Raw genomic sequence first — 461,373 nt, forward strand, 5'->3', positions numbered from 1 at the left:
CTGCAGACGCGCGATGGTGGTGGCGCGCCGCAGGCTTTCCACCTGAATCTGCATGCTGCGCACAATGGCGTCAGCCTCACGCTGAGCAGTCAGGGCTGTGCGCATGTCTTCAAACGCCTTCTGCACCGTTTTGCGGTACACGGCAATGGAGGCATTTTTGCGGGCTTCCGCGTCTTTGACGTTATACCAGGTCCGGCCAAAGTCCAGCAGGGGCATCGAACCGGTGACGCCATAGCTCCACGCTCCGGCGGGGCCAGTGAAAAGACTGCCCACGGCCGAACTGACCGTGCCCAGCATGCCCGTCAGCGAGATGGAGGGAAAGAACTGGGCGCGGGCAACGCCGATATTGGCATTGTAAGCCATCATGGTGAATTCGGAGGCGCGCACGTCAGGCCTGCGTTGCAGCAGGTCAGACGGCAGACCTTCGGGCAACACGGGAGGCGAAGGCAGCATGCCAATGGCCTGACCGCGCGGCATGCCGCGTTCCATAATGTCGCGGGGCGAACGGCCCAGCAGAACCGCCAGACCGGCTTCGGCCTTATCCACAGCCACGGTGCTGGTGTGCACCTGGGCGCGGGCGGTTTCCACCTCGGCCCTGGCGCGCTGCCAGTCAAGCTCGGTGATGTCCCCCTGCTTGTAGCGGCTCGTGTAGATGCTGAACGCATCTTCGCGGGTCTTGAGGGTGCGGCGGGCCGTATCAAGCTGCATGTCCAGCGCCAGCAGGGCAAAATAGCCCTGGGCGGTCTGCCCCGCAACCGAAAGGCGCAGAGCCTCGTGCCCGATGACCGTACTCATGAGCACGTCACTGAGCATGGTGTAGTTGTTGCGGTATTTGCCCCAGAGGTCCAGCTCCCAGGAGGCGTTGAGCGCAGCCTGATTGGTGGTCGTGGTGCGGTTAAGGCCGCTCTGGCTGAACGGCATGGTGTTGGGCGTCTTTTCAGAAGCGCCTGCGGCCACGGATCCGGCCGAACCGCTCACAGAGGGCAGCAGATCGGCGGTGGCTATGCCAACCTGTGATGCGGCGGAATCAATCTTGGCGAGAGATTCGGCCAGATCCTGGTTATTTTTCAGCGCCTCGTCCACCATGGCGGTGAGCACGGGATCATTGAAACGGGTCCACCAGTCGGTGTTCAGTGGGGCCGCCCCCGCATCAACCTTTTGCCACTGGCTCGGCATGTCCATTTCGGGGCGTTCATAACGCGGCGCGAATGAGCAGGCCGAAAGCGTAAGCACGGCCAGCAGGGCGACAATGGCCCCGGCCGGGTTCATGCGTCCGGCAGTACTGATGGAACTCATAGATCCTCCTGTTCGTTGCCGGAACCGTCCTTACCGGCGTTCGGATCCTTCTTGCCCTGGAGCTTCAGGGATATCTGCATAATTGTCTTGAAGAAGTAAGGCACAAAGAGCGTGGCCAGGCACGTGGCCGCCAGCATGCCGCCGATGACCGCCGTACCCAGGGCGTGACGGCTGTTGGCGCCGGCGCCGGTGCTGATGGCCAGGGGCACGCAGCCCAGAATAAAGGCCAGCGAGGTCATGACGATGGGCCTGAAACGCAGGCGGGAGGCAAAGGATGCCGCCGAATCAAGACTGCGGCCGCCACGCCATGCCTCAACCGCGAATTCCACGATCAGGATGGCGTTCTTGGCCGCCAGACCCACCAGTGTGACCAAGGCTACCTGGAAGTACACGTCGTTGGAAAGGCCGCGTCCCCAGGTGGCCAGCAGCGCGCCGAACACGCCAAAGGGCACGGCCGTGAGCACCGAAAGGGGCAGCGACCACGATTCATACTGGGCGGCCAGGATCAGAAAGACCATGACCAGAGCCAGAATGAAGATGGTTGTGGTGTCTGTGCTGGCCAGTTTTTCCTGAAGCGCCGAACCCACCCAGCCGAGGTTGTACTCGGTGGGCAGTATGGCCTTGGCGGCGGCTTCCATCTGATCAAGAGCCTGACCCGATGAGAAGCCCGGCGCGGGCGCGCCCATGATGTGGGCCGCCGGAAAGACGTTATAGCGTTCCACCACCTGGGGGGCGGTGCGCCGTTCAAGGGTCATGACCGCAGTCAGGGGGATCATCTCGCCCTTGTTGTTGGGCACATACACATTGCCCAGATCTTCGGGCAGCAGACGATACTCCGCCTCGGACTGCAGACGCACCTGGAAGGTACGACCCATATAGTTGAAGTCGTTCACATAGGCGCCGCCGAAGGTGCCGCCCATGGCCGTGAACACGTCACTGATGCTGATTCCCATATCCTTGCAGCGTTCGCGGTCCAGGTTGGCGTACAACTGGGGCGATCCGGTGGAGAACAGGTTACGCAGCATGCCGATGGCCGGATACTTGCGCTTGCCGTCGGGGCCAACGCCCATGACTTCCTGCACCAGCTGGTTGGTCTGGTTTTCCAGGTCCTGCAGGGAGCCTGTGCCGCGCATCTGTATGTAGCCTTCAAAGCCGCCCGTGGTGCTCATGCCGCTGATGGGCGGGGGCGCAAAGCCCATAACCACTGCTTCGGGCTGCATGACGGTGACGGCGCCAACGGTTTGCAGCACGGCGTCAGAAGACATGTCGGCTTTTTTACGCTCGCCCCACGGTTTCAGCAGGGCAAAAAAGGTACCGTAGTTGCTCTTGACGGAGATGGACGTGATGTCCAGCCCCGACAGGGTGCCCAGGCTCTGTACGGCGGGATTTTTTCGCATAAAGTCGGTCAGAACCTTGTTGACCGCCGTGGTGCGGTGCTGCGAAGCGCCGTCATCCAGAATGGCCATGCCAAGGATATAGCCCTGGTCTTCGTTGGGCACGAGGCCGCCGGGAACCACCCTGAACAGCCACACGCACAGAAGAATCATGAGCGCGAACAGCGGCAGCGCGCGCATGCTCGATGCCTTGAGGAAGTCGACTATGTGCACATAGCCGTTGGTCACGCCGTCAAAGAAGTTGTTGAACCATACAAAGCCCCTGGGGAGTTTGTAATCGTGGCTGTGCGGCTTGAGCAGCAAGGCGCAGAGGGCCGGGGTGAGCGTCAGCGCCACCACGCCCGACAGCACCACCGACACCGAGATGGTGATGGCGAACTGCTTGTACATCTGCCCTGCAAGACCACCCATGAAGGACACAGGAATAAACACGGCGCAAAGCACGAGCACAATGGCCACAATGGGGGCCGTGACCTCGTTCATGGCCTTGGCCGTGGCTTCCTTGGGCGGCAGATGCTCCGAGGTCATGATGCGTTCCACGTTTTCCAGCACAACGATGGCGTCGTCCACCACGATGCCGATGGAAAGCACCATGGCGAAGAGCGTCAGGGTATTGATGGTATAGCCGAAAGCGTACAGACCCGCGAACGTGCCGATAATGGATACGGGAACGGCCACGCAGGGAATGATGGTGGCGCGCCAGCTTTGCAGAAAGACGTACACCACGATGAACACCAGAATCATGGCCTCCACCAGGGTGGAGACAACTTCGTGGATGGACTCGAGCACGAAGTCGTTGGTGTTCACAAGAATGGTATAATCAAGGCCGTCGGGCATGGTGGCGCCGATTTCGGCCAGCTTGTCCAGCACGAGGTCGCCTGTGGCGATGGCGTTGGCGCCGGGCAGCAGGTAGACCGCACCCATGCGCGCCACCATGCCGTTATAGCGGGAGGTAACGCTGTAGTCCTTGCCGCCCAGCTCTACGCGCGCCACATCCTTGAGACGCAGCATGGCGCTGTCCGGGCCACGGCGCACGATGATCTCGCCGAATTCTTCCGGCGTGACCAGACGGCCCTGAGCGTCGATCTGCCAGGTAAGCTCCGTGCTGTCAGGCGAAGGCATTTCGCCAAGACGTCCCGGGGCGTACTGGGAGTTCTGCTCCTGAATGGCCGCGGCCACTTCATTGACCGACACGCCATACTTGGCCAGCTTGTCGGGTTGCAGCCAGATGCGCATGGCATAATCCATGCTGCCGAAAATGGTAACGTCGCCAACGCCTGTAACGCGCTTGAGGGCGTCCACCACGTTAATCTGGGCCCAGTTGTTGATGTAGACCTGATCATAACGGCCATCGGGCGAAAAATACGAGAACACCAGCAGCATGGCCGGTGAACGCTTGAGCACGCTGACGCCCTGACGGCGCACCGCTTCAGGCAGGATCGTCTGCGCCAGGTTGACCTTGTTGTTGACGTTGACAAGGGCCATATCCGGGTTGGACCCCAGCGCGAAGTATACGTTGATGCTGCCCGACCCCGAACCGGAGGCCGCCGTGGAAGTCATGTACAGCATGTTTTCCACGCCGTTGATGTTCACTTCCAGAGGGGCCAGCACGGTGGAGGCAATGGTTTCAGCCGAGGCGCCGGGGTAAGTCACGCTGACGTTGACCGTGGGGGGCACAAGGTCGGGGTACTGCGCGATGGGCAGCGCCCGCATGGCCAGAGCGCCCACCAGGGTGATGACGATGGATATGACCGCAGAGAGAATGGGTCTGCGTAAAAAGAAATTCGGCTTTGTGGAAACAGCCATATTTAACCTACTTCTTGGCCGCGCCTTCCTGAGGCTGCTGGCCCCCTGAAGGCATTATGCTCACTTGAGAGCCGGGGCGGGCCTTGATCATGCCTTCGCTGATAATGCGTTCGCCGCCCTTGAGCCCTTCAAGCACAAGATACCTGTTGCCGACGGACACGCCGACGACCACAGGAATGGGATACACCTTGTCGTCCTTGTCCACGCCCATGACCAGCGAACCCTTCTGGGTAAGCAGCACGCACTTTTGCGGGACGAGCACGGCGTCCTTGAGAATGTCGCCGTCCATATACAGGCGCACGTATTGTCCTGGCATGATGCTGTGGTCGGCGTTGTCAAAGACGGCGCGCGCCTTGATGACGCCGGTTGTGGGCTGCACCTGGCTGTCGATAAAGGTCACCTCGCCCGTGCCCTTGAACATGCTGCCGTCCAGCAGGCGCAGACGCGCCTTGTACCGGCCGTCGGCAGGCGGCACAAGCCGCCCCTGCGCAGCCATGTTCTGACGGAGCATATGCTCGGGGGCGGCAATGGAAAAGTCGATGTACATCGGGTCAGTCTGGTTCACGTAGGTGAGCAGCGAATTGTTGCCCACCAGGTTGCCGGGCGTGAAGTTTTCCTTGCTGCTGTAGCCGGAGACAGGGGCCGTCACCTGGCAGTAGTCCAGGTTGATCTTGGCCTGACGCAAAGAAGCCTTGGCAGTCTCATAGGCGGCCAGGGCATTGTCACGCTCTTTCTGCGACACCGCGTTTTTTTCATACAGGGGGCGCACCCGCCGCCATTCGCGCTCGGCGTTGGTGAACTGGGCCTGGGCCTGCTGCATGAGCGCTTCATAGCGGTCACGCTCCAGCTGGAAAAGCAGCTGCCCCTGCTGCACGTAGTCGCCTTCTTCATACAGACGTTTTTCAATAATGGCCTCCACGCGAGCGCGCACTTCAACAGCGCGCGAGCCGGACGCCTGGGCCTGATACTCCGCCGGCCAAGGTTCATCCTTGGTCACAACGTCAAAAACGGCGACAGGCAGACGCATGGCGCCGTGCTGGCCGTCCTTGTCGCCGTTGCAGGCAACCAGCGCAAGACAAAGGCTGAGTATGACAGGAAGATAGAATAGCGGTCTTGTGATCATGAACTACTCCATAAAGAACGTGTACTGCCGCACACTAAAAACCGCCCGCCGTGTTAAACTCGGGCAGAAACATTGTTGTGAAAACACAGTTCACCCAAAAAAGCAATCAAGACAGCCGCATACAAGAGCGCCACAATGAACTCAAAAAGTGCATGTTATTACAGCATGTTACGGCAACGTATTAATTTTACATAACATGCTGTTTTTATTGGTAAAAATTTATTTCCTTTTTGTCGCAACGCTTGCCCCGATGTGTCCGCCGCCTCTCCTGCCGACACCTGACATCACCGGCTCTCTATTCGAAAACGTATATCATTTAGAGGCACGCTTGAGCAACACCCTTCGCTGAAGCATGGCTTTCAGAGCCTTTTTGCAACAGGCCTTTCGTGAAGCTTTTTCTTTTTTCGCCCTCTTGTGTCGCGGGAAGCGGGCGAACCTTTTTTCGGGCGGGCTTCGTTGCGCAACGACAAACGCTGTTTCTGCGCGCCGCAGTGCCTAAAACCGGCCATGCGTTTCAAGCGGAGATACCGGGGGGGATCGTTGAACCGGGCGTGCCCGACAGCGGCGGAGCACCATAGACAAAACACGGCGGGCAAAGCATGGCGGGCCATACCCTCTGCCTTTTGCCGCCCAAGGGCTGCGACTGCGACGGACGGCGCTTCATTGCTGTTCCGGGAATCCTGAAAAAACAGATGCATGGCTGCCGCTGCTGACGCCTTGGGCATCTTGCGCGTCGCAGGCAATGCACTATTCACTGCTCTTAGAGCATTTTAACTTTGAAAAAGTGTAAATGCTCTAACGCTGCACGAAAGTGCAACGCGCCACAACGTGGCGTGGATTCAGTTGAAAATCACATTTTTCGGCTGAATGCAAACTTTGAAATGTGAAATATTTCAAAGTTAATCTGGTCTAAAGGACAATGAACATGGCAGATCGATACGGTCATGCGCCATGCGCCGCACGGTCACAGTGTCGTGAGCCGCCGGAAATGTCAAGAAAGAGACCGCGCGGGCGTGGAGGGACGTGCGGACGGGCACAGGGCGGCTGATATGCCCGGCGAAAAAGGCCGCCCGGACACGCAAGCCCCAGTTCACAGCCCCCGGCAGGGAAAAAGGGGAGTATCGCTCAGGTGCGCATCCCCCGCTCGCCAGCGCCCTTTTCTTCAAATCACAATTGTTTCAGCGCGCACGGCCCGCCCTATTCTTCAAACCGCAGGCGTTTCAGCGTACCGGACTGCACGGCCAGCAGTTCGGCCACAATGGACACGGCTATCTGCTGCGGCGTTTCAGCCTCAATGGTCAGTCCAATGGGGCAGCACACAGCCGCAAGTTCCGCATCGGGCACGCCCTGGGAACGCAGAATGGCATATATCTGATCACGTTTGGTCCTGCTGCCTATCATGCCGATATACTGGGCATGGCTGGTCAGGGCCTGGGCCAGGGTTTCACGGTCAAATCCGTGCCCGCGCGTAATGACGGCCACATAATGGTGCCGCCCGATGCCGCAGGCTTCCACCAGATTTTCATAGGCGGGCAGCACATGGCAGCGCCGCGCCATGGGAAAGCGTTCCGGATTGGAAAACTCCGGCCTGTCGTCCGCCACATCCACGATAAAGCCGCAGGCATGGGCCAGACGCGCCACCTCAAGGGACACATGCCCGCCGCCGCAGAGAAGCAGCACCGGCGGCGCAGCCAGCGGTTCGACGTAGATGCGGCATGCGTCCGCCGTGACCAGGCCGGGCTTGCCCTTGCGCTGCGTCAACAGGGCGCGCACCGGGGCTATGTCCAGGCTGGCGTCCGGCGGCAGGGCCGAATACGCGGCCGGGTCAGCGTTTTCGGGCAGACCGTCGAGATACAGGCGGCGCAGGGGCGGCTCGCGGTTCACGTCCACAACCCACACGCCCCCCACTCCCGCGCGCAGGGCCTGGGCGGCAAGCGCAAACAGGGGGGTCTTGTCCGGCGTCAGAACTTCGCACAGCACGTCCATGCCGCCGCCGCAGATCATGTCGCTATCAGGGGCGAAGCCGCTCATGTCGCAGGAAACCTGACTGGACTTGCCCATAAACAGGCTCTGGGCCGCAGCCTCAAAGGCACGTGCCTCCAGAAGGCCGCCGCCCACGGTGCCTTCCGGGCCGTTTTGCGTGTACAGCGCTCGGGTGCCCGCATCACGCGGGGCCGAGCCTGTGCGGCTGATGACCGTCAAAAGCGTCACGCTTTCCCCACCGGCAAGCAACTGGGCCACGCGGGCCTCCAGAGTTTCCGGCCAGGGCGCGGCCATACCCCCTGAAGGGGCGGAGGGCGCATGAGGCGCGGAAGCGCTCACCGTGTCGGATGCATCAGTTTTGCTCATCTCCGTCCTCCTTTACGTAGCCGCACCCCTTGACCGGGCACATGATCTTGGTGCCGGCCCGACTCTTTTTTTCAACAAGGTATGGCGAATTACAGCGCGGGCAGGGGCCTGGCACGGGCTTGTCCCACAGGGCGAAGTCACACTGGGGATACTGGTCGCACGAATAGAATATCTTTCCGCGCTTGGTGCTTTTTTCCACCAGTTGGCCTTTCTGGCAGCGCGGGCAGGGCACGCCCGTGGACAGCGGGGCCGCATATTTGCATTCGGGATAGCCGGTGCAGGCGATAAAGCTGCTGCCTGTGCGGGATTTTTTGATGACAAGATCGCGCCCGCACTGGGGGCACTGCCCCACTTTTTCATACTGCGGCTTTTCGGCGGCCACGGCTTCAACCCGGCCTTCTTCGTTACGGGAAAAGTTGCTGGTGTAATTGCAGCCAGGATAGCCGGAACAGGCAAGAAAGGCCCCTGCCTTGCCGAATTTGATCATCAGCGGCTTGCCGCATTCCGGGCAGGGCAGATCGGCGGGAATGCCGCCCTTGACGCTCTGCATGTTTTTGGCGGCCGCCGCCAGCGTGGGATTAAAATCATCGGAAAACGCGCGCAAAAGCTCTACCCAGTGGGCCTTGCCCTCGGCCACCTTGTCGAGCCCCTCTTCCATCTGGGCGGTAAAGCCCACATCCATGAGCCTGCCAAAGTGTTCGGTCAGTTGACCGCAGACCACCCGGCCAAGGTCCGTGGGCACAAAGTGCCTGTCCACCAGACTGACGTACTCTCTGTCCTGAAGGGTGGAAATGATGGCCGCGTAGGTGGATGGCCGCCCAATGCCCCGCTCTTCCAGCTCGCGCACAAGGCTTGCCTCGCTGTAACGCGGCGGGGGCTGGGTGAACTTCTGCTCCTTGTCCAGCTTGTCCAGCTTGAGCGTCTGCCCGGCTTCAAGGGGGGGGAGCTCAGCGTCGGCATCTTCTCCGGCGCGCGGCAGGGCCGCCAGAAAACCGGGAAAAAGCATCCGCTCGCCCTTGGCGCGCCACTGGCTGTGGGCACAGGCAATGATGACGGTGGTGTCGTGAAAACGCGCCCCGGCCATCTGCGAAGCCACAAAGCGCGACCAGATGAGCCGGTACAGGTTGTACTGGTCCGGCGGCAGGTGCTGCTTCACTTCATCGGGGGTGATGGTCACGTCCACGGGGCGGACGGCTTCGTGGGCGTCCTGGGCGCTGCCCTTGGTCTTGTACACGCGGGCGCGCTTGGGCAGATAGTCCTTGCCGAAGTGCGCGGCGATAAAATCCTTGGCGGCGTCGCGCGCTTCGTCGGCGATGCGCGTCGAATCCGTACGCATATAGGTAATGAGGGCCGTCAGACCACGGTCGCCAAGCTCCACGCCCTCATAGAGGCGCTGGGCGATATTCATCGTGCGCTTGGCCGTATAGGAAAGCCTCTGGTTGGCCGCCTGCTGCAAGGTGGAGGTGATAAAGGGCGGTTGCGGCGCGCGCTCGCGCTCCTTCTGCTCCACGCTCTCGACCACAAAGGGCTGGCCCCTGAGGGCGTCTTCCAGCGCCTGCGCCTCTTCGGCGTTGGCTATGACCGCTTTTTTGCCGTTGATCTTGGCGAGATCGGCCTTGAAGGGAGGCGGCGTGTCGCCCGAAAGCAGCGCCTTGAACAGCCAGTATTCCTCCGGCTTGAACACCTCCCGCTCTTCCTCGCGCTCGGCGATGAGGCGCAGCGCCACCGACTGCACCCGTCCGGCGGATATGCCCCGTTTGATGGTCTTCCACAGCAGGGGAGAAATCTTGTAGCCCACCAGCCTGTCCAGAATGCGCCTGGCCTGCTGGGCGTCAAAAAGGTCTTCATTGAGGTCGCGCGGGTGCGCTAACGCTTCTTTGACAGCCTTGGCGGTAATTTCGTTGAACTGGATGCGCTTGATGTCCTTGGCCTTGTCGCGGATGAGTTCGGCCACATGCCACGCGATGGCCTCGCCCTCGCGGTCCGGGTCAGGGGCGAGGTAAACGGTGTCGGCCTTGGCGGCGGCGGCGCGCAGTTCGCTGACCACATTTTTTTTGTTGTCTATGACTTCATACTGGGGCGCGAAGTTGTCCTCTTCATTCACACCGAGAGCCTTGGCGGGCAAATCGCGCACATGGCCCACACTGGCCTGCACCATGTATGACGGCCCAAGAAACTTTTTGATGGTCTTAACTTTGGCCGGAGATTCCACTATTATCAACTGTTTGCCCATGCTGTCCTCGACTGCTTTCCGGCTGCGCCGGTACTGTCTGACGCGCCTTTTATGTAACGGCAAGATACGATAAAACCCACAGGCGTCAAGTGCGCATCACCGGCACAATGCTGGCTTGCCCGTGCCTGCGGGCCGCGTGCGGCCCGGCTGCGTGCAGGGGCGGCAAGCGTGACCGACACGGCCGCACGGCAGTAAAAACTTTTACTTATTGGGGAGATGCCATATGCCTGCCATTCGTATGACAAAACGTACGCCCAACTGGACAGCCCTGTGCAACTTGCGGTAATCTTATAGAAGATTTCAGCCAAAATGAGGGCTATATGCATATAAGTCCAATACTATACCGCCTTGCGGCGGCACTGTGTCTTACCATACTGTTCATGGCGGCGGCGGGTTGTTCCTCCCGCCAGAGCAGCGGCAATACCGAAGAATCGGGCTTTCCTCCCGGCTCGCCCGCTGACCCGCGCGCCAACCAGGCCCAGGCCAGCCCGGAGCCGCTGCCCACAATCAAGGCCAAACCTGGGCAAAGCGTCTTTGTGGACGTAAGCGGCGGCAGCGCCAGCTTCAATGCCGACCTTCAATCCATGCTCACGGCCTACCTTCAGAGCGAGCGTGAGCTTGTACCCGCCGAGACGGCCAAGGAGGCAGACCTGACGCTGCGCGTGGTGGTGGAGGACGTAACTCCGCTGGGTTCGCGCAGCACGCCAGCCAGCCCGGGACGAACCCTGGGGCACGCGGGCACGGGCGCCATGCTTGGCGCGCTTGTGGGCGGCTCCGCAGGCGGGGGGCGCGGCGCGGCCTGGGGCGTGGGCGGCGGCCTGCTGCTGGGCCTTGGGGTCAGCATGCTTGACGGCGGCACAAGCAACATGTGGGGCATGCGCGCCCAGGTGGGCGTCGGCAAAAAGGGCAAGCAGCCAGAGACCATGCACTCGGTGGCTGTAAGCGCCGAAGGTGAAAACATGGGGCGCGACGCCATCCTCCCTGCCCTGGAAGACAAGCTGAGCAACGAGATCGTCAAGGCTGTGAAGCCCTGACAAAGCAATGGAGCATGTAACACTTGAAATGCTCGCATACGCAGGCAAAAGCCTGCCTGCCCGCATTTCGTGGCAGGGATTTCAGAAAAATCCCTGCAGAGCAGTTAGCTCATTTCATTCGCAAACTGCTCTCGTGACCTGACAGGCCAACCTGTCGGGATGCCGCAACGGGCGTTGCCTGTATTTACTTGCACCGTAACGCTCCCGGCCACCCCCCTGCCGGACGAATGACGCCCCGGAGAATTCACGCTGCCATACGGTAAAACCGTGTCTTGCAGCCCTGAAAATACCGCATGGCGAAAGTACGGACATTCCGAAAATCGCCCAACCCATAACACAGCGAGACATCTTTGCCCTCAGGCACAGGATATTTCGTTATAAAACATACCGCATTTCATGCATTTGCAGCAGACTGCCCCTGCGGATGGCGGCCTTGCCACGAAAAAATGTTTTGCGGACGTGTTCACAGGCCCGAAAAATGCATGTTTGGGGACATGCATGGCGAATGCCCCGCGCTTTCGCCTTCAATACCAGCCGCGTTTGTGGCGGCAAGGATCGAGGTTTTCTTATGATGCTGAAAAAAATCAGTTTTATTGCGCTGCTGCTTTGCGTGAGCCTTGTGCCGCTTGCAGCCTGCGTGCGTCAGGCCGCTGACCCGGACAAGCTGGAAGTGCTGCGTTCTGGCAAGCTGGAAGAAGCACAGGACGATGATACAATTGCGGACACTGTCTATGTAAACGTGCGCGACAACACCAACCGTGTTTTTGGGCTGCGCGCCCAGGCCGAATCCTGGCTGCAGCGCAGCGGATTCACCATTGTGGGCAATCCCAGCGAGGCCGGAAACATCGTGCAGATCACGGTGCTGTCCGCCGGAAATACGGAACCCACCCACCTGCGGCAGGCGGTTGCGGCGGGCTACGACACGCCATCCACACTCAAGGGCACCGGCGCCACGGCGGTAATGGCCGACGTATTGCTGGTGCAGCGCCGTGTTCCCAGCGCACAGAGGGAAAGCAAGGCCAAACTCAAGAACATATCCAGCCGCAACGCCCTTTCCAACAGCCAGATGCGCATAGCCGTGCTGTTGCCGGGGCAGATACGCATGGACACCGGAGCGCCCACCCTGTTTACCGAAACGCTGGCCCGCGAAATCGGAACCGCCACTCACGCCACCAGCAAGGCCGCAGGCCAAGCCACAGGTCAGGCCGCGCCCACTGGAGCCGCAAGGCCGCAACAATAGAGCACCAATGAAATGAGTTAACTGCTCTGCAAGGATTTTCCTGAAAATCCCTGTCACGAAATGCGGGCAGGCAGGCTTTTGCCTGCCGTACGCGAGCATGTAACACTTGAAATGCTCCAGGGCGGCCGCCTTTTGATTCGAAAAGCTTCGTGGGGGAGGGACCCTTTTAAAAAAGGGTCCCTCCCCCACACCCCTCCCCCTAGAGCAGATTAACTTCGAAATGTTTCACATTTCAAAGTGTTCATTCAGCCGAAAAATGCGATTTGCGGTAGCTGTTAGCGGGTCTTTGCCGCTTACGGATAACCAATGCTGTCTTTGCGGCAGCCGTTGCCCGCAGGGCTTGCCTGAACCGTTGACGGAACCGTCTTACGGGGCAGGACAGCATCGCTACGGATGGCGACAGCGATTGTAAGGGACAAACCGTGTCGTTACGCATGCTGTCTTCAAGCGTAGTTTCCTGCGTCACAACGCTTGAAGCATCCGTAGCTTCCTTCGTCGCAACGGCTAAAGCTCGGCTGAATCCACGCCACGTTGTGGCGCGCTGCACTTTCGTGCAGCGTTGGAGCATTTACACTTTTTCAAAGTTGAAATGCTCTAAAATTTTTACTGTCTTTGTGTGTAGCGCCTCTGGCGTCGCGCCCGCCGCCGCGACCGGCAGCGCCCACAGAGCCTGTTGCGCAACATGGCTTGAGGCCAAAATCGACCGGCCGGATTTTCCTGATGCTGTTTCAGGAAAATCCGGCCGGTTTCAGTCTTGCCGCGCGCCGCGGGGACGGGGCTGAAGCGGACGGGCGGCAGGACTTACGCCACGTCAGCCGCGCTTCATAGTATCGACCAGGCTGTCCAGAGTCTGGGCCTGCGCCGCCAGATCAGCCACGGCCCTGGCGGCCTCGCCCATGGCTTCGGCGGTCTGCCGTGATACGGTGTTGATATGCACTATGGTCTGATTGATCTGCTCGCTGGCGGCAGACTGCTCCTCGCTGGCCGTGGCAATGGCGTTTACCTGATCCGCCGTGGATTCCACCGTGCCCACTATCTCGCCCAGAGCCTGACCTGACTGCCCGGCATAGTCCGTGGCCTGTTCCACCTGCCGCACTGCCTCGTCCACGCTGGCCATGCTTTTTGTGGTGCTCCCCTGAATGGCCTTGATGGCATTGCCCACATCGGTGGTGGACGCCATGGTTTTTTCCGCCAGTTTGCGCACCTCATCGGCAACCACGGCAAATCCACGTCCCGCATCCCCTGCCCTGGCTGCCTCAATGGCCGCATTGAGCGCCAGAAGGTTGGTCTGGTCGGCTATGTCGGAAATTACGCTCATGATCCGGCTGATGTCCTGGGCGTGTGTGTTCAGAAGCGTCATGTCGCGGCGCAGCGCTTCAGAGACCTCACGCACCTGCCGTATGCTCTGTAACGACTTCTCCACTATGCTCGCGCCCGCCAGTGCCCTTCGCTTGGTTTCCGTCGACGCTTCGGACGCCTGGCTGGCGTTGCGGGCAACTTCCTGCACCGTGGCGTTCATCTGGTTCATGGCCGTGGCCGCTTCGGCGAGCCGCTGTGCAGACTCCGCCGCGCTCCTGTCCGACTGCTCGATCTGGGCCGAAAGCTCCGTGGAGGCTGACGAAACCACCGATACCACCGCTTCAAGCTGCTCTGCCGCTGCCAGCATGCCTTCCCGGCGGGCGCTTTCCGCAGCCTTGCGGGCTTCCTCTGCCTCCAGCATGGCCCGGTGCGCCTTTTCCGACTCTTCGCGGGCCGCTTCAGTCAGGGTTTCTGCCCTGCTGATGCCGTCCAGCAACGCGGCGATCATTTTTTTCAGCGCCGTGGCGAGTTCCTTCATTTCACCGCCAAAGCCGCTGTCGTCGATACGCTGGTCCAGCTTGCCCCCGGCAATGACTCCGGCAGTCTCCGCCAGATAGTTGACCGGGCGCAGCGCGCCGCGAATGACGAAATAACTTATGCCAAGCAACACCAGCAGGGTTATGGCCGAAATAATGACCGTAATGCGGCTGATGTCCCTGGCCTGCGCCAGCACCTCGTGTTGCGGCACGGTTACGGCAAGATACCAGTGCTGCTTGCCGCCCCTGAAATCAACGGGATAAAAATAGTGCAGCAGTACGCCCTGCGCGCCGCTGACATCCTCAGCATAGTTTTTTCCGGCGGCAAACGCCTTGGCGGCCGCCTCTTTTTGCCTGACAACGCCCATATCAAAGATGTTTTTGCCGATCAGGGAGCCATCACGATGCGCCAGAATATCGCCCTTTTCGCTGACGAGCGAGGCGTAACCGCTGTCGTACAGACGGATGGCCGCGACAATCTGCTGCAACCGGGCGAGGGAAACATCCACCAGCACCGCACCGAGCAGGTCCTTGTCGTGCAGTATGGGACTGGCCACCGTGGACATGAGCACGTCCTCGCCATTGACCTTGAAGGGGATGGGGTCGGAAACATAGGTCTGCCGGGTTTGCCGGGGAATGGCATAATAGGGCTGATCCACCTGCTCGCCCAGGTCCACAAGTTCGGCCCCGCGTGAGAGGTAGGGCATGAAACGCCCCTTGGCGTCACTGCCCGGCGCGCCCGCATACAGCATATCGCGGTTGTCGAACGCGCCCGGCTCCCAGATGATGCCCACGCCGAAAAAGTCGGCATTGCCCATAAGCATGCCGCTGATCATGGCTATTACGCCCTGACGGGTGGGAGCCTCGTTCCGGGCTACGCTCTGCCCCAGAGCACCGGCCAGGGCCGATGCCTCATCAACCGCCATATTCAGGAACCGGGCCATGGCGTTTCCTTCAGACGCGCCGAGAGCGGCCAACTCGCGGCGGGCGGCGGCCTCAATGGCCACACTGCTGCGCGCCTGAATCTGCCATGTCAGCAGCCCCAGACACACCACAAGGGCGAGGGCCACGGGAATCACAATCTTGGGAGTCATGCGCAAGGATCGATACCAGGCGAACATAAAGGCTCCATTGGTTAACGGGACACCAGAGCACGTCAGCTTTGCCAATACATCCTGCCAGGACTGACAAAGCGCTCTCTTGGTCCTCAGGACGGTTTCAGCCTGAAACGGCCCTGACGACTGCGGGATCAGCCTCACCGAGAAGGCATTGCGCCGTGCTTCCACGCGGGCATGCGCGACGCGGACAATTCCAGACGTTGAGTACGGATATTCTCAAAGTTCTCTGTCAGCTGCAAGCATCCTGCGCCTACGCCCCCACAGGGGGACGCTCCGCCAGATGTCGGAACAATAGAGCAGATTAACTTTGAAATGCTTCACATTTCAAAGTCTTCATTCAGCCGAAAATGCGATTTGCGGCTGAATCCACGCCATGTTGTGGCGCGCAGCAACGCCGGTCGGACTGCTTTTGGGAGTCGTCGGCAGCACAAGCAACGCCAACGGCCTTATCAGGCTTTTCGGTATTTTTTTTGACCAGCTTTAGCGGGCGTGCAGGGTCTGAGAGCCTTTTTACAGTGAAATGCTCAAGCTGTTGCGGGAAGAGACGCCCCGCGCCAAGGAGCATACGTTGTTTATCCGCGCCCTTACGCGCCGACGCCAACCATTCAGGGCTAAGGAATACCATGAGTAAATTTTTCGCGTTGCATACAGGGGGCGCGTCAAAGACCGTAAGAAAGCGCTTCGCTCCGGCTGGGTGCGACCGCGCCGCCGCACATTGCGGCGAGGCGCAACAGTACGCGGGGGCCGTGATGGCGAATGGCGGTTGCGCATCCGTGCAGTGCCGTCTGTGATATTTTTTATCAACGCACATTTTCCTCATCTTTTCTCATAAAAACAATATTTTTTGTAGGTTACATTCAAAAACATCTCTTGGATCCGCAAACGGCCTTCCGCCCGTCATACCGATAACCAGCTGAAATAAAAAAAGTCCCACAAGAAAAAAAATACAACGAAAACAGCTTTGTCAGTGCGCGAAACCCATAAAAAAATCAGCCCGGCATAAAACTGAGTAAAAATCTATGTGTTTTGGGCGGGTTCTGAAAAATCTATAAACAGATATTAATTTTTGATCCTTTATATGTGAACCCGGCCATTATAAAATAAAGATCAATTATGTCAAAATATTATCTGAATGCACTTCGAATAAAATCCACACGATACAAGAAGTCTCGTTATAGGCGCGCCGCCGTTGACACACTTAATGACGGGCATTATCAAATAAGCGATGGGTTCTACCCAGATCGTGAATCACACATCCACTGATTCACCCACATGCTTCCCAACAGTGTACTCTTCACCAGAGTCAGAGGGGTTCCCCCTCAGAGAAGTAAGCGACACGCTTGCCGATCTCTCCTTCCAGCCTTTCGGAATGCTCACAGAGCGTTGCCGCAATATCAATAGATCAAAGCTCATTATGGAGGCTCCATGCCTACTGTCATTCTTTCACGTCCTGCCCAGGGGCAGGAAACCATAGTTATTGCATCCGACCAGAACGCCATGTTCGCTCTTGGGTTCTCGACCAGCGACGTTACCCTGTCGCGCGATGGGGATTCACTGGTGTTTACCTTTGAAGATGGCGCCGTCATTCGTATAGATGATTTTTATACCAGCTATCATGCTGATAATATTCCTGAATTTGAAGTAGCGGGCAAAATTGTTTCTGGCGCGGAATTTTTCAGCACTCTTGGCCCGGACCTCAGCCCTGCGGCTGGCCCGACCGCTGTGGAACGCTCTTCTCACTATGCGGAGCACGGCGATTCCGCCCTTGCCTCAGGCCTTGAGCATCTCGACAGTCTTGACTACCGCACTGAAAACGCGGCTTTTTCCGATGGTCCTCTACTTATGGACGGCCCCGACATGGCGCGCGCCCCTTCGGCTACCGGTGGCGGCCCCGACGGCGGCGGCAACAACGGGCAGGACACGCATTCCCCCTACCACACACGGCTCATTGTCTCCGACACAAGCGCCAACACTTTCAATTTCTTTGCCGTGGACGAGGACGGAAACATTGTTAATGACGCCAGCAAGATCACCAATCTGGAATTTGAAGGCGACAACACATATTTTGCCATCACGGGCGTTGCCCCCGACGGCAGAATAACCGTGGAACTTACCGCCGCCGGGCTTGCCGCGTTGAACGACGGCACGCTGGCGTCGGACACGCTGCTCATTTCCGTTGACGGCGTGGAATATAAAATGCCGTTGCTGGTCAACGGCGGCCCCGCGGGCCAAAGCTATGACGCCGCGGACGAAGAAGCTCGCGCCCAGATCGGCGGCGACCTCAAGGCCGAATGGTATGCCACTGACTCCAAAACTGTGAGCAACGACACAATCACCCTTGGCGGCACGAACTACAATCAGGCGGACATAGACCAGTCCACCCCCGGCAGCGCCAACAATATCGGCATGCTGGATTCAAATATTGACATCACGGCCTCCGCAAAGGGTGAGGTCAATATCACGGCCCATAATGACGCCGGGAGCGCGTACGGGCTGTCCACCGACGAAAGCGGCCCAGCCTCCTCTTCTGTTCGCGGCGGCGATGCAAGCTCCATAAACATCAACGCACAGACCACCGGCGCCACGGGTGCGGCCTATGGCGTGCATACCAGCAGTGCCGACCAAAACACCACCGCCACGACGATCATTGACGGCGGGAATGTTTCCATCAAGGCGCGGGCCGCCGGAGACGGGGCCTACGGCATGCTCGCGGGTGCGAACGCCACCAACACCATCAGCGCCAACCAGAATATTGACATCACCGCCCAGGCGTCTTCAGGCGGAGCCACGGGGCTCATCACAGACGATCCGAACGGCAAGGCGACCAACAGCCTGAAAGCCGGAGCCGACATAACCATCACGGCATCGGGCGGTGGCGGCAGCGCCATTGGCATTGACAACGGCAGCGGCAACACCACCCATGTGGAAAGCATCGGCGACGTCACCCTTACGGCAAATTCCACATCCGATAGTGCCACGGGCATCCGGGACTACGGCAACACCACTGTTATTGCGGGCAAGAACCTGACAATTGAGGCATCAACGCAGGGAAACGCCGAAGCCAGAGCCGTAGAATCCAACTACCTCACAAAGCTGACCGCTCTGGATGGCGACATGACAGTGCGCGCTGAGGGCGACACTGCTATCGGGTTTTACACCGATAACACGCACGCAATTATAGCCAATGCTTCCGGCCGGGTGGACATCCAGGCCCAGGGACAGGGCAACGCCACTGCCGTGCATGGCGACAGCGTCGACTACGGCAACCCCTTCAACTCCATTGTGGGCAACGAGGTTTCCATTACGGCCCAAACCCTTCAGGCAGGCGACACATACGGGCTGTACAGCTATGCTGCGCTCAACCAGATTACCGCAGACACACAAGTAACGGTGCGCGCTGACAATCAGGGTACCGGCACTGCCTGGGGCATGTACACCGGCTACGATCAATCTAAAGCTTTTGCGGGGAACAATAAAATCACCGGCCATGACATCACGGTGACCAGCACTGCCGCCAACGGCGATGCCTACGCCATGTACGCAGTCAGCGACGGCAACAACAATGCTGGCAACATTCTGCACCTGGAAGGTGGAACTGCCAATATCAGCGCTGCCAGCAATCCTGCAACCGGCGGGTACAGCGCCCACGCCATGCAGGCTAACGATACTGGATACAATCTCATTACCGGAAGTGGCACTGTGAATGTTGCCGCCAGCAGCACCGGCAAATCCGCCCTTGGCATGTCTGCCGATAGGGGCAGTAACAGCATCGGCATTATTGAGGGCACTGTAAACGTCAGCGCCCATAACTCCGGCAACACCAGCAAGGACATCGCCATCGGCATGGCAGCTACCTCGGGAGACAACAGCATAGACGCCGGCAATGGCAATGTGACCCTGAGCGCCACTGGCGGGGGCGTCAGCCAGGGCATGTATGCCGCCAGCGGCGTAAATACCATCAAAGCTAACGGCGATGTGAATGTTAATGCCAGCGGAGACATACTCGGCTACGGCATGAACGCAACCGATTCCGGCAAGAATACCATTACCGTCGAGGGCGGCAATGTGGCTGTTACCAGCAGCAACTACGCCATGAATGCAACCAGCTCCGGCAGCAACAGCATCGCCACAGAAAACGGCGATGTGACCCTGAACGCCGGCGCCTACTCCACCGCCCAGGCCATGAGCGCCACGGACGCCGGCAGCAGCAACACCATCACCTCCGAAGGCGGCAACATAACCGTTACCGCCAAAGGATACGCCGCAAACGACGCCATATACGCAACTTCTTACGGCACCAACACCATCACCACAAAGGACGGCGACGTGAACGTTGATGCCAGCGGAGGCTACGCCGCCTCCGGCATGAACGCGAATTTATTCGCCACCAATGTCATCAACGCTGAAAATGGCGATGTGAACGTCTCCGGCCACAGTGCAACCGGCGGCGGCAAAGGCATGAGTGCCGAGAGTGGCGGCAGCAACACCATCAACGCTGATAACGGCAATGTGACCATCAGCGGCAGCGGATCACAACTCTCCTACGGCATGTTTGCCTCGTTTTCGGGCAGCAATACCATCAACGCTGGCGGCGATGTGACTATTATGGGCGATAGCAACACCGACAGCGCCGGCATGGCTGCGATCAGTTCAGGCAGCAATACCATCAATGCAGGCGGCAACGTGAATGTTACCGCCAGCGGCAGCAGCTCAGGCGTGTACGCCGGTGGTTATGCCCAAAGCACCATCAATGCAGGCGGCAACGTGAATGTTACTGTCGACGGAAAGGATGCCACCGGCGCGGCCATTGGCGTAAGCAGCTCAGACCACGCCAACAATACCATCAAAACCGGCAGTGGCGATGTAAGCGTTACCGCCATCGGCAGCGCCAGAAATACCGCCTCAGCCATGTCTGCCATCACCTACGCCGACACTATCATCAGCACAGAAACCGGTGATGTGACCCTTACCAGCAGCCACTACGGCATGTTTACCGAGACTTCCGGACACAACACCATCACGACTGACAGCGGCAAGGTGGACATTACCGCCGGCAGCGGCTTCGACAACGGCTTCGGCATGTATGCCACGAAATCCGGGCTCAACGACATTATCACCGCAGGCAGCGATGTGACTGTTACCGCCAACGGCAGCAACAGCAGCCAGGGCATGGCCACCGAGTCCGGCTCTAACAGTATCACCACCTACGCCTCCGGCAATGTAACCGTTACCGCCGGCGGCAGCGGCACGGGCTACGGCATGCGTGGCTCCGGCGCTGGCGGCAATGCCATCAAGACTCAAGACGGCAATGTGCATGTTGCCGGTGGCGAGCTGGGCGTATCCGCCATTGGCTACGGCATGCTTGCCGATAACAGGAGCCAGAATGTCATCACCACCAACGGCGGCGATGTGAGCATTACCGGCAGCGGCGACAGCGCCTATGGCATGACGGCCGCCAACGGCGGCATCAATACCATCAAGGCCATCGGCGGCGAGGTGGACGTTACCGCCAACGGCAGCAGCAACAGTTATGGCATGGCTGCCACAGACGGCGGCATCAATCTCATACAGCCCGGCAGCGGCCCGGTGACCGTCACCATTACCGCCACAGCGGACAGTGCCGAAAAGGCTATTGCCATGTGGGCCGATGGCGGCAACTCCGTAAACTACATCACTGGCAGCTCCAAGGCGGGCGGCCTGGGCGACAGCATCACCCTGAATGCCAACAACGGCCAGGGCATCGCCATGCAGGCCGAAAACGGCGGTCAAAACATTATCACCACCGGTGCGGGCAACGACAGCGTGACCATCAACGGTGACATCAAGGGCAGCGGCAATGAGATCAACCTGAGCCGTGGCGACAACACCCTCACCCTCAACGGCGCGGTTGAGCAGGGCAGCCTCAACGTCAAGACCGAGGGCATCGGCGCCAGCGCCGGAACCTACACGCTCATACTTCAGGCGCCCGATGCCGAAAGCTTTGTCAGCCACTATGGGGACTGGCTCAACGACATCGGCTCTGACGATTTCATTGCAAACGGCATGACAGGCATCACCTTTGACGGACTGGACGTCTCAACCCTGCCCCCGGATTTTCTGGCGGAATTCAACGACATTCTGTGGGACTTGCACGCTGAGGGCGTTGCCATTCAGCCGCCGGAGCTTGTCGACCAGTTGCACGCCCCCGCCGGTTCCTTCAGCGCGCCCTTGTCCGCAATGGCCGACGACACCGGTGTGGAGCACCATACGCAGGGCGCGCAGCATGCCGCAGGACACGACGACGTGCAGGATTCGCTGCCGCCCGCTCATGACGGGCAGGACTCCGTGACGGACGGCGGCCAGCATGCCGCCTTCAACGCGCACAGTGACCCTGCGGGACATGCGAGCGCTATAGGGGCTGACACCCTTGCGGCGGGCACTCCCGGAGCGGACGCTCTTGAGCATGACGCCACAGTACCGGCGCACTTCAGCGCAGAAGCGGACGAGCAGATTCAACCGCTTTTCGCCTCCCTGAGCGGCCATGCCGCCGACATGCCCGCAGACGCCTCGGCCGACATGCCCCTTGAAGGGGGGGATGACACCCTGCACAGCGGCCATCCCGGCAATGAGGCTGCCGACAGTGGCGCTCTTGCCGGGCTTCATGCCTCCATCACGCTGGCCTGCGCCAATGAAAACTTCGACAGCCTGTTTGTGGCCACCACCGTGCAGGCTGCTGAACAGGATGAAACCGGCCCCGAAGTAACCGCCCTGCATGACGTGCCCCTGACCAGCATGAACGCGGTTCTTGTTCAGAGCCACCTTGCCGGGTCCGCTGCCCACGATTCTCCTGCCGCGGTTGCAGAGAGCACGATCACCGTAACAGACGAAATCAGCAACGCCTCCAGCGTGATGGACTCCTGCCAGGAAAACACGGACAACGCCGCAAGAGAAATGGCAAGCTGTTAGGGCAGGTTCACTTTGAACTGTTTTGTGGAGGAGGCCTCTTTTGCAAAAGGGTCCCTCCCCCACGCCCCCCTTAAAACCGTTACTGCTTGCATCGCAAATAAGCGCAGCTGCATCCATTGGCCCCCAGGGCAAAGGATACAGCTGCGCTTATGTCTTCGCGGCGGACGTCTGCTCACACGGCCGCAGAACAATCTTTAACTTAACAGGCTCCAGAGCAGATTAATTTTGAAATGCTTCACATTTCAAAGTTTTCATTCAGCCGAAAAATGCGATTTGCGGTAGCCGTTAGCGGGGCTTTACCGCTTACGGATAGCGACAGCCATCAGTAGGCTGTCCGCTCAATTAACCAATGCTGTCTTTGCGGCAGCCGTTGCTTTAGCCGTTGTGACGCAGGCTTCAGCCGTTGCGATGCAGGAAGCTACGGATAAAGACGGCAATGAGTTACGCAAAAATCTTACTCAAAGAGTCGCTGTCGTTATCCGTAAGCCGCTGACGCTGCAACGGCTAACGCGCCCGCAGGGCTTGCCTGAACCGTTGACGGAACCGTCTTACGGGGCAGGACAGCATCGCTACGGATGGCGACAGCGATTGTATGGGACAAGCCGTGTCGTTACGCATGCTGTCTTCAAGCGTAGTTTCGCGGCAGCCGTTGCCCGCAGGGCTTGCCTGAACCGTTGGCGGGAACCGCCTTACGGGGCAGGACAGCATCGCTACGGATGGCGACAGCGATTACATGGGACAAGCCGTGTCGTTACGCATGCTGTCTTCAAGCGTAGTTTCCTGCGTCACAACGCTTTAAGCCTGCGTCACAACGCTTGAAGCATCCGTAACTTCCTTCGTCGCAACGGCTAAAGCTCGGCTGAATCCACGCCACATTGTGGCGCGCTGCACTTTCGTGCAGCGTCAGAGCATTTACACTTTTTCAAAGTTAACATGCTCTAATTCCTGTTTTTCAGCCTGTCGATAAGCTCCCGTAGTTCAGTAGCCATCTTGGCCACCGCCCGCACCTGGTGGTCGGCTTCACCCATGGCAGCGCGGCTGGACTCGGCAATGTCCTGCACGTTCTTCATGCCCTGCGTCACATGCACCACAGTGTCGCTCTGCTGCTGCGCGGCCACGGCCATGCCTGCGGCGTTCTCCACATTGGAGGCGGCCAGATCCAGAATCTGCGTAAGCGCTTCCCCCGACTGCTGCGCAAGGTCATTGGACTCGTGCACGGCCTCGCTGGTCTGCCCCATAAAGGCAACGCTGGCATGGATGGATTCCTGAATGCCGGTGATCTTGGCTCCCACGGCCTGAGTGGCGGCAACCGTTTTTTCCGCCAGCTTTCTCACTTCATCGGCAACCACTGAAAAGCCGCGCCCGGCCTCGCCGGCCCTGGCCGCCTCAATGGCGGCGTTAAGAGCCAGCAGGTTGGTCTGGTCGGCAATGTCGGTAATAACGCTCATGATGCCGGTAATCCCCTGGGCCATCTCGCCCAGTTCGGCTATCTGCCCGTTCTGCTTGGACGCGAGGTCGTTGACCCGGCTGATGGCCTGGGCGCAACGGGTCACCACATCCACGCCGCTTCCGGCATACTCCTTTGAACTGCGCGCCCCGTGGGCCGAATGCTCCGCGTTGACGGCAATTTCGCTGGCCGCCGTTGCCAGCTGCTCCAGATCATCAAGGCTGCCGCGCATGAGACTGTGCTGGTCTTCGCTGCCCTTGTAGACAGTCTCCACCCGTCTGGCCAGGGTGGTGGAATGCTCGGCCAGGTCTCCGGCAATGGCGTCGGCCTGAACGGCTATGGCGTTCATACTTTCCAGCAGCGCGGCAATGCGGGACTCTTTTTCCTCCGCATCCTTGAGGGCGCGCTGGGCGTGGTCGGCACTGGCCTGAGCCTCTTCAGACTTTTTCTGGTTTTCGGTCAGCTTGAGCTTCAGGCTGTCCAACAATGAACCAAGCGCGCTCGACAGCGCGCCGATTTCATCCTTGCGGTGCAGGCGCAGGTTCACATCCAGATTGCCCGCCACCACTTCGGCGGACTTGTCCACAAGCCCGCGCAAAGGGTTGCGGATGGAGCGCGTAATGGCCACCCCGGAAATCACCATACATCCCAGCACGGCCAGCAGCAGGACAACAACCACGTATCTTTCACGAGCCATGATCTGTTTGTAGCTTTCCTTGTCTGCATCGGCGGCGTGCAGCATCATGGTGCGCAACTGCGCGAGCGTTTCCACAACCGCCGCCGATTTGCCCAGCGTGATGGAGTTGAAATGCTGCCGGGCCCTTTCAAGGTCACCGGCCTGCACCATGCGCTCAATATCCGCAGCGCTCTTGTGCAGGTCCAGGTGGGCGGCTTCCATCTGTTTGAAATAGGTGGCCGAGCCTGGCAAAATGGCCTCCACCTCTTCCCGCCCGCCATTGTAAAACCACTGGCCGAAAAGGCATTTATGGCCATCTTTCTGCACATTGAGCTTGCCGTCCGCAGGCGGCATGGCCACAAAATTGCCTACCCGTTCCTTCCAGTGCAGATGGTCGGCCTCACGCATGGCAAAAACCAGGGCATTGCCCTGCTTTTGCAGCGCGCTGTCGGCCATGGTCATGACTTCATTGGAGGCGTTCCATGCAACCACGGCAAAGCAGATCATGCCCACCAAGCTGATGCCGAAGCCAAAGCACAGCTTTTTTCCGATTGAAAGGTTTTTCCAAAACATGGTGCCTCTCTATATATTAACTAGCTATAATCATGGGTAATACACTCCATCGTACGTAACACTGCCAAAATTTGGGCAATAAAATGCTGCCGCCGGAAAACCGGCCATCAAAAAGAGCACGGCAAGCCTGAACGCGTTGCTCTCAGCCTGCCTGTATATTACGTCACCGAGCATCAGTTATTATTTGCACTTTGTAAAATGATACCTAATGGGAGGACTTTTGCTTGTCAAGCGGCCCAACTCCCGGATCTTCGCTGATTGCGCGCCTCGCAAGGCGCGCGGGCACTCCGCCATGCACGGCGCAGAGCCCGGATAGCAGAACAACCACATCATTCAGGCGCGTTGTTCATTTTATCGGCAATAGGCGTAAAATGCTAATAGCAGGGGCTGCAAAGAGTAAAAATATATGCTATGATTCAAGAGCAAACCAGGTGGACGCGGTTCACCGGGCTTGCCCGATGCCGTCGAACGGCGACGATGTTTTTTTGTAATTTTTTTCGTCAAAAAAAGCCTCCACGACCAGGATTTCGGGATGTGCCGGGAATATCTGGTAAAAAATCTCTCCTGCGCAGCCGAAAAAATTTTTCCCTGACACGCTATTTAACTGTTCAAACAACCAACTCTGTGTTATGGACACATTGCAACGGCAACTGCGGTTTTTCCGCCGCTTTCTGGGCCTCCATAATCTTTTATGGACGCCCATGATTTGATACTATAAATTTGATCAAACGCGTGATTTCAAAAACCCCCTAATGTTCCCAAAGTAAACCGCACCCCGAGCAGCTCTTTGCAATGCGGGCTTTACCCCAGGCCGAACCGGCCACGCTGAAATTTGGAAAAAATATTGCGCGCCCCAGGGCGCCAAGGAGGAACAGATGGCTCATATGAAAACCATGGACGGTAATAACGCGACAACGCATATTGCCTACGCTCTGTCGGAAACGGCGGCGATCTACCCCATCACGCCCTCGTCCGTCATGGGCGAAGTCATGGACCAGATGGCCGCCAAGGGCATGAAGAACCTGTTCGGCCAGAAAGTGATCGTTCGTGAAATGCAGTCTGAAGCAGGCGCCGCGGGCGCTGTGCACGGCATGCTTTCGGCCGGTGCTCTGACCTCTACCTATACGGCTTCTCAGGGCCTGTTGCTCATGATCCCCAACATGTACAAAATCGCCGGCGAGCTGCTCCCCGGCGTTTTTCACGTGTCGGCCCGCGCTCTGGCTTCCCACGCCCTGTCCATCTTTGGCGACCATCAGGACGTCATGGCCGCCCGTCAGACGGGCTTCTGCTTTCTTGCCTCCGCTTCCGTGCAGGAATGTATGGACCTGGCCCTGGTCGCCCATCTGTCGGCCATCGACGCGAGCCTGCCCTTCTGCCACTTCTTTGACGGCTTCCGCACCTCACACGAAGTGCAGAAGATCGAAACCATCGACTACGAAGACATCCGCAGCCTGGTGAACTGGGACAAGGTGGCCGAATTCCGCTCCACCGCCATGAATCCCGAGCATCCCCACATTCGCGGCACCGCCCAGAACCCCGACATTTACTTCCAGAACCGTGAAGCTTCCAACCTCTTCTACGACGCCGTACCCGGCATCGTGATTGAAAACATGAAGAAGGTGGAGTCCGTCACTGGCCGCAAATACCGCCTGTTCGACTACGTGGGCCACCCCGAAGCCGACCGCATCATCATCTCCATGGGTTCGTCCTGTGAAGTGGCTGAAGAAACGGTCAACTACCTGAACAACCTGGGCCAGCGCGTCGGTCTTGTGAAGGTGCGTCTGTTCCGCCCCTTCTCCACCGAGCACCTGCTGCGCGCCCTGCCCGCCACCACCGCCTGCATCACCGTGCTTGACCGCACCAAGGAAAGCGGCGCTCTGGGCGACCCCCTGTACCAGGACATCTGCACCGCCTTCCTCGAAAAGGGCGAAGCCCCCACCATCGTGGGCGGGCGCTACGGCCTGGGTTCCAAGGACTTCACCCCCGGCATGGCCAAGGCCGTGTATGACAACATGCTGGCCCTGCAGCCCAAAAACCACTTCACCGTGGGCATCACCGACGACGTCACCAACCTCTCCCTTGATGTGGACGAGGAAATCGACACCGTGCCCGCCGGTACCGTGCAGTGCAAGTTCTTCGGCCTCGGCGCCGACGGCACCGTGGGCGCCAACAAGCAGGCCATCAAGATCATCGGCGACAACACCGACCTCTACGCCCAGGCCTACTTTGCCTATGACTCCAAGAAGTCCGGCGGCTTCACCGTGTCGCACCTGCGCTTCGGCTCCGCCCCCATCACGTCGTCCTACCTCATCACCAAGGCCGACTACGTTGCCTGTCACAAGGCCGCCTATGTGACCCAGTACGACATTCTTGAAGGCATCAAGGAAGGCGGCACCTTTGTGCTGAACTCCAACTGGTCGCTGGCTGACCTTGAAAAGCACCTGCCCGCCGAAATGAAGCGCACCATCGCCCGCAAGAAGCTCAAGTTCTACAACGTGGACGCCGTGAAGGTGGCCCAGGAAGTGGGCCTTGGCGGCCGCATCAACATGATCATGCAGACCGCCTTCTTCAAGCTGGCCAACGTGCTCGACTTCGAAAAGGCCGTGGCCCTGCTTAAGGAATCCATCAAGAAAACCTACGGCAGCAAGGGCGACAAGATCGTCAACATGAACATCGCCGCCGTGGACAAGGGCATGGACGCCCTGGAAGAGATCAAGTACCCCGCCAGCTGGGCCAAGACCACCGAAGGCGCCGAAGTGTGCCACTGCCACGATGATGACTACATCCGCGGCGTGGTGCGTCCCATTCTTGCCCAGCAGGGCGACAAGCTGCCCGTGTCCGCCATGGATCCGGCCGGTTTCATGCCCCTCGGCACCGCCGCCTGCGAAAAGCGCGGCGTGGCCATTGCCATTCCCGAATGGCAGGTCGAAAACTGCATCCAGTGCTGCCAGTGCTCCTTTGTGTGCCCCCACGCGGCCATCCGCCCCGTGCTGGCCACTCCCGAAGAACTGGAAGGCGCCCCGGCCAGCTTTGTGACCAAGGACGCCATGGGCAAGGAACTCAAGGGTATGCAGTTCCGCATCCAGGTCTACCCTGAGGACTGCCTGGGCTGCGGCTCCTGCGCCGACGTGTGCCCCGCCAAGAACAAGGCCCTGGTCATGAAGCCGCTGGAAACCCAGATGGACGACCAGAAGGTCAACCTCGAGTTTGCCGAAACCCACGTGACCCTCAAGGACAAGCTGCTGGCTCGCGACACCGTCAAGGGTTCACAGCTGCAGCAGCCCCTGCACGAGTTCTCCGGCGCGTGCGCCGGTTGCGGCGAAACCCCCTATGTCAAGGTGCTCACCCAGCTCTTCGGCGAACGCATGATCGTTGCCAACGCCACGGGCTGCTCCTCCATCTGGGGCGCTTCTTCGCCCACCACGCCTTACTGCACCAACAAGGAAGGCTTTGGCCCGGCCTGGGGCAACTCCCTGTTCGAAGACGCCGCCGAATACGGCTGCGGCATGGGCCTTGCCTACGAACAGCGCCGCAACCTGCTGGCCATGAAAATCGAAGAAGCCCTGAAGGAAGAAGGCATCAGCCCCGAGCTTAAAGAAGCCATGGAAGGCTGGCTGGCCAACAAGGACGACGCCGAAGGTTCCCGCAAGTACGGCGACATGGTTATCGCCAACCTTGATTCCTTTGAAAGCCACCTTGCCCACGAAATCTGGCACATGGACGACCTCTTCACCAAGAAGAGCGTGTGGGTCTTCGGCGGCGACGGCTGGGGTTACGACATCGGTTACGGCGGTCTGGACCACGTGCTGGCCACCGGCGACGACATCAACATCCTGCTGATGGATACCGAAGTGTACTCCAACACCGGCGGTCAGTCCTCCAAGGCCACCCCGCTCGGCGCTGTGGCGCAGTTCGCCGCCGCTGGCAAGCGCACCGGCAAAAAGGACCTTGGCCGCATGGCCATGACCTACGGCTATGTGTACGTGGCTTCCATCTCTATGGGCGCCGACAAGCAGCAGACCCTCAAGGCCTTCCGCGAAGCCGAAGCCTACAAGGGCCCCTCGCTCATCATCGCTTATGCTCCCTGCATCAACCAGGGCCTGCGCAAGGGCATGGGCAAGAGCCAGGAAGAATCCAAGCTGGCCGTGCAGACCGGCTACTGGCCCCTGTACCGCTACAACCCCGAACTGGCCAAGGAAAAGAAAAACCCCTTCCAGCTCGACTGCAAGGCCCCCAGCGTGGACATCCAGGAATTCCTGGGCGGCGAAACCCGCTTTGCCTCGCTGGAAAAGACCGATCCGGAAGCTTCAAAGACCTTGCGCGCGGATCTGGCTGCCGCCTACGCCGAACGCTACGCCATGCTGAAACAGCTGGCTGATCTGCCCTACCCCGACGCCAGCGAAATCGCCAGCGAAAGCAAGTAGGGACCTGACAAATGAATGCCGCGTCCGCCACCAGGCTCCGCCATGGGCTCCAGGCGGCGGGCGCGGTCATGCCACTGAACAATAGGCCGGGGCGCAGGTTTATGGCCTGCGCCCCTTTTTCGCGTCATCCTGCCAGCCTGCCCGGCACAATCAGGGGAAGCATATGTATAACGGACTCTATATCACAGCCACCGGTCCCATGACGGGCAAAAGCGCCATCGCTCTGGGGGCCATGCAGCTGCTCAGCCGCAGCATGCGCAACGTGGCGTTCTTTCGCCCCATCATCAATGAGCCGGTATGGGACGACCGTGACCCGGACATCCATCTGATGCTCGAATACTTCAAGATCAAGATGGATTATGCCGACACCTTCGCCTACACCCAGCGTGAAGCGCGCCAGATCATCAACCAGGGCTCGCGCAACCTGCTCATTGAGAACATTATTCAGAAGTATAAAAAACTGCTGGAAACCTTTGACTTTGTTCTCTGCGTGGGTACGGACTTTCTGGCCAAGGACCCGCTGTTCGAGTTCGACCTCAATGCCGAAATCGCCGCCAACCTGGGCACGCCCGTCATTCTTGTGACCAGCGGGCAAAAAGCCACGGCGGAAGACATCCGCGAGTCTCTCCAGATCACCATGGACAGCCTTGCGCCTTTTTCACTGGATGTGGTGGCCACCATCATCAACCGCCGCAACCTCACCCAGACCGAGCTTGACGAACTGCGCTCCCATTTCAGCACAGACGATCGCAAGGCCCTCATCTACGCCGTGCCCAACGAGCCCACCATCGGCCAGCCCACCATGGGCGACGTGAAAAAGGGCCTGGACGCGGAAGTGCTGTTTGGCGCGAACCGTCTGGACGCCCTGGTGGACGACTACCTCATCGCGGCCATGCACGTGAACAACGTGCTGCCCTACATCGCCAAGGACCAGCTTATCGTGACCCCCGGCGACCGCGCCGACGTGCTGCTTGCCGCCATTGCCTCGCGCCTCACCTCCTCCACGCCGGACATCGCGGGCGTGCTGCTCACCGGCGGCATCCGCCCGGCCGAGGAAGTCTGCAAATTTATTGAAGGTTGGACGGCCTCTCCCCTGCCCATCCTGCTGACCAAGGGCCACACCTACAATACCATGCTGGCCCTGCAGGAACTCATCGCTCCCATCGAGCCCGGCAATGTCCGCAAAATCAACACCGTGCTGGGCCTTTTTGAACAGCACGTCAATGGCAAGGAGATCGCCAGCCGCATTGTGAGCAAACGCAGCGCGCGCATCACCCCCATGATGTTCGAGTTCGAACTTATCGAACGCGCCAAGGCCAACAGAATGCGCATCGTTCTGGCCGAGGGCACTGAAGAACGCATCCTCCAAGCCACCGACATCCTGCTGCGCCGCGACGTGGCCCAGATCACCCTGCTGGGCGATGTGGACGAAATACGCGCCAAGGCCAAGATTCTGGGTCTGGACATCGACAAGGCCACCCTTATCGATCCCATCAAATCCGAAAAGTTCGAAGAATACGTCAACACCTACTACGAACTGCGCAAGAAAAAGGGCATCACGCCCGAACAGGCCCGCGACACCATGGCGGACGCCACCTATTACGCCACCATGATGGTCAAGCTCGACGATGCCGACGGCATGGTTTCCGGCGCGATCAACACCACGGCCCACACCATCCGCCCTGCCTTCGAGTTTGTGAAGACCAAGCCCAGCTTCTCCGTTGTGTCCTCGGTTTTTCTCATGTGCCTCAAGGACCGCGTGCTGGTCTTCGGCGACTGCGCCGTCAACCCCAATCCCACGGCGCAGCAGCTGGCTGAAATCGCCATTGCTTCGGCCCACACGGCCGAGGTTTTCGGCATAGAGCCCCGTGTGGCCATGCTTTCGTACTCTACCGGCACGTCCGGCAAGGGCGCGGATGTGGACATAGTGGTGGAAGCCACCCGCATCGCCAAGGGAATGGCCCCCGAACTCGCGCTGGAAGGCCCCCTGCAATACGATGCCGCCATCGACCCCAGCGTGGCCAAAACCAAGATGCCCGACAGCAAGGTGGCCGGCAAGGCGACCGTTTTCATCTTCCCCGATCTCAACACGGGCAACAATACTTACAAGGCCGTGCAGCGTGCGGCTGGCGCGGTGGCCATCGGCCCCGTGCTTCAGGGTCTCAACAAGCCTGTGAATGACCTGTCGCGCGGCTGCACCGTGCCCGACATTGTAAATACTGTGGCCATTACGGCTGTTCAGGCCGCCGCCGAAAAAAAGGTGACGGGCCAATAGCCGCCAACCGTGTTACTGCCGGGGGCCAACCCTCCGCCCACCGGCACTGCCAACAAGAAAAGGAAGACACATGAAAATCCTGGTCATCAATGCGGGCTCCTCCTCCTGCAAATACCAACTGCTGGAAATGGATACCCACGCCGTCCTCTGCTCCGGCCTCGCCGAACGCATCGGACAGGATGAAGGCCGCCTGACCCACAAGATCGCCCCTGACACGGACAAGGAAGAAAAGATTGTCCGCACGGCGCGTTTTCCCACCCACGTGCAGGCCATGGAGATGGTCATCTCCCTCCTCACCGACGCTGAAAAAGGCGTTATCAAGGACAAGAGCGAAATCGCCGGCATCGGCCACCGCGTGCTGCACGGCGGCGAGGCCGTCAGCGACCCGGTGCTTGTGGACGAGCGCGTGAAAGAAATCGTGCGCGAATGCGCGGTGCTTGGCCCCCTGCACAACCCCGCCAACCTCATGGGCATTGAAGTTGCTGAAAAGCTCTTTCCCGGCGTGCCCAATGTGGGCGTGTTCGACACCGAGTTCGGCATGGGCATGCCCAGGGAAGCCTTCATGTACGCTCTGCCCTACGAGCTGTATGAAGACCTGCGCATCCGCCGCTACGGCTTTCACGGCACTTCGCACAAGTATATCGCCGGCGCCACAGCCAAGTATCTTGGCAAGCCCCTCAGCGAACTGCGTTCCATCACCATGCACCTTGGCAACGGTTCGTCCATGAGCTGCGTGAAAAACGGCAAGTGCTTCGACACCAGCATGGGCCTTACCCCCCTGGAAGGCCTCATCATGGGCACGCGCTGCGGCAGCATTGACCCTGCCATCGTGCCCTTTGTGATGGAAAAGAAGGGCCTTACCTCCGAGCAGATGGACACGCTCATGAACAAGCAGTCCGGCCTGCTGGGCCTGTGCGGCTTCACCGACATGCGCGACGTGCACGCCGAAGTGGAAAAAGGCAACGAACGCGCGGCTCTGGCGCTGCATATGCTGACGCGCAGCATCAAGAAGATTCTCGGTTCCTACTACTTCCTGCTCGACGGCAAGGTGGACGCGCTGGTCTTTACCGCCGGCATCGGTGAAAATGACGACATCGTGCGCGCCGGAGTGTGCGCCGGGCTCGAACACATGGGCATCAAGATCGACGCCAGGGAAAACGGCACCCGCAAACCCGGCGCGCGCACCATCTCCACGCCGGACAGCTCTGTGCCCGTTCTCATCATCCCCACCAACGAAGAACTGCAAATCGCCATGGCCACTGTGGAAGTGCTGGAAAAATAATCCCCGCACATCCGCAGCGCCCGCGCTGTACCGGAGCGGACCACTTGAAGCGCTTCGGTCGCCACATGTTGAAGGCCGCCCCGAAAAGGGCGGCCTTTTTTGCTGGATACCCCGACAGGGCGGCCCTTGCCGCATTTGTCAGGCGCACCGAGGTTCACTCGCGAGGTACGCGCCGAAGCGGGCGTCTTGGAAGCATTGAGAATGGATATTCTCAATGCGAAAATGCTATAGAGCATTTTACCTTTGAAAAAGTGTAAATGCTCTAACGCTGCACGAAAGTGCCGTGCGCCATAACATGGCGTGGATTCAGCCGCAAATCGCACTTTTCGGCTGAATGAAAACTTTGAAATGTGAAGCATTTCAAAGTTAACCTGCTCTAGGATGAGGGGATGTGGGGGAGGAGACCCTTTTACAAAAGGGTCTCCTCCCCCACAGAATATTCCTGGAAAAATATCTGCATTCAGGCTTTCTGGACAGCGCCCCCACAAGCGCGTATTTACAGAACAATTTTTACCGCTGAAAAATGCGCCCAAGATGCAGGCTCAGCGCCCGCGTGCCGGGAGAACCAGATGAGACGATTGCACAGGGACTTTTCCACCACCGCCGCCGTGGCAGGCATGCTGGCGGTTATCGTGTCCTACGCGGGTTCCGCGGTGCTTATTTTTCAGGCAGCCCGGCTGGCGGGGCTTTCAGACGAACTGACCACATCGTGGATATGGGCAGTGTCCATCGGCAGCGGGCTCTCAGGCATACTGCTCAGTTTGAGGATGCGCATTCCCGTCATCACGGCATGGTCAACCCCGGGCGCGGCCCTGCTCATCACCATGCTGCCGGGCGTGCCCTTTGCGCAGGCCGTGGGCGCGTACATCGCCAGCGCCGCCATCATCACCGTCATCGGCCTTACCGGCACCCTGGACGTCATCATGCGGCGCATACCCATTGCCGTCAGTTCGGGCATGTTCGCCGGAATCCTGTTCAGCTTCGGGGCAAAGGTCTTCACGTCCGTTGCGGCATCGCCGCTGCTTGGCCTGTCCATGCTGCTCTGTTTTATGCTGTTTCGCAGGGTATGCCCCCGGTACGCCATTGCCGCTGTTCTGGTGTGCGGCACGGTCATCGCCGCGCTGACCGGAATGATGCACGTGGACACCGTGCACTTTGCACTGGCAAAGCCTGTGTTCACCGCGCCGGAGTGGTCAGCCGCCGCCATTGTCAGCATAGGGCTGCCGCTGGCCCTTGTGACGCTGACAGGCCAGTATATCTCGGGCATGGCCGTGCTTCATGCCTCGGGTTATCCGGTGATTTCCAACGGCATCATGACCGTGACGGGCATCACGTCCCTGCTGCTGGCGCCCTTCGGCTCCCACGCCATCAACCTTTCGTCCCTCACCGCCGCCATCTGTACCGGAAAAGAATCGCATGAGGACCCCTCACGCCGCTACATCGCGGGCCTGGTCTGCGGCGGCCTGTACGTACTTGTGGGTTTGTCCGGCACGGCGCTGACGTCGCTTTTCGCGGCGCTGCCCGCCGTGTTCATTGCCGTTCTGGCGGGCCTTGCCCTCATGAGCGCGTTCGCAACGGGGCTTTACGGCGTCTTCAAGGACAGCGACAACATGGACGCGGGAATCATCGCCTTTCTGGCAACGGCCTCGGGCATGGAGTTTCTCGGCCTGGGCGCGCCCTTCTGGGGGCTGGCTTTCGGAAGTCTGGCCTATTTCATCTTGAAAAAATAGACATCTTATATAATCGCCACACTAAACAGGTTCACATACAGTAGTAAGCTGACTGTCGCATGAAGCCTCTTTGCCCAAACAACGCAGATACACAATCGGGTAAATCTTCACCCCTCCCAGACAATACGGAGTGCCATGCCTCAGAGCCATAACAACTCAATATTGCTAAATAAAAATCAACTTATAGGTCTGCTTGCCCTTGTGTTGTTTTTTGCCACGCACAATATTTCTTCTGTTTTCTATCAGGTGCGCGGCGTGGCGCCCGAGCAGTTTGGCCTGTCTGTCATCGCGTATTATCTGGGGCTGCTCTGCTCCGCCCTGGCGCTGGACGCGCTGGAGCAGCGCATGGCGCGCAGCGCAGCGGCCCGTGGTTTTCTGCGCATCGGCGTGCCCGCCATACTGATGTTTACTTCACTGTTCTGTCTTGTTTCGCCCGCGCTGACAGAAGAAGCTTTTCGTGGCAACAGGGTTCTCAATACCTTGCAGCCTTTTCTTTGGGCCTTATTTGTACCCGTGGCGTTCCGCCTTTTTTTCCAGCATGTTCCGGCCCGTTCCCACGGGCTTTTTTTTGGCCTGGCCGTAGGCGTGGGTCATTTGTGCTGGGCCTTGCTCACTCCCCTGGTGCACAGCCCGGAAGCCGTCACCGTCACAGCCTCGGGCGTGACGGTGAACAGCTATCTGCCCTTTATGAACAGCGTCCGCAGCATATTTGGAATCTGTTTTGCCGTTGTGGCCGCACGGCTGCTCTCCCAGAGGGATTCCGCCGCCCCCGACCGCGCGGCGCGGCCCGCTGCCGAGAGCATAACACCGCCAGCTTCCTTTACTCCACGCCTCCGGTATTTGCTGCCGCCTCTGGCGCTGTGCTTCTTTCTCAACGGCCTGTTGGGCTATCTTTTCTTTGCCCGACTGCGGGCGCACGGCATGTTTCCGGAATACATGCACCTTGGCCTGATGCTGTTTTTTCCGCTCATGGGGCTGCTCTGCAGCCGTATGGGCGACAGGGTGCTCTTATATCTGCTGGCCGCCGCCGCATTGACCTTTACCGCCAGCCCATTGCTGACAGTGTTTTCGCCCGAGTCTCCGTGGTATCAGGCCATATTTCTCGCGTGCAGCATTGCCCACCAGACGCTGGTATTCGGCGGAACCCTGGTGTGCGGGCGTTTCTCCATAACCGGCGCGCATCCGGCCCTGACCGCTTCTTCCGTATGGCTCTGTTCGGGCATCGCCATACCCGGCATGCTGCTTGCCAGGGCAGGGCTGCCCGATCCTGGCGCATCCCCCTTTATCTATATGCTGGCGCTGCTGGCGCTGTATATGGCGGGCATGCGGCTTTTGCGCCGTGTTTTCCCTCTGCCCGTGCCTGACTGTCATGAAGATGAATACCGCGCCTTGACCAGACAACGCCGCCCCCTGACCGAACTGCCGCTGACCGCTCGGGAAAGGGACATGATGGCCTTGGCCGTGCAGGGCAAGAGCAATGCGGCCATAGCCGAGGAGATGGGGCTTGCCCTTTCCACGGTGGGCAATACCCTGAGCCGTGCCTACGCCAAACTTGAGGTGAAGAACCGGGCACAGGCCATACAGAAATGGAATGAAATGCAGCCATAATTTTTAATATTTTTTAGCCAACAAAATTAGACGGTAAAGGGCAACAGGTAATTTCTTACCTATTGCCCTTTTTTATTTTTTATGGGCAACAATAGAAAATTTATTAACTTGTTCCCCGGAGGTTCATGTTCATGCCCATGCTCCGCTCCCTGTTCCATGCCGGCACGTTTGCTCTGCCCATTTCCCGCCTGCTTCGTCTGATTTCGCGGTACGGCCTTTTGAGCGTATTGCTGCTTACTCTGCCTGTTGCATCCGCCTTGGCGGATAACGAAACCGTCACCTACCCCGGTGACTCGCTGAATCCGATATCCATAAGCTCTATAGGCTACTCCAATACCCTCGCCCCTACCGACGCCTCAAATAACAACCGGGTTACGGTGGATGACCCCTTTTCAGCAACTTCCCCGGACTTCGTCTTCGGCGGATACAACACCTCGGGGGGGTCCACGGGGAACACCGTCACCCTGAACTCCGGCGCAACTGTGAATTTTGGCGTTTTCGGCGGCGTTGCCACCAATGGAGGCTCCGCCACTGGCAATACCGTCATCCTGAACTCCGGCGCTACGGCGCTGAACGTTTATGGCGGCTGGGCCGAAGACGCGGGCAGTGCTTCGGGCAATACCGTCATCCTGAACTCCGGCGCTACGGCGCTGAACGTTTATGGCGGCTGGGCCGAAGACGCGGGCAGTGCTTCGGGCAATACCGTCATTCTTAAGCCGGGCGCTACGGCGCTGGACGTTTATGGCGGTTTTCTCTCCAGCGGTGCGGGCGCCACTGCGGACAATAATACCGTCATTTTCCATTCCGGCGCTATCGTGAACGGGAACGTTTATGGAGGCAGCAGGTTTGGATTGCTCCCGATAGGCACAGGCAACACCCTGGAGTTGAGAGGCGCCGGGCAAAACATCGGCGGTAACCTGGGGGGCTTCCAGAACCTTAACTTCTACCTGCCCTCCACTCTGGCCGCTAACGATACCATGCTGAGAGTGGGCGGCACGGCCACTCTCACCGGGGCCACGGTCAACGTGGGCATTGAAGGAGCCTCTTCTCCGCTGAAGGCGGGCGACACGGTAACGCTTATTGACGCGGCTACGCTCACCGGCACTCCGGCCAACACCACAGCCAACGGGCAGGGGATGCAGGGCGTGACGCTGAAATACACGTTCGATATCCTTACTGACAACAACAAGCTGCTTGCCGCCGTCTCCAGCACCGGCCCCACCGTGAACGAACAGGCCAAGGCGCTTTCCGAAGGCTTTCTCGGCGGCATGGGTCTGGTCACGCAAGGGGCTGACGTGGCCGCCGGACAAGGCATGACTTCAGCCGTTTCAGCGGCAAAGAGCGGCGCTGCCGGGGGAGGGGGAGGCGTGCCTCTTGCCGGATTCGGCGCGCTTTCCGGCGGTTCCGTCCGGTACAACTCCGGCTCGCATGTGGACATGCACAGTCTTTCACTGCTGGCCGGTCTGGCCCTGGGAACGGACATCACCCCCGGCAGGCTGACTTTCGGCGCGTTTTTCGAGTACGGCAACGGCTCGTACAATACCTACAATTCCTTTTCCAATGCCGCCTCCGTGGACGGCAACGGCAACACGCACTACCTCGGCGGCGGCATTCTTGGCCGTATGGACTTCATCAATACCGGCTCCGGCCATTTTTATGCCGAAGCCTCCGGTCGCGCGGGAACTATATACAATAATTACGAAAGTTCCGACCTGCGCGATGCCAGCGGGCGCGAGGCCTCCTACGATTCCACTTCCGCCTATTGCGGCCTGCATCTGGGAACCGGCTACATCTGGAACATTACGGACAAGGCTTCTCTCGACCTGTACGGCAAATACTTCTGGACGCGGCAGACTGGCGATTCCATTACAGTGTCCACCGGCGACCCCATCGATTTTGATGACGTGTATTCCAGCCGTCTGCGCTTCGGCTCGCGCTTCGCCTATGCGGTGAACGAGTACGTCAGCCCCTATGTGGGCGCGGCCTGGGAACACGAGTTCGACGGCAAGGCCCGCGCCTCCACCAACGGCTATGACATAAAAGCTCCGTCCCTGCGCGGCGATACCGGCATAGGCGAACTGGGGCTGACCTTCACGCCTTCGCAAACGCTGCCCTTGTCCTTTGACCTTGGCGTGCAGGGCTATGTGGGCAAAAGAGAGGGCGTGACCGGCAGCCTGCAGGCGAAGTGGGAGTTTTAGGCAACTATAGCGTCATTTACCTTCAACCATGAGAGACACTTATGAAATACCACGATACTATGAATCTGCCAAATCATAGAACAAACAGATCGTCAAATTTTGATTACAATAATGCTGCAAGAGTATTAGTTGCAACGGCTTGCGGGGAAATTCCTTATATTGGCAGTATTCTTTCAGGATTAACATATATCTTTTGGGGTGATCCTGATGTCGATATTTGGGGTGAAATAGAGGGTAAGGTTGAAGAGCTGGTTGACAAAAAAATTAGTAATCTTGTTTATGCGCAGGTACAACAAGATTTAGAAGGGCTGAAAAACAATATTGACGAATATTTAAAAGCTGTAAAAAATGCAAAGATAAACACATATATTTCAGAAAAATACAATGTTGCTTTTGGACTATTTTTGCAACAGCGTCCACACTTTCAAGCAAAAGAATATGAACTTCTTTTGCTTCCGCTATTTGTACAATTTGCCAATATGCAAATAACACTCATGCGTGATGGGATACTTTATGGAAAAAATTGGGGATGGAATATTGAAATTATTGAAGACACAAAAAAGCAACTTAGCAAAATAATTAATGAATATATTGAGTATGCCGAACGAATTTATAGCGAAGGGTTAGTTGACGCCATAAAACGCGCCCCAAGCAAAAAAGTAAGAGCAAATAATTTTAATGCTATTAATAAATTTGTACGTGAAATGACACTTTCAGTTTTGGATTTCAAAGATATGTGGAAATATTACGATCCGAGCAAATATCCTAACCCTGTTAGCGTTTATTTAGATCGTGAAATATACTCTGATGCTATTGGTGATCCAATTGGAAAAAGCCAATTCGCACTGCCTGATATCCCGCCAACCCTTCCGATTTCAAAAATTACCGTATGGGGAGGGGATCGTGTCAACGCCTTTCAAGTGAAGTACCCGAAAAACGGAGGGCCAAATGGCAAAACTGAAACGGCTGTGATGGGATTTCGCAGCACAAGTACTTGTGCACCCCCTCATGGCGGCGTGTTTGATGTAAGCACGAATCCTGTTGTCAAGGTTACTGCAAAAGCCGGAGATATAGTCAACGCAGTAATCTTCACTTTTTTGGATGGTTCAGTTTCACATAAGCTGGGAGGAAATTATCCTGGCGGCGATGACTATGTATTCGATTATGAAGATGAAATATTATCAAGTATATATGTTGTTTCGTGGAGTTCATTTTATCACTGTGCTGACTGTGCCATATTCGGGTTTAAATATAATAAGCAACATGCTGGGTTAGACCATAATTTATCACGCATCATGTTCATTTCATCTCCGAATATTTTAGATAATGTTCAACTTGCAAGATTTGCCAGTGTAGATTGTAACAATGAAGTTATACAGCGTATTGGCAGATCGAGAAGTGAAAATAAATGGGATTCGCTCCGTGAAGAATATTGGAATACGATTATGAATAAAACTTAAATGTAATTTTTTCCCGCTATGTAACCATCGCCGTGCCCTATTTTGACGCCCGTCGCATGGAGCCGGTGTGGGCCGGTGCAAGCCTGCGCGGCGATACCGGCATAGGCGAACTGGGCCTGACCTTCACGCCTTCGCAGACGCTGCCCTTGTCTTTTGACCTTGGCGTGCAGGGCTATGTGGGCAAAAGAGAGGGCGTGACCGGCAGCTTGCAGGCAAAGTGGGAGTTTTAATTTAGAGCAGTTTATGAATGAAATGAGTTAACCGCTCTGCGAGGATTTTTCTGAAAAACCTCGCCACGAAATGCGCGTAGGCAGGCTTTTGCCTGCCGTACGCGAGCATCTCAAATGTTAAGTGCTCCACATCCAGGCGCACTTGCGCAGTTCCTTTTGCCATGGCGCGCTTTTGACGTGTTGTCTCCGGCTCTCCAGGCGCTCCCGGCCTGCAACGCTTCCAATGCGGGCGCGGGCGGCTCAGGCTATTTTTCCACCGGAAACCACAGCGGATTAAGAAAGCGTAGATGGCAGGTCTCGCCCTCTTGCGGCCCGCTGGCATAACGCCCCTTCTGCACACGCACCTCCTGATCGCCAACCAGAATCTGATAGTCGGTAACTTCACCCAGAAAGGTACGTCGCATCACTGTTCCCGGAATTCCGCCATGGTCAGCAAAATCTATTTCATTGGGCCGGCTGGCGACGGTACCGAGGCCAGCACTGATGATTTCACCTGACGGCGCGCACCCTTCCACAAAGGGAACAGACACGCCGTCCAGCAGCATGGCATTTTCAGTCACATTCATGTTTGTGAAATTTGAAAGACCAATAAAGCTGAACACAAAGCGGTTTGCCGGTTTCGTATACACTTCAAGAGGCGAGGCTATCTGCTGCACCACGCCGTTTTTCATAATCAGGATGCGGTCCGAAAGGGCCATGGCTTCAGATTGGTCATGCGTCACGTACATGATGGAGAAGCCGTAGATTTTCTGCAACTCTTTGATCTCAAAGCGCATCTCTTCGCGCAGATGGGGGTCAAGGCTCGAGAGGGGCTCATCCAGCAGCATAACCGAAGGGTTGATGGCCAAGGCCCGCGCCAGGGCGACACGCTGCTTGCCTCCGCCAGAAAGATCCGCGGGGCTTTGGGAGGCGACGTCAAGCAGGCTTGTGTGCGTCAGGGCCTGCGTGGTCCGCTTGGTAATCTCGTCCGCATTGATCTTTTTCAGGCGCAGGGGAAAAGCCACGTTTTCAAACACGCTCATATGCGGCCACACGGCAAATGCCTGAAAAACCATCCCAAAATTACGCTTTTCGGGCGGGAGATAATATTTCTTCTCGCTTGATGACAAAAGTACGTCGTTGACGCTGATTTCACCCTCATCAAGGTCTTCAAAACCCGCGACCATGCGCAATGTGGTCGTTTTTCCGCAGCCCGAAGGCCCAAGCATGGAAAAACATTCTCCATCGCCAATCTTGAAATTGAGAGATGAAACAGCTTTAACCTTGCCAAAATACTTGGTTACGTTTGTAAGAGTTACTGACATGATCAGGCCTGCCTGGTTTTGGCAAAGTGGTTGATAATCGTCTGCCCGGTCACAATCAAAATCAGGGCGATGCCGGCCAGTGCCGCGGAAGTGACGGTTTCGCCATCCTCGTTGAGCGTGTAGATGGCCACGCCGATGGTTCTGCTGGTCGTGCCGTACAGCATGACGGAAACCGTCAGTTCACGCAGGGCGGGCAGAAAGATAAGAAAAAACGCAGCGACCATGCCGGGGCGAACCAGAGGAAGCACAATATCGCGCAAGGCCTGCCACATGGATGCGCCGCAAGCCCGCGCCGCCTCTACCAGGGAGTCATGCACCTGTTCAAGGGCAGCGGAGTTTGCCTTGAGCGAAAAGGCCATATATCTGGCGATGTAGGCAATGAGGATAATCCAGATCGTATTGTAAAGATTTACGCCAAAGCGCCCGCTCCAGGCCAGGATAACGCCAAGCGCGATAACTGAGCCGGGCACCGAAAAGGGCAGCATTCCAAGAAATTCCAGAATCCCCTTGCCGCGCACCTTCATCTTGACGATGACATAAGAAATCATCACGCCAGAAAACATGGTTATGGTTGCCGCGCCAAGGCCAAGGCCAATGCTGTTTTTGATGGCCTGCTGGGTCTGGTCCCACTCAAAAAGGACGTATTTATAGTTATCCAGCGACAGATTCTCCCATGTAATGGGGATCCCATAGGTTTTGAGCCCGCCAACCAGAAAGATGGTCACTGTGGGCAGCACGATGGTCAGCCCGATATAGAGCAGGCAAAAAACGAACAGCGGCGTGCGCAGGCCGCGCAGCTTAAGCTCCATGGGGCGAAAGCTCTTGCCGGCAATGATCTGGTATTTTCCTGATCCAAGAATTTTTCTCTGCAACCAGATGATGAGCGCCGCCGTAACAACAAGAACCGATGCCAGCACTGTTCCTGTGCGGATGGAATCAAAACTGCCCGCACTCTGGTGGATGCGCTCATAGATCAGCGTCGGGATGTTGTAGATGCCCACTTCAATCCCAAGAACAGCCACCGTGCCAAAGTGCGCCATGGAATAGAGCATGATCAACAAAGCGCCGGAAAGAATGCTGGGCATAACCAGGGGCAGCGTTATCTTGCGGGTAATGGTAAAGAGCCCGGCACCGGAAATTCTTGCGGATTCTTCCAGCGTGGGGTCCATGCGTTCCAGCGCGCCACAGACCTGAATAAAGACAAAGGGGAAAAGATACATTGTTTCGATGGCGATAATGCCGCCAAAAGAAAAGATATTGAACAAGGCATCTTCTGCGCCGGTGACGTCGCGCCACAAGCGGTTGATGTAGCCGGCGCGGGGCGAAAGCAGCATCTTCCAGGCAAGGGCGCCGATAAATGAGGGCAACATAAAGGGCACAAGAAACATGCCTTTCATAAAGCCTTTATAGGGAATATCCGTTCGCGTCACCAGCCAGGCAAAAAAGGTGCCCACTGCTGTGGCGCACAGGGTCACGCCGCTGGCAATGAACAGCGAGTTCAGCAGGGCCTGATAGGTTTCGCCTTCACTCAGTGTTTTGACCAAATCCGCAAGGTTAAACTGGCCATCAACAAAAAAGGCGTTAAAGAAGATGAGTGCTACCGGCACCACAACCACAATCAGGAGGATGGCAATAGACAAAAGCAGAATGATTTCTGCCACGCCGAATGTGCGCTTTTGTTTGACTGCTTGCATAGTTTTATCCGATTTGATGCGCAGCGTGCCCGGAAAGTTTACACCGTAACGACCGAGGCTTGTAACCAGGCAGGGCTGACGCCTTTACATTGGGATACGGGGAAAGCAAAGGCGGAATCGCTACTTGAACCAATGGTAATTCCGCAGGGTAAAAACGCACTCCTCACCCTCTTTGAGCAACAGATCATTGGCCAGGGCTTGATGCGTATCCACTGCCGTGCGCACGTGCTGGCCATCAACCTCTAACTGATAGTCTGTGGTGGCCCCAAGAAAGCTGGCTCGATGTACGATTGCCTTGATGCCCTCACCCTTGCGACGCAACACGACGTCGGACGGCCTAAAACCAATACGGCCATCACCGGACTCGGCCCCCGATGCCATCGGAAAACCGTAGCCCTGAAAGCGTACCGTTCCGTTTTCTGCCTGAACGTGCAAAAAATTGCTCATGCCAAGAAACGAGAACACAAATTCATCGGCCGGTTCGGAGAAAAGTTGTGTCGGTGTTCCAATTTGCCGTATGGCGCCGTGCTCATCCATAACAGCCATCCGGTCTGAAATGGCGAGGGCAATCTCCTGATCGTGCGTGACATAGAGAATGGTAACACCAAGATTTTTTTGCAGCCTCTTGATCTCAAAGCGCATTTCTTCGCGCAGATTCGCATCAAGATTGTTGAGCGGCTCGTCCAGAAGCAACAGGGTCGGCTCCGCGACTAGGGCGCGCGCCAAAGCCACCCGCTGCTGCTGGCCGCCGGACAGTTGCGAGGGCAGCCGGCCTTCCATGCCGGAAAGATTGACGTCATCAATGCTTTTTTGCACCAGTTTGGAGGCTTCCGCGGGATTACGTTTTGCAATCTTGAGGGGATACCCGACATTCTGGCGTACAGTCATGTGCGGCCACACGGCATAGTCCTGAAAGACAACTCCAAGACTGCGCTGCTCCGGAGGCAAAGAATCGCCAGTGCCGGCATCGGCGACAACGTCGGAACCGATGGACATGCTGCCCTGATCAAGCGACTCGAATCCGGCGATAATGCGCAGAAGCACCGTTTTGCCGCACCCTGAAGGGCCAATGAGCGTAAAGCACTCCCCATCCTTCACCGTGAGCGAAAGGTTTTGCAAGACCGCATGCTCGCCATATGATTTGGCAATATTGTTGAGAACTATTTCTGCCATAATGATCCCTGTTTGTGTTCACACTTTGAAAAAAGCTGAACGCGATCACTTTTTGAAGAAAAACAGGCAGGTGCCGCGCCGACGCTCTTTTTGCAACGTCGGCGCGGCTTACAGTACCTGCATGTGGCGATGTCGGCGCTATTTGGACATCATTATATCAGTAAATTTTTTAATGCTGGCTTCTTTTTCAGTCAGCACTTTTTGGTAGTCAATTTTGATTCCGCGTTCAAAGGCTTCTTCACTGGTGGGAAGGTTGTATTCCTTGGGCGGGATGATCCCTTTGCGCACGGGCAATGTGCCCTGCTCCGCCAAAATCTTTTGCCCTTCCTCGGAGAGAAGGTAGTCCACAAACTTCTTGGCGGCATCAAGGTTGGGAGTGCCCTTGAAGATGGCTACAGGGCTGGGAATGACCAGCATTTCAGGGGGGTATGCCAGGGCAAGGCTTGCGCCTTTTTTGATTTTGTCATTGACGATGTAATCAACCCCTATGCAGGCAAGAAGGTCGCCAGAAGCGGTATCGTCCACAACCTGTCCGGAACCTTTGCCTATACGACCGCCATTTTTGCTGATTTTTTCAATATACTCCCAGCCGAATTTGTCCACGAGCAGCTGGATGCTCATATAGGCTGTGCCGGAAAGGGCGGGGTTGGCAATGCCAAAGGCTTTTTTATATTCGGGCTTGGTCACATCGCTCCACTGTGTGGGCGCCTGTTTCACGTAGCGGGTATTATACGCAATACCAAGGGTTCCAAGTCTGACGGCAGTAAACGTGCCATCGTAATCGGAAAAGGGGTTGATGAGATATTTCAGTTCAGGGGATTCATATTTTTCCAGAATCCCTTCGGCGCGCATGTTGAAAAAGTCCGGCACTTCGCTTGTCCAGATAACGTCAGCCATGATTTTGCCGGACTGGCGCTCTGTGGCCACCTTGGCCATAAGTTTGCCAGCGCCCGCGGATTGATAGTCCATGGCGATATCAGGATGTTTTTTTGTGAACCCTTCCTTGAGGGAACCAATGATGGATTCCTTCATTGAAGTATAAACAATGAGTTTTTCAGCCGCCATGGTTGAAAATGCCGAAGCAACCAGCATGATTGCCGCAAGAAGAAGGATGCTGCATTTTTTCATCAGATATTCACTCCGATTGAGAATGTGCAAAGATGTTATCCCTAGGCCAATGTTTTCATTAAATTTTTTAAATCCCCACAACGGCAAAAACCGAAGAGCTCGCTCTCAAAGCTGATCATATATTCAGTGAGTGACGTAATCCCTGCGGATTCGCGCAGAAGCATAGCTAACGCCTTAAGTAGTCAATTATATTGAAGCAGAAGTGATACCGGCAGGCGTTCAGCGAAAAGGTCACGTAGTAAAATGTATTCTTTATCGATTTACATTATTAACTAGCTAAAACAAAAAAGTAAGTTCATCAAGTGCCAATAAATAATGTGATTGCCACACACAAAAGAGTAGTATCGGTGCGCATTTTAAGGCGAATTTGATATGAAATAAACAGGGATGATTTCGATTTGACCTGAAAGCCAGCCCTTGAAAGAAGCGGGGAAGCGCCAGGTTGATGGCAATGAAATGGTGCCAGCAAGCCGTGCTCCTTGCCCACGAAGACTCCTCATAGGGGATCTGACCAGAATGTCATCAGGCGCCAGACCGGATTCTGACTTCCGCTGCCGAACGCGGCAACTACTTCACGGCCTGCCGTGCCATGATTTTTTCACAAAATTCGCTCTGCCGACAGTAGGCAGCGCGTCATGCCGGAGTGCGGCGTCGAGGCCTGTCTGATGTCGGCGCACGCCTGATGCCAGCAGCCCGGAAGGCGCAACGGTCACGCTGCTGCCGCCCAGCCTACTCCGGCAGCAGTTTTTCCTCCAGGGTCGCGTCCACGGGCACTTCGCGCGAGGCCAGCACCTTGTCTATGCGTACCGTGCCCGCCGGGGCGTTGCGCATGGGCTTGACGTGGCGCACCTCGGCATACTGGATACGGGCGCGGGCCGCGTCCCTCTGCCAGCTTTTGCTGGCCGCCAGAGAACCGGCCTCGTCCAGCGTACTTACTGGCACGTCCTGGCCGCCGTGGGTACGGCGAATGATGACGTGCGACCCCGGCCCGTTTTCGGCATGCAGCCAGATATCATGAGGGGCCGCCAGTTTGCGGGCCGCAAGGTTGCCCTTGGCGTCACGCCCGCGCAGCAGGGCAAAACCGTCCGAGCTGATGAAAAGCTGCACATTCCTGGGCAGTGCCGTGGGCATGCCCGCAGCAGCGCCAGCGCGGGTTCCGCGCCCTCCAGCCGGTTCGCTGCCCGCCTGGGCGGAGACTGTCTGGCCGCCGCCCGCGCCAAGCAGACTGTCGCGCCGGGCGCGGGCTATGGCCGCCGCTTCTTCCTCCAGCGCCCTGCGGCGCTGCGCCAGATGCTCCAGACCGCGCCAGCCGCGCCGGGCCGTGTGGAAGAGTCGCTCCATTTCCTCGCGCACGTTGCGCCGTGGGTCCAGGCGGATCTCGCGGGCAGGGCCGTGCGCGCCAGCGGCCACCGTAACGCTGAGCGCCCGGTATTCCGCAGGCCATTGCCACAGGTTTTCCTGAAGCGCCAGCGCGTCGGCCTGCGCTTCGGTCATGGCCGTGAGGCGTCGCTCTTCTTCACGCAATTTGTCCAGCAATTTTGTGAGCTTGCGCCCGCGTCTGTCCAGCGGCAGGGCCGCCTCCTTCGCCTGTTCGCCAGCAAGCCGTGCCAGCACCATGTCCTGCCCGGATTTTTCTGTCAGGCCCAGCACATCCGCTCCGCTCTCTTCACGCAATACAAGGCCGGATGCCCGCTCATCCTCTGTCAGCAGGGCCGCGCACTGCTGCGGCGACAAAGGCCAGGCGCTGATGGCCCGGATGGAACGGATGGAACGGATGGAACGGGGGGCGTTGCCGGCGAAAATGTCGGAGATGGCCAAGGTGGCCGAGGCGGCCGCTGTGGACGGCATGGGAGGTATGGAAGGCCCGGAACCACCGGAGGCCGCCGCATCCACCGCAGGGGCCAGGCCGTCCGCAAACTGGCCGCCTGCGCCCTGCGCCGGATTTTCTGCCGTTTCCGGCAGTGCCGGGCCGTAGCAGAACACGTCGCCGCCGCCAGCCCGCAAATCTTCCATCAGGGCCCATTGCTCCGGCTCTTCCAGGCAGGCCAGGGTGCGCCGCAGGGCCGGAGTGAGTACGGGCCACGCGCGCCAGTCCCGCAGGGCCTGGGCCAGAGTGTCCGGCCCTGGCCAGTCAGGGGCTTCATCTTCCGGCGCTTCGCCCTCTGCCAGAAAATGCAGGGACGGCCCTTCCCGCAAATCCAGTAAAAGCCAGGCGAGCCGGGATGCGTCAGTGCCGGAGCCTTTGCCGCCCTGATCCGCCATAAGCGCGCTGTCGCCTCCGGCCAGCAGAAGCCAGAGCTGCCGTGCGCAAAACCTGACCACGCAGGACGCTACGCGCCGACCGGACGCATATTTTCGCAGGCGCATGATCTGGGCCGAAGGCGCCTTGCCTGCCGTGATGCGGCTGGCGCTCAAAAAGCAGAAGGGCTCCTTGCGGGCGTGCCGCAGGCACAGCTGGCGTTTGCGACCGCCGCCATACCAGGTGAGCACCAGAAGCCCCGGAGCGGGTTCCTGCAATTTTTCAATCCGCGCCCCGGTAAGCTGGGGCGTCAGGTCTTCACAAAGGCGGCGAAAAAGATGTGCGTCCATAGGTATGAAAAAACCCGCCTGAGGGCGGGAAAGCTTATGCCTTCAGTGCTGAAGACCAATTTGTGCGCGCCCCGCAGCCGGGGCGTGGTGCAAGAGCGGGGCATAAAGAACAGCGCGGTGCCCCATAATAAGCCCGGGCCGCGCCCTCATGACAGGCGCGGCCCTCTGGGCGAAAACGGCATGGAGGAATCAGTGAGGCGCAAAGGCCGCTCCTGTTTCTTTGGCCGTGAATGTAAACCCGGTTTTGCCAGGCGTTCAGCCTCGCGCACCGCCAGGCTTTTTGAAGAACTCCGGCAGTCGTTCCACAGGCCGTCCGGGAATCCCGGCTGAGCCTCTGGCTCCGGTTGAGCCCCGGCCCCGGCTGTGAAGCGGGGTGGGAGCGTCCGGCACAAAACAGCCGGCGCCGTGAACCGCAGGCGGTCACGCCCGCTGCGGGCAGAGCCTCAGTCGCCTCTCAGGTGTTCGTCCTCTTCCTGTTTGGCTTTGCAGTTGATGCACAGCCGCGTCACAGGACGGGCCTTGAGACGCGGGATACTGATGTCGTCACCGCAATCCTCGCAGATGCCATACGTTCCGTCATCAATACGCGTCAGCGCTGCCTGAATTTTGCGAATAAGGCGGCGCTCCCGGTCACGGATGCGCAGGGTAAAGGCACGGTCAGACTCTGCTGTGGCCCTGTCGGCAGGGTCAGCAAATACTTCATTGCTGTCAGTAAGTTCTTCAATGGTGCTGTCGCCCTTTTGCTGGGCTTCTTCAAGCATCTCTGAAAGAAGTTTGCGAAAATATTCCAGGTCCTTATGATCCATGTAATCCTCCGGCGGACGCCGCTGGGGGCGTAAACACAAACTATTAACGCAATGGATACATATATCTTCAAGCCCTATCTTTGTAAAGCAGGCCCTGCGCCTTTATTGGCGTCTTTCGCAGTTAGGTGACAGCCTATTCTGTGTCTTCCGGCGCGGGCTTGTGTTTGCCATGCAGTAACGCGGCAAGGCGATCCCTGGCTTCGGCCCTGATAACGGCCTTCACATCATCCCAGGGGGCTTCGCCCCATGCCTGTCCCAGCCGTTGCGGCGTCACATCCATCTCAAAGGCGGCGTCGCCCTCGGCCTGCCCCTGCCGCGCACGCACAGCCACAGGGCCGCCCGCGGCCATGGCCTTGGGCGCGTAGGAGGCCGCATGGGCCGCCGCGCTTTCCAGCACATGACGGGGCCAGTCCGCGCCGCAGCGGGCCAGTGCCATGGGCCCGGCCAGGTCGCGCAGACGCAGCAGCATGTCGTCAGGCTGCATGGCAGCGGCCAGCTTGTCGTTGTCCGCGCTGTTGCGGCCAATGCAGAGCCAGTAATGATTGTCGCCTTCGTGATGCCAGAACTGGCGGCCAAGATTGGCCAGGGCAAAATCCCTGTCGCCAGCCCTGGGCAGCAAGGTGAGTACAGTCCAGTACCGGCGGGCGTTTTCTTTTTCCGTCAGGCGGCAGCCACCACCGGGGGTGGGAATCTCCGTAACGCCCAGCTCCGCCGCCAGATCAAGCTGATCGCGGCGACCCCGGCCGGAAAAGCCCAGCAGGCGGGTGCGGTCCACAAGGCCGCTTTCTTCCATTTGCGTCACCGGCAGATGCGTGGCGCAGAGGGGCCGCAGCAAGATACCGCTCACTCCCGCGTCGCGCATGATGAGGTGCAGCGTGTCGCGCCTTTGCGACATGGGCCGCTGCCCGAGCACCTCGCCCGTGGCGAGGCCCTTGGCCCCGACCGACTCCATATAGAAGCGCGCCTTGCGCAACAGCAGTATCTTGCAGTCCACGCAGGGATTCATGACCTTGCCGAAACCGTGTTCCGGCCGCTGGCGCAGCATTTCCGCAAAATCTTCTCCCACGTCCCGGGCCACGATGTCCAGCCCGTAGACCTTGCGCCAATAGGGCACGGCCTTGGCGGAGCCGAAAAAAGGCGTGATAAAATGGATGCAGCGGACGGTAAGCCCCTGTCGTTCCAGGACCTTGGCCGCCAGGATGCTGTCCAGGCCGCCGGAAAAAAGCACGATGATGTCAGGCTGATTGCTCATGACCGCGCTTGTATGACAGACAAGCCGCACTGTGCAAGAGGCGGACAAGGAAAATTTCTTGCCATGCACGCTATCAAGAATTATAATCAATAATTAGCGCCCACCTGAGTGCGCCACTGTTGTGGACACACATTCTCGACGGTCGCGTCACGCCCGCCATGGCACGCCGCAGCGTCACGACAAACCGGGCCGCTGGCGCGAGGGCATTTGCCTTGCGGCCCGGCCTTTGCTATAATGATGTGCTTGAAGATATCTTTATACGGAGCAAAAAAGCTATGGCCAAAAAACCGGCCCTGAGCCCTGAAGACGCGCGCGCGGAAGCCCTGGGCACCGCCCTTGCCACCATTGAACGCAAATACGGCAAGGGCGCTGTCATGAAGCTTTCTGACGACGCTCACGTGAATATACCCGTTATTCCCACAGGTTCCATCGGCCTTGACCTGGCCCTGGGCGTGGGCGGCATACCGCGTGGGCGTATATCGGAAATTTTCGGCCCCGAATCTTCGGGCAAAACCACCCTTACCCTGCACATCATCGCCGAGTGCCAGCGCATGGGCGGCACCTGCGCCTTTGTTGACGCCGAACACGCCCTTGACGTGACCTACGCCAAGCGTCTTGGCGTCAATACTGACGAACTGCTCATCTCGCAGCCCGACTACGGCGAACAGGCCCTGGACATTGCCGACATGCTGGTGCGCTCCGGCGCGGTGGACCTTGTGGTGGTCGACTCCGTGGCGGCCCTCATTCCGCAGGCCGAACTTGAAGGCGATATGGGCGAAACCCAGGTGGGCGGCCATGCCCGCCTCATGTCGCACGCCATGCGCCGCCTCACGGGCACCATCCACAAGTCGCGCACCTCGGTCATCTTCATCAACCAGATACGCATGAAGATCGGCGTCACGGGCTACGGCAGCCCCGAGACCACCACGGGCGGCAACGCGCTGAAGTTCTACTCCTCCGTGCGTCTGGACATCCGCCGCATACAGACCCTCAAGGACAAGGAAGAATCCTTCGGCTCCCGCACCAGGGTCAAGGTGGTCAAAAACAAGGTTGCGCCGCCCTTCCGCAGCGCGATTTTCGACATTCTTTACGGCCAGGGCATCTCGCGCTCGGGCGAACTGCTTGATCTTGGCATTGAGGCCAAAATCATCGACCAGAGCGGTTCATGGTTCGCCTTTGGCGCTGAAAAACTGGGCCAGGGCCGTGAAAAAGTGCGCGCCCTGCTGGACGAGAACATCGACCTGCGCAACCAGATAGAAGCCAAGGTCGTGGAATTTTTGGGCCTGCACCCCAAGGAATTCACCCCCACGGCCGAAGACCAGGATGAGGGGCTGGACCCCGTCTCCGTTGATGATTAGGGCTTTTTCACGTTGAAATGCTTGCCGGGCGGACGAAGCATCCCTTGTCTTCATCCGCATTTTTGCGGCGATTGCTGCCTGTAGGGGCCTGCCCGTGGCGACCAGGGTCGCGGTGAATACAACGTGTTGCGACACACGCTGTTTTTCAGGCGCTGTTTCCCCAGGCACAACAAACCAGCTTTTGTCGCCATGGACGAAGCTTCAATGCCTTCGTCCGCAACGTGCTTCGTCGCAAAGGACGAAGCACGTTCGCCCTGCAAGCATTTCATGGCGCGAATTTTACAGAAATCCGCGCGGAGCGGACAGACATTTCCAATGTTGACCTGCTCATCAAGAGCAGATCACTTTTGAAATGCTTCACATTTCAAAAGTGAATACACGCTCGCTTCGGCGCTTAACCGCACAAATCAATTGCGCTTACGCCTTCGCAGCGGGCGACTGCTCACACAGTCGCCAGAGCAATTTCAAAGAGAAAATGCTCTACAGTCCGGCATGTCAGCCCGCTGCAGCGGGCAAAACGACCGCGACCGTGACCCGTTACGGCAATGACAGTACGGCCCCCCCTGTACGGCGGGGGTTACACCGAGCAGCCTTCACCAGGAGCCACTATGCTCACCGCTAAAGAAATCCGCCGCCGCTATCTTGAGTTTTTTCACCGTCACCAGCATGAAATCGTCGCTTCCGGGCCCATCATTCCGCCCAACGATCCTTCGCTGCTTTTTGCCAACTCCGGCATGGTGCAGTTTAAAAAACTTTTTCTCGGCGAAGAAAAGCGCTCCTACTCACGCGCAACCACCTGCCAGAAATGCCTGCGCGTTTCGGGCAAGCATAACGACCTCGAAAACGTGGGGCGCACCGCGCGCCACCACACGTTTTTTGAAATGCTCGGCAACTTTTCCTTTGGCGACTATTTCAAGCGCGAAGCCATCACCTGGGCATGGGAGTTCGTGACCAGGGAACTGGAACTTTCCAAGGACAAGCTGTGGGTCACGGTCTTCCGCGAAGACGATGAAGCCGCGACGCTCTGGGCCGAAATTGCCCAGTTGCCCGCCGAGCGCATCGTTCGCATGGGCGAGAAGGACAACTTCTGGACCATGGGCGATACCGGCCCCTGCGGCCCCTGCTCCGAAATTTACGTGGACCAGGGCGAAGACATGTCCTGCGGCCCCGACTGCGGCATCGGCGTGTGCGACTGCGACCGCTTTCTTGAAATCTGGAACCTGGTGTTCACCCAGTTTGACCAGAGCGCCGACGGCACCCGCTCCCTTCTGGCCAATCCCAACATCGACACGGGCATGGGTCTTGAGCGCATGGCCGCCGTGGCCCAGGGCAAACGCTCCAACTTTGACTGCGACCTGTTCCAGGACATTATCCAGTTCGCGGCCGGGCTTGCCGGCGTGAAGTACAGCTTCAGCGCTCCTGACACCAATGATGTGGACACGGCCCTGCGCGTCATTGCCGACCACAGCCGCGCCGCCGCCTTCCTCATTGCTGGCGGCGTGCTGCCCTCCAATGAAAACCGGGGCTATGTGCTGCGCCGCCTCATCCGCCGCGCCCTGCGCTTCGCCACCCTCATGGGCGTGAACGAGCCCTTCATGCACAAGGTTGCCCGCAAGGTCACCGAAGTTATGGGCGACGCCTATCCCGAACTGGTGGAAAGCGCCGACTTCATCGACCGCGCCGTGTTCGAGGAAGAACAGCGCTTCTCCCTGACGCTCAAGAAAGGCCTGGACCTGCTTGACGAAGAACTGGCCTCCCTCAAGGCGCAGGGCACGACGCTCATTCCCGGCGATTTCTGCTTCAAGCTGTACGACACCTACGGATTCCCGCTGGACATCGTGACCGACGTGGCCGAAAAGCGCGGCTTCAGCGCCGACGCCAAGGGCTTTGAAAAATACATGCAGGAGCAGCGCCAGCGCGCCCGCGAACACCAGAAAAAAGGCGGGCTGCTCGGTCAGGGCGACAATGGGGACAATCCCTTCAAAGCCCTTGCGGACGGCGGCGCGCAGAGCCGCTTTGTGGGCTATGACGGCTTGACGGCCCAAAGCGCCGTGACCGTGCTGCTCAACGCCGCCGGTCAGCCGGTTGACGTGCTTGGCGAGGGCGAGAGCGGCTACGCCGTTACCGAGGCCACGCCCTTCTATGGCGAAGGCGGCGGCCAGGCTGGCGACACGGGCATCATGAGCGCCACCTCCGGCGAGGCCAGGGTCCTCACCACGCACAAGCCCGCGCCCCAGTTGCTGGTGCATGAAATCGAGATCACCAGGGGCGAGCTGCTGCAAGGCAAGGAAGTGCGCCTGGCGGTCGACCCCGACGAACGCAAGGGCACTGCCCGCAACCATACCTGCACCCATCTGCTGCACGCGGCCCTGCGCCGGGTGCTGGGCACGCATGTCAAGCAGGCCGGGTCCCTGGTGGACGGCAGCCGCCTGCGCTTTGACTTTTCACATATCGCGGCCCTGACGACCGAAGAGCTTGCCGCTGTTGAGCGTCAGGTCAATGCCGCCATTATGGCCGACCTTGAGGTTTCCGCCAAGGAAATGGCCATGGCCGACGCGGTGGCCTCAGGGGCCATGGCGCTGTTTAATGAAAAATATGGCGACACTGTGCGCGTGCTCACAGTTTCAGGCGACGAAACGTGCGATCCTGAGTCCGTAGAACTGTGCGGCGGAACACATCTGTCCCGCACGGGCGAAGCCGGAGGCTTTCTCATTGTGAGCGAAAGCGGCGTTGCCGCCGGTACCCGCCGCATTGAGGCCGTCACAGGCTGGAACGCCTACGGGCATGCCGTGGAGCAGCGCGCAGAACTGGACGGTCTTTCCGCCCTGCTCAAGGCCAGGCCGGGCCAGCTTGCCGAACGCGTGCAGGCCCTGTACGCCGAAGTGAAAAAACTGCGCAAAGCCTCGGAAAAAGCCTCGGCCGCTCCGGCTTCCGGCGCGGAGCTGGCTGCCCGCGCCGAAAACGTCAATGGCGTGCGCCTGTTGGCCGCCCGGCTGGACAATGTGCCCGTCAAGGCCCTGCGTGAAGTCATGGACGACGTACGCTCGCGTCTTTCTGAAAATGCGGTGGCCTGCCTCGCCACGGTGGAAGAAGGCAAGGTGGGCATGCTTATCTATGTTTCCAAGGATCTGCACGGCAGATTTACGGCGCCCGCCCTTATCAAGCCTGTGGCCGCACCCTGCGGCGGCGCTGGCGGCGGCAGGCCGGATCTGGCCCAGGCGGGCGGCACTCAGCCCGAAGGCCTGGACGAGGCCTTTGCCATACTGAAAAAATGCATCGAACAATAAGGATCGTGTGATGATTGGCATTTCCAAGTTGTACTGCGACCAGGTGGAGCCTTCGGACGCGCTGCGTTATGGCCGTGAATCCGGCAAGCTGCCTTCACACCTGTTGCAGTTTTCCAAGGATAAAAAACCCGTGGTGGTCTGGAACATGACCCAGCGGTGCAACCTCAAGTGCGTGCACTGCTACGCCCACGCCATAGAGGTTGACGGATCGGACGACATCAGCACCGATCAGGCCAAGACCATGATCGATGATCTGGCCGCCTACGGCGCGCCCGTCATGCTTTTTTCCGGCGGCGAACCCCTGGTGCGCAAGGACCTCGTTGAACTGGCCAGCCATGCCACCTCCAGGGGCATGCGCGCGGTCATTTCCACCAACGGGACCCTCATCACCAAGGAAAAGGCGCGCGAACTCAAGGCCGTGGGCCTTTCGTACGTGGGCATCTCCCTGGACGGCATGGAAGAAATACACGACAAATTCCGCGCCGTGCCCGGCGCTTTTCGCAAAGCGCTGGAGGGCATCGCCAACTGTCAGGCCGAAGGCCTCAAGGTGGGGCTGCGCCTGACCATCAACAAGCGCAATGCCGGTGAAATCCCCGGCATCTTCCGCCTGCTCAAGGATATGGAAATTCCCCGCGCCTGTTTTTACCACCTTGTCTACTCCGGGCGTGGGTCGGAGCTGATCAAGGAAGACCTGGACCACGCGGAGACCCGTCAGGTGCTGGACCTCATCATGGACGAGACCCGAGCCCTGTTTGACGCCGGCAAGGGCAAGGAAATCCTCACCGTGGACAACCACGCCGACGGCCCCTACGTGTGGATGCGCCTCAAGCGCGAGAACCCCAGGCGTGCCGAAGAAGTGTTTGAACTGCTTCAGTACAACGAGGGCAACAGCTCCGGCCGGGGCATAGGCTGTATTTCCTGGGACGGCAAGGTGCATGCGGACCAGTTCTGGCGCAATCATGTGCTCGGCAACGTGCTGGAGCGCCCTTTCTCGCAGATTTGGGACGACCCCTCCATCGAGCTTCTGCACAAGCTCAAGGACAAAAAGGCCCACGTCACGGGGCGCTGCGCCAAATGCCGGTTCCTGAACATCTGCGGCGGCAACTTCCGCGCCCGTGCCGAAGCCTATTATGACGACATATGGGCGCCGGACCCGGCCTGTTACCTGACGGACGAAGAAATCGGCATCAAGTAGCCCGCGCGACGCATTTTGCTGACCGTAGGGAACTTGGCGGCGCGCCCCGGGTACGTAGACGCCTACGCTCCGTTCAGGCGCGCCGCCTGTTTTTCTGCCAGCAAGGACACATTCCTGTGTGCATTTCAGGCGTGAACTGTTCCGGCATGAACTCCGCGCCTTACAGGTTGTGGCGTACGGCGTCAGCGTAGCGGCACTGGCAGAGTGGCCTGCGACAGGATCCTTTCTTGACTGGAGTGTCCGCCCAGCCCGCTGCGCAAACCACGATACGCCACTGAAAATACGACGCGCCCCGTCAAAGCCGCGCCGCAGCAATCCCTACAGGCTGGCACAACAAAGGCCAGCACAAAGGACAACAGTCATGACAGCATTCCATCGCGGCCGCCGTCTACGTGCCACTCCCGAACTCCGCACCCTGGTGCGCGAAACCGCGCCCCTGCTTGTGGAAGATCTTATCCAGCCCTATTTTGTGGTCGAGACTGAAGACCGCAATTTCCGCAAAGAGATAAGCTCCATGCCCGGCCAGTTCCAGCTGAGCCTCGGCCAACTGGAAAAGCAGGTGGAGCGGGCCGTGGATACGGGCCTGCATGCCGTCATTCTTTTCGGCATTCCCGCCGTCAAGGACACAAAGGCCTGCGGAGCCTACGCCGACGACGGCATTGTGCAGGAGGCCGTACGCCTGCTCAAAAGCCGCTGGCCCAAGCTGTTTGTCATTACTGACGTATGCCTGTGCGAATACATGAGCCACGGCCACTGCGGCATCCTGACGCCCGAAGGCGTGGTGCGCAATGACGCCACCCTGCCCCTGCTGGCGCAGACGGCGGTGAGCCATGTGCGCGCCGGAGCCGACATGGTGGCCCCCTCCGACATGATGGACGGCCGCGTGGCCGCCATCCGCGAAGCGCTGGACGACGCTGGCTTCACGGGCACGCCCCTCATGTCCTACGCGGTCAAATACGCTTCCGCCTATTACGGGCCGTTCCGCGAGGCCGCCGAAAGCGCGCCTTCCAGCGGGGACCGCAAGTCCTACCAGATGGACCCGGGCAACGCCCGCGAGGCCCTGCGTGAAGCCTACGCGGACCTTGATGAAGGCGCGGACGCCCTCATCGTCAAACCCGCCGGGCCATATGCCGACATCATACGCCTTGTGCGCGACCATGTGGACGTGCCGCTGTGCGCCTATCAGGTCAGCGGCGAATACTCGATGATACGCGCCGCGGGCCTCAACGGCTGGGTGGACGAACGCGCCGTCATGCTTGAATCCCTCACGGGCCTCAAGCGCGCGGGCGCGGACACCATCATCACCTACTTTACCGAAACCCTGCTGGCGCAAAAGCTGGCACGGTAAGGCTGAAAAATAATGAGCAACCATTCGCACCACGCCGGGGGACATCCCGGCGGCATGCCCGGCAGCGCGGGCAACCCCATAAGCGGCCACCCCGGCGGGCATCCGGGCGGCCACCCTGGTCAGACTGGCGGCCAGGCGGGCATGAGCGCCCCCCTGCGTACCCTTGAAGACGGCAGCCCGGCCTGCCGCCTCATCGCCTGGGAAGTCACGCGCTCCTGTAATCTCGCCTGTCAGCACTGCCGTGCCGAAGCCCACCCGGAACCCTACCCCGGCGAGCTCTCCACCGCGGAAGCCAAGGCGCTTATCGACACCTTCCCCCAGGTGGGCAATCCCATCATCATCTTTACGGGCGGCGATCCCATGATGCGGCCCGATGTGTACGAGCTTGTGGCCTATGCCCACAGCAAGGGCCTGCCCTGCGCCTTTTCGCCCAACGGCACCCTGATCACCCCCGAAACCGCGCAAAAAATCAAGGATGCTGGCGTCAACCGCTGCTCCATCTCCATTGACGGCGCGGATGCGGCGAGCCACGACGAATTCCGCGGCGTGCCCGGCGCGTTTGACGCCTCCATGCGCGGCATCGAATACCTCAAGGCCGCGGGCGTGCCCTTTCAGATCAACACCACGGTCACGCGCAACAACCTCACCAGCTTCAAAAAAATATTCGAACTGTGCGAGCGTATCGGCGCGGCGGCCTGGCATATCTTTCTGCTGGTGCCCATGGGCCGGGCGGCCGGTCTTGCCGATCAGGTCATCACCGCAGAAGAATATGAGGAAGTACTGCACTGGCTGTACGACTTCCGCAAGACCACCAAGATGCACCTCAAGGCCACCTGCGCGCCGCACTACTACCGCATCATGCGTCAGCGCGCCAAGGAAGAGGGCATCAGCGTCACGCCCGACAACTTCGGCATGGACGCCGTCACGCGCGGCTGTCTTGGCGGCATCGGCTTCTGCTTCATCAGCCATGTGGGGCAGGTGCAGCCCTGCGGCTACCTTGAGCTCAACTGCGGCAATGTGCGCGAAACGCCCTTTCCCAAGATCTGGCGCGCGAGCAAGTACTTTTTGCAGTTCCGCGACCAGTCCTGCTATACGGGCAAATGCGGCGAATGCGAGTACCACAAGGTCTGCGGCGGCTGCCGCGCGCGGGCGCACAGCATGGACGGCGACCACATGGGCGAAGAGCCGCTGTGCACGTACATTCCGGCCAGGACACGCAAAAAGGAAAAGCCATGACCACTCAAGCCCACACCGCAGAACCCTCGGCCAGGCACAAGGATTCGACCCCGATGGACAGCCTGGACAGACAGTTGCTCGACATAATCCAGACGGACTTTCCCCTGTGCCCCCGCCCTTACGCCGAGCTGGGCCAGCGCCTGGGCATCCAGGAGCAGGAGGCCCTCGACAGGGTGCGCGCCCTCAAGGCCCGCAAGATCATCCGGCGGCTCGGGGCCAACTTCCAGTCGGCCAAGCTCGGCTTCGTGTCCACGCTGTGCGCCGCCAAAGTGCCGCAGGACAAGATGGAAGCCTTTGTGGCCGACGTCAACGCCAAGCCCGGCGTGACCCACAACTACCTGCGCGAACACGACTACAACATCTGGTTCACGCTTATCAGCCCCTCACGCGAAGAAGCGCAGACCACGCTGGACAGCATTACCCAATGCACGGGCATACCTATTCTCAACCTGCCCGCCACCAGACTGTTCAAGATCCGCGTGGATTTTCGCATGGACGGCGGCGACTAACGCCAATTTATTTTGAAGTACGTTGAGGGGGAGAAATACTTTGTGGGGGAGGGACCCTTTTGCAAAAGGGTCTCCTCCCCCACGCCCCCACCCCCTAAAACCTTTATTAGAGCAATTTAACTTTTAAATTGCTCTGACGGCTGCGTGAGCAGACGTTCGCTACGGAGGCGTAAGCGCAGTTTATCTGCGCGGTTAAACGCCGAAGTGAGCGTGCCTTAAACTTTGAGAATGTATATTCTCAAAGGTAATCTGCTCTAAAGTTAGATCATTGTACCTTTGAAAAAGGTTACATACTTTAAAGCCGCAAAATTTTTTCTTTTGGCCCAGACATGAAGAGCGCGCCCACACGGCGCGCTCTTCGCGTTTTTCGCTCTGCTCTCCATTGGGAATCCCGATGTTCAAAGGGCATGCCAGGCATGGGCGCGACACGCAACGATGCAAATTCACAGCACAAATAAGCTCGGCAAAGTGTGGGCGCGAGTAGCCCCACATACGCCGTCACGGCCCGCGCCTTGCCCCCGCCACCTCCAGGTCAGCCGCCAGCACGCGCGTTGCGCAAATCCACATCGCGCAAAAAGTGGATTTATCCATATGCTCCGGCCTATTGCCATGCACGCCCAACTTTAGTACATCAGCAGGAGCGGCACTGTTTAGCAATTATCTATACAAAATCCAGAACCGGCCCCTTCGGGTACGTCCGTGAAAAGCCCTATCTTCCTGATGGGCGAAAACGTAAAAAGCCTGGCAGCGCCAAGGCAAACCAGCGCTCCCCTGGCCGAAAAAAATTGCTTTGCAGTGCCCAATGACTGAGGTATTCCCAAAGCTTCAGACACGTTCTTCATTTACCAGCCAGCGGCCAAGGCCGGTTTCGCCTTGCCCGTTACCTGAAAGTCCGTTCCCTGCGCCACAGCCCAAGGATTGCCCATGACCTGCTTCTTCCGTCGCCTGAAGTACTGCGCGCTTTCATCCAGCCTGCCGCTTTTTTTCATTGTTCTCTGCATGGCGCTGTTGCGCCCCGGCATGGCCCTCAGCGCCCCGGCCATCCCCCAGCACGGTTCCCTCGAAACCTGCTCGGCCATTCTGTACGACCTGGACCACGACGCCATACTTTTTGAGCAGAACGCCGATCAGCACATTGCCCCGGCTTCGCTCACAAAGGTGCTTTCAATGTTCCTGGCCATGGACCAGATTCGCCAGGGAGCCGTCAGTCTGGACAGCCCTGTGACCGTCAGCCGCGCTGCCGCGCGCACGGGCGGTTCACGCATGGGTCTCAGTGAAAAGGACAACGTGACCCTTGAGCAGTTGCTCATGGGCATGGCCGTGTCTTCCGGCAACGACGCCAGCGCGGCCGTGGCGGAATTTGTGGGAGGCTCCACCCCGGCATTCGTGACCATGATGAACGCCAAGGCCCAGGCCCTCGGCATGCGTGACAGCCAGTTCCGTAATCCCCACGGCCTGCCCGCCGCCGGGCAGTACACCACCGCCCGCGACATGCTGACACTGGCCCGCGCGTACCTGCAGACCTATCCCGATGCCCTGCGCTTTCACAATACCCACTTCATAAACCACAAGGGCCGGGTCACCTGGAACAAAAATCCTCTGCTCGGCCAGTACCCCGGCGCGGACGGTCTCAAAACCGGATGGGTCAACGCTTCCGGCTACAACATCATCTTTACTGCCAGCCACGGTTCCAGACGCCTGCTGGCTGTCATCCTGGGCGCGCCGGACTCCCGCACGCGCGGGGTTGAGGCCTTTCGTCTGCTGGACGCCGGGTTCCAGGTTTGCGACAATCGCGCGGCCTCGGTAGTGGCGGCGCTGGACTGCCTGCCACCCGAGCAGTACAGGCCCGACATACACAAAACAGCCCGTGAAGCCTGGCTCACCTATGCCAGCGCCGACGACGCCCCCGTCAAAAAGCTCGGCAAGGGCAAAAAGGCCCAGGTCAGCAAAGCCAAGCAGACAGCCAAGACCAAAGCCCAGCCCAAAAAGAAAGAAGCCGCCAAGGCTGGCGTCAAACAAAAACGTACCTCGGATCAGGCCGCAAGGCGTGCGGCGGATCAGACAAGCTAACGTACTGGTACTTTGAAATATTTTGTTGGGGAGGGACCCTTTTGCAAAAGAGTCCCTCCCCCACGCCCCCCTAAAATCCTTATTGTCCGTTAGAGCATTGTAACTTTGAAAAAGTGTAAATGCTCTAACGCTGCACGAAAGTGCAGCGCGCCACAACGTGGCGTGGATTCAGCTGAAAACTGCATTTTTCGGCTGAATGAAAACTTTGGAATGTGAAGCATTTCAAAGTTAATCTGCTCTAGTATACTGGCGACTGCCGCGACAACGAATTTTGCGTAAAAACAGAAAGCGGCCCTTTGCATTCCGGCAGAATGATTTCTGTCTTGCCGGAATGCAAAGGGCCGCTTGCGTGGCACTCAAAAAGCAGGTTATCCCCTGTCCAGAACTCGCAGGGAAACGGCCTCGGCCAGATGGGCGGCGTCTATGCGCTGCCGCCCCTCCATATCCGCAATGGTACGGGCCATGCGCAGCACCCGCGCGCAGGCGCGGGCCGACAGGGCAAGGCGGTTCACGGCCGCTTCCATCAAATCATGGCCTGCGGCGTCGAGCGCGCAATGCTCGTCCAGCAGCGCGCCTGAAAGCTCCGCGTTACAGTGCGGGCCGTCAGCGCCATAGCGCTGCCGCTGCACCGCGCGGGCCGCGAGCACCCTTTCACGCATGGCGGACGAGCCTTCTCCGGCGCGGCCCTGACGCAGATCCGCATAGGGCACGGCGGGAACTTCCACATGCACGTCAATGCGGTCCAGCATGGGGCCGGACACGCGCGCCTGATAGCGGGCACGCTGGTCGGGGCGGCAACTGCACTCATGCATGGGATCGCCGTGATAGCCGCAAGGACAGGGATTCATGGCCGCCACCAGCATGCAGGCGGCGGGAAAGATCACGCTGTGCGCGGATCTGGCAATGTGAACAACGCCGCCTTCCAGCGGCTGACGCAGCGATTCCAGCGCGCTCTTCTGAAATTCCGGCAGTTCATCCAGAAAAAGTACGCCCCTGTGGGCAAGGCTGACCTCGCCTGGGCGCGGATAGGTTCCCCCGCCCACCAGGGCCACGTCCGAAATGGTATGGTGCGGCGCGCGAAACGGCCTCTGGCGCACCAGCCCCTGATGGTCGGACAGCTTGCCGGCGACGCTGTAAATCTTGGTGACTTCAAGCGATTCTTCAAAGTCCAGTGGCGGCAGAATGGTGGGCAGGCGCTGTGCGAGCATGGTCTTGCCGCTGCCGGGAGGGCCGAGCAGCAAGACGTTGTGTCCGCCAGCCGCGGCTATTTCCAGCGCGCGCTTGGCGGCCTCCTGCCCTTTGACTTCGGCAAAATCAAGGCCGTGGCCCAGGGGAGGCAGATCGTCCATTTCCGGTTCCGGCAGAGGCTCAAGAGGCTCCATCCCGGCCAGAAAGGCCGCGCACTGCGCGATATTGCGGGGAGTATAGACGCAAAGGCCGCGCACAACGGCGGCTTCAGCCCCATTGCCCGGCGGCACGATAATGCCCGCGGCGCCGCGTTGGCGGGCCAGCAAGGCCAGCGGCAGAACGCCGCTCACCGGGCGCAGATCGCCGCTCAGGGAGAGTTCCCCGGCCATGAAGAATTGTTGCAGACTCCCGGCGGGAATGGCGCCAGAGGCGGCCAGCAGGCCAGCGGCAAGAGGAAGGTCGTAGCTGGCCCCGCTTTTGCGCCGCCAGGCGGGAGCCAGATTGACGGTGATTCGCGCGGGCGGCAGCTTGAAATCGGCAGCCCTCAGGGCCGCAAAAACCCTGTCCTTGGCCTCGCGCACCGCCGTTTCTGCCAGCCCCACCATGGTGAAGCCCGGCAGACCCTGGCGCACGAAGTCCACTTCCAGTTCCACGGGATAGGCGTCCACGCCTTCCACGCCGCCGCTGTTCAGCCGGACTACCACCGGGCCTCCTTGCAACGCTTCAACCGCCGTAGCGGTGGGCGTCCGCTCACGCAAACGCCGGGGCTACACCTTAAAGTCTATTCCACCTTTTTGCCCATGCGGTCCCAGCGCATGTCGCCAAGCCCACCCCACGACCAGTAGATGCGCCATGCCTTGGCGCGGATGGCGTTGCGGCCCACAAATCCCCAGAAACGCGAATCCAGCGAATTGTCGCGGTTGTCGCCCATGACGAAATATTTGCCCTCGGGCACCGTCACCGGGCCGAAATTGTCGCGCACCGGCTCTATGCGGTCAGGCTGGGTAAAGCGGATATAACCTTCCTTGACGGCCTCGCCATTGCGGTACAACTGCTTGTTGCGCACCTCGATAATATCGCCGGGCACACCCACAATGCGTTTGATGTAGTCCACGCTGGGGTCGTTGGGGTATTCAAAAATGATGATTTCGCCGCGCTGCGGGTCATTGCCCTTGTAGAGGTAGTAATTGGTAAAGGGAACCTTGACCCCATAGGAGAACTTGCTGGCCAGCAGGTGATCGCCCACAAGCAGGGTTTGCAGCATGGATTCTGAAGGTATTTTAAATGCTTGCACGACGAATGTACGAATTACGAGAGCAAGCAGCAAGGCCACTAAAAGGGCTTCGCCATATTCGCGCCACAAGGGCTTCTTGGGAGGCGCAGATCTCAAAAGCGTGGTCATACGGTGCTGTTCCTTATTCTTTATGGCCCTTACGGCCCAATTATATGCAGGCTGCAAAGTATGCACTTATGCGCGGCCAAAGGCAAGGCGGGTTCAAACTGAACTTACTTTGGAATGTATATTCACAACGGCCACCCGCTCAAAAAACAAGACCCCGGAGTATCCGGGGTCTTGAACATATGGGCTGGACGCTAAGGAAGCACTGATTAAAGAGCCTCCTGGAAACGCGCAGTTATTTCCTTTGGCAAGGCGCGAGCTTTTTTCAAGCAGGAGTGGACTCTTTGTCCTCGACTGTTTCAAAAAAAGTGAAGCAACGCCGCCAAACGGAATAAATCAGCGTTTCCCTGATATATGCGCGGGGCGCCCAAGCCTAGACAGTGTAGCCACGAGATGAATTTTCAGTCATATCAAGGAGAACTAGCCTTTTATGTAGGGAGTGTACTCTGATGGTACTCGACCGGAATAAAAGGCGAAGTTCGACAAAGAGATGCCTGAAAAGGCGCTCGTGACGACACTGTCTACGGCAGGCGCAGGGCAAAGTTGATCACAAAGCACAGGGCGATGCAGACCATGACAAGGTTGAGATCCTTGAAGCGCCCGGCCAGGGCCTTGATGCCCACCCAGCTCACAAAGCCGAAGCCGAAGCCCGTGGCGATGTTGAAGGTCAGGGGCATACTGATGATGGTCAAAAAGGCGGGCAGCGCCACGGTGAAGTCCTTGAAGCAGATGCGCCCCACTTCCTGCATCATCATGGCGCCCACGATGATGAGCACGGGCGCTGTGGCGTAGGCGGGTACCATGCCCACCAGTGGGGAGAAAAAGAGCGCCAGAAAGAAAAGGGCGGCAATGGTGACGGCCGTGAGGCCCGTGCGGCCGCCCTCGGCCACGCCAGCCGCGCTTTCAAGATAGCTGGTGGCGGTGGTCGCGCCCATGACGGCGCTGGCCATAGTGGCCATAGAGTCGGTGATAAGGGCTTTGTCCAGGTTTTCGATGTGGCCGTCTTCACGAATGAAGCCCGCCTTCTGCGAGAGGCCGATGAGCACGCCCATGTTGTCGAAAAGGTCGACCATGGTCAGGGTAAAGATGATGGAAACAAGCCCGTGGTGCAGCGCGCCCTTGATGTCCATCTGCATGAAGGTCTCGGTGGGCATGGGCAGGCTGGCGGAAAAAACCGGCCCTTGCGGCAGTGGCGACACGCCAAGGAAGATGCCCGCCACGGTGATGGTCAGAATACCGATGATCATGGCCCCGCGCACGCGCAGCGACAGCAGACCGCCAATAAGAAAAATGCCCACCACGGAAAGCAGGGTCTTGGGATTGCCAAGATTGCCCAGAGTCACAAAGGTGGCCGGGTCTGCCGCGATGATGCCGCAGCTCTTCATGCCGATAAAGGCAATAAAGGCCCCGATGCCCACCACGATGGCGAACTTGAGATCCATAGGCACGGCATTGATGATGAGCTGGCGGATGCGCGTGACGGTGAGCAGCAGAAAGACTATGCCCGATATGAACACGGCCCCGAGGCCCGTTTGCCAGGAATAGCCCGCAGGGCCGCAGACGTAGTAGGCAAAAAAGGCCGTAATGCCCAGCCCCGGAGCGACGCCCACGGGAAACTTGGCCCATACGCCCATGACAAGGGTTGCGAGAATGGTCACCCAGATGGTGGACGCCACGGCGGAATCCCTGGGCATGCCCGCGTCGGCCAGCATGCCGGGCACCACAAAGATGAGGTAGCACATGGCCATGAAGCTGGTGAGACCGGCCAGCATTTCCCTTTTGACCGTGCTGCCTCTCGCGGCGGGATTGAACAGTTTTTCCAGCACACTCATGGCGTTTCCTCCTTGCTGTGCGACGCCAGACGGGGTTAGGGCATTAAAACCCGCCCCAGAAAAAAACAAAAAAAACAAAACGCCGCCCGCAGGGTGCGCCGTCTTCAATGGCGAGATGCTGCCTTTGCGATTCAGGCAGCAGGCTCCGGACGGGGCAGGGGCATATGGACGCAACAAACTGTATGGATATGAAACGAATGTGCAGGCATGTTTCCGCCTGCGTAATGAAGGCGGCAGCATGCCACAGACGGCCCGTCATGTCCACAGACTTTTGGAAACGCGCAGTTATTCCGTTTTGCGGCGTTGCTTCACTTTTTTTGAAACAGTCGAGGACGGAAGAACCCACCCCTGCTTGAAAAAAAGATCGCGCCTTGCCAAGCGAAATAACTGCGCGTTTCCAGGAGGCTCGTTAATCAGCGCTTCCTTTTATCCACGCCATGCCTGAAAAAACGAAGGATCCCCGGCTGCCGTACGCTGCCGGGGAGTTGTGGAATTATTTTGGAAAAAACTGATTAAAGAACCCTAAGGAACCGCTGATTAAATGGCTCCCATAATCTTGTAAGCAATACCTGGAAATGCTGCATTTTCGTGTTTGGCCAGGCGCGAGTCTTTTTTGAGCGGGGGCTGGACTCTTCCGTCCTGCCCCCGCTCAAAAAAGGCGAAGCAACAACGCCAAACGCGAATAAATCAGTATTTCCCTAACGATTTCCCTAACGGCCCACGCCTATGCTCGTCTGCACCTGTCCCTTGGGCTGCACGCGCACGCCCTGTCCGCAGCCGGAAAGCAGCAGAGATGCCAGCAGCGCCCCCAGCAGGGCCACCAGCAAAAGACGCAGCGAAAGCCGGCGGCCGGGCCGCCGCAAATCCGCATCAGGCACGCGGGCGCTCCTGAAGAATGCGCGCGCCGTCGGGCACATCCTGGGTGATCCACACATTGCCGCCAATGACAGCGCCCTTGCCTATGGTCACGCGCCCAAGAATGGTGGCCCCCGCATACACCGTCACGTTATCGCAGAGTATGGGGTGCCTCGGTATGCCCTTGGTCAGGGTGCCGTCCGCGTTTTTGGGAAAGGACAAAGCCCCCAGGGTAACGCCCTGGTACAGACGGCAGTTGCGCCCGATAATGCAGGTTTCGCCAATGACCACGCCCGTGCCGTGGTCGATGAAGAATTCCTCGCCAATGCTCGCGCCGGGGTGCAGGTCAATGCCCGTTGCCGAGTGCGACATTTCTGAAATGATGCGCGGAATCACCGGGACCTTGAGGCTGTAAAGCTCGTGGGCGATGCGGTGGTGCAGCATGGCCTGCATGGACGGATAGCAAAAAATGGTCTCACCGGGGCTTGTGGCGGCAGGGTCGCCCTCATAGGCGGCCTTGGCGTCACTGGCCAGCAGGCGGCGAATCTCCGGCAAGCGGTCCATAAAGGCCTCGGCGGCTTTTTCACCATCCGACTCGCAGGACGTGCAGGGATTGCTCTCGCCCGCGCAGCCAAAGCAGAAGCCGCGCACTATCTGCTCGCACAGCATGCGGTAAATGGTATCGAGATTGGCCGAAAGGTGGTAGCGCATGGACTCGCGCCATACCCGCGCGGAACCGAAATACCCCGGAAAAATGGCCGCCCGCAGACGTTCCATAATTTCGGTAAGGTCCTTCAGCGAAGGCATGGCCGCGCCCTGAGCCGGACGATGCCACACCGCGTCCAGTGACGAGGGGTGGCAAAGGCGCTCAACCACGCTATCCAGCAGAGGCATGGTCGTAGCCTTGAGGTCACGCATTTCACTCATAGCAGCATCCTGTGTTTTTCTTTTCTTGGGAAACGCTGATTTATTCCGTTTGGCGGCGTTGCTTCACTTTTTTTGAAACAGTCGAGGACGAAAGAGTCCACTCCTGCTTGAAAAAAGATCGCGCCTTGCCAAAGGAAATAACTGCGCGTTTCCAAGAGGCTCTTTAATCAGTGCTTCCCTTGTATACTGAACGGCAGGCTCAAGCAACACCGTTAGCGTGCGGCTCCGCGTCGTTCAACGGCGCGGTGGACGGTGGTCTCAGGCGGCGGCTCTGCGGCGTTGCGGCGGCTCTGTGTCGGCCAGCGGCCGGTGGCGGTACCGCGCGGCGCGGCGACGCTGCGCTGCAAGGCGCGGTGGACAGCGTGACGCCGGGGTAAGTTTTTTTCGCCAACCAGCCGATAAGGCTGTTGCGGCAGGCACGTCCCCGCCGCAAAGGAGCATGCCATGAATGACGTGCAGATGGGCATGAGTGTTTCCATAAGTCGTGAAGCTCTGGATTTTCAGGCCAGCATGTCTGCCGCTGTGATCAACGGCAGCATCAACAAGGGGCAGGAAATGCAGATGCGCATGGACAAGGATGCCGGTTTGGCGGCTCAGGGCATTGGCGGCAAGATCAACATCGAAGTCTGATCGCCGCCGACGCGCCGGCATGCGGGCCACGGAGCCACGGGGAGAATTTTCGTGCCCTCGTGCCCGTGGCCCGCATTTGTTCTGACGGCGCGGGGGCTCGTTGACAATTTTTGGTCTTGGGGTAAGCCTGTACGCCAGCCGCCCCGGATATTTTTGCGGGTTCAGGGAAACGCTGATTTATGCCGTTTGGCGATGTTGCTTCACTTTTTTTGAGACAGTCGAGGACGGAAGAGTCCACTCCTGCTTCAAAAAAAGATCGCGCCTTGCCAGACTAGAGCAGATTAACTTTGAGAATATACATTCTCAAAGTTTAAGGCACGCTCACTTCGGCGTTTAACCGCGCAGATAAACTGCGCTTACGCCTCCGTAGCGAACGTCTGCTCACGCAGCCGTCAGAGCAATTTAAAAGTTAAATTGCTCTAAACAACTGCGCGTTTCCAGGAGGCTCTTTAATCAGTGTTTTTTTAGCCCCATTCGCGTGGCCCACTCCGCCCCCAAGAGGTATCACAGTGAAAATTCTTGTTACTCCCCGCTCTTTTGGCAAAACCAATCCCGAACTGTTCGACCGTCTGGCGCAGGCCGGGCTTGAAGTCGTGCGCAACGACACGGGCGGCATCCTTTCCGCCGAACAGATGCGTGAAAAACTGGCCTCGTGCCAGGGCGTCATTTTGGGTGTTGACCCTATGGACGCCTCTGTGCTGGCCGCCGCGCCGGAACTCAAGGCCATCGCCAAATACGGCGTCGGGCTGGACAATATTGATCTTGAAGCCTGCAAGCAGCGCGGCATCGCGGTGTCGCGCACGGTTGGGGCCAACAGCAACGCCGTGGCCGACTACGCCCTGACCCTCATGCTGATGGTGGCGCGCAAGGCCGGGCTCATTGACCGCCGCTGCCGTGAAAAAGACTGGGGCAAGATCACCAGCATCGACCTTTACGGCAAAACCCTGGGCATCATCGGCCTTGGAGCCATTGGCCGCTGCGTGGTCAAACGCGCTCAGGGCTTTGGCATGAAAATTCTGGCCCACGACATCGCCTGGGACGAAGCCTGGGCCAAGGGCGAAGGCGTCGAACGCGCGGATGTAGACCGCATCTGCCGCGAGGCGGACTTTATCACCCTGCACACGGTGCTGACGGACGAAACCCGCAACTGCATCAGCGCCGGGCGCATCGCCGCCATGAAGAAAACAGCGGTCATCATCAACACCGCGCGCGGCGGGCTTATTGACGAAGCCGCCCTGCTGGCCGCCCTTCAGGCCGGCAGCATCTACGGCGCGGGGCTGGACGTGTTCGAGCAGGAGCCCCCGGCGGATCCGGCCTGGTATGCGCTGGACAACCTTGTGATGGGGTCGCACTGCTCCTCCTCCACTGCCGGAGCCACGGAAAGCATGGGCCATATGGCCGTGGACAACCTTTTGCGTGATTTGGGGCTGTAGGCCTCTAACATGCAGTTGCCCCGGCTGGAAGGTTCCCAGCCGGGGCGCAAGACGCTTAACCCGCGGGGACGTGTCCCACAGGCGACGGATGTTGACTCACATGGTCGCCCTCACTTACCCGATAGGCATTGCGGCCTGAGAAGACAAGCTTCTAGAATGGCCCGCCCCTTAATTCCGAGGCGGGCCTTGTTGATTGTTTGTTCCCACCTATGACGAGTGCGTCATGACGAACTTGGCCACTTCGCTGGCGGTGTCATCTATTACAATGTTCGGATGATCGGCACCGATGCTCAGGGTCAGATGTTCCGTTTCGTTGGTATACGTGCCACCGCCTTTGTCGGCCCAGCCGCTGGTCAGAGTCATGGTGGTTTGCTTGCCGTCCTCACTGTCAACCACATGAATGCCCACACCCGCCAACTTGCCCAGGTCGGTAAGGCCAAGTTCCGCGGCAGTCTGGCCATTGGTGCCCTTGATAGCCACTTCTACCTCCTTGGCAACGCCCAGCAGGGTATTCATGTCTTCTGTGGTTGTGGAAGAATCCACGAGCATGAAGTCAAGACCGGCACCGCCGTCCAGGCTGTCGCCATTATGATACACCATGATATCATTGCCGTCGCCGCCGTACAGGTGATTATTGCCAGCGCCGCCGTCCAGAAAATCATTGCCAGCGCCGCCGTACAGGTGGTCGTCACCAGCGCCACCGTAAAGGTGGTCATTGCCGTCGCCGCCAAAGAGATAGTCGTTGCCGTCACCGCCGTACAGGTGGTCGTCGCCGCTGCCGCCATAGAGGATGTCGTTGCCGGTTCCGCCGTGCAGGGCACCAAGATCAGAATCATTTGCCTCTGTGCCGAAGATCAGCTTGCCGCCGTGTCCGTCCCAGTCGTCTTTATCAATATTGATATGCAGGGTGCCGGTCACAGGAGTGCCGTGCTCGGCATTGTCCGTGACGGAAAAGCCGAAGGTTTCCACAAGAGAACCGTGTTCCTGATACGCGGCGCTCATTTTTCCGATGGCGTCTTCGTCCGTATGCAGCGAGTAGGAGTACTTGCCGTCAGCATCCACATGCATCGTGCCGAACGCCAGTTCTTTGTCGCCTACGGCATCGAAATGCAACACACTGCTGTCGGCATCCGCAGCGAGAGTGCCTGACCAGGCGTGGAACCCGTCCATCCCGGCCAGCAAGGGCACCGGCGCTTGGTTGGTGCCAAGGATGTTCACGGGCAGGTCGTGGTACACGGTTTCGGCATGACCATCACTGACGCCCACAGACACATCGAAGAAATGGTCACCCTCTGTGCCGGCCCTTATGGCTCCAGACAGGGCGGCATCAGCCGTGAATACGTAGCTCCAGTGTCCCTCGCTGTTCTCGGTAAAGCTGAAGACGCCCAGTGCCGCAACGGTGACGTCGCCGCCGTTGGTTATGGCGTATTCCTTACCGTCGTAGCTGAGGAAAAGGCTGAGATGATCCGTAGCGTCGGCATCGTGGAAGGTCAGGCTGCCGCCACTGTGGCCAGCGCCGTCATCAGCCGCGTAGGTCACGAAATCAATGACAGGAGCATCGTTGGCTCCGACGATGGAAACCTTGAGATCCTGCGACACCGTGCCGCCGTGGTTGTCCGCCACTGTAATGGTGAACATCTCATCAGCCTTTTCGCCCACACCCAGTTCATGACTGGTCATATGATAGGTATAGGTACCGTCCGCAGCCAGCGTAAGATTGCCGTACTTGCCTGCAACCGTGATGCTCTGATCGCCCGCGCCGACCTTGACAAAAGAATCGGTTTTCGCCGTCTCGCCGGAAATCACGCTGTAGGTCAGCACGTCGCCGGCATCCTTATCCAGCACAATAGTCTTGCCGGAATCACTTTCCTGTGTATCTTCACGCACCAGCAGCACTTTTTCGAGGCTGACCTGCGGCGCATCGTTGGTGCCCGTAACGTTCACCGTGAGCGCAATGGACTTTGAAACGCCGCCTTCGGCATCCTTGGCGGTCACGTAAAAGACATCCTCAACATTCTGCCCGTCATAGAGGGACTGCACCTTATCGCTGGCGTTGTCGAGGCTGTAGGTATAGTTGCCGTTGCCATCCAGGAACAGGGTGCCGTAGGTTCCGCGGGCCACCATCGAGCCAGTCGCGGCGCTGCTGTTGCTGACCAGAAACGTCAGACTTTCAATGGACCTGTCGTCCTTAATTTGAAGCAGGTCGACAAGGTCGCTCCAGGTACCGTTGAGGGGCGCATCGCCCTCGCTGATACCCATCGACGCCGCCACGCCTGTGGGCGCGTTATTCTTGCCCTCGTAGGTGACGGTGATGGTTTTGTCCGCATAGTCGCCCGCACCATCGGAAATCCGTACGGTAAAGGTGTCGTGTACCGTCTCACCGCTTTTGAGGTCGTGCGGAGCATCGTTGTTGGGGGTATAGGTATACGTCCATTCCCCGTCGGCCCCCTTGACCAACGCCACGCTACCAAGCTGGGCATTCGTTTTCACTGTGCAACTCAGCCCGCCGGTTTCGTCCTTATCCGCATCGGAGGCAACGATGCTGCCGCTGACGGCATGGGCAAAGCGCGGGGCATCAGGATCAGCGGCATCGGGCTGCTCGGTGATGGTGCGGTTGTCGGCGTGGCTGATAACGGGATTGTCGTTGGTGCCCTGAATGGTAATGACGATCTTTTCACCCAAATCCACGCCATTGTGCATCAGGGTAAAACTTTCCGTTCTGGTTTCACCGGCCTTGAGTTCCTGCACCTGTTCCGAACCGTTGAACAGGGTGTACACGTATTCGCCGCTGACGGGATTTACGACAATGTAGCCATATTTGCCGCTGAGTGCCATCTCGCCGTTACCGGCGCTGCTCTGCACCTGATCCCCATCCGCATTCTTGATGCCGATTCCGTAATTGGCTTGCAGTATCGGATGTCCCAATATAGTCAGGTTGCCCCTGACATGGCCCGTGGCGGTCAGGGTATCCTCGGGCGGGGTGCCGCTTCCGATGGTTCTGGCGATGTCGCCCCCATCTTCGCGAATGGTCAGGGCCAGATCGCTGTTATTTTTGTCCAGCTCATAAAACTGATTGACGAGGCTGCCGTCGCCAAAGCCCAGACCGGGTTTGATTTCAATATGCAGTACCTTGGATTCCTGTGAAACGGCACCATGCGGGTCCACCACCACGTAGCGGATGGCCTGCTCAAGATCTGCGCCGCCGGCCTTGCTCAGGGCGTCCTTCAGATGAGTGCTGAATGTATCAAGGTAGTAGGTATACGAGCCGTCCGCACTCATGACAATGGTGCCGTATTCCGTCTGGAGCGCGGAAACGGGAGTACCATCATTGTTCAGCAGCATGTAGCGCAGTTCATTGTGGCTATTGTCCACATCCGTGGCGGTATCGTTCACCTTGCCTGTGGCTATTACGCTGGCCCAGTTGGGGTTGGAGGTGCCGTCGAAATCAGGCAGCATGCCCTGGCGCACCACCGCCTGCTCCACTTCGGTGCCGTGAAGCACAGGGGCATCATTGGTGCCGTCAATCCCTACCCGGATGGTGACGGACTGTTCCACTGTCCTGCCGTCAGCGCCCGTGGCATTGACGGTAACGGTTATGCTGTCTGTGAGGCTGTTGCCCACATTCAGGGCGTTCACCACAGGTTTCGTATTATCAAGCTCATAGGTATAGCTGCCGTCGGCGTGCAGCTTCAGAGTGCCGTACTGGCCGTCAATGGACGTTATGGTATGGCCGTCCTTGCTGAAGCTATAGGCAACATCAGGGTTGTCGCCCAGGGAAACATCGCCCTTGTCCACCACGTTGACGTGGAGCTGCCCCGAGCTGGTAAGCGTTATATCTTCTTTTACATGCAGATCGCCATTGTCCACGACCAGAGGCTTGTCTTCCTGCCCGGTCAGTTCGATGACCAGGGTTTTGTCCGTATACGCATCGAGCTTGTCCAGCACGCGCACGGTGAACGTTTCATCTCTGAGCACCTCATTGAGGTCGAGCTTCTGGAGCTTCGCGGTATCGGTAAGTATGTACTTATACGTGCCGTCTTCCGCCAGATGCAGAAAACCGTACTTGCCTTCTATCACCTGGGTAAGGCTGCCGTCGCTCTGCACGAGGGTGAACCTGAGGCTGACGGACGTGTCGGCCTTGTCCGGATCGGCAGCCGTGAGCTTGCCTGTGAGCTCGGACTTGAGGGGGCTGTCTTCAGTGAGCGATCCCGAGCCGGTGCGGCTGCTCAAAATAAAATCATCCGTGTTTTCCTGCCCGTTGGCCGTGAAATACGGCTTATCATTGGTGCCGTTGACGGTCAGCTCCAGCCGCTGCGTGGTGCAGAAGCTGTCGTCTGTGTGGCGATCGTCCCACACGGCGAGCTCGATCCTGCTGGCGCCGCCGCCCATAAGGCTCGTAAGCAGGGGTTTTTCACCGGCATTGAGCTCGTTTACCTTGGCGCTGGCATTATCCAGCGTGAAAGAGTAATTGCCGTCTTTATCAATGGTGAGGGTACCGTAGCCCTTCACGGTATAGCTGATTCCCTGCTCGCCCTGCCCGGGGCGGACATAGGTCACGCTGCCGTCAGCAGCGGTGATCTTGAAGCCGAACTGAAGGTGCTTGGCCCCGCCTTCGGCATCGGGGTCAGCAGGCATGCTGACCGCCAGTCTGCCTGTGGCGTCCTTGCCGGGTTCGTCCTCATTCGGAATATTGGTTTTCACGCCGCTTTCGGTGACCTGGGCCATCTGCACGTCTGTGGTGGCAAGTTTGACCAGGTCGTCCGCACCGTTGACGGTCACTGTAATGGCTTTGATGTCGAAACCGCCGTTACTGTCCTTGACCATCACATAAAAGGTCTCGGTGGGATGATCCTTGGATGTCAGGTTCTGCACCGCTTCGCTGTCGTTGGCGAGTTTGTAGGTATAGGCGCCGGTTGTCGGGTTCACTTCCAGCGTGCCGTACTTGCCTGTCAGAGACGAAGCAGTGGCGGGCGTGCCGGTGGCGGTGGTTCCGCCAATATAGGCCTCGCCGGCGGCGGCGCTCACCAGATGGTAGGTGTGGCTATCGCCTATGTCATCATCATGGTAGCCAAGCGTCCCTGTCGCCTGCTGCCCGTCCACGCGGTCTTCACCCACGGTAAGGTTGCCGTTGAGCAGTTCGTTTCCGGCATTGTCCACAAATTTGAGAGATGGCTGGTCGTTGGTGCCTGCAATATTGACCTTGATGCTTGTGGACAGGGTGGCGCCTGCCGCGTCCTTCACCGTGATGCCGATATTCTCCGTGACGTTCTGCCCAGCGCGCAGATGCTGCGTATCCGGGTCATCGTTACGAAGCTTATACTCATACGCCCCTGTGGAAGTATTGAGCCGCAGCGTACCGTACGTCGTTTCCCTGGACATCCAGATGCCGTCCGATTCCAGCGTGCCACCCGTGATGCTGTAGGGCTTTTCCGCCAGGGCGGAGTCCGGGTCCGCCACCAGGAGCTGGCCCGTTTTCACGCCCACCCCGGCTTCGGCCACATTGCCGCCGTTCTGGACCCCGGCTTCCTTGAGGCCGCTGAGCGTATCACCGTCCTTGAGATACGGCGGATCATTAACCCCGGTCACCTGTACGGTGAAGGGTTTCGTGGTCCACGCGCCGAATTCGTCCTTGACCAGAACAGTAAAGACGTCGGACCCGGTCTGACCTTCAGCAAGTTTGTTGGCCTTGCTGTCAATGGCGTTATCCACGCTGTAGGAAAGTACGCCGGTGCTGGTGTTGAGGCTCAGGGTGCCGTAGTCGCCCTTCATGGTGATAACGCCGCCTGAAGCCGTATAGCTGAGCTTGTCCGACACTCCCGCGGGAGCCTGCCCCTGAGCTTCAAGCACCGTGCCGCTGCCCAGGCCGAACTCCAGCTTGTGCCCGTAGTCGACATCGTCACCCACGGCTTTGCCCAGAGTATACACGGCCGCGTCGCCGGTTCCATTCACATTGGTGTTGAGGCCCTCGGCGACCTCAAAGCGGTCTTGGCCGGCATTGTAGTGCTGCAGGGAGTCCAGCGAAAGCGTGGGCTGGTCGTTGGTTCCGGTGATGGTCACGCCAATCATGTGCGTGCCGGTGAGGTCACCGGGGTCCGTCACAGATGCCTGAAAGCTGAATTTCAGCACATCATCCTTGGCCAGACTGTCTACATTGGCGGCGATGGTCGCCGCATAGCTCTCCGCAAAGCCCAGATTCGCCAGCGCTTCCGCAGTGGGGCTCAAGGTGAAGGTGTATGAACCGTCTTTTGTATTGAGGTCCAGCAGACCGTAATTGGTAAGAATATACTGGTGCGGCGCGCCATCAGCAGCAGTCGCGGATTTTTCGCCCAGGATTTCCACTGTTGCGGCGCGGTCGGGCATCGTACCATCGATGATGACGCCAAGCGACGTGCCGCCGAAAGAAGGATCGCTGTTTCCCTTGACCACATCCCAAGATTGTGTGCCGTTGCTCAGCCCGTGCACCTTGAAGGTCATCTCGTCATTGGTATTGTCCGGGTCGAACCTGCCGCCTTCGTAGTATCCTTCAATCTTCCCGGTCTGTGTGAGTTCTCCAACGTACGCAACATTACCGTTTTGCACGCCGTCTTCATGCAGACCGATGCCGCTCCACGTCATCAGCGGAATGTCGTTGACGGTATCAATGGTCACATCCACAGCCTGAGAGGTGCTCGCACTGCTGCTGTCCGTCACCTTGATCACGAAGTTCAGCACCGGGTCCTTGCCTTCGTTCAGGCTGTTGACCTTGTCATTGTCCAGCACAAACTTGTAGTCATAGGTGATGCCATTGTTCACCACTGTGGGAGAAAGGGAGCCGTTGTCATTGAAACTGCCGCCCGTAGGCGTGATGATGAACGTGCCGTACTCTCCCTCATACACCAGCGTTCCGTCGCCCTTGTTGACAAGGGTCACCGCCTCGCCTCCGAGGAGCAGCGTCACGGTCTGCGTGTCATGGGCGTCCACATCCTTGACGGTAAAGGAACTGCCGTCCGATTCCTTGCCCCCCGAGACTTTATTGTAAAAGTTGGCACCGGCGTCAGCACTCAGGCCCGACTCCACTACCTCGAGGGCCACGGCGCTATCCGAACCACCGGTGGGCTCATCATTAACGCCGTTAAGGGTGATTTCAATGGGTTTTGTATCATACGCGCCATGGCGGTCAGTAGTAGTCACGTTGAACTTTAGGGTGACGCTGTCACCCTGGTCCAGCGCGTCCGCCGTGGGTGCAAAGGTATAGGTGCCGTCGGGCTTGACCGTGAGCGTGCCATAATTGGTCACAAGCACGGCAGGTTCATTGCATTCAGACGGTGTGGCAGAAGATGTGTTGGTGGAGACGGGCGTGTCGGCTGTGCCGCCGCTCACCTTGCTTTCTGTTGTGTCAAACTCAAGCGAAAGTTTATGGTTGGCCAGTTCAGTATGACCCTCTGAGGTGGTGGTTACGCCGTCGCTGTCCACGTCCGTCACGGTAAAAGTGCCTGTGATAGTGTCGTTTTCCCAGGCGGTGTGCGTGCGAGTAGCCATAATAAGCTCTGGGGCATCATTGGTGCCGTCGATTTTTACGGTCACAGTCTGCTGTTCCGCTGCGCCCTTTTCGTCAGTAACGGTGATGGTGGCAGTGTAGTTGAGCACGTCGCCCGCGCTGAGTTTTTCCACCACATCAGAATCATCCAACGCGAACGCATAGGTATAGGTGGTGGTGGTTCCGCCGTTGGCGTCCGTGACGCTGGCGGGCGTGAGCGTAAACGTGCCGTAGGCGGTTTTGATGCTGTAAACGCCCCCATCAAGCGCCTCAACAGATTTTGCTTCCACAAGCTCACCGCCGGAAAGCACTATCTTGACATTCTGCACGTCGCCCGCGTCGCGGTCGTACACCTTGAAAGAATACTCCGGCGTGCCGCCATCGGCATACTTGCCCGCCACCGTGCCCATAGGGTCTGCAAGGTTGTCGCCCACACCCGCTTCTTCCACGGAAAGAGCGTCCTTGCCCGCAGACGGACCGGTTCTTTCAGGCGCATCGTTGGCCCCCACCAGTTGCAGACTGATGGTCTGCGTGGAAAAAGCGCCTTTCTCGTCCTGCGCCACGACGTCCACTTCGAGCGGCGTATCTTTGAAAGCCTGTCCATCGCGCAGGCGCTGCACATCGGCGGATTTGTTGTACATTTCAAAACGATACTCGCCCGCGTCAGTACCTGACTGAGTTATGACGAACTTGCCATAATAGCCGTTGCCATCCAGATCGCCCGGGGCTTCCGTGGTCAGCACAGGCTGGCCGTCAGCACCGCTCTTGACATACAGAACGCCCACGCTGATTTTTTCGCCATCCTCCTGCACGTGCACAAAACCATAGCGCAGGGTAGCCGTTTCGCCCGCGTCGCGGTCCGCGCCCACGGCATGACCGATGATGCTGCTGGCGGCGTCTTCAGTGATGACGCCCACGCCATCGGTGTCTGGAGCGTCCCAATTTGCCGACACCGTGGGTCGTTCGTTGCTGCCGATGATGGTGATGTCAACCGTTTCACCGCCAGGCGTGTCATGACTGTCGCGCATTTTGGCGAGATCTTTATCAGGAGCGCCATGCTCGTCTTGCACGGTGGGCGTAAAGGAAATTGTTACAGGCTGGCCCTCGGCCAGCTTGTCCACGGTGCTGCCTTCCTTGGTATCGAGGACAAAACGGTACTGGCCGGTTTCGGAATTCAGGTGCAGTTCGCCGTAACCATCGACCTTGTAAACGGTATCAAAACCACCCTGCGGCGTTGCGCTCGAATCGGGCGTGAGGGGCGTGGTTACGCCGTTGATGGTCACGGATTCAAAGCCGTAGGTCAGCTTGTCGCCGTGGTCGGGGTCAACGGCTACAATCTTGCCGGTTACGGTCAACAGATGCTGTCCATCCCCCGTGCCGACCCCCTTGGTGGGATTTTTTTCATCAGAATTAAGAACGTAGCCTTTTTTTTCATCATCATAAACGGGGTTGCCACTGGCCCACACGCCATCGTCTTTCAGCGTCAAATCATTCACGCCCGTGATGTCCGGCGCGTCATTGCTGCCCGTGATGACCACGTTGATGGGCTGAGTGACCGTATGCCCCCTGCCGTCGTTGACCGATATGACGATGCCGTCGGTAACCTGCTCGCCTTGAGCCAGCTGGTCTGTCTTGCTGTACGGCTCTTCCTTGAGGGTATACTCGAAATCAAAAGTAACGTTGGAGCCGCCGCCCTTGGGCGTGATGACCAGGGTGCCGTAGTCGCTCTCAACGGTCGTCGGGCCAGCAAGGCTGACAGCCACGGTCTTGCCGCCAATGCTGACGGTCGCGGTGAGGCTGTCGCCATCGGGGTCTTGCACGGTAAAACTGCCCGTGGCGCGTACCGGGGCGGGAATGGCGGTGTTTTTACCGTCCCACCCGGTTTCTGTAAGCCCGAGCGTGATGGGCGCGCCGCCGGTGCTGAAGGTGGGGGCGAGGTTGTCAAGAACGCCATACGTCCACTCGTCGGTTGACTGCTGCGCGTCAAAAGCCAGACGGTAATCAAGTTCGTTGAGATGCCAGGTGCCTTCAGCAAGGCTCATATTGGCATACTCGCTATAGCGCGCGCCGCGCTCGGCACTGGCCGCAGGCCCGGCAGCGGGGAGCAGATCAGGCCCGAATGCCTGAAAAAAATCCGTGCCCGCGATTATCTGATCATCGATCTGAAATTCCGGCATTTCTTCTTTATTGTATGCCGTATAAAAATTCTGCAATTCTATTGATGCACCGTCGCCAAACTGAAAAAACAGGCTATTGGAACCCTCGGGCCGGTCAATGTTCACCTGATCCGCCGGAAAATCCAGAATCATGCGGGCATCAGGAGTGCTGGGCACAACAATATGCTGTCCTTGGGCCGGGCGTGAAAGCTTGACGTCTGCCATGTGAATGCACCTTTCCTACAGGCTTCCTGGTAAAGAAGAACTGCGTTTTAGAAAATACGTACAAAATAAAAAAGCTGGCCCGCGCCATAAACCAGACGGCGCGAAACAAGCGATGCAAAAAAGGCACCAATATAGTGTAAAGAAGAGGAAGAGAAATCTTCCACGCAGAATGAATCACCGCACAGCGCAAAAGCTGCCATAGCGCGGAGATCTTCGCGAACATCATGGCCCTGATTACGCAACAGGCCCAATGAAGCGTTAAGGCAAATGGGGAAATTCAGGGGCAATTTCCGCTACAAGAACGTAAACAAAGGCATCTGACAGCAAAGCACACTTCAGACGCTATGAACAACAGTTCTCGTTCTTGGCAAGCCGAATTTAACGTCATGCCTATATACATGTCAAGAATTATAATTCTGACATTGTATTTTTAATTACCACCGTGCTGCTATGCTTTGACAGCGCTACACCACAGTTTCTGTTTCTGGCAGGCAGTTCTGACAACTCCGAAGCCGCCAAACACGGCAATCCATGCAGTCATATCTGCCCCATATTCCCTTACCGAAATACAACTTCTTGTGTCGGGATTCACACATGCTGATGCATGGCAGCGCCAGGCAGTTGCCCGCTGCGGCAACTGCGCCTTCGTACTTTTCCATCAGGCTTTGCTGCACAAATCAGGTCAGGTTTTTCACGTTTGTAGCGGACAGATTATCGGATGGCTCCGTAAAATATAAAATTGCACATTAAAGATACGACAGCATTGCTGTCAAAGCAGCAGTGCGCACTGTTCAAGCAGCCTTTTACAGTCATGTTGTATCTGAAACCTATTGCCTTTGAAACGCCCCACATTTCAATTTGGCATTCTGCCGGAAAACGCGATTTGCGGTAGCCGTCAGCGGGTCTTTACCGCTTACGGATAACCAATGCTGTCTTTGCGGCAGCCGTTGCTTTAAGCCTGCGTCGCAACGGCTGAAGCTCGGCAGAACCCGCGCCATGCTGCGGCACGCTGCACTTTAGAGCAGTTAACTTATTTCATTCGTAAACCGCTCTTGTGCAGCGTTAGGGTATGTACCCTTTTTCAAGGGTAACATGCTCTATACGTATGCATCCTTCTTTACTTTTTTGTGATGAGGCCCGTAATTTTCGCCTGCGGACAAAAAAAGAGAACCGTAAGTAATATAGCAATGTCGGGCATACAAAAACAGCTGCGCCATCACGATAGCGCGGCGCATACCGGCACTGCGGGCAACATTCCATTTGCGCAAGCCGTCCACAGCCGTCATTGGCAACGCCCTGCAGCCGGGCGGTCAGAGCGGGCGACTGCGTTTCGGGCGGCCGACTGTGAGGCCGTTGCGTCAGTGCGCCCGCTGGGGTATTCATACGCCTCGCCAGACGAAGCAGTCGGGACAGGCGGTGTGCAGGGGCAGGCGGCGTGCAGGGAGCCTGAACGCGGAAATCGCTCATGGTACGCCCCGCCTGCGTGCGGCGCTTACGGGCCATGCCTGATCTTTGCTGCCAGCAAAAAACGCATGTGCGGGCGACACGCCATTACCCCGGGCATATTTATTATTGATAGCGCTGGAGAACCTCTTGGCATTTTTGAGCATGCAGGGTGTGACCCTGAACCTTGGCGGCAAGCCGCTGCTGGACGCGGCGGACCTTTCCGTTGAAACCGGCGAACGGCTTTGCCTCATCGGCCGCAACGGCGCGGGCAAATCATCGCTGCTGGCGCTTCTTGGCGGTCAGTTTCAGCCGGATTCGGGCATCATCATCCACCCCGGAACCCAGATAGGGCAGATGCCCCAGGACGTGCCCGAAGACTGGCAAGGTTCCGTGTTTTCCCTGGTGGCCGAGGCCCTTGGCGACGAAGGCAAGGCCCTTGCCGCCGCTCATAACGGAACGGGGCTTGACACGGCCGTCACCAACAGCGCGGAGGCGGCCAATCACGCGCCTTTTGACGGCAGCGCCGCCGGGCAGGGGGCCGACCTCCACCTGACTTCAGACTGGGAGCGCTACGGCGAGGTCCTCGCCGTCATCAACCATCTGGAGCTGGACCCGGATGCCGAGTTCGCCTCACTTTCGGGCGGCACAAAACGGCGTGTGGCACTGGCGCGGGCGCTCGTCTGCTCTGAAGACCTTATTCTGGACGAACCGACCAACCACCTTGATCTGGCTACCATAACCTGGTTGGAAAACTTTCTGCTGCGCAAGGCCCGCACCCTGATTTTCGTCAGTCATGACCGGGCTTTTTCCCGGCGACTCGCCACGCGGGTGGTGGAGATCGACAGGGGCAAGCTGCACAGCTATTCCTGCGGCTTCGACCGCTACCCCGAGCGCCGTGAAGAACGCCTGGCCGCCGAAGAACGCGCCTTTGCGCTTTTTGACAAAAAACTCGCCCAGGAAGAGGCGTGGATACGTCAGGGCATCAAAGCCCGCCGCACGCGCAACATGGGCCGGGTGCGCGCCCTTGAGGCCCTGCGGGTCGAGCGCGCCGAGCGGCGCGACAAACAGGGCAACGTGAGTATGGCCGCGCAGGAGGCCGGGCGTTCGGGCAAGCTTGTCATCGAGGCGGACAACGTCGCCTTTGCCTACCCCGGCAAGCCGCCGCTTTTCAGCGGATTTTCCACCATCATCCAGCGCGGCGACCGCGTGGGCCTTATCGGCGACAACGGAACCGGCAAAACCACCCTGCTGCGCGTGCTGCTTGGCGAGCTGGCCCCGACGGAAGGCGCGGTGCGCCTTGGCACCAATTTGCAGATCAGCTACTTTGACCAGCTGCGCGAGAGCCTGGACCCGGAAGAAAGCGTCATGGACAGCGTGGCGGAAGGCAACGACGTGGTCACCGTGGGTGGCAACACGCGCCATGTGGCCGGATATCTGCAGGATTTTCTCTTTACCCCTGACCGCCTCCGCCTGCCGGTCAAGGCGCTGTCCGGCGGCGAGCGCAACCGCCTGCTGCTGGCAAAGCTTTTTACCCGGCCCTCCAATTTGCTGGTGCTGGACGAACCCACCAACGATCTGGATGTGGAAACGCTGGAACTTCTTGAAGAACTGCTGGCGGAATATTCGGGCACAGTGCTTATTGTCAGCCATGACCGGAGCTTTCTGGACAATCTCGTCACCAGCGTCATCGCCCTTGAAGGCGACGGCAAGGCGCACGAATACGTTGGCGCGTACACGGACTGGCTGCGCCAGCGCCCCGTCCCGACACAGGACAAAAAACCCGATGAAAGAAACGGCAGGTCAGGCCCGCAGACATGCCAGCAGGCAGGCCAACAGCCGCCCGACAGGCCCCGCCGCCGCAATTTCAAGGAGCAGCGGGAATTCGACCTGCTGACCGGGGAACTGGAAGCCCTGCCGGGGCGTCTGGACGCGCTGGAGCAGGAGCAGGCACGCCTTGAAACGGCCCTGGCAGACCCTGAGCTTTTCACCAGGGATCCGGCTGCCTTTACCCGCACAACCGAACGCCTTGCCGCGCTGGAAGAAGAGCAGACGGAACTGCTGTTACGCTGGGAAGCAGTGGAGCAAAGGCTGGAAGAGCTCGGCTAGGAAACGCTGATTTATTCCGTTTGGCGGCGTTGCTTCACTTTTTTTGAAACAGTCGAGGACGGAAGAGTCCACTCCTGCTTCAAAAAAAGAGCGCGCCTTGCCAAACGAAACAACTGCGCGTTTCCAACAGGCTCTTTAATCAGTGTTTTCTTAGAGCAATTTAACTTTTAGAGCATTTTCACTTTGAAATTGCTCTGGTGACTGCGTGAGCAGGCGCCCGCAGCGAAGGCGTAAGCGCAATTTATTTGCGCTGCTAAGCGCCGAAGTATGCGTGTCTTAAACTTTGAGAATGTCTATTCTCAAAGTTAATTTGGTCTAAATTGCTCTGACGGCTGCGTGAGCAGACGTTCGCTACTGAGGCGTAAGCGCAGTTTATCTGCGCGGTTAAACGCTGAAGTGAGCGTGCCTTAAACTTTGAGAACGTATATTCTCAAAGTTAATCTGCTCTAACAACGGGCCCCTCCCCCACAAAGCATTCATCCTTTATTATTCACCCTACCCATTACCGCTTGCCAAATTTGGCGAGCATGTCCTGAAAGGGCCTGTGCCCCTGCTCCGGCTTTTGGCGCTCCTGACGATTGTCAGTTTTGGGCCGCGGCCTGTTTTCGCGCGCGGACTGCGGCTTTGCGACCTTGGGTTCGCGGCCCTGATCGCGTGCCTGATCGCGAGTCCGCTCCCGTGCCGGGGCCGCTTCCGGATTTTTGCGCATGGACAGGGATATGCGCTTGCGGGCCGCGTCCACCTCCAGCACGGTGACGCTTACCTGCTGCTGCACGGTCACCACCGTGTGCGGGTCGCTGACAAAGTTGTCCGCCAGCTGACTGATGTGCACCAACCCGTCCTGATGCACGCCTATATCCACAAAAGCGCCGAAGTTGGTCACATTGGTGACGATGCCCGGCAGGCGCATGCCCGCCTCGAGGTCTTCAATGCGCGTCACGCCCTCGGCAAAGGCAAAGGCCTCAAAGGCCTCGCGCGGGTCGCGGCCAGGCTTTTCCAGCTCGGCAAGGATGTCGCGAAGCGTGGGCAGCCCCACGGTTTCCGTCACATAGGCCTCGGGCCTGATGCGCCGTCGCATTTCGGCGTCGGCAAGCAGGCCTGACACGGAGCAGCCGAGATCAGCGGCCATTGCCTTGACGATTCCATAGGATTCGGGATGCACGGCTGAAGCGTCCAGCGGATTGGCCCCCCCGTGGATGCGCAAAAACCCAGCCGCCTGCTCAAAGGCTTTGGGCCCGAGGCGCGGCACTTTTTTCAGATCCTTGCGCTGGGCAAAGGGGCCGTTGGCTTCGCGGTAGGTCACCACAGACCTGGCCAGCGCCGGGCCGAGGCCGGAAACATGCGTCAGAAGCTCCACGCTGGCCGTGTTCACCTCCACCCCCACCGCGTTCACGCAACTTTCAACCACATCGTCCAGGCTCTTTTTCAGGTCAGCCTGGTCCACATCGTGCTGATACTGGCCAACGCCAATGGCCTTGGGGTCTATCTTCACCAGTTCGGCCAGCGGGTCCATAAGCCTGCGACCGATGGAAGCAGCGCCGCGCACCGTAAGGTCCAGGTCGGGAAATTCGCGCCGCGCCGTTTCGGAGGCCGAATACACGCTGGCCCCGCTCTCGCTGACCACAAGCACAGGAAGCGAAAGCTGCAACGAGCGCACGAGGCTTTCCGTCTCGCGCCCCGCCGTACCGTTGCCAATGGCTATGGCCTCGGCCCCGTAGTCGGCAGCGAGCTTGCGCACCTTGTCCCCGGCGTCCTTGCGCTGGCCCTCGCTCAAAATATGGATGAGGTCATGGTGCAGCAGCGCGCCCTGCGCGTCCAGACACACGATCTTGCAGCCAGTGCGAAAGCCTGGGTCAATGGCGAGAACGCGCTTTTGCCCCAGCGGCGAGGCCAGCAAAAGCTGGCGCAAATTCCTGGCGAACACGGCAATGGCTTCGCTTTCGGCTTTTTTACGCAGGGTCGCGCGCAGTTCCGTTTCCAGCGAGGGTGCGAGCAGGCGTTTATAGCCGTCGTCCACGGCTTCGCAAACCTGCTGCCCCGCTGGCGAGGAATTTTTGGCAAACATGCCCCGAAAAAGCGCCTGGGCCGGTTCGGCTTCCGGCAGAAAGCGCAGGGTCAAAACGCCCTCCGCCTCACCACGCAGCATGGCGAGCAGACGATGCCCCGCGGCCTTGGCGGCGTTTTCCTGCCAGTCAAAATAGTCGCGGAACTTGGCCCCCTCCTCTTCCTTTCCCTTGGCCACGCTGGACGCCGCCACGGCTTTGCGGGCGAAATACTCGCGCATGGATGCGCGGGCCGCAGCGTGCTCGCTGGCAATTTCAGCAATGATGTCACGGGCTCCGGCCAGAGCGGCCTCTACGGACTCCACGCCTTTTTCCACATCCACAAAAGGCTTCGAGGCTTCTTCAGGCAAGAGGCTGGCGGCCTGCTCCAGCAGGGTCAGGGCCAGCGGCTCAAGGCCTTTTTCTCTGGCCATTGTGGCGCGGGTGCGCCGCTTGGGGCGGTAGGGAAGGTACACGTCTTCCAGAGCCGTCATGGTTTCGGCGGCCATGACGCTGGCGCGAAGTTCGTCAGTGAGCAGATCCCGCTCGGTCAGGGACGCGAGAACGGCCTGCCGCCGCGCTTCCAGCTCGCGCAACTGCGTGAGCCTGTCGCGCACGGCGGTGACGGCCACTTCGTCCAGCGAGCCGTGCGCCTCTTTGCGGTAGCGGGCTATAAAGGGAATGGTGGCCCCTTCGTCCAGGAGTTCTGCCACGGCCTTGGCCTGACCTGGGGCAATGCTCAACTCTTTAGCGATCTGCTCAAAAAACTGCACAAAAAATCCTTTGGTTCGGTGAAGAAAAACAGGGCCGCAGGGGCGGCGTGCGCCGACGGGCGCTCACGGCAGTACATACCGTTTTTGCATATGCCCGGCAAGGAGATACGGTCGAGGAGGAGGCAGGCAGCTGACGCAACAGGGATGAATGCACGAGCGAATTCTTGAGCATCCCCAGCATGCCTGCGCGCAGCCACCCCGGCATTTCAACGTGAAAAGGCCCCAACGGTTTGGTTGTGCAGTTGACCGGACCGAAGAAGTGAACCCACTTCTTCGGCTTCGTTTCATTCGTGTCTCCTATGGCAGGAGCACTGACGTTTCATTGCATGCGTTGTGGAAGGATCGAGCAATCATCGCAACATCAGGACAGCTTCCAGACGGCGTGAGTTTGCCGCACCATGCCCTGTTGCCGGAAGACGCGCCGAAAGCGCTTCATATTGCTCCCGCCCGAATTTGAAAAAGTAGCTCAACGTGCCGTGCACATACCCTGTCAGTTCTTTCCGGCCCGCCGCATACCCAACCTACCCTATACTTCTGAAAATATATCTGTCTTGAGTCAAACAATAACTGATGCGGTACTCAAATGGAGTGTCAGCATTGCTGTACACAAGCGATGTAATTTTAAGCAATGGCGTACTCGCCGGAATGTCAAGCAAACCTGCTTCCTCATTTTCTGCACAAACTGCCGCAAACAATTCATCTGTTTTCAATGTCGGAGTGCCATATTCTTCTTCAAGGAGAATGAAAAGTGGAATATTTTCAAGTTTTGCCCGGCATAGCGTATTAAGATCGGGAAATTGCTTTGCTGAAAGATAGGAATACGCGAGTACATATTTTTGCCCATCTTCGCTAAAAAGTCGAATTATTTTATATAATTCTTCACTACCATCAATGTTCAGAGCGTTGTTGATGGAGTCGACAGCAGAAATTCGTTCAATTGAATGAAGAAAAACCGAGTTATCCGATTCTACTCCGCCAAAATTTTTGAGCAACAGGTAGTACCGCCGATATTGACGATGAAAGGATGGCCCCGCCACATAGGTGCCGCTACCCTGCCGCCGAAACAGTACACCTTGATGCACCAAATCAAGCATTGCACGCTTTACTGTTCCCACGCTCATGCCACAAGCATCAGCAAGCTTGCGTTCAGGGGGGAGCAGTTCTCCTGATTTCCAGAGCCCCTCCTTGATACCAGCAGAAATGGCTAGCTGTAAAAGCTTGTACGCCGGCAAATAGTCAGCATTAGAAATTGAAAGCCTTTGATTTTTGAAAAATACGGAAAAGTCCTGCACGTAATGTTCCTTGGCATTTAAAATAACCGCGCACAAAATCCACGCCCACACAGTTCAGGCTTTTACATGTCAACTTGCCTGGATAATTAGTTATATTTTCAAAAGCCGAACACCCTTCAACCATGTGCAGCGCTCGGCGCATCGTGGCGCGAATGATATATATGTCTACATAAAGCAACCTTTATTGTCAATGAATAGAAAGCGATCATCTTGTTTTATGGCTGGTTAAGGCTAGCAACAGGATTTAGTCCTCTTCCATGTGAAATTGATATTGACGATGATACATATATATGTATATACCAATTCAACGGCTAACTCAAACGACACACACTCACAGGGGATACCGTGCTTGTATTTCAATAAGCACAATAAAATCAGTAAAATATAAAATACTTAGAGAGGAGAGGCGTCAACGAGAGAGCATGGTTCTTTGCGCTAGCGGCTGATAACTCAGCGGATCCGTAGACTTGAGCCAAACAAGGAGATTGTGAGAATGAATTATCCCGTCATTGACACCGATGTCCTCATAATTGGTGGCGGCAGTGCCGGAGCTATGGCAGCCATCAGGGCAAAGGATCAAAATCCTGATCAACGTGTGCTGGTGCTGGAAAAAGGAGATATTAAATACTCCGGGTGCATCGCCAGGGGCATGGACGCAATGAACATCGTTGCCATGCCGGGCATAAGCACGCCGGAAGAATACCTGGAAGGCAACGGCATATCCTGTGAAGGCATCATGGACGAACCGGTCAACTATCGCATGGCTGAACGGAGCTATGAAACCATGCAGCGCCTGATCGATTGGGGTGTGTGCTTTCCAAAATTTGATGGCGATTATGAAGTCTTGAAAGTACACCCCAAGGGCCGTTTTTGCGTCACCATGAAGGAGCCCGAACTTAAGCGTATTCTGGCTGAACGCGCTGCAAGTCTCGGGGCAAAGGTCATGAACCGCACCATGGCCCTGCGCCTGCTCATGCAAAATGGCGAAGTAAGTGGGGCCATTGCGCTAAATGTCCGCACAGGCGAGCCTTCCGTTATCCGAGCCAAGGCCACCATCCTGAGTTCAGGCGGCACGGCAAGATTCGGCCTGCCTGACAATGGGCATCTATACGGAGTCTATGATTTTCCCGGCAATACCGGGGACGGCTACATGCTGGCTTTCAACGCGGGAGCAGAACTGTCCGGCTTCGAATACACCCTTGTCTACTATATCACCAAGGATATTAATGCCCCACTTTTATATATCACGCTGACCAGGGGCGCGCACCTGCTGAACGCCTTTAACGAGCGCCGTGACAAAGAGCATCCATCCATTAAAAGCATGTTTATGGAACATCTTGACAACAAAGGCCCTTTGCGCATCCAGCTCAAGCATCTTCCTGAAGAAAAAATACGCGAAATAGAAGAAATTCTTTTCACCACAGAGCGCCCGGCTTGTGAACGATTTCATGCCGGGAGGGGAAATGATTTCCGCACGGGTGAAATCGAGCTGTGGCCTACAGAGGTTTTTCTTTGTGGCGGGCACGGCCTGACGGGCGTGCGCATCAATGAGCATGGCGAAACAAATATTCCTGGGCTGTACGCCGCCGGAGACACATCCTTATGCGCGCGGGGGCATCTTTCCGGCGCATTTGTATACGGAGAGATCTGCGCGGAAAGCGCCACTGACCGGGCCCGGCATACGGATTTACAGCCGGTTGACCAGGAACAGGTGGAAAGCGTGCTGCGGAAGCTTGACGAACGCCGCGCCCAATCAAGCAACCCCATTTCTATTGAAGAATTCGAATACAAAGTGCGCCGTATCATCGGCGACTATCTCAAACCACCAAAAAACGACTACAAGCTGGACAGGATGCTCTGGTGGGTGGAGCGCTTCCGTGAGGAGCTTGGCACCATGGTTCGTGTCGAGAGCGTGCATGACCTGTTCAAAGCCCTGGAAGTGGAAAACATCATCAACTGTGCACACCTCAGCGCGGTAGCTTCCAAAGAACGCAAGGAAACACGCTGGTTCCCCTGGCATTACCGTACCGACTTCCCTGAAACGGACAATGTAAACTGGCTGAAACACGTGGTGTTGACAAAGGGGGAGGCTCCTGGCGCAGTTAACGTTGAACACAAGGGAATCCTCAAAATGAAGGGAGGGCTGGAATAATGAGCCCTAGCTATCTTGAATCACTGGAAGACAACATCAAGATTGACAAAAATGCCTGTGTTTTCTGTGGTAAATGTGCCGATCGATGCATCCTGGACAATATACGCCTCAAGCTTTCCCCCTGCCGCCAGGCCTGCCCGCTTGGCGTGAATGTGCAGGGATATGTGCAACTTATCCTGCGCGGCAAAGATCAGGAAGCCCGTGACATGGTACGCGAAAAGCTGCCCTTTCCCCAGATTGTATGCCGCATTTGCGACCATCCTTGTGAAAAATTTTGCGAAAAAGGCAAGGCTGGCGACGGCCCCGTAAACATACTCGCTCTTAAGCGCTATCTGTTTGATTCTCCCGAGGGGCAGCAGTTTACCATTCCGTGCAAAGGCCCTTCCACTCATAAGCACATTGCCGTGATCGGCGCTGGACCAGCCGGCATCACGGCCGCATATGACCTTGCGCTGAAAGGGCATGCCGTCACCCTGTTTGACGCCGCCGCAGAACCGGGAGGCTTGTTGCAGGGTGGCATTCCCGCATTTCGCCTTTCCGCGCAAACTGTGCGGGACGAGCTTTCCATCCTGACAAAACTGGGCATCAATCTACACATGCGCTGCCAGATAGGCAGGGACATATCCCTGAAGGAAATTATGGCGCAGCATGATGCCGTAATTCTTGCAACTGGGCTTCATCGCGCCAAAACGCTTGGCGTCCCGGGTGAAGAGCTTGGCGGCGTACTGTCGGCGTTACCCTTTCTGCAGGCAGTCCGCGCGGGCAAGGGACCGCAACTTTCGGGGCATGTGCTTGTTGCGGGCGGCGGCAACACAGCCATAGACACAGCCTTGGTGGCCCTGCGCCAAGGCGCAGAGCAGGTCAGCATACTTACGCTGGAAAGTGAAAATGATTTGCCCGCCTCAAAGGAAGAATTGGCTCAGGCATATGCTGAGGGGGTACATGCCAAACATTCTTGCGCCATTATAGAACTCATTGGCCAAAACGGCCAGGTTGCCGGTGTTGTCACGAAACACTGCACATCCGTTTTTGACGCGGACGGACGCTTCGCCCCTGTTTATGACGACGTCTATGCACAGATTCACGCCTCATTTGTTATCGTGGCCATCGGCCAAGAAAGAGACGCTTCAGTACTGGCAGCTAGCGACATCACCATCCAGGATGTGTTTGACGCCGACCCTCTTACCCTGCAATGCGGACAGACGAACGTCTTTGTTGCAGGCGACGTGAAGGCAGGCGGATCGGTCATAAAGGCCATGGCTTCCGGTCGCGAGGCTGCCATTTCAGCGTCCCGTCATGTACTTGGGGAGCATCTGCGCTTTGAAAGGGGCTACCCCGGCCCCGTAATTACGGAATTTTCCGTTGACCATACCTGCGGCTCGAAAATGGACAGGATAGAGATGTCTCGTCGCGCATGGGAGGGGCCTGGAGACTCTCGTCCTCTTGATCTGCCGCTCAGTGAGGAAGATGCCCGCAAAGAAGCGGCACGCTGCCATTCCTGCGGGGGCCCTTACGGCAAACACAGAACTTGCTGGTTTTGCCTGCCCTGCGAGGTGGACTGCCCGGAAAAGGCACTTTGGGTGGACATCCCTTACCTGCTGCGGTGAGGACACATGCGAATCAGTACGTAACTGCAACCAATATGGGGGAATTCCATGCTGTTGAACAAACTGATGCGATTACTTCCTATCTGTTTAGCTGGAGCGCTCTTTTGGGCGATCATGGGCCCCACCCAGATCCTGGCCAAGGGAGATACTCTTACCGTCGCTTATCCAGCAGACCCCAAGACCCTTGATCCACATATGACTCAGGATTCTACCTCCAATAACACCATGCGACAGATATATGAATCCTTGGTCACTCTCGATGAAAAAGGCAACATTGTCCCCGTATTAGCTGAAAAATGGGAACCGTTGGAAGGCAACAGGGGCTATACTTTCCATCTGAAAAAGGGCGTCAAATTCCACAATGGTGAAGAATTGAAAGCTTCCGATGTGCTTTTCACCTTCACCAGGGCAACAAGCCCTCTTGCCGGCTCCGTGCATGCATTCAGCAGTTTTATTGACGCCGCCAATATGAAAATCATTGACGACTACACTATAGTTATTCCCACAAAGCAGCCCATGGGCACCTGTTTTCTAGAGTCAATGAATCACCCCTGGTCTTCCATCCTCAGCCAGAAGGCAGTGGAAAGCGCCGGCAGAACATACGGACAAAGCCCCGTGGGCACCGGCCGCTACAAATTCGTGTCCTGGAACAAAGGCGACCGTGTCGTCATGGAACGCTTTGAAGATTACCACGGCACAAAAGCAAAAATCAAAAATCTGATTATCCGTGCAGTGGTTGAAGGCACCAGCCGCACCATCGAACTTGAGAGCGGGGCTGTAGATGTAGCAAATGAAATTCCTTACATAGATGTGCCGCGCATCGAGAGCAATCCAGACCTCACCATGGTGCTGCGCCCAGGCCAGGTTGTGGTAATCCTGAGTCCAGACGTAACCAAGGCTCCTTATGACAAGCTTGAGGTGCGGCAGGCCATGAATATCGCCATCGACCGAAAGGGGATCGCCAAAGCAATCTTCAGAGGATATGGCGATGTTTCCACAGGCCCTGTTTCTGCACAAATCAAGTACAACAAGCATGACAAGACCCCTGTTCCAAAGGTTGACATCGCCAAGGCCAAGGAACTTCTGGCAAAAGCAGGATACCCCAACGGATTTAAAGGGCAGTTGATCGCTCCCGACAGGCCGGAGTACCTTGCGCCCATGACCGTCATACAGGAAAATCTCCGTGCGATTGGCATGGATATGGAACTGCGCGTGTTCGAATGGGGAACCTACCTTGACGCCATCCGTCAGCCGGGGCACGCTCCGTTCGTATGGTACCACTGGGGTGGCGGTCCCGCGCTTGATCCCTTCTTTTTCCTGACTCCTGCATTCCACTCCGTATCCATTGGGCAAACCAACCGGTCTTTCCTCAATGACCCGCATATGGACAAATTGCTCGACAAAGGCGCTGCCCTCAACGATGGGCCCGAGCGCCAGGCAGTATACGAGGAACTTTGGGATTACATCAACGCGACGCTTCCCTGGATCAGTGTGGCTGAACCTAACAGAACCTTTGCAACAACCGCGAAGTTGCGCGGTGTGAACTTTACTCCCAGCGCGATTACGTATTACGGCTCAGCGTATTTTGAGTAGTAAATACAGGTGAACGGGCCGCCCGGCTTGTCTGGCCGGGCGGCTCTCGCCACTACAGGGGGCATATTATGCTTGCATATATTTTCAAGCGTATTCTGGCGGTCATTCCTGTTATGCTTGCCGTTACCTTTCTTCTTTTCACCCTTCTCTACCTGACGCCAGGCGACCCAGCTATCATGGCATTGGGCGAAGATGCCCCACCGGAGAGCATTGCCCAATTCAAGAGAGAGCATAATCTGGATAAACCCTACCTGGTGCGCTACGCATACTTCATATATAACGCCGTAGTGCATCAGGACATCGGCACATCTTATGTAACTCGCCGCCCAGTGGTGCAGGAACTCAACACTGCCTTTCCCGTAACCATCCATCTCGCATCCGGGGCGATTGTTATTGCCACCGTATTGGGCATTGGCTTTGGCATCATCTGCGCCATCAAGCAGTATTCCATATTTGACAACCTGACCATGGTCATAGCCATGCTCGGCATCTCAACGCCCATATTCTACCTGGGGATACTCCTGATCCTGTTTTTTTCCGTCCGGCTGCATTGGCTGCCATCATCGGGGTTCAACGACCTCAGCCAGCGGATACTGCCCTGGATCACGTTATCAGCAATGTCCATGTCCATCATCACGCGCATGACGCGCTCAAGCATGCTTGAAGTCATACGGTCCGACTATGTGCGCACGGCACGCGCCAAAGGGCAGAAAGAACTTACGGTGATACTGCGCCATGCTCTGCGCAATGCCCTGATTCCCATTATCACTATCGTGGGCATTCAATATGGGCACCTGCTCGGCGGCTCCATCCTGGCCGAATCGGTTTTTTCCATCCCCGGAGTTGGAAGGCTGGCGGTCGAAGCCATCAAGTCGCGCGATTTTCCCATTGTTCAGGGAGCGGTCATGTATATCGCTTTGACATATGTTGTACTGAACCTGGTGGTGGATCTTTTATATGCCTGGGTCGACCCCAGGTTACGTTCTCATTTACGATGATTCTCCACGCAGAACCCGGACATCAGGGGATCCGGTTCGTCACCAACACATTTTTTGGAGACAGAGATGGCCATAATACACAAGAACAGCAATTTATATCTCACGTTACTACGCCTGCGAAGAAACCGTCTGGCCATTATTGGTCTCGTCGTCCTGATATTGCTCGTCTTCGTGGCTGTATTTGCCCCCCTTATCGCTCCATACAATTATGCCGAACAAAACTTGTCAGAGGCCTTCGAATTCCCCAGCTGGGAGCACATCATGGGCACTGATGACTTTGGCAGAGACATCTTTTCGCGCATCATTTACGGCGCTCAGATATCACTGCAGGTAGGGATCTTCGCCGTTCTTCTGGCCATGCTTATTGGAGGCAGCCTTGGAGCCGTCGCCGGGTATTTCGGCGGCAGGCTGGACAATACCATCATGCGCTTCATGGACGTATTGCTGTCTATCCCGCAAATTCTACTGGCCGTTGCCGTGGCCGCAGCCCTGGGGCCAGGCTTGCTCAACCTTACCATAGCCGTGGGCATCGCCGCGCTGCCCACATTCGCGCGTGTTGTACGCGGAGCGGTTCTTTCAATCACGGGGCAGGAATATATTGAAGCCGCCCACTCCATGGGAGCTTCCGATTTTTGGATAATCACCCGGCACATACTCCCCAACTGCAGCGCTCCCATTATCGTCCAGGCAACGCTGCGCGTGGCTCAGGCAATCCTGGCGGCCGCGGCCCTTTCGTTTCTGGGACTGGGCATTCAACCGCCATTTCCTGAATGGGGTGGCATGCTCGCAAGCGCGCGTGGCTTTATCAGGGGCTATTCATATATGACTATTTTCCCTGGTCTGGCCATCATGATAACGATCATGGCCCTGAATTTTTTGGGTGACGGGCTCAGAGACGCCATGGACCCGAAGCTGAAGCGATAATCGTACAAGTGAGCAATCACGGTTTAACGATGGAAACGCGCCCCCAAAAACTGTCTGCCAGTACGCATCCACGATGAATAACTACAAATCTGAATTATATCCCTGGCGAGCATACCGGATGAGCATCTAGGACTGCTTTATTCCAGGATCAAGGAGAGGGCCATGCCGGATACAGAATTCATTTTAGACATTCGCGATCTAGCAGTCCGCTATCATACTGACAGCGGTGTGGTTTGTGCTGTTGAGGGCCTCAATCTGAGTTTAAGACCAGGGGAATTTTTAGGGCTTGTTGGAGAGACCGGAGCGGGAAAAACGACGACAGCTCTGTCGGTGATGCAGCTTATCGCTTCGCCTCCAGGGGAAATCTGCAGAGGAGAAATTTTGTTTGACGGGCTGAACCTGCTCACGCTTTCTGAAGAAGAAAAACGGCATATCAGAGGTGGAAAAATCGCCATGATTTTTCAGGATCCCATGACATCTCTGAATCCAGTACTCTCCGTACAGGAACAAATTGAAGAAATGATTTCACTGCACAGTTCTATCCCGCGCGAAAAAGTTCACGAAAAAGCTGGTGAAATGCTCACCCTTGTGGGCATACAGGCAGAACGTGGATCTGAATTCCCCTATCAGTTCAGCGGGGGCATGAAGCAGCGCGTAATGATAGCAATAGCGCTCGCCTGCAGTCCGCAACTTCTTATCGCAGACGAACCCACCACTGCGCTGGACGTAACCATACAGGCTCAGGTGCTTGAACTCATGCAGGAATTGAAACATCACTTCAATACAGGCACGATATTGATCAGCCATGACCTTGGAGTGGTTGCAGAACTTTGCGATAGCGTTGCAATTATGTATGCCGGGCGCATAGTGGAAAAAGGAACAGCAGCTTCTATCTACAATTCACCCATGCATCCTTATACCCAAGGCCTTTTCAATTCCATTCCAGATCTGACAACAACAGTATCCAGGCTCAATACTATCCCAGGCCTCCCTCCAGATCCGGTGAATCTCCCTCCGGGGTGTTGTTTCGCTCCGCGCTGCCATAAGGCAAGCCCCAGGTGCACAGAATCTTCCCCCCAGATCAAAGAAATAGATCCAGGGCATTTTGTGGCATGCTTTCACCCCTCCTGTAGCAAGCCAGCGTCCCACAAGGAGGCCTGCCATGAACAATAAAGAATTCTCGCCGCCACTGCTCGAAACAATACGCCTTAAAAAATACTTCCCCACGGCCCATGGATTATTGCACGCGGTTGATGGCGTAAACCTCACCATAGCCAAAGGAGAAACACTTGGTCTGGTGGGCGAATCCGGCTGCGGCAAGTCCACCCTGGGCAGAGTATGCATTCGTCTGCTGGAGACCACAGAGGGAGAAGTGCTCTTTAAGGGCGACAATATCTGTAACCTGACCAAAACCGGGCTGCGCGCTTTTCGACGTAAGGCGCAGATGGTCTTTCAAGATCCATACTCCTCTTTAAATCCTCGATTTTCCGTAGAGCAACTTATTGCCGAGCCTTTGCGTCTGCACAAGGTATACGCACGGGAACAGGAAATGATGGGGCATGTATACAAATTAATGGATACCGTGGGATTAGCCAAACGCCTGGCCACCTCTTTTCCACATGAACTGGATGGCGGCAGACGCCAACGCATCGGTGTCGCGCGTGCTTTGGCCTTGAACCCTGAATTCATAGTGCTGGATGAGCCCGTCTCTGCCCTCGATGTCTGCATTCAAGCACAAATCATCAATTTACTTCAAGACCTTAAGGAATCTTTCAAATACACCTACCTGTTTATCACCCATGACCTTAGTGTAGTACGTCACGTCTCCGACCGCATTGCAGTGATGTATCTCGGGAAAGTCGTTGAATTGGCTGATCATTTAGAAATTTTTGAACACCCGCAACACCCCTATACGCAAGCCCTGCTTTCCGCCATCCCCATTCCCCGTTTGGATATACGGCGCCAACGGATACTGCTGGAAGGCGACGTCCCCAGCCCGGTGAATCCCCCGGAAGGGTGCCGTTTTTATGGACGCTGCCCTTCACGGAGAGACGCATGTCAAAGAACCGAACCTGCTTTGACGGAACGGAGCCCAGGGCACTTCACTGCCTGTTTTTATTCCGGCCCGGTCAAAACAGACGGAGGACAAGGCCGTGCCACCCCCTAAAGTTCTGGCGGATGTTCTTCCCGTACGCGAGATACAGACGCGCGCACAAAGTCTGCGCTGGTCCGTAACCGTGCCCCTTGTTACAAATCCTTTTTTGCTCGTGGATGTATTTTGGTTTGCTCTGCTGGGGGGATCTCTGGTTTTCGCCATACTGGTCAGCGGGGTATGGTTCACAGAAGGCGCCATCAGAACTGACGACATCAGAGTCAGCCTGCATTTTGCCAGCTTGACCTTTGGGGGGTGTATAGCAGCCTACATCTTGCTATCATTGTTTTTTTTTAAGAACAGGTATTTTGCCGTTTATGAGCTGAGCGATAAAGGCATCTATCATGAAGGCAGCCGCGGATCGGACGATCGACCATCTTCCTTGTTTTTACATATGCGACCCTGCCCGGTTGCAGGATCTGTCCGGGCAGCAAGAACGAAGGGAAAAAGCATCTCCTGGGCCCAGGCGGACTGCTTTCAAGACGTGCGAACCATGAGGGTCATCCATATAAAGCGCGGCATTTGGCATGTTTTACGTTTGTATACACCGGACAACGCCACTCACAAGCTCGCGGTAAAGTACATATCCAAACATTTGCCCGCTAAAAACAAATAGCAATTCCACGGGCATGTTCTGGACATCATCAAATTGTTCCAGCAATCACGCGTTTTGAATAATGGAGCGCAGTGGCGTAACGAGAGCAGATTAACTTTGAAATGCTTCACAGTTCAAAATTTTCATTCAGCCGAAAAATGCGATTTGCGGTAGCCGTTAGCGGGTCTTTACCGCTTACGGATAACCAATGCTGCCTTTGCGGCAGCCGTTGCTTTAGCCGTTGTGACGCAGGAAGCTACGGCTGAAGCTCGGCAGAATCCACGCCACGTTGTGGCGCGCTGCACTTTCGTGCAGCGTTAGAGCACTTACACTTTTTCAAAGTTAACATGCTCTGGTAAACGCCCTTTTAACAACGCTATGGAAAGCTGAAAGCTACGCACAAACTTCACCTGCCGGCATCGACAGCGACTTTCTGATCACCTCAAGCGTTTCATTGGCGCCGCTCATTTGCAGGACGACTTTTTTTCCCTGGAGCCGGTCCCTGAGTTTTATGGCGGCCATGATAGTGGATGCGCCCGCCCCTTCAGCCATGTTTCTTGTGTGATACAGTGCCAGCTGAATGCCCTGCAATATCTCGTCTTCACCCAAAAGAACAAAATCCGCCAACTGATCTTTATAAATGCTGAATGGCAACGCAAAACCTTCACCTGTGGCAAATCCGCCCGCAAACGTCCTGTTGTCTGATGAACGCAACTCTCCCTGCTTCCAGGAAAGGTACGCGGCCTGGGACGAAGCCGCCTGAACGGCATATATCTCTATGGCCGGGTTGATCCGCTTGAAAACAGTAACAGCGGCAGCAACCTCGCTGCCGCCGCCCAAGGGCAGAACAATGGCGTCGATATCCGGCAATTCTCGCAAAATTTCAGTGAATTCGGTGCCCACGCCATTTATTAAATGTGGCTCGTTAGCGGCGTGAACAAAGCGCAGGCCATGCTTTTTTTGATACTCCATGCCAAAGGCCGCCGCTTCCTCAAAGGTTTTTCCCTCTTCCAGCACTGTGGCGCCAGTTTCACGCATGGATTGTATTTTTACCCTGTTGCTGTTTTGAGGAACAACGACAGTGGCGTCTATGGAGAATCGCTGCGCGGATGAAGCAATGGAAATACCGTGATTTCCTGTTGAAAACGTAATAACCCCCTTTACCTTTTCCTGTTTCAAATGGTGCATGAGGTTAATGCCGCCTCTGATTTTGAAGCTTCCCCCCGGATGGTGGTTTTCATGTTTGATATATACCTGACCGCCAATCAACTCCGAAAGGCTTGGGCAGACTGTCAGTTGTGTGGGTTTGAGAACTGAAGACACTATTTTTTCTGCGGCAAATACTGCGCTCAAAGAAACCTGCGTCCTCATGTTACCTTCTCTTTCCTTCCGCGATACAAACATTTCTCAAAATAAAAACCATACGCACAACGAACTTTCCACACAGCATATCACTGCATTTCGATCCATCGGGCAAAAATCGGCATCGCCTGGAAATGCCCGGCGGGCAAAATGATGCGGACAGATTTTGGCCTGCAAAAACTATTGGGCGTATTTTTTAACCATAGTATCAACAGCGTCGGCATATGCGCTGGCCTTAAGGCCAGCGACCTGCCCCTGATCCGCGAACTCGCGTGAATACCGGGCGCTGACCGCCGTATCCTGAAATGGCCGGGGGGAAAAGGCCTCCCACTGGCCAGTTTTTACATCAAGAAGCGCGACCTTCAAACGGATGCGCATTTCCTGTTCTTCATCGGGAATCATGCCGCCGACGAAGGGCATCCACGACAAGGCTTTTGTCCCCTTGCTTTTTTGCGCTGTTTCCAACGTTCCCCAATAAACCATAATGGTATCGCAGCCGCCTTTTGCCGCCGCCAATCGCAAGGCTGTGGCGTAGTTGCCGCCATCGCGCCCTGTGGGAACCCCGGAAAACGCTGCGACGTCATAATATTGCTCCAAGGCTCTGAGCATCTCCTCATCCGGCATCAGCGCGCCGGATTGGACAAGCATCAGTGAGGAACCTTTGGGCAAAATAAGCTTCTGCTTCCCGGCCAGGGAACGATTGATTTCCTCTTGCGAAGCCGCAACGCCCGCGTCAATGCCCAACACTGCGAACTCGCTTAGCTCTCCACTATAAAAAGGATTGCCGGCCCCGGCATTTCCCCTGTGCTCCGCACGGTAGCCAGAATCAGAAATGGATCTGACGCCACACCCTGATAGTGCGATCAAAAGGACAAGGATTGGAACGAGCGGGATCAGCGCTATTTTTTTGTTTTTTTTCATATAAAATTTGTTCTTACCTAATCCAAGATTGTTTTATCAGGATAAAAATCATCATAAATTTTCAATAAGGCCTTGCGGTATCACTGACATATAGCGCACGTTCCCTTTCATCTCTTTTCCTGTCCGGATCGTCAATGCATTCTACTGACCTAAGAAATTCGAAATAATCATCCGGAGCCCCTATTTCCGTTGCTCCATGAATAACATGGTACATGTACCAGGAATAAGGCTGCAGAGACGGATTTGTTTGAGTTGCAAAATACATAATAGCCTTGAAAGATTCATCTTTACAATTGCTCACTGTAACAGTCTTCTTGTCATAGCCATGCCCATAGCCTTCAAAACTATCCAACTTGGCTTCGTCATCTTCTGGAATTTCAAATAACGCACCGAAAACATAGTCCTTACAATTTCCAGTAAACTGGCAATCGCATTTCCCCGACCCGTCCTTCTTACTCACTTTATGAAACTTGATAGAATGCTCCTTGAGAGTAAAAAGCCCCATCAGGACCGCGCCGGGCACTCGTTTCTGCAATCTTGGTTCCGACATGTTAGAACCATAGGCAAAATATTTCATAAGTCATTCTCCGGAAGTTACTTTACTGCACCGCGTAATTATTTCTTGTATAAGAAGAGAAGTTAATGATCTCTTCATTAATTGTAAATATGCATCTTTTCAAACGCAAAAACGGCGATTTACCTGTTCAGGAATCCCGTTTCCATTTGCTCTATGGCTGAGAGGGAGAGATTTGAAATCTCGATACAGGTTTAAGGACGTATATGTGCCTGGCTGTCGGATTGACTATTTTTATTAGACAATTTTTTCATTCAATTACAAACATTTCATGCCCTATCTGCACTCAGTCACACCCCTGTCCTGTCATTAATGCAAAAGTATGGATACCTATTTTCAAGGTAACCGTAGTTCAAATGCCAAGCATGGCCGTTGCGCGCCTGGCGCTTCACCATTTGCAGACATACTCCTCGTCATCGCGCACCATAGAAAATGGCCTCATTATCTTGTCCAACACTGAAAGTACGGCAGTTTTTTTCGCAAGATCAGCAGTATACAGCAGCATTTTTCCGTATAACGCCTGAACAATGATCCGCAGAACGCGGGCTTCCGTCAAAATTTTCTCTTGCTTTTTGAGGCCGCCCTCAATAAAACTGACCAGTCAGTTTTATTGAGGGGTTTACCATGTCTGAATCCACATCCATCCCTTCCCCCCAGGCTCAGGAGCTCCCCACAAAGGAGGGGCAATCTTCGCCCAGGCGTACACGGATAATGCTTGCGCTGGGATTGCTTATAACGGTGGGCCTGCTGGCATGGGCAGCATGCTGGTTTTTTGTGTGGCGCTTTGAGGAAACCACCAACGATGCCTATGTTTCCGGCAATGTGGTGCGCATCACTCCCCAGATTTCAGGACGTGTGGTGGCGGTGCTGGCTGACGATACGGACAGCGTGCGCGCCGGGCAGCCCCTGGTGCGCCTGGACGATGACGACGCGCGCCTGGCCCTGGATCGCGCGCTGGTGGACCTCGCCTCAGTGGTGCGGGAGATCGCCCGCCTTCAGGCCCAACGGCGCGAAAGTCTGGCGTTGATCAAGGTTGCGGAAGTGACCCTGGCCCAGGGCACGACCAACCTTCGCCGCCGCGAAATTTTGGGACGCGAAAAGGCCGTGCGCCTGGAAGAAGTGCAGGACTACCACGCGCAGGTCAAAAACGCCGCCGCGCAACTTGACGCGGCCCGCCAGCGCTGGCAGGCCCTGGATGCCCAGTTGCTGGACGGTCCCGTACAGGACCAGCCCGCTGTGCGCCAGGCTGCCGCCAGGGTGCGTGAATGCTGGCTGGCGCTGGAACGCACAGTCATACGCAGCCCCGTGGACGGGCAGGTGGCCCAGCGCAGCGTGCAGTCCGGCCAGGTGGTGGCGGCGGGAACGCCGCTCATGGCCGTTATTCCTCTTAACAGCCTGTGGGTGGAGGCCAATTTTAAGGAAGTGCAGCTGCGGCACATGCGCGTGGGCCAGCCTGCCTCCATTACCGTGGACATGCACGGCTCGGGGGTGACCTATCAGGGACGGGTGGCGGGGTTTTCCGCCGGCACAGGCAGCGCGTTTTCGCTGATTCCGCCCCAGAACGCCACAGGCAACTGGATCAAGGTCGTCCAGCGGGTGCCGGTGCGCATTGAACTGGAAGGCGGGGAAGCGGAACGGCATTCGCTGCTCATCGGCCTGTCTTCCGTGGTGACGGTGAACATTGATGACGCTTCAGGCCCGCTGCTCACCGACATCGCCCGGCAGCGCCCCCTCCCCCAAGCGCTGACCGCGCGCGGCACGGAGCCGGACATGGCGCCCATTGAAGAACGCATCCGCAGCGTCATTGCCGAAAACAGCCCGCACGACAGCAGGCCGCCAGACAACAGGCCGATGGAGCGCTAACTCATGGATTCCCCGGTGCGTCACCCTTCGCAAGCTGCCCCCAACGGAAAGGATGCGGCAAGCCCCGCCCCGCCTGCGGCCTCCAGGCCGGTAGAGCCTCTGGCCGGAGGCATGCGCGTACTGGCCACGGTGAGCATTGCCCTGGTCACGGCCATGACCGTTCTGGACACCACCATCGCCAACGTGGCTCTGCCCACCATAGCGGGCAATCTGGGGGTGGCCGCCTCTCAGGGCACACTGGTCATCACCTTTTATGGAGTCGCCAACGCCATCGCCATTCCCCTTACCGGCTGGCTGGCGCGGCGCTTCGGCGAGGTGCGCGTTTTCAACATAGCCACCTTTTTCTTTGTGCTGGCGTCGCTGCTCTGCGGGCTTTCCCATTCGCTGACCATGCTTATCGCCGCGCGCATTCTTCAGGGGGCGGCCGCCGGGCCGCTGATTCCCCTGTCCCAGAGCCTGCTGCTGGCATGCTACCCGTCGGAAAAACGCGGCCTCGCCCTGGCCATGTGGTCCATGACTATCGTGGTCGGTCCCATTATGGGGCCTATTCTCGGCGGCTATATTTGCGATGACTTTTCATGGAACTGGATTTTCTTTGTCAATGTGCCCCTGGGCATTTTCTGCCTGCTGGCCCTGCGTTTAGTTCTGGATGGACGCGAAACCCCTGTGATGCGCGCACCCGTGGACAAGATTGGTCTGATACTGCTGGTGCTGGGCGTGGGTTCCCTTCAATTGATGCTGGATGAAGGCAAGGACCATGACTGGTTCGCCTCCCCTTTAATCCTCGGATTAGGCATTGTTGCGGCCATCGCTCTGGTATTTTTCGTAGCATGGGAGTTAACGGAAAAAGAACCTGTGGTGGATCTTTCACTTTTTCGCCACCGCAGCTTCACTGTGGGTACTATTTGCATATTTTTGGGGTTCATGCTGTATTTCGCATCGGTAGTGCTCATGCCCATGATGCTCCAGACGCGCATGGGCTACACCTCCATGTGGGCAGGTTTCACCCTGGCTCCTATTGGCATATTTTCTCTTTTTATCTCGCCGATTTTAGGGAAAAATGCCGCCAAGCTGGACATGCGCGTGCTGGCCAGCATCAGTTTTGTGGTCTTCGGGCTGTGCTTTTTTTGGCGCAGCTATTTTTCCCCCAATATGGACGTATCCTTCGTCATGTGGCCACAATTTGTGCAAGGCCTGGCCGTCGCTCTTTTTTTCATGCCCCTGACCAGCCTCAGCCTCAACGGCATACCGAGCAGCCATGTGGCCAGCGCCACGAGTCTTTCCTCCTGCCTGCGCACCCTGGGCGGTTCCATAGGTTCTTCGCTGGTCATGACCCAGTGGGAACGTCTGGAGGCCCTGCACCATGTACGCTTTGCCGAAGGCATGACCGACGCCAGCTTCGCTTTTTCCCAGGCCATGCAGGGTTTGCAAGGTATGGGCATGAGCGCTATGCAGGCCACGGCATGGATCAATCAGGAAGTGACGCGCCAGGGCTTTCTTGTAGGATTCAACGAACTGTTCTGGGCCGGAGGCTGGGCGTACTTCCTCATGGCCGGACTGGTGTGGCTCGCGCCCGCGCCGCAACGCAGGAGATAGACATGTCGGAAACACCCGTGCGGCCTGAGCCCACGAAACGCGAGAAAAAAAACGAAGCCCGCCGTCGGGCCATTCTGGATGCGGCCCTGGAGGTTTTTTCGGCGCACGGCTTCGCCGCAGCCCGGGTGGAAGACATAGCCCGCGCCGCCAAAGTCGCCAAGGGAACCATATATATTCATTTCGCCGACAAAAAGGATATCTTTAACACTCTGGTGCTTGAAGACCTTCTTGCCCTGCACCAGAGCGTAAGGGATACGCTGGCCCGCACGGAACTTCCCCTGCACGAGCGCCTCTTGCGCATGGCCCAGCCCTTTCTGGAGAATAACGGCATCTCCCGCAGCATGCAGATCATTCGCCTCATCCATGCCGAAGGGCTGCACAATCCATCGCTGGTGCGGCCCTACCATGAACAGATTATCAGCACACTTGCCACGTTGCAGCGCCATATGCGTGAGGTGGGACTTCGCGGCCCTGTATGCGAACATCCGCAACTGATCATGGCGCCGCTCATTCAGGGCATCATCTGGCAAGGGCTTATGGGCGATCTGGTGCCCCAGGACGTTGCCGGCGCGTATCGCGCCAACCTGGATGCCCTGCTGACGGCGGCAGGATATTCCTTCCAGGTGTCGCCTCATGCTATATAGATGAAAGCATCTACCGTCAGTCCTTCACGTTCGGCATCAAGAGCAAGCACATGAACAGCGCAGTAGTTTACATTGAAAACAATGAAGATAAATCCGTATATCTTATTTGATAATACCTCTTTGCGCTGAGAATTGAAAAATAGTTTTCATGCCTCGCACCTATCGCATAATGTTCAGTTCGCTTTTGCATTTTTTCATATAGCAGCAAATGCACAGAAAATTATGCGACAACAAAACGTGTGAACGCATGTCACTGAGTATCAGTTACCCTGGAAATGTCCCGCCACCGCCGCCGCTCCTCCCAAATCGTCAGCGCCGCCATCGGCCACAAGATCACAACGCCACAAAGCAGAAAAACTGACTAACACTTACGCTATTTATCTAAATTAGCAGGTAAATTCAAATACAAGCCCATAGTGTCTTGAATGGGACAACCATTATGGAAAGCTGAAATTAAGCGTAACGTTAAGCGTAAACCTCACTGAGCGGCGTGGACAGCGACTTTCTGATCACGTCAATGGTTTCATTCGCCCCACTCATTTGCAGAACGACTTTTTTTCCCTGGAGCCGGTCCCTGAGCTTTATTGCGGCCATAATAGTGGATGCCCCCGCCCCTTCAGCCATATTTCTTGTGTAATACATTGCCATCTGAATACCCTGCAAAATTTCGTCTTCACTCAAAAGCACAAAATCAGACAGATGGTCTTTGTAAATGCTGAACGGCAACGTAAAGCCTTCACCTGTCGCAAATCCGCCTGCAAATGTTCCATTGTCTGATTTGCACACTTCGCCCTGTTTCCAGGAAAGGTACGCGGCCTGGGACGAAGCCGCCTGAACGGCGTATATCTCTATCGCCGGGTTGATCTGCTTAAAAACAGTCACAGCGGCAGCGACCTCGCTTCCGCCGCCCAATGGCAGAACAATGGCGTCGATATCCGGCAATTCGCGTAAAATTTCAGTAAATTCCGTACCCACGCCATTTATTAAATGAGGCTCGTTTGCGGCATGGACAAAACGCAGGCCATGCTTTTTTTGATGCTCGAGACCAAACGCCGCCGCTTCTTCAAAGGTTTTTCCCTCTTCCAGCACTTTGGCGCCGGCTTCACGCATGGCTTGTATTTTAACCCGATTGCTGTTTTGGGGAACAACGATTGTGGCGTCTATGGAGTATCGCTGCGCTGATGAAGCAATGGAAATTCCGTGATTTCCTGTTGAAAACGTAATAACCCCTTTCACGTTTTCCCGTTTCAGGTGGTGCATGAGGTTGATGCCGCCCCTGATTTTGAAGCTCCCTCCCGGTTGCTGGTTTTCATGCTTAACATACGCCTGGCAACCAATTATCTGGGAAAGGTTCTGGTATGGCATCAGTTGTGTGGGCTTGAGAGCCGAATAAACTATTTTTTCTGCGGCAAATACTGCGTTCAAAGAAACCTGCGTCCTCATCGTACCTTCCCTTTCCTTTCTCATCACAAAAATTCCACATAGTGAAAAGAGGTGCGCTCAACACCGGACTTCCAGCTCATCAAACAGCGGCCTTCCAGCCGTTGGGCAAATGAGCTTGCCCCAACTGTTCGAGCACTCCCCTGACAGATACCATTCTGATCTTTTTCAAAAAATTGAGCCGCCACAGCGCCAATCAGTTTGGCCCTCGACGCACCCAAGCGGCACAGGAAGTAAGATCGCTTCTTCCCGCAAACGCGGAACCGACAATTCGGCTTCCACCCTCAATTGTTTTATCTCGCTCGACGTGACTCGCGCTGTCACTGCCTCAGCAGTACGCGCCCCAGGCCCTTATCGCCGCGGGCGTTTATCCGTTCCGCATAAGCCAAGCATCCAGTTTAACAGGAGCAACTCCACCCCGCAATGTCACGGGCCAGACTTACTGTCGGGCGTCAGCCGTATCCCAATAATCTGCTCTTCGGTGAATCTGCTACGTTTCATTCTTGTGCTCCTATGTCAGGAACACTAACTTTTCAGTGACATACTTTTAGGGGGGAGGATCAGAGTAGTTGGCCCCCGTTATTCAAACTTTCCAGTATCCCACGTCCAGGTTTTTTTCTGCCGCAGTCGAGCAATTCTTCCAGCACTCCCTCTAAACGAGTCAAAGACTCAATCTGCTCTCGCACATTGGCAATATGTTTTTTAACAATAGAGTTGGCTAAGGCACATCCTGACTGCGGATTATCCTTATAAACCAGAAGCAGACGGATGTCGGACAGGCCCATACCATGCTGGCGGCAGTGCTTGATGAAGCGCAGTTTCTCAAAATCCTGCTTTCCGTACAGTCTGTAGTTTGAACCGGAGCGATTGGGCGCATCCAGTAGGCCTTTTTTTTCATAAAACCGTATCGTAGCACTTTGAATACCTGAAAGTTTTGCCAGTTCGCCTATTTTCATTTTAACCCGCCATAAAAATTTTTCTGGATCAGCTTGACCTTGAAGCTACTATAAGCTTTACACTCTCAAAAAACTAGGCGCTACTTTGCGTAGTGCGGCACCAACTTATTTATCGGTGAAATCTTATGAGAAAACCTTCTCCCGGCCTCGCGCTTGAAGGATTGCCCTTCATATGCTTATGCGCTTTTTCCGCCATGCTTTTTGCGTTTGTTGGCTACTGGCCTTTGGTGGTTCTTTTGCTTCTCGTCACATGGGTTGCAGCTCACTTTTTCCGCGATCCCGAAAGAGTGGTTCCAAACGAACAAGGCATTGCGGTCAGTCCCGCTGATGGAAAAATCGTCAAAATTCGCCAAGAGCGTGATCCTTTTTCCGGTCAATCGCGCACATGCATCAGTGTTTTCATGAACCTTTTCAACGTGCATGTGAACAGAATGCCGGTTGCCGGAAAAATCTCCGCCATTTCCTTCTATCCAGGGAAGTTTTTCAATGCCTCCCTGGATAAAGCGTCTGAATATAATGAACGGTGCGCCTATTCCATTAATGCCCCGGAAGGCAATTTTGTCATGGTGCAGATTGCTGGACTGGTAGCGCAACGCATCGTGTGCCGCGTGGATGAAACTGATGAATTAAAGCGCGGTGAACGTGTTGGCATGATCAAGTTCGGCTCCAGGGTTGACTTGTATCTGCCGGAAAACTTTCGACCTTCCGTTGCTGTCGGAGAAAAAGTGTTTGCCGGACAAACTATTATCGCACGAAGAGAATACACATGACATCAGGCAAAACCACAGTTGTACCGGGATTGGAACTGGATGGCGGTTCCATTGAACCACATACGGATGGCATGCTCGATGCCGCTGATCGCCGCATCCTGAATATTATCCAGAGTTCATTTCCATTGGAATCACGCCCATACGCCGCTATTGGGAGAACTGTAGGAATATCGGAAGAAGAGGCCTTTGCCCGTGTCCAAAAAATGAAGGAAAAAAAAACCATTCGCAGAGTTGGAGCAAATTTCAATTCCGCCAAACTCGGCTTCAAAAGTACGCTTTGTGCGGCAAAAGTTCCGCCCGATAAACTTGATGCTTTCGTGGCTGAGGTCAACGCTCATCCTGGCGTCACCCATAATTATTTACGCAGCCACGAATATAACGTTTGGTTTACCTGCATAGCGCCTTCATGGGAGACGCTATGCGCTGTTATTGACGGCATTAGCGAAAAAACTGGCATCGCTGTTTTGAATCTTCCAGCAACCCAGCTGTATAAAGTCAAAGTAGATTTTCAACTTGAATAGGTAGCCACAAGTTTTATTGCATTATTCCATATCGCCAAGTTGCTGCGCACAACTCATTGGGCTGGCTAACACCGGAAGAATTTCGTGCAAAGAGTATAACCTGCAACCCATCGGGAATCACTAATTTACAAATGGTATATGCAGTGGGGTAAGGTCGCTATCGCAAACTTCAGTCTTTCTCAATTTAAGAATTTTACTTTCAGAAATGCTTCTCGAAATAAGAATTTTCTCATTTTGCGAAGCAAATTTTTTTATCCCCATCTCTCCAAACCTCCGCACTATACCTGCATTATTGGCATTTTTTTCACATACTCAATTTGGCCTTTTTTTTGCGTACAGTGGGATGAAAGGTTTTAGCCGTATTTTTCTGGAATTGTTACCCCGAGGTCAACATGTCTATCAGGACGCGCCTGAACTCTTACCCAAAAACTCCCCGCACAGGTGCCGACCTTTCAACACTGTCCCCTGCGGTTGCTGAAACCATACGACTCTTCCACGCCACGTTCAAAGAATACAAACCCACGCCTCTGAACCGACTGCCAGGGCTTTCAGCCGAGCGTGGACTGAAAAACGTATGCGTCAAGAACGAATCCAAACGATTCGGGCTAAACGCCTTCAAAGTGCTTGGCGGCCCCCACCCTACCGGGGGCTGCCTTGCACACAAAATTCACCTGCCACCACAAAGCCTTACACATAACAGCCTTGAAGCCTCTGCGGCAAAGACAAAAACCGGCGACACCACCGTTATTGCCACCAGTGACGGCAACTACGGACGCGGTCCCGCCTGGACAGCCCGTGAACCTGGTTTCAAGCGCATCGGCTTCATGCCCAAAGGGCCAATAGAAATTCGCCGGAACAATATTCTTGCTGAAAAAACGCAATACACCGTGACCTCAATTATGATGAGGCAGTACGCATGAGCTGGGGGCTTGCCCAAAAAACCGGCCATGTGATGGTGCAGGACGCCGCCGGGGAAGGCTATGGAGAAATTCCCTCCTGTATAATCCAGGGCTGCAAAGGCCCCGAAATCGCCGGGAGCCGTGGCGCATCAGATCAGAACAGCGGCATGGCCTCCATGGCATACGGTGCGCGGAGTATGAAAGAGCTGGGCCGTATCCCCGCTGACGGCACCGTGGCCCCGGTCGGCACCGTGCAGGAAGAAGACTGCGACGGTCTGTGTTGGCAGTGTGACGAAACTCTGCAAATCAGAGCCATACAGGGCTGTGCGGCACGCCTTGGCCGCCGGATACAGACGCCCGCTTCTGCAAATGGGCGCCCTATTTCGCTCGTAGGCACTGGCCCGGCCAGGCTCGGTTGTGCATACCATCCGGCCCGGGCCCGATACAGTATGGACGTCGATGAAAAGGCTCAACTTGAAAGCTGCCGCACTTTGGCCCCCTTTCTGGAAAAGGGAGCAAAGGCAAAAGGGCATTCCCGACAGGATGCGGACGCCACAGTGATCCCAAATGTACGCCTGCACCGGGACAAAATCCTACATTCTCAAGCTGTTGCCGATCTTGCTGACAAATCGGGCGCTGTACACATAGCATCAGGAGCGGGAAATCCCTGCTCCAGTAACGCGCACAACATCTTTCGATTTCTTTCTTCCGCACCCCCTAGCTCCGCCTCGTCGTCTGTTGCCAGTGCTGGGACAGAAAGCCGTGCCTCATCCACCATCCTGGCCCCTTGGGGATACCGTCTGCCAACAGCATCAGACGGGCCAGGTTATACAAAACAAAAGCCCACCCCACATTCCCCGGCATTGCCGCCTCTCGCCGCAGGCAGGCTTTCTGCCCTTCTTCGGGTGCGCCCTGCACGGACAAAACACGCCTGCACCTCAGCCGCGCTTCATTCGGCGCGGACAGCCACAGCTTCTGGCTCCCCGGCGCAACGCAATTCTATGGCGAACGCCAAGGGAAGCCCTGGGACCTGCGGCTGGAAGATGAAACTTTCATATACGAAGGTGAAATGCTGCGGGCTGTTCCAGAACGCTGCGCTCTGGCGACGACAAAAGCAACCTTACGCAATGGCCTGATGACTGCCCCCTGTTACCCGCTGTGGAGACGGCGGTCTTTTGTGGACTTGTCTCTGAAAATCCAGATCTGGTTCCCATTTTTATTTAAAAATAACCGTATTACAGGAATAGGAGTGGTGCATGAAAACAATTACTACACTCGTTCTTGCAGCCAGCCTGGTTCTGGGGGGTGTCGGTGCTGCTTCGGCCATTGATTTCAAAGTCAAGGGCGAGTGGTTAATGAACTTCGACCTGGGGAGCGGCGGAAAATTCGTCAGCAAAGGACGTGACGGTAAGAACGCTGTGGGCAACTACCGCGCCGCAGGACATGGCATAGAAGACAATTTTGAGGCCCGCCAACGCGTGCGCCTTGAACTTACCGCCGTGGCGTCTGAAACGCTTTCCGGAACCGTTTTCTTTGAAATGGGCGACAGCGTCTGGGGCGCCTCCAACTCGCTCTACGGTGGCGGCGGAGCGCTTGGCGCTGACGGCAGAGTTGTTGAACTCAAGCGTGCCTACATCGACTGGATGGTGCCCAGCACAGATCTCAAGCTGCGTATGGGCATTCAGGGTTTTTACCTTCCCAGCGAAACCTTTGGGAGCGCCATCCTGATGGAAGACGGCGCGGGCATTACCGCCAGCTACAAGTTCAACGACAACGTGTCGCTCACCACTTTCTGGCTGCGTGCCTATAACGACAATGCCAGTGCCGCCAATACACTGGATACCAGAGTTTCCGACGACTATCTGGATAACGTTGATTTTTTCGGCCTGGTCATGCCCCTCGACTTTGAAGGAGTAAAAATTACACCTTGGGTGATGGCCGGCGCCATTGGCGAAAATTTCGATAGAACAAATGTAAACTTCGCCACCGAAATCGCATCAGGCTCGAAAGCCTATAACGGTGCAAGCCCCATAGACGTTCGCCGCAATACCACCGCCCTTGTGGCCCCTCCCGGCGCCCTTGACGATAATGCCAGGCACCTTTTGCGCGCTGACGCTTATTCCACCGCCATATGGGCTGGCCTTACCGGCAAAATCACCATTGCTGATCCCTTCCGTTTTTCCTGGGATTTCAACTATGGAAGTGTGACCACCGGCAGGGAGGAATACGATCGTTCAGGCTGGATGCTCAGCGGTCTTGCCGAATACAAGACAGATTGGGGCACTCCCGGCCTGGTAGGCTGGTGGAGCAGCGGTGATGACGGAAACATCAAAAACGGTTCCGAAATTATGCCTTTCGTTTCCATTGGCAGCGGTGGTTACAACCTGTCAACCTTGGGCACATGGGGCGAACCCTGGCTCTCCAATGACGGCATCATGGGTTACAATGCTGTGGGCACATGGGGTTTTGGCGCAAGAGTAATGGATATTTCCTTTGTGGAAGACCTGAAACACAACCTCCGCGTCAACTACTTCCGGGGCACCAACGATCCCGCCATGGCCGGCTATATCACCGGTACCCGCAGCTACAAGGGACAGGGCAAAGCCACCGGCCTGAGCGACTTCAACTCTTACGGAACGTATCTCACCACAGAGGATTCGGGAATGGAGGTCAACCTTGATACCCATTACGACATCTACAAAAACTTGGATATGTGGATACACCTTGGTTATATCCATCTGTGGCTGGATGACAGCTACAGCATGTGGGGAGGATATGACAAAAAAGGCAACAGTCACGGACTTAACGCCACAGATGCATGGCGTGCCAGCATATCTTTTAGATATTCATTTTAAACAATGAATCTGGGGTAACCCCTCGTTTCGCCCTCCCCTCCTTAGTTAGAGAGTGGGCAGAGAATTGTACACATACCTTTTTTGAACGCAAAAAGCCGCCAAATTATCATCAGATAACTTGGCGGCTATTCGCTATGTGGCGAAGAGGGAGAGATTTTAACTCTCGGTACAGGCTTAATCCCGTATACTCGCTTACAATCGAATTGACTGATTTTCTATTAGATAATGGCTTCAGATAATTATAAGCATTTCAATGCCATATTTGCACTCAGCTACATACCCGGACACCGCCGTAAATGCAAAAAATATGGACACCGGTATGGATGAGCGTGTCTTAAACTTTGAGGATGAATACTTTCAAATGACTTTTTTCGAAGTTTTTGTCCAAAATCAGATAAAATCCGTATTATGTTCAGCGAAGCGCGCGGACAAAAATTCCTTAAACAGACGCACAGCAAAAGACGCAGTGGAACTCCAAGCGAAATCCTGAAAAACAAAATGACCGCAATACGGCAGCATCAGCAAGGAAGAATCAGGAATAAGTGCTTTCATTTCCACAAATTGTTCCGGCAGTATCATATCCCGATCTCCGCCTACAAGGAGTGTAGGCACCTGTAAGGTCGTCAGGAGTTCCCTGCTGATGATGCTTTCTTGGTTCCAAAGCTTTTTTGTTTTGGCGATAAAAGTTTCCGGTGCGGGTTTTGGATTCAATTCGGCATACTGCTCAAGTACTTCCGCCATATGCTCCCGTACAAAGGCTACAGATAGCGCGTCAAACATTTTCAGACAGCCTTCAGACATACCGGACGATCCCTTATAATTTCCAGATATGGCGATGAGGCTTTTTATCATTTTCGGAAAACGGCTTGCCATGTGCAGACCGATGTTTGCACCGTCGCTATAACCGATGACATGAAACGACGACAAATTTAACTTACGGGTGAACGAAGCCAACTCTTCCGCCATCAGGGCATAGTCGAACGGCGCATCCGTATCCGCCGTTCTTCCGTGTCCGCGCCTATCCACAGCAATAACGCAAAAGTCATCCACCAATTCCGCAAACAAATTTGAATAATTGACGCAGGTATCAAAGCCTCCATGCAGAAAGAGAACTGGTTCTCCCTGCCCTTCCATAGTATAAAACCAGTTAATTTCCCCATCAGAAATTTGCATTGCTTGTCCCTCTTTGTTGAAAATGGAGTTTCTCCAAATTTCTAATTTTATTTCCCCGGAACTCTGTACACAAAAATATCAAATGCATACTTTATGCGGTCATGCAAAACGGCGAGTTGCTCCACTGCTTCCGGGGCAAAGATGACCCGATAGCTTATCGTTAGGCGTGCTCCGCTGCAAGGCGCTCGCGCACTTGAGTAACATTGACCGCACGGGAAGGGTCTGCCTTAAGGGCGTCATAAGCCGTCCCGACTTGAGCTTGAAGCCAGTTTTCGACTGCCTTGTCACGCGCCATCAGAGCGCGAAGCCCATCACGGATAACTTCACTTTCTGTAAAGGACTAAAAGGCCATCCATTAAACAGCCCACTAAAAAAGGCGCTGATTATATAAAAAAGCCCACTAAAGATTGCTCTAATGGGCTCAATAATCAGTAGTTTAATATCTTATCAGCTTGTTTTACATACTCATAAAGAGCTTTCATACTGGATTGCTTTACATATTCACTTTCGCCCACACCGTGGACGAGCATACATTTCCCTCAAGCGGCGAGTACTCCATCGCTTAGGGCAAACATTTTTGCTTCCTCCGCTATAGGGAATTGTGCGGAATCGCCTTGATACAGGTCAACGCCGGAGCCATTGAGAAAGAGCGTGACTTCTTCTCCTGCATTTAAAAGGAAATTGCCAAATCGTACGGCATTCCATTTAATTTCCGGAGAATCACTGGAAAGAACAATCAATATTTGCATTTACTATCAACCTCCCGCAGTTGCATTGACGCGAAATATATCCCTTTTGGGGCGCAGGCTCAAGCCACACAAAAATGCTGTCAATAGAACCACACCTACCAAAGGCCAAGTATGGGGTATTTATTGGCGATGTCGGATGATGCCGCATCGGCAATGTGGTTGTACAAAGCGGCGAGTTGCTCCACTGCTTCCGGGGCAAAAATGACACGATAGCTTATCGTTTGGCGTGCTCCGCTGCAAGACGAGCGCGCACTTGAGTAACATTGACCGCACGGGAAGGGTCCGCCTTAAGGGCGTCATAAGCCGTCCCGACTTGAGCTTGAAGCCAGTTTTCGACTGCCTTGTCACGCGCCATCAGAGCGCGAAGCCCATCACGGATAACTTCACTTTCTGTCGCATACTCACCAGCCTGCACCTTTGCCTTGACCACATTTGCCATCTCATTGGGCAGTGTGATGCTGAATTGCTGTGTCGTCCGCATATAGCCTCCTTCAGCATTGATAGGATTAAATCCTGCTCAATTTTATGAAGCCCCGCAACTATAAGTAACCCTACTGAGTTATCAGAAAACATTTTCAACAAGAAAAAAGCACGGGGATGGGAGGTCGAAGAAAAAAAGCGCTTGCTGACCGTCACAGCTATGCCTCAGGCCTTGACGTTTTCTAGCGCCAGCAGAGCCTACCTCGAAGATTGTAAAGCCCGTAACGTCCACGCTAAAAACCATACTGGACGCTCAAAAACTGGTGACTGGCGATGCCGAGTACTTTTTCATCAATCCAACCACCGGAAAACCGTTCGAAATGCGCCAACCCGCGATGAAATATATGCTGGGCCGACTGTGCAAAGAAGCTGGGGTCAGCCCTTTCGGCTTTCATGCCATCAGACACTTCTTTGCCGTGAGCCTTGTGGAATCACAGCAGACAGACCTGACGGCTATCCAGAGGCTATTAGGACACCAGCGGGCTACCACAACCGACATTTACTTGCGTGGCATTGATCCCCGGCTTGACCACCTTGCGGGGGTCATCGAACAGGTGGTTCAGCCAATAGCACCACGCAAGGAGCTCGAACAGGCTGACGGCTAGCGGGGGTTTGATAAACGAGAAAGGCGGGTTACTTCGCGGGACCCGTCTTTTTTGCGGCTACTGGCGCTGACGATAAGCATGACTGATAGCTACCTACCGAGGGTCGCTTCAAATTCGCCGCCTCCTGGTCTTTTAGCCGCCGCACAGCTTGTGCCATGTTTGACACAGCCCTGCACGTAAAGCTGAATTTTGGGCAGTTGCCAGAAAAATCAGATCAATATGTCCATACTTAACGCGAGTGATACGTGCCTTAACAACTATATATTACCTATTGTTCATGCTCAAATGTGGAGCCAGGTTCGTTGGATATCGTGTATTATAGATTTTATGCATTTACTGCCTATATATTAAAGTCATGATAAAAATTACCACGCTACACTCAGCGACAGGCGCTTTTTCCGCCACTGTTCCATTTTTCCTCAAGTATCCTAGGCTTCTCACAAAACTTGCGGCACCAGCATCGCGCCGGGGAGGTTGCATGACCTATACCATTCACGGACGACACATTATTGTGTTGGGAGACAGAACAACGCACGGTGGTCAGGTTATCAGTGGATCAATGACTTTCAGCTATCTTGGTGTGCCCGTGGCGCGTGTCGGGGATCAGGTGACATGTCCCAGGTGTGGCGGCGTCCATAAAATTGTCGAGGGCACTGAAAATACATTTGATCATGATATGCCCGTTGCCGTGCATGATTGCCGCACGTCCTGCGGTGCAAGGCTGATAGCGGAAAGCGCGAACAAGCCGTGGAATCCAGCATGGGCTGATGGCCTTAGCTCTCCCCGTTTTGAGGCCCCACCCAACGCACCGCCACCGCTCAACGATTCCGAAATGCGCTCTTTTCACACACAGGCTGAAAAGCAGGGTCTGGGCGACAGAAAAACTCTGGCCCAATACCGCAAGGTTACTGTCGGCATTTCACTGAGCGCCGGGCATTACAGCGGATGGGAAAACCGCGACATCCCCATCAATGGGGAGGCATTGGTATACGTAAAAAATATTGGAGTTTTTGTTACTCCTGCCGTTGTAAGGGCTGGCCCTTGTTCAGGAGAAATACAGACACAAGGCTTACCATTAGCACCATCTTGGGGGCATTTATTCAAATTTACAGGCAGCCCTGGTTCTTGGCATATTTCTGTCGATGCTCCTACTGATTCCTACAATCTAAAAATTGAAGTATGGACAAAGGATATCTATGCTGACTAACATAATATTTATACTATTAATCGTTTTCTTGCCACCGTTATCTGTTCATGCTGAAGAATTGAACGAAGTGCGAATTCCGTGCGAGGGTGTTGATCTAATAGAAATATATAATATTCCTGGAATGGATATCAAAATGTCCGGAATGAACGGGAATTGCAATGGTGGTGATTGCTATACAATAGGCGTTCGATTGACAGAGAAAGAAGCAACCGTCATGCAAGCCCAAGCCCGTTTTTTTATTTGCCAGCCCTATGATATATATATCGGTACAGAAAAAATGATTTCCAGCTACAAACTGGACTTCATCCCTCCTGTTAAGCTTTTTAGTATAATAGGTGAAAACGCTGCATATGCATCATTTGAGGAGGCAAAAACAAGGGCCATTGAAATTTGCCCGGACAGACCCGTAAGATATGCCGGGATTCTTGGCGAGCGGCCAAAGCCTGATTGAAGGCGGGGGGACAAATGGGCCAGAGATAGAACCCAACACCAAAGTGTAGAGCTTAAGTGCTATGACCAGCCCAACTTCTAGAATGGTAGGTCAAGTAGCGTACTCGCGGAAAAAGCGGCAAGCCGCCATTATGGCAGCTTGCCGCTTTTTCACGCCGAAAATTGTGGATGGAAAAAATGCGATTCTCATCAATGGGGAGCCATTGGTATACGTAACATATTGGAGTTTTTGTTACTCCTGCCATTGTGGCCCTTGTTCAGGAGAAATACAGACACAAGGCTTACCATTAGCACCATCTTGGGAGCATTTATTCAAATGGGTCATGACTAGCAGAGAGGAAAATTACGGAGTATTTTGAGCACCATTTTATCTATGTGTGATTCATAGACATCGTTTCAATTTGCCGATGCCTTAGGCATATTTTTGCAGAGCCTTGAGCCAAAGTATGGACAACGGTATGGATGCGGCCATGTACTCGCTAAAAGCACGCCTCCTTTGAACGCAAAAAACCGCCAAATTATCATCAGATAACTTGGCGGTTTTACTTGCTATGTGGCGGAGAGGGAGAGATTTGAACTCTCGATACAGGTTTAAGCCCGTATACTCGCTTAGCAGGCGAGCTCCTTCGGCCGACTCGGACACCTCTCCGCTTTAGGGCGCACTGCGCCCGGAATGCAGAAGTGCAAGCTAGCCCAGGTTGGCATGGCTGTCAAGCGTGCGGGGATTTTTGTTCTTTTGCCCACGGCCTGTCGTGGCGGCCTGTCGTGATTGCCACAACCACGGCTGCCAGCAACAGAAGGCATCTCAGCAAAGCAGGCCGCAATCGCCCTGCAACGTCCCGGCGGGCCGCATGCGCACGATTGACCCCTGCCCCGGCTTGGCGTAGTTTTACAGTTTACATTATCGCCAGGAAGTAATGGAGCGCATCATGGCCCCCGAGACAAAAAACATGACCCCCACCGCCGACACCCGCTGCACCAACGCCACCGACACGGCGGCGGACACCGCAAACAGGCCCGGCGTGGACTTCATTCGTGCCCGTATCATTGAAGACAATGCCACAGGCCGCTATAACGGCAGGGTTCATACGCGCTTTCCTCCCGAGCCCAACGGCTATCTGCACCTTGGGCACGCCAAGTCCATCTGCCTGAATTTTGGCGTTGCCAACGAGTTCAACGGATTGTGCAACCTGCGCTTTGACGACACCAACCCCACAAAAGAAGAGCAGGAATACGTCGATTCCATACGCGAGGACGTGCGCTGGCTCGGCGGCGACTGGCAGGACAGGGAATTTTATGCCTCCAATTATTTTGAGCAACTGTACGCCTATGCCGAACAGCTCGTCACAATGGGCAAAGCCTATGTGGACGATCTTTCGGCGGAAGAAATCCGTGAGTACCGGGGCACGCTGACCGAGCCGGGCCGCGAAAGCCCCTGGCGCAACCGCAGTGTGGAAGAAAACCTCGACCTGTTCCGCCGCATGCGCGCGGGCGAATTTGCCGATGGCGAGCGCGTGCTGCGCGCCAAGATTGACATGGCTTCGCCCAATCTTGTCATGCGCGACCCCACGCTGTACCGTATCCGCCATGCCGCGCACCATCGCACGGGCGACACGTGGTGCATATACCCCATGTACGACTACACGCACTGCCTGTCGGACTCCATCGAGGGCATCACCCATTCGCTCTGTACGCTGGAATTCATCAACAACCGCGAACTGTACGACTGGGTGCTGGAGACGCTTGGCGCATACCGCCCCCAGCAGATTGAATTCGCCCGTCTCAACGTCACCTACACCGTCCTTTCCAAGCGCAAGCTCATCCAGCTTGTGAAGGAAGGACACGTTCGCGGCTGGGACGACCCCCGCATGCCCACGCTCTGCGGCCTGCGCCGCCGGGGCGTGCCAGCCGAAGCCCTGCGTGAGTTCTGCTCCCGCATTGGCATGGCGCGGGCCGACTCCACAGTGGAATATTCCATGCTGGAATTCTGCGTGCGTGAACACCTCAACGCCCATGCGGCGCGCGTCATGGCGGTGCTTGATCCCGTCAAGGTGGTCATTGAAAACTATCCCGAAGGGCAAGTGGAAGAATTCGACATGCCCTACCATCCTGAGGATGAGAGCTACGGCAGCCGCAAGGTCCCCTTCTCGCGCGAACTGTACATTGAGCGAGACGATTTCCGCATGGAACCACCCAAGAAATACCACCGCCTGGCCCCCGGAGCGGAGGTGCGCCTGCGCTATGCCTATTTCATCACCTGTCGCGAGGCCATTCTGGATGACGCGGGCAATGTGATCGAACTGCGCTGCGCATATGAGCCCGAAAGCCGCGGCGGCCAAAGCCCGGACGGCCGCAAGGTCAAGGGAACCATTCACTGGGTATCGGCCCAGCACGCCATCCCGGCAGAAGTGCGCCTGTACGACCAGCTCTTTGCCGCTGAAAATCCCAATGCGGCCCCCGAAGGCCAGACATTTCTGAACCATATCAATCCGCAGTCCCTCAGTGTTGTCGAGGGTCTGCTGGAACCTGCCCTGACGGGCCTGCCTGTGGGCGACAAGGTTCAGTTCGAGCGCCTGGGGTATTTCTGCAAGGACAAGGACAGCACGGATGCCCGCCCCGTCTTCAACCGCACGGCGACGCTGCGCGACACCTGGGCCAAACAGGAAAAGAAGGGCTAGCATGGGCAACCGGCACCCTATGGGCAGCCGGGCCGTCCCGGAACGGAGAATACTATCAAGCGTAACATACGAACATAACAAGAAAATATGAGCCTTTGCGGCCGGAAATGTTACGGGCGCGTCAGACACGCATTTTGCCACTTGACAGCCAAAACGTCAGTATATATAGTGCGCGTCTCAATGGGTCGTTAACTCAGCAGGTAGAGTATCTGCCTTTTAAGCAGAGAGTCGCAGGTTCGAACCCCGCACGACCCACCATTTAAAATCAAGCGGTTAGCCCCACAAAGGCTGGCCGCTTTTTCTGTTGCGGCTATGTGTTGGATACGCTCCTTACCCCTAGAGCAGATTAACTTTGAAATGCTTCACATTTCAAAGTTTTCATTCAGCCGAAAAATGTGATTTTCGGCTGAATCCACGCCACGCTGTGGCGCGTTGCACTTTCGTGCAGCGTTAGGGCATTTACACTTTTTCAAAGTTAAAATACTCTAAAAAATCAGACGGCTGGCTCCAGTGGAGCCAGCCGTCTTTCTTTTGCATGGTACGGACTGTTTTTTGAAGCCACGCCAGGCGGCCTTCTCAAAGTATTTGTGCGCTGCCGGGCAATTTTATTTTGCAACAGCCCGGCAGCCGTAGGCTGAAGACGCCCGCCGTAGCGGGCGTCCCGTAACCATTAAGAATGCATATTCTCAAAATCAATCCGCTCTAGCAGTTTGCCATTTCACGTGCGGCGCTGTCCGTTGCCTCCTGGCTGGAGTCCATTACCGTGGGCGCGCTGACGGCCTCGTGCGCCGCGGGTGTGCGTTCCTCAGCAACTACAGGAGCATCAACGGCATGTTCGCCGGGGCCGTCGTGAACAAGAATCATGTTCATGTCGGTCAGGGCCACATCGTGCAGATCTGAGCCCGATTCAACGTACCAGAATCCGGCCTCGCCACTTTCCACCGTCTGCTGGTCAGTGTCCGCAAACAGACTGTCAAGGCTCTCATCGCCGTGGGTCAACGTGATGGCGGCGTGAAGCCCGGCGACGCCGCCTCCGCACTCTCCATTGTCAAGATAACCGTCGTGCAGGGACTCATCCCCTTCGTCTGCCGCCATGTCCGTTGGCATGCCCGCGGCTGGGGCATGCAGAAAGGCGAAAAGCGGCAGTGCCGGTCCCACTTCATGCTCGCCCTCGGCAAAGCCTGGTTGCGCGATGTCCTCAGCCTCAAGACCCCCCGCATGCACCACAGTACTGTCCGTCTGCGCGCTAAAGGTGGCCTGCGGGCTGTCATCGCCTGTCATGAATATCGGACCGTCATGAGCGCCCACCGGCGAATCCTGCGTGCCTCCATGTCCGGCTGCGGCATGCTGCGCGTCCTGCATAGGGTGTTCCGCACCGGCGTCCCCATCCATAGCCGAGAAGTGCGCGACAGAAGTAGCGACAGGCTCATGCAAATGCTCGACAAGTTCCGGAGGCAAGATCGAAACGTGGTCCTTCAGGCCGTACAAAAGGTCATTAAACGCCGACACAAAGTCCGCGTCCAGATTTGCAACATTCAAACCGTCGAAACTGATGCACGTAAGCCCGCCTGCAATAAGGCCGTCAGCCGCAATACCATTTAACCACTGCCCATAACGTCCTGCAAATTCTTCCGTGCTGGAAGCCAGGAGTATGAGCGTATATGTGCCGCCGGAAGCCATGACGTTCAGGCTGCCGGCTTCAACAACGCCGTTCAGCGTAACGGTATTGCTGCCTTCGCCCACATTGATCTGGTTGCCGCTGCCCTTGACCGCTCCATTAATGGTTACATGGTCGTCGCCCGCGCCGGTGGTGATGATATTCCTGCCGCCGTTTGCGGTCTGCATGGCGACTCCACCGTTAAGGGTGATGCTGTCGCCCTCGCCGCCAGACTGGGAATGCCCGGTAATGTAGTTCACCGCGCGTCCGCCGTCGGCCCACATGGCAATGGCCTTCTCGGCCGAGGCGGCCGTGGCCGTTATGGTGAGGCTTAAGGGCCCGCTTGCGGACTGCACCGTATTTGTACCGGAAGAGCTGCCTGAGCCTTCAGCAAGCAAACCATAGTCCTGCCCGACAACAGAAACAGTATTGCCGGTAACGGTGTTTGCGCCTCCACCCCCGACCACCATACCTCTGCCGCCATCGATAAGGACAGTGCCGCCAGTAACCATATTGCTCCCGCCGGAAGCGAACATGGCGCTCGCACTCGCTGACGTGCCGGTGATGACGATGTTGCCGCCGTTGACAATATTCTTGCCGCCAAATGTTTCAAGGCCGTAGGTGCCACTGATGCTGACCTTGCCCGTTGCGCCGGCATCAACAGTATTGACAGTATTGGCGCTTTGAGCGCCGTGCGAATAGACGCCGACACTATAGGCCCCGGTTCCGGTGATGGTAATGTCGCCGCCGCTGACGTCGTTTTTTCCGCCGTCGTTAGCGTACAGTCCAAGATTGCCGGCAATGGAAACCTTGCCGGCCGCGCCGGCCTCAATCGTGTTCACGCTTCCGCTTCCGCTGGCCTGAACGGCAGCCCCACCAACGGAGGAACTGTTGCCGGTAATGGTGATGCTGCCACCCTCCGTGGTGACCCGGTTGCTGCCGGAAGACTGGGCATCCACGCCGTAGCCGGTTTTTCCGCTGCCGGTAATGGTCACGTTGCCGCTGGCAGTGGTGATGACATTGCTGCCTGAAGATCCTGCCTGCATGCCAAAGGCAGTGCCGGAACCGGTATTTTCGCCAGTAACGGTCACGTCGCCGCCTTCTCCTTTTGTGGTAATAGCGTTATGGCCGGCAGTCGCATACATGCCATAGCCAAAACCGCTGCCGGAAGGGCCGGTTCCACTGCCTGATACAGTCACGTTACCGCCTTTCGTGGTAACAGCATTGTTGCCGAAAGTGGCCCCATACATGCCGTAGCCGGTGGTTCCCGTGCCTGATGCCTTCACATCGCCATTTTCTGTGTGTATCTCGTTGATGCTGCCGGCAGAATTGGCATACATGCCGTGGCTGCTGCCGGATGTGGCGTTGCCGGTCACCGTTACGTTGCCGCTTGCCGTTTTGTTGTTGGTAGTGATGGTGTTGCTGCCGGAAGAAGCGGACATGCCGGATCCGGTGGAAGTGCCGCTGCCCGACACGGCCACATTGCCGCCCTCGGTAGTAATGGTATTGCTGCCGGAAGAAACGGCAGACATGCCAACGGCATTACCGGAGGTTGCATTGCCCGACACCTTTACATTGCCGTTTTCCGCGCTGATGGAGTTACTGCCGGAAATGGTGGCGGACATGCCGTATCCGTTGCCGTTGGCGGCATTGCCCGAAACGCTTATCCCGCCACTTTGGGTGGAAATGTCGTTGCTTGTGCCGACAGTGGTTGCATGCATGCCATAGCCTGCGGCGCCGGAACCTGACACGTCTATCTTTCCGCCGACTGTCTCAACAGTGTTGCTGCCGGAAGAGTTGGCAAATATGCCGTAACCGGAGGTGGACGCTGCGTTGCCCGATATTTTTACGTCGCCGCTGCCGGTGGTGGTGATGCTGTTGCTGCCAAAATCCCTGGCATTCATGCCGTAGCCGAAGCCGCTGCCGATACCACTGCCGGTGCCGGCGGCGTTAACGGTCACATTACCGCTGGTAGTGGTAATGCTGTTGGCGGCTTGCGCGCCGGTGGCGTACATGGCTGAAGCCACGTTGCCCGTAGCGTTTATTTCAACGTGACCGTGGGCGTTGATGGTGTTCTTCGCAGAAGCCGTAGCCGTGCCGGAAGATATTACGGCCATGCCATAGGCAGTGCCGGAGGCGGAGGAACTGTTTATGGCGACAGCGTCGCCGGATGTGATGCTATTGGTCGCATTGCCATCGTTTCCGGTATTGTAGTTGATGACCATGCCATAGGCATTGGAGCTTGCGGTTGATCCGGTGGCTGTTGCCGTAATAGTGGTTTTTTCATCGGACGTGACGGAATTGCTTCCGCTGACAAGGTAGCCTGGACCGGAAAGGCTGTTCACAGCCATGCCGGATGCCGTGCTTCCCGTGGCGGAAATATCCACCGCCCCCCTGGCGGAAAGGCTGTTATGCCCGCCAGTGTCAACACGCAGGGCAGCGGCCTGATGCGCGGTGCTGATGGCGCTTACACTGATATCTTTCTGGCCGTTGATCACGTTGTCGCTTTCGTAGCGTGCGATCAGTCCAGTGGCGACGTTGCCGCTGCTGCCGGCCTTGATGTCAACGTCCCCTTCGGCGGTAATGCGGTTGACGGCGTTTTTGCCGTAAGCGGCCACCGCGTGGGCTTCGTACGAGCCGGAGGGGTTGTTCTGGGCATCCCGGTTGGCGTGTACGCTCACATTGCCGCTCTGGCCCTGCGCGGTCGCGCCAGTGGTGTCGATGCTGTTTTCAGCTTCATTGACCGTGTTGTTGTTGGCGGCATACATGCCGATAGTCCAGCTGGAATCCGAGCTGCTGCTGACGGTCACTTCGCCGGCGGTAATCCTGTTGCTGGCCGCGACGCCATTTACGCCGTCGGCATCTGCGCCCATGCCCACAGATGCACCCGAGCCACTGTGGACATCCACGTTCACAGCGCCGCCAGTGGCGCTCAGCACGTTTGAACCATTACGGGCGGCTGCCAGCCCGTCAACCCTGGCGCCATTTGAAATGGCCTGGATGCTGATATCACCGTCAGTTACGGCAAACGTGTTGACGCTGTTCTCCTCAGCACGCGCGCCTGCATACTTGGAGGTTATGTAAAGAGACCCATCAGCTACGGTCAGGTTATTGGCACTCTCACTATAAGAGTAGATGCCTCCCCCATCCCCATCTACGAAGACAGAGCCGCCAGCAACGTCAATATTGTTGGTGCCGCCAAAGTGGGCCATCAGCCCTTCCCATCCGCCCTTGATGTTCACGTCGCCATTGGTCACTGAAACAGTGTTGACACTGTCATCATATGCATGAATACCGCGTCCGATGGCGTCAATACTCAGATTTCCATTAACAACGTCAACATTGGCGCTGCTGCTGGTTCCGGACGAGATGCCCCAGGTGTCTGTTGTTATGCTTACAGATCCATTGGTAGCGGAAAGATTGTTGGTGCTGTTATCATATGCGGCCGCACCGTCCCAATTTGCATTGATGGTGATGTCGCCGTCGGTTGTCGTTACAGAGTTTGTGCTGCCGCCCAAGGCCTGAAGGCCCTGTTTTCCGGCGGTTATGCTGACGTTGCCGCCTGTTGCAGCCACGCTGTTGGTGGCGTTATCCTCGGCAACCATGCCCCATCCGTCGGCGTCAATAGTGACATCGCCGTCTTGTGCCGCGACGGTGTTTTTGCCGCCATCTTTTGCCAAAAACCCCGTATCGCCCGCATCAACAGCTACTTCACCGCCACTGACGGTGTTTTTGCCGCCATCGGCAGCGGATACGCCATTGCCAGAGGCGTTTTGGACATGAACCGAGCCCTTGCCCATGCCGATGACATTTTCGGCCCCGCTGCCCTGCGCGAGCACACCCTCTGCCACGGTAAGCCTGCCGTCCGAGGAGGTGATGTGGGTGGTGGAGCCTTGTGTCGTGTTAGCAACACCGGCGTTAAGGGTGATGGTGTTGTAGTCATCGGCCATATGGGCCGGGTCGGCCGAGCCGCTGGCATGTATGGAGCTGCCGCCGATGACGGCGTCGTTCATGATGATTTCATCATTCTGCGCGGAGGATATGACGGAATAGGCCCCTCCGTTGTTTTGGCCCTGATGGAACTCGCCAATATTGTCCAGATGCTGACCGCCGTACTGGCTGTCATGAGCCGCTGAATCAAAATTCTGGTTGTCTGTGGCCACAAATTCCACATTGTATTCAAAGGTATCGCCCGAAGTGCGGTCTGTAACCGTAACATGAATAAAGTCCACCAGGCTTTCACCCGCAAGGCCGAGACGCTGCATTTCAGCCACGCCATCCGCGGTGAGGCGGAATTCCAGGCGACCGGCAATGCTGTCGAAGCTGACGTCTACCCACGAGGTTGACCACCCGGCAGGCAGGGAAATTGCCACGGCATACCGGGCCCCCGGCGCTGAACCCGCGAAATCAATGTCGCCGGCGGCAACAGCCACAGGGGATGCGCCATTGCCGCCAAAAAACACGGTGGTGGTTACAGGATCGGCGGAATTGCCAGGGGTATACAGCACCGCGCGCACAAAAGGCCCGGCGGGGAACAGCGGCGGTGCGGGGATGGGCACATCAGGGCCAGCCGCATCAGGATTGCCGCCAAAATCTGTCCCCTGGGCAGCAACCAGGGCGGAATCAAACTGCATGCCGCCGTCCGCCGCTGTTTCTCCCTGACCAGACATATCCAGTCCATCCAGGTGGTCCACCCCTCCCAACAGGCCGGAGTCGCCGTACGCCTGGGTGGAATGGGAGCGCTCCACAGGGGCAGGGCCTGCAGCCGGTATCAGGTCAGGCCCAAGGGCGCTGAAAAATTCCGTGCCGGAAACCAGCCTGCCGTCAGCTTCAAATTTAGGAATATTATCAGCATGATAGTTTTTATAAAAATCATCAAGTCGAATGGCGGCACCGTCATAAAATGTAAAAATCAATGCGCTGTCGTCGCGCGACAACGTAATGCCTTCAATTGAAAAGCCAAGAATAATTTTATCGCTTGCAGCAGCGTGTATGCTAATCGTCTGACCTGGGCCAGGACGTGAAATTTGAGAAATGTTCATGGTCGCCCCCTATGAATTCTGGAGTCATTGATATGCCTTAAGGCGCGGCTGATTTGAAAGGAGAATGCAGAGATGTCGTCTGATTCTGGGGATAATATCCCCGGCCACATATACTTGTATAAAGGTGCGGCCTTCGAAATACATGGCGAACAAGAGGTATTTGCAGTTCGCGATCTGGGATACCCCATCGGTGATAGAAATAATATCTGTTTGCGCTTGCGTCAATGAATGCAGAAATATTTTGTTATATCTCTAATAGATTATTATATCCTATATTCCAATAAATTATGGTAACCATCTTGTTTTTATTGATCTAAATTATCTAATGATAAATATTATTAAATAATATTTTTTCTTTCAACGCGCCCATATAGTATCGACGCATTGCTCCTGACCGCACCAGACCACGCATGGCTTGCCTGCAGAGGACAAGGAAATACCGCGTAAGGAAATACCGCGTGTTGTGTCGTGCGTGACGATGCCCGGCATCTCTTGAGACAGGGTATGGGGACAAACTCTATGGGAAGCAACGCAGTGCAGACAAAAAAAGGCCCAGCCGGGCACACCGGGGAGCCTTTTTCAGCCTTGTAAGGCCAGTACCGCGAAATTCTCTTATGGCCTGCCGTAACGCATAAGCCACTGATTAAGAATGCCGGCCAGCATTCCATCTCCGCGCGCATAGGCGGCGCGCCTGGCCTGCTGTACTTTTATCTTTACAACGTCAGCCATGCCGCCAGCCACACCACCGGATTCGACAGGTGAGTGCGCGGTCCGGCCAACAGGCTGGCCCGCAGCGTGTTCAGCAGCATGTTCAGGCGAAGCCGCCGCCTGCGTCCCTGAGGCGTCCGCCTTCATGACGGCGCGCAATGAAGCGGCGCTGTCCGCCCCTTCCACCAGCGCGGTCAGGGCCAGCAGTCTTTGGCGTGAAACCGCGTCGCCAAAAAACATGGCGCAGCGCACAGCGCAGTGCAAAGCCTCGCGCGCGTTTCCGCCAGCCTCAAGCATATCCATAAGCCGATACCAGCCGCCCCGCCAAAGCGGTTCCTGCTCAAGCATTTCCCGGCAAACGTCCTCGCTGGCCGAAAGCGCGTCAAAAGCCCTGCTGCGCCGCTCTTCCTGCGCCTCCGGCAGCACGGGCCAGACGTCAAGGTCCGGCCCCATTGCAAGTTCATAGCCGTCCAGGGCGGCCAGGGTGTGCAGGTCCGGCTTCAGGTTGTCCCCGTGACGGCGCATGAGCAGTTCGCCATTAAAAGCATTGTGGTCAAAGCGGCCTGGTGTCTGGCTGGTATGGTGCACAACAACGCTGTCGCCCTCCACGGCAAGCTTGTAGCCCCGCGCGCGCAGTTCGCAGCACAGGTCCATATCTTCAAAACCGTTGCGATATTCTTCATAAAATCCGCTGCAGTCCATAAACACGGACTTGCGCAGCAGCAGGGCCGCGCCCGTTATGGCCTGAAGAGGACGCTTTTTGCGCGGCGCGGCATGGCCGCCCGGAAAGCCCTCATAAAGGTGGCCCACAGCCATGAAGGGCGTAAAATAGATGCCGCAGTGCTGCACCGTACCGTTGGGATAGAGCAAAAGCGGTCCCACGGCTCCCACGCGCGGCTGTTCCAGCGCCTGCCGCAGGGGCGGCAGCCAGCCCGGCGTCATGGTGGTGTCATTGTTCAGGAAAAGGAGCATATCGCCTTGGCTGGCAGCGGCTCCGGCATTACAGCCTCTGGCAAATCCCTGGTTTTCGGGCAGACGCAGGGGACGAAAATCCGCCCCGAAGAGGGCCCTGCCCAGCGGCTCCAGCTCGGTGGCCGTGGCGTCGGTGGAGCCGTTGTCCACAACCACCACTTCGATGTTTTCACGGCGCGTGTGCTTGGCCAGGGACCGCAGGCAGGCGGCGGTCATGTCCCAGAGATTCCAGGCCGGAATGATGATGGAAACCCTGGCCGCGCTACTCATGGTCCCCGCTCCCCTCCCGCGCGGCGAAGTTTCTGGCCGCGGCCACAAAATTTTCTGCCCAGCCCGGAGCGGCGGGAGCAAAAATGTGGGTGTATGAGGCCCACACATTGCGGAACACAAGGCCGTCGACCTTTGGCGCGCCGCGCCCGCACGGGCTTTGCGGTGCCTGCCCCGGCGCGAGGCCCATCCCCTGCCCTTTGTGCAGTTGCATGGCCCAGCGCGGCCAGGAACGGCCTTGCCCGACTGACGCTGGCCTGACTGGCGGCTGCCCGTCTGGCGTCAGCCTGTCTGCGGATTCCGCCGCCGAATCGGACGGCATGGCCTCCGGCTCTTCCCAACGGCAGTGGGAGTAGTGGAACTCATGTCCGCGCAGTTCCGTATTCAGCGCAAAAAACGGGTTCGTAGCGCTTATTCTGCCGCGAACATAGCCAAGCCCCTGCGGCTTGGGGCAAAAGACGGCCGTCACCGGTAAAATGCCGCTCATGGGCCACAGCTTACCCTCGCGCTCAATGCCGCGCGACAGCACCATAAAGCCCCCGCACTCGGCATATATGGGCATGCCCTGCCCAGCCCACAGCGACAGCCGGCGCAACAGGGGCGAAACGCTCAGGGCCTCCACATGGTCTTCGGGAAAGCCGCCGCCGAGATACAGGCCGTCCACCTGCGGCCAGCCAGCGCCGTCGTGCCCGGCGTCCGCCCCGTGCAGCAAGGACAGATGCACAAGCTCGGCCCCGGCCCGGCGCAGGGCCTCAAGATTTTCCTCATAGTAAAACCACAGGGCCTCGTCACGCACATAGCCGATGCGCGGCCTGCGGCCTGCGGCCCGTTGCGACCCGGCCAAGGGCGTGTCCCCTGTTGCGACATCCGGGTGAGAGGCCTTTGCCGCAGCGGCTTCTTCACCAGAAACCAGGACGCCAGCAGACACAGCCGCTGGTTCCGGCCCCAATGATTCCGGCCAGAAGGCTTCGGCCTCCAGATCGGGAGCGCTTTGGGCTGCGGCCATGATGCGGTCCATATCCACATGACCGCCCACAAATGCCGCCAGCGTGTCCAGCACCCGCTGCGCCTGCGGCGAGAGGTCATCCCCGCAGGACGCTATGCCCATGTGCCGCTCCGGCAGCGGGTTTTCAGCCAGACGCGGCAGAGCGCCAAGCACGGGCACGTCCGTATGCTCTTCCAGAGCCTGCCGCAAAATCTGTTCGTGCCGCGCCGAGCCCACCTGATTGAGAATCACGCCCGCGAAATTGACGCCCTCTTCAAAGGTCAGCATGCCGCGCACCAGGGCCGCCGCCGTGCGCGTCATCTTGGTGCAGTCAACGCTGATAATCACAGGACATGACAGTATGCGGGACAACTCTGCCGTGGAGCACGAACCGCGCGCGTCCATGCCGTCAAAAAAGCCCCTGTTGCCCTCCAGCAGACCGAGCAGCCGCCCCCGCCGCGCCATTGAAGGGCTGTCGGTTTCTTTGCCGCTGGCCTGCCGTGCGGCAGCGACCCGCATGGTATGGACAAAAAGCGCGCGCAGGCGCGACGGTTCGAGAAAATACGGATCAAGATTGGTGGCGGGCGCTCCGGCGGCCAGGCGCAGCCAGGCGGCGTCAATGTAGTCCGGCCCTTTTTTGAAGGGCTGCACCGTCACGCCGCGCTCCACAAAGGCGCGGCACAAACCCAGTGAAAGCAGGGTCTTGCCGCCGCCGCCCGAAAGGGCCGTCACACACAGACGGGGCATGGCTCCGCGCTGACTGGAAGTGGGGAATGTGGGCTGGTGGCTCATGGCGCTCCGCGTAGTGGCCGGGACAGAAAGGCGACTTCAACAGGTGGGGATGCACCCTCACGTGGGGGCATCCCCAGGGATACCTAAGGAAGCGCTGATTAAAGAGCCTCCTGAAAACGCGCAGTTGTTTCCTTTGGCAAGGCGCGATCTTTTTTCAAGCAGGAGTGGACTCTTCCGTCCTCGACTGTTTCAAAAAAAGTGAAGCAACGACGCCAAACGGAATAAATCAGCGTTTCCCTGAGTCTAGAGCAGATTAACTTTGAAATGCTTCACATTTCAAAGTTTTCATTCAGCCGAAAAATGCGATTTTCGGCTGAATCCACGCCACGTTGTGGCGCGCTGCACTTTCGTGCAGCGTTAGAGCATTTACACTTTTTCAAAGTTAACATGCTCTAATGCTTGAAGGAGCGCTGCCCCGTGAACACCATTGCCACCTGAGGCACGGCCTCATTGCAGGCCATGATCACTTCCGCATCGCGCATGGAGCCGCCGGGCTGCGCAATGGCCGTCACGCCCTGCGCCAAAGCCACGTCCACGCCGTCGCGGAAGGGGAAGAACCCGTCGGACACCAGGGCCGAACCAATGAGCCCGCCACGGGCCTCTTCAGTGCGCCGTTCGATGTCGGCCAGCTTTTCCGCCATGCCCGCGTCCTGGGCAGCCTTGAGCTTGATCTCGTACAGGGTCATGCCCAGTTCGCGGAAGGCCAGCGTGTCCGCATACTTGGTGTGCGCCTTGTGGATGGCAAGCTCCACGCAGCCCACGCGGTCCTGTTCGCCGGTGCCGATGGCAAGGGTCGCCCCGTCGCGCACAAAGATCACCGAATTGGACGTCACCCCGGCTTCCACGGCCCAGGCAAAGCGCAGGTCGTCCAGTTCCGCCGGGCTGGGCGCGCGCGCCGTCACCGAAAGGCCGTCTTTTGTCGTTGCCGTGGCAGGCAGAAAGTCCTTGCCGGAAAGAATGCGGTTCACAAAGGACTTCTGCACCACAATGCCGCCGTCGGCCAGACTCTTGATGTCAAGAAAGGCGGAAGAGGTCAGTTCTTCAAGGCGGCCAAGACCGGGCAGTTCCATAATGCGCAGATTTTTGCGGTTCTTGAGGATTTCCACAACGCCCTCTTCAAAAGCCGGAGCCGCCACCACTTCAAAATAGTTGGCCGCGACGATTTCAGCCGCTTCACGGGTGAAGGGGCGGTTGACGACCACCGCTCCGCCAAAGGCGGCGATGCGGTCGCACCAGAAGGCCTTTTCAAGAGCGACGGCCACGCCGTCCTTGCTCCAGGCCGCGCCGCAGGGATTGTTGTGCTTCAGGATGATGGCGGCCGGACGGTCGGCGAGGTACTGAAGAATATTCGCGCCATTGTCCACATCCGTCAGATTGGTCTTGCCGGGATGTTTGCCCGCCTGGATCATCTGCGCTTCGGTCATGGCCGAAACAATGCCGTGACCGGGGCCCCGCCACTCAAGGCCGCCACAGGTGATGGAGCCTTCCTTCAGGGCGTAGAGAGCCGCGGGCTGATCGGGGTTTTCCCCGTAGCGCAGGCCTTTTTCTTCGCCGTCCAGCGTCCAGACACGTTTTTGAAATACGAGCTTCTCGTCACCAAGAATAATGGTCATGGTTTCAGGAAAAGCGTCCTTGCGCACAGTGCTGTACATGGCCTTGAGATCCGACATGCTTCCTCCAGATGTTCGCTGGTCAGGTGAGGGCTTTGCATAGCACAGAACGGGCCGCGCCACCAGACCCCGAAAGCCGCGCCCGGCGTCAAGGCTGCGCGCGTTGACGAAAATCGAGCGAGGCCCTACATTGCCTTGTCGCCCAAAGGGCTCACAACGCGGGCCGCCGCTTGGCGCTGCCGACCCGTATCAGCGGAGGACATATGGAAAAACTGCTCGCCCGGCTGGCACAGCAACTGGACACCATTGACGAAGCGTCGCTCATGTCGCTGTGGAGCAAATACGCCACCATAACCAGCCGCTTTGAACCCACCAAACGGTGGGAAGAAGCCACCCTCATTTTTTCGCTCATACAGGCCAAACGCTGGAAAAACCAGCTTTTCAACTTCCACTGGTCGCGTCAGAGCCAGGGGCGTGAAGGCATTGACCCGCAGATGCCCAACCTTGCCCCTGACTTCTCTCTTGAAGCGCCGCAGGAACCCGCGCCGGAACACCGTTGCAGGGTTTTGGAGTTTCGCCCCCTCAAGCAGGACGACGAAAACGGCGGAAACGACGAGAGCTGAACCGGGACTTTCGCACCACAGTCGCAAGGCGCCCCCCGCAGGGCAGCCCCGAACGGAGCAGGGCGCATGCCCCGGCGCGGCCCCTTCGCGGATACTGACCCAGTTTCAAGCCATTATGAACGTTTGACTTGTATTTGCATCCGAGATAGGTACCATGAAAGGCTTTGCGTCCCGTTTTTGGCACTTTGACAAAGCGGTCATTCGTTGCGCCCACAAGCGCGCAACACTTCCCTCATGACAGCACGCCGCCCCGACCGCGGCGTTTCAGGCAGGTAATACCATGGCTAATACGGTAATCATCGGCGCACAGTGGGGCGACGAAGGCAAGGGCAAAATCGTTGACATGCTGAGCGCCCAGAGCCGGGCCATTGTCCGTTTTCAGGGCGGCAACAACGCCGGTCACACCATCAAGGTTCAGGGCGAAGAAACCATTCTGCACCTGATCCCTTCGGGAATCCTGCACGAAGGCAAAACCTGTCTTATCGGCAACGGTGTGGTGCTTGACCCCTTCGTTTTTCTTGAAGAGGTGGACCATCTCGCCGCCAAGGGCATCGATGTTTCCCCGGCCAGGCTCGGCATCAGCAAGAAAGCCCACCTCATCATGGCCTACCACAAAAGCCTGGACAAAGCCCGCGAAGCCAAGCGCGCCGCCCACAAGATCGGCACGACCGGCCGTGGCATCGGCCCCTGCTATGAAGACAAGGCCGCCCGTGTAGGCCTGCGCGCCGGCGACCTCGCCAATCCGGCCCTGGTGCGCGCCAAGGTGGCCCACGCCCTGCAGGAAAAAAACACCCTGCTGCGCGACCTCTACAAATTTGATCCGCTGGACGAAGCTACTGTCTGCGAAGAGCTGCTGGCTCTGGCCCCACGCATCGCGCCCTACCTCACGGAGGTGGAAGACCGCCTCCAGGAAATGCAGGCAGCGGGTGGCGACATCCTTTTTGAAGGCGCTCAGGGCATCCATCTGGACATCGACCACGGCACCTATCCCTTTGTGACCTCATCCAATACCGTGGCGGGCAATGCTTCCGCCGGTTGCGGCATCGGCCCCTCGGCTCTTGACCGCGTGGTGGGCATTGTCAAGGCCTACACCACCCGCGTGGGTTCCGGCCCCTTCCCCACCGAGCAGCTTGACGACACGGGCAGCTACCTGCGCACCCAGGGCCACGAATTCGGGGCCACCACTGGCCGTCCCCGCCGCTGTGGCTGGCTGGACGTCGTTGTTCTGCGTGAAAGCGTGCGCCTGTGCGGCATGACGGACATTGCCCTGACCAAGCTGGACGTGCTGCAAAACCTGCCTGGCCTGCGCATCTGCGTGGCGTATGAACTTGATGGCCGCAAGCTCGACTATATGCCGCAGGAAGAAGGCGCGCTGGAAAGGGTCACCCCCGTGTATGAAGACCTGCCCGGCTTTGAAGAAGACATAACCGGCTGCACCCGTTATGACGACCTGCCCGAAACCGTGCGTTCCTACATCGCCCGTATTGAAGAGCTTACCGGCGTGAGGGTGAGCATTGTCTCTGTGGGCGCCGAACGCAAGCAGACCATAGTGCGCTAAGGCGCGGCCGCCGTGCGCTCATGAACGGGCCTCTGCTTCAGGCCATTGCCGCTCCGGCCTTTGACAGGCTCAAGGAAGTGCTGGACCGCCTTGGAGCCGCGCCGCCACAGGTATTACTGCTTGAAGGCGGCAGCGAAGCCCAGCGGCGCGACATGGCCCTGTACTGGGCGGCGCGCATCAATTGCCCCCAGGCTTCGGCCACGGGCTCGCCCTGCCTCGCCTGCCCCTGCTGCCTGCAAACGGCAGCGGGCGAGCATCTAGACCTTGCCGCCTATGACGGGCGCATCAGCAATCGTGACGACGAAGAAAATCCCGGCCCCGTACGCGCTTTCAACATGGAGCGCGTACGGGAGCTTAAAAGCCGCCTGCGCGACGCGCCCCACGGCTCCGGGCGCAGGGTTGTCGTGCTTGCGGGGCTGAGCCTTACCCGTGATGAGGCCGCCAATGCCCTGCTCAAGGCGCTTGAAGAACCCTCCGCCACCACTGTTTTTGTCCTGCTCGCCCCCCAGCGCGAGCAACTCTTGCCCACCCTTGTTTCCCGCTCCTTTTGCCTCACCCTGCCCTGGCCCGACAGCCGCGCCACAGACGAAGACATGCGCCCATGGGAAGAAAAACTGGCGCATTTTCTTGTCAGCGGACAGGGGCTCCTTGACGCTCTGGCGGCCAAGGGAGCCATGGATGCCGCCACGGCCGGGCGTCTCATGCTCTGTTGCCAGAAATCCATAAACCGGATAATGTCAAAAACGTTACACGACAGCGTATCTTCACCACTTGACTCTGCATTGTCTTCCCTGGGACCGCAGGGCCTTGCGCTTGTCTGCCAATGGCTGACTGAAGCGCAGGACGCCCTGCAGTATGGGCTTACGCCCGCGCGGGCGGTCGAGGCTCTGGCCATGCGTATCCATACGTTGCGGCTCAGGGTTTAGGGCATTTCATTCTGTGGTGCTCTGGCGGCCGCGCGGCAAACGCCATTGCATCGTTGCCCGCAGGCCTGCCTGAACCGTTGACGGCACCGTCCACACGACGTGGCAGCAACGCGGCGGGCGTTTTTCCGTTGCGGCGCAAAACCGCGGGATGCGTAGCCGGCGTGACGCGAAGACCACGGTTGCCTGCGACGGTTGCCTGCGCCGGTGTGACGCCGACGGCACAGACAGAGCCCGCATGGGCAAGGCCATAGCCTGTGCCGTACACGTGCCGCCGCCGTGCATGCTGGCTTGCAAGCCGACTTCGACTGCTGCAATGACAGCGCCGATGGGGGCGCAGGGGCAAGCACCGTGGCGGAAATGGCGGAACCTTGAAGAAGACGCATTCTCAAGGGCACGCTGCCCAAGGCAGACCGGGGGGTCGCACGCGGCGGCGCGGCACAGCATTAGAGCATTTGACACTTGAAACGCTCGTGTACGGCAGACAAAAGCCTGCCTGCTCGCATTCCGAGGCAAGGATTTTCAGAAAAATCCTTGCAGAGCAGTTAACTCATTTCAGTCGTAAAATGCTCTAACGCTGCACGAAAGTGCAGCGCGCCACAACGTGGCGTGGATTCAGCCGCAAATCGCATTTTTCGGCTGAATGAACACTTTGAAATGTGAAACATTTCAAAGTTCATCTGCTCTAGTGGCGCATGACAACACGTCTTTCCAGAATAAATGTACACTGCACCGGCCCATGGGCGACCGGCCGGGTACGCCAGGCTTCAATGGGGGACAAGGGCACATGCACAGGAACATCCGCGTCCTGCCGCTTCTTGCTTGGGTGGTTCTCTGCCTGCTACAGGCAGTCGCGCCCCTGCTGTCCCATGCCGCCTCCCGTGCTGTCTGGGTGGGCATCTTTCCTCTTGCCGGCTTTCACCGCATGGAAAACGGCCAGGCCGTTGGCTATAATGTGGACTACCTTGAGCAGGTGAGCAGATATGCCGACTGGCGGGTGGAATACGTTCACTTCGACAACTGGCATGACGCGCTTGAAGCTCTTGAAAAAGAGCATATCGACCTTGTGGGCGGCGCCCTCTTCACGCCAGAACGCGGCAAACGCTTTCTGTACGCCCCGTACGCCAACGGCACCACCTACACCGCCCTCATCGCCCCCAAAGACACTCCTTTTGCCTATGAAGACTTCAAGAATTTTGAAAAGCTGCGCATAGGCATTACCGTTGGAAGTCCCTGGCACAAAAATTTTGCCAGCTATGCCAGTCAGCACGACTTCACGCCGCCGCAGCTCGTGCCGTTCAAAGATATTGCCTCGCTCAGGCAAGCCCTGGCCGAAGGCAAACTTGACGCCATGCTCACAACGGTGACCGCCCTTCGGGACGATGAAACCATTCTTGCCAAATTCAATCCCCTGCCCTTTTTCTTTATTGGCGATCGCTCCAATCGCGCCCTGATGCAAGAACTGGAGCAGGCCATGGCCCAGTTGAAGCTGGAACAGCCGGACCTGGAAAGCAAACTGGCCCGAACACATATGTGGCGCAGCTACCAGACCCCACTGACCAGGGCCGAACGCGACTTTGTGGCCGAAAGTCCCGTCCTGCGGGTGGGGTACGCGCCAAACCGCAAACCCATGTCCTGGTTTGACCCGGCTACAGACGAAGCCAAGGGCATCCTGCCGGACATCCTGCGTCTCATCGCCCGCAACAGCGGCCTGCGTTTCACCTTTGTGCCTATGGACATGGCGGGCGCAAGCCTTGACGAGTACTTTGTCCGCGACAAGATAGACCTGTGCGTCGGGACCATGTTCGACCCCTGTGCCAAGGGCAACCCCGTCTACAAGCTGTCCTCCCCCCTGTTGCGTTGCGGGCTCAACCTCTACGGCAAAAATTTTTTTGAAATTCCGGCCGCTGTTCCTCTGTCCGTTGCCCTGCCGCAAAGCTGGTTCGGCGGCAGGGCGTATATGGAAGCACACTATCCCGAAACGCACTTGCAATTCTTCAACAATACAGAGGAATGCCTCAATGCGGTTGCAGAAAACAAGGCGGATCTGCTGCTGCAAAACACGCTTGAAGTGGACTACCTCCTGACCAGACCCCGCTTCAAGCACATTACCCCCCTGCAAGGGCGCGGCGGCTTTGAGGATGTTCGGGTGGCCATTAACGCGACCGTGCCGCCCATTCTGCAAAGCCTTATCAACAAACAGATCATGGAGGTGGACGAAAAAAGCAAAAGCCAGATCATTTCCGAAAACATTTCCGCCGTTGCGGGGCCTCTGAGCCTTAAAGATATGGCCTACGAACACCGGACCCTGCTGGTGATTCTGGGCGAACTGCTGCTCTTTCCCATGGTCTTTTTTGCCTATGTTTTGTACCTGCGCCGCAAAAACAAGAACATCGCCAGAAAAAGTGAACGCCGCCTGACCAACATAGCCAACAACATCAACGGGGGTGTTATCAGCCTTGCGGCCAACGCGCGGCTGGACATCCGCAACGCAAACAGCGGCTTCTGGCACTTGCTGGACTATGGCGACAACCCTCCGGAACAGCCGAGTCTGGCCGACTTTATGAGTCCGGCCGAAGCCGAACAGCTCTACCAGCGGCTTGACCAGCAAAGGCAGGAAAATGCCGCAATAAGCATGGAGCTGAGCTTGCGCCGCAGAGATGGCCTGTGGCTGCCCGCGTTGTTACGCTGCACATGGTCCTGTGACGAACACGACGCCACCCAGCCATGTCTTGACTGCGTTGTCGTTGACATCACCGAGCAAAAGCACATGCACGAGCAGCTGGAACAGGAAAAAGAGCGGTATCGCATCATTCTTGAACAGTCGCAGGACATCATTTTTGATGTGGACACGGAAAAAGGGCAGTACACCTGTTCGCCCAATTTTTACACAAAGTTCGGCCGCGAGGGCACCCCGCTGTTCACTCCTGACGGCCACCCGCGCAATGATCAGATCGTGCATCCCGATGACCTGCCCGCCCTGGCGGAAATGCGGCGGCGCGTTCGTTCCGGCGAGCGCACGGTCTTTGGCGTTATGCGCATTCCCACAGCGCAGGGACGCTACATCTGGTGCCGGGTGCAGACCACACGCATAAGCAAAAACGACACCCCGCTGCGCATCGTTGGCAAGATCGTGGATATTGACGAAGAGGTGCGCCGCAGGGCGGAGCTGGAGCGTCTTTCGCAACGCGACAGCCTTACGGACCTCTACAACAAAACCGCCTTCCGCGAACGGGTGGTACAGAATCTGCCGGTCACAGTCCAGAATGACAAAACACACGCGCTGCTCTTTCTGGATCTGGACAACTTCAAAACCCTCAACGACTGCCTGGGCCATATTGTGGGTGATGCCGCCCTGATCGAAGCAGCCGATGCCCTCAAGCACATCTTCCGCAATGCCGATGCCGTGGGCCGCTTTGGCGGCGACGAATTTTGCATCTTTGCCATGGGTATTACCCGCAAAGCCCTGGCCGCAAGGGTAGAGTCCGTGCTGCAAGCGCTTGCAATGAGTTTCGAACAGGACGGCAAAGTCGTGGACATCACCGCCAGTATTGGCATCTATATGTTTGACGGCAGTGAAACCACCTACGAAGAAGCGCTGCAAAAAGCGGATAACGCCCAATACCGGGCCAAGCAGCTTGGCAAGAATCGCTATGTTTTTCATGATGATCCGTTGACGGAAGAAGAATAGGCGGCAGAGCAGCAACAAAAGGACGTGCAGAACGGCTCGGCCCGTCAGGGCGGTTTTATTTTTGAAATTTTTGCGCGGCCGCTTGCTCGTATACGGGTAGGCGGCTTTTTCCTTTTTAGTGGGTCGCCTGCGCGGCGGGCGGCGCGGGGTCGGGGATTTTCGTGGTTGGCCCTCAGGGGAGAATAAAAGCAGGGCTTGTCCTTTGAGAGGCGGGTTCTGTGCCCTGCGGGCATGGGTGCTTTTCTTTTTGTGTTGTTTGGGTCGCCTGCGCGGCGGGCGGCGCGGGGTTGGGGATTTTCGTGGTTGGCGCTCAGGGGAGAATAAAAGCAGGGCTTGTCCTTTGAGAGGCGGGCTCTGTGCCCTGCGGGCACGGGCGCTTTTCTTTATTTTAGTTTTGGCCGCCTGCGCGGCGGGCGGCAGAAGGGGGCCTGTTAGGGGCTGCCGCCCCTCCGAGGCCCCCTCTGCACTCCCCCCGGACGACCCCGCTGGGCTTGTCGCATATCCCCACTCCCACGGTCCAGCCTTCAAGGGCCTTCCACTTTCCACCATTCCACGAGGGCTGCGCGGCTTTTGCTCCGGGAGCTTCCTCGCTCCGCTCGGTGATCTCCCTGCGCGCCGCGCAACGCCAGCGCGCGCCTTCGCGCTGAATGAGAGATTGGGGAGTAGTCTCCTTAACTGTATGGAACCCTCAGCAACGACGCCTGATTGTTGAGGAGGACACATTGTGGCGAGGGGTGAGGTTCTTGGGACTAGTTTCAGTGTGCAACACCCTGTGCCCGAGAGCAGTTCTGTCTTTGTTGTGTTATCCGCCCCACAAAAAATACATTTGCGTTTTCAGTATGTTGCACCCATGGGTGTTGGTAGCCCGGCGTAGTTCAACCTAGACCAGATTAACTTTGAGAATGGACATTCTCAAAGTTTAAGACACGCATACTTCGGCGCTTAACAGCGCAAATAAATTGCGCTTACGCCTTCGCTGCGGGCGCCTGCTCACGCAGTCGCCAGAGCAATTTCAAAGTGAAAATGCTCTAAAATTGCTGTCACGCAAGCAACGCGCCCAAGCCTGTGCTGTTTCTCAGGCAAGGAATGGATCGCTGCCGGGGGCGGCGTCATAAAGAACCGAAGCCGACACGTCGGCGAGGTTCGTGCATAGCCGCCCCCGAAAAAGGATGCTTGCTGGTCTGGGTAGGACAGGGGGTGCTTCGGGGGGGATGCAAGGGGGGCCGAGAAGGGGGCGTAGCCCCATAACCGGCCCCGCCTTGCCGCCCGCCGCGCAGGCGGCAAGAACTAAATAAAAGAAAAGCCCCCGTGCCCGCAGGGCACAGAAGCCTCTTCTCAAAAGACAGGCCCGGTTTCTATGCTCCTTGGAGCACTCGCTGCGCAGGCAGGCGGCCAAAACTAAATAAACAGAAAGCCCCCGTGCCCGCAGGGCACAGAAGCCTCCTCTCAAAGGACAGGCCCTGCTTTATTTACGCCGCAGCAGAAATAAACGTATCTTATAAATACCATAGTTACGGTTGTGATCAGCATATGATGCATCACACATTACTATTTGAACCGGCTTTTTATCCTGATATAACATATTGTTAACTCTTACAGTCAGCATAACATCATCAAATTTTCAAATAAAAGCATACCCATGCAACATACTTAATTATATATTTTTACTGTAACATATTTATAACACAGCAAATTACCTGTAAATATACCATAAATATTCTCTTGTACTGACATAACTCTTTTGGTAGTTTCTCTAAACTACGCAACAATATTAGTATTACTGGAGGTGACATGAATCATTTCTTTTCACGTTCCATGTTTCTTCTATTAACATTTATGGCCGGAGCGCTCATCCTTGCATGGACGGCCATGGCTGTGGCTTCGCCCGCAAAGGACACACCAGAGGGAGTGGTTCCTCCTGGGTATGAAGGTGAGATGGAAGGAGCAGTCAACATCCAGCCGCACTTCCCTGGCATCACAGTGGGCATATTGTCCAAGGAAAAAGAAGGGAAACCACATGTCTTTTATTTTTATCCAAAAACTGGAAATCCTGCTGTAGACAAAATTGTCTATGACAGGGTCACGCGTGATGCCAGGGAGTTTTTTGACGAAGTAGCCAAACAAAAACGGGATGGGGCAAGCGACGAGGAGCTTAAAAATTGGCGGCGTTACAGCAACTATAAAATTTCACGACCTTCTCCAAATATTATAAATATTGTCTTTGGTTTTGGGGGATACCAGGGGGGTCGGGCCCCCTGGTATTATAAAGAATCCCTTTATTTCCATCTCCCCGACGGCAAACAACTTGGTTTTAACGACCTTTTTGATGATCCACAGATGGCGCTGAAACTCATGTCCGCCTGGAGCAGAAAACATCTTGAAGGGCTGCTTATAAAGCAGGGGGTGGCGCCGAATAAGATAAAAAGCGAAAGAGAACGCTTCGCTGAAGGAACAGCGCCCACAAGGGAAAACTTCAGTACACTCACGCTACGGCCAGATGGCATAGATATTCATTTCGGCTACTATCAAGTAAGGGTAGGTGAAAATCCAGATACCTACATGCCCTTACGCGAATTGAAGAAGGCTGGCCCCAAGGCCCAAATTTGGGGCCATAACAAATAACTGCAGATGGTGGCCCCGATAATTTGGGATGAGGGGATGTGACGTGCGCCCCCCTTTGAAATAGCATCGCGAATAGTAGCGGCCACTGGAAAAGCATCATAAAAAAGGCTCCCCACACAGCGGGGAGCCTTTTCAACCCTTACGGGCCAAACCATCACTCGAAAAGAAAAACTTTTCTATACCAGCGCGAAACGCTTACTTCCACAAGCCGCTGTACTTGGCGGCAATGCCGTCAGTACGCTCCACAAGCCTGTCCACCAGACCGTCCACATCTTCATAGTTGATGGTCCCAAGATCGCGGGCCAGCAGATACCCAAGATACCCCTTGCCCTGCTTGAAAACCCAGCACACGGAGTACACCGACCCCACACCGGGGCGGCCGGGAAATTCCGGTTTGGTTTCAAGCATGACGTAGAGCTTGGGCACGTCTTTTTCTTCATCATCGTTCAGGGTGAAGAGGCTGCTTTTGTTGAAGCGTTCCTTCAGATTTGTGCCCAGGCGCGCGCCAATGCTGTCCGTGCCTTCAAGGGTCACGCTTACAACCGTCACGCGGTCCGCGCCTTTTTCGGGTTTGTCCTGAACGGGCTTGCCCGCCTGAGGCGTAGCGGCCATCGCTGCACCAGCCATCGTCAATGCGCAGAACAGGGCCAGAATGCCAAAAAGTTTTTTCATGCCTTTCACCTCAACATGCGGAGTGTGTGACACATCCTGCCCCTGCCAGCCCGTGCGGGCGCGGCGTCAGGATATATCGTTTTTAGTCTATATAAAGTTTAGAAAAAAGAAAAGCGCCCGCAACCCGCTAGAGCAATTTAACTTTTAAATTGCTCTGACGGCTGCGTGAGCAGACGTTCGCTACGGAGGCGTAAGCGCAGTTTATCTGCGCGGTTAAACGCCGAAGTGAGCGTGCCTTAAACTTTGAGAATGTATATTCTCAAAGACAATCTGCTCTAGAGCAATTTCATAATGAAATTGCTCTGGCGGATGCGGGAGCAGACGCCCGCCACGGAGGCGTAAGCGCAATTTATTTGCGCTGTTAAACGCCGAAGTGAGCGTGCCTCAAACTTTGAAAATGTATATTTTCAAAGTTAATCTACTCTAATTGTCCGCACGCTGCTTTTTCTCACGCCAGATCAGCCTTGAATCTTGCAACACTTTGTTACAATTTGACATGCCGGGCACACAAACAGCCGGGCGCGCCCTGTTATATATGGAACCATGCATAATGAAACCGTATTTTCACAGGTGCGGCTCCCTGCGACCGCTTCGTCGCCACTGGATTTCTTCAGCCGGAGCATGGACTATCTGCGCGACAGATGGCCGCTTGGGCATTCCCTGCGCGTACCCTTGAACTTTCTTGAAATTGCCGCCAGGCAGAGCCAGGCGCCCACATGGCATGTGGAAGCCATCGCCCGCAGACCACGGCGACGGCACGTCTGCATCCCTTGCGGCTGGATCGCGCGTCACCTGCCCCGCCACGCTGCTGTTTTCGAGCCGGGCTGCGGCAGCGGCGCCAATCTGCTGTGGCTGGCTTTTCAAGGTTTTACCCGTCTGAACGGCAGCGACATTGATACAACCGTGCTCGATCTTTCCGCCCGATTGCAGGCATATCTCGGACGCAGCCTGAACACGTGGCAGGACAACGCCCTGACGCCTTCACGTCTGCCGGAAAACCAGGGAGCCATCCTGTCGGTCAACTGGCTGTATCATCTGCCCGGCGCATCGCTGGACGCCTTTTTTGAAATTTACAAAGGCTGTCTGCATCCCAAGGGCGTCTTCGTATTTGATGTCGTCAGCCACCACTATAATGCCGTGCCCGATAACCAGTACCACACTGACGACTGGCGCAAACCCCAAGATCAGCGGCGGCCTTCGGAATACACCTTCCGCCTCTCGCGGCAGGATGTGGCGGATATGGCACGCAGGCACGGCTTCAGGATGCTGCGTTATACCGCTATCAGCAGCCGACCGCAGCGTTGCGTCTACATGCTTGGCAGGATGGGACAGGGTTAGAGCAGTTTACGAATGAAATGAATTAATTGCTCTGCAAGGATTTTCCTGAAAATCTTTGCCACGAAATGCGAGTAGGCAGGCTTTTGCCTGCCGTACGCGAGCATTTCAAGTGTTAAATGCTCTAGACGGGGCAAGTTCTTTCCTGTTGCGCGTGCCGCCATGGCGATCTGCCTGCGTAATACCGGCTCCCGCCGCATTCCGTCAGGCTGGCTGCTCTGTTGGCAGCGGCAGCTCCAGCCGCGCCCTGAGACCTCCCTGGGGCAGATTGCTCAAACACAGCGTGGCATTATGCATGACAGCCATGCTTCGTGCGATGGACAACCCGATGCCGTGCCCGCCGGTGTGCCTGTTGCGCGATCCTTCCACCCGAAAAAAAGGTTCAAAAACCTTCTCAAGCAGTGCCGGGTCCACTCCCGGCCCTTTATCGTCAATGTCCACCCGCAGCACAGGCTTGCCGCCGGAATCGCGCGTCACGGCGGCGGCGAGCACGGCTTCCTTGCCGTAACGGAGAGCATTGTCCAGCAGGTTATCGAGGCACCGGCGCAGGGCCACGGGAAAAATCAGGGCAGAAATATTCAGTTCCGACCCAGCCAGCGTTACATTCTGGCCCATTTCACGTCTGTCTTCCACCACGGCCTCAAGAAAAGCCTGCATATTGGTGCGGGTCGGCTCTTCAGAATGCCTGTCGCACCGGGTCATGGCCGCGCCCATCTCCACTATGGAATGCAGGCTGTGTATGTCTTCCAGCATTTTTTGCCTGAAATCCCCGTCAGGGGCGTTTTCAAGGCGCAGGCGCATGCGGGTGAGCGGCGTGCGCAGATCATGCGACAAGGCCGCGAAAATACGCTCCCGCTCCTCCATAATGCCGCGAATGCGCTTCTGCATGGCGTTGAAGGCCTGCGCCGCATGACGTACTTCACTGGGGCCCTCGTCAGGCACTGCATAGGACAAACCCTGGTTCAGCCCAAAGTTTTCCGCGGCCCTGGCCAGGGTGCGCAGAGGACGCACCAGCCTGTGCACGATGAGAACCAGCAGGGCCGCGAAGACAAAGAATTCCAGAGCCAGCACAAGATAGGGCATGTCCACAAGATGAGCCCGGTGGCCCGGCCCGCGGTAGGTGACGTTCAGCCATGTGCCGTCGGCAAGCTGTATGGTCAGGCGGGCCACAAATGAGCCGGATACATCCCACAGCGAAAATATTTTTTCGAAAAATGACGTCCACTGGCCGGATTCCTTGCCGAGCACAATAACCTGCACCTGCGCCTGCAAGGCCCGTTGCTTCTGCCCTGGAGCGGCCATATCATCCAGGGCTTCCTGAATATGGTCGAGAAAGAAGCGCGAAAGTTTGTCCTGGCCTTGAGGCATGTCCGGTTTTTTATCCATCAGCGTGATGGACACCTCGGAAATTTTGGCCAGACTGGCCATGAGCGCTTCCCTGCCCCGTGCGGGTTCGGCTTCAAGCATACGCACGCACAGGGCGATGGTGGCGCTGTGATTGGCCAGCACGTTCTGCACCATATACCGCTCGAAAAAGTCGGCCACAGTCAGAATGGTCACGGTATGAAGCACAAAGAAGGCGCTGAGCAAAAGCAGGGTCAGGCGCGAAAAGAGACTTTTGGGCAGATGACGCGCCGTGTTCACGCGCTTTCCTGCCGCACGTCGGCCGTCCATATGTACCCGTCGCCGCGCACGGTCTTTATAAGCCCCGTCTCTTCGCCGTCCTTATGGCGCAACCGGTTGCGCAACCGGCTCACCTGCACGTCGATGCTTCTGTCAAAGGCCGTCGTGCTGCGCCCCTGCGTCAGATCCATGAGGGTATCACGGCTGAGCACTGTCTGCGGATTGCGCAAAAAAACCATGAGCAGGCGGTATTCGGCCCCGCTCAGGTTCACCGTAACGCCCCAGGGCGATTGCAGGCAGCGGGCGGCCCTGTCCAGACGCCAGCCGGAAAACGACAGCCAGCCTTTTTCCCTGAAGCGTCCCGGTGCAGGCACATTCCCCTTACGCCGCAACACGCTGCGGATACGGGCCAGAAGCTCGCGCGGCTCAAAAGGTTTGACGATGTAGTCGTCCGCCCCCAGCTCAAGGCCCACGATACGGTCCATGCTCTCACCCAGGGCGCTCAGAAATATTATGGGGATCTGCCATTGTTTACGCACTTCACGGCAGACCACAAAACCGTCCTGGCCGGGCATCATGACATCCAGAACTATGAGATCCGGCTGGCTGTGGCGCAAAATGTCCATAAGCGCCGCACCGTTTTCCGCGCAGCTTACCACAAAACCATGCTGCTTCAGATAGCCGGACAAAAGCTCCAGAATTTCCAGATCGTCATCCACGAGGCATATGGCCTGTCGGTTCTCCATTTCCACCTGCCTGTATGATACCCGTTTTTCGCCTGTGCCTGTCGAGAGGCTAAAGACCAAAATATCAGAACTTTTTTACTCTGAAATGCCCAGGCGGTTACGTGGGCGGACGCCCGCCGTGAAGGCGCCAGCGCGGCTTCAGCCCTTGCCTCAGGGCCATCGGGGGCTTCAGGCGCAGTGACGAAGGAAACCGCGCAAAAAACAACGCGCGTAGCGACACAGCCTGATCCGTGCAGCCGCTGTCGCCGTCCGTAAGGTTCGCAGCCGCGTCAGCAACTGCCGCAAAGACAGTTCTGGCTCCGCTGGTTCCGACAATAAGCCGCCCATGGAGAATTTTCAATGGACGACGCCCGCGGGCCGCCTGCTGGGCGCGCCTTGCCATCACTCCGCCCAGACCTGCCGTTGGCGGCCCAAAACCCGCGCAGAACGGGCGTATACCCGACGCGCGGGGAAACAGCCATGTGTGACGCTCTGGCAACTCCTGCGCAGGCTTGGCTCAGACCCGCCCACAATGCCGCTCCAGCACCAGGCGCAGCTTTTCCACCCCTTCTTCAAGCTGCTGTTCGCTGAACCCGCCAAAGCCCAGCATGAGGCCAGGCCTGCCCGTTCCCCGCCCGTACAAGGGCGAAAGCGGACGCACCGCCAGCCCCTCCTGAGCCGCCGCAAGCGCCAGGCCCACGTCGTCCACCTGTGCGGACAACCAGAAAACGAGATGCATGCCCTGCTCGCCGGACTGCGGGCTGCCCCAGTCCGCAAGACGCGCGCGCAGCAGGTGCAGCAGAATCTGGCTGCGCTGGGCGTAGAGCTTGCGGATGCGACGCACATGCGCCTCAAAACAGCCCTCATTCATATAGGCCGCCAGAACATGCTGTTCTGCCGTGGGCGACTGTTTGTCCATAAGGGTACGCGCGCCCACAAAGGCCTCTATCAGTTCCCGCGGCACAATGGCATAGCCGATGCGCAGCGAGGGAAAAAGCACCTTGCTCATGGTTCCCAGATAGATGACGCGCCGCGGGTCAAGCCCCTGCAATGCGGGAAAAGGCTGGCCCGAAAAACGCATCTCGCTGTCGTAATCGTCCTCCACAAGCCAGGCCCCGCAGGTGCGCGCCCAGGCCAGAAGCTCCATGCGGCGGGCCATACTCATGACCATTCCCAGCGGAAACTGGTGCGAAGGGGTGACAAAAGCCGCGCGGGCGTCGGGGCACAGGACTGCCCCGGTCGACACGTCTATGCCGTGCCCGTCCACAGGAATACGGAATACACGCGCCTGTACGTCCTCAAGCACGGTCATAAGTCCGGGATAGGCCGGATTTTCCGCCCATACGGGCTCACCCGCCCCAAGCAGGATACGCCCCGTGATATAGAGCCCCTGCTGTGCGCCGTTTGTGATGATCACATTTTCCGGCCCGCAGATCACGGCCCTGGATTTGCGCACATAGGCGGCAATGGCTTCCCGCAATGCCATGAGGCCGCAGGGGTCTTCATACCCTGTGGGGGCTGCCTCCATGCCGGATCGAACCCTGTTGCCCAGCCGCCGCCAGTTATGGTCGGGGGCAACGCCCGCCAAAGGCACCGCGACGGAAAAGGGCACCAGCGGTTGTGGGGCGAAGCGTCCGGCAAAGGCGGCAAAACGCTTTGCGTTGGGCGGCATGTCGGCCCGCATCTTTTCCAGATGCTCAGGAAATCGGAACGGCGGACGAGCCTGCGGCCAGTGGGGCGGAACAGCCGGATCCGCCGTGCGTCGGACCAGCCCCTTCGGCGTTGTGGCAAAGGGCATACGCCCAAGATCGCGGGCCACATACGTGCCAGCGCCCACACGGGATTCAAGATAGCCCTCGGCCACAAGCTGGCTGAACACGTCGGCCACGGTGCCGCGTGCGAGCTCCAGCTGGCGCGCCAGAATACGGCTGGCGGGCAACCTGTCGCCAGGACGAAGCTGTCCGGTTTCGATGGCTTCCCGCAGACGGGCGGCCAGCTGACGGCCCATGCTGCCCGGCTTGAGCGACAGACCGCCCAGAGCCGCCAGTTCGGTTGTGATACTTTGCTTCCCCATAATGGCCCAATAACTTTTCTATTAATGGTTCTGTACCATAGTCCAATTTGGCCATAATGCAAAGTCGTGCAGCACGCATCAGGCCGTATTTTCGTAAGCATCAAGCTGGAGCATTTTGCTTTTGAAACACTCCTTGTTTCAACGCATCATTCTGGCGAAAAACGTGGTTTCGCCAGAATCCACGCCACTTCGTGGCGGCTGCCGCCTTCGCGTCAGCAGAGCAATTTCAAGCGGCAGCCGTTAGGCGACGAAGAAACCTTACGGATGGCGACAGCATCGCTAGTGAAATTGCTCCAGAGCATTTAACACTTGAAATGCTCGCGCACGGCAGGCAAAGCCCGCCTACTCGCATTTCGTGGCAAGGATTTTCAAAAAATCCTTGCAGAGCAATTAACTCATTTCATTCGTAAACTGCTCTAGGAGCCATCATGAAAAGTCTACTACTACTTCTGGCCATCGCCGGTGGCGGGTGCATTCCCGTACAGGCGGGCGTCAACAATCTTTTGCGGCGTTTTCTGGGCGACCCCATGCAGGCAGCGCTTGTGTCTTTTGCCGTGGGCACGCTGGGCTTGTGGGCATACAGCCTCGCCACGCGCCAAAGCTGGCCGGGCATAAGCGAAATAGCCGCCACACCCTGGTGGCTGTGGGTTGGCGGCCTGTTCGGCGCTGTTTTCGTCTCCTGCACCATTATGCTCGGTCCCAAACTGGGGGCCGCCACCATGACGGCCTTCATGCTGCTGGGCCAGCTTGCGGTTTCTGTCATTCTTGACCACTTCGCCCTGGTGGGTTTTCCCGAACATCCCGCATCACTGCTGCGTTTGCTGGGGGTTGCCATGCTGTTCGGCGGGGCCATTCTTGTAAGAACCTTCTAGAGCAGATTAACGTTGAAATGTTTCACATTTCAAAGTGTTCATTTTGTCGAAAAATTCGGTTTCCGGCCAAATCCACGGCATGCTGCGGCGGGCGCGCTCTCGTGCCACGTCAGAGCGTGTAAATTTTTTCAAAGGTAAAAGCCTCGGCAGCAGGCGCTCCACAGGCGGGCCACGTCAAATCGGCCCGCCTTTTGGGCCTCAGCCTCATGTCGGCTGCACATCCGCCGCGCGCCAGCCGCGTATTCGCAGTCTGTCGGCCGCACATGCGCCACATGTCATCCGTACCCCGGCCTCGCCGCTTCCGTATGCGCTGGCCCCGCCCGCGCATACGCTCTTGAGCCCGTCCCCCGGAAGCGCTACACTTGCGCAAATTCTTTTCCCACCGAGGAGCCCCGCCATGCAGCGAACCCTGATTATTGACGCTCTCAACTCCGAAGCGGCACAGCCCACCATTGCCCTGTGCGGCTGGATACGCACGCGCCGTGACGCCAAGGATTTCAGTTTTGTTGAAATCAACGACGGCTCCTGCCTCACCAACATGCAGTGCATAGTGGACACGGGCACGCCAGCCCACGCGGGCCTGGGCGAAGCGGCCACCGGCGCGGCCGTGCGCGTCACGGGCGAACTTGTGCCTTCGCCCGGCAAAGGACAGAAATGGGAGGTGCGCGCGCAGCACGTTGCGGTATACGGCCTTGCGGACCCGGAGAGCTTTCCCCTGCAGAAAAAGCGGCACTCGGACGAATTTTTGCGTACCATCGCCCACCTGCGCCCGCGCACCAACAAATACGGGGCCATGTTCCGCATCCGTTCCGAGGCCGGTTTTGCCGTGCACGACTTCTTTCGTGGCCGCCGCTTCTCCCTCGTCCATACGCCGGTGCTTACCGGCGCGGACTGCGAGGGCGCGGGCGAAATGTTCCGCGTGACCACGCTTGAACCCGGCGCAAAGGATCTTGGCGAGGATTTCTTCAGCCGCCAGTGCAACCTCACGGTTTCCGGCCAGCTTGAGGCCGAAGCCCTGGCCACGGGCCTTGGCCGCGTGTACAGCTTTGGCCCCACCTTCCGGGCCGAGAACTCCAACACCCCGCGTCACGCCGCCGAATTCTGGATGATTGAGCCTGAAATGGCCTTTGCCGACCTTGAAGACCTCATGGAACTGGGCGAGGGCCTGACGCGCCATGTGGTGGACCATATACTGACGCATTGCGAAAATGACGTGAATCTTTTTGACAGCTTTGTGGACAAGGGCCTGCGCGAACGCCTGCAACACATGCTGACCGCGCCCTTTGCCCGCGTGTCATACACCGAGGCTGTTGAAATTCTGCAAAAATGCGGCAAGAGCTTCACCTTCCCCGTGTCATTCGGCACAGACCTGCAAACCGAACACGAACGCCATCTGGCCGAAGAGCACTTTAAAAAGCCCGTGATCGTTTACGATTATCCCAAGGATATCAAAGCGTTCTACATGCGCCAGAATGAAGACGGCAAAACCGTGGCCGCCATGGATATGCTGGTGCCCCGCATTGGCGAGCTCATCGGCGGTTCCCAGCGTGAAGAACGCCTCGACAGGCTTGAGGCGCGCATCCGCGAAATGGGTCAGAACCCCGAGGATTACTGGTGGTATCTGGACCTGCGCCGCTTCGGCACCGTGCCCCATGCGGGCTTTGGCCTGGGCTTCGAGCGCCTGCTCATGATGCTCACGGGCATCACCAATATTCGCGATGTCATTCCCTTCCCGCGCACGCCGGGCAATCTGGAATTCTAGAGCATTTTAACAATGCTTTGTGGGGGAGGGGCCCTTTTGTAAAAGGGTCTCCTCCCCCACGCCCCCTCCCCCTAAAACTTTTATTATGTTTCAAAATGTTACAAATATTTTTCTGACCTGCATCGAAGTTCCCGGAGGCAAAGCCTTACAGGCATCGCACAATCTCAAAGTATATCTGTGCGGGCGAACGCCGTAACGAACGTGCCGTGGACTTTAATAAGTCGCATCCTCAATGGCCATCTGCCTCTTACCGGAGGCCCCCGACCAGAATCAGGAAGGGTGCGGACAATCCGGACAAACCAGGCCGCGGCCTTTCACGGTGGCTGCCCGTTCCCCTGCGAATGGCAAAAGGCCCATGCATCGGGCCTTTCGCAGATTTGGATACAGCTGTTTTTACAGAAAGACCGCCCTTCACTTTTGCCACAATGGGGGCTATACTACCGCCTCACCACGCGCACACGCCGCGCCCTTTTTATCGGCGGCTCCGTAAGGCCGCCGGGCATCGCCCCAAGGAGAACGAAAGACCATGAGCAAGAAGCTGACTGTTGCCGTTGTGGGCGCCACTGGCGCCGTAGGCCGTGAAATGCTCAAGACCCTTCACGAGCGCGATTTTCCCGCTACCGAAATACGCGCCTTTGCCTCCGCCCGTTCGGCGGGCGCCAAGGTGCCCTTTGGCGAGCGCGAGCTAACTGTTGAAGAGCTGAAAGAAGACGTCTTTGAAGGCATTGACCTGGCCATTTTCTCCGCTGGCGGCGCCGCTTCGCAAAAGTTCTCCCCCCATGCGGCCCATGCCGGCTGTGTTGTGGTGGACAATTCCGCAGCATGGCGCATGGACGACCGCTGCCCTCTGGTGGTGCCCGAAGTGAACGCCAGCGCGCTGGACGCGCACAAGGGCATTATCGCCAACCCCAATTGCTCCACCATCCAGATGGTTGTGGCGCTGAAGCCCCTGCACGACGCCGCGAAAATCAAGCGCATCGTGGTTTCCACCTATCAGGCGGTTTCCGGCACGGGGCAGAAGGGCATTGAAGAGCTGGAACGGCAGGTGCGCGACCTTTTCAACGGCCGCGACCCCGAAAACAAGACCTATCCCTACCGCATCGCCTTCAACTGCCTGCCGCACATCGACGTTTTCCTTGAAAACGACTACACCAAGGAAGAGATGAAGATGGTTCACGAGACCGTCAAGATTTTCAACGATCCTTCGGTCAAGGTCACGGCCACCTGCGTGCGCGTGCCCGTGTTCTACTGCCATGCGGAATCCGTCAACATCGAGACGGAAAAGAAAATATCGGCCCGCGACGCCCGCGTCATGCTTTCGCAGGCGCCCGGCGTGCGCGTGTTCGACAATCCCCGCGAGCTCATGTACCCCATGCCCGGCTACTGCGTGGGCGACGATGCCACCTACGTGGGGCGCATCCGTGAGGACGAGACCATTGAACACGGCCTCAACATGTGGATCGTGGCCGACAACGTGCGCAAGGGCGCGGCCCTCAACGCCGTGCAGATCGCCGAAGAGCTTGTGCAGCGCGAACTTGTGCGCGTGGCGGACAAAAACGTCTTCATGGCGTAGAACGCGCTGCGTTTATACGCGCGTTCGCATCGCCGGATAAAAATACGCCTTCAGCGGGCGGACGGGGGAAACATCCCGTCCGCCCATTGAGGAGACCCCCCTTGAAAGCTGTGAATGCCCATACCTACCTTGCGGCCCTGCTGGCCGCCCCCCGACCCGGATCAGAGAACGTGCTGGCCTTCTATGACCACAGGGTGGGGCATATCTGCACAGACGCCAGCCTGCTGCTTCTGCCTCTGGACGACCACATCTGCCACAGGGGCGACGGCCTTTTCGAGAGCATCAGTTACCGCCAGGGCAAGCTGTTCAGCTTTGACCAGCACCTGAACCGCCTCAAGGACGGCGCGGCCGCCCTGCAAATCACGCCGCCCTGCTCCTGGGACGATCTGCGCGCCATTATTCTTGATGTTGCCCGCGCCGCAGCAAGCGAGCAGGGCGACATGCGCGTATTCCTGAGCCGTGGCCCCGGCGGTTTTGGCATCAGCCCGTCGGAATGCCCGCAGGCCGGGCTTTACATAGTGGCCCTACGCAAAAAATTCGCGGGCGAAGCCTTTTATGAAAAGGGCCTCACCGCCTTTACCAGCGACATTCCGCCCAAGCAGGAATATCTCGCCCGCATCAAGAACACCAACTACCTGCCCAATGTCTTCATGGCTATGGAAGCCGCCCAAAAAGGCATGGACGTGGCCGTGACCTTTGACGAAAACGGCTTCATGGGCGAGGCCGCCACGGCCAACGTGGGCCTTGTGGACGCCCACGGCAGCCTGCTCTGCCCTGAACTCAGACGCATCCTGCCCGGCACCACCATGCTGGCGGCCCTAGAACTGGCGGCGCGGCGCGTTCCCGACCCCCTGCCGGTGCTGGAACGGCCCATTCACAAGGACGAAATCGCCGCTGCCCGTGAAATGCTGCTTTTCACCAGTTCCACCCTGTGCGTGGGCGTTACGCATTTTGACGGCATACCCGTGGGCCATGGCGCGTGGCGCGGCAAGCCCGGCCCGGTGGCCCGGTGGCTGCAAACGGCCCTGCTCGAACATCTGCTGGAACAAGGCACTCCCTTCTGATGCGTGTGCTGCTCATAGCCCTGCAAAACACCACGCCCGGCCCCGCCACCCCTGACGAACAGACGCGCTGGGCCGAGCTTGGTTCGCCCATGCGCACGGCCCGTATGGAAGAAGAACACGCCCTTGCCCTGGCCCGCAGCATGCGCGACGGCGGCAACTTTGCCCCCGTGCTGGTCTGCCTTGAAAATTCCAACCTGCATAGCCGCGCCGAGCAACTCAACCTGCCCGTCATTCCCGTAAGCGGCGCGAGCGTGCGCAACCCCCTCAATTTGTGGAAGCTGTGGCGCTGGCAGCGCAGACATGCCCGCCTGCTGGTTCAGACAGTGGGACAGGACGCCATGGCCCTTGGCCGCAGGGTTCTGCGCATGCGTGAGCCCGGTGGAACGCTTCTGGCCCACGCGTTCCTGCTGCGGCCGCCCACGGCCCAAAGCATGACGGACAAGCCTTTTTGGGCTGCGCACAAAATCCTTTGCGGCTCACGCCATATACTGGAGCGCATGCCCGCCTCCGGCATGGCGGAAAGCGCCGCCACGCAAAGCCCCGTGACGGAAAACGCCGCAACAGGCAGCGCCACGGCCCCCTCAGACGGCTCGACCCGCTCAGGCGATCCGTCCGGTGAAGATGCTGGTACGTCGCCCCTGCGTGCCGAGCGTGGCGAAAAAGGCCGGACGCTGCGCCTTGACGGCGACCTCCTCACCCTCATCGCTCCCGGCATGAGCCTGGACGACTTTGCGCCCTCCTCACCCTGGGGGCAGGCGCAAGTGTTTGAACCCATTACAGAAAAAACGGCGCAATCCCGCGAGCAACGCTTTATCTTTGCCCTGGGCGACGCCATGACGCCGCGCTCCGGCGCGCAACTGATGACGCGCGCCATGGCGGCCCTCTGGCAGCGCGACGACCTGCCCACCTGGGAAGTACGCGCGCTTGGCGGCGGCCCCCGCTACGCCGAACTGCTTGAAGAGGCCGAAAGCCTTGGCGTCAGTTCGCGCCTGTGCCTGCTCAACGAGCAGCCCCTGCCGGAGGTTCTGCGACACTGCCATGCATGGATAGCGCCAGGCTCTTCTCCCGAAGAACTGCCCGAAAGCCTTTGGGCGGGCGTGGCGGGCTTTCTGCCCACGGTGTGCAGCAAAAGCCCCCTGCACCGCGAGCGCCTGAGCCTTAACGGAAATGACCCGGCAGACGTGGCGCTGCTGGTGGAAGAAAACGACCCCCAAGCGCTGGCCAAGGCCATGATCGACATCATGCAGGACGCGCCCCTGCGCCGCAGGCTTGCCGAAGCCAGCCAGTCACTGCGCGACCATGTGGGACTTGAATCCTTTGCTGCCAGGGCCTGTGCCCAATATCAACAATGGTGCCGCCAGCTTGGCTGGCTGGAGCCGACGCCGCCCGCCACAGGCGATTCCCGGACTTGAACAGTTTTCTATACTGAAATACTATGACTTATTATTTTTACATACAGCCCAGGATCAGTGATGAAGTGTAAGATCTGCAAAGCCGAGGCCGTGGTTGCCCTGCGCAGCCACAATGCCGCCTTTTGTCCCGACTGCTACAAGGATTTTTTTTCCCGCCAGGTTGCCAGGGGCATTGAAGGCCAAAAGCTTTTCACCCGCGACGAGCGCGTGCTGGTGGCGCTTTCTGGCGGCAAGGATTCGCTGGCCCTCATGCTGGAGCTTTCGCTTCAGGGCTACAATGTCACGGGCCTCCACATCGACCTTGGCATTCCCGTTTCCTCCGCGGCCGCGCGCGGCGTGGTGGAGCGCTTCTGCGCCAAGCACGGACTCACCCTTATGGTGAAGGAAATGGTCGCCGAGGGCCTGCCCATTCCGGCTGTCAAGGAACGCCTGAACCGCCCCGTCTGCTCTGCCTGCGGCAAGATCAAGCGCCATTTTTTCAACAAGGTCGCCCTGGATGAAGGCTTTGACGCTCTGGCCACAGGCCATAACCTCGATGACGAGGTGGCGCGCCTGTTCAGCAACACCCTGCGCTGGGACACAGCCTATCTTTCCGACCAGGGGCCGCTGCTGGACAGCGAGCACGGCTTTTCACGCAAGGTCAAACCCCTCTGGCGGCTGTCGGAATTTGAAACCGCCAACTACGCCTTTCTGATGGGCATTGAAAACCACTATGCGCCCTGCCCCTACAGCCCCGGAGCAAGCTTCACCACCCTCAAAGGCCTGATGCAGAACCTTGAAGCCGCCATGCCCGGCCGCAAGCTCGACTTTTATCAGGGTTTTCTCGCACGCGGACGGCCCGTCTTCGCCCGCCGCGAGGCTGAAGAGGGTCTGGAACTGGCCCCCTGCACCCTTTGCGGCTACCCCACGTCCTCGGGCGAGACCTGCGGCGTCTGCCGCATCCGCGCCGCGTTAAAAGGCGAAGACTAGAGCAATATTTGTTTGGAGTGTGAGGTAATGCTCTGTGGGGGAGGGACCCTTTTGCAAAAGGGTCTCCTCCCCCACACCCCCACCCCCTAAAACTTTTATCGTGTCTTGCCGTAATACAAAGCTGGTTTTGATCTGAAGCGGGGTTTCAAAGGCAAGTAGCTTCACGGCATTACGCCATTTCAAAGTGTATCTGCGGCCAGCAACAGATTAGCAGCAGGTTACTGCCACAGATGAACGCAAAAGGGCGCAGCCACACGGCTGCGCCCTTTTACATAGCAAAGAGATTTTACCCTAGCTGTGCTGTAGCAATCGCCAGAGCAAGTTCAAGGGTAACCGGCTTTATCCCTCGTACTTTTTAAAAACCACCGAGGCATTGTGCCCGCCAAAGCCAAAAGCGTTGGAAAGCGCATAGGTAATGTCGGACTTCACGGCGACATTACGGATGTGGTTCAAGCCGCTTTCGTCATCGGGATTGTCCAGATTGATGGTGGGCGGCAGCAGCCCGTGCCGCAGGGCCTGCAAGGTAATGATCGCCTCAATGCCGCCCGCCGCGCCAAAAAGATGCCCCGTCATGGACTTGGTGGCGCTCACGCGGGCGCTGTCCAGGCACTGCTGAAAAACAGCCCCTATGGCCTTGGCTTCAGACTTGTCGCCTTCCCGCGTGCCGGTGGCGTGGGCGTTGATGTAACCTATGTCGCCGGGGGTCACTCCGGCCTGCTTGATGGCGATGCTCATTGACCGGGCCGCGCCGTGAAAGTCCGGCGAGGTGATGTGGCCCGCGTCGCACGTAGCGCCATAGCCCGCCACTTCGCCCAGAATGATGGCCCCGCGCCGCGTGGCGTGCTCAAGGTCTTCAAGCAGGAGCACGGCGGCCCCTTCGGACATGACGAACCCGTCGCGGTCACGGTCAAAGGGACGGCTGGCCTGTTCCGGGTGGTCGTTATTGGTGGACAGGGCCTTCATGCTTGAGAACCCGGCGAACAGAAAGGGATGGATGCCCGCATCGGCCCCACCGGCCAGCATCATGTCGGCATAGCCGTGCCTGATGCTCAAAAATGCCTCGCCAATGGCGGTATTCGCGGTGGCGCAGGCCGAAACCGGCGCGTAGTTCGCCCCCTTGAAGCCCGTTTTGATGGCAATGACGCCCGAAGCCATGTTGCTGATCATCATAGGGACCATAAAAGGCGACACGCGGCGCGCGCCCTTGGCAAGAAAGGCCTCATGATTGCGCATGATGGTCTCTATGCCGCCAACGCCCGACCCCACATACACGCCCGCCCGCTCGGCGTCCCAATCGTCGCCGGGATTGGCCATATCAAGGGCCTGCTTTGCCGCCGCGTAGGCATACTGGATGTAGCGGTCGTATTTCTTCGCTTCCTTGGCGTCCAGATAGGCTTCGGCGGGAAAGTCCCCGATTACGCCGCCGACCCGCGACGCGCTTTCAGCAAAGGCGGGGTCGTCAATTTTTTTTATGCCGGACGTGCCGGTTGAAATGTTCTTCCAGAGCGTTTCGGCGTCATTTCCTGAAGGTGAAATGATGCCGTATCCAGTTACAACCACCTTACGCATATGCTCTCCTGAGCTTTGATTTTAACAATACCTTGCCGTGTGCCGCACGGCGCGGGCGCTTGCAAACAGTGCGAAGAATACTCTCAACTAGAGCAATTTCATTATGAAATTGCTCTGGCGGATGCGGGAGCAGACGCTCGCCACGGAGGCGTAAGCGCAGCTTCAGCCGTTGCCTGCAGGGCTTGCCTGAACCGTTGACGGAACCGTCTTACGGGGCAGGACAGCATCGCTACGGATGCTTCAAGCGTTGTGACACAGGAAACTACGCTTGAAGACAGCACGCGTAACGACACGGCTTGCCCCATACAATCGCTGTCGCCATCCGTAAGCCCTGCGGGCGCGTTAGCCGTTGCAGCGTCAGCGGCTTACGGATAACGACAGCGACTCTTTGAGTAAGATTTTTGCGTAACTCATTGCCGTCTTTATCCGTAGCTTCCTGCGTCACAACGGCTAAAGCAACGGCTGCCGCGAAGACTGCACCGCTATTTATTTGCGCGGTTAAACGCCGAAGTGAGCGTGCCTCAAACTTTGAAAATATACATTTTCAAAGTTAATCTGCTCTACCTGACGCCCGAGCGGGTAAACCTTGAAACGGCATGATGCCTGTACGCCGCTGTCTCTGCACGTGGCCCCGAGCAGGGCAAGCCGCGTGTCCCGCATGCCGCTTTTCGCAAAATATCGCCCCTATGTCTGCAAAAGCAGGCGGCCTGCCTTGCGGGCGTGCAAAGGGATGCAGGGAAAGGGCATTGGTTTTTTCGTGATATTTTTTGTGTATAGTCATCTATCGTAAAGGTGGACGAAACGTCAATGTGGCCAATGCAGCGGCCAGCCTTACACCATGTCAATAAATTTTCTCCGACGCGGATGATTGCTTGACTTCATCTATTTTTGAAAATAAATTTCAATTTCGAAAATACCCCACCAGCTTCTTGCTGGCGGTTTTCGCGACGCGAAGGCCGCAGGCGAATCCAGGAGCGTCATAATGTCGGATTCCTACACCGCTGATGCCGTGCTGCCTTCAGCAGCCAGCGCGCGCGCCAAGATTGGCGGCCTCACCTATGCTTTGCGGCTCGCCATTGCTGGCAATCCCAACTGCGGCAAAACCACGGTTTTCAACGCCCTAACCGGCGCGCGTCAGCATGTGGGCAACTACAGCGGCGTCACCGTTGAAAAAAAAGAGGGCATTATCCGCCATCAGGGGCAGAAGCTGGTGCTTGTGGACCTGCCGGGCACCTATTCGCTCTCCGCCTATTCGCAGGAAGAGGTGGTGGCCCGCAACGTGCTGCTCAGCGGAACGGTGCAGGCCGTCATAAATGTGGTGGATGCGGGCATTCTGGAACGCGGCCTGCTGCTCACGGCCCAGTTGCGCGAAATGGGCCTGCCCGTGGTGCTGGCCTGCAATATGATGGACGAGGCCAGAGCCGCGGGCATTGAAATAGACTTTATAAGGCTTTCCAGCATGATGGGCGTGAGTGCTTTGCCCACGGTGGGCACCAGCGGCAAGGGCCTGCACGAGGCTCTTGACGCGGCGCGCGGACGCGCCCTGGCCGACGCAGAGCCTGACCCCGTCCCCGGCGGAGCGCAGGGCGCGCTTTGCCCCCGCCTGAAAACACAGGCCCTTCATATCGGTTACGGGCCCTTGCTGGACCCGGCTCTGGCCCAGATGGAAGAACTCATCGCGGGCAACAGCCGCATGGCCGCGTCCCCCTACGCCCACTGCGCGCCGCGCTGGCTGGCCCTGAACCTTGCCCAGAGCGACCCGGAGGCCCTCAGGGCCGTGCGCGCCGCAGACCCCATCCTGGCTGACTGGCTTGAATCCCTTTGCCGCGACCTGCACCAGACCCTGCGCGCGCGGGATGTGGACGTTGAAGGTCTTGTGGCTGACGGGCACAGCGCCTTTGTGCGCACGGTGGCCACCGCCTGCATCAGCAAAACCGGCAACCGCCAGCGCCTGGGCGTGAGCGACCGGCTGGACAGGGTGCTGGCGCACGCCCTCTGGGGCGCGCTGATCATGCTGGGCGTGCTTTACGCCATGTTTCAGATAACCATTGTGCTCGGCTCCTACCCGCAGGCATGGCTGGAATCCGGCTTTTCCCTCCTGAGCGAGATGGTCGGTTCGGCCCTGCCCGAAGGCCTGCTGTCGTCCCTCATCGTTGACGGCCTTATCGCCGGCGTGGGCGGCGTTCTCAGTTTTGTACCCCTGGTGCTCATCATGTTCGCCCTTATCGCCATTGTGGAAGACAGCGGCTACATGGCCCGCATGGCCTATATCGCGGACAGGGTTTTTCAGATGTTCGGCCTGCACGGCGCGTCGGTGATGCCCTACATCATTTCCGGCGGCATTGCCGGGGGCTGCGCCATCCCCGGCGTCATGGCCACGCGCACCATGCGCAGCCCCAAGGAAAAACTGGCCACCATGCTCACCCTTCCCTACATGGCCTGCGGGGCCAAGCTGCCCGTGTACCTGCTGCTGGTGGGCACGTTCTTTCCCGAGAACGCGGCCAACATGATGTTCATGATCATCCTTCTTTCGTGGGCTTTCGCCTTTTTTGTGGCTCTGTTCCTGCGCAAGACCGTGCTGCGGGGGGAGGCCACCCCCCTTGTGATGGAAATGCCCCCGTACCGCCTGCCCACAGTGCGCGGCATCTGCATCCACTGCTGGGAGCGCACCTGGATGTACCTGAAAAAAGCCGGAACAGTGCTTGTGCCCCTGGCCATGCTCATCTGGGCGGGCATGACCTTTCCCGCTCTTGATCCGCAACTGGCCCTGCCCTTTGAAAACGATATCGCACGGTTATCAGCAGCGCTGGAAAACCCGGAGCTTGCCGAAGACGCGCACGCCGACCTTGAGGGCAGGCTTGGCAATGCCGAGAAAGCCCTGAGCGCCGAAAGGCTCCGGCATTCTCTTGCCGGACAGTTGGGCACATGGCTTGAAGACGTGACGCGGCACGCGGGCTTCAGCTGGCGCACGGACGTGGCGCTCATAGGCGGCATCGCCGCCAAGGAGGCCATCATTTCCACCCTTGGCACGGCTTACGCCCTTGGCAAGCAGGATCCTGACGACGACGTTTCGCTGGCGGAGCTTCTGCGCAAGGACCCAGGCTGGAACCAGGGTTCGGCACTGGCCCTGCTGGTTTTCGTCATGCTGTACGCGCCCTGCTTTGTGACCCTTGTGGTCATACGGCAGGAATCCGGCAGCTGGAAATGGGTTTTCTTCAGCATCATATTCAATACCCTGCTGGCCTTCGCTATGGCCGTGGGCATTTACCAGACCTATTGCGCCTGGATGGGAAACTGACATGGCTCCGGACGAAAAAAAGGACGCCTGCATAGGCATCAACGCCTTTCTGAGCAGCGGCATCGTAGTGCTGGGCCTCATATTTTCGGCCAGTTTTTTCTATTACATGAATATGGCGCGCGATATCAGCGTGGCCAGCACCAGAATTTACGGCGCGTACCTGCCCCTTACCGAAGCTCTTGATCAGGTGGACAAGCAGAAGAAAAACCTCTGGCGGCTCCTGGGCGAAGTGGTGCTTGCAGAATCGGACGCGCAGAGCCGCCAGGACGTGCAGGCGGCCATAGCGCAACTGCGCGAGACGCCGCCGCCGGGAGCCATTGTACAGCGCCAGCACTGGGAGGGAGCCGTGAACGCGCTTGAACGGCTGGCCGTCCTGCACGCCCAGGCACACGATCTGGAAGCCGGACTTAACGGCCCGCCTGTGGCGCAGAACGCCGGATTGCGGCACGACGTCAACCACGACGATCAGGTCGCCGCCGGCAACGCCGCGTCGTATGCCGCAGGACGTCTCGCCGCTGTCCGTCTGGCCATGGACGCGGCCCTGACCGACTTCACCACGGCCCTGTCCAATATTGAGGCGCGCAATCCGCTTGCTGACGAAATGCACGGGCAGTTGCGGCGTACCGCCGCCCTGGCGCACGATTTTGAAAACAGGCTGCTTCTGGGCTTTCTTTTTCTCGGCGCGGGCATGACCTCGCTTTACACCATCCTGCGCCTGCAACTGGCGCGCCCTCTGCGCGGCATCATGGCCTACCTCGACCAGTTGGGCACAGGCGTCAAAAAGCTGTTTCTGCCACGCAGCCGCATTGTGGAGATACGCAATATCGCCTCCGCGCTGGACAATCTGAGCACCTATCTGAGCAAGGCCACCATACAGTCCAACAAACTGGTTTCCGAGCATGACCGCTTTCAGAAGATGTCGCTTGTGGACGGCCTCACCGGCGTGCGCAACCGCCGCTCCTTTGACGACAGCCTGCGCGCCCTCTGGCGTTTTGCGCAGGAGCGGCAGCAGCCCCTGGCACTCATCATGCTGGATGTGGACAAGTTCAAGATATATAATGACAATTACGGCCATCAGGCTGGCGACGAATGCCTCAAGCGCGTGGCCGCCGCCATGACGCGGGCCGCCCGCTCCACAGACGTGTGCGCCCGCTACGGCGGCGAGGAGTTCGCGCTGCTTCTGCCGGGAGCAGACGCGCACACGGCCCGTGCCGTGGCCCTGCGCATACACAATGAGATTGAACGCGAGCAGTTGCCCCACCCCGCTTCCCCGGTAAACGGATTTGTGACCGTAAGCCTGGGCGTGGCCAGCCTTGTGCCCGGCAAGGACGCGGGCAATGACGGCAAGCTGCTGGTGCGCAACGCCGATGCGGCCCTGTACGACGCCAAATCCACCGGGCGCAACCGCACCCACATCTATGGCGAGGAGATGGCCTGCACCCCCAAGGCACTGCCGGCCTGAACCTGCGGGCATGTGCCCGTGGCGCGATCGGGCCGGGCAAGTCCTGACGGCATGTCCCTACGGGCCTGAACTTCCCGTTATGAGCCTGCGGGTATGTCCAAACGAGGACAGTCCGATGGACAGATGCGGAAAGGTCATCCCGGCGGCTAGACCAGATCAACTTTGAAATGCTTCACATTTCAAAGTTGTCATTCAACCGAAAAATGCGATTTTCGGCTGAATCCACGCCACGTTGTGGCGCGCGCACGAAAGTGCAGCGTTAGAGCATTTACACTGTTTCAAAGTTAAAATGCTCTGTCGAACCGGAATACAGGCAAAAAGAGATGCGGCGGCGCAACTACTGTTACGCCACCGCATTTTATCGAACAAGCTTTAATATGCTTATTTTTTTTGCAGGTTAAGCCTGCGCACCACGGCATCCGCGCCCATGCCGGCAAATTGCGCAACGTCCAGACCTTCTCTGACGCTCTGCGGCAAAAGCAGTTCGGGCATATTTGCAAGGCTTTTGTCGGGTGTGACGCCATATTCCGCCGGGAAGGAATCGCTGAAGTACATATCCTGGAATCCCGCAAACTTGAGCGCGTGGGCGGTGGCGTCCAGCACGGCGTGTTCGTGGTCGCCCACAAGGCCGAGGGCGCGTGCGTTGCGCAGCCCGGCCAGGCACTCGCCGCCCTGGGTGCAGGCGATGTGGCCGTGGCGGTTGCCAACGATCATTGCATCCATGATCTGCTGCTCGGTCACGCGCACCACCTGGAAGGCGCGTTCGCCGCCAGCTTCAATAAAGCGCTCGGCCAGCATGCGCACACGGGGGAAGGACACGGGATTGCCGATCATGGCCGCCTGGGCCACGCTGGGCTGCACGGTCACAGGCTGCCAGTGGCGCGAGCCCTTGGGGGCGTCGTAGTAGCGCCACACTGGGTCCGCATGCTCGGACTGCACGCCGAAAATGCGCGGCAGGCTGGTGATGATGCCAAGATCCAGCATCTTCAGCAGCCCGCACATGATGGCAGTGACATTGCCCGCATTGCCAATGGGCACAAAAAGGCACTGGTCGGTCATGTCCCAGCCGTACCACTGGGCCACTTCGTAGGCATAGGATTCCTGCCCCAGAATGCGCCAGCTGTTCTTGGAGTTGAGCAGGGCCACGCGATAGTTTTCGGCCAGCAGTTCCACCACCTTCATGCAGTCGTCAAACACGCCCGGCAGTTCCAGCACGGTAGCGCCGCTGCCAAGGGGCTGGGCGAGCTGTTGCGGCGTCACCTTGCCGTGGGGCAGCAGCACAACGGACTTGAGGGGAGCCCCCACATAGGAGGCGTACAGGGCGGCGGCCGCCGACGTGTCGCCCGTTGAGGCGCAGACCGTGAGCACTTCGTCCCACTTGTTGCGGCGGCAGAGCCATTTCAGATAACTGAAGGCGCAGGCCATGCCCCTGTCCTTGAAGGACGCGCTGGGGTTCTGGCCGTCATTCTTGTAGGCAAAGGACACGCCGACCTGATCCCGAAGGGCCGGGGCCGCCTCCACAATGGGGGTGATGCCTTCGCCGAGATAGACGATATCGTCCTCGTCCAGCAACGGGGCCAGCAGTTCGTAATAGCGAAAAATGCCCTTGAGGGCCGTCACGCGGGTGGCGCTGCGGTCATCAAAAATCTGCCGCCACTCCTGCCCGCTGCGTTCTTTGAGCTTGGCGAAATCGAGGTTTTCCAGCAGAAAAACACCGCCGCACTGGGGGCAGGTGTACAGCAGGTCGTCGCCGGGGTAGCGCGCGCCGCAGTCAAGGCAGACATACTCCATGCGGCCGCGATAGGCCGGGAAATCCGCGTGGGACATAAGACGAACTCCTTCTTGGCAGGCCGGAGGAAGAGAGACTTTGCGTAAAAAACCTTTCTTCCCCCACCTTCGGCTGCAAAAACGCTTGCTGCCGAAGCCGCTTTCCGAGGCTTTTTACCCGCCCGGCGCACAGGGCGCGGGGCAATCCAAAATATGCGGCGCTCCTGCCCACAACGGGCGGGGCGCTATTTATCGCCCTGATCTCCGCCTTGCGGAGCGCAGGGGGCTTCACACTGGCTTTTGCCTTTCTGCCAGCTTTTTTCGGTTCCGGCGCGCAGGCGGGCGATGTTTTCCCTGTGCTTCCAGACCACCACGGCCCATACGCCAAGGGCCAGCGGCAGCCACGTCCACTGGCCGCTGACGGCCAGCGCCACAGGCAGGGCCGTGACCAGGGTCAGCGAACCCAGCGACACGAAACCGCTGCGCCAGATCACCAGCAGGCACAGCACCGAAGCCGCAAGCAGCTGCCAGAAGGCGAGGGGCAGAAACACACCGATGCTTGTGGCCACCGCCTTGCCGCCCCTGAACTTCATAAAGCAGGAAAAAACATGGCCCAGCACGCAGGCCAGGGCCACCATGCTGACAAACACGGTGGTGGTGTTGATTCCGAAGGCCAGCCACACAGGCACCGCGCCCTTGAGCACGTCGCACAAAAGCGTGACCACGCCCCACTTGAAGCCGCACAGGCGCGCCACGTTGGTGGCTCCGGTATTACGGCTGCCGCTCTCTCTGGGGTCAAGGCCGCAAAAGGTTCTGGCAATGACCAGTCCCCACGGCACGGAGCCGAGTACATAGGCCAGGGCAATCCATAAAATTTCCAGCATGGTTCTCTCCGCCATGTGCTGTCAGGGCATTTTTACCGGCACTGCCGTCGCATCCACAACGCTCTCCGGCGGCTCGCCAGACGCACGGTCAATGACCACGCTGCGGGCCGTCCGGACAACGGGCATTCCACACAGGGGCAGGCGCCCTCGCGCTACCCTGCCGTGGCCGCTTCCAGAATCATGATCTCGTTATACAGGGGGTGTACCTTGCCGATGCGCACGTCCACCCGCAATCCGGGGTGCGCCCTGTCGTCAAAAAGTTTGCGCCTGCCCCGCACGAACATGCCCTGATCCGGCAGGCTCACGCTCACAAAGGCGTCATTTTCCTCCGTGATCACGCCGGGCCACCACACCTTGTCGCCCTGCTGCCGGAAGAACAGCAGCTTCCAGTAACGCGGGCGGAAGCGCTGCACCTGTCCGGCTCCTTCCAGCGCGGGCGAAAGCGCGTGCAAGAGGTTCACAAGCGCGTCCTCGCTCCAGCGGGGCTGTCCCGTGCACAAGAAATGCACCACCTGGGCCTCGTTGACAAGATCAGGATACCTGCGCAGGGGCGAGGTCACGGGCGTGTAGCGGTCAAGGCCCAAGGCCGCGTGGGGCCGGGCCTGCACCTCAAGCCCCGAGGGCGTCAGCGCCCGCATTATGCGCGTCATGTCCTGCGGGGTGCTCCAGACGCCCGCGTATTCACGGGGCAAAACCACGTCCTGCACCCTGTGCAGCATGGCCATGCCGCGCTCCCAGGCCCAATGGGCCACAGCGGCGCTGGCAAGAATCATCATTTCCGCCACCAGCATCTGCGCATCGGGCGCGCAGTAGTCGGGCCCCACATGCACGCGCACGTCGGCCCCTTCGCCCTCAAGCGATATGGCGGGATCGGGCCTGTCCATCACCACGGCCCCGTCTTCAATGCGGGCGCTCTGCCGCTTGCGGGCCAGTTCGAGCCCGGCGGACAATTGCCCGGCATGCGCTGCGGCTGGGTTGTCGGGCAGGGCCGCGCCCTCGGACCGGGCATCCAGCACGGCCTGACTGTCGCGGTAGGTCAGGTTGGCGGCAAGGCGCACACGGGCCAGATACGTACGGCAGGAACCGTAACGGCCATCGGCGTCCACCGGAACCTCCACGCACAGCGCCGGGCGGGGTTCATCGGCAACAAGGGAATAGGCCGCCGTTCCCAGAACTTCCGGCAGCATGTGGCAATCGCCCTCTGGCAGGTAGATGCTTGTGCCACGGTGCAGCACCGCCCTGTCCAGAGCGCCGCCAAAATGCCAGTACAGGGCGGGGCAGGCCAGAGCCAGCGTCAGCAGATAGCCGTCATCCGTGGGCTGCACATGAAAGGCGTCGTCAACGTCACGGGTGCTGGCGCTGTCTATGCTGACAAAGGGCAGGGGACTTTCGGGCAGCGGGCCGGGCTCAAAAAGCAGGGAAGTCGCCGGGGCGACGGCAGGGATGGACGCGGCGGCATCATCGCACATGCACGGCGTCGGCGCGGCGGACGTGAAAAGCGCGGCATCGGGCATTTCGCCGTTTTCGGCGGCGCGAACCAGCGCGTCCACTTCCTCGCGGTGCGCCGTCCACCAGTTGTCGCCGGAGGCATAACCCGCGCGGTCCAGCCAGAAATTGTAATGCGGCGGCACCTTGCCCCAGGCCACCAGCAGTTGCAGGGGCAGGTGGGGCACATCAGGCAGCCCCTTGCCAAGGGTGCGCCACAGGGCGTCAAACTCCTGCCCTTCAGGATCAACCATACGGGAACGCAGCACTTCTTCAAGGCTTTCCGCAACTTCTGCGGACGGCCACTCGCCGCTGCCCGCACCTTCCGCCGGAGGCGGCGGCAGTTCGCGCTTACGACAGGCCACGTCCCAGAGCATGCGCAAAAAGGCCGCGCCGCCCGCGATGAGGGCTTCACGTTCAAGGCGGTTTTTTTCTTCCGCCAGGCGTTTTTCAACCATGTCAGCGGGAAAGACCTGAAAATCCGGCGGCTGAAAGCGGAAGTGGCTTTTGCACGCCAGCAGGGCGCGGCCATAGGCGGACACCTGGTCCGCAGAGGGGTCGGAGGTAAAAAGCTCGGCAAACCACGTGGCAGGAGCCACGCTTACCTCGCCCTGCGCCAACTCCCACACGTCCATGACGGGCACGTCGTTGGCCAGATCCTCACGGCATTTTTTATGCTGTTCAAGCAGGCGCACAGCCTCGTCACGGCCAAGGTCCGCCCCATGCATGGGACCGAGCCAGGGCAGCAGGCGCGAGGCATTGAGCCGCGTTTCACGGCGGTTGGGCAGAAGAAGGCGTAAACGCCCCCCGGCCTCTTCGGTAATCAGGGCAATCTGAACAGCATTGCCCTCCAAATATTCCACCACGCAGCCCGGCGCTGGATAGCGCACACAATCCGACATGCCTGCTCCTTCAGAAGGCGCGCCAGACAAGCCTTGCCGCCGCACGCCTTCGACAGGGACAATCCTTTATTTTTGTTCTTCTGGCAAGTGCCAGCTTTACGGCACGGCCATAGTACACCTGTTTCAGCGCAGGCTTTTCCCGAAGCGTCCGCACGTGTCCGCTCCCCCCGATTTCCGCCATAAACGGGCGCTGGCGGGGCGTTTCCGCCATCGGGCTGTCATGCATGCGGTAATGCCCTGAATAATATCACTTAGTAATTATATCATCATGGCCGCCATGCGCGCGTAATGCCCCGCGAACTGACACACCCCGCGCATACTGGACGGGGAATCGCGAAGCCGCTATAAAAGCGTTCCACGGACAACTTTTTTCCGCGCGCACAGCGCGAGCCGGCGGGAGCATATGAGCAATATCATCCACCAAAGCGGAGGCAGCCGTACCCTGGTCATGCAGGAGCCTGAAAAACCCCAGCTCTACCGCGAACTTTTCCCCTACACCAGCATTTGCCGCACGTCCTTTGACGAAGTGCTGCTCGCTCCGCGACCTGCGGAACAGATGCGCATCACCGACACCACCTTTCGTGACGGCCAGCAGGCGCGCCCGCCCTATACGGTCAAGCAGGTGGCCAAGATGTTTGACTTTCTGCATCGTCTTGGCGGCAAAACCGGGCTCATCACCGCCTCGGAATTTTTTCTTTATTCCGCCAAGGACCGCAAGTGCATAGACGTGTGCCGCGCCAGGGGCTACCGCTTTCCCCGGGTGACGGCCTGGATACGCGCCACCAAGGAAGATCTCAAGCTGGCCCGCGATATGGAATTTGACGAAACCGGCATGCTCACCAGCGTGTCGGACTACCATATTTTTCTCAAGCTGGGCAAAACCCGCCAGCAGGCCATGGACATGTATGTGGGCATGGCCGAACAGGCGCTGGAGTGGGGCATCATACCCCGCTGCCACTTCGAGGACATCACCAGGGCCGACATTTACGGCTTCTGCCTGCCTCTTGCCCAACGGCTGATGGAACTTTCGAGCCAGAGCGGCATGCCGGTCAAGATACGCCTGTGCGACACCATGGGCTATGGCGTGCCCTATCCCGGCGCGGCGCTGCCCCGCTCGGTGCAGCGCATCGTGCGCGCCTTTACCGATGAGGCGGGCGTGCCCGGCCAGTGGCTTGAGTGGCACGGCCACAACGACTTTCACAAAGTGCTGGTCAACGGCGTCACCGCGTGGCTGCACGGCTGCGGCGCGGTCAACAGCACGCTTTTCGGTTTTGGCGAACGCACCGGCAACACCCCGCTGGAAGCTCTGCTGGTCGAGTATATCTCCCTTACGGGCGACGACGCCGCGGCTGACACCACCATTCTGAACGAGGTGGCCCAGTTTTTTGAAAAAGAACTACACTACCGCATCCCCCACAACTATCCCTTTGTGGGGCGCGACTTCAACGCCACCAGCGCGGGCGTGCACGCCGACGGCCTGGCCAAGAACGAAGAAATTTACAATATTTTCGACACCAACCACCTGCTTGGCCGCCCCGTGCCCATCATCATTACCGACAAGACGGGCCGCGCCGGCGTGGCGTACTGGATCAACACCAACCTCAATCTTGAAAAAGACCGGCAGGTCTCCAAAAAGCACCCTGCCGTGGGCAGCATCTACGACGCCATCATGGCCGTCTACGAAGAGACCGGGCGTACCACCCACTTCTCGCACGAAGAAATGGAAGCCCTGGTGCAAAAGTTCATGCCCGAACTCTTTGCTTCGGAATTCGACCACATGAAGCAGCTTGCGGGGGAACTGGCCGCCAACATCATTGTGCGGCTCGTGCGCAACAAGGACCTGCTGGACTTCGGCAAAAAGGCCTGCGGCAGACTGGACGAATTCGTACGCGAATATCCCTTTATCCAGTACTGCTACCTCACGGACGCCCAGGGCCGCCTCAAATGCTCGGCCATCACCGATCCCGTGTACAAGGAAACTTACGAAGCCCTGCCCATCGGCTACGACTTCTCCGGCCGCCAGTGGTTCAAGATGCCCATGCAGAGCGGCGACCTGCATATCATGGACGTGTACCAGTCGCACTTCACGGGCAAGCTCATCATCACCGTGTCCTGCGCCGTCACTGACGAAAAGGACAAGATCGTGGGCGTCATCGGCGTGGACATCCAGCTTGAGGAACTGCTCAAGCGCGCGCGCTCGCTGCAGCACGAAGTGGACGAGCACGACGACGGCGACTAGCGTTATTCAGATGGGCCGGGTAAGAGCAGTTTTAAAGTGAAATTGCTCGGGCGGCTGCGGGAGCAGACGCCCGCCGCAAAGGTGCAAGCGCAGCTTCAGCCGTTGCCCACAGGGCTTGCCTGAACCGTTGACGAAACGTCTTACGGGGCAGGACAGCCCTGCGGGCAACGGCTGCCGCGAAACTACGCTTGAAGACAGCATGCGTAACGACACGGCTTGTCCCTCACAATCGCTGTCGCCATCCGTAAGCCCTTCGGGCAACGGCTGCCGCGAAGACAGCATCGCTATTTGCTTGCGCGGTTAAGCGCCGAAGCGAGCGTATCTTCAACGCTGAGAATGAACATTCTCAACGTTGATCTGTGCTAGGATAGCCCGGCCTGCTTTATATTTATCGACACTCAAAAGGACAGGGGAACATGCGTAAGACAGTGTACTGGATTGAAGGCGACGGCATCGGCCCGGAAATCTGGCAGGCCGCCCGCCCGGTTATCGAAGGGGCCATCCGCGCCGCCGGGGCCGACCTTACTCTTGACTGGGTGGAACTGCTGGCCGGCGACAAGGCCGTGAAAGAAACGGGCCACCCCCTGCCCGACGCCACCCTTGAAGCCCTGCGCCATGCCGAACTCGCCATGAAGGGCCCCCTGGGCACCCCCGTGGGCACGGGCATACGCAGCCTTAACGTGGCCCTGCGCCAGACCCTTGACCTCTACGCCTGCATCCGCCCCGTGCGGCACTTTGAGGGCCTGGAAACCCCGGTCAAGCACCCCGAGCGGGTCAACATGGTCATCTTTCGTGAAAATACCGAAGACGTGTACGCGGGAGTGGAGTTTGCCGCCAATACCCCCGAAGCCCGCAAGCTTGTCGCCTTTTTGCGTGACGAGCTTGGCGTGACCAAGGTGGGCGACGACGCCGCCGTGGGCATCAAGCCCATGACCGAAGCCGGCTCCAAACGTCTTGTGCGCCGCGCCCTGCGCTTCGCCCTGGACCAGAAGCAGGAAAGCCTCACCCTTGTGCACAAGGGCAATATCATGAAGTTTACCGAAGGCGCTTTTCGCCAGTGGGGCTACGATGTGGCCGCGCAGGAATTCGGCGACCTCACCTGCACCGAAAAAGAGCCCGTGCCCGGCCGCCTGGTGGTCAAGGATCGCATAGCCGACGCCATGTTCCAGGAAGCCCTGCTGCGTCCCGAACAGTATCAGGTGCTGGCCACCCCCAACCTCAACGGCGACTATATCTCCGACGCGCTGGCGGCGCAGGTGGGCGGCCTTGGTCTGGCCCCCGGCGTCAACATGTCCGACACCCTCGCCTTTTACGAAGCCACCCACGGCACAGCCCCCACCATCGCAGGCAAGGACAAGGCCAACCCCGGCAGCGTCATCCTGTGCGGGGCCCTCATGCTGGAACATCTGGGCCAGCACGAAGCGGCAAACCGCATCCGCGAGGCCGTGGGCAGAGCCATCACGGGCAAGTCCGTCACCGAAGACCTGGCCGCCCAGGTCACAGGTTCCCGCGTGGTGGGCTGCAAGGAGTTCGGCGACATCATCGGAGCATATCTCTAGCAGACCCTACCGGAGAAGGGCCGCCCCGGTGCGGGACTGCCGCGGCATGGCCGCAACCGGGGAACCCTTCTCCTTGGGGCGATTTCACTTTGAAATTGCTCTGGCGGTTGCGTGAGCAGACGCCCGCCGCGACGGCTTGCAGCGGCCCCCAAAAGGCCGCAGTCCGACTGCCGCGAGCATCCTGCAAAGGCATGCCCCGTGTCCGAGGCTCTTCCTTTCATCTGCCAAGGTTGTTGTCATGATTTCACTGGAAACCCTGCTGCTCTTCATACCCATGGCGGCCATACTGGTAATATTGCCGGGGCCGGACTTTGCCCTTATAGCCAAAATATCACTGCTCAACGGCCGCCCGCAGGGGCAGGCCGCGGCCTGCGGCGTGGCCCTTGGCATCTGCGTGCACACCGCCGCCGCCATGTTGGGCATATCCGCCATTATCGCCCAATCCATGCTGTGGTTCAGCGTGCTGAAGTATATGGGCGCGGCCTATCTTATCTGGCTTGGCGTTCAGGCCCTGCGCCACAGCGGAGCCGTCAGCGCCGCTGTGGTGAAAACCGCGCCGCGTGACGGCGAAAATATTCGCGCAGATGGTCGCGGAACTGCACCCGAAACTGCTGAAAATCCTGCTGCACAAGCGCGCCTTTCGCCCCGCCAGTGGTGGAAGTTTTTCTGGCAGGGGTTTTTGACCAATGCCCTCAACCCCAAGGCCGTCATCATTTTTTTGACGTTTCTGCCGCAGTTTACCAATCCCCACGCTCCGCTGGCGCCCCAGTTTCTGGAGCTTGGCGGCATCATGTCGGCCCTGTGCCTGCTCTGGTACGTCCCCCTGGCCTACATGCTGGGCCGTGTGCGCCACGTTTTTGAGAACAGCCGCTTTCAGCTCTGGCTGCAACGCTTTACAGGTTTCGTCTTCATAGCCTTCGGCCTCAAACTGGCCGCGGCGCAGTCCCGCTAACCAGCGTCGCGCCAGCGACTCCAAAACCCAGCAGGAAGGTCTGCCACCATGATCGAACTCATAAGCAATGCCGTTGTCATTGACGGGAACACCATCCGCAGCGCCGAAGAGGCCCGCGCAAAGGGTGTGGATGTGGAAGCCGCGCGCAAAAACAGCCTGGCCGCCCGCATTCTTGCCGCGCATAATACCGTTGACCAGAACGAGGGAGTGTTGCGCATCCGCTTCGACGCCCTGGCCTCCCATGACATTACCTACGTGGGCATCGTCCAGACGGCCCGCGCCAGCGGTCTTACGGAATTTCCCGTGCCGTACGCCCTCACCAACTGCCACAACAGCCTCTGCGCCGTGGGCGGAACCATCAATGAGGACGACCACCTTTTCGGCCTCGCGGCCGCCCAGAAGTACGGCGGCATCTTCGTGCCTCCGCACCTGGCCGTCATCCATCAGTACGTGCGCGAAATGATGACCAAATGCGGCGGCATGATCCTTGGCTCCGACAGCCACACCCGCTACGGCGCTCTGGGCGTCATGGCCATTGGCGAAGGCGGCCCGGAACTCGTCAAGCAGCTTCTTGGCAAGACCTATGATGTGGCCAATCCGCAAAAAATCGCCGTCTGGCTCGAAGGCGCGCCGCGCCCCGGCGTCGGCCCGCAGGACGTGGCCCTGGCCCTGATCGCCGCCGTGTTCAAAAACGGCTTTGTGAAAAACAAGGTGCTGGAATTTATGGGCCCCGGCGTTGAAGGCCTTTCTGTGGAATACCGCTGCGGCATCGACGTCATGACTACGGAAACCACCTGCCTTTCGTCCATATGGACCACGGACGACAAGGTGCGCCAGTACCTTGAAAAGCACGGTCGCGCCCAGGATTACGCGGAACTGCGCCTTGAAGGCCCGGCCTGTTATGACGGCCTCATCCGCATCGATCTTGGCAGGATCGTACCCATGATCGCCCTGCCCTTCCACCCCAGCAATGCCTATCCCGTGGCCGAAGTGGCGCGGCACGCCCCCGAACTGCTGGCCCAGGTGGAAGACGAAGCCCGCAAACAGTTTGGCGACGCCGCCAGGGGGCTGAACCTCTGCGGCAAGATCCGCGACGGCGGCCTCTGGGTGGACCAGGGCATCATCGCCGGCTGCGCCGGCGGCAGTTTTGAAAACATCACGCTGGCCGCCGCAATCCTTGACGGCAAGAGCACGGGCAACTTGGCCTTCAGCCTGTCCGTTTACCCTGCCAGCGAACCGCAGGGCCTTGCCCTGGTCAACAACGGCTCCACGGCCAAGCTCATGGCCGCCGGCGCTGTGCTCAAAAACGCCTTCTGCGGCCCCTGTTTCGGCGCGGGCGACACCCCGGCGCACGGCGCGCTGTCCATCCGGCACACCACGCGCAACTTTCCCAACCGCGAGGGCTCCAAGCCGTCCAACGGCCAGCTTTCAGCCGTGGCCCTTATGGACGCCCGCTCCATTGCGGCCACGGCGGCCAACGGCGGCCGCCTGACCCCGGCCACCGACCTTGACTGGTCCGCGCCCGGCCTCGCCGACGTGAACCTCGACTACCGCTTTGAGCCGCTCATCTACCATCGCCGCGTCTACAACGGCTTTGGCAATCCCAAGCCCGAAGTGCCCCTGATCTTTGGCCCCAACATCGCGGACTGGCCCGCCATGAGCGCTCTGCCGGAACACCTGCTGCTCCAGGTGGCCAGCGTCATCACCGACCCCGTGACCACTACGGACGAGCTTATTCCCTCGGGCGAAACCTCGTCGTTGCGCTCCAACCCCCTCAAACTGGCGGAATACACCCTGTCGCGCAAAGACCCCGGCTATGTCGCGCGCGCCAAGGCGGTAGACGCGATGGAAAAGGCGCGGCTTGCCAATCCGGCTGATCCTGAACTCGTGGCCCGCGCCCGCGCCCTTTTCGCCCTTTGCGGGCTGGACATCATGCAGGGAGCCGCCGACGTTAAGAACGTGGGCCTCGGGTCCACCATCTTTGCCGTCAAACCCGGCGACGGTTCGGCCCGCGAGCAGGCCGCGTCCTGCCAGAAGGTGCTGGGCGGCTGGGCCAACCTGGCAGTGGAGTACGCCACCAAGCGTTACCGCTCCAACCTTATCAACTGGGGCATGCTGCCCTTCATTACTGACGCCGATCTGGCCGCGACGCTCAAGGTGGGCGACTGGCTGGCCGTGCCCAACGTACGCAAGGCCGTGCAAAACGCCGAGCCCACCATACTGGCCTACATCGTGCGCGAAAGCGGCAGCGCCGAGCAGATAGCCCTGACCCTCAAGGACCTGACCGACGACGAGCGTCAGATCATCCTCGACGGCTGCCTGATCAACTTTTACAACTCCACGCGCAAACAATAGGCGCGCACGTTCGTTAGGCGAATTGGCTTGAAGTTTTTGTGGGGGAGGGCCCCTTTTGCAAAAGGGTCTCCTCCTCCACACCCCCTCCCCCTAAAACTCTTGTTTGTTATTCAGTCAGGCACAGGGAGCCCCCTGACCGTGGGCCGGTTTTCCGTGGGTACGCCTGTCAGCCACCGCGCTGCCTCCCGGTTAATTATAAGGAAACACAAAGTAAATTTAGTTTGCCATTGCCCTGACCACCCCAGGGGGCAGACGCGAGCCGTGAAGACGCACGCGCTGTCTATCCTTGCGGTTACAAGCCAAAGCGGGCATGCCGAAAACCCTGTGATACGGTGAGGTTTCTGCAACCCCGCTTTACGTCAGAAAAAACTTTGTAATATACTGACTGTAATAAAAGTTTTAGGGGGTGGGGGCGTGGGGGAGGTGACCCTTTTACAAAAGGGTCCCTCCCCCACAAAGCACTTCACCCCTCCTCACTCCCCCACACACAAAACACTTCAAATTGACATCACATAGCGCGCAAAAAAGCCGCCAGCCCACAGTGGGCTGACGGCTTTTTCAGTATTTTCGCCGTGGCGCGGCAGCGGCAGCGCTGGCAAAGCTGGACTGCGGTCTGCGGGGCTACAGGTTGGCGGCGTACCAGTCGCCGGCCAGACGCAGCCCCTGACGCACATCAAAATGGGGTGCATATCCCAGCCGGGTCGCGGCCCTGCTGATGTCGGCCAGACTGTGACGCACGTCGCCCGCGCGAAAATCGCGGTGTTCGGCCTTGGCGCTGGCGGCTTCAGGCCTATGGCGGGCTACCTCTTCGCGAATAAGGACAAAAAGCTCATTGAGGGTGGTGCGCTGGCCAAATGCCACATTGTAGATGGTATTGGTGGCTTCGCCCTGAGCGAAACTGGACAGCAGATTGGCCTCCACCACATTGTCAATGTAGCAGAAGTCGCGGCTGGTTTCGCCGTCTCCGTTCACATAGACGGTCTCGCCCTTGATGAGGCTGGCGAACCACTGCGGCACGACTGCGGCATACGCGCCATAGGGATCCTGACGCTGGCCGAAAACGTTGAAGTAGCGCAGCCCGACGGTGGAAAAACCGTAGCAGCGGTTGAACACGTCGGCGTAAAGCTCGTCCACATACTTGGTGACGGCGTACGGCGACAGGGGGCGGCCGATCTTGTCTTCCACCTTGGGCAGTTCCGGCGAATCGCCGTAGGTTGATGAGGAGGCGGCATACACAAAGCTCTTGGCCCCGGCGTCGCGGGCGGCCACAAGCATGTGCAGAAAACCCGTGATGTTGCAGCTGTTGGACAGCAGCGGATCATCAATGGAACGCGGCACGGAACCCAGAGCCGCCTCGTGCAGCACGTGCTGCACGCCTTTGCAGGCTTTATGGCAGGTATCTATATCACGAATATCGCCTTCAATGAAGGTAAAGCGGCTCCAGGCTTCAGGCCCGACGATATCGCGCACCATATCAAGATTTTTCTGGTAGCCGGTCAAAAAGTTGTCCAGTCCGACGACGGTCTGGCCAAGCTTCAAAAGATGCTCAAGCAGGTTGGAACCGATAAAGCCCGCGACGCCTGTAACCAGCCAGCGGGAAGGGGCGGCCTGCATTGAGGCACACAATTGGGAATACGCGCTCATGTTTGCGTCCTGTTTTGCAATGATTTGTATCCGGGCGAGGCAGGCATACATCCTCCTGACCCGATTCTTTTAATGCTACGCTGCTCCGCCCGAGCTGTAAAGCCGCGCGCGTTCCGCGCCAGTCCGTGTGAAAATGACGCGGGAATGTAGCAAAATCGAATTTGAGCAGCGGCAGCCCCTTTTCAGTTATCATTGCAGATGCTATAGCCTTTTATATGCGAACGCGGTCTGACTTTGTGACAGGCCGATGTCAGCGCCAAAGGGAGCCGCGAGAGAATGAAGATCATAGTTCTGGGCAATCAGGCCAGGTCCATGAGCAATTTCTGGAGCGTACTGGTTCGCCATCTGTTTCGGGCTGGCCATGAGGTGATCTGCTGCGCGCCGCCCGGCGATCCTGGGGCAGAGGCGGTTCTGGCGTCCCAGGGGGCCCGGCTGCTGCATTATCCGCTGGACCGCAAGGGGCTTAACCCCCTGAGTGACCTGCGCACCACCGGGGCGCTTTTGCGCATTTTTAAAAAAGAAAAGCCCGACCTGCTCTTCGCCTCCACCATCAAGCCCGTCATATACGGCTGCATTGCGGCCCGTGTGGCCGGCGTGCCGCAGATTTACGCCACCATCACCGGGCTCGGATACGCCTTTGAGGCTGACAGCTTTTTCAAAAAATGCGTCAACCGCCTGAGCGCCCTGCTGTACCGCACGGCGCTTTCCGGTGCGGAAGGCGTTTTTTTTCAAAATGAGGACGACATCGCCGCCTTCCGGCAAGCCGGAATTCTGGGGCCACGGGCCCGGATCCTGCGGGCGCGCGGCACCGGGGTGGACACAGCCCGTTTTGCCCCCACGCCCTTGCCCGGCCTTGCCAATGACGGCACGCTGACCGAGCCGCCGGTCTTTCTGCTGGTGGCCCGCCTGCTTGAAGCCAAGGGACTGAAAGAGTACGCCCAGGCCGCGCATGAACTGAAGGCCAGGCACCCCCTGGCGCGTTTTCTGGTGCTTGGGCCTGAAGAACAGGGGCTCGGCAGCGTCAGCCTCGAACAGATACGCCAGTGGCAGGACCAGGGCGGCATCGAATATCTTGGTGAAACGCGGGACGTACGCCCCTACATAAGCGCGGCCCACGTCATGGTGCTGCCCTCGTGGCGCGAGGGCACGCCCACCTCCATCATGGAGGGCATGAGCATGGGGCGCGCCGCCGTTGTTACTGACGCGCCCGGCTGCCGCGAGGTTGTGCGCAACGGACATAACGGCTACCTTGTACCCTTGCGCGATCCCAAGGCCCTTGCGTCTGCCATGGAGGCCTTCATTCTCCGGCCCGAGCTCATGGCAAGCATGGGCGCCGCCGGACGCCAGATGGCGCTGAACGACTTTGACGCCGAAAAGGTGGCCGCCCGCATTCTTGAAGACATGCGCGTTCCGGCATCGCCGGAGTCGGACAGCACGGGGCGCTAACCCCTCGCCGACCTGACACTTTCCCGGGGCAATTCCACGTGGAGATTGCCCTGGCTGCTGCGGCCCTGGCGTCCGCCATCAAGGCGCACGCGCCGTTTGGAGCATCCTGCCTTTGAAAAGGGTACATGCTCTGACACTGCACGAGAGTGCTACGCGCCGCAACAGGCGTGGATTCTGCCGATCTTCAGCCGTTGTGACGCAGGCTTCAAGCGTTGTGACGCGGAAAGCAACGGCTGCCGCAAATCGCATTTTTCGGCAGAATGACAACGTTAAAATGTGAAGCTTTTCAAGGTTGCTCTGATCTAACTGTGCTGCCAAGCGCCAAAGCGAGCACCGTAAAAACTTTGCGAACGTACCATCGCAAAGGTAAAATGCTCTAGAGGATACTTTGCAATGATAAGCAGTTATCGTATGGGACTTTTACAGGCGCTGGACCTGCTCTGCATCCTGCTGGCCCTGGCAATTTCCGGGCTGACCACGATTGCGCCGGACCTGAGCGTTTTTGACGACTACACTGGCGCCACGCTCTTTACCATTTTCTTTTACATGCTGTTTTTCTATATTCTTGACGCATACAGCGTGGGACAGGAAGATTTCAAGGAGACCACGGGCCGCGTGCTTGTGGCCTGCCTGCTGGGCATCGTCTCATCGGCAACTGCCTCCTACGCCTTCCAGCACTGGCGCTTTGACCGTGAAACCGTTGCCCTGCTTTTTGCGCTTTCTTTCTGCTTCAGCCTGTTCTGGCGCTGGCTGTATCACCTCAACGCCCACAGGCTCACCCACCCCCTGCGCATCCTTCTCGTGGGGGTTGACCGTGCCGGAAAGGTGCGCCAGTTGCTGGCCGAAGGACTGCCCCAGGCCCAGATCATAGGCTACGTGGGCGAACGCGATCAGGGCCCGGACGCGGGACCCTGCCTTGGCCCGCCATTTCTGGCGCTGGACATAGCCCAGGAAAAAAAGGCCACCATGATTTTGCTGCTGCCCGATGCCCCCATTGACGACGAAATCGCGCATGACCTGCTTGAAGCCAAACTTCACGGCAGCATGGTTGTGGACATTCGCAGTTTTTATGAACACGTGGTGCAGCGTCTGCCGCTTTCACAGATCACGGACGAATGGCTGTTGCAGACAGAAGGCTTTTCGCTGAACACGCGCGGCTCGCTGCGGCGGCTCAAGCGTGCCCTGGACGTGCTCATCTCGCTGCTGCTGCTCGTACCCGCCACGCCCATCATGCTGCTGACCGCCCTCATCGTGCGCCTGGAATCCCCTGGCCCGGTCATTTACAAGCAGGATCGCGTGGGCCTGTTTGAAAAAGAATTTACGGTGTACAAATTCCGCTCCATGCGGGCTGACGCCGAAAAGGACGGAGCCGTGTGGGCCAGCGCCGGAGACGCCCGCGTGACCCGTTTCGGACGTTTCATACGCAAGGTGCGCATAGACGAACTGCCGCAGATATGGAACATCCTCAAGGGCGACATGAGCTTCATCGGCCCCCGCCCCGAACGCATGGCCTTCGTGCAGAAGCTCAAGGAAACCATACCCTACTACAGCCTGCGCCACACGGTTAAGCCCGGCCTCACGGGCTGGGCCCAGGTGTGCTACCCCTACGGCGCGTCCGAAGAAGACGCCCGCCGCAAGCTGGAATACGACCTGTACTACATCAAGAACATGTCCATACTGCTGGACATCAACATCATTTTCAAGACCGTCGGCGTGGTGCTCTTTCCCAAGGGAGCGCGCTAGGGTTATTGCGCGCGGAATGCCTTGTGGGGGAGGGACCCTTTTGCAAAAGGGTCCCTCCCCCACACCCCCACCCCCTAAAACTCTTGATGTCGCTTAGAGCAATTTCACTTTGAAATTGCTCCGGCGGATGCGGGAGCAGCCGCCCGGCGCGGAGGCGCAAGCGCAGCTTCAGCCGTTGCCCGCAGGGCTTGCCTGAACCGTTGACGGAATCGTCTTACGGGGCAGGACAGCATCGCTACGGACGCTTCAAGCGTTGTGACGCAGGAAACTACGCTTGAAGACAGCATGCGTAACGACACGGCTTGTCCCTTACAATCGCTGTCGCTATCCGTAAGCCCGCAGGAGCGGGCAACGGCTGCCGCGAGAATGGATATTCTCAATGCGAAAATGCTCTAAATAGGGTAACTGTGCTATACTGTTGCCAGACGCCGGGGCGCAACATTGGCGGGGACGCTCTGCCGCGACAAGCCCTTGTTGCCGCCGAAGGGGGGACTCTGCGTGCGGCGGCCCAAGGCACGCAAATGGGCGTGCCGGGCTTGTGGCCGCGGAGTTGCCCCGTGCGGGGCGACTGAAGCCCTTACCCCTTTATGCCCATATAGATCTCAAAAGGATTTTCCGGGCTCCAGTGCGGGGGATACAGCTCAAAGCTCGGAGCCTGTTCGTTATAGGCATATGCCTGCTGGCTGGCGAGCCATTTTTGAAAAATGAACATATACGCCTCTCCGATGCTCGCGAGGTTGGGCACGCTGCACACCGCGTATTTTCCCGCCGGAATGTCCACATGCTCCAGGTCGGCCGGCAGCCGCCCATCCTTGTCTTCCACGGCAGCCCAGTAGTCGAAGTTTTCCGCATCGAGCATGACGCTCACGCCGAAGGCCGCTGCGGGCATATCCTGCGTGCAATCGGGGCAGAAACGCTGCCACAGTGCGAGACAATCCTCCTGCGCTTTTGCCATGTTGGTACGCACCTTTATGCCGGTGAGGCGCTTGGCCGGATATTCCACAATCGTCACGTTGAAATCGCTCACGAAAATTCTCCTCATGCTTGGTAATGCCGTTTGGCCGTTTGTTCGCAGGCCGCGCAGCTTGTGCCCGGCACGTCGCCGGGGCCGCAAGCGGCAGGAACGGCGCGTCATCTACATCCTGCACTTTCGCGCGTAAACGCGCTCGACTTTTTTTGCGGTTCCGTTCACGCTGAAGCAGATTAACTTTGAAATGCTTAACATTTCAAAGTGTTCGTCCAGCCGATAAATGCAATTTTCGGCTGAACCCACGCCACGGTGTGGCGCACTGCACTCTCGTGTAGTGGTGGAACATTTACACCTTTTCAAGGGTATAGTGCTCTGACAAAACCCGCCAGCCCCGAACAGACTGGCCCGAAAAAGCCAACCCGAACAGCCCCAACCAGAAAATCCTGCACTGAACAGACCGACCACACGGAGCAGCATGAAAACATTGTCATATGAGGAACGCCTGCACCGTGTGCTGCGGCATATAGAAAGCAATCTCGACTCCCGGCCTGATCTTGCGGAACTTGCTGAAATCGCCTGTTTTTCCCCCTACCATTTCCACCGTATTTTCTCGTCCATGATGGGGGAAAGCGTCGCCGCCTATGTGCGCCGCCTGCTTCTTGAAAGGGCGGCCCAACAGGTGGCCCACACGCGCGAACCCATTACCCGCATAGCTCTTGATGCGGGATATGAAAGCGTGGACGCGTTCACCAGGGCCTTTCGAGCGCACTTTGGCGCGCTGCCGTCCGAATACCGACGCAACGACGGACACCTGACGCGGGCCCGCGAACAGAACCCCGATGCCCCGCTGTTTCACCACCAGATTGTCGGCGTGCCCGCGCTGGAAATACGGGTCACCAAGTTCGCGCCTCTGCTGGTGGCCGCCACGCGCCACACCGGCCCGTATGACGACTGTGGGCCGGCATGGCTGCATCTGTTTTCCCTGCTGGGGCCGGCTGGCCTTTTACGTGAGGGCGTGGTGGCATACGGGGTCAGTCATGACAATCCTGACGTCACTTCCAGAGAAAAATGCCGTATGGATGTCTGTGTCAGCCTGCCTGAAGGCGTGACCGAAGAAACCCCGGCCATACGGGATCTGCTGCGCAACAAGGAACTGTTTTTGCGGCATATCGGCAGCGAGTGCGACTATGTGGCCGTGAAGGTACGCGGGGACTATGCGCTGCTGCACCCGGCCTACCGCTCGCTTTTCGGCCAGTGGTTTCCGCAGAGCGGCCGTGAACCTGTCAACGACCCCGGCTTTGAGGCGTACTACAATTCGCCGCAAACAACGGCCCCTGAAGACCTGCTGACGGAGATATTCATCCCGATGAAGTCGGAATACCATCCAGACGACGTTGCGTGCAGATTTTTGCAGCGTTTTTGAGATGGAATGATGCTAGGAAGACGCGGTCGCTGGAACCACCGCTTCAGATCAACAGGATTTTTTGTAGTATGCCAAACTACAACAAGAGTTTTAGGGGGTGGGGGCGTGGGGGAGGGACCCTTTTGCAAAAGGGTCCCTCCCCCACAAGGCAACAAAGCACGCCGCCCCTCCCCCACAAAGTAAATAAAAACTACGCGCTTCTATAGCAGATTAACTTTGAAATGCTTCACATTCCAAAGTTTTCATTCAGACGAAAAGTGCGATTTTCGACTGAATCCACGCCACGTTGTGGCGCGCTGCACTCTCGTGCAGCGTTAGAGCATTTACACTTTTTCAAAGTTAAAATGCTCTAATGTTCCACGGGAAAGATATTGCGGAACACCACGCTGTCGTCCTGGTTGCGCACCTCAAGAATGACCTGGGCGTTCACAAGATTGAGCCGCCCCGGCACGCGCACCACAATGACAGTCCGCTTGAAGCGGCTGATGCGAAAATCGCCCACGTTTTCCGGGTCAAAGCTTAAAGGATGCTTCGTGCCGTCAGCGGTAAGCAGGGTTCCGGAAACAGAGCCGGAAGCCAGCCGCTGATTGTCGGTGTTGCGCAAATCAAGGCCCATACGCAGTTTGCCGCCGCGCAAGGCCCGCACCTGCACGTTGTTCACCTTCACATAGTCACGATCGATGGCGGGAAAATCCTCATGCCCCGGCCCTTCAACGCCGCGCGGCGCTTCCGCCTTTATGGCCTCTTCCCTGTCTGCCGGGGAAGCCTCGCCCGGTTTGACGACATCTTCACCGCCAAGGCGCCGCAGCACCAGGGTGCGCCCCTGCACATTTTCCTCGCGCAACAGATCTTCAAGGTGTTCAAGGCGCTCTGCGGTGGCTTGCGCCTCCTGATAATCGCTTTCAAAGCGCAGCATATTGGCGCGCAGGACAGCGTTGTCCTGCCAGAGCTTCCAGCATTGCCAGCCAAGGCCTGCGCTCAGCAGGGGCAGGCAGACGAAAAAACACAAAACAGTGTAAAAAAGGCCCCGCCGTACGCGAAAGCTGCGCCGGGGGCCGTTATCCCTCATAAAAATGATGGAGAGACTTTCCTTGTATTTCAAGGTCTGCTTCCCTCCGCTCACCTGGTCTGCGCCACGTCAGTCGGGCTGCCGGTGGCGGCGGGCATGGGGGTCCAGTCCTCACGGGCAATGAGCCATTGCTTGCCGTCATACTGGAGCAGCAGCGTCTTGGTACCCCGGTCGCTGTGCCCCGAATTGTCGGCATAGGTCTGGCTCATGTCGGCGCGGATGCCCTGCCTGTCCACCACAAGCCGCAGGCCTGAAAGCTGCACGAGGGTGGGCTTGACCCGGCCCCACAGGCCTTCTTTCTGGTTGCGGATGTTTTTGGCCCCCCAGCGGCCCTGCTGCACGGCATCGCTGTTGTAATAGGCCATATAGTCGTCCAGCTTGCCCGCTTCCCAGGCCTTGCGCCAGCCCTCAAGGGTTTCGCTCACGGCGCCGCTGACCTGATCAAGATAGTCGGCAGCGAGGCCCAGGTCCTGCGGTTTGAACTGCGCGGCCACGATGCGCAGGTCGTTGTCATCGCCTCTGCGCCACCAGAGCGTACGGATACCCTCGCTGATACCGCCGGGGCTGGCTATCAGCTCTTCGCACCGGCTGGTCGCAAGATTGCCGTGCACCTCGAAAACGGGCTTGCGGCTGATATAGCGCAACCACGGCGCGCCAAGATGCTTCTCAAGCTCGCGCCAGGCGGTATTGTATGATTGGCCCCGGGGCGTGCCGGGTTCGCGGTTGTAGCGGGCATGGTCATAAAAGTCGGCGAGCGCGGGCGAACGCGAGGCCAGGGCCGCGCCCCATCCGCTGACGGCCTGATGCAATTGCGCCAGTACCTGCGGCGTCAGGCCCGTATCCTGCGTTGCAAGGGCCTGTGTTGCAAGGCTCTGGGCTGCCTGTTCCCTGGCTGCCCGCTGGTCTGCGGCCAATTTTTCGGCGGCCAGCTGTTCGGCGGCCTGTTTTTCAGCGGCCAATTTTTCGGCTGCCTGTTTCTCGGCAGCGAGCTTTTCAGCAGCCTGCTGTTCCGCAAGCAGTTTGGCTTGCGCTTCCTGGGCGGCCTTTTCGGCAGCGGCCCGTTCAGCTTCAGCTTTTTCGGCAGCGGCCTTTTCAGCGGCCGCTTTTTCCGCAAGCGCACGTTCCTCGGCCGCGCGGGCCTCGGCGGCCTGCTGCGCGAGCCGTTCTTCTTCGGCCTGCTGACGCTGCGCCAGTTCTTCGGCTGCGCGCTGTTCCGCCGCCAGTCTGGCGGAATCTTCCATGGCGGGGCGTGCGCCCCAGTTGACTTCCGCGGGCGGCGTCGTGGCCGAACGGCGTGGCACAAGAGGGTCGCTCAAAGCCACGGATTTGCCGGGGGCGGATTCGGACGCGGCCTTGTCCGGCGTAGCCTTGTCGGGCATTTTGCCGTTACCGGCCACCGCCGTGGTCACAGCGGCTTCGGCCGTCATGTCGCTCGCGGCTTCGGGCATATCAAGACGCGGCGGCTGGGGCGCTTCGGAGTCGGCATCCGAGGCTACCTGCAGGGGGGCTTCGGCCACGAGCTGGCCGCGCTGATACGCGGCACGCATGCCAAGATCGCGCGGAGTCCACTCCATGCCGACGATACGGAATTTTTTGTCCTTGCCGCGCTGCCAGTACAAGCGGCGGACGCCCTCGGAAGAAAGGTTGGACGCCGCATAGAGCTGCTCGGACCAGGTAACCCAGTACCCCGGGCCTTCAAGCACATGTATTTTGCGGTTATAAATCTTGACAAAACTGAGGATCTTGAACAGCCGTTCCTTGTTGAGCCTGAACGCGGCAAAGCTCTCGGACATGGCCTTGGTATAGGATTCGGCGTCATAGAATTCGAACATTTTGTCCGAGCGGGCAGCCCAGGCGTTGCTCCAGGCCTGCATGAGGCGGCGCAATTCGCGGGCAGTGCCGCTGTCGGACTGCAGCATGGAGTTTTCGTCCAGCTTTTCAGCCAGCACCACCGCCGTGCCCGGCACAAGGCTGGGCCCTACCTCGTCAATTTCCTTGAGGCCGATCGCAACGCAGCCGCGCGTGGAAAGGGGCTCGATGCCCAGTCCCTTGCTGTGAATCCAGATGCCGTGCCCGGTTTTGCCGCGCAGCTTGTCCACGGGGTTGGGGTAGTTGAGCGTATAGGCTATGCCGCCGTATTCCTTGAAGTCCAGCCCGCTGGCTATCTTGTATTCCACAAAATAGATGCCTTCCGGGGTGCGCAGATCATTGAGTGACTGCTTGTCGCCGGGCAGTTGTCCAGTGGTGCAGGGGTAGGTGTAACGAAGCTTGAAGGGGCTTTTTTTCTCGAAAAACATGAAGGTCTGGCGGTTCTTGTCCACAGCCACCAGATGCGACGGCAAGCCCTCGTTGTACAACGTGGGCTGCCATTCCGCGGAATTCGCGGGCAGAGGGGCCAGAGCGCACAAAAGCGCCGCCATGAAGCCCATAAGCCCGCGCATGGCAAAAAGGGAGGCTATGCGCAAAAACCGAAGCGCGACCCGTCTGGCCGCGCCCCTGCCCACAGGGCTGGCAGGCTCAGCGTGCAAGGGCCACCAGTTCCGCGCGGGTGAAGAGGGCAAGCAGTTCATATCCCGCCTCACGGAGCTTTTCGCGGCCACCTTCTTCCCTGTCCAGGATTGTGCACACGGCGACGATATTCAGCCCCGCGTCGGTTACCCTGTGGCAGGCATTGAGCAGCGAACCGCCCGTGGTGACCACGTCTTCAAGCATGGCGACACGGTCGCCAGCGTTAAAATTGCCAAGTCCTTCAACATACTGTCCGGTGCCGTGGCCTTTGGCCTCCTTGCGCACCAGCAGGCCATGCAGAGGCCGGCCTTGTTCGTGTGAAATGACTGTTGTGGCGGAAATCAGTGGGTCCGCCCCAAGGGTCATGCCGCCCACGCCCTTGATATCAAGGCCTTTGAGCATGTCACTGAACAGGTTGCCGATAAGCCAGGAGCCTTCGGCATGCAATGCCGTGACACGACAGTCAAAATAATAGTCGCTTCGGCGACCCGAAGCCAGCACAAAATCGCCTTCACGATAAGATTTTTCCACCAGCAGACGCGCCAGACGGCGCTTGAGTTCCATCATCTGTTCTTGACCGGCGCGCATCATGACCTCGGCTAGCTCAATACGGGTTTGCTGTCGAACACACGGGCGAAAATTTCGTCCTCGTGCTGCAGATAGTAGGATGGATCAAAAAGCTCATTGAGCGCAGCCTCGCCCAGACGGGAGCGCATGTCGGCGTCGGCCCGCACAAGTTCGGGAAAGGCCACGCGGGTTTCCCAGCTTTGCATGGCAAGACGCTGCACGGCCTCATAGGCCTGCTGACGCGGCATGCCGGTGGCGATAAGGGCCGTGAGCACGCGCTGTGAAAAATACAGACCAAAAGAACGGTCCATATTTTCGCGCATGCGCTCGGGCTTGACCACCAGCCCGTCCAGAAGGCGGGTAAGGCGGGTGAGAATATAGTCAGCCAGGATGGTGGAGTCGGGCATGATCACGCGCTCCACCGAAGAGTGGCTGATATCCCGCTCATGCCAGAGGGCCTGGTTTTCGAGGGAGGCCAGGGCGTTGGAGCGCAAAAGCCTTGAAAGCCCGGTCATGTTCTCGGCGGAAATGGGATTCTTTTTGTGCGGCATGGCCGAAGAGCCTTTTTGCCCCTTGGCGAAGCCCTCTTCCACTTCCAGCACTTCGGTGCGTTGGAGGTGGCGCAGTTCAACGCAAAGGCGCTCTATGCCGCCGCCAAGAATGGCCAGGGAGGTAAAGAAGTGCGCGTAGCGGTCGCGCTGGATGATCTGTGTGGAGTGCGGATCAACGCCGAGGCCCAGATGGGCCAGGGCGCGCTGCTCCAGTTCGGGCGACAGAAAGGCGTAGGTGCCCACCGCGCCGGAAATCTTGCCGACCCGCACGCTTTCGAGCCCGGCCTGCACCCGCTCCAGATGGCGCGAAAATTCGGCGTAAAACCCGGCCATCTTGAGGCCGAAGCTGGTGGGCTCGGCATGGATGCCGTGGGTGCGGCCCATGCACAGCTGGCCCTTGTGACGGCGGGCCAGGGTTTCAATACTTTGCAGAAGCGCGCGTATGTCCCGAAGGATAAGCTCGCCCGCCTGCACCAGCAAGAGGGCATTGGCCGTATCCACAATATCGGACGACGTGCAGCCAAGATGGATGTACCGGGCGTCGGGCCCCACCTTTTCCTCAAGCGAGGTCAGAAAGGCAATGACGTCGTGCCGGGTCACTTCTTCAATTTCAAGAATGCGGTCAACGTCGATGGATGCCCTGGCGCTGATGTTTTCCACGGCTTCGGCCGGGATGCGGCCCATTTCGCTCCAGGCCCGGCACACGGCCACTTCAACATCAAGCCATGCCTGGTAGCGGTTTTTCAACGTCCAGATATTGCCCATTTCGGGGCGGGAGTAGCGTTCGATCATGACTGCCTCATGAAGCCGGTTTGGCGGCGCTGGCCTTGGGGGCCGCGGTTGTAGGGGCTGGCGTGGGAGCTGGCGTGGGGGCAGGAGCGGCAGCAGGCGCTTTTGACGCCGGGGAGGCCGCGGCGCTGCCGCCAGTCTTCTCGCCGTCGCTTGCTGGCGCAGGTGGAGCCTCTCCCGCGCCGGACGGCGAAGACGCTTCAGATGAAGCGGCAGACGCGGAGGACGCGCCTTCTTCCTTTATGCCCTTGCGGTAGCCATAATCGTCAACATACCAGCCGCCGCCCTTGAGGACAAAGGAGGTCTGCGACATGATGCGCGGCGAGGCCGTGCCACATTGGGGGCAAGGCTCCTCGCCCTGGTCGGAGGGGCTTTTTGCCCATTCCTCAAAGCGGTGCTGACACTGGGGACACTGATATTCGTAAATAGGCATGATTACGCTAAAAGACGGCTAAACACTGTTTTGTTACGACCGCGTCGCCACATGCTTACGCCTGTGCGCCGCTCGTCAAATGCCCAAGTTCCGCCGCGCGGGGCGTAAAAGCTCAGTCCGGCGACCGGAAATGCGCGCGAAAAGCTCAGGCGCGCCACGACCTGTTTGAACTTGCACGTGACACAAGAGGGCTGCTGCAAATGCAGCCCCCTCTTGAGCAGAGCACCCTTGAGAACATACATTCCCAAAGGTTACGGCACGCCAGTTATGACGCTTGCCAGCGCGGATGAACCGCGCCCGCGCCTTCACGACGAACGCCTGCTCACGCAGCCGCCAGAGCAGTTTCAACGTGAAAATGCTCTAAAGCGACACGGCCCTGCGGGCCTCAGTAAAAACCTGAGCCTAGGCGGCAGCCTTGGCTTCACGCACGCGCTGCTTCAGGCGCTGAGCGCGACGATGACGGCGACGGGCCAGTTCTTTCTTACGTTCGATCTTTTTGTGAGCCATGTTTTCCTCCGGGGTGAGCCCCATTGATATAAGTCGGTATTCATAGGCTCTTTCTTTTACAAAGTCCAGCCCAATGTGGCTGGAATGCGCGGCAGGCGCGCTTTTGCACATGGCGACGCCTGGTTTTTCCCATTTCTGGCAACGCGCCAGGGCAAGAAAAAACAGGCTCAGCGCCGCGTTATGGCCCGCGCCAGGCCTGATACGGCAAAGGCGTCCGGGGCTGAAGCTCCGTCCAAAGTGGGGGCCTGCCGGTCATAAAAGCCGCTGATCTCCTGCCCCACACGCAGTTCGCAGCCCGTAAACCCATGCTGGGCAAGAATCTCTTTCACCCTGCCCGCAAGTTCCGGGGGCAGCGCCTCCACCTGAAGCACCGGGGCTGGTGTAAGACGCAGGCGCAGATCGCCCAGCGGCGAAACAGTTTTTTCAGCGTCGGTCCCGTGGCCCGCTACGCTTGGCCCACATGGCGCACCGGGCCTCTCGACCACGTCTGTCGCCGCTGCGGAGGAGGCCTTTTCAGAAGCACGCGGATCGGCCAGGCCTGCCAGCGCTTCTTCAACTGCGGCCAGACGCGCCAGCACGTCCGCATCCGGCTCAAGCCCGTAGGCCAGCCGGGTAAGCAGACAGGGCCGCGCGCGCTGGTCGGGATCATCCAGTCCTGTGGCCCGCGCCGCCGCGCGGATGGCGGCCTTGTCCATGCCCGATTCCGCAAGGGGCGAAACCACACCCGCCTCCTGCAAGGCGCGCAGACCGGGCCGGAAAGCCCCAAGATCGTCAGCGTTGCTGCCGTCGCAGAGAACGCGCCCCTGCTGTCCGACCCGCGTCAAGGCCGCCCCGATGGCCGCCAGCAGGCCCGTTTTACAGGCATAGCAGCGCTGGCGGCTGTTGGTCGATACCTCCGGCAGGCACAGCGGGTCAAAATCCACCACAAGCAGGGGCAGGCCGCGCGCCTTGGCCCAGGCGAGCGCGTGGGCGCTTTCGCCAGCCGGGATATGCGGGCCGCGCGCATGAACGGCCAGCACGTCACAACCTCTCAGCAAGGCCGCATGGCTGAGAAAGCGGCTGTCTATGCCGCCGGAAAAGGCCACCACCAGCGGCGGCATGGCCCGCAGCCGTCGCGCCAGCGCCTGGGGCAGACCTTTGGACTGCGGCTCGCCCGTGAACCCGGCTGTTGGGGCGTTTTCCGCCGCGCAGGCGGCAGGGCCGCCATGGGCGTTTATAGTGTTGTCCTTGTGAGTCATGTGGTGCTGACGCTCCTCTGACGCGCCCTGGCGCTCTTGAATGGAGGGAGAGGGGCCGGGTGCATGCGGCGCAAAAGCGCCATAAAAGCGGCGAGGGAGCCGCACAGGCCCCCATCCAAATCCCGTTCCCGCTGCCCGACCTACCAGGTCAGGCGCATCTTGGCCCCGTGCGCGGCCATGTATTCCTTGCACTCGCGGATGCTGTACTGCCCGTAGTGCACAATGGAGGCAATGAGGGCCGCCGAAGCTCCGCTCGTGGTCACGGCTTCCAGCATGTGACGCGGTTCGCCCGCCCCCCCCGACGCGATGACGGGCAGAGACACGGCATCCACAATGGCGCGGGTCAGTTTGAGTTCATAGCCGTCCTTGGTGCCGTCCGCATCGATGGAATTGACGCACAGTTCGCCTGCGCCCAGTTCCTGACAGCGGCGCGCCCAGGCAATGGCGTCCAGCCCCATGCGTTTGCGGCCGCCGTGGATGACAATTTCATACCCGGACGGAATCTCGGGGCTCACGGGCACGGCCAGCACGTCCATGCCCACCGTTATGGCCTGCGAGCCAAAGGCGTCGGCCCCCTGGCTGATGAGATGGGGATCCTTGACAGCCGCCGAATTTATGGAAACCTTTTCCGCCCCGGCCAGCAGCACGGCGCGCATGTCGGCCACGCTGGAAATACCGCCGCCCACGGCAAAGGGAATGAAAATCTGTTCCGCGACGCGCTCCACGACATCCAGAAAAATGCCCCGCGCCTCGGCCGAGGCCGTAATGTCGTAAAAAACGATTTCGTCCGCGCCTTCTTCATAATACCGGCGCGCGCTTTCCACAGGGTCGCCAATATCCTCGTTGCCCACAAATTTGACGCCCTTGGTCAGACGGCCGTTACGCACGTCCAGACAGGGTATTACCCGTTTACTGAGCATGGCGCGCCTCCCGCGAATTCTGGCAGTACTTGTAATAATTGCGCAGCAGGTTCAAGCCGGGCCGTCCGCTTTTTTCCGGGTGAAACTGGGCGGCCCAGAGGCCCTCGCGCCCGTAAAGCGAGCAGAAGGTGCGCCCGTAGGTGGTGGTGGCCAGCACGAGCGAAGGATCGGGCTCCACATAATAGCTGTGCACAAAGTAATATTCCGCCATGGGCTCAATACCTTCAAGCAAAGCGCAGGGCGCTACGGCCTCAAGGCTGTTCCAGCCCATGTGGGGCACGGGCGCGGGGGTGCCGTCCTCCTGAAGCATGCCGTCTTCAAAAAGGCGGCAGACGCCGGGCACGATGCCAAGGGTTGTGGTGTCGTTTTCCTCACTGCGTTGCAGCAGGATCTGACAGCCAAGGCATATGCCGAGCAGGGGCTGGCCCCTGCGCACGACCTGCCGCAGGGCTTCGTCCATGCCGGATTCCGCCAGCGCGCCCATGGCCTGCCCAGCGGCTCCCACACCAGGAAAGATAACCCCCCCGGCGCTTTCGAGCGTTGCGGGGTCCGCCGTTATGGCGCAGGGTATGCCCAGGTGTTCCAGAGCGCGGCGCACGCTCGTCTGATTGCCCGCCTTGTAATCCAGAATGGCCAGCATGGTGCTTCCTTACTGTGTTGCGCAGCCCAGGCCAAAGCCCTGACTGCCTTGTGCGCGGAGAAGGCGAAAGCATACATTTTTGCAGGACGACAGGCAACGCGCCGCCGCCGAACCTGGCGGCGCGGGGATCGCGTTGCAATACTTTGTGGGGGAGGGACCCTTTTGTAAAAGGGTCCCTCCCCCACGCCCCCTCCCCCCAAAACTTTTATTGTGTTCTGGCGTAACAAAATGAATTTTCAGGCGTTCTGACCTGGAGCATGGGGCAGCAGAAACAGCCTTTTCAAGACAACACGCAACCGCACGCCCACCTGCTCTAGTGACAAAAATAAAAATCACGGTTATTATAAAAACCGTGAATAAAACTATCGTTACTATACTGTTTTTTTACAATTTTTTATAATGTTGTTTTGACAAAATCCGGGGGCCGCCATGTATTTTCCCACTGCCGGCATTGAATGCCACCCGCTGCTGCCCTTTGGCGTGGCCCTGGGCATATCTTTTTTTACGTCCATGGGCGGCATCTCGGGCGCGTTTCTGTTGCTCCCCTTTCATATGAGCGTGCTTGGGTATGTGAACCCCAGCGTCAGCGCCACCAACCAGTTTTTCAACGTGCTGGCCTGCCCGCCCGGCGTCTGGCGTTACTGGCGTGAAGGCAGGCTTGTCTGGCCATTGACCCTCACCGTGGCCGCCGGAACCTTGCCGGGGGTTTTTCTCGGGGCGCTCATCCGCATCAACTGGTTGCCAGACCCGGCAAAATTCAAGATATTCGCGGGACTGGTGCTGCTGTATGTCGGCGGGCGCATGGCCGTTACCACCTGGAAGGGCCGGCGCAACAAGGCGGAAAACATGCGGGCGGGCGGCTCGGCAGCAATAAACGCCGCAGGTCGGCAGCCTGTCCGTGACCGCTGCACCGTGCTTGTGTGGAACAGCCGCACCCTTGTTTTTGCTTTTCAGGAAAAAAAACACGCCGTTTCCACCCGCAAGCTGACCCTGCTCAGCCTTGGTGTCGGCCTTGTGGGCGGCATATACGGCATTGGAGGCGGCGCTATCATGGCGCCTTTTCTGGTTTCTTTTTTTGCGCTTCCGGTTTATGCCGTGGCCGGAGCAACACTTTTTGCCACCTTTCTCACATCTGTGGCAGGGGTGAGCTTTTACTTTTTGCTGGCCCCCTTTTATCCGGACATGGCCGTCGCGCCCGACTGGCGCATGGGCCTGCTGGTGGGGCTGGGCGGCATGTGCGGCATGTATCTTGGCGCACGCTGCCAGAGATATGTGCCCGCCACCTTGCTGAAATGCCTTCTGGCGGCCATTTTACTCTTTACAGCCCTACGGTATTTGGGCCAAGGTTTCTAACGGTCGCCTGCCTTTGTCTGGGGCGGCCCATTCAAAGGATATGGCATGAATCCGAATTCCCGGCTGCCCATTGGACTTTTTGACTCCGGTATGGGCGGCCTTACCGTTTTCAAGGCTCTGGCCAGGCGCCTGCCCGGCGAAGATCTGCTCTACCTCGGTGACACCGCCCGGCTGCCCTACGGCACAAAGGGCCGTGACACCATCATCCGCTATACGCTCAGCGCCGCGCAAAAGCTGGTGGACATGGGCGTCAAGATGCTGGTGGTCGCCTGCAACACGGCCACAGCGGCAGCCCTGCCCACATTGCGCGAGCATTTTGCCCCCCTGCCCGTTCTGGGCGTGGTGGAACCAGGAGCGCAGGCAGCGGCAGCGGCCAGCCGGAACGGACGCATCGTGGTGCTGGCCACGGAGGCCACCATCAACGGCGGGGCCTATCAGCAGGCCATTGCGCGCGTCCGGCCCGATGCCGAGGTGCTTGTGCGCGCATGCAACCTTTTTGTCACATTGGCTGAAGAGGGATGGATGGACGGCCCCTTGGTGGAAGGCATCGCCCGCCGCTACCTTGAGGGTCTTTTTGATGCGCCGGAAAATAAAGCCGCCGATGCCGCCAGGCTTCTGCCCGACACCATGCTGCTCGGCTGCACGCACTACCCCCTGCTTCAGGGAGCGCTGCGGCAGGTTGTGGGGCCGAACGTGAACATTGTGGACTCCGCAGCCACCACGGCGGAATTTGTCGTACAAGAGCTGGGCGCGCTGCGCCTGCTGCACCCGGACAGGGCAGCCTCCGCCGGCGACGCCACAGGAAAGCGTCAGGGTGAAAGCCGCTTTCTGACCACAGACCACGTGGCCCGCTTTGTCCGCACGGGCAGCCTGTTTTTGGGCCGCGATATGGCCGAAGGTGAAGTCACCCTGGTCGACCTGTGAGTTTGATTCTTATTCTCAACTATTTCATCTGACTATCCGCAAAGATGGACTGGTGCAAAATCTTGCCGAAGCGGACAGTTTTTGCTCTTGCGAGCCAAAAAGCTTGAACGGCGCGCATTTCACGCTTTTTCGTTGACAGAAAAACTGCGCTAACGTAATGAGACAACAGTCTGACGGCGCAAAAACGTCAACGTTAAACCCCCCCATGGCGCGGCGATGCCGGGTTGGCATAGCTGTGACTATCCCGTGCGTGATCGGCCCGTCGGGCCACCGCCCTATGGCCATACCGTTGCGTGTGGCTCGATATGGCATCAATCAGGGAACAAACCGAAATCCTTTATGGAGAAGCATCATGACTAAAGCTGAGCTTGTTGAAAAAATCCATGCCAAAGCCGGCCTTCCCACCAAGGCTAAAGCTGAAGAAGCCCTTGACGCCGTTGTGGCTTCCCTGCGTGAAGCCCTGGCCTCTGGCGAATCCGTGACCTTTACCGGATTCGGCAGCTTCAAGGTTGTGGAACGCGCTGCCCGCAAGGGTCGCAACCCCCGCACTGGCAAGGAAATCACCATTCCGGCCAGCAAGGTTGCCAAGTTCACGCCCGGCAAGGGTCTGAAAGACGCCATCAAATAAATTTGGCGTAAGTAAGTTTTTGCGGCGCGCTCTCCTTTTTCGGGAGAGCGCGCTTCTTTGTTTATGGGCACGCCACCCTCAACCCAAAAACCCCTGCCTGCCCAAAACAGCGCGGGCAAAGTGCGGCGCTTGCGCGAGGACCGGGGGTAGTTTATCAGGCCAGCAATTTTATCTACCGACTGCGCCGCGCTTGCGCGAGGACCGGCGCAACATTCGGCGCGAAATTTGGCGCGGGAACTGGCACGAGTTCATGCACAAGATTTGGCGCAAGACCGGCGCGCGATGCGCCCAACGCAGCCGCCAGAGCAGTTCCCCTGGAAATGTTCTATTGAATTTCAACGCGGAATACATTACTAGCTTGGATTACGCCAACGCGCGCACCCTGCGGAGGGGTGGCAGAGCGGTTGATCGCGGCGGTCTTGAAAACCGTTGAAGGTGTGAGCCTTCCGGGGGTTCAAATCCCTCCCCCTCCGCCATGAAAGCATTCTATGCAGCCCCATAAAGCCCCAAGGCCGTATGGGGCTTCTTTTTCTCCCGCGTTCTTTCTCAATTTTTCAGGGTGGTTTGCCGCCCCCCCCAGTTGCGGAATACTACAGAGGCTGTTACAAAAACACATAGATCACAGCTATTTTACAGGGATCGGGCCACTGCGCCCGCTCTCAGTCCGCGCCCGTCTGCCTCCGCCAGTCAGTTCAGGGCTCCAGCGGACGGCACCCCCCCACATTCCGTGTAAAGACGGAATGGCCATGTAGCCCGCAGTATGGTCTGTAGGGCTTTTTTTGTCAGATGCAGGGCGCGAGCCCCACATCGTACACCGGCCATCGTGGAGGAGAGTCAATGAAGCTGGGCGTCAAACTTATGCTGTCATTCCTGTCTGTCATCGCCATACTTCTTGTTCTTTCGGGCGTCGGCATCAAAAATCTCGACGCAATGAACTCACGCGTGCGTGAAATCGACAGCACATGGCTGCCGGCAGTCATCGCCGTCCAGGCCATGAACATCCAGATCAATGCCGTTCGGGCGGACCTCGCCGCCATCATGTCGCAAAACTATGCGGACGAAATCCGCAAGTACGAGGCACGGATACAGCAGTCCCTGCAAATCATGCAGGAAAACAGAGAGGCATTTCTCACGCTCATGCAATCCCTGCCCGCAGGTCTCATTGGCACGGACAAGGAACTCATAGAGCGCATTGACGCTCTGTCCGCCGAGGCCGCCGAAGTGCGCGAAGGGATGATCAAAAGCATGCTCAACGGTCGGCGCGGCCTGGCGGTGTCCACCTTTGACAGCAAATACCGCCCCCTTTTCGACAAAATGGCCGAGGCCTGCGCCGAACTGGTCAAGCGCAACGTCAACGGCAGCCAGCAGGCAGCGGGCAACGCTTCGGCCATTGGCGGGCAGGCGCGCGCCACCTCCCTGATTCTGGCCGGTATCGCCATCATCTGCGCGGTGGGCATCTGCCTGTATCTCACGCGCTCCCTCAGCAGGCAGCTTGGCAAGGACCCCGGCCAGCTGGCCCTTATCGCCCGGCGGGTGGCCGGGGGCGATTACAGCATGGACAACGACACGTCGCGACGCGGCGTTTACGCCGACATCGTCGCCATGGTGGAGGCACTGCAAAAGCATATTGAACGGGCACGCCGGGAGTCGGAAAAGGCCGTGGAGCAGTCGCGTATGGCGGCGGAAGCATTGGGCAAGGCGGAAGCCTCGGAAGAAAACGCCAAAAAGAAAACTGCGGCAATGCTTGCCGCAGCCCAGAAGCTTGAACGGGTTGCCGAGGCCGTGAGCGCTGCTTCCACCCAGCTCTCTGTACGCATCGAACAGTCCGACAAGGGCGCGGTCGCCTCGGCCCGGCGACTGGCCGAGGCCGCCAGCGCCATGGACCAGATGAACGCCACCGTGCACAACGTGGCCCGCAACGCCGCCCAGGCGTCAGCGGCCTCGCTTGATACGCGTGAAAAAGCGGTGGCTGGAGCCAGCATAGTGGAGCAGGCCGTCCACAGCATAGGTCAGGTGCATGAGGTTTCTCTGCGACTCACGGAAAATATGGGGCAGCTCAATGACCAGGCCCAAGCCATCAGCAATATCATGAATGTTATTTCCGACATTGCCGACCAGACCAACCTGCTGGCCCTCAACGCCGCCATTGAGGCCGCCCGTGCGGGCGACGCCGGGCGCGGCTTTGCGGTTGTGGCTGACGAGGTGCGCAAGCTGGCCGAAAAAACCATGGTTTCAACGCACGATGTGGGCAATGCCATCAGGGCCATCCAGGAAAGCACAGCCACAAGCATGGCCGCCATGGGCACTGCGGCCGCCCAGGTGAACAAGGCCACGGAATTCGCCAGCCAGTCTGGTCAGGCCCTTGGCGAAATTGTCACCACCGTTGAAGGCGCTGCGGATCAGGTCAATGCCATTGCCGCAGCCAGCGAACAGCAGTCTGTCGCCAGCGACGAGATCAACCACACCATTTCCACGGTCAACGAGGCCGTGCAGCAGACGGCCCAGGCCATGAACGAAGCTTCACGGGCCGTTGGAGACCTGATGCGGCAAACCGGCACTCTGACATCTCTTATTGCGGAAATGCGAGACGAGGAGTACAAATAGGAAATCTTTCTGGTTAATTATATTCCGAAGCCGAGTCGCTCGGCTTCGGAATACTGCCATGCATCGCCGTGTCTGCTCTTCCGGGCAGACTGGCGAAGTGCTGCATTTGTGCAGGCATGGCCTTTCACCTCCTCTCGAGCCATGAACCAGCACCTCAATCCCACGCTCCCGCGGCTGTGGCGTTCCAGCCCGGCCATCTTGTACGCGGCTTGCCCACGGCCCCAGCCGTCCTTTGTCAGCCATGCGCCGTCACCCCCTTTTTCCAGCCCACCTCCCGACACGGTCCCAACGCGAAACTGACGCCATATTGCCCCAAAGCTGAGGCATAACCGCCCCATGCCCGGCGCGATCAGGGTCTTCTTGCGCGCCCCCCCCGTGCAACATCAAGCCCGCTGTTTTCACACGGCCGTCAGGCGGAAAGCCCCGGACCGATCTGGAGAATCGTCATGCTCAGAGCCATCAGCATTTCGCAGCGCATCACTTTTTTTGTAATTCTTATGATAGTCATGACCATAGCCATGGCTGTTCTGTCCTTCTTCATGACCAACAGCGTCATTAACGAGGGAACCCTTGTCGCCAGAAATCAGCTGCTTGCCTCGCAGCGCGCCCGCATCAAGGATGTGACCCACTCCTCCGCCCTGGGGCTGGCCGCCATGACAAAGGGGCTGCCGCAGCGGGAGCAGTTGCGCGTCATCACGGACTATGTGGAAAAGTCCCGCTTTGAAGACGACGCTTCGGGCTACTTCTATGTCTATGAAGGCACTGTCAGTGTAGCCCACCCCACGCAAAAACAACTCATCGGCAAGGACCTGGCCGGCACGGCCGACAAGCAGGGCGTACACTACGTGACGGAACTGCATAAGGCCGCCGCCAAGGGCGGGGGTTTTGTGGACTTTGTCTTTCCCAAGCCCGGCGCGGGCGACGTGTTCAAGCTCGGCTATGCCGAAAACGTCCAGGGCACGCCGTACTGGATTGGAACCGGCGTCTACATTGACAATGTGGACAGGGACGAAGTCAAACTGCATGACACGATGCATGCGCTGCTCGTAACCACCCTCGCCACCTACGGCGGCGGTTTTCTGGCCATCCTGCTGCTTCTTGTGATTCCTCTTTCCTACCATCTGGTGACGTCCATCACCCGGCCCCTGGGCCGGATTACCGGTCAGGCCCGGGATGTCGCGGCAGGCGACCTTGAAGTGCATATCGCCCCCACGGGCAAGGACGAGGTTGCCGTGCTGGAGCAGGCCCTGCGCGACATGGTCAGCAACCTCAAGCGGCTTATCAGCCAGGCAGCGGAAAAAAGCCGCCAGGCCGACGAGGCCGCCGCCGAAGCCAGAGCGGCCCAGAGCGAGGCCGAGCAGGCGGGCAAGCAGGCGCAGGCCAGGGCGTCCGCCATGCTTATGGCCGCCGACAAGCTCGAACAGGTGGCCCACGTGGTCAGCACGGCCTCGACGCAGCTTTCGGCCCAGATCGAGCAGTCAGACAGGGGCGCGCTGGATTCAGCCAGACGCCTGACCGATGCCGCCACCGCCATGAACGAGATGAACGCCACGGTGCAAAGCGTGGCCCGCAATGCGTCCGAAGCCTCCGCGGCTTCGCTCGATACGCGCGAAAGGGCCGTTGCCGGCGCGCGCATTGTTGAGCAGTCCGTTCACAGCATCGGGCTGGTACATGAAGTTTCGCGCCGTCTCACGGAAAATATGGGACAGCTCAACGATCAGGCCCAGGCCATCAGCAAGATCATGAACGTCATTTCCGACATTGCCGACCAGACAAACCTGCTGGCCCTCAACGCGGCCATTGAAGCTGCCCGCGCCGGAGACGCCGGGCGCGGCTTTGCCGTTGTGGCCGACGAAGTGCGCAAACTGGCCGAAAAAACCATGGCTTCCACGCATGACGTGGGCAATGCCATCAAGGCCATCCAGGAAAGCGCCACCAAGAGCCTCACCGCTATGGAAAGCGCGTCCGAGCAGGTGGATCAGGCCACACAATTCGCCAACCAGTCCGGACAGGCCCTCAGCGAGATTGTCACCACGGTTGAAGCCACGGCGGATCAGGTCAACGCCATCGCCGCCGCCAGCGAACAGCAGTCCGCCGCCAGCGAGGAAATCAACCGTTCCATCACCCTGGTCAACGAAGTGGTGCAGCAGACCGCCCAGGCCATGGACGAGGCCGCACGGGCCGTCAACGATCTGGTGCGCCAGACGCACAGCCTGACCGACCTCATCGCGGACATGAAAAAATAAGAGCCTCATGCCCGCCTCGGGCTGAGCCGGCCGTGGAATACCCGGCCCAATGCTGACAGTGAAAGTCCCTCCGGCCCATATGGGGCGGAGGGACTTTCACGCAACAAAAAGGGCTGCCCGGTCTTGCCCCGCCGCAGCCTTTGTGGCGCAGGAAGCCGCGGACACGGACAACACGAAAACGCCAGGGCATGCCGCGTGCAATGCCGCCGCCCCATAGAGCAGATTAACTTTGAAATGCTTCACATTTCAAAGTTGTCATTCAGCCGAAAAATGCGATTTTCGGCTGAATCCACGCCACGTTGTGGCGCGCTGCACTTTCGTGCAGCGTCAGAGCATTTACACTTTTTCAAAGTTGAAATGCTCTAGACCTGATTACCTTAGAAAGGCTTCACACCTTATAGCATTTTCGCATTGAGAATATCCATTCTCGCGGTAGCCGTCGCCCGCTCCTGCGGGCTTACGGACAGCGACAGCGGTTCTTCCACTTGGATGTCGTGTAACCAAGTACTGACTTCAGGCGTATTTTTCTGTGTCACAACGCCTGAAGCAATGCTTCCAAGACGCCCGCTTCGGCGTGCTGCGCTTCGCGCAGCACCAGAGCATGCAACCTTTTTCAAAGGTAAAACGCTCCAGACCCAAAGGCGGCCATGCCCGTCAGTTGCCGGGCCGCGATGGGCACAGCGTCAGCCCCGCAACTGCTGCCGTAAGGGAAACAGTGCTATACACTTATGCATTCGCGCGCCGTAACGAGTGTGTTGTAAGCTTTGAAAATGGAGATTCTCAAAGTTACTTTGCTCTGAGAAGGGGGATGCGTCTATTCTTCAAGCCAGGAATCGTCTTCAAGCACAGTGTAGCCGCGCACCACGAGGTAGTTCACGCCATCGACCTCTTCATGCTGGCCGGTAACCTCCACAGTAAGGCTGACTTCATCGTCAAGATCAACACCAGCTCCACGGGGCACAATACGGTATTCCACGTCGTCCTGGATCACGGCCACCCTGGCCTGCCGCGCGTCCACGGAGCGCGGCACTGCCGTAACATATCCTTTGATAGTAAGGGGACTCTTGTTCATATGCTGTCTTATTGCCTTTAATAAGCCGATTTTTTTCGCTATAGCGCCTTTCATGCGGCGATGCAAGGTTTCTTGGCCCCGGAAACTGACCTTTTTTTGCGCGGCCAGCCTCAATAAAGGGCATAAAAGGGCACGCGGAATAAAACCAGCTGGCGGGCCCGTTACAGACCGCACTTCTTCATGAGTTCGTACCAGTGCCCGCGCGATATGCCAGCCTGGGCCGCGGCCTTGCGCACGTCGCCACCGGTGACGGCCCATACGCGGCGCACATAGGCTTCTTCGGCCTGAGCCTTCCACTGGCGCAACGCAGGCAGATCCTGCTCCGGGCCGGAAAGCGGCGGCAGGCCAACGGATGGGCACGCAGCGCCGCCGGATTGCACGCTGGATGCCTGAAATCCACAGGCAGCGGGCAGGGAGGCAATACCGGCGGCAGCTTCGCCGAAAGCGCCTTCCTGCCCCCGGCCCATGCGACGGCGCGCCTCGTCCACGCGCATATGGGTGGGCATATGCACGGGCAGGAGCAGGTCGCCCTGCCCGGCGGCCAGACAGGCGCGCTCTATGCAATGGATAAGCTCGCGCACATTGCCAGGCCAGGGATACTCCATAAGCATGTCCAGCACCTGCCCGGAAATGGCCTTGCCAGGCAGGTCATTGTGCAGGCAGAAGCGGCTGACGGTCTGCTGGGCCAGCGCGGGGATCTCGTCCCTTCTCTCGCGCAGGGGCGGAATGACAATGGTGAGACCCTGAAGACGGTACAGCAGGTCAGAGCGAAAGGTCCCATCCCCGGCCATGGCCTCGATATTTTTATTGGTGGCCGCCACAAGGCGAAAATCGCTGCTGACCTCGCGCACTTCACCCACGGGCCTGAACCGCTTGAGTTCAAGGGCGCGTAAAAAAGCGCCCTGCATGGGCTGGGGCAGGTCGCCCACCTCATCAAGAAAAAGTGTTCCCTTGTGGGCCGCCAGCAACAGCCCTTCCCGTGCCCTGTCCGCCCCGGTGAACGCGCCACGGCTGTGCCCGAAAAGATGGCTTTCCACCAGGGTTTCAGGCAGTGAGGCGCAGTCCACCGTCACAAAAGGGCGCGCGGCCCTCGCGCTGTTGCGGTACAGGGCCTTGGCGAAAACTTCCTTGCCAACCCCGGTCTCGCCCAGCAAAAGAACGTTGACCTCGCTCTGCGCGGCCTGGGCCAGAAGCTTCAGGGCGCGGCTCATGCCCGCGCCAGCCCCCAGAATATGGCCGCTGTCCACCAGCAGGGATTCCGGCCCCGGAACCCTGTTTTTGCGGAAGGTCAGCACATGGCGCAAGCACTGTTCAATGTCGCGTACCTTCAGGGGTTTTGTCAGAAATTCCCAGGCCCCCGAGCGCAGGGCAACCTCGGCGGCGTCGCCGTCGCCGTGCCCCGTAATGATGACCACATCGGGCATGCCGGGCAGGTGGGCAAAGTCGCCCTGCCATTCAAGGCCGCTGCCGTCGGGCAGCCAGACGTCAAGAAGCACGACATCCACCCCCTGACGGCCCATCTCCAGCCCCTGGCTGAGGTTTTCCGCCAGCAGCACTTCGTGCCCCATGCGCGTGCACACCACCTCAACCATGGTGCGCATGAGCGCCTCGTCATCCACCACGAGAATACGGGCCATCAACAGCCTCCCTTGCAGCCCGCCTGGGCCGTGCCTGCCGCAAAACCCGCCACAGGCTCCGGCAGAAGCGTTTTACCCGGCATGGCGTCCACACCGCCCGGTTCTTTGTCCGGATCTTTGCCCAACTCTTTGTCCAGCATATCCAGAGTCTCCCGCAGGGCGGCGCGCATCCGGGTCACGGCCAGCCCAAGATCGGGCTTTTGCGCTTGCTCCACATGGCAGGCCCGCGCCCGCAGCACATCGAAACGCATGGTCCCGGCGGAGTTCTTGACGGCATGCCCCAGACGCCGCAGGCAGGCATCATCACCCGCGGCCAGGGCCTTTTCCAGTTCCGCGTCACGGATGCGCAAATCCCCCCGCAACACTCCGGCCAGCTGCGTCAGCAACTGGGGGTCGTCATCCAGCGCGTCCATGGCCGCCTGCCTGTTCCAGAGCGCGAGCGCCTCTTCCCTGCGCGTGTCGGGGGCGCACCCGGCCCCTGCTTCGAGCCCCCGCGAAGCGGCACGGGCAGAATCTTCGGGATAGGCGGGAAATTCGGGCTCACAGCGCGGGGCGGGTACGGTGGGGCTGCCCTCCGGGGCAGGCGCGGATGCATGGCCGGAGGACGCCTCGCCAGCAGCCAGATCGCCGGACACCGGCTCGCTGGACGCCGGAACAGCGCCAGCCGGAGCGCGCGCAGTGTCGCCCGCCGCTAACAGGGAGGCCAGTTCCTTGCGCAGCACGGCAAAGGTCAGGGGCTTGAGCAAAACGAGATCAGCCCCCAGTTCCTTGCAGCGCCGCCGGTCTTGCGCGTCGAGGGCGGCGGTGTAGATGACGGTTTTTTGCCGCGCCGGAACGTCGGCATGGCCGAGGCGCACGGCCTGCAACACATCAAGCCCGCTCATGTCGGGCATGCGCGCGTCAAGAATGACCAGATCCCACGGACCCCGGGCAAGGGCGGCCAAAGCGGCCTTGCCGTCACGCGCCATACGCACGCGCGCGCCCTCTGCCCGCAGCATGTATTCCATAATATATCTGTTGGCCTCATTGTCTTCGGCCACAAGAATGCGGCGGCCCGTAAAACAGCCCTTTTCTGAATCAGAATCGGCCCCGCCGTCCACATCCGTGGCGGCATCCGCCAATGCGCTTTCCGCGGCACAGGGCCAGACCGGGGACGAGGTGGGGAGAGATGCGGAGAATGCCACAGAGCCGGAGCACGACGCAGCTGCGGCTAACGACGCAGGTTCGGTGGAAAGCGCAGACGCGGAAGGCGACTCAGACCCGACGGAGGATTCGGGCACGGCTGACCCGCAAGGCGGCATGGCGGCCCCGGCGGCTCCGCTTACCGTGCCTGGCCCGGTTTCCGGCGCGGCGCAAGCCCCGTGCGGTGGCGCTGCTGCGGGCTGACTGTCATGCCTGTTGCCGCTCTTTTTTCCTTCAGCGCAGCCCGGCAGTTGCAGGCACACCTCAAGGGCAAAGCAGGCTCCCCTGCCCGGCGCGGAAGTCACCGTCACATCGCCGCCCATGCGGCGGGCAATGGTGCGCGCGATATACAGCCCAAGGCCCGTGCCGGGAGCCGACGACGCGTCGCTCCCCCGCTGAAAGCTTTCAAAGATGCGCTCGGCGTCTTCAAGGGGCAGGCCCGGCCCTGTATCCTGCACCAGAATCCTGAGACACAGGGCATCCGCCGAGCCAAACGGGGCGCCCCCCGATTTTCGTTCGGCCGGCCCCACGCACACGCGCACCCGCCCAAGCTCGGTAAATTTCACCGCATTGCTCACAAGATTGCCCAGGGCCTGACGCAAACGAAAGCTGTCGCCCACCACCGCGTCCGGCAGCTGCGGGTCCACGTCCAGGTCAATATCCAGCCCCTTGGCCTCGGCCATCGGCCGGAACAGGGCCGTGCAGCCTTCCAGGGCCGCACGCAGGGAAAAGGGCTCGGCCCGCAATTGCAGCGCGCCCTGCTCAAGGCTTGCGTGGTCGGTAACGTCGCGCACCATTTCCAGCAGGGCGCTGCCCGCCTGCGTGAGATACCGCAGGGCGTTCCTGCGTTCCTTTTCCGGCACGCTCTTTTGCTGCAAAAGCTCGCTCATGCCCAGTATGGCCGTCAACGGCGTGCGCATGTCGTGGCTCAGACGCGCCATGAAGGCGCTCTTCATGCGGCTGGTTTCTTCGGCCAGCCAGCGCCGCCGCGTGAGATTGAGCGTAAGGCCGCCGATGGCGAGCACGCCCGTCAGGCCCAGCAGGGAATAGAGCAGGCGCATGTTGCGCTGTTGCAGCCCCGCGTTGTGCATATAGGCTTCGGCATTCTGGCTGACGCTGATGCCGCCGAGCACCTCGCCCACCATGCGGCCCTGGTGGCAGCGCAGGCAGCTTTCCTGCGCCACAAGCACGCTGAGCAGGCGCAGCTTGCCCTCCCCGTCCGTTTCCGGAGCGCTGAAGATTTCCCGCGCCCCTTCGGTACACTGGACAAGGGCTTCAGACTCCCAGGCGTCGGCCTTGTTTTCGGGACGCAGGGGCACATTGCTGATGATGCTGATGCCAATGCCCGGCTCAGAGTTGCGTTCAGCCAGCTGGCGGCTCATGTAGGCGGGATTCATGAGCACGAGGGTGCGCCCGTCCGCCGTGTCCACAGTACGTTCGGCCTCGGGCAACCAGGGGTTGGGCTGCCCGTATGCGCTTTTCAGCACATAGACGCCGCCGTGGGCCGCATTCCAGTTGCGCGCGTCCATAAGCTGTCGCGCAACCGTGGATAATCTGGTATGCTCCAGTTCAAGCCTGTGGGCCTCATCAACGCGCGCGGCCTGCCGGTAGAGCGCAAGGGTGAATACAAGCCAGAAAAAACAGGCAAGTAGGGGCAGCCAGATGGCCGGGCCATTCTTTTTTGAGACAACGTGCGCCATGAAAGCCTCGCGTGTTGAGGAGGAGCAGAAGCCCAATCTGTTGTCATAATTTAATGAAATTTTGTCATTTTTATCTGAACATAGCAAGGCCACCAGTCATCATTGCCAAAAAAATCACATAACCGCCAAATTTATTAAGCTTTTTTTCATGCCTAAAATATATGTACAACCTGGATTAACCGACCGTCCGGTGACCTTTCAGAGCATTTTCATTGTGAAATGCTCGGGCGACTGAATGGGCAGACGCCCACCGTTACGATGCATGTGCCCTGAACCCCTGGGTGCATGTTGTAAATGGTCGTGGGTTAACCTTTGAGAATGCCTGTTCTCAAAAGTACTCTGCTTCAGCCGTTGTCAGCGCTCATGACTACGCAGGCTGCCAAGCCTGCCAGTGGGCGATACCCCCGCCCTGGGAATCTGGGTTTTCAGGGCGCATCTGCACTAGGAGCGAGTGAAGGAGGCTCTATGGGTACACCCCGCAATGGACCCTGGCTCAAATGGCTGATGGGCGGCGTTGCGGCGGGCATGGTGCTACTGGGAGTCCTGGCGTACGCCATGACGACCACGGACCAGCGGCCGTTCTGCGCCAGCTGTCATATCATGCAGGAAGCTGCCGTGACCCAGAAAATGGGTACGCATGCCAACCTCTCATGCAATGACTGCCATGCCCCGCACAATCTTTTGGTCAAGCTGCCGTTCAAGGCAAAAGAAGGGCTGCGCGACGTAGTGGGCAACATCACGGGGCGCGATGTTCCGCATCCCCCAAGTCTGCATACCCGTGATGTGGTCAACGCCAACTGCAAGGCGTGCCATGCCCAAACCAACATCAACGTGGCCAGCATGGACGCCAAGCCTTACTGCGTGGATTGTCACCGGGGCGTCACTCACATGCGTACGCGGCCTATCAGCACAAGGACGGTAGCCTATGAATAAGCGAATTGTGACCACGGCCCTGGCTCTGGCCACGCTGCTGGGCGTTGCTTTGCTCAGCGGCTGTCAGGATGTTTCCACCGAGCTGAAGGCCCCCAAATACAAAACAGGCATCCCTGAAACGGAACTCAAGATGTCGGCCTTCAAGGGCCAGTTTCCCCAGCAATACGCTTCGTACATGAAAAATAACGAAGACACGGTCATGACCGACTATAAGGGTTCGGTTCCCTATCACAAAAACGACAATGTGAATCCCCTGCCCAAGGGCTTCAAGCATGCCCAGCCCTACCTGAAAAATCTCTGGCTGGGCTATCCTTTCATGTATGAATACAATGAAACGCGCGGGCATACCCACGCCATTGACGACTTTGTGAACATTGACCGCATCAACCGTTTCGGCGCTGACGGCAAGGGCAATCTGCCCGCCACCTGCTGGAACTGCAAAACTCCCAAGATGATGGAATGGGTCGGCCAGTATGGCGACAAGTTCTGGTCTATGGACGTCAACGACTTCCGCGGCAAGGACAAGATCAACGCCCATGAAGAAAGCATAAGCTGCGCCACCTGCCACGATCCCGGCACTATGGAACTGCGCCTGTATTCCGAACCGCTCAAGGACTGGCTCAAGCGCAGCGGCAAGGACTGGCAGAAGATAAGCCGCAACGAAAAGCGCATGCTCGTCTGCGCCCAGTGCCATGTGGAGTACTACTTTACCCACAAGGACAACGGCCCGGCTGCCAAGCCCGTCTTCCCCTGGGATAACGGCATGAACCCCGAAGACATGTATCAGTACTACAAGGGCCACGGCGCCAAGGGCCCGGACGGCAAGCCCGGCCCCTTTGCTGACTGGGTGCACGCCGCCTCCAAGGTGCCCATGATCAAGATGCAGCACCCCGATTACGAAACCTTCCAGGACGGTCCCCACGGCGCTGCCGGCGTCGCCTGCGCCGACTGCCACATGCAATACGTGCGTGAAGACGGCAAGAAGATCTCGAGCCACTGGATGACCTCGCCCATGAAGGATCCCGAAATGCGCGCCTGCCGCCAGTGCCACGCCGACAAGACCGCCGAATACCTGCGTGGGCGTGTACTGTACACCCAGAAGAAAACCTACGAACAGTTGCTCAAGGCACAGGAAATATCCGTCAAGGCCCATGAGGCCGTGCGCCTTGCCAATGCCTATGACGGCCACCGCGCCCCCAACTACGAAGCCCTCATGACTGAAGCGCGCGAAATGGTGCGCAAGGGCCAGTTGTTCTGGGACTACGTCTCCGCTGAAAACAGCGTGGGCTTCCATAACCCGGCAAAATCCCTCGACACCCTCATGACCAGTATGGAATGCAGCCAGAAGGCCGTTGACCTGGCCACCCAGGCCACGGAATTCGGCATCGCCCCGGCCCTGGCCGGCGACATCAAGGACATCGTGCCGCCCATCCTGACCATGAGCCGCAAGCTCCAGCAGGACCCGGAATTCTTGCAGAAGAATCCCTGGACCAAGCTGCTGCCCGTGCTGCCCAAGGCTGAACAGGTGTGGGAAGGCCAGGACCGCCTGACCTCACAAGGCGGCCAGGGCAAGTAGTTCCACGCAGCCATAACCTCCACAGGCTCTGTCTGCACAAGTCCGCCCGCGAACGCCACTGGCATTCGCGGGCGGACCCGATTGCGGCCGGGCTTGATAGCGCACCGTATCTTTTCTACTATGCTGCCTGGCACCCAAAAACGGCCCCCTGGCAACCCACCAATGCACGGTCACGCCCCGGCCTGATCCAGGCCGGGTGAGGCAAACGAGGCAAGAATGAAAAAGATTCTGGAACCGGGCATTACCGGCACATCCGAAATCACGGTCAGTGAAGACATGCTGGCCTGCCGCGTTGGCAGCGGCCTTGTGGAAGTTTTTTCCACAGCCATGATGATAGCCTGGATGGAAGCCACCGCCGTGGCCCTGGTGCAGGACGCCCTGCCCGACGGCATGACCACCGTGGGCACCAGGGTGGACGTGGCCCATGTGGCGGCGACACCCTGCGGCATGAAGGTGACCTTCACCGCCGAACTGACGGCCATGTCCGCCAATGGCAAAGGGCTTACCTTCAAGGTCAGCGCGCGTGACGAGGCAGGGCTTATCGGCGAGGGCGTTCACGAACGCGTTGTGGTAAACAAGGAAAAATTCGAAAGCCGCACCCGCGACCGCAAGGCCTGCGACTGCTGACAGCTGCCCGCCGTCCGGCAGTCAAACCAATCCATAGGCTTTCGCCATAAAACTTGCTAGGCTGGAGCTGTCCGCACAGCCGGACACAAGGAGAATACCTATGAGCACTCTGACTTTCGTGGGCATTTCAGGCAGCCTGCGCCGCGCCTCCCGCAATTCGGGACTGCTGCGCTGCTGCGCAGCCCATCTTCCCGAGGGCGTCCGCATGGAGATCGCAGACATCTCCGCCCTGCCCTTCTATAATGAAGACATTGAAAAACCCCAGGCCGCCAAAGACCTCATTGCACAGGTCACCGCCGCGGACGCCCTGGTGCTGGCCTGCCCCGAATACAACTATTCCCTGGCTCCGGCCCTGAAAAACGCGCTGGACTGGGTTTCACGCGAGCCCAACCTCGTGCCGCTTTCGGGCAAGGCCGTCTGCATCGTGGGCGCGGGGGGCGGCATGGGCACCGGCCGCAGCCAGTACCACCTGCGTCAGGTCTGCGTGTACCTGAACCTGCACGTGCTGAACAAGCCAGAACTGTTTTCCAATGCCTTCGGCCCCTGCTTTGACGACAAGGGCAATGTGGTGGACGAGGCCCTCGCCAAGCAGACCGCCGAGGTCATGCAGGCCCTTGCCCAGTGGACACGCCAGTTGAAGAAGTAAGGTCGCGGCCCGCCGCTGCCGCTTTCAGAGCAGTTTCACAGTAAGACGCGCGCGAATAATGGCGCTTTGAAATGCTTTGTGGGGGAGGGCCCCTTTTGCAAAAGGGTCTCCTCCCCCACGCCCCCACCCCCTAAAACTTTTATTGCCTTTTTCACAGTGAACTGAAAACCCGCTCCGGCATGCCGGAGCGGGTTTTCAGTCTGTCTTTGCGGCAATGCATGGCTGACAAGGTGGAGGCGGCTTTTCTGCGTGTGAACGGCCTGCGGCGCGACCAGCGCCGGAAATGTCCTTGGGCGATTACTTGTTGAAAATGCTCTGGCGGCTGCGGGAAAGACGCGTGCCGCCAATGCCTGATGTGGTGTATCCGCGCTGTTACGGCCCAAGCGGGCGAGACTAAACCCTTGGGGCTGACGCGCTTACCGTTTTTGCGCTCTGGTGGCGGCTGGCGCTTGCGCCTCGCTACTCTGGCGCACCATGATGGCCCTGGCCTCACGGCGGCGCAGGGCAATGGTGACTTCAGCGCAACGCAGGGCCAGGGGGTCCCGCAGGGGGGCATAGCCCACCACTGAAACAGGCATGCCCGAACCAAGGCCCATGTCGCGTATTCTGCGGGCCAGTTCTCCCCTGGCATTAATGCTTACAATAAACGCGGGCTCGCCAACCTTGAGGGCTGTGAGCGGAAAAATATTTTCTGGCCTGTCCATACTCCCCCCAACAAAAAAACGCGCCCGCGTGCCCCCTGCGGCAGCATTAACTGGCAGCACCAACGTACCGCACCAACGCACCCTTGCCAGCGGGCCGCACGCACATGCTTTTGCACCTGATCCAGAGCGCGCACAGCGTGCGCTGGCCAGGGATTTTCAACGGGACGCACAAGTAAAAACAAAATTCATTTTCAACCTAGTCCAAGGAGCATCCGCCGTCAAGGTTGGATGCAATTATTTAAATAAATTATTTCATATGGTAACAACAATTCTTCCTGGCTTGCAGCTGCCCCTCTGCGCCGACCTCTCGACCACCGGGGGCAAGTCTGGCATTCTTGCCCGGTGGTTGAGGGCAAACCCGCGGCGGTTTCGTGCAAAGGGCGTACTCCTGATCACCACAGACTTAAGGAAGCACTGATTAAAGAGCCTCCTGGAAACGCGCAGTTATTTCGTTTGGCAAGGCGCGATCTTTTTTTGAAGCAGGAGTGGACTCTTCCGTCCTCGACTGTTTCAAAAAAAGGGAAGCAACGCCGCCAAACGGAATAACTCAGCGTTTCCTTAACAGAAAAATCTGGCACCCGCCAAAACGCCGCCAGAGGAAGATCATCATGAGCATGCTGCAAAAAGCTCTCAGCCGGGGCCTCACCCCTGCCAATATCATAAGCTACGCCTGCCTTCAGATCATGACACGCTGGGGGCGCTTTTCTGGCACCCTGCGGCTGCGCTGCAAGGCCGCCCTTTTGGGCGTGCCCGTGGGCTCCGGCGTCACGGCGCACGGCCCGGTGGGCCTCATGCGCTGGCCGGGCAGTCACATATCCATCGGGGCCGGAACCAGCCTCATTTCTTCCTGGCGGCGGGCAACGGCCGCGGCTCTGGCCACGCCAGTACGTCTGCGCACCTTCGGCCCCGGCGCGCGCATAGATATCGGCCCCGGCGCGCAGCTCAGCGGCACGTCCGTTGCGGCACGCTCTACAATCATCAGCATAGGGCGGCAAGTGCTCATCGCGCCCAACTGCATCATTGTGGATTCAGACTTTCACGCCCACTGGCCGCCCGAAGCCCGCGCCACCGAGCCGGGCATGGAGGGCGACAGGCCCGTGACCATCGGCGATTACGCCTGGATTGGCCTTAACTGCATTATTCTCAAGGGCGTCACCATTGGCGAGGGAGCCATCATCGGCGCGGGCAGCGTGGTCACAAAGGACGTGCCGCCGCACAGCCTCGCCGTCGGCTCGCCCGCGCGCGTGGTGCGTTCTCTTGTTCCCAACGAAGACCGCGCGGCCGCCGCGCGCTCAGCCAGCCACGCGGCGTCTGCCGCGCAATCCGGGGGCGCGCAGTCCGAGGCCCCGCAGGGGGGCTTTGGTCAATGACCTTTTCCCCAGTGAACGTCCCCTGCATGGAAGCGTAAATGTCTGTCGGTTCCTATATTGCCGCCCTGCTGGCGTCTGAAAAGCTTGGCGGGCAAGTTACCTGCCATCGCCTGCTGCCCGCTGCCGAGCCGCAGTACGCCCAGACACGCCTGCCCTGGCCCACGGCCATCAGCCGCATCCTTGAGCAGCGCGGCATACCCGGACTGTACAGCCATCAGGCGCTGGCCACTGACCATATCCGCGCGGGGCACTCCATTGTGGCGGCCACGCCCACGGCCAGCGGCAAAAGCCTCATCTACAATCTGCCTGTGCTGGAGCGCCATTTGCGCGACCCCGACGCACGCGCCCTCTATCTTTTTCCGCTCAAGGCCCTGGCGCAGGATCAGCTTGCCGCCTTCAACGCCCTCACAGCCACATGGCCCAAGGACGCCCGCCCCGCCGCCGCCCTGTATGACGGCGACACCACGGACCACTTCCGGCGCAAAATCCGACGCGATCCGCCCGCGGTGCTCATCAGCAATCCCGAAATGCTGCACCTGGGCATCCTGCCCCACCACGAGCAGTGGGCCGCCTTTCTGGCGGGCCTCACCCACGTGGTGGTGGACGAAGCCCACACCTATCGCGGCGTGTTCGGCGCGCACATGGCGCAGGTCTTCCGGCGGCTCAACCGGCTAGCCGGACGCTACGGCGCAAAGCCCGTCTATGTGCTGTGCACCGCCACCGTGGGCAACCCCGGCGAACTTGGGGCCGCGCTCACCGGCACGGCATATCCCGCTGCGGACGAGAACACGCTGACAGACAATTCAGCCAGCGGGCCGTCCGCCATTACCGCGCAGCCCGCAAATGCCGCCGCGCCGCCGCCCGTTGTCATCGACAAATCCGGCGCGCCGCAAGGCCCACGCCATTTTGTCTTTCTCAACCCGGAGCAGAGCCCGGCCACGGCGGCCATCGATCTGCTCAAGGCGGCCCTGGCGCGCAACCTGCGCACCATTGTTTACTGCCGTTCGCGCCGCATGACCGAGCTTATCAGCCTGTGGGCCGGGCAGTCCGGTTCCTTTGCCAGCCGCATTTCCGCCTACCGTGCGGGTTTTCTGCCCGAGGAGCGCCGCAGCATCGAATCGCGCATGGCCAGCGGCGACCTGCTGGCCGTGGTCAGCACCAGCGCCCTTGAACTGGGCATCGACATCGGCGGGCTGGATGTCTGCATTCTGGTGGGCTATCCCGGCACGGTCATGGCCACCTTGCAGCGAGGCGGCCGTGTGGGCCGGGCGCAGCAGGAATCCGCCGTGATCATTGTGGCGGGCGAGGACGCGCTGGACCAGTACTTTGCCCGAAATCCCGAAGACTTTTTCAGCCGCCCGCCGGAAAAGGCCGTGGTCAACCCGGACAACGAAGTCATCCTGGCCCGGCATCTGGAATGCGCCGCCGCCGAAATGCCCCTGCGCCCCGGCGAGCCCATGCTGGCGAACGCCGCCGCCCTGACCGCCGCCCGCCAGCTCAACGCCCAGGGCCTGCTGCTGCAATCGGCGGACGGCAGCCAGCTCATGGCCTCGCGCAAGCGTCCCCAGCGGCACGTGGATCTGCGCGGCACAGGGCAGACCTTCAGCATTGAAGACGAGCAGGGCCACATCATCGGCTCTGTGGACGGCTTTCGCGCCTGGCGCGAAACGCATCCCGGCGCTGTCTACCTGCACAGGGGACGCAGCTACATCATTGACGACATGGACCCGGCCCGCGCCCGCATCATGGCCAAGGAGGCCAAGGTCGGCTGGTTTACCCGCACACGCGGCCAGAAATCCACGGACATTCTTGAAGAAACCGTGCGCATGTCTCTGGGCCGCGCGCTGGTGTGCCGGGGCCGCCTGCGCATTATCGACACCGTCACGGGCTATGAGAAGCGCTCCACCTCGGGCAACCGCCTGCTGACCATCACGCCCCTGGACGCCCCCCCGCAGGTTTTCGAAACAGAGGGCCTGTGGTTTGTCATTCCCGACAACATCCGCGCGGAGATGGAAGACAATTTCATGCACTTTATGGGCGGCATCCACGCGCTGGAGCATGCCGCCATCGGCATGCTGCCCTTGCTCATCATGGCCGACCGCAACGATTTTGGCGGCATATCCACCCCCATGCACGCCCAACTGGGGCTGCCCGCCGTCTTTATATACGACGGCCTGCCCGGCGGCGCCGGCCTGACGCGCCAAGCCTTTGGCGATGCCCGCGCCCTGCTGGAAGCCACCTATAAAACCGTGGCAGCCTGCCCCTGCGAGGACGGCTGCCCCTCCTGCGTACATTCGCCCAAATGCGGCTCGGGCAACCGCCCCATAGACAAGCGGGCGGCCCTGGAACTGCTGCGCCAGTTGCTGACGCCCGGCACAGAAGGCGATGCGCTGCACGAAAAACTGGTCATAAGCCCGCCGCCCCCGCGCCCCGAACTTGAGTTTGTGGCAGCCGGGGGCACGGCTGCCCCCCAGTCACGGCCCGATGTCGCCGCAAGCCAGCACAACGCGCCTGCATCCGCCGCTCTCACAAGCCTGTCCGCTCCCGCAGGCAACGCCGTTCCCGCAAGCGGCCCTGCGCCCGCCCCGGTGGACGGCCCGACAAAAACCCCGCCGGCCAGAGCAGGCAGCATTGCCCCCCATGCCGCAGGCCACGGCGTGAACTCCGCACCAGCCAGCACTGAAGGAGGTTCCCCCATGACAGATCTTTTGGGTTACACACCCTTGCCTCCGCCAGAGCATTTTGTGGTTTTTGACGTGGAAACGCGCCGTTCCGCAGCCGAAGTGGGGGGCTGGCACAAGGCTGGCGACATGGGCGTCAGCGTGGCCGTGGCCTACGACAGCCGCGCCGGTGATTTTTTCAGCTACACGCAGGACGAGTTGCCCGCCCTGTTTGAGCGCATGCGGGCATCCGGGCTGGTGGTGGGCTTCAACAGCCTGCGTTTTGACTATGCCGTGCTCGCCCCCTTTGCGCCCTTTGATCTGCGCAACCTGCCGAGCCTCGACATCTTGCAGCGCATCAAGGACAGGCTGAGCTACCGTATATCGCTGGACAACCTGGGCCAGGCCACCCTTGAAGCGCCCAAGAGCGCCGACGGCCTGCAAGCCCTGCGCTGGTGGAAGGAAGGCAAGATGGACGAAATAGCGGCCTATTGCCGCATGGATGTGGACCTGACCCGCCGCCTTTACCTCTACGGGCTGGAGCACGGGCACCTGCTGTTCACCAACAAGGCCGGGTCGCGCGTGCGCGTTCCTGTGGACCTGCGCCCCCCGCAGAGCAGGTTACGAATGGAATGAGTTAACTGCTCTGCAAGGATTTCCCTGAAAATTCGTGCCACAAAATGCGAGCAGGCAGGCTTTTGCCTGCCGTAAGCGAGCACTTCACGTGTTAAATGCTCTATATCCAGACAGCCGCAGCGCTCTGTCAGGACCGGCCTTCGCGGTCCAACGTCCACTCCCTCTTGGACAGTTTTCTTTCGCCATATGCTGACGGCTGTGTGAGCTGCCTTCAAATACATTTCAAAACAACCTTATTACAATTACGCACAAAGGCTGCATATGAAACCGCAAGACGTCACCAATACACCAGGCGAACACGCCATTTTCATGGTTTTTGGCCTGCGCGACACTAAAGACGCGCCCACAAAAATCAAAGACCTGTGCGCGGATTTCTCCGCCGTCGCCAGAAGCATGCGCACCCGTCTGCCAGCAGCGGCCATCAGCTGCATCATGGGCTTCGGCGCGGATGCCTGGAGCAGGCTTTTTCCCCAACGCGGCAAACCCGGCGAACTGGAAGTGTTCAAGGAAATCAAGGGAGACAGGCACACCGCCGTTTCCACGCCCGGCGACATTTTCTTCCATATCCGGGCCGCGCGGCTCGATGTCTGCCTTGAAGCGGCCTCCATCATCAGCGCAAAGCTGCAAGGGGCGGTATACCCCATAGATGAGGTGCAGGGCTTTCGCTATTACGACGGACGCTCCATCATCGGCTTTGTTGACGGCACTGAAAATCCCGAAGACGAGGCGCGACTGGCGGCTGCCGCCATCGGCGCTGAAGACGCGGACTTCGCGGGCGGCAGCTACGCCTTTGTGCAAAAGTACCTGCACGATATGGACGCCTGGAACGCCCTTGCGACCGAAGAGCAGGAAAAAGCCATCGGCAGGCGGAAGTTCAACGATGTTGAACTCAGTGACGAGGAAAAACCCGAAAACGCGCACAACGCCGTTACCAATATTGAGGACGAACACGGCAACGAGCTGAAAATCGTGCGCGCGAACATGCCCTTCGCCAATCCCGCCAAGGGCGAGTTCGGAACCTATTTTATCGGCTATGCCGGCAAGTTCTCCACCACGCGCAAAATGCTTGAAAACATGTTCATCGGCGAGCCCGTCGGCAACACGGACCGGCTGCTGGATTTCAGCACGGCGGCCACTGGCACGCTGTTTTTCGTTCCCTCGGCGGAACTGCTCGAAGAACTGGGCGAAGATTAGGGGGGCAGAAAATTTTGTGGGGAAAAGCGTTGTGGGGGAGGGACCCTTTTGAAAAAGGGTCTCCTCCCCCACACCCCCTCCCCCTAAAACTCTTATATGAGTTTCACCCGGTTACAGGGGACAGCCAAATACGGCACACGGGGCCGCAAGCAGGGCCTTCACGGCAAACACCTGCACGCCAGCCAGGCATGGCACCAAAAAAACCCTGAAAAAACAAAACCGCCCATTGCTCTGCAATGGGCGGTCGTTCATTTTCGTTAGCGCTTTTGACCTTTCTTAAAGGTAAAATCTGGCTAGTCTCGTCTCAAGATAATTTTCCAGTTATATCAGGGAGAACGAGCCTTTTATGCAGGGAGTGCACTCTGATGGCACTCGACCGGAATAAAAGGTGAAGTTCACGCAGAAATACCAGAAAAGGCGCTCGTGACGACACTGTCTAGGATTTTGCGCTGCCGTCGGAACTGGAAGCAGAGCCGCCCGCGGGCAGGCTGGAGTTGGGGCCAGGGGCCAGGGGCGCTGCGCGGAGCGGGCGCTCGGAAGGCTGATCCGCAGGGAGCCGGATTTTCCCGCCATCGGCATTGCTGGCCTGATTGTCTCCCGCATTCCGTTGTGCCTCCCCTGCCTCCGCATTGTCTTCAGGCTGCCAGGGGCGACTGGTGCGGGCCAGAGGCAGGGCGGCGGTGCCAGCCGGATAGCTTTCTGGCGGCAGTTCCTGAAAACTCTCCCTGACTTCCAGGGGCTTGCCGGATTTGCCGGCCGTCGCCTCAGGCGTGAGTCCGTCCGGCCCCATATTGCCCGGCTGACCGGCAGGCTGCACACGGCGGGTCATCAACATGCCAGGCTCAGGGTCAAGCAGGCCGTCCAGATAATCGCTCACTGTCACAAAACGCTGACAGCCGCCTGCACGCAGGTCGCTAATGATGCGGGGCAGATCGTCAACCGTGCGCTTGTGCGTGTCATGAAACAAAAAAATGCCGCGCAGGGTGCCGGGCGCGTACACTGTGCCCCGCGTGCTGCGCAAAACGGCATAGTTGGCGGGCAGGCTTTTCCAGTCGCGGCTGTCCAGCGACCAGAGCATTATGCTCAGGCCCAGCTCTTCGGCTGCGGTCACGGTATAATTGTCATAAGACCCGTACGGAGGCCGCAGAAAGGTGGGATTGGCCCCAAGCGAACGCAGGATGGTGTCCGTGCGGGCAATTTCGTATGCCTTGTTTGCAGGCGAAAGCAGACGCAGGTTGGGGTGCGAGTAGGAGTGGTTGCCCACCTCATGCCCTTCGGCAAGAATGCGCCGCACAAGGTCAGGGTAGCGCTCCGCCTGCTTGCCCAGAAGAAAGAAGGTGGCCGGTATGCCGTATTCACTCAGCATGTCCAGCAACTGTGAGGTATTGGTGGAGGGGCCATCGTCAAAGGTCAGCGCGCACAGGTTTTCACGCATGTGCTGGTCCATGATGACGCCGCCATCCACCACGCGGGCCTCGGCGGCAGGAGCCGCAAACAGGGCCAGCCCGAAAAAAAATACCGCCAGACGGCGAATCCATAGGGGTTTCATTACACTGCCTCGAAAAAAGCTGCTGTCACTCCCATCATACCGGCCTTTCCGTCAGCGTGTATTGCCGCTGACAGAAGCCAGTCTCAAGAAGTGCTAAGGGAGGGTCTAGCACTCAGCCCGCTCTGGCGCAAGGCAATGAACACGCCGTGAACGCTGAATTTTATATTTTATCAATAATTTCATTTAGATAATTTTTTCTCTTTGTAAAAATTTTTTTACCACATACTTTTCTCTTGACTCTTGGGGGGCTTTTGCATAGAAACGTGTCTCCGGGAGGGCAGTTAGCTCAGCTGGTAGAGCACCGCCTTCACACGGCGGGGGCCACAGGTTCAAGTCCTGTACTGCCCACCACCACAATCCGGAGCGGTAGTTAAGACGGTTATAACGCCGGCCTGTCACGCCGGAGGCCGAGGGTTCAAGTCCCTTCCGCTCCGCCAGAAAGTTGAAGAGGAGTCAGTTCGCTGACTCCTCTTTTTCATTGGTTTACCATCCCCACCTGCCTGACGCCGCTGCCCGCCGGGCCGCTACGCCTCCCATGCCACCCTTGCATCACCGGAACAAACTCACGCAGAAGGCACACGCCACTGTACTGCTCCACCTTGCGGCACGTCACAGCCGCGCCGTGCGGGGAGCCCTCCCCCAGGGGGCCACACCTGCCGTTGAGATGGTGCGATGTCTGAAAGACGCGACCTCGGGAATCCCCGCTTCAGATCAGAACGCTCTTCGTACCATATTAGAGCAGACTAACTTTGAAATGCTTCACATTTCAAAGTTTTCATTCAGCCGAAAAATGCGATTTTCAGCTGAATCCACGCCACGTTGTGGCGCGCTGCACTTTCGTGCAGCATTAGAGCATTTACACTTTTTCAAAGTTACAATGCTCTAAAATACAATAAGAGTTTTAGGGGGAGGGGGCGTGGGGAAGGAGACCCTTTTGCAAAAGGGTCCCTCCCCCGCAAAGCATCAGAGTGAAATGACTCTGGTGATTGCGGGAGCAAGTGGGAACAGGCGGGAGCTAAAAGTCGCAGAAGGTGTTTTCGTCACTGAGGGGCAGCCCTTTTTCCCGGGCGTCCTTGTCCAGCAGCGAGTCAACCCAGAAGGCTTTTTCCTGGATAAAGGACAGGACCTCAAACGTGGCTTCATCCAGTGGTTGGGAATAGTAGAAGCCCTGGGCGCAGTTGCACCCGCAGGACATGAGGAAGCGGGCATGGTCAAGGGTTTCGACGCCCTCGGCCACGATTCTCATTTGCAGGTCCTTGGCCAGGGCAATGGTGTTGCGGGCCACGATCTGCCCGCGTTCATTGTCGGTGCCGTCACTGATGAAGGTGCGGTCCAGCTTGACGATGTTAAAGGGCAGGTCGCGCAGGGAACTCAGTGAGGAGTAGCCCGTGCCAAAGTCATCCATTGAAAAGACGAAGCCCTTGCTCTGAAGCTCGTGCATGCACTGGATGAGCGCTTTTTCATTATCAAAAAAAGCGCTCTCGGTCAGTTCCAGTTCCAGCAGATGCCGTGGCAGGCGATATTTGTTCGTCAACTGCACGAGCTTGTCGATCAGCGTACCGTCGTTGAAATGCAGGCGGGACACGTTGACCGACACAGGCATGGCCTTGTAGCCCTTGTCCAGCCACATGCGCAGGTTCTGGCAGGTGAGGTCCCAGATATATTCATCCATGCGCACGATAAAGCCGTTGCGCTCAAAAAGCGGCACAAAGCGCCCGGGAAGGATGAGTCCGTCCTGGGGGTGCTGCCAGCGCACAAGTGATTCGGCCCCGACGATACGCCCGCTGGACATCTCAACCTTGGGCTGCAGATAGAGCCTGAACTGCTTCTGCTCCAGCGCGCTGTACATCTGGTCGGTAATATAGCTCTCGCCGTGCAGGCGCTCGCGCAGGGCATCGTCATAAAAGGCGTAGTTCGTAAGGTCGCTGCCCTTGATGGTTTTTTGCGCCAGGTACGCCCAGTCGCACAGCACATGGGCTGGCGTGCGGCGGTTTTCCACCGGGCAGACGCCAAAAAAAAGCTTGACCCTGAACGTGTCGGAATAGTGCTCAAGCCTTGTTGAAAGCGAATGGATGAAGTGCTGTATCCTGTTTTCGCCGCTGGTGATGCACACAGCGAACACATCGGCGGTCAGGCGGGCAAAAGCCTCTTTTTCAGGATTGAGGCGCTGACGGATCAAGCGGGCGATAGCCCGCAGCAGGCGGTTGCCTTCCTCCAGGCCGAATGCCTCGTTGATGGCCTTGAAGCCAGCCACGTCAAACCGCAAAACCGCATAGGGTTCTGTCGGGTTGTCGCGCAGTACGGCTTCAACCTTTTCAAAAAACGTCTGGGTATTGTACGCGCCGGTCAGGGGGTCGAGTTCGGCGCGCAGGCGCAGGGCCTGCTCGGTGCGGGTCACGGCGTCCACATCATTGAGTGTGCCGATGTACCGCTCGCCCGGGGTGTCGTCGGCCAGATAGGTATAGGTGACCTTGCACCAGATGAACTGCCCGTCGCGGCGGCGCAGGCGGACGGTCATCTCGCCGGAGCGTATGCCCAGCGCAAGGCGCGAAAGGCAGGTGTCAAAAGCCGTGCTGTCGCCGGAGTACAGCACATTGTCCTCGCGCCAGACGTCAAAGGGAATGCGGCCGTCGTAGTCGCCAGCCAAAAGTTCGGCAATGCGCGGGCTGATGTAGGTGAGTTCGTTGTCACGCCATTCGAACACCAGAGTCCGCGTATGGTCGACCACCGCCTTGTAGCGCAGGTTGTCGAGCTTCTGGCGTTGCAGCAGGTCGTTTTCAAGGATGATGCTTGAGGCCCGCTTGAGGTCGTCCACATCCTGAACGCACACAAGGTATACCCCGTGGTCCATGCCCGGCTGGTGGACGGGAAAGGCCGTGACCCGCACCCAGCGGTACTCCTGGTTGCGGGATTTTCTGCGTATATCAAGGGTGGCAAAGGGCTGCCCCTGCGCCTCAAGTTCGTGCCGGGCCAGAGGGTCCCAGAAGCGCAGCATGGCTTCGGTGTCGTCGGGATGAACAAGACTTTCCGCTGCTTCGGCAAACAGGTTGGATAGCGAGGCTCCTTCCGTCGGCGGCATGAAGACGTCGCTGCCCCTGTACAACTCGCGAGCTTCATTTCTTTCAAAATCCAGCAGATATATTTCGTCGTAAACATTACGCAAGACACTGGAGTAACACTGCTCTTCCACTGCACCGGAGGAAAGGCACTGCATGCCAGCGTTGTTGACAGGTAATTCGGGTTGGCGTTGAAGAAAATTGATTTTCATATTTACATGTCTGCCCAGGTATGGCGTTCTTGCGAGAACTTCCTAACTTACAGCCTAACACTTAGGCTCCCATTATGCAAATAACCAGTACTGGTGACAAGGCGCCGCCTCATCTGTAGAATCCTCACATGACATACAAAACAAGCCTGAAAAAACTTAAGGTCTGGTCACTGAGCCTGGGGTGTCCCAAAAACAGGGTGGACAGCGAGCGCCTGCTGGGTTCATTGGGCGTGCCCGTGAGCCATGTGGAACACATGGGCCGCGCCGACCTCGTCTTTATCAATACCTGCGGATTTATCGATCCTGCGATTCGCGAGTCCGTACGTGCCGTTCTGGATGCGGGGCAACGCCTTGGTTCCTGTAAAAAAAAGCCCCTGCTGGCCGTGGGCGGCTGTATGGTCGGCCGCTATGGCGCGGAAGGTCTGGCCGAGGATCTGCCCGAAGTGGACCTGTGGCTGCCCACGGCGGCTCTGCCGCTCTGGCCGGCCATGGTGGCGGATGCCCTTGGCCTGCCGCGTCCGCTGGAGACTGTGCCGGGCGGCGGCCGCCTGCTTTCCACAGGGCCGTCCTACGCCTGGCTCAAGGTGGGCGAGGGATGCAGGCACAACTGCGCCTTTTGCACCATTCCTTCCATCAGGGGAGGGCTCAAGTCCCTCACGGCCGAGCACATAGTTGACGAGGCCAGTGCCCTGCTTGGACAGGGCGTGCGCGAGCTGGCGCTGGTGGCCCAGGATCTCACCTCCTGGGGCGCGGACCTTGGCCATAAAAACGGCCTCCCCTCCCTGCTGGAAAAACTGGTTGGGCTTGAGGGTCTGGCATGGCTGCGCCTCCTGTACCTCTATCCCACAGGAGTAAACCCTGACCTGCTGCGGTGCATCAGGGATACCGGAGCGCCGCTCCTGCCCTACCTGGATATTCCCCTGCAGCACGCTCACCCCGATGTGCTCTCCCGCATGGGGCGGCCCTTTGCGGGCAATCCCAGGCGGGTGCTTGACACAGTGCGGCAAATTTTGCCGCAGGCGGCGCTGCGCACCACCTTTATTGTGGGCTACCCCGGCGAAACACAAGAGCATTTTGAAAGCCTGTGCCGCTTTGTGGAAGAAAGCTCCTTCCAGCATGTGGGCGTTTTTGCCTACCACGCTGAGGAAGGCACCCTGGCGGCCACACTGCCCGACCAGATCCCTGACGAGGTAAAACAGTGGCGGCGCGACACCCTTATGGACATACAGGCAGACATCAGCGAACGCCTGCTGGCGGCCCATGTGGGCAGCCGCATGCAGGTGCTTGTGGACGCGCCGCACCCCGAATGGCCGGGCCTGCACAGCGGCCGCGTGTGGCTCCAGGCGCCGGAGGTGGACGGCATCACCTATGTAAGCGGCCCCGGCGTTGCACCCGGCGCCCTGGTTGAATGCGATATTGTTGAAAATACGGAATATGATCTGACGGCCCTGGCATAAACGCGCAAGATTTTTTGTCCGTCTTGCCGAAGCAACCGCCGGGACAGCCGCCGGAGCAGCCGCCTGAGCAGTTTCAGCATACGCTTGCCCTGTCTCCTTGGGCAAAAAACATTCTTTTGCGCGGGCACATCGCGGCCCCAGGCCTATGGCCTGTTTCGCACGCAAGTATCCCCGGAGGTTGCCCTCCGGGGACATTTGTGTGCGTGCCAGGGCACGCCCTCAACCATGTCCGGCCTGGGCCGGTCCATGTTAGCCAATAAGCTTCATGGCCATCTGAGGCATGCTGTTGGCCTGCGAAAGCATGGCCACAGCGGACTGGGTGAGGATCTGGTTGCGCACGAATGACGTCATTTCCGTGGCCACGTCCACGTCGGAAATGCGGGATTCGGCAGCCTGCAGGTTCTGGGACTGGGTGGTGAGGTTGGAGATGGTGTTTTCCAGCCTGTTCTGCAATGCGCCAAGGTGAGCACGGATCTTGTCCTTGGAGACCACTGCGGCATTAAGACCCACCAGGGCCTTCTGCGCGGCTTCCTGGGTGGAAACCGTACGGGCGTCAGCCGTGGCACTGTGAGCGGTGGCCTGGTTGCCCACACCCAGGGCCGAGGCGGTGCTCGTGCCGATCTGGATGTAGTAGTAGTCTTCCGCCGAGTCGTTCATGGTGCCGAAGTGGATCTTCATCTTGCCGGTCGCTTCCATGCCAGCACCGTTGTGCGTGTCGCTGGACAGGCTGCCGTCAAGCAGCTTGAGGCCGTTGAAGTCCGTGGCATTGGCGATTCGGGTGATTTCCGAAGCCATGGCCTGGTACTCCGAGTCGATCATCAGACGCTGGGTGGAGTCATAGGTGCCGGTAGCGGCCTGTTCGGCCAGTTCCTTCATGCGGATGAGCTTTTCGTCGATGACGCTCAGAGCGCCGTCAGCGGTCTGGATGAGGGAAATGGCGTCGTTGGCGTTACGCACACCCTGCTGCAGAGCGGCGATGTCGGTACGCATCAATTCGCGAATGGCGAGGCCGGCGGCGTCGTCAGCCGCGGAGTTGACGCGCAGCCCCGTGGACAGACGCTGCACCGAAGTTGACAGCTTGCCATAATTCGATGTCAGCGTATTGGCCACCTGCGTGGCCATCTGATTGTGATTGATATACATGACATTCCTCCTTGAATGTTCTGCATGCCCGGCGGCGCTTGCGCGCGCCCGCTTCCTTGCGGACTGCCGCCGCACAATGTTCGAGTAACGAACGGATGATGGTTTTTACCAATTGGCTTCGCCACGTCTCAATGCCGGGGCGGGCCTCCCAATTGCACGGGCCTTTTATTTCCCGCGGTGTCCGTGGCTGCCGCGAGGTAAAAACTGCCCCCCTAACCTGCGCTTGTGCTAAAGCAGGAATCATGCCAGTTGCGGGCGGGCGGCAAAGTCAAATTATTGTCACGCCGCCTCTGCCGGCTGGCGCACGTTTTTCCAAAAAAGTTTTCAACATGGACTTGACATATATAAAGTCATACTTATCTTGCAGATATAAAATTTTCCACAGGAGGTTTTGCATTATGCGTAACAACCTGCGTCTTATCCCCAACAGATGGTTTGTGCCGCGCGAAGTACTGCGTCAACGCGAAGGAGCAGGCCATAAATTCGATGACATTGACAGATTCTTCCAGGGCTTGTTTCAGGGCATGCTGACGCCCTGGGACAGCATGCGGGGCGAATGGCAGCGACCCAAAGAGGACGAAGCCCTCACACCCAGCATGGACATGACCGGTGATGAAAAATCCTATGTCCTGAACGTGGAGTTGCCGGGAGTGGAGCCGGAAAACGTGGACGTTTCCGTAAAAGACCGCGAGCTTGTCATAAGCGGTGAAAAAAAGCGGGAAACAACTGAAGAAAATGAAAGCTGCTGCGTGGCGGAACGGATGTTCGGCTCTTTTCGAAGGGTTTTGGGCCTGCCGGAAGATGTGGACATAAACGGCATAAGTGCCAGCCACAAAAACGGCGTGCTGCGCATAACCATTCCCCGCAAGGCTGAAACCCTGCCGGAAGTGAAAAAGATTGAAATAGCCAAAGTCTGATCCGGCGTAAACGCCGGATCACAGGCTGAAAACAGCCGGGCCTTGTGCCCGTGAGCGAAGCCGCGCACGCGCGGCGCCCATCCTCCTCCGCGCGGGTCTGACGCTCCGACCCGCAAGGGCCTCCGCCACTGTGGCGGGGGCCCTTTTGTATGCGGCAATATTTGCCGCCTCGCAAAAAAGCCCGCCTGAGGCGCGAATTCTATCCTCCCCCTAATGCCCTTTGCATTATGGCCGATATGACTGGCAGAGGCGGTAATACGCAAGGACGCGTTGGCATTTCGCGCCGCCTGGGACGTACAGCATTCATGGAGGAATGTATGTATATCAATCACAACCAGATGGCTACGCAGGTGTCCAACACGCTGACAGCCAACTATGGTAACCTGCGCACCTCGGTGCAGCGCCTGTCCACCGGGCTGCGCATCAACTCCGCTGCTGACGACGCCGCCGGCCTCGCCATCCGCGAACTCATGCGCACCGACATCGCCGCCCTGCAACAGGGCGTGCGCAACGCCAATGACGCCATTTCCCTCATCCAGACCGCTGACGGCGCTCTGAGCGTCATCGACGAAAAGCTCATCCGCATGAAGGAACTGGCCGAACAGGCCGCCACCGGCACCTATGACTCCACGCAGCGCCTGATGATCGATTCGGAGTACCAGGCCATGGCTTCGGAAATCACCCGAATCGCCAATGCCACGGACTTCAACGGCATCAAGCTGCTGGACGGCAGCCTGTCCGGCGACACGCACAGCGGTGCTGGCATGGAAGCGACCGGCAAGATGAAGATCCACTTCGGCAGCATGAACGATTCGGCGGAAGACTACTACTACATCAAGATCGGCACGAGCACCGCCTCGGCCCTGGGTGTGGGCAACCAGGCCACCGTTCACACCAGTACGGCTGACGCCCGTACGGTTTCCACCCAGGAAGCCGCGCAGAAGGCCCTGGTGGGACTCAATGCCGCCGTAATTTCCAAGGACAAGATCCGTGCTCACCTTGGCGCATTGCAAAACAGGCTGGAAAACACCATTTCCAACCTTACCACCCAGTCCCAGAACCTGCAGGCTGCCGAATCCCGCATTTCCGACGTGGACGTGGCCACGGAAATGACGTCATTCGTGCGCAACCAGATCCTTACCCAGTCCGCTGTGGCCATGCTTTCGCAGGCCAACAGCATGCCCCAGATGGCGCTTTCGCTCATCACACGGTAGGGCTGGACAACCACGTGGCGGAGGGCGTTTGCCCATGATGGCCTTGTGGCAGGGGAGTGCCGCACGGCAATAAAAAATAATGACGGCCGGTTTGCCTATGGCAGACCGGCCGTCCTGCTTTTGATGCCCAATGATGGCGCAGGCCCGCAAGGCATTGCGGAACCTTTGCGGGCGCAGCCGCCCGTCTTGCAGGCAGACACCCGGCCTGCCCGGTTTATCCGGCTGGCCCTGCTTATACTGCGTTGCACATATCAAAAAGGACGGCGTATCTTGAGAATGCCTGTTCTCAAGATACGCCGTCCTGAATTGGGGCATCCTTGACATGCCGCACATTTCAACGCTGTCATTCAGCCGGAAAATGCGCTTTACGGCTGAATCCGCGCCCTGTTACGGCGCGCTGCATCTCGTGCGGCGTCAGGGTATGCAACCTTTTTCAAAGGTAAAATACTCTAGACGGGAAAGGAAAGCGTCTGGCCGGGCTCCATGGTCACGCAGACGCAGGGCAGCTCAAGTTTTGCCAGCTCCGCTTCGAACGCCTTTGTGTTCTGCTCCAGCACGGGAAAGGTGCCCCAATGCATGGGCACAACGCTTTTGCACCCGAGCAGCTTGCAGGCCATGGCAGCCTGGGGGGCGTCCATAGTGAAAACGCCGCCGATGGGCAGGAGGGCCACGTCAATGCGGTACAGTTGCCCCCACAGGGCCATATCGCCAAAAACACAGGTGTCGCCGGAATGGTAGACAGTGAGGCCATCCGGCATACGCACTATGTAGCCTGTGGGACACCCCGAATCACTGGTGTGGAAGGCCTGGGTCATGGTCACGCTGACGCCCTTATGCGTCACCGTACCGCCGATATTGAAGCCTATGCCGTTGAGTATCTGGCTGTCAGGCAGCCCGGCGGCCGCCTTGTGGGCCGTGCCCACCACAGCGCCCAGCATGGCCCCTGTGGCCTGGCAAATGTCGGCGGCCGCGCCAACATGGTCGCCGTGGTCGTGGGTCACGAGCACAAGGTCTGCAGGGCCCACATCGGCAACCGTGAGGCCGAATTGCGGCGCCAGAAAGGGGTCAATGACCACATGCGCCTCATTGCAACTGAGCTTGAATGCAGAATGTCCTAACCATCTGATATCACTCATAAGTATCTCCTTATGCTATGATTCGGAGCGCCGTCAGCCGGGCCAGCGGCCCAGAGTATGCGGCAGGGCCACCTGATCAAGTATGCGCCCGCACATGTGCAACAGCATGTCGTCCAGGGTTTGCGGATTCAGGTAAAAACCGGGAGAAAACGGCATGATGACGGCTCCGGCCTCGCTCACTGTGAGCATGTTGCGCAGGTGAATGGCCGAAAGCGGGCTTTCACGCGTCACCAGCACCAGGGGCAGGCGCTCCTTGAGCGCCACGTCCGCCGCTCGATGCACAAGGTTGCGAGTGGCTCCTGACGCAATGGCGCCCAATGTACCCATGGAGCAGGGAACCAGGATCATGGCTGCCGGACTTGCGCCCCTGCGCCACCACGAACCGCTTGACGGCCCGGCTCCGAGGTTGTCGGCGTCATAACAGTGGCCGGCGTGCGCGGTCAGCAGTTCCGGGCCGCTCCCGCACTCGGCGCGCAACACGGCTTGCGCGCCGTGAGAAACGACGCAGTGCACGCGCACGGCGGGCATGGCCGCCAGGCAACGCAAAAGACATACGGCCAACGGCATGCCGCTTGCGCCGCTGACGCCCACCAGAATGTCCCGCGCAGAGGGATCGGGCGTCTCTGCCGCCTCCGTGCGGGCAGGCTGATTTGCCGCCATTGATGCGGATGAGGGCGAAAGGATGTCTGACATGATGATTCTCCGTAATAACGGCCAGCGCAGCCGGTCAAGCCCGCCAGTCCCCTTGGTCATTGCATACCCGACAACGAAGCGCCGTGCAAACAGAGGCGCGCCGCCCGATTTTGCTTTGCGGGGTCTTTGGCCTGGATGCGCGGGGCTTCGGCATTTCCGGCGGTTCACTTACCCTCTGGCAGCATCTTGTGCCCTGAGCGCGCGTGCGAAGCGGCTTGCGGTTTTTCTGCTCTTGGACGGCCGGACCTCCCACCGGACGCGAAGAACGGGCGTGCCCGGTGCGCTTCTGCCCTGAACGCGCGGAGTCTTCCGCAGGATCACAGTATCCTTGTGCCGTGGGCGGCCTTGACAGCGGGGGCGAGTCGGCATATCAAAACAAATCTTGTGCGCCCGTAGCTCAGCCGGATAGAGCGTTGGCCTCCGGAGCCAAAGGCCGTGCGTTCGAATCGCGCCGGGCGCGCCATAAAAATTAAGCCCTTACGATTTTTATCGTAAGGGCTTTTGTTGTAGATAGAAAACCCCACGCTAGGCGGGGGTTCTAAAAAACTTACAGTTTTGCCCAAGTGTGCAGCGACAGCTAGCTTTAACCAAACCGTTACCCGGATATGGGGTGAAGTTGACTGGACATAACCGGACGAAGTGCAGCAACGCCGAGGGTATTGTCCCACCGCGAAGGGAACAACCAGCGGCTCTTCCCGGTGATTGTCTGAAGATCTCGCAAAACGTCCAGCGCCTGACGTGACAGGGGGACACTATGCGGCCGCTTCATCTTTATTTTTTCAGCGGGAATGCGCCATATACGATCAAGAACTCCGTTCTTTCGCCATCGGTTCATGCGTGTGTCTATGCCATGACAGCAGCCGAATTCTTTCGCCAGACCACGCCACTTGCATCCATGTTCCGCGACGTACAGGATTGGATTCAATACCTGAAGGTTGTCAGAATGAACATTATCACTTTGACGTGGAAAGCAAGCAGTATTTTTTTCATATTGGTCGCGAGTAAGTTGCGCGAATTGCATTGCAGAATACTTGCACACTGCCAATAAGCGTTAACAATTTCTGGATTAAAAGTTTTGTCTTGTGTTTGATGGCGCTTTGATTGAAACTTTCCGCAGGAAAACTCCGGGGGCGTGGCGTCCGGGTTGATGACGCGATGGCACTTTTATCGAAACGAATTCTCCTTTTTCTTTCCGGGGTAAGAGTCTGGTCAAGTCGACGCTGCCTCAAATAAGATTACCGTTGCTCTCCGTTAATTTTATCCAAGGCACGTCATGACGCGATAAGGAGTTTATATGGAATGGCATCAGATTGTGACCTTTAACGCCATTGTTGAACTGGACACCGTGACGAAAGCAGCGGAGGCCACCTTTAGGACGCAATCCGCTGTAAGCCAACAGATTGCCAAGCTTGAGTCGGAATTGGACTGCAAATTGTTTCACCGCATCGGCAAATCTTCCTTTAGCCTGACAAATGAGGGAGAGGCTTTTCTTCAGTTCGCCAACAATGTTCTGCGGCAGGAAAAAAAACTCAAAACGCGCCTTCTGGAATTGAGCGGAACCAATGCCGGCCGCATTACCATGGCTGCTCCTCACGCGGTCATGTCCTTTCTACTCCCCGAGCTTCTGCGGGACTATAAGCTCTCATACCCCAATGTAGAGTGCAATCTGATACAAAAAACGCCTCAAGAATGTGTCGAACTGGTCATAAACGGCAGGGCGGATATCTGCATAACCCACCAATCAGCCGTGCCAAAGACCATGCCGTCCATCCCCTGGTATACCGGGCGATTCATGCTGATTGCTCCCAAAGATCATCCTATCGGCAAACTGGGCAAAATAATGCCGGAGGATCTCATGCACTATCCGCTGAATCTTCCTGAAAAGAATGCCAAATTTTCCGCCAGGGACAGATTTGACCTGTTGTTTGCCGAACGCGGCTTGACCTATACCCCATTTCTTGAAACCCCCAACGCCCTGCTCAGCCTTCAGTATGCCATGATGGGGCTGGGGCTTTCGTTCATGCTGTGCTACCGTCCGACGATTACGGAGTATTCCGACAGGCTCAATTTCATCCCGATGGCGCATCTGTTTCCGGATGAGATTATCGTTATAGCCATGCGCAAAGACGCCTGGGTTCCCAGGTACAAGCAGAAATTGTTGGACGTGCTGGATGCCGCAAAGGATATTTCCACTTGAGCCTATACCCCCGAACAAGCGGGCGACTGCGAAATTCTTCCTGAAAAGCGTCCAGTAGAAAGGCAATGCGTCTGACGGCGCAGGGCGACAAAGGGCTTCGCGCTGACCGCCTTTGTGAAGCCCGCACGGTTACCCTACGCCATCACATGGGGCTGCCAAAATTCGGGAGCGCATGCTCGAAAAAAGTGCGCATGGAGGAACAGTACACGTATTCGGGTGCGGCTGCCTTGCCTCCGTTCTTTCCGGTGCAAAAAGCGCGAAATTTCAGACAGCCTCCGTTGCACAGGGGCTGCCATTGGCAACGTGAGCATGCTTCCGGCGTTTTTGCTTTTGCGGAACCGAATAACCGTTGGCGGTCGCTGTTCAGAAGGGCCGATAAATCAACGTCCGTCACATTTCCGAGCTTGTGCGAAGAATGCACAAAAAAATCACAAGGATAAACAGAACCTTCATGTTCCACGGCCAAGTAGGCGCCGCATGTTCGCATCAGGCCGCATTCTGGAGCGGACTGCCCCGTCAGCATCGTGGCAATACTGTCAAACAGCCTGATTGATAAGCGCTCTCCATCAGAATCCGCCTTCCAGGCAGAGAAAAGCTCTATAAGAAAGCGGCCGTAGCCTTCAGGAGTGGCTGAATAATCAAAAATCTTCCCTTTGCTGTCTGTTTCCCATACAGGGATACACTGAACATGTCCGAAGCCTTCTTCTTTGAAAAAATTGTACAAATCCTGGGCGTGGTTTTCTGAAAACCGCGTAACGCAGCACAGAGCATTCACCATCACGCCCCGCTTGCGCAAGATTCGTCCCGCCTTGAGAACCCTGCTCCAAGTGCCCTGGCCGTCCAGTGTACGCCGGTATGTGTTATGCGCCTCTTCAGGCCCGTCCAACGACAGGCCCACCAGCACTTCATTTTCCGCCAGCAAATCCGCCCATTCCGCATCAAGCAGCAAGCCGTTGGTTTGCAATGCGTTGCGTACAAGCCCTTCATCAGAATACTTACGTTGCAATTTAAACGCTTGCCGGTAAAAGGCCTGCCCCGCCAATGTTGGCTCTCCCCCTTGCCAGATGAAGAACATCGGCCTGCCCCCGGATTTGACCAGGGCATTGCGCAGCACCGCGTCCAGTATTTCCGGCGCCATGTGATGCACTCCCCGTGGGAACAGGGCCTTTTTTTTCAGATAAAAACAATAGTCGCAACGGCAATTGCAATCGGGGCCAACAGGCTTGATTAAAAGGCAGGTTAACGGAATGTGTGATAAAAAAGGACTGTCTGTTTTTGACCCCGATGGCCTTTGGGGGGTGCGTGTCATTTCGTTTTTCCTCCATAGGGCGGGCGACAGGATACGGCAGGGGTGCGACGATCCAGATTTTCCAACGTTTCTGATTCGATCGTAAAGGTAATCTGCATGGCGGTTTTGCCGTTATTTTACGGTTACGCAACTGCAATCCATAAAAATGGCAAAAACCGCCATGCGCTACGCATTACCCTGCCAGAGCAGATTTACTTTGACGCTACGCCGTGCTGCTGTGCACGGCTTCAAAATCGTCCGCACTGGCGCTCTCGCGCGTTTCCCTGGCTTGATCTTTCATGATCCAATAGGCCGCAGCGGCGCTCATCAAACCGATTACCAGCATATAGAAGCAAAGATACCATGGCTGGTTGTCATTCATCTGCACCAACGTCAGGGCTATCATGGGGGTCATGCCTGAAAAAATCATGCTCCCGCCCTGAAAGGTGAGCGAAATGCCCGTATAACGGACTGTTGTGGGAAAAAGACTGGAAAACATGCTGGGGTTCAGGCTGGAAACAATGCCGTGAATAAAACCTAGGTAAATAACTATCCCGCCGCAAAGGAGAACCAAGTTGCCGCCGGAGTGCATAATCAGGTAAAAGATCGGGAAGGCGCATAATCCTTCAAGGATACAGGCAATAATGAATACCCGCATAAGGCCGAACCTGTCGCCAAGCCACCCGGCAATGGGAATCATGATGCTCATGAAAATTGTACCTATGTTGACGGCTATCAAGGCGCTTTCTTTAGGTACGTTCATAATTTGGGTAAGAAAGGCAATGACGTAGGTCGCCATAATATTGAACCCCACGCCGCCGATGCCTCTGGCAAGAAAGGCCGCCAAAATGCGCTTTTTATGATTGGCGAAAAGCTCCACCAACGGGGCTTTGCTTTTTGCCTGTTTGTTTTTTTCCTTGTCTTGAGCCTTTTGGAATTCCGGCGTTTCCATCACACTGGTGCGAATATACCAACCCACCACAACCAGGATGGAACTTGCCAGAAAGGGGATGCGCCATCCCCAGGCGAGGAATGCCTGTTCACTCAGGAGCATGCTCAACAAGCCTATTGTGCCTGAGGCCAGAAACATGCCCAGCGCCAAGCCCATCTGCGTCAGACCGCTGTAAAAGCAGCGCTTGTTTTTTTCTGCATACTCATAGGTCATGAGAACAGCCCCACCCCATTCTCCGCCAAGGCCTATGCCTTGCAAAACCCTGAGGGAAACCAGCAGAACAGGCGCCAGCATGCCTATCTGCTCGTAAGTGGGCAATAAGCCCATAAGCACGGTGGAGCCTCCCATAATCACCAGGGTCAGCATGAGCATACCCTTGCGGCCAACCCGGTCTCCGAAGTGGCCGAAGATGACGCCCCCCAATGGACGGCTGATAAAAGCCACGGCCACTGATCCCCAGGCCATCAAATTGGAGATAAAGGGGGCGTCCGTAGGGAAGTACTGTTTATTTAAAATAAGCGCCGCAATAACGGCATAGAGAAAAAAATCATACCATTCCATCATGCTGCCGACGACGCTGGCTACTACGACTTTTCTACGCATCTTCTTCATATCAGTCATAAAGGCTCCTTCAGACGGTGAAGGCACACTATGCCCACCGGGTGAAAATGGAGGATTAAGATAATCGGCCAAGACGCAATGATATGATTATTTATCCCGTTGTTTTTTTTCGGCCAATCTTGGGAACCTTGACAGCGCCTTTGTCTGCACGGCTCCGGCTTTGCGCACATAACGCTGATCATCGTTCTTCAGCACCTTGTAAGCCCACACTGGGTCACCGCCCGTCACACGGTTGATAAACAGACGCTGCTTCTGGTTCTGCAAAATGCGGCGGTGGATGTTCTCCGGAGCCCATCCGTCGAGGGCGATGTTTTTCAGCCGCGTAAGCACTGCGGGCAGTTCCGATGCCTTGTTGACGAGTTCAAGAGGGTCAACCGCCAAGTCATAGAGAATATCGGGGTGCCCGTGGGTGTAGATATATTTGTACGAACCCTGCTTTACCATCCGGCAGGGGGCGCAGGCGCCTTCACCCGTGTATTCGGAGATGACCGTATCGTTCCAGCCGGCGTCCTTGCCAGTTCGGATGAAAGCGCCCAGGCTGCTCCCGTCCATGCGGTCAACAGTCTCCGGGGGGGCGGAATCGGTAACCAGATCGAGAAGAGTCGGCATCAGGTCCACAAGAGAAACATTGGCTTCAACCGTTTGCTGTGCAAAACGTCCAGGCCAGGCGATAATCAGGGGTACCCTTGCTGACCACTCGTAAAAGAGCTGCTTGTACCACTGCCCGCGTTCGCCAAGCATGTCGCCATGATCCGAAGTAAAAACAATGATGGTGTTTTCGTAAAGATCGCACTCCTTCAACACTTTCAGCAAGCGACCCACGCGATCATCCAGGTCGCTGATCATGGAGTAATAGGCATGCCTTGCCGTGCGTATTTCCTCATCCGTCGGGGTGATTTGATCCCCGGCGTGAGCGTGGTAAATCCAGCGACTCATGGGGTCCATTTCCTCTACGGGAATCCGGGGAACTTCTGGCAGATCGATCGCGTCATGCTCGTACCTGTCCCAATGTTCCTGCCGGGTGACGAAAGGCGAATGCGGCTGGGTGAAGGATATCGTCAGAAAAAACGGTCGTTTTTCGAAGCGTGCCAAATCATAGAGCTTGCGTGTTGCGAAGTATTCTACTTCCTCGTCATAATCCAGTTGCAGGCTGCGCGCACAGGTGCCGGCTTCGGTCACGCCGGTAAGGTTAATGCCCGTCGGCCGATCGCCTTCGCCGTATTCCCAGTTGGGCGTCCAGGCGTAATTGGAAGGGTAAATATCAGTTGTGATGCGCTCTTCGTAGCCATGAAGCTGATCCGGCCCCACAAAGTGCATTTTACCGGACAGAATGGTTGCATAGCCCATTTCCCGGAGATAGTGCATCAAGGTCGGCTGGCTGGGCGCAGCCTCGGATGCATTGTCCCAAACTTCAATCGAAGTCGCCAGGCGGCCACTCAGCATGGACATGCGTGAAGGCGCGCACAAAGGAAAGTTGCTATACGCGTTTTGAAACAACGTGCCGCTTGCCGCAAGAGCCGTTATATTGGGCGCAATAACTTGGTCATGTCCATATACAGGTAGCGCTTTTGCCGTCATCTGATCTACCTGTATAAGCAAAACGTTTGGCGAACCCGGCTTTACTGGCATTTCTGACTCCTGGTTAAATAAGTATGTATGGTGAAAAAAAGTACATGACTTTTACATACTGCAGCCCACCGGGTTCTAAAATTTAAAAATAGTAATATCGCTTATAAGAGCAGTTTTATGTGGAGGCTAATTTCGTTGGGAATAAAGAGATCCGCCCGCCATTGCGCGTAACGGCATCATTAAAAACCAATGGCGGCTGTACGGCTCGTAAATTAAAAATCGTCAACAAGCTCCACGGTTGTTCCACTTTCTGAGTAATTTGCTGGGCCGAGTCTGTCTGCTTTGCCGAAGTTGGCTTGGAGCCGCCACTGTTGTGCACGACTTTGTCCTGCGCCCCTTCAGGGGCCTGGATCGTGCTCTGGTGGGGAGGGGCTTCTGCCGTTGCGTCAGCGTATCGCCCTGGAGTAGTCGTGAGACGTTGGCTCATGCCCCGTCGCAGGCGGCCTGGAGCTTGTCTGCTTCACCCAGGGCTGAGATCGTACGGCCCGTGCTCATTTTGAGGACAGTTTTGCAAATGTATTGGCATTCTGCCCCATTCCATTGCAGGCGTGGGGGCAGATGTGTAGATATCAGACCGCAAGGCGATGGGAGAGAAGGTAGCGCCTGGTCGCAGGAATGCGTGCGGATAAGCTATTAATCTAATAACAATGTGTTTTTACATGATATTATTTAAAATAATGGCTTGAGGCATTCACCGTTATCGACAATCAATATTGACAAGACGTTTTTCCATACCTATATACTAGGTCTTCGTTGGCCCCTGACCGCGCCTGAGGCGCTGTCAGGAGAAGCAGCCCGCCGGGATTGGCCCGTGCGGGCTTTATTTTTCCCGCCCGTCAGTACCCGTGCCCCCGGCCCGCCAACTGCCTGCCCCCCTGCCCTGAAAGACTGGCTGTGCCGTCTTCCCCTGACTGACGGCTCTGCCCGATTACGCTGCTGCCCGCGATGATCGACTGGCCCTGCCTCCAGGCTCCGGCATGGAGCGAGCAACACAGCACTTTCGCCCAGGTGCGGCACAATCTTTCTGTGCGCGGCCTGGGGGGAATCCAGGTTGCGGGGCGGAGGGGCAATGTGCGTCGTCTGATCATTTTGGGGAGTGCGACAGCTTGCAGGATGCCGTCAGGCGGGCATCACAGGGGCAGTTCCGGGTAATGGAATGCGGCGCGTCAGCCAAAAAGTATGGTCGCAAAAAAGGAGGCAACAAAATATTGTAGGCAACAAAAAATATTGTGGATAACGACAATTTTTATTGCCTGATAAATAGGTTGGTTACACGAACAAGTTGCTGCCGGCAACATTGTGAATAATTATTTCTAGTTCCGCGAGCTTGACACTTTTTTCTCAATAGTACATTTTTGAATCGTGGTAAGTGTGCGAGAGAGTCCTTTGCACTGAACGACAGAGCAGGGGCACCGAAGGGGCAAAGCTGAAAAGCTGAAACTCTCAGGTAAAAGAATCGCGCATCTTAGTGCTGCTGAATCCACTTGTGGAGACAGGGCGTACCATTAAACCGCAGGTACGCTTATGCTTCACGTCCTTATTACCAATAATCCCCGCTTTCAAGAGATGGCCCCCAAGGGACTGAGCGTCACGCTCATCTCGGGCTGATCCGCGTCTGTCATTCGCGCGGCGCGCGATCAGATCCATCAGGGTTGGCGTCTTGCCAATCATCCCCTTTACGGCAATTTTCTGCCCCGGCAGATGCCGTATCGTTCCTTGCTTCTGTCATCTTGCGACCAACCGTCTTCCGCCCCCCCCCCTTCGGTGGACATCACATCTCTTGAACTCATTGAGCAGGCTCAGGCCCGTTACGACGCCTCTGCTACCCTTGCGCCCATACGCATGGACAGCGACGCATTACGGGACTGCGCCTTTGTGGACGTGGAGCTTCTGCGCGCGACTATTGAGAGCCTGGGCTGTAGCATCAAAAGCCTTTTGAACCTCAATGGAAGGCATCCGGCGCCCGTTCCCGGCGTGCTTTCACACCACAAGGAGATGTAACGTGAAGTTGGAACTGCACCGCATTACAATCAGCAAGTTGGTCTTTGGCGCGCACACAGGCGTCAGCGACGGCGTGCTTACTGTCAACAAGGAAGAACTGACCGCCCTGCTCATGCGGGACGAACGCCTCGGCGGGGTCGAGATCGACGCTGCCCATCCCGGTGAAAACACGCGCATCATGCCCGTGAAGGACGCCATTGAGCCCCGTTGCAAACTGGAGGGGCCGGGCGAGGTCTTCCCCGGCTGGATAGGCGACGTGGAAAACGCCGGTGAAGGCAAGACCCTGGTCTTGAGCGGCATGGCCGTGCTGACCACGGGGCGCGTGGTGGCCCCGCAGGAAGGCATTGTGGACATGACCGGCCCCGGCGCGGACTATTCGCCGTTTTCAAAGACGTGCAACCTGACCATCTCGCTGTCCGCCGTGGCGGAGATGGAGCCTCACCAGTGCGAGGCGTGCTTCCGCCGCGCCGGGCTGCGCGCCGCCCACTACCTTGCCGCCGCCTGCAAAAGCGCCAAGGCCGACAAGGTGGAAACCTTCGACTTTCCCGCGTTCAGCGAGGCCATGCACGCCCACCCCGGCCTGCCCAAGGTGGCCTACATCTACATGCTGCAATCCCAGGGCCTGCTGCACGACACGTGGGTTTACGGCGTGGACGCCAAGCGCATCCTGCCCACCATGATCAGCCCCACGGAAATTATGGACGGTGCCATCATCTCCGGCAACTGCGTGTCCGCCTGCGACAAGAACAGCACTTACGTTCACCTGAACAACCCCGTGATCAGAAGCCTTTATGCGCATCACGGCAAGGATCTCAACTTCGTGGGCGTCATCATCACCAATGAAAACGTCACCCTGGCGGACAAGAAGCGCAGCTCTTCCTACGCGGTCAAGCTGGCCCGCATGCTCGGCGTCGAAGCCGTTGTCATCAGCGAGGAAGGCTTCGGCAACCCGGACGCCGACCTCATCATGAACTGCCGCAAGTCCGAGCAGGCTGGCATCAGAACCGTGCTCATCACGGACGAATTCGCCGGGCGCGACGGCTCAAGCCAGTCCCTGGCCGACTCGTGCCCCGAGGGCGACGCCTGCGTCACCGCCGGCAACGCCAACGAGCTTATCGTGCTGCCGCCCATGGCCAAGGTTATCGGCGATCTGGCTCCCGCTGAAACCATTGCCGGCGGTTTCTTCGGCTCTGTGCGCGAAGACGGCAGTCTTGAAGTGGAATTGCAGGCCATCCTTGGCGCGACCAACGAACTGGGCTTCAACCGCATCGGCGGCCGCACCCTGTAAGGGGGCGCAGCCGGCTCAAGGAGCAGGAGATCATCATGGCATATAAGCTTATACACTATATCAATCAGTTTTTTGCCGGCATCGGCGGCGAAGAAAAGGCCGACATAACCCCCGAAGTGCGCGAAGGCATAATGGGCCCTGGCACGGCTTTCAAGGCGGCCCTTGGCGGCCAGGCCGAAATAGTCGCCACGTTCATTTGCGGCGACAACTACTGCGCCAATCACCTCGACGAGGTGGCCGCCAAGATGGTGGAAACAGTGAAGCGCTTTGGCGCCGACGGCGTCATCGCCGGGCCGGCCTTTAACGCCGGTCGTTACGGCACTGCCTGCGGCGCTGTCTGCGCGGCCGTCAACAAAGAGCTGGGACTGCCTGTGGTCAGCGGCATGTACCGTGAAAGCCCAGGCGTTGATCTGTACCGCAAGGAAGTGACCATCATCGAAACTTCCGACAGTGCCCGTGGCATGGGCAAGGCAGTGCCCGCCATGGCCGCGGCCATGCTCAAGCTTCTGCGCGGCGAAGAAATCGCAGATCCCGAGGCCGAGGGCATCTTCCCCAAGGGCATCCGCAAGAACATGTTCTATGACGAACCCGGCGCGGAACGCGCTGTGCGCATGCTGATCAAGAAGATCAAGGGCGAGCCGTTCAAGACGGAATACGCCATGCCCATCTTTGACCGCGTGGAACCCCGACCGGCCATTGCTGACCTCAGCAAGGCCACCATCGCCGTGGTCACTTCGGGCGGCATCGTGCCCGAAGGCAACCCCGACCATATTGCCGCCTCCTCGGCGCAGAACTTCGGCGCGTACAGCATTGAAGGCGTCAACGATCTTGAGAAGGGCAAGTACCTGACCGCCCACGGCGGCTACGACCAGACCTACGCCAACCAGGACCCCGACCGCGTGCTGCCCATTGACGTGCTGCGCGATCTGGAAAAGGAAGGCAAGATCGGCAAGCTCTACAACGTGTTCTACACCACGGTGGGCAACGGCACTTCCGTGGCCAACTCCCGCAAGTTCGGTACTGAAATAGGCTCACAACTCAAGGCCGCACATGTGGATGGCGTAATCCTCACCTCCACGTGAGGCACCTGCACGCGTTGCGGCGCAACGCTCGCCAAGGCCATTGAAGATGCCGCTGATGTGCCCGTGGTCCACATGTGCACCATTGTTCCCATTTCCCTGAGCATCGGGGCCAACCGCATCGTGCCCACTGTCTCCATACCCTACCCCCTGGGCAACCCGGAACTGTCCCCTGAGGAAGAAAAGCACCTTCGCCGCGAACTGGTGCTCAAAGCGTTCAAGGCTCTGACCACCAAGGTTGACGGACAGACAGTTTTTTAAATCCCCCCTCCGGTAAGCTTCGGCGGGCCTTGGACATGAACTGACCAGAGCCCGCCGGAGCTGAAAACGGATAAAAACGCAGCAGATTTTGCCGGGTGGCGCAATACACGCCTCAGTCGCGGGCGACCCGCCCCCACAAGGAGTTTTTATGGAAAAACGTGAACTGGTCATCATCGGCGCTGGTCCGGCGGGGCTTTCCGCCGCCATCTACGGCAAGCGCGCCGGCCTTGACACTCTTGTGCTGGAAAAAGGCCGCCCCGGCGGACAGATACTGACCACCAGCAGGGTCGAGAACTACCCCGGCATCATCGACGGCACGGGCACGGGTCTGGCCGACGCCTTTCGCGCCCATGCGGAATTTTTCAAGGCCGAATTCCGTTCGGCCTCCGTGCAAAAGCTTGAGGTGCGCGGCGGAGAGAAGATCATAACCCTCAAGGACGGCAGCGAAATTGCCGCCGGGGCCGTCATCGTGGCCACCGGGGCCTATTTTCGCAAGCAGGGCTGCCCCGGCGAAAAGAAATACACGGGCATGGGCGTTTCCTACTGCGCCGTATGCGACGCCGCCTTTTTTGAAGACCTTGAGGTGGCCGTCATCGGCGGCGGCAACACCGCCGTGGAAGAAGCCTGCTACCTCACTGGCTTTGCCTCCAAGGTCTACATTGTGCACCGCCGCGACGAATTCCGCGCCGACAAACTGGTGGTGGAACACGCCATGGCCAATCCCAAGATCGTGCCCGTTATGGACAGCGTGCTGGAATCCATCGAAGGCAGCGACATGGTGGAAAAAATCGTGGTGCGCAATGTGAAGACCAATGAACTGCGCCAGATCGAGCTGAGCGGCGTGTTCATCTTCATCGGCACCCTTCCCAATGCCGAATACCTGCACGGCCTGCTGCAAACCGACGCCGCCGGCTGGATCATTACCGACAGCAAACTGCAAACCTCGGTGCCCGGCATTTTCGCCGCGGGCGACGTGCGCGACACCTCGCTGCGGCAGGTGGTGACGGCGGCGGGCGACGGGGCGCGGGCCGCCATGGCGGCATACGCCTACCTTCAACATTAAGGCCGCAGGAGGATAGCGCCATGACAACTGTTGGCATCAAGGCAGCCGCGTACTGCCTGAACTTCGCGCCGGAACTGGCCCTGCACTATGGCGGCACCCCCGCCCAGGAACGCCGCTCCAAGCCTGACTCCGAATTTCTGCGCGAACTGCCCAGGCGCGCGCAGACCTGGGAACAGGCCGCTGCCTACGCCCCCAACAAGACCTATGTGGGCGGCATGAGCCTGGACGAACTGGAACAGGCTCCTACCCCCTGGATCGACAATCTGGGCGAGGCACAGCGCTACGGAAAATTTGGCGAGATCATGCCCGAAGACGAGTTCATCGGGCTTATGGATATTTGCGACGTTTTTGACCTCATCTGGCTGGAGCAGGGCTTTGCCGCGGCAGTGGCCGAAAAGCTGGCCCGTAACCCGGTCATGGGCGAAAAGCAGCTGGCCCGTCTGGAAAAAGGCAGGCCCGCCGCCGATCTGCAGGAAGCCATTGAAAAGCAGCACGCCCTGCCGCTCTACTTTGAAAACACCCTTGTGGCCTGCTGCCGCCGGGCCCACGATACGGATGAAAACCTCGAAGCCGGGGTCATGCTGGAAAATCTGGCCAGCAAGGCCAGCGGCGTGCTGGCCCTGCTGCACCTCATCAGGAACGCGGGCATGGCTCCTGCTGACGTGGACTTTGTGGTGGAATGCTCCGAAGAAGCCGTTGGCGACGCCATGCAGCGCGGCGGCGGCAACATGGCCAAGGCCCTGGCCGAGATAGCCGAGTGCGTCAATGCCAGCGGTTTTGATGTGCGCGGCTTCTGCGCCGGGCCCGTGGCCGCCCTCATCACCTCGGCGAGCATGGTGGCCAGCGGCGTGCGGCCCAATGTGGTCGTGGTCAGCGGCGGCTCTGTGCCCAAGCTCTACATGAACGCCCGCGACCATATCAAGAAGGGCTTTGTGCCGCTTGAAAACTGCATCGGCAGCTTCGCCCTGCTGCTGACCCCCGACGACGGCCAGACTCCGGTCATGCGGCTGGAAGGCCTGGGCAAACATACGGTGGGCGCGGGGGCCTCGCCCCAGGCCATCACCTCGGCCCTGACCTTCGAACCCCTGTCCCGCGTGGGCCTGAAACTTACGGATGTGGACAAGTACGCCCCGGAACTGCACAACGCCGAGGTAACCCTGCCCGCGGGCGCGGGCAACGTGCCCGAGGCCAACTACAAGATGATCGCGGCCCTTGCTGTCATGAAGGGCCAGATAGAGCGGGCCGACATCCCCACGTTTGTGGCGGAACACGGCATGCCCGGTTTTGCCCCCATCCAGGGGCATATCCCCTCCGGCGTGCCCTATGTGGGCCACGCCATTGAGGACATCAAACAAGGCCGCATCAAACGCGCCATGATCATAGGCAAGGGCAGCCTTTTCCTGGGCCGCCTGACCAACCTGGCCGACGGCGCTTCCTTTATTATGGAAGCCCCCGGAGCGAGCGCGGCACAGGCGCAGAACGTCAGCCAGCAGGATGTGACCGAACTGCTGCTGACAGCCCTGAGCGACGTGGCGGCCAACCTGCAAAAGGGTCAGTAGGAGGCAGGCTTATGGCTAGTCAAGACGACAAGCGCGCCATCCTCGGCAAGGCTCTTGAGGATCTGGTCACGCGGGCGCGCAGCGGACGCGCGCCGTGCCGCATCGGCCTCATGGCCGCTGGCGGCGAGCATTCGGACACGGAATTCCTCACGGCCGCCGCTGTTGCCATGAGGGAGGACCCTGCACTGACCGTGGTCGGCGTGGGGCCACGACCTGCGGGACTCGTGCCCGCGGGTATGGACTGGATCGAAACCGGCTGCGAAGGCGGCGAGATGGCCGCAGGGATGGAAAAAGCCCTGGAAGACGGCCACATCCAGGGCGCGGTGGCCCTGCACTACCCCTTCCCCCTGGGCGTGACCACGGTGGGCCGCATCCTGACGCCTGCCCTCGGCAAGGCCATGTTTGTGGCCTGCACCACGGGCATGAGCGCGGCCCAGAGGCAACAGGCCCTGCTGCGCAACGCCGTGCTGGGCCTGGCTGTGGCCAGGGCCATGGGTCTGGCCTCACCCGCTGTGGGCGTTCTCAACGTGGACGCGGCCCCGCAGGTACTGCGGGCGCTGAACCGCATGGCGGAACGCGGCTACGACCTGCGCCTGGGACAGAGCCTCCGGGGCGACGGCGGCTCGCTGCTGCGGGGCAACGACCTTCTGGCCGGGGCCGTGGACGTGTGCGTCACGGACACGCTCACGGGCAACATACTCATGAAGCTCTTCAGCGCCTTTACCTCCGGCGGCGCCTACGAAACCACGGGTTGGGGCTACGGCCCCTCGGTGGGCGAAGGCTGGAACCGTGTGGTGAGCATCGTCTCCCGGGCTTCGGGCGCTCCGGTCATGGCCAACGCCCTGGCCTATACGGCCGCCGCAGTGCGCGGCAATCTGCCCGCAATGGTGGCCGAAGAACTGCGCCGGGCAAAGGCCGCCGGGCTGGACGAAGAACTGGCCGCCTTTGAGAAGGCGGCAGGGGCCGCCCCCGCCGCCGAAGTGCAGGCCCCGCCCGCCGAACCCACGGACGAGGAGATTCACGGCATTGACGTGCTGGACCTTGAGCAGGCGGTACATTGCCTGTGGAAGGAAAACATCTACGCCGAGGCGGCCATGGGTTGCACCGGGCCTGTGGTCAAGCTGGCTGTGGCCAACCTTGAGAAGGCCCGGCAAATTCTTAAGGCTGCCGGATACATATAAAATCCTCCGACAGGCGGGCCGACCGTGCCAGAGTGTCCGGCACAGGCCCCGGCCCGCCTTTATCGGCACAGTGTAATCGTACGCAACCAAGCGAGGTAGTTCATGATCATCGTCGATAAAGAAAACTTTGAAGCCGAAGTACAGCAAAGCGCCATGCCCTGCGTGGTGGACCTCTGGGGCCCGCAGTGCGGCCCTTGCCTGGCCCTGATGCCCGAAGTGGAAAAACTGGCCGCCGAGTATGACGGCAAGGTGAAATTCTGCAAACTCAACGTTGCGGAAAACCGCCGCCTGGTCATCAGCCTGCGCGTCATGGCCGTGCCCACCATCCTGTTCTACAAGGGCGGGGAATGCGTGTCGCGCGTGTCCGGCGACGCTGTTTCCATCGAGGCCATCAAAGCCGAGACGGAAAAACTGCTGTAGGCACTGACTGGCAGTTTTCGCGCTGGTTCCGTCACGGGCAGGGCAGCGCGATAATAACGTGGACGACGGGCCGCCGCATCGGCCCGTGCGGATAAAAAGCCCATAATCGTAAGGAGTAAGCAATGGCTAAGCTCGAAGGCAAGAAGCTTCTGCTGCTTGGCGAAAGGGACGGTGTACCCGGCCCCGCCATGGCGGATGTTTTCGCCGATTCGGGAGCGGAGATCCTGTTCTCCGCCACCGAATGCTTCGTTTGAACGGCCGCGGGAGCCATGGATCTGGAAAATCAGCAGCGCGTCAAGGACGCGGCTGAAAAGTTTGGTGGCGAGAACGTTGTGGTGGTTCTCGGTTCTTCCGACCCTGAAGGGGCGGAAATCTATGCCGAAACCGTCACCCTGGGCGACCCCACCTACGCCGGATCCCTGGCCGGAGTCCCGTTGGGACTCTGCGTATATCATGTGCTTGAGCCGGAAATGAAGGCAGCTGCCGATCCCGCCAAATGGGAAGAGCAGATCAGCATGATGGAAATGGTACTTAATGTGGATGCGCTGGTGGCCGCAGTGAGCAAGATGCGCGCGGAAAACAGCAAGTACAGCCTGTAATTGAGCCCACCTCCCCCCCCACCCAGGGCGAAGAGTCCCGCGCGAGCCGAAAAAGCAAGCGCGGGGCTCTGTTATTATGAACACGCCCTGCCCGGCCTGACGCACAACCCACGTACGCCCTTCGGGCAGCGGCAGCACCCCTGGCCGCGGAACAAACTCGCCGGAAAAAGACACTGGCCTGGAGCAGATTAACTTTGAAACGCTTCACATTTCAAAGTTTTCATTCAGCCGAAAAATGCGATTTGCGGTAGCCGTTAGCGGGTCTTTGCCGCTTACGGATAAGCAATGCTGTCTTTGCGGCAGCCGTTGCTTTAGCCGTTGCGATGAAGGCTTCAGCCGTTGCAACTCAGGAAGCTACGGCTAAAGCTCGGCTGAATCCACGCCACGTTGCGGCGCGCTGCACGTTCGTACAGCGTTAGAGCATTTACACTTTTTCAAAGTTAAAATGCTCTATAGCGAGCGAGCCTGCCTGCCTTGGTCACCACATGCAGGGCATACTCCCCGTCATGGCTTTATGTGATGCAAAGCGGCTCTATAGCTTGCATAAATCTTACCGATATGTTGTTCTCCACTATCTGCCAAATCAAGAATATCGACGATATTTGCCGTCGTCGTTTTTCTTCCCTCGCAACCTGCAGTCTCTGCAGTCTGTATATATTTTTGTTTAAAAAGAGCCGATTTTTTTCAACTCTTAGCACAAGCAGCATCGCCATGAATTCATTTTCTTTGCGTGGAAAGTTTCTTTTGACAATAACCATAGGGGCTGTGGCGCTTGTCGCCATGTTTGCCTTTTCTCTCGACTCGGTATCGACTCTCAACCAGTCCTTTTCGCAAATGCGTGACGTGGCCGTGGTCGGCAAAATGACCAGCCTCGAAATAGCCAAGGACATCAACTACGTAAGCCGCCTCACACGGGACGCCATGCTGGGGGGCGACCTGGAAAAAGATATCAAGCAACAGGCCGAGATTGCCAAACGCAATGAGGAGCGGTTTCAGCAGCTTGACGCTATGCCTTTCAGCAGCCAGGAAAAAAGGATCATAGCCGACGCCCAGAAAGCCGCCATCAGCTTTATTGCCAACGGCAGGGACGTGCTTTTGCCGCTCAGGGAGGTTCCGGTTGATGAGCGCTACAAAAGCTATAAGGACTACGCCAGGGTGGCCACACCGTATGCCGTGGCCTACCGGGAGCAGGGGGGACAGTTCGACAAGGCCATGAACACCCGCTTTGACGCGGCCATGCAGCAAATGCAGGGGCAGATCGAGCAGAGCCGCACCAATATGTGGATAGTGCTGGGTGTTTCCTTGCTGGCTGTTTACGGCGTGGGATTTCTGTTCACCAGCCGCGACCTTGGCGTCATGCGCCAGTGTGTCGCTTTTGCGCGCCAGCTGGGGGGCGATGATCTTGATCACAGACTGGACGCCGACAAAAAATCTTCCATCCTGCCTCTGGTGCAGGCCTTGAACGCCACGGCGGACAACCTGACAGCCTTCAGGGCTGAAACGCGCCGGGCCACCGCCGAAGCCCAGAAAGAGCGGGACGAGGCCCAGGCGTTCATGCGGCAGGCCCACGAAGCCAAGGAAGAGGCTGAAAAAGCCAAGGCCGAGGGCATGCTCTATGCCGCAAGCCAGCTTGAGGCAGTTGTAAGCGCCCTCAACCTTGCCTCTGACAATCTGTCAGACCTCATCCGCAGGGCCAGCAGCGGTTCCGCGCGGCAGGCCGACCGGGTGCGCGAAACGGCTTCAGCCATGGAGCAGATGAACGCCTCCATGCTTGAAGTGGCGCAAAGCTCTTCCCACGCTGCCGACACCGCTGACAAGACCAGGGTAACGGCTCAGGAAGGCTCTTCATCCGTTACAAAGCTGCTCGACAGCATCCGCGAGGTTCAGCAGCAGGCCGGAGAAATGAAGGACGGCATGGCCGGGCTTGGCGTCAGGGCCGAGGCCATAGGCAAGGTGCTGAACGTCATTGCCGACATTGCGGACCAGACCAATTTGCTTGCCCTCAACGCGGCCATTGAGGCCGCCCGCGCGGGCGAAGCCGGGCGCGGCTTTGCCGTGGTGGCCGACGAGGTGCGCAAACTGGCCGAAAAAACCATGACCGCAACCAGGGAAGTGGGAGAAGCCATTGAGGGCATTCAGGCCGGAACCGTGCAGACCATTGATGTGGTGAACCGCACGGTGTCGCGCATCCAGGGCGCGGATCAACTGGCCGACAGGTCTGGCGCGGCCCTGGCCGAAATCGTGTCCATGGTGGACACAAGCACGGATCAGGTGCGCGCCATTGCCGCCGCCTCGGAAGAACAGTCCGCGGCCAGCGGTGAAATCAACCGCAGTCTGGACGAAGTGGACAGGATATCCGGCGAAAATGCCGAGTATATGCAGCGGTCTTCCGAAGCCATCATGGAGCTTTCCCGGCAGGCGGGCGTGCTTCAGGGGCTTATCCACGAAATGAAGCAGGGGGGCGGCTCTTCCAGACCTGGCGGCGCTGCCTAACCGCTTTTCTTTTACACTCTCGTATCCGGCCTGAACACGTAAAAACCCCCCGTCCTTTCACGGCAAATGCAGGTGAAGGGACGGGGGGGTGTTTGGGGGCGTGCACGGGGCTGGTTCAGAGGCGTGTTCGCCGCTTTGTTGTAGCGCGCTGGCTCCGGCTTTCTTCTGCCCTGCTACTCCGCCTCGGACGGCAGGGAATAGTCCTTCATGCAGCCGACGCCAAAATGGATGAAAAAGTCCGGGTAGCCGTCCACTGGCAGCCAGAAGGCCACAGGCTCCTGCCCGCCGGGGCCGGGTTGCCCGCCCTTTTTCCAGGACGCCACATGTTTGCTGACGGTCTTGTGGGCAAGACAGCCCTTGTGCGCCTCCGCCGGGCCATGCTTGGCGCAGATCATGCCCACGTCCCTTCCAATGCTTTTACAGGCCGGGTTAAGGGCCACAATGCGCTTGGATTTGTGGGCGAGCTGCACTCCCTCGGGAAAATGGTCAAACATAAGGTGAAAGGCCTCAATGAGTTTTTCATCCACCTGAAAATCATCGTTCATAGGTTCTCCTCAAGTATGGCCCGCATATCAGGCAGCGCCCGTATGCGGGACGTGGGCAATTTTAGGTTGCAGGCGCGCTGGCGGTTGCCTGGGCTGGCGCTCGGGTGAAGGCGCAAACGCTGCGTATCTGCGGATGTCTGCCCTCTGGCCGACTGCGTGTCTGCCCGGCTGACCATCTGGCCGGCTACAGGGTTGTTCGGCTGCGTGCCTCAGGCATTCCGAGCCTTTTGCGGCGTCATCCTCGCAAGGGTAGTCTGCTCCAGGCTGGCACGCGCCCGTCCGAGCGCCGGGTTTGACTTCACATGACTCTCACGTATCATTGTTGAAGATGTTTATATATGACGAAAATATACTCAGGATATTGTCGTAAATGAGAAATGATCTGCGCAAGCTTCTGGCTGATGTTCCGTATTTTCTGGAGGCCGCCAACCATCCGAGTTTTACCCAGGCGGCGGAAGCGCTGGGCATTCCGCTCGCGACGCTTTCACGGCGCATCGCGGCCATGGAGCAGCACCTTGGAGTGAAGCTTTTTTTCCGCAATACGCGCATTGCCGGTTTGACGGAAGACGGCAAGGAACTGCTGGAAAGCTGCAAGTTTATCATGGCCGAGGCCAGCGGCGTCAGAGACCGGCTCATGCAAAAGCAGACGGAGCCGTGCGGGCCCATACGCATGTCGGTAGAAGCCTTTGTGTACCACTGCTGCATGCACGGCGCGCTGGGATCCTTTGTGGAGCAGTACCCCCAGATAAGCCTGCAAACGGTATTTTCCACAGAATGGAAGGACCTGCACAGAGAGCCCTTTGATCTGGACATCAGAACAGGCCCCGTCCCCTACCCGGACCTGAAAGTCAGAAGGCTTTTGTCCATGCAGCCAGCCCTGTTCTGCACAGTGGAATTTCTGAACAGCTATCCCCGCCCGGAACATCCGGGCGATCTGGCCCGGCTGCCCTTCATTGCCCAGACAAGCGAGGGCCGCCCGCTGGTGACCTGCTCAAAAAAGGGGCAGGTGGAAACCGTGGCCCTTCAGCCGAGGCATACCGTGCAGAGTATCGGTCTGGCGCTGGAACTGCTGCTTGCCAATCAGGGCGTAACAACGCTCATCCCCCAGCTAGCCAGGGCTTTTGACAAGGAGGGCAGGCTTGTCCGGCTTTTGCCCGACTGGGAACTGACAAAGACAGACATCAATCTTACCTTGCCCGGCGATCGCCCGCCCAAGCGCGTACGCCTCTTTGTTGATCACATTGTGAAGCATTTTCAGAGCCTGTAGGCGACATCCAGGCATGACGGACGGCACAGGTGGGCGTCAGCTCTGGCGGGGTAGTGGCCGCGCTGCGCGGCCCGGTGAAGTGTTCAGTATAGGCGGGAGGGGCGCGGCTTGTAACTTGTGGCTGTGCATCGGCTGTATTGAAAGCGGGGCGTTGGGGACTGCCTCCGGCGGCTCAGGGCGCGCGACCTCCCGAAAAATCCCGTGTTATGGATTGTTGCTATCATATACTATATGAAATAATTGATAAATTTTGATGAGGAACGAAAATTTCCTTTTGCAACAAAAGGTGACTTTCAGAGCGTTGACAACGTCAGCGCTACCAATAATCAGGAGCAGGCCGCCGTTTGCCCCGCTGTCAAGCGACTGATTTCCGTATATCTGGAAAGCAGGCCCCTTTTGCTTTGCTGTCCATTTTTCCAGGCCGCCTTGCGGCCAAGAAAAAAGGCCCGGCAAACGGGCCTCCTTTCGAGTGGCTCCCAAAGGAGCCTTTTTCGCAAAAAACGGACTGAATGCCTGGCTAGACTTTGCTGCCTTCGGCCTTCATGTCGTTGATAAGGCCCATGAGCACCTGCGACTGCCGTGCCAGCTCGCCCGTGGCCTGGGCAGCCTGCGACATGGCCGTGGCAGTCTGGCTGGAAATAGTGGCCACCTGTTCCACTGAGCGGTTGATTTCCTCGCTGGCGGCGGATTGCTCCTCGCTGGCCGTGGCGATGGCGCGCACCTGATCGTTGGTCTCGTCCACCAGGCCGACGATGCTGCGCAGGGTTTCCCCGGACTGGTTGGCGAGATTGGTGGCTTCCTGAATGGTGTTGATGGAGAGATCGACCCCGGATGCGCTCTTGCGGGTTCCCTCCTGAATGCCGCTGATAACCTGGCCCACCTCATGGGTGGCTGCCATGGTTTTTTCGGCCAGCTTGCGTACCTCGTCGGCCACCACGGCGAAGCCCCGCCCGGCCTCGCCCGCGCGGGCGGCCTCAATGGCCGCGTTGAGGGCCAGCAAATTGGTCTGGTCCGCAATGTCGGAAATGACGCCCATAATCTGGCCGATGCCCTCGGCCTGCCCGCTCAGGGTATCCATGTCCTGCTTGAGTTCAAGGGCTTTGCTGGACACATCGTTGATGCCCGCCACCACCTTGGACACTACCGCCGCGCCCTCTTGCGCCTGCGTGCGGGCCTGCTCCGACATTTTCGAGGCGTGCCCGGCATTGCTGGCGACCTCGCGTACCGTGGCGTTCATTTCTTCCATAGCCGTGGCTGTTTCGTTGACTCGCTGCGACTGCTCGTCCGCGCCACGGCTGGACTGCTCAATCTGGGCCGAAAGTTCTTCGGAAGCGGAGGTCAGAATGTCCACCACGCCCTCAAGCTGCTGCGCGGCTTGCAGCATGCCCTCGGCCTTGGCGCGCTCGGCGGCGGCTTTGGCGGCATTGGCCTCTTCCGTGGCCAGCCGGGCCCGCTCGGCCTGCCGCGCGGCTTCGGCGCTTTTTTCCTCGGCCTCGGCTATTTTCTCCTTCATGGTAGCCGTCGCGCTCCGCATCACCTCGTACACGCCACCGGCCCGCTTCTGCGCCCGGAAGGTCACGTCAAGGTTGCCGCGCGCCACTTCGCCCGCTACCTGGGCCATATAACCAGGGTCTTCGCCGAGTTGGCCGAGCACGTTGCGGGTCAACAGAATGGCCAGGGCGATGGAAATGAGAAGGCCCAAACCTATGGCCGCGTAGAGCATGCGGCTGGCCGTATTGGCCATGGCCTCGTTGTCATCGGCTATGTATTTGGCCTGTTCGGCCTTGGAGGCCACCAGATCGTCGATAGCCTTCTGGTAGGCATCGGCAGCTTCTCTGCCCTTGCCGTTCAGGTGGGCGCGGGCTTCCTCACGCTTTCCGGCACTGACCAGGGAATTTACTTCGTCAATTATCTTGCGGAACTCCCGACGCTGCGTCATGTACGCGGCCATGACGGCTTTGCCCTGCTCGGAAATAAGGCTGGCTTCCACCTTGGCGCTGCCGGCATCGATCCTTTCACGGAGTTGGGAAATGCTGCTGCGCTCTTTGTCCTGCTCGGCGGTATTGTCGGTGGTGGCAATATGCTGAAGGCTCAGGCGGATTTTCTGAAACGCCGTGGACATGTGAATCAGATCGACCATGGGTACTGTGGCCCTTTCGTACAAAACGGTATCGGCGTCATCCAGATCATGCAGCTTGTTGTGGGCGAAAAGCCCCACAGCCAAGGTTATCAAGGTTGAAAACAGGAACCCGGCCAGAAGTTTTGTTTGCAGTTTCATAGGTTATCCTTAATGATTATTTTTACCGTAACTATGCGTATTTTTATTTGAAAATCAACATAACCTGATGATTTACACGCAGAAAAATTTTTCTGCAGAATTTGACGCCATACTGTTTTTTCGGGTGTTGGATATCATGCGGCATATTCATACGGAAGATAGATATCAGATGATATTTTCTTATATGCGCCATGCCTATGATTTATGGCTCTGTTTGAAGGAAGGGCTTATAACCAGTTGTAAGCTATAAACACCTTTAAATTTTATATTTTTCTAAGATAATACAGTTATCTTTTGCAAATTTATTTTCATCACCTTGAATTATCTCTATTCTTTTAGATCGTTTACATTCCCAATCATGAACTGGGTACATTTTATCCCATGAATTCATTAATTTTTTTGTTTATTATTCATTCTATAATTTGGATATGAACTTTCCATATATTTGTACGTTCGTGCAATGACACCTCGAGAATTAATTGGAGGTTCAACTTTGTTTTTATATATTTTCATCTGACAAAAATTATATTGGTAAATCATAATAAGAATATAAAAATAGTAAAAAAATTTATCATTATTAAAATGAGTATAATTATTGCAACAGGAATAATATCATAAAAATATACAGATGATGCATTCAAGCTGTGCCCACAGTTATAACATTTTTTAGCATTTAACCGATTTATTGCACTACAGGATGGACATATTTTCTTTTGGAAGCCAACCATATTTAGCTCCTGTATAAAGCATATGATTGCACAAGGCATATTAATTTATGTTTTACGCAATCATCTTTAGCTATTCATAATTTTCATATCTGTAAGTATTTTTAAAGCTATATCACTATGGTATTCTCTTGTTCGTCATGGAGTCATAAATATTTCAGCTATTGCCCAAAATACACATCCACCTAATGTTAAGACAAATACCCGGCATAATTCTATTTTACATAATAATAGCAATTGGATAGAAAAGAAAATTGAAAGACGCACCATCCATCCTGTTGAGCGCTTTTTCTTTTCAAACCCGGTTTGAAATAAGCCTTGTTCTTCGGGAGCCATTTCCGCCAAGGCCGCTTTTGCTTGGGATATGGCAAAAGGGATGCCTTAATCAGTAGCGGCATCTCATTCTCCCCAAAAATCAGAATGGATTACAATAATAACCAGGGTTACAATTGTGACACTCATGATGTCAAGAGGAAATATGATAACTTAGTAAAATGAGAAGCGAATTAGAGATATATCAAGAAATTTCGGAGGTATTGGAGCGGAGACGTGCGCATTTGAAAATGTCGAAAAGACAATTAGCTAAATTAACTGGCATAACACCTGTATATTTACGCGAAGTACTTCGAGGTGACAGAAAACCATCTGTTGTTATTCTTATTTCAATATGCTCGGCACTAAACTTAAAAATGTCAGACTTGTTCCTTCAATTGGAAACCCAAAACAAAATATAAATTAATTCAAGGTAAATATTTGACATTATTTATTATTTGAAGCAGTCAATGACTTGCATGCTCATAAACCCTTTCTTGGAACAGAGCCATTATTTATTGATTGCCATGTGAATGTGCAGTTTTTCATTTTATGCAATTGCCACGATTCAGAACAAAGCGTGCAGAGGCCTTCACCGCTGTTCAGCCATATGTGTTGCGCCCATCGGCATGGGTGTTTCCCTGGCATCTCAATTTTCATTCCTGCCTCAAGGCCTGTATTGACCCGACGAAAAAGGGGGGGGAAACCTGTGCAAGGTTTCCCCCCCGTCGTTTGGGCAAAGGGAACGTTTGGGGTTGCCACCGGCGGAACACGGGCTCTCAGGGCGCGGTCCTTCGAGAACTTCGTTTTTTCAAGTTAGCCGGACTCTACAACCTATTAGAGCAGATTAACTTTGAAATGCTTCACATTTCAAAGTTGTCATTCAGCCGAAAAATGCGATTTGCGGCTGAATCCACGCCACGTTGCGGCGCGCTGCACTTTCGTGCTTCCTTAGAGCATTTACACTTTTTCAAAGTTAAAATGCTCTAAAACACCTCATAAAAGTTTTTGATGGAGAGAGCGCGAGAGAGGCCCCTTTTTACAAAAAGGGGCCTCTCTCGCAAAAAAACGGACTAAAGGCCTGGGGCCAGGGCTACACCTTGGCGGCGGTGCGCAGGTCGGCCACGGCGTCGGTGGCTTCCCACGTGAATTCGGGCAGTTCGCGCCCAAAGTGGCCGTAGCAGGAGGTTTTCTGATAGATGGGGCGCTTGAGGTCAAGGCGCTTACTGATGAAATAGGGGCGCAGGTCAAAGACTTCGCGCACGGCCTTGGTCAGGATTTCGTCAGGAATCTCGCTGCTTCCCTGCGAAGACACAAGCACGCTCACGGGCTGGGCCACGCCGATGCAATAGGCGATCTGCACTTCGCACACAGGGGCAAGGCCGGCGGCCACGACGTTTTTGGCGATGTAGCGGCCCATGTACGCGCCGGAACGGTCAACCTTGGAGGGGTCCTTGCCGGAGAACGCGCCGCCGCCGTGGTGGCCGCTGCCGCCGTAGGTATCCTGAATGATCTTGCGACCGGTAAGACCGCAGTCGCCCATGGGACCGCCCACCACAAAACGCCCGGTGGTATTGATGAAGATTTCGCAATCTTTTTCGGTGAAGTAGCCGGAGGGCTCAAGGATGGGGCGAATCACGTGTTTTTTCACGGCTTCGGCCACATCCGCCTGACTGGCGCTGGCGGCGTGCTGTGTGGAGACCACCACGTTGTTGATGCGCACTGGCCTGCCGTCCTGGTATTCAAAAGAAACCTGGGTCTTGCCGTCCGGGCGGAAAATGTCCACCAGACCGTCCTTGCGCACCTTGGTGAGCTGCTGCGAAAGCTGATGCGCCCAGTAGATGGGGGCAGGCATAAGAGTGGCGGTTTCGTCGCAGGCATAGCCGAACATCATGCCCTGATCGCCCGCGCCCTGGTCTTCGGGCTTTTCACGCACAACGCCCTGGGCGATGTCGGGCGACTGATGCCCGATGGTGGAAATGACGGCGCAGGTCTTCCAGTCAAAACCCATGTCGGAGTTGCTGTAGCCGATGTTCTTGATGGTCTCGCGCACCACGGTGGGCAGGTCGGCGTAGCCGGTGGTGCTGATTTCACCGGCGATAATGGCCATGCCCGTGGTTACCAGGGTTTCGCAGGCCACGTGGGCGTCGGCGTCCTGGGCCAGCAAGGTGTCCAGAACAGCGTCGGAAATCTGGTCTGCCACCTTGTCGGGATGCCCTTCGGTGACGGATTCGGAGGTAAAGAAGTATTTGCCCTTGGTCTGCATGCTGTTCTCCTTTAAGGGATCACACCGCAGGCGCGGTGAGTTGCTAACGTAGAATAATGTTGTCGATAAGGCGGGCCTTGCCCATGCGCACGGCACAGGCCATGAGGGCCGGGCCGTCAACCTTGTCGAGCGGGGCCACGGATTCGGGATGTACAATGCTGAGATAGTCCAGCCGCCCCAGCGGCAGTAACTCCGCCCAGCGACGCAGCACGGACTCGCGCAGCAGGGATGCGCTGGTTTCGCCTTCCTGCGCCAGCTTTTGCGCGTGCAGCAGGCCCCGGCGTATTTCCGGCGCCTGGGCGCGTTCCTCAGGGGTAAGGTAGACGTTGCGCGACGAGAGAGCGAGGCCGTCGGCTTCACGCACGGTGGGTCGCGTTTCAATGCGCACAGGCAGGTTAAGATCCCGTACCATGCGCCGCAGGATGGCCTGCTGCTGCCAGTCTTTCTGCCCAAAAACGGCTACGTCCGCCGCGCTCAGCATGAAAAGCTTGAGTACTACGGTACACACGCCGCGAAAATGTATGGGCCGGTTCTGACCGCACAGCCCCTTGGCAAGGTCGGGCACCTCAACCCAGGTGGCGTGGTCCGGTGCGTACATGGACCCCGGTTCGGGCATAAAGAGCACGTCCGCGCCATGGCTGGCGGCAATGCCCGCGTCGCGTTCGGCGTCACGCGGGTATGCGCCAAGGTCCTCATCGGGGCCAAACTGGGTGGGATTGACGAAAAGGCTTACCACAAGCCGTTTGCCCAACGTGCGACCGTAGGCCATAAGGTCTTCATGTCCGGCGTGGTAGTAGCCCATGGTGGGAACAAGGGCGATGTCGTCCCCGGCCTTGTGCCAGGCGCGGCACTGGGCCGCCAATTGCTGTGGGGTAGTTAATATCTGCATATCAAGGTATTGTGATATAGTTAAAGAAAGTCCTTTTATACACGTGTCGAGAATGCTTGTAAAGAAAAAGCGGTTCCCCCCTGAACTGCCGCCCCGGGGCACAGGGGCGCGGCGTGGAGTCGCGGGGGGCGTGCGCGGGGCCGGGCCGCCGCTCTTGACCCCCCCGGCGGCAATGGGCATAAGAGGGACGGGAGGCCTCATGCTGAAACCTTTTTATCAGGGCAAGTTGGACACATTTTGCGCGATTTACGCGGTTCTGAACGCCCTGCGCCTTACCCACAGCATACGGGTGCTGAGGGCGCGCAACATCCTTAATGAAACCCTGATGGCTCTGGCGGCCTCGCCGGAAGTGTTCAGGGCCGTGCTTGAGCAGGAGACCGATTACTGCAACCTCGTGGACGGCATGCTGCGCGCGCAGAGTCGCGTATTCCCCCTGGACGTACGCCAGCCCTTTGGCACGGACCAGGATCCCTCAACCGAGCAGGTGTGGGACTGCTGTGACCAGTGGCTTAATGGCGGCAACAACCGCGCCCTTGTCTTTCGTTTTTTGCGCCACATCACGCCTGACGGCCCGGCCGTGAACCGCCACTGGACAACGGCCGACAGTCTGAAAGATGGCGTGCTGCATCTTTTTGACTGCAGCCATGAGGCGGAGGCCATCCTCAATGTGCGCAAGGGCAGCTTTGTGACCCGCCCGCAGGAAATCGAGCAGGACAAGCTGCTGTATATCCAGCCGGAAACCATCCGCCTGATACGCCTGCCGGTCTAGGGCATTTTACCTTTGCAAGAAGTTACATGCGCTACCGCTGCGCGAAAGTGCCGTGCGCCGCAACGTGGGGTGGATTGCCTGACCGCCCTTGCTGCACCGTCAAAAAACCACGCCTTTTCCCAATTTTTATTATAGTCATATGTAATAAAACATCTTTTTTACACTGGCCGGGTTATTGCATTTTTACAGGTGTTCTTTGGCGCGGCACGCGCGCCCAACGCAACCCGCAAGCAAGCGAGGTAAGCATGACGCCTGTACTCTGGCTGCTGGGCCTTTCCGGCAGCGGCAAAACCGCACTTGGTTCCCTTCTGCGCCTGTACCTGGAGGGGCAGGGCATTGAAACAGCCTTTATTGACGAAGGCAGATTTTGCCGACAGGTCGATGTCGCCCCAGAGGTCCGCATTGCCGCAACCAACGCCCTGCGCGATCATGCGTTGCAGCAGCACGCCCAGGGGCGTCTGTGCATTGTGGCGGCTGCCACCCCCTATGCCTGCATGCGCCAGAAAAACCGTGAACTCTTGCCCCTGTACCGCGAAGTGTGGGTGCGCTGCTCGCTGCAAACGCTGGTAGAGCGTGACACCAGGGGCTTGTACGCCATGGCCGGGCACACGCACGTCGCCGGACTGTGCGGCCTTACCGACAAATTTGATGAGCCGCGCCGCGCCGATCATATTCTTGACACTGACCGCCACAGCCTGGCCGAAAGTTATCTGCAGTTGCGCGACCTTGCCCTGAATGCTCTGGATGACGCGCGCCGCTGGCAGCGCGTGCAGCATACCCTGCTGCCGGAACGCCCGCTGCCCGCGGCCCGTATGCAACCAACCATAGCCCTTTAGAGCAGATTAACTTTGAAATGCTTCACATTTCAAAGTTTTCATTCAGCCGAAAATGCGATTTGCGGCTGAATCCACGCCATGCTGAATCCACGCCATGTTGTGGCGCGCTGCACTTTCGTGCAGCGTTAGAGCATTTACATTTTTTCAAAGTTAAAATGCTCTCGTGCACGTTCCCTTTGAAATTGCACTGGCGGCTGCGTGAGCAGACGCCCGCCGCAGAGGCGCAAGCGGCAAAGACCCGCTAGCGGCTGTCGCAAAGCGCATTTTTCGGCAGAATGACAACGTCGAACTGTGCAGCATTTCAGCGCTGGCATGATCTGGAGCAATTTTCATTGCCATTGTTCTGGCGGCTGTGGCTGGAACCTCCTGCCGTCACTGGCGATCTTGCCCCGCGCGTTTGTCTGCCCATTTTGCCAGGCGGGATGCGCTATTGCGCCGCTGTGCCTGAAAACTGCTGCGAAATGAAGGTCGCGTAATCGTCCGTCATGCCGGACACAAAATCCAGCACGCGCAGATAGGCCGCATACAGGCACTCGCCCTTCAGGGGAGCATTGGCGCCCATGAGAGTAAGTGCGCGTTTTTCCTGATAGGACATGGAATTGTTTTTGCTGAAATTGAAGCAGGCCGGGATAAAAATGTCCAGCAGGCGCTTGTACAGTGTGTACGTGCCTATTTCCAGCGCGGTTTTCTGCGGATTATTCATGATCTTGCTGTTAAAGACCTCTTTTGCCGCGCTCATAAATTCCGCCACATCCGGCTGTGCGTGCTTGAGCAGATCGCCCTCGAGCGCACCGGCCATCATGTCTTCATAACAATCCATAAATGTCTGCACCACGGAAGGGATGATGCGCGCCATGGCCTTGGTGCGCAGCATGCCGGAGCGCCGCCGGTCGGAGTCCATAGCTTTGAGGCGTTCCGCATCCATATCGTTGTCGCCCAGCAGCGGCTCTACCACATTCTTGATGTCCTGATAGGCAATGATGCGCAGTTCGCGCGCGTCTTCCATATCTATGATGCGGTAGCAGATGTCGTCCGCCGCCTCCAGCAGGTAGGAAAGCGGATGCCGCCGCGCGCGGCCGTCCCGCATCAGGCCCAGGGTTGTGAATATTTCCGTGAAAATGCCCTGCTCCGCCAAATAATAATTAAACTTGCCGCTGGATTGCCCCAATGCCTCATGGGCGGAGCGGGGATACTTCACAAGGCTTGCCAGCACGGGAAAGGTCAGGCGAAACCCCCCGGCGTCCTTGTTGTTCTCAAGCGTATTGACCACCCGAAACCCCTGGGCGTTGCCGTCAAAGGCCTCAAAGTCCGCCCGTTCCGCTGGCCGCAGATCCTTGAAATAATGCTCGGTATGGCCCGTATCCTTGAACCAGTCGCGTATGGCTTCTTCACCGGCATGGCCAAAGGGCGGGTTGCCGATATCATGCGCCAGGCAGGCCGCCTGTATGATCTGGCCCAGATGATCCGGTCTTAAACCGTCCGGCAGGTGTCCCCGGTCGGCCAGGGTCTGCCCTACCTGAAGGCCCAGTGAACGTCCAACGCTGCTTACTTCAAGCGAATGGGTAAGGCGGTTGTGGATATGGTCATTGCGCACCAGCGGATGCACCTGGGTTTTCTTGGCCAGCCTGCGAAAAGAACTGGAAAAGATGATGCGGTCATAATCCTGCACAAAGGGATTGCGCACAACATCAAGGCCGGCAAGCATCTTGCCCTGGCGCGTTATGCGGTACGGAGCCAGCAAACGGCCCCATTGTTCTTTATGGTCGCTCATAAGTTCTCCTCCAAAGGCTTTATGACAACTGCCTTCGGGCTGCAAGCCCGTGAATCTTTTGTGCTGCGCCGCGTCAGCTTATGCACGTGGAAACGGGTTGCACAGGGATGACGTGATCGTCTCGCGACATAGAGAGCATGCGCGGCTGGCACTTCAGGGAGAATAACATACTGGCCCCATTGACAAGGCCGCCCCTGGCAGGCCACCGCTGCCACCCGTCGCATAGACGGCCCAAATTAAATCAGTAAAAAGCCGCCATGCCCGGCGGGGTGCGGCAACCACCGCTCTGAAGGTCAGGCCCTGCTTTCTTTTCTCTGAAGTACCTATCGCGCGATACCTCCACCCGCCGCGCAGGCGGCCCATGGCGCGTCATGCCCACGGCTTGCCAGCCGCGCTTCCCTTTTCTATACTGAAAAGATTCTGGCTGCCAAACGGCTGCCCCGAACCATTTTTTCTGTCCTGCGCGAGGTGCATGATGGCCGGTAACACCTTTGGGCGCGCCCTGCGCCTGACCACTTTTGGCGAATCCCACGGGCCCGGCCTTGGCGGCGTCATTGACGGCTGCCCCGCAGGCCTCGAACTTGCCGAAGCCCATATGCAGGCCGAACTGGATCGCCGCAAGCCAGGCCAGGGGCCAACAGCCACCAAGCGCAAGGAGGCCGACACCGTTCGCCTGCTTTCCGGCGTTTATGAGGGGCTCACCACAGGCACGCCCATCGCGTTCTTTATTGCCAATGAAGACCAGCGTTCCCACGATTACGGCAATCTGGCGGAAGTTTTTCGCCCCGGCCATGCGGACTGGGGGTATTTTCAGAAGTACAACGGCCTGCGCGACCACCGGGGCGGCGGGCGTTCTTCCGGGCGTGAAACAGCGGCTCGTGTGGCTGGCGGCGTTGTGGCCAGAAAAATCCTGGCCCTGCGTGGCGTGAAAATTCTTGGCGGCTGCGTTGAACTGGGCGGCGTTGCCATACCCCAATGGGGCATGGATATGGACGGGGCCGCCACGCGCCCCTATTGCGCCGCCGCGCCCTCAGCGGTCACACAGTGGGACGCCCTGGTGGCCGAGGCCCGCAAGGCCGGAGAAACTCTGGGCGGCATTGTGCGCATTGAAGCGCGCAACGTGCCCGCAGGGCTTGGCGAACCCGTTTTTGACAAGCTGGAGGCTGTGCTGGCCCACGCCATCATGAGCGTGGGCGCGGTCAAGGGCGTGGAGATAGGCGAAGGTTTTGCGGCGGCGGCCCTGCGCGGCTCGCAGAACAACGACGCGCTGCTTCCCGCTGACGAGCCAGGCCCCGGCAGGGCACGCTTTGCCTCCAACCACGCGGGCGGCATTCTTGGCGGCATTTCCAGCGGTCAGGACATTGTGCTGCGCGCGGCGGTCAAGCCCATCGCGTCCATTGCCATCACGCAGAACACCGTGGACAAGGAAGGCAATGCCGCCACGGTGCTTGTGGGCGGGCGGCACGATCTGGCGGCCATCCCGCGCGTGGTGCCCGTGCTGGAAGCCATGACGGCGCTGGCCCTGGCCGATGCGCTGCTTTTGCAGCAACGCATGGGCGTTGGCGTATGAAGAAGCACCCTCTGCAAGGCCTGCGCTCCATCGGGCCAGCCGCGCTGAAAGATTTTGACCTGCTTGGCGTGACCAGCCTGGACGACCTCGCAAGCCGCGACCCGCAGGAACTGTATGACGCCCTTTGCCGCCTCAAGGGGCAGAAGGTCGATATCTGCTGCCTGGACGTCATGCACTGCGCTGTGGCGCAGGCCCGTAACCCGCACCTGCCGCCGGAACAGCGCGACTGGTTCTGGTGGTCGCGCAACCGCAAGGCCATCCCTGACGGTAAAAGCCCTGCCCTGGAAAACCGCTGACATGAAGGAAATGTCCCTGCTGCAAGACCCGGATGCCGTCGAACTTACCGGCACCATCGAGCGCGTCGTCTTTCACAACGAGGAGAACGGCTATACCGTTCTGCGTCTCATGCCCGGCAGCGTCAACGGTTCGGGCGGCGACGGCGGCCTCGCCCGTCCGCGTGACTCGGTGAGCTGCGTGGGACATATGGTCAATCCGCAGGCAGGGGTGCAGATGAAGCTCAGCGGGCGCTGGGTCAACAACACCCGTTTTGGCCGCCAGGTCGAGTTCAGCTCCGCCGAGGAAATGATGCCCGCCACCAGCGAGGGCATCCGCCTGTATCTGGCGTCCGGCCTCATCAAGGGGGTCGGTGATGAAATGGCCACCCGCATCGTCAAAGCCTTTGGCACAGACACCATCCGCGTACTGGACGAAGAGCCGGAACGCCTGCTCAAGGTACGCGGCGTGGGCCGGAAGAGTCTTGAGCGCATACGCACTTCCTGGGCCGAGCACCGGGGCATACGCGACCTTCTGCTCTTTTTGCAGCCCCACGGTATCACCCCGGCCTATGCCGTGCGCATCTACCGCGCCTATGGCGGCGATGCGCTGAACATTGTGCGCGAGAACCCGTACCGCCTGGCCATGGACATTCACGGCATCGGCTTTGTCACGGCTGATGCGGCGGCGCGCAAGCTCGGCTTTGAGCATGACCACCCCCTGCGGATTCAGGCGGGCACTCTGTACGTGCTGCAAAAAGCCACGGACGACGGCAACGTATACCTGCCGGAATCCGCCCTTATGGATGCCGTATGCGCCCAGTTGGGCGTGGACGAGGGCTTGGTGAGCGAAGCCCTGTCTTCCCTTGAGGAGGACGAGCGCATTGTGCGTGAAGATATGGATATGCCCGGCGCTGGCCCGGATTCCGACGCGCACGTCTGCCTGCCGGAAACCGGCATCTACCTGCGCCGCTATTTTCACTGCGAATCCAAAACAGCCTTTTATCTGCAAAGGCTGCTCAATTCTCCCAAATCCATCCGTTTTGAAAATGCTGACGCCACCGTGGACAAGGTGGTGGCGCAACTGGACATAGCTCTTGCGCCCGAACAGCTTGAAGCCGTGCGCATGGCCGCGCGCAGCAAGGTTATGGTGCTCACGGGCGGCCCCGGCACGGGCAAGACCACCATCATCAACGCCATCATAAATCTTTTTGCAGAGGTGCGCGCCCGCATATTGCTGGCAGCGCCCACAGGTCGCGCCGCCAAGCGCATGGCCGAAACATCCGGGCGCGAGGCCCGCACCATCCATCGTCTGCTGGAATACAGCCCCAAGGAGGACGGCTTCGCCCGTAATGAGGATAACCCCCTCGCCTGCGGCCTGCTGGTGGTGGACGAGGCGTCCATGATGGACACCCTGCTTTTCTACCATCTGCTCAAGGCCGTGCCGCTGGGCGCTACCCTTGTGCTGGTGGGCGACGTGCACCAGCTGCCCTCGGTGGGGCCGGGCAACGTGCTGGCCGACGTGATCAGCTCCGGCGTTGTGCCCGTGGTGGAACTGACGGAAATTTTTCGTCAGTCTGCGGAGAGCGAAATCATCTGCAACGCCCACCTCATCAACAGAGGCGAAGTGCCTTCGCTGGAATCCAGCAAGGACCGACTCTCGGATTTTTACTTTATCCACCAGAACGATCCCGAAAAGGCCGCCGAGCTTATCGTGGACCTTGTGCGCAACCACATTCCGCGTCGCTTCGGTTTTGATTCCGTTGACGATATTCAGGTGCTCACCCCCATGCACAAGGGAGCCGTGGGCGCGGGGCAGATGAACGCCCGCCTGCAGGAAGCCCTGAATCCCAACGGCCTGGAAGTGCGGCGCGGCGAGCGTGCCTTCCGTCTGCACGACAAGGTCATGCAGATACGCAACAACTACGACAAGGACGTTTTTAACGGCGACATGGGGCGCATCAGCTTTATGGACCTTGCAGACCGCACCCTCAGCGTCACCTTTGACGATCGCGTGGTGCCGTACGAGTTCGATGAACTGGACGAACTGGCCCCGGCTTACGCCATATCCATCCACAAATCCCAGGGGTCGGAGTATGCGGCCGTGGTCATCCCCATCATGATGCAGCATTATATGCTGCTGCAGCGCAATCTGGTCTACACGGGGGCCACGCGCGGCAAAAAGCTGGTCATTCTGGTGGGTGAATCGCGCGCGCTGCATATGGCCGTCAAAAACAACAAGACGCGCAAGCGCTACACCCGGTTGGCGGAGAGGCTGCGCCCCCCTTGCTAGAGCGGAGGGATTGGCGTGGGGGGTGGTACCCGGATTTTCCGGTGAAGAATTAAAAAAGGGCCTGTTCTTTGAGAGTGAGCTTCTGTGCCCTTGCGGGTATGGGAGCTTTTCTTTTTTACTGGGCCGCCTGCGCGGCGGGCGGCGATGTGAGGGCTACGGGCTGGCGCTCTGAAGAAAACAAAGCAGGGCTTGTCCTTTGAGCGGTGGCTTTTGCGCCCTGCGGGCACGACGGCTTATCCTTTTCTGCTGTTTGGGCCGCCTGCGCGGCGGGCGGCAGATGGGGGCCTGTTAGGGGCTGCCGCCCCTCCGAGGCCCCCTCTGCACTCCCCCCGGACGACCCCGCTGGGCTTGTCGTGTCTCTCCACTCCCACGGACTAGCCCTTAAAGGCTTTCCCGTTCCCACCATTCCACGAGGGCTGCGCGGCTTCTGCTCCGGGAGCTTCCTCGCTGCGCTCGGCGATCTCCCTGCGCGCCGCGCAATGCCATCGTGCGTGAACACTCTGAATGAGAGCCCCGGAGACATCTGGTTGGCTGGAGAAGTGCCGAAAGATTCGGGCTTGGCATGGGTTTTTGTTGCGTTCAAAAAAAGCAGATTAAGCATGCCTCCCCAAAAGTCTGCCAAGCAAACAAAGCACATAACCTGTACTGTTTCTCAGGCAGGAAGCGTATTGCTACCGGGGGCGGTGCCATAAAGAATCGAAGCTAACACGTCGGCATGAGGTACTCTTACGGCTCTCTATACAGCGCATGTCGCGCGCTGGCATTGCGCGGCGCGCAGGGAGATCGCCGAGCGAAGCGAGAAAGCTCCCGGAGCAGAAGCCGCGCAGCCCTCGTGGAATGGTGAAAAGTGGAAAGCCCCACGGGGTGCTTCGGGGGGGATGCAAGGGGGGCCGAGAAGGGGGCGCAGCCCCATAACCGGCCCCGCCTTGCCGCCCGCCGCGCAGGCGGCCCAAACTAAAAAATTGAAAAGTCGCCGTGCCCGCAGGGCACAACACCCGCCTCTCAAAGGACAAGCCCTACTGTATTTTCCTTAAGCAACGGCTGCGGGAGTCCCTTCACCCGCCACGCAGGCCATCAAAGCAATAATAACAATAAAAGCGGCCCTTTTCATGAAGGAAGAATCCTCCAGCGAATTCACCCAAAATGAAAAGGGCCACTTGACGCGAAAGTCAAAAATGACCGTCAGTTAACAACCACCGAAGCATTACATCAGGCGGATATGGCAATTTGCTCGTCTGCCAGGCTCAGCCGCCAGGCCACAAGGTCTTCCACACTGCACAGGGGCAGGTGATGGGCAAAGGCAAAGGCCGCTACCTGCGGCAAACGCGCCATCTTGCCGTCATCCATGGTCAGTTCGCACAGCACGCCGCACGGAGCGTGTCCGGCCATCCGCATGAGGTCCACGGTGGCTTCCGTGTGCCCGCGCCGCTCCAGAACGCCGCCGGGACGCGCCCGCAAGGGAAAGACATGGCCGGGCCGACGCAGATCTTCCGGGCGGGCGTTGTCAGCCACGGCCGCGCGAATGGTGGCGACGCGGTCCGCCGCTGAAACGCCCGTGGTCACGCCGGTGGCGGCCTCAATGGAAATGGTGAAGGCCGTCTGCTGCGTGTTGGTGTTGTTTTCCGTCATCATCGGCAGATCGAGGCGATGGGCGTGCCCGTCTGTGATGCACAGGCAAACAATGCCGCTGCAATGCCGGATGAGCATGGCCATCTGCTGTTCCGTGATGGTCTGGGCCGGAAAAATGAGGTCGCCTTCATTTTCGCGGTCTTCGTCATCCACCACAAGAACGCCGCTTCCGGCGCGCAGGGACGCCAGGGCGTTACGAACGCGCTCTTCAGCGCTGCCAAAGGAATGAAGGGAAAGTGAGGTCTGATGCATGCCGTTCTCCTGTTCCGGTTCAATACCGGGAGATGGTGCATCAGGGCGTGGACGGATTGCGCCAATACAACGGCCGCGGACAGGCCGCCACTGCTGTAATTTCGCGCTGACCACACGAAAGGCAAGTGCATGGCGCACAGGATTTCGCGTGGCTATGACCGTTCTCTTCCATCCGGACTGTTACCGTCGGCTTCGGATTCTCACCGAATCTGCTGACCCCAACCATGGGCGCTCGCGGGCTGACGGAGCTTTACGCTGCCGCATCACCGCCGGTGGGGACTTGCACCCCGCCCTGAGAAACATAAGCAACATATGCCCTTGCGGCAATCAAGGCAAGCATCAATGCGCTGTAATGGGCTAACCGCGAGGGTTCCGGCCGCATGCACTACAGAAAGGGCATAAAGCGCAGAAAATGGAGGCAAATGGAGTGGAGGCAAAAGCTGATACAAACGTATTTTCGTCTTGAGAATATCCTTTCCCGATACGAAAAACTCCAAGCAAGCACTGATTGGAGAGCCTCTTGAAAGCGCGCAGTTATTTCGTTTGGCAAGGCGCGATCTTTTTTTGAAACAGGAGTGGACTTTTCAGTCCTCGACTGTTTCAAAAAAAGTGAACAACGCCGCCAAAGGAAATAAATCAGCGTTTTCCTGGGGGGTGGGGGCATGGGGGATGAGCCCTTTCGCAAAAGGGTCCCTCCCCCACAAAACCTCTCAAAATACACGCAGCCTACGCCGGAAAAACCAGCGCTTCAAACCAGAACAGACGTGCGCCGGGCTGCTTCCAGCTGTCTTTGGGCAGCCCCGCCTTGAAGCAAAGGTGCTCAAGATAGGCCATCCTGTCCCAACCCTGCTCAACGGGTACCTGCGGCAAAAAAACGCCGCTCTGGTTCTGGTATTGGAGCACAAGCCCGTGGCGGCCGACTTCCACGGCCTCCGGGCTTGGGCAGAGCGTCAGTTCGTCCAGCACGGAAATATCCAGCGCCACATCACGTCGCCATTCTTCAAGGGTCAGGGGCGGAAAACGCGGGTCGCTGAACGCCGCGGAGGCGGCCATGCGCCACACATTTATGTACAGCGGTTCCTGGCCCACAATACTGCCGATGCATCCGCGCAGTGTGTTGTCTGTGGAAATGGTGACAAAAGCGCCAAGATGACGCCGAAGGGGGCCTTGCTGCCTGTCCAGAGCTTCCGGCGGGCTTGGGATGGCGTCCACCACCTTGCCAACAAGTCCGGCCTCAATGGACATCCGGGCCAGGCGGCTCAGAAAGTTCTTTTCCGCATCAGTGAGGGTAAAGGAAGTTCCCATAGTGTTCCTGCCTGATGTTTTACAACGCACGTCGCCAGAACCACGGAAAGGTTCTGGCGACGTGCACCAATCTGCCGCCCCGCCAGTCTTCCACAGCTACAGTCCGACGTCGCAGCAGCCTGCTCTCGGGCCGTGCAGATGCGGCTCGGGCGAGAGGACGCCCTGCCGGACAATGCAAGAAATGCCGCAACGTACGTTGCGGCATTTCTTGCACGAGGCTTTCACGCGAAGGCTGACGAGCCCTGCGAAGGCCATGAACGGGGCAATTCCGGCGTTTGAATATTTTTGTCGTGAGCGCAAAGCACAGAGCTGACCTGGCCGACGCGGATGAACCGCCTCGAACCCTGAATGGAAAGCCTGGCATGAAGCCGCACCCGGCTAAAAAAATCAACCGCTAGTCTTCGCCTTCAGCGTGGGACTGTTTGCCCGCACCCTTGAGGCCGTACATGGTGGTGGAACCGGAAGACCAGAACTCCAGCACTTCTTCGTTGACCAGCTTGGTGAGGATTTTCTTCACGTCGCGGGGGCCTTTGTCAGGGAACAGATCAGTGAAGTCCTTGAAGTAGAACTTCGACTTGGAACCGGATTTGCTGTTCAAAAATTCAACAACAATGTCTTTGTCGTCAGCCATGGTGGTTCTCCTGTCCCGGCGGCGCTGCTGCGCCGCCGGGGTTAAGCAAAGTAATCCTAGAACTTGAACTGCGTGCTCTGGCGCCAGGTGTAGTAGGCCGGATCACGGAAGTCGTCGATAAGGTGGTGGGTGAACTCAAGGCCGGTCAGCTTGAAGAAGCTTTCCCAACCGATGCGTTCAGCCCAGTCGCCCAGGCGTTCGTACTTGTTGGCGTTGGCCGCGTACACTTCAACGATGTGCTTCACGGTCTTGGTCAGCGAAGGCCAACGGGGCGGTTCGTTGGGGATGTAACCCACAACGACCTTGGAGAACTTGGGCATGCTGATGCGGTTGGAAACCTTGCCGCCAACCATGATGGCAACGCCGTCGCCTTCGCCGTCCGAAATGGGCAGCGCGGGGCACATGGTGTAGCAGTTGCCGCAGTACATGCAGCGGTCTTCCTTGATGGCGATGGAGTTCACCTTCTGCCCGTTGAGTTCCACCTTGGTGGGACGCACGGCGGCAGTGGGGCAAGCGGACACGGCAAGCGGGATTTCGCACAGCTGGTCAGCCCATTCGTGGTCGATCATGGGCGGCTTGCGGTGGATACCCACAAGGCCGATGTCGGAGCAGTGCACGGCGCCGCACATGTTGATGCAGCAAGCCAGGGCGATGCGCACAGGAGCGGGCATACGCATGGTCTTGAAGTCTTCAAACACGGCGTCCATCACGGCCTTGACCGGGCCGGAGGCGTCGGTGGCGGGCGTATGGCAGTGCACCCAGCCCTGGGTGTGCACCATGTTGCTGATGCCAGCGCCGGTGCCGCCCACGGGGAACTTGAACGAACCGCCGTCAAACTTGCGGCTGTTCAGGTCGTCGCGCAGAGCCTTCATGCCCTCTTCGCTGTCCACCATGAACTCAATGTTGTTACGGGTGGTCCAGCGCAGGCTGCCACCGCAGTACTTGTCGGCGATGTCGCACAGTTCGCGGATGTGCGTGATGGACATGGTGCGGGTGCCGCCTACGCGGACGGTGTAGCACTTGTCGCCGCTTTCAGCCACGTGCACGAGCACGCCGGGCTCAAGGATTTCATGATACAACCACTTGCCGAAGTTATTTTTGATAATCGGCGGGAAGTATTCGTCATACTTGTGGGGGCCGATGTCGGTGATACGGCCTTCCATCGGTTTGGCGGGATTGTACCCGGAAGAAATAAAAGCCATGTTCTTCTCCCCCTTTGACTAGCGTTGATGGCGTTTGCGGTAAGCGGCAAGGTCACGGTTCCAGCCACCGGGCACTTCTTCTTCCTTGAAGAAGATGTACGGGTTGGAACGGGGTTCCTTGACGTGGTAGGCGGCAGCGGGAGTGTCGGTAACTTCCAGCAGTTTCTGGAAGGACAGACGCTTCATGGTTTCGCCCACGCGTTCGCGGTTCTTGCCTTCTTCCATCCACCAATCCCAGATCTTTTCGATGACTTCTTTGACGTCATCGTAAGGGGCTTCACAGGAGACGAAGGGCACGAGCAGCGAACCCATCTGAGCGCCGTCAACCACGGGGGCCTTGGCGCCCACGAGGATGCTTGCGCCGCGTTCGTCACCGATGTGCAGGGCGCGGGGCATGGTGTTGATGCAGTGCATGCAGCGCACGCAGTCAGCGGTCTTGATGGAGAGCTTGGAGCCGTCCCACTTCATGCACTGGGAGGGGCAGCGATCCACCACTTCTTTCTGCAGGTCGAACTTGCCCCAGTCGCGGCCGGAGTGCGCGCCGGCGTTGGGAGCGAATTCACCGGCCACGTAAGCCTTCACGGCTTCCTGGTCGATCTTGATGTCGTCCTTCCAGGTGCCCACCACGGCGAAGTCGGAGCGCGCCATGGCGCACACGCAGCCGTTGGGGCAGCCGTCGAACTTGAACTTGAACTTGTAGGGGAAGGCGGGACGGTGCAGTTCGTCCTGGTAGTCCATGGTGAGCTGGTAGCACATGTCCTGCGTGTTGTAGCAGGCATATTCGCAGCGGGACTGGCCAAGACAGGCTTCGGGCGTACGCAGGTTGGAGCCGGAGCCGCCAAGGTCCACGTTCATGTTGTGGGTCAGTTCGAAGAAGATTTCTTCGAGCTGAGCGGTCTGGGTGCCAAGAAGCACGATGTCGCCGGTGGAGCCGTGCATGTTGGTCAGGCCGGAGCCACGCATGTCCCAAATGTCGCAAAGGTCGCGCAGGAACTTGGTGTGGTAGAACTTGCCCGCGGGCTGGGCCACACGCATGGTGTGGAAGTGAGCAACGCCGGGGAACATTTCGGGCTGGTCGCAGTAACGGCCGATAACGCCGCCGCCGTAACCGAACACGCCAACGATACCGCCGTGTTTCCAGTGGGTTTCCTTCTCATTGTAGGAAAGTTCAAGCACACCCAGCAGGTCTTCAGGGCAATCCACAGGGATCTGATACTCGATACCCCTGGGATTTTTGGCCCTAACAGCCGCTTCCTGCTTGATGTCGGACACAAAGCTCGGCCAGGGGCCGCTTTCCAGCTGGTCCAACAGGGGGGTTGCATGTTTCGCCATTGCCATACCTCCACATGGTTTGTTTGTATCACGCAGCGCGTGACGTGCCGGTCAAATGCGGCGATCCGTGATCTGGCGCAAAACGCCATCTTCATCGGACGTGCGGGCAAGAACCGCTTGGGGTTCTTTACTGCCAACGGGTATTGCCCCCCGCCGGAACGCGCCCATCCCGTGAAAATCGGGACGCCCCAAAGGATCGCGTAAGACGGGCGAGCCAAAGCCTCGGCCCCTCAGGCCGCAACGCGGTCAGATCACTGCATAACGCATTTTTGCGCTAATGACAACCGGGCCGGGAATATATCGCAAAGCAGACTCCAAAGCCCGCCAAGCAAGCCTTTGCGCCAGAAAGCGCATTCCGGCGGCCGTGCTTGTCCCGTCTTTATAGACGCTACTAATACGCATTTTTTTGTCATTTGTGCAACTTTTTTTCGAATCATGTACTTTTTTTCACATATGCTCTGCATCCACGCTTGGCAAACAAACCCATTTGAGCGTAGACTGCCGCTGAACAGTGAAATGACGCCCTCGCTGGCATCACCTTTAAGGAACCTCACGTCATGAAAGATGAACTCGGTTTGTACTATCATCCCCAGGCGGGTAACACGCTTTCCCGCGTCTATGTTCGCCGTGGAGAGCACGGCGAGGTGGAATTTCGCCTCTGGCGGGCCGACATGCCCGAAGTGTGGGAGCGTCACCCCTGGCTCAGCATGAGCGTGGTGCAGGATGCCTCCGAGCTTTACCGGCAGGAACGCAATGCCGACGCCGACCCCCTCAGGCTTTACGACCTGGCTGTGGCCAGGGCCCTGCTCAAGGAAGACGAGGCGTGAAAGGACGCTGGCTGCTGGCAAACCGTGACTTTCTCATGCGCGACCTTGTTCGCGACTACTGCACGGTTTTTCAGGCTCTTTCGGCACAACGCCAACGCTTTGAGCAGGCCGGGGCCGTCTCGTACTCGGCCCTGCGCGACCTTTTGGGCGAGGCCATGCGCAAGGGCGTTTTCTGGCGTCTGAAAGATACCTCCCACCTGCTCTTTCGCAATGCTCCGGCGCACAGCGACGTGGCCCCCGTCGATACGCCCGGCCCGGTCTGCCAGCCCTGCGATGGCAAAACGCCGGATGCTCTTCATGGCGGGCTGGCGCAAAGACCTGATCCCGAATCCGCCGAGTCCGCCCAGGTTGCGGCGCTGCTCCGCCATGCCAACAATCTGCTGCCGGGCGGCGCCGCCGGACAGCGCGCCCTTGAAGCCATCATCGACTGGAGCATCGGCTACGCGTTTCATGAATGCGTCAAACTCAAGGAAGACGCCTTTCAGAACCAGCACTACGCCAACCGCCTTGCGCAGGTCGCGCGGCATGACGGCGTCACAACGGACATGTACAATCCCCTGCGCGGGCTCGTCGGCCAAACGGCAGAAAGCTCCTCGCGCGAACTGTCGCGCATCAGCCATGTGCTGTCCCACGGCCTGCGCATGCTGGCCCAGTATCTTGTAGTTGAAAAACACAATACCCATCTTGCCCGCTGGCTTGCCAGTGAGGAACTGCCTGCCCGGCAGGCTTTCGGGGCCAACTATGTGCCCATGCTGGACGCCCTGTACGGCCCCGAGCACGAGCGCCTCTATTTGCTTGCCGCACGGGACTTTCTTGAAGCCGGACGCCGCGAACCGGCCATAGCCCTGCTGCAGGGAGCCGATGAACGCGGCCTGCTGCGCGACGAAGGGAGCAGCCTGCTCAGCCGTCTGCTTGCCGAAAACGCCACCACGGACACAGCGTCCGACATCTGCGCGGCCTGCGGCAGGCAGGAGGGTTTTCCCTGTCTGCCCTACCTTCACCCGCTGGAGACCACCAAAGCATGACCCCTGCCCTCCGCGCGTTGCGGACCTGCCTTCTACTCGCGCTCTGCGCCCTGCTGCTGGCCGGGTGCGGCTCCAGGGGGTCCTGGCGCAAGGGCGGCATCACCGGCACCAAACCCTACACGGTTCGCGGCAAAACCTACTACCCCCTCAAGTCCGCCCACGGATTTGTCGAAGAGGGCGAAGCCTCCTGGTACGGTCCGGGCTTTCACGGCAAAACCACAGCCAACGGCGAGCGCTACAACCAGTACGCCATGACGGCGGCCCACAAGCTGCTGCCCCTGGGCACCAAGGTGCGCGTCACCCACATGAGCAACGGCCGCAGCATCATTGTGCGCATCAACGACCGCGGGCCTTTTGTGGGCGACCGCGTCATTGACCTTTCACGCGCCGCCGCCAGCCAGCTCAACATTATCGGCCCTGGCACGGGGCGCGTGCGCATACAAAGCCTTGGCGGCGTCCCGCAGATGCGCAGCGACGGCGACATTGACGGAGCCTACTTTGTGCAGGTGGGGGCTTTTGCCAACAAGGCCAACGCCGACAGACTCACCAACGACCTGGCCAGGGCGGGACACAAGAGCCGCATTCGCTTTGGCAGCAACAACATGTGGAACGTGCAGGTGGGGCCGTGGCCCGACTCCTTTGGAGCGCAAAAGCAGCTTGAAGTCTTCTCCATTCTTTACCCCGGCGCGTTTGTGGTCGGGGATTAGACAGTGTTGTCACGAGCGCCTTTCCAGTCATTTCTGCGTCGAACTTCGCCTTTTATTCCGGTCGAGTACCAGCAGAGTACACTCCCTGCATAAAAGGCTCGTTCTTCTTGATATGACAGGAAATTCATCTCGTGACGACACTGTCTAGAGCAGATTAACTTTGAAATGCCTCACATTCCAAAGTTTTCGAATCCACGCCACGTTGTGGCGCGCTGCACGTTCGTGCAGCGTTAGAGCATTTACACTTTTTCAAAGTTAAAGTGCTCTAGAGCTATTTGCTTTTGAACCACTCTTTGTTTCAACGCATCATTCTGGCGAAAAACGTAGTTTTCGCCAGAATCCACGCCACTTCGTGGCGGCTGCCCCCTTCGCGTCAGCAGAACAATTTCAAAGGGAAATTGCTCTAGGGTCGTTTGCCAATGAAATGAATTAACTGCCCTGCAAGGATTTTCCTGAAAATCCTTGCCACGAAATGCTCCGGGGCTTTTTCGCCGCAACGCATCCCTGAAGCTGCGAGGGCAGACGGTCGCTACGGCGGCGTAACGCCGCTCAATCTCCTCCGTCCTGCCCCCAGCCGCTCCCCCATCCCACCCGGTGGGCAAAAATTTCCCTATCTACCTGGAATACTTTTTGCTTTACCCCAACCGGGAACACGATGCCGTTCCGCTGTTACGCATCGTAACGGTCGTGCCTGTGAAAACGTACAATGCATTCTCACAGGCACGTTGCTCTGGTCACATGCCCTGACGGGCAGCATACAAACCACGAGGCCACCATGCCACACGCGCCCGCTGGCAAAACCGGAATCGCCGCACCGGACGTGCCCTGTAAAAACGCCGCGCAGGCGGCGCGTTTTCCAGTTGCGCGCAAACTTGCGCACGCCGTACTGCCCAATGGAAACATCCTGACGGTTCGCGCCTCTGCCGTGGGATTGCCTGATGAAATCAGCATCATCCTTGACAATGGCAGAAGCATCCTTGTGAATGCGCACATCGTGCGCATTCTGGGTCTGGACAATGGCGGGTTCAGCGTCATCACGCCCAGGGCCATTGTTGTTTACGATTCCGCCGGCAACGAGATTTCCGTCAGCCCCAACCCCCTTTCCGCGGCTGCCGCAATGATGGGCGACCTCATCTTTTCCTCCAGTGGGGCGGCCGCAGGGCAAGACCTGACGCAGAGCAGCCAGACCCGAAGCCAGTGCGCGGTTTCCGTCCACCAGGGCCGGACGCAGGCCGAAAGCGGCAAACGACAGGCGGCAACACCGCTTGGGCGTCTCTCACCGGCTTTTGCCCATCCATAATCAGGTTTAGCAAGCCGCCAGACATAAAGCACCCCCGCAGGCCGACAGCCTGCGGGGGTGCTTTATGCTTGCGCGGATCTCTCCGCAGAATATTTTAGAGCCGTTCCGGGTTGAACCCGTTCTGGCGGCTGCCCGGACAGATCAGGGTTGCGTCGACATGATGCCTGGAAGACTCCCCTCTGGAACCACCGTTCCGGATCAACAAAACTCTTTGTGCCATGCTAGTACGCTGTAACACTTAAAAATTCGTATAGAACGGCGTGCTAGCCGCCGGGCGATCAAGCCCGGCTCGCCGCCACAGGCGGCGTGAGCCAAGCAAAAATCGCATTTTTTGCTTGGCGATCTTCACACTTAAAACGCATCGAATGCGTAGTTTTAAGTGTGACATGGTACTAGAGCAGATTAACTTTGAAATGCTTCACATTTCAAAGTGTTCATTCAGCCGAAAAATGCGATTTGCGACAGCCATCAGCAGGCTGCACGTTCTATTAACCAATGCTGTCTTTGTCCGTAGCTTCCTTCGTCGCAACGGCCAAAGCTCGGCTGAATCCACGCCACGTTGTGGCGCGCTGCACTTTCGTGCAGCGTCAGAGCATTTACGCTTTTTCAAAGCTAAAATGCTCTAAAACACAATAAGAGTTTTAGGGGGTGGGGGCGTGGGGGAGGAGACCCTTTTGCAAAAGGGTCCCTCCCCCACAAAGCCTTTCACAACATATCCCTGCGCTAATCAGCGGCCTGTGCCCTGAGCGCCTCGGCCTGGGCGGCGGTGCCCAGAGCTTCCACCAGGGACTGGATTTCGCCTTCCATAATCCTGTCCAGAGAGTAGAGGGTCAGGTTGATGCGGTGGTCCGTGCAGCGGCCCTGCGGGAAGTTATAGGTACGGATGCGTTCCGAGCGGTCTCCGGAGCCGACCTGCGCCTTGCGGTCTGCGGACAGTTCCGAACTCTGGCGCTCGCGCTCGGCGGCCAGAATGCGCGACGCGAGAACCTTCATGGCGCGGGCCTTGTTCTTGTGCTGCGAGCGCTCGTCCTGACAGGTGACGACAGTATTGGTGGGAATGTGCGTAATGCGCACGGCCGATTCCGTTTTGTTGACGTGCTGGCCGCCCGCGCCCGAGGCGCGGTAAATGTCGATGCGCAGATCATCGGGGCGGATTTCAACGTCAACTTCCTCGGCTTCGGGCATAACGGCCACGGTGGCGGCGGAAGTGTGGATGCGCCCCTGCGCTTCGGTGGCGGGCACGCGCTGCACGCGGTGGGTTCCCGCTTCATACTTGAGATGGCTGTAAACGCGATCACCAGCGATAAGGCAGATGATTTCCTTGTAGCCCCCGGATTCGGAAGGGGACTCGCTCATGAGTTCCACCTTCCAGCCCTTGAGCTCGGCGTAACGCGTATACATGCGGAAGAGGTCGGCGGCAAAAAGCGCCGCTTCTTCGCCGCCCGTACCGGCGCGGATTTCAAGGATGGTATTTTTTTCATCCAGGGGGTCGGAGGGCAGCAGCATGACCTTGAGCTCGTGCTCAAGCTCCGGCAGTTTTGCCTCTGCCTTCTGCACTTCTTCCTGGGCCATGGCGCGCATTTCCGGGTCGTCGTCATGCAGCAGCAGCTTGCTTTCGGCCAGTTCTTCACTCACGGCGCGGTAACGGCGAAAAAGGCCCACCACGTCGCGCAGGTCGGCGTGGGCCTTGGTCAGCTTGCGGTAATGATCCTGGTCGTTAAAAACATCGGGCTGGGCGAGGGCTTCCTCAAGCTCCAGATATTTTTTTTCCAGGCCTTCTAATTTGGCGAACATAGGGTCTCCGGCTGGCAGTGGACAAAAACGGAAAAAGCGGACGGCGGGCATGGCCGCCGTTCAGGAACCAGGGGCGCTACTGCGCGGTATAGGGCACCGTGCGCACCCGCTCCCCGGCTTCGGGCCCCAGCGCTTCGGCCAGGGCCACTACCGCCACTTCAAGCTGGCTTTCGTCCGGCTCATAGGTGGTCAGCTTTTGCAGTGACAGGCCCGGCGCTTGCAACACGCGGGCAAGCGGCCCCTCGGGCAGGCGCGCCGCATAGCGGATAAGCTCGTACGCCAGCGCGCTGATGGGCACCATCAGCAGCAGCTTGAAAAACAGGGTCAGGGCGTGCTTGGCCACGGCGCTCTGCGGCGTGTACAGGGCCAGCAGCATGGGCACCAGTACCGCATGCAGAATAATGGATATGCAGATGACAAAGAGCAGGAACGTGGTGCCGCAACGGGGGTGCAGCCGGCTCATGCGCGCGGCATTGGCCGCGTTCACTTCCTCGCCGGATTCAAAGGCGTGGATGGTCTTGTGCTCCGCCCCGTGATACTGAAAAACTCGTCGGATATCGGGCACATACGAGATCGCCTTTATGTAGCCCATAAAGATGCAGCACTTGAAAAAGCCGTCCCACAGGTGAAAGGTCAGCCCTTCCACGTCACCGCCCAGGTTCAGCCAGAGCATAGCCAGCGACAGCAGGTGCGGCACGACGACAAAAAGGCCAATGGCCATGAGCAGGGCTGCCGCCATGGTCGCAACCAGGTGCCAGCCGGTGATTTCTTCTTCCTGCCCTTGAGCCACGACCTCAACCGAGCGGTTAAGCGCCCTGATACCGTTGACGAGCGTTTCCAGCAGTACGGGGAACCCGCGCAGGAAGGGCTTTTTCAGCCAGGGATGACGCAACAGCGAAAACCAGGGCAGACGGCGGGCAACAATGGCCCCGTCAGCCTGGCGTACGGCAAGGCCGTAAGCATCGCCATTGCGCATCATGACGCCTTCCATAACGGCCTGACCGCCCACCGTGGGGCAGGCGGAGGTCAAAGCATAAAGCGCCGTCATGACCATCCGGGGCATTTTCCCGGCGGCCTTGTCTGGCGCTCCCTGCCGTGCGTCATCCTTGTGCGGCATATCCTGCCGCCCGCGACTATTTGGAATCAAACTTGGCGTACTTTTTACGGAAGCGGTCAATACGGCCAGCCGTGTCAAGGAAGCGCTGCTTGCCGGTGTAAAAGGGATGGCAAGCGGAGCACACTTCCACGTTCACATGTTCGCCCTTGGTGGAGAGCACGCTTTCTTCGTTGCCGCAAGCGCAGGTGATAGTGGCATTGAACACTTTGGGATGAATATCTTTTTTCATGGCAGCTACCTCATGGAACGCGGCATAATCCGGCAAAATCCTTGCCGGACGCCCGCGCGTTTTTCCCTTGGCGCGAAAGTATATCGCACAAGGGCAAATCATATAGCGCTTCTTTCAGCATTTGGCAAGAGGCAAGACACGCAGGAACATGCCGGAAGGACGGGAAAGGACGGGCCGGACCATAGCCGACCAGATCGGAGCGGCCATATCAGGCAGATCGGACAACGCCAGAGCGGGCCATGCCAACCACGGCAATCAGGGCAACCATGCCAAACAGGCCCATCAGGCCGGGACAGGCTGGGGCGGGACGGAGCCGCATTGCCAGCGCGGCCCTTCGCCTGTATATAGCCCGCATGGCAAAAAATCCACGTCAACGCGCAGACCAGCTTGTTTTTGAACAGGGGCTGGCGGCCAGCCGCGAGCAGGCCCGCCGTCTTATCATGGCGGGCAAGATCACGCTTGCACTGAACATCCCCGGCGCGCCGCCCCAGCTTGTGCCCAAGCCGGGGCATCCCTATCCCTCGGGCACGGCCTTTGCCCTGCTGGAACCGGAACCCTATGTCAGCCGTGGCGCCTACAAGCTGATCACCATCCTTGACCAGTTCAAACTGGACGTGACGGGCTTTGTCTGTTTGGATGCCGGGGCCTCCACCGGGGGCTTCACCGATTGCCTGCTGCAACGTGGGGCCGCCCGCGTGTATGCGGTGGACGTGGGCCGCAACCAGCTGCACGAAAAACTGCGCGGCGACCCCCGCGTCAGCAACCTTGAAGGCGTCAACCTGCGCCACGCCGAGGCCGACCTCATTCCCGAGCAGGTGGATATGGTGGTGGCGGACGTTTCCTTCATATCGCTCACGCTTGTGCTGCCCGCCTGCATGACCTGGCTCAAACCCGGCGGGCTGGTGGCCACCCTTATCAAGCCGCAGTTCGAGCTTGGCCCTGGCGAAACCGTCAAGGGCGTGGTGCGCGACGAAGAGGCGCGGCAAAGGGCAGTCAAAAAGATTCTGGCCTTCAGCGAGGCCAACCTCAACCTGAACTGCCGCGGCGTGCTGCCCGCAGCCATCAAAGGCCCCAAGGGCAATCAGGAATATATGGCGCTCTTTGAACGCGGCGCGCCTGTATAGAGCCAGGGGTAGAATGTCAGTAGGTTGGAATGCTTTGTGGGGGAGGGACCCTTTTGAAAAAGGGTCCCTCCCCCACGCCCCCACCCCCAAAAACTTTTATTGTATAATAGTATTATACAATAATTTTTTGATCTGTGTATGGGGGGACGGACAGTTAGCAGAGTAGGCAATAAGGCAGGACGACGAGAAGCAGGCTGCGCGGCCATAAGGCAACGCAAATACTATAGCGGGGGCAATACAGCAGCGCCGCGCCGTTTTCGCAGACGTATGTCGTATAAATGGAACTGAAACGAAAGAAGAGACGCAGGCAGAAAACGTCCTCAATGGCCGGAATAGTCCAGAACATTATTCAGCGGCGCGCTGTTGCTGTTGACGCTTCCCCCGGCCAGTACATGGCGCGTCAGCCGCCAGCCTTCCATATCCAGCACGTCCAGCTTGCCCTTGTGTTCCGGTCCAAGATGGCGGGCCAGGGCTTCCAGCACCTCGTCCACGGGAAAGTACACGCCCTCGAAAGAAATGCGCGCCATATCCCCGTCCCTTTCCAGCACGGGGATATCGTCTTCATCAGGCAGGGCGTCGGCACAGGCCCGCGCCAGATCTTCGTAAAATGCGTCAGTTACCGGGAACACGTGCCCGTACACCTTGAAAAGCGGCTCCCTGCTCATGGCCTCGCGCCTCCTCCCGTGTCCGGCCCGTGCGGCCCACGCGGCCCGCGTGACATTGAAGGCGAATCCTCCGCTCCACGCTGGCCCTTGTTTTCCATATCCGGCGTCGGACGGCTGTCGTGCTGCCTGGTTTCCGCGCCAGCCCCGGTCCCGGCGGGAGCGGAAGGCAGACAGTACTCCTGCGCCCTTGCCAGAATAAGCCCTTCGCACTCGCCAAGAGCGCAGGCAGCGCCAAAATCCTCGCACATGCCCGTCAGGTCGCGCCGCTGCATGCGCACCGCGCCCCGCGCCCGTAAACGGCGCGCCCGGTCCTCACCCTGGGGCGCAAGGCCATGCCGCGCATCCAGAGAAGAGGTCAGGTCATCCTCGGCAAGGGCAAGTTGCTGCAATCGCCAGTGCCCCAGAGCGCGGATGTAGCGCGCCCGGTTCAGCCCCGGCGCAAGAGCCAGAGCCGCGTCGCACGAGGCCACACTTTGCAGGGGCAGCCCGCGCCGCAACTGCGCCTCGGCCAGCAAAAGCCATACTGTGGGGCTTTGCGGCAGCCTGGCGGACGCCCGCTCAAGCCGGGGCAGCACCCCGTCAGGCACAAGCCAGCCCTCCGCGTCCGCCTCCATAAGGTCCTGCGCCCGCAAAAGCGCCTGCAGCCGGTCCGACGCTGCCTCCCAGTGTCGCTCCGTCCACACGGCGTCATCCAGCGAGGGCAGGGAGGGCTGCACGGCTGCGGGCATCGCATCGTCCGAGGGCGTTGAGGTCGTCCCGCCCGAAGCCGCAGGCGCGGGCCGCGCGCCTGCGCCCGTTCCGGCGCAGCCGGAAAAAATCTCGTCCAGCGCGTTCTTGCGCGCGTCTCCGCCGTGTGCGCCGCCGCTGCCCACGCCTGTGGCGTCATGCATACCCACTGGCGCACGGTAGGCAGTGCCCAGGTTGCCGCTTCCGCGAAGGGGCACATCGGGATCATTGCCATTGCCCGCAGCCCGAATGCGGGCAGATCCCGCATGCGCCGGATCGCGCGTGTTCATAAGACGGAGCAGCGACGCTGTTTCCCCCAACAGGGTCGAACGTACCTGCATGAGGTCAACACTGCGCAAAGACTGTGTTATCCTGGCGGCGGCTTCCGGACGGGGCCGTAAAAGAACCGTCACCAAGGGCGCGCCGTCCGCGTCCTTGTGGTGCCGTGTCACGTGCGTGTAGAGTTGTGCGGCCAGAGCCAGCCGTTCTTCCGCATTGTCGGCGCCCATGCGGATGTCGCGCCTGTTGGGCAGCGCGGCGGCGGCAGCCTCCAGGGCCGCCTGCCGGGCATTGCCCTCAGCCAGAATACGGGCCGCCCCGCTGCTCATGGGAACCCGCGCCCGCGCAAATTCACTGCGCTCAATGTCCGCAAGCGGCGGAACATCGGCATCAGGCGTTACAGCGAAATCAGGGGCACTGCCAAAGAGGGGCGAAGCGGACTGGCCCGCATCGACCACGGCGGCGCGGGCCTCCAACGCAAGGCCGCCGACCACAAGGGTCGGCGGCAGAGCACAATATACCGTCACGGCCGCTGTCAACGCCGCGCAGAAAAACACCGCACGCAGAGCGCGCAGAAGCTTACTTTTTGGCCTCAATAGCCTGAACAATCTTTTGCGCCATGGGCTTGATGATTTCACGCAGGGTATCCAGCATGATGTTGTCCGCCGCGCTGCCCATGGGCATGACCGTGCGCGACTGAGAGGCATTGAGCGTTTCGCTGAAGATGCGGCTCTGGCGATTGGCCACGGCATAGTTGACGCGCATTTGCGTTGAAAGGTCGGTGGCGGACTTTTCGCGCAACCATACCTGGTCAACATCGCCGGTCACCAGATAGTCGGGGTTGCCCGCCTTGGCCTGGCTCACGCTGTCGGCATAGGACACCTGAAGGCCGTTGCGGGCCAGCTCATCGGCAAGGGCTTTGCTTATCCACTGGGTAACGCTGTCATTGGTGACAAAGGCGGTATTGTCACGGCGGGAACCGATGACGGTCATATCCTGCCGTTTGTCTTCAAATGCCACCACCGTCACTCTGGGGGCCTTGGGGCCGGGCAGCACCGCACCTTCCTGGAAGGGCGGCGGCAGCAGACGCACGCTGTTGGCGGGTCCGCAGGCTGTAGCCAGAAAAGCCAGCAAAACAAGGAATAATACGTTGCGCACAGGTTTCATGACAGCCTCGCGTTTTTATAGAAATTTTCAAGAGTATTCCAGTGGTCTATATACGTAAAAAGCCAGCCTTGCAAGGCAGCCTACCCCCATGATAAAGGAATAATGTTATCGCGGGCGACTGCATGTCGCAATTTTACCGCGTATTCGGCGCGATACAGCGCAATTTTTCAGGAGCGGTCATGATCGATCTCAAACTGGTGCAGAGGCAGCCCGAAGTTTTGGCCAAGGCTCTGGCCGACCGTCATTCGGACCTCAGTGTGGACGCATTTCTTGAGCTGGACGGCAAACGCCGCACCCTGCTCACCGAAATAGAAGGGCTCAAGAGCAAACGCAACGAGGCCTCCGGGCAGGTGGCGGCCCTCAAGCGCTCTGGGCAGGATGCCACAAAACTGCTTGGCGAGCTCTCCACCCTGTCTGACCGCATCAAGGAACTGGAAGGCGAAACAGTGCAGGCCAAGGCCAATGTGGAAAGCTGGCTCATGCGCGTGCCCAACATTCCTGACAGCTCCGTGCCCGTGGGGGCCAACGAGAATGAAAATGTCGAGGTAAGCCGTTGGGGCAGCCCTCGTCAGTTCGACTTTGAGGTGCGCGAACACGGCGACCTCGGCGTTGCTCTGGGCGGCCTGGACTTTGAGCGTGCCGCGCGTCTGACAGGCAGCCGCTTTGTGGTGTCCCTTGGCTGGGGAGCCCGCCTTGAACGCGCCCTGGCCGCCTTTTTTCTCGACAGGCACACCCTCCACGGCGACTATACCGAGGTGAGCCCGCCCTACATGGTCAACCGCGCCACCATGACGGGCACGGCCCAGTTGCCCAAGTTTGAGGAAGACCTGTTCAAGTTGCAGGACTGGGACTATTTTCTCATTCCCACAGCCGAAGTGCCGCTGACCAACCTGCACGCGGGCGAAGCGCTGGATGAGGCCGACCTGCCCCGCGCCTACTGCGCGGCCACCCCCTGCTTCCGCTCCGAAGCGGGCAGCGCTGGCAAGGACACGCGCGGCATCATACGCATGCACCAGTTCACCAAGGTGGAAATGGTGCGCTTTGCCCACCCCGAAGACAGCTTCAACCAGCTTGAACTCATGCGCGGCCACGCCTGCGCCCTGCTGGAACTGCTGGAGCTGCCCTACCGCGTCATTACCCTGTGCACCGGCGATATGGGCTTTTCCTCCGCCAAGACCTATGATGTGGAAGTGTGGATGCCCGCGCAGAAAACTTATAGAGAAATCTCGTCCTGTTCCAACTGCACCGATTTTCAGGCCCGCCGGGCAGACATCCGCTTCAGGCCCAAGGGCGGCAAGACGGCCTTTGTCCACACCCTCAACGGCTCCGGCCTGCCCACAGGCCGCACCACCGCCGCCATTCTGGAAAACTGCCAGCAAAAAGACGGCAGCGTCATTTTGCCCAGGGCGCTGGTTCCCTACATGAACGGCCTTGAGGTTATCGAACCGCGCTAGGTTTTTTGGGAAGCATTGATTAAAGAGCTTCCTGGAAACGCGCAGTTATTTCGTTTGGCAAGGCGCGATCTTTTTTTGAAGCAGGAGTGGACTCTTCCGTCCTCGACTGTTTCAAAAAAAGAGAAGCAACACCGCCAAACGAAATAAATCAGCGTTTCCTTAGCATCGAAATGCTTTGTGGGGGAGGAACCCTTTTGTAAAAGGGTCTCCTCCCCCACGCCCCCACCCACTAAAACTTTTATACAAACCTCCCCGCAACGCCATAAGCGTTGCGGGGAGGTTTGCCTTGAAACCGGGAGAAATGCACTGCGTATCAGCTCGCAATGAAAAAGTGGCGCAATGCCGCCCAAACGGAATAAATCAGCGTTTCCCTAAAAAACCTTCTTGAGCAGGGTTACGGCCATGTTCTTGATCTTGCCCTCGGCAAAGCCCACAAAAGCCCTGAAGTGCGGCGTGGCGTTATGCTCGTCAATGGCCTGCTGCGAGGCCCAGGTTTCGATGACGAAAAAGTGGCAGAAATTGGAAAGGTCCTCGGTCAGTTCATAGGAAATATTGCCCGCCTCCCCCCGGCTGCCGTCCACCAGCGCCTGCAGCACGGGCATGAGTTCTTCCCTGTGCTGCGGCAGCACTTCCAGTTCGGCCACAATGCGTATTTCACTCATAAGCGTTCTTCCTTTATTAACAGGCTTGCGTATCAGGATCAGGCGTCAGGGTCAGGCGTTGTCGCCGTGTTTCTTGCGCTCAAGACCTTCGGCCACGGCCTGGGCCAGTCCGCCCAGGGACGTTTCCTTGTAGCGGGACTGCAAATCAAGCCCGGTGCGGTACATGACCTCAATGATGGCGTCCAGTGAGATGACCCGCTGCCGCCCGTCTTCAAGGCGCGAAAGCTGCGCGCAGTTGACCGCACGCTCCGCCGCGACCCCGTTGCGCTCAATGCAGGGTATCTGCACCAGACCGCCAACGGGGTCACAGGTAAGGCCGAGATTATGTTCCATGCCGATTTCCGCAGCCACTTCCACCTGCTTCACGTTGCCGCCCGTCACGGCGCAGTAGGCTCCTGCCGCCATTGAACAGGCCACGCCAACCTCGCCCTGACAACCGACCTCCGCCCCGGAGATGGAGGCGTTGGTCTTGTAAAACAGGCCTATGGCCCCGGCCGTGAGCAGAAAATCAAGAGCGCCCTCTTCCGTGGCATGGGGGTAGAAGTTCTGGTAATAGGTCAGCACAGCGGGCACAACACCGGCGGCTCCGTTGGTGGGGGCCGTGACCACCCGCCCGCCGGAGGCGTTTTCTTCCGCCACGGCAAAGGCGTAGAGCGTCGGCCACAGGCTCAGGTCGCGGCGGCCCTGGGCCTGAAGGGCGCTGACCTTGCGCAGCAGGTTGGGCGCGCGACGCCGCACGTTATAGCCGCCCGGCAGCACGCCGTCAGTGTAGCAACCGCGTTCAACAGAATCCCGCATGACATCCATGACGGCCTGGGCGCGTCGGCGCACCTCCTCGGCCGTATGCCAGAAGCTTTCATTGGCCATGACGATCTGGGCCACGGTTTTGCCTTCGCGCTCGCAAATGGCGAACAGTTCGCCAGCCGTCTTGTAGGGATAGGGGGGCGTGGGCCAGGTTTCGGTTTCGGCGTCAAAGTCCGCGTCTGTACGGATGAAGCCGCCGCCGATGGAGTAGTAGGTGCGGGTATAGACCTCGGTGCCGTCGGCGGCATGGGCCGTGAGCCGCATGGCGTTGGAATGGCGCGGCAAAAACATGCCCTTGTGCAGGCGCATGTCGCGCGCGTAGTCAAAGGGGATCGTATGCGCGCAGATGAGGGTCAGGTCGGCGTTATTCTTGAGTTCCGCCGTGCGCCGCGCCAGATGCGCCGTGTCCACCGAGGCGGGTTCTTCGCCTTCCAGTCCGCCCAAGATGGCCCCGGTGGTGCCGTGCCCTTCGCCGGTGAGCGCCAGAGAACCGAAAAGATCAACGGTAACGCGCCCGATAAGGGGCAAAAGCCCCAGAAGCGCCAGTTCGCCGGCAAAAGCCTTGCCCGCCACCATTGGGCCCACCGTGTGCGAACTGGACGGTCCGATGCCAATCTTGAACAGGTCAAAAACGCTGAGCATGTGGCCCCCTAGAGCAATTTCGCATTGAGAATATCCATTCTCGCGGCAGCCGTTGCCCGAAGGGCTTACGGATGGCGACAGCGATTGTAAGGGACAAACCGTGTCGTTACGCATGCTGTCTTCAAGCGTAGTTTCCTGCGTCACAACGCTTTAAGCATCCGTAAGCCCTGCGGGCAACGGCTGAAGCTGCGCTTACGCCTCCGCGGCGGGCGTCTGCTCCCGCATCCGCCAGAGCAATTTCAAGCGGCAGCCGTCGGGCGACGAAGGAGCCTTACGGATGGCGACAGCATCGCTAGTGAAACTGCTCTGGCGCAAAGATACAGCGGCTCCGCTACAGGCAGAACCGCATATCTCTTTGTGACACAGGACGCTCCACCACGCAACGGGCGAATGACCGCCCGACGCGCCGGAGCGTACCCCTATCCCGAGGCTACTTCAGACAAGAGACAAAATCGTGCAGACAGGTCACGGCCCGCACGGTAAAGCGCTCGCACAAATGGGGAGGATCATCGGCGCGAAAACCGCCGGGCCGCAGATCACTGCACGTCATGCTGCCGAAATTACGGTTGAAAACCAGGGCATAACGTGCGCAGATATCCACCGTCTCTTCTTCTCTTTTGCCCATGGCGGCGCAGTATAGCCCGAGAAAGAGCATGGCCCCTTCCATCAGGCCGCATTGCCCGCCCTGTCCCGCTGCCCCGTGGCAGCCGACAGTGGCCTGATACAGCGAAGGATGCACAGACAGCCCGGTCAGTTGCTCAAGGCAATGCAGGGTTGTCTGGGCGCAGTTGGCGTTATTGTCCCAGTAGCAGTGATGCACCATTTCGAGGATGCGTTCCTGAGTGCCCATTGTCATAGTTACACTCCAAGCAGCTTTTTCCAGCGCGGCAGGGCCGGGTCCAGATCCAGATAATCGGGCGGCAGTCGCAGGGGCGCGGCGGCAGCCAGAGCCCGGGCCACATCCTCAACGCTGCCGGTACGCGGCAAATGCGCCACATCCTGCAAAGGACACAGATCAAAGTCGTTGACCGGCAGCATGCTCATGACCGGCAATCCCTTCAAGGCGGCCTCAAGGGCCACCGTGGTGGAATTGGAAGACCACACCACAACCCCCGGAGCAAGTTCCTCGCTTATGGCCCCCTGAGCGATGCGCGCTTCCGAGATGCGGCGGCCCAGCAGGGCGCGCAGGCGCTCCTCCACCGGCAGGTAGGGGTGGGGTTTTACCACAAGCTGCCAGCCGTTGAGCACGCCCGCATGCAGGGCGCGAGCCAGCAGAACCAGATGGGCCTCGGTTTCATCGTTGAAAAAGCTGGTGACAACCAGAAGACGCTTGGGCTGTTTGGCCCCGGCTGTTTCGCCTTCCTGCCCGGCGGAGCTGTTTGTGGCGGGGCTGTTTGCGGCGGCCGCGCCGCGCGGGCCTTCGGCAAGATAGAGATAGCGCAGCGCTTCCACCTCGCCAAGCCGCTCGGGCGGAACTCCCGCCTGAAGCCACTGGTCGCAGGCCGACCGTCCGTTGCCGCGCAAAGCGTCGGGCTGAAAGGCGTCACAGGGCGGCGTAAAGGTGCGGGGGTCGTCAAAATAGCGAAAATCCGTGGGCCGCACGGTGGAATGCTGCGCCCCGATGACCGGCCCGGCAGTTGGCTCGGAGCACGGCGTGGCGGCGGCTCCCGCCTCACGCATGGACACGGTGAGCATGCGCTCCCAGGGGCAGTTCTCCAGCGGAAAAAGCGTCCAGCGTTGCGGGCCCGCCGCCCTGGCGTACACGTCAAAGGCGCGCTGTTGCAGGCAGCGCTCAAGGCAGCGCCAGCCCCTGAAGGATTCGACCCAGTAGGACTCAAGGTACGGCCAGAAGTTGACAAGCGAACCGGCAAAGCGGAAGGCGGGGCGCACGGCGGGCTCAAGCTTTCTGCTGCCAAGACACAGGCGCAGATACCGCCACAGGGCCGCCCACAGGTCGCGGTGGCGCAAAAATTCCTCAAGGTAGTGAAAGCTGGCCCCGTCCTTGCCTTCGGCGCGGAACCGGTCTCGCAGGGCCGCGCACTGCGCAAGGCTGAACTGCGGCGCGGGAAAACGGATGAAAAGCCAGCGCACCCAGGGCGCGCCTTCCTCTCTGGCGGCGTCATGCAGCACGTCATGCAGATTTTCCCAGTAGCGGGAGCGAAAGCGCCCTTCGCCGGCGGCCTTCACGTCCACATTGGGAAAATAGGTGGCGATGGTGGCCGTTTGTACTGGTCCGTCCTGCCCCCGCACCGGGGCAAGGGCCTTGCCCGCGTCCGGCGTCGCGGGCAGCTTGCGGCGCACGGTCCACAGCCAGTGCCCGTACCGGGCCAGAGCGCGCAGCGGCGCGGGCGCGGCATCGTACAGACGCCGCAAAAGAGGCGCTGGCCGCTCCAGGGGCGCTGGCACGCCCTGCTCAAGGGAAAACGTCCGGCCGGACGCGCGGCACATGTCGGCCAGAACTTCGCGCAGGGTGTCATCCCCGCCGCTGAGGCACAGGGCCGAAATACCCTCCTGATCCATAAACCGTTCAAGGGCGCGCAGCTTGTACACGGTGTACAGGCCCGGCGTCATCTTGGGATGGCGCTCATACAGCAGGGAGCACCACCACATGGACAGCGCGTGCCCGGCCCGCAGCCAGTCCTGCGCCTCTTTGCCCTCCACTGTCAGTCGCCCCAGGTCATAGGCCCAGGCCGCATGCTCCGCGCGGATGGCTTCAAGGTCGGCGCGCAGAAGGGCAGGCAGTGAAACATGCCCCATGGGCGGCTCCCAGCCCTCCCACTGCATGACGGTCTGCCGGGATTGTTCGCCGCTGGCGTCCTGGCAGGGCCCAAGGTCCGGCTGACCGGGGCCGACGACGAGGATAAGCTCCTTCATGGGCCTAGCTCCTGCCGGGCGCAGCGTCACTGCCCCCGCTTTCCGGCCCTGCCCCCCCTATGCCCGCGCTGCGGCCGGTGCTCAGGTCATTGAGCGCAGCCCAGATGGACAGCCCGTAAGGCGGATACAGCACGCCTTTTTCAGTAATGATGCCACAGATATATTCCGCCGGGGTCACGTCAAAGGCATAGTTGAACACAGGCACGTTTTTTGGGCAAAGCCGCGTTTCGCCCACGTGCGTCACTTCCCTGTCCGGGCGCTGCTCAATGGGAATGCCCGCGCCGTCGGGCGTGGCCAGATCAATGGTGGACAGGGGCGCTGCCACGTAGAAAGGTATATGAAAATGTCTGGCCAGCAGGGCCACGCCGTAGGTGCCTATCTTGTTGGCCGTATCGCCGTTGGCGGCAATGCGGTCAGCCCCCACCACCACGCGCTGCACAAGCCCCCTGCTCATGAGCAGGGCGCAGGCATTGTCGCAGGCCACGGTTACGGGAATGCCGTCACGCGCGAGCTCCCAGGCGGTAAGGCGCGCGCCCTGAAGAAAAGGACGTGTTTCGTCGGCAATAACGCTGATCTTCTTGCCCGACTCCGCCGCCGCGCGGATAACGCCAAGGGCCGTGCCGTAGCCCGCCGTGGCCAGGGCCCCGGCATTGCAGTGGGTGAGCACGCAGTCGCCGTCATTGATGCAGGTTGCCCCGTGGCGGCCCAAAGCCCTGCAAATGGACACATCCTCATCCTGCATGGTCTGGGCCTCATGAATAAAGGCCGTAAGCAGGGCCGACTGATCAATATTGGCCCCGCCAAAGGATCGCCACTTGTTGCGCATGCGGTCCACGCCCCAGCGCAGGTTCACGGCTGTGGGCCTGGCGGCGGCTATGCGCTCCATGCCAAGCTCAAGTCTGGCGGCCCAGTCCGGCCCCTGCGCGTCCCTGAGAGCCAGCACGCAGCCCCACGCCGCCGTAACGCCGATGGCTGGCGCGCCACGCACGACCATGGTTTGCAGGGCGCTGATGACGTCTTGCGCTGTCCGGCACACAAAGTCCGACTCCTGCTCGGGCAAGAAGCGCTGGTCCAGCAGGTGCAGCTCAAGGGTTTGATGATCAAAACGGATATGGTCGTCCATGCGTTCCTCCGGGCATACTTGCCGGAAGATTACACCACAACGGGCTGAAAGCAAAGAGCGCCGGGTTGATAGCCGGGGACGTCTTTCTTTTTACGCGACATAACCATGTGAGAAGAAGGGGAATTGGTTGATTATCCCATACAGAAGCTTTACAAACCGGCTTTTCGCTGGCTATGGTGCACATACTCTGTGAGGGACGCCTGTGGCGTCCGCCGTGCCCGCGCCGCAGGCGCAACTGACACGGTTTTTTTCACCCTTGCGCGGCAGAGCGACACAGCTGGCCGCCCGCCGCGCCGCCGCAAGGGCGCTTTTGCCTTTGACGGGACAATCAATATGCTCTGGGAGCAAGACAATGGAAGAGTTTTCACGCATTCGCCGCCTACCCCCCTACGTTTTCGCCGTTGTGGGGGACCTCAAGATGCGGCTTCGTCGGCAGAACATCGACATCGTGGACTTCAGCATGGGCAATCCGGACATCCCCACGCCCGCCCCCATTGTGGAAAAGCTCGCAGAGGCAGCACTCAAGCCCATCAACCACCGCTATTCCCTTTCGCGCGGCATACCCAACCTGCGCAAGGCCGTCTGTGACCGCTACAAGCGCCACTTTGACGTGGACCTTGATCCGGAAAGCGAAGCCATTGTGACCATGGGCTCCAAGGAAGGGCTCGCCCACCTTTCGCTGGCCATGCTTGAGCCCGGCGACGTGGTGCTTGCGCCCGACCCCACCTACCCCATCCACAAATACGCCCCGGTCATCGCCGGAGCGGACGTGCGCAGCGTGCCCATCGGCCCCGGCAGGGACTTTTTTGAAGACCTTGAGGCCGCCACCCGCCAGGCCTGGCCCAAGCCCAAACTGCTTTTCCTCTGCTATCCGCACAACCCCACCACCGAAGTGACGGATCTGGCCTTTTTCGAAAAGATTGTGGAATTCGCCAAGGAAAACAATATCTGGGTCATACATGACCTGGCCTACGCCGACCTTGTTTTTGACGGCTACAAGGCCCCGAGCTTTCTTCAGGCAAAAGGCGCCAAGGACGTGGGCGTGGAGTTCTACACCCTGTCCAAAAGCTACTCCATGCCCGGCTGGCGCGTGGGCTTCTGCATGGGCAACAAGCACCTCATCCACGCGCTGGGCCGCATCAAGAGCTATCTTGACTACGGCATCTTCCAGCCCGTGCAGATAGCCGCCACAGTGGCCCTTAACGGCCCGGAAGACTGCGTGCAGAACATCTGCGACATTTACAGAGAACGGCGCGACCGCCTTATCGACGGGCTCAACCGCATCGGCTGGGAAGTGCCTTCACCCAAGGCCACCATGTTTGTCTGGGCGCGCATACCCGAAGCCTTCCGCAAGATGGGTTCCGTGGAGTTTTCCAAGTTGCTGCTCACCGAGGCCCACGTGGCCGTCTCGCCGGGTCTTGGCTTCGGCTCTTACGGCGACGAATACGTGCGTTTTGCCCTTATTGAAAACGAGCACCGCACGCGGCAGGCGGTCAGCAGCATGCGAAAGCTTTTGTCGGGCTCTTCCGACTAGAGCTGATTGCCGTTGCGAATGCGCATTGCCAATGTTTTCGGCACACCCGCCAAAGCACAGGACGTCTGCGCGTTCCTAAAGGCGCCCCCTGCCGGAGCGGGCGGCGTATGCCTGTTCCGCGCTTTCGGATATTGAGACCCGTTGGCGCATGCCGTAGGAGAATAGAAACGCGGAGGCCGGGCTTACCCGGCCTCTGTCAAAACCGGTGCCTTATCAGTTGCGGTTTTGCTACCGGGCACTTTCGGAGAAATCATGACCAAGAACAGCGACAAGCCACTGGTAGTGGGCCTGGCCGGATTCGGCACAGTGGGCGGCGGCCTGGTACGCCTGATCGAGGAAAACGCGGACCTTATCCGCCGCCGCTCCGGTCGGGACATCCTGCTCAAGAAGGTTCTGGTGCGCAATGCCAAGAAGGCGCGCAACGTGCCCCTGCCCGACGGGGCGGAGCTGACCACCAATCCCCGCGACCTTACGGACGATCCCGAAATCGACGTGCTGGTGGAGCTTATGGGCGGCATTGACCATGCCCGTGACCTTATTGACCGCGCCCTTGACCAGGGCAAGCACATTGTCACCGCCAACAAGGCCCTGCTGGCCGAGGAGGGCCTTGCGCTGTTCCAGAAGGCTGACCGCAAGAGGCGCATCCTGCGCTACGAGGCCAGCGTGGCCGGGGCCGTGCCCATTGTGGAGGCCCTCAAGGAAAGCCTCACGGGCAACCGCATCCAGTCCCTCATGGGCATTCTCAACGGCACGAGCAACTACATCCTGTCCGAAATGACCTCCAACGGTCTGGACTTTGACGTGGCCCTCAAGCAGGCCCAGCACCTGGGCTACGCCGAGGCCGACCCCACCCTGGATATCGACGGTCACGACGCGGCGCACAAGCTCATCCTGCTCATCCGCCTGGCCTACGGGGTGCACTATCCCTACACGGCCCTCTCGGTGCGCGGCATCCGCGGCCTTTCGGCCCTGGATATCCGCCTGGCCCGCGAATTCGGCTACCGCATCAAGCTGATCGGCCAGGTGCGGCAGGTTCCCTGCCCCGAAGAAAAGGCCGACGCAAAGGACTGCGGCGACGGGCCGGTTCGCCTTGAAGCCGGGGTTTTTCCCGCCCTTGTCTACCACAAATACCTGCTGGCGCGCGTGGGCGGCGCATACAATGCCGTTCGCGTGGACGCCAACGCCTCCGGCCCGCTCTTCTTCCACGGGCGCGGCGCGGGCGACCTGCCCACCGCCGGAGCCGTGCTGGCCGACCTGCTGGCCGTTGCCCGCGACGAACGCCCCAACAACACCGGCTTTGTGAGCAAGGAACTGCCCAAGGCCGCCATTGTGCCGCCTGAAGAGTGGCGTTCGTGCTATTACGTGCGCGTGATGGTGCAGGACGCCCCCGGCGTGCTGCGCGACCTTTCGGGCTGCATGGCCGCCGAGGGCATCAGCATGGCCCAGGTCATCCAGAAGTCCGACGAAGGTCAGGGCGTGCCCCTGGTCTTCATGACGCACGAAACAACCGCCCAGGCCATGAGCGACGCGTTGCAGCGCACGCTTGACGCTGGCCTGCTCAAGGAACCCGCGGTGTACTTCCGCGTGCTGGGCGGCGAATGATCATTCTCGACCAACCCTATGTTTCGCCGGAGCTGCTGGCCTACGCGGCAGCCCGGCAGGAACCGGTTCTTGACAACTACATGGCGCGGGCCTGTTCCACCGAGCGTAAAATGCAGGGCAGGCAGGGGCTCAACCTCGTGCCCGAAGCCCGCTTTGCCGCCATGCTGCGCGGCGGACAGGGCCAGGATTACAGCCAGGATCTCGACCAAAATCCCGGCAATGCCCACGGCGCGGCAGATCCCCCACGCCTGTACACCTGCTCCGAAAATTCCCTGGCCTGGGTGACGGAGCACTGCTCTCCGGCCCTGGCCGAAGCCATTGCCAAGCTCAAGAACAAGGCGCTTACGCGCGAACTGCTGCGCCCGCTGGACCCGGACTATTACTATCGCCGCCTCGGCCTTGCAGAAATGCAGGCCCTGCCTTTTGAAGCCCTGCGCACGCCCTGCGTGCTCAAGCCCGCCGTGGGATTTTTCAGCCTTGGGGTCTACCGCGTCGGCGACGCCCAGGACTGGCATGCCGCCAAAAGCGCCATTGCCGCGGAAGCGGAACGGTGGGCCGCGCAGTACCCGCAATCGGTGGTTGACGGCAACGACTGGCTGCTGGAAGAATATATTGATGGCGATGAATACGCCGTGGATGTATACTTTGATCAGGACGGACAGGCCGTCATCTGCAACATTTTACGGCATGAGTTCACCGGCGACGACGACGTGAGCGACCGCCTCTACTACAGCAGCGCGAGCATCATCCACGAAAGGCTGGCGGAATTTGAAAACTGGTTCAACAGGGTCAACGCCCTGCTGGGCCTGCGGAACTTTCCGGCGCACGTGGAACTGCGCCGCCACGCGTCCGGGCGCATCCTGCCCATAGAGTTCAACCCCCTGCGCTTTGCCGGCTGGTGCAGTACGGACGTAAGCCTTTTTGCCTGGGGTTTCCACTCCTACGGCTGCTTTCTTGAAGGCACGAAGCCGGACTGGAAAAACATCCTCAAAGGCAAGGAAGGCAGGCTTTATACCCTCATGGCGCTGAACAAGCCCGCCAACTGCCCGCCCATACACGGTTTTGACTACGAGGCTCTGGCGCAAAGATTTGCAAAGGTGCTCTGCCTGCGCCGCAATGACTATACCCGGTATGGCCTGTTTGGTTTTCTGTTTACTGAAACCCCCGAAAGCCAGCGGGAGGAGCTGGACCGCATCGTCCGGTCCGACCTGCTGGAATTTGCCGTAATCTGACCCCCCAAGGAGGCGGCCGTGCTCAGCCTGGAATTTGAGACCACAAGCCGCAGCGACATGCGCGACATAACCTCGCAACTGCGCAGTGTGGTGCGCCGCAACGCCATTGAAAAAGGCTGGCGCAACGGCGTGCTGGCGCTCTTCTGCCCACATACGACCTGCGGCCTCACGCTCAACGAAGGGGCAGACCCCGACGTTCGCCGCGACATACTGACCTTCTTCAGCGGGCTTGTTCCCCGCCTTGGCGACTATCACCATGCCGAAGGCAACAGCGACGCCCACATCAAGGCCACCCTGCACGGCCCCTCACTGACCCTTTTTGTGGAAAACGGCGAACTGTGCCTCGGCACGTGGCAGTCCGTCTATCTGTGTGAAGGGGACGGCCCGCGCCGCCGCAGCATCTGGCTGCAATGGCTGGCCGGTGAGGAGGAATAGCCGTGGAACACCAGACTGACCTGATACTGACCCTTGCGGGCGGCCTTTCCGCAGCCATGATACTGGGCTTCATCACCCAGAAACTGCGCCTTTCGCCTCTTGTGGGCTATCTGCTGGCGGGCATTCTGGTGGGGCCGTATTCGCCCGGATTCGAGGCCGACGCCTCCACGGCGGCCCAGTGCGCTGAAATCGGCGTCATCCTGCTCATGTTCGGCGTGGGGCTGCACTTTCACCTCAAGGATCTTCTGGCCGTGGGGGCCATAGCCCTCAGCGGCGCTGCCGTGCAGATTTCGGCCGCCACCCTGGCCAGCATGGTATTGCTGCACTATTTCTTCGGCTTTTCCCTGATGTCGGCGGCCATCTTCGGTATGGCCATATCCGTGGCAAGCACCGTGGTGCTCACCCGCGTTCTCACCGACAATCACCAGCTCCATACCCATACGGGGCACGTGGCCCTGGGCTGGCTGGTGGTGGAGGACATCTTTACCATCCTGCTGCTTGTGCTGCTGCCCGCTGTGCTCAGCCCCGGAGGCGAGTTCTGGAGCGCCCTTGGCCTCACCCTGCTCAAACTGGCCGGGCTTACGGCCTTTACCCTCATTGTGGGGCAGAAGCTTATTCCCCTGTTTCTGGGCTATGTGGCCCGCACGGGCACGCGCGACCTCTTTACCCTGGCCGTCATAGCTCTGGCTCTTGGCATCGCCGTGGCGGCCGCCTACGTCTTTGACGCCAGCATGGCCCTGGGGGCTTTTCTGGCGGGCATGGTGGTGGGGCAGTCCGAGTTCAGCGCGCGCGCCGCCGCCGAGGCCCTGCCCCTGCGCGACGCCTTTGCGGTGCTCTTTTTCGTTTCAGTGGGCATGCTCTTTGATCCCGTGGCCCTGCTTACGGACTGGCCGCTCATGCTGGTGACACTCTTTGTCATCATGGTGGTCAAACCTCTGGGCGCGCTGGCCATGACCAGCCTTTTTCGCAAGCCCCTGCGGCTGGGCCTGGCGGTTTCGGCCTCACTGTCGCAGATCGGCGAATTTTCCTTTATTCTCGCTGCCATGGGCATCAGCCTCGGCATTTTTGACGCCAGGGTCAACAATGCCATCATTCCGGCGGCCATGATTTCCATCACGCTGAACCCAATGATCTTTCGCAAGCTTGAAAGCGTGGCACGCTGGATCGAAGCCAGACGCAAAAACGGCGCGCCCGCTGAAAGCGCGCCCGACACGGCAGTTGATGACGGCAAGCCCCACGTTGTGGTCATCGGCTACGGCCCCGTGGGCCGCAGCTGTTGCAGCATTTTGCGCGAGAGCGGCATTACGCCCGTGGTCGTGGAAATGAACATCGACACCGTGCGCAAGGAACGCGGCAAGGGAGTGCCCATCATTCACGGCGACGCCGGACAGGCCGAAGTGCTGCGTGAGGCTGGTCTTGAAAAGGCCGAAGCCCTGCTTTTGACCACGCCCAGCATACCCGCCTCGGATGTGGCGGCCATTGCCAGCGCCGTCAACCCCGATGTGCGCATCCTTGTGCACACGTCCTTTGTGGGCGACGCGCGCAAACTGCGCCAGCAGGGCGTTACCGCCGTATTCAGCGGCGAGCGCGAAGTGGCGCTGGGCATGTCGGAATATCTGCTGCGTTACCTTGGCGCGCCGGAAGCCCTTGTGCAGACGGAGCTTGAAAGGGTCCGCCAGAAGCTGGATTAAGGGAAACGCTGATTTATTCCGTTTGGCGGCGTTGCTTCACTTTTTTTGAAACAGTCGAGGACGGAAGGGGCCACTCCTGCTTCAAAAAAAGCTCGCGCCTTGCCAAACGAAATACCAGCGCGTTTCCAGGAGGCTCTTTAATCAGGGCTTCCTTAGGTACAGACCTCATTGTATTTTTGAATCCTTTGTGGGGGGAGGGACCCTTTTGCAAAAGGGTCCCTCCCCCCACACCCCCTCCCCCTAGAGCATTTTGCTTTTGAAACAGTCCCTGTTTCAACGCATCATTCTGGCGAAAAACGTGGTTTTCGCCAGAATCCACGCCACGTTGTGGCGGCTGCCGCCTTCGCGTCAGCAGAGCAATTTCAAAGTGAAATTGCTCTAAAATTCTTAGTGTATTCTGGCATAGTACGAAGGGCCTTATGAACTGAAACGGGAGTACAGCCCTGCCTACAGCCTGGCGCGCACGACGCCCCCTGGCCGGCGTTTGCCCTGTCAGGCCGCCCCGTGCTATCCTGAAGGCATCCCGCACAATAATCAACTAACTAATTTTATTCATAAATTTCTCCAGGGCCGCCGCCATGATTATTCATATCGATATGGACGCCTTCTTCGCTTCGGTGGAGCAAATGGACAACCCCGACCTGCGGGGCAAGCCCGTTATTGTGGGCGGCAGCAGCGACAGGGGTGTGGTTTCCACCTGTTCTTATGAAGCGCGGGTTTTTGGCGTGCATTCGGCCATGCCTATGGTCGTGGCACGGCGGCTGTGCCCGCAGGCAATCATCGTGCGCGGACGCTACCCGCGATACAGCGAACTCTCCCACGCCATCATGGACGCCCTGCGGGATTTTTCGCCCCTTGTGGAGCCCGCCAGCGTGGACGAGGCCTATGTGGACGCCACAGGCCTTGAGCGCCTTTTTGGCCCGCTGGAAGACCTTGTGGCAGCCATCAAGACCCGCATCGTGGAAGTCACGGGCGGCCTGACCTGCTCGGTGGGCGTGGCTCCGGTAAAATTTCTGGCCAAGATATGCTCTGAAGTGAACAAGCCTGACGGCGTTTTCATACTGCGTCCCGAAGATGTGGACGCCTTTTTGTGCGCCCTGCCCGTGGGCAAAATCCCTGGCGTTGGCAAGCGCATGGTGCAGAACCTGCAGGACCTTGGCATCAAAACCGTGGGGCAGTTGCGCCGCTTCAGCCCGGAAGTGATGGAACGCCGCTTCGGCAAATGGGGCGCTGTGCTCTACGAGCGCGTCCACGGACGCGACAGCCGCAAGGTCGAGACTGAACGCGCCGCCAAGAGCGAAAGCGCGGAATGCACCTTTGCGCAGGACACGCGGGACAGGACGTTTCTACAGCGCATGCTCATGGCCCATGCCGAGCGCGTGGGGGCTTCCCTGCGCAGGCACGGCTACAAGGGCCGCACCATTACCCTCAAGGTGAAATTCTGCGACTTCAAACAGATCACGCGCTCCCACACGCTGGAGGAACCCGTCAACGCCACGGAAACCATATTCGAGACAGGATGCCGCCTGCTGGCCGAACTGCCCCTGCCGCAGCCGGTGCGCCTCATCGGGCTTGGCGTGTCCGGCTTTGACGCGCCCGCGAACCAGCTTTTTCTGCCGGGCACGGGCAAGGCCGCTGGGCAGAACCTTGACCCGCAGGTTGAGGCCAAAAGACAAAAACTGGACGCCGCCCTGGACAATCTGCGCGAAAAATTCGGCAGGCAGGCCGTGCAGCGTGGCCGTCTGTTCACCCTTGCCCAGCAGGAAGACGCGCCGGAGCGGGTGAACAACGGCAAGGGCGACGGGGTGGAGAAAAAGCCCGAAAAGGGCGGCAAAAAACCGGGCGGCAAGCCATCGCCATAACCCACGGGATCATAAGGCCGCGACATTCTAATCCTGCGGCATCATAACCTGTCGGCATTCTAACCCATCCTCCTCATAATCCAGCGGCCTCATAATTCATCCGCAGCATACCCCACCATCATAAGGCAGCCGAATCTTCGCAAAGAGAATCCGCGCCAGATCAGGGCTGAGGTTCTTTCGAGTACCGGCTGGCAAAGCATTTTTGCTGGCGAGAATTTCCGCTTTTTTATGAAAAAAGCAATTTTTTACAATAGGCTTATGCGCTGACTGCCTATTGTGCCTCCATAACGTTTATCGCAAGGAGGCATACGCTATGGAAAAGAATTTATTTCATAAGTTTGAAACAGGAATGCTGGCTGAATCCGGGAAGCAAATGGATATAGGGCTTTGCCCCTGGAACGAGCACAAAGATTTTGCCGGAGTATCCTTAAAAAACATTGTGACACCGGCACAAACTGCCGGCTTGTTCACGTGTCATCTTGTGCGCATCAAACCCAATCATAAAATCGGAATGCATACGCATCCAAACAGCATCGAACTGCACGAGATTATCAAGGGAAGCGGCACCTGCCAGACAGAGACCGGTGAAATTCATTATACCCCTGGCGTTATGGCTATTATTCCCAGGGATGAGCAACACGAAGTCAGAGCGGGAGAAGAGGGACTCTACCTTTTTGCCAAATTCATCACAGTTTCAGCCTGAAGCTGGCCTGCTTGAATTGCCCGGGAGTCATACCGTGATGGTACTTGAAGACCTTATGCATGTGGCTCTGGTCGGAAAAACCGGCGGATGCGGCAGCGGCAGCGCTTTCCGCATCCGCCCGCAGCATGCTGCGCAGCAGGCGCAAGCGGCAAAGAAGCCGAAACGCATGCGGCGTCATGCTGGTAAACTTTTGAAAGGCGCGCAAGAAATGCCACTGGCTGTACCCGGCGTATTCGGCCATTTGTTTGATGGAAACAAACTTATCAGGATATTCCAGCAGGATAGAAACCACAACCCGCACAGACCGGTAAAGAAGGGAATCACATTCCTCCAAAAAATTTATGTGATTATTTTCGGCGGAGAACAGGTTCTCCAGGCAGGTATCCAATTGTCGCATGAGTGAACCACCCTGCTCCTGAAGGAAAGGAGAGTGGCATACAACATCCCGAAAAATCGCATTTTTTGATAGAAATGCACTCCTGTTTTCAAAACAAAAAACAAACAGTGAGCTTTCCGGGGCCACAACCAGACTATGCGGCTCATACGGCCGTATAAAGAACTGTTCGCCGCCGCTCAGCTTTTTGGGACCGGCCTCTGTCGTTACCGTTACGGTTCCAGAACTCACGGCACCGACCGTCCAGTGCTGCGTATGCATATGCCAAGGATAGCTACGCGGCTCGCCACTGGTAAGGACAAGTTCTATATTGGCTGAATCTGTGTAGTAATACGCGATGCCGTTCATGAAAAATTGATACCTCTATTCGAGGTTTCCAACAATGGAAACAACATCGGCGGTATGATAGAATTTTAGCAGATTAGGTAAATAGTTCGCCCAAGTTGCCGCGCACGGCGAGGCATCAGCATGACACAGGCGTTTGATGCCTTTTGCACGGTGTCTTATTGACTGCATGAAACATCAGGAACCGCGCTCATTGTTGGAGAAAGCACCTGTGGCGAAAAACCTGACTCACGCAGAGCATTACCCACGCAGCTCAAAGACCATCCCCAAAGTTCAAACCTTTCGGCACAATGTACCTTTCCCCAGCAACGAAACGCGGTTTCTGAGACTTCCTACAGCCAATGAAACGCCCTCCTCCAATCTCTCATTCAGCGTGAAGGCGCACGCTGGCATTGCGCGGTGCGCAGGGAGATCGCCGAGCGAAGCGAGGAAGCTCCCGAAGCAAAAGCCGCGCAGCCCTCGCGGAATGGCGAAGAATGGAAAGCCCCAGCGGGGTCGTCCGGGGGGAGTGCAGAGGGGGCCTCGGAGGGGCGGCAGCCCCTAACAGGCCCCCTCTGCCGCCCGCCGCGCAGGCGGCCCAAACCAAATAAATAAAAAACCGTCGTGCCCGCAGGGCACAGAAACCGCCTCTCAAAGGACAGGCCCGGCCTTATCTCTCTCGGAGCATCCGCCCCCCCCCTACGCCCCCAGCGGATCCCCCATCCTGCAAACAATCTCAAATTCTTCTTTGCTCACGGGCATAACCGAAAGCCTGGAGCCCTTGCGAAGCAACTCCATCCCCGCCAGGGCGGGATCCACGCGCATGGCCTTGAGCGGCACGGCATTGGCAAATTTTTTGACAAAGCGCACATCCACCGCATACCAGAGCGGCCTTTCGGGCGTTGATTTGGGATCAAAATGCTCGTCTTCCGGCTCCCAGGCGGTGGGGTCCGGGTAGCCGGCCCTGACCACGCGGGCCACGCCCACGGCCGAAGGGTCCGTCACGCTGTGGTAAAAAATGACCATGTCGCCCACTGACATCTGATCCCGCAGGAAGTTGCGCGCCTGATAGTTGCGCACGCCGCTCCAGCAGGTAGTCTGTTCAGGCTCGGCCTCAAGATCGTCGATGGAATAGCACCCCGGCTCGGATTTCAGAAGCCAATATTTCTTTTCCATAAGAACTCTCCAGACTACAGGCTTCACGAGAAGCCGGTTTGGCGAATACAGGCAGCGTTTGGCGTCGATGCTTCTGTGCCGATGGTTTCAAGGCATCCTTCACGCCAAAAGCCAACGATTCTTCAAGTCAGGGCATATTCCCCTAGGCGTAAGCACTCTCAAAGGATACGCCCCCACGCGCCACGTCACGATTGCCGCCGCTTGAACAGTTTTTCCAGCTCCATGGCGTCCCAGCGCAGGATGCAGGGGCGGCCGTGCGGGCAATACTCCCTGGCATCGGTGGCCAGCCACTGTCGCAGCAGCCCGGCGGCCTCGTCGTCGGTGAGTCGCTGCCCGGCCTTGATGGCAGCCTTGCAGGACATGGATATGAACATGTCCGCCAGGTCGTCCTTGCGGCCCGCCAGCGCTTCACGCAGAAAATCCCTGGCCTCGGCGCGCGAAAGGACGGGGGGCATGCCCCTGACCTCAAGCCCTCTGGCCGAGGTCTCCAGCACAAAACCAAGGGATTCCAGCGTGGGGCGCAAGTCAAAAAGCCGTTCGCGCTCTGCCGGGTGCAGGGGCATTTCCAGCGGCAAGGCCAGCAACTGACCTGACCCCGCAAAAGCGCCCCGGCGCATGCGGGCATAGAGTATGCGCTCGTGGGCGGCGTGCTGGTCCAGCAAAAGCAGGGCTCCGGCCCTGTCGCGCAGCACAAGATAGGTGTCGGCCACCTGCCCCAGATACTCCACATTTTCCACGCGCAGGGGCTGGCGATCCCGCACGCTTTCGCCCTCGGGATACGACGCGGCCGCGTAGGCAGCGGCATCCGGTCCAAGGTTTCTGGCATCGGGAGCCGCGTCATAAGCCGCGCTGTCTTCAGCCATGCTCCCGGCGGCGTCCATAGCTTCGGCGCGCACAAAAACCCCGGCGTCACCGGGTTGTTCCCCGGCTTGCGCCTGACCATGAGCCCCTGCGCCGAAAGATAGTACCCCGTGTTCCGGGTCTGTGGGCGGTTGTGACCCATGCGCCTGCTCCCCGACCGGATTGTGGCCGTAGTGGCTGGCAGGCCCGTCCACCTGACCGAAGCCGCAGGACGGGTTCTGGGCATATGCGGCGGCTGGCGCGGCCGAAGACATGGCCGCAGGCGCGGCGCCCTGCCATTGCCCCGCATCCGCAAAATCGTCCCGCTCCGGGCGCTCCACAAGGGGCGGATTGTCGAGCCGCCCCCAGAAGCCCAACGGACGCGGACCAGCGCCTGTGGATTCCGGAGCCGCATGAGCAGCGCCCCCCGTGGCGGACGCGCCCGCGTCATGCCAGGCGGCATCGGCCACGTCAAAGGACGTGACAAGCGCTGCCTGAACAGCGTGCAACACAGAGGAAAAAACCGCGGACTCGTCCCTGAAGCGCACCTCGCTCTTGGCCGGGTGCACGTTCACGTCCACCTCCGCCGGGTCCATCTCCACAAAAAGCACGATCTGCGGATAGTCGCGGCTGGTCATGCGCCCCTTGTAGGCTTCGCGCACGGCGGCCAGCAGGCGCTTGTCCGTGACGGAGCGCCCGTTGACATACAGCAGGATGCGGTCGCCGCGCGGCTGGCTCACATTGGGCAGGGCCGCCAGCCCGTGTGCCCGTATGCCGTGCCTCTGGCCGTCAAAGGGGCGCAGGGCGTCCACCACAAGCCGTGGCCAGAGTATGGCGAGCCGCCCGGCAAGCGTCTGCCCCGGCAAAAAACGCAGGGCCTCGCGCTCGCCCGAATGCAGGCTGAAGCCCACCTCGGGCCGGGTGAGCGCCAGACGGGCCAGCCAGTCCTGGGCGCGCTTGAACTCCGTGGAGGGGGTCTTTAAAAATTTAAGGCGGGCTGGTATATTGGAAAAAAGATCGCGCACCTCCACCAGAGTGCCCCTGTGCAGGGCCGCCGGGCCGGAACTTTTGAGCAGGCCGTGCTCCACTTCCACCCGGTGCGCCGTCACATTCCCGTCCTCCCCGGCATGGGCGGAGGTGATGGAAAAACGCGACACCGAGGCAATGCTCGGCAGGGCCTCGCCACGAAACCCGTAAGACAGGATGCGCTCCAGGTCTTCAAGGCAGGCAATCTTGCTGGTGGCGTGACGGGTAACGGCCAGTTCAAGGTCTTCAGCGGGGATGCCGCAACCGTCATCCTGCACGCTGATGCGGCTTTGGCCGCCGTTTTCAAGGCAAACATCTATCTGGCCAGCCTGGGCATCCAGGCTGTTTTCCACCAGTTCCTTTAACACGCTGGCGGGCCGTTCAACCACTTCGCCAGCGGCGATCTGGTTGCGCAGCTCAGGCGGCAGCAGACGTATATGACGTTTATTTTCAGACATGGTTCCACTCTAATCGGCCGTTTGGCGCATGGCAAGCTGCAGCGCCACGCGAGAAAAAACAGGGCCCGGGTGCGACACGGGGCTTGCCTTGCAGCCAGAGGTGCTTATTTATGGAAGGTAAGGCTCAAAGGGCGCGCCGCAATCGCGACCATACGCGCGGCCAAAGTGCACCGGGGCCTGCGGGAGGGAATAATGCATAACAATACGCTCAAGGCCATTGCCGAACCACTGCGCGGCCCGCTTGTTGGCAAGGGCTATGACCCTGAACTCCTCTATGTGGAATGCGGACGTTGTGGTTCACCGGTTATGTGGGAGCAGGGCAAGGCCACACATATTCTCGGCGTTGCGGGCATTGATCCGCTGGAACTGGACGCGTCCTGCCTGCTGGTGACGGACGCCTGCCCCACTTGCGGCGGCACAGGACACTACACCGTCCAGATTTTCCGCGTCAGCGGCGATGCGCAGACGCGCCGTCCGCCCTTTTTCGGCAATGCATAGAAAATGCGTAGACAAAGGGCAGGATTTACCCCACCTGCCCTGAAGCGAGGTCGCCGGTTCATGTGCCCGGCGACCTTTTTATTTTTCACCGCCATTTTTGCTGTTTTTTTTTCACCGGACCTCGTGCCGTCGCATGAAGCTCCCCAACATCGGTCTCGTCAGCGCAGGCGGCTCTGAATCTTATGCTTTTCCGATAAAACAGCCACTTACGTTCTAAGCGCCGGGCCAAACCGGTCTAACGCTCCGGCAGACCATCCCGCCTGCCCGCGCGCTTATCCGCGCGCCCGCATTCACGGCAGGGCCTCCCATGCCCGCCGCCAGAGCCGTGCGCCTTGAGCCTTCCTCCCGCGACAACACCATTTGGAGCGCGTACCCTTTTTCAAAGGGTACGCGCTCCAAATGGCAATAAAAGTTTTAGGGGGTGGGGGCGTGGGGGAGGGACCCTTTTGCAAAAGGGTCCCTCCCCCACAAAGCATTTCAACGTAACATCGCTTTGCTTTCAGCGGCGAGGACCCACTTGGCGGGCATGCCCGGCGACGCTACGGCTCAGGCGTATTTGCGGGTGATTTCTTCCCCGGCCTTTTCCACGTCTGCGCGCATTTTCACGCGGGCAGCGTTGATCCTGTCGGCAAGAGCCGGATCAGCCAGGGCCAGAATCTGGGCGGCAAGCCAGGCGGCGTTGCGCGCTCCGGCCTTGTCCAGAGCCACGGTGGCCACGGGGAATCCCGGGGGCATCTGCACCGTGGCGAGCAGGGCGTCCATGCCGCCGAGGGCCACGCTGGAAACGGGAATGCCTATGACCGGGCGCGTGGTGCGCGCGGCCACAGCCCCGGCCAGATGCGCCGCCATGCCCGCCGCGCAGATAAATACCTGCGCGCCTGCGGCTTCGTGCTCGCTCACCAGCTTTTCCGTACGTTCGGGGGTGCGGTGGGCGGAACTGACCGTGATGACACAGCTTATGCCCAGACTTTTCAGCACTTCAACACAGGGGCTAACCTTGTCTTCATCAGACTGCGATCCCATCAATATGACCACTTGCGCCATGTCGTATCCTCTGAATCCGGCCTGGGCCGGGGGTAATCCAGAGCGCTTTCACCACGAAGGCGCTCCGGAGCGGATTAACTTTGAAATGCGTCACATTTCAATTTGCCATTCTGCCGAAAAATGCGATTTTCGGCAGAATACACGCCACATTGCGGCGCGTCGCACTTGCGTGCGGCGTTGGAGCATGAACCTTTTCAAGGGTAAAATGCCCTATATGGATGTGTCTGGCGGCTGCGCGAGAGACGCCCGCCGCGAAGGCCTGCCGCGGTTTATTACGCTATCACGCGCCGCTCCGGGGCGTGCCGTCAACGTGGGAATGTACATGCGCAACGCGGACGCGCTCCGGAGTTGCTGCAAACCGGCTCCTGCGGCACCCTACTTGCCTTTCAGCCGGTTGATGCCCTTCTGCCCTATATCCTTACGGTAAAAGCCGCCATCCATGCGAATTTTTTCAACACCCGCGTAGGCGGCCCTTTGCGCGTCCTCAAGGTCATCACCCAGCGCCGTCACGCAAAGCACTCGGCCGCCGTTGGACACCAGCGCGCCGTCCTTGATGGTTGTGCCGCTGTGAAAAACCTTTACGCCGGGCAGCGCGTCCGCTTCACCGATGCCGGTAATGGGCACTCCCCTGGTGTACGCGCCGGGGTAGCCTTCTGCAGTCATGACCACGCCCAAGGCCGTCTTGGCGCTCTGGCCAATGCTGGTGGGATCAAGCTTGCCCGCGACGCAGTCCAGCATGATACGGGGCAGATCGCCCTCAAGCCGCATGAGCATGGGCTGGCATTCCGGGTCGCCGAAGCGCACGTTGTACTCCAGCACCTTGGGGCCGTCGGCGGTCATCATCAACCCGGCATACAGCACGCCCACAAAGGGGTGGCCGTCCCTGGCAAGCTCGCGCAGGATGGGCCGCACGGTGAGGTCGGCCATTTCCTCCAGCTTGCTGTCGGGCAGGACAGGCGCGGGACTGTACGCGCCCATGCCTCCGGTATTGGGGCCTTCGTCATTGTCGAAAACACGCTTGTGGTCCTGGGCCGAGGGCAGCGGCACGGCGCGTTCGCCATCGCACAGGCACAGGAAGGAGGCTTCCTCACCCACAAGGCATTCCTCCAGCACCACGAGATCGCCTGCGGAGCCAAAGGCCCTGGCACTCATGATGTCATCGATGGCCTGTAGTGCCTCCTGAGAGTCGGCCGCCATGATGACGCCCTTGCCAGCGGCCAGGCCGTCAGCTTTGACCACCAGCGGGGCTCCAACCTTGGCCACATGATTTTTGGCCATTTCCACATCGCTGAACACGGCGCAGTGCGCCGTGGGCACATGGGCCCTGGCCATGATTTCCTTGGCAAAGGCCTTGCTGCCTTCGAGCTTTGCGCCGTAACTGTCGGGACCGAAACAGGCTATGCCCGCTTCGCGCATGTGGTCGGTAATGCCCAGGGTCAGAGGAAGTTCTGGGCCGGGCACAACAAGATCGATATTCTCCCTGCGCGCCAGGGCTACCAGCCCGTCCAGGTCGTCAACAGAAACAGGCACATTGACCGCGCCCTCCCTGCTGGTTCCCCCATTGCCGGGCGCGGCGAAGACCGCCTTGACGCCGGGACTTTGCATGAATTTCCAGACCAGGGCGTGTTCCCGCCCACCGGAGCCAATCACCAGGATGCGCATGCCGTCTCCTTGCCGTGTACGGATAAAAAAGCAAAGCCCCGAAAAGGGGGCTTTGCCGGGGGCGGACAGCCCGCTCGTTTTGCGGCGGGCTGTCCGCCCCCGACGTTATCTAGAGCTTTAACACTCGAAATGCGTCACATTTCAATTTGTCATTCTGCCGAACGATGCGATTTTCGGCAGAATCCGCGCCACGCTCTAGCGCCGCACGGGAGTGCGGCGTTAGAGCATCGAACTTTTTTCAACGTTTAAATGCTCTAATTGGGGCTCACTTCAAAGTCGCTCATATCAGCCGGCACGTTGGGATTCGTGGCCGAAACGTCCAGCGGGTAGGCCGTGATCATGCACTGGCGGCTGCCCACGCCGAGATCCGGCGAGGTATTCAGCCCCACCACAAGATCAAGGGTGCCGTTATTGGTGACGTCAGCGAGATCCACAGCAGCCACAGAACCACGGATGCGGCGCGTCTTCCACTTGAGGCCGAGGCCCACGCCGTCCCAGTACAGGGCATGAATTTCGCCCTGCGGGAAGTAGCGGTAGCGGTCGAATATCTGCGAAGCCGTGGATATGGGCTTGTTGATCAGCAGGGTGTATTCGCCGGTATGGCCGATGTCGGCAGCGATAAGATTCATGGGCGCATAGTACTTGCTGGGCAGTTGGTAGTTCTTGTCAACGCCGAGGCCGGGCATGCCCTTGTAGTGGTCCATGCCGGTGGCCGAGCCGGAGAAGCGCTCCATGGTGGTATGGACGAGCGTATTGCCATTGCCCTGGAAGACCTTGAGGCGCTCGTCGTCGGTCAGCATGATGAGCTGCTCGCCCTTGCCGTTCTTGCCGCCGGGCAACCATGTCACGTTGAAGACAGTGGCCCCAGTGGGCAGGTCAAGCCGGGAACCGAAGGAGTACTTACCGCTGGTCTTCACCATGGTGTAGACGCCGGGGGCAAAAAGCTTGAGCGAATCCCAGCTCTGGCCCACGAGGGTGGGCGCAAAGGTGGGCGGCACACGCAGCACGCTCGCGAAGTAGGGGATGCGCTCCGCCACCTGGGTGAACTTGTTGCCCTTGAAGCTGAAGAAATAGGTGTACGGGCGGTTGCTCTCGTTTTCAAAGGTGGCGACCACAATATCCATGGCGCCGTCGCGGTTGAGGTCGATGGCCCGCATGGAGAAGTTCTGGTTGGAACGCGAAACAAGGGTTTCACCCAGCAGCTTGAGCTGGCTTGCGCCGTCCCAGGAATAGATGCGCAGATGGTTATCGCTCATCACGCAGATTTCGTTCTTGCCGTCGCCGTTGAAGTCGCCCACCAGCATGCCCACCATGGCGTAGGGCAGACGCTGGCTGCGCAGACGGGAGCCGTCGCCGGAACCGGCGCCCTGATAACGGAATTGCGGGTTCAGGTACACCTGCTGCTGCCCCGTTTCATTGGCGATGATGTCGCCTCCGGGAGCCACCGCGCCACGGGGGCCGGAGGCCGCCGTGCTGCCGGGGGCGCGAACGCCGGCTATGCCGAACACTTCCTGGCCCAGGGCGGCGCTCAGGTTCTGCACAGCGCCAGTCAGGCCGCTCACGGAACTCTGGGCGGTCTTGCTCCAGGTTTTTCCGGCTTTGTCCACGCTGTTGACTTCAATGGTGCAGTCATTGCCCACCACATTGACCGCCCCCCACACGGTGTAGTCCGCGCCGGAGGACTGCATGACCTTGCTGGCTTCCGCCTGCGAAGATGCCTTGCCCTGCACAGGGCGCACATCAAGCACGCCGGGCCGGTTCAGACGGCCCTGAATGGTGGCCGGAACGGCCTTGGAAAGATAGGCGTAGCTTTGCGGCGCGTTCACCGTGAAGGGCAGCACCACGGCACTCTTGGCTGCAGCCTGCGCCGTCGGGGTCAACCCGGCGGCGAGCAGCGCGAGGCAGACCGCAAAAGTCAGTCGCATGGCAAATTTCATTCCGTTCTCCTTGGGTATCTTGCCAGATTCCCGGTAAAGTAAAGGAAGCTCCGATCAGGGCGGCTTTTACGTACGGCGTGCAAGACCGTTTCTGGGCGTAGCGCGTCGCAAAAATCGGTGCAGGGCTGCCATACGGCCATATCAACGGCTGTAGTGACGCCTGAAGCTCAAAAAAAAACCGATGATCAGGTTTCCTGGGGCCGTGCCAGCCGTAACTATCCGGCAGCAGTCAGGCCCACGGGGCTCACCCGCGCCGGGCGCGGATGGCGTGGCGCCGCATGGATGCCACACGGGCGCACTATACCCGCAGTTGGCGCGGCGCGCAACATCTTGGAAATGCCGTAAACGCGGATTTTCCGGCAAAAAGCTCTTGCGGCCCTGACCGCCTGCCCATACTATGCCGCCATGTCCAAGCCAGCCGCCCGTTCATTCCGTATTGTTTGTGAAGATAGGCATACCACAGCCGTGGAGGCCCTTTTGCGCGCTCAGGGGTACGAATTCGAGCCCGAGCCTTTTTCCCCCCTGTGCCACCGCCTGCTGGCCGAACCACGCCCCCTGGGCAGTTCGCTGGCGGCCTTTTTTGGCTATATTTACATTCAGGACCGCTCATCCATGCTGCCGCCCGTGGCCCTGGCCCCGGCTGTGGGAGCCTCGGTGCTGGACATGTGCGCGAGCCCCGGCAGCAAAACGGGCTTTCTGGCGCAGCTTGTGGGGCGCACAGGCTTTGTGCTGGGCAACGAACCCTCGCCGACGCGCCTGGGCACGCTACGCGCCAACCTGCACCAGTGCAACCTGATCCAGGCGGGCACCTGCTCCTACAGCGGCGATGCCCTGCCCCTGCGCCCCGGTTCGTGGAACACCATTTTGCTTGACCCGCCCTGCTCCGGCTGGGGCACGGCCGAAAAGCATCCACAGGTGCTCAAACTCTGGCAGGGGGACAAGCTGGACAGCCTCACCAGCCTGCAACAGCGCCTGCTGCGTCATGCCGCGCGCCTGCTGGCTCCCGGCGGGAGCCTCGTCTACTCGACCTGCACGACCAATGTGGCTGAAAACGAAGATCAGGTACGCTTTGCCGAAGAGGAACTGGGCCTTGTGCGCGATCATCTTGCGCCCATTCCCGGTTTTGTCTGGGAAGAGCTGCCCGGCGGCGAAGGCACCCTGCGGGTGGATGGCGCACGCTCCCAGGCCCAGGGATTTTATGTGGCCCGTCTGCGCAAGTCCGGCGCCATGCCGGCCTGTGGAGCAGACAGCACCCCGGACTGCGGAGCAGCCAACACACAGGGCAAAGGGGCGGACAGCGAGCCGTACGGCGCGCCAGCCGCCGCATCCGGCAGTACGGACGGATTTTCCCCAAGGTCTGTATCGGACTCCGAATTTTCCGGTTCCTCGCGCTTTGGGCGCAAAAAACCCGCCCGCGCGTCCCGCCCTTCGGGGCAGGCGTTGGGGCAGGTCCTGCCCCCGGACTGCCTTGCCGGGCCCACGTGCGATCCGGCCCTGCTGCCCCCTGGCCAGGCCGTGCTGTATGGCGAACACGTGCGCTTCATTCCGGCTCAGGCCGCGGCCCTTCTGCCGCAGAACTGCATCTGGCAGGGGGCGCTGCTGGGCAAGCTTTGCGGCGGCAGGCTGGACGCGGCCTCGCGCCTGCGAGCCCTGATGCCCGAAAAACCCGACGCCAGCACAAGTCTTGTTCTGGAAGACATTGGCGACATCAGCGCCTTGCTCAGCGGCCAGAGCCGCCAGACGGGACTTCAGGGACGCGAGGCCGCACTGTGGTGGCGCGACCTGCCCCTGGGGCGCGTGGCCCTCAAACAGGGACGGGCTGTGGCCGGCTTCAGGTAGTCGGATGCAGGCGGCAACCCAACCGCACCGGGCCTTGAACAGACAGACTTTAGATAATGTGACGCCAAGAAGATGCTGCCTCCCCCCTGCTTCAGAGCAGAGACCTCATTGTACCCTGTTAAGTTATAATAAAGGTTTTAGGGGGAGGGGGTGTGGGGGAGGAGACCCTTTTGCAAAAGGGTCCCTCCCCCACAAAGCACTCCCACGCGGCATTGCTTCAGCAGGCCGTACTGCGCGCGGCGGCCAGCATTCTTCTGCCCCACACGGCCTGCCCCAGGGACAGGCCGCCGTCGCCGGGCGGCAGCTCATGGTGGGTGAGCGTCTTCAGCCCCATGTGGCTCAGGGCCTGAGGCAGCAGCCGCGCCATAATGGCGTTCTGCATGACGCCGCCGCTCAGGCCCACGGTCGTGATGCCAAGCGATCTGGCGGCCCTGCCCGCCATGCCCGCCAGAGCCTCCGCCAGACTGAGATGAAAACGCCCTGCCGCCTCGGCCACGGGCATGCCGTCCGCAAGGCCCCGCGCGACCCTGCCAAAAAGTCCGGCGCTGTCCAGCTCCAGAAGGCCGTCGCGCTCGGTCACGCCCACGGGCCAGATCATGCCCGGAAGTTTACGCATGTCCGCCATGGGCGTGCGACCGGCCAGCACGGCCCCCAGCGAGCCTTGCGCCCGGTTGGCCGCGTCCTCCAGCCGTATGGCAGCCTGCCCCTCGTAGGTGGTGGTCATGCACAGGCCGGCCTGCGCCGCCACGGCGTCAAACAGCCGCCCGCAACTGGAAGTGGCGGGACAGTTGATGCCACGCGCCAGCATTTCCCCCACGGCGCGGGATGCCGAGGCATGCTCAGGCAACCAGGGCGCGCCAGCCAGCGCGCCTGCCGCATCCGGATGGCGGTATTCCGCAGCCTGACCTTTCATGCCCTGGGTTATGAGGCCCTGGGCTATGCGCCACGGTTCGCGCACGGCGGCGTCCCCTCCCGGCAGGGCGAAGGGGGAGAGCCGCCCCAGCCGCCGCCATTCCGGCCTGCCCAGATCCATAACAAGCAGTTCGCCGCCCCAGACCGTGCCGTCGTCGCCAAGTCCCGTACCGTCCAGACACAAGGCCAGAGCCGGACTGAAACAGGCGTTCTCGGCCAAAACAGCGGCGGCGTGGGCCGCGTGATGCTGCAAACGCCACAGGGGCAGACCCTCGCGCGCGGCGCGGGCTTCGGCATAGCGCGTGGAAAGAAAGTCGGGGTGCAGGTCGCAGACAAGGGCCTGGGGGCGAACCTCCAGCAGATTTTCCAGATGCGTGACCACCTCTTCGTAAAAAGCCATAACCGACGGGTTTTCCAGATCGCCCACATGCTGGCCCACAAAGGCCTCATGGCCGCGCGTGAGGCAGACCGTGGCCTTGAGTTCGGCTCCTGCGCCAAGAACGCAGGCAGGCGCGGGGCTGTCAGCCTCCGCCGGATCCGCCGTACCTGCCGTAGCCTCCGTATCTGGCGTATTCCCGCTGTCAGCAAGAAACACGGGGCGCGGCACATAGCCCCGCGCGCGACGGTAAAAAAGCGGCTCGCCCCTGTCTGGCCGCGCCGAGCCGGGAAGGGCGGCAGCCATTGCCGGGCCTGCCTGCGGTTGCAAAGTGATGACACTGTCGTCAACGCGCACCAGGATGTCCCTGTCGTGCAGCAGCCAGGCGTCCGCAAGGTGCGGCAGGCGCTCAAGCGCCTCCCTGTTGCCCAGACAGATGGGCTCGCCCCCGGCATTGGCCGAGGTCATGACCAGAACTGGCGGCTGCGGCGCGCGGGCGGCCAGCCAGTCAAAAAGCACGCTGTGCAGGGGGGTGTTGGGCAACATGAATCCCACCTGCCGCGTATCCGGGGCCACCTGCGACGGCAGTGCGGGCGGTTCGCCCTCCTGGCGGCGCGGGCAGAGCACAATGGGCTTTTCCGGGCTTACGAGCAGAGCCTCATGCTCCGGCGTGAGATCACAAAGGGAGCGGACGGTCGCAAGATCGCCAGCCATGAGCGCCAGCGGCTTGTGCGGACGGTTTTTACGCTGCCGCAGCAGGGCCACGGCCCGGGCGTTGCGGGCATCACAGGCAAGCTGAAAGCCGCCGAGCCCCTTGATGGCCAGAATGCCCCCTTCCAGCAGCACCTGGCCCGAGCGCTCCAGAGCCAGGCGCGCCAGAGTTTCCTTGTCCTGCGCGCAGCACTGCTGCGGACGGGTACCCCCTGCCGCCGCTTCTTCTTTGTCCACAAACCAGAGCATTGGTCCGCAAACCGGGCAGGCCACGGGCTGGGCGTGGAAACGCCTGTCCGCCGGATCAGCGTATTCCGCCGAGCAGCGCGGGCACAGGGGAAAGCAGCTCATGGACGTGACGGCCCTGTCGTAAGGAATGGAGCGGGTGATGGTATAGCGCGGGCCGCAATTGGTGCAGTTGGTGAAAGGATAGTTGTAACGCGGATTTTGCGGATCAGCCATGTCCGCCAGGCAGTCGGCGCACACGCCCACATCCGGGCTGACCAGCACGCTGTGCCCGGCATGACCGCTGCTCTGCACAATGGCAAAGGCGTCCTCCTGCTGCACAGTTGGCAGGTCTTCCTCTTTCAGTCCGGTGAGACGGGCCAGAGGGGGAAGCTCAGCCTGCAGGCGCTGGCCGAAGCGGCGCACCTCTTTCTCCGCGCCCTGCACTTCCATACGTACGCCTTCCGAGGTGTTGCCCACGGTTCCCGTGAGGCCGCCCTCATGCGCGAGCCTGTAGACAAAGGGGCGAAAGCCCACGCCCTGTACCTGCCCGGAGGCCACAAAAGCCCGCCGTACTGTGAGTTTTTCGTTCATGCGACACAGTAGCGCACAAGCCCCGCTCTGTCAGCAGGGATGCCCGGCAGCAGCAGTGATGCCAAGGCTTGCGGGGGAGCCAGGTTTTAGCTAGGTTGAGGCCCATATTGACCTTCCAATCACCTCAGAAAAACCCGCCCGGAAAGCCAGCGCACCAACGCATCCAGGCCGGGTCACAGTCAGGAGCCCGCCATGCCCTCTGCCCGCACCATTGGTTCCCGCATACGGTCATTCCGTGAAGAACGCGAAGTTGACCTTGAAACACTGGCCCGGGATACCGGTCTTGACCAGAATTATCTACAAAAGCTGGAGAGCGACGCCATCTACCCCAGCATCGGCCCCTTGCAAAAGGTGGCCCGCGCCCTTGGCGTGCGCCTGGGAACTTTTTTGGACGACCAGTTTACCCACGACCCCATCATCGCCTGTATCAGCAACGACTGTGAAGGCGAAGAAGCCCTGCACACCGGCCGCATCCCCCGCCCGAGCTACACCTATCAGCCTTTGGGCAAGGGCAAGAACGACCGCAACATGGAGCCGTTCCACATCCGTATTTTCCCCGACGCCGGTGAACGCAAAACCAGTTCGCATCAGGGTGAAGAATTCATATTTGTACTCAAGGGCACGCTGCTTGTGGTCTACGGACGCGAAAACTACGTGCTCAAACCCGGCGAAACGATCTACTACAATTCCATCGTGCCCCACTTTGTGGGCGCGGCGGGTGACGAGCCGGTGGAAATTCTGGCCGTGACCTACAACTCGTAGGACCAACTGAAACATTTCCGCCCGACCAATTGCCGCACGCGTGCCACAGGAGACATTATGGAAGAAAAAGTTCGCCAGCGTCAGGCCCAGTTTGAATTACGCGAATGGACACTGGGGCAGATTCTTGACCACACCATAAGCCGCTTCCCCGACAATGAGGCGCTTGTGTATGCCGACCGCGACTTTCGTCAGACCTGGCGGGAGTTTGGCGAGGTTGTTGACCGTTTTGCCAAGGGACTCATGGCCCTTGGCGTGCAAAAGGGCGAAAAAGTGGCCGTATGGGCCACCAACGTGCCCTACTGGGTCGCCCTGCAATTTGCCACTGCCAAGATCGGCGCCATACTCATTACGGTAAACACCAACTACCGCGAACATGAGCTGCGCTACCTGCTCACCCATTCGGAATGCGAAAATCTCTTTCTTATCGACAGCGTGCGCGACCACGATTATCTGGACACCCTGTACCGCATCGCGCCCGAACTGCGCGTGCAGGCCCGCCGCTCGTTCGTGTGCAAAAGCCTGCCCCATCTCAAGCGCGTCTGCTTTCTGGGGATGGAGAAACACCGGGGCATGTACTCCGTGCCCGAAATCCTTTCCCTGTCCGTCATGGTGGATGACGAGGAATACCAGGCCCGGCAGGCTACGCTGCACCCCTGGGACGTCATCAACATGCAGTACACGTCCGGCACAACGGGCTTTCCGCGCGGGGTCATGCTCACCCATGTGGGCGTGGGGCTCAACGGCTACTGGATAGGCCGCCACCAGAACTTCGGCCCCAATGACCGCGTATGCCTGCCCGTGCCGCTCTTTCACTGCTTCGGCTGTGTGCTCGGCGTGTCGGCCTGCGTCAATCACGGGGCCACCATGGTCATCCTTGAGTCGTTCAACCAGCTCAAGGTGCTGGCCGCCGTTGACGCCGAGCGTTGCACCGCCCTCTACGGCGTGCCTACAATGTTTCTGGCCGAGCTGGAGCACAAGCTCTTTCACCGCTTTGACATGTCCAGCCTGCGCACAGGCATCATGGCGGGGTCAATCTGCCCCGAACCCCTCATGCGCCGCGTCATCGGTGACATGAACATGAAGGAGATCACCATCTGTTACGGCCTGACCGAAGGCTCGCCGGTCATGACGCAGTCCGACATGCACGACAGCCTGGAGCAGCGTTGCGAAACCGTGGGTTGCGCCATGCCGGGCATCGAGGTGCGCGTGGCAGATCCCGAAACCTGTGAGGAACTGCCGCGCGGCCAGGTTGGAGAAATCCTTTGCCGGGGCTACAATGTCATGAAGGGCTACTACAATATGCCCGAAGATACGGCCAAGGCCATCAGTCCCGATGGCTGGCTGCACTCCGGCGACCTGGGCGTGATGGACGAAGAGGGCTATTTGCGCATCACAGGGCGCATCAAGGACATGATCATCCGTGGCGGCGAAAACGTGTACCCCCGCGAGGTGGAAGAATACCTGTTGTCCATGCCAGGCGTTCTGGACGTGCAGGTGGTCGCCGTGCCCAGCTTCAAGTATGGTGAAGAAGTGGCGGCCTTCATCATCCCCCGTCCCGGCGTCGAGATACAGCCCGAGGACGTGCGCGCGTTCTGCCGGGGCAAGATCGCCTGGTTCAAGATTCCAAAGTATGTTGCTATGATTTCCGGCTTTCCCCTTACGGCCAGCGGCAAGATACAAAAATACAGACTGCGTGAGCAGGCGGCCGAACTGTGGCCCGAAGCCATGCAGCCAAAAATGTAGGCGCTTTGCGCCCGCAATTGCGAAAGAGCCCAGGCCCGTTCCGCAGAGGATTACAACGTGAGTGATAAAGAATTTTCCTATGACGAGCCCCTGTCCATGATAGGGACTCCAAGCCCTTCCACCAATGGCGGCAACGGCGCGGCTGCCGCTGCGCAGACCGCCCCGCAACCTGTGCAGCAGCCTGTCCAGCAGGCCACCCCGCAGCCCGTCCAGACGGGCTGCGCAACCGCCTGCCCCCTGGCCCAGATCCCGGCGGAGGTATGGAAAACCCTGTTGCGCCGCCCCTTCCGCAAAAGGCGTCCCATTTTGTTCTGGGGCGGCATCATGCTGGTTCTGGCCCTGCTTGGCGGCCTTATCGTCAAGGCAAGCGATGATGGAACTTCCTTCACGGGCGGCGGCCGCATCGCCCTTGTCTCGGTGAACGGCCCCATACTTTCCGCTGAACCCACGCTCGAATGGCTGCGCAAGATGGCGCAGAATCCTTCCGTCAAGGGCATTCTCGTGCGTGTGGATTCGCCCGGCGGCGGCGCGGCGGCCTCGCAGGAAATCTATGACGCCCTGAAAGAGGTGGCGCAAAAAATGCCCGTGGCCGTCAGCATGGGCTCCATGGCTGCGTCCGGCGGGCTCATGGTCAGCATGGCCGGGCAGCGCGTGTTCGCCAACCCCTCGACAGTGACGGGCTCCATCGGCGTGCGCATGGACGTGCCCCAGCTCCAGGGCCTTATGGACAAGGTGGGCGTGGGGCAGGAAACCCTTGTGGTCGGCGCGTACAAAGACGCCGCCTCATACATGCGGCCCATGACGCCCGAACAGCGCGCCTATTTTCAGGGAGTGCTCAACGACATGTACAGTCAGTTTGTGGACATTGTGGCCCAGGGCCGCAAAATGCCGCGCGAGCAGGTCGTCAAGCTGGCCAACGGCAAGGTCTATACCGGACAGGAAGCGCTCAGGCTCGGTCTTGTGGACGAAATGGGCGGCCGCGAGCAGGCGCAGCGCTGGCTGGCGCAAAAGGCGGGCGTGCCCGTTGACCGCAAACTGCTGACCCGCCCCAAGGAAGGCAACTGGCTGGGACGTGGGCTCACGGCCATGCTCGGCCTGGATGCGGACTCCATCGGCGGGCTCGCGGCCCTTGTGGGCCTGCACAGCAGCGGCGGCCAGACCGACCCGCGCAGCCCGGCCTTTTTATACCAGTTTTAAGGAAACGCTGATTTATTCCGTTTGGCGGCGTTGCCTCACTTTTTTTTGAAACAGTCGAGGACGGAAGAGTCCACTCCTGCTTCAAAAAAAGATCGCGCCTTGCCAAACGAAACAACTGCGCGTTTCCAAGAGGCTCTTTAGAGCAATTTAAAAGTTAAATTGCTCTAATCAGCGTTTCCTTAACTGCGCGTTTATCAAGGCGGGGCAACAGGCCCACCATGGCGGACACAAGTCCGTCATGGGCCGTGCCCGCCCGCATTGCGCACACCTTGCGCGTATCTGTGCATAGCCGCGCATACGTCGGGCATATTGAGGCATGCTTGGGCGGGCACGCCGCGCGCTGCCTCAACGCAAGCGTCTGCGCCCGCAGCGGGCAGAGCAGTTCCGGCGGATCGACACGCTAACACCCACCACGCATTCCCAAACACCTTGGGCATACCCGGAGAACACATTATGCCGCACCAGCGTTTCCTGACCTTTTTGCTGCTGGCTCTGAGCCTGGCTTTTGCCGCGGCCCCAGCCCATGCAAAACCCTACGACCTTGCCTTTGTGACCATAGACATTCCCGACTCGTGCCACTTCATGACGCGGGACGGCGCGCTCTTTGTGCTTGACGATGAAGACCATTTTTTCACCATTAACGTAACCGACCGCGCCAGGGACGTTTCCTTGAAGGAATACGCCGAAAACCTGTCCCGCAGCATCAAGGGCGGGCCCGTGAGCCAGGTGGGCGAAGACGGCTATGGCTTTACGGTAAAAATCGCCATGGTGCCCTTTGATGTGCTTGTCATGGCTGATGAAGCGCACGTGGTGGAGCTGTTCACCGACCTGAACAAGGCGGAATGGCCCGAAGACATCAGCAGCGCCTACGCTTCAGTAAAAAGCAAGACGCCCGAACTGGCCCCCCTGCTGCATAAAATTCTTACTGTAAGATAGCGTATAACACACTATATTTACTAAATTTTCTCCGCCATATTTTTTTATGGACAAATACCGGACAGCGTGACAAAGCTTGCCCAGCAATGCCCGTTTTTCAGGAGGACGAAATGCTGAAAAAGTTTCTCATGTTCCCCGTCTGCTGTCTGGTTCTTCTGGCCCTGGCCCTGCCTTCTCAGGCCAAGGAAGTGAAGTTCGCCCATTTCAGCATAGATGTACCCGCCGGCTGCACCGCTCAGGAAAAAGACGGCGTCGTGACCGTAACGGCCTCGAAAGACTCTTTCTTTTCCATCGCCCTGTACACCAAGAGCGAGGCTGGCAACCTTTCCGACAAGGATTTTGCAGCCAAGCTTTCACGCCAGATGAAGGGCAGCGCGCCCGAACCTTCCGAGGACGGCGGCTGGACCTTCACCACCACCAGCAACGGCATGCTCATGAACGTGGATGTGGTGGCCGACCATGACTACCTCATAATGTTCATGAGCGACGCCAGCGACAAAGAATGGCCCGCCTCGCTGCAGACCGCCTATGACTCCATCACCGGAAATGACGACAAGATCGACACTGTTCTGAAAAAAATCCTGTTCCCCGAATAGCGCAGTTTCGCCTCAACACTGCTCTGGGACTACGCGAGCGGCCTCGCCCAGCTATGACGGCCAGAAGCTTCGTCGGTAGGCGAAGGCTGGCGAGACCGGGGCGCCACCAAGGGATTGCCGCGCGGGTGGCCTGCCCGCACGCAATGAAACGGCCACAGAGGATATACGAAACCCGCCCGGCTTCAGACAAAGCCGGGCGGGTTTTTATGGTCATAACATGCCGCATGAAGTGCGGTATCGCGCCATGGAGGGCCATGTGTCGTCATATACCCGTCGCAAACGGCCGCGTGCGCCCTTGGTGTGAAATTCTGCCGCCGCGGCCGCCGCTGCGCGTAAACTGCATCCGCGCCTTACCACAGAAGCGCTGCGCAAACCCGGTTACGACCAGCCTGCTTTGCCGCATACAGCGCCTTGTCCGCCTCGTGCAGCGTTTGCAGACCGTCCCCCCGGCCATTGTGCTCGCTACAGCCGAGGCTCACGCTCACGGGCTTGCCGTCCGGCCTGGACACCGTTGCGGCCACAGCGCCGCGTATTTTTTCCGCTATGGGCACGGCATTATTGAGGCCGCAGTTCGGCAGCAGTACCACAAATTCGTCCCCGCCATAACGGCAGAGGATGTCGCTGCTGCGCGCGCACTGGCGGATGGCCGCCCCCACCTCCCTGAGCACGCTGTCGCCCGCCAGATGCCCGAACGTATCGTTGATATCCTTGAATCTGTCCACGTCCAGCATGACACAGCAGAATGGCCGTTTTTCCACCCTGGCGAACCTGTCCAGCACGAGATCGAGATATTTTCTGGTCTGCAACTGGGTGAGCGAATCCTTCATGCTGCTTTCATCCGCCAGCCTGACCCTGTCGAGCATCGAGTTCAGCTGGCTGCGCAGCATGCCTATGGTATGGCTCTGCTCCGTGATGTCCACAATGACCCCAAGAAAGCCGCGCACGTTATTTTTGTCCGTAAAGCCGCCGCTCCAGTGCAGGCAGGTGTGCATCTTGCCGTCGGCGAACCTGTAACTGAAAATATAGTGCTTGAACGCCTGGGTCTCCAGGGTCGCCAGATCATCGGCCTGGTACATTTTTCGCTCTTCTTCCGGCAGGTAGGTCACCTCCAGCACGGACTTGCCCAAAACATCCTCTCGCTGCACGCCGAACATTTTTTCATAGGCCTTGTTCACAAAAACAAAACGCAGATTCTCGTCTTTGAGGAATATGGCGTTGGGTAGCATATCCAGCACCATGTTCATGTCGAACAGTGTAAAATTATCCATAACGTTGCATCCGGGCTGCGGCATGTTGCGTGACGACATCTTGTACGAGAACAGGCAGGCGGGCGCTGACAGCCGCACCCCCCAAAAACACGCCTCGGGCGCTTTCAGGCGCGGCGCACAACGGCAATGCCGCCTGCCACTGGCGTTTCGGTAACCGGATGATACAAAAAGGGCGCTTCCAGTGGAAGCGCCCTTGATACTGTTTGCCAAACGGACTAGCCGTTTTCGCTTTCTTCGAACTTCTGCTTGAGCAGGTCGCCCAGGCTCTGTCCGGATTCCTGCGGCCCGGAATGGAATTCCTTGGGCTTGCGGCGTTCTTCTTCGTCCTTGATCTGCTTGATGGACAGGCCAAGGCGGCGCTCTTCAGCGCTGACGTGGATGACCTTGGCCTGGATTTCCTGGCCTTCCTTGTAGATTTCGGCCGGGGTCTTGACCTTCTTGCTGGACAGCTCGGAAACATGCACCAGGCCTTCAATGCCTTCTTCCACTTCAACAAAGAGGCCGAAGTCGGTGATGTTGGTCACGGTTCCCTTGATGGTGCAGCCCACGGGGTAGGTGGTGGGCACGTGGCCCCAGGGATCGTCCACCAGCTGCTTGACGCCCAGGGTGAACTTTTCGCTTTCCTGATCAACGGTCAGCACCTTGGCCTGCACGGTGTCGCCGACCTTGTACATTTCGTTGGGATGGCGCACCTTCTTGGTCCAGGAAATGTCGGACACGTGGATGAGGCCGTCGATGCCGTCTTCAATGCCGATGAACATGCCGAATTCGGTGATGTTCTTGATGACGCCTTCAAGAATGGTGCCTTCGGGATAGCGCTCAGCCACCAGTTCCCAGGGATTGGGACGAACCTGCTTCATGCCGAGGCTGATGCGCTTCTTGTCGCCGTCAACGCCCAGGATGACCACTTCGACTTCGTCGCCGGTGTGGACCATCTGGGAAGGATGACGCAGCTTGCGGGTCCAGGACATTTCAGAAATGTGCACAAGACCTTCAACGCCGGCTTCCAGTTCCACAAAGGCGCCGTAGTCGACGAGGTTGGTGACCTTGCCGGTGCACTTGGCACCTTCGGGGAAGCGGGCGGAAATATCCTGCCACGGATCGGGCACGAGCTGCTTGAGGCCCAGGGAGACCTTGTTGTTGTCGCGGTCAAAGGAAAGCACCTTCAAGGTCAGCTCCTGACCGATGGTGATCATTTCCTTGGGATGACGGATGCGCTTCCAGCTCATATCGGTGATGTGCAGCAGGCCGTCGAGGCCGCCCAGGTCGACGAACACGCCGTATTCGGTGATGTTCTTGGCCTTGCCCTGCACAGTCTGGTTTTCTTCGAGGGTGCGCAGCAGATCCTGGCGCTTGGAATCGCGTTCTTCTTCAAGCAGCACGCGGCGCGAAACAATGACATTGCTGCGGCGGCGGTTGATCTTGAGCACGCGGAATTCGAACTCCTGGTTGACCAGGGCGTCCATGTCCGGCACGGGACGCAGATCCACATGAGAACCGGGCAAAAATGCCTCGACTCCGCCGATGTCCACGGTGTAGCCGCCCTTGATGCGGCGTACGATGTGGCCCGTGATGACCCTGTTGTTTTCCTGCACGTCTTCGAGCTGGTCGAAAACCTGCATGCGTTTGGCCTTTTCAAAAGAAAGGGTAATGGTGCCGTCGTTTTCGTTCTTGCGAACAACGTACACGTCCACCTTGTCGCCCACGGAAACGACCATGTTGCCGGCGGCATCGCGAAATTCAGCCGCGGGAATCTGCCCCTCGGACTTGAAGTTCACGTCCACCAGTACATTGTCTTCGTCCACGCGAACGATTTCGCCCTTGGTGATAGAGCCTTCTTCAAGGTCGCCAAAATCGGAAGTGAGGTAGTTTTCGAGAGCACTCTCGAAATTCATTTCGGTTTCGTGCCCGGTTTCCAAGCCTGCCATATGTCCAGCCTCCAAACATGATTTCCCTTTTTTAAAGAGAGGTCGCATATGTAGCAGAAATTTGCCGGAAGAACAAGGAAAAATACGCCCGAAACGGCCAAGAAAGCCGCGCTGCAGCCCCGGTGCGGACCCACATGTGGCGGCTGGCGCAACCTCCCGCCCTCCTTGACATTTGGCGCTCCCTGTTGTCCTGTGGTCTTTTGGCGGGGAATTTCGTGCAAGTCGAAAACAGTCGCGCTGCGGTAAGAGGGGACAAGGTTTCTTTTCGCCTGCTCAGGAAGGGCGGCGTTTGACAGCCAATCGCGCAAGCGGTGAAGGCGAAACCAAGGCGCTGGCCGTGCGGCCACACAGCCCTCAAGTCCGAACACCCGCCGGGGCCAAAGCCCTTTTGCGAACCTTTCAACGCGAAATTGAGGAGGTTGCCATGCCGCGCACCCTGTCACACGTCGGGCTTCGCCCGCTGCTTTTCGTCCTGCTGCTGCTCGCGGCGCTTGCCGTGCACGGCACAAGCTACGCCGCAGACGCCGCTGCCCCCAAGGAAGGCATCCTGCTGGTAGCTTTCGGCACCAGTGTTCCCGAAGCCCAGCCCGCCTTCAAGGCTGTGGATGCGGAATTCAAAAAAGCCTTTCCCGGCGCGCCTGTGGTCTGGGCCTACACATCGCAGATCATTCGCAAAAAGCTGGCCGAACAGGGGCATCCTGTGGGCGGCATCAGCGACGGCATGGCCCAGCTTGCCAAGGACGGCGTAAAGGTCGTGCGCGTGCAGTCCCTGCATGTTCTGGCCGGTGAAGAATTTACCGCCCTTGAAAGGGCCGTGCTGCTTGACGTGAGCAAGAACCCCGGCCGTTTTGAGGCCGTTTTTATGGGCCGCCCCATGCTTGAGTCCAAGCCTGACGCCCAGGAACTTCTGGCCGCCATTCTGGCCGACACCAAAAGCCAACGCGGCAAAAACACCGCCCTTGTGCTCATGGGCCACGGCCAGAGCCATGGCCGCGCAGACCTGGCCTTTGAAGGCGTGCGCGCTGTTTTCACGGCCACTGACAAAAACATCCACATGGCCACGGTGGAAGGCGCGCGCAGCTTTGAAGACCTGCTCAAGGAGCTCAAGGCCGCCAAGGTCAAGCACGTTGTGATCGCACCCCTCATGCTGGTGGCGGGCGACCATGCCCGCAACGACCTTGCAGGCGATGAGGACGACTCCTGGGCTACCCAGCTCAAAAAGGCCGGCATCAAGGTTGACACCCACCTCAAAGGCCTTGGCGAAACCCCCGGCGCTGCCGCCATCCTTGTGCGCCACGCCAAGGAAAGCGCCGACGACCTGACCAAGGAACCCAGAAAGCCGTAAACGCCGCCTGATAAAACGCCTTTTCCCGGACGGCACGATGGGCCGCACTGCCGCACCGATCAGGAAAAAGCTTTTGGCGCATATCACTCAAGAGCCACCCGCCGCACGGGTGGCTCTTGTTTTGCCCGCCGCCCTTTTTTCCGGGGCCTGCGGCAGTCCGCCCGAAAATTCCCCGGACACGCCGATGCATACTACGTATCACCGATTTTTATCGTTTTTTTGTGGAGTCGGGGGGTACACAATACTGTCTTTTTCATGTAGCCTGCATAAAATTCTATAGCAAAACACTGCTGTCGGACATGGTGGGCAGCTGTGATCCACGGGAGGCCCGCATGCCCAAGCAAAGTCGCAAGATCTCTCCACCGCGGCCCGCAGCCGCCCCCCGCCGCAGCGCCAGAAGCGCCCGCGTCTATTCGCCGGATGTGGAAAAAATCAACTGCCGCGTGGCGGAAGCCCAGGCCATCTTTGCCAACGCCAAACGCATGGCCGGTATGGTGGCCCGTACCCTGGGCCCTTTTTGCGAAGTGGCGGTACACGACTTCAACGACCTTGAGCACTCCATCATCCACATCGAAGGTTCCCTTACCGGGCGCAATGTGGGCGCTCCGGCCACCAATATGGTCACCAAGGCGTGGCGTCAGGGCGGCGACAATGTGCAGGACATCATAGCCTATGCCGCCACAACGCCTTCAGGACAGACGCTCAAATCGTCCATCAGTTTTTTGCGCACCAGTGCGGGTGAGGTTATAGGGGCTGTGTGCATACACTTTGACCTGACGGATCTGGAACGCTTTCAGGGCGTGCTGCACGCCTTGCTGCGCTTTGAAAACGCCCCGGGCAAGGAGATGAGCGAGGCTTTTCCCTCCTGCCTTGGCGAAACCAGCGACGCCATCATCGAGACGGCCATACGGCGGGCGGGCAAACACCCCGCCACCATGACGCGGGAAGAAAAACTCAACTTTGTGCGCATCATGGATGAAGAAGGGGCTTTTCTCATCAAGGGGATGGTGCAGTATCTGGCCAAGGCCATGCGCGTGTCCATTTACACCGTGTACAACTACATGCGGCAGGTCAAGGTCGACGCCAGCCGCGACACGTCGACAAACTGAAACATCGTGCCGTTGTCAGAGCATCGTCCCAATGGGTGAAGCCGCCCGCTCCGGCGCGCGACCGTGCAGGGGCGGAGACGTTGTGATGGAAGATTTGCCGTGACGGTGTGCGGTGTCGCTACGTGGGGAATGCTCGCGGGCAATTTGCACAGGTGGAATGTGCGGGGCAATTGCACAGGCACAATGTGCAGACATTTTTTCAGAGAACCTTCGCAGGCAATTCTCGCAGACTCTTCTCAGACAAGCTGTGCAGGCACTGTGTGTGCGGCACTATTTGCGGGTGCAGTGCGCGGAGACGCCGCGCGTGCGCAAAAAGCAGGCCCGCGTTGTGTTCCGGGTTGCGCTTCCTGCCTAGAGCATTTTCACTTTGAAATTGCTCTGGCGACTGCGTGAGCAGGCGCCCGCAGCGAAGGCGTAAGCGCAGCTTCAGCCGTTGCCCGCAGGGCTTACGGATGCTTAAAGCGTTGTGACGCAGGAAACTACGCTTGAAGACAGCATGCGTAACGACACGGTTTGTCCCTTACAATCGCTGTCGCCATCCGTAAGCCCTGCGGGCAACGGCTGCCGCGAAGACAGCACCGCTATTTATTTGCGCTGTTAAGCGCCGAAGCATGCGTGTCTTAAACTTTGAGAATGTCCATTCTCAAAGTTAATCTGGTCTAGGTGGTCAGTATAAGGGCCAGTATGCCCCCCTGCACAGCAAGGGCCACGGCAAGGGCCAGACATTTTACGCCGCGTCCGGGCCCGGTGGGGACGCATCCCGCAAACAGCGCCCATACGCCCTGGAGAATGCGCTTGAGCGGCCACACCTGCGCCAGCGCCAGCCAGCACAGGCCCGCCCAGGTAAAATAGCGGATTTCGCCTATGGCCCAGAAACGCTCCAGCACCACGCCCATGTCGATCTGGTTGGCGCTGTAGGCGTCGCCTATGCCCTCCACGAGGTCCAGAACCGCAGCCTCGCTGAAAACAATGCCCACGGCCGCAAACAGCCCCATCAGGACCACCAGCAACATAAAAAGCAGCCAGAACGTACGTAGCTGCCACAAGGCATGCCCCGCTGCCACAACGTCCTGACGCGCCAGGGCCACGCGTCGCGCCACAAAGGCGCATGGAAGCACAGGCAGAGGCAGCAGCCCGAGTATGGGCAGCCACAGGGCAAACGCGCCGCCAGCCAGACAGATATATCCGGCCAGGAACGGCCAGGGTTTCAGCTTGTTGCCTGTGGGCATGGCGTCTCCCCTAAAAAATTGTTCGTGCAACGGACCACGCTGTCACATAATTGCATGCCGCCACTTCGCGGGCAAGAGCCCGGTGGGGAGTGACATGATATTCCTGTCCGAGCGTTTGCATTGACAACGGAACCTCCAGCTGCGTGAGCAGACGCCCGACGTAAGAGCGCAAACGCTTATACCCCACACAGTTACGCATCGTAACAGGCGCGCCGTACCCTTTAAACGTGTACCGTGCCAAAGGCAATCCTCTCCAGAACGCAAAAAACCGCCGCCCCGGATGTACCGGAGCGACGGTTGTCATGACGCCAGGGCGGCAGTTGTCCTTGAGGGCGGTAACCTTTGCGATGGCGTGACGCCTGTAAGACGCTGCCGCCGGCCCCCGTTTCCAACCAGGAAATACCTTGGGCTGCAAGAGTGTTAGGGGTTGGGGGCGTGGGGGAGGGACCCTTTTGCAAAGGGTCCCTCCCCCACCAAGCCTTTCCCCTCACAAAACACTTCAAAGCGCCGTTACCCTAGCCGCCGAACTCGGAGTGTATCTGATGCTGCGCCGCCAGCGTGCTCATATCATCGCTCGCACTGTCGGAGTGCGCATCCTGGCTGAGGGTAGAAGCGTCACCGCCAGAATTTCCGGATCCGCCGTCGTGATCGCCGTGTCCTGAAAGCCCCGCCTCACGGTAGCCATCGGGCAAATCGTCGCCCATGGCGGCCGAGAAGGGCACGGTGCTGTCAGAATACGTGACATCATACCCGTTGAAATGGCCGCTGTTCAGGTAGGCGTGCAGGTCCGCCTGGTCAGCGGCGCTCAGGCCGTTGACGCTCACATGAATTCCTTCAACGTCGATGGAACTCAGGTTGTTTTGCAGCCAGGTGTCATACTTGGCGATAAAATCGGCGTAGGAGTCGGCCTTGAGCACAAGCAGATCATAGCCGTCGCCGCCAGTGATGGTGAGGTTGCCCTGCACATGGCCGTCAATGGTCACGACGTCGTCGCCAGTGCCGAGGCTGATGCTGGTGGAACCGCCGGTGACATCCCCGTAGATATTCACGCGGCCATCGCCGGCGCCCATCAAAATCTTGTTGTTGCCGCCCGCGATATTGCCGTTCAACGTGAAGATGTCGTTGCCATCGCCCATGTTGAAGGTGTTTGTGCCGTTGCGCAGGTTGCCGTTGATTTCGATGTGGTCATCGCCGCTGCCGGTAATGATGGTGTTGGCAGTATTGTAGCTGCCGCCGATATCGCCCGTAAGCGTGATGCTGTCGCCGTGCGCGTCCCCGGCCTTGCTGCCGCCCTGAATAGTATTGGAGGCATTCTGGACGCCATACATGGCGTAGGCCTCTCCGGCTGTTCCGGCCTTGGCCGTGATGACCACCGTAATGGGGCTGTCTGTATTTTCAATGATGTTTTTGACAGCGCCGTGCCAGTCTTCATGCGCGTACATGCCGTAAGCCCAGCCCGTGTCGCTGCCGCTGGCGTTGGCTGTGATGTTCACATTTTCAATATTGCTGACCTTGTTGACTGCGCCGCCCCATGCCGCGTTCATGCCGAAGGCGCCCGCAGGGGTGCCGCTCATGTAGTCGGTGGACAACGTCTGGGTGCCCGTAAAGGTGGCGTTTATGTTCAGCGTGTCATTGCCGTCGCCGCCGTTGATGATGTTCTGTCCGCCAGCCTGCGAGCCAAGACCAATGGCCGCCGCGCCGTTGTGGGCCGAAGCGTTGAGGTTGATGACGTCGTCTCCTGCTCCGGCATTGATGGTGGTCGTGCCGTAGTTGGTGGAGAAAATGCTGATGCCCCAACTGGGCGCGTCGGCCGTGATGTTCAGTTCACTGCCCTTATCCGAGGTATTGATCTTGACGTTGCCGCCATAGCCCGCATAGATGGCAGCGGCCGTGCCCTTGGAGGATGCGGCGTCCACTGTGGCGGAAATGTCCACATCGCCCGCGTTGATGTTGATGGCCGACGTGCCGCCCTGACCGGCCTGATTCAGGTTGCCGGAGGCCGCAAGCCCCAGGGATGTAAAGCCCGCCGCCCGGCCCCCTGACCAGGAAACCCCGGTATAGGGACTGTCGTAAGGCGATGTTTCCTGATAGGACGTGGCGCTGAACTTGCCGTCGCTGGCGGTGTCGATATTGATGGCCGTGCCCGCCGTGGTGCGGAACACGGCGCTCGTTACCGTGCCATCCGCGCCGCCGCCCGCATAGGCATTGGTTTCGCCGCTGACATTCTGCCCGCTGATGTTCACGGTGGCCTGGTCCTTGGTGTACACCGCCGCAGCCATATAATCGACAGTGCCGCCTGTAACGGAACTGGAGAAGTTCACGTCGCCCTCGGCCTGCACGTTCACCGTGGACTTGCCGCCCCCCCATATGCCTGCGGCTGTCTTTTCATCGGATTCAGCCGTGAAGTTTATGTCTTTGCCGTGCACATTGGCTGTCGCCTCGTAAAAATTGCCGCTGCCGTCCTTGCCGCCGCCGGTGATCAGGGCCATGCCCGCTCCCCCGTCCGCGGACGCGTTCAGGTTCACATTGCCCTTTGTTCCGGCGTCAATGGTGGTGGTCACAGCGCCGCCATTGGCATATGCGTAGGTACCGTAGGCGTTGCCGTTTTCGGCCGTGGCGGAAACGTCTATCTTGCCCGCGGCGTCGTGCGCAAAGGTGATATCCGTATTATATGCGCCATAGGCATTGCCGGAAGCCGTGGTGTTTTCAACAGTGGCGCTGCTGTAGTCCTCGCCGCCCAGCGTGATTTTTTCTTCATAAACAATCGCGCCGTGCGAATCATACCATTCGCCCTTGAGGGGGCCGCCAAGATCGGTTTCAGCCTCACGCTGCGCAGAGTCGTAGGAAGGGCTGTCATTGCCCAGCAGTTCCATATTGTAGGTCTTTCCATCCACGGTCACTTCAAGCACGGAGTCAAACTTTTCGCCAGCGGCCAGAGCGGCCTGACCCGCCGCCGTAAGCGTAATGGTGACAAGGCCGGTGACAGGATCGATAATCGGGGCGTTAAAATAGGCCGATGAGCCACCCGCAAAGGCCAGACTCAACTGGCTGGCGTCCGTGACAAGATTGCCGTTTTCGTCAATGGCCTGAAACACCATGGACTGACCGGCGTCAGAACTCACCACAAGGCGTGCATGGTAGCCGGAAACGGCTCCACCGCCACCGCCGCCAGTTCCCGGCACGTCCGGCCCCTGGCCGCCGTCATCGCGGCCAAGCTGGCTGTCTGTGGCCAACGTGTCCTGAGAGACGCTGGCGGTCTGCATGCGCAAGTCCAGGCCGCCAAGATGGTCAATGCCCGAATCAAGGCTGGAATCGGCGTGTTCCGCATAATGGGAATTGCGCGTGGCGGCCGTTGGCCCGGCTGCGGGCATAAGGTCGTCCTGCCCCAGGGCGCTGAAAAAATCCTTGCCGGAAACCACCTGCCCATCCACGATAAAATCAGGGGTGTTTTCACTGGTATAGTCGGTATAAAAACCATCAAGACTGATCTTTGCGCCGTCTTCGAACGTAAAGGTCAGGGCGTCGCCTTCGCGGCCCAGCGTGGTGTCAGTGGTGGGAAAATCCAGAACAATGCGGTCTTCCGCCGCATTGGTGATCGCGGTCTGCTGTCCGAACTGCGGACGGGTAAGATGAATATTTGCCATAACAAACTCCTGAAATGTATCCGGGCAGGGGCCTGACAGAAGTCAGGCTGACGCAAAGGCCAAATCTGCCCTGAAGCCCCGCCAGAGCTTTGCGCGCGCCCTTCGCCAAAGCGAAAGACGGTAGCGCCCCTGCAGGACAACCATACGTATTTTAAAGATATTTACTGAAAGGGGAGAACAGGCAAAAGCTTGAAAGCCATTTGCCGGGCTTGTAAAAAGCCAAATAAGACAGGGGGAGCGACCTCATGGGCAGACCGCGTGACTTGCTCACAGCTTAATAATAGCTTTCTAGTATTATTTGTCAAGCATCAAGAAGCGCCCGTGGAGCAAGACTCACTCTATCGCGCGGATGAACCTCTTTAACATATACTGGCATTTTACAATGTTATACAGAATCATATATCTTCAAAAGATTGTTTTCGCGCGGCATGGGCATAGCACCATGCCGCGTTCTTTCCCCTGGATGATACTGGACATATCTAGAGCAGATTAACTTTGAAATGCTTCACATTTCAAAGTCTTCATTCAGCCGAAAATGCGATTTGTGGCTGAATCCACGCCACGTTGTGGCGCGCTGCACTTTCGTGCAGCGTTAGAGCATTTACACTTTTTCAAAGTTAAAATGCTCTAGCATTTTCGCATTGAGAATATCCATTCTCAATGCTTCCAAGACGCCCGCTTCGGCGCGTAAGCCTGCCGCGAAGCTCTCCAACGAAAGAATATCAGGCACACCAGCCCTGAAAAATAGCGCCTCCGAAACCGGACAGTTTCGGAGGCGCTGGTCAATGTGAGCTATGAATGCAACAGGGACAATGCCCCCACTACGAATAGGCAATAAAGGTTTTAGGGGGTGGGGGCGTGGGGGAGGGGATCCTTTTACAAAAGGGTCCCTCCCCCACAAAGCATTTCAAATGTTAAATGCCCTAATAGCGCTCTGGCGACTGCGGAAACAGCACCGGGCGTCACGCCAGTACGCGGGGTCGCTCAAACCGGTTCAGTCAGCCGATTCAGCGCTTGTCCACAACACGCCGCGACTTGCTGAACGTGCGCGGCAATGTGGCGTAGTCCACCACAGCCACCTGCATGCGGGCCAGTATGGCCTTGTGCAGCCGGTGTTCCAGTGCCTGCGCCAGCGCGGCGTCATTGTCGCTGCCAACGCCCTGGGCGCGCTCCACTGTCAGGGTCAGATGGTCAAGACCACGTTCGTCGCGCGTGAGCTCCACCTGGTATTCGCCGCCGAGTTCCGCAAATTCGCCTATGACGGCCATATACTGACCGGGGTAAATGTTGACCCCCCGGTAGATGAGCATGTCGTCGGAACGGCCGAGGATGCGGTCGTGCCTGGGCATGCTGAGCCCGCAGGAGCACCGGCCCGGCAGCAGGCGGCACAGGTCGTGGGTGCGGTACCGCAGCAGGGGCACGGCCTCCTTGCGCAGACTGGTGACCACCATTTCGCCCACTTCGCCCTCGGCAACGGGTTGCAGGGTGACGGGATCAAGCACCTCGATGATGAAGAGGTCGGCCCAGTAGTGCAGGCCCTCGTGCGCGTCGCAGTCAATGGCCGTACCGGGACCGTACATTTCGGTCATGCCCGCGATGTCGTAACAGCCCTCGAGCCCCAGCTTGCTTTCTATGGTCTGGCGCATCTTTTCGCTGCGCGCTTCGGAACCGCAGATCATCTTGCGCAGCTTGATTTTTTTGCCCAGATCCGCCCGCTCCACTTCTTCTGCCAGCAGCAGGGCCATGGATGCTGTGGCCCCAAAACAGGTGGTTTCAAGGTCTTGCAAAAGCTGCAGGTGCATCTCAAGGTTGCCCGGCCCCACTGGCACGGTCAGCATGCCAAGCTTTTCGCTGCCGCCCTGAAAGCCCACACCCGCCGTCCAGAGGCCATAACCCACGGCAATCTGCATGCGATCTTCAGCCGTAAGCCCTGCCAGTTCATAGCAACGGGCCATCTGTAAATTGAATGTGTCCACATCCGCTGCGGTATAGGCCAGAATTTTGCGCTTGCCGGTGGTGCCGCTGGAAGCGTGGATGCGCACCACGTCGGTGGGCGGAACGCAGAGCAGGGGCAGAGGATAGCCTTCGCGCAGGTCGTCCACGTCCACAGTGGGCAGGCGGGCAAGGTCGTCCAGCCCGGGCTGGTCGCCGGGCTTCAGCCCGCAAGCGCGAAGCTTGCTGCCATACTGGGGGGAATTCCAGACGCGGGCCAGGGTGCTGCGTAAGCCTTCTTCCTGCTGGCGGCGGATATCTTCATCATCAAGCTGGGGAATGAAGCGGTAGCGCATGCTTCTGCGGCTCCTTCAGGCTAGAGCGGATTCACGTTGAGAACGTGTACTCCCGATGTTCAAAACACGCTCGTTACGGCGCGCGATGGCGCGACGACGCAGATGTGCTGATCTTCGCGGCAGCCGTTCCAACGCGGGAGCCTTGGTGCCGGCTCCAAAAACAATGGGCGATTGTGCTTCTTTTACGCCCCGCAGGCAAGACTTGATCATTCCACGCCTGAAATACACGTACGAGTTGCCTTCACAGCAGGGCGGCAAAGAGGCGTGGGCATTTTTGCCCGCGCGCCTGGCCCGGTGTGCATGGCCAGTGTGCCTGCCCCTCGCGTTTATGCCCGCTCCCGCTTGCATGGCAGCACATTGCCCTGCGCATCGCTGGGCAAATTCAGAGTGAACGCGCCTATACCTCGCGGCAGTGCGTGAAGGCGCGGCGCACGCTGGCCACCCGCGCTTCGGGGTCGCGTTCACCCTGGCGCCCGGCCTCGGCCAGGGCCAGCATGAGCAGCACCCGGGCCTTGGGCGTTGAAAGCATGCCCGACGCTATGAACGCCGCATATTCTTCCAGATCCGTCACAGGAGCGCCCCCCGTGCGGCTGGCGCGCACCACGGGCTTGCCCTCCTTGACGGCCATATCCAGGGCCTTGCGTATGTCTGACGGCATGGAGCCGTTGCCCATGCCAGCAATGACCAGCCCGGACGCGCGCTCAAGGGAAAAGAGCGTGGCGTCCAGCGGCATGCCCGCGCAGGCGTACAGCACATCCACGCGCGGCAGATTGTCCTGCCCGGCATGGGCGGCGTAAGTTCCGGCCAGGGCAGGGCCGTCCTCGCCGCTATGATAAAAGACCGGCCGTCCATTGATGACGCGGCCGAGCAGGCCGGATTCCAGAGCGCGAAAGGCTTCCACATCCAGCGTCCCGGCCTTGACCGCCGTGCGGGCCGAAATGATGCGCCCGTTCATGACAATAAGCGCCCCGCGCGCCCGCGCCTGCGGGCAGGCGGCCACGGCCACGGCATCCCTGATGTTGATGGGGCCGTCCGCGCTGAGAGAGGTGGCCGGACGCATGGCACCCGTGAGCACCACAGGCTTGGAACTGCTCATGGTCAGGTGCAGGTAGAAGGCAGATTCTTCAAGGGTGTCGGTGCCGTGGGTAAGCACAACGCCGCACATGTCTTTGTCATCAAGCGCCTGGCCGCAGTCCCGCCCAAGTTTGGCCCAATGACAGGGCCGCATGTCTTCGCTGGGCAGGTTGCCGCACTGACGGCTGGCTATACGCGCAACCCCCTCGATGCCGGGCAGGCTTTCCAGCATGCACTCCACGGACAGCACGCCAGCCTGGTAGCTTATCTGCTCCAGCGGAGTGTCGGCCACCCCCGCGATGGTGCCTCCCGTACCCAACAGAGCAACCTGGGGCAGTACGGCGGACTCTGAACTATTGGCATTCACGCGTGACGTTGGATTCATGAGGGCTCCCGCCGCACCAGGGCTTCCACGCCTCGCGGCGGGGTGCCGCGCGCGGCATTGACGGCTTCGTGCGTTTCGCTTCTCTGTATTTTCATCCTGTAACCATGGAAAAACACTGATTAAAGAGCCTCTTTGAAACGCGCAGTTGTTTCGTTTGGCAAGGCGCGATCTTTTTTTGAAGCAGGAGTGGACTTTTCCGTCCTCGACTGTTTCAAAAAAAGGGAAGCAACGCCGCCAAACGGAATAAATCAGCGTTTCCCTTACTGTTGCGGCCGTGCGGGCGCTGTCCACAGCATGGCGATTTGCGGCTGCCCGGTGTGACCGCAGAGGCTTTCGCCCACAGGCGTGAAGCCCATGCTTTTGTAAAATGCCAGCGCCCCCGTGTTGGCGCGGTAAACATCAAGCCGCAACCGGTCCCGCCCACGCAGAACATGCCGCAGAAGCGCACTGCCGACCCCCTTGCGCCAGCAGGCCGGAGCCACAAAAAGCGCGGCGAGCAGGTCTTTGTCTTCAGGTCTGCACACGGCGGCAAAAGCGATGGGGCGGTCAGCACCACGAAATAGTGTCACCTGCGATGCGGGCAGGTAGTGCCGCGCCATGGCTTCACGCTGCGCTGTCCACAGCGCCGGATCCACAAAGTCGTGCGCCAGTAGGGAGGCCTCAAGCCAGATATCCGCGCAGGCCGCGTAATCCGCCGGAGTACGGGCTGGTACGGGCCGGGCGTTGAGGTTACGGGTGTTCATACTGTCGCGTTCATGATTATGCGAGGGGGCCTGGCGCGTCAACGGCGCAAAAGCTGACACAGACCCGCTGCGGCTCTGCGGCAAAGACGCCTGCGGGCAAGGCGTTGTGCGGTTAAGGAAGCACTGATTAAAGAGGCTCCTGGAAACGCGCAGTTGTTTCGTTTGGCAAGGCGCGATCTTTTTTTGAAGCAGGAGTGGACTCTTCCGTCCTCGACTGTTTCAAAAAAAGTGAGGCAACGCCGCCAAGCGGAATAAATCAGCGGTTCCTTAAAAAATGCAGCCCGTTTATTTCAACCAACATGCATGATTGTATAAAATATTACGGCTCCTCCTCCTTGGTTTTACTGTGATATTAGTGTAGGTTGCGCCGATGGACAAAAAAAAGATATCTCTCGTGTCACTGGGGCATCTGTCCTGTGACGTAAACGGTGGCGCTCTCCCCGCTGTTCTGCCCTTTTTGCGCACGCATTACGGACTGTCGTATCAGGCCACGGGCGGGCTGATGTTCGCATACTCCTGCCTTTCGTCCATCATTCAGCCGCTTTTCGGCCTCATGGCGGACAAGCTCTCCAAGCCCTGGCTTATTCCGCTGGGCGTATTTCTGGCGGGCGTCGGCCTGACTGCCGTTGGCTTCATGTCCAGCTACTGGGCCATTTTCGCGGCCATTGGCGTCAGCGGCGTGGGCGCGGCGCTCTTTCATCCCGAAGGCGCGCGCTTTGCCAACAAGGTGTCCGGCGAAAGCAAGGGCACGGGCATGAGCATTTTTTCCATCGGCGGCAACGCGGGCTTTGTGGTAGGCCCCCTGCTGGCCACATTTTTTCTGAGCATGTTCGGCATGCCGGGCATGGCCATCTTCGGCCTGCTGGCTACGGTCATGGCCTCTATTCTTCTGCTGCTCATCATGCGCATGGTCGCGCCCGAAGCGGCTGCGGCGGCGCAACGTACCGCTGAGGCGGCCTACGGGCAACCCAAGGGCGCTGAAAACGCGCAGTCCGCCCAGACCACAGACGGCAAGGCAAAACCCGCCGAAGATACTGCGCTGCCAAATAACTGGCGCGAATTTTCAAAGCTCACTGGAGCCATCATCACGCGCTCCATTCTTTTTATCGGCTTTAACACCTTTATTCCCCTGTACTGGGTAAGCGGTTTTGGCCAGAGCAAGGCCGCCGGAGCCGTGGCCCTGACCGTATTTTCCACGTTTGGCGTCATGAGCAATATTCTTGGCGGCGTTCTGGCCGACAAATATGGCTTCCGGGCCATCGTGCGTCTGGCATTCGCCCTGGTCACGCCCGTTGTGCTGGCCTTCAGCCTGATGCCCAATCTTTACGCCGCTTACGCCATGCTGCCGCTGCTGGGCTTTGTTCTCTACGTGCCCTTCAGTTCCCTGGTAGTGCTTGGGCAGACGTACCTTGCCCGAAATATCGGCTTTGCCTCTGGCGTGACGCTGGGTCTGGCCACGAGCCTGGGCGGCGTGTTCGCGCCGGTGCTCGGATGGGTGGCCGACAATCATGGCCTGCCGCGCACCTTCCAGTGCCTGGCCGTGGTGGCCCTGGTGGGCACCATATTTGCCTTCACCCTGCGGAAGTACGAAGAAAAGAAAAAAACAGGCCATTCGTCATAACGTCACAGCCCGCACCGGGACCTCAGAGTCTGACCTCCGCCGACCTTTGAGTCGGCCTGAATGTGCCTGTCTGGACTGGCCGCGCATGGCTGGCCCTGCAGCCTGACTGGCGAGACTGCCCGCGCGCGGCACATAAGGCATACGCCGCCCCCTCAGGGATAGTAGTTTTCGTTCGACGCTCAGCGCGCCCGCCTGAATATTCAGGCGGGCGCGCTTTTTTTCAACATCATGCACAACGCCGGTCTGGCAACCGCAACGCCGCCCCCCGCCCTGCTGCCTGCGTGTCACCCATGTGCGCTGATGCAGGCAAGCTCGCGTCGATTTTGTGCATAAACACATTAACACCACTGTTTTATTCAGTATTTACAGAGTGCATGATGTTCCTCATCCGCCACCGAGGGTGCAATTCATGCCCCCCACGGCCGCACCGCTACGTCGAGGATAGCTTCCTAGATCTGTCGTCAGTAGTCGCAATGCCCAGTGAAGATTGTTCCTATCACATATAACAGTGGAATATTACAAGTAAAAATCAAACTCTCATTGTTCCTAAATGACACTCGCCTTTTTGCCCTGTGGCGTACGCCCATTTTGAAAAGGTCATGGGGGTGCGCAGCGGGCGCACGAAGTGAAGGGGTGCGGATCCTCTGTGCTGCCAAGCCTCAAAGTGGGGGAACATTGAGAATAAAACTCGCAACAGTACCTTGCCCGAGCAGCGCCTTGCCGACCTGTGCCAGGTGTGTGTGGCCAGATGCGCGAGATGCGGTGTGCATTGTACGCGGTGTGCGACGTGCGGTGTGCATTGTACGCGGTGTGCGACGTGCGGAGTGTCGAGCGCAGGATGGGGTATGCGGGGGAGATGTCGATACGTGGGAGCACCTGCATACTGTGCAAGCTTGCCCGGACACGCGTAAATCTCTCAGCTATCTGCCTGATATTTTTAACCCGCAAAAATAATTTTATGATTCCGCTTGACACCCTGCCGCCAAAGGGCTACTTATCTGCTTCGCAACAACACACTGTTGCCGTGTCGCGGGGTGGAGCAGCTCGGTAGCTCGTCGGGCTCATAACCCGAAGGTCGTAGGTTCAAATCCTGCCCCCGCAACCAGATTTTTCAAGCCCTTACGGAGACGAGCCGTAAGGGCTTTTTGCTGCCCGTACCTGCCTGAAAGGCGGCGCGCAGGGACAGCGCGCTTTTGCGTCGCAACCGCTCTGGCGGTCACGCGCAGGCGTGCGCCACAGTCTTGCGAAATACCTGCGAACGCATTACCAATAATCATACAGGCGCACAGCCACCCTGGACCCGCATTTTTCTTTGGCAGTTGGTGCGGCCATGCGGAACAGCTGGCTGCACAAGAAGCACCCAGTGAGGTGGCCCATGAAAATTGCATTCTTGCACGGCAAGGGTACTGATTACTTTTTGCAAGGCATTGTGAAGGAACTTTCCTCGCGGCACGAGGTGCGCGTCTCCGGCACGACAGATATGGATGAACTACAGGCCCTTCTGCACTGGGCCGATGTGGCGTGGCTGGAATGGGCGGCCTCGCATGCTCATGCTGCCAGCCTTGTTGAAGACGCCTGCCCCCTGGTTTGCCGCCTGCACAGCTATGAATGCTTTGTGCCCCTGGGCATCGTGTGGAAAAATATATCCAGAATGATTTTTGTTTCTCCTGTTATTGAGCAGCTTTTTAACGCGCAGGCAGCGGGCGTGCCGGGCGAAGTCATGCTCAATGCCGTTGAAGCGCGCAAATTCCCCCTCAAGGCTTCACGCCAGCGCACCGGAAAAATCGCCTGCGTGAGCAAGGCCATGAACGCCTGTAAAAACCTGCCCTATGCGCTCCAGATGTTCCACACGCTCTGGCGGGACGACCCGTCCCTTACGCTGCACCTGACCGCGGAACCGCACGGCGGCGTTGAGGAACAGCGCACCTTTACCTATCTTGTCTTCATGGTTGACAATCTTGGCCTCAAGAAGCACGTGTTTTTTGAAAAAAACGTGCCCGGAGACCGTATGAATGACTGGCTTGAAGACAAGGATTGCCTGATATCCGCCAGCATTTTTGAAAGCTTCGGCTACAACATTGCCGAGGCCATGTGCAAGGGCATCAAGCCCATCATCAACAACTTCTGGGGCGCGGGATACTTCTTTCCCAAACAATACATCGCCAACACTCTGGACGACGTGCGGCGCATTTACGCCACGCCCGCAGAACCGGAAGCGCTGCGCGCCTTCATTGAAAAGCGCTACTCCCCCCGGCGTCTGGCCGCTCAGGCCGAGGGCGTGCTGCTCCGGGCTGTTGAGGAAGCAAGCAGGGCAAGGCCCACAGAATACTAGGGCAACGTCACGTTGAAATGCATTGTGGGGGAGGGAAATTCAGTTGACTGGCGGTTTGATGACAATACGATTTTTGTAATGCTTTGTGGGGGAGGGACCCTTTTGCAAAAGGGTCTCCTCCCCCACGCCCCCACCCCCTAAAACTTTTATAGCATTTTCGCATTGAGAATGGATATTCTCAATGCTTCCAAGACACCCGCTTCGGCGCGTAACCGCGCAAATAAATAGCGATGCTGTCCAGCCCCGTAAGACGGTTCCGTCAACGGTTCAGGCAAGCCCTGCGGGCAACGGCTGAAGCTGCGCTTGCGCCAACGCTGCACGAGAGCGCACCGCCCGCGTGTGACGCGTCCTTTCCACACGGTCAGGCAAGATTGCAGCATAACCGCGCCGCGCAAAGGCTCAAAATATACTTGTGTTCCTTTTGTCACATGATCTTCACACAGGGATGGTACATGCACAGACATACCATAACATATTGTGGAGCCTGGAGCTTTGATCATGAAAGACAGTGGCAAGATGAACAACAGGGAGTTGAGCTGGTTGTGCTTTAACGAGCGCATACTGCAGGAAGCCCGCGACCCGTCCAATCCTCTCGTGCAGCGGCTGCGCTTTCTGGGTATTTTCTCCAGCAATCAGGACGAATTTATCAAGGTGCGCGTGGCCTCGCTGGCGCGCCTTTCACGCAGCCGCGAACCGGGAAAAATACTGCTCATGGGCGGCCTCAGCCCGCAGGAAGCCCTGCACCGCGTCAACAGCAGGGTGGCCAAAGGGCAGGCCGCCTTTCGTGAAACGTATGCAAGCATCCTTGTCGCCATGCAGGAACAGGGCATACGGGTGCGCAACGAAACCCAGCTCACGCCAGGGCAGGAAAAATTCTGCCGCGACTATTTCGCCCAGGTCATCAATCCGCAGTTGGTTCCTCTCATGCTTACCAAGAGCGCCAATCTGCCCTTTCTTCAGGACAGTCACATCTATCACGCCGTCAAAATGCAGCCCGCCAGCGGCAACAAAAACCGCTACGCCATCCTGCGCATCCCCGTGAGCGCCGAATGCCCGCGCTTTGTCGAAATGCCTTCGCCCGCCGGGTGCAGCGACATCATCTTTGTGGACGACATCATCCGCCTTTGCCTCAACGACATCTTTTTCATGTTCAACTACGACGCCATTTCGGCCTATACCTTCAAGGTCATGCGCGATGCGGAACTGACGCTGGACGACGACGTGTCCAAAAGCCTCATTGAAAAAATGGAAGAAGGGCTGGAACACAGGCTGCGCGGACGCCCCGTGCGGCTCATCTATGACCAGGCCATGCCCCAGGACCTGCTGAACCTGCTGGCGTCAAAGCTCCACCTCAAGAGCGGCGAACTTGACCCTGGCGCGCGCTACCACATGATGCGCAGCCTCATGAACTTTCCCCGCGTGCGGCCCGACCTTGAAAACCGCGTCATGGCGCCGCTGGAACACCCGGACATCAAACCTTTTTCCAGCATTCTCAAGGTAGTGAAGAAAAAAGACATCCTGCTGCACTTTCCCTACCACACTTTCAATCATGTGGTGGACTTCCTCGGCGAGGCCGCCATTGACCCCAAGGTCACGGACATTTCCATAAGTCTGTACCGAACGGCCGACCATTCGCGTGTCATCAACGCGCTGGTCAACGCGGCCCAGAACGGCAAAAAGGTCACGGTATTCGTGGAACTGATGGCCCGCTTTGACGAGGAGCGCAACGTCAAGACCATCGACATCCTGCACCAGGCGGGCGTATGTATCATCCACGGGTTGCGGGATCTGAAGGTACACTGCAAGCTTGTGCTGGTTGAACGCACCGAGGGCCGTAAAAAAACGGGCTACGTCTACATAGGCACGGGCAATTTTAATGAGGACACGGCGCGACTCTACAGCGACGTGGGCCTGCTGAGCGCCGACCAGCGCTTCGCCGAGGACGCGCGCAGCATTTTCAATTTTCTCGGGGCCTCGCACAAGCCTATGACCAACAAGGAACTGGTGGTGGCTCCGCACAACATGCGCAACGTTTTTTCGCGGCTTGTCGAGGCGGAAATACGCAACGCTCGCGCGGGCAAACCTGCCTACATCTATGCGAAACTCAACAGCCTGACAGACGAGAGCATGATCAACCTGCTCTACAGGGCGGGCAGGGCAGGGGTGGAGGTGCGCCTTATCATACGCGGCGCCTGCTGCTTAAAGCCCCAGCAGCCCGGCCTCAGCGACAATATATGGGCCATCAGCATTGTGGACAAGTTTCTGGAGCACGCCAGAATCATCATCTTCTGCAACAATGACGCGGAAAAGGTCTTTATTTCCAGTGCGGACTGGATGCCCAGAAACCTCGACAGAAGGCTTGAGGTGGCTGCCCCGGTGTACTGCCCGCAACTGGCCCAGACCCTCAGGGACATCTTTGCCATCCAGTGGTCAGACAACATCAAGGCCCGCGTGCTTACCGACACCTGCGCCAACAGCTACCATACGGGGCTTGCGTCCATTCCCTGCCGGTCGCAGACCATGCTGCACGACTATTACCGCCACAAGGCACACCTGCATAACGGCGTAAAATCGGCGCAGCAGACCGCGCCCGCCTCCACGGCGCAATACTCCGTCCCTGCGGCCGCGCCTGCTGCGGCGGATACTCCGGCCGCATGCGGAGAATGAGATGAAACTGCAAACCGTTGCCGCCATGGACGTGGGTTCCAACGCCATCCGCTGCCTGATCAGCGACGTTACGGAACTTGGGCCGGACAAACCCGTAAAAAAAAGCGCCTACCTGCGCATCCCCGTGCGTCTTGGGGCCGACGTCTTCACCAGCGGCCGCATCTCAGACGCCAGACAGCACCTGTTTCTGGAAGCCATGACGGCCTTTGTGCACCTCATGCGGGCCTACGACGTGAACCACTACCGCATCTGCGCCACCAGCGCCATGCGTGACGCGGCCAACGGGCCATCCCTCATCAGCAGTGTGAGCCGCGCCACAGGGCTTGAAATTTCCATCATTTCCGGCGTGGAAGAGGCCGAGATTCTCTTTGAGGCCAATGCCTTTTCCGCCTGGGCAGACCCGGACGAAACCTCGCTCTATGTGGACGTGGGCGGAGGCAGCACCGAAATCATCGCCGTGAAAAACAACACCCTGCTGGAAGCCCAGTCCTTTCAGGTGGGCACGCTGCGCATGCTGGCCCAGGTTGTGGCGCCGGAGGAATGGCTGCGCCTTGACGCCCATCTGGCGCGCATGGCCGAAACCTACAAGCCGCGCCAGATCATCGCCTCTGGCGGCAACATCAACAAGGCCGCCAAGCTGCTGGACAAAAAAGAGGGCAAGCCCACCAGCCGCGCGGAGCTGCAAGCCCTGTACGAAGATCTGCGCAACCTGCCCTATGGCGAACGCATGGCCCGGTACCGTCTCAACCAGTACAGGGCCGATGTCATCGTGCCCGCGCTGGAGATATTTCTCACCGTGGCGGCCCGATCCGGCACGGGCAGATTTATCATCCCCAAGGTGGGCCTCGTGGACGGCATGGTCAGGCACATGTGCTTTTACGGCGGGGCGGAACAGGCCCGGCGGCCCCCTGCCCCCTCATTTCGGGATATTCCGTAAAGCTATTTGCTTTTGGGGATTGCTTTGTGGGGGAGGGACCCTTTTGCAAAAGGGTCTCCTCCCCCACACCCCCACCCCCTAAAACCTTTATTCATACCCACTTCCCCCCTGCTACCGACGCACTAGCAGCCAAAACAACCTCCTGAGCTGCAAAACTAATGCGCCCAAGCCCCCACGTAAAAAAATTTCTTTCAGTCAACTCCGCCCAGGCAGGCGCACCGGTTGCCCTGCGGCCGCTGCGGCGCATTGCCTTGTGACCCGACGGGTCGCCTGTCACGCCTTTTGTCTCAAGGAATTAACCACTTACCTAGCTGCATGATGGGGAATAGCCGGCGGCTCCCTCTGTGCCTTGATCACAAAATCCGCGCCGCACCCTGCTTCGCCCATCTAACAATAATTATTCTCATCTTGTCAGAGGGGCGGAAATGGTCTAGGTTGTTTTCCGTACAGACGCGTATGCCGACCCAAAGCCACGGGGCACACCTTCACGCGCGCGACACGCCGCCCCCGGCGCGTTCCGCCTTGTGATCAAGCGCGTATACCGCAGGAATGAGGTAATCATGGCCCGCAAAAAAAACACCGGCATCTATATAGTCGCCCTGCTGCTTTTTCTTGGCGGCGTCGGCTATCTGGCCTATTCGGGCTTTTCGGAAAACAGCGTGTATTTTCTTAATGTTTCCGAAGCCAGAGCTTCCACGCCAGACAAACTGAACGCCGCCCGGCTTTTTGGCACGGTGGCGGCTGACGGCATTGAAAAAGCCCCGTCAGGCTCTGGCGTAAATTTTCTGCTTGAAGACAAGGACAATGCCAGCCAGACCATCGCCGTCCGGTACCGCGGCACTGTACCCGACACCTTCAAGGCGGGCGCGGAAGTCATCGTTGAGGGCGGCATGGACGCTCAGGGCAGCTTTGTGGCCAAAACGCTGATGACCAAGTGCCCTTCCAAATACCAGAAAGAGAACCGCCAGAGCTGACGGCAAACCGGCAGCTTTCAGGCCCGGCATAGTGCCGGAGAGTAAGCGCATGGGGCCGGCCCTTCCGTGAGCGGAAGCGCGCGGCCCCGCACTACGGCCTCAGGGCCTTGTAAAAGGAGTCCCATGTACGTTTTTGCCTTTGCCCTCCTTCTGTTGGCCCTGCTCGCCTCTCTGGGCGGCGGCGGTCTGGCCCTGCTGCAATTGTGGCAAGGACGCGAAGACTCCCTGCGTATTGTGGAAAAAGCCCATGTCGTGATCAGCGGCGCGCTGCTGCTTGCCTCCGCCATTCTGCTGCACGCGCTTTTCTGGTTTGATTTTCAGGTGCAGTATGTGGCCAGCTATACTGACCGCATCCTGCCGGTCTTTTACCGGCTGACGGCCTTCTGGGCCGGACAGCCCGGCTCCATGCTCTTCTGGGCGCTGGCCGTCGGCGTCAGCGGCTCCCTTTTCGCATGTACGCGCGCGTTCAAGAGGCTGAGCGGCTCCACCCGCTTGTGGTACTGGACGTTTTTTTATTCCATCATGGGCTTCTTTGCCCTTATCCTTACCAGCTGGAGCAACCCCTTCATGCTGCAAAGCCCCGCCCCGGCGGACGGCAACGGCCTGAATCCCCTGCTCCAGAACCCCGGCATGATCATCCATCCGCCGTTGCTGTTCCTTGGGTACGGCGGCTTCACCATTCCGGCATGCCTTGCCCTGGCCCAGTCTCTTTCGGGGCAGGCGTCCGTTGAAGGCGCGTGGTACCGCATTTCACGGCCGGCCATCATCCTGGCCTGGCTGTTCCTGACGTCCGGCATAGTGCTCGGCGCGTGGTGGGCCTATATGGAACTCGGCTGGGGCGGCTACTGGGCATGGGACCCCGTGGAAAACGCCTCCCTCATTCCCTGGCTCATCGGCTCGGCCGCCCTGCACACCCTGATCATTGAAGACCGCCGCAACAAGCTCGGCCGCGTCAACGTGGCCATGATGGCCCTGACCACGGTCTCGGCCTTTTTTGCCACCTACCTTGTGCGCAGCGGCATCATTGACTCTGTTCACGCCTTTGGCGACGGCGGCGTGGGCACGCCCCTCACCTGGTTCATCCTCGTCGGGCTTGTGGTCTCCATCTGGGTTCCCCTGATGGCCCCAAAGCAGGGTCGCCCCCTGGCGGGGCTGGACAGCCGTGAAGGCTTTCTCACCCTGGTGGCCTGGGTGCTGCTGGCCCTGGCGGCCATCATTCTCGTGGCCACCATGTGGCCTGTCATCAGCAAGCTGTGGGCCTCGGCCCCGCGCGGGCTGGACGCCAACTTCTACAACCGCGTCTGCCTGCCCCTGGGCGCAGTGCTCATGCTCATGATGGCTACCTGCCCCTGGCTTGGCTGGGGCGGCGGCCTGCGCAACAAAACAGCCTTCTTCAGCGTTCTGGGCGCTTTTGTGGCCAGCGGCGCGGCCATCTGGTTTATGGGCTATCGCCAGCCCACGGCTTTGTTGGGCGCGGCTTCGGCCATCGGCATCGTTACGGGAATGCTCTTTCAGCTGGCCGACAAGGCCGTGCGGCGGCAGCCCAACACGCTGGGCGCTCTTGGCGCGCACCTGGGTATGGCGCTCATGGCTCTGGGCATTGCCTTTTCCGGCCCGTACAAGCAGGAACGCGACCTGCACCTTACCGTGGGGCAGTCGCAGACGCTGGCTGGCTACACGGCTACGCTGCTGGAACTGAATGAAGGCGCGCGCCCCGGCTATGACTATATCGCCGCCCGCATCCGCGTTGTGGACAAGGACGGCAAGGAGCTCGGCATTGTGGCCCCGGAACGCCGTTTGTACGAAAAGTTCGGCAGCATGCAGTTTTCCGAGGTTGACGTGATCCCCAGCTTTGGCAACGAGGTTTACGCTTCGCTGCTGGGTCTGGACGAAGACTCGCACGTTGTTGTGAAACTCAGCGTGGAACCGCTGGTCAACTGGCTGTGGATTGGCGGCGCCATCATGAGCATTGTGCCCCTTGTGGGTCTGCGCCGCCGCAAGCGGGCCAGCGCCGCCGAAGCCGCCGAACTGGCCGAGGGCATGGACGAAGACCTTGATGGTGGCATGGACGGGGACCAAGGCGGAGAGACCACGGGCGCAGCCAGCGCCAGCTCCGCAGGCAGGAACAAATCGGCCTAGTCCGCCGGAGTGCCGCCAGTGCTGGAACTTGTGCGCGTTGCCAAGACCTATGGGGTCAAGGTCATCTTCAAGGATGTGAGCTGCGCTTTTGCGCCCGGCACTGTTTCTATGCTGGTGGGGGGCAATGGCGCGGGCAAAAGCACGCTCATGCGCGTCATGGCGGGGCTTTCGCGCCCCAGCGCGGGCCAGGCCCGGCTGGCGGAAAACGTCCGCGTGGGCTACCTCGGGCACGCCACGTTCCTGTATCCCGGACTTACGGCTCTGGAGAACCTTGCCTTCTGGAGCGATGCCTGCGGTCTTGCGCTTTCGCGCAAGGATATCATGGCCGTCCTTGAGCGCGTGGGGCTTGAGGCTCACGCGCAGGAACGGGCCGGAGTCTTTTCACGCGGCATGGCGCAGCGCCTGAATCTGGCCCGCATACTCATGCAGGAGCCCAACCTGCTGCTGCTGGACGAGCCGGGCACGGGCCTTGACGCCAACTCGCTGGCCCTTTTGCGCCGCGAGGTGGCCGAAGCCCGGTCCCGCGACGCCTGCGTCATCCTTATCAGCCATGATCTGGCGGGCGACGCGCCTTTGGCGGACCGTCTGCTGGCTCTGGATGGGCGCAGGCTGGCCTATGACGGCCCACCCGCCGACTACAGTCCAGCGGGCGCGACCGCCGCATCTGACGCCTCCACGGACAATGCCACGGACAATGGCGCTGCAAAAGCCGCTGCCCCAATGCCGCGCGGCGCAAGCGAGAATCCGCCAAACAGCGGACACGGCAGCGGGCACGAAAATGCACTCGACAGCATGCAGAAAAACGCCCGTAGCGGTAAAAATTCCGACACGGACGGCGATGCGCCGAAGGGAGGCCCGCAGTGCTGCGCCTGACCCTGGCCATGGCCCGCAAGGACCTTTCCCTCACGCTTTCGCGTGGCAGCGGTCTTGTGCAGGCCCTGCTGCTCGGCCTGCTGTTGCTCTTTGTTTTCAGCCTGTCGCAGGGCGTGGGCGAACGCATGACGCCGCAAAGCGCGGCTGCCGTGTTCTGGCTCAGTTCCGCCTTTTGTCAGGTGCTTATCTTCAACCAGCTGTACGCGCTTGAAGAGGCCAACAACTCCCGCCTGGGCCTGCTGCTCTGCCCCGCGCCCATCCAGGCCGTGTGGCTTGGCAAGGGCTGCGCGGGGCTGATTTTGCTGCTTCTGGCCCAGATCGTTTTTTTGCCTGCTGGCGTGATCTTTCTCGGGCAGGAACTGGGCGGCCCCCTGCCGCAGGCCCTGGCCGCCCTGGCCCTCACGGACGTGGGCATGTGCGCCATGGGTTCCCTGCTGGGCGCTCTGGCCCAGGGTCAGGCAGCGCGCGAATCGCTGCTGAGCATTGTGCTTTTCCCTTTGCTGACGCCCCTTCTGCTGGCGGGCATAAGCGTGGGGGCGCAAGCCCTTGGCGCGCCCAACGCCGACGGCCCCGGCATATGGCTTGGGGTGGCGGCGGCTTTTGACGCCGTATTTTTAGGGGCCGGGCTGCTGCTGTTCGGCCATATTTACGCGGGAGACGAATAATGCCCAAATTTTCTGCGCTGCCGCAGTTGCTGGCCCTTCTGGGCGGCCTGGCTTTCGCCGCCTGCCAGTGGCTTATCTATGCCTATGCCCCTGTGGAGCAGACCCTGGGGCTGCCACAAAAGATTTTTTACGTTCACCTGCCTCTGGCCTGGTGGGCGCTTATGAGCTTTTTTGTGGTGTTTCTGGGCTCGGCAGCCTATCTGTGGCGTCGCAATCCCGCTGCTGACCGGCTGTGCGCCGCCGCCGCCGAGACAGGCGTACTGCTGAGCGGGCTCGCGCTTGTCACGGGCATGCTGTGGGCGCGCCGCTCGTGGGGCGTCTGGTGGACGTGGGATCCCCGCCTGACGACCACCCTCATCATGTGGTTCATCTACGCCGGCTACCTGGTGCTGCGCGGCCTCGACCTGCCGCAGCAACGCCGCAACGTGGTCTGCGCCGTGGTGGGCATTGTGGCCTTTCTGGACGTGCCCCTGGTGTTTTTGTCCGCCCGTATCTGGCGCTCCATCCACCCTGCCGTATTCGGCAACAAGGGCGGCGGCCTGGAGCCGGAAATGCGCCTCACGGTCATAGCCTGCGTGATTTCTTTCGGCCTGTTGTGGGCCGGGCTGGTATGGATTCGCAAACGCCAGCTGGACCTGGCCGCGCGCCTTGACGCGCTGCAACAGAACAGGCTGATGCAAGAAGGACTGTAACCGCGCGGCCCGCCGGATGCCGTGCGAGCCATCGCTGCACGGACGCGGGTTCGGGCCTTCCCCGGAGGATATATGGATACCCTGACCTGGATTATCATGGCCAATGCCGCCGTGTGGATTGGCCTTGGCGCGTACCTGGCTTTTATGGGAGCGCGCCAGCGCGCCCTGGCCGCACGTCTGGCCCAATGGGAGATTATCAATCATGACTGACAGCCCCAAGCGCACCACGTCCTCGCGCGCGCTTATTCTCTTGCTGGCCCTGGGCCTTGTGACCATGCTGGCCTCTTCGCTCAAGGAGCGTTTTGAAAGTCCCGGCCTCACCGAGCAACGGCGGCCCGGCCCGGCTGCCCAGGCAGGCGGGCAGGACAACGATGCCCAGCAGATAGGCAAACTCATGCGCCAGATCGCGGAAAACCCCAATGACAGCACCTCCATGATCCACCTTGTGGAGCACCTCATCGGCGCGCAGAACTGGGACGCGGCTGAAACCTTTGCACAGCGGGCCGTCACGCTGGATGCGGGCAACTCCAAGCCCCTGTATCTGCTTGGCGTCATCATGCACAACCAGGGGCGCAACAAGGAAGCCGCCGAAGCGCTGGAAAAGGTGCTCGCCATCAAGGACGAGGCCTCCGTGCGCTACAGCCTGGGCGTGCTGTACCTCTATTTTCTTGAAAATCCCGCCAAGGGCATAGAGCATCTGACGGCCGGTCTTCATGACCCCAAGGCCTCAGATGAACTCAAAAAGGCCATCATGCTGGAACTGGAAAAAACCCCGCAGCCCGAGCAGAACGTCAAGGCCGCACCCGCCGCTGGCGAAAATGCCACGGCCGCGCCCGCTGCGGGCGAAAACGCCAAGGGCAAAAGTACCGACAAGCCCGCCAAAACCAAGGCTCCTGCCAGCAAGACCAAGTAGTGAGGTCTGGCGCAGAGCCTGCGGCACTGCATCCTGCGCACGGGCAGCAGAACCACAGCCCGGCATGCGGCCATGCCGCTCGCAGAGCATTTTACCTTTAAAAAATGTTGTATGCTCAGGGCTGCACGGAGTGCAATACGCCGCAACATGGCGTGAATTCAGCCAAAATAGCATCTTTAGCAGAATGACACATTGAAATGCCAAGCATTGCAAAGTTGATCTGATCCAGATGCACAACTATGGGCAAGCCTCCAGCACATACAGAAGCTGTGGGCTTGCCTCTTTTTTTTACTGGTTGTACCTTTTATTGCAAAGATTGCGGCCCTGAAGCCGCAACAACTTCGCCAACCGGCCAAAACGCCGCCTGTATCCGCCGCCGCTTTGGCCCAGGCATATTTTTACGTGACCCAACCGCCCAACTAGCGTCCGCAACGCACCGGGAACATCCGTTCCGGCGCGAAATGCCCCAAGAGGTTTTCATGGCCCGTCGTAAAAGCAAGAGCAAGAGTTTCCCCGGCACTACGCAAGAGCAGGCCCCTTCACAGGTTACGGCCAGCGGCGCGTCCCTGCCCGGCACGCGTCCCGCGCCCCAGGCAGCCCCCACGGCTCACGCCAGGGAAGAACAGCAGGATGCTGCCCCGGCAGGCATGGTGCGCAAGGGCACCTTTATCATGGGCGTGGCCGTGGCCTTGGTGCTGGGCCTGTATGTGGGCAGCCTGATTCCATCCATGCTGCACGGCTCCGCCCAGCAGCCCTTGCCCCCGCAACAGACGGCCGCACTCGGCGCGCAGGCTCCCGAAGGCGCACGCCCCGCGCCGCAGGCCAGCATGCCGCAAGTGACGCCCGAGATATCCGCACACATAGGCGAACTGGAAAAAGCCCTGCTGGACAATCCCCGCGACGCTTCGCGCTGGGCCAGCCTGGGCAATCTCTATTTTGACACGGGGCAGGCGCAAAAGGCCGTCTCCGCATACGAGCGTTCCCTGTCCATCGAGCCCTCCAACGCGCTTGTGCTCACCGATCTTGGCATCATGCAGCGCGAACTGGGCCAGTTCGACAAGGCCGTGGCGAGCTTTCGCAAGGCCTCATCCCTGCAGCCCGACCTTGAAAACGCCATGTTTAACGAGGGTGTTGTGCTGTACTATGACCTCAAGCGCAAGGATGAAGCCGAAATCGCCTGGAAGCGCCTGCTGAAGGTGAACCCCGGCGCGCGCGCGCCGGACGGCAAGCCCGTTTCCGAACTGATACAGCATTTGCATTAGAGCGTTGTACCTTTGAAAAAGGGTACATGCTCTGACGTTGCACGAGAATGCTGCGCGCCGCAACGCGGCGCGGATTCTGCCGGAAAGCGCATTTTTCGGCAGAATGACAACTTTAAAATATGAAGCATTTCAAAGTTATTCTGATCTAAAGCTGAAGGCGCGCGGCGCAGCCGCGCCTCCAACTTCAAAACATGCCCTTTGCAGGGGCATTGTCGCATACAGCCAGAGGATACAGGCGGAATTACCATGACATATACCCCCACCGGCTTTCATTCCGACAAAAACCTCACTAGTGCGCGCCAGTCCCGACGTGGTCGCGGCGCGGCTGCCCGCTTCTGCGCCACATTTCTGTGCCTGATTGTCCTGGCCGCACTGCCGGAAGCGCTCAGGGCCGCGCCCACCGAGGCGCTTCTTTCGCCGCCTCCGGTCAGCGTGCAAAAAGTCATGGTGCCTCCCCTCCTGCTGACGCCCAACGCTCCGCTCCTGCCCAAACTCCAGTACTTCATCGACCAGACAGGGACCATGGACGTGGAAGAGGTGGCAAGCCCCGCCAACGCCAGCGCCTTTCAGCCCCTGCAAATGAAAAACCTGCCCCGCACCGTGGGGATCATGTGGCTGCGCTTTACTCTTGCGCCCCTGCCCCAGGGCACAAAGGCCGGAGCCATGCTGCTGGACATGGGCTCCAGCGTGCCCGAGGGGCCGGTTCTTTATGAGCCGCACGCCAATCCCCTCACCGAGAACGTGGAGTGGAGGGAGATTGTCCCAACGCAGCGCGCCGTGCTTCTGCTGCCCGAGGCGACCAGTGAACCCCTGACCTGCTACATACGCCTTGACGGCCTGCCCGGCCTGTGGTTTGAGCCCATGCTGCGCACCCCGCAGGACGCCGCCAACAACTGGGGCAGCCTTTCGGGTACGGCGGCCATTCTGGCTCTGGCTGTGGTCATGCTGCTCTGCCTTTTGCGCGGCCTTTCCGAAAAAGGCCAATGGCGCGTGTGGACAGCCCTGTACGTGGCAGTGGCGCTGGCGCAGGCCATCATGGGCATGCCCGCCTACGGTTCGGGACGCATCACCATGATGGAGGCCGCCGCCGTGCTCAGCCCCGGCGTGGCCCTCATGCTGCTGCCCCACGTAGGCCGCCATCTTTTGCGCGCCAAACAGCGCTCACGCCTTCTGGACGCGCAGTTCGTGCTGCTCTCCCTGCCGGGCGCGGCGCTGGCGCTGCTGCCCCTCATGCCCGGCTTCGGCTGGCTCATACGCTATCTGGCCCTGTGGCCCATGTGCACCCTGCTCTTTGTGCCCAGCGCCATTGGCGGCGCCATCATGGGGCTTGGCGGGGCACGGCGCTTTCTGCTGGGCTGCCTGCTGCCGCCCCTCTTTGTGACCGCCGGAGTTCTGGGACTGGACAGCGGGTACGCCGCCAACCTCATGGCTTCGGCCCCCCTGTGGGGTACGGCCCTGAGCGCCCTTATCATCGCGGGCACGGGCGCCCCGCGCGACATGGCGCAGAGCGGCGCTACCGAACGCGGACGCAGGAACAGTAAAAAAGACGGTTCGCGGCCCGGCCTGGAAGGGCTTGGCGGCCCGGCCATGCCCGATTTTTCTGGTGATGGCGCTGCCCTTTTGATGGAAGACGGGGCCATAAACCTTGATCAGCCTCTGGATGACCCCAATCTGCGCCTGCTGCCGCCCACGGTCACCGCTGGCGGCAACGCCTGGAAACAGTCGCGCGAAAACGCGCCCCTGGGCACGCCCCCAGGATCGGGAACGTCCTGGGACGGCGCAACTGCAGCGCGCCAGCAGACCGGCGCTTCCGGCACGAACGGGCGCACCGGGTTCGCCAACGCCGACCCCTGCCTGTGGGAAAACGCCCTGCGCGCGCCCCTTGACCGCCTCATGCGCGAAGGCGCGGCCCTGGGCAACTGCGCCCTGCCCCCGGCCGTGCGCCAGTATGCCGAAAACATGCTTCAGGCCGCGTCCGATCTGGCCCATGTGATCGATAACCCAGGCAAGAGCCTGGAGCAGAGCCTCATTGGCGAAACCCGCAGTCCCTTCAACCTCCAGCATCTGGTGCGTGAAGCCCACGACGCCGTCGGCGCCACGGCAGAAAACGCCGGCATAGGGCTGGCCTGGTACATGCCCCCCCAGCTCGGGCACATGTATGAAGGGCAGGCGCAAACCCTGCGCGAAACCCTCTGCATGCTGCTGGAAAGCGCCGTGCGCGCCACCTCGCGCGGGGCCGTGCATCTTTCGGTGCGGCGCGTGCCTGAAAGCGCGGACCCCGGCCACCTGCTGTTTACGGTAACGGATACCGGCACGGGCCTGCCCCCGCGCAACCGCTCCACACTGGCCGTGACGCGGGCCTGGGAACTGGCCGGAACCAACAACTGCTACCTCAATGTTGAATGCGGCCCCCAGGGCACGACCATCTCCTTTACCCTGCGGCTCAAGCCGCTGGAACACGAGGCCGCAGAGCCGGAGACCCGCCAGGGCCATGTGACCATTGTGGCCGACAGGGCCGTTGAACGGCAGGACCTCGCGCACATGACCGCGGCCCTTGGCCTGCAAAGCACAGAGGCCCGCACCATGCGCGAGGCTCTGGAACTGAACAGGGAAGCCCCGGCCCTTCTGCTGGTGGTGCACTCCCCCATGGAAGGCCCTGCCGAAGCCGATGCGCTTGAGCGCTTCAAAAATCAGGCTCTTGAGGCTGGTCTGCCCTTTTTCAAGGCCCTGGCCATCACTGTCGATGACAGTCGCTGGGACGCCCTGGCGGAATCCGGATACACCCATGCCCTGCTGGAGCCTGTGGAACGGGCAGCCTTTGCCCTTACCGTACGCGAACTGTTTGAAGAAGCCGGGTTCGCCCTGACGGACGACGCCGCGCCCAACGACGACGCGGCGGAAGCCGCAGCCGATGACGGCGCGACGGAAACGCCGGAAGCGGCCAGGCACGCGGCCGACAGCGGCATCTTCCAACCCGGGGCCTCCTCTTCCATCCTGCCCGATCTCTTTGGCGAGGCTACCCAGTGGAAACCCGACGGTGACGAAGCCTCACGCCTGCCCGACCTCTCGGCCCTGCCGGAGATTATGGGCATGACCGACCAGATGCGCGAATCCGGCCTGCCCGTGCCGCCCGAAGCCGAGGTGCCCATGACCGAACCGGACGTCGCCATGGCTGAGGCCGACATGTCCGAACCGGAGGACGACCCCATCGACGACGCGGACGAACAGGGCGCCGCCATGGTGGCGAACGCCGGGGTTCTTCTGCCCGACATGGCTCCCCTGCCGGAACAGCCGGAAGACCCCGACGATCCCGATATCCCGGATCTTTCCAACATTGATTCCCTGCAGTTGCCGCTTCCGGGCATTGCCGACCGCGCGCATGCGGACGGCGCAGGCAACGGCAGCGTGGATATTTCCGTCAATGCGGATGCGGATCTGGGCGTTGCCCTGGACGATGACCTTGGCGTCGATACGGGCGTCGATACGGACGCTGCCCTGGACGCGGAAATGGATGCAGGACTGGATGATGGTCCGGATGATAGCCAGAACGCGGTTCTGGATACGGAAATGAACACCGAACCGGGCGTCGGCGCGGATGCCGCGCAGGCTGCCGGGGCGGAAACCACCGACCATCCAGAAACAGCGGAGCCTGCGGTCCCCATTGCCGCAGACCAGATCAATGATGCCGACTTCAGGGCCGCAGCGGGCCTGGAAGGCCCGCAGTGGGACGGAGACGCCATTGCCGCCCCTGAACACCATGCCACATGGAGCGTGGCTGCAACCCCCCTTTCCGGGCCAGAACAGACCATGACAGACGGCGCTGCGGCGCAGCAGCCTTCTGGCGCTCCGGCTGACGACACAGGGCAGGCAGCCGACACGGATATTGCGGAACAAAGCGGAGCTGTGATGGCCGACCCAGTGCAGGCCGGCTCCGCGTTGGCTGAGCCCGCCCAGGATTATCCCGCCCAAGGTGAGCCTGACCAAAATGAGCCCGCCCCGGCCGAACCTGTGCGGGACGAATCAGCGCAGGGCGAATCAACCCTTGCCACGCCGCAAACTGTGCCGCGGACAGAACCGCAAATAGTGGCAGACGCGTCAACGGCCCCGGCCGCAAGTCTGGCTGCCGCCATAAGCAATTCCGCCTCCAACGCGGGCCAACCCGTCATCACGGTTCAGGGCAAGATTGGCGAGGCCATACTCAGACCTGTCAACGCGCCCCTGACGCCCGCCGCGCCTGGCGCCACGCCACTGCACGCACCCCGCAGTGAAAAACCCGCCGCCACTCCGCAGGGGCAGATGACGCCGCAGGGCCGCGCAGCCACAGACGATGCCAGACTGCAGTCCGCAAGCCCCGAAGAATACCTGGACCGCAATCTGCCCGCTTCCGGAGCGGCGCTGCACGAAAAACTGAGCTGGGGCGACGAATGGGTGGGCGAACCCATGCCCATCGGCACGCCCCTTTCCGCGGGCGCACGCGCCGCCGGCACAGATGCCGGATCTTCCGCCGCCGTTTCCCCCAAAGCCAACGAAGCGGCCGCGCCACGCGGTTACGTGAGCCCCAGCCTGTCCGGCCCCGGAGAATGGGTGGGCGAGCCCATGCCCGTTTCGGCAAAACCCGCGGCAACAGCAGACCGCGCTGAGCAGGCCGCAAACCTGACGCCCGCCATGCGCCTGAAAACTCCTGCCAGTACGGCAACCGGGACCAGCGACCAGATGCCGAAACCCGCCGCCACAGCGGCAAAACCCCTTGGGGCCATCCCCTGGCCCAAGCCCGGCCCGGCTGAACCAGAACGCAATAACGCCGCCCCGGTTTCTTCTGAGCCGGTGCAGCCGGCGCAGAAACCCAGAGAATTGCCGCGCACGGCAACCGGCAGGCTCATTCTGAAACTTTTGGGCAATGTGGCGTCCACAGAGCCGGCAGCCAGACCCGCGCCGCCCGCCGCTGAAAACAGCGATACAAGCGCGGCAACCGCCCAACGCCACACAACGTCACGGCAGTCTGGCCCCGACGCCGAATCCTCCATAGTGGACTTCATCGCCGGAGCCGCAGCGCCGGCCCCCGCGGAGCAGCCAACAGGCACAAGGGGCGACGCAGGAATTACGGCGCGTCCTGCCCCGGCGTCGGCCCCCGCGCCTTCAGGGATGGCCGCGCAACCGCCCGTTGATGCTCCCCTTATGGAGATGCTGCGCCGGCTGGACGCCGCCATGGAAGACGCCCAGCGTGCGTACAAGGGCCGCAGCTGCCCCGCCGTTGGCCAAGCCGCCCGACGCATAGCCAGTGATTCCGATGCGTTCGGCCTCCGCGTACTGGCGCGCATGGCCAGTTGTGTGGAACGGGCCGCCAACGCCAATGACATGAACGCCCTGCGCGACCTTTTGCCCGAATTGGCAGTGGCTGTTGAGCGTAATCGCATTACCCTCAACCCGCGCAACCAGGGTTAGAGCCATTTTACTCAAAAATGCCTTGTGGGGGAGGGACCCTTTTGCAAAAGGGTCCCTCCCCCACGCCCCCACCCCCTAAAACTCTTATTGTTTTTTAGGTCGGTACAAAGTGCGCTCGGATTTGAAACGGAGATTTTGAGGCAGTGCCTTTCTGGCGTCACATCATCTCAAAGGTGACATGCTCGCAACGTGCTCGACGCTGCTGGGAATCGCATTTTTCCGCAGAATGACAACGTTGCTCTGATCAGGAGCGAACACCCTGGGGAGCACTTGACGGCGTTAGCACAATATGTCGCGCCGTCAGCGTTGAAGCGGGCGTGTCGTAAACATTGCGAATGCACACGCCACCATTGGTCCGCGCAAAAACATTTTGAGCCTGCCGTATTGCGTGCGTGGTACGCGAGACGGAGCGCGCCGTGCCATGCGCGCCCCGGCAGGAATGCTGTTTTTCGACAAAAAGCCAGCTCTGCGCTGCCGCCGCGCTACGCCAGTTGTCAGAACCGGGTTGCCCAGCTCTGGCCAGGGCAGGAGCATGGCGCGGCTCGCAGGGCGAGCCCATCAGTTTTTTCTATTACCACAGGCGGCTGGCGTCACTGGCCTTGCGGGGAAAAGCGTAATAATAAAGGATGTCAAATGATTATAGGTGTGCTGGAAACACTGGCCATTCTGGCCATACATATCCTGTCGTGGGTTGCCGTCTGCCATGCGCTGCTGACCAAACACGATCCGCGCGCGGCGCTGGGCTGGACGGTTACGGCCCTGTTGCTGCCGCTGATCGGCCCGCTTTTGTACGCCACCTTTGGCATCAGCCGGGCAGAAAGCCGCGCCAGCCGCATCATGCGGCGTCAGGAGCCGCTTGAGCCCGACTACGCCCACCCGCCTTTTTCCGAAAACCCGCCGGAAAAAGTGCCCGAATACATCATCAGCATGGAAAAAATCGGCCGTCACCTCACGGAACAGCACCTGTCCGGCGGCAACAAGCTCGCGACCCTGCGCAATGGCGACGAAGCCTACCCGCAAATGCTCGCGGCCATACGCGAAGCCAAAGAGCAGGTCTTTTTGTGCACCTATATTTTCAATGCTGGCAAGGTTGCCACGGAGTTTGGCGACGCCCTGACCGAAGCGGCGCAACGCGGCGTTGACGTTCGCCTGCTGGTGGACGGCATCGGCATGCTCTATTCCTGGCGCAAACCCTGGAAAAATCTGGCGGCGCACGGCGTTCAGGTTGCCATGTTTCTGCCGCCGCGGCTTTTTCCGCCGAACTTCAGCATCAATCTGCGCAACCACCGCAAGATGCTTGTCTGCGACAATACCGCCTTTACTGGCGGCATGAACATTTCTGATGACAACATCGCCGCCGGAAAGTCCAAGTACGTTCAGGACGTGCATTTTCATTGCCTGGGGCCCATTGTGGACCAGTTGCGCCGGGCCTTTCTGCTCAACTGGGGCTTCTGCACGGGCAAATACACGCCCCTGCCACCGGCCACCGGCCTGCCTGTCGGAGAGAGCCATTGCCGCATCATTATGGACGGCCCCGGTTCCGAAGCGGACGTTCTCAATGATATTTTTTGTGGTGTTGTCAACGCCGCCCGCCAGTCTGTGCGCATCATGACGCCCTATTTTCTGCCCACACACGGCTTTGTGGCGGCCCTGCGCAGCGCGGCCCAGCGCGGTGTGGACGTAAGGGTGGTGCTGCCCGCCAAAAACAACCTGTTTTACGTGCACTGGGCGCAGTTTCGCCTTCTGCCCACACTGCTTGAGGCTGGCGTGCGCGTCTGGTATCAGCCGCCGCCCTTTGCCCACACCAAGCTGCTCACCGTGGACTACTACTACAGCCAGGTTGGCTCGGCCAATCTGGATACGCGCAGTCTGCGCCTCAATTTTGAGCTGAATATGGAAGTGTTCGACCCGCAGTTTTGTGAAGGCATTGCTGCGCACATTGACGATGTCATCAGCCGCAGCACCGAAATTACGGCAGACAAGCTGAAAACCCTGTCCCTGCCCGTCAAGCTGCGCAATGCCGCCTGCTGGATATTCTCGCCGTATCTTTAGAGCATTTTAACGCGGAGCTGTCTTCGCGGCAGCCGTTGCTTTAGCCGTTGTGACGCAGGAAGCTACGGATAAAGACGGCAATGAGTTACGCAAAATCTTACCCAAAGAGTCGCTGTCGTTATCCGTAAGCCGCTGACGCTGCAACGGCTAACGCGCCCGAAGGGCTTGCCTGAACCGTTGACGAAACCGTCTTACGGGGCAGGACAGCATCGCTACGGATGGCGACAGCGATTGTAAGGGACAAGCCGTGTCGTTACGCATGCTGTCTTCAAGCGCAGCTTCGCGGCAGTCGTTGGCGAGTCTGCGAGCCTTACGAATGGCGACAGCGATTGTATGGAGTGAACTGTGTCGTTACTCAGGCTGTCTTTATCCGTCGCTTCCTGCGTCGCAACGGCTGAAGCTGCGCTTGCGCCTCCCACCATCTCAAGGTTTATCCGCTCAAGCGGCACGGCTCTTACCGTTGCGCGCACGCAAATACAGACAGCCCGGTTTTTTCCGGGCTGTTCTGTGTATTATCAGGGCTGTTTTCAAAGGGGAGTGCGTTTTTTGTAGAGCGCCACAGATCTCTTCAGACTGTGCTTACGCTTGACATGACGCAGTTTCTTTTCAGCTTTTTGCCAGCATAAAGATAAAAATCCGCTTCCTTGATAAGTGAATCAAAGGTCTTGCCCTGAGAATACTCCACTACGCCCAGGGTTATGGTCGTGGTGACGGTAGTGGCGCCATCATAGATGGTCGTGCTTTCCACAGCCTTGCGCAGGTCCTCTGCCAGAACCAGACCTTCTTCCAACGAGCGCGAAGGGGTGAGGATAAGAAATTCTTCGCCGCCCCAGCGCGAGGCGCTGTCCTCCGGCCGGATATGCTGGCGAAAAATCCCCGCAATGGCCTTGAGCACCCTGTCGCCCGTGTCATGCCCGAAGGTGTCGTTGATGGACTTGAAGTGGTCAATGTCTGCCAATATGAGGCAAAACTTGAGCCCCTCGCGCTGCGCCCGTGAAACTTCCTGCTGAAGCCTTTCATACATGGCCCGCCTATTGAGCAGCCCTGTGAGAAAATCGCTGTAAGCCACGCGCTGCAATTCCTGGTAGGCATAGTCCAGCTTGTTTTTTTCTTCGCGCAGCGCTGTCTCGTCTTCCTTAAGCTTGTCTATGAAAACATTGATCATGCCGGTCAGCCTGCGCTCAAAAAAGAGAATCATGCCAATGTACAGCAGACTGATGATGGAAATAATCTTGGCATACGATGAAATCTGATTTCTGAAGGCCCTGTTGAAATCAGATTCACGCTTTGCCACGATGCTCAGCATATCGTCGGTGTGTATGCCCGTACACACAACCCAGTCGAAGGGTTTGTAAAGCTGGGCGTAGGCAAGTTTTTCGCTCAGCTCGTCGGAATTGAGTTTTTTGAAGACATAGGAAAGATAGATGCTCCCGTGCTTGAGCACGCCTTCCAGCTCGTCTTTATAGGACAGGTTGCCTGCTGGATCCGCTGTTTCCGTGGACAGCAGCACCTCCTCATCTCCTTCCATGGACGGGTGCACGACCCGAACGGCATAGCCCGGCCCGCCACTGTAGTTGCGGATGCCGTTAATCCACACATACTGGTTAAGCGGAAAATGCAGGCTGCGCACAATGGCTATGCTGCGCTTCTTGGCGATGTGGTCCAGGGCGTCCTCAATGGCAAAAATGGCAATCAGGTTGTTGTCGGCGAGGTTGCCCACGGCCCATACAGGAAACTCGTCCGAGGGGCTCTGCTGCGCGTGCTTGAAGGCCTCAAGCAGCTGAGGCACAAGATCCACCTCATCGGTCCAGAGGATTTTCTGGTTTACACGGTCGTACACCGCAAGTCCGATGCCGGAATTGTGCAGCACAAACCGGGTGGTTCTTTTGGTCACCCTGGGGTCAAAACCATTAATAATGCCGGCAGTGTCCAGCTTCAGGGTCGACAGCAGGGCGCATTGGGCTTCGGCCAGTGTCTGATACTCGGTATACACTGTCCCGCGTATGACTTCGATTTCGGCAATGACCCTTTCAACCCTTTCAGCAAGGGCGTCCTTTTTTTCACCGAATATGCGGGCCTTTGATTCGGCCACCATCGCATCAAACTGCTTGCGCACAGATATGAAATAAGGCACCGACAAGGCCACAGACAAGGCCAGCATCGCCAGGAAGCTTGTTGCATAATAGAATATACGAATTTTCCTTCTAGCCAGTCTTTCCATTCACATGACCTTATTGAACCCTCATCTTTGCGGTATTTATTACTTTTCATACAAAGTGCAAAAAAGTCTTATCGCATCTTAGCAAAAGACATTTTTATTTGAAAGCTCCACATCCTCGCTTATACCGGTGAATTACAGCTAAATATACTTTCTTAAATAATAAAAAAGCCCCTGATTCAGGGGCTTTTGGAAAACCATCATACGGTGAAGCTGTTCTGACGGCCGCGCGGACAGAAACTCACGTGAATGAGCAAACGCTGTTTGTTCGCACCGCTACGCGCTCAAGCGGGCGTTTGCAGTCGTTTGGCGACAGCGATTGTATGGAGTGAACTGTGTAGTTACACTCAGGCTGTCTTTATCCGTAGCTTCCTGCGTCGCGCGTCACACCGGCTGAAGCAACGGCTGAAGCTGCGCTTGCGCCTCCGCGGCGGGCGTCTGCTCACGCAGCCGCCAGAGCAATTTCAAAGTGAAATTGCTCTAAACCCGCATTGGGGAAAGTGTTATTCCACAGTAACGCTTTTGGCCAGGTTGCGGGGCTGGTCCACGTCCTTGCCAAGATAATCCGCCGTTTCATAGCTGAACAGCTGCAGGGCGGGAAGGGCCAGAAAAGCCGAAAGCGGGGCCGGAAGGGCCGGGATTTCCCAGCGATCTTCAGCGTCCAGTTCCACACCCTTGTTGGTCAGGGCAATGACCTGCCCCTGCCGGGCCTGAACCTCGACCATGTTGGACTTCACCTTGGGAAGCAGCACGTCGTCAAGAGCCAGGGCAAAGGTGGGAAAGCTCGGGTCAATGAGCGCTATGGGGCCGTGCTTCATTTCGCCCGCCGCGTACCCTTCGGCGTGGATGTAGGAAAGCTCCTTGAGCTTGAGCGCGCCTTCCAGCGCAAGGGGATAGCAGTGCCCACGGCCAAGGTAGAAGAAATTGCGCACCTGAGCGTACTTGCGGGAGATTTCCTTGGCGCGCTCGTGCAGCGCGGGCAGGCAGTCGTCCAGCAGGGCAGGCAGGTTTTCCAGAATTTGCAAAGTGCTCCGGCATTCGTCAGTGGGCAGGCAGCCTTTGCGCGTTCCCCAGTACAGGGCCATGAGGGCCAGCATAAGCATCTGGCTGCACATGGCCTTGGTGGAGGCCACGCTGATTTCCGGCCCGGCCTGGGTATAGAGCACGGCGGAGGCCTCGCGCGCGATGGATGAGCCCACCACGTTGCACAGGCCAAGCACGGTCACGCCGTTTTGTCTGGCAATGCGCAGAGCCGCAAGGGTGTCCGCCGTTTCGCCGCTCTGGCTGATGACAAGCACCATGTCGTCCTTGTCCAGCAGCAGGGTGTCGCGGTAGCGAAATTCCGAGGCGATTTCCACCTGCACGGGCACGCGCGCCCAGTGTTCCAGCAGATGCCGCCCCCACAGACCCGAGTGATAGGAGGTGCCGCAGGCCACGATGTGCAGGCGTTTCGGCACGGGCAGGGCGTCCAGCTCTTCCAGGCGCACCTGGCTTTTGTCAGCGCTTAACCGGCCCGTGAGACCATCGGAAATGACGCGGGGCTGCTCAAAAATTTCCTTGAGCATGAAGTGGCGGTAACCGCCTTTTTGCGCGGCCTGCATGTCCCACTGGATGGTCTGCGTTTCGCGTCTCACGGAACTGAGGTCCTCAAGGCGCAGGATCTCATAGCTGCCCGCCGTGGCGCGCACGAGGTCGCCGTCCTGCAAAAAGACCACCTTGCGCGTGTAGGGCAGAAAAGCCGGAATGTCCGAGGCCACAAAATTTTCGCCCGTCCCCTGGCCGAAGATGAGCGGGGCGGACATGCGGGCGGCATAGATGACGCCGGGTTCGGCCTTGTCCATAAGGCATACGGCATAGGCCCCGTGCGCCTCGCGCAGGGCTGTGGCAAAGGCGTGCAACAGGTCGGGCGAAGTCTTGCGGCGCTCGGCGATAAGATTGACCAGCACCTCGGTGTCGGTTTCAGAACTGAAGGTATACCCCTTGCCTGTCAGTTCCGCCTTGATTTCCTGGTAATTTTCAATGATCCCGTTGTGCACAATGGCCAGCGAGCCGTCGTTGCTGCAATGGGGATGGGCGTTGCGTTCAGCGGGCACGCCGTGCGTGGCCCAGCGCGTGTGCCCCATGGCGCATGTGGGCGTGGTGACGGACTCGTGGGCGAGCTTTTCTTCAAGGGCGGCCAGTTTGCCCATGGCGCGCACCACATGTATGTCGTTCTGGCGCACAAAGGCCACGCCAGCGGAGTCATAGCCGCGATATTCAAGCCTGCGCAGCCCTTCCACCACAACGGGAACGGCCGGTCTGTGTCCTGCGTAACCGATAATGCCGCACATAACGTGCCTCCTTATATACGGCCGGAAGACCGTGCCCCCGGCGCCGCGAAAATTCACGGCTTTGAAACGTCCTTGCCGTTCGCGGCCATGATCACATGCCTTGCTCTGACAAACAAGGCCGGAGCCGTCAAGCGGCTCCGGCCAGAATAGAATCGCATCAGGCGCAACAGCCTCTTTATTCAGGCTTTTCAAGATGTGGCGCACACGGCCTGTGCGCGCGGCTCCCGTCGCCTGACAGACGCCTGCTGTTACATATTCTTACGGTCAACAAAATCTTCGTTGTAAACCTTTATGTTGGCGCTGGAGGCAAGCCGCTGCATGAACATTTCAAACAGGGCATTGGCCCGGTCACGGGTAACGGCATTGGCCATGATATCCTTGACCATATCCCATTCGCCAGCGTCAGGGGGCTGTACGCCCTTGACCCGCACGAGAACAGCGCCGGAGCCGTTGTCTCCCTCAACCGCGTAGGCCACGGGCAGCCACTGGCCAGCCTTGGCTTCAAACAGCGCGCCAGTCATCTCGGGGTTGGGCGCAAAACCGGGCAGACCGCCGTTGCGCTCCACGCCCCTGGCATTCTTGATTTCACGACCCTTCAGTCCCGCAGCGCCCAAGGGCGCGGTGTCCAGCTCCTTACGCAGCTGGCTTGCGGCGTCCATAGCCGCAACAAGGGCCTTTTCCTCGGTCAGGGCCTTTACAATCTGGCCCTTGACGGAATCAAGGGGGGCCGTGGTTGCGGGCTCGGACTTGAGCACACGGGCCACCACATAGGACTTGCCGGCTTCAAGCGCCGTGTCCACGGGATTGCCCGCCGGAGTGCCCACAAGAACAGCCGCGCCTTCGGTAGTGACGCCCAGCGTCTTCACGAGGTCGGCGGCGGTGAGCAGGCCGGTTTCACCCCATTTGAGACCGTACTTTTCCGCGCTCTGCTTCAGGGGGCGGCCAAGGATATTGTCTTCAACAAGGCTGTCCACCACGTCATGCAGCTTGTCCACGCCCTGTTCCTGAGCCATGGTGGCCAGAACTTCGGCTTCCACCTGCTTGAAAGGCGGCAGACCGCCCGCCTTCTTTTCTTCAACCTTGATGATGTGCAGGCCGAACTGGCTGCGCACCGGGGCGGAAACCTTGCCAGCGTCAAGGGCAAAGGCGGCGTCTTCAAAGGGTTTCACGGTCATGCCGCGCTTGACCCAGCCAAGTTCGCCGCCAAGTCCGGCGGCATTGGGGCCATTGTGTTCGTCGGCCACAGAGGCAAAACTTTTGCCAGACTTGATCTCGGCCTCAATTTTGGCGGCCTGCTCCTGGGCTTTTTTCACATCAGCCTCGGAGGCGTCTTCGGCCAGGGGCACGAGAATATGGGCCGCCTTCACTTCTTCTTTCTGCTCAAAGCGGGCGGCGTTTTCTTCATACCACTTCTGCGCTTCGGCAGAACTGATGCTGCTGGCCTTCACCAGATCCTGCGGATTCACCAGCACATAGGAAACGTCGGCCTTGGCGGGAACGGCGAACTGGGCCTTATGGCTTTCGTAATAGGCCGCCACGTCCTCATCGGCAGGTTTGATGGAAGAGGCGAAGTCCGCCGCGTTGATGAAAATATAGTCCACGTCCCGCTTTTCACGCAGGAATTCAAAGCGCTTCTGCGCTTCAGCGGGGTCGGCCCAGGCAGGGGCCGTCACCATGGCGTAGATCTTCTGCCGCAGCATCTCGCGCGCCGTATCCTGCTCAAACTGGGCGGGCGTAAGGCGTTGCGCCGCCAGAACGCGGGCGTACACGGCGGGATCAAACTGCCCTTTTTCATTCTGGAAGCTCTTGATGTTGCCAATGGCCACGCGCAGTTCCACGGGCGTGACCGTCACGCCGGTGCGGGCGGCCTCCTGGGACAGCAAAGTCTGGGTGACAAGGTCACGCAGCACCTGACGGCCCAACTGCTGCTGCTTCAACTGCTCGCGCGTAACCCCGGGGTTGCTCCGGAGCAGGTTTTCTTCGGCGTTGCGGTAGGCGAACTCGAACTCGCGCATGGTAATGGCGTCGCCATTGACCACGGCCACCAGAGTGCCCGCGCTGCGGTCATTAAAGTTGCCCACGCCCCAGAAAACAAAGACGAGGATGATAAGCGCAAAGGCCAGTTTGACGCCCAGGGACTGTGATTTATCACGGATATACTCAAGCATGCGGACTCCGGAATGCGTAATTGCTCTTGACGTAGAGCGGCATCATATGCGCAATCCGGTGGAAACTCAAGAAAGACTGCACATCCGTCAAAAAAGGGGAACACATCCTCACTGTATGCCCAGTTTGCGTATGCGGTGCTGCAAGGTGGAACGCGGCACGCCAAGCATATCCGCAGCCCCGCCGGGTCCGGAAAGCTTGCCCCCGCAGAGCCGCAGGGCTTTCTCTATATGCGCTTTTTCGTTTTCCTCAAGGGTGGGCAGCGCAGGGGAAGCACTCCGGCTTTCCGTGCCTGAATGGGGAAGTATGGGCACCTGCCATCCGCCTGACGGCACGCCTGGCGACGGGACGGCGGCCGGAACCGTCGGGCCGGGCACCACGTTGCCTGCCGGAGTTTTCCACAGGTGCAGGGCCTCGGCCACGAAACTGTCGGTAATGGGACCGTCCAGAGTTTGCAGCAACAGGCGGCTCACCACGTTGCGCAATTCGCGCGTGTTGCCGGGCCAGGGGTGTTCATAGAGGGCTTCCATGACGGAACCCGTAAGTTTTGGCGGGGTTATTTCATATTCCTTGGCAAACTGCTGTACAAAATGGTCCACAAACAGCGGTATGTCGTTTTTTCTTTCCCGGAGCGGCGGCATGCGCAACACCACCGAGCCAAGCCGGTAATAGAGGTCACGGCGCAGGCGGCCTTCGTCCATGGCGACCCCAAGGTCGATATTGGTGGCGGACATAATGCGGATATCCACCCCAATGGGCGAAGCCTCGCCCACCCGTTCAAAAGAATTTTCTTCAAGCACTTGCAGGAGCTTGCTTTGCATTTCTGGCGCAAGCTCCCCGATTTCATCAAGAAAAAGCGTGCCGCCCTGGGCCAGTTCAACACGGCCCACGCGCTTGCTCGTGGCCCCGGTAAACGCCCCCTTGGCGTAGCCGAACATTTCGCTCTCAAAAAGGGTAGGGGGCAGGGAAGGGCAGTTGACCTTGACAAAATTATTCCCCCGGCGCGGGCTGTGCCTGTGCAGCCAGCGGGCCATCATGCTTTTGCCCGTACCCGTTTCGCCCACGATCATTACCGAGATGTGCAACTTGGCCACCTTGCGCGCCAAGGCCATAAGCCTGCGCATATCGGGCGTTTCAAGCAGGTTCGTGGCCAGCTGAATGCTGCCCGTGGTGTCCGTGTCCGTCTGGGACACGGCCGCATGCGTAGCGCGGATCTTTTCAAGACGTTCCTCGGACAGCACGGCAAAAAGAAAGGTGGACAGCACCGGGCTGAGCTCCAGAAGCATGTTGAGAATCTGCACGATGTTTTCAGGGGGCCGTACAAAGGAAACGTGCAGGGTGCCGATAACCTCGCCGCTGACGATGAGCGGCAGGGCAATGGTGGAGTTGAGGCCCACGGTGGAAAGCGGCATGGGCGAATCGCCAAAGTCGTGCTTCGCCAGGTCATTGATGACCACAGGCTTGCGCGAGGCAATGGCCAGGCCAGCCACCGTGTTATGGGCGATACGGGTATTGGAGAGCGATTCCACCACGGTGCCGTCAGCCGCCGTAAAAAGATTCAAAAACTCCCTTTCGGCATCATACAGGTTGATGCAAAAACGGTCATAGTGAAACAAAACGCGAAGCTGCTTTGCAAGCATTCGGAAAAAAGCATTACGGTCCATTTTTCCCACGACCAGTTTGGCCAAATGGTGCACCACCTGTCCTACAGTCTGGGAAGGGTTGCTCAAGCCGTCTGCTGAAATCTCATAGGGCATAACTCACCTCTGCCCACATTTAATCATTCCTTTACCCAAATACAAGCACATTTCCCATAAACGGGCATATTTAATTGAACAAACAATCAACTTTGTGAAAAAAACTCCTTATACTGCGCTGACTACGGCTCTGCATACAACTTTGGCATACACCTTGCTTATGGTTGGGCAAGCCTAAGGTAAAACAAGTGATCAACGTGCATTTGCGACATAATACAAGAAAATAATCCTGTATTCAAAAATGAAACAAATGCAAATACGCATAATACTGTATGCAATAATGATCCCTTGTTCTTTAAGTTACGTTTAATTACTACCATACTATCCAAGGAGACATGTATGACAACCCACTTTGTGGTGCACGAACCCGGCGACAGCGTCGGCGTGGTCGTGGTTGAAGGCGTCAAAAAGGGCGACCAACTCAACGGCTGGATCATGGACGGCGACACCACCCTGGTGTTCGAGACCCTGAACGACATTCCGATCGGGCACAAGATCGCCCTGCAGGACCTCGCTGAAGGCGACACTGTCATCAAATACGGCACCGACATCGGCAAGGTGATCAAGCCCATCAAGCGTGGCGAACACCTGCATGTCCACAACGTCAAAACCAAGAGGTGGTAAACCAATGAACAAGACTATTATGGGCTACCGCCGCGAAAATGGCCGCGTGGGCATCCGTAACCACGTGATCATTCTGCCTCTGGACGACCTTTCCAACGCCGCTTGCGAAGCTGTGGCAAACAACATCAAGGGCACCATGGCCCTGCCCCACGCTTACGGCCGCCTGCAGTTTGGTGAAGACCTCGACCTGCATTTCCGCACCCTTATCGGTGTGGGCAGCAACCCCAACGTGGCCGCCGTTGTCGTCATCGGCATCGAGCCCGTGTGGACGCAGCGCGTGGTTGACGGTATTGCCAAGACCGGCAAGCCCGTTGTGGGCTTCGGCATTGAACAGCACGGCGACCTGGAAACCATTCGCGCCGCTTCCCTCAAGGCCAAAGAATTTGTGCACTACGCCAGCGAACTGCAGCGCACCGAATGCAAGATGAGTGAGTTGTGGGTTTCCACCAAGTGTGGCGAATCCGACACCACTTCCGGCATCGCCGCCAACCCCACCGTTGGCAACGCTTTTGACAAGCTGTGGGAAACCGGCGCCACCACCCTGTTTGGTGAAACCACCGAAATCACCGGTGGCGAACACCTGGTCGCAGCGCGCTGTGCCAACGAAGACGTGCGCAAAAAGTTCATGGCCTTCTTTGACCGCTACGCCAAGGTTGTTGACGACCACAAGACCGACGACCTTTGCGACTCCCAGCCCACCAAGGGCAACATTGAAGGCGGCCTGACCACCATTGAGGAAAAAGCCCTCGGCAACATTCAGAAAATCGGCCGCAAGGCTCCGGTTATCGGCTGCCTCGACAAGGCTGAAACCCCCACCGGCCCCGGCCTGTGGTTTATGGATTCCTCATCCGCCGCGGCCGAAATGGTCACCCTGTGCGCCGCTTCCGGCTTTGTGGCCCACTTCTTCCCCACGGGGCAGGGCAACATCATCGGCAACCCCATCCTGCCCGTGATCAAACTGTCTGCCAACCCGCGCACCGTGCGCACCATGAACGAGCACATCGACGTTGACGTTTCCGGCCTGCTGCGCCGCGAAATCAATATGGATCAGGCCGGCGACATGTTGCTTGAAATGCTCATCCGTACCTGCAACGGCCGCAACACCTCGGCTGAAGCCCTGGGTCATCGTGAATTTATCATGACCCGCCTGTACGAAAGCGCGTAGAGGATTACACTAAGAGCCGACGCCGGTCACTCCCGGCGTCGGCTCTCCGTGCCCTTGGGCGCAACCTGGATGCAGTGCCGCAAGCTGGTGGCGCCCCCCCATACACTACCTGTGTTTGAGGTAAATATGTCAAAAAAAATTTGTTCTACGCTGTATTTCAAGGTGCTTCTGGGCATTGCCCTTGGCATTGCCTTTGGCTTCATTCAACCTGATATCGCCGTAAAGCTCAAGCCTCTCGGCGACGCTTTCATCAATTTGATCAAAATGATCATCACGCCGGTCATTTTCTGCACGGTTTCCGTGGGCATCGCCCGCATGGAAAGCCTTAAGGCAGTGGGGCGCGTTGGTGGCAAAACACTGCTTTACTTTGAAATAGTCACTACTCTTGCATTATTTATCGGCCTTATTGTTGTTCATTTTGTCCAGCCGGGAGCGGGCATCCATGCCGACCCTGCCACCATGGACGCCTCTGCTCTGGGCAAGTTTGCCCACGCCAAACAGCAGACCACCCAGGAATTCATCATGGGTATCATCCCCCACAGCGTGGTGGGCGCCTTTGCTGAAGGCAACCTCTTGCAGGTTTTGCTGTTCTCGGTGCTGTTCGGCATGAGTCTTTCGCACATGGGCGAAAAGCCCAAACAGGCCATTCTCGGCACGCTTGAACGGTTCAGCAGCGCCTTTCTCGGTGTGGTCAACCTTATCATGAAACTTGCGCCCATTGGCGCGTTTGGCGCTATCACCTTCACCATCGGCAAATACGGTGTGGGCGCTCTGGCCTCTCTGGGCAAACTTGTGGCCTGTCTGTACATCACAAGCGCGCTTTTCGTCATTATTGTTCTGGGGCTTATCTGCAAATTCTCGGGCATCAACATCTGGCAGCTTATCAAGTACATGAAGGAAGAAATCTTCATTACTCTCGGCACTGCCAGCACTGAAGCCGTTCTTCCCCGCAGCATGGAAAAAATGGAAGCCCTTGGCGTCAAAAAATCCGTGGTAGGCCTGGTGTTTCCCACCGGCTATTCCTTCAACCTGGACGGCGCGGCCATTTACCTTACCATGGCCGCTTCCTTTATCGCCCAGGCCATGGACATCCACCTTGACATCCAGCATCAGGTCACACTGATGCTTGTTCTGCTGCTGACCTCAAAAGGCGGCGCCGGGGTTGCCGGTGCGGCGCTTATTGCCCTGGCGGCCACCCTTTCGGCTACCAATATCATTCCCGTTGTCGGCATGACTCTGGTTATCGGCATTGACCGCATTCTCAACGAAATGCGGGCCGTCGTTAACCTTATCGGCAACTGCGTGGCCACCGTGGCCATCGGCCGCTGGGAAAAATCCATAGATCTTAACCACGCCAATCTTGTGCTCAGCGGCAAGATCGATGTGGAAAATCTGCTGGAAAAAGACGAAGACCTCGACAGTATCGACAATGCTTCTCAGACTGCCGCGCCGCAGCCTGTCAAGTAGGGCATAAACACTCCTCCATGCCCATTTCGCGCGCCCATCCGTCTGAATTCGCCATACCGATGGATGGGCGCAAAATTAAACCAAAAGCACAGCTAGGGCTCAACTCATGCGCTTTGTCATAAACCGCAGTCTGGACCGCCTGCCCGCCGGTATCATAAGCCTGTATTCCGACCTTGCCGTCGCCGACATCTGCGACGCCCTGGGCCGCAACGCTGCCCTGCCTTCAGCCCTCAAGCCTCTTGGCTTCGGCCGTATGCTTGGTTCAGCCTATACCGTTAACCTGCCCGCCAGCGAGAACCTGCTGCTTTATTACGCTGTGGACAACGCCCAGCCCGGCGACGTGGTTGTGGCCTCATGCGGCGCGTATGTGGAACGTGCGGTTTGCGGAGAAATTATGGCCAACCTGGCTATGAAGCGCGGGCTGGCTGGTTTTGTCATTGACGGAGCCGTGCGGGATGCCCGCGCCTTGAGCGAAATGCCCTTTCCCGTTTACACGCGGGCGGTTTCTCCCAATGGCCCGTACAAGGACGCCTGCGGAGAAATCAACGTGCCCGTCAGCATCGGCAATGTCGTCATCAACCCTGGCGACATCATTGTGGCTGACGACGACGGCATTGTGGCCATACGCGGCGAAGAAGCCGAAACCCTGGCCGCGCAGGCCCAAAAAATTACCGATGAAGGGCTGGAAAAACTGCGCCGCATTGAAGAGCGGGGCACGCTGGATTTCACCTGGCTGTATGAAAAGCTCAAAAAATCCTGCTGTACCATCAATAACGGCTGCTGAATTTTCATTTTTTGGGAAGTTGCTAAAATAAGGCAACGCCCTGGCCTCTGGCGGCAGATTTTAGCTGCAAAACGCTGGTAGACCTTCGGCACAATAAACAGTTTTCTGAAAAGAGGCATTCTTCCGGCCCTGAACGCCGCGCTCCCTGTTCATTGCCCTTAATCCATATCCCAAGCAATGATGCGGCGCTGATTCGCCAGAGGCAGGAAACCCCGGTTCATCCGGGGTTTCTTTATTTTGCGCCACGCATAAGGCTTCAGGCCTGTTTTTGTTGGTGCTGGTGGCGGCAAAGGCAGGACGCGCCGCCCGCGTGTCAGTCGATGGGATGCCCCGCTGCGCGGTACTCGTTAAGCTTGTTGCGCAAGGTACGCACTGAAATGCCCAAAAGGTCCGCGGCCTGCGTTCTGTTGCCCGAAGTGGCCTCAAGCCCCTTGAGAATCATGATGCGCTCCATCTCGTGCAGGGGGATGACAGCGCCGCCTGACGCCATGGTGCTGCCGCCCGAAGTCCGGGTCAGGCTCCGTAGCGCGTCCTCATCGCCGTTGAGGGCCTCGGACGGGGCTGTCGGGGATGTTGCCGCGTACGCGCTGTCCTGACCTGGCCACGCGGCGTCAGGGATGTGGTCGCTGCCGTTTTCGTCAGAAGCAAAGTCCTCTTCGTCTTCTTCAAACAGCGGCCAGTCGTCATTTTCAAGCAGAAAATGGCGCGGCTCCACCGGGCGGCCATTGGCCAGAAGCACGGCGCGCTCCATCAGATTTTGCAGTTCGCGCACGTTGCCGGGAAAGTCATAGCCGCGCAGCCAGTCAGTGGCGCTCTGGGACAGCGCCGTCTGCGGCAGCTCGTATTCGCGCGCGTACATATTCATAAAAAAGTTGGCCAGTTCCAGCACATCGTCGCTGCGTTCCCGCAATGAGGGCAGGCGCAGGGGAATGACGTTCAGCCTGAAATACAGGTCCTGACGGAATTTGCCCTGCTTGACCCAGTCTTCCAGATCGCGGTTGGTGGTGGCGAGCACGCGCACGTCCACCTTGAGGGTTTCCGTGCCGCCAACGCGGTCAATCTCGCCCTCCTGGAGCACACGCAAGAGCTTGGCCTGAAGGGCCATATCCATTTCAGAAATTTCGTCCAGCAGCAGGGTTCCGCCGTCGGCCAGCTCGAATTTGCCGGGCTTGCGCGCGATGGCCCCGGTGAAGGCTCCCTTTTCGTGCCCGAAAAGTTCGCTTTCCAGCAAATGCTCCGGCAGAGCGGCGCAGTTGACGGCCACAAAGGCCTTGTCGGCGCGCTTGCTCATGGCGTGCAGATACCGGGCGAACATTTCCTTGCCTGTTCCCGATTCGCCGGTGATAAGCACCGTGGCGCGCGAACCCGCCACCTGACGCGCCAGTTGCAGAACCCTGGTCATGGCCGGGTGTCTGCCAACGATGCGCGGCCCCGCAGTGCCCACATAATGGGGCTTGCGGCCGCCAAGGGTGGAGGAGGGCGGCGCCTTACGGGTCGCCCCGTTGCCCAATGACCGGGCCACGGTCACAATGCGCTCCACATCAAGAGGCTCAAGCCAGTAATCCCTGGCTCCGAGACTCATGAGGCGTTCGGCCTCCTCGGCCGTGCCCTTGTCCGTAATGACAATGACAGGAGGAAAATTGGGGTCTTCAGCGCCCACGGCAAGAAGATCTTCCACCCTGAAGCCGGGCAGAGAGGGACGCGCAAAAATGATCCCGGGGCCGGATTTACGGATAAATACTGAAGCTCCCTTGAGATTTTCAGCAATACCAAGTTCATACCCGGCGTCGCGCAATGAAGGAAAGACCGTTGTTACGGCTTGGGCGGGGGTAAGAAATAGTAAACGGCGCGTCAACATGGATTTTTCTTACCGTGTCGGGCGATACAATGCAACCAAGGGATGCCAAAAGACATTAAAACCATACATAGTTGCGCCGCCATACGCGGAAGGTAAATTTGCATATCCGCCCTTACCTGGCGGCACGGCCGCACGGCATGAAAGCGAAGCTGCCGCGCCTTGCGAAAAATGGTCCTGTAACACTGCTGACAAGAGGCAAAGCCTGACGTATACAAAAGGGCATGTCCAAACCCCAATTACTCAAAATTCTGGAACAGGTGGCCGCAGGCGGCCTGAAGCCGGAAAACGCTCTGGAACTTCTTGGCACGCAGGCCGTGCGGAACACCCTGCACGGGCTTACCCTTGACCCGCAGCGCGCGTTGCGCACCAGCCTCTCCGAAGTGGTCCTGGCCCAGGGGAAGGGCGATGAGGCCTTGCTGGCGGCTGTCGAGGGACTGTCGCAACACGGCCCGGTGCTGGTCAGCCGCGTCAATCCAAACCAGGCCGCGCTGCTTGAAGAACGCTTTTCCGTGGGCTGTTACTGGCCCGACGCCCGACTTTTCGCCCTTGGCAGTTCCGCGGAGTTTGCCAGGGCCGTGCAGCCCCCCTGGCCGCAAGAGGGCGAAGTCATGATTGTGACCGCGGGAGCGGCAGATATTCCTGTGGCCCTTGAGGCATACTGCTGCCTCGCCTTCTGGGGCAGAAACTGCGGTCTTGTGACAGACGTGGGCGTAGCCGGCCTTGACAGGCTGACAACCCATGTGGAGGCCCTGCGCCAGGCACGGATCATCATCGCCGTTGCCGGTATGGAAGGAGCCTTGCCGGGAGTGCTGGCAGGGCTTGTTTCCTGCCCGGTTCTGGCAGTGCCCACCTCTGTGGGATACGGCATCGGAACCGGAGGTTTTGCGGCCCTTTCAACCATGCTCAGCACATGCGTGCCCGGCGTGGCCACCCTCAACATAGATAACGGTTTTGGCGCTGCGGCCTTTGCCGCAAAGCTGCTGAACAAGCCCTGACAGACTAAGCTTCCTTCGTCGCAACGGCTGAAGCTCGGCTGAATCCACGCCCGGCGCGCTGCACTTTCGTGCAGCGTTAAAGCATTTACACTTTTTCAAAGTTAAAATGCTCTAAAAAAACCGCCGCAATCCTTAACCTGTTTTCAGGCCAGAATTGCGGCAGGTTGATCAAATCTGTCGTTGTTGCAAAAAATCAGGCCCAGCCGCTGGTGACGACTCCCAGACCGAGTATGTTTGCGGCGGCCATCCTGAACTGCGTCTGCATGAATGACTGGGCGCTTTCTGCCGACAAAAGCTGATCGGCCGCAGCCGTGCTGTCGCTGATGACAGAAGGCGGATAGGTAATGAGATCCGTCGTGTCGGGCGGGGTGTTCTGCACCACCACGGCCAGTCCGGACATGGGTTCAAAGTACATCATGGCTGCCCTCCTTGCGGAGGCGGCGGCATCAGCGCCGACTCTTCCTGGCGGGTTTACTCTTTTCTTTTTCCACAGGCTTTTCGGGCGCGGCAATGGGCGCATCCGGCACCACACTGTCCACCTCGTATTCCGAGAGATTTTTTTCTCCCTTGAGATAGGCCCGTTCCACGGCCACCGTCTTTTCAAATTCCGCCATGGCCCTTTTGGGGACCGGCTCGCCACGAGGGTTGATGGCCTTGGTGGGGTCAATGAACTTGCCGTTCTGACGAAGCCGGAAATCCAGATGCGGCCCGGTGGCCAGTCCCGTGCTGCCCACAAATCCTATGACCTGCCCCTGGCGCACCCGCTGGCCAGTGGCCAGCCCCCGCGCGTAGCCCGAAAGGTGGGCGTACATGGATTCAAGACTGGCGGAGTGTTTGACTATGATCTGATTGCCGTACCCTCCGGCCCAGCCGCGCTGTGTCACCACACCGTCACCGACGGCCTTTACGGGCGTTCCCGTGGGCGCGGCGTAGTCCACGCCGTGATGGGCCCGTGTATAATTCAATATGGGGTGCAAACGGCTGTTTGTAAAGCGGGAGCTAATGCGCGTGAAGGCAAGAGGAGCCTGCAGCAGGGTTTTGCGCAGATTTTCTCCCTTGCGGTTATAATACTCGGCCCGCTGGCTTCCATCACGAAAAAGGTAGGCTTCAAAGGTTTTGCCCTTATTGGTGAAGTGGGCGGCAAGAATACGCCCATACCCCTTGTATTCGCTGTCACGGTAGCGCTTTTCCACCAGAACGGAAAAAGAGTCGCCCGATTGAAGGTCGCGGATAAAGTTTATTTCTGAGCCGAAAAGATCAGCCAGCTTGAGGGCCATCTGCGGGCTTTCGCCCAGATCGGCCACGGCCTGAAAAAGGTTGTCGTTGATGGTGCCCTCAACCGCACTCAGCAGAACCACATATTCAATGGGCTCCACGCGCGCGGCGGGATTTTCCCTTCCTTCCACCACGAGCCGGCGACGGCTGTCTATCTCGTACTCAAAGCGTTTGACCTGCCCGGATTCCTTGTCGGTCACAACGAGATAGGGCTGACCTTCGCGGAAAGAACGCATGGAAAAAACCTGACGGGCGGCGCTGACGTACTGTTGCACCCCCTGCCCCCCGGCGCTTTCCAGAACCTTGCTGACAGTATCCCCTTTTTCAAAGGTTCCTCTGACCACCGCCTCGCCGGGTGCGGCCCCGGTATCGGCGGCATCGGCTGCATCGGCTGCGGCGTCAGCATCGGCTGCCGTACCGGCGTCCACGCCTTCGTCTGTCTGTCCGGCTGCGCCCGCGGCGTCCGCTTTTTCGGGAGAGGAAGAATCTTCAGATGCGGAACCAGAATGGGATGCGGCGTCTGTTCCAGGTGCAGAAGGCCGGGCCGCGTCCGGAACGTTTTCACCGGCAGTGCCGTTGTCCGCTGTTGTGGTCTGTTCCTGTTGCTGCGCAGCACCGTTGCCGGATATAAAAGAGGGCACCCCGGCATGGCGCGCCAGAACAAAACCCAGCAGCACCAGCAGCAGGACCCCAATCACCCATAATCTTTTCATCGTAAACCCCATTGAGAGCTTATACCCATGGGGACAAGCCTTGTCCAGTTCAGGGGATTTGCGTAGCAAGGAGGGCTGCCCGGCAGCTGCTGCCACGAAATCGCGCCAGGCGGACCATGCGGTCACGATTGGACATGCCGATTGGTTCGTATTGACGTGGCTTCACCGTATCTTGTCTGGCCTGACACGGCCCGTCCTGAGCCATGCTGGACAGATCCTCGCCGCACGCGCTGCCTGAAAGATGCGGGCACTCAGACCATGGCTGGACTGTGAATGGAACCCCGCCCCCTGTTCTTCGGGCAGGCCCGCAATGAAAGTACGCCCCGCAGCCTCGGAATGACACGGGCAGGATATGTCGTGATTGCCAGGCCCTTCAAAAAATCGTGCGGTTTTCCACAGTTGTCCACAAGCTGCCCTCCATGCGGGCCAAGAGTCGCCTCTTGTTTGCGTTCATCTTTTGTGTTATGAACATCCCTTGTTCCTGTACGGCGGAAGCCGAAAAAAACGGGGTCGGGAACAACCCTGCGGATCAAGCCTTTATCCACAGGACACGCCCTGTACGGGCACTGAACACAGAACTATGCTGAAAAACGAGCTGCGGGACATACTGGCGGAACATCAGGCCATCGCGGGGGAAACCTCCTGGCTGGACAGCCTTACACTGCGCCAGGAAGAGAACACTCTGCGGGTGGTTTTTCCGCACATGTATTTCGCGGCATGGTTCAGCCGCCACAAGCGCGCCGCTTTTGAAGAGGCCCTCAACCACCATTTTGAAGTACTGAGCGCAAGCCCGGCCCCGCAAATCGTGTATGAGCGCGCCGCTCCCCCCGAGCGTAATGTGGAAGGCCGCATGCCCGCAAACGCGGATTCCGGCTCTGACAGCGCCGGGGGCGAAGCCACCCGGGAAGACCCGTTTGCCGGGTTCATTTTTAACAACAAGAACACCTTTCCCCTGGCCACAGCCAGAGAAATTGCCGGAAACACCGAATCCACGGCCTATAATCCTTTTCTGGTCTGCGGGCGCAGCGGCACGGGTAAAAGTCATCTCCTGCAAGCCATTGCAGCCATGCTGGCGCGCACTACGGATGCGGCGCGCATGGTCTGCGCCAATGCGGCCCGTTTTTGCGCTGAAGACACGGTGTGGGCCAAAAGGCCCGAGCTTTTCTGGCAGCGCTATGACGTCCTGATTCTGGACGACATACAGGACATGTCCGGGCATAGCGGCTGGCAGGGCAACCTTGTGGCCTGCATGGACGCCTGCCCCGGCAGACAGGAAAACGTCGTTTCCCTTGGCCGTCAGCCGGGCGTCGTCTACGCGCGCGATGCGCACGTACATAAAGAAATGAAGGGCAGAGCCGCCGCCCGCATGATTTTTGCCTGCTCCGGCCACCCGCAAACGCTCAAGACGCTGGACGAACGCCTGCGTTCCCGGCTTGAAAGCGGCCTTGTGGTGGAATTGATGGAACCCGACCTTGATGTTCGGCTGCGCTACCTGCAACTCATGTGCAAGGAGCGCCGCCTGCCCCTTACCCGCGAACAGCTGCTTTTTCTTGCGCAGCGCTGTTCGCAGTTCCGTCTTTTACAGGGGCTTATGCTCAAGGTCGGCGCTTACTGCGCGGTCAAAGGGCACAATCTGACCCAGACAGACCTGGAAAATATCGTGCGCACGGGCGTGGCTGAGAAAATGCCGGGCTGCCGCGAAATCCTGGCCGATGTGGCCAAGAGTCTCAATCTCAAGACTGAAGACGTTCTTGGCGGTAAACGTCGGCCTGATCTGGTGCTGGCAAGGCAGATAGCCATGTATGTCTGCCGTAAAAAGCTGGGGCTTTCCTACCCGGAACTGGGCAGGGCTTTTGGCGGGCGTGACCATAGTACTGTCATCCATGCCATTAAAAAGATTAACAAACTTCTAGTTAGTGACAAAAGGGTCCAAGCGTTAGTGACAGAACTTGAATTAAAAACACCCTGACCCCCTGTCGCTGCTGGATATCCCATGTGGCTGTTCCCGGCGTTCCTTGAAAGCAGCTTGGAGTGTTCCATAAAAAGTTCAATTTTTATAATGCGTTTTATAAATTACGCACATAGAAACAGCGCTAATAATAGTTAAGGAAAGAATTTATGAAACTAACTGTGAATAAAGAACAGATCATCGAAGGTCTGCTGAAGGCCGTTGCCATTATTCCCGCCAAGGCAGGGGCGCAGTATCTGCGCTCCATCTGGCTCAAGGCGGATGAGGGCGGCCTTTCGGTCATGTCCACTGACGCCAATATCGAATTTACGGGCTGCTACCAGGCAGAAGTGGCGGAGCCTGGCCTCATAGGCGTGCAGGGCAGAGCCTTTGTGGATCTGGTGCGCCAGCTGCCTTCGGGCGTGCTGCATCTTTCCCTTGACGAGGCTTCGGGCAATCTGCTTCTTGAACAGGGCCGACGCTCCTACAAACTGCCGGTAAGCGGCGCTGAATGGTTTCAGAATTTTTCCACCTTCCCTGAAGAAAACACCGTGACCTGGTCAGGCGACTTTCTTCAGGACGTGCTGGACAAGGTGACGTTCTGCATCAGCGAGGACGACGCCATGGACGCTATTGCCTGCCTGTGCATGAAGCCCAGGGGCAACGGACGCATTGACGTGTGCGGTCTTAACGGCCATCAGTTCGCCCTTGTGTCCTTCACCCACGACGAGCTTGCCGAGCGGCTGCCCGAAGAAGGCATACTCATTCAGAAGAAATACCTTCAGGACATCAAGAAATGGCTGGGCGTGGACGAGATTGAACTGAACATCACCGAAAAACGCCTGTATCTGCGCAGCCTTGGCAAGGCCGAGACCCTGAGCCTGCCGCGCGCGGCGCACCAGTACCCCGACTACAACATCTTCATGAGCAAGCTGGCCAGCGGCGACATGCACCCTATGACCCTTGAGCGCAAGGAAGCCATGGAAGCTCTGGGCCGCATACTTATCTTCAATACCGAAAGCGACCGTTGCACTTACATGGACCTTTCCGCCAGCGAAGCGCTGCTTTCCGCCCAGGGGCAGGACGTGGGCTCGGCCAATGAAAGTCTTGAAGTTGCCTATGGCGGCGATATCAAGCGTATAGCCTTTCCCACGCGCAGCCTCATGGATGTGCTCGGACATTTTGTTTCCGCCAAGATAGACATGATGCTCACCGGAACTGAAGGCCCCTGCGGCGTGCGGGGCGCTGACGACCCCGATTACACGGTCATCATCATGCCCATGAAGGTTTCTGAAACGACCTACTATAGCGAGGAAGACGTTTAATGGCTCCCCAAACCCCCGGTAACGGCGGCTACAACGCCTCTTCCATTACCATTCTGGAAGGGCTTTCTGCCGTGCGCAAGCGCCCGGCCATGTACATTGGCTCCACAGACGCGCGCGGCCTGCATCACCTGGTTTATGAAGTGGTGGACAACGCCATTGACGAAGCCATGGCCGGCTACTGCACGCGCGTTACCGTCATTTTGCACGCTGACAACAGCGTCACCGTGCGCGACGACGGGCGCGGCATTCCCGTGGACATCCATCCCAAGGAAGGCGTGTCCGCAGTTCAGGTGGTCATGACAAAGCTGCATGCCGGCGGCAAGTTTGACAACTCCAGCTACAAGGTATCCGGCGGTCTGCACGGCGTGGGCGTGTCCTGCGTCAACGCCCTTTCCGAAGAGCTCACCGTGACCGTGCGCCGTGACGGCAAACGGTACCGCCAGCACTATTCGCGCGGCATTCCCCAGGACGAGTTGACGGTCATCAGCGAAGGCGTGGACGGCCACGGCACCACCGTGCGCTTCAAGCCCGACGAGGAAATTTTTGAAGTCTTCGAATTTTCCTATGAAACGCTCAAAAAGCGCTTCGAGGAGCTGGCCTATCTCAACCAGGGCCTGACCATCGAGTGCATTGACGAGCGCATAGGCGAAACGCACGTTTTTCATGCCGAAGGCGGCATTCGGCAGTTTGTGGCCGACCTCAACTCCGGCGAGCAGGGCATTCACCCCATTATTTCCGGTGAAGGCCTTGTTGATAACGTCACCGTGGATTTCGCCCTTCAGTACAACGCGGGCTACAAGGAAAACATCCTTACCTTTGCCAACAACATCCGCACCAAGGAAGGCGGCACCCACCTTGTGGGTTTCCGCACCGCCCTTACCCGCGCCATTAACGGCTATATCAAGGGACAGGCTGACCTGGTCAAAAAGATGAAAAACACCAGCCTGTCCGGTGATGACGTGCGTGAAGGCCTCACGGCCGTCATCAGCGTCAAGCTGCCCCAGCCGCAGTTTGAAGGACAGACCAAGACCAAGCTCGGCAACAGCGAAGTGGCCGGGCTTGTGGCTGGCGTCATCTATGACCGCCTTAGTGTGTATTTTGAAGAAAATCCCAAGGATATCCGCCTTATCATCGACAAGGCCGTGGACGCCGCCCGCGCCCGCGACGCCGCCCGCCGCGCCAAGGAACTGGTACGCCGCAAGGGCGCGCTTTCAGACAATGCCCTGCCCGGCAAGCTGGCCGACTGCCAGAGCAAGGACCCGGTGGAATCTGAACTTTTCATCGTGGAAGGCGATTCGGCAGGCGGTTCGGCCAAGCAGGGGAGAAATCCCAAAAATCAGGCCATTCTGCCGCTGCGCGGCAAGATTCTGAACACCGAGCGCACCCGCTTTGACAAAATGCTGGCCAACAAGGAAGTCAAGGCCCTTATCACGGCCATGGGCGCCGGCATCGGCGAGGAAGATACCGACCTCGACAAGCTGCGCTACCACAAGATCATCATCATGACAGACGCCGACGTGGACGGAGCGCACATACGCACCCTGCTGCTGACCTTCTTTTTCCGTCAGTATCAGGAAATGGTGGAGCGCGGTTTTGTCTATATTGCCCAGCCGCCCCTGTACCGCGCGCACAACTCGCGCATGGAAAAATTCATCAAGGACGATACGGAGCTCAACGCCTTTCTGCTTTCCCGCGTGAGCGAAGACGTCACCATTATGGCGAGCAATGGCCGCGAATACACGGGTAGCGATCTCACCGCCTTTGTGGAGCGCATTGAGAGCATCGAGGCGCGCCTCGGCGACGCTGAAATGAGCGGCATTCCTCGTGATCTCTTTCTGGCCATGACCACCTATCCCGCGCAGATTGACCCGGCCATGCTGGAACGGCAGGATACCGACCTTACGGACTGGCTTAACGAGCGCGGCTACATGCTGACCCTTGAGCATGAGAAGAGTGAAGACGACGAGGAACGTCTGTTCGCCATATTTGAAAATACCGGCGGCCATCAGACCCGGCGCGGCATGGAATTTTTCGCCTCGCGTCTGTACCGTATAACCTGGCAGCTTTTTGCCGACCTGCGCCAAGAGTGCGGCGGTCTTGATTTCAGCATCCGCCGCAAGGACGGCGAAGCGCCCGCCGAAAGTCTTGCCGACCTTGTGCGCATGGTGCTTGATGAGGCCCGCAGGGGCATCAATATTCAGCGGTACAAAGGTCTTGGTGAAATGAACCCCGAACAGCTATGGGTTACCACTATGAACCCTGAAAACCGTATTCTTCTGCAGGTTTCTGTGGAAGACGCCAACGAGGCCTCGGACGCCTTTATGGAACTTATGGGCGACAGGGTGGAACCGCGCCGCGAATACATCGAGCGCAATGCCCTGGCTGTTCAGGATCTGGATATCTAGGGAAACGCTGATTTATTTCGTTTGGCGGCGTTGCTTCACTTTTTTTGAAACAGTCGAAGACGGAAGAGTCCACTCCTGCTTTAAAAAAAGATCGCGCCTTGCCAAACGAAATACCAGCGCGTTTCCAGGAGGCTCTTTAATCAGTGCTTCCCTGGACAAGATCAAATTGAAATGCTTTGCACTTCAATTTGTCATTTGAACTGATGCTGTTGGAAGAGCGAGTTTCAGAGGGGCCCATGGTCTGGCCGGGGCCTCTTCACCGTATCTTCCGGTAGATTTTTTATTTTTGTTATGGCGCGGGAACATTGACCGGCAGTCGGCGGTTTTTCGCGGCATACCACTTGAAAAGGGGTTTCAGGGGGGCAAGCCCCCGGCCGCCGGAAACGGCGGTTCCCTTGCCCCTCAAAAAACGCAGCGAGGCCCGCAGTGGCAGAAATGCAGCAGCCGCAGATAAGCATAGAAAAAGAACTCCGCAAATCGTATCTGGAGTATTCCCTTTCGGTCATCATCGGGCGTGCCATCCCGGACGCGCGCGACGGCCTGAAGCCCGTGCACAGGCGCATCATGTTCGCCCAGTACGAGCTTGCCAACAACTATAACCGTCCGCACAAAAAGTCCGCCCGCGTCGTCGGTGACGTCATCGGTAAGTATCACCCCCATGGCGATTCTGCCGTGTATGACGCCCTGGTGCGTATGGCGCAGGAATTTTCCATGCGCGATCCGCTGGTGGACGGGCAGGGCAACTTCGGTTCCATTGACGGCGACGCCCCGGCGGCCATGCGTTATACTGAAGTGCGCATGTCAAAGCTGGCCCAGGAATTTCTGGCCGACCTTGACAAAAACACTGTCGATTTTCGCCCCAACTACGATAATACCCTGCAGGAACCTACGGTTATGCCGAGCAAGGTTCCCAACCTGCTGCTCAACGGCAGTTCGGGTATTGCCGTTGGCATGGCCACCAACATTCCGCCCCATAACCTGGGTGAACTGTGCGACGCCCTTCAATTGCTGCTTGATACTCCCCAGTGCAGCATCGACGATCTGATGGAGCATGTGAAAGGGCCGGACTTCCCCACCAGCGGTTTCGTCTACGCGGGCAAAGGGCTGTACGACGCCTATCACACAGGGCGCGGCACGGTGAAAGTCCGTGGCCGCATGGAGATCGAAGACCGCAAGAAGGGTGCGCAGTCCATCGTCATCAGGGAGATTCCCTATGGGCTCAACAAGTCCTCGCTGGTGGAAAAAATCGCGGCCCTGGTCAATGACCGCAAGATAGACGGCATCACCGACCTGCGCGACGAATCTGACCGCAAGGGCATCCGCGTGGTCATTGACCTCAAGCGCGGCACCATTCCGGATATCGTCATCAACGGCCTGTACAAGTTTACCCCGCTGGAAACGAGCTTTGGCATCAATATGATGGCGGTGGTGGACAATCGCCCGCAACTGCTTAATCTCAAGACTGCGCTTACCTGCTTTATTGATCACCGCCGCGAAGTGGTCATTCGCCGCACCCGCTACGATCTTGAAAAAGCCGAGGCCCGCGCCCATATTCTTGAAGGCCTGCGCATCGCCATCGACAATATTGATGAGGTGGTGGCCCTTATTCGCGCGTCCGCCAATCCGGAGGAAGCCCGCGCCGCCCTCATGAAGCGTTTCGAGTTTTCAGAGCTTCAGGCCAAGGCCATTCTTGAAATGCGCCTGCAACGCCTCACGGGCCTGCAGCGCGAAGAACTTATGGCCGAATACAAGGATCTTTTGCAGAAGATCGAGTTCTACCGCTCCATTCTCGAAAATGCAGAGGTGCTGCGCAGCGAGCTCAGGCGCGAAATCCGCGAAATCCGCGAAACCTTCGTGACGCCGCGCCGCACCGAAGTGCTGCGTGAGGCCTTGACGGACATTGATATCGAAGACCTTATTCCTGATGAGGAAGTGGTCATCACCCTGTCGCGTCGCGGCTACATGAAGCGCACCGGGCTTGAAAACTATCAGCAGCAGAAGCGCGGCGGCAAGGGTATTGCCGCCCTGCACACCTCTGATGACGACTATGTGCAGGAATTTTTGACCACGACCAACCACCAGTACCTCTGCCTCTTCACCAACAAGGGCCGCATGCACCAGCTCAAGGTGCACCAGGTGCCCGAAGGCAGCCGTACGGCCAAGGGCGTGCACATCAACAACCTGCTGCCGCTTGAGGAAAACGAGTGGGTCACCACAGTGCTGGCCCTGCGTGAATTCGCTGAGGACAAGTATTTCCTCTTTGTCACCAGGCGCGGCATGGTCAAGCGTTCCTCGGCCTCGCTGTATGCCCGGTGCCGCAAAACCGGTCTCATGGCCGTGGGCCTGCGCGAGGACGACGAACTGGTGGTGGTGCGTCCCATCCGTGAAGACAGCCACATAGTGCTGGCCACGGCCGACGGCATTGCCATCCGCTTCTCTTGCAGGGATGTACGGCCCATGGGTCGCGTGGCCACCGGCGTCAAGGGCATAGCCCTGCGCAGGCAGGACTTTGTGGTTGCCGGCGTTATTGTGAAAGAAACGGACCAGACCACAGAGATCATGTCCATTTCCGCCAATGGCTACGGCAAGCGCACCAGTGTTGATCTGTACCGCCTGCAGTCGCGCGGCGGCAAGGGCATTATCAACTTCAAGGTCACGGGCAAAACCGGGCCAGTGGTTGGGGCCATGCCCGTGCGCGACAATGACGGCCTGATCCTGTTGACCTCGGCCAACAAGATCGTGCGCATCAGCGTGGACGAAGTACGCACCAAGGGACGCGCCACCATGGGCGTCATGCTGGTGCGGCTGGATGAAGGCGGCCATGTTGTGGGCTTTGACCGTGTGGACGAAGGCGGGCAGACCGGCCGCGACCTTGATGAAGAACTGGACGATATGCCGCCCGTTGCGGCGGTGGAAGGCGCGCAGGCCCCTGCGGGGGATGCCGCTGACGCAGCCGGGGATGAAGCGTCGAGCCAGCGGGACGAGCCGGAAGATGACGCCTGATAAGGTCTTGCGGCATGTTTTTCACTGTTGAAAAACAGGGGTGTGGGGGGGCCGTTGCGCCCCCCCCGTCGCCGCCGGGCGCTCGGGGGCAGCTTGCGGCGTTTACAGGGCAGGGTGGCGCATGGCGGCCCCGTGCGCGCGGTTTTACCGTGTGCCTGCTCTGGTGCCTGTGTTTCTGGCTTGTGGGCTGTGACGGCCCCGCCCTGAAAGGCGACGACCTTTCACAGGCGCGGGAGGCTGTTTCGCAAAGGCAGTGGTCGCTTGCCGAAAGGCTGCTTGAGCGGTATCTGCGTGAATCGCAGGACAGTCAGGACGCCGACAGCAGGTGGGAGGCATGGCAGCAGCTGCTTGTGGTGGTCAACGCCGCCGGGCAGGAGCCGCGCGCGAGCCTTGAGTACCTTGAAACCATGCAGGAAGAGTATATGGACGACGACGCCCGCAGCGCCGTCATCCTGAAGCGTATGGCTGAAGTGAACGAAGGCCTGCACCGCTATGAGCGCGCCGTGGACATGTGGAACGCCTATATAGGTCTTGGCGGGCTGAGCCCGCAGCAGGTGCTTGAAGGGTACAGGCGTCTGGCGGCCATGCAGTTCAGCCTGCGGCGCTTTGACGCCGGCGAGGACACCCTGCAGCAATGTCTGGCTCTGCCCCTGCCGGACCACGACAAGATCATGTGCATGTATGATCTGGCTGACCAGAACATGGCCAGAGAACGCTGGCAGGAAGTGGCCGACCTTTCGCAGCAGATTCTGGACAGTGATCCTGACCAGAATGTACGGGGCCTTGCCGGGTATCTGCTGGCGGACGCCCTGGAGCAACTGGGCAAGAACAGTGAAGCATTGAAGCAATTTGAACTGGCGCGCGACGCATACCCAAATCCGTCGGTCATTGACAATCGCATTGCGCATCTGCGCAAAAAACAGAAGAAGTAAGGCTCATGATTAAGCACGAATGCGGTGTTTTCGGCATTTATGACCATGACGAGGCTGCTCGTCTGGCCTACTTCGGACTTTACGCCCAGCAGCACCGGGGGCAGGAAAGCGCGGGTATAGTCACCTTTGGCGCTGACGGTGTGCACGAGCACAAGGGCATGGGTCTTGTGCCCGACGTGTTTACCGAATCCAGCCTGCAAAAGCTTACGGGCCGCAACGCGGTGGGGCATGTGCGCTATTCCACCACGGGCAGTTCTTCTGCCGGCAACGCCCAGCCCTTTCTGACCACCTACAAGGGCAGGGCCATTGCGCTGGCCCATAACGGCAACCTCGTCAATGCCGGGCAACTGCGCGAAGACCTTGAAAACGAAGGCGCCATTTTTTCCACCAGCAATGATACGGAAGTGTTCATGCATCTGCTGGTGCGCGCCCTGCGTCACAACGACCTGCCGGGAGCCGTCAAGGAAGCCTGCTACAGGGTGCGTGGCGCGTACTGCCTGCTGGTCATGATGGACGGCATCCTCGTGGCCGTGCGTGATCCCCACGGCTTCCATCCGCTGGCTCTGGGCCGCATGAACGGCAGCACCGTCTTTGCTTCCGAAACCTGCGCGTTCGACCTGCTGGAGGCGGAGTTTGTCCGCTCCGTGGCGCCGGGTGAAGTGGTGGTGGTTGATGGCGATAATAACGTGCGCAGTGAGAGCCTTATTCAGCCCATGCCCGAAAAGCCCGCCCAGTGCATTTTCGAGCTGGTGTATTTCGCCAGGCCCGACTCCTATGTGTTTGACGAGCAGGTCTACCTGTGCCGCAAAAAAATGGGCTGCAATCTGGCCAATGAATCCACGCCGGACGTGGATTTCGTCATGCCTTTTCCCGATTCCGGCATCTATCCCGCCCTGGGCTTTGCCCAGTGTTCGGGCCTGCCGTACGAGCATGCCATGATACGCAACCACTATGTGGGGCGCACCTTTATCCAGCCGTCGCAGAGCATGCGCAGCTTCGGCGTGCGGGTGAAGATCAACCCCGTGCGCGAGATGATTGAAGGCAAGCGCATCTGCATCATTGACGACAGCATCGTGCGTGGCACCACCATGATGACCCGCGTAAAAAAGCTGCGCGAGCTTGGCGCCAGGGAAGTGCACATCCGCATTTCGTCCCCGCCGGTCATCTCGCCGTGTTATTACGGCATTGACTTTTCTTCGCGGGGCGAGCTCATCGCCGCCCAGCACGATCTGGCGGAAATAACGCGCAAGCTGGATGTGGATTCGCTGCACTACCTCAGTATCGAAGGGCTGCTTGGTTCCGTGGCGCAGCCGCAGAATTACTGCATGGCCTGCTTCACAGGAAACTATCCCGTGCCCTGTGAGGACTGTGGCGGCAAGTTTAAGCTTGAAGGCTCCTGCGGTTCACGCTAATTTCTGGCCCCCGGCCAGGAGGCCGAATAAGCGCCCGACACAGGGCACATTTGAGGAAGACATGAGCATTGCACGCATCAAGGGTTTCGCGGACATGTTTCCGCCGGACAGCGAAATATTCACCCGTATGGAAAATACCGCACGGGATGTTTTCAGCCGGTACGGCTTTGTGGAATTGCGCACGCCCATTGTGGAATTTACCGAGCTTTTTCAGCGCTCCATTGGTGAAGAAACCGATGTGGTGCAAAAAGAAATGTATACCTTTCCCGACCGCAAGGGCCGGTCGCTGACCCTGCGTCCCGAGGCCACGGCGGGCGTCATGCGCGCCTATATTGAAAGCGGCCTCGCCAACAGGGAAGCGGTAAGCCGCCTCTTCACCACCGGGCCCATGTTCCGCTATGAGCGCCCGCAAAAGGGGCGCATGCGGCAGTTCCACCAGATCAACTGCGAATGCCTTGGTTCGCACAGCCCCTATGCCGATGCCGACCTTATCAGCATGCTGCTGCGCTTTCTGGACGCCCTGGGCCTCACTGACCTGACCCTCAAGGTCAACTCCCTCGGCTGCGCCGAATGCCGCCCCAAGTTCAAGGAGGCCCTGCTGGGCTACCTGCAAACTGTGGACAGCGCCGCCCTTTGCCCGGACTGCGCCCGCAGGGTGAACACCAATCCCCTGCGCGTGCTCGACTGCAAGCAGCCCGGCTGCCGCGCCATCACTGACGCCGCACCCAGGCTGCTCGACTATAACTGCCCGGATTGCCGCGCCCACTTTGACACGGCGCTTGAACTCCTCGACGCCGAAAACCTGGCCTATGAGCTTGATCACAGGCTGGTGCGCGGGCTGGACTACTATTGCCGTACCACCTTTGAGGTGGTAAGCGGCAGCATTGGCGCGCAGGCCGCTGTTGCCGGCGGCGGCCGTTATGACGGCCTTGTGAAGAGCCTTGGCGGCCCCGACGCTCCCGGCGTGGGCTTTGCCGCGGGCATGGAGCGTCTGGCCCTCATGATGGGCGCTGGCGCGGCACATCCCGCGGATTTCTATCTTGTGGCCATGGACGCCCAAAGCAGAACCCAGGGCTACGCTCTGGCCCAGAATCTGCGCAAGGCAGGCCTCAGGGGTGAAATGAATTTCAGCGAGGGGGGCTTTAAAAGTCTCATGCGCCAGGCTGGCAAGTCCGGCGCGCGCTACTGCCTTATCATGGGGCCGGATGAAGCGGCCCGGAACACTGTGGTCATAAAAAATCTGGAAAGCGGAGAGCAGACAGCCGTTCCGCAGTCTGAAGCACTACACTTTTTGCAAACGGGAACCAACTAACATGACTCAAGAAAGCCAGATGGCGGAACAGACGCCCGCGCAGGGGCAGGACGTACAGCAGGAGCATCAGAAGTACATCGCCGACCTTGGTCAGTGGCGCCGCACCCACAACTGCGGAGAACTGACCCTTGCCAATGACGGGCAGGATGTCTGCATCATGGGCTGGGTACAGTACCGGCGCGACCATGGCGGCCTTATCTTTGTGGATCTTCGTGACCGCATGGGCCTTACCCAGGTGGTCTTCAGCCCTGACGCGGCCCCCAAAGCGCACGAAAACGCGCACATCCTGCGCTCGGAATACGTGCTTGCCATCAAGGGCACGGTACGTCCGCGCCCCGAGGGCATGATCAATCCCAATATGGTCACGGGCCAGATCGAAGTGGTGGCCACCGAATGGAAGTTGCTCAACACCTCCAAGACCCCGCCCTTCGCCATTGAAGACCGCTGCGACGCCGGTGAAAACCTGCGCCTGACCTGGCGGTATCTTGACCTGCGCCGCCCGCGCATGCAGGCCAATCTGCGCCTGCGTCACAAGGTGGCCCAGTGCGTGCGCCGCTATCTGGACGACAACAGCTTTGTGGAGGTGGAAACCCCCATCCTCACCAAGTCCACGCCCGAAGGCGCGCGTGACTTTCTGGTGCCCAGCCGTCTGAATTCCGGCGAATTCTACGCCTTGCCGCAGTCGCCCCAGCTCTTCAAGCAGCTGCTCATGGTGGCCGGCATGGACCGTTACTTCCAGATCGTGCGCTGCTTCCGTGACGAAGACCTGCGCGCCGACCGCCAGCCCGAGTTCACCCAGGTGGACATAGAAATGAGCTTTGCGGACGAAGAAACGGTCATGGGCATGGCCGAAGGCCTTATGGCCCGCGTGTTCAAGGACGTCATGGGCAAGGATATTGCGCTGCCCTTCCCCCGCATGCCCTGGGACGAGGCCATGGCCCGCTACGGCGTGGACAAGCCCGATACCCGCTTTGGCCTTGAACTCGTCAACATTACCGACATTGTGCGCGGTTCCGGCTTCAAGCTTTTTGCCACCGCGCCCCTGGTCAAGGGCATGAAGGTTCCCGGCGGCGAAGGCATGACCCGCAAGGAAATCGACGCCTTTACCGAATTTGTCAAAATCTACGGCGCTCAGGGTCTGGCCTGGATCAAGATCAAGGCCGACGAGTGGCAGTCGCCCATCGCCAAGTTCCTTTCCGACGAGGAACGCAAGGGCATTGCCGAAGCCCTGGACCTCAAGGTGGGCGATATCGTGTTCTTCCAGGCTGGCGAGCCGGGCATGGTCAACGCGGCGCTGGGCAATTTGCGCGTGCATCTGGCCCAGCACCTCAAGCTCATTCCCGAGGACAGCTTCAACTTCCTCTGGGTTACGGACTTTCCGCTGTTTGAATACAATGATGAAGAAAAGCGCTATGTTGCCTGCCACCATCCCTTCACGGCTCCGGCGCCCGGACATATGGAGATCATGACCACTGATCCGGCCCGGGCACGCGCGCGCGCCTATGATATGGTGCTCAACGGCAGTGAAGTGGGGGGCGGTTCCATCCGCATCCATTCGGGCGAGGTGCAACGCCGCATGTTTGAAGCCCTTGGCTTTACGCCCGAGCAGGCCGAAAGCCAGTTCGGCTTCCTCATTCAGGCTCTGGAGCAGGGCGCTCCGCCGCACGGCGGCCTTGCCTTCGGTCTTGACCGTCTTATCATGTTGTTGGCTGGCGCAAGCAGCATCCGCGACGTTATCGCCTTCCCCAAAACGCAAAAAGCCACCTGCCTCATGACGGACGCTCCCGCGCCCGTGGCTGCCAAGCAGCTGCGTGAACTGGGTCTGCGCCTGCGTGAGCAGCCGGGCGAAAAGGCCAGGACCGACAATCCCGGCCAAGAGGCAAAGGCGGAATAATGAACGCCTGCCCCGGCCTTCCGCCGGGGCTCAAGGAAGAAATATGATTCTTGATATTGTTACCTATCCTGACCCGCGCCTCAAAGAGGTGTGCGAGCCTGTAGGCGAAGTGACGGATGAAATCCGTCAGCTTGCCGCGGATATGCTCGAAACCATGTATGAAGCGCCCGGCGTGGGGCTTGCCGCCCCGCAGGTGGGCCGCAATATCCGCATGCTTGTGATGGACCCCACCGTGCAGAAGGATGAGAGAAACCCCAGGGTGCTCATCAATCCCGTGCTCACGCTTTCTGGCGAGGAAGTGGTGAGCGAGCAGGAGGGGTGCCTTTCCGTGCCCATGAACTACCGGGCGGACGTAAAGCGTATGAGCAAGGTGCATCTGAGCGCCCGGGATCTCGACGGCAATGTTATTGAGGAAGATCTTGAAGAGTTTCCCGCCATTGTCATGCAGCACGAGTATGACCATCTGGACGGCGTCCTGTTTATTGACAGGATCAGCCGCCTGCGGCGCAGTCTGTATGACAGCAAGGTAAAAAAATGGCTCAAGAAAAAGACTGCCGAATAGTCTTTATGGGCACGCCGGACTTTGCGGCCGCCAGCCTTAAAAAGCTGGCGGCCTGGCCGCGCGCCCGGATTGTGGCTGTGTACACGCAGCCAGACCGTCCGGCAGGGCGCGGCCACAAGCTTGCCATGTCGGCCGTAAAAAAACTGGCGCTTGAGCTGGGCATCCCCGTGTACCAGCCTGCCAGCCTTAAAGGCGCTGAGGCGCAGGCAGAGCTTGCGGCCCTCAGGCCCGATGTGCTGGCCGTGGCCGCCTACGGCCTGATCCTGCCTGATGCCGTGCTGGCCATGCCACGGCTTGCGCCTGTTAACGTGCATGCCTCCGTGCTGCCCATGCTGCGCGGTGCGGCGCCCATCCAGAGGGCGGTTATGGACGGCTGGCAGCCGGAATCCCGTGCGGGCATCTCCATCATGCGCATTGGCAGCAGGCTTGATGCAGGGCCTGTCTACGCCATGAACGATATGCTCATTGGCGAGCATACTTCCGGCACGCTGCACGACGCCCTGGCCGAAATGGGCGCTGATCTGCTGGTCAGGGTGCTGGATGACATGCTTGAGGGCAGGGCCGTGGCCGTGGAGCAGGATGAAAGCCTTGCCACGCATGCCGCCAAGCTTGGCAAGCGTGACGGCTTTGTGGACTGGGCGCGTACGGCGGCGCAGGTTCATGCGCAGATTCGCGGCGTTACGCCCAAGCCCGGCGCACGTACCGTACTGCATCTTGCTGCGGCTGATGGTTTTACCGCCCAGATTCTGCCGCTGATTGTTTCACCTGGAACAGTGGGAGGGGCCACGGCGGGTGAAGAACCCGGCACCCTGCGCCATGACAGCCGGGGGCTTGGCGTTGCCTGCGCAGACCGCTGGTATTTGCTCGGCATGGTGCGACCCGAAGGCCGCAAGGACATGCCCGTGCGCGACCTGCTCAACGGCGGCCTCAAGAACCTGCCGGAAGGATTATGCGGTCACGCCCGACAACCCGAAGAGCCCGCGTAGGGCAGGCTTGGCCTGAAATTTTTGTGTGGAGGGATACTTTGCGAAAGGGTCCCTCTTTCTTGTTTTGGAGCGGTTTGGTTTGGGAATGTCGATGCGCCATGGCGGATGCCGCAGGTGTCCGCAGCGGCGACGGCACGAGTGGACTCAGGCAGCACCCTTGGGGTGACACTTGTGGAGCAGAGCCTTTGCAGTGTCCGATCAATTTTGGGGTTGGTTCAAGGTTTGCTGTTCCGAAGTATGTTTCTGTTTCAACCAGTGCAAGTCGCTGCCGACCCGAAGCGGAATTTTGGGGAGCGGCGAACGGGCAGGTGTTTCTTGCGACGGAGATCTTTCGTCAGGTACGCCTTGAACCGCCGACGGCGCACAACGTTCTGTGCTGATTGCTCTGCGAGCGGCCATTTTGGGCCTGTTTTTTTTCTTTTTTGCACCATGGCTTGGGGCTGATCCCTTTGTTGCGCACAAGCCGCCTGAGGCGTAAAATCGGGCATACGCCCTTTTCGCATTATATCAGGATGTTTTTTCTTTCTTGACGTTTGGCCTGACCTCATGAGGCTTCATGAAACTGCGTAAATCTCCCTTTTCTCTTCCTCCCGATCAGTATGGGGGAGCGCGCAAGCGCACCTTCATCGGACTCATGCTGGCATCGTGCGTTGTTCTCTGTCTGGGGCTGGCCGTTTTTCTTATCTTGCCCTGGTCTGACGCCCTGAACGGCGTGGTCTGGCTTGAGCGGCTGAGCCTTGTCGTGGGTCTTGTGTGCATCACCGCCCTCATGTGGCTTTGCCTGATGCTGGTGTTTCATATTTATACCGGCAAGGCTCTGCCCGGTGCTGGCAGTGTGCGCCATGTGACCATACGTCTGTTTTTTCCCCTTATGGAGTTGCTTGCCAAATTTGTGGGCATTGACCGGGGCAGGGTGCGGCGCAGTTTCATCAAGGTGAACAACGAACTTGTGCTTTCGCGTCGCAGGCCAGTGGAGCCGCACAAGCTGCTGCTGCTTTTGCCGCATTGCGTGCAGCGCTCTGCCTGTCCGCACAGGCTGGTTCATAATGCGGATTTGTGCCTTCGCTGCGGCGGATGTCCGGTTGGCGCGCTGCTTGACCTGCGGGACAAGTACGGCATCAGATTCGCTATCGCCACAGGCGGCACCATAGCCCGCCGCATTGTGGTGCAGACCCGGCCTGACTGCATCATAGCTGTCGCCTGCGAACGTGACCTTACCTCCGGCATACAGGACAGCTACCCCCTGCCCGTTTTTGGCGTGCTCAACAGCCGCCCTAACGGTCCTTGTCTTGATACTCTTGTGCCCATGGATGCGCTTGAGGATGTCATTCGCCTCTTTCTCGGTCTCAGTGACAGCCTGACTCCGCAACCCTCGCTGTTGAAAAAAATGTCGTCGGGCCACGCCGCGATGACTGAGAGGGCAGGGCATGAGTAAGTCGTCAAAGTCGGGTGGCCTCAAGTTGCGAGGCTTGCCGCTCAATGGACGCACCGCGGCTCTACGGGCGTTGCTGCTGGTGGATCAGGGCATGAGCGCCCAGCAGGCTCTTGCTGCCGTGCTTGATGCGCCTGTGCCCCGTTACGACGGTTTTCGCCATCAGAACACGCCTCAGGGCAGACATCACGCCGGGCGCCACACCGGGTGCCATACCGGGGATCAGGGCGAGCATCGGCGGCCTGAAAATCAGGCGGGTGGATATCTCGAAGGCGCACAGGCAGGCGCGCTTGCCAGCGTTTCCGCCAACGCCGTGACCCGTGAATCCAGCAGTCTACCCTCCGGGGCGTCCACAGGGGCATGGTCCGGTGCAGCCCTGTCGGGGCAGGACAAGGCGCTCTGCACGGAACTTGTGTATGGCTGCCTGCGTACCGAGATCCGGCTGCGCTTTATCCTGTCCACCGTGCTGTCCAAACCGCTGGGGCTGCCGCCCGCCATGCTCACAGTCCTGGCTCTTGCCGTGTATGGTCTGCTGTTTCAGGACAAGGTTCCGGCGCACGCTGTCATTCATGAGGCTGTGGATCAGGTGCGCCGCCTTTTTGGTCAGGGTCTGGCCCGTGTCGCCAATGGCGCATTGCGCTCATTGCAGCGGATGGGGCAGGAGCCTCTTGAACTTGCCTTTTATCTTACAAAGGCCAAGGGCAAAAAGGCGCTGGCGCACGGTGCGGACAAGGACGGTTTTTTGGGCCAATGTATTTTTTATTCCGTACCCTTGTGGATAGGTACTCTGTGGCGTGACGCCTACGGTGAAGAAGCCGTGCTGGCGCTGATGCGCCGTGCCTTTGAAAGGCCGTACTCCGCATTGCGGATTAATCCTGCGTATCCAGGCGCGGATGCACTGTACGCGGCCCTGTCTTCTGGTGAAGAACCTTCGACCGCGTGCCTGCTTTCCCTTTCAGAGGCGGAACATCCTCGTTCCTGTGAAACGAGCGGCGTTGCTTCTTTGCAGCCCCAGAGTGCTTTGATGCAACCTGCAATTATTCATCAACACGCTGAAAATAAAGATATATCTTCGTCTTCTTCCGGTGCGGCCTCTGCGTCTGCCCTTGTTGCCGGCAAGTCCGTTCCCGTCAGGATAGGGCGTTGGGGGCTGGCCTTTGCGCCAGGGCAAATGCCCCGCGCTGTGCTTGGGCATGAGTTGCGCCACTGGCAGGCTCTTGGCGCTTTGAGCTGGCAATCCGCAGGATCGCAAACGGCTCTGCTTGAGCTTGGTCTGGACACCTGGCGCGAACCCGTGTGGGACGCCTGCGCCGGGCACGGCGGCAAGAGCATGGCCCTGATGGAGTGGGGTGTGCCTGTGGTGCTGTGCACTGACCGTTCCGCCGCACGGTTGCGCGGCCTGCCGGGGCAGTGCGCGGTCTTGAACCTGCCGGGCCCGGTCTGTTGCCTGGCCGACGCTGCGCGACCTCCTGTACGTACATGGCCTGGCCATATCCTCGTGGATGCGCCCTGTTCCGGCCTTGGGGTTCTGGCCCGCAGGCCCGACATCCGCAGGCGTGAACCGCAACATCTTGCTGAACTTGAAGGGTTGCAACGGGCCATACTCGGCACGCTTGCCGGTTATTTGCAACCGGGCAGGGAACTTGCCTACATAACGTGCACGCTTGACCCGGCTGAAAATGAACAGGCAGTGGCCTGGTTGCTGAAATCACACAAGAATTTACGTATGGTGCGGCAGTGGCAGACAAACCATACGCATGCCTGGCTGGAAGGCATGTACGGTGCCGTGTTGCGTAATGAGGGTTGATTTTACGTGCGTGAGGCTTACGTAAGGTCACGTTGAAATGCTTTGTGGGGGAGGGACCCTTTTGCAAAAGGGTCTCCTCCCCCACGCCCCCACCCCCTAAAATCTTTATTTGTATTTAGAGCAATTTAACTTTTAAATTGCTCTGACGGCTGCCTGAGCGGACGTTCGCTACGGAGGTGTAAGCGCAGTTTATCTGCGCGGTTAAACGCCGAAGTGAGCGTGCCTTAAACTTTGAGAATGTATATCCTCAAAGTTTTCATTCAGCCGAAAAATGCGATTTTTCGTGCAGCGTTAGAGCATTTACACTTTTTCAAAGTGAAAATGCTCTAAAGGCAACACGCCGGTTCGCAATGCGGACCGGCGTGTTGCCTTATATTTTTGCGTCGTTGCCCGTGACGGCGGCGTTCATGCCAATAGTGATTCAGCGGCGATGGGTGCGCGTTGCGATTTTCTTCGGCGGAATGGCTGCGCTTTGTCCCAGGACGCAGCACAGGCTGCGGCGTTATTCCGCTGCCTGTTCGCCATCGAGGGCAAGACCAAATTTTTCAAGAAGTACGGTGAGTTCTTCCTTGCTGCTGTAATTCAGGGCAATGCGCCCGGCGTTTTCGTCGCCGCTGATTTTTGCGGGGCAGCCCAGGGCAGTGCTCAGGCTTTTTTGCATGGTTTTGAAAGCAGGGCTCTTTTTGCGCGAAATTCTTTGGTTTGCCTGTTTGGGGCCCTGCTTTTCTTCGTGCTGCGCTTCCTGCCAGGGCAGGGTGGAGTGCCCCCTCCAGAATGCGGCCGCCTCCTCAGCTTCGCGCACCGTCATGTTGTGACTCTGGATGCGCAGGCGCAATGCTTCTGCCGCGTCCTGCGCGTCAATGCCCAGCAGGCAGCGGGCGTGTCCCGCGCTTATACGACCCGCCTGCAGGTCATCCCTGGCGGCGGCGCTCAGTTGCAAAAGGCGCAAAGCATTGGCCACAGCCGGACGGCTTTTGCCAAGGCGTGCGGCAAGTTCCTCCTGCGTGAGCTCTAGGGCCTCGCGTAAGGCTTGCAGCGCTTCAGCCTCTTCAATGGGGTTGAGATCCTCGCGCTGAAGGTTTTCAATAAGCGCGGCGGCCATTACCTCTTTGTCGCTCAACTGTCTGATGTACACGGGCACCTGTGCGAGCCCGGCTATCTGCGCAGCCCGCCAGCGCCGTTCGCCCGCAACGATCTGGTAAGACTCGCCGCCGGGGAGGGGGCGCACAAGCAGGGGTTGGATGATCCCCTGAGTCTTGATGGAGGCCGCCAGTTCGCGCAACGCTTCCTCGTCAAAATGCCTGCGGGGCTGACCAGGATTGGGCTTCAGGGCTGTGAGGGGGAGGGTGGATGTTGCGGTTTCCTGCTGCTGTTGTTGCGGTTCTGATCCGCTGAAAAGCGCGTCCAGTCCTCTACCCAGTCCCTTCTTGTTGCCGCTCATAGTGTCACCTCATATGTTCGTGCGCCCGGTTTCGCGGGTGCTGTACTCGCACTCAGAAAAGCCACAATAACTGTTGTCCGCAACAGCAGGGCTTTTGACCATCAAAAAACCGTATTGTGTTTGCAGTTGATCAGCGCATCCGGTCGCCTTATGGTTGTTCCTCCCCGAAAGGGGAGTGCATGCCGGGATTTTCTCAGTACTCCGTTGCGTTTTGGCCTTGCCGCGCCCGGTTTCGCCGTGCAGTGAGACGTCACCGGGTTGCCGATGCGCGGGTTGCGGCTTTGCGCTGATCGACCCGGCACATGTGGGCATACTCGTGCGCCACGGGCGTTGCCCTATTGCCTTACTCCGTTGGCCACTGTAGTCGCGCTGTCCGCGCAGGCCAGGGGCTGCACTACCTTGCCCCTGCACGTCATGCGGTCTGCGCGCCCCCGCGCTACATTTGGATCGCTTGCGGTTTGCGCTGCGCATGCCCATTTGTTGCAGCCTTTTATGCATAGTCGCCTTGACAAGGCGGTCTGTGCGCGTCACGGTGCAGGCACCCGGCCCTGCAAATCTTCCGGTGGCCGGACGCGCCTGATGCACCCGCTGGCCGGCAATGATTTTACCTCAAAAATTTCTGCTTGATGCTGTTCACAAGCACAAAGGACATGCCAATGTTTGATCATCCCGAACTACGCTATCTTACTGACGCCAAGGGCAATATTGAAGCAGTGCAGCTTTCGCTGAAGCTTTGGCAACTGATCGAGCCCAAGGTTGCCGAACAACTGAAAGCCAGTGAAGCGCCGACCCCGTTGGTTCAGGCCGAGGGGCCGCTGAAAAGCTTTGAGCAGCTGCAGCAGTTCTGGGACTTCAAGTACCCGTATTCACCCGCGGTGGACTGCCCTTATTGCGGTGCAAAAACCGCTGACTGGCGTGCAGATTCCGCGCAGCCCTTTATTCTGACCAACGCCAATATTGGTGGTCTTCTTGTCTTCCTTTGTAAGGGCTGCGGCACAACTGTCAGGCAGAAACACTTTCGTGACCATGTTGCGGTCGAGCACAGCACCCCAAAGGGGTAGGGCGCGATCTTCGTCAGGGCGCGATCTTTTACGTTCTTGCATGCCGGCCGCGCGTGCCCTGACCTGAACGGTTCTCGCATGGCCCGGCTGACGTGCCAAGCTGGCGAGCCGGGCATGCGTCGTGCTTTTGTCCGCCAGTTTGTCGACAAGCTGGCGGGGCACGCAAAAAGTCACCACCAGCTATTGCAGAACGGACTTTTTAGAAGGGCGGCGCAGCACCACTTCTTTTGCAAGACCAAGGTACGCTTCGGCACCCTTGGATTTGATGTCATAGTGAATGATGGACTTGCCGTGACTCGGCGCTTCCGAGAGGCGTACATTGCGTGGGACGACCGTTTCAAAAAGATGGTCGGGGAAGCAGCGGCGGACCTCGTTTTTCACTTCCCGTGTGAGCCTGTTGCGGGTGTCATACATGGTCAATACCACGCCCAGAAGTGAAAGTTCGGGGTTAAGCCTCTTTTTCACCTGTTCATACGTCTGCAAAAGTTTGACTATACCCTCCAGGGCAAAAAATTCGCACTGAAGTGGAATAAGCAGTTCGCGGGACGCGCACAATGCGTTCAACGTTAAAAGGCCCAAAGACGGAGGGCAGTCAAGTATTATATATTCATAGTCTTTTTGTACAGATTTGAGGCATTCATTAAGGTAGAACTCGCGGGCCATCTTGTCCACCAGCTCCAGTTCAACGGCCACCAGATTGGTGCTCGCGGGCAAAATATCCAAAAAGGGCGAACGGCTTTTTGCTATGTTTTGGCGTACCTGTTCAGGTTCATAAAAGGTATTGTACAGGTCGCCGTGCAGTTGGTCCTGTTGCAGGCCAATGCCGCTCGTGCTGTTGGCCTGTGGGTCACAGTCCACCAGCAGCACTTTTTTTTCCATAACGGCCAGGGCCGCGGATAGATTGATTGCCGTGGTGGTTTTTCCCACGCCGCCTTTTTGGTTGGCAATGGATATTATGCGAGCCATTGATGCCTCCCGCCCGAATGGGCAGTGGTGTGATTTTGCTGTTCGCCCAATGCAATGACCTGAAAAGAGAGTCGCGCATTTCAGATTTTTTAACGTTTCACATGAAACATTCATGAAAATTTTAAGGCGGCGCACTTTGATGGTTGTAAAAGAGAGTACTGGCAGCGTCAAGTTGTAAAAAAATATTGTGCCAAATTGTAAAAAAATTAAGAAAATGCAAACATGTCTATTGCTCGTGCCACCTGTTAAGAGCTAAAATATACGTGCATGTAAAGAAAGACTTTATTTGGTGGAGCTCGTATGGGGTCAAAAAAAATCCTTCTGGTTGACGATGAAGATGAAGTGACACGCATTCTGGCAAAACGCCTGGGCCGCAGAGGGTATGAGTGCACAACGGCAGCTAACGGTCAGCTGGCGCTGGATGCCATGCAACAGGAAGCGTACAGCGTTGTCATAATGGATGTAAAAATGCCGGTTATGGATGGAATGAGCGCCTTGCAAAAAATCCATCAGCATTGGCCTGCAACCCCGGTTATTCTGCTTTCCGGCCACGCCGATATGCAGTTGGCGGTGCAGGCCATGAGTGAGGGGGCTTTTGGCTACCTCATGAAGCCAGTTGACCTTGAAGAACTGCTTTTTAAAATTGAAGATGCCGCCACCCAGCGACGCCTCGAGGCGGAGCAGGGGCGCGTAAACTGATTCGTCCCAAGGGGTAAGGAATTTTAGTATGAGCATTTGGAAAAAAACAGGTTTGGTTGCCCTTGTGGGGCTTGTGGTTTTTGGTGGTCTTTTTGCCTGCTCGCCTTGTCGGGCAGAAGCCGCGTCAGTGCAGGTCACTGATGAAAATCTTGCGCAAATGCTGGAAAAGCTGTTGCAGGAACGCCCTGATCTTGTGATGGACGTGTTGCGCAAAAACAGCGAGGCAGTGCTGGACATAGCGCAGCAGGGCTCCAATATGCGCAGACAGCGCAGCCTTGAGGCGCAGTGGAACCAGGAGATGAAGACCCCAAAGTCGGTCAAGCTCGAGGGCCGGCCTGTGCTGGGCCCCAAAAACGCCAAGGTGCGCATCGTGGCGTTTTCAGATTTTACCTGCCACTTTTGCCAGCAGGCTTCTGGTACGGTGAGCGCCATTTTGAAGGAATATGGCAAGGACGTGAACCTCGTGTTCAAGAACCTGCCTCTGGATGACAAAGGCCCGGCCAGTATCGCGTCAAAGTATTTTCTCGCCATCGCACAGCAGAGCGAAGAAAAAGCCTGGAAGTTTCATGACGCCCTGTTTGCCGGACGCGACAAACTTGTGACCGATGGCGAGGCTTTTTTGAAAACCACTGCCCAGGACCTTGGCGTGGACATGAAGCGGCTTGCCAAGGACGTGCACAGCAAAAAAGTGGCTGACATCATGAACGAAGATCAGCAGGACGCGCAAAAGCTCGGAGTGGAAGGCACGCCGTATTTTCTCGTCAATGATCTTGTGGTGCGTGGTGCGTTGCCGCCGGACCTCTTCAAGAAGGCCATTGATATGGCCAAGGCCAAGGCCGAGGGCAATTCAGTCAAATAGCGGTCAGTTGCCAAGAATAGTCAAAGGCTCCACATCATCCGGTGTGGAGCCTTTGTTATGCGCATGTGTATGTGGTGTTGCGGGATCTGCGTGAACTGTTTTCCGGATGCCTGATGGCTGACATCTGAATTTGACACATGCGGATGGCATCTGATGCCTGGCCCTAGAGCAGGTTAACTTTGAAATGTCTCACATTTTAAAGTTTTCATTCAGCTGAAAAATGCGATTCGCGGTAGCCGTTAGCGGGCCTTTGCCGCTTACGGATAATCAATGCTGTCTTTGCGTCACAACGGCTAAAGCTCGGCTGAATCCACGCCACGTTGTGGCGCGCTGCACCTTCGTGCAGCGTTAGAGCATTTACATTTTTTCAAAGTTAAAATGCTCTAATGCCCGATGTCTGATGCGCAAGGGCATGAGGCGCGTGGAACGTGCCAGATAATTTGCTCTGGCAGGTAGGAGGCAGTCAGGGGCGCGGGCGTAGAGTCTGCACTGATTAAAAAACAGGCATTCAAAATGTCCCTTTTGGGGGGCAGGTAAGCTCCCGTGGGTAATCCTGAACAAGCCAACGCCGTTTCAGGCCAGGGGGAGGAAGGCCGCCAAGGACAGGGAGTCCTTACTGTGGCATGTGGAGCGGCCTTGGATTATGCTTTGATATGGAGCTCAGGTGGGTACGCCCGGCCTTATTTTTCGGATGTTGCCAGCAGCAGAACAAATTCCGGATTGTGCTTCGCAGGTGTCCGGGGCGGCGTCCGCCGATGACAGCGGGCGTGTATGCCCCATCTGGCTGCGTGCCGCCGCGAGCCTTTTGGCAACGAGCAGGTATAACCAGATATAACTCATTCGCTCGTGATCCTTGATTTGGCTATGAACAAAATGACAAATCACATGAAAAGAGACATCACATGAAAATTCTTCCTGCCGAGGCCGGGGATCTGCCGGCCATTCTTGCCCTGCAGAAAATTGCGTTTGAGAGTGAAGCCCGGCTTGTGGGCAATTATGAAATTCCACCCATGACGCAAACACTTGCTGACCTTGAGCAGGAATTTTCTGGCCTCGTCATGCTCAAGGCGGTAATGGATGATGGTGAGATTGTGGGATCGGTGCGGGCCAAAATCGAAAAAGGTACTGCCCATGTCGGGCGGCTGATGGTCAAGCCGGGGCTTCAGAGGCAGGGTATTGGCTCGCGATTGCTTGCCGCCATTGAAAAAGCGTGTGCGCAAAACCGCCATGAACTGTTCACAAGCGTAAAAAGCCATCGCAATGTGGCTTTGTATGAAAAAGCCGGGTATCGCGCTTTTAAGGAGGCAGAGGTTATGCCCGGTGTGCGGCTTGTCTGGCTGGAAAAGAAGGAGGAGTTTGAAAAGGTCGAGGATTGAAAAGAGAGATTGCGTTGTTGCCGCATGCGCTCGAGGGGAATCCGGCTGTTGCGTATTTATCCTGAGTGAAAGAGCAGGTTGCGGCGCAATGGCGCAGGCAAGCAGCGATTGCGTTGTATAGGGGAAGCAGCGTGGGTGGGAGAGGGCGATGCGGCAGGAGTCAGCCTTCGGAGCCAGCGGCGGCGCTTTTACTGCGGATCATGCGGCCCATCCATTGTCGCAACTGCTCAAGGTCGGCCTGTTGCGTTTTTTCAGATGAGTGCAACAGAAGGCGCAAGGTATCAAGCTCCTGGCGCAATTCTGCATTTTGAACATCGTTGGCGGGCTGCGCAGAACCAGCAGGCAGCCGCTCCACAACCAGATGCAGCAATTGCGCAATCCCTTCCAGAGCGGCGGTTTGACGTTCCATCAACTGCAATGCCGCTGAAGGAAAAAAGTCCTGCGTGGGGGCCTGCACGGCCTGAATTGGCTGATGGTCGGTAAAGGTCAGCGCATTGCGGGGAAAGCGCGCAAGCAGGGCGTCCTCAACGGCAGCGGCCGTGCGCGATTTCTGCATCTGTTCCAGAATGGCGGCTATGACGTCCAGCGTTTCGCGGCGGTAGCGCCGCCGCCTGCCGTCGCCCACACTGGGTATGAAGGGCGCAAAGCGCTTGCAGTAATAGCGGGTGGTCGATTCAGGCAGGGAAAAATGGCGGGATATGTCCGCAATGCTTAACAGGCTTTCGCCAATGGCTGTTTTGCGCGCCATGTGTCCTCCCGGCGGCAGCGTGACGCTGAGATCATGTTGCGATGTTGCCTGGCGTGCGCGATCAGAAGAGCAAGGTGGCAGTAATGCCAGGGAAGGGCAGGTTATATCCGCAACAAGGAAGTTACGCTGCGCATTTCCTCACGAGTTACGTTAAAACAATAATAATGGCAAGCAAGAAACAAATAAATGCCAACGCTATTGGGACGAAATCAGCAACACCGTTGCACAGCCTGACTTGCAGACCACCTGACAACACCTGGGTATGATACCAAAGATATTGCCGCATCACGGATGCGAAAGTGCCAGTGAAATTATTGCTTCTTAATTTAATATGCTGAATTTAAATAATAAATTATGTGTATGGCCGCAACAAAAAACCGCATTGCCATCGTGGCAACGCGGCTGATTCAGAAAAACGGGCAACATCAGGTGGTTCAGCCCGTTTCAGCAGGGGGATACGGCTCAGCGCACGACACGGCGGACAGCAATAAGTTTGCTGCTCCAGTAGGGGATGTCCATGCTTTCCATACGCACCTTTTCGCCTCTGCGCGGGCTGTGAATAAAGTTGTTGCCGCCGGCGTAAATGCCGGTATGCAGGCCGCGCGGGCTTGAGCCAGTGCGAAACACCACAATATCGCCTGGGCGGACCTGGTTTTTTGGCACGGCATACCCGGCGCTGGCCTGATCAACCGTAATGCGTGGAACCTTGTAGCCGTTTTGCTTGTACACCCACCAGATCAGGCCTGAGCAGTCGAAGCCCTTTTGCGGCGAAGCGCCTCCAGAACGGTACTTCTTGCCCATTTGGGCATAGGCAGTGCGCACCACCTTGTGCGCGTCCTCCGGCATGGGGCCGTCATCCACCGGGCGCGAGAGTCCGCAGCCAGCCAGCAGCAAAAGACTGGCCAAAGCCAGCAGGGCCAGGGGGCTGACGCGTAGTGATGGTGTTGATGTCCGTTCCATGACAAGCCTCATACACATAACTTGCTGGCGGTTCAGGCAAATTTTTGTGTATCCGCAATATTTCGCAACTGGGGCAAATTATTCAATTCTACCAGACAGTAAGCATAATGCATGCCAATAGGATCAGATTGTAAAAAATATCGAAAAAACAGCAGGTAGAGATTCTTTAGAAAAATAAAAATGACAACACTCCGGCTATACTAGCAAAACCGTCTGAATTTCGACGGTTCCAATTGGACACGATTTCCCCGCCCGGCACACTGTAAGTTTGCCCGGATAACCTGATCAGTTCATCCGGACAGGCTGAATGAAGTGGGCATACGCAAAAAGGTATGCTCACGCAAGAAAACTGGCAACGTATCTGCAAATATAACAGGATGGTATGAGTTTTTGCGCCCACACCCGCCTTTGGGCGGAAAGCCGCCTGCGCAGAGCAGAAGTTCAAAAGGTGTTGGAGCAAAAAGCTGTTAGAGCATTTTACCTTTGAAAAAATGTGGATGGTCTAACGCTGCACAAAAGTGCAGCGCGCCACAACGCGGCGTGGATTCAGCCGAAAAATGCGATTTTCGGCTGAATGAAAACTTTGAAATGTGAAGTATTTCAAAGTTAACCTGCTCCAGATGGTGCGGTGCCAGAAAGACGCTGTTTTTGAAGCCCCTGCCTGGAGCCAGAAAACATATTGCCCCACACAACCGGGCAATAAAGGTTTTAGGGGGAGGAGGCGTGGGGGAGGAGACCCTTTTGCAAAAGGGTCCCTCACCCACAAGGTAATTCAAAAAAGCATTGTTCCACCTGCAGGGTGCCACTGCACCATTCCCCACTGCGCCATACCACTCTGCACCTTGATATCACTCTTTTCGGTCCGGCTCCGGCAGCAGGGAAAGGGGACGCGCCTGTGTCTGCGTGTGGGCCGCAAGGGCGCTCTGGCGGCAGAACTGCCGTATCTGCCCAAGAAAAGGCGAGGGCGGCAGGGCAAGGCTTTTGCCGTACAGTGTGCGCCTGGCGCTGTGGCTTACAAAAAGCGCGCGCGCGGCCCGTGTCAGGGCGACGTACAGCAGGCGGCGTTCTTCATCTTCATCCGCTTGCTGCGCAGAAGGCGTCTGTTCGCCGGACGCCGCATTGCCGTTGGTTCCGGCACCGAACAGGCGATCTTTGCGCAAGGGCAAAAGGCCGTCTTCAAGACCAGGCAGAAATACGGCCTGAAACTCGAGGCCCTTGGAGGCGTGCATGGTCATGATCTGCACATGCTCGGCCTTGCCGCGAACCATTTCCGCTTCCTGAAGCCAGCCAAGGTGGGCCAGAAATTCCGGCCAGTTGCCATGCGTTTTCCAGATACGCTTGAGGTCACGCCAGGCGCGGCCTGCCACAAAGGGGTCGCCAGCCCAGGGTTGTTGTCTGAGCCAGGGTTCCAGAGCTTCGGGTGCGGGCAGTGAAGATCCGGCAACAAAGGGGCCTGCGGACAGTGCAGCCCCCTCGGCCATGCCTGCCGTACCAGACGCGCCAGCCTCGACAGTGGAAATAGAAGTATCTGCCGTACCGACCGGTGCAGCGGCCTGGTTTTCCTGCGGTTCGCTCGCGCCAGCAAGGCTTTGCGCCAGTGGTTCGAATCCGCTGTGAGCCGCGGCCAGAGCCAGCAGCCGCGCGCAGGCCGTATCCTGCCAGAAAGCGTCTTCAGCCGGAGCGGCGCAGGGAATGCCCGCCTGTTCAAGCGCAGCCCGCAAGGGTGGAATCTGTGCCCGCAGACGTACCAGCACGGCAATGTCGCCAGGAGCGAGGGTGCCGTCCAGTTCATGCGCCTCAGCGCTGCTCAGGTGCTGGTCAAGCAGGGTGTGGGCCGTCGCGCCGAGCAGGGCCTGCACGCGGCGGGTAATCCAGCGAAGCTCGGCCTGCTGGTCCGGGGCCGAAAAAAGACGCAACTGGGCGCTGAGTTGCCGCGCTGCCGTGAGCGGCCCGCACTGCCCCTTGTGGTGCAGCAGGCTGCGCGCCATGTTCAGCACGTCCTGACTGGAGCGAAAACTGCGGCCAAGACAAAACACCGCCAACTCCGGCCAGACGGCACGCAGGCTGCTTTCGCTTTGCCCTGATACGCCACGGAAGCCGTAGATGGCCTGATCAGGATCGCCAATGCCAAAAAAGCCCCTGCCGTCACTGGGCAGCAAGCGCCGGATAATCGCAAGCTGTACGGGTGAGAGATCCTGCACCTCGTCCACAAGCACGTGCTGCGGCATCTGCTCAGAGGGCAGATCAGCCAGATGTTCCAGCCACCAGTCAAGAAGGTCAGCATAGTCAACGTAGAGCAGGCCGGGGCGCTCAGATTTGCGCCGGGCATACAGAACCGCTGCCTGGGCGACAGCCGGGTCGTCCAGTGGGCGCAGGCATTCGCGCGCCAGGGCCAGCTGACGCCAGAGTTCTGACGCCTGACGAACGGCAAGCTGGGGATTGGCCGCCCTGAATACCTGCTGAGCAGCGTCGTCGCCCAGCAACATGCATTCACGCCCCTGCGCCTGCATGACCGCGCGCATGCGGCCCCAGGCAATGCCGTGCATGGTGTCGCAGCAGGGCAGGTCGTGCATATGGGGCAGGGCGGCGGCAAGGCGCTGCCGCATTTCATTGGCCGCGCGCCGTGTGAACGTTACCGCGAGCAGCCTGTGGGGCGGGATGCCCTGATCCAGCAAATGCTGCATACGGCCAATGAGCACGCGCGTTTTGCCCGCGCCAGGGCCGGCCTGCACAAGCACCGGACCGGGGCCAGCCGTGAGGGCGGCCTGCTGCTCCTCACTGAAGCCGACGGAAGCCCGCTGTGCGGTCTGTTTTTCATCCTTCTTGGCCATACCCTGCGAGGGCCGTTCTTTCATGAGATCCAGCATGGAGACAGAAGACGCCTTTTTCTGGCGTACCTTGACGTCAGCCGCTGTGATTGCGTCGGCCGCAGCGCCGGAAGCCTTGCGCGGCCTGCCCAGTTTGAGTCCCGGCAAAGCCCCGCGCCCCGCGCCCCGGATGTCGGCCTGCTCTTCGGGCGTGAACACGCGCACAACGCCGTACTCGCCGTCATAGCCGCCCTGGCGGAAAACCTGACCGCGCCGCATGCGGGCCACGGCTTCGCCCAGAGGTTCCCAATGGGCGCGCACCTCAGCTTCGGGCATGCGGCAGAGGATATCCAGTTCCGGCCCAAGCTCGCGCAGCAGTCTGCCGTATCGTTCCTGAACCTTGCGCGACGTAACGCCAGCGCCCACAATTTCGCCCACCACCTCGGCCAGGGGAATGAGCGGGCGCGCTTCGGGTTCCAGAGCCAGGCGCGCGGGTTCCTCCCTGTCGGCCAGCTCCCATACGCGGTGCAGAACGCCCACTGTCAGGGGTTTGCCGCAAACAGGGCAGATGTTGCCAAGCGCGCGTGACTCGCGCGGCTCAAGCACCACATTGCAGGCGCGGTGCCCGTCCAGGTGGTACTTGCCTTCGTCCGGGTAGAATTCCATAGTGCCGAGAAACCGGCAGTCGAGACTGTCCTGCGGCTGACGGCGCGCCGCCGCCCGCAGGGCCGCGAACATGCCCGTATAGGAGGGCCGCCCGTCAAAAAGATTGGCTTCACGGCCCAGGTTGGCTCCCGAATGTGCGTCGGAGTTGGATACGAGCGCGTAGGCGTCAAGCTGGCTCACAAGGCGGTTCATCTCAGGATCGGAGGAAAGGCCGGTTTCGAGGGCGAAAATGTGCTCCGAAAGGTCGCCATAGCAGTCGGTCAAACGGTCAAAGCCGGATTTGGAGCCAAAAAGCGCGAACCAGGGGGTCCACACGTGGGCCGGAATCATGACGGCGTCCTCGGCGCATTCCAGCATGATTTCAAGCAGGTCGCGCGAATCGAGGCCAAGAATGGGCCGCCCGTCAGAATGCAGGTTGCCTATCTGTTCAAGGCGCTGCGAAAGTTTTGCCGCGTCCTCCAGAGTGCGCATAAAGATAAGGTTGTGCACCTTGCGCACCTTGCCGTGGCGCTTGTAAATGGAGCTGATCTCTGTCTGGAGCATAAAGAGCGGGCCTTGCGCATCGCCTTCCTGCATGGCGCCCCCGGCCATGACGTCAAGCTGCTCCGGTTCGCCCTTGAGGCGGTACAGGCCGCTGGCTTCATCAAGCTCAAGCTGCTCGGCAAGTTCGGCGCGCCATTGCGGATGGGTAAAGTCGCCCGTGCCCAGGACGCCTATGCCCTTGCAGCGCGCCCATGCGGCCAGATGGCGGGCGTTGAGCGCCTTGCTGGTGGCGCGGGAAAAACGGGAATGGATATGCAGGTCGGCTATGAAGTTCATATGCGGCTCTTTGTCATGGTGCGGTGAAAGCGTTGGCGGCGGTATGGGAGGAGTCTGCGTCGCCAAGCCAGGGGCAGAAGACCAGTGCTTCGGCAGACCAGAGGGGCCGTCCGACGAAAAATTTACTACCGCAGGGTTCACTGCCGCAACGGGCACTGTTGCATGGCGCGGTGCTGTACAGCACGTTGCTGTCTGGCGCATCGTGCAGGAGCAGCGGCGTTTCCAGCACGGTATCGTGTGCGGCGTTTTTTCGGGCTTCCACAAGCACGCGCAGGGCTGGTTCGTCCCTGTGGCTCTGCACAGGCAGAATGCGCCTGACGCCAAGTCTGACGGCATTCAGGGCCACACACAGTCGTGGCAGGGCCTGGGCGTCGTAAATGCAGAAAAAACGGCCCTGATGACGCAGGAGCGTTGCCGCAGCCCTGCAAAAAGCATCCAGCGCTGTTTTGTGGCTTTCAACGCCAGTGGGCGTGCGCAGGGCGCGTTCCCGCATATGACTTTGAGAGGGGCGGCCCCCCCTGTCGTAGGGAGGATTGGCCAGAACAGCGTCCAGCCTGTTGCAGGCAGGCTGCGCGGTATCTGGTTGCCCAATGCCCTTCTGAGCGATGCCCGGTCGCGGGGTGTCAGGCGAACGCTCCTTGTCTTCATTGACCAGAGTCAACGACGCGCCTTCTGCTGGCAAAAGCCCCGGCATCATGACAGGGGCGGGCAGGGTTGCAACGGCCTTTGCGTCCTCAAGGTCAAGGGTGAAAAAGCGCAGCCGGTCCAAGAGCCCGAGCCGCGAGGCATTACTCTCTGCTGCCAGAAGCAGCGGATTTTCACGCTCAAGCCCAAGACCACAAATTTGCGGGCGCAGCATGGCAAGGCCCAGCAGGGCGGCCCCGCACCCGCAGCCCAGTTCGGCCACAAGGGTGGGGCGATGGCTTGCCGCGCCAGCAGCGCATTTTTCCGGCGGCAGGTGAAGCGCGGCAAAAGCGGCCAGCAAAAGGGCGTCCGCACCGAAGCGCAGGCTGCCTTCGGGTTGCTCCAGCCCTCGCGGAAAGCGCTTTCGCGCCTCAATGATATGCTGAGACAGGGTTTCCTGCATGGTCAATCACAAATCCGCAAGCCCGATTTCCCGCGCAGATTCATGACGTGAGAATACTTGCGGGTTGCGGGAATGTTTTTTGTCTGCCGCCGCTCTGCTCAGGACAAAAAGTAAAGCCGATAGGTACGGCGTGCCGTGCCGTGCCTGAACACAGAGCGCAAAGGCATGGCGCACAAACCGTCTGTACGCCATGCCCCATACTGCCATTGTGACCGAGCCACGGCCAGACAGGACGGCAGCGCAAATGCGCGCAGCGCTGCTACAGCAACGCACCGTCCCAGTTAAAGAGACTCTCGCGCTTCATTGCGGGCAGACTGGCTGGGGGATTCTCCTGCATATGGGCAAAGAAGCCGTAGCCGGCCGCGGCCATTTCCTGCCGCTTGGCGGTAAGGTCCATGGGCCAGCCCGGATATATCCAGATATTGCCGCCGTACTGTCGGGCCCAGAAAGGCTCGCCCATGGGGCTCAAAAAGGGTTCATTGGGTTTGACGCCCAAAAGGCCGAAACGGCTGACGCCCACGGGCCAGAAGCCGGAAATCACCGCGCCGAGGGGCAGGGGGCTTTGCTTTGGCAGGGCGAGCATTTCTTCGCGGGGCAGTTCCGGGCTGACAAAGGCTCCGGTAAAGCCCATCCGCGCCAGTATGCCCAGCGCCGGGGCATTGGCCGCGTTGCAGAAGGGGCCCACAAGCAGGTCAGCGTCCTCGTCCAGCGCGTCGGGAAACATGCCGCGCTGCCACGGTTCATTGCAGACAAAGTGCCGTGCGCCGTCACGCCAGAGGCGGCTGACGCTGCGTTGCAAAACCTCTTCCTCGCCGGGCCACACCACTGGCGGCAGCCACCAGCAGATGCGCGAAACCATTGTGCGCGATATGTCGGCGCTGCGGGGCGACAGCCAGAGCGCCTGCAACTGGTTTTTGCCGCCGCGCATCTCCTTGCCCTGCGGAATGGTGGAGCGGACGTACATGTCTGGCCGTGGCCTGGCCTTCACTGGCACGGGCATACGCGGGCTGGATTCCACAGCCTTGCTCTGGCGGCCCGGCAGCTGGTCAAGACGCGCCTGCCAGCCTTTGAGAATACGCATCAGTTCAGGCTCACGCCTGTCGATAAGAAATACCGACGTGCCCGCCTTGGGCGTCTTGTGCCTGGGCAGACGGATGATGAGGCTGCCGCCCTTGGGAATGCGCCGCGTTACGGGCAGGGTGGCGTGCCAGCGTTCGTCTTCAACCCCCACGCGCAAATAGTCCTGCGGCAGCAGTTCAAGGTGCGGCTTGAGCACCACGCTGCCGTCCTGCTCAATACGGATCTTGCCCGCCATAAGGCCGGAACTGGTCTGGCCCTCGGGGGATGTGGGGATATTGTCCTTCTGCGGCAAAAACCGCGCGCGCGTGGCGGGACGGCCCAGCGCCATCTGCAAAATTTCCTCGGCGGTCTTGCGCGCCTTGGGGTCCCCGGGATTGTCACGCAGCATGCGGTAGGCCGTCACCACATGGTAGACGTAGTGCGGCCCTTTCTTGCGGCCCTCAATCTTCCAGGAGACAAGGTGGGGGATGTCCAGCAGGGTTTTGGCCAGCACGTCCAGCGAAAGGTCAAGACAGGAGAACCAGCGGCCGCTGTGTTCCTTGCGACCCGGCGAGCGCAACGCCCCCTGCCTGCCGGAGCGGCGGCCCTGGGCGAAAGCGGTTGCTTCGTTGCGGTTGCGGAACTGGCTTTCGCGCCCGTCGCGCCCATCACGACTGTCGCGGCCAGAGCCGCCCCTGCGGTCTTTGCGGGCAATATCCATGCGCGACTGTTCCTGACGGGCGCGGTCCATCTCTTCGCGTTCCGCATTGCGGACAAGTGCCTGGGCTGCGGGGCCGCCCTGACGGTACACCCTGCGGCAGGGTTGCACGCAGCGCCCGCGCAGGCCGCTTTTGCCGCCCATATAGCTGGACCAGTAGCAGCGCCCCGAAACGCAGTAGCACAGCGCACCGTGGATGAAGAGCTCAAGATCAAGCCCTTCGGGGCAGGCCTCGCCCATGAGGCGGATTTCATCAATGGAAAGCTCGCGCGGCAGAATGACGCGGTTGGCCCCGAGTTTTTTTGCTTCCACAAGAGCGCCGGGGTGCGTGACGTTGGCCAGCGTGGAAAGAGAAATATTACCCGTAAAACCGGCCTGACGCGCCAGGTCAAGCATGGCGAGATCCTGCACGATAAGCCCGTCCACGCGGGCCTGGGTGGTCAGGCGCGAGATCAGGCGGTAGGCGGCGGCGGGCTCGTCAGGCTTGACGAGGGTGTTCATGGCCACATGCACGCGGGCGTCTTCAGCATGGGCCAGGTCCGTAAGGCGCGAAAGTTCGGTCAGCCCGAAATTTTCAGCCTGCATACGGGCCGAAAAGTGCTTGAGGCCCAGATAGATGGCGTCCGCCCCTGCGGCAAGGGCCGCCAGAAAGGAGGGAGTGTCGCCCGCGGGCGCGAGAATTTCGGGCCGGGCCGGGGTGGGGGCGACGGTAATGGTGGGGGTGTCGTTCATACTTTGTAATACTCTTTATACCATTCCACAAAACGGGTTATGCCTTCACGCAGGGGCGTTGCGGGCGAAAACCCCGTAAGGGCGGAGAGGTCGTTTATGTCGGCCCAGGTGGCCTGTACGTCGCCGGGCTGCATTGGCAGCATTTCCTTGCGCGCCTTCATGCCCAGAGCGTCTTCAAGGGTGGCGATGAAATCATTGAGTTCCACGGTGTGGTTGTTGCCGATGTTGTATATGCGCCAGGGCGCGGAACTGGTCGCCGCATCGGGGGCGGCGGGGTCAAAGGACGGCTCCGGGCCAGGGGCCAGGGGCAGCAGGCGTACAACGCCTTCCACTATGTCGTCAATATAGGTGAAGTCGCGCCGCATATGCCCCTGATTGAAGACCTTGATGGGTTCACCGCGCACAATGGCTGTGGTAAAAAGGTGCAGGGCCATGTCGGGCCGCCCCCACGGGCCGTAAACAGTGAAAAACCGCAGGCCTGTGCAGGAGATGCCGTACAGGTGACTGTAGGCATGCGCCATGAGTTCGTTGCTTTTCTTGGTGGCGGCATAGAGGCTGACGGGGTGGTCCACATTGTGGTGCACGGAATAGGGCTGGGCCGTGTTAAGTCCGTAGACCGAGGATGACGAGGCAAAGAGCAGGTGCTTGACCTTGTTCTGACGGCAGCCTTCAAGAATGTGCCCAAAGCCCACAAGGTTGGCGCTGAGGTAAGATTCGGGATTGATCAGGCTGTAGCGCACGCCCGCCTGGGCGGCCAGGTTTACCACATGGCTGAAGCCCTCACGGGCAAAAAGCTCGGCCATTTTGGGGCCGTCGGCCATATCGAGAAGTTCAAAACGGAAGTTTCCGGCCTGCGGCAAGGCGGCCAGTTGAGTCAGACGGTCTTTTTTCAACTGCACGTCATAATAATCATTGCAGTTGTCAACGCCCACAACGCTGTGCCCATCGGCCAGCAGGCGCACGGTCAGATGATATCCTATGAATCCTGCCGCGCCAGTAACCAGAACGTGCATATGCCACTCCTGAAGTTGTATGCGGACAAAGTAAGACAGATGCCGTCCGTGAGCAAGCAGAGGAAGCGCGGACAGACGCTTTTGCATGCGGACTGGCTTAATGCCGGGTATGGGACTTGCGGGATGGGCTGCGGCAAAGTATGCTGCGCAACCAGAGGTAAGCATGCAGACAGACGAAAAAAAAGAGCGCCAGTCAACAGTTTCCAGCGGAAAAGGCGGCAAGGCGGAAAGCGCTTCCGCAAGGAAGCGCCCCGTGTCCGGGCAGCCGTGGTACGCGGGGCAGTACAAAGACGCCCTTATGTACCTTATGATCGCCATTTTCTTTGTGGAGCTGGTGGTAGGCGGGGTAGCTTTTTTCTATGGCGTCATGCATGCCGCCCCCGAAGTTCCGGGCGGCCCGCCGCTGGCGCGCTTTCCCTGGCTTGGTTGGGCGCTGGCTGCCGTTCTGGCCCCTGTGGGGCTCATACTGATAGTGCATCTTGCCGGAACCTGGGTTTCGCGCTTTCTTGGGCGTGAGGCTCGCGACCTGGACGGCGCGGATGGCGGCAACGCCGCCGGCGCTTCCAGCGATGCGGATCAGGTGCCCGAACGTCTGCAGCGTTTTTACGCCATCATCCGCAACGCGCCCACGGTGGTCGTGCTGCTGGGCATCCTGCTGCTTGGCGCTGCGCTCTTTTTTGTGGACGGCGCGTTTACGGCGCTTGTGGGGCTGGGCCAGATGCTTACGCCCTATATTCCCTGGATAGCGGGCAGCCTGGCGGCCATGATCGTGGTGTGCTACCTCGTGCACCGCCTGTTTGTGTACCGCCATCACCGCATGCAGCAGGAGTTCGCCTACCGCCGCGAGGTGCTGGAGCGCACAGGCATCGTGCTGGTGGACAAGAACTGTATTCCCCTGCCGCAAAGCGAAGAGCAGCGCCTTGCCCTGGGCGAGGCCCGCGTGGTGGACGCGCAGGCGGCCCTGCCCCCCGTGATTGATGCGGACGCGCAGGCAACGCCGCCATCAGCGACTACTTCCGGGTCAAACACATCCGGAGCAGGCGCGAACGGGGCTGGCACGAAGGGGGTAGACGCGCCAGACGACGCCACGCCGAAAGATGACGACGAAGACATCATGGACGCTGAAATCATCACGCCCCAAAAGCCTGAAGACGGCGCGGGTGGCGCGGCCGGCGGGACTGGAGCGACCGGAAAAAACTGAGCGCTGAACAGGTTCACTGTGTGTTGGCGGGAAAGCCATTGGCTCTCAGGGCGCTTACGAGATGAAATTCCGGGAGGCAGCCTCGAGGCCGAAATAATATCCTGACATAGTTGAAATTTAAAAAATCGGGTTACGCGACGTTTTTGAACGTAGGCTTTACCCGATTTTTTTGTGGTATTTCACCAGGCAAGGTCGCACTGTGCGAATATTTTGTGCCCGTACTGGCACGAGGGTTTTTCAGTAATCGTTGTTTTGGGCGCCTGCGCGGCGGGGGGCAGGACGGTAAGTGGCAAGCGTGTCGATAATTTTGAGATTATGTCTTCGTAATACAGGCCTATTTGGTTATTTTAGTTTTGGCCGCCTGCGCGGCGGGCGGCAGGACGGTAAGCGGCAAGCGTGTCGATAATTTTGAGATTATGTCTACGTAATGCAAGCCTATTTGGTTATTTTAGTTTTGGCCGCCTGCGCGGCGGGCGGCAGAAGGGGGCCTGTTAGGGGCTGCCGCCCCTCCGAGGCCCCCTCTGCACTCCCCCCGGACGACCCCGCTGGGCGTGTCGTATATCTCCACTCCCACGGATTAGCCCTCAAGGGTTTTCCATATTCCACCATTCTGCGAGGGCTGCGCGGCTTCTGCTTCGGGAGCTTCCTCGCTTCGCTCGGCGATCTCCCTGCGCGCCGCGCAATGCCATCAACGTGCACCACTACGAGTAGTGGGGAGAAAATTGGCAGTAGCCTGCAAAAATACGGAGTTACTGCACTGAGCTTCGTTTATCTCAGGTGAATGCAAGAGCAGATGCCCACCATCGAAGCGCAAACAGTGGATGAGAGAGCGAGGGCGTCTGACTGGTTTGAGGCATACCGAAGAGTTTGGTTTTATATCTGTTTGTTGTGTAGCGTCCAAACGTGGCCGCAGTTCTTGCGTGGTTCGGTCCAAAAAGATCTGTCACACAAGCAACATATTGAGGCCTGTGCAGTTTCTCAGGCAGGGCGCGGGTGAATGCCGGGGGCGGCGTCATAAAGAACCGAAGCCGACACGTCGGCGAGGTTCGTGCATAGCCGCCCCCGAAAAAAGGGGTTTGTTGGTCAGGGTAGGGCAGCGGGGTGCTTCGGGGGGGATGCAAGGGGGGCCGAGAAGGGGGCGCAGCCCCATAACCGGCCCCGCCTTGCCGCGCGCCGCGCAGGCGGCCAAAACGACAGAAAAAAGGAAGCCCCCGTGCCCGCAGGGCACATGCACTTCAATCAGGTGACCGGTTAAAACATAGAAACAAGTCAGAACCGCCGCACGCCGCGCAGGCGGCCAAAACAAAAGAAAAAGAAAAGCCTCAGTGCCCGCAGGGCATTAATATCTTCCAAAGGCAACGTCCTTCTTTACCGTAAGGCCACCGCATATAAAAGTGACGTGATCCTTTCCTTGCGCCCTGTGCCCTGTGCCAGTCACCCGGTATCCGCCACAAAAACCGGCAAAGCAAAGAAACCGCCACCTGCGGTCATAACATGCCTTGAAGGCACTGTTTACATTTTCGCCAAGTGTCCTAATCCACGCTGTTCCAGGGCGAGGTCGGCAAGCGCGTTGACGCAGGCCGCCGCCACGGCCGAGCCGCCTTTGCGCCCCAGCAGGGTAAAGTGCGGCCACGGGCTGCGGCGCAGCAGTTCCTTGGATTGCGCGGCGTTAACAAAGCCCACGGGCATGCCCACGATGAGGGCCGGAGGCGGCGAGCCCTGATCCAGCACGTCCAGCAGCCCAAGCAGGGCCGTGGGGGCGTTGCCGATAACCATGATATGCCCGCTCATCTGCCCGGCTAGGGATTCCAGCCCTGCGCGGGAGCGCGTGGTTTTTTTGACGCGGGCAAGTTCGTCCAGCCCCGGCAAGGCCATGATGGGCGTGACCGTGACGCCAAGGGGCGTCAGACGGCGCATGGGCAGCCCGGCGGCGGCCATGCGCGTGTCGGTATACACCGTGCAGCCGCGCAAAAGGGCTGCCACGCCAGCCTCAAGGCCTTCGGCGCTCAACCTGAGGTCGCCAAGGATGTCCGTATCGCCAAGGGTATGGATGCAGCGGCGGGCCACCTGCCAGAGCGGACCTTCAAAAGGGCGCGGCGGCGGCAGCTCCTGATCGATGATGGCAAAGGAACGGTTTTCGATATCCTGCGGGGTGCAGGCGGAATCCAGTTCCACTGAAGTAGTATGCGTCATGTCGAGCCTCGGCAGGCCGGGAGCATATCCGGCCTCGTGGTTATGGCAGGGGCGTGGCCGTTTTGAGCCAGACCCGCCAGAAGGTGCGCGAACCCTCAGGGTAGCAATGCAGCCACGTTCCGGCAACAGAGCCGCAGAGGCAGCCCTCCTGACGCAACAACGTCCCCTTGCTGTCGTGCAGTTGCCAGAGGGGCGCGCAGTGCGGGGGCAGCGGCCCGTCGTCCTCACGGGCATAATGGAATTCGTGTCCGCGCACCCAGAGGGGCTTGGAGCCAGCCTGGTCTGTGGCAGGTGTTTTCATGCGGGCGGGGGCGTCTTTCCGTGAGGCTGACGTTCTTTCCCCGCCCACCGTGAAGCCGTCAGCCTGACTGTCAGCGCATGGCATGGGCGAAAGGATTGATGGCGCGGCAGAAAGGACTGCCGGGCCAGATCGGTCAGCACGGGCAGAGCGGGTGGTGCGGGCCGCACGTTCGGGCCAGCCGGGCAGGGCAAGGGCGGCACGATAGCCCAGAGCCGCCCTGGTTTTGCCAAGAACGCAGCGCAGGGGCAAAAGTCCGGCCATGGCGTATTCCCGTACTTCTGGCTGGCCCTCCATGCGCAGGGATTGCATGAGGTAGATATAGCCGCCGCATTCGCCATAGATGGGCAGGTTTTTCTGCGCCAGCGCCCGCAAGCGCCGCAGCATGGGGAGGTTGGCCCCGAGTTCTTCGGCGTGCAGTTCGGGATAGCCGCCGGGAAAATAGAGCCCGGTGCAGCCTTGCGGCGGCGCGGCATCGCGCAGAGGAGAAAAAGGCACAACGTCCGCGCCAAGTTCCGTCAGCAGGGCGGGCAGGTCGGCGTAGCAGAAACTGAAGGCGGCATCCCAGGCCATGCCTATGAGGGGGCGGGCCGTGCCCCGCGCAGGCAGAGCTTTTGCGGCCGCAACCGTGGCAAGGCTGGGGACGAACAGGTTTGCCGCATCATCCCGAGGTTCCTGGATGTCTGCCCCTGTTGCGGTGTTGCGGATAGTCGCCGCTTTCGGCTGTTGCGGCGGAAAAAACCGGGTTGCCAGAGCGGGCTCTGGCGTGGCCGCAAAAGGCTTTGCAGTTGGCCGGGTTGCCGTGGCGGGCGTTGCCACGTCTGCCTGATACCCGGTGAGCGCAGACGTTGTGCCGCCGGGGACGCGCACGCGCAAGTCCCGCTTTGCACGGCCTGGCATTCTTGCGCCGCGCTTGTCGTCGCACTTGCCCCCGCGCTTGTATTCGCGTTGGCAGGCACTGTTTTTGTTTGCTTTTTCCGGGCTGTTATCCGCCATCCCTCGGGATGGAGCACTGGTAAGGCCAGCCAGTTTGAGCAGGGCGTCCAGGCGGCAATGCTCCTCAAGCCAGTGGGTCAGCGCGGCCCTGTCCAGTGCGGGCAGTGCTTCGCGGGCTTCCACAAGGCCGAGGTGGCGCGATTGCAGTTCTGGCGCGCCCTTGCGGGGCAGCAGGCCCAGCAGCGGGACGTTGTCTGATCTTTCCAGCGGTTTCAGGGCGTCGGCAATGATTTCTGCATGGCGCTGGCTGCCAATATGGGTGCAGACAATGCCCAGAAAGCGCGGCGGCGCGCTTTTGGCGTTCAGCCATTGCGGTTTGTGACGCAGATAGCCTTCCACCAGGGCGGCCACGGACTGTCCAAGCCCGGCAGCGCTGCATACGAGAAGAATGGGCAGATCAAGCAGCGCCGCCAGATGGGCCGTGCTGCCAGCCCCGGCGTGTCCGCCGTCGTACAGGCCCATGGCGCCTTCAACCAGCAGCATGTCAGGGGCGCGGCCCGTGCCGGAGGGGCTTGCCGCCATGCGTTCGAATACGGTTTGCAAGCCCGTGGGCAGGCCTTTGCCGCCTGTGAACGGTTTTTCGGCGGGGGGCGCGGGGGCCTGACGGCACATCCAGGCATCCAGATTGGCGGCGGGCTGGCCCGTGATGGCGGCGTGAAAGGCGGCGTCTATGTAGTCCGGCCCGGTTTTGGCGGCGCGTACGGCAAGACCGCGAGAGGCCAGCGCGCACAGAAGGGCCAGAGTGACCGTGGTCTTGCCCGTATTGCTGCCCGTGCCGCCAATGACGATGCCGGGAATGCGCTGCTGTGCCTTGTGCATGATGCCTCGGGGATGCGCCGCCAGACCTTGAATACGGCCATTGGCGGTGTGGTTGACGTTGTTCCTGCAAGGGAGGCGCGAGAAGGGCACACAAAGGGCAGGGAGGGCGCAACGAGGCGGGCAGGCGCGAATCTCTGGCGACTGCACGGGTAGACTCCCGCCGTGGCGGCGAAAACGCCATTTCTTTGAGCGACCATGCGCTATGCTGGGCGCGTTTTGGTCGTTGAGAAAGCAGTTCTCAGCGTTTATTTGCTTTCGAAGGCGCAACCCACCGAAATTTTATTGAAAAATACCATCAAAAGCAGAAGTCCCCCATACCCGGCTGCACCAGCAATAAAGGTTTTAGGGGGAGGGGGGGGTGGGGGAGGAGACCCTTTTGCAAAAGGGTCCCTCCCCCACAAAGCGTTTTCTCCCCCCACAAGCCCAAAAGGTTTTCAGCGTTGTCGCAGGGCTTCGGCTATGATGGCGGCGTCCTCTTCGGGCCGGGCCTTGAGGCCAAGTTCGGCATGGCCGCCCGAGCATATAAAGCCCTGCGGTCCCAGTTCGAGAAAACCGGCAGAGAGCACCTGCCCGTACGGCAGTTGTTCGCGCATGTCGACGTGATCCACCCGCCGGGGAAAGATAAAGGGCACGGCCTGACCGGAAAAGTCTTCAACTATGAGGTATTTCACGAGGCCTCCTCAGCGGTTCTGGCCTTTACGCCGGTTTTGCAGGTACTGGCGCACGGCCTTGTTATGGTCCGCAAGGTTGGTGGAAAAAACGTGTTCACCGCCATCGGTGACAGCCACAAAATAGAGAAAATCGTGCTGTTCGGGCTTGATGGCGGCCTTGAGGGCGGCCATGCCGAAGGAGCAGATGGGCCCCGGCGGCAGGCCGGGCCGTTGGTAGGTATTGTACAGGTTGTTGGGGTCATCCAGGTGGGCGCGGCGCAGGTTGCCGTCAAAATTGGGGCCAAGGCCGTAGATGACGGTGGGGTCGGCCTGAAGGATCATGTCGCGGGCCAGGCGGTTCTTGTATACGCCGGCCACGCGCGGGCGCTCGGCGTCAATGGCGGTTTCCTTTTCAACCACCGAGGCCAGGATCATCCAGGTTTTCAGCTGGTCAATGGGGGGCTTGGCGCCGCCGGGCCATACGGGCGCGGCCTTGCGCCAGAAGTTGTCCACCAGCCGTCCGGCCACGCTGCGGGCCTGGGCCAGATCCGGCTCGTCGGCCTTTTTCAGCAGATAGGTGTCGGGCATAAGAAAGCCCTCGGCCGTGGCAAAGGGGATGCCGTAGTGGCGCAGAAAGTCCGGGTCCATGATCACGTTGCGAAAATCGTCAAAGCGCACGAGGCCCGCTTCTTCCAGCAGTTTGCCAGTCTGCCACCAGGTGAGGCCTTCGGGCAGGGTGATGCGAAAGAGCACGGGCTGGCCGTTGACCAGCATGTCCAGCACCTTTTCGGGCGTCCAGCCGGAATTGAGGGCAAAGCGACCGGCCTGGAGGCGGCTGTCCCATTCCTTGTAGCGGGCCAGCAGGCGGAACTTGCGGGCATCGGTAATAACGCCCTTTTGCTCAAGGGCCGTGGCCACCTGGGCGAAATGCGCACCGGGCTGCACGTCAAAAAGCACTTCCTGCCCTTCGCTTTGGGGGGCGGTATTCAGGAAGGTATGGGCCTCGTAGGCAAGCCAGCCGCCGCCGGCAAGGGCTAGCAGCAACAGCAGTCCAAGCAGGCGAAGAAATGTTTTCATGCGGGACTCCGCTCTTGCGGGGCAAGGGAAAGAAAGGACGAGAGAATACGCACGGCGGCCTGCTGGTCGAGCACGGCCTTGCGTTTGCGCATTTTCAGGCCAGCCTCGCGCAGATCCGCCCAGGCTTCTTCCGAGCTCAACTCCTCAAGCATATAGTAGAAGGGCAGGGGCACGCGTCGCTTGAGGCGCTGGGTCACGTTGCGTACCTGCCGGGTGATCAGGCTTTCCTCCCCGTCCTGTGTCAGGGGAAGTCCCATCACCACGCCTTGGGCCCCGGTTTCAAGGATTTTTTCCGCCAGGGCGGCCAGAAACAGTTTGCGGTCGGCATAGTCTTGCAGGCGCAGGGTTGCCAGAGGAAAAGCCATGCGCCCGTCAGGGTCTGACACGGCCAGGCCCGTGCGGGCCAGGCCGTAGTCCACACTCACAAACTTCAATTACAGCCCCATTTTCTCGCGCACAAGGACCATGGTCTGGCTTGCGAAGGCGCGGGCACGTTCATTGCCGTGCGCGAGGATTTCGTCCACCCGCGCCGGGTTGGCGTCCAGAACGGCGCGACGTTCCTGAAGGGGAGTCAGGAAGGTTTCAAGGTTCTTGAGAAAAATCTTTTTGCAGTCCACACAGCCCAGGGTGGCTCCTGTGCAGCCCTTGCGTATTTCAGCCTGTTCCTCGGGGCTGCTCAGCAGCACATGGTAGGGGAAGAGGTTACAGACGTCGGGGTTGCCCGGATCGGACTTGCGCAGGCGGGCCTGGTCGGTGAACATGCCGCGCACTTTTTCCTGAATGTCCGCCATGCGGTCGGACAGGAAGATGCCGTTGTTGTAGCTTTTTGACATCTTGCGGCCGTCAAGGCCGGGGCATTTGGCGGCGGGGGTCAGCATGGCCTTGGGTTCGGGCAGAAGCTCCCCGCCATAGAGATAGTTGAAGCGTCGGGCAATCTCGCGCGTCATTTCCATATGGGGCAACTGGTCTTCGCCCACGGGCACGCCGTGGGGGCGGTACAGGAGAATGTCGGCCGCCATGAGCACGGGATAGCACAAAAAGCCCGCGTTGCCGAGGTCCTTGTTGCTGATCTGCTGCTGCTGTTCCTTGTAGGTGGGGTTGCGCTCAAGCCACGACACCGGCGTGAACATAGAGAGCAGCAGGGAGAGCTCCGCATGTTCCTTCACTTCGGACTGACGGAAAATGACGCATTTTTCGGGGTCAAGGCCAGCGCCCACCCAGTCCTTGACCATCTCGCGGATGTTCATGCGAATATTGGACGGGTCGGCGTAATCGCTGGTGAGGGCGTGCCAGTCGGCCACAAAAAAGTAGGCTTCTTCAGTGTATTGCAGTTCCACCCAGTTCTTCAACACGCCGAAGTAGTGGCCAAGGTGCAGGGGGCCGGTGGGCCGCATGCCGGAAACAGTGCGCAGTTTTTTGCTCATGTGAGACAGTCCTTATGAAATTACAGAATGCCAAGCAGGGTTAGCAGGCCACGGGCGCTGCCGCCCACCAGCGGGCCCAGCACCATGCTCAGCAGGCCGGTGAACAGCAGGCCCAAAAGAATGAGAAAGCCGAAGCGCTCAATGCTCAGATAGCGCAGCGCCGCGTTGAAAGGTAGAAAATAGGCCACAACCTTGCTGCCGTCCAGCGGAGGAATGGGCAGCAGATTGAGCCAGCCCAGGCCGAAGTTGATGATGACCCCTGCCCGCATGGACGTGAGCGCAAAGATGTAGAGGCTGCTGTGCTGCCATTCCACAAGAGGAAAAAAATTCAGGGTCAGCCGCATCAGAACGCCGAATATGCCCGCCAGGATAAAGTTGGTCAGCGGGCCGGCCAGGGCCACCAGCATCATGTCCCTGGCGGGGTTGCGAAAATAGCGCGGATTGACGGGCACGGGTTTGGCCCAGCCAAAGACAAAAGAGCCGGAAAGGCTCGTGAGGCCGAAGACCAGCAGTCCCGTAGGGTCAATGTGCGGCAGGGGATTGAGGGTCAGGCGACCCATCATGCGGGCCGTGGGGTCGCCACAGCGCGAGGCCACCCATCCGTGGGCCACTTCGTGCAGAATAATGCCCAGAAGAGCGGGCACCGCCGCGATGGACAGCGTGCTCAGGGCTTGGGATATATCGAGATTGAACATTGTTGGCGGGTACCATTTTCCCTGCGGCGGGGCAACAGGTTTTGCCAGCGCCGGTAAGTGTGTGGCCTGCTCTGGAGTTTGCGTAAGCAGACGTCCGCCACGGAGGCGTAAGCGCAGTTTATCTGCGCGGTTAAAAGCCGAAGTGAGCGTGCCTTAAACTTTGAGAATGTATATTCGCAAAGGTAATCTGCTCCAAGGCGTGACGCAGCAGAAGCAGGCTGGCCCGGAGGCGGCTTTTGCTGCAGCCTGCCGGGATGGCAGATGATTTTTCATGCCCGCCGCATGGCCTGCCCTTGCGCCGCAAGCGCCGCCGTGCAGCGCAAGTGCAGAAAAACACGCGTTCCGGCGGGCTAGCCCGAAGAAGCCACCTTGCGGACAAGCACCTCGTCGCCGGGCCAGATATGCCTGTCAGGCGTAAGCAGCTGGCCGTTGCGGGCCACGAGGGCCGTTTCTTCTGCAAGGCCCAGTGCCGCAAGCAGCTGGCGCGAGGTTTTGGGCCTGGGCAGGGAGAGGTACTTTTCTTCAGGTTGCAGCAGCACAACGATGCGGGACCCCGTGTGTTCAGGCTTGATTACCTTGCAGTGGGCGGGAATTTCCACAGGAGCGCGGAGGGGCCGCTGCTGGTCGTCTTGTGGGGGCGCTTGCATTTCCGTCATGGTTTCTCCTTGTCGGCTCGTGGACTACAAATATTCTTCAAGCAGCGCGCAGGTGTCGCATATCAGGGGAACGCACACTGTGGTGAACAGCTTTTTTTCCCTAATGACGGCGCGCTGTTGCGGGTCAGTAAGGTCATGCCCCAGAACGCCCCTGCACGCAAGGCTGCCGTTGGCAGCGGCAAAAGCCGCCATAAAGGCGTCGCGGCGGCCGTACAGATTCTGCTTCTGTTCGCGGCTGCATGGCCCGGCGGGGCCGTGCGCAAGGCCGATGACCATGAGCGCCCCGGTGACGCAACCACAGGTGTGCGCCTGCCCCATACCGGAGCCAAAACAGGATGCCAGGCGCAGGGCGTCTTCTTCCGGCACACCGAACCGTTCCGAAAAATGGCTCAGTATCTGCTGGGCGCAAATGATGCCCATATTGAAGCTTTCCTGCACCTCATCAATATCCATTTTTTTGCACACTGGCGACTCCTGCCCGGCGTCTTTGGCGCTTTTAGGGAAGCACTGATTAACGAACCTCCTGGAAGCGCGCAGTTATTTCCTTTGGCAAGGCGCGATCTTTTTTTGAAACAGGAGTGGACTCTTCTGTCCTCGACTGTTTCAAAAAAAGTGAAGCAACGCTGCCAAACGGAATAAATCAGCGTTTCCTTAGGCACTGGCGTAGTAATAAATGATGGTTACAACCGTCATGCTGACCGCCCGCAGCCCCTGATTTGCCAGAATGAGGCGCAGGGCCAGGGCAGGACGGAAAAATCCGGAATACGAAGGCAATTGATGCCGTATGCCGCGCATGGGCGTGGATAAAATATTGCCCACCATCAGGGCCAGCACCACATCGCGTGCTGAAAGTCCGCCAGTTTGCAGCACGCTGCCCGCCGCGCCAAGGGCCGCGCCAAGTTCCGCCGCGAGGTGCAGCACGATAATGCCCATGGCCTGCGGTTTCAGGAAGGAAAGCCAGGACATGTGCTGCGACAGCCATTGCTCGGCCACGGCGAAATAGCCGAACTGCTGCAAGAGGTACATAAGCACGTAGATGGGCGCGGTAAAGTACACAAGTTTTGGCAGGCGGCGCATAAAGCGTTTCCATGCTTTGCGCAGCGCGGCGTTCCAGTCCGTGCGCTCGCCGCTGTCAGGCTTGCAGGCTGTACAGCCCGGCGGCGGCGGCGGCAGAATGCGCCGCGCCAGCACCACGGTAAAGGCCGTGCGGCCCACGGCGGCCAGCAGGGTAAGCCCCACGTATATCACGGCGGGCATGCCCAGCACGGGCCAGGTAAGCAGAAAGATGGTGGGCGTGTGCACCATGTAGGCGGGCAGGCTGTTGAAGAGGTTTGCCAGCATGAGTTCCTTGCCGGAAAGCTCGCCCATATTGTGGCTGTCGGATAAAAGGCCGTTGGCGGCTGCCGGGGAGACAAAGGCCAGCGAAAAACTGGCCCCGGCCACTTCACGCAGATGGGCCAGCCGGGCCAGGGGGGCCGCCAGACGGGCCAGATGGCGCGTCCAGCGCAGCGCCTCAAGCACATTGGCTATGAGCAGGCCAGCGGCCATGCCCATGAGCAGGCGCAAGAGCGGCCAGCCAAGGGCATGCCAGAGCGCTGGCAAAGAAAATGCGGTTTCTGCGGAAAAAGGTTGAACTGGCATGGCGTTGCGGTATTGCGGTTTGCGCTGCGGCGGTTAGGGCTTGTAGCCGATATCCTGGGGCAGGTCGCGCCGACAGGCCTGGGCGCGGGCCAGAATGTCGCAGCGTTCGTTTTCGGGGTGACCGGCGTGGCCCTTGAGCCAATGGAAGGTCACCTTGTGCTGGCGCAGGAGCGGCAGCATGCGTTGCCACAGGTCCACATTGAGTACGGGTTTTTTATCGGACTTGATCCAGTTTTTCTTCACCCATCCCCACAGCCAGCCCTTGCTCACGCTGTCGCATACGTAGCGCGAATCCGTGTACAGATCCACAAGACAGGGATTTTTGAGCAGGACCAGCGCTTCGACAACGGCCAGCATTTCCATGCGATTGTTGGTGGTCAGGGCATAGCCGCCGGAAAATTCCTTGCGGTAGTCCTCGTCGTCCAGTTTGAGAATGGCCGCCCAGCCGCCGGGGCCGGGATTGCCGAGGCAGGAACCGTCTGTATGGATGGTCACTTTTTGCATTGTATTCCTTGGATGTTTGTCAGCGGCGCGCTGGCCTTGCCAACCCGATCATACCTGAAAAACCGGAAGCCCGGCGGCCCCGAAACTTTTTGCCGCGAATCCGCGCTGTGGCGCGTTTGCCGCCATGCGTGCATGCCGATACGTCTCGCCGGGCAGCGCAACTGCGCCCAGTGAAGCCCCGTGCTTTTTTTGCCGGAGCTTCCCCTGTTGCAGGTCTGCGCCAGCACGGGCGCAGCATACACGGCATGGGGATGGTGGGCAATGCGGCTGTCAACGGCGGATATGGCCGTGCCCCGGCCTTTCCGGCATAAACGGCCTGATAGCGCGGAGCGCGGGCGCGGACCAGCGAACGCGCCTGACGGCAGGTTTTTACGCGCGGCCCCGAACCGCCGCGCATCTCCGACGCAGCCGCCAGGGCATTTCAATGTGCATCCGGTAAAAATAAAATGACCGGAGTCTTGCTCCGGTCATTGCGCGGGGACGCGGCGGGCGGCCACCCCGTGCGCACGCTGGAGAGCCACACCCCCCAGCAAATATCAGGGCCGGAGCGCATATACACTCCAGAATTCCCGCGGGTAAAGACCGAAGCCCTGCCCGCACGGTTCAGACTGAAAACGCCCCGGAGCAGATACCCTTTGATTTGGCGTTACGCCAGGAAGGCTACCTCTGCATCCCCCGCCCCATCATGATAAAATACAATAAGAATTTTAGGGGGTGGGGGCGTGGGGGAGGGACCCTTCTGCAAAAGGGTCCCTCCCCCACAGAGCATTTCTGCCTGAAAACGTCCCATACACTGTCTAGACCTGATTAACTTTGAAATGCTTCACATTTCAAAGTTTCCATTCTGCCGAAAAATGCGATTTTCGGCAGAATCCACGCCACGTTGTGGCGCGCTGCACTTTCGTGCAGCGTTAGAGCATTTACACTTTTTCAAAGTTAAAATGCTCTAGTAGCGGTAATGGTCCGACTTGTAGGGGCCGTCCACATTGACGTTGATGTAATCGGCCTGTTCCTGGGTGAGTCTGGTCAGCTTGACGCCAAGGCGGCCGAGGTGCAGGCGGGCCACTTCTTCGTCCAGTTCCTTGGGCAGGGTATAGACCTTGTTTTCCAGCTTTTCGGTGGCCAGTTTGATCTGGGCCAGGGTCTGGTTGGTGAAGCTGTTGGACATGACAAAGCTGGCGTGGCCAGTGGCGCAGCCCAGGTTGACCAGGCGGCCTTCAGCCAGCACAACGATGCTGCGGCCCGACTTGAGGGTCCACTTGTCCACCTGCGGCTTGATGTTCAGGCAGGTGATGCCGGGCGTGTTTTCAAGGTAGGTCATTTCGATTTCATTATCGAAGTGGCCGATATTGCACACAATGGCCTCGTCCTTCATGCCTTCCATATGCTTGCCGGTGATGACGTGGTAGTTGCCCGTGCAGGTGACGTAGATGTCGCCATAAGGCAGCGCGTCTTCAATGGTAGTGACTTCATAGCCTTCCATGGCGGCCTGAAGGGCGCAGATGGGGTCGATTTCCGTCACCAGCACGCGCGCGCCAAAGCCGCGCATGGACTGGGCGCAGCCCTTGCCCACGTCGCCGTAGCCGACAACCACAACCACCTTGCCCGCGATCATGACGTCAGTGGCGCGCTTGATGCCGTCGGCCAGGGATTCGCGGCAGCCGTACAGGTTGTCGAACTTGGACTTGGTCACGGCGTCATTGACGTTGATGGCCGGGAACAGCAGCTTGCCAACGGCTTCCAGCTGATAGAGACGGTGCACGCCTGTGGTGGTTTCTTCCGAAACGCCCTTGATCTTTGCAGCCACCTTGTGCCAGTGCTGCGGATCTTCCTTGAGGCGCAGTTTGAGGCGGTCAAGAATGCACTGGAGTTCCTTGTTGTCGGTCTTTTCGTCAAGGATGGCGGGGTTGTTCTCGGCCTCGACGCCCTTGTGCACGAGCAGGGTGGCGTCGCCGCCGTCGTCCACAATAAGGTCGGGGCCGCTGCCGTCGGGCCAGGTAAGCGCCATTTCAGTGCACCACCAGTAGTCCTCAAGGGTTTCGCCCTTCCAGGCAAAAACCTTGGCCATGCCCAGGTCGACAATGGCGGCGGCGGCGTGGTCCTGCGTGGAGAAAATGTTGCAGGAGGCCCAGCGAATGTCGGCGCCCAGAGCATGCAGGGTCTGGATAAGCATGGCCGTCTGTATGGTCATATGCAGGGAGCCCGTGATCTTGAAGCCCTTGAGGGGCTTGCTGGGGCCGTATTTCTTGATGCATTCCATAAGGCCGGGAACTTCCCGTTCGGAAAGCTGCATTTCTTTTTTGCCGAAATCCGCCAGGGCCATATCGGCAACTTTGTGCGCCAGGCTCAGGTCAAGAGCTTTGGTCATGATGTCTCCTATCCTTTGAAGTATTTTGATTGCGTTGATGATCGCGCATGGGGGACGCTGCGCGTCCGCCTCATGTGCGTGGGGGGGAGCTGGCCTCGGCTGTCAGAAGCAGCAGGGTCAGGCCGCGGTCCACTGGCTGCCGTGTACAGGACAGCGTGCTGAAGCCGACCGCCTTGAGGTCGGCCGTCAGGCCGTCTTCGTCAAAGCCAAGCCAGCGGTCGCCATAGCGGTTGCGCATGGTTTCGTCGGTATGGCGCAGAAAGTCCGCCACAAAAAGACGGCCGCCGGGCGCCATGATGCGGCGTATCTCGCGCAGGCCGAGTATGGGGTCGGAAAGGTGGTGCAGCACAAGGTTGATGCAGGCGAAATCCGCTTCCTGATCGCGCAGGGGCAGGTGGCTCAGTTCGCCTATGCGCAGGGAAACACGGTCGGCAGAGAGGTCTTCGGGCGTAAAGCGACGGCGGCAGATTTCAAGCATGCGCGCGGAACCGTCCACGCCAATGACGCCCTTGGCCAGCGGCAGCATACGCGCCAGCACGGCCCCTGTGCCGCAGCCGAGGTCAACCGACGTGCCGCAGTTTTCCGGCACGGCGGCGCACACGGCGGCGGGCAGGTCAAAGGCGCCGAGAACTTCGCGGTTCAGTTCGTCCCAGTCTTCCGCAATGGCGTTGAAGAACTGGCGGGTCTTGAGCGCGCGTTCTTCCAGCATTTGCGCGGCCATGTTCAGGTCCGCCCGCATGGCGGCGTCCGCATGGATAAAGGGGGTGATGGCGCGCAGAAACTCCCGTTCGTCACCGCTGCGTGGCGCTGCGTAAAACACCCACAGCCCGTCGCGCCGCGAAGTGAGCAGGCCCGCTTCGGTCAGGATCTTGAGATGACGCGAAACCCGCGACTGTCCCATGTCCAGAATGCGCACCAGTTCGTTGACCGACAACTCGTAATGCAGCAAAATGTGAACGAGGCGAAGCCGTGTTTCGTCTGAAAGAGCTTTAAAATACAGAAGTGCCATTTGGTTACCCGTAGTAAATCAACTTATGCGGATGCTAATATCAATGTATCCGCATATAGTCAATGAGGGCTGACCGGGCCGAAGTGTTCGCGGACCGGCACCCCACCATACAGCGCATCTGCCACGACGGAAAAATTCATGACTCCCAAAGTGTTTCGTAAAAAAAATAAATATGCCGAGCCAGTGGCGGCCGGTGAGGTTATGGCCGCAGTCATGGCCGGGCTTGGCGTGGATGCGGAGCAGGCGCAGGCCAGGAGCCGCCTTGGGCATCTGTGGCAAAACTGGAATATGGTCATGGGCGAGGACCTGGCCCCCCTGGCGCGCCCCCTGGGGCATCACCGGGATATGCTGCTTATCGGCGCGGAAGACGCCATGCTGGCGCAGGAACTGCACCTTATGAGCGGGGAACTGCTGGAGCGCGTCAACGCCTTTATGGAAACGCCCTTTTTCAACGGCGTGAAGGTTTCACTGCTTATGGGCAAGCAGGGGCTGGACGTGACGGCCTGCAATCCTCTGCCGGATGAAGATATGGGCTGGCGCGCCCCCAGGGCCGTCATTCCTGATCCCGTGCAGGCGAGCGGCGTGTTTCTGGCGGAAATGGCCCCGGATTCGCCCGTGGCGCGGGCGTACTCCCGCTTTGCGGAACGCCGGGCCCGCGACAAGCGCTGAAGGCTGGCATGCGAGCATCCTGGGGCTGAGCAGGCAAGGGCTGAACTGGCAAGAGTTGATCTGGCAGAAAACCGCAATGCGACAAAAATGTTCCGCCGCACCTGTGTGCGGGATGCTGCCTGGCATGCCAAAGCACCTTGGCATACTCCCTCCCCTTTTTTTCGTCCACAGTAAAATACTATGCTTCTGGCCGTCGTGGGCTTGCCGTCCCCTGTGCGTGTTTCATGAAAAAATCGTGTGAACCGCAAGACTGTTTAAAGAAAGTTTTGTTAAAAAATCATTAAATACCAGTATAATGAAATATGTGCTGTTTTTTTCTTCATGCGATTTTGTTGTTTGTTTGCTGCTATTATTGACAACCGTTTGTATGCAGTGCTAGCTTCCTGAAAGCGTTACCCGCCTACGCACAAATGGCGGGCAAGAGCACGCGGAGGATTGAATGAACGTGCAGAAAATAATGGAAGACATTTGTCTGAAGCACGATAACGGCAGCGACTTGAGTTTTCGTGGCCGACTTTTTTCAGAGTGCTCGTGGTATGACGAAGCACTTGGCACGCTCACCCGTCAAAAGCTTTATGTGACCGACACCAACGATCAGGTGTATTATATCGTGCGTTCCTCCGGGCAGGAGCGTAGCCGCCGCGCATACCGTCTTGCCGTGCGTGGCGATAATTGCATTATCCATAACGGCATGGCCGAAATGTCTTTGCAATTTGATATGCTTATGCTGGCCGTGCGTGGTCTGTGCGGGCTTGAAGCGGGCGCAACGCCGACGCTTTCTATGGTGGAAGAAATGCTCAAGGCCGCGAACGCCTGATTTTCTTCATTTCCTGATGTGTAAGGGGCGGTCCTGACGGGCCGCCCTTTTGCGTTTTTGTTGTCAGCGTTGTTATTCTAGAGTTTTTCAATAAACGGCGCGGGGTAAGCCGCATTGCCAGCCTGCGGGGCGGGGTTTTGGCGCAACGCGCCTGCGCTTGTCTACAAGCAGGCGGCCACACAGCTGTTTTGACGGAGCGGGCATGGCTCTGGAGTAAACGGGGCGTTTCTGGCGGCTGCGGTTTTATGTTCCGTCCGTCGCAGGCCAGACGACAAATGCCGCTACGGCGTGTGGCCGCGCGGTTTCTGGCATTTTTCAGTTCGCAAGGCGTGCGTAACGGCAAGGTATATTCGCCTGTGCGCACGGCCTTGCGGGGGCTTTTTCGGCCGCCTCCGAGCGCGCAGCCATTGCTGGCAACGCCATGTGCGATGCCTCAGTGCTCCGGCGGCCACGGAGTGTGGCCGCGCAGCCCAGAAGTCATTTCAAGATGCGCGTGTTTGGAGAGATGTACGTTACGGCGAGCTGTACTCGGGCGCGACGCCAGAGCATGTCACTTTTTTCAAAGGTGCAATGCTCTAAGATTTTTAGGGGGAGGGGGCGTGGGGGAGGGACCCTTTTGCAAAAGGGTCCCTCCCCCACAAAATATTTCAAAGCGAAAGGGCTCTAGTCCGTTGTTTCCGGCAGGGCCTTCTGCCCCTCGTCGGATGTGGTTTCCGTCCGGGGCAGGGGGGTGAAGTAGTTGGTGCCCCAGGTGAGGGCCAGAACAAAGACGGCGGCGAACAGTCCTATGACCGGGCTCCACAGCGGCGACGCGGAGAGCGCCAGCCGCATGAGCAGGGTGCCGATGACAAAGCCGGAATTGCGGAAGACCGCGTGAAACGCCGGCATATAGCGCTGCGCAATGAGCACCATGGTGATGTCGGAAAAAATCAGGATGGTGTACAGGGTTTCAAAGAAGCTCTGGTCGTTGCCTGTGGAGACAAAAAGGGTGACGTCGCGCACGGCCACACCCATAAAAATGACAAAGAGCACCAGGGCCAGCAGCTTTTTGCTCATGACGTAGCGCATGCGCAGGCTCGGTGATGCAATGAAATGCATATGCCGCCGGGCGATGCGTTTGTACAGGCCAAGGCACAGGTACACCAGCAGGGCGCCTGCACCAGATATGGCAATGTAGAGCACGGGCAGCATGTCGCTGGCCACGCTGACGGGCTCCGGCAGGTGGGCCAGCTCCTTGAAGGCATTGCGCAGCAAGATAAGCGTAAGAATTTCGAATTGTTTGCCCATGGACTGTGAAAGGGAACTCGGTATGACAAGGATGAGGCTCATGACCTCGAGCACCAGTATGAGTGTAAAAGCCAGGTGGATGGCATAAAAATGGTTTTTTGGCGTGACGGATGCCAGCCAGGGGGGCAAGAGGCCGTGGCGGTTCAGCTCAACGCCCAGCAGTGCCAGGAGGTAGACCCACAGGATAAAAAAAGCCACACGCCGCTGGGTGGCGGCACGTTCCCAGGAATGTTGCACCCAGTCGAAAGCGTCAGTAAGGGGCTGCAATCTATCTATAAACATGTCTTATCCTCCCTGCTGAGCATGCGTGTGCCGTAGCCGTTTGCGATGAAAAAGCATAGCGACACGCGGCCAAATGTCAAAGCAGGCTTTGCGGCAATCCGGTGAAAGGTTGAATTTTTTTATGTCGCGTTCTGGCGGCCATGCCCCGTGCGGGGCGCTTTTATTGCCGCCACTTGCCTTCCGCGCGCATTGATCGTAGAAAAAGGGCTTCCCACAAAACCTGCTGTCTGTCATTCTGACGGATTGCCGCAGTGCTCACGAGGTTAAAACGCCATGCCCCATAAGGGTCCGCATATCTCCATCTCTCCCGACTATGTGGTGAACCGCATTTTGCGCATCAATATCGATGACTTTGCCGAATGGCCCGAGTCAGTGCGCAGCCTTGCCATCGCCATTGCCGAAGAGCTTTTTCTGGTGGCCTACAATCCCTTTATTGATGCCGATACGGTGCGCGGCAGTGTGCGAGCGAGCTTCGACAAGGAATCTGTCTCTCTGGCGCACTATTACGCCACGGCCATTGGCGAAGGCATCACCATGTTCTGGTCGGCGCATGAGGCCGAAATGGAATTCAGGGAAAAGCTCATTGATGCCCTTGGCGACATACTGCCTGCCGAGTGCATTTTGACCAATCCCGGCGCGCTGGTGGAGTCCGCCACCGATGCCACGGACTTGCGCATGGAGCTGCCCCTGCTTGTGGTTGAGCCCGATACCACCGAGCAGGTGGCCGAACTGGTGAAGCTCGCCAATGACATGAAGTTCGCCCTGATCCCGCGTGGCGGCGGTTCGGGCATGACGGGCGGGGCCGTGCCCGCGCGCAAGCGTACCCTTATTGTGAGCCTTACCCGCCTGACGCGCGTGGGGCCCATTGATATGAAGGAGATGACGGTCATCTGCCAGGCTGGCGCCATAACCCAGACTGTCATAAACGCCGTTGATGCCGCTGGCGCGCTTTTTTCCGTGGACCCGGCCTCCAAGCAGGCTTCCACCATCGGCGGCAATGTGTCGGAAAACGCCGGCGGCCCAATGGCCTTTGAATACGGCACCACGCTGGACAACCTCCTGTGGTGGCGCATGGTGACCCCCACCGGCGAAATCATCACCATTGAGCGCGAAAATCATCCGCGCCACAAAATCCTTCCCTCAGAAACCGCGATCTTTGTGGTCAAGGATGTGAGCGGCGGCGTGCGCAACGTGGTGCACCTGCACGGGGACGAAATCCGCCTGCCGGGCCTTGGCAAGGACGTGACCAACAAGGCTTTGGGCGGCCTGCCCGGCATGCAGAAAGAAGGCGTGGACGGCATCGTCACCGAAGCCTGCTTTATTCTTCATCCCAAGCCCAAGCACAAGCGCATCATGGTGCTGGAATTTTTTGGCCGGTCAATGCATCCGGCCGCCGTGGTGGTGCGCGAGCTTGTGGCCCTGCGCAACCGTATCCGTGAGGAAGGGGACTACGCCCACCTTTCGGCCATGGAGGAATTCAACGCCAAGTACGTGCAGGCCATCGAATACAAGCGTAAGTCCGAGAAGTACGAGGGTTCGCCCATCTCGGTCATCATCCTTCAGGTGGACGGCGACGACCCCTACCTGCTGGACACCTGCGTGGGCGACATCGTCAGCGTGGTGGAGCAGCAGGAAAACGTGGATATCATCGTGGCCGCCGACGACAAGGAAGGCGAGCGCTTCTGGGAAGACCGCCACAAGCTTTCGGCCATAGCCAAGCGCACTTCGGGCTTCAAGCTCAACGAAGACGTGGTCATTCCAATGGAACGCATCCCGGATTTCGCGCTCTTTCTTGAGCAGATCAACCTGGAATGCACGGCCGGGGCCTATCGTCACGCGCTTCAGGAAGTGGGGCGGCTGCCCGGCTATCCTATGGAAGACAAGGACTTCAACAGGGAATTTTCTCAGGCTTCCAAGGCCGCCTCTGGCGATGTTTCCGCCGCCGACGTGTCGGATATGGAAATGGCCGAACGCGCGGAGGCTTTTCTGGCCGTTCTGAAAGAAAAATATCCGCATCTGGCCAAAAAGATAACCAAGATCCAGGAATACATGAACGCCAGCCGCATTGTGGTGGCAAGCCATATGCACGCAGGCGACGGCAACTGCCATGTGAACATTCCCGTGAACTCCAACGACGCCCAGATGCTGGAAGCGGCCGAAGAGGTGGCCGCCCGCGTCATGGCCGAATGCCAGGAAATGGGCGGCGAAGTGTCGGGCGAGCACGGCATAGGCATCACCAAGATCGCCTTTTTCAGCAAGGAAAAAATGGACGCCCTGCGCGCCTTCAAGGAGCGCGTGGATCCCCGGGACGTCATGAATCCCGCCAAGCTGGTCTACCGCGACCTGCCCGTGCGTCCCTTTACCTTCTCGTTCAACCACCTTATCCGCGATATCCGTGAAAGCGGTCTGTCGGACAAGGACAAGCTCATCCACCTGCTTACGTCCATTCAGATCTGCACGCGTTGCGGCAAGTGCAAGCAGGTCTGCTCCATGTGCTATCCCGAGCGCTCCATGCAGTACCATCCGCGCAACAAAAATATGGTGCTGGGCATGCTGGTGGAGGCCGTGTACTATTCGCAGGTCAACAAGGGCCGCATCGACGAGCGCCTGCTCAAGTGGATGCGCGATCTGGTGGAACACTGCACGGCCTGTGGCCGCTGCATGGCCAGCTGTCCGGTGAAGATCCCCTCGGGAGAGGTGGCTTTGACCCTGCGTGCCCTGCTGGAGCACGAGGGAGCGGGCGGGCATCCCATCAAGGAGCGTGCGCTGGAATGGCTTGGACGCGATATTGCCCACCGTGTGCCCAAGGCCGCCAAGATGGCCTCTCTGGGCCAGAAGATGCAGAACAAGTTCCTTGGCTTTCTGCCAGAGGTGTGGAAGCGCCGCATGCAGAGCCCGCTTTTTTCCGGGCGCGGCCCCAAGATGGGCTACACCAACCTTTATGAATCCCTCAAACTGCACAGAGGCGCTGTGTTCGCGCCAGCCGAGCCCACGCCCGGCATGCCGCTGGTGCTGTACTTCCCCGGTTGCGGTGGTGCGCTCTTCTATGACCGCATAGGCGTTTCGTCCATAATGCTGCTGCTCAAGGCCGGTTTTGCCGTGGCCGTGCCTCCCAGGCATATGTGCTGTGGATTCCCCCTCTTGGCCGCTGGCATGGATACGGCCTTTGAAGACAACATGGCCCAGAATCGTCAGTATTTGGCCTCCATGCTGCGCAACCTGGCCAAGCAGGGCTTTGACTGCAAGTATCTGGTCACGGCCTGCGGGTCCTGCCGCGACGGCCTGGAACGCATGAATTTGCAGGCCCAGTTCCCCGATCTCGTTATGCGCGATGTGGCCCAGCTCACGCTGCCTCTGCTTTCTTCCGACAGCCTGAGCGCCCCTCTGCCCGAAGGCTCCAAATTGCTCTATCACGGAGCCTGCCATTGCGAGTGGGCCGACGTGCACAAGGTCAAGGGGCAGAAGCAGGTTGCGCGCGCCCTGGGCGATTTCACCGGAGCCGACGTGATGCTCAGCCCCGGTTGCTGCGGCGAATCCGGCATGGGCGCCATGACCTCGCCCCAGATATACAATCTGCTGCGCACCCGTAAGCAGAAGCGGCTTGGCGAAGCCCTTGGGGACGACTATGCCGGCCCCGTTGTCGTGGGTTGCCCCTCATGCAAAATCGGCATCGCCCGCTGCCTTATCAACATGCATGACAAGCATTCTGTGCTGCATGTGGCGGAATGGCTGGCTGGCCTTATTGACGGCGAGGACCGCAGGCAGGGCTTCCGTAAAAAGGTCAATGAAACCCGCGGAGAGGTGCGGGTTGTCAATGTGAAATAAATGGTTGGTCTGGCGCATTGCGGTATTGCGTGATGCGGCCTGAAGTGGAAATAAACAAACGCCGCTCCTGTATGTAGGGGGTGGCGTTTGTTGTTGGATGGCGGTAAGTTACAGGATTTTTCATGAGTCGCTTTTCATGAGAGGCAGAGAATCGTTGGAGGGGGCGTGTTGATGGTTTTGAGAGTATATTATCGTAATGCTGGCCTGCCAGATTGTTCTGGTTGGGGCCGCCTGCGCGGCGGGCGGCAGAGGGGGCCTGTTAGGGGCTGCGCCCCTCCGAGGCCCCCTCTGCACTCCCCCCGGACGACCCCGCTGTGGCTTTCCCGTTTCCGCCATTCCACGAGGGCTGCGCGGCTTCTGCTGTGGGAGCTTCCTCGCTGCGCTCGGCGATCTCCCTCCGCGCCGCGCAATGCCATCGGCGTGTGGATTTTGAGGGCAATCGTACCGTGAAGTTGGTCTGGCGGAGGCAAGGGTAAACGGTAGCCGAGCAGCGAAAGTGCGGTTTGCCCTCGTTATTACGTATCCTAGAGCAGATTAACTTTGAAAATATACATTTTCAAAGTTTGAGGCACGCTCACTTCGGCCTCCGTGGCGGGCGGCGGAAGATATGTTATGGGTGCCGTGTCAGAGCAGATAAACTTGCGATGGCGTATTGCCTGTAAAGCTCTGTCTCAGGAATTCTCGTTTCAGGTCAGGCAACACCCTTGTGCGGGTACAATAAAGGTTTTAGGGGGTGGGGGTGTGGGGGAGGAGACCCTTTTGCAAAAGGGTCCCTCCCCCACAAAGCCTTTTCCCTCCCCCACAAAGCCTTTGCGGGAAAGGCGCTTTGGCACAATGCGCAAAGCGTCTCCCCCGCAGTCAGGAGCTTTTTTTGTGGTTACTTTTTGGCGCAGCGGCCAGCGTGGCTGTTGCTGCCGGCTTCGGTTTCAGTGAGGGGCTTGCTCACCGGGTGGGCGTCAAAGTGGGCCATGGCCCGCTTGATGTCGTCAATAAGCAGGGAGCCCATGTCACGGCTGAATCCGTGGCGGACCAGAACACGCATGACCACGAGATCTTCGCGGTGTGCGGGCATGGAGTAGGCGGGAACCTGCCAGCCACGTGAACGCAGGCGGTCAGAAAGGTCGTACAGGGTGTAATTGACCTTGGCCTTGGGTTTGAAGGCCCAGCACAGGGCCGGGATGCCGCCGCGCCCGTTGTACAGAACCTCAAAGGGGCCAAGCTTGCCGATGGCGTCGCCAAGGTAGCGCGCCGTGTCGTAGCAGTTCTGGTGAATGCGGCGGTATCCCTCCTTGCCGAGGCGCAGGAAGTTGTAATACTGGGCGATGATCTGCCCGCCGGGGCGGGAGAAGTTGAGGGCAAAGGTGGGCATATTGCCGCCAAGATAGTTCACATTGAAAATGAGGTCTTCGGGCAGGTCGGTTTTTTCGCGCCACACGACCCAGCCCACGCCCAGGGGAGCAAGGCCGAACTTGTGGCCGGAAGCGTTGATGGACTTGACCCTGGGCAGGCGGAAATCCCAACGCAGGTCGGGGTCGATGAAGGGCGCGAGGAAGCCGCCGCTGGCTCCGTCAACGTGGATGGGGATGTCCCATCCCTTGCTCTTCTGCAATTTGTCCAGCGCCTTGCTGACTTGTTCCACAGGCTCATACTGGCCGGTAAAGGTCACGCCCAGGGTGGGCACAACGCCTATGGTGTTTTCGTCGCAGCGTTTGACGGCTTCGTCCGCGTTCATGATGAGGCGGTCTTTTTCCATCGGGATTTCACGCAGTTCCACATCCCAGTAGCGGGCGAACTTTTCCCAGCACACCTGCACGGGGCCGCATACCATATTGGGTTTGTCATAGGGCTTGCCTGCGGCCTTGCGCATGTTGACCCAGCGGCGCTTCATTGAAAGACCGCCGAGCATGGCGGCCTCGCTGGAGCCCGTAGTGGAGCAGCCGAGGGTTCCCTTGGGATCGGGGGAGTTCCACAGGGCGGCCAGCATATGCACGCAGCGTGTTTCTATCTCGGCAGTCTGCGGATATTCATCCTTGTCGATCATGTTCTTGTCGACGCATTCGGCCATGATCTGATTGATCTCGGGGTCTACCCAGGTCTGGCAGAACGTGGCCAGGTTCTGGCGCGAGTTGCCATCCATCATCAACTCGTCGTGAATGGCCTGATATACGTCGCGGGGGCGACTTTCATTTTTGGGCATCTCGTAGCGCGGCATGGCATTGGCCATATCTGACGCGGCGTAGGTGTCGTCAAGCACGGTATTACGCAGGGTACTCTTTGCAGTCATGCTCTACTCTCCATTGTTGCCGTTGGTTGAAACACTATTTTCTGTTTTAACTTCAAGCTTCCATTGAGGTTTTTTAAAGGCCTGAATAAGAAGCGGCATAGCCAGAAACGTGCATAGTCCGCCTGCCACCAGGCCCACATAAAGGGCAGGATTGCCAATGGGCAGGTTGTGTGGTGGGAAAAACCCCACAATAAAGGCAAAGGCCACGCCCAAAAAGCCCAAGCCGCCAATAAAAAACATGCCTGTTAATCCGCCGGGTACGCGGTATGGGCGCGGCAGGTCCGGCATGGTTATGCGCAGCCATATGGCCGCGCTGAACATGAGCAGATACATGGCCAGATAGATGCTGGCCGTAAGGGTAGTCAGAATGAAAAAGGCCACGCTGACGTTCTCGACCAGAAAGTATACGGAACTTAAGGCCAGAACTATGACGCCCTGTATGGCCAGTAAGGCTACCGGCGCGCCTGCCTTGTTCTCCTTGCCGAGCAGCGGAGGGGCTTCGCCCTCACGCGCCGTTTCCAGTATGCCCTTGCTTGGGCCGGATACCCAGGCCATGACGTTGCCCACGCCGCCGAAGGTTATGAGCAGAGCCACCACAGGCACAAGAAAATCAAGGTTGAACTTGTGCAGAATAAGCGAAAAAGCCTGCATCAGACCCGCAGTAAGGCTCATCTCATGGGGTGAAAGCACGGCGGCGACAGCCAGTGAACCCATCATGTAAATAACGAAGGCCATGGCCGCAGCCAGCAGCATGGCCACAGGAAAATCCCGTTCGGGCTTTTTCATGGCGGTTGCCTGTACGCTCTGCACTTCAACCCCTGCGAACATAAGCACAATGCCGGCCAAAAAGGTCACGCTGCCAAGTCCTGACAAATACGGAAAAAAGCGTGGATGCACATGTTCACGTACCGTGTGCCCATCCACCCGGACACTTTGCTCCAAAAAAGCGATGGCATTGCCCTGGTCAACCCAGAGCAGACCAAGAACGATGATGAACAGGCTTGGAACAAGCGTGCCGATGAATACGCTGTATTTCGTCAGCGTATTTACCGCGTCTGTGCCGCTGAGGGCCACCGCGGTGGCGCATGCGTATATGCCGATGCTGACAAGGCCCGTGTAGAGGCCGCTTTGGGCAAGATGCGGATCCCCCAGGCAGTACGCCAGAGAAGCTGCGGAAAATCCGAGAATAGTGGGGTACCAGGCAAGCGTTTGTACCCATTGCATCCATATGGCCACAAAACCCCAGCGCGGGCCAAAGGCTGCCTTGACCCAGGTGTACACGCCTCCTTTTTGAGAGGCGAAGGCGCTGCCAAGTTCAGCAGCAACCATGGCCGCGGGCAAAAGAAAGATGAATGTTGCGAAAAGGATGTAAAACACCAGCGAAAGCCCTTCGGCAGCCATCATGGGCAAAGCGTTGAGGCTGACCACCGTACCCACCGTCATGAGGGCCATGGTCGAAATGGCTACGTTTTTTCGCTGCGCGGGCATGCGTACTCCTGGAAAGAAGTTCGGTCCAGTAAGCTGCGGAGGGGCGTCCCCCCGGTAGGGGAGCAATTCTTAAAAGGAATAATTCCAATTAATCAAAGCTAAACATATTCCCGTACCTTTGACAATATATTTGCTTGACTATTATATGCAGCAAGATCAAAGCGCATCGGAAAAGTTTTTTGCGGCGCTTTCCTGTTTTTGGGCGCACTGACTGGATTTTTTGCTGCTGTATATGATCCTACTGAATATCGGCTTTTCTGATTTAACCGTGCCTATAAGACGACAAAGCAATTAAAACAATAAAATCTATTGACTGGATACAGGTTTTTACCTACCGTTGCTCTAACTGGGAGTTATTATTGATTGCTAGTCAGAATCTGCCATCTCCAGCATTGATTTCAATCAGAGTTTTCTTTTGTGTGAGTGGAATTTACACGCAACTATAGACGAGGAGCGTCACAATGGGAGAAGCAAAAGGGCAGACGTCCGGATCTAAAATGACTATTGCCACAATTGTGGTAATGAATATCACCGCAGTTGTGAGCCTGCGTTTTCTTCCTTCAGAAGCGGAATACGGCTTGGGATCAATTTTTTACTTTGCTCTTGCAGCCGTTGTATTTCTTGTGCCCATGTCTCTTGTGGCCGCGGAGCTTGCCACCACCTATCCTGAAAAGGGCGGCGTGTTTCGCTGGGTGGGCGAGGCTTTTGGCCCGCGCTGGGGCTTTTTGGCCATGGCCATGCTGTGGATAGAAGTCATACCCTATTTCCCCACGGTGCTGACATTCGGGGCCGTTTCCATTGCCTTTATGGATCCCCACATAAGCATGGCAGAAACTATTGCCGCCAATAAATGGTATATCACAGGCTTTGTGCTCATAGTTTACTGGATTTCAATGTTTATCGCCTTGCGCGGCGTTGGAATTTTCGCGCGGGTTTCCAAATGGTGCGGCATTGTAGGCACCATCATTCCCGCGGGGGTCGTGGTTGTTCTGGGTTTCGCCTACCTGTTCTTCAGCGGCAAGCCTCCGTTGATCGAACTGAGCTGGGGCGCGTTGCTGCCCGACTTCACCAACTTCGGCAACGTGGTGCTGGCTGCCAGCATCTTTCTCGCGTACGCGGGCATGGAAATGAATGCCGTACACGTCAAGGATATGGATAATCCCACCCAGAAGTACCCCATTGCCATCACCATAGCTTCTCTCGGCACGGTGGCCATCTTCCTTTTGAGCACGCTGGGGATCGCCTTTATTGTGCCCAAGCAGGACATCAACCTTACCCAGAGCCTGCTGCTGGCCTATGACCTGCTGTTCAGGTGGATCGACGCCGACTGGCTGGGTTCCGTGCTGGCCGTCATGCTGGCCTTCGGCGTGCTGGGCGGCGTTGTCACCTGGATTGCCGGTCCCAACACGGGTATGCTGGCGGTTGCCAAGGCCGGGTACCTGCCGCGCTGGTTCCAGAAGACCAACAAGTACGGCATGGGCAGCCGCCTTATGATCGTGCAGGCGGTTATCGTGAGCATCCTGTCCATCACCTTTGTGATCATGCCCTCGGTGCAGGCGGCGTTCCAGATTCTGTCGCAGCTCACCGTCATTCTGTATCTGGTCATGTACCTGCTCATGTTCGCCAGCGGAATCCGGTTGCGGCAGACGCAGCCGGCCCGTCCCCGTCCCTACCGCGTGCCCGCCATGTATCTTTGGGCCACCCTGGGCTTTTTGGGTTCCCTGCTGGCCTTTGGGCTCAGCTTTGTGCCGCCGGTGCAGATATCCGTGGGCAGCCCGGAAAGCTACGTAATGTATCTTGTGGTGCTGGTGGTCATTTTTATTGCCATTCCGCTGGTTATCTTCGCCATGCGCAAGCCGGAATGGCGTGACCCCGCCTCGGACTTCGAGCCGTTCACCTGGGAGAAGGAAAAGACACAGAACCAGCCAGGGGCGCAAAACCCTGCTGCCGCAAATCCTCAGTCGTAACGGCGCGCGTAACGCAGTGCAGGTGCAGGGCGGCAGCGCATAGCGCCGCCCTGCGCAAAGGAAATGCCCATGCACGATATTGAAAAAATCCAGTCCGTGGTGGACAGCGCCCATGCGCAGTACAGCAAGGCTCCGGGTGGAGCCAATGCCGACTATATACCCTTTCTGGCCAATATTCCCAGTGAGCTTGCCGCGGTGGCCGTTGTAACGGCACAGGGGCAGTCGGCTTCGGCGGGCGATGCGCAGTACCGCTTTGCCATAGAGTCCATTTCAAAGGTCTGTACCCTTGCCCTGGCTCTGGAAGATATGGGAAGACAGGAGATACAGGAAAAAATAGGCGTCAGCCCGACGGGGCTGCCGTTTAATTCGGTAATGGCCCTTGAACTGCATGGCGACAAGCCCCTGTCGCCTCTGGTCAACGCAGGGGCCATGGCATCGGCCAGCATAGTGAAGGCCGGTTCCAGGGAAGAACGCTGGCAGCGTATCCTGGGCATACAGCGCAGGCTCGGCTCAAAGGACATCGCCATGTCCGACGAGCTTAACCGTTCGGAGCAGACCACCAATTTTCATAACCGGGGCATTGCGTGGCTTTTGTACGCGGCAGGCAACATGTACTGCGACCCTATGGAAGCCTGCGACGTGTACACGCGCCAATGCTCGACCCTGCTGACAACAGTGGAACTGGCCACCATTGGCGCGACCATTGCCGCCAAAGGGCGCAATCCCGTTACGGGCGAGCAGGTGCTCAAGCCTGAAAACTGCGCCTGCATCATGGCGGAAATGACCATGGAGGGCATGTACGACAGTTCGGGCGAATGGGCCTATACTGTGGGCCTGCCCGGCAAGAGCGGCGTGGGCGGAGGCATTGTGACCATTGTTCCGGGCATTATGGGCATAGCGGCCTTTTCACCGCCGCTGGATCCTGTGGGCAACAGTGTGCGCGGCCAGAAAATGGCCGCCTTTGTGGCCCGTGAGCTTGGCTATAACCTGTACAAATCCTGACGGCACAACAAAGACTCCACATGATAAAGGGCCGCCCGGCGTCTACGCCGGGCGGCCCGAAGCATTTTTGAAATGTGAAACATTTCAAAGTTAATCTGCTCTAAGAGCGGTTGCCGCTCCTGCCAAGGCCTTCGCCGGGTTTGATGATCTTGCTCACGGCAGCCACCATGCCCGCCGCATCGGCGATATCCGAGGGGATGATAAGGCTGTTGCCCTGCTTGGCAATGTGGCCGAACTGGGCAATGTAGGCTTCGGCCAGGCGCAGCTGGGCAGCGGCCACGGCATCGTTGCCAAGCTGTTCGCCCACGATGCGCAGGCCTTCGGCCGTGGCCATGGCCACAGTGCGGATCTGCGCGGCTTCGCCGTCGGCCTTGTTGATGACGGCCTGCTTGTCGCCTTCAGACTGGGCAATGGCAGCGGCCTTGGCGCCTTCCGCCAGGTTGATGCGCGACTGCATTTCGCCTTCGGACTGGGCAATGACGGCACGCTTTTCGCGTTCAGCGCGCATCTGTTTTTCCATAGCTTCCATAACGGTGATGGGGGGCGTGATGTCGCGGATTTCATAGCGCAACACCTTGACGCCCCAGGGCGCAGTGGCGGCGTCAAGGGCCTCCACCACTTCCTGGTTGATGCGCGTGCGCTCTTCAAAGGTGCGGTCGAGCTCAAGCGTGCCTATGACGGAACGCAATGATGTCTGCGCCAGCTGGATGGCGCCCCACTCATAATCCGAAATGCCATAGGCGGATTTGTCGGGCGTGATGATCTGGAGGTAGAGCACGCCGTCGATGTCCACGCTCACGTTGTCGCGGGTGATGCAGGTCTGCTTGGGCACGTCCAGCACCTGCTCCTTGAGGCTGCGCTTGTAGGCGATAACATCCACAAAGGGCACAAGAATATGAAAGCCCGCGTACAAAACCTTGCTGAACTTGCCGAGCCGTTCCACCACGAAGGCGGACTGGTTGGGCACAACAACCGCTGTTTTGACAAGGACGATGATAACCAATACGGCCAAGAGAAAAAGCCATCCGAAGCTGTTCATGAATTCCATAATTACCTCATGCATGTAGTGTAGAGCAATGTTACGTAAAAACTGCTCTTGGCGGCTGCGGGATCAGGCGCTCGCCGTGAAGGTGAAGGCGCAGTGCGTCTGCGCTGTTAAACGCCGTAGTGAGCGTGCCTTAAACTTTGAGAATGTATATTTTCAAAGTTTTCATTCAGCCGAAAAATTCGATTTGCGGTAGCCGTTAGCGGGTCTTTGCCGCTTACGGATAATCAATGCTGTCTTTGCGGCAGCCGTTGCTTTAGCCGTTGCGTCGCAACGGCTAAAGCTCGGCTGAATCCACGCCACGTTGTGGCGCGCTGCACTTTCGTGCAGCGTTAGAGCATTCACACTTTTTCAAAGTTACAATGCTCTAGTACGGTCAAAGCGGGTTCGCGTTGTGCCTGGCAGCACGAATTCGGCGCAAATATGCATTATGACCGGGGCGCGGCGCTGTACGGCGGATATGTCGGCTCTGGGCTTGCGCGTTGCGACGTGCAGAGCCATATGGCGCTTGCGGCGCGTTTTGCAAAAAAAAGGTGGCGCGGTTTACTGGCCGCAGGGGCTCCGCTGACCCGACTGGGGTGGCGGCCCGGCTGGCATTGCTCCGTGTGCCCCGGCTGACGCGGTCAGCGCGGCGTCGTGGCCGTCACCGCGTCGGGCATGCCCGGCATCCGGAGAAAAACCGGTTTCAGGATACAGTCACGGGCTGCACGCGCAGCACCAAGGCATTGCCCGGATTGGCCCCCAGCACCAGTACCGGACTGCCTGCCGCAATGTGTTCGTGGGCTGTGGCGCGCCAGAAACTGCCGTCTATGCTGACCTCGCCCACTTCGCCAGGGCGCAGGGCCTTGCTGACGACGCCCTGCCTGCCTGTCAGGGGGTGCGGCGCGCACTGTTCCTCGTCCTGCCCATCGCAGTTTGTGGACGGGTTGCGGCTGGAGCGTCCGCCAAAAACGGCCCGAAGGCGGCGGCGCAAAAACAGCAGGGTAAGAAGGGAAATGCAGATGAAGACAACGATCTGCCAAGCGAGGTCCATGCCCAGCAGCGCGGCCAGGGCGGAAGCCCAGGCCCCCACGCCGAAAAAGAGCAGCACCATGGCCGGGGTCATGAGTTCGGCCACAAAAAAGGCCACACCCACGATAAACCAGAGAAGAGGCGCGTTCATGATATGTTCCGTGCGGTCAGCCGTGTGCGCCGGGGCGGCCTGTCGCTATTTGAAGGGGCGCGGAGGCGCTGCGCCTCCGTGCCCCTTTGTGAAAAAACCGGGCCTCTACTGTTGCGGGGCCTCGTCAATGTCGATAATGCGGCCCTGAAGCCAGATGTAGGCATCAATGGCCATGCCCGCTTCAGGCTCCAGATCGCCCAGGACCATCTTAGACGCATAGATGACCAGGCGCAGGGGCTCGCGGTTGTCAAAGGGAAAGGTGACAAACAGCACCTTGACCGGCATGTTTTCCAGATGGGTGTCCTGCACCTGATCAATAACGGCGCGCATCTGGTATTCGCTGAAGTTGCGGCCGGGCATGATCATGTGGCGGTCGCTCACGTCCACCTGCAGGGGCGGCACGTCCAGACGGCTTTTGTCGGGGTTGGCCGCAAGCCACTGCTCGGCATAGGCCTCGTACTGCGGGCCCTGGGTGATGGTCATCTGGTCCAGCAGGGCCTTGCGCACCGCATAGGCCAGACCGGCCACCAGAAAGGTGTGCGTAACGCCGGGGGTAAGGTCTGCCCTGTCACGGCCGTACAGCGGGTCAAAGAACCACATGGGGTTCTTGCCCTCGATCATGCTGACGGCCACGTTGGCGCCCATGCCGTTTTCCCACGGGTGCACGCCGTCAACCATAAGGTCATTGGGCAGACCGTCCAGCAGCGGGGTGGCGGAGGCAGGCGTGAGCTTTTCGCCTTCCTCGCCCGTCATCAGCACCGAGGCGCGCACGGGCTGATCCTGCGGCCATGCCATCAGGATGTGGTCCATGTTGCCGCGTTTCCACTGCCATGAAGGGCGGGTTCCGCCTTCATGCAGAACCGTGGCCACAATCTGCCCCATAATTTCAGCAGGGTTGCGGCCCGTAAGCACTGCCCAGGCATCGCCCAGGCCTTCGTAGTGCGTACGGTTTTTGCCTTCGGCAGCGGCCTGCGCGTCTTCGTGCGCCCTGGCTTCGGCCTCGGCATTCCGGCTTGCGGAAGTTTTGTTGTCAGCGGTTTCAGGTGCTGTGTTTTCGATCTTTTTGGACATGGGAGCTTCCTTTACTGCTCTTTCAGCGGCCCGGCCATGCGCGGAGGCGCGCCCGGCCGGGAATGCTTCAACTCAAGCCTCAGGTATACTGCGCGTTGAGAATGTCCGGCAGGCGATTAGCGCCTGTCGCCACGACCGCCACGGTCGCTACGGTCACGGCCGCGGTCGCCGCGACCCCTGTCGCCGCCACGGTCACCACGGTCGCCACGGTCAGAGCGGGGCGGGCGGGCGGTGTCTTCGGGATTCCAGGGATGGCCCTGTTCTTCCAGCAGGACGGCCTTGCGGCTGGCGCGGATGCGGTCGCCATTGATTTCAATGACCTTGACCACCATGTCTTCGCCAAGGCGCGCCACGTCGCCGGGCTGCTCCACACGGTTGATGTCCAGCTGCGAAACATGCACAAGGGCTTCCACGTTGGGAAGAACTTCAACGATGGCGCCGATTTCCATGATTTTACGCACCTTGGCAGTGTAGTTCTTGCCAATGTCGGGGCGCTGGTCGTAGTAGGAAACCATTTCGCGGGCTTTTTCAAGGGACTCGGCCGTGGGGGCGAAGATGGACACGCGGCCCGAATCCTCGATGTCCACGGAAGCGCCGGTAGCCGCGGTGATGGCCTTGATGTTCTTGCCGCCGGGGCCGATGATGAGGCGGATGATGTCGGGGTTCACAAAAACTTCGGCATGCTGCGGGGCAAAGCGCGAAAGTTCCTTGCGCGGCGAAGCGATGGCGCTGGCCATTTCTTCCAGAATGTGCAGGCGGCCCTGACGGGCCTGCTGCATGGCGCTGCGCATGATTTCCGTGGTCAGGCCCGTGATCTTGATGTCCATCTGCACGCCGGTGATGCCTTCGGCAGTGCCGGCGATCTTGAAGTCCATATCGCCCAGAGCGTCTTCATCACCGAGAATGTCGGTGAGCACGATGAACTTGTCGCCTTCCTTGATGAGGCCCATGGCCACACCGGCCACGGGAGCGGTCACGGGCACGCCCGCGTCCATGAGGGAGAGCGAGCCGCCGCAGACGGCGGCCATTGACGAGGAACCGTTGGATTCCATCGTTTCGGACACCACGCGCAGGGTGAAGGGAAAGTCCGTCACAGTGGGCAGCACGGGGCGCAGGGATTTTTCAGCCAGGGCGCCGTGGCCGATTTCGCGGCGGGACACGCGCACGGGTTTCACTTCGCCCACGGAGAAGGGCGGGAAGTTGTAGTGCAGCATGAAGCGCTTGGTGACATCGCCGGTGAGGGAGTCCATGCGCTGTTCGTCAGTGGAGGAGCCGAGGGTGGCCACCACCAGGGACTTGGTTTCTCCGCGGCGGAACAGGGCGGAGCCGTGGGCGCGGGGCAGAAGACCGGTCTGGATCTGGATGGGGCGCACGGTGGTGGTGTCGCGGCCGTCAATGCGCGTGCCTTCGTTGACGATGCGGGCGCGCACCAGCTTCTTTTCAAGGCCGGACAAAATATCGCCCACAGCCTTGAGGGCGGCTTCGTTTTCAGCCCAGGTCGCGTCGGCCTTGAGGGCCTCCATAACCTTGCTTTTCACTTCTTTGCGGGCATCCTTGCGGGCCATTTTTTCAGGCACGCGCAGGGCTTCTTCCATGCCGTTGGCAAGGGCCAGCTCATGCACGAGGGCCACCAGGGCCGGGTCGTCTTCATGCGGGGTAAAGGCCATCTTGGGCTTGCCGCAAAGCTCGCGCAGCTTGTGCTGGATTTCCACCAGCGGGAGAATCTGCTGACGGCCCCATTCCAGTGCGTCAATGATCACGTCTTCGTGCACAAACTGGGCGTCGCCTTCCACCATGGTGAGGGCGTCGCCGGAAGCGGCGAAAACGATGTTGAAGTCGCTGAGGGCCTGCTGCTCGAAGGTGGGGTTGAGCACGAACTGACCGTTGACGCGGCCGATGCGGCCACCGGCCACCGGGCCTTCAAAGGGCAGGGGAGACAGCATGATGGCCGCCGAAGCGCCCGTGAGGGCCAGCACGTCGGACTCGTTTTCCTGGTCAGCGGAAATGACGCTGGCGAGCACCTGCACGTCTTCGTTCAGGCCCTTGGGGAACAGCGGGCGAATGGGCCTGTCGATCAGGCGCGAAACCAGGGTCTCACGCTCGGACGGCCGGCCGATTTCGCGGCGGAAGAAGCTGCCGGGGATGCGTCCGGCGGCGTACATTTTTTCGGAGTATTCAACGGTAAGGGGAAAGAAGCCCTTGTCGAATTCCAGGGGCTGCGAGCAGACGGTGACGAGCACCACGGTGCCGCCGCACTGTATCCAGACTTCACCGTGGGCCTGATTGGCCATACGGCCGGTTTCCAGAATAACTTCCTTGCCGCCTACCTGGCAGGTGAGGCGGGTGGGATTGAAAATATCTTGTAACATGTAGATTCCTTTGCATGGGCGAAGGGGATTCCGGCAAAAGCGGGCAGAGTGGCGTGTCCCTGCCTGATTTTCCCGGACCCCCCTTCAGGCGTTGCGCCCCATCGGGGGCAGTTTGCGTACATCAGAGCATTTTTACTTTGAAAGTGCTCTCGCGACTGTGTGAGCAGTCGCCCGCCGCCAAGGTGTAAACGCGGCTTCAGCCGTTGCTTTAGCCGTTGTGCGCTGTTAAGCGCCGAGGCGAGCGTGTTTTAAACATCTGCTCCAAGTGGCAAGGGGGAAGCCTCAGGCTCCCCCCCCTTGCAGCCAAAAGCCTTACTTGCGCAGGCCAAGCTTCTCGATCAGCGCGCGGTAGCGCTGAATATCGGTCTTCTTCAGGTAGTTCAGAATATTGCGGCGACGGCCAACAAGCTTCAGCAGGCCCGTACGGGAGTGAAAGTCCTTCTTGTGCTCTTTGAAGTGACCGGTGAGGTCTTCAATACGGGCAGTAAGCAGGGCAACCTGCACTTCGGGGGAGCCGGTGTCGCCTTCGTGTTTGGCGTGGGCGTCAATGACCGCTTTCTTCTGATTTACATCCATTACCACAGCAGTTCTCCTTGAGTAAGGCTGTTACGGGCGTGATGGCCCTTAGTTCCAAAGTCCCCGCAACACGGCCCAGCAGGGCCCGGCGGCTGTAACTTCGCGTTTTGCCAGGGCCAGGGCCTGGCCCTGTTCCATCAAAAACGCGAGGTCTTCGCCGTCGCCGTCGCCAGCTTGTGGCGTCCGGCAGGGCACAGCGATGCCGTTGCGCACGCGGGCGGCTTCTTCCAGCGTCAGATTCACCCTGGGCCAGTGCGGCAGCGCATCCTCCACAGGAATGACGCAGCCAGGCAACAGAGTGGGATCAGCCGTGAAGTCCGCCGGATCGCGGGCCACATCGAGGCCGAAGGGGTGACTATACTCCCGGGTCAGTTCCGTGAGCACGGCTCCGCAACCAAGTCGCTTCCCCAAGCTGTGGGCCAGGGAGCGTATATAGGTGCCGGAACTGCATGCGACCCGAAAGCGCACAAACGGCAGGCTTGTTTCAAGCACGTCCGCCTGTGAAATTTCCATGCGTTTGATCTTCTGCGGGGCTTCAAGCCCCTTGCGGGCCAGCTTGTACAGGGGCTGGCCCTCATGTTTTGCGGCAGAGTAGGACGGAACGGGCTGCTCCGTCAGATCAAGCCAGGCCGCCACCTCGCGCCTGACGTCTTCTACGCTGATGTGCTGCCAGGGGGCTTCTTCAAGAACCTGGCCTTCGATATCCCAGGTATCCGTGGTCTGCCCAAGGCGCAACACGCCGCTGTACACCTTGCCGCCCCCGGACAAAAGGTGCCCGGAAAGCTTGGTGGCCTGCCCCAACAATACCAGCAGCACGCCGGAAGCCAAAGGATCCAGCGTGCCAGCATGGCCGATTTTTTTCTGCCCAAGCCTTTTGATGGCTGTGAGGCAACGGGCCGAGGTGGGCCCGGAGGGCTTGTTGAGCACAAGTACGCCGTGCTGCTGGGGCAGGGCATATGCCTTGCCGTCCCGCGAGGTTGCGGGAATGGCGGCATTGCCTGACCCAGAGCCGGAGTTGCGCTCCGGCGTGCTGGAAGGTAATTCCGGCTGGTCCTGACTGCGGCAGAACTGTGCTAGTGTATCTTTATTGACCATACGCAAGTGGCAACCATATCCTCTGCTCTGCTATAAGTCAAAAGATATGGCCGGCAACAGCGGGTTATTTTGGCCTGGCGCGCTGTCGGGCTTCTTTTTGTGGGCGGATTACGCCGTGCGGCGTCATGCGCGCTATCCATCCGTGTTTTTCAAATTGTCAAGATAGAGGCCGATGTGGTCCAGCAGCTTTTGACCGGCTTCTTCCAGCGGCATGCGCAGGGTGCCCCCTGCTGCGTTGAAATGCCCGCCGCCGTCCAGATCTGCGGCAACGGAGCGCACGTCGATATCGCCATAGGAGCGGAGGCTGAACTTGCACAGCTGCGGGCTGTCTTCGCGCAGCAGTGCCGCAACCTTGACGCCGTGCAGGCGGCGCAGCTGCTCCACAAAGCCTTCCATATCCTCCTTGAGGGCCTGACAGCGGCTCAGGTCTTGCAGCCGCACCTGGCAAAAGCTCACCTGCCCGTCATGCGTCACGCGGGAGTTTTCCATAAGCAGTCCCCACAGACGCCAGCGGCCAAGGCTCCAGTTATTGTCCAGCTGTTCCCGCAACCAGGGCAGGTTACAGCCGTTTTTGACCAGATGCGCGGCCAGCGAGAGGACATCGGCGCTGGTATTGCCGTGGCAGAAGCCGCCCGTGTCTGTTATGAGGCCCAGGGCCACGGCCAGGGAAAGATCGCCGGTAAGGGGAAGCCCCGCCGCCAGGGACACGTAGGCCACAAGCTGCGCCGTGGCGGCCGCTTCGGTTACTACCCAGTTATCTCTGCTGCCCATGCCGTCGCCGCCAAGGTGGTGGTCAATATTCACGCTGTCGAGCTGGGGCAAGAGCCCGGCCAGTTCAGCGCCAAGGCGCTCCGGCTCGCCGCAGTCGAGCAGAACCGCGCACCGGGGAGTGAAAGGCGGATGCTCGAGGGTTGTGTGCACCACGGCAGGCATGGGGAAAAAATCCAGATACCCAGGCAACCTGGGGTTGGCGTAGAGCATGAATTCCTTGCCCATAGCACGCAGGATGTGCCCCACTGCGGCAACGGATCCGGCGGCGTCTCCATCGGGGTGGACATGGCCCGCCACGACAATCTGGTCCATCTGGCTCAGGGCCTCGGCTATCTGACGGGCCTTCTTCACGTAAGGCTCGGGTATGGCATTAGTCTGCTGCATATATTTCCACCTGACTTTCCACCATTTCTTCCGGGCAGACGGCCTCCATCATAAGCGCGCACTTGTCCATGCGGCTGCGTAAATGCCCTTCGTTGTTGGAAATGGAGACAACGGCCAGACGCAGGCTGCTCAGGTTGTTTTCTGTGCCTGCTTCCGCTATGGCCACGTTAAATTTATTGCGGGTTTTTTGTTTCAGACTGTTGGCAACGCGGCGCTTGGCCTTGAGATTGTCGTTGCCGTGCAGGCTGAATTCCACTGTGAGTACTGCCATGAACATGGGTATATACGTATTTCGCGGCTCGGAGGTGGCCGGTTGATTTTGGCGGATTGGGCTGCGGTGGCCCGCAGATGGGGCCGTTCTTGGGAGCAGCGCAAACCCGAAAAGGAGGCCGGATGCTGTCCGAGGCGCTTCGGCCAGGTGGCCGGTCATTGCGGCAAAGGGCATTAATGCTGGCCGGAAATAGGGCCTGTTGGGAATGGTATCTGTTGGCGATAGATAATGCCAGCATTTTCAGCTTGAAATGCCCAATGGGCCATGCGTGCGGCAGCCAGAACACAGTAAAAACCGGGGGAAGAAAAGCCTTGTGCTGGCCTTCCTTCCCCCTGAAGAGTTCATTCTTCAATTTCCACGCAACGGCCTTCCGGGCTGTTCCCGTAGCGTGGAAGCCATACAGGCTTTACAGCGTCGCGGCTTCTTCAACCGTTTCGAAAGCTTCGATGCGGCAGCCCTTACGACGAAGGCGTTAGGGATGGCGACAGCAGATGCGTGGTGCACCCGCTGCGCCCCAATTTTCTACAGCGTCGCGGCTTCTTCAACCGTTTCGAAAGCTTCGATGCGGCAGCCCTTACGACGAAGGCGTTAGGGATGGCGACAGCAGATGCGTGGTGCACCCGCTACGCCCCAATTCTCTACAGCGTCGCGGCTTCTTCAACCGTTTCGAAAGCTTCGATGCGGCAGCCCTTACGACGAAGGCGTTAGGGATGGCGACAGCAGATGCGTGGTGCACCCGCTACGCCCCAATTCTCTACAGCGTCGCGGCTTCTTCAACCGTTTCGAAAGCTTCGATGATGTCGCCAATTTTGACGTCATTGAAGTTTTCAAGGCCCACGCCGCACTCATTGCCCTTGACCACTTCCTTGGAATCATCCTTGAAGCGCTTGAGGGAAGAGATCTTGCCCGTGTAGACCACCACGCCGTCGCGCAGCAGGCGTACACCGGCATTGCGGGCGATTTTGCCGTCGGCCACATAGGAGCCGGCGATAACGCCGACCTTGGGCACGCTGAAGGTGTCGCGCACCTCGGCCTGGCCGAGGTAGACTTCGCGCTGCACCGGAGCGAGCATGCCCGTCATGGCGCTCTTGATATCGTCCACCAGCTTGTAGATGATCTCATAGAAGCGGATATCCACATTCTCGTGTTCGGCCACGTCCTTGATCTTGGATGTGGGCCGCACGTTGAAGCCGATGATGATGGCCTGCGAGGCCGAGGCCAGCAGAATGTCGGATTCTGTAATGGCGCCGGTACCGCCGTGCACCACGTTGATGCGCACTTTTTCGGTGCTCTGCTTGAGCAGGGCTTCGGTGATGGCTTCCAGGCTGCCCTGAACGTCGGCCTTGAGCACGAGGTTGAGGGTCAGAGTTTCCTGATCGGACTTGCGCTGCGACAGGAAGGTTTCCAGGGTCACGCGCGATTCCGAAGCGAGGTCGCGTTCACGCTGCTTGATGGCGCGCGAGTCGGCGATGCGGCGGGCCAGCTTTTCGTCGCTGACCACAAAGAATTCCTCACCGGCTTCCGGCACGCCTTCAAAGCCCTGTACTTCCACAGGCAGCGAGGGGCCGGCGTCCTTGACCTTCTTGCCCTGATCGCTCATGAGGGCGCGCACACGGCCAGAGAAGGGGCCGCACACGAAGTTGTCGCCCTGGCGCAGGGTACCTTCCTGAATAAGCACGGTGGCCACAGGGCCGCGTCCCTTGTCCAGCTTGGCTTCCACAATGTGGCCGCGCGCAAGCTTGTCGGGATTGGCCTTGAGTTCCATAATTTCGGCTTGCAGAGCCACCATTTCCAGCAGTTCGTCCAGACCCATGCGGGTCTTGGCCGCCACCTTGGCAACGATGGTGTCGCCGCCCCATTCTTCGGCCTGAAGGCCCAGTTCGGCGAGCTCGCGCAGGACGCGGTCCGGGTCGGCCCCGGGCTTGTCCATCTTGTTGACGGCCACCATGATGGGCACGTTGGCCGCGCGCGAGTGGTTGATGGCCTCGCGGGTCTGCTCCATAACGCCGTCGTCGGCGGCCACCACAAGGATGACAAGGTCCGTCACCTGGGCGCCACGGGCGCGCATGGCCGTAAAGGCTTCATGGCCGGGCGTGTCGAGGAAGACGATTTCCCCACGCTTGGTTTTCACGTGGTATGCGCCGATGTGCTGCGTGATGCCGCCAGCTTCGCCGCTGGTGACATTGGTTTTGCGGATGGCGTCAAGCAGCGAGGTTTTGCCGTGGTCCACGTGGCCCATGATGGTCACCACGGGCGGGCGCGGCTTGAGGCTTTCGGGCGCGTCCACTTCCTTGGGGGTCAGGTAGTCGTCTTCGGAGAAGCCGACCTTTTCCACTTCATAGCCGAATTCGGAAGCGACCAGAGTGGCCGTATCAAAGTCCAGCGCCTGGTTGATGGTGGCCATGACGCCAAGGCCAAAGAGAACCTTGATGATCTCGTTGGCTTTGAGGCCCATCTGATGGGCCATGTCGGCCACACGGATGGCTTCCGTGACGCGGATTTTACGCTTGGCGGCCTTGAGCGGCTGCGTGGCCATGGCTGGCGCGGGCTTGCCGCCCTTGCGACGGCCCTTGCCGCGGCTCAGACGCACGCTGTCGTCATCGTCACGGCGAACGGAATCACCCTGCTGAAAATCAACGGTGCGACGTCCCTTGAGGCGTTTTTTCTTGCTCTGGCCATCGCGGCTGTCCGTGGGCGACGCGGGCGCAGCCTGCTGGCCGAATCCACCGCCGCCGGGACGTGGGCCGCCGGGGCCGGCCGGCCGCGGGCCACCAGGGCCAGCGGGACGAGGCCCGCCGGGGCCCGCCGGGCGGGGAGCGCCAGGACGCGGGGGTCTGCCGGCATTGTCGCCGCGCGGGCCGCCGGGACCGCCAGGGCCCGAAGCGCCGGGGCCGCCAGCGGGCCGTGCGCCCATGGGACGCGAGGGACGTTCCTGCTGGCTGCCGGGAGTAGGTCTGGATATGATGCGCACCTGGGGCGCGGCGGCAGGTGCCTGCCCGCCTTCAGCCCTGGGAGCGCGGCGGGGCGCGCCATCGGCGTCATCGGCATTGTCGGAATCTTTCCAGGCTTCCGCGCGGGCTTCGGGGGCACGCTGGGGCAGGGTGGGCGCGGACGAACCTTCAGGCATGGCGGAAGCGTCAGGGCGCGCCACGCGGGCGGCCTTGGCCGCTTTTTCAGCCTCACTCTTTTCCTGGGCCTTTGCAGCGGCCTTTACTTCGGCTTCATCAGCGGCACGGGCGGCAAGCGCAGCGGCCACGGGTGAAACTTCGGGAGCCTTGGGCTTGGCTTCCACCACAGGCTCGGGCTTCTTTTCTTCTTCGCCAGGGCGGCTGATAACGCGGGCCGCAGAAACGACCCTGGCTTTGGTGGCCTTGGGCGCGTCGGCGGTCTCGGCCTTTTTGGCCACAGCCTCGGCTTTTTCAGGAGCTTTGCGGGGGCTGGCAGCCGGGGCTTCAGCCTTGGGCGCTGGTGCGGCTTCGGCCACAGCAGTTGGGCTTTCGACTTCCGCAGGCTTTTCCGCGGCTTCGGGGGCGCTCACTTCCTTGACTGCGGAAGCTGTTTCCGCGGTTTCAGGAGCATCGGCCTTGTCAGCATCCTTACGACGACGACGCACGATGACGTTGGGGTGAGAGCCGGAACGCTCGGCATCCGCCTGTTTTTGTTCGGCAAAATGTTCGCGCACGCGTGCCGCCTCCTCAGTGCTCAGGGAACCAGCCATGCTTTTGGCCGACGTGCCCAGCTCGCGCATAACACGCAGCATGTCCTTTTGGGGCACGGCCGGAAATTCCTTGGCAAATTCCGATACTTTAATTTTTTCTTCAGACATGTTTACCCCCCTTGCGCCGTGTTCCGGGCCTGAACTTGGCGAACCTCGCCGCGCATACGGCATCGGAACAGAGATACCAGCCCCTGCCAGGTCTGGTCTTTTCAGCGTCAATAGTCAAAATTCCCTGGGCCGTCAGTACATGGCGGGTCAACTGGGCCTTGGCGAAGCGTCGGCGGCATATGATGCACATGCGTACCGGCCCCTGCACGGTCTCAGCCGTGTTCTGCCCATCCACCACGACAGCGCCCCTAAGCCTGCGCATCCTCGTCGGCGTTGCCGTCAGCCTTGTCCTGGCCGGAGTTCTCATCAGCGGAATGCACCTTGCCCAATTCAACAGCAGAGGATTCGGGCGTGCTTTCCACCACCGGAGCCAGGAAGTTGATGGCCGAACGCAGGTCGGCAATACGGGACGCGCTGATGGTCAGCTTGTCTGAAAGCTCCTGGTCCGTGGCCTGGCGCAGCTTGTCAAGCGAGCTGAATCCCGCGTCAAGCAGAGCCTCAATGGATACTTCGGCCACACTGGCCACCTGCTCAAGACCGTGCCCGATGGCATTGGCCTCGTTGTAGCGGGTCTCGGTAAATATATCGACTTTCCAACCCAGAAGCCTGGCCGCCAGTTTGACGTTCTGCCCCTTGCGCCCGATGGCGTTGGTGAGCTGATCGTCCGGCACGATGACTTCGAGCAGGTTTTCTTCTTCGTCCACGACTATGCGCGATACCAGGGCCGGGGCCAGGGCATTGCGGGCGTAGGTGGCTATGTCGGCGCTCCAGACAACGATGTCGATGCGTTCGCCGTGCAGTTCCTGCACGATGTTCTGGATGCGCGAACCGCGCACGCCAACGCAGGCGCCGACCGGGTCAACGTCACGCTCGCGCGAGAGCACCGCCACCTTGGCGCGGGAGCCGGGGTCACGGGCCACGCCCATGATCTGCACAACGCCGTCGTCCACCTCAGGCACCTCACGGCGAAAGAGAGCGGCCATATAGTCGCGGTGCGCGCGTGAAATGACGACCTGCGGGCCGCGGCCCTCCTGGCGAACCTCGATAATGAGGGCCTGCACGCGGTCGCCGCGCTTGTAATGCTCACGCGGGATCTGTTCTTCACGTGGCAGAATGGCTTCGGTGCGGCCCAGGTTGACCACCCATCCGCCCTTGTCGCGCCGCTGCACGATGCCTGAAACGATTTCGCCCAGGCGGTCCTTGTATTCGCTGTAAATGATTTCCTGCTCAGCGTCGCGCATGCGCTGGATGATGACCTGCTTGGCGGACTGGGCCGCGATGCGCCCCAGGTCTTCCACCTTGACGCGGAAGCCCATTTCGTCGTCCACCTGAACGGAAGGATCGTGGGCAAGGGCTTCGGTGAGTTCAATCTGCGTGTCAGGGTTGGCCACATCGCCATCGGCCATCACGATTTTGAACTGGTAGACCTCAATATCGCCCGTTTCGTCATTGTAGGACACTTCCACGTCCATATCTTCGCTGAAGCGGCGCAGCACGGAGGTGCGCACCGCGTCTTCAAGCGTATCAATGAGCATGTTGCGGTCAAGGCCCTTGTCTTTGCTGATCTGGTCAATGGCCTTTTTGAGTTCAAGATTCATGAGTGCCTCCGGCTGCCGCCCAGGGCGGCGTAAAATCGCTTGTTCCGGCTGCGGCGCATGGGCCGCCCGTAACTGCCGCGCAGCGCGGCTTTCGGGCCTGCCTCAGCTGGCCGTATGATCGTTATCGGCAACGCTGTTGCCCGTCTTTTTGCCTGAAGCGGCCTTTTTTTTGGCCGTCTGTCCGCCCTTGCCCGCAGGGGCGTCTTTTCCCCGGGGTTTATTGCCAGGTTTTTTGCCCGGCTTTTGCGGCTGCTTGAAAATATACATGCGTGTGGCCCGGCGCACAGAGCTCCAGGGAAGAAACACGGGAGGATGGTTTTCGTCCTCCACGTGGCCTTCGGGGCTGATGGCAACGGGCGCGAGCACAAAGCCCTCTTCTTCCACAGCCGTCAGCGTGCCGCGCCAGATGCGGCGCGGGCCGCCGTGGGCCGCCGGATCGGTGGAGGCCACTGGGGTGTGCAACCGTGCCTCGACCACGTCGCCCACATAGCGGGCCATCTGCTCAAGGCTGAAAAACAGCCGGCTCAGGCCCGGCGTGGAAACTTCCAGCACATAGGCGTCGGGGATGCTGTCTTCCACTTCCAGCGCAAGCGCCAGATGGCGCGAAATTTCTTCGCACTGCTCAATGGTGGCTGACAGGGGGGCGGCTGGAGCGGAAGCGTCGGAAGATTCGTCAGGACGATGGTCTGATGGCGCGAAGCCTTCGCTGACGCCAGCGGCGGACAAAACGGCCGTGCCGCCAGGGGCTGCCTGATGCTCGTCTGCCTGGGGCGCGGTAGGCACATCCACAAAGAGCCGCACAAGGGTGCGCCCGGCGCGGGCTATCTCCACCCCCCAGACAACGAGTCCGAGGGAGTGAACCACGGGTTGGGCCAGACGTATGACGGTTTCTCTCAGGGCTTGATCAGTCATTCTTTCCTTTTGTGCGGGGCATGGACCGTCGCAGGGACAAAAAAAAGGGGGCCTATTCAGGCCACCCCGCTGGAACTGCGTTCCGCATCAGGATGTAGTGGCGACAGGTGCTGTCGTCCACTTTGAATGCATCCAACTAGCTCACCATATGGAACTTGTCAAGACTTTCGCGCCAAAAAGAAAAACTTGTGTTTTGCATAAAAATAAAGAAAATTGGAAAAACGCCGTAACTACAGTATGATAGGAAGCTTTCGCAGTAAAGTGCGAAGTGGTATGCTATGTGCGCGCCGTTGGGACCTGTCCGGTGGACGCAGTGCTTCTCTTATTGTAATTTTGTATGCAGTCCCGGGCTCCAAAAAAACGTATCCCTCATTAAAAACAGTGGAAAAATTTCTTTCTCAACCGTGTGTAACAGTTTATTTGTGAAAAAAGTAATTTATTAAATAACGATTGTCGTATCCTTACCTATATGGGAGGTCTCATGTCGCCGCATCATAAAATATGGGGTCTGGGCTTGTCGGCTCTGGCCGTTGCCACCGGTATTGTTTGGGGTATTGGTCTTGTGACCGGAGCGGCGGCAGCCCCCCTGTGGGGAGTTGCGGCGGGCGGATTCGCCGTACTGCTTGTGATGGGCCTGGGGGCGCGGCTGATTTATGGCGGGGCGTTTCGGGCTCTGACGATCTTTTTGCGCGGCGGCTGCGAACCGGGGTCTTCGGGCCGGTCTTCATGCTGTACCGGGCCAGGGGACTCTGCGGAACTGAAGGAACTGTATGCGGCCGCTGAAAAGCTTGCCAGCAAGGCATGCCACGCCAGCGGCGTGCTGCACGGCATACTCGGCGGCATGCCCCTGCCCTATCTGCTGGTGGACGTTAACGAGCGCGCAACCCACACCAATCAGGAATGCCTGGATATGCTCGAGATCGACGGGCCGGTGGGGGCCTGCCTTGGCAAGACCCTGGCCGAGCTTTTTTACAATGATCCCGGCCGCGAGACTGCCGTGGGCAAGAGCATCCGCCAAGGCCAGAACTTTCGTAATCTTTCCGTGACAATAACGGGGCACAAAGGCAGGCGCATCGACGTGCTGGCCAATGTTTTTCCCGTGTATGACGAGCACCGGACCTGCCTTGGCGGCCTGTGTCTTTATGTGGACATGACGGCCCTTAAAAAAGCCGAGCAGGTCATTACCGAGAAGAACCAGCGCATGGAAGCGGCGGCGCTGGAGCTTGAAAAATCGGTGCAGGAGCTTGCCGCCATTGCCGAAGGGCTGGTGGCCGGCATAGGCCGCTCGGACAATGACACGGCCCGTGCTTCGCGCCTGCTGGGCGAGGTTGCCACGGCCATGAATGAAATGACCGACACAGTGCGCGAGGTGGCGCAAAACGCGGCCAACGCCTCAACAGCCTCGACGCAGACGCGGGACAAGGCGCATGAGGGCGCTGCGGTGGTGCGCAACGCCACGCAGAGCATTGAGGAAGTGCACGAGGTTTCTATGGCTCTCAAGAGCGATATGGTTCTTTTGAACAACCACGCGAAGGCCATTACGGAAATTATGAATGTTATTTCAGATATAGCCGACCAGACCAACCTGCTGGCCCTCAATGCCGCCATTGAAGCCGCCCGCGCAGGCGAAGCCGGGCGCGGCTTTGCGGTGGTGGCTGACGAGGTGCGTAAACTTGCTGAAAAAACAGTAAGTTCCACCAATGATGTGGGCAACGCCATCAATGCCATTCAGCAAAGCACCTCAAAGAGCATGGCCTCAATGGACAATGCCGTGAACCAGATTGAGCAGGCCACTGGTTTCGCCGGAGAGTCTGGCCAGGCGCTTGACGCCATTGTGGGGACGGTGGAAGACACCACGGGCAGAGTCAGCGCCATTGCCGCAGCCAGCGAGGAGCAGTCCGTGGCCAGCGAACAGATCAACCGTTCCATCGTCGAGGTCAATGATGTTATGGAGGGCACTGCCAGGTCAATGAAAGAGGTCAGGCATGAGACGGACAAGCTGGTGGCGCTCACGCAGCGGCTGGCGGATCTGACCGGGCGATTGAAGGAATAGCCCGCGCGGCAGGATTTTTATGACATACATACGCAGTGAAGGCCGGGGAAAGATTCCCGGCCTTCACTGGTTTTTGCTGTCTGCGAAGATGCAGCGCAGAGAACCTTTGCAATGGCGCGTTGCCTGGGCGACGCGGTGTTTGGAATCCCCGCTCCAGAGCCGCATGCCCTTTGTACTCTACTAGAGCAGATTACCTTTGAAATGCTTCACATTTCAAAGTTTTCACTCAGCCGAAAAATGCGACTTGCGGTACACTTTTTCAAAGTTAAAATGCTCTAGTGGCCGTTCTGCGTCAGGTGCTGCAACACGGCCATCTGGTCGGCTTCGCTTTCCATCATGTCCGCCCCTGGGGGCGAGGTGGCAGGGGTGGTGGCGGCCTGAGCTTCCTGGCTTTGCGGTTGCGGGCTTGTGCTCTCGGTCTGCGCCTGAGTCGGCTGTTCCGGAGATGCCGCCATGGCGTCGTGCGCCGCAGCGTCGGCGGCGTTCGCCAGGGCTCCCGGGTTCTGCGTTGCTATGGGGAAGAGGCTGTCGTCCTGCAAGGCCTGGGGCTGTGCGCTGTTTGCGCCGCCGGTTCCTTGTGCGGCGGGGGGCAGGGCGTCTTCAATGTCAATGATCAGGGGGCCGGTTTGGTCGTGCATGAAGCTGTCTGCCAGTTCTTCATCCAGGGTGTCGATATGCGCGGTGGGGGCGTCGGTTGCGGCCGCGGCGTGCTCTGATTCCGCGTTGCCCGTGCCCGTGTGATCCACATCTGTGCGCGTGGTGTCTGCATGTATGGCGTCCGTGTGTTCGGCATTAGCGTTGGCTGCATTGGCGTGCTCCGCATCCGTGTTCGCCGTATCCTTGTGTGTCGCATCCATACCCGCGTGCGCCTGTTCCTGGGCGCTGTCCTCCGCCGTGGAGGCAGTATGGGTTTCAGCGGGGGCATGTTCCGCAGTTTCCGGCGTGGCTGCGGCTGCGGGAGTGTCGCTCTGGATGTTTTCGTGCCCGGTTTGCGTACTGTTGTCGGCCACTGGCACGCTCTCATTGGAGTCGGCATGGTGGGCAGCGTCATGGCTGCTCCGGGCGGCGGCGTTGTGGTCTTCTGTGGCAGCCTGAAGCTGCTCATGGTTGGCCGAAGCGTTCGCTTCATCGGGGGCAAAGAAGAGATGCATGGCGCTCGTGCCCTGCATGAGGGGGGCCTCTCCGGAGCCGTGAATGGTCACGGTTACGGTGCTTTGAGCTGCGCCGCCATGCCCGTCAACCACGGTGACGGTGAAGACTTCGTCAAGCGTGTCACCGTTATTCAGGGCCTTTACGATGGCGGAGTCCTTGTTCAGCACATAGGTGTATGATCCGTTGGGGTTGAGATAGAAGGTGCCGTACTGGCCTTCTGTGGTCTGGGGCACGGCCCTTGGCGTGTCCGACCTGTCCGGGTCAGCCATGACAAGCTGGCCGTACATGGCGGCAACGTCGTCTTCTGAAACGGAAAGCTGGGATGGCTGGACTGTCGGCGCGTCATTGGAACCGACGATGGTGATGGTCAGCGGGGTGACCACGGACTTGAGGCCGGATGTGACTTTTACCATAAAAACGTCTGTGGAGGTTTCGCCTTCACCGAGTTTTTGGCTTTCACTTATGCCCTGAGCCGAGAGGTTATAGGTATATGTGCCGTTGCTGTTGAGGGTAAGCGTGCCGTACTGCCCTTGCGGGCTGCTTTGCAGCGAGAATGTGGCATTGGAAAATTCGGGCACCAGCAGGTTGCCCAACAGGCTTGTTGCGCCGTCAAGCACTGTAGTGAGGCTGATGCTGCCCAGCAGCCCTCCTGTAATGACGATGTCAAGAACGTTGCTGGCGGTTGCGCCATGCTCGTCCGTGACTGTGTAGGTGAATTTATCCGTGAGTGTGGCTCCCAGTGTAAGCAACAAAACAGACAACAGTCCAGTGTTAAGGTTGTAGACATATGAGCCGTCAGCATTCAGCGAGAACGTACCGTATTTGCCATGCACATGCGGCTGCGCGATAAAGGTGACATTGTCGCTGATGATATTGTCGAGCGTGTTGTCCGGGTCCGTGGGCGTGGGCAGTTTGCCGTAGAGTTTGTCCGTTGCATTGTTCATGCTCATCGTGGCGGAACCAACCGAAGGCGCGTCATTGGTGCCGTTGATGGTAAAGGATATCGTGCGCGCGGCGATGCCGCCGTGCCCGTCATTGGCTGCCACGGTAAACGTTTCCACAAGCTGTTCGCCATGCCCCAAACCCTGCACGGCAGGCAGGCTGTTGTTGAGCGTATAGACGTATGCGCCGTTGCTGTTGAGCACAAAGCTACCGTACAGTCCGGCCATGTTCTGCGCCTGAAACACGGGAGTGTCGCCCAAATCCACATCCGTCACCGTAAGCGTGCCGGAGGACGTCAGGATGCTGTCTTCCTTCAAGGGCGTTGTGACAACGGAACCAATGACGGGATTGTCATTGGTTCCGTTGATCGTAATGGTCATGGTGCTGGAGGCTGCGGCGCCGTGCTGATCCTTGACCGTATAGGTAAATGTTTCGGTGAGATGTTGCCCCACGCCAAGCTGCTGGACGACCGGCAGGGCGTTGTTGAGCGCGTATGTATAGCTGCCGTCCGCCTGCAGGGTGAAGTTGCCGTAGAGTCCCTGGGTGGAGGCCTGGGACAGGAAGCTTACCGTGTCGCCCGTGTCCACGTCCGTGGGCGTGGGCAGGGTGCCGCTGATGCTGGGAACATCTTCATTGATGCTGGCTACGGCGGCGCTGACCTGCGGTGCGTCATTGGCGCCGTTGATGGTGATGATGATGGTGTTTGAGGCGGTAGCGCCGTGCTGGTCCGTGACCGTATAGGTGAAGGTTTCAGTGAGATGTTGCCCCACGCCAAGCTGCTGGACGACCGGCAGGGCGTTGTTGAGCGCGTATGTATAGCTGCCGTCCGCCTGCAGGGTGAAGCTGCCGTATTGGCCGGGAGCGTTGACCTGGGGCACGAAGTGTAGACTGTCGCCCGTATCCACGTCCGTGGGCGTGGGAAGAGTGCCGCTGATGCTGGGACTATCTTCATTGATGGATGCCACGGCGGCGCTGACCTGCGGTGCGTCGTTGGCGCCGTGTATGGTGATGGTGATGGTGTTTGAGGCGGTAGCGCCGTGCTGATCCGTGACCGTATAGGTAAATGTCTCGGTCAGTTGGCTGCCAACGCCAAGCTGCTGGACGACCGACAGGGCATTATTCAGCGCGTAGGTATAGGTGCCGTCCGCCTGCAGGGTGAAGCTGCCGTATTGGCCGGGAGCGTTGGCCTGAGGTACAAACTGCACCACGTCACTGGCGTTCACATCCGTGGGTGTGGGCAAGGTGCCGCTGATGCCGGGATCATCTTCAAAGATGCTCGCAGTGGCGGCGCTGACCTGCGGCGCGCTGTTGGTGCCGTTGATGGTGATGGTGATGGTACTGGACGATGTGGCCCCATGCTGGTCTGTTACGGTGGCGGTGAATGTTTCGAAAAGCTGGTCGCCTACACCAAGCTGCGCCACCGCTGGCAGGGAGTTGTCGAGGGTAAAGGTGTAGCTGCCGTCAGGCTGCAGGGTGAAGGTGCCAAACTGGCCCACCGTGTTCTGCGCTATGTACTGCGGTACGTCGCCCGCATCCACGTCTGTGGGCATGGGCAGGGTTCCACTGACGTCCGTGAGGTTATTGGGGACAAAAATGACGGCGGCGCTGACCTGCGGTGCGTCATTGGCGCCGTTGATGGTGATGGTGATGGTATTTGTGTCCGTAGTACCGTGCTGGTCCGTGACCGTATAGGTAAATGTTTCGGTCAGGTGTGCGCCTACGCCAAGCTGCTGCACTGCGGCCAGGGCGTTGTTGAGCGCATAGATATAGCTGCCGTCCGCAAGCAATGTGAAGCTGCCGTACTGGCCCTGAGCATTGGCCTGGGGCACAAAGTGCACGCTGTCGCCAGCATCCACGTCCGTGGGCGTGGGCAAGGTACCGCTGATGGCCGCATCATCCTCATTGATGGGCGCCACGGCGGCGCTGACCTGCGGTGCGTCATTGGCGCCATTGATGGTGATGGTGATGGTGTTGGTGGCGGTAGCGCCGTGCTGGTCCGTGACCGTATAGGTGAATGTTTCAGCGAGTTGGCTGCCAACGCCAAGCTGCTGGACGACCGACAGGGCATTATTCAGCACGTAGGTATAGCTGCCGTCCGCCTGCAGGGTGAAGCTGCCGTACTGGCCGGGAGCGTTGGCCTGGGGCACGAAGTGCGCGCTGTCGCCAGCATCCACGTCCGTGGGGGCGGGCAGGGTGCCGCTGATGGCGGCATCATCTTCATTGATGTTGGCCACGGCGGCGCTGACCTGTGGTGCGTCATTGGCGCCGTTGATGGTAATGGTGATGGTGTTGGTGGCGGTAGCGCCGTGTTGATCCGTGACGGTATAGGTGAAGGTTTCGGTCAGTTGAGCGCCAACGCCAAGTTGCTGCACTGCGGCCAGAGCGTTGTTGAGCGCGTAGGTATAGGTGCCGTCCGCCTGCAGGGTGAAGCTGCCGTACTGGCCGGGAGCGTTGACCTGGGGCACAAAGTGTACGCTGTCGCCAGCATCCACGTCCGTGGGCGTGGGCAAAGTGCCGCTGATGCTGGCGTCATCTTCATTAATGGACGCGACCGCCGCGCTGACCTGCGGATTGTCATTGGTGCCGTTGATGGTGATGGTGATGGTGTTTGACGCCGTAGCGCCGAACTGATCCATGACGGTAAAGGTAAAGGTTTCGGTCAGTTGGCTGCCAGCGCCAAGCTGTTGGACGACCGACAGGGCATTATTCAGCGCGTAGGTATAGGTGCCGTCCGCCTGCAGGGTGAAGCTGCCATACTGGCCGGGAGCGTTTGTCTGGGGCACGAAGTGCACGCTGTCGCCCGTATCCACGTCCGTGGGCGTGGGCAAAGTCCCGCTGATGCCGGGATCATCTTCATTGATGGACGCGACCGCCGCGCTGACCTGCGGTGCGGTATTGGTGCCATGAATGGTGAGCGTTATGGTGCTGGACGTGGTTGCTCCATGCTGGTCTGTTACGGTGGCGGTGAACGTTTCCGTAAGCGTGCCGCCTGTGCCGATCTGCGCCACCGCTGGCAGGGAGTTGTCGAGGATAAAGGTGTAGCTGCCGTCAGGCTGCAGGGTGAAAGTGCCAAAGTTGCCAGCAATGGTCTGCGCTATGTACTGCGGGATGTCGCCCGTATCCACGTCTGTGGGCGTGGGCAGATTTCCGCTGACGCTGGTTTCATCATTTTGAATAAAGATGACGGCCGCGCTGACCTGCGGGGCGTCATTGGCGCCGTTGATGGTGATGGTGATGGTGTTGGACGCCGTTGCGCCGTGCTGATCCGTGACGGTATAGGTAAAGGTTTCGGTCAGGTGGCTGCCCACGCCGAGTTGCTGGACAGCGTCCAGGGCATTGTTGAGGGTGTAGGTATAGCTACCGTCCGCCTGCAGGGTGAAGCTGCCGTACTGACCCTGAGCATCTGCCTGGGGCACGAACAGCATCACGTCATTGGCGTTCACATCCGTGGGCGTAGGCAGGGTGCCGCTGATGCCGGGATCGTCTTCAAAGATGTTCGCAGTGGCGGCGCTGACCTGCGGCGCGCTGTTGGTGCCGTTGATGGTAATGGTAATGGTGCTGGATGATGTGGCCCCGTGGGGGTCTGTTACGGTGGCGGTGAATGTTTCGGAAAGTTGCTCGCCCGCGCCAAGCTGCGTCACCGCAGGCAGGGAGTTGTCGAGGGTAAAGGTGTAGCTGCCGTCAGGCTGCAGGGTGAAGGTGCCAAACTGGCCCACCGTGTTCTGCGCTATGTACTGCGGGATGTCGCCCGCATCCACGTCTGTGGGCATGGGCAGGGTTCCACTGACGTCCGTGGCATCACTGGGGACGGTGATGACGGCCGCGCTGACCTGCGGGGCGTCATTGGCGCCGTTGATGGTGATGGTGATGGTGTTGGACGCCGTTGCGCCGTGCTGGTCCGTGACAGTATAGGTAAAGGTCTCGGTGAGATGCGCTCCCACGCCGAGTTGCTGGACAGCGTCCAGGGCATTGTTGAGGGTGTAGGTATAGCTACCGTCCGCCTGCAGGGCGAAGCTGCCGTACTGGCCGGGAGCATCTGCCTGGGGCACGAACAGCACCACGTCGTTGGCGTTCACATCCGTGGGCGTAGGCAGGGTGCCGCTGATGCCGGGATCGTCTTCAAAGATGCTCGCAGTGGCGGCGCTGACCTGCGGCGCGCTGTTGGTGCCGTTGATGGTAATGGTAATGGTACTGGACGATGTGGCCCCGTGGGGGTCTGTTACGGTGGCGGTGAATGTTTCGGAAAGCTGGTCGCCCGCGCCAAGCTGCGCCACCGCTGGCAGGGAGTTGTCGAGGGTAAAGGTGTAGCTGCCGTCAGGCTGCAGGGTGAAGGTGCCAAACTGGCCCACCGTGTTCTGCGCTATGTACTGCGGGATGTCGCCCGCATCCACGTCTGTGGGCATGGGCAGGGTTCCACTGACGTCGGTGGCATCACTGGGGACGGTGATGACGGCCGCGCTGACCTGCGGAGCGTCATTGGTGCCGTTGATGGTGATGGTGATGGTGTTGGACGCCGTTGCGCCGTGCTGGTCCGTGACAGTATAGGTAAAGGTCTCGGTGAGATGCGCTCCCACGCCGAGTTGCTGGACAGCGTCCAGGGCATTGTTGAGGGTGTAGGTATAGCTACCGTCCGCCTGCAGGGTGAAGCTGCCGTACTGGCCCTGAGCATCTGCCTGGGGCACGAACTGCACCACATCTCCCGCGTTCACATCCGTGGGTGTGGGCAGGATGCCGCTGATGCCCGCATCATCTTCAAAGATGCTCGCAGTGGCGGCGCTGACCTGCGGCGCGCTGTTGGTGCCGTTGATGGTGATGGTAATGGTGCTGGACGATGTGGCCCCGTGGGGGTCTGTTACGGTGGCGGTGAAAGTTTCGGAAAGCTGGTCGCCCGCGCCAAGCTGCGCCACCGCAGGCAGGGAGTTGTCGAGGGTAAAGGTGTAGCTGCCGTCGGGCTGCAGGGTGAAGGTGCCAAACTGGCCCACCGTGTTCTGCGCTATGTACTGCGGGATGTCGCCCGCATCCACGTCTGTGGGCATGGGCAGGGTTCCACTGACGTCGGTGGCATCACTGGGGACGGTGATGACGGCGGCGCTGACCTGCGGAGCGTCATTGGTGCCGTTGATGGTGATGGTGATGGTGTTGGACGCCGTTGCGCCGTGCTGGTCCGTGACGGTATAGGTAAAGGTCTCGGTGAGATGCGCTCCCACGCCAAGCTGCTGGACAACCAGCAGGGTGTTGTCGAGTATGTAGGAGTATGTGCCGTCCGCCTGCAGGGTGAAGCTGCCGTACTGGCCGGGAGCATCTGCCTGAGGCACAAACTGCACGCTGTCGCCCGCATCCACATCCGTTGGAGCGGGCAAAGTGCCGCTGATGCCGGGATCATCCTCGTTGATGGAAGCGACCGCCGCGCTGACCTGCGGGGCATCGTTGGTGCCGTTGATGGTGATGGTGATGGTGTTGGATGCTGTGGCGCCGTGCTGGTCCGTGACGGTATAGGTAAATGTTTCGATGAGTTGGCTGCCAACACCAAGCTGCTGCACTGCGGCCAGGGAGTTGTTGAGCGTGTAGGCGTAGCTGCCGTCCGCATGCAGGGTGAAGCTGCCGTACTGGCCGGGAGCATCTGTCTTGGGCACGAACTGCACCACATCTCCTGCGTCCACGTCCGTGGGGGTGGGCAAGGTGCCGCTGATGCTGGGATCATCCTCGTTGATGGAAGCTGTGGCCGCGCTGACTTTCGGGGCGTCATTGGTGCCGTTGATGGTGATGGTAATGGTGTTGGAAGCCATGCCACCATGGTTATCATACACCGTATAGGTAAAAACTTCGGTAAGTTGCTGCCCCTCGGCCAAATGCTGGAGATCGGGCGCGGCGTAGTCAAGCACGTAGGTATAGTTTCCGGCTGCATCCACGCTGAAGCGGCCGTACTGACCGGGAGCGTTGTGCTGCTCAATGAAGTTCAGGGTGTCATTGGCATCCACATCGTGCGGCGCAGGCAAGGTTCCGCCCACAAGACCCTGATGCTCGGTCAGCGAGGCTGATGACGCCGCCACGGTGGGAGCGTCGTTGGTGCCGTTGATGGTGATGGTCAGTGTTTTGCTGACGTAGCTCTGACCGTCCGTAACGGTGAAAACAAATTGTTCTGTAAGCGTGTCGCCCTGGCTGAGCGCCTGAATTTCCGGGCGCGAGTTGTCCAGAACATAGCTGTAGTTGCCCTGGGCATCCACGGTAAGCACGCCGTATGCGCCCACACTGCCGGTTTGCGGCACGAACTGCGGCACATCGCCCGCGTCCACATCGTGGGGCGTGGGCAGAACGCCCATGAGCACAGGACCGTCCTCGTCCACCGAAGCAGTGGCGGCCGACACTGTGGGCACGTCGTTGGTTCCGTGTATGGTGATGACAAGATTGCCGGAGGCAGTGCCACCGTGTCCGTCATCCACCGTATAGGTGAACGTTTCCGTCAAAAAGTCGCCAGTGCCCAATTGCTGGACGGCGGGCAGGCTGTTGTCCAGCGTATAGGTATAAGTGCCATCGGCATTGAGGCTGAGGTTGCCGTACAGGCCTGCCGAGTTTGTCTGCGTCAGATACTGGGGGGAGTCGCCTGCGTCGATATCCTGCGGCGTGGGCAGCGTGCCTGTGGTGTGGTCCTGGTCTTCAAGTATGGAGGTGGCCGCGGAATCGACAGTGGGCGCGTCGTTGAGCCCATTGATGGTAATGGTGACCGTGTTGGAGGTGGTGCCGCCCGCGCCGTCGCCTACTGTGTAGGTGAATGTTTCTGTGAGTGTCTGGCCTGCCCCAAGGCTCTGTACGCTGGGCAGTGTGTTGTTCAGCTGGTATGAATAGGCGCCGTTGGCATCCACGCTGAAGGTTCCGTATTGGCCCGGAATGCCGCTTTGCGCCACAAAGGACAGGGTATGTCCCGCCGCGTTCTGCGGCATGGGGATCTGGCCGGCTACATCAGTATCGTCTTCGGTCAGACTGGCATGGGCAGCCACAGCGGTGGGGCCTGTGGTTCCTCCGCCAGTGCCTGGCCCTGTGCCTGGATCTGGCCCGCCAGACCCAGGGTCCGACCCCGGCCCCGTACCAGTGCCCGGCCCCGTACCTGTGCCCGTACCTGTGCCGGGGCCTGTGCCCGTACCCGTGCCAGGGCCTGTGCCCGTGCCCGAACCCGGCCCGGTACCTGAACCGGAGCCCGAACCCGGCCCGGTATGGAGCCCGCCGTCCAGCCTGCCGCCAAAGCCGCCAGCATGGAGGCCGCCAGCCCCGGTATGGAACAGGCTTTGCCCCACTGCTTCATCGTTATCCGCCCCCAGCCTGCCGCGACGCATCCATGCGTCGTTAAAGCCTAGGCCGTCCAAAGATTCAACGCCCTCATGAAGGTTGTCATGCCCATAGTCCTGAAAAGACGCGTTGCGCACATAGGCTATGCCGGGCTGGGGCATGCCCTCCTCGCCCAGAGAGGAAAAAAAGAAAGAAGGCGACATCTCTTTGCCATTGACGATGATGGCAGGGTGCGCCGCTTCCACCAGGGATGCCAGGGACTGACCGGGGCCAGCCACCGCGTACTGCATGCCGGATTGTGGCGGTGCCAGATAGTCCTCAAGAACCAGCCGGGAGCCGTCATTGCGTGAAAAGACGAGATTATAGCCTTCCAGTCCGACAAAAAGTCCTTTCATGGAAAAGTTCAGCTCAATGCGTGACTGGGGTGTAAAGCCTTTGAGCACTGTCTGAAGCCCTGGAGGGGGCATGTACAGGGGATGTGAAGCAAGCATACGCGCCTCGCGATCTATCGTTCTCTCATGGCGTTTTGTTGTGCCTTGAGCAGGGGTTTGAGCAGGTAGTCCAATACGGTTTTTTTGCCGGAAACGATTTCTACTCCAGCCACCATGCCGGGTATGATGGGCAGGTGTTCATTGCGGTAGACAATTTCATTCTTCTTGGTGCGCAGTTTGACGAGGTAGAAAAACTCGCTCTTTTTGTCTTCGATGGTGTCTGCGCTGATCTGTTCAACCACGGCCTCAAGGCCGCCATAGATGGAAAAATCATAGGCCGATATCTTGACCATGGCCCGCTGGTCCGCATGAATGAAAGCGATGTCGGCCGGGCGGATGCGCGCCTCAACCAGAAGCGTGTCATCCAGGGGCACGATTTCCATGATGGGCTCGCCAGAGCGCACCACGCCGCCCAGCGTGTTGATGATGACCCTTTTAACCGTTCCACGCACCGGGGAGCGCAGTTCGGTGCGGGTAACACGGTCGCCTCCGGCCGAGAGCATGGCCTGAAGCGATGTCAGTTCTGTGCGCCGCTTGTTGATTTCGGCGGTGATTTCAGAGTCGTATTCGGCCTTGTGCAGGTTCAGCTTGCGCTCGACCTCAAGGGCGGCCTCCTCGGCCTTGCCCAAGGATGCCGAAACAGCTTCCAGGTCGCCGCGCAGGGTCACAACGCGCTGCTCAAGGTCGAGGTAGTCCACCCTGGGATATAGTTTGCGCGCCTCCAGCGGCTTGGCCAGGTCGCGGCGTTCCTCGGCCAGGGCAAGGTTGTGCTCAAGCTGGTTTTTACGGCCGCGCTGCTCGTCCACATCCTTGAGGCGCTGCCGGTGCTGCGAGGTCAGCATGGCCATTTCTGAAAGAAAGCGTTCGCGGCGGCTGTGGTACATCTCTTCCTGGTCGGCCACGACCTGCGGGGCCGAAGTTCGCAAGTCCACGTCAAATACCGGAGATACAGCATTTTTTTCCGCTTCAAGGCGCACGAGGGCCACGCGGTTTTCCAGCGCCTTGGTCAGGGCATCAGTGTACTGGCTGGCCGCGCCAAGGTTGTCCAGCCGCGCAAGCGGCTGGTCTTTTTCAACCACCCGCCCCTCGCGCACCAGGACTTCGCGCAGAATGCCGCCCTCAAGGTTCTGGATGACCTGGGTGCCGCTGGCGGCCACCACCTGCCCCTGGCCGCGCGTGACCTCGTCGATGGAGGCCCAGGCCGCCCAGATGACAAGAATGCACAGCAGTACCGCAGTGCCCAGGGAGAGAAAAACGGCCTCCACCCGGCCCTTGCGTTGCAGGGCCGCGTCCACCTTGTTCATGTAGGGCAGGTGCTCTTCTTCGTGCAATGAGGAGAGGCCGAACAACCGCCTCCAAAAGTTCACTAGGGCGCTCATGCTGCACCTCTCATGCCGCTTTCGGGCGCGCCTCCGGCACGCGCGAGGGCTGGCGTTGGCGCGAGTTTGACGGTGGTTGCCGTTGTCTCGTTTGCGGTCTGCCCATCGGGCATATTTCCGTCCTGCCGCTCACTGGGCAACGGGCCGGCAGCCTGGCGCTTTTGCGACGTCTGGCTGTTTATGGCTTCAAGCACTTCGTCGCGCGGGCCGTCGGCCACCACACGCCCGTTGTCGATAATGATGAGCCGGTTCACGAGAGCCAGCAGGCTGGCCCTGTGCGTGATGAGAACGAGGGTCTTGTTTTCGGCCAGCTTTGCAAGGCGGGTGCGCAGCAGGCTTTCGGTGGCCTTGTCCATATTGCTTGTGGGCTCGTCAAGGATGAGCACTTCGGGGTCGTGCAAAAGGGAGCGGGCCAGGGCAACGGACTGACGCTGCCCGCCGGAAATGGCAAGTCCCTGCTCACCCACGGGCGCGCCCAGGCCGCCGGGCAGTGCGCGGATAAAGTCCGTGGCTCCGGCCTGGTACGCGGCCCGCAGCACCCGCTGATCCTCGATGCCGGGGTCGTCCAGCGCGATGTTGTCGCGTATGGAGCCGTAGAAAAGGGTTACGTCCTGGGGCAGATAGCCCATGCGGCCCCGCAGGTTGGCGGCGTCCATCTGTCGCAGGTCAACGCCGCCGAAGCGCACGGCCCCGTCCTGAGGCGTGTAGAGCCCCGTCATGAGCCTGCCAATGGTGGATTTGCCCGAACCCATGCGGCCGATGATGGCCACCTTTTCGTGGGGCCGGATGGTAAAGCTCACGTCTGACAGCGAGTTGTGCTTTGCCCCCGGATAACTGAAGCTCACGTGTTCGAACGTGAAGGCGGGCTGCAGCAGGCCAAAGTCCGTCTTGTCGGTCTCGGCCGGATCTTCGGTGGGCAGTTCCATGATGGTATTCAGCGCGGCGAGG

At 59.0% G+C, this 461,373-nt stretch carries 312 protein-coding genes, 7 tRNA genes, 3 pseudogenes and 3 riboswitches (2 of these 325 cut by a window edge); of the genes and pseudogenes, 168 read left to right on the forward strand and 154 right to left on the reverse strand.

Annotated elements, in window-relative coordinates; translation table 11 throughout:
• From ACZ5DH_RS11250 to topA, 5 genes are all read right to left on the reverse strand, one after another.
• A protein-coding gene (locus ACZ5DH_RS11250; protein WP_464254363.1) for an efflux transporter outer membrane subunit crosses the window boundary here: on the reverse strand, positions 1-1,296 show its 5' portion. The gene continues 315 nt to the left of window position 1, outside the view; 1,296 of the gene's 1,611 nt are visible here — the first part of the coding sequence; its start codon is at positions 1,294-1,296; its stop codon lies beyond the left edge, outside the window.
• Positions 1,293-4,496, reverse strand: a complete 3,204-nt coding sequence (locus ACZ5DH_RS11255) for an efflux RND transporter permease subunit (RefSeq protein ID WP_464254364.1) — start codon at positions 4,494-4,496, stop codon at positions 1,293-1,295. Before ACZ5DH_RS11255 ends, ACZ5DH_RS11250 begins: the two co-directional genes overlap by 4 nt.
• Before the next feature lie 7 nt (positions 4,497-4,503).
• Positions 4,504-5,619, reverse strand: coding sequence for an efflux RND transporter periplasmic adaptor subunit (locus ACZ5DH_RS11260; RefSeq protein WP_464254365.1), 1,116 nt, complete (start codon positions 5,617-5,619; stop codon positions 4,504-4,506).
• A 1,197-nt stretch (positions 5,620-6,816) separates the two neighbouring features.
• Positions 6,817-7,968, reverse strand: a complete 1,152-nt coding sequence (locus tag ACZ5DH_RS11265; RefSeq protein WP_464254366.1) for an XdhC family protein — start codon at positions 7,966-7,968, stop codon at positions 6,817-6,819.
• On the reverse strand, positions 7,955-10,201 hold the full coding sequence (gene topA, locus ACZ5DH_RS11270) for a type I DNA topoisomerase (RefSeq protein ID WP_464254367.1): 2,247 nt from the start codon (positions 10,199-10,201) through the stop codon (positions 7,955-7,957). The genes ACZ5DH_RS11265 and topA overlap by 14 nt, the downstream gene beginning before the upstream one ends.
• A 320-nt stretch (positions 10,202-10,521) precedes the next feature.
• On the opposite strand from topA, the gene ACZ5DH_RS11275 reads away from it, so the two are divergent.
• Both ACZ5DH_RS11275 and traT read left to right on the forward strand, forming a co-directional pair.
• The gene (locus ACZ5DH_RS11275; RefSeq protein WP_464254368.1) at positions 10,522-11,235 is read left to right on the forward strand and encodes a hypothetical protein; all 714 of its coding nucleotides are present in this window, start codon (positions 10,522-10,524) and stop codon (positions 11,233-11,235) included.
• A 568-nt stretch (positions 11,236-11,803) separates the two neighbouring features.
• Complete coding sequence (traT, locus tag ACZ5DH_RS11280) at positions 11,804-12,475, forward strand: complement resistance protein TraT (RefSeq protein ID WP_464254369.1); 672 nt, start codon at positions 11,804-11,806, stop codon at positions 12,473-12,475.
• A gap of 811 nt (positions 12,476-13,286) precedes the next feature.
• On the opposite strand, the gene ACZ5DH_RS11285 is transcribed toward traT, so the two are convergent.
• Positions 13,287-15,431, reverse strand: a complete 2,145-nt coding sequence (locus ACZ5DH_RS11285; RefSeq protein WP_464254370.1) for a methyl-accepting chemotaxis protein — start codon at positions 15,429-15,431, stop codon at positions 13,287-13,289.
• Positions 15,432-16,853: 1,422 nt separating this feature from the next.
• On the opposite strand from ACZ5DH_RS11285, the gene ACZ5DH_RS11290 reads away from it, so the two are divergent.
• Positions 16,854-22,373 (forward strand): hypothetical protein, encoded by a 5,520-nt coding sequence (locus ACZ5DH_RS11290; RefSeq protein ID WP_464254371.1) that lies wholly within the window; start codon positions 16,854-16,856, stop codon positions 22,371-22,373.
• A gap of 938 nt (positions 22,374-23,311) precedes the next feature.
• Here the strand turns inward: ACZ5DH_RS11290 and ACZ5DH_RS11295 are convergent.
• Positions 23,312-25,069, reverse strand: coding sequence for a methyl-accepting chemotaxis protein (locus ACZ5DH_RS11295; protein ID WP_464254372.1), 1,758 nt, complete (start codon positions 25,067-25,069; stop codon positions 23,312-23,314).
• 875 nt (positions 25,070-25,944) lie between these two features.
• Here ACZ5DH_RS11295 and nifJ point away from each other — a divergent pair.
• From nifJ to ACZ5DH_RS11335, 8 genes are all read left to right on the forward strand, one after another.
• Positions 25,945-29,493 (forward strand): pyruvate:ferredoxin (flavodoxin) oxidoreductase, encoded by a 3,549-nt coding sequence (gene nifJ / locus ACZ5DH_RS11300; RefSeq protein WP_464254373.1) that lies wholly within the window; start codon positions 25,945-25,947, stop codon positions 29,491-29,493.
• A gap of 163 nt (positions 29,494-29,656) precedes the next feature.
• Positions 29,657-31,768 carry a phosphate acetyltransferase gene (gene pta / locus ACZ5DH_RS11305; RefSeq protein WP_464254374.1) on the forward strand — a complete coding sequence of 704 codons (2,112 nt, stop codon included), beginning with the start codon at positions 29,657-29,659 and terminating at the stop codon, positions 31,766-31,768.
• Between the two features lie 70 nt (positions 31,769-31,838).
• A complete protein-coding gene (locus ACZ5DH_RS11310; protein WP_464254375.1) occupies positions 31,839-33,050 on the forward strand; it encodes an acetate kinase in 1,212 nt (403 codons plus the stop codon).
• A gap of 569 nt (positions 33,051-33,619) precedes the next feature.
• Entirely contained in the window at positions 33,620-34,780 is a 1,161-nt protein-coding gene (locus tag ACZ5DH_RS11315) for a benzoate/H(+) symporter BenE family transporter (RefSeq protein ID WP_464254376.1), read from the forward strand.
• A gap of 135 nt (positions 34,781-34,915) precedes the next feature.
• Positions 34,916-36,388 (forward strand): helix-turn-helix transcriptional regulator, encoded by a 1,473-nt coding sequence (locus ACZ5DH_RS11320; protein WP_464254377.1) that lies wholly within the window; start codon positions 34,916-34,918, stop codon positions 36,386-36,388.
• Between the two features lie 131 nt (positions 36,389-36,519).
• On the forward strand, positions 36,520-38,586 hold the full coding sequence (locus ACZ5DH_RS11325) for an autotransporter domain-containing protein (RefSeq protein ID WP_464254378.1): 2,067 nt from the start codon (positions 36,520-36,522) through the stop codon (positions 38,584-38,586).
• A 41-nt stretch (positions 38,587-38,627) separates the two neighbouring features.
• Positions 38,628-40,046, forward strand: a complete 1,419-nt coding sequence (locus ACZ5DH_RS11330) for an insecticidal delta-endotoxin Cry8Ea1 family protein (RefSeq protein WP_464254379.1) — start codon at positions 38,628-38,630, stop codon at positions 40,044-40,046.
• A gap of 32 nt (positions 40,047-40,078) precedes the next feature.
• Entirely contained in the window at positions 40,079-40,276 is a 198-nt protein-coding gene (locus ACZ5DH_RS11335) for a hypothetical protein (RefSeq protein WP_464254380.1), read from the forward strand.
• Between the two features lie 245 nt (positions 40,277-40,521).
• Here ACZ5DH_RS11335 and ACZ5DH_RS11340 read toward each other — a convergent pair whose 3' ends face one another.
• From ACZ5DH_RS11340 to ACZ5DH_RS11375, 8 genes are all read right to left on the reverse strand, one after another.
• On the reverse strand, positions 40,522-41,580 hold the full coding sequence (locus ACZ5DH_RS11340; RefSeq protein ID WP_464254381.1) for an ABC transporter ATP-binding protein: 1,059 nt from the start codon (positions 41,578-41,580) through the stop codon (positions 40,522-40,524).
• 2 nt (positions 41,581-41,582) lie between these two features.
• The gene (locus ACZ5DH_RS11345) at positions 41,583-43,274 is read right to left on the reverse strand and encodes an ABC transporter permease (protein WP_464254382.1); all 1,692 of its coding nucleotides are present in this window, start codon (positions 43,272-43,274) and stop codon (positions 41,583-41,585) included.
• A gap of 120 nt (positions 43,275-43,394) precedes the next feature.
• Positions 43,395-44,447, reverse strand: coding sequence for an ABC transporter ATP-binding protein (locus tag ACZ5DH_RS11350; protein ID WP_464254383.1), 1,053 nt, complete (start codon positions 44,445-44,447; stop codon positions 43,395-43,397).
• Between the two features lie 138 nt (positions 44,448-44,585).
• Entirely contained in the window at positions 44,586-45,575 is a 990-nt protein-coding gene (locus ACZ5DH_RS11355) for an ABC transporter substrate-binding protein (protein ID WP_464254384.1), read from the reverse strand.
• Positions 45,576-45,873: 298 nt separating this feature from the next.
• Entirely contained in the window at positions 45,874-46,062 is a 189-nt protein-coding gene (locus tag ACZ5DH_RS11360) for a hypothetical protein (protein ID WP_464254385.1), read from the reverse strand.
• A gap of 242 nt (positions 46,063-46,304) precedes the next feature.
• Entirely contained in the window at positions 46,305-48,164 is a 1,860-nt protein-coding gene (locus ACZ5DH_RS11365; RefSeq protein ID WP_464254386.1) for an NFACT RNA binding domain-containing protein, read from the reverse strand.
• A gap of 443 nt (positions 48,165-48,607) precedes the next feature.
• Positions 48,608-48,970 carry an RNA polymerase-binding protein DksA gene (gene dksA, locus ACZ5DH_RS11370; protein WP_179980589.1) on the reverse strand — a complete coding sequence of 121 codons (363 nt, stop codon included), beginning with the start codon at positions 48,968-48,970 and terminating at the stop codon, positions 48,608-48,610.
• A gap of 133 nt (positions 48,971-49,103) precedes the next feature.
• Positions 49,104-50,222, reverse strand: a complete 1,119-nt coding sequence (locus ACZ5DH_RS11375; protein WP_464254387.1) for a tRNA(5-methylaminomethyl-2-thiouridylate) methyltransferase — start codon at positions 50,220-50,222, stop codon at positions 49,104-49,106.
• A gap of 275 nt (positions 50,223-50,497) precedes the next feature.
• Between ACZ5DH_RS11375 and recA the strand changes: the two genes are divergently transcribed.
• The 7 genes from recA (at position 50,498) to ACZ5DH_RS11410 (ending at position 61,225) form a co-directional block, all read left to right on the forward strand.
• On the forward strand, positions 50,498-51,580 hold the full coding sequence (gene recA, locus ACZ5DH_RS11380; RefSeq protein WP_464254388.1) for a recombinase RecA: 1,083 nt from the start codon (positions 50,498-50,500) through the stop codon (positions 51,578-51,580).
• Positions 51,581-52,188: 608 nt separating this feature from the next.
• On the forward strand, positions 52,189-54,867 hold the full coding sequence (alaS, locus tag ACZ5DH_RS11385; protein ID WP_464254389.1) for an alanine--tRNA ligase: 2,679 nt from the start codon (positions 52,189-52,191) through the stop codon (positions 54,865-54,867).
• A 10-nt stretch (positions 54,868-54,877) separates the two neighbouring features.
• Positions 54,878-56,062: a 12,18-didecarboxysiroheme deacetylase gene (gene ahbC, locus ACZ5DH_RS11390; protein WP_464254390.1), complete on the forward strand. Its 1,185-nt coding sequence runs from the start codon at positions 54,878-54,880 to the stop codon at positions 56,060-56,062.
• 361 nt (positions 56,063-56,423) lie between these two features.
• Complete coding sequence (hemB, locus tag ACZ5DH_RS11395) at positions 56,424-57,410, forward strand: porphobilinogen synthase (RefSeq protein ID WP_464254391.1); 987 nt, start codon at positions 56,424-56,426, stop codon at positions 57,408-57,410.
• A 12-nt stretch (positions 57,411-57,422) separates the two neighbouring features.
• Positions 57,423-58,646: a heme b synthase gene (gene ahbD, locus ACZ5DH_RS11400; RefSeq protein WP_464254392.1), complete on the forward strand. Its 1,224-nt coding sequence runs from the start codon at positions 57,423-57,425 to the stop codon at positions 58,644-58,646.
• Positions 58,647-58,699: 53 nt separating this feature from the next.
• The gene (gene ahbA / locus ACZ5DH_RS11405) at positions 58,700-59,155 is read left to right on the forward strand and encodes a siroheme decarboxylase subunit alpha (RefSeq protein WP_464256545.1); all 456 of its coding nucleotides are present in this window, start codon (positions 58,700-58,702) and stop codon (positions 59,153-59,155) included.
• 924 nt (positions 59,156-60,079) lie between these two features.
• Positions 60,080-61,225: a serine hydrolase gene (locus tag ACZ5DH_RS11410; protein WP_464254393.1), complete on the forward strand. Its 1,146-nt coding sequence runs from the start codon at positions 60,080-60,082 to the stop codon at positions 61,223-61,225.
• A 368-nt stretch (positions 61,226-61,593) separates the two neighbouring features.
• Here the strand turns inward: ACZ5DH_RS11410 and ACZ5DH_RS11415 are convergent, their stop codons facing one another.
• The 5 genes from ACZ5DH_RS11415 to epsC all read right to left on the reverse strand — a co-directional run bounded on the left by ACZ5DH_RS11415 (position 61,594) and on the right by epsC (position 67,426).
• Positions 61,594-63,117: a YifB family Mg chelatase-like AAA ATPase gene (locus tag ACZ5DH_RS11415; RefSeq protein WP_464254394.1), complete on the reverse strand. Its 1,524-nt coding sequence runs from the start codon at positions 63,115-63,117 to the stop codon at positions 61,594-61,596.
• Between the two features lie 77 nt (positions 63,118-63,194).
• The gene (gene lepB, locus ACZ5DH_RS11420) at positions 63,195-63,815 is read right to left on the reverse strand and encodes a signal peptidase I (protein WP_464254395.1); all 621 of its coding nucleotides are present in this window, start codon (positions 63,813-63,815) and stop codon (positions 63,195-63,197) included.
• A gap of 518 nt (positions 63,816-64,333) precedes the next feature.
• Positions 64,334-65,644 carry an NCS2 family permease gene (locus tag ACZ5DH_RS11425; protein ID WP_464254396.1) on the reverse strand — a complete coding sequence of 437 codons (1,311 nt, stop codon included), beginning with the start codon at positions 65,642-65,644 and terminating at the stop codon, positions 64,334-64,336.
• A gap of 710 nt (positions 65,645-66,354) precedes the next feature.
• Positions 66,355-66,522 (reverse strand): hypothetical protein, encoded by a 168-nt coding sequence (locus ACZ5DH_RS11430; RefSeq protein ID WP_464254397.1) that lies wholly within the window; start codon positions 66,520-66,522, stop codon positions 66,355-66,357.
• Positions 66,515-67,426 (reverse strand): serine O-acetyltransferase EpsC, encoded by a 912-nt coding sequence (gene epsC, locus ACZ5DH_RS11435; protein ID WP_464254398.1) that lies wholly within the window; start codon positions 67,424-67,426, stop codon positions 66,515-66,517. Before epsC ends, ACZ5DH_RS11430 begins: the two co-directional genes overlap by 8 nt.
• 444 nt (positions 67,427-67,870) lie before the next feature.
• Here epsC and ACZ5DH_RS11440 point away from each other — a divergent pair, with 444 nt between their 5' ends.
• Entirely contained in the window at positions 67,871-68,056 is a 186-nt protein-coding gene (locus ACZ5DH_RS11440; protein WP_464254399.1) for a hypothetical protein, read from the forward strand.
• Positions 68,057-68,565: 509 nt separating this feature from the next.
• Entirely contained in the window at positions 68,566-69,489 is a 924-nt protein-coding gene (locus ACZ5DH_RS11445) for a phosphoglycerate dehydrogenase (protein WP_464254400.1), read from the forward strand.
• Between the two features lie 207 nt (positions 69,490-69,696).
• On the opposite strand, the gene ACZ5DH_RS11450 is transcribed toward ACZ5DH_RS11445, so the two are convergent.
• The gene (locus ACZ5DH_RS11450; protein ID WP_464254401.1) at positions 69,697-79,386 is read right to left on the reverse strand and encodes a VCBS domain-containing protein; all 9,690 of its coding nucleotides are present in this window, start codon (positions 79,384-79,386) and stop codon (positions 69,697-69,699) included.
• Between the two features lie 1,097 nt (positions 79,387-80,483).
• Positions 80,484-80,672 carry a hypothetical protein gene (locus ACZ5DH_RS11455; protein ID WP_464254402.1) on the reverse strand — a complete coding sequence of 63 codons (189 nt, stop codon included), beginning with the start codon at positions 80,670-80,672 and terminating at the stop codon, positions 80,484-80,486.
• A gap of 307 nt (positions 80,673-80,979) precedes the next feature.
• Between ACZ5DH_RS11455 and ACZ5DH_RS11460 the strand changes: the two genes are divergently transcribed.
• The gene (locus ACZ5DH_RS11460; protein WP_464254403.1) at positions 80,980-82,938 is read left to right on the forward strand and encodes an ATP-binding cassette domain-containing protein; all 1,959 of its coding nucleotides are present in this window, start codon (positions 80,980-80,982) and stop codon (positions 82,936-82,938) included.
• Positions 82,939-83,440: 502 nt separating this feature from the next.
• Here the strand turns inward: ACZ5DH_RS11460 and ACZ5DH_RS11465 are convergent.
• Together ACZ5DH_RS11465 and ACZ5DH_RS11470 are read right to left on the reverse strand one after the other, a co-directional pair.
• On the reverse strand, positions 83,441-85,753 hold the full coding sequence (locus tag ACZ5DH_RS11465; protein WP_464254404.1) for a Tex family protein: 2,313 nt from the start codon (positions 85,751-85,753) through the stop codon (positions 83,441-83,443).
• 521 nt (positions 85,754-86,274) lie between these two features.
• Positions 86,275-87,045, reverse strand: a complete 771-nt coding sequence (locus ACZ5DH_RS11470; protein ID WP_464254405.1) for a GntR family transcriptional regulator — start codon at positions 87,043-87,045, stop codon at positions 86,275-86,277.
• A gap of 493 nt (positions 87,046-87,538) precedes the next feature.
• Between ACZ5DH_RS11470 and ACZ5DH_RS11475 the strand changes: the two genes are divergently transcribed.
• The 9 genes and pseudogenes from ACZ5DH_RS11475 (at position 87,539) to ACZ5DH_RS11515 (ending at position 97,087) form a co-directional block, all read left to right on the forward strand.
• Positions 87,539-89,197 carry an FAD-binding protein gene (locus ACZ5DH_RS11475; RefSeq protein WP_464254406.1) on the forward strand — a complete coding sequence of 553 codons (1,659 nt, stop codon included), beginning with the start codon at positions 87,539-87,541 and terminating at the stop codon, positions 89,195-89,197.
• Complete coding sequence (locus ACZ5DH_RS11480; RefSeq protein WP_464254407.1) at positions 89,197-90,804, forward strand: FAD-dependent oxidoreductase; 1,608 nt, start codon at positions 89,197-89,199, stop codon at positions 90,802-90,804. Before ACZ5DH_RS11475 ends, ACZ5DH_RS11480 begins: the two co-directional genes overlap by 1 nt.
• A 48-nt stretch (positions 90,805-90,852) precedes the next feature.
• Entirely contained in the window at positions 90,853-92,397 is a 1,545-nt protein-coding gene (locus ACZ5DH_RS11485; RefSeq protein WP_464254408.1) for an ABC transporter substrate-binding protein, read from the forward strand.
• 68 nt (positions 92,398-92,465) lie between these two features.
• Positions 92,466-93,395, forward strand: a complete 930-nt coding sequence (locus ACZ5DH_RS11490; protein WP_464254409.1) for an ABC transporter permease — start codon at positions 92,466-92,468, stop codon at positions 93,393-93,395.
• A gap of 66 nt (positions 93,396-93,461) precedes the next feature.
• A pseudogene (locus ACZ5DH_RS11495) lies at positions 93,462-93,614 on the forward strand (hypothetical protein); the annotation flags it as partial.
• A gap of 42 nt (positions 93,615-93,656) precedes the next feature.
• Positions 93,657-94,319, forward strand: a complete 663-nt coding sequence (locus ACZ5DH_RS11500; RefSeq protein ID WP_464256546.1) for an ABC transporter permease — start codon at positions 93,657-93,659, stop codon at positions 94,317-94,319.
• Between the two features lie 162 nt (positions 94,320-94,481).
• On the forward strand, positions 94,482-95,492 hold the full coding sequence (locus ACZ5DH_RS11505) for an ABC transporter ATP-binding protein (protein WP_464254410.1): 1,011 nt from the start codon (positions 94,482-94,484) through the stop codon (positions 95,490-95,492).
• Positions 95,482-96,486 (forward strand): ABC transporter ATP-binding protein, encoded by a 1,005-nt coding sequence (locus ACZ5DH_RS11510; protein WP_464254411.1) that lies wholly within the window; start codon positions 95,482-95,484, stop codon positions 96,484-96,486. The genes ACZ5DH_RS11505 and ACZ5DH_RS11510 overlap by 11 nt, the downstream gene beginning before the upstream one ends.
• The gene (locus tag ACZ5DH_RS11515; RefSeq protein ID WP_464254412.1) at positions 96,473-97,087 is read left to right on the forward strand and encodes a hypothetical protein; all 615 of its coding nucleotides are present in this window, start codon (positions 96,473-96,475) and stop codon (positions 97,085-97,087) included. The genes ACZ5DH_RS11510 and ACZ5DH_RS11515 overlap by 14 nt, the downstream gene beginning before the upstream one ends.
• A 372-nt stretch (positions 97,088-97,459) precedes the next feature.
• Here the strand turns inward: ACZ5DH_RS11515 and ACZ5DH_RS11520 are convergent, their stop codons facing one another.
• From ACZ5DH_RS11520 to ACZ5DH_RS11535, 4 genes are all read right to left on the reverse strand, one after another.
• Positions 97,460-98,470 (reverse strand): threonine ammonia-lyase, encoded by a 1,011-nt coding sequence (locus ACZ5DH_RS11520; RefSeq protein WP_464254413.1) that lies wholly within the window; start codon positions 98,468-98,470, stop codon positions 97,460-97,462.
• A 138-nt stretch (positions 98,471-98,608) separates the two neighbouring features.
• The gene (locus ACZ5DH_RS11525; RefSeq protein ID WP_464254414.1) at positions 98,609-99,349 is read right to left on the reverse strand and encodes a hypothetical protein; all 741 of its coding nucleotides are present in this window, start codon (positions 99,347-99,349) and stop codon (positions 98,609-98,611) included.
• A 61-nt stretch (positions 99,350-99,410) separates the two neighbouring features.
• On the reverse strand, positions 99,411-99,926 hold the full coding sequence (locus ACZ5DH_RS11530; protein ID WP_464254415.1) for a gamma-glutamylcyclotransferase family protein: 516 nt from the start codon (positions 99,924-99,926) through the stop codon (positions 99,411-99,413).
• Between the two features lie 385 nt (positions 99,927-100,311).
• The gene (locus ACZ5DH_RS11535) at positions 100,312-100,479 is read right to left on the reverse strand and encodes a hypothetical protein (RefSeq protein WP_464254416.1); all 168 of its coding nucleotides are present in this window, start codon (positions 100,477-100,479) and stop codon (positions 100,312-100,314) included.
• Between the two features lie 68 nt (positions 100,480-100,547).
• On the opposite strand from ACZ5DH_RS11535, the gene ACZ5DH_RS11540 reads away from it, so the two are divergent.
• Genes ACZ5DH_RS11540 through ACZ5DH_RS11550 form a run of 3 tightly spaced genes read left to right on the forward strand, consistent with a single transcriptional unit; the run spans position 100,548 to position 104,026 of the window.
• Positions 100,548-101,786, forward strand: a complete 1,239-nt coding sequence (locus ACZ5DH_RS11540) for an EmrA/EmrK family multidrug efflux transporter periplasmic adaptor subunit (RefSeq protein ID WP_464254417.1) — start codon at positions 100,548-100,550, stop codon at positions 101,784-101,786.
• A gap of 3 nt (positions 101,787-101,789) precedes the next feature.
• Positions 101,790-103,382, forward strand: a complete 1,593-nt coding sequence (locus ACZ5DH_RS11545) for a DHA2 family efflux MFS transporter permease subunit (RefSeq protein ID WP_464254418.1) — start codon at positions 101,790-101,792, stop codon at positions 103,380-103,382.
• Between the two features lie 2 nt (positions 103,383-103,384).
• Positions 103,385-104,026 carry a TetR/AcrR family transcriptional regulator gene (locus ACZ5DH_RS11550; protein ID WP_464254419.1) on the forward strand — a complete coding sequence of 214 codons (642 nt, stop codon included), beginning with the start codon at positions 103,385-103,387 and terminating at the stop codon, positions 104,024-104,026.
• 465 nt (positions 104,027-104,491) lie between these two features.
• On the opposite strand, the gene ACZ5DH_RS11555 is transcribed toward ACZ5DH_RS11550, so the two are convergent.
• Together ACZ5DH_RS11555 and ACZ5DH_RS11560 are read right to left on the reverse strand one after the other, a co-directional pair.
• Positions 104,492-105,493, reverse strand: coding sequence for a threonine ammonia-lyase (locus ACZ5DH_RS11555; protein ID WP_464256547.1), 1,002 nt, complete (start codon positions 105,491-105,493; stop codon positions 104,492-104,494).
• Between the two features lie 533 nt (positions 105,494-106,026).
• Entirely contained in the window at positions 106,027-106,422 is a 396-nt protein-coding gene (locus tag ACZ5DH_RS11560; protein WP_464254420.1) for a MerR family transcriptional regulator, read from the reverse strand.
• Positions 106,423-106,547: 125 nt separating this feature from the next.
• Here ACZ5DH_RS11560 and ACZ5DH_RS11565 point away from each other — a divergent pair, with 125 nt between their 5' ends.
• The 4 genes from ACZ5DH_RS11565 to ACZ5DH_RS11580 all read left to right on the forward strand — a co-directional run bounded on the left by ACZ5DH_RS11565 (position 106,548) and on the right by ACZ5DH_RS11580 (position 111,467).
• Entirely contained in the window at positions 106,548-107,192 is a 645-nt protein-coding gene (locus tag ACZ5DH_RS11565) for a phosphatidylserine decarboxylase family protein (RefSeq protein WP_464254421.1), read from the forward strand.
• Between the two features lie 71 nt (positions 107,193-107,263).
• On the forward strand, positions 107,264-107,713 hold the full coding sequence (gene ahbA, locus ACZ5DH_RS11570; protein ID WP_464256548.1) for a siroheme decarboxylase subunit alpha: 450 nt from the start codon (positions 107,264-107,266) through the stop codon (positions 107,711-107,713).
• 392 nt (positions 107,714-108,105) lie between these two features.
• Entirely contained in the window at positions 108,106-108,633 is a 528-nt protein-coding gene (locus tag ACZ5DH_RS11575; protein WP_464254422.1) for a pyridoxal-phosphate dependent enzyme, read from the forward strand.
• 1,235 nt (positions 108,634-109,868) lie between these two features.
• Positions 109,869-111,467, forward strand: coding sequence for an outer membrane homotrimeric porin (locus ACZ5DH_RS11580; RefSeq protein ID WP_464254423.1), 1,599 nt, complete (start codon positions 109,869-109,871; stop codon positions 111,465-111,467).
• Positions 111,468-111,857: 390 nt separating this feature from the next.
• On the opposite strand, the gene ACZ5DH_RS11585 is transcribed toward ACZ5DH_RS11580, so the two are convergent.
• From ACZ5DH_RS11585 to ACZ5DH_RS11595, 3 genes are all read right to left on the reverse strand, one after another.
• Positions 111,858-112,640 (reverse strand): alpha/beta fold hydrolase, encoded by a 783-nt coding sequence (locus ACZ5DH_RS11585; RefSeq protein ID WP_464254424.1) that lies wholly within the window; start codon positions 112,638-112,640, stop codon positions 111,858-111,860.
• 428 nt (positions 112,641-113,068) lie between these two features.
• Complete coding sequence (locus ACZ5DH_RS11590; protein ID WP_464254425.1) at positions 113,069-113,389, reverse strand: DsrE family protein; 321 nt, start codon at positions 113,387-113,389, stop codon at positions 113,069-113,071.
• A gap of 214 nt (positions 113,390-113,603) precedes the next feature.
• On the reverse strand, positions 113,604-113,870 hold the full coding sequence (locus tag ACZ5DH_RS11595; protein ID WP_464254426.1) for a ribbon-helix-helix domain-containing protein: 267 nt from the start codon (positions 113,868-113,870) through the stop codon (positions 113,604-113,606).
• A 208-nt stretch (positions 113,871-114,078) separates the two neighbouring features.
• On the opposite strand from ACZ5DH_RS11595, the gene ACZ5DH_RS11600 reads away from it, so the two are divergent.
• The 3 genes from ACZ5DH_RS11600 (at position 114,079) to ACZ5DH_RS11610 (ending at position 116,132) form a co-directional block, all read left to right on the forward strand.
• Positions 114,079-114,474: a tyrosine-type recombinase/integrase gene (locus ACZ5DH_RS11600; RefSeq protein ID WP_464256549.1), complete on the forward strand. Its 396-nt coding sequence runs from the start codon at positions 114,079-114,081 to the stop codon at positions 114,472-114,474.
• Positions 114,475-114,952: 478 nt separating this feature from the next.
• On the forward strand, positions 114,953-115,681 hold the full coding sequence (locus ACZ5DH_RS11605; RefSeq protein WP_464254427.1) for a PAAR domain-containing protein: 729 nt from the start codon (positions 114,953-114,955) through the stop codon (positions 115,679-115,681).
• The gene (locus ACZ5DH_RS11610) at positions 115,671-116,132 is read left to right on the forward strand and encodes a hypothetical protein (RefSeq protein ID WP_464254428.1); all 462 of its coding nucleotides are present in this window, start codon (positions 115,671-115,673) and stop codon (positions 116,130-116,132) included. Before ACZ5DH_RS11605 ends, ACZ5DH_RS11610 begins: the two co-directional genes overlap by 11 nt.
• A gap of 553 nt (positions 116,133-116,685) precedes the next feature.
• Here ACZ5DH_RS11610 and ACZ5DH_RS11615 read toward each other — a convergent pair.
• Positions 116,686-116,780 (reverse strand) — tRNA-Ser (locus tag ACZ5DH_RS11615).
• A gap of 280 nt (positions 116,781-117,060) precedes the next feature.
• Here ACZ5DH_RS11615 and ACZ5DH_RS11620 point away from each other — a divergent pair.
• A complete protein-coding gene (locus ACZ5DH_RS11620) occupies positions 117,061-118,809 on the forward strand; it encodes a glutamine--tRNA ligase/YqeY domain fusion protein (RefSeq protein ID WP_464254429.1) in 1,749 nt (582 codons plus the stop codon).
• Between the two features lie 182 nt (positions 118,810-118,991).
• Positions 118,992-119,067 (forward strand) — tRNA-Lys (locus ACZ5DH_RS11625).
• 444 nt (positions 119,068-119,511) lie between these two features.
• On the opposite strand, the gene ACZ5DH_RS11630 is transcribed toward ACZ5DH_RS11625, so the two are convergent.
• The 4 genes from ACZ5DH_RS11630 to ACZ5DH_RS11645 all read right to left on the reverse strand — a co-directional run bounded on the left by ACZ5DH_RS11630 (position 119,512) and on the right by ACZ5DH_RS11645 (position 130,902).
• Positions 119,512-125,508: a beta strand repeat-containing protein gene (locus ACZ5DH_RS11630; RefSeq protein WP_464254430.1), complete on the reverse strand. Its 5,997-nt coding sequence runs from the start codon at positions 125,506-125,508 to the stop codon at positions 119,512-119,514.
• A 612-nt stretch (positions 125,509-126,120) separates the two neighbouring features.
• Positions 126,121-127,458, reverse strand: a complete 1,338-nt coding sequence (locus ACZ5DH_RS11635; protein ID WP_464254431.1) for a glycosyltransferase family 2 protein — start codon at positions 127,456-127,458, stop codon at positions 126,121-126,123.
• Positions 127,451-129,232, reverse strand: coding sequence for a cobyrinate a,c-diamide synthase (locus ACZ5DH_RS11640; protein ID WP_464254432.1), 1,782 nt, complete (start codon positions 129,230-129,232; stop codon positions 127,451-127,453). Before ACZ5DH_RS11640 ends, ACZ5DH_RS11635 begins: the two co-directional genes overlap by 8 nt.
• A 392-nt stretch (positions 129,233-129,624) precedes the next feature.
• Positions 129,625-130,902, reverse strand: a complete 1,278-nt coding sequence (locus ACZ5DH_RS11645) for an IMP cyclohydrolase (RefSeq protein WP_464254433.1) — start codon at positions 130,900-130,902, stop codon at positions 129,625-129,627.
• 203 nt (positions 130,903-131,105) lie between these two features.
• On the opposite strand from ACZ5DH_RS11645, the gene ACZ5DH_RS11650 reads away from it, so the two are divergent.
• The 5 genes from ACZ5DH_RS11650 to ACZ5DH_RS11670 all read left to right on the forward strand — a co-directional run bounded on the left by ACZ5DH_RS11650 (position 131,106) and on the right by ACZ5DH_RS11670 (position 140,259).
• Positions 131,106-131,465 (forward strand): hypothetical protein, encoded by a 360-nt coding sequence (locus tag ACZ5DH_RS11650; RefSeq protein ID WP_464254434.1) that lies wholly within the window; start codon positions 131,106-131,108, stop codon positions 131,463-131,465.
• A gap of 280 nt (positions 131,466-131,745) precedes the next feature.
• The gene (locus tag ACZ5DH_RS11655; RefSeq protein WP_464254435.1) at positions 131,746-133,023 is read left to right on the forward strand and encodes an adenylosuccinate synthase; all 1,278 of its coding nucleotides are present in this window, start codon (positions 131,746-131,748) and stop codon (positions 133,021-133,023) included.
• A 20-nt stretch (positions 133,024-133,043) separates the two neighbouring features.
• A complete protein-coding gene (locus tag ACZ5DH_RS11660) occupies positions 133,044-133,949 on the forward strand; it encodes a DNA polymerase III subunit delta' (RefSeq protein WP_464254436.1) in 906 nt (301 codons plus the stop codon).
• A gap of 784 nt (positions 133,950-134,733) precedes the next feature.
• A complete protein-coding gene (locus tag ACZ5DH_RS11665; RefSeq protein WP_464254437.1) occupies positions 134,734-137,637 on the forward strand; it encodes a diguanylate cyclase in 2,904 nt (967 codons plus the stop codon).
• Between the two features lie 1,791 nt (positions 137,638-139,428).
• On the forward strand, positions 139,429-140,259 hold the full coding sequence (locus tag ACZ5DH_RS11670) for a hypothetical protein (RefSeq protein ID WP_464254438.1): 831 nt from the start codon (positions 139,429-139,431) through the stop codon (positions 140,257-140,259).
• Between the two features lie 195 nt (positions 140,260-140,454).
• Here the strand turns inward: ACZ5DH_RS11670 and ACZ5DH_RS11675 are convergent, their stop codons facing one another.
• Positions 140,455-140,931 (reverse strand): hypothetical protein, encoded by a 477-nt coding sequence (locus ACZ5DH_RS11675; RefSeq protein ID WP_464254439.1) that lies wholly within the window; start codon positions 140,929-140,931, stop codon positions 140,455-140,457.
• Between the two features lie 543 nt (positions 140,932-141,474).
• Between ACZ5DH_RS11675 and ACZ5DH_RS11680 the strand changes: the two genes are divergently transcribed.
• Positions 141,475-142,269: a class I SAM-dependent methyltransferase gene (locus ACZ5DH_RS11680; protein WP_464254440.1), complete on the forward strand. Its 795-nt coding sequence runs from the start codon at positions 141,475-141,477 to the stop codon at positions 142,267-142,269.
• A gap of 201 nt (positions 142,270-142,470) precedes the next feature.
• Here ACZ5DH_RS11680 and ACZ5DH_RS11685 read toward each other — a convergent pair whose 3' ends face one another.
• The 3 genes from ACZ5DH_RS11685 to pdxR form a co-directional block, all read right to left on the reverse strand.
• A complete protein-coding gene (locus ACZ5DH_RS11685) occupies positions 142,471-143,910 on the reverse strand; it encodes an ATP-binding protein (protein WP_464254441.1) in 1,440 nt (479 codons plus the stop codon).
• Positions 143,907-144,635: a response regulator gene (locus ACZ5DH_RS11690; protein WP_464254442.1), complete on the reverse strand. Its 729-nt coding sequence runs from the start codon at positions 144,633-144,635 to the stop codon at positions 143,907-143,909. Before ACZ5DH_RS11690 ends, ACZ5DH_RS11685 begins: the two co-directional genes overlap by 4 nt.
• Positions 144,636-145,131: 496 nt before the next feature.
• Positions 145,132-146,688, reverse strand: a complete 1,557-nt coding sequence (gene pdxR, locus ACZ5DH_RS11695; RefSeq protein ID WP_464254443.1) for a MocR-like pyridoxine biosynthesis transcription factor PdxR — start codon at positions 146,686-146,688, stop codon at positions 145,132-145,134.
• Positions 146,689-147,116: 428 nt separating this feature from the next.
• Between pdxR and ACZ5DH_RS11700 the strand changes: the two genes are divergently transcribed.
• The 6 genes from ACZ5DH_RS11700 (at position 147,117) to ACZ5DH_RS11725 (ending at position 154,340) form a co-directional block, all read left to right on the forward strand.
• On the forward strand, positions 147,117-147,560 hold the full coding sequence (locus ACZ5DH_RS11700; protein ID WP_464254444.1) for a DMT family transporter: 444 nt from the start codon (positions 147,117-147,119) through the stop codon (positions 147,558-147,560).
• Positions 147,561-147,957: 397 nt separating this feature from the next.
• Positions 147,958-149,322: an asparagine--tRNA ligase gene (asnS, locus tag ACZ5DH_RS11705; protein ID WP_464254445.1), complete on the forward strand. Its 1,365-nt coding sequence runs from the start codon at positions 147,958-147,960 to the stop codon at positions 149,320-149,322.
• Positions 149,323-149,848: 526 nt separating this feature from the next.
• Positions 149,849-150,895, forward strand: a complete 1,047-nt coding sequence (locus tag ACZ5DH_RS11710) for an aspartate-semialdehyde dehydrogenase (RefSeq protein WP_464254446.1) — start codon at positions 149,849-149,851, stop codon at positions 150,893-150,895.
• 110 nt (positions 150,896-151,005) lie between these two features.
• The gene (locus ACZ5DH_RS11715) at positions 151,006-151,959 is read left to right on the forward strand and encodes an aminotransferase class IV (protein WP_464256550.1); all 954 of its coding nucleotides are present in this window, start codon (positions 151,006-151,008) and stop codon (positions 151,957-151,959) included.
• Positions 151,959-153,371 carry a glycosyltransferase gene (locus ACZ5DH_RS11720; RefSeq protein ID WP_464254447.1) on the forward strand — a complete coding sequence of 471 codons (1,413 nt, stop codon included), beginning with the start codon at positions 151,959-151,961 and terminating at the stop codon, positions 153,369-153,371. Before ACZ5DH_RS11715 ends, ACZ5DH_RS11720 begins: the two co-directional genes overlap by 1 nt.
• A 60-nt stretch (positions 153,372-153,431) precedes the next feature.
• Entirely contained in the window at positions 153,432-154,340 is a 909-nt protein-coding gene (locus ACZ5DH_RS11725) for a PP-loop family protein (protein WP_464254448.1), read from the forward strand.
• Between the two features lie 339 nt (positions 154,341-154,679).
• Here ACZ5DH_RS11725 and fabF read toward each other — a convergent pair whose 3' ends face one another.
• The gene (fabF, locus tag ACZ5DH_RS11730) at positions 154,680-155,909 is read right to left on the reverse strand and encodes a beta-ketoacyl-ACP synthase II (protein ID WP_464254449.1); all 1,230 of its coding nucleotides are present in this window, start codon (positions 155,907-155,909) and stop codon (positions 154,680-154,682) included.
• Between the two features lie 249 nt (positions 155,910-156,158).
• On the opposite strand from fabF, the gene ACZ5DH_RS11735 reads away from it, so the two are divergent.
• The 3 genes from ACZ5DH_RS11735 to ACZ5DH_RS11745 all read left to right on the forward strand — a co-directional run bounded on the left by ACZ5DH_RS11735 (position 156,159) and on the right by ACZ5DH_RS11745 (position 160,669).
• On the forward strand, positions 156,159-156,284 hold the full coding sequence (locus ACZ5DH_RS11735) for a hypothetical protein (protein WP_464254450.1): 126 nt from the start codon (positions 156,159-156,161) through the stop codon (positions 156,282-156,284).
• Between the two features lie 607 nt (positions 156,285-156,891).
• Positions 156,892-159,207: a ferrous iron transport protein B gene (feoB, locus tag ACZ5DH_RS11740; protein WP_464254451.1), complete on the forward strand. Its 2,316-nt coding sequence runs from the start codon at positions 156,892-156,894 to the stop codon at positions 159,205-159,207.
• A gap of 1 nt (position 159,208) precedes the next feature.
• Positions 159,209-160,669 carry a GGDEF domain-containing protein gene (locus ACZ5DH_RS11745; RefSeq protein ID WP_464254452.1) on the forward strand — a complete coding sequence of 487 codons (1,461 nt, stop codon included), beginning with the start codon at positions 159,209-159,211 and terminating at the stop codon, positions 160,667-160,669.
• Between the two features lie 381 nt (positions 160,670-161,050).
• Here ACZ5DH_RS11745 and thrC read toward each other — a convergent pair whose 3' ends face one another.
• From thrC to ACZ5DH_RS11760, 3 genes are all read right to left on the reverse strand, one after another.
• The gene (thrC, locus tag ACZ5DH_RS11750) at positions 161,051-162,496 is read right to left on the reverse strand and encodes a threonine synthase (RefSeq protein ID WP_464254453.1); all 1,446 of its coding nucleotides are present in this window, start codon (positions 162,494-162,496) and stop codon (positions 161,051-161,053) included.
• A gap of 185 nt (positions 162,497-162,681) precedes the next feature.
• Positions 162,682-163,320 (reverse strand): glycerol-3-phosphate 1-O-acyltransferase PlsY, encoded by a 639-nt coding sequence (plsY, locus tag ACZ5DH_RS11755; RefSeq protein ID WP_464254454.1) that lies wholly within the window; start codon positions 163,318-163,320, stop codon positions 162,682-162,684.
• A gap of 152 nt (positions 163,321-163,472) precedes the next feature.
• Positions 163,473-165,707 (reverse strand): ribonuclease catalytic domain-containing protein, encoded by a 2,235-nt coding sequence (locus tag ACZ5DH_RS11760; protein ID WP_464254455.1) that lies wholly within the window; start codon positions 165,705-165,707, stop codon positions 163,473-163,475.
• Between the two features lie 403 nt (positions 165,708-166,110).
• Between ACZ5DH_RS11760 and ACZ5DH_RS11765 the strand changes: the two genes are divergently transcribed.
• The 5 genes from ACZ5DH_RS11765 (at position 166,111) to ACZ5DH_RS11785 (ending at position 172,812) form a co-directional block, all read left to right on the forward strand.
• Complete coding sequence (locus ACZ5DH_RS11765; RefSeq protein ID WP_464254456.1) at positions 166,111-167,946, forward strand: triose-phosphate isomerase; 1,836 nt, start codon at positions 166,111-166,113, stop codon at positions 167,944-167,946.
• A 127-nt stretch (positions 167,947-168,073) separates the two neighbouring features.
• A complete protein-coding gene (locus tag ACZ5DH_RS11770) occupies positions 168,074-168,250 on the forward strand; it encodes a hypothetical protein (RefSeq protein ID WP_464254457.1) in 177 nt (58 codons plus the stop codon).
• A 112-nt stretch (positions 168,251-168,362) separates the two neighbouring features.
• The gene (icd, locus tag ACZ5DH_RS11775) at positions 168,363-169,505 is read left to right on the forward strand and encodes an NADP-dependent isocitrate dehydrogenase (RefSeq protein ID WP_464254458.1); all 1,143 of its coding nucleotides are present in this window, start codon (positions 168,363-168,365) and stop codon (positions 169,503-169,505) included.
• Between the two features lie 238 nt (positions 169,506-169,743).
• Complete coding sequence (locus ACZ5DH_RS11780) at positions 169,744-170,457, forward strand: LysE family translocator (protein ID WP_464254459.1); 714 nt, start codon at positions 169,744-169,746, stop codon at positions 170,455-170,457.
• A gap of 48 nt (positions 170,458-170,505) precedes the next feature.
• Positions 170,506-172,812, forward strand: coding sequence for a hydratase (locus ACZ5DH_RS11785; RefSeq protein WP_464254460.1), 2,307 nt, complete (start codon positions 170,506-170,508; stop codon positions 172,810-172,812).
• 621 nt (positions 172,813-173,433) lie between these two features.
• Here ACZ5DH_RS11785 and ACZ5DH_RS11790 read toward each other — a convergent pair.
• Positions 173,434-174,456 carry an NAD-dependent epimerase/dehydratase family protein gene (locus ACZ5DH_RS11790; RefSeq protein WP_464254461.1) on the reverse strand — a complete coding sequence of 341 codons (1,023 nt, stop codon included), beginning with the start codon at positions 174,454-174,456 and terminating at the stop codon, positions 173,434-173,436.
• A gap of 276 nt (positions 174,457-174,732) precedes the next feature.
• Between ACZ5DH_RS11790 and ACZ5DH_RS11795 the strand changes: the two genes are divergently transcribed.
• The 3 genes from ACZ5DH_RS11795 (at position 174,733) to ACZ5DH_RS11805 (ending at position 178,041) form a co-directional block, all read left to right on the forward strand.
• Complete coding sequence (locus ACZ5DH_RS11795) at positions 174,733-175,902, forward strand: glycosyltransferase family 4 protein (protein WP_464254462.1); 1,170 nt, start codon at positions 174,733-174,735, stop codon at positions 175,900-175,902.
• 393 nt (positions 175,903-176,295) lie between these two features.
• Positions 176,296-177,645 (forward strand): TIGR03013 family XrtA/PEP-CTERM system glycosyltransferase, encoded by a 1,350-nt coding sequence (locus ACZ5DH_RS11800; RefSeq protein ID WP_464254463.1) that lies wholly within the window; start codon positions 176,296-176,298, stop codon positions 177,643-177,645.
• A gap of 255 nt (positions 177,646-177,900) precedes the next feature.
• A complete protein-coding gene (locus tag ACZ5DH_RS11805; protein WP_464254464.1) occupies positions 177,901-178,041 on the forward strand; it encodes a hypothetical protein in 141 nt (46 codons plus the stop codon).
• Between the two features lie 181 nt (positions 178,042-178,222).
• Here ACZ5DH_RS11805 and ACZ5DH_RS11810 read toward each other — a convergent pair whose 3' ends face one another.
• On the reverse strand, positions 178,223-178,672 hold the full coding sequence (locus tag ACZ5DH_RS11810; protein ID WP_464254465.1) for a GyrI-like domain-containing protein: 450 nt from the start codon (positions 178,670-178,672) through the stop codon (positions 178,223-178,225).
• 418 nt (positions 178,673-179,090) lie between these two features.
• Here ACZ5DH_RS11810 and ACZ5DH_RS11815 point away from each other — a divergent pair, with 418 nt between their 5' ends.
• Positions 179,091-180,038 (forward strand): AraC family transcriptional regulator, encoded by a 948-nt coding sequence (locus ACZ5DH_RS11815; protein ID WP_464254466.1) that lies wholly within the window; start codon positions 179,091-179,093, stop codon positions 180,036-180,038.
• Positions 180,039-180,387: 349 nt separating this feature from the next.
• Here the strand turns inward: ACZ5DH_RS11815 and ACZ5DH_RS11820 are convergent, their stop codons facing one another.
• From ACZ5DH_RS11820 to hisH, 9 genes are all read right to left on the reverse strand, one after another.
• Positions 180,388-181,140 (reverse strand): hypothetical protein, encoded by a 753-nt coding sequence (locus ACZ5DH_RS11820; RefSeq protein WP_464254467.1) that lies wholly within the window; start codon positions 181,138-181,140, stop codon positions 180,388-180,390.
• Positions 181,141-181,157: 17 nt separating this feature from the next.
• On the reverse strand, positions 181,158-183,677 hold the full coding sequence (locus tag ACZ5DH_RS11825; protein WP_464254468.1) for a L,D-transpeptidase Cds6 family protein: 2,520 nt from the start codon (positions 183,675-183,677) through the stop codon (positions 181,158-181,160).
• Entirely contained in the window at positions 183,625-184,182 is a 558-nt protein-coding gene (gene pyrE, locus ACZ5DH_RS11830) for an orotate phosphoribosyltransferase (protein ID WP_464256551.1), read from the reverse strand. Before pyrE ends, ACZ5DH_RS11825 begins: the two co-directional genes overlap by 53 nt.
• Before the next feature lie 32 nt (positions 184,183-184,214).
• Positions 184,215-185,525 carry an adenylosuccinate lyase gene (gene purB / locus ACZ5DH_RS11835; RefSeq protein ID WP_464254469.1) on the reverse strand — a complete coding sequence of 437 codons (1,311 nt, stop codon included), beginning with the start codon at positions 185,523-185,525 and terminating at the stop codon, positions 184,215-184,217.
• Between the two features lie 7 nt (positions 185,526-185,532).
• The gene (locus ACZ5DH_RS11840) at positions 185,533-185,955 is read right to left on the reverse strand and encodes an FmdB family zinc ribbon protein (RefSeq protein ID WP_464254470.1); all 423 of its coding nucleotides are present in this window, start codon (positions 185,953-185,955) and stop codon (positions 185,533-185,535) included.
• A 402-nt stretch (positions 185,956-186,357) separates the two neighbouring features.
• Positions 186,358-186,573: a hypothetical protein gene (locus ACZ5DH_RS11845; RefSeq protein ID WP_464256587.1), complete on the reverse strand. Its 216-nt coding sequence runs from the start codon at positions 186,571-186,573 to the stop codon at positions 186,358-186,360.
• A 56-nt stretch (positions 186,574-186,629) separates the two neighbouring features.
• Positions 186,630-187,700 (reverse strand): ATP-dependent sacrificial sulfur transferase LarE, encoded by a 1,071-nt coding sequence (larE, locus tag ACZ5DH_RS11850; protein ID WP_464254471.1) that lies wholly within the window; start codon positions 187,698-187,700, stop codon positions 186,630-186,632.
• A 140-nt stretch (positions 187,701-187,840) separates the two neighbouring features.
• Positions 187,841-188,620, reverse strand: coding sequence for an imidazole glycerol phosphate synthase subunit HisF (hisF, locus tag ACZ5DH_RS11855; protein WP_464254472.1), 780 nt, complete (start codon positions 188,618-188,620; stop codon positions 187,841-187,843).
• Positions 188,610-189,260 carry an imidazole glycerol phosphate synthase subunit HisH gene (gene hisH, locus ACZ5DH_RS11860; RefSeq protein ID WP_464254473.1) on the reverse strand — a complete coding sequence of 217 codons (651 nt, stop codon included), beginning with the start codon at positions 189,258-189,260 and terminating at the stop codon, positions 188,610-188,612. Before hisH ends, hisF begins: the two co-directional genes overlap by 11 nt.
• 429 nt (positions 189,261-189,689) lie before the next feature.
• Between hisH and ACZ5DH_RS11865 the strand changes: the two genes are divergently transcribed.
• From ACZ5DH_RS11865 to ACZ5DH_RS11890, 6 genes are all read left to right on the forward strand, one after another.
• Entirely contained in the window at positions 189,690-190,613 is a 924-nt protein-coding gene (locus ACZ5DH_RS11865) for a sulfite exporter TauE/SafE family protein (RefSeq protein ID WP_464254474.1), read from the forward strand.
• A gap of 45 nt (positions 190,614-190,658) precedes the next feature.
• Positions 190,659-191,537, forward strand: a complete 879-nt coding sequence (gene murI / locus ACZ5DH_RS11870) for a glutamate racemase (RefSeq protein WP_464254475.1) — start codon at positions 190,659-190,661, stop codon at positions 191,535-191,537.
• A gap of 352 nt (positions 191,538-191,889) precedes the next feature.
• Entirely contained in the window at positions 191,890-192,165 is a 276-nt protein-coding gene (locus tag ACZ5DH_RS11875; RefSeq protein ID WP_022659096.1) for an HU family DNA-binding protein, read from the forward strand.
• 386 nt (positions 192,166-192,551) lie between these two features.
• Positions 192,552-192,641 (forward strand) — tRNA-Ser (locus tag ACZ5DH_RS11880).
• Between the two features lie 361 nt (positions 192,642-193,002).
• Complete coding sequence (locus tag ACZ5DH_RS11885) at positions 193,003-194,769, forward strand: methyl-accepting chemotaxis protein (protein WP_464254476.1); 1,767 nt, start codon at positions 193,003-193,005, stop codon at positions 194,767-194,769.
• A gap of 446 nt (positions 194,770-195,215) precedes the next feature.
• Entirely contained in the window at positions 195,216-197,015 is a 1,800-nt protein-coding gene (locus ACZ5DH_RS11890; protein ID WP_464254477.1) for a methyl-accepting chemotaxis protein, read from the forward strand.
• Between the two features lie 814 nt (positions 197,016-197,829).
• Here the strand turns inward: ACZ5DH_RS11890 and ACZ5DH_RS11895 are convergent.
• From ACZ5DH_RS11895 to ACZ5DH_RS11905, 3 genes are all read right to left on the reverse strand, one after another.
• Positions 197,830-198,087 (reverse strand): hypothetical protein, encoded by a 258-nt coding sequence (locus ACZ5DH_RS11895; protein ID WP_464254478.1) that lies wholly within the window; start codon positions 198,085-198,087, stop codon positions 197,830-197,832.
• A 161-nt stretch (positions 198,088-198,248) separates the two neighbouring features.
• Positions 198,249-199,724 (reverse strand): sigma-54-dependent transcriptional regulator, encoded by a 1,476-nt coding sequence (locus ACZ5DH_RS11900; RefSeq protein WP_464254479.1) that lies wholly within the window; start codon positions 199,722-199,724, stop codon positions 198,249-198,251.
• Positions 199,724-202,606 carry an ATP-binding protein gene (locus ACZ5DH_RS11905; RefSeq protein ID WP_464254480.1) on the reverse strand — a complete coding sequence of 961 codons (2,883 nt, stop codon included), beginning with the start codon at positions 202,604-202,606 and terminating at the stop codon, positions 199,724-199,726. Before ACZ5DH_RS11905 ends, ACZ5DH_RS11900 begins: the two co-directional genes overlap by 1 nt.
• Positions 202,607-203,071: 465 nt before the next feature.
• Between ACZ5DH_RS11905 and ACZ5DH_RS11910 the strand changes: the two genes are divergently transcribed.
• The 4 genes from ACZ5DH_RS11910 (at position 203,072) to ACZ5DH_RS11925 (ending at position 206,388) form a co-directional block, all read left to right on the forward strand.
• Positions 203,072-203,539 carry a cytochrome c3 family protein gene (locus ACZ5DH_RS11910; protein WP_464254481.1) on the forward strand — a complete coding sequence of 156 codons (468 nt, stop codon included), beginning with the start codon at positions 203,072-203,074 and terminating at the stop codon, positions 203,537-203,539.
• Positions 203,532-205,115 carry an ammonia-forming cytochrome c nitrite reductase subunit c552 gene (locus tag ACZ5DH_RS11915; protein ID WP_464254482.1) on the forward strand — a complete coding sequence of 528 codons (1,584 nt, stop codon included), beginning with the start codon at positions 203,532-203,534 and terminating at the stop codon, positions 205,113-205,115. Before ACZ5DH_RS11910 ends, ACZ5DH_RS11915 begins: the two co-directional genes overlap by 8 nt.
• A 216-nt stretch (positions 205,116-205,331) precedes the next feature.
• Positions 205,332-205,742 carry a thioesterase family protein gene (locus ACZ5DH_RS11920; RefSeq protein ID WP_464254483.1) on the forward strand — a complete coding sequence of 137 codons (411 nt, stop codon included), beginning with the start codon at positions 205,332-205,334 and terminating at the stop codon, positions 205,740-205,742.
• Between the two features lie 100 nt (positions 205,743-205,842).
• Positions 205,843-206,388: an NADPH-dependent FMN reductase gene (locus ACZ5DH_RS11925; RefSeq protein WP_464254484.1), complete on the forward strand. Its 546-nt coding sequence runs from the start codon at positions 205,843-205,845 to the stop codon at positions 206,386-206,388.
• Positions 206,389-206,804: 416 nt separating this feature from the next.
• Here ACZ5DH_RS11925 and ACZ5DH_RS11930 read toward each other — a convergent pair whose 3' ends face one another.
• The gene (locus ACZ5DH_RS11930) at positions 206,805-207,092 is read right to left on the reverse strand and encodes a FeoA family protein (protein WP_464254485.1); all 288 of its coding nucleotides are present in this window, start codon (positions 207,090-207,092) and stop codon (positions 206,805-206,807) included.
• A 608-nt stretch (positions 207,093-207,700) separates the two neighbouring features.
• Between ACZ5DH_RS11930 and ACZ5DH_RS11935 the strand changes: the two genes are divergently transcribed.
• The 3 genes from ACZ5DH_RS11935 to ACZ5DH_RS11945 all read left to right on the forward strand — a co-directional run bounded on the left by ACZ5DH_RS11935 (position 207,701) and on the right by ACZ5DH_RS11945 (position 212,952).
• Entirely contained in the window at positions 207,701-208,462 is a 762-nt protein-coding gene (locus ACZ5DH_RS11935) for an acyltransferase (protein ID WP_464254486.1), read from the forward strand.
• Positions 208,463-208,500: 38 nt separating this feature from the next.
• On the forward strand, positions 208,501-211,758 hold the full coding sequence (locus ACZ5DH_RS11940; protein ID WP_464254487.1) for a DEAD/DEAH box helicase: 3,258 nt from the start codon (positions 208,501-208,503) through the stop codon (positions 211,756-211,758).
• A gap of 261 nt (positions 211,759-212,019) precedes the next feature.
• Complete coding sequence (locus tag ACZ5DH_RS11945; protein WP_464254488.1) at positions 212,020-212,952, forward strand: Dyp-type peroxidase; 933 nt, start codon at positions 212,020-212,022, stop codon at positions 212,950-212,952.
• A gap of 436 nt (positions 212,953-213,388) precedes the next feature.
• On the opposite strand, the gene ACZ5DH_RS11950 is transcribed toward ACZ5DH_RS11945, so the two are convergent.
• Positions 213,389-214,501 (reverse strand): polysaccharide deacetylase family protein, encoded by a 1,113-nt coding sequence (locus ACZ5DH_RS11950; protein ID WP_464254489.1) that lies wholly within the window; start codon positions 214,499-214,501, stop codon positions 213,389-213,391.
• 275 nt (positions 214,502-214,776) lie between these two features.
• Between ACZ5DH_RS11950 and ACZ5DH_RS11955 the strand changes: the two genes are divergently transcribed.
• Both ACZ5DH_RS11955 and ACZ5DH_RS11960 read left to right on the forward strand, forming a co-directional pair.
• A tRNA-Val gene (locus ACZ5DH_RS11955) sits at positions 214,777-214,852 on the forward strand.
• Positions 214,853-214,861: 9 nt separating this feature from the next.
• Positions 214,862-214,938 (forward strand) — tRNA-Asp (locus ACZ5DH_RS11960).
• 578 nt (positions 214,939-215,516) lie between these two features.
• Here the strand turns inward: ACZ5DH_RS11960 and ACZ5DH_RS11965 are convergent.
• Complete coding sequence (locus ACZ5DH_RS11965) at positions 215,517-217,769, reverse strand: putative bifunctional diguanylate cyclase/phosphodiesterase (protein ID WP_464254490.1); 2,253 nt, start codon at positions 217,767-217,769, stop codon at positions 215,517-215,519.
• A gap of 128 nt (positions 217,770-217,897) precedes the next feature.
• Here ACZ5DH_RS11965 and rimO point away from each other — a divergent pair, with 128 nt between their 5' ends.
• Positions 217,898-219,226 (forward strand): 30S ribosomal protein S12 methylthiotransferase RimO, encoded by a 1,329-nt coding sequence (rimO, locus tag ACZ5DH_RS11970; protein ID WP_464254491.1) that lies wholly within the window; start codon positions 217,898-217,900, stop codon positions 219,224-219,226.
• A gap of 249 nt (positions 219,227-219,475) precedes the next feature.
• On the opposite strand, the gene ACZ5DH_RS11975 is transcribed toward rimO, so the two are convergent.
• A complete protein-coding gene (locus ACZ5DH_RS11975; protein WP_464254492.1) occupies positions 219,476-220,369 on the reverse strand; it encodes a flagellin N-terminal helical domain-containing protein in 894 nt (297 codons plus the stop codon).
• Between the two features lie 398 nt (positions 220,370-220,767).
• Between ACZ5DH_RS11975 and ACZ5DH_RS11980 the strand changes: the two genes are divergently transcribed.
• Together ACZ5DH_RS11980 and ACZ5DH_RS11985 are read left to right on the forward strand one after the other, a co-directional pair.
• On the forward strand, positions 220,768-221,286 hold the full coding sequence (locus tag ACZ5DH_RS11980) for an Hsp20/alpha crystallin family protein (RefSeq protein ID WP_464254493.1): 519 nt from the start codon (positions 220,768-220,770) through the stop codon (positions 221,284-221,286).
• Between the two features lie 317 nt (positions 221,287-221,603).
• On the forward strand, positions 221,604-222,500 hold the full coding sequence (locus ACZ5DH_RS11985; RefSeq protein WP_464254494.1) for a flagellin N-terminal helical domain-containing protein: 897 nt from the start codon (positions 221,604-221,606) through the stop codon (positions 222,498-222,500).
• 449 nt (positions 222,501-222,949) lie between these two features.
• Here ACZ5DH_RS11985 and ACZ5DH_RS11990 read toward each other — a convergent pair whose 3' ends face one another.
• Positions 222,950-223,636 (reverse strand): metal-dependent hydrolase, encoded by a 687-nt coding sequence (locus ACZ5DH_RS11990; protein WP_464254495.1) that lies wholly within the window; start codon positions 223,634-223,636, stop codon positions 222,950-222,952.
• Positions 223,637-223,669: 33 nt separating this feature from the next.
• Positions 223,670-224,296: a UbiX family flavin prenyltransferase gene (locus ACZ5DH_RS11995; protein ID WP_464256552.1), complete on the reverse strand. Its 627-nt coding sequence runs from the start codon at positions 224,294-224,296 to the stop codon at positions 223,670-223,672.
• Positions 224,297-224,715: 419 nt separating this feature from the next.
• On the opposite strand from ACZ5DH_RS11995, the gene ACZ5DH_RS12000 reads away from it, so the two are divergent.
• Positions 224,716-224,792, forward strand: a tRNA-Arg gene (locus ACZ5DH_RS12000).
• Between the two features lie 335 nt (positions 224,793-225,127).
• On the opposite strand, the pseudogene ACZ5DH_RS12005 reads toward ACZ5DH_RS12000, so the two are convergent.
• A pseudogene (locus tag ACZ5DH_RS12005) lies at positions 225,128-225,350 on the reverse strand (transposase); the annotation flags it as partial.
• Between the two features lie 273 nt (positions 225,351-225,623).
• On the opposite strand from ACZ5DH_RS12005, the gene ACZ5DH_RS12010 reads away from it, so the two are divergent.
• Entirely contained in the window at positions 225,624-226,526 is a 903-nt protein-coding gene (locus ACZ5DH_RS12010; protein WP_464254496.1) for a LysR family transcriptional regulator, read from the forward strand.
• Between the two features lie 142 nt (positions 226,527-226,668).
• Here ACZ5DH_RS12010 and ACZ5DH_RS12015 read toward each other — a convergent pair whose 3' ends face one another.
• The 3 genes from ACZ5DH_RS12015 to betC form a co-directional block, all read right to left on the reverse strand.
• Positions 226,669-227,835 carry an anaerobic sulfatase maturase gene (locus ACZ5DH_RS12015; protein ID WP_464254497.1) on the reverse strand — a complete coding sequence of 389 codons (1,167 nt, stop codon included), beginning with the start codon at positions 227,833-227,835 and terminating at the stop codon, positions 226,669-226,671.
• Positions 227,836-228,037: 202 nt separating this feature from the next.
• Positions 228,038-229,387, reverse strand: coding sequence for an MFS transporter (locus ACZ5DH_RS12020; RefSeq protein WP_464254498.1), 1,350 nt, complete (start codon positions 229,385-229,387; stop codon positions 228,038-228,040).
• Positions 229,388-229,474: 87 nt separating this feature from the next.
• Complete coding sequence (gene betC / locus ACZ5DH_RS12025) at positions 229,475-231,016, reverse strand: choline-sulfatase (RefSeq protein ID WP_464254499.1); 1,542 nt, start codon at positions 231,014-231,016, stop codon at positions 229,475-229,477.
• A gap of 1,364 nt (positions 231,017-232,380) precedes the next feature.
• A riboswitch (glycine riboswitch) is annotated at positions 232,381-232,485 on the forward strand.
• A gap of 151 nt (positions 232,486-232,636) precedes the next feature.
• On the opposite strand from betC, the gene ACZ5DH_RS12030 reads away from it, so the two are divergent.
• The 9 genes from ACZ5DH_RS12030 (at position 232,637) to ACZ5DH_RS12070 (ending at position 242,960) form a co-directional block, all read left to right on the forward strand.
• A complete protein-coding gene (locus ACZ5DH_RS12030; protein WP_464256553.1) occupies positions 232,637-233,017 on the forward strand; it encodes a GrdX family protein in 381 nt (126 codons plus the stop codon).
• Between the two features lies 1 nt (position 233,018).
• Complete coding sequence (locus ACZ5DH_RS12035; protein ID WP_464254500.1) at positions 233,019-234,305, forward strand: glycine/sarcosine/betaine reductase component B subunit; 1,287 nt, start codon at positions 233,019-233,021, stop codon at positions 234,303-234,305.
• A gap of 35 nt (positions 234,306-234,340) precedes the next feature.
• Entirely contained in the window at positions 234,341-235,645 is a 1,305-nt protein-coding gene (gene grdB / locus ACZ5DH_RS12040; protein WP_464254501.1) for a glycine reductase complex selenoprotein B, read from the forward strand.
• A gap of 148 nt (positions 235,646-235,793) precedes the next feature.
• On the forward strand, positions 235,794-236,708 hold the full coding sequence (gene trxB, locus ACZ5DH_RS12045; protein ID WP_464254502.1) for a thioredoxin-disulfide reductase: 915 nt from the start codon (positions 235,794-235,796) through the stop codon (positions 236,706-236,708).
• Between the two features lie 20 nt (positions 236,709-236,728).
• A complete protein-coding gene (gene grdC / locus ACZ5DH_RS12050; protein WP_464254503.1) occupies positions 236,729-238,267 on the forward strand; it encodes a glycine/sarcosine/betaine reductase complex component C subunit beta in 1,539 nt (512 codons plus the stop codon).
• Positions 238,268-238,278: 11 nt separating this feature from the next.
• Positions 238,279-239,448, forward strand: a complete 1,170-nt coding sequence (gene grdD / locus ACZ5DH_RS12055; protein ID WP_464254504.1) for a glycine/sarcosine/betaine reductase complex component C subunit alpha — start codon at positions 238,279-238,281, stop codon at positions 239,446-239,448.
• Positions 239,449-239,550: 102 nt separating this feature from the next.
• Positions 239,551-239,868 carry a thioredoxin family protein gene (locus tag ACZ5DH_RS12060; RefSeq protein WP_464254505.1) on the forward strand — a complete coding sequence of 106 codons (318 nt, stop codon included), beginning with the start codon at positions 239,551-239,553 and terminating at the stop codon, positions 239,866-239,868.
• Positions 239,869-239,990: 122 nt separating this feature from the next.
• Positions 239,991-240,467, forward strand: coding sequence for a glycine/sarcosine/betaine reductase complex selenoprotein A (gene grdA / locus ACZ5DH_RS12065; protein WP_320352211.1), 477 nt, complete (start codon positions 239,991-239,993; stop codon positions 240,465-240,467).
• Between the two features lie 711 nt (positions 240,468-241,178).
• Entirely contained in the window at positions 241,179-242,960 is a 1,782-nt protein-coding gene (locus ACZ5DH_RS12070; protein ID WP_464254506.1) for a methyl-accepting chemotaxis protein, read from the forward strand.
• A gap of 173 nt (positions 242,961-243,133) precedes the next feature.
• Here ACZ5DH_RS12070 and ACZ5DH_RS12075 read toward each other — a convergent pair whose 3' ends face one another.
• Positions 243,134-243,505: a hypothetical protein gene (locus ACZ5DH_RS12075; RefSeq protein ID WP_464254507.1), complete on the reverse strand. Its 372-nt coding sequence runs from the start codon at positions 243,503-243,505 to the stop codon at positions 243,134-243,136.
• Positions 243,506-243,875: 370 nt separating this feature from the next.
• Here ACZ5DH_RS12075 and ACZ5DH_RS12080 point away from each other — a divergent pair, with 370 nt between their 5' ends.
• Positions 243,876-244,772 (forward strand): LysR family transcriptional regulator, encoded by an 897-nt coding sequence (locus ACZ5DH_RS12080; RefSeq protein ID WP_464254508.1) that lies wholly within the window; start codon positions 243,876-243,878, stop codon positions 244,770-244,772.
• A gap of 204 nt (positions 244,773-244,976) precedes the next feature.
• Here ACZ5DH_RS12080 and ACZ5DH_RS12085 read toward each other — a convergent pair whose 3' ends face one another.
• The 4 genes from ACZ5DH_RS12085 to ACZ5DH_RS12100 all read right to left on the reverse strand — a co-directional run bounded on the left by ACZ5DH_RS12085 (position 244,977) and on the right by ACZ5DH_RS12100 (position 248,120).
• Positions 244,977-245,225, reverse strand: coding sequence for a hypothetical protein (locus ACZ5DH_RS12085; protein WP_464254509.1), 249 nt, complete (start codon positions 245,223-245,225; stop codon positions 244,977-244,979).
• A 64-nt stretch (positions 245,226-245,289) separates the two neighbouring features.
• Entirely contained in the window at positions 245,290-247,050 is a 1,761-nt protein-coding gene (locus ACZ5DH_RS12090; RefSeq protein ID WP_464254510.1) for a methyl-accepting chemotaxis protein, read from the reverse strand.
• A 256-nt stretch (positions 247,051-247,306) separates the two neighbouring features.
• The gene (locus ACZ5DH_RS12095; RefSeq protein WP_464254511.1) at positions 247,307-247,441 is read right to left on the reverse strand and encodes an endonuclease; all 135 of its coding nucleotides are present in this window, start codon (positions 247,439-247,441) and stop codon (positions 247,307-247,309) included.
• A gap of 472 nt (positions 247,442-247,913) precedes the next feature.
• On the reverse strand, positions 247,914-248,120 hold the full coding sequence (locus ACZ5DH_RS12100) for a hypothetical protein (RefSeq protein WP_464254512.1): 207 nt from the start codon (positions 248,118-248,120) through the stop codon (positions 247,914-247,916).
• Positions 248,121-248,269: 149 nt separating this feature from the next.
• Here ACZ5DH_RS12100 and ACZ5DH_RS12105 point away from each other — a divergent pair, with 149 nt between their 5' ends.
• Complete coding sequence (locus tag ACZ5DH_RS12105; RefSeq protein WP_464254513.1) at positions 248,270-248,509, forward strand: helix-turn-helix domain-containing protein; 240 nt, start codon at positions 248,270-248,272, stop codon at positions 248,507-248,509.
• A gap of 671 nt (positions 248,510-249,180) precedes the next feature.
• Here the strand turns inward: ACZ5DH_RS12105 and metK are convergent.
• Both metK and panC read right to left on the reverse strand, forming a co-directional pair.
• Entirely contained in the window at positions 249,181-250,353 is a 1,173-nt protein-coding gene (gene metK, locus ACZ5DH_RS12110) for a methionine adenosyltransferase (protein WP_464254514.1), read from the reverse strand.
• Positions 250,354-250,396: 43 nt separating this feature from the next.
• Positions 250,397-251,242, reverse strand: coding sequence for a pantoate--beta-alanine ligase (panC, locus tag ACZ5DH_RS12115; protein WP_464254515.1), 846 nt, complete (start codon positions 251,240-251,242; stop codon positions 250,397-250,399).
• A 199-nt stretch (positions 251,243-251,441) separates the two neighbouring features.
• Here panC and ACZ5DH_RS12120 point away from each other — a divergent pair, with 199 nt between their 5' ends.
• The gene (locus ACZ5DH_RS12120) at positions 251,442-252,011 is read left to right on the forward strand and encodes a hypothetical protein (protein ID WP_464254516.1); all 570 of its coding nucleotides are present in this window, start codon (positions 251,442-251,444) and stop codon (positions 252,009-252,011) included.
• Between the two features lie 245 nt (positions 252,012-252,256).
• On the forward strand, positions 252,257-252,847 hold the full coding sequence (locus tag ACZ5DH_RS12125) for an adenylyl-sulfate kinase (protein ID WP_464254517.1): 591 nt from the start codon (positions 252,257-252,259) through the stop codon (positions 252,845-252,847).
• A gap of 427 nt (positions 252,848-253,274) precedes the next feature.
• Here the strand turns inward: ACZ5DH_RS12125 and ACZ5DH_RS12130 are convergent, their stop codons facing one another.
• Complete coding sequence (locus ACZ5DH_RS12130) at positions 253,275-254,618, reverse strand: deoxyguanosinetriphosphate triphosphohydrolase (RefSeq protein ID WP_464254518.1); 1,344 nt, start codon at positions 254,616-254,618, stop codon at positions 253,275-253,277.
• Positions 254,619-255,093: 475 nt separating this feature from the next.
• On the opposite strand from ACZ5DH_RS12130, the gene aroC reads away from it, so the two are divergent.
• The 3 genes from aroC to recD2 are packed head-to-tail and all read left to right on the forward strand — an operon-like array spanning position 255,094 to position 258,753.
• The gene (gene aroC / locus ACZ5DH_RS12135; protein ID WP_464256554.1) at positions 255,094-256,188 is read left to right on the forward strand and encodes a chorismate synthase; all 1,095 of its coding nucleotides are present in this window, start codon (positions 255,094-255,096) and stop codon (positions 256,186-256,188) included.
• Positions 256,185-256,484, forward strand: coding sequence for a helix-hairpin-helix domain-containing protein (locus ACZ5DH_RS12140; RefSeq protein WP_464254519.1), 300 nt, complete (start codon positions 256,185-256,187; stop codon positions 256,482-256,484). Before aroC ends, ACZ5DH_RS12140 begins: the two co-directional genes overlap by 4 nt.
• A 1-nt stretch (position 256,485) precedes the next feature.
• Entirely contained in the window at positions 256,486-258,753 is a 2,268-nt protein-coding gene (gene recD2, locus ACZ5DH_RS12145) for an SF1B family DNA helicase RecD2 (protein ID WP_464254520.1), read from the forward strand.
• Positions 258,754-259,962: 1,209 nt separating this feature from the next.
• On the opposite strand, the gene ribB is transcribed toward recD2, so the two are convergent.
• The 5 genes from ribB to dsrA all read right to left on the reverse strand — a co-directional run bounded on the left by ribB (position 259,963) and on the right by dsrA (position 265,104).
• Positions 259,963-260,634, reverse strand: a complete 672-nt coding sequence (gene ribB, locus ACZ5DH_RS12150) for a 3,4-dihydroxy-2-butanone-4-phosphate synthase (protein ID WP_464254521.1) — start codon at positions 260,632-260,634, stop codon at positions 259,963-259,965.
• A 156-nt stretch (positions 260,635-260,790) separates the two neighbouring features.
• A riboswitch (FMN riboswitch) is annotated at positions 260,791-260,938 on the reverse strand.
• Positions 260,939-261,360: 422 nt separating this feature from the next.
• On the reverse strand, positions 261,361-261,939 hold the full coding sequence (amrA, locus tag ACZ5DH_RS12155) for an AmmeMemoRadiSam system protein A (RefSeq protein ID WP_464254522.1): 579 nt from the start codon (positions 261,937-261,939) through the stop codon (positions 261,361-261,363).
• Between the two features lie 394 nt (positions 261,940-262,333).
• Complete coding sequence (locus ACZ5DH_RS12160; protein WP_464254523.1) at positions 262,334-262,570, reverse strand: dissimilatory sulfite reductase D family protein; 237 nt, start codon at positions 262,568-262,570, stop codon at positions 262,334-262,336.
• A gap of 56 nt (positions 262,571-262,626) precedes the next feature.
• Positions 262,627-263,772 (reverse strand): dissimilatory-type sulfite reductase subunit beta, encoded by a 1,146-nt coding sequence (gene dsrB, locus ACZ5DH_RS12165; RefSeq protein WP_464254524.1) that lies wholly within the window; start codon positions 263,770-263,772, stop codon positions 262,627-262,629.
• A gap of 18 nt (positions 263,773-263,790) precedes the next feature.
• Positions 263,791-265,104 carry a dissimilatory-type sulfite reductase subunit alpha gene (gene dsrA / locus ACZ5DH_RS12170; RefSeq protein ID WP_464254525.1) on the reverse strand — a complete coding sequence of 438 codons (1,314 nt, stop codon included), beginning with the start codon at positions 265,102-265,104 and terminating at the stop codon, positions 263,791-263,793.
• 557 nt (positions 265,105-265,661) lie between these two features.
• Here dsrA and ACZ5DH_RS12175 point away from each other — a divergent pair.
• From ACZ5DH_RS12175 to ACZ5DH_RS12190, 4 genes are all read left to right on the forward strand, one after another.
• Positions 265,662-265,931, forward strand: a complete 270-nt coding sequence (locus ACZ5DH_RS12175) for a hypothetical protein (protein ID WP_464254526.1) — start codon at positions 265,662-265,664, stop codon at positions 265,929-265,931.
• On the forward strand, positions 265,928-266,956 hold the full coding sequence (locus tag ACZ5DH_RS12180; RefSeq protein WP_464254527.1) for a hypothetical protein: 1,029 nt from the start codon (positions 265,928-265,930) through the stop codon (positions 266,954-266,956). Before ACZ5DH_RS12175 ends, ACZ5DH_RS12180 begins: the two co-directional genes overlap by 4 nt.
• On the forward strand, positions 266,953-267,663 hold the full coding sequence (locus ACZ5DH_RS12185) for a septal ring lytic transglycosylase RlpA family protein (protein WP_464254528.1): 711 nt from the start codon (positions 266,953-266,955) through the stop codon (positions 267,661-267,663). The genes ACZ5DH_RS12180 and ACZ5DH_RS12185 overlap by 4 nt, the downstream gene beginning before the upstream one ends.
• Positions 267,664-268,438: 775 nt before the next feature.
• Entirely contained in the window at positions 268,439-268,963 is a 525-nt protein-coding gene (locus ACZ5DH_RS12190) for a hypothetical protein (RefSeq protein ID WP_464254529.1), read from the forward strand.
• Positions 268,964-269,686: 723 nt separating this feature from the next.
• Here ACZ5DH_RS12190 and prfA read toward each other — a convergent pair.
• The 3 genes from prfA to rpmE form a co-directional block, all read right to left on the reverse strand.
• A complete protein-coding gene (gene prfA, locus ACZ5DH_RS12195; RefSeq protein WP_464254530.1) occupies positions 269,687-270,757 on the reverse strand; it encodes a peptide chain release factor 1 in 1,071 nt (356 codons plus the stop codon).
• Between the two features lie 76 nt (positions 270,758-270,833).
• Positions 270,834-271,748, reverse strand: coding sequence for a DUF1385 domain-containing protein (locus ACZ5DH_RS12200; RefSeq protein WP_464256555.1), 915 nt, complete (start codon positions 271,746-271,748; stop codon positions 270,834-270,836).
• A 142-nt stretch (positions 271,749-271,890) separates the two neighbouring features.
• Complete coding sequence (gene rpmE, locus ACZ5DH_RS12205; protein ID WP_179980448.1) at positions 271,891-272,103, reverse strand: 50S ribosomal protein L31; 213 nt, start codon at positions 272,101-272,103, stop codon at positions 271,891-271,893.
• Between the two features lie 353 nt (positions 272,104-272,456).
• Here rpmE and ACZ5DH_RS12210 point away from each other — a divergent pair, with 353 nt between their 5' ends.
• Complete coding sequence (locus ACZ5DH_RS12210) at positions 272,457-273,227, forward strand: TlyA family RNA methyltransferase (RefSeq protein WP_464256556.1); 771 nt, start codon at positions 272,457-272,459, stop codon at positions 273,225-273,227.
• A 320-nt stretch (positions 273,228-273,547) separates the two neighbouring features.
• On the opposite strand, the gene ACZ5DH_RS12215 is transcribed toward ACZ5DH_RS12210, so the two are convergent.
• Genes ACZ5DH_RS12215 through ACZ5DH_RS12225 form a run of 3 tightly spaced genes read right to left on the reverse strand, consistent with a single transcriptional unit; the run spans position 273,548 to position 276,064 of the window.
• Entirely contained in the window at positions 273,548-273,892 is a 345-nt protein-coding gene (locus ACZ5DH_RS12215; protein ID WP_464254531.1) for a hypothetical protein, read from the reverse strand.
• Positions 273,889-275,424 (reverse strand): tetratricopeptide repeat protein, encoded by a 1,536-nt coding sequence (locus ACZ5DH_RS12220; protein ID WP_464254532.1) that lies wholly within the window; start codon positions 275,422-275,424, stop codon positions 273,889-273,891. Before ACZ5DH_RS12220 ends, ACZ5DH_RS12215 begins: the two co-directional genes overlap by 4 nt.
• A gap of 52 nt (positions 275,425-275,476) precedes the next feature.
• Entirely contained in the window at positions 275,477-276,064 is a 588-nt protein-coding gene (locus ACZ5DH_RS12225; RefSeq protein ID WP_464254533.1) for a hypothetical protein, read from the reverse strand.
• A gap of 179 nt (positions 276,065-276,243) precedes the next feature.
• On the opposite strand from ACZ5DH_RS12225, the gene serS reads away from it, so the two are divergent.
• Complete coding sequence (gene serS, locus ACZ5DH_RS12230) at positions 276,244-277,518, forward strand: serine--tRNA ligase (RefSeq protein WP_464254534.1); 1,275 nt, start codon at positions 276,244-276,246, stop codon at positions 277,516-277,518.
• A gap of 371 nt (positions 277,519-277,889) precedes the next feature.
• Here serS and ACZ5DH_RS12235 read toward each other — a convergent pair whose 3' ends face one another.
• From ACZ5DH_RS12235 to mtnA, 5 genes are all read right to left on the reverse strand, one after another.
• Positions 277,890-278,180, reverse strand: a complete 291-nt coding sequence (locus ACZ5DH_RS12235) for a putative quinol monooxygenase (protein WP_464254535.1) — start codon at positions 278,178-278,180, stop codon at positions 277,890-277,892.
• Positions 278,181-278,231: 51 nt separating this feature from the next.
• Entirely contained in the window at positions 278,232-279,770 is a 1,539-nt protein-coding gene (locus tag ACZ5DH_RS12240; protein ID WP_464254536.1) for an L-serine ammonia-lyase, read from the reverse strand.
• A gap of 286 nt (positions 279,771-280,056) precedes the next feature.
• Positions 280,057-280,482, reverse strand: coding sequence for a C-GCAxxG-C-C family (seleno)protein (locus tag ACZ5DH_RS12245; RefSeq protein ID WP_464254537.1), 426 nt, complete (start codon positions 280,480-280,482; stop codon positions 280,057-280,059).
• Positions 280,483-280,484: 2 nt separating this feature from the next.
• Positions 280,485-282,500, reverse strand: a complete 2,016-nt coding sequence (locus ACZ5DH_RS12250) for a TIGR04326 family surface carbohydrate biosynthesis protein (RefSeq protein WP_464254538.1) — start codon at positions 282,498-282,500, stop codon at positions 280,485-280,487.
• 4 nt (positions 282,501-282,504) lie between these two features.
• Positions 282,505-283,623, reverse strand: a complete 1,119-nt coding sequence (gene mtnA / locus ACZ5DH_RS12255) for an S-methyl-5-thioribose-1-phosphate isomerase (protein WP_464254539.1) — start codon at positions 283,621-283,623, stop codon at positions 282,505-282,507.
• A gap of 352 nt (positions 283,624-283,975) precedes the next feature.
• Between mtnA and ACZ5DH_RS12260 the strand changes: the two genes are divergently transcribed.
• From ACZ5DH_RS12260 to ACZ5DH_RS12290, 7 genes are all read left to right on the forward strand, one after another.
• Positions 283,976-285,157 (forward strand): aminotransferase class I/II-fold pyridoxal phosphate-dependent enzyme, encoded by a 1,182-nt coding sequence (locus ACZ5DH_RS12260; protein ID WP_464254540.1) that lies wholly within the window; start codon positions 283,976-283,978, stop codon positions 285,155-285,157.
• A gap of 252 nt (positions 285,158-285,409) precedes the next feature.
• Positions 285,410-286,759 carry a homoserine dehydrogenase gene (locus ACZ5DH_RS12265; RefSeq protein ID WP_464254541.1) on the forward strand — a complete coding sequence of 450 codons (1,350 nt, stop codon included), beginning with the start codon at positions 285,410-285,412 and terminating at the stop codon, positions 286,757-286,759.
• Positions 286,756-287,991, forward strand: coding sequence for an ATP-grasp domain-containing protein (locus ACZ5DH_RS12270; RefSeq protein WP_464254542.1), 1,236 nt, complete (start codon positions 286,756-286,758; stop codon positions 287,989-287,991). The genes ACZ5DH_RS12265 and ACZ5DH_RS12270 overlap by 4 nt, the downstream gene beginning before the upstream one ends.
• 18 nt (positions 287,992-288,009) lie before the next feature.
• Positions 288,010-288,426 (forward strand): secondary thiamine-phosphate synthase enzyme YjbQ, encoded by a 417-nt coding sequence (locus tag ACZ5DH_RS12275; RefSeq protein ID WP_464254543.1) that lies wholly within the window; start codon positions 288,010-288,012, stop codon positions 288,424-288,426.
• A 56-nt stretch (positions 288,427-288,482) separates the two neighbouring features.
• Positions 288,483-290,117 carry a cation:proton antiporter gene (locus ACZ5DH_RS12280; RefSeq protein ID WP_464256557.1) on the forward strand — a complete coding sequence of 545 codons (1,635 nt, stop codon included), beginning with the start codon at positions 288,483-288,485 and terminating at the stop codon, positions 290,115-290,117.
• Between the two features lie 578 nt (positions 290,118-290,695).
• Positions 290,696-291,979: a DNA polymerase IV gene (locus ACZ5DH_RS12285; protein WP_464254544.1), complete on the forward strand. Its 1,284-nt coding sequence runs from the start codon at positions 290,696-290,698 to the stop codon at positions 291,977-291,979.
• Positions 291,980-292,292: 313 nt separating this feature from the next.
• Entirely contained in the window at positions 292,293-292,682 is a 390-nt protein-coding gene (locus ACZ5DH_RS12290; RefSeq protein ID WP_464254545.1) for a cupin domain-containing protein, read from the forward strand.
• Here the strand turns inward: ACZ5DH_RS12290 and ACZ5DH_RS12295 are convergent.
• The 3 genes from ACZ5DH_RS12295 to mutL all read right to left on the reverse strand — a co-directional run bounded on the left by ACZ5DH_RS12295 (position 292,666) and on the right by mutL (position 296,900).
• Complete coding sequence (locus tag ACZ5DH_RS12295) at positions 292,666-293,424, reverse strand: helix-turn-helix transcriptional regulator (RefSeq protein ID WP_464254546.1); 759 nt, start codon at positions 293,422-293,424, stop codon at positions 292,666-292,668. The genes ACZ5DH_RS12290 and ACZ5DH_RS12295 overlap by 17 nt on opposite strands.
• A 675-nt stretch (positions 293,425-294,099) precedes the next feature.
• Complete coding sequence (locus ACZ5DH_RS12300) at positions 294,100-294,576, reverse strand: EVE domain-containing protein (protein ID WP_464254547.1); 477 nt, start codon at positions 294,574-294,576, stop codon at positions 294,100-294,102.
• A 185-nt stretch (positions 294,577-294,761) separates the two neighbouring features.
• Positions 294,762-296,900, reverse strand: a complete 2,139-nt coding sequence (gene mutL, locus ACZ5DH_RS12305) for a DNA mismatch repair endonuclease MutL (RefSeq protein WP_464254548.1) — start codon at positions 296,898-296,900, stop codon at positions 294,762-294,764.
• Positions 296,901-297,092: 192 nt separating this feature from the next.
• On the opposite strand from mutL, the gene ACZ5DH_RS12310 reads away from it, so the two are divergent.
• Entirely contained in the window at positions 297,093-297,398 is a 306-nt protein-coding gene (locus ACZ5DH_RS12310; protein ID WP_464254549.1) for a hypothetical protein, read from the forward strand.
• 546 nt (positions 297,399-297,944) lie between these two features.
• Here the strand turns inward: ACZ5DH_RS12310 and purE are convergent.
• From purE to ACZ5DH_RS12325, 3 genes are all read right to left on the reverse strand, one after another.
• Entirely contained in the window at positions 297,945-298,442 is a 498-nt protein-coding gene (purE, locus tag ACZ5DH_RS12315; protein WP_464254550.1) for a 5-(carboxyamino)imidazole ribonucleotide mutase, read from the reverse strand.
• A 375-nt stretch (positions 298,443-298,817) separates the two neighbouring features.
• Entirely contained in the window at positions 298,818-300,104 is a 1,287-nt protein-coding gene (purD, locus tag ACZ5DH_RS12320; RefSeq protein ID WP_464254551.1) for a phosphoribosylamine--glycine ligase, read from the reverse strand.
• Between the two features lie 254 nt (positions 300,105-300,358).
• Positions 300,359-302,041: an FG-GAP-like repeat-containing protein gene (locus ACZ5DH_RS12325; protein ID WP_464254552.1), complete on the reverse strand. Its 1,683-nt coding sequence runs from the start codon at positions 302,039-302,041 to the stop codon at positions 300,359-300,361.
• A 405-nt stretch (positions 302,042-302,446) separates the two neighbouring features.
• On the opposite strand from ACZ5DH_RS12325, the gene ACZ5DH_RS12330 reads away from it, so the two are divergent.
• Entirely contained in the window at positions 302,447-303,880 is a 1,434-nt protein-coding gene (locus ACZ5DH_RS12330; RefSeq protein WP_464254553.1) for an RsmB/NOP family class I SAM-dependent RNA methyltransferase, read from the forward strand.
• Between the two features lie 217 nt (positions 303,881-304,097).
• Here ACZ5DH_RS12330 and hypF read toward each other — a convergent pair whose 3' ends face one another.
• Entirely contained in the window at positions 304,098-306,698 is a 2,601-nt protein-coding gene (gene hypF, locus ACZ5DH_RS12335) for a carbamoyltransferase HypF (RefSeq protein WP_464254554.1), read from the reverse strand.
• Between the two features lie 192 nt (positions 306,699-306,890).
• On the opposite strand from hypF, the gene ACZ5DH_RS12340 reads away from it, so the two are divergent.
• The 5 genes from ACZ5DH_RS12340 (at position 306,891) to ACZ5DH_RS12360 (ending at position 311,932) form a co-directional block, all read left to right on the forward strand.
• Positions 306,891-307,460: a helix-turn-helix domain-containing protein gene (locus ACZ5DH_RS12340; protein WP_464254555.1), complete on the forward strand. Its 570-nt coding sequence runs from the start codon at positions 306,891-306,893 to the stop codon at positions 307,458-307,460.
• Between the two features lie 57 nt (positions 307,461-307,517).
• Complete coding sequence (locus ACZ5DH_RS12345; RefSeq protein WP_464254556.1) at positions 307,518-309,203, forward strand: AMP-binding protein; 1,686 nt, start codon at positions 307,518-307,520, stop codon at positions 309,201-309,203.
• Between the two features lie 57 nt (positions 309,204-309,260).
• Complete coding sequence (gene sppA, locus ACZ5DH_RS12350) at positions 309,261-310,400, forward strand: signal peptide peptidase SppA (protein ID WP_464254557.1); 1,140 nt, start codon at positions 309,261-309,263, stop codon at positions 310,398-310,400.
• A 453-nt stretch (positions 310,401-310,853) separates the two neighbouring features.
• A complete protein-coding gene (locus tag ACZ5DH_RS12355) occupies positions 310,854-311,336 on the forward strand; it encodes a hypothetical protein (protein ID WP_464254558.1) in 483 nt (160 codons plus the stop codon).
• Between the two features lie 110 nt (positions 311,337-311,446).
• A complete protein-coding gene (locus tag ACZ5DH_RS12360; RefSeq protein ID WP_464254559.1) occupies positions 311,447-311,932 on the forward strand; it encodes a hypothetical protein in 486 nt (161 codons plus the stop codon).
• A gap of 350 nt (positions 311,933-312,282) precedes the next feature.
• Here the strand turns inward: ACZ5DH_RS12360 and ACZ5DH_RS12365 are convergent, their stop codons facing one another.
• On the reverse strand, positions 312,283-313,200 hold the full coding sequence (locus ACZ5DH_RS12365; protein WP_464254560.1) for a GGDEF domain-containing protein: 918 nt from the start codon (positions 313,198-313,200) through the stop codon (positions 312,283-312,285).
• Positions 313,201-313,415: 215 nt separating this feature from the next.
• Entirely contained in the window at positions 313,416-315,128 is a 1,713-nt protein-coding gene (locus tag ACZ5DH_RS12370; RefSeq protein WP_464254561.1) for a 30S ribosomal protein S1, read from the reverse strand.
• A 176-nt stretch (positions 315,129-315,304) separates the two neighbouring features.
• A riboswitch (cobalamin riboswitch) is annotated at positions 315,305-315,518 on the forward strand.
• Between the two features lie 34 nt (positions 315,519-315,552).
• On the opposite strand from ACZ5DH_RS12370, the gene ACZ5DH_RS12375 reads away from it, so the two are divergent.
• The 3 genes from ACZ5DH_RS12375 (at position 315,553) to ACZ5DH_RS12385 (ending at position 318,183) form a co-directional block, all read left to right on the forward strand.
• Positions 315,553-316,473: a sirohydrochlorin cobaltochelatase gene (locus ACZ5DH_RS12375; protein ID WP_464254562.1), complete on the forward strand. Its 921-nt coding sequence runs from the start codon at positions 315,553-315,555 to the stop codon at positions 316,471-316,473.
• 332 nt (positions 316,474-316,805) lie between these two features.
• Positions 316,806-317,582, forward strand: coding sequence for a helix-turn-helix transcriptional regulator (locus ACZ5DH_RS12380; protein ID WP_464254563.1), 777 nt, complete (start codon positions 316,806-316,808; stop codon positions 317,580-317,582).
• Positions 317,583-318,048: 466 nt separating this feature from the next.
• Positions 318,049-318,183, forward strand: coding sequence for a hypothetical protein (locus ACZ5DH_RS12385; protein ID WP_464254066.1), 135 nt, complete (start codon positions 318,049-318,051; stop codon positions 318,181-318,183).
• A gap of 58 nt (positions 318,184-318,241) precedes the next feature.
• Here ACZ5DH_RS12385 and ACZ5DH_RS12390 read toward each other — a convergent pair whose 3' ends face one another.
• The 5 genes from ACZ5DH_RS12390 to ACZ5DH_RS12410 all read right to left on the reverse strand — a co-directional run bounded on the left by ACZ5DH_RS12390 (position 318,242) and on the right by ACZ5DH_RS12410 (position 326,945).
• Entirely contained in the window at positions 318,242-318,811 is a 570-nt protein-coding gene (locus tag ACZ5DH_RS12390; RefSeq protein ID WP_464254564.1) for a hypothetical protein, read from the reverse strand.
• A gap of 515 nt (positions 318,812-319,326) precedes the next feature.
• Positions 319,327-322,455, reverse strand: coding sequence for a beta strand repeat-containing protein (locus ACZ5DH_RS12395; RefSeq protein WP_464254565.1), 3,129 nt, complete (start codon positions 322,453-322,455; stop codon positions 319,327-319,329).
• Between the two features lie 1,007 nt (positions 322,456-323,462).
• Positions 323,463-324,743, reverse strand: a complete 1,281-nt coding sequence (locus ACZ5DH_RS12400; RefSeq protein ID WP_464254566.1) for a phenylacetate--CoA ligase family protein — start codon at positions 324,741-324,743, stop codon at positions 323,463-323,465.
• A gap of 397 nt (positions 324,744-325,140) precedes the next feature.
• Positions 325,141-326,202 (reverse strand): asparaginase, encoded by a 1,062-nt coding sequence (locus ACZ5DH_RS12405; protein WP_464254567.1) that lies wholly within the window; start codon positions 326,200-326,202, stop codon positions 325,141-325,143.
• A gap of 260 nt (positions 326,203-326,462) precedes the next feature.
• Positions 326,463-326,945, reverse strand: coding sequence for a GNAT family N-acetyltransferase (locus ACZ5DH_RS12410; protein WP_464254568.1), 483 nt, complete (start codon positions 326,943-326,945; stop codon positions 326,463-326,465).
• 370 nt (positions 326,946-327,315) lie between these two features.
• Here ACZ5DH_RS12410 and ACZ5DH_RS12415 point away from each other — a divergent pair, with 370 nt between their 5' ends.
• The 15 genes and pseudogenes from ACZ5DH_RS12415 to ACZ5DH_RS12485 all read left to right on the forward strand — a co-directional run bounded on the left by ACZ5DH_RS12415 (position 327,316) and on the right by ACZ5DH_RS12485 (position 349,514).
• Positions 327,316-328,566: an MFS transporter gene (locus tag ACZ5DH_RS12415; protein WP_464254569.1), complete on the forward strand. Its 1,251-nt coding sequence runs from the start codon at positions 327,316-327,318 to the stop codon at positions 328,564-328,566.
• A 1,028-nt stretch (positions 328,567-329,594) separates the two neighbouring features.
• A tRNA-Met gene (locus tag ACZ5DH_RS12420) sits at positions 329,595-329,671 on the forward strand.
• A gap of 270 nt (positions 329,672-329,941) precedes the next feature.
• Positions 329,942-330,898, forward strand: coding sequence for a glycosyltransferase (locus ACZ5DH_RS12425; RefSeq protein WP_464254570.1), 957 nt, complete (start codon positions 329,942-329,944; stop codon positions 330,896-330,898).
• A gap of 498 nt (positions 330,899-331,396) precedes the next feature.
• Complete coding sequence (gene ppk1 / locus ACZ5DH_RS12430; protein ID WP_464254571.1) at positions 331,397-333,565, forward strand: polyphosphate kinase 1; 2,169 nt, start codon at positions 331,397-331,399, stop codon at positions 333,563-333,565.
• A gap of 1 nt (position 333,566) precedes the next feature.
• Complete coding sequence (locus tag ACZ5DH_RS12435; protein ID WP_464254572.1) at positions 333,567-334,502, forward strand: Ppx/GppA phosphatase family protein; 936 nt, start codon at positions 333,567-333,569, stop codon at positions 334,500-334,502.
• A gap of 560 nt (positions 334,503-335,062) precedes the next feature.
• Positions 335,063-335,476, forward strand: a complete 414-nt coding sequence (locus ACZ5DH_RS12440; protein ID WP_464254573.1) for a cytochrome c maturation protein CcmE — start codon at positions 335,063-335,065, stop codon at positions 335,474-335,476.
• A gap of 123 nt (positions 335,477-335,599) precedes the next feature.
• Positions 335,600-337,615, forward strand: coding sequence for a heme lyase CcmF/NrfE family subunit (locus ACZ5DH_RS12445; RefSeq protein ID WP_464254574.1), 2,016 nt, complete (start codon positions 335,600-335,602; stop codon positions 337,613-337,615).
• A gap of 18 nt (positions 337,616-337,633) precedes the next feature.
• Positions 337,634-338,260: pseudogene (locus ACZ5DH_RS12450) on the forward strand (ABC transporter ATP-binding protein); the annotation flags it as partial.
• Positions 338,261-338,475: 215 nt separating this feature from the next.
• Entirely contained in the window at positions 338,476-339,153 is a 678-nt protein-coding gene (locus tag ACZ5DH_RS12455; protein ID WP_464254575.1) for a heme exporter protein CcmB, read from the forward strand.
• A complete protein-coding gene (locus ACZ5DH_RS12460; RefSeq protein WP_464254576.1) occupies positions 339,153-339,845 on the forward strand; it encodes a cytochrome c biogenesis protein in 693 nt (230 codons plus the stop codon). Before ACZ5DH_RS12455 ends, ACZ5DH_RS12460 begins: the two co-directional genes overlap by 1 nt.
• 72 nt (positions 339,846-339,917) lie before the next feature.
• Positions 339,918-340,055: a CcmD family protein gene (locus tag ACZ5DH_RS12465; RefSeq protein WP_183722052.1), complete on the forward strand. Its 138-nt coding sequence runs from the start codon at positions 339,918-339,920 to the stop codon at positions 340,053-340,055.
• A complete protein-coding gene (locus ACZ5DH_RS12470; RefSeq protein ID WP_464254577.1) occupies positions 340,048-340,758 on the forward strand; it encodes a tetratricopeptide repeat protein in 711 nt (236 codons plus the stop codon). The genes ACZ5DH_RS12465 and ACZ5DH_RS12470 overlap by 8 nt, the downstream gene beginning before the upstream one ends.
• A gap of 479 nt (positions 340,759-341,237) precedes the next feature.
• On the forward strand, positions 341,238-342,020 hold the full coding sequence (locus tag ACZ5DH_RS12475; protein ID WP_464254578.1) for a tetratricopeptide repeat protein: 783 nt from the start codon (positions 341,238-341,240) through the stop codon (positions 342,018-342,020).
• 246 nt (positions 342,021-342,266) lie between these two features.
• On the forward strand, positions 342,267-347,462 hold the full coding sequence (locus ACZ5DH_RS12480; RefSeq protein WP_464254579.1) for a 7TM-DISM domain-containing protein: 5,196 nt from the start codon (positions 342,267-342,269) through the stop codon (positions 347,460-347,462).
• Between the two features lie 633 nt (positions 347,463-348,095).
• Entirely contained in the window at positions 348,096-349,514 is a 1,419-nt protein-coding gene (locus ACZ5DH_RS12485; protein WP_464254580.1) for a phospholipase D-like domain-containing protein, read from the forward strand.
• Between the two features lie 568 nt (positions 349,515-350,082).
• On the opposite strand, the gene ACZ5DH_RS12490 is transcribed toward ACZ5DH_RS12485, so the two are convergent.
• The 4 genes from ACZ5DH_RS12490 to ACZ5DH_RS12505 all read right to left on the reverse strand — a co-directional run bounded on the left by ACZ5DH_RS12490 (position 350,083) and on the right by ACZ5DH_RS12505 (position 357,985).
• Complete coding sequence (locus ACZ5DH_RS12490) at positions 350,083-351,609, reverse strand: diguanylate cyclase (RefSeq protein WP_464254581.1); 1,527 nt, start codon at positions 351,607-351,609, stop codon at positions 350,083-350,085.
• A gap of 626 nt (positions 351,610-352,235) precedes the next feature.
• Positions 352,236-354,062: a glutamine--fructose-6-phosphate transaminase (isomerizing) gene (glmS, locus tag ACZ5DH_RS12495; protein WP_464254582.1), complete on the reverse strand. Its 1,827-nt coding sequence runs from the start codon at positions 354,060-354,062 to the stop codon at positions 352,236-352,238.
• 248 nt (positions 354,063-354,310) lie between these two features.
• Positions 354,311-356,230: a SurA N-terminal domain-containing protein gene (locus ACZ5DH_RS12500; protein ID WP_464254583.1), complete on the reverse strand. Its 1,920-nt coding sequence runs from the start codon at positions 356,228-356,230 to the stop codon at positions 354,311-354,313.
• 108 nt (positions 356,231-356,338) lie between these two features.
• The gene (locus ACZ5DH_RS12505) at positions 356,339-357,985 is read right to left on the reverse strand and encodes a sigma-54-dependent Fis family transcriptional regulator (RefSeq protein WP_464254584.1); all 1,647 of its coding nucleotides are present in this window, start codon (positions 357,983-357,985) and stop codon (positions 356,339-356,341) included.
• A 339-nt stretch (positions 357,986-358,324) separates the two neighbouring features.
• Here ACZ5DH_RS12505 and ACZ5DH_RS12510 point away from each other — a divergent pair, with 339 nt between their 5' ends.
• The 4 genes from ACZ5DH_RS12510 to ACZ5DH_RS12525 all read left to right on the forward strand — a co-directional run bounded on the left by ACZ5DH_RS12510 (position 358,325) and on the right by ACZ5DH_RS12525 (position 362,025).
• On the forward strand, positions 358,325-358,609 hold the full coding sequence (locus ACZ5DH_RS12510) for a UxaA family hydrolase (protein WP_464254585.1): 285 nt from the start codon (positions 358,325-358,327) through the stop codon (positions 358,607-358,609).
• Positions 358,610-358,613: 4 nt separating this feature from the next.
• Positions 358,614-359,774, forward strand: coding sequence for a UxaA family hydrolase (locus ACZ5DH_RS12515; protein WP_464254586.1), 1,161 nt, complete (start codon positions 358,614-358,616; stop codon positions 359,772-359,774).
• Between the two features lie 126 nt (positions 359,775-359,900).
• The gene (dctA, locus tag ACZ5DH_RS12520) at positions 359,901-361,241 is read left to right on the forward strand and encodes a C4-dicarboxylate transporter DctA (protein WP_464254587.1); all 1,341 of its coding nucleotides are present in this window, start codon (positions 359,901-359,903) and stop codon (positions 361,239-361,241) included.
• Between the two features lie 106 nt (positions 361,242-361,347).
• The gene (locus tag ACZ5DH_RS12525; protein ID WP_464254588.1) at positions 361,348-362,025 is read left to right on the forward strand and encodes an RraA family protein; all 678 of its coding nucleotides are present in this window, start codon (positions 361,348-361,350) and stop codon (positions 362,023-362,025) included.
• Between the two features lie 313 nt (positions 362,026-362,338).
• On the opposite strand, the gene ACZ5DH_RS12530 is transcribed toward ACZ5DH_RS12525, so the two are convergent.
• Entirely contained in the window at positions 362,339-363,883 is a 1,545-nt protein-coding gene (locus tag ACZ5DH_RS12530) for a sigma 54-interacting transcriptional regulator (RefSeq protein WP_464254589.1), read from the reverse strand.
• A gap of 221 nt (positions 363,884-364,104) precedes the next feature.
• Here ACZ5DH_RS12530 and larB point away from each other — a divergent pair, with 221 nt between their 5' ends.
• A complete protein-coding gene (larB, locus tag ACZ5DH_RS12535) occupies positions 364,105-364,878 on the forward strand; it encodes a nickel pincer cofactor biosynthesis protein LarB (protein ID WP_464254590.1) in 774 nt (257 codons plus the stop codon).
• Positions 364,879-365,071: 193 nt separating this feature from the next.
• On the opposite strand, the gene ACZ5DH_RS12540 is transcribed toward larB, so the two are convergent.
• Together ACZ5DH_RS12540 and ACZ5DH_RS12545 are read right to left on the reverse strand one after the other, a co-directional pair.
• Positions 365,072-365,296 carry a hypothetical protein gene (locus ACZ5DH_RS12540; RefSeq protein ID WP_464254591.1) on the reverse strand — a complete coding sequence of 75 codons (225 nt, stop codon included), beginning with the start codon at positions 365,294-365,296 and terminating at the stop codon, positions 365,072-365,074.
• Between the two features lie 28 nt (positions 365,297-365,324).
• Positions 365,325-366,866, reverse strand: coding sequence for a peptidoglycan DD-metalloendopeptidase family protein (locus ACZ5DH_RS12545; protein WP_464254592.1), 1,542 nt, complete (start codon positions 366,864-366,866; stop codon positions 365,325-365,327).
• A 580-nt stretch (positions 366,867-367,446) separates the two neighbouring features.
• Between ACZ5DH_RS12545 and ACZ5DH_RS12550 the strand changes: the two genes are divergently transcribed.
• The 12 genes from ACZ5DH_RS12550 to ACZ5DH_RS12605 all read left to right on the forward strand — a co-directional run bounded on the left by ACZ5DH_RS12550 (position 367,447) and on the right by ACZ5DH_RS12605 (position 385,884).
• A complete protein-coding gene (locus ACZ5DH_RS12550) occupies positions 367,447-368,835 on the forward strand; it encodes a helix-turn-helix domain-containing protein (RefSeq protein WP_464254593.1) in 1,389 nt (462 codons plus the stop codon).
• Positions 368,836-368,984: 149 nt separating this feature from the next.
• The gene (gene dnaN, locus ACZ5DH_RS12555; RefSeq protein WP_464254594.1) at positions 368,985-370,139 is read left to right on the forward strand and encodes a DNA polymerase III subunit beta; all 1,155 of its coding nucleotides are present in this window, start codon (positions 368,985-368,987) and stop codon (positions 370,137-370,139) included.
• Positions 370,139-372,544 carry a DNA topoisomerase (ATP-hydrolyzing) subunit B gene (gyrB, locus tag ACZ5DH_RS12560; protein WP_464254595.1) on the forward strand — a complete coding sequence of 802 codons (2,406 nt, stop codon included), beginning with the start codon at positions 370,139-370,141 and terminating at the stop codon, positions 372,542-372,544. The genes dnaN and gyrB overlap by 1 nt, the downstream gene beginning before the upstream one ends.
• Positions 372,545-372,979: 435 nt before the next feature.
• On the forward strand, positions 372,980-375,547 hold the full coding sequence (gene gyrA, locus ACZ5DH_RS12565) for a DNA gyrase subunit A (protein WP_464256558.1): 2,568 nt from the start codon (positions 372,980-372,982) through the stop codon (positions 375,545-375,547).
• A 14-nt stretch (positions 375,548-375,561) separates the two neighbouring features.
• The gene (locus ACZ5DH_RS12570) at positions 375,562-376,479 is read left to right on the forward strand and encodes a tetratricopeptide repeat protein (RefSeq protein ID WP_464254596.1); all 918 of its coding nucleotides are present in this window, start codon (positions 375,562-375,564) and stop codon (positions 376,477-376,479) included.
• Between the two features lie 5 nt (positions 376,480-376,484).
• Positions 376,485-377,891, forward strand: coding sequence for an amidophosphoribosyltransferase (purF, locus tag ACZ5DH_RS12575; protein ID WP_464254597.1), 1,407 nt, complete (start codon positions 376,485-376,487; stop codon positions 377,889-377,891).
• A gap of 61 nt (positions 377,892-377,952) precedes the next feature.
• Positions 377,953-379,203, forward strand: coding sequence for a histidine--tRNA ligase (gene hisS, locus ACZ5DH_RS12580; protein WP_464254598.1), 1,251 nt, complete (start codon positions 377,953-377,955; stop codon positions 379,201-379,203).
• Between the two features lie 19 nt (positions 379,204-379,222).
• A complete protein-coding gene (gene aspS, locus ACZ5DH_RS12585) occupies positions 379,223-381,097 on the forward strand; it encodes an aspartate--tRNA ligase (RefSeq protein ID WP_464256559.1) in 1,875 nt (624 codons plus the stop codon).
• A 43-nt stretch (positions 381,098-381,140) separates the two neighbouring features.
• A complete protein-coding gene (gene def, locus ACZ5DH_RS12590) occupies positions 381,141-381,659 on the forward strand; it encodes a peptide deformylase (protein ID WP_464254599.1) in 519 nt (172 codons plus the stop codon).
• Complete coding sequence (gene fmt, locus ACZ5DH_RS12595) at positions 381,632-382,645, forward strand: methionyl-tRNA formyltransferase (protein WP_464254600.1); 1,014 nt, start codon at positions 381,632-381,634, stop codon at positions 382,643-382,645. Before def ends, fmt begins: the two co-directional genes overlap by 28 nt.
• A 556-nt stretch (positions 382,646-383,201) precedes the next feature.
• A complete protein-coding gene (locus ACZ5DH_RS12600) occupies positions 383,202-384,080 on the forward strand; it encodes a DUF116 domain-containing protein (protein ID WP_464254601.1) in 879 nt (292 codons plus the stop codon).
• Entirely contained in the window at positions 384,073-385,884 is a 1,812-nt protein-coding gene (locus ACZ5DH_RS12605; RefSeq protein WP_464254602.1) for a transcription antitermination factor NusB, read from the forward strand. Before ACZ5DH_RS12600 ends, ACZ5DH_RS12605 begins: the two co-directional genes overlap by 8 nt.
• Positions 385,885-386,386: 502 nt before the next feature.
• Here ACZ5DH_RS12605 and ACZ5DH_RS12610 read toward each other — a convergent pair.
• Entirely contained in the window at positions 386,387-387,325 is a 939-nt protein-coding gene (locus tag ACZ5DH_RS12610) for a ParB/RepB/Spo0J family partition protein (RefSeq protein WP_464254603.1), read from the reverse strand.
• Between the two features lie 656 nt (positions 387,326-387,981).
• Here ACZ5DH_RS12610 and ACZ5DH_RS12615 point away from each other — a divergent pair.
• Entirely contained in the window at positions 387,982-388,386 is a 405-nt protein-coding gene (locus ACZ5DH_RS12615; RefSeq protein WP_464254604.1) for a hypothetical protein, read from the forward strand.
• A gap of 180 nt (positions 388,387-388,566) precedes the next feature.
• Here ACZ5DH_RS12615 and ACZ5DH_RS12620 read toward each other — a convergent pair whose 3' ends face one another.
• Positions 388,567-389,352 carry a ParA family protein gene (locus ACZ5DH_RS12620; RefSeq protein WP_464254605.1) on the reverse strand — a complete coding sequence of 262 codons (786 nt, stop codon included), beginning with the start codon at positions 389,350-389,352 and terminating at the stop codon, positions 388,567-388,569.
• A gap of 300 nt (positions 389,353-389,652) precedes the next feature.
• On the opposite strand from ACZ5DH_RS12620, the gene ACZ5DH_RS12625 reads away from it, so the two are divergent.
• From ACZ5DH_RS12625 to ACZ5DH_RS12635, 3 genes are all read left to right on the forward strand, one after another.
• Complete coding sequence (locus ACZ5DH_RS12625; RefSeq protein WP_464254606.1) at positions 389,653-390,051, forward strand: sigma-54-dependent transcriptional regulator; 399 nt, start codon at positions 389,653-389,655, stop codon at positions 390,049-390,051.
• A 28-nt stretch (positions 390,052-390,079) separates the two neighbouring features.
• Entirely contained in the window at positions 390,080-390,910 is an 831-nt protein-coding gene (locus tag ACZ5DH_RS12630; protein WP_464254607.1) for a DsbA family protein, read from the forward strand.
• 902 nt (positions 390,911-391,812) lie between these two features.
• A complete protein-coding gene (locus ACZ5DH_RS12635) occupies positions 391,813-392,286 on the forward strand; it encodes a GNAT family N-acetyltransferase (RefSeq protein WP_464254608.1) in 474 nt (157 codons plus the stop codon).
• Positions 392,287-392,446: 160 nt separating this feature from the next.
• On the opposite strand, the gene ACZ5DH_RS12640 is transcribed toward ACZ5DH_RS12635, so the two are convergent.
• The 6 genes from ACZ5DH_RS12640 to ACZ5DH_RS12665 form a co-directional block, all read right to left on the reverse strand.
• Positions 392,447-393,034 (reverse strand): MerR family transcriptional regulator, encoded by a 588-nt coding sequence (locus ACZ5DH_RS12640; protein ID WP_464254609.1) that lies wholly within the window; start codon positions 393,032-393,034, stop codon positions 392,447-392,449.
• A 462-nt stretch (positions 393,035-393,496) separates the two neighbouring features.
• Positions 393,497-393,994, reverse strand: a complete 498-nt coding sequence (locus tag ACZ5DH_RS12645; RefSeq protein WP_464254610.1) for a C40 family peptidase — start codon at positions 393,992-393,994, stop codon at positions 393,497-393,499.
• 848 nt (positions 393,995-394,842) lie between these two features.
• Positions 394,843-398,286: a UvrD-helicase domain-containing protein gene (locus ACZ5DH_RS12650; RefSeq protein WP_464254611.1), complete on the reverse strand. Its 3,444-nt coding sequence runs from the start codon at positions 398,284-398,286 to the stop codon at positions 394,843-394,845.
• A 13-nt stretch (positions 398,287-398,299) separates the two neighbouring features.
• Positions 398,300-399,373 (reverse strand): methyltransferase, encoded by a 1,074-nt coding sequence (locus ACZ5DH_RS12655; protein ID WP_464254612.1) that lies wholly within the window; start codon positions 399,371-399,373, stop codon positions 398,300-398,302.
• Positions 399,374-399,632: 259 nt separating this feature from the next.
• The gene (locus ACZ5DH_RS12660) at positions 399,633-401,882 is read right to left on the reverse strand and encodes a peptidase U32 family protein (protein ID WP_464254613.1); all 2,250 of its coding nucleotides are present in this window, start codon (positions 401,880-401,882) and stop codon (positions 399,633-399,635) included.
• Positions 401,879-402,895, reverse strand: a complete 1,017-nt coding sequence (locus ACZ5DH_RS12665) for an NAD-dependent epimerase (protein WP_464254614.1) — start codon at positions 402,893-402,895, stop codon at positions 401,879-401,881. Before ACZ5DH_RS12665 ends, ACZ5DH_RS12660 begins: the two co-directional genes overlap by 4 nt.
• A 163-nt stretch (positions 402,896-403,058) precedes the next feature.
• Between ACZ5DH_RS12665 and ACZ5DH_RS12670 the strand changes: the two genes are divergently transcribed.
• On the forward strand, positions 403,059-404,096 hold the full coding sequence (locus ACZ5DH_RS12670; RefSeq protein WP_464254615.1) for a hypothetical protein: 1,038 nt from the start codon (positions 403,059-403,061) through the stop codon (positions 404,094-404,096).
• 1,512 nt (positions 404,097-405,608) lie between these two features.
• Here the strand turns inward: ACZ5DH_RS12670 and ACZ5DH_RS12675 are convergent.
• The 13 genes from ACZ5DH_RS12675 to ACZ5DH_RS12735 all read right to left on the reverse strand — a co-directional run bounded on the left by ACZ5DH_RS12675 (position 405,609) and on the right by ACZ5DH_RS12735 (position 418,426).
• Entirely contained in the window at positions 405,609-406,289 is a 681-nt protein-coding gene (locus ACZ5DH_RS12675; protein WP_464254616.1) for a precorrin-8X methylmutase, read from the reverse strand.
• Between the two features lie 40 nt (positions 406,290-406,329).
• Positions 406,330-408,402, reverse strand: coding sequence for a nucleotide-binding protein (locus tag ACZ5DH_RS12680; RefSeq protein ID WP_464254617.1), 2,073 nt, complete (start codon positions 408,400-408,402; stop codon positions 406,330-406,332).
• A gap of 434 nt (positions 408,403-408,836) precedes the next feature.
• Positions 408,837-409,073, reverse strand: a complete 237-nt coding sequence (locus ACZ5DH_RS12685) for a hypothetical protein (RefSeq protein ID WP_464254618.1) — start codon at positions 409,071-409,073, stop codon at positions 408,837-408,839.
• Between the two features lie 9 nt (positions 409,074-409,082).
• Positions 409,083-410,129 carry an endolytic transglycosylase MltG gene (mltG, locus tag ACZ5DH_RS12690; protein WP_464254619.1) on the reverse strand — a complete coding sequence of 349 codons (1,047 nt, stop codon included), beginning with the start codon at positions 410,127-410,129 and terminating at the stop codon, positions 409,083-409,085.
• Positions 410,126-410,563, reverse strand: coding sequence for a Holliday junction resolvase RuvX (ruvX, locus tag ACZ5DH_RS12695; RefSeq protein ID WP_291301416.1), 438 nt, complete (start codon positions 410,561-410,563; stop codon positions 410,126-410,128). The genes mltG and ruvX overlap by 4 nt, the downstream gene beginning before the upstream one ends.
• Positions 410,564-411,553: a tryptophan--tRNA ligase gene (trpS, locus tag ACZ5DH_RS12700; protein ID WP_464254620.1), complete on the reverse strand. Its 990-nt coding sequence runs from the start codon at positions 411,551-411,553 to the stop codon at positions 410,564-410,566.
• A gap of 20 nt (positions 411,554-411,573) precedes the next feature.
• Positions 411,574-412,248: a site-2 protease family protein gene (locus ACZ5DH_RS12705; RefSeq protein WP_464254621.1), complete on the reverse strand. Its 675-nt coding sequence runs from the start codon at positions 412,246-412,248 to the stop codon at positions 411,574-411,576.
• Positions 412,249-412,598: 350 nt separating this feature from the next.
• Positions 412,599-412,904: a ubiquitin family protein gene (locus ACZ5DH_RS12710; RefSeq protein ID WP_464254622.1), complete on the reverse strand. Its 306-nt coding sequence runs from the start codon at positions 412,902-412,904 to the stop codon at positions 412,599-412,601.
• A 24-nt stretch (positions 412,905-412,928) separates the two neighbouring features.
• Positions 412,929-413,369 (reverse strand): C-GCAxxG-C-C family protein, encoded by a 441-nt coding sequence (locus ACZ5DH_RS12715; protein WP_464254623.1) that lies wholly within the window; start codon positions 413,367-413,369, stop codon positions 412,929-412,931.
• Positions 413,370-413,555: 186 nt separating this feature from the next.
• Positions 413,556-414,545 carry a hypothetical protein gene (locus ACZ5DH_RS12720; RefSeq protein ID WP_464254624.1) on the reverse strand — a complete coding sequence of 330 codons (990 nt, stop codon included), beginning with the start codon at positions 414,543-414,545 and terminating at the stop codon, positions 413,556-413,558.
• Positions 414,546-414,578: 33 nt separating this feature from the next.
• The gene (gene rnhA / locus ACZ5DH_RS12725; RefSeq protein ID WP_464254625.1) at positions 414,579-415,049 is read right to left on the reverse strand and encodes a ribonuclease HI; all 471 of its coding nucleotides are present in this window, start codon (positions 415,047-415,049) and stop codon (positions 414,579-414,581) included.
• A 946-nt stretch (positions 415,050-415,995) separates the two neighbouring features.
• Positions 415,996-417,417, reverse strand: coding sequence for an adenosylhomocysteinase (ahcY, locus tag ACZ5DH_RS12730; protein ID WP_464254626.1), 1,422 nt, complete (start codon positions 417,415-417,417; stop codon positions 415,996-415,998).
• A 70-nt stretch (positions 417,418-417,487) separates the two neighbouring features.
• Positions 417,488-418,426, reverse strand: a complete 939-nt coding sequence (locus ACZ5DH_RS12735) for an ArsR/SmtB family transcription factor (protein ID WP_464254627.1) — start codon at positions 418,424-418,426, stop codon at positions 417,488-417,490.
• 138 nt (positions 418,427-418,564) lie between these two features.
• Here ACZ5DH_RS12735 and ACZ5DH_RS12740 point away from each other — a divergent pair, with 138 nt between their 5' ends.
• Together ACZ5DH_RS12740 and ACZ5DH_RS12745 are read left to right on the forward strand one after the other, a co-directional pair.
• Complete coding sequence (locus ACZ5DH_RS12740) at positions 418,565-419,095, forward strand: DciA family protein (protein WP_464254628.1); 531 nt, start codon at positions 418,565-418,567, stop codon at positions 419,093-419,095.
• A 439-nt stretch (positions 419,096-419,534) separates the two neighbouring features.
• A complete protein-coding gene (locus ACZ5DH_RS12745) occupies positions 419,535-419,912 on the forward strand; it encodes a hypothetical protein (protein ID WP_291301425.1) in 378 nt (125 codons plus the stop codon).
• 663 nt (positions 419,913-420,575) lie between these two features.
• Here the strand turns inward: ACZ5DH_RS12745 and ACZ5DH_RS12750 are convergent.
• Entirely contained in the window at positions 420,576-421,481 is a 906-nt protein-coding gene (locus ACZ5DH_RS12750) for a hypothetical protein (protein ID WP_464254629.1), read from the reverse strand.
• 273 nt (positions 421,482-421,754) lie between these two features.
• Here ACZ5DH_RS12750 and ACZ5DH_RS12755 point away from each other — a divergent pair, with 273 nt between their 5' ends.
• Positions 421,755-425,306, forward strand: a complete 3,552-nt coding sequence (locus ACZ5DH_RS12755; RefSeq protein WP_464254630.1) for an FAD-binding and (Fe-S)-binding domain-containing protein — start codon at positions 421,755-421,757, stop codon at positions 425,304-425,306.
• Positions 425,307-426,183: 877 nt separating this feature from the next.
• Here the strand turns inward: ACZ5DH_RS12755 and ACZ5DH_RS12760 are convergent.
• Complete coding sequence (locus ACZ5DH_RS12760; RefSeq protein WP_464254631.1) at positions 426,184-427,590, reverse strand: glutamate decarboxylase; 1,407 nt, start codon at positions 427,588-427,590, stop codon at positions 426,184-426,186.
• A 3-nt stretch (positions 427,591-427,593) separates the two neighbouring features.
• Entirely contained in the window at positions 427,594-429,078 is a 1,485-nt protein-coding gene (locus ACZ5DH_RS12765) for an amino acid permease (protein ID WP_464254632.1), read from the reverse strand.
• Positions 429,079-429,575: 497 nt separating this feature from the next.
• Here ACZ5DH_RS12765 and gadC point away from each other — a divergent pair, with 497 nt between their 5' ends.
• Positions 429,576-431,045: a putative glutamine/gamma-aminobutyrate antiporter GadC gene (gene gadC / locus ACZ5DH_RS12770; RefSeq protein ID WP_464254633.1), complete on the forward strand. Its 1,470-nt coding sequence runs from the start codon at positions 429,576-429,578 to the stop codon at positions 431,043-431,045.
• A gap of 69 nt (positions 431,046-431,114) precedes the next feature.
• Positions 431,115-432,047 carry a glutaminase A gene (gene glsA / locus ACZ5DH_RS12775; protein WP_464254634.1) on the forward strand — a complete coding sequence of 311 codons (933 nt, stop codon included), beginning with the start codon at positions 431,115-431,117 and terminating at the stop codon, positions 432,045-432,047.
• Positions 432,048-432,147: 100 nt separating this feature from the next.
• Here glsA and ACZ5DH_RS12780 read toward each other — a convergent pair whose 3' ends face one another.
• The 12 genes from ACZ5DH_RS12780 to ACZ5DH_RS12835 all read right to left on the reverse strand — a co-directional run bounded on the left by ACZ5DH_RS12780 (position 432,148) and on the right by ACZ5DH_RS12835 (position 447,127).
• The gene (locus tag ACZ5DH_RS12780) at positions 432,148-433,095 is read right to left on the reverse strand and encodes an SPFH domain-containing protein (RefSeq protein ID WP_464254635.1); all 948 of its coding nucleotides are present in this window, start codon (positions 433,093-433,095) and stop codon (positions 432,148-432,150) included.
• A gap of 682 nt (positions 433,096-433,777) precedes the next feature.
• Positions 433,778-434,254: an NfeD family protein gene (locus ACZ5DH_RS12785; protein WP_464254636.1), complete on the reverse strand. Its 477-nt coding sequence runs from the start codon at positions 434,252-434,254 to the stop codon at positions 433,778-433,780.
• Between the two features lie 105 nt (positions 434,255-434,359).
• Positions 434,360-435,325 (reverse strand): hypothetical protein, encoded by a 966-nt coding sequence (locus ACZ5DH_RS12790; RefSeq protein WP_464254637.1) that lies wholly within the window; start codon positions 435,323-435,325, stop codon positions 434,360-434,362.
• 116 nt (positions 435,326-435,441) lie between these two features.
• Complete coding sequence (gene pnp / locus ACZ5DH_RS12795; protein ID WP_464254638.1) at positions 435,442-437,694, reverse strand: polyribonucleotide nucleotidyltransferase; 2,253 nt, start codon at positions 437,692-437,694, stop codon at positions 435,442-435,444.
• Positions 437,695-438,006: 312 nt separating this feature from the next.
• On the reverse strand, positions 438,007-438,270 hold the full coding sequence (gene rpsO / locus ACZ5DH_RS12800) for a 30S ribosomal protein S15 (protein WP_414999764.1): 264 nt from the start codon (positions 438,268-438,270) through the stop codon (positions 438,007-438,009).
• Positions 438,271-438,318: 48 nt separating this feature from the next.
• Positions 438,319-439,221, reverse strand: coding sequence for a tRNA pseudouridine(55) synthase TruB (truB, locus tag ACZ5DH_RS12805; protein WP_464256560.1), 903 nt, complete (start codon positions 439,219-439,221; stop codon positions 438,319-438,321).
• A gap of 276 nt (positions 439,222-439,497) precedes the next feature.
• Positions 439,498-440,520 carry a DHH family phosphoesterase gene (locus ACZ5DH_RS12810; RefSeq protein ID WP_464254639.1) on the reverse strand — a complete coding sequence of 341 codons (1,023 nt, stop codon included), beginning with the start codon at positions 440,518-440,520 and terminating at the stop codon, positions 439,498-439,500.
• Complete coding sequence (locus tag ACZ5DH_RS12815; RefSeq protein WP_464254640.1) at positions 440,507-440,797, reverse strand: DUF503 domain-containing protein; 291 nt, start codon at positions 440,795-440,797, stop codon at positions 440,507-440,509. Before ACZ5DH_RS12815 ends, ACZ5DH_RS12810 begins: the two co-directional genes overlap by 14 nt.
• A 748-nt stretch (positions 440,798-441,545) precedes the next feature.
• Entirely contained in the window at positions 441,546-444,617 is a 3,072-nt protein-coding gene (infB, locus tag ACZ5DH_RS12820; protein ID WP_464254641.1) for a translation initiation factor IF-2, read from the reverse strand.
• Positions 444,610-444,879 (reverse strand): YlxR family protein, encoded by a 270-nt coding sequence (locus tag ACZ5DH_RS12825; RefSeq protein ID WP_464254642.1) that lies wholly within the window; start codon positions 444,877-444,879, stop codon positions 444,610-444,612. Before ACZ5DH_RS12825 ends, infB begins: the two co-directional genes overlap by 8 nt.
• Positions 444,866-446,215 (reverse strand): transcription termination factor NusA, encoded by a 1,350-nt coding sequence (gene nusA / locus ACZ5DH_RS12830; protein WP_464254643.1) that lies wholly within the window; start codon positions 446,213-446,215, stop codon positions 444,866-444,868. Before nusA ends, ACZ5DH_RS12825 begins: the two co-directional genes overlap by 14 nt.
• 102 nt (positions 446,216-446,317) lie before the next feature.
• The gene (locus ACZ5DH_RS12835; RefSeq protein WP_464254644.1) at positions 446,318-447,127 is read right to left on the reverse strand and encodes a ribosome maturation factor RimP; all 810 of its coding nucleotides are present in this window, start codon (positions 447,125-447,127) and stop codon (positions 446,318-446,320) included.
• Between the two features lie 481 nt (positions 447,128-447,608).
• On the opposite strand from ACZ5DH_RS12835, the gene ACZ5DH_RS12840 reads away from it, so the two are divergent.
• On the forward strand, positions 447,609-449,180 hold the full coding sequence (locus tag ACZ5DH_RS12840) for a methyl-accepting chemotaxis protein (RefSeq protein WP_464254645.1): 1,572 nt from the start codon (positions 447,609-447,611) through the stop codon (positions 449,178-449,180).
• Between the two features lie 275 nt (positions 449,181-449,455).
• On the opposite strand, the gene ACZ5DH_RS12845 is transcribed toward ACZ5DH_RS12840, so the two are convergent.
• The 3 genes in view from ACZ5DH_RS12845 to ACZ5DH_RS12855 are tightly spaced (at most 14 nt apart) and all read right to left on the reverse strand, a layout consistent with a single transcriptional unit that may run on beyond the window.
• Positions 449,456-459,046 (reverse strand): VCBS domain-containing protein, encoded by a 9,591-nt coding sequence (locus ACZ5DH_RS12845; RefSeq protein WP_464254646.1) that lies wholly within the window; start codon positions 459,044-459,046, stop codon positions 449,456-449,458.
• 14 nt (positions 459,047-459,060) lie between these two features.
• On the reverse strand, positions 459,061-460,425 hold the full coding sequence (locus ACZ5DH_RS12850) for an HlyD family type I secretion periplasmic adaptor subunit (RefSeq protein WP_464254647.1): 1,365 nt from the start codon (positions 460,423-460,425) through the stop codon (positions 459,061-459,063).
• Positions 460,422-461,373, reverse strand: partial view of a type I secretion system permease/ATPase gene (locus tag ACZ5DH_RS12855; RefSeq protein ID WP_464254648.1) — the 3' portion only. It continues 1,391 nt past the right edge of the window; 952 of the gene's 2,343 nt are visible here — the last part of the coding sequence; the start codon falls outside the window, past its right edge; the stop codon is at positions 460,422-460,424. The genes ACZ5DH_RS12850 and ACZ5DH_RS12855 overlap by 4 nt, the downstream gene beginning before the upstream one ends.

It is taken from the genome of Desulfovibrio simplex (genome assembly GCF_055387835.1).

Coding starts and splice junctions, on each gene's coding strand:
- ACZ5DH_RS11255 (WP_464254364.1), bottom strand. CDS start 4,496: ATGGCTGTTTCCACAAAGCCGAATTTCTTTTTACGCAGACCCATTCTC.
- ACZ5DH_RS11260 (WP_464254365.1), bottom strand. CDS start 5,619: ATGATCACAAGACCGCTATTCTATCTTCCTGTCATACTCAGCCTTTGT.
- ACZ5DH_RS11265 (WP_464254366.1), bottom strand. CDS start 7,968: ATGAGCAAAACTGATGCATCCGACACGGTGAGCGCTTCCGCGCCTCAT.
- topA (WP_464254367.1), bottom strand. CDS start 10,201: ATGGGCAAACAGTTGATAATAGTGGAATCTCCGGCCAAAGTTAAGACC.
- ACZ5DH_RS11275 (WP_464254368.1), top strand. CDS start 10,522: ATGCATATAAGTCCAATACTATACCGCCTTGCGGCGGCACTGTGTCTT.
- traT (WP_464254369.1), top strand. CDS start 11,804: ATGATGCTGAAAAAAATCAGTTTTATTGCGCTGCTGCTTTGCGTGAGC.
- ACZ5DH_RS11285 (WP_464254370.1), bottom strand. CDS start 15,431: ATGTTCGCCTGGTATCGATCCTTGCGCATGACTCCCAAGATTGTGATT.
- ACZ5DH_RS11290 (WP_464254371.1), top strand. CDS start 16,854: ATGCCTACTGTCATTCTTTCACGTCCTGCCCAGGGGCAGGAAACCATA.
- ACZ5DH_RS11295 (WP_464254372.1), bottom strand. CDS start 25,069: ATGTTTTGGAAAAACCTTTCAATCGGAAAAAAGCTGTGCTTTGGCTTC.
- nifJ (WP_464254373.1), top strand. CDS start 25,945: ATGGCTCATATGAAAACCATGGACGGTAATAACGCGACAACGCATATT.
- pta (WP_464254374.1), top strand. CDS start 29,657: ATGTATAACGGACTCTATATCACAGCCACCGGTCCCATGACGGGCAAA.
- ACZ5DH_RS11310 (WP_464254375.1), top strand. CDS start 31,839: ATGAAAATCCTGGTCATCAATGCGGGCTCCTCCTCCTGCAAATACCAA.
- ACZ5DH_RS11315 (WP_464254376.1), top strand. CDS start 33,620: ATGAGACGATTGCACAGGGACTTTTCCACCACCGCCGCCGTGGCAGGC.
- ACZ5DH_RS11320 (WP_464254377.1), top strand. CDS start 34,916: ATGCCTCAGAGCCATAACAACTCAATATTGCTAAATAAAAATCAACTT.
- ACZ5DH_RS11325 (WP_464254378.1), top strand. CDS start 36,520: ATGCCCATGCTCCGCTCCCTGTTCCATGCCGGCACGTTTGCTCTGCCC.
- ACZ5DH_RS11330 (WP_464254379.1), top strand. CDS start 38,628: ATGAAATACCACGATACTATGAATCTGCCAAATCATAGAACAAACAGA.
- ACZ5DH_RS11340 (WP_464254381.1), bottom strand. CDS start 41,580: ATGTCAGTAACTCTTACAAACGTAACCAAGTATTTTGGCAAGGTTAAA.
- ACZ5DH_RS11345 (WP_464254382.1), bottom strand. CDS start 43,274: ATGCAAGCAGTCAAACAAAAGCGCACATTCGGCGTGGCAGAAATCATT.
- ACZ5DH_RS11350 (WP_464254383.1), bottom strand. CDS start 44,447: ATGGCAGAAATAGTTCTCAACAATATTGCCAAATCATATGGCGAGCAT.
- ACZ5DH_RS11355 (WP_464254384.1), bottom strand. CDS start 45,575: ATGAAAAAATGCAGCATCCTTCTTCTTGCGGCAATCATGCTGGTTGCT.
- ACZ5DH_RS11365 (WP_464254386.1), bottom strand. CDS start 48,164: ATGGACGCACATCTTTTTCGCCGCCTTTGTGAAGACCTGACGCCCCAG.
- dksA (WP_179980589.1), bottom strand. CDS start 48,970: ATGGATCATAAGGACCTGGAATATTTTCGCAAACTTCTTTCAGAGATG.
- ACZ5DH_RS11375 (WP_464254387.1), bottom strand. CDS start 50,222: ATGAGCAATCAGCCTGACATCATCGTGCTTTTTTCCGGCGGCCTGGAC.
- recA (WP_464254388.1), top strand. CDS start 50,498: ATGGCCAAAAAACCGGCCCTGAGCCCTGAAGACGCGCGCGCGGAAGCC.
- alaS (WP_464254389.1), top strand. CDS start 52,189: ATGCTCACCGCTAAAGAAATCCGCCGCCGCTATCTTGAGTTTTTTCAC.
- ahbC (WP_464254390.1), top strand. CDS start 54,878: ATGATTGGCATTTCCAAGTTGTACTGCGACCAGGTGGAGCCTTCGGAC.
- hemB (WP_464254391.1), top strand. CDS start 56,424: ATGACAGCATTCCATCGCGGCCGCCGTCTACGTGCCACTCCCGAACTC.
- ahbD (WP_464254392.1), top strand. CDS start 57,423: ATGAGCAACCATTCGCACCACGCCGGGGGACATCCCGGCGGCATGCCC.
- ahbA (WP_464256545.1), top strand. CDS start 58,700: ATGGACAGCCTGGACAGACAGTTGCTCGACATAATCCAGACGGACTTT.
- ACZ5DH_RS11410 (WP_464254393.1), top strand. CDS start 60,080: ATGACCTGCTTCTTCCGTCGCCTGAAGTACTGCGCGCTTTCATCCAGC.
- lepB (WP_464254395.1), bottom strand. CDS start 63,815: ATGACCACGCTTTTGAGATCTGCGCCTCCCAAGAAGCCCTTGTGGCGC.
- ACZ5DH_RS11425 (WP_464254396.1), bottom strand. CDS start 65,644: ATGAGTGTGCTGGAAAAACTGTTCAATCCCGCCGCGAGAGGCAGCACG.
- epsC (WP_464254398.1), bottom strand. CDS start 67,426: ATGAGTGAAATGCGTGACCTCAAGGCTACGACCATGCCTCTGCTGGAT.
- ACZ5DH_RS11440 (WP_464254399.1), top strand. CDS start 67,871: ATGAATGACGTGCAGATGGGCATGAGTGTTTCCATAAGTCGTGAAGCT.
- ACZ5DH_RS11450 (WP_464254401.1), bottom strand. CDS start 79,386: ATGGCAGACGTCAAGCTTTCACGCCCGGCCCAAGGACAGCATATTGTT.
- ACZ5DH_RS11455 (WP_464254402.1), bottom strand. CDS start 80,672: ATGACGGCTGTGGACGGCTTGCGCAAATGGAATGTTGCCCGCAGTGCC.
- ACZ5DH_RS11475 (WP_464254406.1), top strand. CDS start 87,539: ATGAATTATCCCGTCATTGACACCGATGTCCTCATAATTGGTGGCGGC.
- ACZ5DH_RS11480 (WP_464254407.1), top strand. CDS start 89,197: ATGAGCCCTAGCTATCTTGAATCACTGGAAGACAACATCAAGATTGAC.
- ACZ5DH_RS11485 (WP_464254408.1), top strand. CDS start 90,853: ATGCTGTTGAACAAACTGATGCGATTACTTCCTATCTGTTTAGCTGGA.
- ACZ5DH_RS11490 (WP_464254409.1), top strand. CDS start 92,466: ATGCTTGCATATATTTTCAAGCGTATTCTGGCGGTCATTCCTGTTATG.
- ACZ5DH_RS11500 (WP_464256546.1), top strand. CDS start 93,657: ATGGGCACTGATGACTTTGGCAGAGACATCTTTTCGCGCATCATTTAC.
- ACZ5DH_RS11505 (WP_464254410.1), top strand. CDS start 94,482: ATGCCGGATACAGAATTCATTTTAGACATTCGCGATCTAGCAGTCCGC.
- ACZ5DH_RS11510 (WP_464254411.1), top strand. CDS start 95,482: ATGAACAATAAAGAATTCTCGCCGCCACTGCTCGAAACAATACGCCTT.
- ACZ5DH_RS11520 (WP_464254413.1), bottom strand. CDS start 98,470: ATGTTTGTATCGCGGAAGGAAAGAGAAGGTAACATGAGGACGCAGGTT.
- ACZ5DH_RS11525 (WP_464254414.1), bottom strand. CDS start 99,349: ATGAAAAAAAACAAAAAAATAGCGCTGATCCCGCTCGTTCCAATCCTT.
- ACZ5DH_RS11530 (WP_464254415.1), bottom strand. CDS start 99,926: ATGAAATATTTTGCCTATGGTTCTAACATGTCGGAACCAAGATTGCAG.
- ACZ5DH_RS11540 (WP_464254417.1), top strand. CDS start 100,548: ATGTCTGAATCCACATCCATCCCTTCCCCCCAGGCTCAGGAGCTCCCC.
- ACZ5DH_RS11545 (WP_464254418.1), top strand. CDS start 101,790: ATGGATTCCCCGGTGCGTCACCCTTCGCAAGCTGCCCCCAACGGAAAG.
- ACZ5DH_RS11550 (WP_464254419.1), top strand. CDS start 103,385: ATGTCGGAAACACCCGTGCGGCCTGAGCCCACGAAACGCGAGAAAAAA.
- ACZ5DH_RS11555 (WP_464256547.1), bottom strand. CDS start 105,493: ATGAGAAAGGAAAGGGAAGGTACGATGAGGACGCAGGTTTCTTTGAAC.
- ACZ5DH_RS11560 (WP_464254420.1), bottom strand. CDS start 106,422: ATGAAAATAGGCGAACTGGCAAAACTTTCAGGTATTCAAAGTGCTACG.
- ACZ5DH_RS11565 (WP_464254421.1), top strand. CDS start 106,548: ATGAGAAAACCTTCTCCCGGCCTCGCGCTTGAAGGATTGCCCTTCATA.
- ahbA (WP_464256548.1), top strand. CDS start 107,264: ATGCTCGATGCCGCTGATCGCCGCATCCTGAATATTATCCAGAGTTCA.
- ACZ5DH_RS11575 (WP_464254422.1), top strand. CDS start 108,106: ATGTCTATCAGGACGCGCCTGAACTCTTACCCAAAAACTCCCCGCACA.
- ACZ5DH_RS11580 (WP_464254423.1), top strand. CDS start 109,869: ATGAAAACAATTACTACACTCGTTCTTGCAGCCAGCCTGGTTCTGGGG.
- ACZ5DH_RS11585 (WP_464254424.1), bottom strand. CDS start 112,640: ATGCAAATTTCTGATGGGGAAATTAACTGGTTTTATACTATGGAAGGG.
- ACZ5DH_RS11595 (WP_464254426.1), bottom strand. CDS start 113,870: ATGCGGACGACACAGCAATTCAGCATCACACTGCCCAATGAGATGGCA.
- ACZ5DH_RS11605 (WP_464254427.1), top strand. CDS start 114,953: ATGACCTATACCATTCACGGACGACACATTATTGTGTTGGGAGACAGA.
- ACZ5DH_RS11610 (WP_464254428.1), top strand. CDS start 115,671: ATGCTGACTAACATAATATTTATACTATTAATCGTTTTCTTGCCACCG.
- ACZ5DH_RS11620 (WP_464254429.1), top strand. CDS start 117,061: ATGGCCCCCGAGACAAAAAACATGACCCCCACCGCCGACACCCGCTGC.
- ACZ5DH_RS11630 (WP_464254430.1), bottom strand. CDS start 125,508: ATGAACATTTCTCAAATTTCACGTCCTGGCCCAGGTCAGACGATTAGC.
- ACZ5DH_RS11635 (WP_464254431.1), bottom strand. CDS start 127,458: ATGAGTAGCGCGGCCAGGGTTTCCATCATCATTCCGGCCTGGAATCTC.
- ACZ5DH_RS11640 (WP_464254432.1), bottom strand. CDS start 129,232: ATGAGCCACCAGCCCACATTCCCCACTTCCAGTCAGCGCGGAGCCATG.
- ACZ5DH_RS11645 (WP_464254433.1), bottom strand. CDS start 130,902: ATGTCGGATCTCAAGGCCATGTACAGCACTGTGCGCAAGGACGCTTTT.
- ACZ5DH_RS11650 (WP_464254434.1), top strand. CDS start 131,106: ATGGAAAAACTGCTCGCCCGGCTGGCACAGCAACTGGACACCATTGAC.
- ACZ5DH_RS11655 (WP_464254435.1), top strand. CDS start 131,746: ATGGCTAATACGGTAATCATCGGCGCACAGTGGGGCGACGAAGGCAAG.
- ACZ5DH_RS11660 (WP_464254436.1), top strand. CDS start 133,044: ATGAACGGGCCTCTGCTTCAGGCCATTGCCGCTCCGGCCTTTGACAGG.
- ACZ5DH_RS11665 (WP_464254437.1), top strand. CDS start 134,734: ATGCACAGGAACATCCGCGTCCTGCCGCTTCTTGCTTGGGTGGTTCTC.
- ACZ5DH_RS11670 (WP_464254438.1), top strand. CDS start 139,429: ATGAATCATTTCTTTTCACGTTCCATGTTTCTTCTATTAACATTTATG.
- ACZ5DH_RS11675 (WP_464254439.1), bottom strand. CDS start 140,931: ATGAAAAAACTTTTTGGCATTCTGGCCCTGTTCTGCGCATTGACGATG.
- ACZ5DH_RS11680 (WP_464254440.1), top strand. CDS start 141,475: ATGCATAATGAAACCGTATTTTCACAGGTGCGGCTCCCTGCGACCGCT.
- ACZ5DH_RS11690 (WP_464254442.1), bottom strand. CDS start 144,635: ATGGAGAACCGACAGGCCATATGCCTCGTGGATGACGATCTGGAAATT.
- pdxR (WP_464254443.1), bottom strand. CDS start 146,688: ATGGGGAAGCAAAGTATCACAACCGAACTGGCGGCTCTGGGCGGTCTG.
- ACZ5DH_RS11700 (WP_464254444.1), top strand. CDS start 147,117: ATGAAAAGTCTACTACTACTTCTGGCCATCGCCGGTGGCGGGTGCATT.
- asnS (WP_464254445.1), top strand. CDS start 147,958: ATGCAGCGAACCCTGATTATTGACGCTCTCAACTCCGAAGCGGCACAG.
- ACZ5DH_RS11710 (WP_464254446.1), top strand. CDS start 149,849: ATGAGCAAGAAGCTGACTGTTGCCGTTGTGGGCGCCACTGGCGCCGTA.
- ACZ5DH_RS11720 (WP_464254447.1), top strand. CDS start 151,959: ATGCGTGTGCTGCTCATAGCCCTGCAAAACACCACGCCCGGCCCCGCC.
- ACZ5DH_RS11725 (WP_464254448.1), top strand. CDS start 153,432: ATGAAGTGTAAGATCTGCAAAGCCGAGGCCGTGGTTGCCCTGCGCAGC.
- fabF (WP_464254449.1), bottom strand. CDS start 155,909: ATGCGTAAGGTGGTTGTAACTGGATACGGCATCATTTCACCTTCAGGA.
- feoB (WP_464254451.1), top strand. CDS start 156,892: ATGTCGGATTCCTACACCGCTGATGCCGTGCTGCCTTCAGCAGCCAGC.
- ACZ5DH_RS11745 (WP_464254452.1), top strand. CDS start 159,209: ATGGCTCCGGACGAAAAAAAGGACGCCTGCATAGGCATCAACGCCTTT.
- thrC (WP_464254453.1), bottom strand. CDS start 162,496: ATGTCCCACGCGGATTTCCCGGCCTATCGCGGCCGCATGGAGTATGTC.
- plsY (WP_464254454.1), bottom strand. CDS start 163,320: ATGCTGGAAATTTTATGGATTGCCCTGGCCTATGTACTCGGCTCCGTG.
- ACZ5DH_RS11760 (WP_464254455.1), bottom strand. CDS start 165,707: ATGTCGGATTGTGTGCGCTATCCAGCGCCGGGCTGCGTGGTGGAATAT.
- ACZ5DH_RS11765 (WP_464254456.1), top strand. CDS start 166,111: ATGAGCAATATCATCCACCAAAGCGGAGGCAGCCGTACCCTGGTCATG.
- icd (WP_464254458.1), top strand. CDS start 168,363: ATGCGTAAGACAGTGTACTGGATTGAAGGCGACGGCATCGGCCCGGAA.
- ACZ5DH_RS11780 (WP_464254459.1), top strand. CDS start 169,744: ATGATTTCACTGGAAACCCTGCTGCTCTTCATACCCATGGCGGCCATA.
- ACZ5DH_RS11785 (WP_464254460.1), top strand. CDS start 170,506: ATGATCGAACTCATAAGCAATGCCGTTGTCATTGACGGGAACACCATC.
- ACZ5DH_RS11790 (WP_464254461.1), bottom strand. CDS start 174,456: ATGAGCGCGTATTCCCAATTGTGTGCCTCAATGCAGGCCGCCCCTTCC.
- ACZ5DH_RS11795 (WP_464254462.1), top strand. CDS start 174,733: ATGAAGATCATAGTTCTGGGCAATCAGGCCAGGTCCATGAGCAATTTC.
- ACZ5DH_RS11800 (WP_464254463.1), top strand. CDS start 176,296: ATGATAAGCAGTTATCGTATGGGACTTTTACAGGCGCTGGACCTGCTC.
- ACZ5DH_RS11815 (WP_464254466.1), top strand. CDS start 179,091: ATGAAAACATTGTCATATGAGGAACGCCTGCACCGTGTGCTGCGGCAT.
- ACZ5DH_RS11825 (WP_464254468.1), bottom strand. CDS start 183,677: ATGAACTGCTTGCCCTCTTCACCCGCGCGGAACTGGTGGCCCTTGCAC.
- pyrE (WP_464256551.1), bottom strand. CDS start 184,182: ATGATGGAACTCAAGCGCCGTCTGGCGCGTCTGCTGGTGGAAAAATCT.
- purB (WP_464254469.1), bottom strand. CDS start 185,525: ATGATCGAACGCTACTCCCGCCCCGAAATGGGCAATATCTGGACGTTG.
- ACZ5DH_RS11840 (WP_464254470.1), bottom strand. CDS start 185,955: ATGCCTATTTACGAATATCAGTGTCCCCAGTGTCAGCACCGCTTTGAG.
- ACZ5DH_RS11845 (WP_464256587.1), bottom strand. CDS start 186,573: ATGTGCAAAAGCGCGCCTGCCGCGCATTCCAGCCACATTGGGCTGGAC.
- larE (WP_464254471.1), bottom strand. CDS start 187,700: ATGACTCACAAGGACAACACTATAAACGCCCATGGCGGCCCTGCCGCC.
- hisF (WP_464254472.1), bottom strand. CDS start 188,620: ATGCTCAGTAAACGGGTAATACCCTGTCTGGACGTGCGTAACGGCCGT.
- hisH (WP_464254473.1), bottom strand. CDS start 189,260: ATGCTGGCCATTCTGGATTACAAGGCGGGCAATCAGACGAGCGTGCGC.
- ACZ5DH_RS11865 (WP_464254474.1), top strand. CDS start 189,690: ATGTATTTTCCCACTGCCGGCATTGAATGCCACCCGCTGCTGCCCTTT.
- murI (WP_464254475.1), top strand. CDS start 190,659: ATGAATCCGAATTCCCGGCTGCCCATTGGACTTTTTGACTCCGGTATG.
- ACZ5DH_RS11875 (WP_022659096.1), top strand. CDS start 191,890: ATGACTAAAGCTGAGCTTGTTGAAAAAATCCATGCCAAAGCCGGCCTT.
- ACZ5DH_RS11885 (WP_464254476.1), top strand. CDS start 193,003: ATGAAGCTGGGCGTCAAACTTATGCTGTCATTCCTGTCTGTCATCGCC.
- ACZ5DH_RS11890 (WP_464254477.1), top strand. CDS start 195,216: ATGCTCAGAGCCATCAGCATTTCGCAGCGCATCACTTTTTTTGTAATT.
- ACZ5DH_RS11895 (WP_464254478.1), bottom strand. CDS start 198,087: ATGAACAAGAGTCCCCTTACTATCAAAGGATATGTTACGGCAGTGCCG.
- ACZ5DH_RS11900 (WP_464254479.1), bottom strand. CDS start 199,724: ATGGCCCGTATTCTCGTGGTGGATGACGAGGCGCTCATGCGCACCATG.
- ACZ5DH_RS11905 (WP_464254480.1), bottom strand. CDS start 202,606: ATGGCGCACGTTGTCTCAAAAAAGAATGGCCCGGCCATCTGGCTGCCC.
- ACZ5DH_RS11910 (WP_464254481.1), top strand. CDS start 203,072: ATGGGTACACCCCGCAATGGACCCTGGCTCAAATGGCTGATGGGCGGC.
- ACZ5DH_RS11915 (WP_464254482.1), top strand. CDS start 203,532: ATGAATAAGCGAATTGTGACCACGGCCCTGGCTCTGGCCACGCTGCTG.
- ACZ5DH_RS11920 (WP_464254483.1), top strand. CDS start 205,332: ATGAAAAAGATTCTGGAACCGGGCATTACCGGCACATCCGAAATCACG.
- ACZ5DH_RS11925 (WP_464254484.1), top strand. CDS start 205,843: ATGAGCACTCTGACTTTCGTGGGCATTTCAGGCAGCCTGCGCCGCGCC.
- ACZ5DH_RS11930 (WP_464254485.1), bottom strand. CDS start 207,092: ATGGACAGGCCAGAAAATATTTTTCCGCTCACAGCCCTCAAGGTTGGC.
- ACZ5DH_RS11935 (WP_464254486.1), top strand. CDS start 207,701: ATGAGCATGCTGCAAAAAGCTCTCAGCCGGGGCCTCACCCCTGCCAAT.
- ACZ5DH_RS11940 (WP_464254487.1), top strand. CDS start 208,501: ATGTCTGTCGGTTCCTATATTGCCGCCCTGCTGGCGTCTGAAAAGCTT.
- ACZ5DH_RS11945 (WP_464254488.1), top strand. CDS start 212,020: ATGAAACCGCAAGACGTCACCAATACACCAGGCGAACACGCCATTTTC.
- ACZ5DH_RS11950 (WP_464254489.1), bottom strand. CDS start 214,501: ATGAAACCCCTATGGATTCGCCGTCTGGCGGTATTTTTTTTCGGGCTG.
- ACZ5DH_RS11965 (WP_464254490.1), bottom strand. CDS start 217,769: ATGAAAATCAATTTTCTTCAACGCCAACCCGAATTACCTGTCAACAAC.
- rimO (WP_464254491.1), top strand. CDS start 217,898: ATGACATACAAAACAAGCCTGAAAAAACTTAAGGTCTGGTCACTGAGC.
- ACZ5DH_RS11975 (WP_464254492.1), bottom strand. CDS start 220,369: ATGTATATCAATCACAATCAGATGGCCACGCAGGTGGCCAATACGCTG.
- ACZ5DH_RS11980 (WP_464254493.1), top strand. CDS start 220,768: ATGCGTAACAACCTGCGTCTTATCCCCAACAGATGGTTTGTGCCGCGC.
- ACZ5DH_RS11985 (WP_464254494.1), top strand. CDS start 221,604: ATGTATATCAATCACAACCAGATGGCTACGCAGGTGTCCAACACGCTG.
- ACZ5DH_RS11990 (WP_464254495.1), bottom strand. CDS start 223,636: ATGAGTGATATCAGATGGTTAGGACATTCTGCATTCAAGCTCAGTTGC.
- ACZ5DH_RS11995 (WP_464256552.1), bottom strand. CDS start 224,296: ATGGCGGCAAATCAGCCTGCCCGCACGGAGGCGGCAGAGACGCCCGAT.
- ACZ5DH_RS12010 (WP_464254496.1), top strand. CDS start 225,624: ATGGAATGGCATCAGATTGTGACCTTTAACGCCATTGTTGAACTGGAC.
- ACZ5DH_RS12015 (WP_464254497.1), bottom strand. CDS start 227,835: ATGACACGCACCCCCCAAAGGCCATCGGGGTCAAAAACAGACAGTCCT.
- ACZ5DH_RS12020 (WP_464254498.1), bottom strand. CDS start 229,387: ATGACTGATATGAAGAAGATGCGTAGAAAAGTCGTAGTAGCCAGCGTC.
- betC (WP_464254499.1), bottom strand. CDS start 231,016: ATGCCAGTAAAGCCGGGTTCGCCAAACGTTTTGCTTATACAGGTAGAT.
- trxB (WP_464254502.1), top strand. CDS start 235,794: ATGGAAAAACGTGAACTGGTCATCATCGGCGCTGGTCCGGCGGGGCTT.
- grdC (WP_464254503.1), top strand. CDS start 236,729: ATGACAACTGTTGGCATCAAGGCAGCCGCGTACTGCCTGAACTTCGCG.
- grdD (WP_464254504.1), top strand. CDS start 238,279: ATGGCTAGTCAAGACGACAAGCGCGCCATCCTCGGCAAGGCTCTTGAG.
- ACZ5DH_RS12060 (WP_464254505.1), top strand. CDS start 239,551: ATGATCATCGTCGATAAAGAAAACTTTGAAGCCGAAGTACAGCAAAGC.
- ACZ5DH_RS12070 (WP_464254506.1), top strand. CDS start 241,179: ATGAATTCATTTTCTTTGCGTGGAAAGTTTCTTTTGACAATAACCATA.
- ACZ5DH_RS12075 (WP_464254507.1), bottom strand. CDS start 243,505: ATGAACGATGATTTTCAGGTGGATGAAAAACTCATTGAGGCCTTTCAC.
- ACZ5DH_RS12080 (WP_464254508.1), top strand. CDS start 243,876: ATGAGAAATGATCTGCGCAAGCTTCTGGCTGATGTTCCGTATTTTCTG.
- ACZ5DH_RS12090 (WP_464254510.1), bottom strand. CDS start 247,050: ATGAAACTGCAAACAAAACTTCTGGCCGGGTTCCTGTTTTCAACCTTG.
- ACZ5DH_RS12095 (WP_464254511.1), bottom strand. CDS start 247,441: ATGAATTCATGGGATAAAATGTACCCAGTTCATGATTGGGAATGTAAA.
- ACZ5DH_RS12105 (WP_464254513.1), top strand. CDS start 248,270: ATGAGAAGCGAATTAGAGATATATCAAGAAATTTCGGAGGTATTGGAG.
- metK (WP_464254514.1), bottom strand. CDS start 250,353: ATGCAGACCAAGGGCAAATACTTCTTTACCTCCGAATCCGTCACCGAA.
- panC (WP_464254515.1), bottom strand. CDS start 251,242: ATGCAGATATTAACTACCCCACAGCAATTGGCGGCCCAGTGCCGCGCC.
- ACZ5DH_RS12120 (WP_464254516.1), top strand. CDS start 251,442: ATGCTGAAACCTTTTTATCAGGGCAAGTTGGACACATTTTGCGCGATT.
- ACZ5DH_RS12125 (WP_464254517.1), top strand. CDS start 252,257: ATGACGCCTGTACTCTGGCTGCTGGGCCTTTCCGGCAGCGGCAAAACC.
- ACZ5DH_RS12130 (WP_464254518.1), bottom strand. CDS start 254,618: ATGAGCGACCATAAAGAACAATGGGGCCGTTTGCTGGCTCCGTACCGC.
- aroC (WP_464256554.1), top strand. CDS start 255,094: ATGGCCGGTAACACCTTTGGGCGCGCCCTGCGCCTGACCACTTTTGGC.
- ACZ5DH_RS12140 (WP_464254519.1), top strand. CDS start 256,185: ATGAAGAAGCACCCTCTGCAAGGCCTGCGCTCCATCGGGCCAGCCGCG.
- recD2 (WP_464254520.1), top strand. CDS start 256,486: ATGAAGGAAATGTCCCTGCTGCAAGACCCGGATGCCGTCGAACTTACC.
- ribB (WP_464254521.1), bottom strand. CDS start 260,634: ATGCATCAGACCTCACTTTCCCTTCATTCCTTTGGCAGCGCTGAAGAG.
- amrA (WP_464254522.1), bottom strand. CDS start 261,939: ATGGGAACTTCCTTTACCCTCACTGATGCGGAAAAGAACTTTCTGAGC.
- ACZ5DH_RS12160 (WP_464254523.1), bottom strand. CDS start 262,570: ATGGCTGACGACAAAGACATTGTTGTTGAATTTTTGAACAGCAAATCC.
- dsrB (WP_464254524.1), bottom strand. CDS start 263,772: ATGGCTTTTATTTCTTCCGGGTACAATCCCGCCAAACCGATGGAAGGC.
- dsrA (WP_464254525.1), bottom strand. CDS start 265,104: ATGGCGAAACATGCAACCCCCCTGTTGGACCAGCTGGAAAGCGGCCCC.
- ACZ5DH_RS12175 (WP_464254526.1), top strand. CDS start 265,662: ATGAAAGATGAACTCGGTTTGTACTATCATCCCCAGGCGGGTAACACG.
- ACZ5DH_RS12185 (WP_464254528.1), top strand. CDS start 266,953: ATGACCCCTGCCCTCCGCGCGTTGCGGACCTGCCTTCTACTCGCGCTC.
- ACZ5DH_RS12190 (WP_464254529.1), top strand. CDS start 268,439: ATGCCACACGCGCCCGCTGGCAAAACCGGAATCGCCGCACCGGACGTG.
- prfA (WP_464254530.1), bottom strand. CDS start 270,757: ATGTTCGCCAAATTAGAAGGCCTGGAAAAAAAATATCTGGAGCTTGAG.
- ACZ5DH_RS12200 (WP_464256555.1), bottom strand. CDS start 271,748: ATGGAAGGCGTCATGATGCGCAATGGCGATGCTTACGGCCTTGCCGTA.
- rpmE (WP_179980448.1), bottom strand. CDS start 272,103: ATGAAAAAAGATATTCATCCCAAAGTGTTCAATGCCACTATCACCTGC.
- ACZ5DH_RS12210 (WP_464256556.1), top strand. CDS start 272,457: ATGGCAAAAAATCCACGTCAACGCGCAGACCAGCTTGTTTTTGAACAG.
- ACZ5DH_RS12215 (WP_464254531.1), bottom strand. CDS start 273,892: ATGAGCAGGGAGCCGCTTTTCAAGGTGTACGGGCACGTGTTCCCGGTA.
- ACZ5DH_RS12225 (WP_464254533.1), bottom strand. CDS start 276,064: ATGAAACCTGTGCGCAACGTATTATTCCTTGTTTTGCTGGCTTTTCTG.
- serS (WP_464254534.1), top strand. CDS start 276,244: ATGATCGATCTCAAACTGGTGCAGAGGCAGCCCGAAGTTTTGGCCAAG.
- ACZ5DH_RS12235 (WP_464254535.1), bottom strand. CDS start 278,180: ATGAGTGAAATACGCATTGTGGCCGAACTGGAAGTGCTGCCGCAGCAC.
- ACZ5DH_RS12245 (WP_464254537.1), bottom strand. CDS start 280,482: ATGACAATGGGCACTCAGGAACGCATCCTCGAAATGGTGCATCACTGC.
- ACZ5DH_RS12250 (WP_464254538.1), bottom strand. CDS start 282,500: ATGAAGGAGCTTATCCTCGTCGTCGGCCCCGGTCAGCCGGACCTTGGG.
- mtnA (WP_464254539.1), bottom strand. CDS start 283,623: ATGGACGACCATATCCGTTTTGATCATCAAACCCTTGAGCTGCACCTG.
- ACZ5DH_RS12260 (WP_464254540.1), top strand. CDS start 283,976: ATGGAAGAGTTTTCACGCATTCGCCGCCTACCCCCCTACGTTTTCGCC.
- ACZ5DH_RS12265 (WP_464254541.1), top strand. CDS start 285,410: ATGACCAAGAACAGCGACAAGCCACTGGTAGTGGGCCTGGCCGGATTC.
- ACZ5DH_RS12270 (WP_464254542.1), top strand. CDS start 286,756: ATGATCATTCTCGACCAACCCTATGTTTCGCCGGAGCTGCTGGCCTAC.
- ACZ5DH_RS12280 (WP_464256557.1), top strand. CDS start 288,483: ATGATACTGGGCTTCATCACCCAGAAACTGCGCCTTTCGCCTCTTGTG.
- ACZ5DH_RS12285 (WP_464254544.1), top strand. CDS start 290,696: ATGATTATTCATATCGATATGGACGCCTTCTTCGCTTCGGTGGAGCAA.
- ACZ5DH_RS12290 (WP_464254545.1), top strand. CDS start 292,293: ATGGAAAAGAATTTATTTCATAAGTTTGAAACAGGAATGCTGGCTGAA.
- ACZ5DH_RS12295 (WP_464254546.1), bottom strand. CDS start 293,424: ATGAACGGCATCGCGTATTACTACACAGATTCAGCCAATATAGAACTT.
- ACZ5DH_RS12300 (WP_464254547.1), bottom strand. CDS start 294,576: ATGGAAAAGAAATATTGGCTTCTGAAATCCGAGCCGGGGTGCTATTCC.
- mutL (WP_464254548.1), bottom strand. CDS start 296,900: ATGTCTGAAAATAAACGTCATATACGTCTGCTGCCGCCTGAGCTGCGC.
- ACZ5DH_RS12310 (WP_464254549.1), top strand. CDS start 297,093: ATGCATAACAATACGCTCAAGGCCATTGCCGAACCACTGCGCGGCCCG.
- purE (WP_464254550.1), bottom strand. CDS start 298,442: ATGGCGCAAGTGGTCATATTGATGGGATCGCAGTCTGATGAAGACAAG.
- purD (WP_464254551.1), bottom strand. CDS start 300,104: ATGCGCATCCTGGTGATTGGCTCCGGTGGGCGGGAACACGCCCTGGTC.
- ACZ5DH_RS12325 (WP_464254552.1), bottom strand. CDS start 302,041: ATGAAATTTGCCATGCGACTGACTTTTGCGGTCTGCCTCGCGCTGCTC.
- ACZ5DH_RS12330 (WP_464254553.1), top strand. CDS start 302,447: ATGTCCAAGCCAGCCGCCCGTTCATTCCGTATTGTTTGTGAAGATAGG.
- hypF (WP_464254554.1), bottom strand. CDS start 306,698: ATGAACGAAAAACTCACAGTACGGCGGGCTTTTGTGGCCTCCGGGCAG.
- ACZ5DH_RS12340 (WP_464254555.1), top strand. CDS start 306,891: ATGCCCTCTGCCCGCACCATTGGTTCCCGCATACGGTCATTCCGTGAA.
- ACZ5DH_RS12345 (WP_464254556.1), top strand. CDS start 307,518: ATGGAAGAAAAAGTTCGCCAGCGTCAGGCCCAGTTTGAATTACGCGAA.
- ACZ5DH_RS12355 (WP_464254558.1), top strand. CDS start 310,854: ATGCCGCACCAGCGTTTCCTGACCTTTTTGCTGCTGGCTCTGAGCCTG.
- ACZ5DH_RS12360 (WP_464254559.1), top strand. CDS start 311,447: ATGCTGAAAAAGTTTCTCATGTTCCCCGTCTGCTGTCTGGTTCTTCTG.
- ACZ5DH_RS12365 (WP_464254560.1), bottom strand. CDS start 313,200: ATGGATAATTTTACACTGTTCGACATGAACATGGTGCTGGATATGCTA.
- ACZ5DH_RS12370 (WP_464254561.1), bottom strand. CDS start 315,128: ATGGCAGGCTTGGAAACCGGGCACGAAACCGAAATGAATTTCGAGAGT.
- ACZ5DH_RS12375 (WP_464254562.1), top strand. CDS start 315,553: ATGCCGCGCACCCTGTCACACGTCGGGCTTCGCCCGCTGCTTTTCGTC.
- ACZ5DH_RS12380 (WP_464254563.1), top strand. CDS start 316,806: ATGCCCAAGCAAAGTCGCAAGATCTCTCCACCGCGGCCCGCAGCCGCC.
- ACZ5DH_RS12390 (WP_464254564.1), bottom strand. CDS start 318,811: ATGCCCACAGGCAACAAGCTGAAACCCTGGCCGTTCCTGGCCGGATAT.
- ACZ5DH_RS12395 (WP_464254565.1), bottom strand. CDS start 322,455: ATGGCAAATATTCATCTTACCCGTCCGCAGTTCGGACAGCAGACCGCG.
- ACZ5DH_RS12400 (WP_464254566.1), bottom strand. CDS start 324,743: ATGCGCTACCGCTTCATTCCCCAGCTTGATGATGAAGATATCCGCCGC.
- ACZ5DH_RS12405 (WP_464254567.1), bottom strand. CDS start 326,202: ATGAATCCAACGTCACGCGTGAATGCCAATAGTTCAGAGTCCGCCGTA.
- ACZ5DH_RS12410 (WP_464254568.1), bottom strand. CDS start 326,945: ATGAACACCCGTAACCTCAACGCCCGGCCCGTACCAGCCCGTACTCCG.
- ACZ5DH_RS12415 (WP_464254569.1), top strand. CDS start 327,316: ATGGACAAAAAAAAGATATCTCTCGTGTCACTGGGGCATCTGTCCTGT.
- ACZ5DH_RS12425 (WP_464254570.1), top strand. CDS start 329,942: ATGAAAATTGCATTCTTGCACGGCAAGGGTACTGATTACTTTTTGCAA.
- ppk1 (WP_464254571.1), top strand. CDS start 331,397: ATGAAAGACAGTGGCAAGATGAACAACAGGGAGTTGAGCTGGTTGTGC.
- ACZ5DH_RS12435 (WP_464254572.1), top strand. CDS start 333,567: ATGAAACTGCAAACCGTTGCCGCCATGGACGTGGGTTCCAACGCCATC.
- ACZ5DH_RS12440 (WP_464254573.1), top strand. CDS start 335,063: ATGGCCCGCAAAAAAAACACCGGCATCTATATAGTCGCCCTGCTGCTT.
- ACZ5DH_RS12445 (WP_464254574.1), top strand. CDS start 335,600: ATGTACGTTTTTGCCTTTGCCCTCCTTCTGTTGGCCCTGCTCGCCTCT.
- ACZ5DH_RS12460 (WP_464254576.1), top strand. CDS start 339,153: ATGCCCAAATTTTCTGCGCTGCCGCAGTTGCTGGCCCTTCTGGGCGGC.
- ACZ5DH_RS12465 (WP_183722052.1), top strand. CDS start 339,918: ATGGATACCCTGACCTGGATTATCATGGCCAATGCCGCCGTGTGGATT.
- ACZ5DH_RS12470 (WP_464254577.1), top strand. CDS start 340,048: ATGACTGACAGCCCCAAGCGCACCACGTCCTCGCGCGCGCTTATTCTC.
- ACZ5DH_RS12475 (WP_464254578.1), top strand. CDS start 341,238: ATGGCCCGTCGTAAAAGCAAGAGCAAGAGTTTCCCCGGCACTACGCAA.
- ACZ5DH_RS12480 (WP_464254579.1), top strand. CDS start 342,267: ATGACATATACCCCCACCGGCTTTCATTCCGACAAAAACCTCACTAGT.
- ACZ5DH_RS12485 (WP_464254580.1), top strand. CDS start 348,096: ATGATTATAGGTGTGCTGGAAACACTGGCCATTCTGGCCATACATATC.
- ACZ5DH_RS12490 (WP_464254581.1), bottom strand. CDS start 351,609: ATGGTGGCCGAATCAAAGGCCCGCATATTCGGTGAAAAAAAGGACGCC.
- glmS (WP_464254582.1), bottom strand. CDS start 354,062: ATGTGCGGCATTATCGGTTACGCAGGACACAGACCGGCCGTTCCCGTT.
- ACZ5DH_RS12500 (WP_464254583.1), bottom strand. CDS start 356,230: ATGCTTGAGTATATCCGTGATAAATCACAGTCCCTGGGCGTCAAACTG.
- ACZ5DH_RS12505 (WP_464254584.1), bottom strand. CDS start 357,985: ATGCCCTATGAGATTTCAGCAGACGGCTTGAGCAACCCTTCCCAGACT.
- ACZ5DH_RS12510 (WP_464254585.1), top strand. CDS start 358,325: ATGACAACCCACTTTGTGGTGCACGAACCCGGCGACAGCGTCGGCGTG.
- ACZ5DH_RS12515 (WP_464254586.1), top strand. CDS start 358,614: ATGAACAAGACTATTATGGGCTACCGCCGCGAAAATGGCCGCGTGGGC.
- dctA (WP_464254587.1), top strand. CDS start 359,901: ATGTCAAAAAAAATTTGTTCTACGCTGTATTTCAAGGTGCTTCTGGGC.
- ACZ5DH_RS12525 (WP_464254588.1), top strand. CDS start 361,348: ATGCGCTTTGTCATAAACCGCAGTCTGGACCGCCTGCCCGCCGGTATC.
- ACZ5DH_RS12530 (WP_464254589.1), bottom strand. CDS start 363,883: ATGTTGACGCGCCGTTTACTATTTCTTACCCCCGCCCAAGCCGTAACA.
- larB (WP_464254590.1), top strand. CDS start 364,105: ATGTCCAAACCCCAATTACTCAAAATTCTGGAACAGGTGGCCGCAGGC.
- ACZ5DH_RS12540 (WP_464254591.1), bottom strand. CDS start 365,296: ATGATGTACTTTGAACCCATGTCCGGACTGGCCGTGGTGGTGCAGAAC.
- ACZ5DH_RS12545 (WP_464254592.1), bottom strand. CDS start 366,866: ATGAAAAGATTATGGGTGATTGGGGTCCTGCTGCTGGTGCTGCTGGGT.
- ACZ5DH_RS12550 (WP_464254593.1), top strand. CDS start 367,447: ATGCTGAAAAACGAGCTGCGGGACATACTGGCGGAACATCAGGCCATC.
- dnaN (WP_464254594.1), top strand. CDS start 368,985: ATGAAACTAACTGTGAATAAAGAACAGATCATCGAAGGTCTGCTGAAG.
- gyrB (WP_464254595.1), top strand. CDS start 370,139: ATGGCTCCCCAAACCCCCGGTAACGGCGGCTACAACGCCTCTTCCATT.
- gyrA (WP_464256558.1), top strand. CDS start 372,980: ATGCAGCAGCCGCAGATAAGCATAGAAAAAGAACTCCGCAAATCGTAT.
- ACZ5DH_RS12570 (WP_464254596.1), top strand. CDS start 375,562: ATGTTTTTCACTGTTGAAAAACAGGGGTGTGGGGGGGCCGTTGCGCCC.
- purF (WP_464254597.1), top strand. CDS start 376,485: ATGATTAAGCACGAATGCGGTGTTTTCGGCATTTATGACCATGACGAG.
- hisS (WP_464254598.1), top strand. CDS start 377,953: ATGAGCATTGCACGCATCAAGGGTTTCGCGGACATGTTTCCGCCGGAC.
- aspS (WP_464256559.1), top strand. CDS start 379,223: ATGGCGGAACAGACGCCCGCGCAGGGGCAGGACGTACAGCAGGAGCAT.
- def (WP_464254599.1), top strand. CDS start 381,141: ATGATTCTTGATATTGTTACCTATCCTGACCCGCGCCTCAAAGAGGTG.
- fmt (WP_464254600.1), top strand. CDS start 381,632: ATGGCTCAAGAAAAAGACTGCCGAATAGTCTTTATGGGCACGCCGGAC.
- ACZ5DH_RS12600 (WP_464254601.1), top strand. CDS start 383,202: ATGAAACTGCGTAAATCTCCCTTTTCTCTTCCTCCCGATCAGTATGGG.
- ACZ5DH_RS12605 (WP_464254602.1), top strand. CDS start 384,073: ATGAGTAAGTCGTCAAAGTCGGGTGGCCTCAAGTTGCGAGGCTTGCCG.
- ACZ5DH_RS12610 (WP_464254603.1), bottom strand. CDS start 387,325: ATGAGCGGCAACAAGAAGGGACTGGGTAGAGGACTGGACGCGCTTTTC.
- ACZ5DH_RS12615 (WP_464254604.1), top strand. CDS start 387,982: ATGTTTGATCATCCCGAACTACGCTATCTTACTGACGCCAAGGGCAAT.
- ACZ5DH_RS12620 (WP_464254605.1), bottom strand. CDS start 389,352: ATGGCTCGCATAATATCCATTGCCAACCAAAAAGGCGGCGTGGGAAAA.
- ACZ5DH_RS12625 (WP_464254606.1), top strand. CDS start 389,653: ATGGGGTCAAAAAAAATCCTTCTGGTTGACGATGAAGATGAAGTGACA.
- ACZ5DH_RS12630 (WP_464254607.1), top strand. CDS start 390,080: ATGAGCATTTGGAAAAAAACAGGTTTGGTTGCCCTTGTGGGGCTTGTG.
- ACZ5DH_RS12635 (WP_464254608.1), top strand. CDS start 391,813: ATGAAAATTCTTCCTGCCGAGGCCGGGGATCTGCCGGCCATTCTTGCC.
- ACZ5DH_RS12640 (WP_464254609.1), bottom strand. CDS start 393,034: ATGGCGCGCAAAACAGCCATTGGCGAAAGCCTGTTAAGCATTGCGGAC.
- ACZ5DH_RS12645 (WP_464254610.1), bottom strand. CDS start 393,994: ATGGAACGGACATCAACACCATCACTACGCGTCAGCCCCCTGGCCCTG.
- ACZ5DH_RS12650 (WP_464254611.1), bottom strand. CDS start 398,286: ATGAACTTCATAGCCGACCTGCATATCCATTCCCGTTTTTCCCGCGCC.
- ACZ5DH_RS12655 (WP_464254612.1), bottom strand. CDS start 399,373: ATGCAGGAAACCCTGTCTCAGCATATCATTGAGGCGCGAAAGCGCTTT.
- ACZ5DH_RS12660 (WP_464254613.1), bottom strand. CDS start 401,882: ATGAACGACACCCCCACCATTACCGTCGCCCCCACCCCGGCCCGGCCC.
- ACZ5DH_RS12665 (WP_464254614.1), bottom strand. CDS start 402,895: ATGCACGTTCTGGTTACTGGCGCGGCAGGATTCATAGGATATCATCTG.
- ACZ5DH_RS12670 (WP_464254615.1), top strand. CDS start 403,059: ATGCAGACAGACGAAAAAAAAGAGCGCCAGTCAACAGTTTCCAGCGGA.
- ACZ5DH_RS12675 (WP_464254616.1), bottom strand. CDS start 406,289: ATGACGCATACTACTTCAGTGGAACTGGATTCCGCCTGCACCCCGCAG.
- ACZ5DH_RS12680 (WP_464254617.1), bottom strand. CDS start 408,402: ATGCACAAGGCACAGCAGCGCATTCCCGGCATCGTCATTGGCGGCACG.
- mltG (WP_464254619.1), bottom strand. CDS start 410,129: ATGAAAACATTTCTTCGCCTGCTTGGACTGCTGTTGCTGCTAGCCCTT.
- trpS (WP_464254620.1), bottom strand. CDS start 411,553: ATGAGCAAAAAACTGCGCACTGTTTCCGGCATGCGGCCCACCGGCCCC.
- ACZ5DH_RS12705 (WP_464254621.1), bottom strand. CDS start 412,248: ATGTTCAATCTCGATATATCCCAAGCCCTGAGCACGCTGTCCATCGCG.
- ACZ5DH_RS12710 (WP_464254622.1), bottom strand. CDS start 412,904: ATGACGGAAATGCAAGCGCCCCCACAAGACGACCAGCAGCGGCCCCTC.
- ACZ5DH_RS12720 (WP_464254624.1), bottom strand. CDS start 414,545: ATGCCAGTTCAACCTTTTTCCGCAGAAACCGCATTTTCTTTGCCAGCG.
- rnhA (WP_464254625.1), bottom strand. CDS start 415,049: ATGCAAAAAGTGACCATCCATACAGACGGTTCCTGCCTCGGCAATCCC.
- ahcY (WP_464254626.1), bottom strand. CDS start 417,417: ATGACCAAAGCTCTTGACCTGAGCCTGGCGCACAAAGTTGCCGATATG.
- ACZ5DH_RS12735 (WP_464254627.1), bottom strand. CDS start 418,426: ATGGCACTTCTGTATTTTAAAGCTCTTTCAGACGAAACACGGCTTCGC.
- ACZ5DH_RS12740 (WP_464254628.1), top strand. CDS start 418,565: ATGACTCCCAAAGTGTTTCGTAAAAAAAATAAATATGCCGAGCCAGTG.
- ACZ5DH_RS12745 (WP_291301425.1), top strand. CDS start 419,535: ATGAACGTGCAGAAAATAATGGAAGACATTTGTCTGAAGCACGATAAC.
- ACZ5DH_RS12750 (WP_464254629.1), bottom strand. CDS start 421,481: ATGTTTATAGATAGATTGCAGCCCCTTACTGACGCTTTCGACTGGGTG.
- ACZ5DH_RS12755 (WP_464254630.1), top strand. CDS start 421,755: ATGCCCCATAAGGGTCCGCATATCTCCATCTCTCCCGACTATGTGGTG.
- ACZ5DH_RS12760 (WP_464254631.1), bottom strand. CDS start 427,590: ATGACTGCAAAGAGTACCCTGCGTAATACCGTGCTTGACGACACCTAC.
- ACZ5DH_RS12765 (WP_464254632.1), bottom strand. CDS start 429,078: ATGCCCGCGCAGCGAAAAAACGTAGCCATTTCGACCATGGCCCTCATG.
- gadC (WP_464254633.1), top strand. CDS start 429,576: ATGACTATTGCCACAATTGTGGTAATGAATATCACCGCAGTTGTGAGC.
- glsA (WP_464254634.1), top strand. CDS start 431,115: ATGCACGATATTGAAAAAATCCAGTCCGTGGTGGACAGCGCCCATGCG.
- ACZ5DH_RS12780 (WP_464254635.1), bottom strand. CDS start 433,095: ATGGAATTCATGAACAGCTTCGGATGGCTTTTTCTCTTGGCCGTATTG.
- ACZ5DH_RS12785 (WP_464254636.1), bottom strand. CDS start 434,254: ATGAACGCGCCTCTTCTCTGGTTTATCGTGGGTGTGGCCTTTTTTGTG.
- ACZ5DH_RS12790 (WP_464254637.1), bottom strand. CDS start 435,325: ATGTCCAAAAAGATCGAAAACACAGCACCTGAAACCGCTGACAACAAA.
- pnp (WP_464254638.1), bottom strand. CDS start 437,694: ATGTTACAAGATATTTTCAATCCCACCCGCCTCACCTGCCAGGTAGGC.
- rpsO (WP_414999764.1), bottom strand. CDS start 438,270: ATGGATGTAAATCAGAAGAAAGCGGTCATTGACGCCCACGCCAAACAC.
- ACZ5DH_RS12810 (WP_464254639.1), bottom strand. CDS start 440,520: ATGCAGCAGACTAATGCCATACCCGAGCCTTACGTGAAGAAGGCCCGT.
- ACZ5DH_RS12815 (WP_464254640.1), bottom strand. CDS start 440,797: ATGTTCATGGCAGTACTCACAGTGGAATTCAGCCTGCACGGCAACGAC.
- infB (WP_464254641.1), bottom strand. CDS start 444,617: ATGTCTGAAGAAAAAATTAAAGTATCGGAATTTGCCAAGGAATTTCCG.
- ACZ5DH_RS12825 (WP_464254642.1), bottom strand. CDS start 444,879: ATGCGCAGGCTTAGGGGCGCTGTCGTGGTGGATGGGCAGAACACGGCT.
- nusA (WP_464254643.1), bottom strand. CDS start 446,215: ATGAATCTTGAACTCAAAAAGGCCATTGACCAGATCAGCAAAGACAAG.
- ACZ5DH_RS12835 (WP_464254644.1), bottom strand. CDS start 447,127: ATGACTGATCAAGCCCTGAGAGAAACCGTCATACGTCTGGCCCAACCC.
- ACZ5DH_RS12840 (WP_464254645.1), top strand. CDS start 447,609: ATGTCGCCGCATCATAAAATATGGGGTCTGGGCTTGTCGGCTCTGGCC.
- ACZ5DH_RS12845 (WP_464254646.1), bottom strand. CDS start 459,046: ATGCTTGCTTCACATCCCCTGTACATGCCCCCTCCAGGGCTTCAGACA.
- ACZ5DH_RS12850 (WP_464254647.1), bottom strand. CDS start 460,425: ATGAGCGCCCTAGTGAACTTTTGGAGGCGGTTGTTCGGCCTCTCCTCA.